We start from the raw sequence: 461,373 nt of genomic DNA, 5'->3' as shown, positions 1-461,373 counted from the left end.
CTCCAGCTCGGCTGGCGGCCATAATTCGGCCTCCGCGCCGCTAGGCGGCGCTCCGGACCGAATGAAGGCCGGTCTGGCGCCGCGTCGCGATCTGGAGCTGTCGTCCGCCGCCGACGGCCGCCGCGTCGCCCTGCTGACCCTGGGCTGCGCCCGTAACGAGGTCGACTCGGAGGAGCTGGCCGCCCGGCTGCACGCCGACGGCTGGCAGGTGACCACCGACGGCGAGGGCGCCGACGTGGTGGTCGTCAACACCTGCGGCTTCGTGGAGAAGGCCAAGCAGGACTCGATCCAGACGCTGCTCGCCGCCGCCGACACCGGCGCCAAGGTGGTCGCCGCCGGCTGCATGGCCGAGCGGTACGGCCGCGAGCTGGCCGACAGCCTGCCCGAGGCGCAGGCGGTGCTCAGCTTCGACGACTACCCGGACATCTCCGCCCGGCTGAACGCCGTGGTGGCCGGCCAGGCGATCGACGCGCACACCCCGCGGGACCGGCGCGAGCTGCTGCCGCTCACCCCGGTGAAGCGGCGCGCGGCGGCGGTCTCGCTGCCCGGCCACGGCACCCCGACCCGGGTCGCCGCCGAGACCGACGAGCACACCCCGGCCCACCTGCGGCAGGTGCTGCGGCACCGGCTCGACACCGGCCCGGTGGCCTCGCTCAAGCTGGCCAGCGGCTGCGACCGGCGCTGCGCGTTCTGCGCCATCCCCGCCTTCCGCGGCGCCTTCGTCTCCCGTACGCCGGACGAGCTGCTCGCCGAGGCGGAGTGGCTGGCCAAGACCGGCGTCCGCGAGCTGGTGCTGGTCAGCGAGAACTCGACGTCGTACGGCAAGGACCTGGGCGACCCGCGGGCGCTGGAGAAGCTGCTGCCGCAGCTCGCCGCGATCGACGGCATCGTCCGGGTACGGGCCAGCTACCTCCAGCCCGCCGAGACGCGGCCCGGTCTGGTCGAGGTGATCGCCACCACGCCCGGCGTCGCGCCCTACTTCGACCTGTCGTTCCAGCACTCCAGCGAGCCGGTACTGCGTCGGATGCGCCGTTTCGGCTCCACCGACCGGTTCCTGGAGCTGCTGGCCTCCGCCCGCGCGCTGGCCCCGGCGGCGGGCGCGCGGAGCAACTTCATCGTCGGCTTCCCCGGGGAGACCCGGGCGGACATCGACGAGCTGGTCCGGTTCCTGACCGAGGCGCGGCTCGACGCGATCGGCATGTTCGACTACAGCGACGAGGACGGCACCGAGGCCGCCGGGCTGCCGGGCAAGGTCTCCGCCGCCACCATCAAGCGCCGGTACGACAAGCTCAGCGCGCTCGCCGACGAGCTCTGCTCGCAGCGGGCCGAGGAGCGGATCGGCTCGACGGTCGAGGTGCTAGTCGACTCGGTCGCCGACGGTGTGGTGGAGGGGCGGGCGGCCCACCAGGCCCCGGAGGTCGACGGTTCGACCACCCTGGTCGCGCCGGACGGCGGCGGGGTGGACCTGGCCGCGCTGCGCCCTGGTGACCTGGTCCGGGCCACGGTCACCGCGACCGAGGGTGTGGACCTGGTCGCCGTACCGGATGAGATGATCTCGGCGGCGCCCGGCGCGGCACGGTGACGGCGGGTCCTGACGGAGCGGGGGTGCCACGTGGTGCGGTGCCAGGGACACCACGCCAGCCGGAGCGGGGTGCGGCGATGATCGGAGCGGAGTCGACGGTGGTGGCCCGGGTGCCCGTGGTCAACGCCGCGAACGCCTTGACCGCGTTGCGGCTGGCGCTGGTCCCCGTCTTCGCGGTGACCGTGGTCGCCTCGGGCATGACGCACGCCGGCTGGCGGATGGCCGCCTGCCTGATCTTCGTCGTCGCCTCGGTGACCGACCTGGTGGACGGCTGGATCGCCCGCCGGTTCAAGCTCGTCACCTCCGTCGGCAAGGTGGCCGACCCGATCGCCGACAAGGCGCTCACCGGGGCGGCCCTGGTGCTGCTCTCCTGGTACGACCTGCTGCCCTGGTGGGTGACCGCGGTGATCCTCGCCCGCGAGCTGGGGATCACGGCGCTGCGCTTCTGGGTGATCCGGCACGGGGTGATCGCCGCCAGCCGGGGCGGCAAGATCAAGACCGCGCTGCAGATCCTCGCCATCACCTGGTATCTGTGGCCGATGCCGGCGGCCCTGGCCGCCGTCGGCGCCTGGATCATGGGCGCCGCCGTGATCGTCACGGTCCTGACCGGCTTCGACTACATCGCCCAGGCCGTCCGCCTCCGCCGCCCCACCGCCTGACCCCCACCCCCTCCCGCGCGCGTGGCCGTCCGGGCCCGCGCCGATGATCATGAGTCGTTGTCCGCCGGCTCGGCGGGTCGTGGCGATACCTTCACGGTCGACGGCCGGGGACGGACGATGGGTGGGCGGCGCGGGTGAGTAGGGCGCGGACGGCGGGGAAGGAAGCGGGCATGGGGACTGACGCGGGGACGGAGGCCAGGCACGAGCGGACCGCCGGTAGTCCGGCGGCGGGCGTGGTGCACAGCCTGCACGAGCGGCACGAGACGTTGGCCACCGTCGAATCCCTCACCGGCGGGCTGCTCTCCGCCTCGATCGTGGAGATCGCCGGGGTGAGCGGCGTCTACCGGGGCGGCCTGGTGGTCTACGCCACCGAGCTGAAGTCCGAGCTGGCCGGCGTACCGGCGGAACTGCTCGCCGAGCGCGGGCCGGTCGACCCGGACGTGGCGGTCGCGCTCGCCGAGGGCGGGCGCCGCCGCTGCGGTGCCGACTGGGGGCTGGCCACCACCGGGGTGGCCGGGCCGGAGCCGCAGGACGGCAAACCGGTCGGCCTGGTGTACGTCGCCGTGGCCGGCCCGGCCGGCACGGACGTGCAGCGGCTCGACCTGGACGGCGGCCGGGACCACATCCGCTCCGCCGCCGTGATCGAGGCGCTGCGGCTGCTGGCCGAGCGGATCCGCGACGCCGACCAGGCCGACGGGGCGCGGGCCGCCGACCCGGCGGGGGCGGGTCGCCGGTGACCCCGGCCGCGGCACGGCACCCGACCCGCCCGACGGCGGGTGCGCCGCCGACCCCGCCGGCGGGCACCGGTGTGGGTGGATCGGCGGGATTCAAGGGGCGGGGCGGGATGTCGCCGGGCCGGCCAACGGGTACGGTTGCGGGAAGGCTCCGACGGCCGACGTCGGCGCCGGGGGCGGCCGCCGCGTCCGGCGCGGCACGCCGGGTCGGAGATGGTTGTCCCGTCAGGGGGAGGTGCGATGGTCCTGCTACGCCGTGTGATCGGTGACGCACTTCGGGCGCGCCGGCAGGGGCAGCACCGCACCCTGCGCGAGGTCTCCTCCGCCGCCAACGTGAGCCTCGGCTACCTCTCCGAGATCGAGCGCGGCCAGAAGGAGCCCTCCAGCGAGCTGCTGGCCGCCATCTGCGACGCGCTCGGCGCCCGCCTCTCCGAGCTGCTCCGCGAGGTCAGCGACACCGTCGCCCTGGCCGAGCAGATGCCGGGGGTGCTGGTCCCGGTGGTCGACGAGCCGGCGCCGGTCCCGGCGGCCGCCGTCCGCAAGGCCACCAACCGGGGGGTCCGCCAGGTCACCTCCGACGGTGCGGTGGCCGTCCAGGTCCGCCAGGACTCGCCGCTCAAGGCCACGCTGCGCAGCACCCGGGTCCGCCCCAAGGACCGGGACGTGGTCTGCGCCGCCTGAACCGCGCGCCCGCGCACCGTGGCCGGGGTGGCCCCCGCCGCGTAGGGTTGATCAGGGTTGTGTGACCGCCCCCTCGCCGTACCTATGCCGGGCTGGCGTCGGACTGGGACGATGGGGGCACGCCGCGCGGCCCGCCGGTCGGCCCCGCCCGGCACGGTCGAGGCGGAGCGACGCTACTTGAGGGGACAACGCGGAGATGGCTAACCCGTTCGTCAAGGGTTGGAAGTACCTGATGGCGCTCTTCGGCGCGAAGATCGACGAGCACGCCGACCCGAAGGTGCAGATCCAGCAGGCCATCGAGGAGGCCCAGCGGCAGCACCAGGCGCTGGTCCAGCAGGCGGCCGCCGTGATCGGCAACCAACGCCAGCTGGAGATGAAACTCTCCCGGCAGATGTCCGAGGTCGAGCAGCTCCAGGCCAACGCCCGGCAGGCCCTCGTCCTCGCCGACCAGGCCCGGGCCAAGGGCGACGAGGCCGAGGCCGGCCGGTACGAGCAGTCCGCCCAGCTGCTGGCCACCCAGCTGGTCTCCGCCGAGCAGGCCACCGAGGACCTGAAGACGCTGCACGACCAGGCGCTCGGCGCGGCCGCGCAGGCCCGCAAGGCGGTCGAGAACAACTCGATGATCCTCCAGCAGAAGCTGGCCGAACGGACCAAGCTGCTCAGCCAGCTCGAGCAGGCCAAGATGCAGGAGAGCGTGGCCCGCTCGCTGGAGTCGATGTCCTCGCTGACCGCCCCCGGCAGCACCCCGTCGCTGAACGAGGTGCGGGACCGGATCGAGCGCCGGTACGCCACCGCGATGGGTCGGGCCGAGCTGGCCGGCAACTCGGTCGAGGGCCGGATGCTCGAGATCCAGAAGGCGACCCTCGACTCGGCCGGATCGGCCAGACTGGAGCAGATCCGGTCGAGCATGGCCGGCGAGCAGCTCACCGGCCGGCAGGAGCGGCCCGCGGTGGCGCAGGCCGGCGAGAGCGCGCCGGCCACCGACCCGGCGGCCGCCGCCCGGCTCGACGAGATCCGGGCCAGCATGAGCCGGGAACGCGGCACCGGGGACAGCACCGCCGCGAGCTGACCCGGACGGGGCGAGGAGGCGGGAATGGCAGACGAGCGAGCGCGACACTTCCGCCGGCTGCGCCGGTTGCGGCGCTCCGCCCGGCGGTGGAGCGTCCTGGCCGGCGGGCTCGGTGGCGCCGCGGCCGTGCTGACCCCGTACGCCGGGATCGGCCTGCCGGACGCGGCCTGGGCCGGCGCCGCCGGCAGCGCCATCGCGGTCGCCGCCTGGCGCTGGATCGACCTGCGGGCGCTCGCCGCCGTGCCGGCGCCCCCGGCGCTCGACCCGGCCGAGGCCGCCGCCCGGTCCCGGGCCCGGCTGCTCGCCGCCGTCGAGCGGCTGCCCGTCGGCCCCGGGGTGCTCGCCGAGGTGCGCCGGGTGCGCTCCCGGCTGGCGCTGCGCGGCACCTCGGCGGCCGAAGCTTGGGCCCGACTGGACCGGGCCGCCCTGACCCTGGCCGGGATGACCGGCCGGCTGACCGGGCTGGCCGAGCCGGCCCTGCGGGAGGCGGCCGACGCCGACCGCTCGCTGCGCGACCTGGCCGGCCGGGTGGCCAGTGTGGAACGCGCGCTGCGGCTCGCCCCGGACGAGGCCCGGGCGTCGCTGGCCGAGGCGCACGGCACCCTGGTCGCCCAGTTGGACGCCGGGGTGTCCGCGTACGAGCGGCTGGTCGTGGCGGCGGCCGGCTACGTCGCCGAGGACGCCCGACCGACCACCGAGCACCCGGCCGCCGCCCGCCTCACCGAGGCGACCGACCTGCTGCACGGGGTGGCCGCCGCACTCGCCGAGTTGCGGACCGCCGGCATGCCCCTGCGCACCCCCTGAGCCCCGGCCCGGGCCCGGCTCACGCCGGGGTGGTGACCGGGATCGGGCCGGTCCAGGCGGAGGTGCCCACGACGTTGAACGACCGGATCCGGTAGTGGTAGGTGACGCCCCGGGCCAGCCCGGTGTTGGTGAAGCCCCGACCGGTGACGGTGAAGGTGGCCAGTTCCTCGCCGAACGCCGCGTCGAGCGCCCGCTGCACCACGAACCCGGACCCCGGGCCGGTGGGGGTGCTGGCCGACCAGTTCAGGATCACCGTCGCGGTGTCCGGCGTGGGGGCGGTGGCGGTGGCGCTCACCGTGCCCGGCGTCCCGGGCCGGGGTGGGGTGGTCACGGTGGCGACGGTGGACCAGGGGGACGCCGCGCCGAGGTAGGTGGTGCGGACCCGGTAGTAGTACGTGGTGTCCGGGGCGACGGCCGGGTCGACATGGTTGTCGCCGACCGCGATGGCGGTGGTGCCCGGCCCGCTGGTGAAGGTCGGGTTGGTGGCCCGCTGCACGTCGATCCCGGTGGCGAACGAGCGGTTGGCCCAGCGCAGCGCCACTCGCAGCGGCGCGGCCGGCGGGACCGCCGCGGTCAGCCTGGCCGGCGCGGTGAGCTGCACCGACGCCGGGACGCTGTTCGACCAGGCCGAGCAGCTCACCGCGTTCTCCGCCCGGATCCGGTAGTGGTAGGTCACCCCGGGGGTGACCGTGGCGTCGGTGTACCGGGTGGCGGCGGCGGCCACCGTGATCTCGGTGAGCCCGGCGGTGAAGGTGGCGTCGGTGGCCCGTTGCAGCAGGTGGCTGGTGGCCGGCGGTCGGCTGCCGTTGCCGGTCCAGGCCAGCGCGATCGCCGGCAGCGCGGTCGCCGAGCCGGGCGCCGGCGTGGCGGTCAGCCCGGTGGGCGCCTTCGGGGCCACCCGCAGCACCAGCGGCCGGCTCATGCCCTGGTCCCGCAGGCCCGCGGCCCGGGTGTGCCAGCGGTACTCCCAGCCCAGGTTGACCAGCTGGTTCACCACCGTGGCGGGCCGCCCGTCGAGCGGGCTGACCGGCGAGGCGTCGAGTCGGGCGCCGGCCGGCCGGGTCGGGTCGAGCAGTCGTACGCTGTCGCCGATCTTGAACGGCAGGGTGGGCGGCACCGGGCGCAGCGCCACGATCAGGTCCTCCCGGGGGTTGACCCGGACGGTCTCCTTCCAGCCCAGCTCGTTGGCGTCCGGCGGGCGGACCGTGCCGTCCCAGCCGACCCGGTTGACCAGCTGCACGTCGCAGCCCTCCAGGTGCACCGGATGGGTCTGCGGGGCGTCGCCGACGATCCGCCAGAGCTGGGTGCCGTCGGCCGGAGCGCCCACCGGCACCGTCGGGTCCGCCGCGAAGAGCACCTCGGTGGCCGGGTCGGCGGGACCGAGCGGCAGGGTGGCCGGGGCGAGCGGGCCGGCGTGCGGGTGGCCGACGCCGAGCCGGCCCACCGCGCGGCCGTGCCGCGGCTCGAAGACCTGCCCGACCGACTTCACGGCGAGCGGGAGGGTGACCGGGGCGACGGCGCCCGGCGGGGTGAAGCTGACCGAGGTGGCGCGCGTCGGCACCAGCGTCTCCCGGGGCGTCCGGGTGCTGAACGCCGGGTCGTACGCCGGTTGCGGCACGATCGGCGGGCGTTGGCTGGTCGCGTACGCGCCGGGGAGGCGCTCGGCGAGCCGGGCGACGTCGTACCGGGGCGCCGGGGCGCCGGCCACCCGGATCTGGAGCAGGGTCCGGGTGTTCGGGCCGTAGCCGGGACGGCTGGGCGGGAGCCCACCGGCGGCCGTGCGGTCCGGGGCGTCGGTGTGGTGGTCGTACCGGGGGTCGAAGCGGGGCAGCGGGGCGGGGCAGTCGTTGTAGAGGATCAGCGTGGCGCCCGGTGGAACGGTGGAGAAGTCCACCACCACGTCGGCCCGCTCCCCGGGGGCGAGCAGCAGGGTGTGCCCGTCCACGTTGAGCACGGTCGGGTCCTGCCGGTCGTACCGGTAGCCGACCGGCCGGTTGGGCAGCACCACCGGGGCGGGCAGCAGGCCGCACTCGTTGCCGATCTGGATCAGGTCCGGGCCGGCCGCCCGGGGGTCCGGCACCCCGCCGTCCCGCCCGTCGGTCGGCCAGGACGCCGGCCGGTCCGCCGCCCGGACCGCCGCGACCATCGGCACCTCCCCGGCGTCCGGGTCGGCCGGGCCGCCGCCGTAAGGCCACAGCGGGCCGTCCGAGCGGGCCCGGTAGAGCTGGAGGTTGAGGCTGCGGTCGGCGCAGGCGTTGAGGATCCGGAACCGGTACGCCCTCGGCTCGACGGTCAGGTACGGGTAGGCCGCCCCGTTGACCAGCACGGTGTCCCCGTACGCGGCGGGGACGGCCGACGGGTGCGGCACGCCCGGCGTCAGCGGCGGCTCGTCCGGCTCGGCGACCACATCGTGGTGCGGGTTCGGCACCGGGGCGACCCACGGGCTGCCGCCGCCGTCGGGGTCGTGGGTCCACGGCCCGTAGTCCCAGCGACCGGTCGGGTTCGTCCCCTCGGTCCGGTACGGGTTCTGCCGGGGTTGGTAGACGTGCGGGTGCCAGAGGTTGCCCTTGGCGCCCCAGCGGTCCCGGTCCCAGGTCGGGTCCTGCGCGGCGAGCTGGTCGTCGTCCGGCACGAAGGTCTTGTCCTGGATCACCAGCGGCAGCTGGTCGGCCGGCAGCACGCCGTCGGCGACGAGCCGCTCCTCCGCCGGATCGGTGAGCAGGTAGAGCGCCAACTGTCCGGAGTAGACGGTGAGCCGGGACAGGCCGACGGTGTTGTCGTGCAGCCACATCAGCCGGCCGCTCTGCTCGTTCGGGAAGTAGAGCGTGGTGGCGCCCGCGCCCGGCGGCGGCATGTCCGGCACCGGCGTCACCCCGGCCCCGGTCGGGTACGGGGTGATCTCGCCCGCCGGGGTGACCCACCGCCACGGGTTGCCCGCGCTGATCCAGGCCGTCTGGGCACCGGCCAGATGCGGCGCCGCGCGGTTCTGCGGATACGGCGCCGGCCCGTCCAGCGGGCCCACGCCCGCCCCGTCGACCGTCTCGTCGACCGGCAGGAAGAGCTCTCCGGCCCGGCCGGTGGGGAGCAGGTTGATGAACTTGATCCGTACCGGCCGGCCGCGCCGGGCCCGGATCAGCGGCCCGAGGTGCCAGGGGCGGTCCGGCGGGGCCACCGTGTTGTGTCCGGACGGGTCGGTGCCGAGGTTGAGCTGGCGGTAGCCGCGCAGCCGGGTGGCCGGCAGGTCCCGGTGCAGCCGCTGGGTGTACTCCTGCACCCCGATCTCGTAGTAGTCGCAGCCCGGCCAGGTGATGGTGTCCGGCACCGCCACCGGCAGGTGGGCCCCCAACCCGTTGCGGCCCAGCGGCCCCGGCAACGGGAGCGCGTCGACGAACTTGCGGATGCCGGTGCCGGGCACGGCCCGGCCGTGCCGGTCCACGACCGGCAGCGGGCTGCCCGCGAAGTTCGGCACCGGACCGAAGCAGCGCGGCACGGCGGCCGGGTCGAGGCTGGCCGGCGCGGGGCCGCCCGGCTCGCCGTTGCGGGCGGCGGGCACGGTCGGGGCGTGGTCCTCGTCGGTGCGGACCGCGCGGTCCGCCCAGCTCGGCCGCAGTCTGCGGAACAGGGCCATGGCTCTCCCCGGGATCGGGGCGCGACGGCCGCCACTCCGGCGTGACGGGCGGACGCCCTGTTGACGATCGGTGAGCACTCCACCGCAGCATGCGACGTGTACGTCGGCAGAGGGAACTGCCCAATCGTCCCTATCTCGGGCGATCTTGACCGGTTCGTGGAAGTTCTACGGTGTGGCGGGTCCGGGGCGTTCCGGCTGGCAGGCCGGGCACCAGTAGGTGACCCGCTCACCCAGCTCCTCCTTGCGGATGGCGGTGCCGCAGCGGCGGCAGGGCTGCGCCCGGCGGCCGTACACGTAGCTGGTCTGCCCGCGGTGCAGCGAGCCGGTGGTGCTCTGCGTCCACCGCCCCCGGTTGGCGGCCAGCAGCCGCTGCGCCAGGGTGACCGTTCCGGTCAGGTCGGGCACCGCGCCGACCGGCGTCCACGGGGAGACGCCGCGCAGGAAGAGCACCTCGCACTTGTAGAGGTTGCCGACGCCGGCCAGGTTCCGCTGGTCCAGCAGCGCCTCGCCGATGGTGGCGGCCGGCTGCGCGGCCAGCCGGCGGACCGCCTCGGCCGGGTCCCAGTCCGGGCCGAGCAGGTCCGGCCCGAGGTGACCGACCAGCGACTCCTCCTCGGCGGTCGGGATCAACGCCAGCTCGTGCAGGTGGTACCCGACCGCGACCGCCCCGGCGGTGCGGAGCACCACCCGGATCAGGTGCGCCGGTCGGGCCACCCACCGCTCACCCGGCGCGTACGCCCGCCAGGCGCCGTCCATCCGCAGGTGCGAGTGCAGGGTCCAGTCCCGCCCACCGCCGGAGGCACCGCCCGCAGCCGTCCCGTCGGGCCCGGGCGTGCCGTCGGGTCCGGGGGTGCCGGTCGGGGCGGTGAGCCGGAGCAGCAGGTGCTTGCCGCGGCTGGCCGACTCGCGGACGGTCCAGCCGGTCAGGTCGGCCGCGGCGAGCTGCGGCACCCGGAAGTCGGAGCCGGTGAGCCGGGCACCGGCCAGCGCCCGCTGCAGGACGCGGGCGGTGTTCCAGACGGTGTCGCCTTCGGGCACCCCGCCATCCTCCCTCGCCTGAGGGGAAGCCGCAGGTGTCGCTGTGGGTGGCGAAGTGCCCTTCGATGGGCATGCGGGGCGACTGCCAGGTGGTGACCGCCGCTGGCCCGCGTCCCGGCCGGGCCCGCCGGCCGGTCGTCGGGTCAGGGCCGTTCGTCGGGGCGGGCCGAGCGGACCATGTCCTGGTAGCGCGGGTGGCTGGCGCCGTAGACGGCGAAGTTCAGCCGGGCGTGGGTGAGGCTCAGGTCGCCGTTGGGGCCGCCGCGCACCACGTCGGCGTCCACGTCCGCCTGGCCGTCGTCCGTCCAGAAGCAGACCGGGCAGGTGCCGCCGCCGGTCCGGGACGCGCAACACGGACAGACGACAGGAACCCAGTGCTCACCCACCGGAGCAGCATTCCACACTCGAGGTCGGCCGGGGAGTCGTGATCTCAGTCGCCGGTCACTGACAGGACGTCCCCGGGGCGTACGGCGAGCAGATCGACCGCCCGGCCGTCGCGTACCGCCACCGCCACCAGGTCGGCCGAGTCGACGTGGACGACCAGGTCGCCGACCGCGGCGTCGCCGAAGGTGCTCCCGCGTACCGCGGGCCGGCCGCCCACCCGGATCCGCTCCGGGAGCTGTTCCAGCAGCTCACCGGGGGCGGCGAGCTGGACGTTGCCGAAGTGGTCCACGGTGAGCACCTCGGCGGCGAACCCCGCGCCGGTCCGCCGGACCACCGGCGCCGGCAGTCGGACCAGGGTCGCCGGATCCACCGCCGGGCCGGCCCCGACCAGCGGCGCGCCGAGCGCGAGCCGGGCGGCGACCGGGGCGAAGACGTCCCGCCCGTGGAAGGTGCGGGAGACCGTGGGCGCCAGCCACTGCGGGTTGGTCAGCTCGACGGCGCCGGTGATCCCGCCGAGGGCGTCGGCGGCGCCGAGCAGCAGTCCGTTGTCCGGCCCGACCAGCAGCCCGCCAGGGGTGGCCAGGGCGACGCCCCGCCGGCCGGTGCCGACGCCGGGGTCGACCACCGCGACATGCACCGCCGCCGGCAGGTACGGCACGGTCTGGGCGAGCACAGCCGCACCCCGGCGTACGTCCGCCGGCGGCACCAGGTGGGTGACGTCGATCACCCGTACCGCCGGCGCGATTCGGGCGATCATGCCATGGCACACCGCCACGAAACCGTCGGCGAGACCGTAGTCGGTGGTCAACGAGATGCAGGTGTAGCCGCCCATGTCGGCAGGCTAGTGTCCCGTGTCTGAAGTGATTTAACGGTTGATGGCATCGACCTCTTGAATCGGATCAAGGAGAGACTCGTACCGGCTGCGGCGGATCGTTGGTGGTGTGACGCGGGTCGGCCGTGTCGCTTTGCCGTGTCTACTCATGTTGATCGCGGCGTTCGGCCCGGACCTTGCGACGCTCCGACCGCCTTCACCGACGTGCGCGGTAACTTGTGCATCGGCCGGCGACCTCCGCCGAGCAAGCGACGCGCTTCCCGGACCGCACCCGACAGGCTCAGCGCGGATTGCGGGCCGCGAGCCACCCGTCCCGGTACGGGGCCAGGAACCCGATCAGGGCGGCGAGCATCGCGTCCGGAGCCTGCTCGGCGACCCAGTGTGCGCAGTCGGGCAGGACCACGGTTTGCACGTCGTCCGCGACGAGTTCCATCGTCTTGCCGACCTGTTCGCCGAAGCTTTCCGCTCCGCCGATCGCCAGGACGGGCATCGTCAGCCGCCGGGTCTTGCGCTGCTCGTTCTGCGCCTGGGTCACCGGGAAAGCGCGGTAGAGCTCGAAGCTGCCGCGCAGCGCCTCCGGGTCGGCCGCGAGGAGGTCGACGTAGTACTTGACGGCGTCGGTGGACAGGTTCTTCTTTCCGGCCGCGGCCGAAAACTTCGCGCCTAAGAAGATGTCCTCCCGCCCGCTGACGAGCTTCTCGTTGACCTCTGGAAGTGCGTTGAACGGGATGTGCCACAAGCGTTCGTTGAGCGGCGCGGGAAGGAACAGTGGAGGCGTGGGAGACACGCCCGGAAGAGGGGCTTCCCCGAGGGCCAGGCGGTCGACCCGGTCGGGGTGATCAGCGGCCAGGGCGTAGCCGATGAGCAGTCCGGTGTCGCAGCCGACCATGGCGAACCGCTGGTGGCCGAGCGCGTCCATCAACGCCACAAGGTCGTTTGCGACGGTTGCGGTGTCGTAGCCGTCCCGGGGCTTGTCGGACAGCCCCATACCACGCTGATCGACCGCGATCACCTCGAAGTTCTCGGCCAGTGCCGGCATCATCAGCCGCCATGCGTACCAGGTCTGGGGCCAGCCGTGTACCAGCAGCAGCGGCGGCCCGTCGCCTCCGATGGCCGCGTGCAGACGCAGTGCCCCGGCCTCGACGTACCGGCTGGTGAACGTGTCCGTGAACCCGTTCGGCAGGTTCGGCGCCTGCGAGACGGAGCCGGAGCCCTCCGCGCCGAGCAGGCCGGTGGACGAGCTCATGTGGGGGATCCCCTCTCACCGCAGATCACGGCACTGGAGTGCCGCTTCCGTCACGCCCTCTCTTGGGTGACGCTGCCACAACGCCGACGGCCATGGACGTGGTTGTCGTTGACCTTCCTCTGTTCGGCTGACAGCCGGCGGGTCTACGACGCAAAAGGACCACTGCTCCGTTACGTCAACCCCACCGAATACTCGGCGGAGTGCGACTCATCATGTGGAACCGACGTGTTGGCCACCGATGTAGCCCACTGTGGCGTGCGGCCGAGGTAGGCGGGTTCCAGGCCGGGTCGGACAGGCCCCACTGCCCCACACCCCATCCGCCAAATCACTTCAGACACGCGACACTAGCGCCTTGGGCCGGTTCCGGTTCCGCCCGGCCGGCGTGCCCCTGCCGGGTAAAAAGCCGATATCTATTCATGAAACCGGCATTCGGTTCGTGGTCGTCATGGAACGGCTTCTACGGGCGCCCAACCGACTCCGGACGGCGAAAGGCCGCGCAAACCTCTCTCTCCGAAGCGGTGCGGCTCCCGTGCCCGTGCCCGCGCCCGCGGCACGCCGCTGTGGGTGTCCAACAACGGCACGAACACGGCCACCGTCTACCGCGGGGGTGTGGACGGCGAGCCCGTCAAGAAGGTGGATCTCACCGTCACCATCCCCGGTGACGCGCCGACCGGAGCCGCGTTCAACGACACGGACGGCTTCGAGGTGCCGGGACGGGGTGACGACGAACCGGCCCGGTTCATCTTCGTGAGCGAGGGCGGTAACGTCACGGCCTGGAACCCGAACGCGGGCACCAAGGCGGTCGTCGTCGCCCACCGGGACGGTGCGATCTACCGATCTACAAGGGGGTCGCGCTGCTGAAGACGGACTTCGGCGACTTCCTGCTCGCCACCGACTTCCACAATGCGCGCATCGACGTGTTCAACGAGAACTTCGAGAAGGTCGCGCTCCCGGACTTCGTCTTCCAGCTCAGACATCCCCGAGGGGGCGTCAACTGTTGCCTCCACGCTAACGGGGGAACCTCACCGGTTGAGTAGGCGTTGGTATGCGTTGGTGACATTAAAAGAGTGGCTTGCGGTGTGGGTGGTGCATTGTGACGGGGGATCAGGCGGTCGGCGGGCCGTGTGGGTGTGGAGTTGGTGGTTGCGGGTTTACGTCGTACCGGGTGGTTATCGTGCTGGGCGTGGCGGGCCGGGAGCGGTTGAGTGTCGTGCAGGCGTACCGGTTCGCGTTGGACCTGACGGCCCGGCAGGAGCGAGCGGTGTTGGCTCATGCTGGTGCGGCGCGGGTGGCGCACAACTGGGCGCTTGTGTCAATCCCCTGGAAGCGTGGAGGGTTGTTTAAGCTGCCTGAGCCCGGCGGGCTTCGGCGATGAAGTGTTCGTAGTCGACGGGTGACATGCCGTCGCAGGCGCTGTGACGTCTGCGGACGTTGTAGAAGTCGACGATCCAGGTGGCGATCTTGAGTCGGGCCTCGGATCGGGTGCGGAACCGTTGCCGGTGGATGTACTCGACCTTGATGGTGGAGTTGAACGCTTCGGCGGCGGCGTTGTCCAGGGCGCAGCCGACCCGGCCCATCGACTGTAGGACACCGAGGCGGCGGCAGGCCTTGGCGTAGTCGGCGGCGGTGTACTCGCTGCCGCGGTCGCTGTGGAAGATCACTCCGTCGACGGTGCCGCCGCGGGTCGCGGCGGCCATGCCCAGGGTCGCCTGGGTCAGGTCGGCGTCGTGATGCGCGCTCATCGCGTAGCCGAGCAGCCGCCTCGAGTACAGGTCGATCACCGTGGCCAGGTAGAGCTTGCCCTCGTCGGTGACGACCTCGGTGATGTCGCCGCACCACAACACGTCCGGCGCGACGGCGGTGAACTGCCGCCGCACCCGGTCCGGCGCCACCGGGCGTTTGCCCTGCTTGGTGAGGCTGCGTCGGCGCCTTCGGGTGCGTCCGGCCAGGCCGAGGGCGGCCATCCGCGCCGCGACGGTGTTGACCGACACCTGCCACCCGTCGGCGTGCAGATCCTGGGTCACCCGGGGAGAGCCGTAGGTGCCGCCGGAGGCGTCGAAGCAGGCCCGGATCGCCTCATCGAGGGCGTCGCGGCGGGTCTGCCGCGTGGTGGGTTGCCGGTCACGCCACTTGTAGAACCACGACTCACTCAGCCCCAGCGCCCGGCAGGTCACCGCGTGCGGCACGGCGTGCTCGGTCCTCTGAGCGGCGACGAACCCGGCCACAGTCACTTCGTCGCCTCCTTGACCCACAGGACCACGGATCGCTTGAGCACATCGCGCTCCATCGCCAGCTCGGCGTTCTCCTTGCGCAGCCGAGCCAGCTCGGCGCGTTCGTCCTCACCGAGACCGCCGGCGGCGGCCTCACCCCGAGCCCGCCGGTCCTGCGCCACCCAGTTGGCCAAGGTGCCGTCGTTGATCCCCAGGTCCCGAGCGACCTGCGCGATCGGCTTGCCCGTCTCCCGCACGATCCGCACGGCGCCCTCACGGAACTCCCGGTCGAACCGCCGCCTCGTCTCAGCCATGACCATCTATCCCCTTAGGTCCGGCCTCCACGCTATCGGGGGAACCTCACTTGCCCGGGTCAAGGCGGTGATGGATCAGCGGGCCGCCGAACGCACTTACGGCATCGACGAGGCGGGCCTGACCCCGACGCAGGGTTGGTCGCTGCCGGCGCTGCGCAGAGCGTGGAATCAGGCGAAGGCCGATGTGGCGCCGTGGTGGGCGGAGTGTTCGAAGGAGGCGTTCAACACGGGCCTGGACGCGCTGGCCCGGGGCTTGACGAACTGGTCGGACTCCCGCACCGGCAAGCGGGCCGGACGCCGGGTGGGGTTCCCTCGGTTCAAGTCACGACGCCGGTCGACCCCGTCGGTGCGGTTCACCACCGGGGCGATCCGCGTGGAGCCGGACCGTAGGTATGTGGTGTTGCCGCGGCTGGGCCGGTTGAAGCTGCACGAGTCGGCTCGTAAGCTCGCCCGCCGGCTGGAGGCGGGCACCGCCCGGGTCTTGTCGGCGACGGTGCGCCGCGATGGTGGCCGCTGGTATGTGTCGTTCACCTGCGCGGTGCAGCGCACCCAGGGTATGCCGGCCTGCCCGGATGCGACGGTCGGTGTCGACCTGGGGGTGACGCATCTGGCGGTGCTGTCCACCGGTGAGGTGGAGCCCAACCCGCGCCATGTGGACGCCGCCGCCCGCCGGATGCGGCGTCTGGCCCGGCGCGCCTCTCGCCGGGTCGGCCCTGACCGGCGCACCGGCCGACGTGCGTCGAAGCGGTGGGAACGGGCGTCCGCCCGGCTCGGCCGGGCGCACGCGCGGGTCGCTCATCTGCGCCGTGACGGTCTGCACAAGCTGACCAGCCGGCTCACCCGCGAGTACGGCACCATCGTGGTGGAAGACCTCCACGTGGCCGGGATGCTCGCCAACCGGCGGCTGGCCCGGCGCATCGCCGACGCCGGGTTCGCCGAACTACGGCGGCAACTGGCCTACAAGACGGGGTGGAACGGCGGGCGGCTGGTGGTGGCCGACCGCTGGTACCCGTCCTCGAAGACCTGCTCGGGCTGCGGCGCGGTGAAAACCAAACTCGCCCTGTCCGAACGCACCTACACCTGCACCCTGTGCGGCCTCGTCCTGGACCGGGACGTCAACGCCGCACGGAACCTGGCCGCGCTGGCGGCCACCGTCGCCGGGAGTGGCTCGGAGACGCGAAACGGACGTGGAGCCGACCGTAAGACCCGCCCCGGCGGGCCGGTGGCCGTGAAACGTCAACCCGGCACCGCCACCGCGGGGAAGACCGGGACCGTCCCACCGCAAGGTAGGACATCCAATCATGAGCTCACCTACGCATCATGAGAGGAAACGGTTCGCGCCGTTCAACGTGTTCACGGTCGGCGAGCGGGTCTACGTCACCTACGCGAAGCAGGACGCGGACGCCGAGGACGACGTGGCCGGTGCGGGGCTCGGCTTCGTGGACCTCTTCACCCGCTTCGGCACGGACGTGCGCCGGATCGCCAGCGAGGGGACCCTGAACGCGCCGTGGGGCCTGGCCATCGCGCCGGACAGCTTCGGCACGTTCGCCGGCGACCTGCTGGTCGGCAACTTCGGCGACGGCCGGATCAACGTCTTCGACCGGGACGAGTTCGAAGGCCAGTTGCGGGACGATGACGGTGACACGATCACCATCGACGGCCTGTGGGCGTTGCTGCCGGGCACCGAGAAGACCGGCGGCGAGGGAACGCTCTGGTTCAGCGCCGGGCCGGACGACGAGCAGCACGGTCTGGTGGGTCAGTTGATCCCGACAAACTGACAGTCGGCTCGCGACTGGCGCGCCTCTGGGGTCATCCCGGGGCGCGGCGGCGTGCTCCCCGGGCACGGGTGACGTGCGCGGCATGCCGTCCCGGGCGATCAGCCGCGCAGCCGAAGGCCGCGGGGGGTGGCCCGGAAGCCGGCGGCGGTCAGCGCGTCGCGCAGCGGCGAGGAGTGCACGGCCTCGCCGTCGGCGCGCTCCACGGACATCGCGCCGAGCGCGCCGGAGTGCACCGCGTCGGCGAGCGCCTTGCCGGCCGCGTGGAGGGTGTCGGTGTCGTCGGTGAAGGAGAGGATGGTCCGCCCGCCCCGCTCCACGTAGAGCACCAGGTCGCCGCCGACCAGCACGACCAGCGCGCCGGCCTTGCGCCCGGCCCGGTGCCCGGTGGCGGGGGCCGCGCCGTCGCCGGAGTCGACCACCCGCTCGGGCCAGGGCAGCGCCGCGCCGTACGGGTTGGCCGGGTCGGTGGCGGCGAGCACCAGGGTCGGCCCGCCCCGGCCCCGGCCGCCGTCGGCGGGGTCGGCCAGGGCACGGATCCGGTCGACCGCCCCGGGGACGGCGAACTGGGCGGCGCCCAGCCCTTCGACGAAGTACCCGCGGCGGGCCGCCCCGCGTTCCTCCAGCGCCGACAGCACCGGGTAGACCGCCGCGAAACCGCCGACCACCTGCTCGGCCATGACGGCGCCCCGGGTGACCACGCCGTGCCGTTCGAGCAGCAGGTCGGCGAGGGCGGCGGCTCGACGGGTCGGGTCGAGGTCCCGCTCGGGCAGGCGGGACCAGCGGCCAGCCACCGTGGGCGGGCCGCTGCGGCTGGGCAGCGCCACCCGACCGGGCCGGCGGTAGCGGGTCCGCGGCGCCGACGGGCGGGACCGGTGCGCGCCCCCGCCGCCGAGCACCGCCCGCAGCGGGGCGAGCGTGTCGTTGGTGAGGTGGCCGGCCCAGACCAGGTCCCAGACGGCGGCGGTCAGCACGGTGTCGTCGGTGGCCCCCACCCGGTCCGACAGGGAGCGGAAGAACAGCGCCTGGCCGTCGGCGAGCGCGTCGAGCACCGCCTCGTGCAGCGGCGTCAGGGTCAACGCCTCGTCCGGTGGCGGGAGCAGCAGCGGCGCGGCGTCCGCGTACGCCAGGGTGACCCAGCCGTCGCCGCCGGAGATCGCCCCGGACCCGGCCCAGACCACCTCGCCACTGGCGCAGAGCTCGTCGAGCTGGGCGGGGGAGTAGTCGGCGACCCGGGCGGGCAGCACGAGGCGTTCCAGCGCGGACGCCGGCACCGCCGCGCCCTGCAACTGCTCGACGGCGGCGGCGAGCGCCTCCACGCCCCGCGCCGACGAGCCGACCTGCTGCCAGCGGGGCAGGAACGCCGCGAGGGCCCGGGGCGGCACCGGCTCGATCTCCCGGCGCAGCGCGGCGAGGGAGCGGCGGCGCAGCAGCCGCAGCACCTCCGCGTCGCACCACTGGGTGCCGACGCTGTCCGGGGCGAACTCGCCGGAGACCACCCGACCGGTGGCGGCGAGCCGGCGCAGCGTCTGCTCCACCACGAAGACGCCCAGCCCGAACCGGGCGGCGCAGGTGGCCGCCGCGAACGGGCCGTGGGTGCGGGCGTACCTGGCGAGCAGGTCGCCGAGCGGGTCGGCCACCGGCGTGAGGTACGCCTCGGCCACCCCGACGGGCAGCGCGACGCCCAGCGCGTCGCGCAGCCGGGCGGCGTCCTCCACGCCGACCCAGCGCTCCTCGCCGGCGATCCGGACTCGCAGCACCCGCCGGGCGGCCTCCAGCTCGGTCAGCCAGCCGACCGGCGCGCCCCGCTCGGCCAGCTCGGCCTCGCTCAGGTCACCGACCACGCGGAGCAGCTCCACCACGTCCTCGGCGTCGCGGGGGCGGCGCTGCTCGGTCAGCCAGCGCAGCTGCCGTTCGGTCTCGGCGAGCACCGCCGGGTCGAGCAGTTCCCGCAGGTCGACCCGGCCGAGCAGCTCGCCGAGCAGCCCCGAGTCCAGGGCCAGGGCGGCGGCCCGGCGCTCGGCGAGCGGGGCGTCGCCCTCGTAGAGGAACGCGCCGACATAGCCGAAGAGCAGCGACCGGGCGAACGGCGAGGGCCGCTCGGACTCCACCTCGACCAGCCGCACCTTGCGGCTGCCCAGATCGCGCATCAGCTCGGCCAGGGCGGGCTGGTCGAAGACGTCCTGGAGGCATTCCCGGGCCGCCTCGAGGGTGACCGGGAAGTCGGCGTACTCGCGGGCCACGTCGAGGAGCTGGGCGGCGCGCTGGCGCTGCTGCCAGAGCGGCTGCCGGCGGCGCGGGTCGCGGCGGGGCAGCAGCAGCGACCGGGCCGCGCACTCGCGGAACCGGGCGGCGAAGAGCGCGGAGGTGCCGACGGACTCCTCGACGAGCTGGGCGATCTCGTCGGGCTCGAAGATCACCACGTCGGCGCCGGGTGGCTCGTCGGCGGTGTCGGGCAGCCGGACCACGATGCCGTCGTCGGAGGGCATCACCTGGGCGTCCACGCCGTACCGCTCGGCGAGCCGGCGGCCGATGGCCAGGGCCCACGGGCCGTTGACCCGGGCGCCGAGCACCGAGTGGACGGCGAGCCGCCAGTCGCCCAGCTCGTCGCGGAACCGCTCGACGACCACCGTCCGGTCGTCCGGCAGGGAGCGGGTGGCCTCCTTCTGCTCGCGCAGGTACGCCATCAGGTTGCCGGCGGCCCAGTCGTCCAGCCCGCCGGCGCGCAGCGCGGCCGTGGCGGTCTCGTCGTCCTGCCGGAGCAGGGCGCGGACCCGGGCGCCGATGGCCCGGCCGAGCTCGACGGGCCGGCCGAGCTGGTCGCCCTTCCAGAACGGCATCCGGGCGGCCTGGCCGGGGGCGGGGGAGACCAGCACCCGGTCGGGGGTGATCTCCTCGATCCGCCAGGAGGAGGAGCCGAGCAGGAAGACGTCACCGACCCGGGACTCGTAGACCATCTCCTCGTCCAGCTCGCCGACCCGGGCGGCGCGTTCCGCCCCGGCCAGGAAGACGCCGAAGAGACCCCGGTCGGGGATGGTGCCGCCGCTGGTCACCGCGAGTCGCTGGGCGCCGGGGCGGCCGGTGAGCACGTCGGTGGCGCGGTCCCAGACCAGCCGGGGCCGCAGCTCGGCGAAGGCGGTCGACGGGTACCGCCCGGAGAGCATGTCCAGCACCGCGTGCAGGGCCGAGTCGGGCAGCTCCGCGAAGGGGGCGGCCCGGCGGACCAGCACGGCCAGGTCGCCGAGCCGCCACGGTTCGAGCGCGACCATCGCCACGATCTGCTGGGCCAGCACGTCGAGGGGGTTGCGTGGGTAGTGCAGCTTCTCGATGGCGCCCTCGGCCATCCGCTCGGCGACCACGGTGCAGGAGAGCAGGTCGCCGCGGTGCTTGGGGAAGACCACGCCGCGGGAGACCGCGCCGACCTGGTGCCCGGCCCGGCCGACGCGTTGCAGGCCGGCGGCGACGCTCGGCGGCGCCTCGATCTGCACCACCAGGTCGACCGCCCCCATGTCGATGCCCAGCTCCAGGCTGGAGGTGGCGACCACGGCCGGGAGCTGGCCGGACTTGAGCGCCTCCTCGATGTGCTTGCGCTCCTCCCGGGAGACGCTGCCGTGGTGGGCCCGGGCGATCACCGGGGCGGCGCCGGCCGCCGCGCCGGACTGTGCCATCACCTCCGCCGGCTGGCGCGGCGCCCGCACCGGCCCGCCGGCGTCGGCGGTGCGGCCGGCCTCCGGGCCGCCCGCCGCCAGCTCCTCCGCGGCCAGTTCGTTGAGCCGGGCGCAGAGCCGTTCGGCGCTGCGCCGCGAGTTGGTGAAGACAATGGTCGAGCGGTGCGCCCGGATCAGCGCGAAGACCCGCTCCTCCACGGCCGGCCAGATCGACGGCCGGCGCGGGCCGCCGGGGCCGCCCAGGTCGTCCGCCGGCTGCTCCTGCTCGTCGAGGCGGGTCATGTCCTCCACCGGGACCTGGACGGTGACCTCGATGGTCTTGCTGCTGCGCGGCTGCACCACGTCGACCGGGCGGGCCCCGCCGAGGAAGCGGGCGCAGACGTCGATCGGCCGGACGGTGGCGGACAGGCCGATCCGCTGCGCGGGCGCCTCCAGCAGCTCGTCGAGGCGTTCCAGGGAGAGCGCCAGGTGGGCGCCGCGCTTCGTCCCGGCCACCGCGTGCACCTCGTCGACGATCACCGTCTCGATCCCGCGCAGCGAGTCCCGGGCGGCGGAGGTGAGCAGCAGGAAGAGCGACTCGGGGGTGGTGATGAGGATGTCCGGCGGGGTGCGGGCGAAGGCGCGGCGCTCGTCGGCCGGGGTGTCGCCGGTGCGCATCCCGACGGTGATGTCGGGCGGGGCGACGCCGAGCCGGGTGGCGGCCTGCCGGATGCCGGCGAGCGGGGCGCGCAGGTTGCGCTCCACGTCGACGGCGAGCGCCTTCAACGGGCTGACGTAGAGCACCCGGCAGCGCCGGCGCGCCTCGGCGGGCGGCGGCTCCTTGGCCAGCCGGTCGAGCGACCAGAGGAACGCGGCGAGGGTCTTGCCGGAGCCGGTGGGGGCGACGACCAGGGCGTTGCGCCCGGCGGCCACCGAGCGCCAGGCGCCGGCCTGGGCGGCGGTGGGCGCGGCGAACGCCGCGGTGAACCACTCCCGGGTCGCCGCGCCGAAATCCGCCAGCACCGCCGCGTCGCCGCCGGCCGTCTCGTTCGCCACGCCCTCCATCCTGCCCCGCCGGTCTGACATCCCGCCCCGGCCGGACGCGGGTTCTGTCCGGATCGGACTCTTACGCGACGGATGCGACGTTGAACGCGTTAAGTCTTACTTAACTGCTTGCTTGTGCCGCGCAACATAAAGTAACTTCACTCCCAACGCAGCGTGGGGTGGGGGGCTTTGGATGACCGTCGAGGAGCGAGGCTCCGGGCCCGGGACCGACGTGCTCATCCGTAAGGTCGACAGCCATCTCGTCGCGCTCCGCACCGGCCTGCAGGGCCCCGAGCTGGAGCTCGCCGAGCAGCTCGCCCGCTGCCTGCGGGAGCTGGTCATCGCCACCGCCCACTCCAGCGCCGCCGACCGCGGGCTGGTCCGCGCCGCGGTGCACTACTTCGTCCTCCGTCGGGAGAGCCGCGGCCGGCTGCTCTCGGTGCGGTCCCTCACCGCCGCCCAGCGGGTGGTCAACAAGGCCGTGCACCAACTCGGCCGCCCCGACCTGCTGGTGGAGACCCGCCGCGAGCGCCCCTCCCGCACCCCGGCCCTCTCCGCCACCGACACCGCCCTCCGCTGACCCCCTCGCCGCCCGCACCGGCCCACTCCGGTGATCAAGAGGGCGGTTTTGCGGAAAATCGCCCGTGGGCGGGGGATGTGACGTCTGATCGGTCGTGGCCGGAGCGTGCCCCGTCCGGGGTGCGGCGCCACCTCGACCTGGAGCGTGTGTGCTCGTACTGCTGATCCTGCACCTGGTGGCGGCCCTGCTCGCGCCGCTGCTGGTCCGCTGGTGGGGTCCGCGCGCCTGCTACCCCCTCGCCCTCGCGCCGGCCGCCGCGTGCGGCTGGGCCGTGGCCCACACCCCGGCGGTCCGCGACGGCGGCGCGGTCGTCGAGACGTACCCGTGGATCGGCCAGCTGCGGCTCGACGTCGCGCTGCGGCTCACCACCCTGTCCTGGCTGATGGTGCTACTGGTCGGCGGCGTCGGCGCGCTGGTGCTGGTCTACTCCGCCCGCTACTTCCACCCCGGCTCGGCGGGCCTGTCCCGGTTCGCGGCCGTGCTGGTCGCCTTCGCCGGGGCGATGCTCGGCCTGGTCGTCGCCGACGACCTGCTGCTGCTCTACGTGTTCTGGGAGCTGACCACGGTCTTCTCCTACCTGCTGATCGGGCACAGCACCGAGCGGCGGTCCAGCCGCTGGGCGGCCGCCCAGGCGCTCACCGTGACCACCCTGGGTGGGCTGGCCATGCTGGTCGGCTTCCTCCTGCTCGGCCGGCACGCCGGCGGCTACCGCTGGTCGGCGATCGCCGCCGCGCCGCTGCCCGGCGGTCGGTACCTCACCGTGGCGGTGCTGCTGATCCTGGTCGGGGCGCTGGCCAAGTCCGCCGTCGTGCCGTTCAGCTCCTGGCTGCCCGTGGCGATGGCCGCGCCGACGCCGGTCAGCGCATACCTGCACGCGGCGGCGATGGTGAAGGCCGGGGTCTACCTGCTCGGGCTGCTCGCCCCGGTGCTCGCCGTCGCCGGCCCGTGGCGGCCGGTCACCGTGGTCGCCGGGCTGGTCACCCTCGTCGTCGGGGGCTGGGCGGCGCTGCGGCAGACCGACCTGAAGCTGCTGCTGGCGTACGGGACGGTCAGCCAGCTCGGCCTGCTGACCGTGGTGATCGGCGCCGGCACCCCGAAGGCGGCGCTGGCCGGCGTCGCGATGCTGCTGGCGCACGCGCTGTTCAAGGCGGCCCTGTTCCTCGTCGTCGGCCTCCTCGACCACACCGCCGGCACCCGCGACCTGCGGGAGCTGTCCGGGGTGGGGCGCACCGCGCCGCTGCTGGCGGTGGTCGCCGGGCTCGCCGCCGCGTCGATGGCCGGGCTGCCGCCGCTGCTCGGCTTCGTCGCGAAGGAGGCGGTCCTCGCCGCCTTCACCGGGCGGCCGCTCGTGCTCGCCGTGCTGGTCGGCGGCACCGCCCTCACCGTCGCCTACAGCATCCGGTTCCTCTGGGGCGCCTTCGCCAGCCGTCCCGGCACGCCGCCCACCGAGTTGGCCGCCACCCCGGCCGCGATGGTGGCGCCCCCGACCGTGCTCGCCGCCGCCGGGCTGGCGGCCGGTCCGGCCGCCGGCTGGCTGGGCGGCCTGCTCCACCCGTACGCCGAGCTCTTCGGCCCGGGGGAGGCCCACCTCGCGCTCTGGCCCGGGCCGAACCTGGCGCTGGGGCTATCCGCCGTCGCGGTCGCCGCTGGCTTCGCGCTGCACCTGGTCCGCGGCCCGCTCGCCCCCGCGCTGGCCCGGCTCCGCTTCCCGGTCGGCGGCAACCAGGGCTACGAGTGGGTGACGCACCGGTTCGACCGGGTCGCCATCGAGGTCACCAGCGCCACCCAGCGCGGCTCCCTGCCGCAGTACCTCGGCGCCGTCCTGCTCGCGCTGGTCCTGGTCCCCGGCACGGCGATGCTGGCCGCCCGGCCCTGGCGGCAGCGGATCGCGTTCTGGGACACCCCCGCCCAGCTCGTGCTCTGCCTGGTGATCGCGGTGGCGGCGGTGCTCGCCGTCGGCGCCCGCCGCCGGCTCACCGCGATGCTGCTGGTCGGCGTGACCGGCTACGGCACCGCGATGATGTTCGTCCTCTACGGCGCGCCCGACCTGGCGCTCACCCAGTTCCTCGTCGAGACCGCCACCATCGTGCTCTTCGTGCTGGTGCTGCGGCGGCTGCCGGACCGCTTCTCGGCCCGGCCGCTGCGCCGCAGCCGCTGGCTACGGCGGGGCATCGGGGTGGCGGCCGGGCTGGTGATGGCCGGCCTCGCACTGGTGGCGGCCGGCGCCCGGCGTACGCCGTCGATCTCGTTGGCCTTCCCCGACCTGGCGGTCGCCCAGGGCTATGGCCGCAACGTGGTCAACGTGACCCTGGTCGACATCCGCGCCTGGGACACCATGGGCGAGATCTCCGTGCTGGTGGTGGCCGCGACGGGGGTGGCCAGCCTGGTCTTCGAACGGTCCCGCACCGGGCCGCGGCCCCGCCGTCCGACGCCGTCCGCGCCCCGTCGGGACCGGCGGTCGGTCTGGCTGCGCGGGGGGACCACGCTGCGCGAGCGGCGCCGGTCGATCGTCTTCGAGGTGGTCACCCGGCTGATCTTCCACACCGTGCTGCTGCTCTCCCTCTTCCTGCTCTTCTCCGGGCACAACGCCCCCGGCGGGGGCTTCGCCGGCGGCCTGGTGGCCGGCCTCGCCCTCGCGGTCCGCTACCTGGCGGGCGGCCGGTACGAGCTGGCCGAGGCCGCCCCGATCGGGGCCGGCACGGTGCTCGGCACCGGGCTGGCCGTCTCGGTGGGCAGTGGCGTGGCCGGGCTGCTGTTCACCGGCTCGGTGCTGGACAGCGTCAAGGTCGACCTGTGGCTGCCCCTGCTCGGGCACTTCTACCTGGTCACCTCGCTCTTCTTCGACGTCGGCGTCTACCTGGTCGTGGTCGGGCTGGTGCTGGACATCCTGCGCAGCCTCGGCGCCGAGGTGGACCGGCACATCGAGGCGAGCGGCGGCCCGGAGGGGGGCCTGGCGGTCGACCGGGAGGGGGACCGGACGTGAGCGCGAGGAGTGAGCCGGTTCTGCGAGCCCCGCAGTCGCGAACAGAGGTGGCGCGGTGAGCGCGAGGAGTGAGCCGGTTCTGCGAGCCCCGCAGTCGCGAACAGAGGTGGCGCGGTGAGCGCGGCCGGGGCGGGACCGACCCTGGTGCTGGTGATCGCCGTCGGGGTGCTGGTGGCCACCGGCGTCACCCTGCTGCTGGAGCGCAGCCTGAGCCGGATCCTGCTCGGCGTCATCCTGCTCGGCAACGGGGTGAACCTGCTGATCCTGCTCGCCGGCCGGTCCGGAGTCGCCCCGGTGGTGGGCACCGCGCCGACCGGGGAGATGAGCGACGCGCTGCCCCAGGCGATGGTGCTCACCGCCGTGGTGATCACCTTCGGGCTGACCGCGTTCCTGCTCGCGGTCGCCTACCGCAGCTGGCATCTCAGCGGCGACGACGAGGTGCAGGACGACCTGGAGGACCGGCAGGTCGTCCGACTCGCCGAGCGGAACGAGGTGTCCACCGCGGACTTCGGCGGCGAGGGCCCGGACAACGATCCGGAGCAGGTGGACCCGGGGCCCGCGTTGCGCCGGCTGCGGCGGCGGGGGGACCAGCGGTGAACGCGACGAGTGGGCCGGTCCGGCGAGCCCCGCAGTCGCGAACGGAGACGGCCGAGTGACCCCGGCGCTGGTGCCGCTGCCGGTGGCAGTGCCGCTGCTCGGGGCCGCGCTGACGCTGATCCTGGCCAACCGGCCTCGGCTGCAACGGTCGGTCAGCGTGGTCGGCCTCGCCACCACCCTGGCGGTCGCGGTGGCGCTGCTGGTCGAGGCCTACCGGCACGGCCCGGTGGTGGTGCAGGTGGGCGGCTGGCCGGCGCCGGTGGGCATCGTGCTGGTCGCCGACCAGCTCGCCGCGCTGATGCTGGTGGTCTCCTCGGCGGTGACCCTCTGCGTGCTGCTCTACTCGATCGGCCAGGGGCGCGGGGAGACCAGCGAGACCGCGCCGGTGAGCATCTACCACCCCACCTACCTGGTGCTGACCGCCGGCGTCACCAACGCCTTCCTGGCCGGGGACCTGTTCAACCTCTTCGTCGGCTTCGAGATCCTGCTGGCGGCGAGCTTCGCGCTGATCACGCTGGGCGGCACCGAGACCCGGATCCGGACCGGCTCGACGTACGTGGTGGTCAGCGTCCTCTCCTCAATGATCTTCCTGGCCGCCGTCGGCCTGGTGTACGCGGCCACCGGCACCCTCAACATGGCCCAGCTCGCCGGGCGGCTGGACGGCCTGCCCGACGGCGTACGCCTGGCGTTGCAGCTCATGCTGCTGTTGGCCTTCGGCATCAAGGCGGCGGTCTTCCCGGTCTCCGCCTGGCTGCCGGACAGCTACCCGACCGCCCCGGCCCCGGTCACCGCGGTCTTCGCCGGCCTGCTCACCAAGGTCGGCGTGTACGCGATCATCCGCACCGAGACGCTGCTCTTCCCCGGCGGGCAGGCCGACCAGCTGCTCATGGTGGTCGCCGGGCTGACCATGCTGGTCGGCATCCTCGGCGCGGTGGCCCAGTCCGACATGAAGCGGCTCTTCTCCTTCACCCTGGTCAGCCACATCGGCTACATGATCTTCGGGGTGGCGTTGAGTAGCGTCGCCGGCCTCTCCGGGGCGATCTTCTACGTGGTGCACCACATCACCATCCAGACCACCCTCTTCCTGGTCGCCGGCCTGGTCGAGGAGCGGGCCGGCAGCACCGACCTGCGCCGCCTCGGCGGGCTGGCCCGGGTCGCCCCGCTGCTCGCGGTGCTCTTCTTCGTCCCGGCGATGAACCTCGCCGGCATCCCGCCCTTCTCCGGCTTCCTCGGCAAGCTCGGGCTGCTCCAGGCCGGCGTGGCGGCGGGCGGCGTGCTCCCCGGGGTCCTGGTCGGGGCCGGCACGGTCACCAGCCTGCTCACCCTCTACGCCGCCTCCCGGGTGTGGAACATCGCGTTCTGGCGCTCGCCCCGGCTGGCCACCGCCGACCCGACCGTGCGGCTGCCGGTGCTGATGGTCGGCGCGACCGCCGCCCTGGTCGTGCTCGGCGTGGCCCTGACCCTCGCCGCCGGGCCGCTCTTCGAGGTCACCGCGGACGCCGCCGCCGACCTGCGCGCCCGGACCCCCTACGTGCGGGCCGTCTTCCCGGGCGGCGTCCCGTGACCGTCGGCGGCCCGTCCGGCGGGTCCGGGCCGGCGGACCGACCGCCCGCCGGCGGTGGCCCGGCCGGTCCGCCGGGCCGCGACGCCCCGGCCGGCCCGCAGCCGGCGGCGGTCGGGCGCGGCGGCCGGCGGCGGGACCAGGCGGTCGCCCTCGGCTGGCTGATGCTGGCCTGGCTGCTGCTCTGGGGGGACGTGACCTGGGGCAACGTGCTCGGCGGGCTGATCGTCGGCGCCACCGTGCTGCTGTTCTTCCCGCTGCCGCCGGTCACCTTCGGCGGCCGGCTCCGCCCCCGGGCGCTGCTTGTGCTGGCCGCCACCTTCGCCGGGGAACTGGTGAGCGCCAGCCTGCACGTCGCCGCGATCGCCGTCCGCCCCGGCTACCGGCCGCGCGGCGCGATCATCGCGGTGCCGCTGCGGGTCCGCACCGACCTCAACCTGGCGCTCACCGCCGAGGTGATCTCCCTGATCCCGGGCACCCTCATCCTCGAGGTGGATCGGGACCAGGGCGTCCTCTACGCGCACGTGCTCGACGTCCGCGGCCCGGCGGACCTGACCGCGAGCCGCGACCGGATCCTCGCCGTCGAGCGGCGCATCGTCCGCGCGATCGGCTCGCCCGCCGAGGTACGCCAGCTGCGCACCGAACCCGTCGACCGGAGGAAGAACCCGTGACCGTGCTCCTCGCCGTCGTGCTGACCGTGCTGTTCTCGGTCACCGCCCTGCTCGCCCTCGCCCGCATCTACCGGGGGCCGTCGCTGCTGGACCGGGTCGTCGCCGCCGACCTGCTGCTCTCCACCATGCTCGGCGCGGTCGGCGCGGAGGCGGCGGTCAACCGGCACGCCACCACGCTGCCCGTGCTGGTGGTGCTCTCCCTGCTCGGCTTCGTCGGCTCGGTGGCCCTGGTCCGCTTCGCCGTCCGCGAGGAGGCGTGATGGGCGTCGTCGCCGACTGGCTCGGCGCGGCCTGCCTGACCGCGGGGGCACTGCTCAGCCTGGCCGCCGGGATCGGCGTGCTGCGCTTCCCGGACGTGCTGGACCGGATGCACGCGGCCACCAAGCCGCAGGTGCTCGGCGTGCTGCTGCTGCTCGCCGGCGTGGCGCTGCGCCTGCGTACGCCGTCGGACCTGGGCATGCTGGCACTGGTCGCGGTCTTCCAACTGGCCACCGCGCCGGTCGCCGCCCAGATGGTCGGTCGGGCCGCGTACCGGTCGGGTCGGGTCGACCGGGCCCTGCTCGACACGGACGAGCTGGCCGACCGCTGACCGGTCGGAACCGGACAACTGTGCCACCTTCAGCGGGCGTCCAGCCAGCGCCGATAAAATGGGCGCATGATCGACTCCTCTGCCCAGGAGGGCAGCAGTAGCCAGCCGGGTCGTGCCCGGCATCCCGTCACCCCGACGACCCCGGGAGCCCTGAACCTCCCGTGCTGATCGTCGTGGGTCTCGTACTCATCATCGTGCTCACCGCCGCCACCGGTTACTTCGTGGCCCAGGAGTTCGGTTACGTCGCCGTGGACCGCGGCAAGCTCAAACAGCTCGCCGACGCCGGTGACGTGCCCGCCGCCCGGGCCCTGGAGGTGACCGGCCGGCTGTCGTTCATGCTCTCCGGCGCCCAACTCGGCATCACCGTGACCGCCCTGCTCGTCGGTTACGTCGCTGAGCCGTACCTGGGCGGCGGGCTGGCCGACCTGCTCGGCGTCGCCGGCGTCTCCACCGCGGTCAGCCTCCCGCTGTCGGTGGTGCTGGCCCTGGTCATCGCCACCGTGGTGCAGATGGTCCTCGGCGAGCTGGCCCCGAAGAACCTGGCCATCGTCCGCGCCGTACCCCTCGCCCGCGCGCTGAGCCGGTCCACCCTGATCTACCTGAAGGTCGCCGGCCCGGTGATCACCCTCTTCGACCGGGCCGCCGTGCGGCTGCTGCGCCGGGTCGGCATCGACCCGATCGAGGAGCTGCCCAGCGGAGCCACCCCGGCGGAGCTGGAACAGATCATCGCCGAGTCCCGCGAGGAGGGGCGCCTCGACGCCGAGATGTCCGACCTGCTCGACCGGGGCCTGGACTTCCGGGAGCTGACCGCCGGGGAGGCCATGGTGCCCCGGGTCGACGTGCACACCGTACGCGCCGACGAGCCGGTCAGCCGGGTCGTCGAACTGCTCGACACCGGCCACTCCCGCTTTCCGGTCCGCGGCGCCGAGGGCGTCGACGACCTGGTGGGCGTGATCGGCATCGCCGACGTGCTCGGGGTACCGCCGGCGCAGCGGGCGACCACCCGGGTCGAGGCGGTGGCCGTACCGCCGCTGCTGGTGCCGGAGACGCTGCCGCTGCCGACGGTGCTGGACCGGCTCCGGGTCGGCCACCGGCAGCTCGCCTGCGTGGTCGACGAGTACGGCGGCTTCGCCGGCGTGATCACCCTGGAGGACATCGCCGAGGAACTGGTCGGGCCGATCCGCGACGAGGACGACCCGCCGGAGCGGGCCCCGGCCCGGCAGGACGACGGCTCCTGGGTGGTGCCGGCCCGCTGGCGGATCGACGAGGTCGCCGACAGCACCGGCATCTCGCTGCCCGAGGCCCCCGAGTACGACACCCTCTCCGGGCTGGTCATGCGGGAGCTGGGCCGGGTACCCGAGGTCGGCGACCGGCTGGAGATCAGCCTCGCCGCCGATGGTGAGCTGCCCGACGCCGAGCGCGCCCTGGTCGAGGTGCTGGCCGTGGACCGGCACGTCGCCGACTCCGTCCGGCTCCGGGTGGCTGGCGCCGAACGCGGGGAGGAGGCGGCATGAGCCCCGGGTTCGCACTCTTCTTCTCCGTCGTGCTGCTGGCGCTGAACGGCTTCTTCGTGGCCGCCGAGTTCGCCCTGGTGGCCGCCAAGCGGTACCGGCTGGAACAGGCGGCGCCCGGGGGCGGGCGGGCGGCCCGCGCGGCGCTGGACGGCGTCCGCGAGCTGCCCCTGATGCTGGCCGGCGCGCAGCTCGGCATCACGCTCTGCACCCTGGGGCTGGGCGCCCTGGCCGAGCCGGCGATCGAGCACCTGCTCAGCCCGCTGCTGCACGCGGTGGGCCTGCCGGACGCGGTGAGCCACCTGGTGGCGCTGCTCTTCGCTCTCGGCCTGGTGACGTTCCTGCACCTGGTGGTCGGCGAGATGGCCCCGAAGTCGTGGGCGATCACCGATGCGGAGCGCTCCGCGACGCTGCTGGCGCTGCCCTTCCGGGCCTTCGCCCGGGTCTCCCGCCCGGTGCTCTCCGCGCTGAACGCGCTGGCCAACCTGGTGCTGCGGCTGGTCGGCGTGCGACAGCAGGACCAGCTCGCCATGGTGCACGGCCCGGACGAGCTGCGCATCCTGCTGGAGCAGTCCCGCGAGCACGGGCTGCTCGGCGCGGAACAGCACCAGTTGCTGACCAGCATGCTGGAGTTGCAGGGCACCACGGTGGCGCAGGTGATGGAGCCGTTCGACCGGATCGTCACGGTCCGTCGGGACGACAACGCCGAGCGGATCGAACACGTCTCCCGCGACAGCGGCCGGTCCCGGCTCGCCGTGCTCGACGCCGGCGGCGAGGTCTGCGGCCTGGTGCACGTCCGCGAGGCGGTCCGGGCGGTCACCACCGGCCGGCCGGCGACCGCCGGTGAGCTGATGACCCCGGCCTTCACCGTGCCCGGGGAGGCCTCGGTCACCGAGGCGGTTGCGGCGATGCGCGGCCGACAGGCCCAGCTGGCGCTGGTCAGCAACGGCGGTGGCCCGACCCGGCCGATCGGCTTCGTCGCCTTGGAGGACCTTCTCGAGGAGGTCATCGGCGAGTTCGACGACGAGACCGACCCGGTGCCGCGAGGCCGCCGCCTGCGCTGATTGACCGCCCGTCCACCGGGAAAGCCGTGCCTCGACGCGAGGGGAACGGGGGAGCGGGGTGCGGCTGACCGGGGTGTCCTCGGAGTCCGTGTGGACCGGGCTGTCGGTGACCACCACCCTGACCAACCCGAGCACCCGTCCCGGCCTGCGCCTGCCGGGGCGGGTGACGCTCGCCGCCGGGGGAGAGGACGTGCCGGTCCGGCACATCAGGCTGGGCCTGGTCGCCCAGGCGGAGCCGGCGGACCCGGGCTCGCCGCGCCGCCTGGTGCAGTACCACCAGGTGCCGATCGCCGGCCGGTTCGTGGTGCCGGCGGGGCGGCGGCGGGCGGTGGACTTCGCGTTGCCGCTGCCCTGGGAGACCCCGGTGACGATCTTCGGCGGGGTGCCGTTGATGGGTCTGCGCACCGGTCTGCGTACCGAGGTGTCGGTGGATCCGGACCTGGACCAGGGCGCGATGGTGCCGGTCCTCGTCCATCCGCTGCCGACCCAGCAGCACATCCTCGCCGCGCTGGACACCCTCGGCTTCGTGCTGCGGCAGGCGGGTCTGCAGCAGGGCCGGCTGCCGGGGGTGGAGCAGACGCTGCCGGTGCACGAGCGGCTGGGCTACTGGGTGGCGCCGCTCTACGCCGGGCCGATCACCGAGTTGGAACTGATCTTCGTGACCAACGCGGCGGGGCTGGAGGCGCTGCTCTGGCTGGACCGCCGGCTCTCCCTGGCCGGGGTCACCCACCAGAGCATCAGCCGATTCCGGGTCTGGCACGCGGGCCAGGACCGGCGGGACTGGGTGGCCACCGTGGACGGCTGGCTGCGGCACGCCATCAACCGGCACGCGGCCGCCGCCGCGCACGCCGACTGGTCCGCCACGATCAACGAGTCCGCGCACGTCAGCCGCCACCCCGACGAGCCGGTCGCGCCCGGCTACGGCCTGGGCGGCACGGCCGGCGGGGGCGGCATCGGCGGTGGCGGCGGCGACGGCACCTGACCGGCGCGGGTCAGACCGAGGCGGTGGCGAGCTTGATGCTGAAGCCGAGGAAGAGGGCGGCGACCGCGGTGGTGCCGGTGACGGCGAGGCGACGGCGGCGGTGGAACTGGGCGGCCAGGAACGTCCCGGCGAAAATCAGCGCGGTCAGGTAGAGCGCGCTGGTCACCTGGGCGATCAGGCCGAGCAGCAGGAACGACAGCGCCGGCCAGGCGTACCCGGGGTCGACGAACTGGATGAAGAAGGAGATGAAGAAGAGGATCGCCTTCGGGTTGAGCAGGCTGATCACCAGCGCCTTGCGGAACGGGCTGCGCAGCGCCGCCGGCTCCGCCGCGTCGATCAGCCGCGGCGTGGCCGGGTCGTTGCGGTCGCGCCAGCGCCGCCAGGCGCCGCGCAGCATCATCAACCCCACATAACCGAGGTACGCCGCGCCGGCGTACTTGATCACCAGGAAGAGCGGTGGGTACGCCTTGAGCAGCGACGCCACCCCGGCGGCGGAGAGGATCATCAGCACCGAGTCGCCGACGAACACCCCGCTCGCGGCCCGGTAGCCGGCCCCCACCCCGCGCCGAGCGGCGGTGGAGAGCACGAAGAGCGAGTTCGGGCCCGGCAGCAGCACGATCGCCACGGTCCCCAGCACATACGTCCAGATGTCGGTGATGCCCAGCACGCCGGACATCATGACCCCACCGGTGCCGCCGGGCGAAGCCTTTCCCGCAGCCTGACCTGTGCGTTCGGCCACTCCTCGGCCAGCATCGAGTAGAGCGCCGAGTTCCGCCAGGTGCCGTCGGCCCGCCGCCGGTTGGACCGCAGCGTCCCCTCCCGGGCGGCGCCGAGCCGTTCGATGGCCCGCTGCGACCGCTCGTTGAGCACGTCGGTCTGCCACGTCACCCGCACCGTGCCCAGGTCCTCGAATGCCCGGGTGAGCAGCAGCAGCTTCGCCTCGGTGTTGATCCCGGTCCGCCACCAGGGCCGGCCGAGCATGGTCCCGCCGATCTCCAGCGAGGAGCCGGGTTCCTCGGGCAGGTAAGAGGTGGTGCCGACCACCGCGCCGGTGGCCGCGCACCGCACCGCCCACGGCATCCGCACGCCCCGGTGGTGGGCCTCCAGCACGGTCCTGATGAACGTCCCGGTCTCCTCGGCGTCGGCCGGTCGGCGGGGGGTGCCGATGTACCGCCACACCTCCGGGTCGTCGAGCGCGGCGTACAGCTCCTCGGCGTGGGACAGGTCGAGGGGTTCCAGCACGACGTGCTCGCCGCGCAGCACCACCGGCTCCAGCCAGGCCGACCGGGCCGGCCGCAGGTACGCCGGCAGCGGCGCGGTCACCCCGGGGGCCGGCTCCGGCACCCCGGCGATCAGCCGCAGTGGCAGCACCCCGGCCCAGTACGGCAGGTCGAGGTCGGCGGGGTCGTCGTTGACCCCGCCGGTGCGGTCGCGGACGGACACCTCGCGCAGCGGCAGCGCCAGCACGGCCGTCTCGGCCAGTTCCCGGCGGCTCGGCGGCCGGCTGTCCGCGCTGCGCCCGACGGCGGCCTTCTCGACCAGCGCGGTGAGCACCGCGATCTTCTCCCGCTCGTCGGTGACCAGCCGGGCGGTGCCGTGGGCGACCACCGAGCGGTAGTTGGCGCTGTGGTGGAACTGGGAGCGGCCGTAGATCAGCGCGTCGAGCAGGGTCACCGCGACGCAGACCGGCAGCCCGGCGTCGCCGCGGGCGGCGAGCAGCGGCCGGCTGCCGGTGGAGCCGTGCAGGTAGAGGGTGTCGCCGACGCGGACGTGCAGGGTGGGCAGCACGCGCGGCTCACCGTCGACGGTGAACCCCAGCGCGCAGTGGTACGCCTCGTCGAGGACGGCGTGCGCGGCGGTCTCGTCGTAGCTCATCCGGTCGCGGGTGCGGGTGGCGGTGGTCCGTTCGGTCCGGGGGTACATGCGACATCCCACCTTCGTTCTAGTACAATAGCCAAACTGTGGCAGCACATTATCAGATCGAGGGGTCGACGTCGGCCGCCATTTCGGCCAGCGTGGAGCGCGGGATCCGCGACGGTGGATTCGCCCCGGGTGACCCCCTGCCCGCCGTCCGCGCCCTCGCCACCGAGCTGGCATTGAGCCCGGCCACCGTCGCCAGGGCGTACCAGGAGTTGCGGCAACGCGGCCTGGTGGTCACCGCCGGCCGGCACGGCACCCGGGTCCGCCCGCGCCCGCCGGTCGCCTCCCGCCGCGCCGGCCTGCTGCCGCCGCCGCTGCCCGGCGCCCGCAACCTCTCCGCCGGGCAGCCCGATCCCCGGCTGCTGCCGCCGCTCGGTCCGCGCCTGGCCGCGCTCGCCGCCGAGATCGGCCCGCCCACCGGGTACGCGGCCAACGCCGTCGTCCCCGACCTCGCCGATGCCGCCCGGGAACGGCTCTCCGCCGACGGCGTGCCCGCCGCCGAGATCACCGTCACCGGTGGCGCGCTGGACGGCATCGAGCGCCTGCTCGCCGCTCACCTGCGGCCCGGCGACGCGGTGGCCGTCGAGGACCCCGGCTGGGCCAACCTGCTGGACCTGGTCGCGGCGCTCGGGCTGCGCGCCATCGGCGTGCCGGTCGACGACGAGGGACTCACCGCGCCGGGTGTCCGGGCCGCCCTCGCCGCCGGGGCCCGCGCGCTGATCGTCACCAGCCGCGCCCAGAACCCGACCGGCGCGGCCGTGTCCGCCGACCGCGCCGACGCGTTGCGGGCCCTGCTCGCCGGCCGGTCCGACCTGCTGCTGATCGAGGACGACCACGCCGCCGAGCTGGCCCGCGTACCGCTGCATCCGCTCGCCGGGGCGACCCCGGCCTGGGCCTTCGTCCGGTCGGTGAGCAAGCCCTACGGGCCGGACCTGCGCCTGGCGGTCCTCGCCGGCGACGAGGCCACGGTGGCCCGGGTGGCCGGCCGGGCCCGGGTCGGCGCCGGCTGGGTCTCCACCGTGCTGCAACGCCTCGTGCTGGCGCTCTGGCGTGACCCCGCCACCGCCGGCCTGGTCGACCGCGCGGGGGCGAGTTACGAACGGCGGCGGAACGGGCTGGTCGACGCGCTCGCCGCGCACGGTGTGGCCGCGCACGGCCGTACCGGGATCAACGTCTGGGTGCCCGTGCCCGATGAGACCGTGGTGGTCACCGCCCTGCGCGACGCCGGCTGGTCGGTCGCCCCCGGCGTGATCAACCGGATCGCCGCCGCCCCAGGCGTCCGGATCACGGTCAGCCCGCTCGACGAGGCCGACCTGGCCCCGCTGGCCGCCGCGGTCGCCCGGGCGGTACGCCCCTCCGCGCCGTTCGGGTTCACCGCCTGACCGCCACGGCCGTTTCGGGCCCGGCCGACCAGGGCGTTGGCGGGCCGGACCGTCGTCGCGGGCTCGTGGCATGTCGGCCGAGCCTGCGGGAATGCGGCGCCGGGAGGTGGTCGACCATGGCTTCGAACAGGTCCCGGACCGGACTCTGGATCGGCATCGCGGTGGCGGTGATCGTCGTGATCATCGCGATCGCGCTGGCCTCGCGGGGCGGCGGTGGTGGTGGCGGCTACTGACGTCCGGCCGGACGCCGGGCGGTGGGTGGAACCCGGCGTCCGGCACGGAACCGGTATATAAAGTCGGCATGGCCGAGCAGACCGACGCCCCCGGCGCCCAGCAGTTCATCCCGCCGCAGGCCGACACCATCGACGAGCTGCGCGCCGCGGCGGCCGGCTGCCACGGGTGCGAGCTGTACCGGGACGCCTCCCAGACCGTCTTCGGTCGGGGCGACGAAAGCGCCCGGGTGGTCTTCGTCGGTGAGCAGCCCGGCGACATGGAGGACCAGAAGGGGCTGCCCTTCGTCGGCCCGGCCGGCCGGCTGCTGCGCAAGGCGGTGGACGACGCCGGCCTCGACCCTGGGCACATCTACCTGACCAACGCCGTGAAGCACTTCCGGTTCGAGCTGCGCGGCAAGCGCCGCATCCACCAGACCCCGGACCGGGTGCACATCACCGCCTGCCGGCCCTGGCTGGTCGCCGAGTTCGCCCGGCTGCACCCCGAGATCGTCGTGGTGCTCGGCGCCACCGCCGCCAAGGCGCTGCTCGGCCCCACCTTCCGGGTGACGAAGCAGCGTGGGGAGCTGCTGCCCTGGCCGGCGTCCGCCCAGCACCCCGAGGACTTCACCCGGGTGCCGGTGGACAACACCGGGAAGGTCGCCGACGCCCCCGAGGCCCGCCTGCTGGCCACCATCCACCCGTCCGCGGTGCTCCGCGCCGACGACCAGGACAAGGCGTACGAGGGATTGGTCGCCGACCTCACCGTCGCCGCCCGCGCCCTGACCGCCTGATCGCGCCCGCAAGATCACGCTCGTGAGCGCGGCTCGCCTCTGGGCAGCGCCGGTGAGCGGTGCCACACTGGCCGCCATGGAGCAGCATCTCTACGAGCCCGTCCACGAAGAGTTCCGGGACCTGTGCCGCCAGTTCCTGGCCCGGGAGGCCGTCCCGCACCACGAACGCTGGGAGGCCGACGGGATCGTCGACCGGAAGGTGTGGCGCAAGGCCGGCGCGGCAGGACTGCTCGGTATGGACGTGGACACCGAGTTCGGTGGCGGCGGCCAGCGGGACTTCCGGTTCAACGCGGTGCTGGACGAGGAGATCGTCGCGTCCGGCTGCTCCGGGCTCGGCTTCGGCCTGCACAACGACGTAGTGGCGCCGTACCTGACCGAGCTGACCACCGACGACCAGCGCAAGCGCTGGCTGCCCGGGTTCTGCTCCGGCGACCTGGTCACCGCGATCGCGATGAGCGAGCCGGGCGCCGGCAGCGACCTGGCCGGCATCCGCACCAGCGCGGTCCGCGACGGCGACTCGTTCGTGCTCAACGGGCAGAAGACGTTCATCACCAACGGCGAGATGGCGGACCTGGTGGTGGTCGTCGTCCGGACCGCGCCGGACCAGGGCGCGCACGGGGTGAGCCTGGTCGCGGTGGAGACCGGCACCCCGGGCTTCAGCCGGGGCCGGCGGCTGGCCAAGGTGGGCCTGAAGGCCAACGACACCGCCGAGCTCTTCTTCGACGACTGCCGGGTGCCGGCGGAGAACCTGATCGGCACCGAGAACCACGGCTTCTACCACCTGATGGGGAACCTGCCCCGGGAGCGGCTGAGCATCGCGGTGGCCGCGGTCGCGGCGGCGGAGAAGCTGCTCGCGGTCACCCTCGACTACGCCCGCTCGCGGGAGGCGTTCGGCCGGCCGATCGGGAAGTTCCAGCACAACCGCTTCCTTCTGGCGGAGCTGGACACCGAGGTCACCATCGCGCGGACGTTCGTCAACCACTGCGTGGCCGAGTTCAACGCCGGCCGGTTGTCGGTAACCGACGCGGCGAAGGCCAAGTGGTGGACCACCGAGCTGCAGAACAAGGTCGCCGACCGCTGCGTGCAGCTGCACGGCGGCTACGGCTTCATGCTCGAGTATCCGGTGGCGAAGGCCTGGCTGGACGGCCGGGTGCAGACCATCTACGGCGGCACCACCGAGATCATGAAGGAGATCATCGGTCGGGGGCTCGGCCTGTAGCGAAACGGGGTGCCGCCGATCGGGGTGCATGCGCAAGGATGGGGCAGCGTCTGACCCCTTACCGAGGAGGCCGGCATGGCCACCGACCTGACCACGCCGGTCCGTACCCGGCCCGATGCCGCGCCGATCCAGCGGCGGACCCTGCGCCTGCTCTTCACCACTCAGATCATCGGCGGGATCGGCGTCACCATCGGCATCTCGGTGGGGGCGCTGCTGGCCGCCCGGGTCGCCGGCACCGCGGTCGCCGGCCTGGCCCAGAGCGCGGCCGTGGTGGGCGGGGCGCTGCTCGCCGTCCCGGTCACCCGGATCATGAACGGGCGCGGCCGCCGGCCCGGACTGGCCGTGGCCTACCTGGCCGGCGCGGTCGGCGCCGTGCTGGTGGTGCTGGCCACGGTCACCCGCTTCGTGCCGCTGCTCTTCCTCGGGATGCTGCTCTTCGGCGGGGGCACCGCGGCGAACCTCCAGGCCCGCTACGCCGCCGTCGACCTCGCCGAGCCCGCCCGCCGGGGCCGCCAGCTCTCCCTGATCGTCTGGGCCACCACCATCGGCGCGGTGGCCGCGCCGAACTTCGCGGCGCTCGCCGACCACACCACCAGCGGGTGGGGACTGCCCCCGCTGGCCGGTCCGTTCGCCTTCTCCGCCGCCGCGTTCACCCTGGCGGCGGTCGTACTGCTGGTCCTGCTGCGACCCGACCCGCTGCTCACCGCGCGCCGGCTCGCGGCGGCCGACGCCCCGGTCGCCGCCGCGTCGCCGGACGTCACCCCGCCGGCGGACGCCGTCGTCGCGCCGGGCCGGAGCGCCCGGCGCGGCGCGGGGATGCGGGTCGCCTGGCAGGTGGTACGCCGTCGCCCGGCCGCCCGGCTCGGCATCGCCGCCGTGGCGGTGGGCCACGTGGTGATGGTGGCCGTGATGTCGATGACCCCGGTCCGCCTCGGCGAGTCGCACTCGGACGCGGACGTGCTGCGGGTGGTGGGCATCGTGCTGAGCCTGCACATCGCCGGCATGTACGCCCTCAGCCCGGTGGTGGGTTGGCTCACCGACCGGCTGGGTCGGCGCGCGGTGATCCTCGCCGGCGTCGGGCTGCTGCTCGCCGCCTGCGCGGTGGCCGGCACCGCCGGGCACCACACGCCGCAGCTCTCGATCGGCCTGGTCCTGCTCGGGCTCGGGTGGTCCGGCACCATGGTGGCCGGGTCCACGCTGCTGTCGGAGTCGGTACCGGCGGCGGTCCGCCCGAGCGTGCAGGGCTTCTCCGACCTGACGATGGGGCTGGCCGGCGCCGGGGCCGCCGCGGCGAGCGGGTTTGTCATGCGGGCGGCCGGTTATCCGGTGCTGACCCTGCTGGCGTCGATCGCGGTGGTGCCCCTGGTGGCGCTAGCGTTGCGTCCGGTGCCCGGGCGGGTGCCCGACGAGGAGGACTGATCACGTGCGGCTGACCGACTTCTGGGCGCGGCTGGAGGAGGCGTTCGGGCCGGGTTACGCGGCCAGCATCGCCCGTGACCAGGTGCTGTCCCAGCTTGGCGGGCGGACCATCGAGCAGGCGCTCTCCTCGGGTGAGCAGACCCACGTGGTGTGGCGGGCCGTCGTCGCCGCCTATCCCGACCGGGTCCCCGCCCGGCTGCGCTGAGCAGTCTCCTGGCCGCTTCCGCGTGTCGCTTGCCGAGTCGTACACCTGTTCGGCTATTGTCCACAGCGGGGTGCTCGTCCACAGCTCGCGGCCCGTCGGCTGGTTTTCTGTCGGACCCAGCGCCTAGCGTGTCCCGCGTGACGCGAAGCTCAGGAAAGACGCCGGCGAAGGCAGGGGTGGCAAACATGGCCGCAGGGCCCGACCGGGAGAAGGCACTCGACCTTGCTCTCGCTCAGATCGACAAGCAGTTCGGCAAGGGTTCGGTGATGCGGCTGGGCGAGCGACCGGTCATCCAGACCGCGGTGATCCCGACCGGCTCCATCGCGCTCGACGTGGCGCTCGGCGTGGGCGGTCTGCCCCGCGGCCGGGTCGTCGAGATCTACGGTCCCGAGTCCAGCGGTAAGACCACGGTCGCCCTGCACGCGGTGGCCAACGCCCAGCGGGCCGGCGGCATCGCCGCCTTCATCGACGCCGAGCACGCGCTCGACCCGGAGTACGCGAAGGCCCTCGGCGTCGACACCGACGCCCTGCTGGTCTCCCAGCCGGACACCGGCGAGCAGGCGCTGGAGATCGCGGACATGCTGGTCCGCTCTGGCGCGATCGACATCATCGTGATCGACTCGGTTGCAGCCCTGGTGCCGCGCGCCGAGATCGAGGGCGAGATGGGCGACAGCCACGTGGGTCTCCAGGCCCGGCTGATGAGCCAGGCGCTGCGGAAGATCACCGGTGTGCTCAACAACACCGCCACCACGGCGATCTTCATCAACCAGCTCCGCGAGAAGATCGGCGTGATGTTCGGCTGCATGTCGTACTCGACCAGGGTCACCCTGGCGGATGGCACGCAGGAGAAGATCGGCAAGATCGTCAACCAGCGGATGGACGTCGAGGTCCTCTCGTACAACCCGGAGACCGACCGGGTGGAGCCGAAGCGGATCACGAACTGGTTCAACAACGGCCCGGCGGAGGAGTTCCTCCAGTTCACCGTGGCGAAGTCAGGTGGCAACGGGCGGGCCCAGTTCGCGGCCACGGCCAACCACCTGATCCGTACCCCTGCCGGGTGGCGGGAGGCCGGTGAGCTGATCGCCGGGGACCGGGTCATGCTGGCCGAGCCGCGGCGCCTCAGCGAACAGCAGTGGCAGGTCGTGCTCGGCTCGTTGATGGGCGATGGCGCCCTCTCCGCCAACCGTCATGACCGCTCGGGGGTCCGCTTCCGGCTCGGTCACGGCGCCCAGCAGATGGACTACCTTGGCTGGAAGGTGTCGCTGCTCGGCAATATCACCCACTCTCGGCGGACCGACGCTCGTGGTGCAGTCTTCGCCGACTTCACGCCACTGCCCGAGTTGGACGAGTTGCGCCGAGCTGTCTACCTGGGCGACGGCAAGAAGCACCTCAGCTGGGATTACCTCAAGGCGCTGACCCCCTTGGCGCTCGCTGTGTGGTACATGGATGACGGATGCTTCACGCTCCGGTCCAAGGGCATGCAGGAACGTACGAAGGGTGGCTCCGGGCGGATCGAGATCTGTGTCGAGGCGATGGCCGAGGGCAGTCGGGACCGGCTGGTCGAGTACCTGCACGACGCGTACGGGCTGGACGTGAAACTGGGGGCCCGTGGCGCTCGACAGACGGCATCCGTCATGTTCACCACGGAGGCGTCGGCGAGGTTCCACGAGCTGATCGCACCGTACGTGCCTGCGGCGATGGAGTCCAAGCTGCTGCCGAGATTCCGTGGCCGGTGCACCGTTGAGCCGCAGTTCGTCTCCGCGGAACTCATGCCGGTGCCGGCTCGGATCATCGACGTGCACGCCAAGCCGAAGACCCGTTCGATGAACCGGTTCGACATCGAGGTGGATGGCAACCACAACTACTTCGTCGATGGCGTGATGGTGCACAACAGCCCGGAGACCACCACCGGTGGTCGGGCGCTGAAGTTCTACGCCTCGGTCCGGCTCGACGTGCGCCGCATCGAGAGCCTCAAGGACGGCACCGACGTGGTCGGCAACCGCACCCGCGTCAAGGTCGTGAAGAACAAGGTCGCCGCGCCGTTCAAGCAGGCCGAGTTCGACATCATGTACGGCAAGGGCATCTCCCGCGAGGGCTCGCTGATCGACGTCGGCGTGGAGCAGGCGATCATCCGCAAGTCCGGCGCCTGGTACACCTACGACGGTGACCAGCTGGGCCAGGGCAAGGAGAAGGCCCGGGAGTTCCTCAAGGAGAACCCGGACGTGGCGGCCGAGATCGAGAAGAAGATCCTGGAGAAGCTCGGCGTCGGGGTCGGCGCGGGCGACGCCGCCGGTGGCCCGGAGCTGCCGCCGGTCGACTTCTGACCGGTCGCGCCGAGTGGCAGGACGACGCGCTCGCACGGGGCGGGGCTGGGACGCCAGCCCGACCCGGGCGAGTGACGACAACTCGACCCGGCCCCGGCGGGGTCGCCGCGGCCGGTCCGAGGAGACCGACCCGGAGGCGACCCCGGCGGCACCGCGCGACGAGGCCGAGGTGGCCCGGGAGATCTGCCTGCGGCAGCTCGCGGTCCGGCCGCGTACCCGGGTGGAGCTGGCCGGCGCCCTCGCGAAGCGGGGCATCTCCGAGGAGGTCTCCGCGCAGGTGCTCGACCGGTACGACGAGGTCGGCATCATCGACGACGCCGCCTTCGCCCGGGCCTGGGTCTCCAGCCGGCACGCCGGCCGGGGGTTGGCCCGCCGGGCGCTCGCCAACGAGCTGCGCCAGCGCGGCGTGGACGGCGACGTGGCCAGCGAGGCGCTCGGCGAGCTGGACGAGGAGACCGAGGCGGAGACCGCCCGGGCCCTGGTGGACCGGAAGCTGCGCACGGTCCGGGGCGAGCCGGACGCGGTGTTCCGCCGCCTCGTCGGCATGCTGGCCCGCAAGGGCTACCCGCCGGGCGTGGCGATCCGGGCGGTGAAGGACGCCCTCGCCGCGCAGAGCGCCGAGGCGGCCGAGTTCGCCGAGCAGATCGACGCCGACGCCCTGGCCGACGCCGAGAACGAGCTCGACCGGGACAACCGCGGACTCGGCTGAGCCCGCGAACGGCCGCGCCGCCGCGCGGTCGTGCCGCCGAACTGCTGTGCCGCCGAGCTGCCCAGCCGTCGTGCCGTCGTGTTGGTCGCGCCGCCGAGGCGGCCAGGCGGTGGGGCGGCGGGGAGAGTGCCGGCCCGGGGCGGGGTCGGGCGATGATGGCAGGGTGCTGAAAGCCTGTCTGAACGGGGGCCGGCGTCGCGACGAGCACCCGGCCGTCCCGGTCACCCCGGCCGAGTTGGCCGCCGACGCCGCCCGGTGCGCCGCGCTCGGGGCGGCCGCGGTGCACGTCCACCCCCGGGACGCCACCGGGGCGGAGTCGCTCGCTCCGGCGGTGATCGCCGAGGCGGTCACCGCGCTGCGGGCCGCCGGGCTGCCGGTGGGGGTGAGCACCGGCGCCTGGATCGAGCCGGACCCGGTCGCCCGGGTGGCCGCCGTCCGGGCCTGGCCGGTGCTGCCCGACTTCGTCTCCGTGAACGCGCACGAGCCCGGCGCGGAGGCGGTCGCCGCGGCGCTGCACGAGCGGGGCGTGCTCGTCGAGGCCGGGCTCTGGACGGTGGCGGCGGTCGAGGCGTGGCGCGGCTGGCGGGTCCCGGCCGGGCGGATCCTGGTCGAGTGCACCCCCGACGACCCGGTGACGGCGCTGGCGGACGCCGCGGCGATCCTCGCCGCCCTCGCCCCCGGCGGGCCACCGGTGCTGCTGCACGGCGAGGGCGCAGCCGCCTGGCCGGTGCTCGCCGAGGCGGTACGCCGTCGCCTGGACACCCGGATCGGCCTGGAGGACACGCTGCGCCTCTCCGACGGCACCCCCACCCCCGACAACCCCACCCTCGTCGACGCCGCCCTCACCCTGGGTGCCGCCTGACGCACCCGGTGCCTCTCCGGCGACCTCCTGGCGCGAGTGATCGTCTGCACGTCAGCGATTCGACACGCCACGGGGGATGTCGGTGGCGTGCAGACGATCATGGTGCCGGTGCGGGCGGGGCGGTGGCGGGCTGAGCAGGTCCGGAAGGTGACTCAGCGGCCGTCGGCGCGGGCCCTTTGTCTACTCCTGTCCGGCATGCCTTCACCTGCGGGTGACGGCTCAACTTCTCTCCGTCCGGGTGGTTTGATCATGAGTTCTTGACCGAACCGCCCCTGGCGACCTAGCCTCGCCATACAGGCTCACATTGCCCGACCAGCGCAGGCTAAGCGCACAACATAGATCTCGTAACAGAACAGCATCACTTTGGCCAGCTTCACCGGCCCTTGACGGCAGCTCCGGACAGCCGGTCCGGAGCCGACCGACAACTGCAACCGGCCATCGGCGATGCCCTTCCGAGGGCACCGCCGACGGAAAGCTACCCACTGCCAGCCGCTCCGGTCGGGCGTCCAGAGCCGCAGGTGCGTGCCCCCGGCACGTCTCCTGCGGAGTCGACGTTCAGGGGAGGCGGCCATGGCGGGGCGGCACAGGTTCACCGGCGGTCTTCCACGCATCGCCGGCCGGTCGGGCGCCGACCAGGCAACCGGCGGTCGGTCGGGCGCCGAGCAGGTCATCGGCGGCCGGTCGGGCGCCGGCCCGGTCACCGGGGGTCGGGGGACGGCCCGGGGTCGCCGGGAGGCGTCCCCCCGTCGCGGGGCGGCGGCATGAACGCCTTCGACGTCGTCATCCTCGCGGTGGTGCTGATCCTGGCCGTCGTGGTGGTCGGGGCGGTGCTGGTGGGCGTCCGGGCGCTGCGCCGGATGAGCGTCGCGCCGGCCCCCGAGGACCCGGCCTTCATCGCCGAGAAGGACCGGCAGGAGCAGTCGCTCGCCGCCCTGCGCACCGCCGCCGACGAGGCCAACAGCACCATCGACGTGGCGAAGTCGGCCGCCGCCGCGGCCCGCACCGAGGCGGCCGCCGCCAAGGCCGAGGCGAAGGCGGCCCGGGCCGAGGCCCGCCGGGTCCTCGACGACGCCCGCGCGGAGGCCGACACCGTCCTGGAACGGGCGCACAAGCAGGCCGAGGCGGACGCCGAGCAGCTCCGCACGGCCGCCCGACGCAGCGGCGAACGGGAGGTCGCCGTGCTCGCCGCGACCACCCGGGAGCAGGCCGCCGAGGTGGAACGCCGGGCCGCCCGGATGGACGAGCGGGAGCGGATGCACACCGAGGAGGTGGAGCGGCTCGCCGAGCGGGAGCGGCAGCTCACCGCCGCCAGCGCCGCCCTCGCCGCCCGGGAGAACGCGCTGGCCGAGCGGGAGCGGGCGGTGGCCGAGGCGGAGGAGCAGCGCCGCCGCGAGCTGGAGCGGGTGGCCGGGCTGACCGCCGACGCCGCCCGGGCTGAGCTGGTCGAGGCGATCGAGGGCCAGGCCAAGCGGGAGGCCGCCCTGCTGGTGCGGGACATCGAGTCGGAGGCCCGCAACACTGCCGAGCAGCGCGCCCGGAACATCGTCGTGGACGCCATCCAGCGGGTCGCCGGCGAGCAGACCGCGGAGAGCGTGGTCAGCGTCCTGCACCTGCCGGGCGACGAGATGAAGGGGCGGATCATCGGCCGGGAGGGGCGCAACATCCGCGCCTTCGAGTCGGTCACCGGGGTCAACCTGATCATCGACGACACCCCCGAGGCGGTGCTGCTCTCCTGCTTCGACCCGGTCCGCCGGGAGGTCGGCCGGCTCACCCTGGAGAAGCTGGTCCTCGACGGGCGGATCCACCCGCACCGGATCGAAGAGGTCTACGACCTGGCCCGGCACGAGGTGGAGGAGCTCTGCCTCCGGGCCGCCGAGGACGCCCTGGTCGAGGTGGGCATCACCGAGATCCACCCGGAGCTGGTCGCCCTGCTCGGCCGGCTGCGCTACCGGACGTCGTACGGGCAGAACGTGCTCAAGCACCTGGTGGAGACCGCGCACATCGCCGGGATCATGGCCGCCGAGCTGCGGCTGGACGTGCCGACCATCAAGCGGTCGGCGTTCCTGCATGACATCGGCAAGGCGCTCACCCACGAGGTGGAGGGGAGTCACGCCATCATCGGCGCCGACCTCGCCCGCAAGTACGGCGAGAGCGAGGACGTGGTGCACGCCATCGAGGCGCACCACAACGAGGTGCCGCCGCAGACCGTCGAGGCCGTCCTCACCCAGGCCTCCGACGCCTGCTCGGGCGGGCGGCCGGGCGCCCGCCGGGAGAGCCTGGAGGCGTACGTCAAGCGGCTGGAGCGGATCGAGGAGATCGCCGCCGGCAAGGTCGGCGTGGAGAAGGTCTTCGCCATGCAGGCGGGCCGGGAGATCCGGGTGATGGTGAAGCCGGACGACGTCGACGACATCGGCGCGGCGGTCCTCGCCCGGGACGTGGCCAAGCAGATCGAGGAGGAGCTGACCTACCCCGGTCAGATCCGGGTGACCGTGGTCCGCGAGTCCCGGGTCACCGAGATCGCCCGCTGACCGCCGCATCCCGCCCGGCCCCACGACATCGCCGGGCACTCTGCCGCGGACCGGACGAGCCGCCGAGGCCGGCGCTGGCCGGGCGCTGTGGAGCCGATGTCGTGGACGAATCGGCACCTGCTCCGGCGACGCCGTGCCGGGCCGTCCGGGCGGGACGGCACCGGCACGGCGTGGCGATGCGTGGAGCGGTCAGCCCTGCGGCTCGGAGACGGCCACCCCGCCGGCCGGGGTCGAGTCCGGGGCGGTCTGCTTGGGGATCCGGAACCCGCGCCGGCGGGTACGCCGGTCCAGCCAGTTCGCCAGCACGGTGAGCAGCGAGTTGAGCAGGATGTAGATCACGGCCACCACGATCGCGGCGGCGACCACGTTGCCGTAGTTCGCGGAGAGGTCGTTGACGCCGCGGGCGAGCAGCTCGGGGAAGGCCACGATGTAGCCGAGCGCGGTGTCCTTGAGCAGCACGACGAGCTGGCTGACGATCACCGGGAGCATCGCCCGGGCGGCCTGCGGCACCAGGATCAGCCGCATCACCTGGCTCTTGCGCATGCCCACCGCGTAGGCGGCCTCGGACTGGCCGCCGGGGATCGACCGGATACCGGCCCGGAACGCCTCGGCCAGCACCGAGCCGTTGTAGAGGGTCAGGCCGGCCACCACGGCGGTGAACGCCGTCACCGGTCCCTGGATGAGGAACGGCACGCCGTAGAAGATGAAGAAGATCATCAAGAGCAGCGGTACGGCCCGGAAGAACTCCACCACCACGCCGGCCGGCACCCGGATCCACCAGTGGTCGGAGATCCGCCCCACCGCGAAGACGATGCCGAAGGCCAGCGACAGCACCATGCCGGTGCCTGCGGCGAGCAGGGTCTGCCACAGGGCGGGGAGGATGAACTCGGTCCAGGTGGTCGACCGGGTGAAGGGCTCCCAGAGCCGGCCCTCCCACTGGCCGGCCTGGTCGAACCTGCTGTAGATCCACCACAGCAACGCGACCAGGCCGAGGCCGAAGACGACGCTGAGCACCGCGTTGCGGACGCGGGCGCGGGGCCCCGGGTGGTCGTAGAGGACGTTGCTGGTGCTCATCAGCGCTTCACCGCCAGACGGTTGGCCAGCCAGCCGAAGAAGTAGCCGGTGGGGATGAGGATCGCGGCGAAGGTGCCGGCGAAGACCGCGAAGATCGGGATGACCGCGTCGCCGTTGCTGTTGAGCAGGTCCTTCATCACGCTGGACGCCTCGATCAGCCCGATGGTGCCGACGATCGTGGCGTTCTTGCACAGCGCGATGAGCACGCTGCCCAGCGGCGCCACCACGGCGCGCCCGGCCTGCGGCAGGACCACGATGCGCAGGGTCTGGAAGAAGGTCAGCCCGATCGCCCGGGCCGCCTCCGCCTGGCCGGCCGGGACGGTGTTGACGCCGGACCGGACGGCCTCGCAGACGAACGCCGCGGTGTAGACCGACAGGCCGATGACGCCGAGCCAGTAGTTGTTCCGGTCCAGGTCGTCGGAGAGCCGCAGCCCCAGCGTGGAGTAGAGGCCGAAGAAGCAGAAGAAGATGATCAGCGTCAGCGGCGTGTTGCGGAAGATGTTCACCCAGGCCGCGCCGAAGCCGCGCAGCACGGGCACCGGGGAGACCCGGAACGCGGCGAGTAGCACGCCGAGCACCAGCGCGATCACCGCCGACGCGCCGGTCAGCTTGAGGATCCAGAGAAAGCCCGACACGTACGCGTCGAGGTTGGTCGGATCAGCGAATACGTGCATGCGTCGACTCCCGGGGCACGTCGTCGGCGTCGTGACAGGCCGGGGCCGGCACCCGTACGGATGCCGGCCCCGGAACCGGTCAGACGCTGCCGCAGTTGGTCAGCTTGGTGGTGTCCAGCTCGGGCGCGGCCTTGCCGCTCTTGCCCAGGGTGGCGTCCCAGGCGGCCTTGTAGCTGCCGTCCGAGGCGGCGGTCTTGAGGATCTCGTTGACCTTCTCGCAGCCGGCCTTGTCGTCCTTCTTCAGGCCGATCCCGTAGGGCTCGGTGGAGAAGGGCTTGCCGACCACCTTGAACTTGCCGGCGTACTGGGACTGGGCGGCGTAGCCGGCGAGGATGATGTCGTCGGTGGTGACGGCGTCGACCTGGCCGTTCTCCAGCAGCGGCAGGCACTTCGAGTACGAGTCGAACTGCTGCAGCTTGGCCTTCGGGTGCTCGGTCTGGATCCGCTTGGCCGGGGTCGAGCCGGTCACCGAGCAGACGGTCTTGCCGTCCAGCGCCTCCGGCCCGGACAGCGTCGAGTCGGCCTTCACCAGCAGGTCCTGACCCGCGATGAAGTACGGGCCGGCAAAGTTGATCTTCTGCTTGCGCTCGTCGTTGATCGTGTACGTCGCCACGACCAGGTCGACGGTGCCCTGCTGGATGAAGGGCTCACGGTTGGCGGAGACGGTGGTCTTCCACTCGATGTTGTTCGCGTCGACGCCCAGGCCCTTGGCCACGATCTTGGCGATCTCGACGTCGAAGCCCTCGTACGTGCTGCCGGTCTGCAGGCCCAGACCCGGCTGGTCGGCCTTGACGCCGATGACCAGCTTCTTCTGGCTCTGTGCCTTGCCGACGATGCCCTTGGCGCCCCCGCTGCCGGAACCGCTGTCGTCGCCGCCGCAGGCGCTCATGCCGAGCGCCAGGGTGGCCGCCGCGGCTGCCGCCGCCACGTGCTTCATACGCATACTCATCTCCTTCTTCGACGGGAGCCCGCCGGGAACCGGCGTGCTCCACTCGGGACGCTCAGTGCGTGAGAATCTTGGAGAGGAAGTCCTTGGCCCGCTCGCTGCGCGGGTTGGCGAAGAACTCTGTCGGCGGGGCGTCCTCGACCAGCTTGCCGTCGGCCATGAAGATGACCCGGTTGGCCGCGTGCCGGGCGAAGCCCATCTCGTGGGTGACCACGACCATCGTCATGCCGTCGCGGGCCAGCGAGGTCATCACATCCAGCACCTCGCCGACCATCTCCGGGTCCAGCGCGCTGGTCGGCTCGTCGAAGAGCATCGCCTTGGGCTGCATGGCCAGCGCGCGGGCGATCGCCGCCCGCTGCTGCTGGCCGCCGGAGAGCTGCGCCGGGTACTTCTCGGCCTGGTTGGCGATGCCCACCCGGTCCAGCAGGGCCAGGCCGCGCTCGCGGGCGGCGGCCGGCTTCTCCTTGCGCACCTTCACCGGGCCGAGGGTGACGTTCTCCAGGATCGTCTTGTGCGCGAAGAGGTTGAACGACTGGAAGACCATGCCGACCTCGCTGCGCAGCTTCGCCAGCGCCTTCCCCTCCGCGGGCAGCGGCTGGCCGTCGAAGGTGATGGTGCCGGAGTCGATCGGCTCCAGCCGGTTGATCGTCCGGCAGAGCGTCGACTTGCCGGAGCCCGAGGGGCCGATGACCACGACCACCTCGCCCTTGTCGACGGAGAGCGACACGTCGTCCAGTACGTGCAGCGGGCCGAAGTACTTGTTGACCCCGTCCAGCACGATGAGCGGTTCGCCCGTCGTCACGTCGTCCACCGTCCCTGTCGGTCGCCTGCGGAACCGGGGTCGGTCGACCCCCGGTTGGGCCACTGTAGGCGGGCCCACGTGGCGGAACGCAACCCAGATGGTCACGGAGCGGTAACACCGGTCCCCGCCGTGCCGGGGCGTCCGATTTCCGTCCACCCCCCGGCCCGTCCGGGTGGCGGCGGCGGTGTTTCACGGAGATCATGTGGGGATGACCGACGCGATCCGGTTGACCGATTACGCCCGCGGCGGTGGCTGCGCGTGCAAGATTCCGCCGGGCGAGTTGGAGGCGATGGTCGCGGGACTCGGTCCGGCCAGCGGCACCGCGGACCTGCTGGTCGGCCTGGAGCACGGCGACGACGCGGCGGTGGTCCGGCTGGACGAGCGGACCGGCCTGGTCAGCACCGCCGACTTCTTCACCCCGGTCGTCGATGACGCGTACGACTGGGGCCGGATCGCCGCGGCCAACGCGCTCTCCGACGTGTACGCGATGGGCGGCACGCCCCTCGTCGCGCTCAACCTGCTCTGCTGGCCGCGGGAGAAGCTGCCGGTCGAGCTGGCCCGGGAGGTGCTGCGCGGCGGCCAGGACGTGGCCCGGGAGGCGGCCTGCCATCTGGCCGGCGGACACAGCGTCGACGACGACGGCCCGAAGTACGGCCTCGCGGTCACCGGAGTGGTCCGCCCGGAGGAGCTGATCACCCTGGACGCCGGCCGGGCCGGCCTGCCGCTGTCGCTGACCAAGCCGCTCGGCGTCGGGGTGCTGAACACCCGGCACAAGCAGACGGGGGAGCGGTTCCCGGAGGCGGTCGCCTCGATGGCCGGGCTGAACCGGGACGCCGCGCGGGCGGCGGTGTCCGCCGGCATCCGCTGTGGCACCGACGTGACCGGCTTCGGCCTGCTCGGGCACGCCTCGAAGCTGGCCCGGGCCAGCCGGTTGACGGTGGCGATCGACGCCGCCCGGGTGCCGTACCTGCCGGGGGCCCGGCAGGCGCTGCGGGACGGGTACGTCAGCGGCGGCACCCGCCGCAACCTGGACTGGGTGACCCCGTGGACGGACTTCGGCGCGACCGATGAGGGGGAGCGGTTGCTGCTGGCCGACGCGCAGACCTCTGGTGGCCTGCTGGTCGCCGGGGAGGTGGCCGGCGGCACGGTGATCGGCGAGCTGCTCCCCCGCGGCGAGCATCTGGTCCGGATCCGCTGACCGCCATGTCGCTGTCCCGGACGGCGCACCACGCCTCGGTGATCCCTGCCGCGAACGCGCCACGATACCCGATAAGCTGTCATCTTCCCGCTACTCGGAGCAACGATGCCCAAGGAAATTATGCCCGGAATGGTCACAGACCGGTAACTTGCCCCCGGCTGAGGTCATATGCACCCCACCATCGTCAGTAAGGCCCGATCCGGAGGCCGGTGGGATCGAGCACAGCGAGGAGGCGGCATGACCGAGCTGTGGAACTGGAGAATCGACGGGGCGGCACCCGTGGAGGTGTACCCCGCGCTGGCCGAGGCGCTCGGCCGGGTGGTGATGCCCCTCGCCGTCGCCGACCCGGCCCGGCTGCCCGCGTACGCGGTGGTCTGCGACGTGTGGGAGGCGCCGGGCGAGTTCGGCACGATGGTCGACTGCTACGGGGTGCCGGAGCGGCTGCCCGAGCTGCCCAGCATCGCGGCGCTGGCCCGGCTGCTGGACCGCAACTGCCTGATGCGTGACGACACCCTGGACGCCGGCCGGCACCTGCTGGTCGCCCCGGACGGCACCATCCGCCCGGTGCACTTCACCGTCACCGAGACCGACGACGGCGAGGTGCTCAGCGGTCAGCGGCTCTGCACCGTGGCCGACCCGGGCTGCCGGGGCTGGTCGCAGTGCCACCGCTCCCGGTGGGCCCCCGACTCGATCGCCCCGGCGTTAGCCGCGGCCTGAGCCCGGGCCGGGCCGGCGGGCCTGAGCCCGGGCCCGGCCGGCGAGGGCCGCGAACGCGGTCCGGCCGCGTCAGGCGCGGGCGCTCGGCTGCTGGCCGCGCACCACCAGCTGGTCGAGCAGGGTCGCCGTGGCGGCGGCCACCGCGTCCACCGCGGCGTCGAAGGCGGCCGCGTTGTGGGCGGCGGGCGTCCGGAAGCCCGAGATCTTCCGGACGTACTGCAGCGCCGCCGCACGGACGTCCTCCTCGGTGACCACCGGGACGTACGGCTCACGCAGGGTCTTGATGCTCCGGCACACGGCTCCTCCTCGTTCGGTCCGACCAACTCGGCCCGGATACGCTGTGCACGTCATGACTACCGCAGCGGCGAGCAGCCCGCGCACCTACCAGGTGCGCACGTACGGCTGCCAGATGAACGTGCACGACTCCGAGCGCATCTCCGGCCTGCTCGAACAGGCCGGCTACGTGCGCGCCGCCGAGGCCGACGACAACCCGGACGTGGTGGTGTTCAACACCTGCGCCGTCCGGGAGAACGCCGACAACCGGCTCTACGGCAACCTGGGTCATCTGCGCCCCGTGAAGGACAAGCACCCCGGGATGCAGATCGCCGTCGGCGGCTGCCTGGCCCAGAAGGACCGCGGCGAGATCGTCCGCAAGGCCCCCTGGGTGGACGTGGTGTTCGGCACGCACAACATCGGCTCGCTGCCGGTGCTGCTGGAGCGGGCCCGGCACAACGCCGCCGCCGAGGTGGAGATCCTCGAATCCCTCGACGTCTTCCCCTCCACGCTGCCGACCCGGCGCGAGTCGACGTACGCCGGCTGGGTGTCGATCTCGGTGGGCTGCAACAACACCTGCACGTTCTGCATCGTGCCCGCCCTGCGCGGCAAGGAGAAGGACCGCCGCCCCGGCGACATCCTCTCCGAGGTGCGCGCCCTGGTCGACGAGGGCGTGCTGGAGGTGACCCTGCTCGGGCAGAACGTCAACTCCTACGGTGTCGAGTTCGGCGATCGGTACGCCTTCGGCAAGCTGCTGCGCGCGTGCGGCGACATCGACGGGCTGGAGCGGGTCCGGTTCACCAGCCCGCATCCGAAGGACTTTACCGACGACGTGATCGCCGCGATGGCCGAGACCCCCAACGTCTGCCACTCGCTGCACATGCCGTTGCAGTCCGGCTCGGACGACGTGTTGAAGGCGATGCGCCGGTCGTACCGGTCGGAGCGCTACCTGGGGATCATCGAGAAGGTGCGGGCGGCGATGCCGGACGCGGCGATCACCACCGACATCATCGTCGGCTTCCCCGGCGAGACCGACGCCGACTTCGAGCGCACCCTCGACGTGGTCCGCGCGGCCCGCTTCTCCTCGGCCTTCACGTTCCAGTACTCCAAGCGCCCCGGCACCCCCGCCGCCGCCATGGACGGCCAGCTCCCCAAGCAGGTGGTGCAGGAACGCTACGAGCGGCTGATCGCCTGCGTGGAGGAGATCACCTGGGCGGAGAACAAGCGCCTGGTGGGGGAGACCGTCGAGGTGCTGGTCGCCGTCGGCGAGGGGCGCAAGGACGAGCGCACCGGGCGGATGTCCGGCCGGGCCCGCGACGGCCGCCTCGTGCACTTCGACGCCGGCTCCCTGGCGGGGCAGATCCGCCCCGGCGACATCGTGCACACCACCGTCACGTACGCCGCCCCGCACCACCTCAACGCCGACGGCGAGCCGCTGTCGCACCGGCGTACCCGGGCCGGCGACGCCGCCGAGGCGGGGCGCTCCCCGCGTACCCCCGGGGTGTTGCTCGGGCTGCCCGTGATCGGCGCCCCGGCCGCGGCACCCGCGCCGGCCACCGGCTGCGCCGCGCACTGACCGACCGCCGACGGCCGGGACCCCGCGTGGCGGTCCCGGCCGTCGTGCCGTCCGGGCCTGAACGTGCGGGAGCCCCCGGTCCCGAAGCGGGACCAGGGGCTCCCGGAACGGCTCAGGTCAGCCGGCCTGCTCGGCCAGCTGGAGGAACTGCCGCTTGGAGGCCAGCGCCTGCTCGGCCTCCTTGATCCGGCGGGCGTCACCGGCGGCCTGGGCCCGGGACAGCCGCTCCTCGGCCTCGGCGACCTGTGCCCGCATCTGCGCGAGCAGCGGGTTGTCCTCCTTGGTGGTGCGCCGCCACGCCGAGTCCATGACCTCGCGGACCTTGTCGTCGACGGCGCGCAGCCGGCGCTCCAGCCCGGCGGCGGCCTCGCGCGGCACCCGGCCGGCCTCGTGCCAGTGCGCCTGGATCTCCCGCAGCTTCGCCTGCGCGCCCTTCGGGTCGGCGTCCACGTCCAGGGCCTCGGCCTCGGCGAGCAGGGCCTGCTTGCGCTCCAGGTTGACGCGCTGCTCGTTGTCCCGCGCCGAGAAGACCTCGCTGCGCCGGGTGAAGAACTCGTCCTGCGCGGCCCGGAACCGTTCCCAGAGCTTCTGCTCGGCCTCCTTGGACGCCCGCGGCGCGGCCTTCCACTGGGTCATCAGGTCCTTGAGCTGGTTGGCGGTGACCGCCCAGTCGGTGGACTCCTTCAGCTTCTCGGCCTCGGCGACCAACTCCTCCTTGACCGTCTGCGCCTGCTTGCGCTGCTGGTCGAGGGAGGCGAAGTGGGCGCCCCGCCGGCGGGTGAAGCCGTCCCGGGCGGCGGCGAACCGCTTCCACAGCTCACCGTCGGTCTTCTTGTCGACGCCGCGGATGGTCTTCCACTCGTCGAGGATCTCCTTGAGCCGGTCCCCGGCGGTCTTCCAGCCGGTCGACTCGGCGGCCAGCTTCTCGGCCTCCTCCACCAGGGCGGTCTTGCGCGCGAGGGCCTCGACCCGGGCGGCGTCCCGGGCGGCCTTCGCCTCGCCGGCCTTCGCCTCGGCCACCTCGGCGAGCTTGTCCAGCCGGGCGGCGAGCGCGTCGATGTCACCGACGACGTGCGCCTCGGCCAGCCCGGCGCGGATCCGCCGGATCGTGCTCAGCGACCCGCCCGCGTCGGCCGCGCCGGAGTTGAGCCGGGCCTCGGTCAGGTCCACCTCGGTCACCAGGTCGGCGAACCGCCGGGCGAAGTGGGCCAGCCCTTCCTCCGGGGCCCCCGCCTGCCAGGATCCGACCACCCGCTCGCCCTCGGCGGTCTTGACGTACACGGTGCCGTCCGCGTCCACCCGTCCGAAGGCAGTCCAGTCGCTCATGTGCCCATCCTCGTTCTCCCGGCGTCGACGGGACAGCCCCCGCGATCGCCGCCACGGCGCAGCAAAGTTACTCCGGGCATTGTCACAGGTCCGACCCCGTCCGCGTCGAGCGCCTGTCGTCGACCGTGACCATACGGTGTCCTACCGCTCTTATGACCGGATCGGCGCGGGGACGCACCGGGGGATCCCGCTACGGTGAGGGCGTGCCTCTGGTCGCCGCCGCCGTCTGCCCTCACCCGCCGCTGATCGTCCCCGAGCTGGCCGGCGCCGCCGCGCCCGAGCTGGCCGACCTCCGTGCCGCCGCCGACGCCGCGGTCGCCCGGCTCTACGCCGCCGGCGCGCGGACCGTCGTGGCGGTGGGCGCCGGGGGCCGCACCGCCGACCTGCACTACCCGTACCGGGGCAGTTTCGCGCCGTGGGGGCTGCCGTTGGAGGTGCGGCTCGGCCAGCTGCCCGACGGCGGTGCCAACACCGACGGCCTGCCGTTGGGCCTGCTCGTCGGGGCCTGGCTGCTGCGCCGGGTGCCACCGCCGGGGCCGATGACGTGGCGGATGGCGACCGTGGCGCACGACGAGCCGGTCGAGCGGTGTGCCACCGTCGGCGCCCGGATGGGCTCGGATCAGCCGTGGGCGCTGCTGGTGATGGGGGACGGGTCGGCGTGCCGGGGCACGAAGGCGCCCGGCTACGACGATCCGCGCGCCGGGGCGTACGACGAGGGGGTGGCCCGGGCCCTGGCCGACGCGGACCCCGACGCCCTGCTCGGCCTGGACCCGGGGTTGTCGGCGGAGCTGAAGGTCGCCGGGCGGGCGCCCTGGCAGGTGCTGGCCGGCGCGGTCCGCGAGGCAGGCGGCGACTGGCGCGGTGAGCTCAGCTACCACCGGGCCCCCTACGGCGTTTCCTACTTCGTGGCGAACTGGGCGCCGGCGTGAGCGGCACGGTCGTGGCCGTGGTCGGGCCGACCGCGGCCGGCAAGTCGGCGCTGAGCATCGCCCTGGCGCACGCCCTCGACGGCGAGGTGGTCAACGCCGACTCGATGCAGCTCTACCGGGGCATGGACATCGGCACCGCGAAGCTGACCCCGGCCGAGCGGGAGGGCGTGCCGCACCACCTGCTGGACATCTGGGCGGTGACCGAGCCGGCCAGCGTCGCGGAGTACCAGCGGCTGGCCCGCGCGGCGGTCGACGACATCCTGACCCGGGGCAAGGTGCCGCTGCTGGTCGGCGGCTCGGGCCTGTACGTGCGGGCGGTGCTGGAACAGTTCGAGTTCCCCGGCACCGACCCGGCGGTGCGGGCCCGGCTGGAGGCGGAGCTGGCGGCGGTCGGCCCGGCCCCGCTGTACGCCCGGCTGGCCGAGGCGGATCCGGCCGCGGCGGCCGGCATCCTGCCCGGCAACGGCCGGCGGATCGTCCGCGCCCTCGAGGTGATCGAGCTGACCGGCGCGCCGTTCACCGCGTCGCTGCCCGAGCCGACGCCGTACTACCCCGCGGTGCAGCTCGGCGTCGACCTGGACACCGCCCTGCTCGACGAGCGGATCGCGCTGCGGGTGGACCGGATGTGGGCCGACGGCCTCGTCGCCGAGACCCGGACGTTGATCGGCCACGGCCTGCCCGAGGGGCGGACGGCCAGCCGGGCGCTCGGCTACCAGCAGGTGCTGCGGTTCCTCGCCGGGGAGCTGACCGAGGTCGAGGCGCACGACGAGACGATCCGGGCGACCCGCCGGTTCGTCCGGCGGCAGCGGTCCTGGTTCCGGCGCGACCCGCGCATCCACTGGCTGGATTCGGCGTCACCGGCGTTTGTCGAGACTGCGCTGCGGGTGGTCGCCGACCATCGGGGATGATGGGGGCGTGGAGTTCACCAAGGGCCACGGCACCGGCAACGACTTCGTGATCCTGCCCGACCCGGACGGCGCGCTCGACCTGACCCCGGGGCTGGTCGCCGCGCTGTGCGACCGGCGGCGGGGCCTCGGCGCGGACGGGGTGCTGCGGGTGGTCCGGGCCGCCAAGCACCCGGAGGGCGCCGCCCTGGCGGGCGACGCCGACTGGTTCATGGACTACTGGAACTCCGACGGCTCGTTCGCCGAGATGTGCGGCAACGGGGCCCGGGTCTTCGTCCGGTACCTGCTGGAGACCGGCCTGGCCACCCCGTCCGGTGCGGCGCTGCCGGTGGCCACCCGGGCCGGCGTCGTGCGCGCGCGGGTCGAGGGCGAGGCCATCGCCGTGGAGATGCGCCGCCCCCTGCTGTACGCCACCGCCACCGCCACCCTGGGTGGGCTGACCCTGCCCGGTGCCGCGGTGGACGTCGGCAACCCGCACCTGGTCTGTGCCCTGCCGGCGGGGCTGGAGCTGGCGGGTCTCGACCTGACCCGCGCGCCGGACGTCGAACCGGCGGTCTTCCCGGCCGGGGTGAACGTCGAGTTCACCGTGCCGGGGGAGCCGGTGGAGGGCACCGACGGGCACGTGCGGATGCGGGTCCACGAGCGGGGCTCGGCGGAGACGCTCTCCTGCGGCACCGGCGCCTGCGCGGTGGCCGCGGTGGCCCTGCGGGACACGGGCCTGGACACCGGCACGGTCACGGTGGACGTCCTCGGCGGCCGCCTCACGGTGACGGTCACCGAGGACTCCTGCTGGCTGTCAGGCCCCGCCGTCCTGGTCGCCACCGGTGAGGTCACCCCGAGCGTCCTGCTCGGCTGAGCCCGCCCGCTCGGTCCGCCCGCTACCCCGACGGCCCTCGGCCCTCGGCCCTCGACCCGCGCGACCGTGTCCGGGACCTGTCCTGCCGCGTCCTTCGCTCTGCTTCAGTCGGCGCAACACCCGCTGTCCGGATAGCGGACGTCGGGCGAAGCCCTCCGGCGCGCCGCCGTCCCGGCTCCGTGCCGACCGCTCGCCGGCGCGAAGAGGTGTTGCCGTCGTTGAAGCAGAGCAAAGGAGGCGTACGCACCACTCGCGGTCGGTCGTGCCCGCCGGCCGAACGGTCGCCTGGGCCCGCCGGGGCCCCTGTTCGGGTGCGTTTCCGGTCGCCACGGCGACCAGAAGCGCTCCCGGAGAAGGGTCAGGGGGTGGCGCTGGCCTCGGCGGCGATCTCGGGAAGGTCGGCCGGGCCCGGGTCGGCGGCCGGCGGCGGGGTGGCGGCCGGGTTCTGGGCGGCGGTGCGGACCGCGGCGGCGACCGCCGGAGCGACCCGGGAGTCGAAGACGCTCGGCACGATCACCGTCGGGTTGATCTTGTCCTCGCCGACCACGTCCGCGATGGCCCGGGCCGCCGCGATCGCCATCTCCTCGGTGAACTCCTCGGCGTGCGCGTCCAGCATGCCGCGGAAGACGCCCGGGAAGGCGAGCACGTTGTTGATCTGGTTCGGCTGGTCGGAGCGGCCGGTGGCGACCACGGCGGCGTGCTTGCGCGCCTCCCGCGGGTCGACCTCCGGGTCCGGGTTGGCCAGCGCGAAGACGATCGCGTCCTTGGCCATCGTGGCGATGTCGTCGCCGGTTAGCAGGTTCGGCGCGCTGACCCCGATGAAGACGTCCGCGCCCCGGATCGCCCCCGGCAGGTCGCCGGAGTAGCTCTCCTTGTTGGTGTTCTCCGCCAGCCACTGCCAGGCCGGGTTGAGGTCCGGCAGGCCGCGGTGCAGGGCGCCCTGCCGGTCGTACGCGATGATGTCGCCCACGCCCTGGCGCAGCAGCAGCTTGATGATCGCGGTGCCGGCCGCGCCGGCCCCGGAGACCACCACCCGGACGTCCGCGAGCTGCTTGCCCACGACGCGCAGCGCGTTGGTCAGCGCGGCCAGCACGCAGATCGCGGTGCCGTGCTGGTCGTCGTGGAAGACCGGGATGTCCAGCGCCTCGCGCAGCCGGGCCTCGATCTCGAAGCAGCGCGGCGCTGCGATGTCCTCCAGGTTGATCCCGCCGTACGCGGGTGCGATCGCCTTGACGATCGCCACGATCTCGTCGGTGTCCTGGGTGTCCAGCACCACCGGCCAGGCGTCCACCCCGCCGAAGCGCTTGAACAGCGCCGCCTTGCCCTCCATCACCGGCAGCGACGCGGCCGGCCCGAGGTTGCCCAGGCCGAGCACCGCCGAGCCGTCGCTGACCACGGCCACCGTGTTGCGCTTGATGGTGAGCCGGCGGGCGTCGGCCGGGTTCTCGGCGATCGCCATGCAGACCCGGGCCACCCCGGGGGTGTACGCGCGGGACAGGTCGTCGCGGGTGCGCAGCGCGACCTTGGAGTTGACCTCGATCTTGCCGCCGAGGTGCAGCAGGAACGTCCGGTCGGAGACCTTGCGGACGTCCACGCCGTCGAGCGCGGTCAGGGCGTCGACCACCTGGTCGGCGTGGCTGGCGTCGGCGGTGTCGCAGGTGAGGTCGACGATCACGCTGGTCGGGTCGGAGTCGACCACGTCCAGCGCGGTGACGATCGCGCCGGCCTCGCCCACCGCGGTGGTCAGCCGGCCGATCGAAGAGGCGTCCGCGGTCACCGCGATCCGGATCGTGATCGAGAATCCCGCACTCGGAAGTCGGGTGATGGCCACGGAAAATCCCTCCGTCAACGCTGAGCGGCTCGCCCCGCATTTCTACCCGCCCACCCAGGTCGCCCGGCATCCGCCCCCGCTGTTGGCGGTGTACGCCACGGGCATATAGCAGGTGCGTCACGCGTTGCCACATGTCAGGATGCTCGGTACGTATTCGAAACACCTCGGTAGTAGACATAACGGACAGGGGAGACTCAGTTTGCGAGACCAGGAGACCTACGTTCCCTACGAGGACGACGAGCTCGACGCCACCACCGGTGAGTTCGAGCTGTCGGAGCGGCAGGCGCTACGGCGGGTCCCCGGCCTCTCCACCGAGCTCACCGACGTCACCGAGGTCGAGTACCGCCAGCTGCGGCTGGAGCGGGTCGTCCTGGTGGGCGTCTGGACCGAGGGCACCCAGGACGACGCGGAGAACAGCCTCACCGAGCTGGCGGCGCTGGCCGAGACGGCCGGGTCGCAGGTGCTCGAGGGGCTGATCCAGCGGCGTAACCGCCCGGACCCGGCCACCTACGTCGGCCGGGGCAAGGTCGACGACCTCGGCGCGGTGGTGCTCTCGACCGGCGCCGACACGGTGATCTGCGACGGTGAACTCTCCCCGTCCCAGCTGCGCAACCTGGAGCAGCGCACCAAGGTCAAGGTGGTCGACCGGACCGCGCTGATCCTCGACATCTTCGCTCAGCACGCCAAGAGCAAGGAAGGTAAGGCGCAGGTCGAGCTGGCGCAGCTCCAATACCTGCTGCCGCGGCTGCGTGGTTGGGGTGAGACGCTCTCCCGGCAGACCGGTGGTTCCGGCCGCGGCGGCGGCGCCGGCGGCGGCGTGGGTGTGCGTGGACCCGGTGAGACCAAGCTGGAGACCGACCGGCGGCGGATCCGCCACCGCATCTCCCGGCTGCGGCGCGAGATCAAGGCCATGAAGACCGTACGCGAGACCAAGCGCGCCCGGCGGTCCCGTAACGCCGTCCCCGCGGTGGCCATCGCCGGCTACACCAACGCCGGCAAGTCCAGCCTGCTCAACCGGCTGACCGGTGCCGGTGTGCTGGTCGAGAACGCGCTCTTCGCCACCCTCGACCCGACCACCCGCAAGGCCACCACCTCCGACGGGCGGCTGTACACCCTCTCCGACACGGTCGGCTTCGTCCGGCACCTGCCCCACCAGATCGTCGAGGCGTTCCGCTCGACCCTGGAGGAGGTCGCCGAGTCGGACCTGGTGGTGCACGTCGTCGACGGCGCCCACCCGGACCCGGAGGAGCAGGTCAGGGCGGTCCGCGAGGTGCTCGCCGAGGTGGGCGCCGACCGGCTGCCCGAGCTGCTGGTGGTCAACAAGACCGACGCCGCGGACGAGGAGACGCTGCTGCGGCTCAAGCGGCTCTGGCCGGACGCCGTCTTCGTCTCCGCACACAGCGGGCGGGGCGTGGACGGGCTGCGCGAGGCGATCGAGGAGCGGCTGCCCCGCCCCGCGGTGGAGGTGCACGCGGTGCTGCCCTACGACCGGGGTGACCTGGTGGCCCGGGTGCACCGGCAGGGTGAGGTGCTGAGCACCGCCCACCTCCCGGAGGGCACGCTGCTGCACGTCCGGGTGGGCGAGGCGCTCGCCGCCGAGCTGGCGCCGTTCCGCGCCGGCGAGCGGCTCGTCGAGGAGGAGCGGGTCGGCGCCGGCCGGTGAGGCGTCCGGCGTCACCCGCCCGGGTAACCGGACGTGCGACACTGGACTCCATGCGGCACGTTGTCTCCTCGGTCACGGTTGCGCTCGGACTGCTCGGCGCGACCGTGGCGCCTGCCGGGGTCGCCCTGGCGGGTCCCGCCGCGGCCCCCGTGCAGGCCGCGGCTCCCGGCAAGAAGAAGTGCACCGTCGAGGACAAGCGCCTGCGGGAGCTGTCCGGCCTGGTCGCCACCAGCACCGGCTACGTCGTGATCAACGACGGCACCGACACCCCGAGCCGCAAGCGGGTCTTCTACCTCGACACCAAGTGCCAGATCTCGAAGGAGCCGGTCCAGTACTCGGGTGACGGGCCTCTCGACACCGAGGACCTGGCGCTCTCGCCGGACCGCAAGACCCTCTGGATCGCCGACACCGGGGACAACATCACCAGCAAGACCCGCCGGGAGCGGGTCGCGGTCTGGACCATGCCGGTCAGCGGTTCCAAGCAGCCGGTGCTGCACCGGCTCGCGTACCCGCAGAAGGCGCCGCACGACGCCGAGGCGCTGCTCATCGGTAACGACGGCAAGCCGCTGATCATCACCAAGGAGCTCTCCGGCAAGTCGGAGATCTTCACCCCGGCGGCCGCGCTGAAGGCGGCCGGTGACACCGAGCCGGTGCCGATGCGCAAGGTCGGCGAGGTGACCATCCCGAAGACCAGCACCGAGATCCGGATGGGCGCCCCGCTCAAGCTCCTGGTCACCGGCGCCGCTCGTTCGCCCGACGGCAGCAAGGTGGTGCTGCGCACCTACGGCGACGCCTTCGAGTACGACGTCACCGGCGGCGACATCGTCGCTGCCCTGACCGGCGGCACGCCCCGGGTGACCCCGCTGGCCGACCCGTTCGGCGAGGCGATCTCCTACACCCCGGACGGAAAGTCCTTCGTCACCGTCTCCGACGGCGGCCAGATGGACGACTCCGAGCCGATCGACATCCTCAGCTACGTCCCGTCGACCAAGGGCGTCGAGGCGCTGCCGGCCGCCGGGGGTGAGGTGGCGAAGCCGGCCGCCTCGAAGTCCTGGATCGAAGGGCTGACCCTCGACGAGATCACGTACCTGATCGCGGCGGTCGGCGTGCTCGGCGCTCTGCTGGTCGGCGCGGGGATCTTCGGCATCGTCCGGGCCCGGCGCCGCCCCGCGCCGCCCGTCGACGGACCGGACCGGGACGAACCGCCGGCGGCCGGCGGGTTCGACGACCGGCTCGCCGAGGGCGGTCCGTACGGCGGCGGGCCGGCCAACGGCTACGGCGGTGGACCGGCCGGCGGCGGATACGGCGGTGGGTACGGCGGCGGCCCGGTCAGCGGCGCGCCCGGGCGACCCGCCGGCGGCGGGGTGTACGGCGGGGGCCGCCCTCAGGGCGCCGGTCGTGCGCAGGGCGGGGTCTACGGCGGCGGCGGTGGCGGCGGTCGTCCACAGGGCGGCGGCGTCTACGGCGGCGCCCCGCAGGGCGGCGGGTACGGCGGCGGTCGTGCCGAGCCGCCCCGGCGTGAGCCGGACCACCGGGATCCGCGCGGGGGCCGCCGTGACGGCTACGACGACGGACGGGGCCAGTACGGGCAGGTGCCCGGCGGCCGCGAGTACCGGGGCGATCGGTACTGACCACCACGCCGGGTGACCGCCGAGTGGCGGTCACCCGGTCAGGGTGTCGGGTCAGATCCGGCGCAGCACCGCGACGACGCGGCCCATGATGGTGGCGTCGTCGCCGGGGATCGGGTCGAAGGCCGGGTTCTGCGGCATCAGCCAGACGTGCCCGTCGCGGCGCCGGTAGGTCTTCACGGTCGCCTCGCCGTCGAGCATGGCCGCGACGATGTCGCCGGCCTCGGCGTTCGGCTGCTGGCGGACCACCACCCAGTCGCCGTCGCAGATCGCCGCGTCGAGCATCGAGTCGCCCTTGACCTGGAGCATGAAGACCTCGCCCTCACCCACCAGCTCGCGGGGGAGCGGGAAGATGTCCTCCACCGCCTGCTCGGCGAGGATCGGGCCACCGGCGGCGATCCGGCCCAGCATCGGCACGTACGCCGGGGTGGGCCGCTGCGAGCGGCTCAGCTCGTCGTCGATCGCGTCGCTGGGGGCGCGGACGTCGACCGCCCGGGGCCGGTTGGGGTCGCGACGCAGGAAGCCCTTCTTCTCCAGCTCCTTGAGCTGGTAGGCGACGCTGGACGGGGAGACCAGGCCGACCGCCTCGCCGATCTCGCGCACGCTCGGCGGGTAGCCGTGCCGCTCCACCCAGCTGCGGATGAACTCCAGGATCCGGCGCTGCCGGGCGGTGAGGTCGACGGTGGCTGGGTCGGGGAAGCTGCTGACCACCGGGGTGACCGGGCGCACGGCGGGCTGGCCCGTCCGGCTGCGCGCGGCGCGGGGCCGTCGGGTCGCCGGCGGACCCGCCCCGTCGATCGGCTGCGGGTTCTTCTGCCGGTTGGCCCGGTCCTCGGTCACGTCCGTCCCTCCCTGGTCGACGCTGGGTGCCTTGGCGGCTCGTGGTGCGTGCGGATGGTGCTGCCCGACCGGCCGGAGGCGACACGCCGCGCCCGGTCGTTGTTGACCGTATAGGTGAGATCGGCCATTTTCAAACATCTGTACGACCTCTTGTCGGCGTGTCGGGCCGAATTCCTGGATTTCCGAACGCCTGTTCTGATAAATGGTACGTCGACCTCGAACGCGTGTTCGATGAAACGGTTGGCCGTGACCGTGGCGGGAGTCGCCCGTTGGGATTTCGGCGACGCTCGGGGGAGGTGGGGCGGGTGAGTGATTCTGATGACGCGCCGGACACGCCGGCCAGCTTGACCTCGCCTGGGCGACGACATACGGTCGACCCCTAGATGTAGTAGTGACACGGGCGTAAGTCGCCTACAGGTTGGGTTCGACTACCGACCGCACTCCCGTACCGTCGACCCGACGGCGGCCGTCCGACGATGGTCCGTCGCGGTGGAGCGTGCCCCGGGAGCGCGTCGGTGCGCGCCCGCGGCGCGATGAAGGAGGTCAGGCGATGCGGTGTCCGTACTGCCGGCACGCCGACTCCCGGGTCGTCGACTCGCGGGAGGCCGACGACGGTCAGCTCATCCGGCGGCGGCGGTCCTGCCCGGAGTGCGGCAAGCGGTTCACCACCGTCGAGGAGGCGGTGCTCGCGGTGGTCAAGCGCAGCGGGGTGACCGAGCCGTTCAGCCGTACGAAGATCATCGGCGGGGTGCGCAAGGCGTGCCAGGGCCGGCCGGTCGACGACGACTCGATCGCGCTGCTGGCGCAGAAGGTCGAGGAGACCGTCCGGGCCAAGGGGGCCGCCGAGATCCCGAGCCACGAGGTGGGGTTGGCCATCCTGGGGCCGCTGCGCGACCTGGACGAGGTGGCCTACCTGCGCTTCGCCAGCGTCTACCGGTCCTTCGACTCGCTCGCCGACTTCGAGCGCGAGATCGAGACCCTGCGGGCCGCGGCCCGCGTCCGCGCCGACGCCGGCGCGGTCGAAGCCGCCGGCCGTACCAGTTGAGTTTTTCGGATTTCTGACAGAGACAACGCGCGGTGGGTGACCGCGCAGACGAGGGGGCGGATGAGATGGCGGGGGACGGCGTGACAGCAAGCAAGTCGCGGACCCGGGCCGGCGCGCCGGCGGGGCTGAAGGTCGGGCGGGTGTGGACGACCGAGGGGGTCCACCCGTACGACGAGGTGGCGTGGGAGCGCCGCGACGTCGTGATGACGAACTGGCGGGACGGCTCGATCAACTTCGAGCAGCGCGGGGTGGAGTTCCCCGAGCCCTGGAGCGTCAACGCGGCCAACATCGTGACCACCAAGTACTTCCGGGGCGCGGTGGGGACCCCGGAGCGGGAGTGGTCGCTCAAGCAGCTGATCGACCGGGTGGTCACCACCTACCGCAAGGCCGGCGAGGAGCACGGCTACTTCGCCACCCCGGCCGACGCGGAGATCTTCGCGCACGAGCTGACCTGGATGCTGCTGCACCAGGTGTTCAGCTTCAACTCGCCGGTCTGGTTCAACGTGGGCACGCCGTCGCCGCAGCAGGTCAGCGCCTGCTTCATCCTGAGCGTCGACGACTCCATGGACTCCATCCTGGACTGGTACAAGGAGGAGGGGCTGATCTTCCAGGGCGGCTCCGGCTCCGGCGCCAACCTGTCCCGGATCCGGTCCTCGAAGGAGCTGCTCTCCTCCGGCGGCACCGCCTCCGGCCCGGTCAGCTTCATGCGCGGCGCGGACGCGAGCGCGGGCACCATCAAGTCCGGTGGCGCCACCCGGCGCGCGGCCAAGATGGTCATCCTCGACGTGGACCACCCGGACATCGAGGAGTTCGTGGTCACCAAGGCGCGCGAGGAGGACAAGATCCGCGCGCTGCGGGACGCCGGCTTCGACATGGACCTGGGCGGCGCCGACATCGTCAGCGTGCAGTACCAGAACGCCAACAACTCGGTCCGGGTCTCCGACGAGTTCATGACCGCGGTGGAGAACGGCGGCGGCTTCGACCTGCGCGGCCGGCTCGACGGGCAGACCATCGAGACCGTTGACGCCAAGAAGCTGTTCCGGACGATCTCCCAGGCCGCCTGGGAGTGCGCCGACCCCGGCCTGCAGTACGACGACACCATCAACGACTGGCACACCTGCCCGGAGACCGGGCGGATCACCGCGTCGAACCCGTGCTCGGAGTACCTGCACCTGGACAACTCCTCGTGCAACCTGGCCTCGCTCAACCTGATGAAGTTCCTCCGCGCCGACGGTGGCTTCGAGGTGGAGAAGTTCGTCAAGTCCGTCGAGTTCGTCATCACCGCGATGGACATCTCGATCTGCTTCGCCGACTTCCCGACCGAGAAGATCGGCGAGACCACCCGCGCCTACCGGCAGCTCGGCATCGGCTACGCCAACCTGGGCGCGCTGCTGATGGCGTCGGGCCTGCCGTACGACTCGGAGCAGGGCCGCTCGGTCGCCGCGGCGATCACCTCGCTGATGACCGGCACCGCGTACCGCCGTTCGGCCGAGCTGGCCGGCATCGTCGGCCCGTACGACGGCTACGCCCGCAACGCTGAGCCGCACAAGCGGGTCATGCGCAAGCACGCCGCCGCCAACGACGAGATCAAGCCGGCCGGCACCGTGGCCACCGCCATCCAGCGCGAGGCCACCAAGCAGTGGACGCAGGGCAACAAGGTCGGTGACAAGTTCGGCTGGCGCAACTCGCAGGCCAGCGTGCTCGCCCCGACCGGCACCATCGGCCTGATGATGGACTGCGACACCACCGGCGTCGAGCCGGACCTGGCGCTGGTCAAGTTCAAGAAGCTGGTCGGCGGCGGCTCGATGCAGATCGTCAACCAGACCGTCCCGCGCGCCCTGCGCAGCCTCGGCTACCCCGAGGAGCAGGTCGAGGCCATCGTCGAGCACATCGCCGACCACGGCCACGTGGTGGACGCCCCGGGCCTCAAGCCGGAGCACTACCCGGTCTTCGACTGCGCCATGGGCGAGCGGTCCATCGCGCCGATGGGCCACGTGCGGATGATGGCGGCGGTTCAGCCGTTCATCTCCGGGGCCATCTCCAAGACGGTCAACATGCCGGAGCAGGCGACCGTCGAGGACGTCGAGAAGATCTACTTCGAGGGCTGGAAGCTCGGCCTCAAGGCCCTCGCGATCTACCGCGACAACTGCAAGGTCGGCCAGCCGCTGTCGGTGGCGAAGCCGAACAAGGCCGCCGGGCCGGCGACCACCGAGACCGCCGTCGCGCCGGTGGTCGAGAAGGTCGTCGAGTACCGGCCGGTGCGCAAGCGGCTGCCGAAGAAGCGCCCGTCGCAGACGGTCTCCTTCTCGGTCGGCGGCGCCGAGGGCTACCTCACCGCCTCGTCCTACCCGGACGACGGCCTCGGCGAGGTCTTCCTCAAGATGTCGAAGCAGGGCTCGACCCTGGCCGGCGTGATGGACGCCTTCTCGGTGGCCATCTCCATCGGTCTCCAGTACGGCGTCCCGCTGGAGACGTACGTCAGCAAGTTCACCAACATGCGCTTCGAGCCGGCCGGCATGACCGACGACCCGGACGTGCGGATGGCGGCCTCGGTGATGGACTACATCTTCCGTCGCCTGGCCCTGGACTTCCTGCCGTACGAGCGCCGCGCGGAGCTGGGCATCTTCACCGCCAAGGAGCGGGCCGCCCAGCTGCGGGCCGAGGCGGAGGCGGAGAGCGGTGCGGACCTCACCGCGATGGCCGCCTCCGCCCCGGTCGAGGTGCCCGCCGAGCCGAAGACCGGCCCGGTCGCTCAGCCGGCGCAGGAGGTGGCGGAGGTCGCCGCCGCCAAGCCGGCGCCGTCGGTGGGTTCCAGCACCGAGCTGCTGGAGGCCGTGCTCGGTAAGGCCGCCGACGCGCCGCTCTGCTTCACCTGCGGTACGAAGATGCGGCCGGCCGGTAGCTGCTACGTCTGCGAGGGCTGCGGCTCCACCAGCGGCTGCAGCTGAGCCCACGGTGGGACGGGGTGCGTGAAGCGCGCCGGAACTGAGTAACGAGGGGGGTCGGACGTCGTCCGGCCCCCCTCGCGTGCTCCGCGGTGGGGTGGCAGGCGGGCAGCATGGGGGCATGACGCTGTCCTCGATCTACGCCGACTTCGGCGCCCACGAGGCGTCCGGCGTGTCACCCGCCTACGAACGCCTGGCGTCGGCGGTCTCCCGCGACGACGAGCTGCTCGCCCTGCTCGGCAGGCTCCCGCTGGCCAAGCGGCAGCCCAATCTGCTCTTCGGCGTGGTACGGCTGCTCGGCGGTCCCGTTGAGGATCCCGGCGCGTTCCGTGACCACGTGCTGGCAAACTGGCCGGCGATCGAGGCGGAGATCCGCGTCCGGGCGACGCAGACGAACGAGGCCGGACGGTGTGCCGTACTGCTGCCGGTGCTTGCCGCGTTGCCGCAGCCGCTCGCGCTGCTGGAGGTCGGGGCGTCCGCCGGGCTCTGCCTCTACCCCGACCGGTACGCCTACCGCTACGGCGACCTGGTGCTTGGCGCGGGCGAACCGGTCCTCGAGTGCGCGGTCACCGGAGTGACGCCGCCGGACCGCCTACCCGAGGTGGTGTGGCGGGCCGGCCTGGATCTGAACCCGCTCGACGTGACCGACGCCGCCGACGTGGCCTGGCTCGACGCCCTCATCTGGCCGGAGCACACCCACCGTCGCGTGCGGCTCCGGGTCGCGGCGGCCGTCGCCGCGGCGGACCCGCCGCTGCTCGTTCGCGGGGACCTGGTGGACGACCTGCCCGCGCTGGCCGCGAGGGCGCCGGCCGGCGCGACGCTGGTGGTGTTCCACACCTCCGTGCTCTACCAGGTGCCGGCGCCGCGGCGGCAGGCGTTCGCCGACGTGGTACGCGGACTGCCCGGGCACTGGATCGCGAACGAGGCCCCGGAGGTACTGCCCTACGACGCGCTGCCGGAGCCGACTGGCGGGGCGTTGCACAATGTGCTCGCGCTGGACGGGACGCCGCTGGCCTGGACCCGCTCACACGGCCAGGCGATCGACTGGTTCGGGTGACGCGAGGCGACGGCGTCAGGCGTTGAACCGCACCCGGCGGTGGCGCTGGCACGCCGTTCGTCGCCCGGAATCCGGCTGTCCTGGGGCGCTCCACAGTGGTGGCGGTCTGGCAACATACCGGCATGGCCTGGCCTCCGAAGCTGCCGCGCACGTGGAACCCGGTCGTCGCGGTCGCGGTCAGCGCCCTGGTCGGCTGGATCCTGCTCGTGGTGCTGATGAGCGAGGCGTTGCTGGACCGGGCGGACAAGGCGGCCAGCGTCATCGGCATGCTGATCGGGTTGGGCGCGCTCGTGGTCGCCGTCGTCGAGCTGCCCCGACGTGGCGCGACCGCCACCGAACCGGAATCGGAACCGGAGCCGGAGCCGGGTGACCGGCGACCGTCGCTGCTCCGGCGGCCCAGCGTCGTAGCGGCGCTGGCCACGATGGCGGTGGGCCTGCTCGTGGTCATCGTCGTCGTCGGGCTGGGCGGTGGCGGGGGATCACCGGCGGCGACCACGACCACTGCCGCCCCCTCGGCCGCCGCTAAAAGCGACGCGGTGGCGACCGGCCTGCCGGCGGCGACCGGCACCACCGCCGGACCGGCCGAGCCGTGCGTCGCCCAGGCCGCCGTCGCCGCGCCGCCGAGCGCCAGCCCGTCGACCGAGACGGTCCGGCACGAGGGATCGCTGGTGCTCTCCAAGGGCTACTACGCCGACCTCGACTCGCTCTGCCCGGACTGGGACGTCACGGACGTGCTCGGCTCCAAGGGGGACATCGGCAACGACGGGACGGGACTGGTCCGCAGCCTCACCGCCGGAACCCAGATCGCGGTGGTGCCGAGCGACGCCCCGGTCACGTACGCGATGTGCGCCGCGAACACCGACTACGTGTCGGAGACCCTCCGCTACGCCGACCTGCACACCGGAAACCGGTACTGCGTGCTGACCGACGCCGGCCGGCGCAGCCTGCTCACCGTCGTAAAGCGGGTCGGCGGCGACCGGGACCGCTTCTCCGTCCAGATGCAGGTTCGGACGTGGGCGGAGAAGCGGCCCGGCGAGGAGACCAACTACGTCCCGTGGGTCATCGGCGGGATCATCGTCCTCGTGCTGCTCGGCGGCGGGGCGAAGAAGGCCACCTCCGACGCCGACTGAGTCGACCGAGTGCGGTGGGCGGGTATCGCCCCCGGCCGGGGCCGCGGGACCGCCACCCGGCCGCCGCGCAGTGCACCTGCGCAACGCCGACGGGGTCGCCGATCGCAGCTTCGCGCCCATCACCATCGGCGCCGGCGCAGTGTCGATCAGGCGTAGGTAGCGCCCGACGCCGCTGCCGAAGGGCCGGTCAGGCCGGCGGGAAGTCGCGCAGCCGGCGCAGCGGCGAGCAGACCACGAAGACCGCGGCGCTCCACATGCCCAGCACGCAGATCCAGAGCGCCGGCCGCAACCCGAGCTGACTGCCGAGCGTGCCGCCGAGCAGCGCGCCGAGCGGGATCACCCCGTAGCAGATCCACAGGAACGCGGCGTTGACCCGGCCGAGCAGCGGCGCCGGGGTGATCCGCTGCCGGTACGACATCGCCGCCACGTTGAACAGCACCGCGTTGGCGGAGAACGCGGCGAACCCGGCCGCGAATAGCAGCACGCCCCAGCCCGGGCGGGCCAGCGGGATGAGCAGGTAGAGCGGTCCGGGCGCGGCCATCGCCACCCAGATGATCCGGGCGGTGCCGATCCGCCGGGAGAGCCGCTCGGCCAGGGCGCCGGCGACCAGGCCGCCGACCGCGCCGGTGGAGAAGACCAGCCCGATCACCAGCGGCGAGGCGTGCAGCTCCCGGCGCAGGAACGGCACCTCGATCGCGCTCGCGGCCATGACGAAGAAGTTCGACGTGGTGGTGCAGGCGAGCAGCTTCACCAGGATCGGCTGCCGGCGGACGAAACCCAGCCCCTCGCCCAGGGCCGCCCGTGCGGTCACCCGCCCGGCAGCCGGCGGCGCGGCGTCCGGGGTGGCCCGGATGCGCAGCAGCGTCACCGCGCTGACCGCGAAGGAGAGGCCGGTGGTGAGGAACGTGCGGGCCGCGCCGACCAGCGCGATCAGCGCGCCGCTCAGCGTCGGCCCGGCCAGCTCGGCGAACTGCTGGCTGGTGACCAGCTTGGCGTTGCCGTCGACGAGCTGCTCCGCCGGTACGAGGCCGGGCAGCATGCTCCGGTACGCCACCGTGAAGGCGACGGTCAGCACGCCGGAGAGGCCGACCACGACGTACAGGAAGACCAGGGTGAGGTGCCCGACCAGGGCGACCACCGGCAGCGACAGCAGGAGCGCGGCCCGGCCCAGGTCGCACGCGATCATCAGCCGCCGCTGGTCGACCCGGTCGGTCAGGATCCCGGCCGGCAGCGAGAAGATCAGGTACGGCAACCAGGCCAGGAAGGTCAGCAGGGAGATCTGGAAGACGCTGGCGCCGAGGGTGTCCGCGGCGAGCAGCGGCACCGCCACCCCGGAGACCCGGGTGCCGAGTTCGCTGACCGTCTGGCCGCTCCACAGCAGCAGGAAGTTCCGGCTGCGCCACAGCGAGGGGCGGGCCGGGTTGGCGGCGGGTCGGGTCGATTGGGCCGTCACTGCTGAGCCTGTCTGTCTGGCGAGCGCCGCGGGCCGGTCGCCGGGGCCCGGGCACCCTACCCCCGGCCGCGACCGGACGGCACCGCATTTGCGGGCCGAGGCGGCTAGGGTGCGGGCTCATGACGGAACCGCACTGGATGACCGAGACCCGAGCCGCGTACGACACCGTCGCCGTCGACTACGCCCGACTCCTTCCGGACGTTGGGGAGGGGGCGCTGGACCGGTCGATGCTGGCCACGTTCGCGAGCAGGTGCGCGGGTCGGGGCCGGTGGTCGAGGTGGGCTGCGGCACCGGCCGGATCACCGCCCACCTGCGCGACCTAGGGCTGGACGTCTCCGGCGTCGACCTGTCAGCCGGCATGGTGGCGGTGGCCCGCCGCCAGCACCCGGAGCTGCGCTTCGCGGTCGGCTCGATGACCGACCTGCCGGTGGCGGACGGCGCCCTCGCCGGCCTCGTCGCCTGGTACTCGATCATCCACGTGCCGCCGGAGCAGATGCCCGGCGTGTTCGCCGAGTTCCACCGGGTGCTCGTCCCGGGCGGTCGGCTGCTGCTCGCCTTCAAGGCCGGCGACCGGCTGCACCGCCTGGAGCAGGCGTACGGCCACACCGTCTCGTACGACGTGCACTGGCTGTCGCCGGCCCGGGTCGCCGCCCAGCTCGCGGCGGCCAGGTTCACGCTGCACGCCCGGCTGGACCGGGAGCGCGAGGACCGGGAGAAGGGGCCGCAGTCGTTCCTGCTGGCGGTCCGCACGGACGGCACGGTCGACCGCTGAGCACGGTGGCCCCGACGGCCGAGCGTCGACGGGGACCACCGCCCACCGCGTCCGGCGGCGCTACCGGCCCCGGACCACCGACACCTGCTCCGCGATCGAGACCACCTGCTCCACGGTCAGCACCAGTGGCGCCTGGATGTTCACCACCGCGCCGTCGGGCACCTCCGCCTGGAGAAACCACATGTCGTCCGCCCGGATCAGCGTGGCGTCCCGCCCGCCGACGGTGACCCGCCGTTCCTCCCGTGCCCCCATCACCTGGTGCCGGAGATCCGGCTCCGGGTTGGCGACGACCTGCACGGAGAGGATCTCGTCGGGGGTGGCGCCGCGCAGGGTGAGGATCTGGTCGTCCTTGAACGCCGCCACCGTCCACCCCGCGGGGGCGAGCCGGACCCGCAGCGGCACCGGCTGGGGCTGGTCCACCACCGTGGCGGCGATCGCGGTCACCGCCTCCGCACTGGCGCGGGTGCCGATGCCGACCACCGTCACCCACTGGCCGGGCGAACGCTCCCAGCTCACCGCGGCCGACCGGACGCCGCTGCCCTCGGCGCTGACCTCGAGTTCGCCGGGGCGGCCAGCGACCGTCACGGGCCGGACCGGCCCGACGTGGCTCGTCTGCGGGCGGTCCGTGACCTGCAGGTAGACGTCGCTGACGCCGTCCCGGGCCAGGTACACGGCAAGGAAGCCGCCGTCGTCGAGACTGAACCGGGGTGCCGCCAGCCCGGCCGGTCGGGGCCGCAGAGTGAGCGGGAATTCGGGGATCCGCACCGCCACCAGGGAGAGGGACCCCGGCGGCGCGGTGGCGGGCCGGTTGTCGGGCAGCACCAGCGCCCCGGCCCCGGCCGCCACGACCACCGCGGCGGCCGCCACGAGCAGCGTCCGGCGGCGCGCCGTGGGACGGGATCCGATGACGCCCGGCCGGACCGGGTCGCCGGCGCACTCGGCGACGAGCCGGGCACGGGCGGCGGCGAGTGCCTGCGCGGTGGCGGGCGGCGCGTCCGGGCCGTACGCCCGCAGCGCGGTGATCTCGTTCATGACGGCTCCTGGGTGCTCGGCGCGGGATCGAGGGCGAGCCGGGTCAGCCGTCGGGCCCGGTGCAGCCGGGAGCGGACGGTGCCGGTGGGGATGTCGAGGACGGCGGCGATCTCGTCGTACGACAGGTCGGCCCAGGCGGTCAGCAGCAGCACGTCCCGGTCGCCGTGCCGGAGGGTGGCCATTGCGGCGGCCAAATCCCGCCGCAGCGCCCGGGCGTCGACCCGGTCGATGGCGTCCTCCACCGGAACCGGCGACTCGTCCGTGGCGGCGAGGCGGACCAGCGCGCGGTACCGCCGCTCCTCCTGGCGGACGTGGTGGCGCAGCAGGTTGGTGGCGATGCCGAACAGCCAGGGACGCACTCCGACGCCGGTCGACCGGTAGTCACCCCGCCGCCGGAACGCCACCAGGAACGTCTCGCCCAGCAGGTCGTCGGCGAGTGGGCCGATCCGGCGGGCGAGGTAGCGGTGGACGGCCGCGGCATGCCGGTCGAACAGGGGCGCGAACCGCTCCGGGACGGTGGCGGACGCCCGGATCAGGTCGACGTCGGACGGCTCCCCGTCGCCCGCGTCATCGGTGTCGGGCGGTCCGAGGGCGTTGTCGTCGGGCTGCTTTCGCTCGTGGGTGTGGGCCCGCTGCACGTTGGTCACATCCGTTCATGCCCGATGGGCGGCGACGGGTTCACGGTGGCACGGGTCGCCGAGGGTAGGGTCCTTCCCCGACCGGGCGCGGCGAAAGGAACCAGGCGTGACCATCTGCATCCTCACCCTCGGCGGCACCATCGCGATGGCGGGGGCCGGCCCGGGCGGCGTGGTCACCCGGCTGACCGGGGCCGAACTCGCCGCCGCCGTGCCCGGGCTGGCCGACTTCCCGCTGGAGATGCGGGACGTCGAGGCGGTGCCGAGCGCCGACCTGACGTACCGCCGGATCCTCGACCTGGTGGCCGTGGCGGGCGCGGCGGTGACGGACGGGGCGACCGGCGTGGTGGTGACCCAGGGCACCGACACCCTGGAGGAGACCGCCTTCCTGGCCGACCTGGTCTGGCCGCGCCCGGCGCCGCTGGTCTTCACCGGCGCGATGCGCAACCCCACCCTGGCCGGTCCGGACGGCCCGGCGAACCTGCTCGCCGCCGTCCGGGTCGCCGCCGCGCCGGCGGCCCGCGACCTCGGCGTCCTGGTCGCGTTCAACGACGAGATCCACGCCGCCCGGTACGTCCGCAAGACCCACAGCACCAGTACGGCCACCTTCGCCTCGCCCAACGCCGGCCCGCTCGGTCACGTGATCGAGGGCGAGGTACGCCTGCTCACCCGGCCGGCACGGCACGCCCCGCTGCCGGCCGCGGACCCGGACCGGCTGGCCGCCACCCGGGTGGCCGTGCACACGGTCACCCTCGACGACGACGTGACGCTGCTCGACGCGCTCACCGACGGTCGGCAGGGGCTGGTGGTGGCGGGCTTCGGGGTGGGCCACGTCCCCCCGGCCTTCGCCCCGGTGCTCGGCGTGCTGGCCGACCGGATGCCGGTGGTGCTCACCTCGCGCACCGGCGCCGGTTCGGTGCTGCGGCACACCTACGGCGCGGTCGGCTCGGAGACCGACCTGCGGCGGCGGGGGCTGGTCAACGGCGGGCTGCTCGACCCGTACAAGGCAAAGGTGCTGCTGCGCCTGCTGCTGGCCGGCGGCGCGGACCGCGCCGAGATCACGGCCGCGTTCGCCCGCCACGGCTGAGCCGCGGCGGCCGGTCGGCCGCCGCTGAGCCGGCCGGTCGGGGGCTCCGTAGACTCGCCCGGTGACCGGAGAGCGACGACCGTTGGCGGGTCGGCCGCTGACCGAGCCGCACCCGTCCCGGCTGCCGCCTGAGCACCCGGAGCGGGCGGAGATCCTGGCCGCGCACGCCGCCGCGCTGGCCGCGGGGGAGGCCGGCTACCTCGACCCGGCGACCGGCCTCTTCGTGCTCAGCGCCGGCTTCCTGGCGCGGCGGGGCACCTGCTGTGGGCGAGGGTGCCGGCACTGTCCGTATGTGGACGATTGAGGGCTTCCGTCCGAGGAGGGGCAGCCCGTACGGTGTCCGACGGACATCAGGCGGGGGAGGGGTGACGTGCACGGGCGGATCTGGCTCGCGGGGGCGGTCGTGGCACTGACCGGCGGCTGCGCCGCGGAGGCCGAGCCGGTGGCGGTGCCCGCGGCGGAGCCGGTGACGGTGGAAGTGGCGGCCGCCTCCTCAGGTGGGGCCTGCCGGCTGCTCGACTTCGGGCTGATCGCGAAGCACACCGGCGACCGGTTCGACGTGGCGGCGGCCAGCGACCGGGGGGACACCCACACCTGCGTGGTGCGGGCGGAGCAGGCCGTCCTGCCGGAGCTGACCCTCACGGTCACCGAGACCTCGATCGACAAGTCGACCTTCACCCTCGACGTGCTGCCCGACGGGGCCAAGAAGGTCACCAAACTCGGTCAGATCGCCTACCGCCGTACGCTGCCCAAGACCGCGAAGGCCGGGCCGGTGGCCGAGGTGGGTTGGCTCGCCACCGACGGGCGGCTGGCCACCCTGATCTGGACCTGCCCGCCCGGCGCCGACAAGGCGACCGCCGAGGCGGCGGCCGGCAAGCTGGTCACCCTGGCGAAGACGGTGGACACCCGCCGGATCTGAGGCAGCCGGGGAAGTCAGTGGGCGGCGACGAACACCCGGGAGGCCACCTCGCGGGGCAGCCGGATCCGGTCACCGGAGCGGTCGATCGACACCCCGTCGCGTTCCTGGGCCACGGTGACCGTGGCGCCCGGGTCCACGCCCGCGGCGTGCAGCTGCCGGAGTACGTCCGCATCGGTCTGCACGCTCTCGCAGATCCGCCGCACCACGACCGGCCCGGAGAGGCCCGGGAACGCCAGGTTGCGCTCGCCCTCCACGGTGTCGGTCTCGGGCTGCTCGGGGCTGCCCAGCTCCTCCAGGCCCGGGATCGGGTTGCCGTACGGCGAGCGGGTCGGCCGATTGAGCAGGTCGTAGACCCGCTTCTCGACCGCGTCGCTCATCACGTGCTCCCACCGGCAGGCCTCCTCGTGGGCCTCCTCGTAGGGCATCCCGATCACGTTGACCAGCAGCAGCTCGGCCAGGCGGTGCTTGCGCATCACCGAGACGGCGGTGCCGCGGCCCAGCGCGGTGAGCGACAGGTGCCGGTCGCCCTCGACGGTGAGCAGGCCGTCCCGTTCCATCCGGGCGACGGTCTGGCTGACGGTGGGACCGCTCTGCCGCAGCCGCTCCGCGATCCGGGCGCGCAGCGGCGGCACCCCCTCCTCCTCCAGCTCGAGGATGGTGCGCAGGTACATCTCGGTCGTATCGACCAGGTCATGCTTCACGTCGGCGGCCTCCCGGTGGTCGATGCTACCCCGGAGGGGCGACGATCGGCCGCCGGCGAACCGCGAGGTCGCTGCCCGGATGGTGTTGACTGGACCTCATGTCCGGAACCGAGGAGCTGCTGGTCGAAGCCGACCAGCTCGCCGCCGAGCTCGACCGCGCCGATCCGCCCACCCTGCTCGACGTTCGCTGGCGGCTCGCCGGCCCGCCCGGCCGGGACGACTACGCCGCCGGTCACCTGCCCGGCGCGGTCTTCGTCGACCTGGACACCGAGCTCTGCGGCCGGCCCGGTGCCGCCGGCCGGCACCCGCTGCCCGACCCCGCCCAGCTCGAGGCCGCGCTGCGGGCCGCCGGCGTCCGCGCCGGTCACCCTGTCGTGGTGTACGACGGCGGCGACGGCATGTCCGCCGCCCGCGGCTGGTGGACGCTGCGCTGGGCCGGGCACCGCCCGGTACGCCTGCTGCACGGCGGCTTCCCGGCCTGGGTCGCCGCCGGCCTGCCCACCTCCACCGAGCCGCCCAGCCCGGCCCCCGGTGACGTCACCGTCGCACCCGGCGCGCTGCCGGTCCTCGACGCCGGGGCCGCCGCCCGCCTCGCCGCCGCCGACATCGGGGTGCTGCTCGACGTGCGCGCCGCGCCCCGCTACCGGGGCGAGGCCGAGCCGATCGACCCGGTCGCCGGGCACGTGCCGGGCGCGGTGAACCTGCCCGCCCCCGAGTACGTCGGCGACGGCCGCTTCCCGGCCGTCGAGGCGCTGCGCGAGCGGTTCGCGGCGGCGGGCGTGACCGACGCCGCGCCGGTCGGGGCGTACTGCGGATCCGGGGTCACCGCCGCCCAGGCCGTCCTCGCGCTGCACCTCGCCGGCCGGCCCGACGCGGCGCTCTACGTCGGCTCGTGGAGCAACTGGGTGGCCGACCCGGCCCGGCCGGTCGCCACCGGGGAGACACCTGAGAGCTGAGCAGGGCGACCGGCCGACCCGCGTGCGACGATGGCACGCATGTCGGACGACACGGTGGTGGTGTGGGACGAGGCCCTGCTCGCCTACGACATGGGTGACCATCCGCTCGACCCGGTGCGGGTCGAGCTGACCATGGCGCTGGCCCGTGAGCTCGGTGTGCTGGACCGGCCCGGGGTGCGCCTGGTCAAGCCGGAGCCGGCCGACGACGCGCTGCTGACCCGGGTGCACGACGCCCGCTACCTGGAGGCGGTCCGGGCCGCGCCGCGCGACCCGCTCTTCGCCGGCTTCGGGCTGGGCACGTCGGACAATCCCGTTTTCGACGGCATGCACGAGTCCAGCGCCCTGATCGCCGGGGCCAGCGTGGCCGCGGCCGAGGCGGTGTGGCGCGGCGAGGCCCGCCGCGCGGTCAACGTCGCCGGCGGCCTGCACCACGCGATGCCCGACCGGGCCGCCGGCTTCTGTGTCTACAACGACCCGGCGGTGGCCATCGCCCGCCTGCTGGACCTGGGCGCCGAGCGGATCGCGTACGTCGACGTGGACGTGCACCACGGTGACGGCGTGCAGCAGATCTTCTACGACGACCCGCGGGTGCTCACGATCAGCCTGCACGAGACCCCGCTCGCCCTCTTCCCCGGCACCGGGTTCCCCGACGAGACCGGCGGGCCGGGCGCGGAGGGCAGCGCGGTCAACGTGCCGCTGCCGCCCGGGGTCGGCGACGCCGGCTGGCAGCGCGCGTTCCACGCGATCGTGCCGTCGGTGCTGCGGGCGTTCCGGCCCCAACTGCTGGTCACCCAGTGCGGGGCGGACGGCCATCGGCTGGACCCGCTCGCCGACCTGCACCTGTCCGTGGACGGGCAGCGGGCCACCTACCTGGCCCTGCGCGCGCTCGCCGACGAGCTCTGCGACGGCCGCTGGGTGGCCACCGGCGGCGGCGGGTACGCGCTGGTCGAGGTGGTGCCCCGGGCCTGGACCCACCTGCTGGCCGTGGCCACCGGCGAGCCGGTCGACCCGGCCGCGTTGACCCCGCCGGCCTGGCGGGAGCTGGCCGCCGCCCGCAGGCCCGGCCGGGAGGTGCCGCTGCGGATGACCGACGACGTCGACCCGGCGTACGAGCCGTGGCAGCCCACCGGGGAGCCGAACGCGGTGGACCGGGCCATCACGGCCACCCGCAGGGCGGTCTTCCCGCTGCTCGGGCTCGATCCGCACGACCCGCGCGACTGAGCCGGCGGTGGGGGAGGACCGGCCGGTGACCACCGTGGAACAGCCCGTGGACGTGCTGCTCAGCGACGGTACGACCGTCCAGCTGCGACAGATCCGTCCGGCCGACGCCCCGGCGATCGTGGCGATGCACGGGCGCTTCTCCGAGCGCACCCGCTACCTGCGCTACTTCTCGCCGTACCCGCGCATTCCCGAGCGGGACCTGCAACGGTTCGTCAACGTCGACCACCGCGACCGGGAGGCGTTCGTGGTGCTGGCCGGTGACCGGATCGTGGCCGTAGGCCGGTACGAGCGGCTCGGCCCCGGGTCCCCGGAGGCCGAGGTGGCCTTCGTGGTCGAGGACGCCCACCAGGGCCGGGGCATCGGCTCGGTGCTGCTGGAGCACCTCGCCGACACGGCCCGCCGCTTCGGCATCGTGCACTTCGTCGCCGAGGTGTTACCGGCCAACGGGGCGATGCTGCGGGTCTTCGCCGACTTCGGCTACCAGGTCCAACGCCAGTACGCCGACGGCGTGGTGCACCTGAGCTTCCCGATCGCCCCCACCGAGGCCACCCTGGAGGTGCAGCGCGGCCGGGAACACCGCACCGAGTCCCGCTCCATCGCCCGGCTGCTCGCCCCCCGCGGCATCGCCGTCTACGGGGCGAGTGCCACCGGGCAGGGCGTCGGGGCGGCGGTGCTCGGGCACCTGCGCGACGGCGGGTTCACCGGGGCGATCGTGCCGGTGCACCCGACCGCGTCGACGGTGGCCGGGCTGCCCGCGTACCCGTCGGCGGCCGACGCCGGGCTGGACATCGACCTCGCGGTCGTCGCGGTGGCCCCGGACGCGGTGACCGAGGTGGTGGCCGACGCGACGAGAACCGGCGCGCACGGCCTGGTGGTCATCTCCGCCGGCTTCGCCGAGGCCGGGCCGGAGGGGGCGGCGGCCCAGCGGGCCCTGGTCCGCGCCGCGCACCTGGCCGGCATGCGGGTGGTCGGCCCGAACTGTCTCGGCGTCGCCAACACCGACGCCGCGGTACGCCTCAACGCGACCCTCGCCCCGGTGCTGCCCGCCCCCGGACGGGTGGGGATCTTCAGCCAGTCCGGCGCGTTCGGGGTGGCGCTGCTCGCCGAGGCATCCCGGCGGGGGCTGGGCCTGTCCAGCTTCGTGTCGGCCGGCAACCGGGCCGACGTCTCCGGCAATGACCTGCTCCAGTACTGGCAGGACGATCCCGGCACCGACGTCATCACCCTCTACCTGGAGACGTTCGGCAACCCGCGCAAGTTCGCCCGGCTGGCCCGGCGGATCGGCCGGAGCAAGCCGGTGGTGGCGCTCGCCTCGCTGGCCCGCCCGCCCGGCGTCGGCGACGCGCCGGCCCTGGACACCGCCGCGGTCAGCGCGCTGTTCGCCCAGTCCGGGGTGATCCGGGTGGACACCGTCTCCGAACTGCTCGACGTCGGCGTGCTGCTGGCCCACCAGCCGCTGCCGGCGGGCCGCCGGGTCGCCGTGGTGGGCAACTCCTCCGCGCTGACCGGATTGGCCGCCACCGCCTGCGCCGCCCAGGGCCTCACCGTCGCCGACGGCTGTCCGCGCGACGTCGGCCCCCGGGCCCACGCCGCCGAGTACGCCGCCGCGCTCGCCGCCTCCGCCGCCGACGAGAACGTGGACGCGGTGGTGGCGGTCTTCGCCCCGCCGCTGCCCGGCCAGCTCGCCGACCCGGACGCCGACTTCACCGCCGCCCTGCCCGACGCCCTCGCCGCCGGCAAGCCGGTGGTGGCGACGTTCCTGGCCGGACGGGTGCCCGCCGGGGTGCCCGCGTACCCGAGCGTGGAGGAGGCGGTCCGGGCCCTCGCCCGGGTCACCGCGTACGCCGACTGGCTGCGCCGGCCGCCCGGCGTGCTGCCCGAGCTGGACCGGGTCGACCGGGCCGCCGGGCAGGCCGCGTTCCGGGCCGACGGCGCCGATCCGGCGGCGCTGCTGCGGGCGTACGGGATCGACGTGGTGGCGTCGGCGCCGGCGCGGACGGCCGACGAGGCGGTCGAGGCCGCCGGCCGGCTCGGCTGGCCGGTGGCGTTGAAGGCCGCCGCGCCCGGCCTGCGGCATCGCCTGGATCTCGGCGCGGTCCGCCTCGACCTGGCCGACCCGGACGCGCTGCGTCGCGCCTACGCGGACATGGCGCCGGTCTTCGGGCCGGACGTCCTGGTCCAGCCGATGGTCCCGCCCGGGGTTGCCTGCGTCGTGGAGCTGCTGGAGGATCCGGCGTTCGGGCCGGTGGTCGGCTTCGGGCTCGGCGGCGTCGCCACCGAACTGCTCGGCGACCGGGCGTGGCGGGCCGTCCCGCTGACCGACCGGGACGCCGCCGAGCTGGTCGACGAGCCCCGGGCGGCGCCGCTGCTGCGCGGGCACCGGGGTGCCGCGCCGGTGGACCGGGCCGCCCTGGTCGACCTGCTGCTGCGGGTCGGCCGGCTCGCCGACGAGCAGCCCCGGGTCCGCTCGCTGACCCTCAACCCGGTGCTGGCCCGCCCGGACGGCATCTCGGTGCTGCACGCCACCGTCCGCACCGGCCTCGAGGCCCCCCGCCCCGACACCGGCCCGCGCCGCCTCTGAGGAAGGGCCCCCTGTCAACGCCTGCGGTAGAGCAGGGGCCCCTTTTGACACCTCAGGCCCGGCTGGAGATCTGCTGCACGCCCCAGGCGTTGCCGTCCGGGTCGGTGAAGAAGACGAAGCCGACGTTGTCCAGCCGGTGCGGCACCGGTCGCGGGTTGCGCCCGACCACCTGGATCTCGCTGACCTCGACGCCCCGCTCGACCAGTTCGGCGCGGGCCTTCTCCAGGTCCGGCACGACCAGTTGGAGGCCCTTGAGCGAGCCCGGCGGCATGTCCGGGACGGCGCCGGTGCCGACCACGATCGAGCAGCCCGAGCCCGGGGGAGTGAGCTGCACGATCCGTACATCGTCGCCGATGCGGGTGTCGTGGTCGACGGCGAAGCCGAGACGGTCGGCGTAGAACTCCTTGGCCCGGTCCACGTCGGAGACCGGCACCACCACCACTTCCAGCGTCCAGTTCATGCCTTCGCACCCTGCCCGACCGGAGCGGGGAGTCAAGGGCGCCACACGGCGAAGGCCCCGGCGAATCGCCGGGGCCTTCGATTCCGACCGCTCAGCAGGCGTACGCCTCCAGGCGGTTCGCCCGCTCGGGGGCGCGCAGCTTGAGCAGCGTCACCTTCTCGATCTGCCGGATCCGCTCGCGGGACAGGCCGAACTCCCGGCCCACCTCGTCGAGGGTGCGCTGCCGGCCGTCGTCCAGGCCGAACCGGAGCCGGATCACCGCCTGCTCCCGCTGGGAGAGGGTGGCCAGCACGATCCGCACCTCGTTGCGCAGCTCGCCGTCGGCGGCGGCGTCGCCCGGCTCCGCGCGCGGGTCCACCGCGGCGACGAAGTCACCGAGCGCGCTCTCCCCGTCGTCGCCGACCGCCTGGTCCAGGCTGACCGGCTCCCGGTCGTACGAGATCAGCTCGATCACCTGGTACTCGGGGACGCCCAGCGCGGCGGCCACCTCGGCGACGGTGGGCTCCCGGCCGAGCGAGACCGACAGTTCCCGGCGGGCCCGGACCATCCGGTTGACCTGCTCGACCATGTGCACCGGGATGCGGATGGTGCGGGCCTGGTCGGCCATGGCGCGGGTGATGGCCTGGCGGATCCACCAGGTGGCGTAGGTGGAGAACTTGTAGCCCTTGGTGTAGTCGAACTTCTCGACCGCGCGGATCAGGCCGAGGTTGCCCTCCTGGATCAGGTCCAGGAACGCCATGCCGCGTCCGGTGTACCGCTTGGCGATGCTCACCACCAGCCGCAGGTTCGCCTCCAGCAGGTGGTTCTTGGCGGCGCGACCCTCGGCCACGATCAGCGCCAGGTCGGCCCGCAGCTCAGCGGAGACCGGCGTGCAGGCGGCGAGCTTCTCCTCGGCGAAGAGGCCGGCCTCGATCCGCCTGCTGAGCTCGACCTCCTGCGCGGCGGTGAGCAGCTTGGTGCGGCCGATCCCGTTCAGGTACGCCCGGACCAGGTCGGTCGAGACGCCGCGCTCGTCGGTGGCGTCCAGATCGGTCAGGGTTTCGATGCCGGGCTCGGCGTCGACGGTGGCAGCCGGGCGGGTCTGGTGCTCGATCATCTGCAGGGCCATCTCTGTCTCTCCCCGTGTCCTTCGTGCCGCGTACCGGATTCCGTGCCGCTTACCGGCGCGGTGGTGCCGGTGAGGAACAGCTTGGCGGTCGGGGCGTGAAACGGGAGTGAGGCGATCGGGGACCCGACAGGAATCGGTCAGATGTGGGGCACGGTGTGTCGGCACCGGGCGACCTTGCCGGCCACGGTTACCGTGCCAGCGGTCGGCCACCTCGGGCCGGACAGGGACAAGGCGATCGGAGGACGTGGTGGTCTTCAAGCGGCTCATGCAGGCGATGGGTGTGGGTGGTCCCTCGGTGGAGACGGTGCTGGCCAACCCGAACTGCCGCTCCGGTGGCCAGCTGGAGGGCCGGATCCAGGTGGTCGGTGGCGACCACGCGGTGGACGTGTCCTACGTGGCCCTCGGCCTGATGACCCGGGTCGAGGTGGAGAGCGGGGACTCCGACTACGACACCAACCAGGAGTTCGGCCGCAGGCAGGTCACCGGGGCGTTCCGACTGGAGACGGGGCAGCGGTACGACGTCCCGTTCCGGTTCGACGTGCCGTGGGAGACGCCGCTGACCGACCTGTACGGCCAGCACCTGCACGGGATGACAATGGGGCTGCGTACCGAGTTGGAGGTGGCCCGGGCGGTCGACTCCGGCGACCTGGACCCGGTGGCGGTGCACCCGCTGCCGGCCCAGGAGCGGCTGCTGGAGGCGTTGCTGCGGCTGGGCTTCCGGTTCGCCCGGGCCGACGTGGAGCGCGGGCACATCTACGGGGTACGGCAGAGCCTGCCGTTCTACCAGGAGATCGAGTTCCACCCCGCGCCGCAGTACGCCCGGGCGATCAACCAGCTCGAGGTCACCTTCGTCACCGACCCGCAGCAGGTGCAGGTGGTGCTGGAGATCGACAAGCGGGGCGGGGTCTTCACCGAGGGCCGCGACGCCTTCGGCCGCTTCACCGTGGACCACGCCACGGTCGACCGGACGGACTGGGCCGCTCAGCTCGACGGCTGGTTGCGCCAGTCCGTCCAGCGCCGCGGCCTCTTCCTCTGACGGCGCCCGCAGCTCCCGTTGATCAAGAGGTTTGCGTCCGGAGTCCGGCGGCGGAGGACGCGAGCCCCTTGATCAACCAGGAGGGGGCACCGGGTCAGAGGTCGAGGAGGAGGGTGCGGGGGCCCACGTTGACGCTCTCCACCAGCATGTGGGTGCGGAAGCGGCCGGTCTCGACCTTGGCGCCGCGGGCCCGGAGTTCCTCGACGACCGCCTCCACCAAGGGTTCGGCCGTCTCGGCGGGGGCCGCGGCGGTCCAGCTCGGCCTTCTGCCCTTGCGGGTGTCGCCGTAGAGGGTGAACTGGCTGACCACCAGGATCGGGGCGCCGGTGTCGGCGGCGCTGCGCTCCTCGTCGAGGATGCGCAGCTCGTACACCTTGCGGGCCATCGTCGTGGCCACCTGCGGGGTGTCCGCGTGGGTCACCCCGAGCAGCACCAGCAGGCCGTCGGCGATCTCCCCGACCACCTCGCCGTCGACGGTCACGCTGGCCCGGCTCACCGTCTGCACCATGGCCCGCATCAGGCCGTCACCTCCATCCTGGACCTGGTCGGCGCGAGCGCCCGCATCAGTCGATCACCGGCTCGATGAGGCCCCGCTCGACCAGGTGCGCCACGGTCGGGCCGGCCGCCTCGGCCAGCTCCTCGGGGGCGACGTCGTGCGCGGCGGCGAGCAGGGCGAGCTGGTCGCGTAGCGGCAACCGGCCGTCCGCGCCACCGACCAGGGCGAGCACCAGCGGGTCGATCTCCTCCGACCAGCGCAGCCCGTGCGGCATGGCGAGCACCTGCCGGTCCACCGCCCAGCCGTCGTCGCCCATGGTGGCCTCCTGCCGCAGCTGGAGCCCCTCGGCGGCCCGGTAGCGGGCGGCCAGCAGCGCGTCGGTGTCGCGTGCCCGGAGCCAGTCCTGGCGGTCGAACCAGGCGGCGACGTGGTCGCCCAGCGGCGGCTCCACCCGCTGGCGCAGGTCCTCCACCCGGACCACCGGCTCGTCGTGGCCGGAGCGGCGTAGCGAGACGATGCCGAAGCCGATCGCCTCCACCTTGTGCGCGTCGAACCAGTCCAGCCAGGCGGCCATCCGCTGCGGGTCGGCCGCCTCGCCCACGTCGGTCAGCCACAGGTTGACGTACGCCATCGGGTCCGCCACCTCGCGCTGGATCACCCAGGCGTCCAGCCCGGTGCCGGCGAACCAGCCGGCCACCCGCTCGGCCCACTCCTCGCCGGTGACGTGCACCCAGTTGGCCAGGTACTGCATGGTGCCGCCCTCGGTGAGCAGGTGCGGCGCGGCGGCGGCCAGCTCGGCCCCGATCGCGTCGCCGACCCGGCCGGAGTCGCGGTAGACGTGAGTGGTGGTGCCCGGCCCCACCACGAACGGCGGATTGCTCACCACCAGGTCGAAGCGGCGGCCGGCGACCGGGGCGACCAGGTCGCCGCGGAGCAGCTCCCAGTCCTGGCCGTTGAGCGCGGCGGTGGTGGCGGCGAAGCGCAGCGCCCGCTCGGAGACGTCGGTGGCGGTGACCCGCCGGGCGTGGGTGGCCAGGTGCAGGGCCTGTACGCCGGAGCCGGTGCCCAGGTCCAGCGCGGTCTCCACCGGACGGCGGACGGTCGCGCCGATCAGCGTCTGGGTGGCCCCACCGATGCCCAGCACGTGCTCGGCGTGCAGCGGCTTCCCGGGCCGGGCGCTGGCCGGCACGTCGGCGAGCACCCACCACTCGTCCCCGTACGGCTCCAGGTCGACGCCGGCGCGCAGGCCGTCGCCGTACCGCTCGACCAGCCCACCGGCGAGCGCCTCCTCGACGGTCAGCGGCGCGAGCGCGGCGGCGACCGCGGGCTCCGGCTCGGTCTGGTCGCAGATGAACACGCGGATCAGGGTGGCCAGGGGGTCGCGGTCCTCGGTGGCGCGCAGCGCGGCCCGGAAGTCGTTGCGGGCCACCGCGCCGGTGGCCTGCGAGCCGAGTCGGTGGGCGATGCCGTTCGAGGTGAAGTCCGCCCGGGTCAGCGCGGTCCGCAGCGCCTCGACGCCGGCGGGGGAGAGCAGCATGTCATGTTCCACGTCGTCATCCTGCCTCGCGACCGGCAGGATGGAGGCATGACGCTCTCGTTGCCCATCGATCCGGAGGCCAACCGGCTGCTGGAGCGCAGCCCGCTGGCGCTGCTCCTCGGCATGGTGCTCGACCAGCAGGTGCCGATGGAGAAGGCATTCTCCTCGCCGTACGTGCTGGCCCAGCGGCTCGGTCACGAGCCGGACGCCCGCGAACTGGCCGGATACGCCCCGGAGGCGCTGGTCGAGCTCTTCGCCCAGCCGCCGGCCCTGCACCGGTTCCCGAAGGCGATGGCGGCCCGGGTCCAGGAGGTCTGCCGGGTCCTCGTCGACCGGTACGACGGCGACCCGGCCCGGCTCTGGGTGGACGCCGGCGACGGCCGGGAGCTGCTGCGTCGGGTCGGTGAGCTGCCCGGCTTCGGCAAGCAGAAGGCGCAGATCTTCGTGGCCCTGCTCGGCAAGCGGTACGACGTGCGGCCGGACGGCTGGCGGGAGGCCGCGGGCGGGTACGGCGACGCGGACGCGTACCGCTCGGTGGCCGACGTCACCGACCCGGAGTCGCTGCGCCGGGTGCGCGAGTTCAAGCAGGCGGCCAAGGCGGAGGCGAAGGCCAAGGCTGCGAAGGGCTGACGCAACCGCCGCCCGCCCCCGTCGTTGACCTCCTCAGGCGACGACGGCGGGCAGGCGATGGCGGAACAACGGGGGGAGCAGCTCCTCCGGGGTGCGGAGACTTCGCCGCGGGCGACCTTCCTGGAGCTCTTCTTCGACGTCGCCTTCGTCTTCGCGCTCACCCGGGTGTCGAACCGGCTGGTCGACGACTTCACGGTGGAGCGGCGGGTCCTCCTCCCCGAGGTGGGGCAGACGCTGCTGCTCCTGCTCGCGCTCTGGATGGTCTGGTCACTGACCACCTGGACGACGAGCCGGTACGAACCCGAGCGGCCGGAGATCCAACTGGTCGTGGCGGGCTCGATGTTCGCCAGCATGGTGATGGCGGTGTCGCTGCCGGAGGCGTTCGACACCCGGGGTGTCTCCTTCGCGATCGGCTACGTGGCCGTCCAGGTCGGCCGTCCCCTCTTCCTCACGGTGGCGATGCGAAACCACCCGGAGCGGCACGTCGCCGTCCGGATCCTCGTCTGGGCGGTGGTCTCGGCGGTGCCGTGGATCGCCGGAGCGGCCGCGCACAACGACGCCCGCGGGGTGCTCTGGACCGTCGCGGTGATCATCGACTACGGCGCGGTCCGGCTGGGCTGGCCGCTGCCCGGACGGGGCCGGTCGCCCACCTCCTCCTGGCCGGTCACCGGCGAGCACCTGGCCGAGCGTTACCAGCAGTTCACCATCATCGCGCTGGGCGAGATGATCCTGATCAGCGGGTTCGGCTTCAGCATGAGCGCGTTCGCGGGCACCCAGTGGGTGGCCTTCGCCATCGCCTTCGCGAGCACCGCGCTGCTCTGGCGGATCTACTTCTACCGCGCCGGCACGGTGCTGGTGGAGGCGGTGGCCGGGTCGGCGCGACCCGGCCGGCTCGCCGAGTCGGCGACGTACACCCACCTGGTCATGGTGGCCGGCATCGTCGCCGCCGCCGTCGGCTACGAGCTCGTCATCGGCCACCCCGGCGGGCACACCGACCCGGCCTGGCTCACCGTGATCATCGGCGGTCCGGCGCTCTTCGTGCTCGGCCGGGCGCGCTTCGAGTACGAGGTGTTCGGGCGGGTGTCCCGGTCCCGGCTGGTCGGCGTCGTCGTACTGGTGGCGATGGTGCCCCTGGTCATCCGGCTGCCCCCGCTGGCGATCGCCACGGCGACCACCGCGGTGCTGGCCGGGATCGCGCTGGCCGACGCAATGCGGGCCCGGGGCCGGCCGCCGGAGCAGCCGGCGCCGCCGATCTGACGGGGCGGTCAGGCAGCGGTGGGGCGGGAGAGCGAGGCCAGCGCGCGGCGTACGTCGGCGAGCGAGACGGTCGCGGAGTCGTCGAGCTCGGCCAGGCCCGCCTCGATCCACTGTCGCATCAGGGTGGTCACCCCGATGCCGCGGGTCTCGGCGGCGGCCCGGACCCGCTCGTACGTCTCCAGCGGGAGGCGCACCGAGCGGCTGACCATCGGCACGTCGGTATCGGGGGTGGGCAGCTCCGCCGGCTGGCTCTCGTCGATCAGCTCGGCCAGCGCGTCGTCGCCGCCGTGGAAACGCTTGGTCGCCTCGTTCCGGTCCATGGTGACCGCCTCCTCATCGGCGAGATCTCCGTACCGCCTCGTCGTAGCGCTTCGCCTCGACGTCGCTCAGCTCGCGCGCGGACAGGACGTCCCAGTCGTGGGCGGCGCCGTCGGCCTCGGCGAGCAGCACGGCGAGTCGTCGCCCCCGGTGGGACACCGCGTAGACGACCATGACGTCGTCGCCGAGGTGCCGGATGACCCGGCGCGTGCTGTGCAGGGCCTCCCAGACTTCCCCGGGCGTGACGTCGTAGACCCGCAGGTTGGCCAACGCCTCGTCGGTGAAGCTGAACCGGCTGCCCACGAGCGGAGCGTACCACGCACGTAACACGCGAACGGGATGAGTCAATTTTCGCTGATCAACGGGTTCGGGTGACAGGATGGGGCGTAACCCCTCGAGGAGGTCCGTGGTGAAGCGTCAGGCGTACCAGCCGATCCTGATCACCGACGCCTCGCGCAGCCAGGACGACCAGCTAAACAGCCGGCAGAAGCGGTACGTGCTGATGATGGGCATCCGGGTGGCGTGCCTGGTGGTCGGTGCCGTCCTGGTCGTGGCGAAGGCACCCCTGCTCTGGCTCTGGCTGCCCCTGCTCGGCCTCGGGATGGTGCTCATCCCCTGGCTGGCGGTGCTGCTGGCCAACGACGGCCCGCCGAAGGAAGAGCACCGCCTGGCGAACAAGCTCCACCCCCGCCACCGCGACGACGCCCCGCCGATGAGCCTCACCGCCGAGGAACGCCCCCACAAGATCATCGACGTCGAGCCCTGATCTCCCCCCGCGATCTTGCGCTTTGTGCCCCGGCGAACCGCTCGGATCGGGACAGCGGTGGGACCGCAACCGCCAGATCGCGGGAAGCGTCAGGGGGTCGGGCGGGCGCCGAGGGTGGCGACGGCGGCGGCGCCGAGGTCGGCCGCGCGGTCGAGCGCGGCGCGCGGGTCCGCGCCCGCCAGCCAGGCCGTGAGCAAGCCGGCGGCGAAGGCGTCGCCGGCGCCGGTGACGTCCACCACGGACACCCGGCGGGCCGGCGCGACGCTGACCGTGGCGTTCCGGTCCACCCAGACCGCGCCGGCCGCGCCCCGCTTGACCACCACCCGGCGGGCCGTCGCCGACAGCGCCCGCGCCTGCGCCGCCGCGTCCAGCCCGCCGGCCAGCACCGTCGCCTCGTCCGTGTTGACCAGCAGCAGGTCGACGTCGCGTACCCAGGTCAGGAAGTCCGCCGCACCGACCCGCCGCAGCGGCGCCGCGGAGGCCGCGTCGACGCTGGTGGTGAGCCCGCGCTCGCGGGCGGCGGCCAGCGCCCGCAGCCCCGCGCCGCGCGACGCCGCGTCCAACAGGGTGTACGCGGACAGGTGCAGGTGCCCGGCGTCGGGCGCCCCGGCCAGGGCCTGGTCGACGTGCGCGGCGCTCAGCCGCAGGTTCGCCCCGCGCTGGCTGACCATGGTCCGCTCGCCGTCGGTGGTGAGCACGATGACCGTGCCGGTCGGGTAGCCCTCGTGGGGCTCCACCGCGCAGTCGACGCCGATCCGGGTCAACTCGGCCACCCGGTCGCGTCCCGCCTCGTCGTCGCCGACCGCGCCGACCAGCGTCACGTCCACCCCCTGGGCGGCGATCCAGGCGGCCGTGTTGGCCGCCTGGCCGCCACCGCTGAAGCGGATCTCGGCGGCGGTGTCCGAGCCGGTCGCCAGCGGCCCGGAGAGCGCCGCCACCACGTCGGTGATCACGTCGCCGACGACGAGGATGCGGGACCGCTGGTTCATGCCGTGCCGGCGGAACGACGGGCGGCGGCGACGGCGATCCGGGCGGCCAGGTCGGCGTTGCGCAGGATGATGCGCACGTTCACCGCCAGGCTGGCGCCGTGGGTGGCGGAGTGGAAGTGGGCCAGCAGGAACGGCGTCACGGCCTTGCCGGTCACCCCGTCCCGGGCCAGCATGGCCAGGCCGTCGGCGAGCGTCCGGTCGTGCAGCTCCGGGTCGAGCTGCTCGTCGACGGGAAGCGGATTGGCCACGATCAGCCCGCCCTGGTGCACGCCCTGCTCCGTCCGGGCGGCCAGCACGTCGGCCACCTGCTCCGGCGAGTCCACCGACCAGTCCAGGTCGAAGCCGGCGTCGGTGAGGTAGAAGCCGGGGAAGCGGCGGGTGCGGTAGCCCACCACGCCGACGCCGAGGGTCTCCAGCCGCTCCAGCGTCGCGCCCACGTCGAGGATCGACTTCACCCCCGCGCAGACCACGGCGATCGGCGTCCGGGCCAGGGTGACCAGGTCCGCGGACTCGTCGAAGGTCTGCGCGGCCTCCCGGTGCACCCCGCCCAGGCCGCCGGTGGCGAAGACGCCGATCCCGGCGGCCGCGGCCACCGCGCTGGTCGCGGCCACGGTGGTGGCGCCGTCCGCGCCGGTGGCGCCGGCCACCGCCAGATCGCGTACGGAGAGCTTGCTCACCCCGTCGACCGTGGCGAGCCGGGTCAGCTGCGCGTCGTCCAGACCCACCACCAGCTCGCCGCCGACCATGCCGATGGTGGCCGGGACCGCGCCGGCGTCCCGGACCGCCTGCTCGATCTGCCGGGCGACCAGCAGGTTGTCCGGCCGGGGGAGGCCGTGCGAGACGATGGTGCTCTCCAGGGCGACGACGGGACGCCCGGCGCGCAGGGCGTCGGCCACCTCGGTGCCGTAACGGATGTGAAAGTTGGTCACTTCCGTTACGGTACCGCCGTCCTCCGGGCGGCCTGCGGTGGACCGGCCCCGGACGACCTGCGAAACTGGAAAGGTTGGAGGTGTAGACGTGAGCACACAGGTTCTCGAGCGTCCGGAACTGAAGGACGCCGACACCGGTCCCGAGATGTTCCACTACGTGCGCAAGGAGAAGATCGCCGAGAGTGCCGTCATGGGCACTTACGTCGTGGCGCTCTGCGGCGAGACGTTCCCGGTGACCAAGGCGGCCAAGCCCGGTTCGCCGGTCTGCCCGAAGTGCAAGGAGATCTACGACTCGTACCGCGAGTGATCCCGGGCGGTCGCCCCGGCCGCCCGCGTAGCCTGCGGCGGTGACCACCTCCACCGCCCTGCTCGTCGCCGACCTGACCGGGGTGGCCGTCTTCGCCGCCTCGGGCGCGTCCGCGGCGGTGGCCAAACGGCTGGACCTCTTCGGGGTGGTCTTCGTCGGGGTCGTCGCGGCGCTCGGCGGCGGCATCTTCCGCGACCTGGCGATCGACGAGGTGCCGCCGTTGGCCTTCGCCGACTGGCGGTACGCGATCACCGCGGCGGTCACCGCCGCCGCCGTGTTCCGGCTCCACCCGCAGCTCGCCCGGCTGCGCACCACCGTGCTGGTGCTCGACGCGGCCGGCCTCGGGCTGTTCACCGTCACCGGCACACTCAAGGCCCTCGACGCCCACGTGCCGGCGGTCGGCGCCTGCATGATCGGCATGCTCACCGCCATCGGCGGCGGGCTCGGCCGGGACCTGCTCACCGGCGAGATCCCGGTGGTGCTGCGCCGGGAGATCTACGCGGTGGCGGCGCTCGCCGGGTCGATCGTGGTGGCCCTGCTGTCGACGTACGGGCAGGCGACGACCGCGCCGCTGACCGGGGCGGTCGTCGCCGTCTTCGCGCTGCGCCTGATCTCCCTGCGCCGGCGCTGGTCCGCCCCGGTGCCCACCGTGCGCCCGCCGCGCACCGGCACCCGCGGCCCGCAGGGCTGACCCGCCGGGTGCGCGGGATGTGACCAGCGTGGCGCCGACTGGGGCGAACGGGCCCCGCTGGTTATGCTGAGTCGGCCTTCGCGGCATCCTCTGCGCGGAGGCGTTTTCATGGGCGGCGGTACCCGTGGCCCTCGGCCCGGGTCCGCCCCAGTTGCGGTCGGAGAGGAGCCTTCGCGTGGCAGCCCGGACGCCGGCGCTCGAGACGTTCCCACCCCTACGCGCCTGGCAACGCAAGGCGCTGGTGGAGTACCTGCGCCGCCGGACCGAGGACTTCACCGCGGTCGCCACCCCCGGCGCCGGTAAGACCACCTTCGCCCTGCGGATCGCCGCCGAGCTGCTCGGCGACGGCACCGTCGAGGCGGTCACCGTGGTCGCCCCGACCGAGCACCTGAAGTCCCAGTGGGCCGAGTCCGCCGCCCGGGTCGGCATCCAGCTCGACGCCGCGTTCCGCAACGCCGACCTGCACTCCTCCGCCGACTTCCACGGCGCGGTCGTCACCTACGCCCAGGTCGGCATGGCGCCCCAGGTGCACCGCCGCCGCACCATGACCCGGCGCACCCTGGTCATCCTGGACGAGATCCACCACGCCGGCGACTCCCGCTCCTGGGGCGACGGGGCCAAGGCCGCCTTCGAACCGGCGGTACGCCGGCTGATGCTCACCGGTACGCCGTTTCGCTCCGACGACAACCCGATCCCGTTCGTCGGCTACGAGCGGGGTGGCGACGGGCTGCTGCGCTCCCGCGCCGACTCGGTCTACGGCTACGCCGACGCGCTGCGCGACGGCGTGGTCCGGCCGGTGCTCTTCCTGGCGTACTCCGGGGAAACCCGATGGCGCACCAACGCCGGTGAGGAACTGGCCGCCCGGCTGGGCGAGCCGATGACCCAGGACCTCGTCGCCCAGGCCTGGCGTACCGCCCTGGACCCGGCCGGGGACTGGATGCCGCAGGTGCTGCGCGCCGCCGACGCCCGGCTGACCGTGCTGCGCAACGCCGGGATGGCCGACGCGGGCGGCCTGATCATCGCCAGCGACCAGCAGACCGCCCGCTCGTACGCCAAGCTGATCGAGCAGGTGACCGGCGAGAAGGCCGCCGTGGTGCTCTCCGACGACCAGGGCGCGTCCGCGCGGATCGCGACGTTCGCGGCGTCTGAGCAGCGCTGGCTGGTCGCGGTCCGGATGGTCTCCGAGGGCGTCGACATCCCCCGGCTGGCCGTCGGGGTGTACGCCACCAGCGCCAGCACCCCGCTCTACTTCGCGCAGGCCATCGGCCGGTTCGTCCGGGCCCGCCGCCCCGGCGAGACCGCCTCGGTCTTCCTGCCCAGCGTGCCGCACCTGCTCGGGCTGGCCAGCGAGATGGAGGCCGAGCGGGACCACGTGCTCGGCAAGCCCAAGGACAACGAGGGCTTCGACGACGACCTGCTGGAGCGCGCCCAGCGCGACGACCAGGCCAGCGGTGAGCTGGAGAAGCGCTTCGCGGCGCTCTTCGCCACGGCCGAGCTCGACCAGGTGATCTTCGACGGCGCGTCCTTCGGCACCGCCGCCCAGGCCGGCACCCCGGAGGAGGAGGAATACCTCGGACTCCCCGGCCTGCTCACCGCCGACCAGGTCTCCCTGCTGCTCACCAAGCGGCAGGCCGAGCAGCTCGCCGCCCAGCGCCGTCGGGCCACCACCCGGACCGCTGAGCCGGCTGCTGACAGCCCCGCGGCGCCCCCGCCGCCGATGAGCGCCGCCCAGCGCCGGGTGGCCCTACGACGCCAGCTGAACGCCCTGGTGGCCGCCCGCCACCACCGCACCGGCCAGCCACACGGCAAGATCCACGCCGAGCTGCGCCGGCTCTGCGGCGGCCCGCCCAGCGCGCAGGCCACCATCGAGCAGCTCGAAGAGCGCATCGCCACCGTCCAGACGCTCTGACCCGAGCGGCCGCAGGCGGCTGTCGGGCCCCATCCGCCTCCGCAGCCCCAACCCGGGCGCGGGGCGCGGGGCGCGGGGCGCGGGCGCGGGCGCCGGCGCGGGCGCGGGCGCGGCAGAGCATGCGAAAAGCCGGCCGGAGGCTCCCCGTGGGGGCCTCCGGCCGGCTATGTCGTCGTTGTGCGGTTGCGGTTTCAGTTCGCCATCAGATCGGCGCCACGCCAGCTGAACTCCGGGTCCGTCGCGTACTTGACCGTGATCTTCACGAGATCCTCGGCGTACTTGTTCGCGTGGTGCCCACAGAACACCAGCTCGCTCCCACCCGCCAGAGTGATCCGGAGCTTGCCGGCAGCATTGCAGCGGTCGCACCGTTCATCGGCGGCTGGGGGAGCCACCGTCTCGGGCGGCGGCGTGAGGGTCGGGGTCATCGCCTTCCTCCTCTGGTCGTCACCGATGAACACTCTCTTCGGTCGTTGCTCACCTATCGTGCAACACCCTTCTCGGGCCCTGCCTTCCCTGTGTGCCCGCGGGGGACCGAGGTCACACCTGACGTGGAGACAGTGTGCCGTGCACCAAGGGTGCCACGTCAACGATCACAAACAGGCAACCGGCCGATCACCATCGAGTGTTGTACGGCTGGTGATCAAAGCGACACGACTAGTTGACGTGAACCTGTCAGTCCAGGTAGTCGCGGAGCACCTGGGAACGCGAGGGGTGCCGCAACTTGGACATGGTCTTGGATTCGATCTGCCGGATGCGCTCCCGGGTCACGCCGTACACCTGGCCGATCTCGTCCAGGGTACGCGGCTGGCCGTCGGTCAGGCCGAAGCGCAGGCGTACCACGCCCGCCTCACGCTCGGAGAGCGTCTGCAGCACCTGCTGGAGCTGGTCCTGCAACAGCGAGAACGAGACCGCGTCGACCGCGACCACGGCCTCCGAGTCCTCGATGAAGTCGCCGAGCTGGCTGTCGCCCTCGTCACCGATGGTCTGGTCCAGCGAGATGGGCTCCCGGGCGTACTGCTGGATCTCCAGCACCTTCTCCGGTGTGATATCCATCTCCTTGGCCAGCTCCTCCGGGGTGGGCTCGCGGCCCAGGTCCTGGAGCAGCTCGCGCTGGATCCGGCCGAGCTTGTTGATCACCTCGACCATGTGCACCGGGATGCGGATGGTGCGGGCCTGGTCGGCCATGGCGCGGGTGATGGCCTGGCGGATCCACCAGGTGGCGTAGGTGGAGAACTTGTAGCCCTTGGTGTAGTCGAACTTCTCGACCGCGCGGATCAGGCCGAGGTTGCCCTCCTGGATCAGGTCCAGGAACGCCATGCCGCGACCGGTGTAGCGCTTGGCCAGCGAGACGACCAGCCGGAGGTTGGCCTCCAGCAGGTGGTTCTTGGCGCGCTCGCCGTCGCGGGAGATCCAGCCCAGGTCGCGCTGCATCTCGCGGGTGAGCTTCTCCTCACCCTCCTCGGCCGCGCGCAGCCGCTCGGCCGCGTAGAGGCCGGCCTCGATCCGCTTGGCGAGCTCGACCTCCTGCTCGGCGTTGAGCAGCGGAACCTTGCCGATCTGCTTGAGGTACGCCCGGACGGAGTCGGCGGAGGCGGTCAGCTCGGCGTCCCGGCGCGCCTGCTTGAGCGCCTCGGACTCCTCGTCGTCCCACTCGAAGTCGTTGTCCGTGGCGGAGGCGGCGGCGTCGGTCTCGGCGGCCTGGGTCAGCTCGGCCGGCTCCTCGACCACCACGTCCTCGATCGCGGCGGCGAGCTCCTCCGGGTCGATCTCGCCCTCGGCGCCCTCGCCCTTCGCGCCGGCCTTGGCCGGCTTCGCCCCGGCGGTCTTCGCGGCCACGGTCGCCTTGGTGGCCCGGGTCGCCTTGGTGGCCTTGGCCGGCGCGCCGGCCTTGGCGGCCACCTCGGCGGTGGTGCCGGCGGCCTTGCGCGCGGTCGCCTTCCGCGGGGCGGGGGCCGGAGCATCGTCGGCGGCGGGCGCCTGCTTCGGGGCGGGCGCGGCGGCCTTCTTGGTGGTCTTGGCGGTGGTGGCCCGGGACGCCGGCGTGGCGGAGCGGGCGGCGGCCACCCGACGGCGGGTGCTGGCGGAGCCGTCCACGACCACCGTCACGCCCGCCTCGGAGAGCGCGCGCAGGATCTTCTTGGCCTGGGCCGGGGTCACCTCAGCGGACTCGACAGTGCGCGCGAGCTGGGCCGACGTGAGCTGGCCGCCGGCGCTCTGCGCGTGGGCGATCAGGGTGTCGGTGAGCGAGCGAACGTCGGCGCCGTTCTGGCGGGGTTCTGTCACGAATGACCTTCCGGAGGCGAAGAGCGAGCACGGCCGGGTCGTCCGGCGCAGCACGGAACGCCGTGCCGGGCGATGTCGTTGAGGGACCCTCGTGTCCCGAACCGGCCGGTCGCTGGCGGTCCGTGGCGCGTGGGCAGGGTGAATTGTAACGCCGTCTGCCGCGATCATCCTGCGCCGCACGGCGTACTGGCGATACCGACCGCCGATTGGGCGCAGATGTGGACTTTGTAAGGATGATACCCGCGCACGACCCGGGAATCACCGGTCGTACGGGAAGGGGACAAACCATGATCCGCTCGGCGCCGCCGACGCAGGAACTGCTGGAGATCGCGATCGATGTCGCCCGGGACGCGGCCGCCACCGCCCACCGGATGCGGGCCGAGGGGGTTTCGGTCGCCGCGACCAAGAGCACGGTCACCGACGTGGTCACCGCCGCCGACCGGGCCGTGGAGCGCCAGGTGCTCGACGCCCTGCGCAAGGTGCGCCCGGACGACGCGGTGCTCGGCGAGGAGTACGGCGCCGGGGACACCGGGCCGGTCGCCCCGGGCGGGGTGCGTTGGATCGTCGATCCGATCGACGGCACCGTGAACTACCTGTACGGGCTGCCGTACTACGCGGTCTCCCTCGCCGCCGAGGTGGACGGGGAGGTGGTGGCCGGCGTGGTGCGCAACGTGGCCACCGGCGAGGAGTGGACCGCCACCGCGGGCGGCGGCGCGTGGCGGGACGGCGAGCGGCTGCGCTGCTCCACCGAGACCGACCTGGGCCAGGCGCTGGTCGCCACCGGGTTCGGCTACGACTCCGGCCGGCGGGCGCACCAGGCCCGGGTGGTCGCCGAGCTGATCCCGCACGTGCGGGACATCCGCCGGATGGGGGCGGCGGCGCTGGACCTGTGTCTGGCCGCCGAGGGCCGCGTCGACGCGTACTACGAGAAGGGGCTGGCCGCCTGGGACCTCGCCGCGGGCGGGCTGGTCGCCCGCGAGGCGGGGCTGCTGGTGACCGGGCTGGCCGGGCGGCCGGCCGGTCCGGACCTGGTGATCGCCGCCCCGCCGGCGCTCTTCGAGCCGCTGCACACCCGGCTGGCCGCCCTGGACGCCTCCGGCGGCCCCTGACCCGCCCGGCACGCCGGGACCGCCTCTTCCTCGGCGTGTCGCGGCCCCGGGCTGTCGGCCCGTGCGGGTTGTCCGACCGATGGCGCCGGACAGCCGCGGGCGCGTCCGGGCCGGCCTGATCCACTCCACGTCGGGGAACCTGGAGCTGACCCGGCCCGTCCGACACCGCCAGGTCGCCGAGCTGGAGTCGATCAACCGCCCGCCGAACGCGGCCCGGAGTCGATCAACCGCCCCCGCCGGACGTGGCGGGGGCGGTTGATCGACCGGAGGGGAACTACTTGTCGTCGACCGGGGCCGGGCAGGTGCCGGGCGGGGCGCCCGGGGAACCGAGGTCGCCGAGGGACTGGTTGACCTCGGTGGTGGTTGCCAACTGCTGGAAGCCGTTGCCGAGGATCACGTCGACCGTGTCGTCCTTGCGCTTGATGTCGAACTGCCGCTCGGCGTTGTTGAGGAAATAGGCCCGCAGCAGGTGCGCGGAACCCACGGCCTTCGGTCCGAAGCGGAGCACCGCGACCTCGTCGACGCCCTTCGGCGAGTTGCCCTCCTTCTTGACCTGGAACTTGCGGTTGCGGAAGTCGTCCGCCACGCTGCTGGCCAGGCCCGGCTGCGGGGGGTCAGTGGCGTTGTAGACGTTGATCTTGACGTCCTTCGGCTCGCGCAGGGTCACGTCGGCCAGCGGCCAGCCGTCGGGGCAGCCCGCCGCGGTGCCCGCTTTACCCTGGGTGTCGCGTACCACGGCGATGACGACGAAGACCAGGGCGACGACCGCCAGCAGACCGACGACAACGAGTGCCCGCACTCGCGCAAAACTCATCTGGGCGCTCCCCGGACGTGTTGGGTGGCGGCGGCCGCTGGCGGTCGGGCCGCCCCGTCGGCCGTCGAGTACGCCGCTGAGGTTAACGGTTGTCCGGCCGTCGCGTGGAAACAGCCCGACATGCCGGCGCGCCACCCGGGAACCGGGTACTACTACCCCTATCTTCGTGTCGCCTGAGTCACATTGGGAACAAGTTCGGGTGCAGGGGCGTACATCTCTGCCGCGAGGGCGGTATACATGCCTCGCCCAAAGGGGGGGTAAGGTTCCGCGCTCGCTGGGGGAGTTTCTCTGGCGGACTCGGCCCGGCGGTCTTCGGGTCGGGTGACCGACACAAATGGTGGCCGGCCAGCGGAACCGAAACAGTGTCGTCCGGCGTTACAACCGGAAGCGACCATATCGATATGGGAGAGTGAAACCGATGGCCACCGACTACGACGCCCCGCGTCGCGACGAGGTCGACCTCGGCGAGGACAGCCTCGAAGAGCTCAAGGCCCGGCGGGTCGACTCACAGTCGGGCGCCGTGGACGTCGACGAGGCCGAGGTGGCCGAGAGCTTCGAGCTGCCCGGCGCCGATCTGGCCGACGAGGAGCTCACGGTCAAGGTGCTACCGATGCAGCAGGACGAGTTCCGGTGCGCCCGCTGCTTCCTGGTCCACCACCGCAGCCAACTGGCGGTCGAGCGCAACGGCGAGCTGATCTGCCGCGAGTGCGTCTGACCTGGACGCGTGACACCGGCGGCGGCCTCCTTGACGGGGCCGCCGCTGTTCGAGCCGCCGTGCGCCGACGGTAGGGAGCTGCTTGACTCGTACCTAGTGGTCTTCCACAGCCGGCGGGGAGTCGGGAGGTCGGACGGGTGAGCGAGCACAGCGAACGGGCCAGCGGACCCGACGCCGACGGCACGGGTGTGCGTGCCGGCGGTGACGTCGACCGATCGGGTGCCACGGCGCCGGCACCCGGGAGCGACGACGGGGATCAGCTCGGCGCGACCGTGGCGGCGCTCACCGCGGACGACCTCGCGCCGGCCCGGCGGCGGCAACTGCTGACCCGCCTGGTCGGTCAGGCGCGCGCCAGAGGGCTCGCCGACCTGTTCAAACCGAAGGCCGCCGGCCGCTGGATGACGGACACTGTGGCCGAGGTCGCACCGCACGTGCCGGTGCGTGATCTGGCCACCCTGCGCCGGCACTTCCCCGGCCTGGACGACGAGGCGTTGGCCGAGCGGCTGGTCCGCAACGCCGCCCGGGCCACCGCCGGGGTGGGCGCGGCCGGCGGTGGCGTCGCCGCGGTCGAGTGGGCGGTCACCCCGACGCTGCTCTCCGCGCCCGTGCTGCTCGCCGCCGAGACGGTCACCGTGGTGGCGATCGAGCTGAAGCTGATCGGCGAACTGCACGAGGTCCACGGCGTACCGCTGCCCACCGGCGGCACCCAGCGGGCGGTCGCGCTGATGCAGGCCTGGGCCACCCAGCGGGGGATCAATCCGATGATGCCCGGGGTCGGGGTGAGCGCGGTGCTCGGCACCGCCGCCCGCAGGGAACTGCGGGACACCCTGCTCAAGCGCTTCGGCCGCAACCTGACCACCCTCGGGCCGTTCCTCACCGGTGCCGCGGTGGCGAGCTACCTCAACCGCCGGGCCACCCGGAGGCTGGCCGACGAACTCCGCCGGGACCTGCGCAGGAAGGGCCGGGACCTGCCCGGGTCACGGCCCGCGCTCCCCTGAGCCACGGTTTCCGCTGCCCGACGGCTCAGGCGGCGTCGCGGGCGGCCATGATCGCCGCGGCCAGCTCGACCGGGTGCCGGGAGCTGACCACCCAGAACGGGGTCGGATCGGCCGGGTCGTCCAGCACCACCTGGACCGCGCCGCCGATCCACGGCCGCTGGACGACGAAGGCGAGCGGGTCGGAGCCCACGCCGAGCACCTCCCGGCGGCCGGCGGCGTCCAGCGGGACGGCGTCGGCGACGAACCGCACCGGCAGGCGGGCGTCGTCCACCCGCAGCTCGCCGTCCGCCACCGCGACCCGGATCCGGCCCAGCCACCACAGCGCGGCCACCGCCGCCGGCAGCAGCAGCACGAAGGGCAACCAGGAGCGCAGCCCGGAGGCGCCCATCCAGAGCTCCGCGGCGAGCAGCCCGGCCAGGCCGACGCCGGCCAGCCAGTACCACCAGGGCAGGCCGAGCCGTTCGGCGTACGCCGGGGACACCGCCGACGGGGCCGGCGCGGGCGACGGGGATGGCGACAGGCTCACAGTCCGAGGGTACGGCGCACGACGGCCGCGCCAACCGGCAGGATGGCAGGGTCACCCCGAGGACCGGACGGAAGAGGAAGACCGTGACAGACGTCGTACCCGTGCCCGTACGGCAGCTCGACCCCGAGCTGCCGCTGCCGGCGTACGCCCATCCCGGCGACGCCGGCGCGGACCTGGTCGCCGCCGCGGACGTCGAGCTGCCGCCCGGCGGCCGGGCCCTGGTCCCCACCGGGGTGGCCCTCGCGCTGCCCGAGGGGTACGTCGGGCTGGTGCATCCCCGGTCGGGGCTGGCGGCCAGGCTCGGCGTGACGGTGCTGAACGCGCCCGGTACGGTCGACGCCGGCTACCGGGGTGAGATCCTGGTCAACCTGATCAATCATGATCGGGACGTGCCCGCGAAGATCAGCCGTGGCGACCGGATCGCGCAGCTCGTCGTGCAGCGGGTGGCGCGGGCCGAGTTCCAGCCGGTGGCGGAACTGCCCGCGTCCCGGCGCGGGGCCGGCGGGCACGGGTCGACCGGCGGGCACGCCGGGCTGGTCCCGACCCCGGCGGGCGCCGACGGACGGCGGGAATCGCCGGACCTGGCGGGCGGGCGGACGGAAGAGGTGGCAGGGTGAGTGCGAACAGCGGAGGGTGGGCGCAGTGATCTTCTCCCGAAAGCGGGCCGGTGGCGCGCGGCACGCGCGTGACGAGCGGGACGCCGAGGTCCTCGACTCCTACGACGCCGAGGAGTCGACCCCGGCGGCGCCGCCCCGGGGGCCGTACGACGCCTCCGAGGCGCCCGACATGCCCCGGCTGGACCTGGGCAGCCTGCAGATCCCGGCGGTGCCCGAGGTCGAGGTGCGGGTGCAGGCCGACCCGCAGGGCGTGATCCAGCAGGTCGTGCTCGTGCACGGGGAGAACGCCCTGCAGCTCGGCGTCTTCGCGGCGCCGCGCTCCGAGGGCATCTGGGACGAGGTACGCGAGGAGATCCGGCAGTCGCTGTTCAACGACGGCGCCGCCGCCAACGAGGTCGAGGGGGAGTACGGCACCGAGCTGCACGCCCGGGTCCGCACCCCGGACGGCCTGACCGACCTGCGGTTCGTCGGCATCGACGGGCCGCGCTGGATGGTCCGCGCCGTCTACCAGGGCGCGGCCGCCACCGACCCGGCCGCGGCCGGCCCTCTGGCGGTCTGCCTCGACGGCCTGGTCGTCGACCGGGGGCACGAGGCGAAGCCGGTCCGCGAGCCGCTGCCGCTGCGGTTGCCCCGCGAGATGGCCGAGCAGGCCACCGAGGAGAACCCCGCACCCGGCCAGCGCGAGGCCTGAGACAACCACCCCGGGCCCGGTCCCGTCGGCTCCCGCCGGCGGCGCCGGGCCCGTCGGGTGCCCGCCGTACGCCGGGGAGGTGCCCCGGCGGACGCCGGCTCCGCCGGGCGGCCGGATCGGCGTACGCTGGCGGGACGGTTCCGGCATCCCCGGGGCCGGGGCCACAGCCGGCGCGGCCGGCCGATGCGGGAGCCGGCGCGGACCGGCCAGCGTGGAGAGGGTGACGCGGAGGTCATGACGACCGACGAGGGCCGGGTGTCGCTGCGGCGCATCCTGCAACGGCTCACCGCCAGCGAGGCCGAGATCGAGGCGCAGGAGCTGCGCCGGGAGAGCGCCGAGTCCGGCGGCACCCCGGCCGGCCAGTGCTGCCGGGGTCAGGTGGTCTCGGTCGCCGGGCGGCTCCGCACGGTGGTGTACACGCCCCGGACGAACCTGCCGACGCTCGAGGCGGATCTCTACGACGGCAGCGACGTGGTCACGCTGGTCTGGTTGGGCCGCCGGCACATCGCCGGCATCGAGCCGGGCCGGCACCTCACCGCCCGCGGCCGGATGGCCGTCCGGGACGAGCGCAAGGTGATCTACAACCCGTACTACGAGCTGGAGTCGCCGAAGTGACGACGCACCGGACCACCGAGCCGGAGATCGGACCGCCGGACGACGAACGGCTGCCCAGCCTCGCCGAGCAGATGGCCGACCAGCTCGGCGGCTGGCGCGGCCTGGTCGAGTCGAGCATCCCCGTGGTGGTCTTCGTGATCGCCAACGTGGTGGGCGAGCTGCGCCCGGCGGTCATCGCCTCGGTGGCGGTGGCGCTGCTCATCGCCGGGCTGCGGCTGGCCCAGCGCCGGCCGGTCCGGCACGCGGTCAACGGGCTCTTCGGCATCGCGATCGGCGCGGCCATCGCCTGGCGCACCGGGAACGAGCGGGACTTCTACCTCCCCGGCATCCTCTACGGCATCGGCTACGGGCTCGCCCTGCTGGTCTCGGCGGCGATCCGGCAGCCCCTGGTCGGCTGGATCTGGTCGGTGCTGGTCGCCAAGGGGCGCGCCGAGTGGCGGAACGACCCGCGGCTGGTGCGCACCTTCACCCAGCTCACCATGCTCTGGGGCGTGGTCTGGCTGGCCAAGGTGGGCGTGCAGGCCGGGCTCTACCTGGCCCACCAGGACACCGCGCTGGGCGTGGCCCGGCTGGCGCTGGGCTACCCGCCGTACGCGCTGCTGCTGCTCATCACGGTCTGGACGGTGCGCCGGGTGACCCGGGAGACCGAGCCGGAGCCGCTGCCCGGCGCCTGAGCCCCGCCGACCGCCCTGCGGGGGCGGCCGGCGGTGACCGGGTCGGGACTAGCCCTTGCCGCGGGTGCGCTCGACGCTGTCGGCGCCGAGGATCACCGCGCGGACCTCGTCCTCCACCTGGGCGGTGCAGACGAAGATCAGCTCGTCGCCGGCCTCGATCGGGTCGTCCGGGCTCGGCACCAGCACCCGCTTGCCGCGCAGGATCGCCACCAGGGCGGCGTCCCGGGGCAGCGGCACCGCGTGGATCGGCTGGCCCACGTACGGCGCGGTGGGCGGCAGGGTGATCTCGACCAGGTTCGCCTCACCCTGCCGGAAGGTCATCAGCCGGACCAGGTCGCCGACGGTGACCGCCTCCTCGACCAGGGCGGCCATCACCCGCGGCTTGCTCACCGCGACGTCAACGCCCCACTGGTCGGTGAAGAGCCACTCGTTCTCGGCACGGTTGACCCGGGCGACCACCCGGGGGACCGCGAACTCGGTCTTGGCCAGCAGCGAGACCACCAGGTTGACCTTGTCGTCACCGGTGGCGGCGACCACCACGTCGCAGCCGGCGACGTTGGCCTCCTCCAGGCTGGTCAACTCGCAGGCGTCGGCGAGCACCCACTCGGCGGCCGGCACGCGGTCCGGGCGGAGCATCTTCGGCTGCCGCTCGATCAGCATCACCTGGTGGCCGTTGTCGATCAGCTCCTGGGCGATCGACCGGCCGACGTTGCCGGCGCCGGCGATGGCGATGCGCATGCTCAGTGCCCTCCTTCCGGCGGCGTCGCCGCCACCGACGTGACCGACCCCATGATGTCGTCGGTCACCAGCATGAAGACCTGGTCGCCCTCCTGCACCACGGTGGAGGCGGTCGGCAGCATCCCGATCCCGAAGCGGATCAGGTACGCCACCCGGGCCCCGGCGGACTCCTCCAGCTGCCGCAGCGGCCGGCCGATCCAGTCCTTGTGCACCGGCACCTCGACGATCGACACGGTGCTGGTCGGGTCCCGGAAGATCTCGACGTTGCCCTCGGGGATCAAATGCCGCAGCATCCGGTCGGCCGTCCACCGGACGGTGGCCACGGTGGGGATGCCGAGCCGCTCGTAGACCTGCGCCCGGCGTTGGTCGTAGATCCGGGCGGCGACCCGGGAGACGCCGAAGGTCTCCCGCGCCAGCCGGGCCGAGATGATGTTGGAGTTGTCGCCGCTGGAGACGGCCGCGAAGGCGTCCGCCCGCTCGATGCCGGCCTGCCGCAGCACCTCGCCGTCGAAGCCGGCGCCGGTGACGGTGATGCCGGCGAAGTCGGGGCCGAGGCGGCGGAACGCGTCCGCGTCCTGGTCGATCACCGCCACCGAGTGCCCCCGGGACTCCAGGCTGTGGGCGAGGGTCGACCCGACCCGGCCGCAGCCCATGATCACGACATGCACGGTGTCCGCTCCTCCCACGGTGCTCGGTGGGCCCGTCGTCTGCGAGCCTGCCACGTCCCCGCGCCGCGCGGGGGGACCGACCGTACCGCGCGGGCGCGCGGGAGGTTGATCAGGCACCCCCGACGGCCGGCGCGGGTTGGTCGTACCCTTAGCGCTTGTGGCCAGTCCCACCTCGCTGCTGAAGCGACTCCTCGTCGGTCGACCGTTCCGGTCCGACCGGCTCCAGCACACCCTCCTCCCCAAGCGGATCGCGCTGCCGGTCTTCGCCTCCGACGCGCTCTCCAGCGTCGCGTACGCTCCCGATGAGATCCTGTTGACGCTCTCCATCGCGGGCGCGTCGGCGTACCTGTTCTCGCCGTGGATCGCGCTCGCGGTGGTCGTGGTGATGCTCACCGTGGTGGCGAGCTACCGGCAGAACGTGCACGCCTACCCGTCGGGCGGCGGCGACTACGAGGTGGCGACGGTCAACCTCGGGCCCCGGGCCGGGCTGGCGGTGGGCAGCGCGCTCCTGGTCGACTACGTGCTCACCGTGGCGGTGTCGGTCTCCTCCGGCGTGGCGAACCTCGGCTCGGTGGTGCCCTTCGTGGGCACCCACAAGGTGATGATCGCGGTCCTCGCGGTGGCGGTGCTGACCGCGGTGAACCTGCGCGGGCTGCGCGAGTCGGGGACCGCCTTCGCGATCCCCACCTACGGCTTCATCATCGTGATGGTCGGGATGATCCTCACCGGGCTGGTCCGGGTCTTCGTGCTCGGCGACGACCTGCGCGCCCCCAGCGCCGACCTGGTGATCCGCCCGGAGCACAGCGTGGCCGGCTTCGCGCTGGTCTTCCTGCTGCTGCGGACCTTCTCCTCCGGCTGCGCCGCGCTCACCGGTGTGGAGGCCATCTCCAACGGGGTGCCCGCGTTCAAGGCGCCGAAGAGCCGCAACGCGGCCACCACCCTGCTGCTGCTCGGCACCATCGCGGTGAGCATGCTGGTCGGCATCATCTGGCTGTCCCGGCTCACCGGCCTCCAGTTCGTCGAGGACCCGTCGCAGATCGTCTCCGGGCCTGACGGGTACGTGCAGAAGACGGTCACCACCCAGCTCGGCGAGACGGTCTTCGGTTCCGGTTCGGCGCTGCTCTTCGTCGTCGCCGGGATGACCGCGCTGATCCTCTTCCTGGCCGCGAACACCGCGTTCAACGGCTTCCCGGTGCTCGGCTCGATCCTGGCCCAGGACCGCTACCTGCCCCGGCAGTTCCACACCCGGGGCGACCGGCTGGCCTTCTCCAACGGCATCGTCTTCCTCGCCGTCTTCGCGGTCGTGCTGATCATCGGGTTCCAGGCCGAGGTGACCCGGCTGATCCAGCTCTACATCGTCGGCGTCTTCGTCTCGTTCACCCTCTCCCAGGCCGGCATGATCCGGCACTGGAACCGGCACCTGCGTACCGAGCGGGACCCGGAGGCGCGCCACCGGATGATCCGCTCCCGGGCCATCAACAGTTTCGGCATGGCGATGACCGGCGTCGTGCTGGTCATCGTGCTGATCACCAAGTTCCTGCTGGGCGCCTGGATCGCGATCGCCGCGATGGCCGTGATCTACCTGCTGATGCTGGCCATCCGCCGGCACTACGACCGGATCGCCGCCGAGCTGGAGCCGACCGAGGCGCGGGGCGTGCTGCCCGCCCGCAACCACGCCATCGTGCTGGTCAGCAAGCTGCACCAGCCGACCCTGCGGGCCATCGCGTACGCCCGGGCGACCCGGCCGGACACGCTCACCGCGGTCACCGTGAACGTGGACGAGAAGGACACCCGCCAGCTCCAGGAGGAGTGGGAGCGGCGGGAGCTGCCCGTCCCGCTGACCGTGGTCGACTCGCCGTACCGGGAGATCACCCGGCCGATCCTCAACTTCGTGGCCTCCACCCGCCGGGAGTCGCCGCGTGACGTGGTCACGGTGTTCATTCCCGAGTACGTGGTCGGCCGCTGGTGGGAGAACCTGCTGCACAACCAGAGCGCGCTGCGGCTCAAGGGGCGGCTGCTCTTCGAGCCGGGGGTGATGGTGACCAGCGTGCCGTGGCAGCTCGCCTCGACCGCCAGCAAGAACCTGGACCGCCTCGACGCCACGCTCAGCCGCGGCCCGGCGCGCGGGCCGCGGGTCGCCCCGCGCAGCACCCTGCCGCCGACCGTCCCGCCGGTGGTCTCCGCAGCGCCCGGCGAGAGCGGCCCGGCCGGGGAGCGCCCGTGACGGCCGGCGAGGTGATCGGGGAACGGCGCGGGCTGGAGGAGGCCGAGCGGGTCGAGCTGACCGTGGACGCGGTCGCCCCCGGCGGGCACTGCGTGGCCCGGTTCGACGGCCAGGTGGTCTTCGTGCGGCACGCGCTGCCCGGCGAGCGGGTGGTGGCCGAGGTGACCGAGCTGCACCGGGGCTTCGCCCGGGCCGACGCGGTGGAGATCCTCGACGCCTCCCCGGACCGCGTCGAGTCGCCCTGCCCGTACGCGAAGCCGGGCCGCTGCGGCGGCTGCGACCTGCAACACGTGGCGCCCGGGGCGCAGCTGGGCTGGAAGACCGCCGTGGTGCGTGAGCAGCTCACCCGGCTGGCTGGGCTCACCGACGCCGAGGTCGACGCGCTCGCCGTCCGGGTCGAGGCGCTGCCCGGCGGCCTGCTGGGCTGGCGCTCCCGGGTCCGGTACGCCGTCGACGGCGCCGGCCGGGCCGGGCTGCTCAAGCACCGCTCGCACGAGGTGGTGCCGATCGAGCGCTGCCTGATCGCGCACCCGGCGATCCAGGAGCTGCCGGTGCTCACCCCCAGCGGGACCCGCTGGCCGGACGCGGAGGCCGTCGAGACGGTCGCCTCCACCGGCGGCGACGTCAGCGTGGTGGCGGTGGCCGAGGGGGTACCGACGCCGGTCAGCGGACCGGCCGTGGTCCGCGAGGTGGCCGCCGGGCGGGACTGGTCGCTGCCCGCGTCCGGCTTCTGGCAGGTGCACCCCGCCGCCGCGGACACCCTGGTCGGGGCGGTCCTCGACCTGCTCGCCCCGCGCCCCGGCGAGACCGCCTGGGACCTGTACGGCGGGGCCGGGCTCTTCGCCGCCGCGCTGGCCGGCCGGGTCGGCGACGCCCGGGTCACCCTGGTCGAGTCGTCCGAGCAGGGTGTGGCCGCCGCCCGGGAGAACCTGGCCGACCTGCCCCGGGTGGAGGTGGTCGCCGCCCGGGTGGAGACGGCGCTGGCCCGCCGCCGGGTCACCGGTCCGGTCGACCTGGTGGTGCTGGACCCGCCGCGCTCCGGCGCGGGCGCCCAGGTGGTGCGGGACGTGGTGGCCGCCCGCCCGCGCGCGGTCGCCTACGTCGCCTGCGACCCGGCCGCCTTCGCCCGGGACGTGCGCACCTTCACCGGCCTGGGCTGGCGGCTGGCCGCGCTGCGGGGCTTCGACCTGTTCCCGATGACCCAGCACGTGGAGCTGGTCGGCCTGCTCCTGCCGCCCGCCTGACCCGACCCGACCCGACCCGACCCCAAGGCTGGTCCGGCCGGTGAGCGGTGACTGTCGGTGATCGTCGTTCGCCGGCCGACATGGTCTTGTGCCGCCTTTGCTCTGCTGCACCCCACGCAACATCTGGTGTCCGCTATCCGGACATCGGGTGTTGCCGTCGCTGAAGCAGAGCAAAGGGAACGCAGGACAGTGCCGGCCGGGACGCTTCGAGCACCCGGCTGAGCAGGGCATACCCGCCCCGACCTGCGGTGATCTCGGGCCGAGCTGCGGGCTGTCGGGCGGCCGATAGACTCTTCCGTCATGAGTGTTGAAGAGGGCAGGGCCAACCACGGTCGGCTGCTGGGCGCCATCCGCGGCCCGCAGGACGTCAAGCGGATGACCGCCGAGCAGCTGGACATCCTCGCCGCCGAGATCCGTGACTTCCTGATCGCCAAGGTCTCCCGTACCGGCGGGCACGTCGGTCCGAACCTGGGCGTGGTGGAGCTGACCCTGGCGATGCACCGGGTCTTCGACTCCCCGCGGGACCGGCTCCTGTTCGACACCGGCCACCAGGCCTACGTGCACAAGATCGTCACCGGCCGGCAGGACGGCTTCGACAAGCTCCGCCAGCGGGGTGGCCTCTCCGGCTACCCGAGCCAGGCCGAGAGCGAGCACGACCTGATCGAGAACTCGCACGCCTCCACCGCCCTGTCCTACGCCGACGGGCTGGCCAAGGCGTACGCGCTGCGCGGCGAGCCGCGCAGCGTGGTCGCCATGGTCGGCGACGGCGCGCTGACCGGCGGCATGTGCTGGGAGGCGCTGAACAACATCGCCACCGCCGGCAACCCCCTGGTCATCGTGGTCAACGACAACGGCCGGTCGTACTCGCCGACCATCGGCGGTCTCGCCGACCACCTCTCCTCGCTGCGGCTCAACCCCGGCTACGAGAAGATGCTCGACACCGTCAAGGACGCCCTCGGCTCCACGCCGCTGGTCGGCCGGCCGATGTACGAGGTGCTGCACGCGGTCAAGAAGGGCATCAAGGACGCGGTCGCCCCGCAGGCCATGTTCGAGGACCTCGGCATCAAGTATGTCGGCCCGGTCGACGGGCACGACATCGCCGCGGTCGAGTCGGCGCTGCGCGCCGCGAAGCACTTCGGCGGCCCGGTGATCGTGCACGCGGTGACCCGCAAGGGCTACGGCTACCGTCCGGCCGAGGAGGACGAGGCGGACTGCCTGCACGGCCCCGGCAGCGCGTTCGACGTGGAGACCGGCAAGCTGCTCGCCGCCCCGTCGGTGAAATGGACCCACGTCTTCGCCGACGAGTTGGTGAAGATCGCCGACGAGCGACCCGACGTGGTGGGCGTCACCGCCGCGATGGCCGGGCCGACCGGCATCGCCACCCTGGCCCGCAAGCACCCGCACCGGGTCTACGACGTCGGCATCGCCGAGCAGCACGCCGCCACGTCGGCGGCCGGGCTGGCGATGGGCGGCCTGCACCCGGTGGTGGCGGTCTACGCCACCTTCCTCAACCGGGCCTTCGACCAGGTCCTGCTGGACGTGGCGATGCACAAGCTGCCGGTGACCTTCGTGCTGGACCGGGCCGGCATCACCGGCCCGGACGGGCCCAGCCACTACGGCATCTGGGACATGTCCGTCTTCGGCGTGGTGCCCGGCCTGCGGATCGCCGCGCCCCGCGACTCCGCCAGCCTCCGCGAGGAGCTGCGCGAGGCGGTCGCCGTGGACGACGGCCCGACCATCGTCCGCTTCCCGACCGGCACCGTCGCGGCAGACCTGCCGGCCGTCCGCCGGGTCGGCACCGTCGACGTGCTCGCCGAGTCGGCCCGCACCGACGTGCTGCTGGTCGCGGTCGGCTCCTTCGCCGGGCTGGGCATGGAGGTGGCTGCCCGGGTCGCCGAGCAGGGCTACGGGGTGACCGTGGTCGACCCGCGCTGGGTCCGCCCGGTCCCGGCCGAGCTGGTCGAGCTGGCCGCCGGCCACCGGCTCGTGGTCACCGTCGAGGACGGCGTCCGGGTCGGCGGTGTCGGTGACGCCATCGCCCAGGCGATGCGGGACGCCGACGTCCGGGTGCCGCTGCGCGACCTGGGCGTACCGGCCGACTGGCACCCGCACGGCACCCGCGCGCAGATCCTCGCGGACCTCGGGCTGACCGCGCAGGACGTGGCCCGGGACGTCACCGGCTGGATCTCCCGCCTCGACGCCCAGCCCGTCGAGGACGTCCAGCCCGACAAGGCCGCCGCCAAGAACTGACGCCGCACGACGAACGGGCGGCCCGCGCACTCGGGCCGCCCGTTCGCTGCGGTCAGCGGCCTCCGACGGACCGGTACCAGGTCTTCTCGGTGCCGGCCAGGCTTAACGTCTGCTTCGCCGCCGGCTGCGGCGCCACCACCAGGCCCGGCCGGTCCACCAGGCGTGACGTGCCCGGCGGCGCCGCGAACGAGGTGTCCCGGGTGGCCCGCCAGGTCAGCACCGCCAGCGGCTGCCCCGGCATCGGCAGCAGGTACGCCTGGAGGGTGGTGGCGCGGTCGGCGGGGGAGACCACCGGGGTCCCGCCGTCGGCCGGGCGGTAGACCACCGCGGTCATCGTGCCGGTGGCGCTCTCCCAGGTCAGCTGCTCCAGGTCGGCCGGCTCGCCGCCGCCGAGGGCGACCTCGCCCAGTGAGCGGACGGCGAGCTTCGCCATCGGCCACGACTCCGGCGTCGAACGGGGGGCGTTCCGGTCGCCGATCCGGCGCGGGACGCTGCCGAACGGGCCCCGCTCGCCGCCGAGCGCGCAGGTGTCCAGCCCGGTCAGGGCCCGGCGGCCCGAGCCGGTCTCGTCCTGGACCAGCGGGTACCGCGGATCGGCGGTGGCCGTACCCAGGTCGAGCAGGCGGTCCGCGGCCCGGCCGCGCGGCAGCGACCGGGTGGGCCGCAGCGTCGCGGTCAGCTCCACCGCCCGACAGGCCGGCACGGCGACCGGCGCGGTGAGGCCGTCGGCGGTGGGCAGCGCCCGGCCGTCCGGGGCGAGCAGCCGCTCCACCCGCGCCGAGGTCAGGTAACGCCGGCCGCCCGGGAGCTGGACCGGCAGCACGTCGGAGTAGACCAGGTAGCCCGGGTCGGTGTACTCGGTGGCGTGGTTGACCCTCCACCGGTCGCCGTCGTGGGTGAGCTGCAACAGCCAGGAGGCGCTCTCGCCGGGCACGTCCGCGGCGACCAGGGCCAGCGGCGTGGCGTCCACCTGCCCGGAGTACAGGATGCCCGACGAGGGCAGGTGCGCCCGGTCGTCGACCGGGGTACGCCAGTCGCGGACGGCCGCGCTGACCGCCGCCGTCGTGGCGGCGTCACCGGCCCGGCTGCCGCGCGGCGGCCAGACCGCCAGGGTCCCGTCCAGGCTGTCGTAACCGACCGGCAGCGTCGTCGCCCGCCGATCGACGACCGGACCGCACGCGGTCGCGGTCAGCAGCAGGCCCAGCAGTGCGGTGGCCGTCGTGCCGCGCCGGCGGACTGAAGCCACCTGTACGCCCCCGATCGCGTCGCCGGTCGTGTTTTCGAAGCCACATGGTACGAGATGTCCGGTCAGTGGGCCGCGCCCGGCTCGCCCCGGTCCGGACGCCACTGAGGATAGTGACGTGCGTTTCGTGCCGTTTACCCACTCCGGTAGACTCCGCCGACTGTGACGCCTGCCGAGACCCGTGTCGACTCCGCACCGGATGCCGACGCCCCGACCGGCTCCCCGCTCGTCACCGACGCCGACCGGGTCACCGACGCCGGCCGCGCCCCCGAGCCCGGTCGCCCGGCCGCCCGGCGGCGCTGGCGGTGGACGCCGCGGCGGCTGGACCTGGCGGTGCACGGCGTCTTCCTGCTCGCCGCGGTCTGGGTGACCAGCCGGATCTGGGCCGACCCGGCCGGTCGGGTCGCCTCCCTCTACAGCAGCGACCCGGCGCAGGTGCAGTTCTTCCTCGCCCACTCCGTCCGGGTGGTGCTGCGCGGCGAGTTCCCGTTCTACACCGACCAGTTCAACTATCCCGACGGGGTCAACCTGATGGCGAACACCGCCATCCTGGCGCTCGGCATCCCGATGGTGCCGGTGACCCTCCTGTTCGGACCGGCCGTCTCCTTCGTGACGCTGGTCACGCTCGGCCTGGCCGGCACCGCCGCCGCCTGGTACCACGTGCTCTCCCGGCACGTCGTGCGGACCCGGCTGGCCGCCGCGGTGGGCGGCTGGTTCTGCGGGTTCTCGCCGGCGATGCTCTCGCACGCCAACTGGCACCCCAACATCATCTCGCAGTTTCTGCTGCCGTTCATCGTCTGGCGGGTGCTGGTGCTGACCCGGGCCACCCGCCCGGTCCGCGACGGGGTGCTGCTCGCCCTGCTGGTCACCGCGCAGGCGTTCATCAACGAGGAGATCCTGCTCTTCACCGCGCTGGCCTGCGGCGTCTTCCTGCTCGCCGTGCTCGCCCAGCGGCGTGGCCTCTGGTCGGCGGCGTGGCGCCCGCTCGCCACCGGGCTGGCGGTCTGCGCGGTGCTGGCCGGGGCGCTGCTGGCGTACCCGCTCCGGGTGCAGTTCACCGGGCCGATGGCGTACCACGGGCTCAGCGACACGGTCCGCGACTACGGCAACGACATCGCCGCGTTCTTCGCACCCGGCTCGCCCACCCTGGGCGGCAACGAGCGGGCCAACGTCAACCTCGCTCCGAACTACTCCGAGGAGAACGTCTTCTTCGGCTGGAGCCTGTCGCTGCTGGCCGTCGGCATCGTGGCCTGGCTGCGCCGCGAGGTGGTGGTCCGGGCGCTCGCGGCGACCGGGCTGCTCTTCGCCGTGCTCTCCCTCGGCGAACGGGTGTCCTGGTGGGACCGGGACCTCGGCACCGGCCCGTGGGAGCTGCTGGTCCGGCTGCCGCTGCTCGACACTGTGGTGCCCACCCGGTTCGGCCTGATCACCACCGTGGTGATCGCGGTGCTGCTGGCCCTGGCCGTCGAGCGGTCCTGGTCGCTGCGGACCGCCGAGCGACGGACCGTGCGGACGCTGACCGTCGCCGGCCTGGTCCTGGCGCTGCTGCCGATCGCGCCGATGCCGTTGCAGGTCACCACCCGGCCGGCGGTCCCGCGGTTCATCACCGCCGACCGCTGGCGCGAGTACGTCGGCCCGGACCAGACGCTCGTGTCGGTCCCCGTGCCCAGCATGGGCAACACCCACGCGATGCGCTGGGCCGCCAGCACCAACCTGGACTTCAAGATCCCCGGTGGCTACTTCCTCGCCCCGCGCAACGGCGTGACCGGCGACCCGGGCCGGTTCGGCGGGCGGCCGAGCGGCATCGGTGAGCTGTTGGCGGAGGTGGCCACCACCGGCCGTACGCCGAAGCTGGACGACCGGCAGCGCCGCCGCTGCCTGGACGAACTGCGGCACTGGCGGGCCGCCGTGGTGGTGCTGCCGCTGGACCAGCAGAACGCCGAGCCGCTGCGGCGTACCGTCGAGCAGCTGGTCGGCCCCGGCCGGCAGGAGTTGGACGTGTGGTTGTGGGACGTCCGGACACTGACCGACCGGTCGGCCTGACCGCCGCGTCGCCGGCCGCCGCCCCGGCCGAGCCGACCGCCGCCGCCCCGGCCGCCCGCGTGGAGCCGACCGCCGCCGCCCCGGCGGGCCCGGCGGGTCCGACCGACGCCGCGTCGACGGGCCGGTCCCGCCGCCGCGTACCGCGCCGGTTCGACGTGCTGGTGGTCGCCGGCTACCTCGTGCTGGCCGTGCTGCTCACCGCCTGGCAGTGGGGCCGCCCGGAACGGCTCTTCCACCAGGCCGGCGACCAGATGCTCTTCGAGTGGATGCTGGCCAGGGCGGCGCGGGCGGTGACCGGCGCGGAGAACCCGCTGCACAGCACCGCCCTGAACGCCCCGGACGGGGTCAACCTGATGGCCAACACCTCGGTGCTCGGGCTGGGCGTGCCGCTGACCCCGGTGACCCTGCTGCTCGGCTCCCAGACGGCCTTCCTGGTGGCCGTGGTCTGCTGCCTGGCCGGCACCGCCACCGCCTGGTACGCGCTGCTGGCCCGCCGGCTGGTCCGCTCCCGGGTCGCCGCGGCGGTCGGCGGACTGTTCTGCGGCTTCGCCCCGGGGATGGTCTCGCAGGCCGGTGCGCACCTGCACATGGCCGCCCAGTTCCTGGTCCCGGTGATCCTCGGGCTGGTGTTCCGGCCCGCCACCGACCGGGTACGCCGGGACGGGGTGCTGCTCGGGCTGGCGGTGGCGTACCAGGTCTTCCTCGGCGAGGAGGTGCTGGTCTTCCTCGCCCTCGCCGCCGGGGTCCTCGCCGGGGCGTACGCGCTGGCCGACCCGGGGGGCGCGCGGCGGCGGGCACCCGCGCTGCTCGGCCGGCTCGGCGTCGGCGCGCTGGTCGCGGGGGCGCTGCTGGCGTACCCGCTGTGGTTCCAGTTCCACGGTCCCGGCAACTACGCCGGGATGCCCTTCTTCGCGCAGGGTTACCGGCTCGACGCGGCCTCGTTCACCGCCGCCGCGCGACAGACCGTCGTCGGGGACGGCCACTCGGCGGCGCTGCTGTCGCCGAACGCGACCGAGGAGAACTCCTTCTTCGGGCCGGTCCTGCCGCTGCTCGCCGTGCTGGTGGTGGTCCGGCTGTGGCGGCGGCCGCTGGTCCGCGCGCTGGCGGGCTGCGGCCTGCTCTTCGCCCTGCTCTCCCTCGGCCCCACGATCCGGGTGAGCCACCACGAGACCGGGCTGCCCGGGCCGTACCGGCTGGTCAGCGGGGTGCCGCTGCTCGACCTGGTGGTGCCCGCCCGGTTCGCGCTGGTCTGCGTACCGGTGCTGGGGGTGCTGCTCGCCCTCGCCCTGGACCGGGCGTACGACCACCGCGTCGCCCCGGCGCGGCGGCTGCGCTGGACCGCGGCGGTGGCCGCCGCGCTGCTGCCGCTCGTCCCGACGCCGATCCGCACCGTGCCCGCCGGTCCGGTGCCGGCGTTCGTGGCCGACGGCGGCTGGCGGGCGTACGTGCCGCCGGGGCGGACGCTGGTGCCGGTGCCGCCGGTGACCGGGGCGGCGGTCAGCCCGGCCACGTTCTGGTCGGCCCGGACCGGGCTGGCCTTCACCGCGCCCGGGGGCTACTTCATCGGCCCGGCGGGCGCGGCCGACCGGACCGCGCACTGGGGCGCGCCGGACACCCCGACCTCGCTGCTGCTGCGCCGGGCCGCGGAGAGCGGCCAGGTGCCGCCGGTGGGCGACGCGGACCGGCGCCAGGCGGTCGAGGACCTGCGCCACTGGCGGGCGGCCGTCCTGGTGCAGGCCGACTCGTCGCCCGCCGACCCGGTCCGGGCGACGGTGGACGCGCTCGTCGGCCCGGGCCGCGACGTGCCCGGCGCGCACATCTGGGACGTCCGCCCGCTGGTCGGCTGACCGGCCGACCGAAGACGCGGGCGCCGGCCCGGCCGGCGGCGGATGTCAGGCGGGGGAGCCGGGCTCAGACCAGGCCGCGGACGTCCCAGAGCCAGACGTCGTCGACCCGCTGCGGCGGGCCGAGCAGGGCGGTCATCAGCTCACGCAGCACGGCCTCGCGGGGGTTGGCGCCGAGCACCACCACCGAGGCCTTCCAGAAGCGCAGGTCCTCGACCGCCTGGCGGCGGTTCTCCGCGGTGAGCGGCGGCACCTTGCCGGCGTCCATGGTGGCGTAGATCAGGCTGCTGGTCGGCCGGTTCGGCGCCCCGAAGACACCCTCGCCCCGCTCGTTCGGGCCGATGAAGTAGCCGCCGGGAATCGGGAACTGCTGCCCGGTCAGCGCGCTCCAGCGCAGCGTCGGCAGGCCGTGCACGTTGCTCGGGACGGGCACCGGCACCAGCGTCCGGCCGGCCGGCACGTACGGGCGCCAGCCGCCGGCGGTGATGAAGTGCGGCGGCGGGTCGACGTGCTGGGCGGGCAGCGGTCGGGGGAACAGCGGCAGCACCGCGAGCACGATCGCGGCGTACCCGAGCGGGCGCAGCCACCGGCGCCGCGGCCCGGCGGTCCGCGCGGGCGTGGCGGTGGGCGCCGGCTCGGCGTTGGGTCGGGCCTCGTCGTCGGCGGCGGCGCGCGGGGCCGGCACCGGCGGCCGGCCGCCACCGGCGAGGGCGTCCCAGGCCAGCGCCAGCAGGACGCCGACCGCGCCCGCCACCACCAGCGTCAGTCGGGTCGGCATCATCATCTCGACCAGCGGCAGGTCGTCCGGGACGTACGCCCACGGCCCGTCGATCGCGGTCTCCACCCCGTTGAACCGCACCTTCGGGCCGATCGCCGCGACGGTGAAGACCACCACCAGCACGGCGAGGATCCGGGCGGCGAGCGCGCGGCGGGCCAGCAGCACCAGGGCCACCAGCGCGACCAGCACCAGCGGCCAGCCGAACCAGCTGTTCTGCTCCGTCAGCCCGATGGTCCGCTCCACCGCCACGTCGCCGGCGGCGGTGTCCCGGGCGAAGGTGACGAACGCGGCGAGGTCCTCGCCCCAGCTGTGGAAGACGCCGCCCTGCAGGCCCCGGTAGGACTGCGGCCCGTTGAACTGGAACCAGATCGGGTAGGCGGTCAGCAGCAGGGTGAGCCCGGCGCCGACCCCGCCGGCGGCGAGGAACGTGCCGGCCCGCGCCCACGCCGCCCGCGGTCGCTGCGCCACGTACGCGGCCACCACCACCAGGCAGGCCAGCGCGGTGAGCAGCAGCATCTCCTCGTTGATGAAAACCTGGTACGCGACCAGCACGCCGAGCGCGATCCCGTTACGCCACCACCGGCCCGGCTCGCCGAGGCGCAGCACCCGCACCACGATCAGCGGGAGCAGGAAGTTGGAGACGAAGTTCGGCTGCCCGTTGGCGTGGTGCACGACGCCGGGCGCGAAGCCGAGGAACGCGCCGCCGACGAACGCCGCGCCCCGGGAGCGGACCAGGTGCCGGGAGAGCATCCAGTACGAGGTGGCAGCCGTCGCGGCGAGCGCCCCACCCAGGTAGAGCGCGTACATCACCTGCGGGCCGAGGAGCAGGGTGAGCGGCGCCAGCGGCAGGGTGACCCCGAGCAGCGAGGTGTTCGCCATCATGTTCACGCCGTCAGGCGCGTTCTGCCGCGCGGTGAAGAGCGGGTTCTCCAGGTGCCGCAGCGAGTAGGCGCCGTGCGCGAAGAGCCACTCGAACCAGCTGTGGTCGGTCGGCAGGTGCGACGACACCCGGTGCTGGACGTCCACCCAGTAGTTGAGGCAGACGAAAACGCCGAGCAACGCATAGGCTCCGATGGCCAGCACGTCGGCGCGGGCCGGCCGGCGTCGGGGCCGGCGCGGCGGGTCGGCCACGACGGGCTCGACCGCGACGGATACGGAGTTCAACGAGGGGTCTACCACCGGCACGGCCACGACGGGCCATCGTACAGGCGGCGCGGCGTCGCCCCGCCGGGCCGGTGCGTCCCGGCGGCGCCGTCCGCCGCCCGGGCAGGGAGGGGGTGGCCGTGACCGTCATCGATCTGGGCGAGCTCCGCGACGACCCGGCACCGGCGCCGGCCCCGTCGACCGGGCGGCCCGGGCCCGCCGCGCGGCCGTACCGGATCCTGGCGGTGCTGGCGGTGGCCCTGCTCGCGCTGGCCGGCTGCGTTCCGGCGGCCGGCCGGCCGGCCGCCGGGGTGCCGGCCCGCCCGGGCGCGCAGGCCTTTCTCGTCGACGACCGTCTTTACCTGGTCGAACCGCCCGACCTGGACCGGAACGAGGGGCGGCAGCTGGTCGCCTACCGGATCCCGGCCGACGCTCCACCCAGCCTGCTGTGGCGTAGCTCGCTTCCGACGGCCAGCGGCGACATCGTCGGCCTGCTGCACCGGGCCGGGTCGGTGCTGCTCACCGGTCCGGTGGGCGGCACCGACGGCGCGTACCGGACGTTCACCGTGGACGCCCGCACCGGCCGGCCGGGCTGGCAGCAGCCCGGCATCGCGGCCGAGGCGGGGGACGCCGTGCTCATCCAGACCCTCGGCGCGGAGGGGCCGGGCTCGATCCGCCGGGTCGACGTGCCGTCCGGGCGGGCACTGTGGTCGGTGCCGATCCCGCCGGGCGGCGCCAGCCTGCGCTTCGGCCCGGCCGGGGTCGACCGGGTCGTGCTGACGCCGGCCTCCGGTGCGGTCGAGGTGCGCGACGCCGTCTCCGGCGCCCGGCTCGTCACCCGCGACCTCCGTCCCGGCGAACTGCCCAGCTGGCAGCGGACCTGGGTGGTCGACGACCTGCTGCTGGTGATCCGGGAGAACGGCGCCACCGTCACCGGCTACGGCCTGGACCGCCTGGACCGGCGCTGGACGACCCGGCTCTCCCTGGTCGGCTACCTGAGCCCCTGCGGCACCCTGCTCTGCGCCTACCGGCAGATCGGTGGGATGTGGGCGCTCGCCCCGGCGACCGGCGCGATCCGATGGCGCGACGAGCGCTGGCAGGGGGTGCTGCGGGAGACGGCCGGCCGGTTCCTGGTGACCACGGCCGACCCGGCCGGCGCCGCCCGGTACGCGGTGGTCGAGGCGGCCACCGGTCGGCTGGTGGCCGACCTGGGCAGCTGGGAGCTGGCGGACTGGTCCGACCGGGACGACCCGCTGATCGGCATCCGGCGGAGCCGGGACGGCCGGCTGGTGGTGGCCGAGTTCGACCTGGTCGCCGCCCGGGCCCGGATCATCGGCGCGCTGCCCGGCCTGCTCGGCGACTGCCGGGTCGGCGCGGGGACGCTCGCCTGCCGGCGGGCCGACGGCGGGTTCGGGCTCTGGCGGCTGCCGTGAGCGCCGTGATCGAGCTGGGCGAGCTGCGGCACGGCGACGAGGTCGAGCCGCCGCCCGAACCGCGCCGGCCGCCCAGCCGGTCGGTACGCGTCGCGGCGCTGCTGTGCGCCGCGCTGCTCACCCTGGCCGGCTCGGCGGTGCACCCCGGCCGGGAGCGGTCGGTGGTGGTTCCTGCCCCACAGGGCGCCGTTTTCCTGGTGCTCGCCGACCGGTTGGTGGTCGCCGACGGGCCGGGCACGGTGGGCCGGGCGGGCCAGCTGGTGACCGGGCACCGGCTGCCCGGCGGCGAGGCGCTGTGGCGGTTCCTCCTCCCCGCCGGCGACCACGCGCTCGGCCTCACCACGGTGGCCGGCGCGGTGCTGGTGATCAGCAGCCCCGCCGGGGCCGGCGACCCCGCCTCCACCGTGCTGGACCCGGACACCGGGGTGATGCGCTGGCGGCAGCCCGGCTACCCGGTCGCTACGCAGTCCGACGGCGTGCTCCTCGAGACGCCCCGGGCGGACGGGACGGGCACCATCCGGTCGGTCGACCCGGTCTCGGGCACGCCACGGTGGTCGTTGCCGCTGCCCGGCAGCGGGCTCGCGTACGAGGTCGGCGACCGGGGCGTGACGCGGGTGGTGCTGGTCACCGCCGCCGGCCGGGTGGAGGTCCACGACACCGGCTCGGGGGCGTTGCTACGCGCCGGGCGGGTCCCGCCGGCCGCCGACGGGGTGTCGTACCGCTTCACCCGGGTCGTCGGTGACCTGCTGCTGGTCGATGGGGCGCCGGGCACGGTCACCGCGTACGGCCTGGATCGGCTGGACCGGCGCTGGAGCATGCCGGTCGGCGCCTCGGCCGCCTCCTGGTTCGCCGCCTGCGCCGGGGTGATCTGCCTGCGTGAGCAGGACGCCGGGGTGCGGGCGGTCGACCCGGCCACCGGGCGTCTTCTCTGGACGGACGACCGCTGGCTGGGGATGAGTCCGGTCGGCGGCCGGCTGCTCGCCGCCGCCCCGGGCGTCGGCCTGGAGATGGAGCTCTCGGTGGTCGACCCGCGCACCGGCGGCACCCGCGGCCGGCTGGGCCGCTGGCGGCTGGGCGGCGTTGACCGGTACGGCACGCCGCTGCTGGGGCTGCGCCGGCTGGGCGAGGAGCGGACGCTCGTCGCCGAGCTGGACGTCCCGGCCGGGCAGGCCCGGTACCGGGCTGTGCTGCCGGGCTCGTGGGACGACTGCGCCGTCGCGACCGCCGCCCTGGTCTGCCTGCGACCCTCCGGCGGCCTGGTCGTCTGGCCGGACCCTCGCTGATCAGCGGCTCACCAGTTGGCCTGCGCGGGGGCGGCTGGCAGCGGCACCGAGGCCGGTCGGATCACGTACGTCAGGCCGCCGCTGCCGCCCTGCCAGGCGGCCTCGAACCGGTCCCGGGGCACGGTCCGGCGGACCCCGTCGTCGGTGGCGGCGTACGGGTCGTTGAGCACCGGGTCGCCGGTCTCGGTGAAGCCGACCAGCACCATCAGGTGGCCGTTGGTGTCGTAGTCGAGCCCGGGGATCTCCCCGCGCCGGAACCGCGCCGAGACGACCAGCGGCATCCCGGCCGCGACGAAGAGTTCCGCCTCGGCGAGGGAGCGCAATCGGGTGACGAACGCGTCCACCCCGTGCAGCCCCGCGTACGCGGTGTTGAACGGCCAGTTCCCGGCGCCCGCGTAGGCGTGGTCGTAGCAGCCCCGGGCGGCGTGCACCACCACGGGCCGGGGGCCGGGCGGGGTCACCCAGGCGTACCGGTCCGGGGTGGGGCCGGCGCACCAGAAGTCCAGCACCATCGACACGCAGGTGGGGCTGCACCAGGAGTCCCCGCCACCGCCCCAGCGGGTCTCGCCGCCGCCGTGCAGCCGCTGCGCGTACCGGGGCACGTCGAACACCCGCCCCCGGGCCGCGCCGGCCGCCGCGGTGCCGGCCGGCCGGTCGGGCGGGTCCACGTCCGCGGCCGAGGCGACCGCCCCGACGGTACGCAGCACCGGGCCGGCCGTGACGTCGGTGCGGCGGAACAGGGTGACCCGTACCTGCCAGCCGGTGATCGCCGCGCGCAGCGCGCCCATCGTGTCGACCTTCGCCCAGGCCTCGTCGTGGGTCTGCCCCGGGACGGAGGTGCGGTGGATCGTCGTGTCGTCGGCGGCCCAGCGCCCCAGCACGTACCAGTCGGTCGACGGCGCGCCCTCGCCCCAGCCGCGCAGCTCGACCTGGAGCCAGCCGCCCGCCGGGGTGTCACCGGTCCAGGACGGGACGATCTCGTCGACTCCGAAGCCCGTCCAGACCACCGGGGCGGTCCAGGTCGCCAGCTCGTAGCGGGCGGTGCGGCCGGTGTGCGGGTCGGTGTGGTCGAGTTGCCCGACCGGCGCCCCGATCGTCAGGCCGCCCGGGACGGCGACGACCCCCTCGGCGACGCCCAGGTCGACCTCGGCCGGCAGGCGGAAGCCGCGGTACGCGACGTCCCGCCCACACGTTCCGGTCATGGCAGCTCCGTCCGCTTGTCGCCCGCCGCCGCGCCCCCGCCGCGCGTGTTGGTTAATGCCGGGAAGCATCGCGTACCCGAAGGTTTTCTGCAACGACGGCGAGGGAGGCCGGTTTGGCGGCCGGCACTAGGTTGTCGGGAGGTCACGAGGCTTGGAGGCCGGGATGCGGGTGCTGGTGGTGGAGGACGAGCGCAACCTCGCCGACGCGATCGCGCGAGGGCTGCGCAAGCGCGGCATGGCGGTGGACGTCGCGTACGACGGCGGCACCGGACACGAGGCCGCCTTCGTCACCCGGTACGACGTGGTGATCCTCGACCGGGACCTGCCCGGCGTGCCCGGTGACAAGATCTGCGCCGACCTGGTCGCCTCGGGCACCCTGACCCGGGTGCTGATGCTCACCGCCAGCGGCACCGTCGCCGACAAGGTCGAGGGCCTGCAGCTCGGCGCCGACGACTACCTGCCCAAACCGTTCGCCTTCGACGAACTGGTCGCCCGGGTGCTGGCGCTCGGCCGGCGGGCCACCCCGGCTGCCCCGCCGGTGCTGGAGATCGCCGACCTGATGCTCGACCCGGCCCGGCGGGTGGTCACCCGGGGCGGTGTGCCGGTCGACCTGACCAACAAGGAGTTCGGCGTCCTGGCCGAGCTGCTCAAGGCGCGCGGCGCGGTGGTCTCCAGCGAGGAGCTGCTGGAACGGGTCTGGGACGCGAACACCGACCCGTTCACCACCATCGTCCGGGTCACCGTGATGACGCTGCGCAAGAAGCTCGGCGACCCGCCGCTGATCGAGACGGTGGTGGGCGCCGGCTACCGCACGGTGCCGGCATGACCCGCCGCCTGCGTCCCACCCTGCGGCTGCGGCTCACCCTGCTCAACGGGGTGCTGCTGGTCGGCGCCGGGGCGATCCTGATGCTGCTCGCCTGGCTGCTGGTCCGCGACGCGCTGCGCCCCACCGACGAGCTGCTGCCCGGGACCACGGTGGTGCTCGCGGACGGGCGCACCCTCGACGCCGGGCAGTGGCAGCGGGAACTGGTCGACGCCGCGTCGCGGGAGCTGCTGGCCAAGGGCCTGGTGGCGCTGCTGGCGATCAGCATGGTCGGGGTCGCCGGGGCGTGGTTGGTGGCCGGCCGCGCGTTGCGCCCGCTGCACCAGGTCACCGCGACCGCCCAGCGCCTCGGCGAGGCCACCCTCGACCAGCGGATCGGCTGGTCCGGGGCGGACGACGAGGTGGCCGAGCTGGCCAAGACGTTCGACGCGATGCTGGACCGGATCGCCGCCGCGTTCGAGGCGCAGAAACGCTTCGTCGCCAACGCCTCCCATGAGCTGCGGACCCCGCTCGCGGTGATGCGGACCGAGATCGACGTGACGCTCAGCGACGACGAGGCGGACATCGCCGAGTACCGCCGGATGGCGACCGTGGTCCGGGACGCCTCGGAGCGGGCCAACGGCCTGGTCGACGCCCTGCTGGTGCTGGCCCGCAGCGAGGCCCAGACCGGCCGCCGGCTGGGCCGCCGCGCCGAGTGCGACCTCGCCGTCGGCACCGCCAACGCGCTCTCCGCGGTCGCCTGGGAGGTGGAACGGATCGGCCTGCGGGTGCAGACCTCGCTGCGCCCGGCGCCGGTGGTCGGCGACCCGGGGCTGCTGGACCGGCTCGCCGGCAACCTGATCGAGAACGCGGTCCGCTACAACCACCTGCACGGCCGGATCTGGGTGCGCACCGGCAGCGACGGGGAGCGGTCCTGGCTGGTGGTGGGAAACACCGGCTTCGAGGTCGCCCAGGCCGACGTGCCGGGGCTGTTCGAGCCGTTCCGGCGCGGCGGCCAGGAGCGGACCGGGGCGCGGGGCTCCGGCCTCGGGCTCTCCATCGTCCGGGCGGTCTGCGACGCGCACGGTGGCGCGGTCGCGGTGGTCGCCCAGCCGGGCGGCGGCCTGGAGGTGACCGTCACCATGCCGTCGGCCGACGCCCCCTGCCCGAACTGACCGGGCCTCCGTTCGGCGTCGGCGGGACCGGCGGACGGCGTGCCGGTCCCCGCCGAACCACCATCCACGGTCACCTTTTCGTGCGGGCGGTTCGGCCGTCCCGTCCGGCCTTTCCGGGTGGTCGGGCGGGCGCGTCCGAGGGTCGGATACAAGACGCGGCGGGCGCTGGACGGCGGGACACCGGTGCCGCAGGGTGTGCAGTGCGCCTTGCCTCACCCGGCCGTACCCCGGCGGCCGGACGGGTGCCTCACCTTGCCGCGCCGGGAGTCCGCCGGTCCTGTCCGCGCATGCCCAACCGGAGCTGCCAGTGACTCATCCCTCGGCCCTGACCCGCCGGGTCCTCGCGCCGCTCGCCGCGGTGGCCCTCACCGCCGCCGGCCTCGTCGCCGCCGGCCCGGCCACCGCCGCGCCCGACCACACCACGCTGGTGAAGGAGGTCCCCTCCACCGCCTCGCCGGACATCATGAACGGCACCGTCGACGCCATCTACGACGCCGGTACGAAGATCATCGCGGTGGGCGACTTCACCCGCGTGCAGAACCGCAACAGCGACGTGGACATCACCCGCAACTACGTCCTCGCCTTCGACAAGGCCACCGGCACAGTGGACACCGCCTTCGCCCCGACCGTCGACAACGAGGTCTACGCGGTGGTCGCCGGGCCCACCGCCGGCACCGTCTTCATCGCCGGCAAGTTCAACACCGTCAACGGGGTAACCCGGCGCAAGGTGGCGCTGCTCGACGTCGCCACCGGCGCGGTGGTCACCAGCTTCGCCGGGCCGGCCTTCAACGGGCTGGTCAACGACGTCGCCCTGGTCGGCGGCCGACTGCTGGTCGGCGGCATCTTCACCACCGCCGGCAACACCAACCCGCGCGGCGGCCTGGCCTCGTTGAACGCCAGCACCGGCGTGGTGGACAGCTACCTGACCACGACGCTGACCGAGCACCACAACTACGACGGGGTCAGCGGGGCCAGCTCCGGCGTCGGCGCGAACAAGCTAGCCGTCTCCCCGGACGGCGCCCAGCTCGTGGTCATCGGCAACTTCAAGAAGGCCGACGGGGTGCTGCACGACCAGATCGTTAAGTTCGACCTGGGCGCGACCGCGGCCACCATCGCCGACTGGAACACCAGCCGGTACACCCCGCGCTGCGCCTGGTGGGCCTTCGACACATACGTGCGGGACGTCGCGTACGCCCCGGACAGCAGCTACTTCGTGGTGGTGGCCACCGGCGCCCCGAACGCCGGCACGCTCTGCGACGCCGCCGCCCGCTGGGACGCCGGCGCGACCGGCGCCGAGCTCCAGCCCACCTGGGTCGACTACTCCGGCGGCGACACCTTCCTGTCGGTGGGAATCAGCGAGCAGGCGGTCTACGTCGGTGGCCACTTCCGCTGGCTCAACAACAGCTTCGGCGGCGACTCCGCCCAGGCCGGCGCGGTCGGCCGGCCCAGCATCGCCGCGCTGGACCCACGCAGCGGCCTGCCGCTGTCCTGGAACCCGGGCCGGCACCCGCGCGGCGTCGGCGCGTCGGAGATGCTGGTGACGCCGAGCGGCCTCTGGGTCGGCTCCGACACCTCCTGGATCGGCAACTTCCAGTACCGGCGGGAGCGGATCGCGTTCTTCCCGCTGACCGGCGGGGCCGCGCCGCACCCGACCACCACGGCGAGCCTCCCCGGCAACGTCTACCGGGCCGGGGTGCCCGCCCCGACCAACGTGCTCTACCGGGTGAACGCCGGCGGGCCGCTGGTCGCCTCGACCGACAGCGGGCCGGACTGGGCCGCAGACGACTCCGGCAACCCGAGCCCGTACCACAACGCCGGCAGCAGCACCGCCGGGTTCGCGGCGGTGGGCAGCGTCGACGCCACCGTGCCGGCCGGCACGCCGGCGGCCCTCTACAGCGACGAGCGCTGGGACTCCGGCGGCGACCCGGAGATGAGCTGGCAGTTCCCGGTGCCCGCCGGCACCGAGATCCAGGTCCGGCTCTACCTGGCCAACCGGTACGACGGCACCTCGGCCCCCGGCTCCCGGGTCTTCGACGTGTCCCTCGACGGCGCCGTCGTCCTCGACGACCTGGACCTCTCCGGCACCGCCGGGCACAACGTCGGCACCATGCGCTCCTTCACCGTCGTCAGTGACGGATCGGTCGACATCGACTTCGGGCACGTGGTGGAGAACCCGCTCGTCGACGGCATCGAGATCGTCAAGACCGGGCCGCCGCCGGCGGGCACCGGCGACGAGGTCGAGGCCCGCCCGTACGACGGGGCGACCACGGTCGGCGCGGCCAGCCCGGTGGCCAACCCGGACAACACCGCCTGGTCGACCGCCCGGGGCGGCTTCTGGGTGGGCGGCACGTTCTTCTACGGCATGACCGGCGCGCTGTGGCGGCGCAGCTTCGACGGCGCCACCTTCGGCACGCCGACGCTGGTCGACCCGTACCACGACGCGTACTGGGACGCGGTGGAGACCGATTCCGGGCCGGCCGGCCAGACGTACGCCGGGGTGACCGTCAACTTCTACGCCGAGATCCCGAACGTCAGCGGGATGTTCTACACCGGCGGCCGGCTCTACTACGGCCTCGCCGGGCAGGGCGGCCTCTACTGGCGCTGGTTCACCCCGGACAGCGGGGTGGTGGGCGCGGAGAAGTTCACCGTCGCGGGGGTGACCGGTCTCGCCGACGCGGGCGGGATCTTCCTCTCCGGGAGCACCCTCTACAAGGTCAACCGGAGCACCGGCGAGCTCTCCTCGACCGACTGGGCCGGTGGCGTGCCGACCGGGTCGTTCACCGTGCGGAGCGGACCGGCCGTGGACGGCGTCGACTGGCGGGCGAAGGCCGTGTTCGTCGGCCCGTGACCCGTACCGCCCGATGACACCGGCCCGGTCCCGTTGGGGGGACCGGGCCGGCGTCGTCGGAACGGGGTTGTGCCCCGGGCGTGGGCGGTGACATGATCGTCCGCGTCAGCCCGACGCGCGGAAAGGGGGTGCGGTCGATGTCCACCACGTACAGTCCCGCGCCCCGCCCCGGTCCCCGCTGACAGCAGCAACTTCCGCGGGGCGCACTCCATCCCAGGAGGAAGCACCGTGAGTGCGTTGATCCACTGCGTCACCGTCGAGTCCGACGACCCGTACACCCTGGCCAGCTGGTGGGCGGTGGTCCTCGACCGCCGGCTGCACGACGACGACCACCCGGGTGACCCCGAGGCGGTCCTGGTCGCGCCCGACGGCCACGGCCCCGACCTGCTCTTCGTCCAGGTCGGCGAGCGGCACGGCAAGGGCGCGTTCCACCTCGACCTGCAACCGGCCGACCGGACCCGGGACGCCGAGGTCGAGCGGCTGCTGGGGCTCGGCGCCGCCCTCGTCGCCGACCGCCGCCGCCCGGACGGAACCGGCTGGGTGGTGCTCGCCGACCCGGAGGCCAACGAGTTCTGTGTATGCCGGAGCGCGGCCGAGCGCGCCGCCTCGGCGTAACCGCTGGTACGAGTCGGGCCCCCTCCGCCACGGCGAAGGGGGCCCGGACCAGCGGCGCGGAGGGCGGTCAGCCCTTCTGCTCGATCTGGCCGCGCATGGTGACGAACTGCGACTTCAGGTCGTCGGCGGACTTGAAGTAGAGGACGATCACGCCGAGGCTGCCGCGGTCGGCCCAGACGCAGACGCCCACCGGGACGTCGTCGGCCTTGCCGTCGCCGCACTTGGCGTCGCCGCCCAGTGGGCCGGCGTCCACCGTGCTGAAGGTGGTCACCCCGAGCTCGGTGGAGAGGTCCTTGGTGGCGTTGTCCAGCTCCTTCTTCGGGTCGGCCATGACACCCGAGGCGCCGGCGATCATGACCAGGTCCTTCTTGGCCGGGTTGCCGTAGAATGCACCGGCTGTGCTGGTGGCGTCCGGGACGTCCTTCTTCATCTCCGAGGTCATCTCCTCGGCGGCGGACGTCAGCTGCGGATCCGTCACCTTGGGACGGCCGGCCAGCGTCGTCGGCGCGACCACCCGGGTCTTGGTGGCGTCGACCACGTCGCCGACCTTGTCCTTGGCGGCGAAGAAGAGAACCGCGCCGCCGCCCAGGCAGAGCACCACCACGACGGCGAGGGTGATCAGCAGGATCCGGCCGACCTTCGACTTCTTCGGCGGGGGGCCGGCCGGGGCGCCGTAGGACGGCTGGCCGCTCTCCAGGTAGGAGCCGCCCTGCGCCGGGGCCTGCTCGCCCGGGTAGCCGCCGTACTGCGGGCCGGGCTGCTGCGGCGGGTAGCCACCGCCGTACTGGGGGCCGGACTGTTGCGGCGGGTAGTCACCGCCGTACTGGGGGCCGGGCTGCTGCGGCGGGTAGCCACCGCCGTACTGCGGACCGGACTGCGCGGGGTAGCCGCCGGGCTGCTGCCGCGGCGGCGGGTAGGAACCGGGATACGGATTGGACGGGGGCTGGGACATGGTCAGCTCCAGACAAAATCGGGACGCGTGATCCTAGCCAGGCTGGCCGACCGGCCGCCGCCCGCCCTGGCTGGAGGTGACGAAACCGCCGCCGGGTCGTGACCGGGCGGGCCGGCCGCGCTGCGTCGCACCTCGGCCCGCAGCTCCGGCCGGCGCACGGTCGGGCCAGGAGATCCGTCCCGGATACGACGATCGCGGTGGCCGGTCCGCCCCGCAGGGACGGCCGGCCACCGCGATCGCGGGCGAGCGGGACGAGTCAGGCGCGCAGGCTGGCGACCCCGCGCGGCAGGAACCGCCGGCCGGTGACCCGCTCGGAGGTGCCGGTCCGGTCCAGGTACGGCGTGACGCCGCCCAGGTGGAACGGCCAGCCGGCGCCGAGGATCATGCACAGGTCGATGTCCTGCGCCTCGGCGACGACGCCCTCGTCGAGCATCAGCCGGATCTCCTGCGCCAGCGCCTCGAGCGCATTCTGGCGTACCTGCTCCTCGATGAGCGGCTGGTCGCCGACCGTGAGCAGCTTGGCCACCTCGTCGTTGATCTGGTCGTCGACCACGATCGGCTGGCCCGAGTCGGCGATCCGCTTGAGGTTCTCGCTGACCGTGAACCGGTCCGGGAAGGCGGCGTGCAGGGTGCCGCCCACGTGGTACGCCACGGCCGGGCCGACGAGCTGGAGCAGCGCGAGCGGGCGCATCGGCAGGCCCAGCGGGTCCAGCGCGCGGTTCGCCACGTCCAGCGGGGTGCCCGCGTCGACGGCGGCGAAGACCGTGCCGAGGAAGCGGGTGAGCAGCCGGTTGACCACGAACGCCGGGGCGTCCTTCACCAGCACCGAGGACTTCCTCAGCTGCTTGCCGACCGCGAACGCGGTCGCCAGGGTGACGTCGTCGGTCCGCTCGCCGCGGACGATCTCCAGCAGCGGCAGCACGGCGACCGGGTTGAAGAAGTGGAAGCCGACGACCCGCTCCGGGTGCTCCAGCTCCTCGGCCATGGCGGTGATGGAGAGCGACGAGGTGTTCGTCGCCAGCACCGCCTCCGGCTTGACGATCTTCTCCAGCTCGGCCCAGACCTGCTTCTTGACGTTCAGGTCCTCGAAGACCGCCTCGATGACGAAGTCACAGTCGGCGAACGAAGTGAGCTGGCCCGGCGTCGACGCGGCGAAGGCCTCTGCCTTCGGCGAGCCGCTGATCAGGCCGTACAGCTTGGCGGCGGCGCCCTTGTCCATCCGGCCCTTGCTGACGGCCTTCTCGATCTGGGTGTGCACGTAGCCGATGCCCTTGTCCACCCGCGACTGGTCCAGGTCGGTCAGCACGACCGGCACCTGGAGGCGGCGGGCGAAGAGCAGGGCGAGCTGGCTGGCCATCAGGCCGGCGCCCACGATGCCGACCTTGGTGACCGGCCGGGCCAGGCCCTTGTCCGGCGCGCCGGCCGGCCGCTTGGCCCGCCGCTGCACCAGGTCGAAGGCGTACAGGCCGCTGCGCAGCTCCTCGGAGAAGACCAGGTCGGCCAGCGCCTCGTCCTCGGCGGCGGTGCCGGTGGCGAAGTCGGCGTCCTTCGCGGTCTCCAGCAGGTCCAGCGCCCTGTACGCGGCCGGGACCGCGCCGTGCAGCCGCTGGTCGAGGGTCTGTCGGGCGAAGTAGAGCACGCCCGCCCACATGTCCTTGTCGACCTCGGGCCGGGTCACGGTGACCTCGCCCCGGACGACGCCGGCGGCCCACTCCAGCGACCGCTCCAGGAAGTCGGCCGGCTCCAGCAGCACGTCCGCGATGCCCATCTCGGCGGCCTGCTTCGGCTTGAGCATCTTGTTCTGCATCAGCGGGTTCTGCAGGATCACCTGGGTGGCGGCGGGGATGCCGATCAGGTTCGGCAGCAGCTGGGTGCCGCCCCAGCCGGGGACCAGGCCGAGCGAGACCTCGGGCAGCGCCAGCGCCGCCGCGCCGCCGGAGAGCGTCCGGTAGTGGCAGTGCAGGGCCAGCTCCAGACCGCCGCCCATCGCCGCGCCGTTGACGAAGGCGAAGGTCGGGATCTCGCTGTCCTTCAGCCGGGCGAAGACCCGGTGGCCGAGCCGGCCGATCTCCAGGGCCTGCGCGCGGTCCGCGAGCGCCGGCAGGCCGACGATGTCGGCGCCGACGCAGAAGATGTACGGCTTGCCGGTGACCGCGATGAACGCCGGGTTCGCCGCGAGGGCCGCGGTGATCGCCTCGTCCAGGCTGGTCAGGCCGGCCGGGCCGAAGGTGTTCGGCTTGGTGTGGTCGAAGCCGTTGTCGAGGGTGATCAGGGCGGCCGGCCGGTCCAGGCCCGGCACCTGCACCGACCGCAGCAGCGCCTTGGTGACGACCTCGTTCGGGGCCGAGAGCGTGCTCACTTGTTGCCCTCCCAGTGCGGGTTCTCCCAGATCACGGTGCCGCCCATGCCGATGCCGATGCACATGGCGGTGAGGCCGTAACGGACCTCGGGGTGCTCGGCGAACTGCCGGGCGAGCTGGGTCATCAGCCGGACGCCGGAGGAGGCGAGCGGGTGACCGATGGCGATCGCACCGCCCCACGGGTTGACCCGCGGGTCGTCGTCGGCGATGCCGAAGTGGTCGAGGAAGGCGAGCACCTGCACGGCGAACGCCTCGTTCAGTTCGAACAGGCCGATGTCGTCGATGGTCAGGCCGGCGATGCGCAGCGCCTTCTCGGTCGACGGGATCGGGCCGACGCCCATCACCTCGGGCTCGACGCCGACGAAGCCGAACGACACCAGCCGCATGGCGACCGGCAGGCCCAGCTCGCGGGCCACGTCCTCGGAGGCGAGCAGGCTGGCCGTGGCGCCGTCGTTGAGGCCGGCCGCGTTGCCCGCGGTGACCTTGCCATGCGGGCGGAACGGGGTCTTCAGGGTGGCCAGCTTCTCCAGCGAGGTCTCCCGGGGGGCCTCGTCGGTGGTGGCCAGACCCCAGCCGCCGTCGGCGTCGCGGATGGCGACCGGCACCAGGTCGTCCTGGAGCTTGCCGTTGGCGTACGCCTTGGCGGTCTTCTGCTGCGAGGCGAGCGCGAACGCGTCGGTGCGCTCCTTGGTGATGTGCGGGACCAGGTCGTGCAGGTTCTCCGCGGTGGCGCCCATGACCAGGGCGGACGGGTCGACGAGCTTCTCCGCGATGATCCGCGGGTTGGGGTCGACGCCCTCACCCATCGGGTGGCGGCCCATGTGCTCGACACCGCCGGCGATGGCGATGTCGTACGCGCCCATGGCGATGCCGCCGGCGACGGTGGTGACGGCGGTCATCGCGCCGGCGCACATCCGGTCGATCGCGAAGCCGGGGACCGTCTTGGGCAGGCCGGCCAGCAGGGCGGCGGTACGGCCGATGGTCAGGCCCTGGTCGCCGATCTGGGTGGTGGCAGCGATGGCGACCTCCTCGACCCGCTCCGGCGGCAGTTGCGGGTTACGCCGCAGCAGCTCACGGATGCAGCGGATCACCAGGTCGTCGGCGCGGGTGTTGGCGTACATGCCACCCGCCTTGCCGAACGGGGTGCGGACGCCGTCGACGAAGACGACATCTCGAACTTCACGGGGCACTAGAGCCTCCTAGCCGGCACTGGCATTTCCCTCGGATGCTACTCGTCAGTAACCAACCCCGACACCACCCCCCGTGTGGCCCACCCCACACCCTGCGAACGCCGCCCGCCCCACCCACGGCGAGTGGGTGGGTGGGTCAGGGGGTGGGGGTCAGGGGTGCCAGGGCCTCAGTGAGAGCGGGGAGAAGGAGGCTGATCTGCCATTCGCGGGCGTTGAAGCCGCGGAGGGTCTCCGCCACCGTGTCGTCGGTGACCTCCTCCGGGGGCTGCCAGGCCAGGCGGCGGATCGAGTCGGGGGCGATCAGGTTCTCCGCGGGGAGGGTGTGCTCGCCGGCGATCCGGACCACCACCTCCCGGCAGCGCGCCAGCCGGGCGGCGGCCACCGGGTCACGCTCGGCCCAGCGGTGCGGCGGAGGCGGCCCCTCCACCGTCGGGGTCACCGGCAGCGCGTCCTCCGGCAGCTGCCGCGCGTCGTCCAGCGCCGCCAGCCAGGTGCGGGCCAGCCGGCGCACCGACCGGCCGCCGAAGCCGGGGAGGGTGAGCAGCGTCTTCTCGTCCTTCGGGTCCAGCTCGGCGGCGGCCACGATGGCCGAGTCCGGCAGCACCCGGCCCGGGGCGGCGTCCCGCCGGGCGGCGATCTGGTCCCGGGCGTACCAGAGGGAGCGGACCCGCGCCTGCGCCCGCGCGCCCCGGACCCGGTGAATGCCGGAGGTACGCCGCCACGGCTCGGCGCGCACCCGCAGCGGACGGGCGCCGGTACGGACCAGCGCGGCGAACTCCTCCGCCGCCCACGCCGACTTGCCCTGCCGGCGCAGCTCCTCGTCGAGGGCGTCGCGCAGGTCGACCAGCATCTCCACGTCCAGCGCCGCGTACGTCAGCCAGGACTCCGGCAACGGCCGGCTCGACCAGTCCGCCGCCGAGTGGTGCTTCTCCAGGGTGTAGCCGAGCAGCTGCTCGGTCAGCGCGGCCAGGCCGACCCGCTCGAAGCCGGCCAGCCGGGCGGCCAGCTCGGTGTCGAAGAGCCGCCGGGGCCGCAACCCCACCTCGTCCAGGCAGGCCAGGTCCTGGCTGGCGGCGTGCAGCACCCACTCGGCCTCGCCGATCACCGCGTCCAGGGCGGCCAGATCGGGTAGCGGCAGCGGGTCGATCAGCGCCGTGCCGGAGCCGGCCCGGCGCAACTGCACCAGATAGGCGCGCTGGCTGTAGCGGTAACCCGAGGCGCGTTCGGCGTCCAGGGCAACCGGCCCGGTGCCCGCCGCGAAGCGGGCCACGACCTCGTCGAGCTCGCTCGGGGTGGCCACCGGCGCGGGCGTGCCCTCGCGTGGCGCGGTCAGGGGTACGGGCCCGCCGGTGGTGGGTTCGGCGCCCGCGTCCGCCGGCTCCGGCGCGGCCGGTGACGGGTGCTGGGTCGCCTCTCCCGTACGGCTTTCGGCGGGCCGACGGCGCAGGGGTGGTTCGTCGGTCACCTGACAACCCTAGTGCGCGACGGGATCCGGTGTGCGCAGCCGGTCGGGTGCGTGTCGACGCGATGGCCGCCGGGTGTCGTGCCGGGGCCGGATGGCATCGACGTGACAAGCTCGGACATCGGGGGAGACAAACCCCGTTCGCGCAGGTACGGTCCATCGAGCCGCCGAGGGGCCGCCGAGGGTCTGGGCGGCTTTCGCGGCACGACGTCTACGGGGAGGACGTGGCGATCATGACGGCTGGGTACGGGTCGGGGGACGGGACGCCGGGACACGGCGCCGACGAGGCCACCGAGGGTGGCCGCGCGGAACGTCCCGAGCCGGGCCGACCGGGTCCGCTGCCGCCGCGCCTCGAACCGCACCGACCGGCCGTTCCCGGCTACCCGCCGGCCGTCCCCGGCCCGCCGGCTCCGGCGGCCGGGTTCGGGTCCGCCATGCCCGCCCCGGACACCGGCACCGGACCGACGGGTCCGGGGCAGTCGACCGTGCCCGGGCCGCGGGCCGGCTGGTCCGCCCCGCCGAACAGCGGTCAGTGGGGCAGCCCGACCGGCTCCGCGCCCGCGGGACCGTGGGGGCCGGGCGGCTGGGCGCCCACCGACCCGACGCCCGAGCAGCCGTCCCGCGCCGAGCCGCCGTTCGCGGGCGGCCCTGCCGGGCAGCCGGGCGCCGGACAGGTTCCTCCCGTGGGGCAGCCGACCACCCCAGCGGCGTACCCGGGTGGGCAGCCGGTATCCGGGCCCGCGTACCCGGGTGGGCAGCCGGTATCCGGGCCCGCGTACCCGGGTCAGCCGGCCGGGTGGCCGGTCCCCGCGGCCGGGCGCGACCGGCCGCGTCGGCTGCCCGTGGTGGCGCTCGGGCTCGCCGTGGTGCTGGCCCTCGTCGCGGGCGTGCAGGCGTACCAGCTGCACCGGCTGGACGACCGGCTCGCCGCCACCGACCGCCGGCTGGCCGAGGCGCGGCGCGCCGACGGCACCCGGCTCGACGGTCTCGACCAGCGCGCGGAGGCCCTGGAGAAGCAGGCCGGCGCGGCGTTCAACCCGGAGGCCGTGGCGAGCGCCGTGCTGCCCAGCGTGTTCCGGGTCCGGGCCGGCCAGTTCACCGGCACGGCGTTCGCGATCGGCAAGCCGGCTGCAGGCGGTGGCACCACGCTGCTCACCAACTTCCACGTGGTGGAGGCGGTGTTCGACGGCGGCGGCCGGAAGGTCTTCCTGGAGCGGACCGACCAGCGCTTCGAGGCCACCATCGTCAAGGTCGACAAGGCCAAGGACATCGCCCAGCTGCGGACCACCGCCAAGTTCACCGGCCTGGTCGCCGCCGGCACGCCGGTCAAGTCCGGGCAGCAGATCGTCGTGGTCGGCGCCCCGCTCGGCCTGCAGGACAGCGTCACCACCGGGGTGGTGAGCGCGTTTCGCAAGGACGAGGACGGGTCCGGTCCGGTGATCCAGTTCGACGCGCCGATCAACCCGGGCAACTCGGGCGGCCCGGTGATCAACGGTTCGAAGGAGGTCGTCGGCATCGCCACCGCCAAGGCCCGGGACGCCGAGGGGATCGGCCTCGCGGTGCCGATCCGGACCGCCTGCGACACCTTCAAGCTCTGCTGACCGCACGACCGGCCGAGCGACCGGGCCCACCCGCCGGTCGGGCATCGACCACCTCGCACCGTCGAACCCGGGACGGCCGGCGGCGCCGGCCAACGACCCGCAGACCCCGGCCCTTCGAGGCCACCCCACGGGGGAACAGCAATCCGGAGGAAGAAGACATGTCCCAGCCACCTACCGGCCCGGAGGGCCACCCGGCCTACCCGCCGCAGCCCCCGCAGCCGCCGGCCGGCGGCGTCTACGGCAGCCCGTACGGCACCGGCCAGCCCGCACCCCAGCGGTACGGCCCGGCCCAGCCGGACCCGACCCTGCCGCAGCCCGTCGCGCCCGCGTCCGCCCCGCCGGTGCCCGGCCAGTACGCGCCGGGTGCCGCCCCGGTGTCGGGCCCGACGTACCCGCAGCCGTACTCGGCGCCGCCGATGTCCGCCCCGCCGGTCTCCGGCCCGGGCTTCGGCCAGCCGATGTCCGCCCCGCCCGGCCCGGTCCCGCCCTACCTCGCCCCCGCGGCAGGCGCCGGCAAGGGCCGCACCACCCTGATCCTCGCCGTCGTCGCGGGGCTGCTCTTCGTCCTCGGCGGCGTGATGACCGGCCTGTTCGTCACCAAGAACAGTGAGCTGAACCGTACCGAGAAGAAACTCACCGCCCAGGTCAGCGAGCGGGACGGCACCATCGCGGCGAACAAGCAGGAGATGGAGAAGCTCAAGACCGATCTCCAGTCGGTGCGGGACAAGCTGGCCGACACCGAGCAGGACCTGACCGGCACCAAGAACGACCGGGACGAGCAGGCCCGGCAGAAGAAGGTCATCGCCACCTGCCTGGACAAGCTGACCCAGGCGATGGCGGCGGCGTCGGCCGGCAACCGGGCCGCCTTCGACAAGGCCAGCAAGGGCCTGGACAAGATCTGCGACGAGGCCGAGAACTACCTCTGACCTGCCGATCGCGTGTCGATCACGGGGTTGTGGTGCCCCGCCGAACGGGCGGACCGCACCACGACTCCGTGCTCGGCCGCGAGCGGGGGATCAGGCGGCGCCGGCGGGGCGGCGGGACGGCAGGGCCGTCACACCCGGTGGCGGGAGGCCGGCGGTCGAGGCCAGCAGGGCGCACCAGCCCAGCAGGTGCGCCGCCAGGTCCACGCCGAGCGGCGTCCAGGAGGCGCGGATCTCGATGTCGCCGGCCGCGGGCGGACCGGCCAGCTCCCCGAACCGGGTCGACAGGGTCTGGGTGACCGTGCCGCCGATCGCCCGGTGCCGGGCGTGCTGCGCGTCCAGCGCGTCGGTCAGCCACGTCCAACCCACCCCGGGCAGCATCGGGTCGGCGGCGAGATCCACCTCCAGCTCGGCGGTCACGTAGGTGACCAGCCGCAGGGTGCCCTGCCAAGCCTCGTGCCCGGCCGGGTCGTGCAGCAGGATCAACCGCCCGGTGGCCACCTCGTCGCCGTCGCGCAGCACCGCGGCGGAGAGCGCGAACGCGTACGGGGCCAGGCGCTGGGGTGCGCCGACCTCCTCCAGCACGACCTCCGGCCGGGGAGTGACCGACCGCAGTCCGGCGACCGCGCGGGCGAAGGTTTCCGGGAGCGCGATCGGGGGGGCCATGCCGGCAGCCTATTCCGCCGCCCGCCCGGTCGTCCGTACGGCGCGCCGAGGGGCGCGGTCACGATCATCGGGGCGCGGGGCCGGCGGCCCTCCGTGGGCCGGTAACGGCGTCGCGGGCCCCGTCACAAAAGGCGGCGCTGCCCGCTGGCCCGGGCCGGCGGCGTGGCACGATGGCCGCGATGACCACCGACACCACGGGCACTGCCGCCCGAGACGGAGAATCCCGCCGCGGCGGGCCGGCCGACTCGCCCTTCGTCCGGGCCTGCCGCCGTGAGCCCGTCCCGCACACCCCGGTCTGGTTCATGCGCCAGGCCGGCCGGTCGTTGCCGGAGTACCGCGAGATCCGGGCCAACGTGGCGATGCTGGAGTCCTGCCGCCGCCCCGAGCTGGTTGCCGAGATCACCCTGCAGCCGGTCCGCCGGCACGGGGTGGACGCGGCGATCCTGTTCAGCGACATCGTGGTCCCGGTCGCCGCTGCCGGGGTGGACCTGGACATCGTGGCCGGCACCGGACCCGTGGTGGCCGAGCCGGTGCGCACCGCCGACGACGTCGAGCGGATCCGCCGGATCACCCGGGACGACGTCTCGTACGTGGACGAGGCGGTTCGCCTGCTGGTGGCCGAGCTGGGCGACACCCCGCTGATCGGCTTCGCCGGCGCCCCGTTCACCCTGGCCAGCTACCTGGTCGAGGGTGGCCCGTCGCGGACCCACGCGAAGACCAAGGCCCTGATGTACGGCGAGCCGGAGCTCTGGCACGCCCTCTGCGGCCGGCTGGCCGAGGTGACCCTCGCCTTCCTGCGGGTGCAGGTCGACGCCGGGGTCTCCGCGGTGCAGCTCTTCGACTCGTGGGCCGGGGCGCTCTCCGAGGCCGACTACCGCCGCTACGTGCTGCCCCACTCGACGGTCGTGCTCTCCGGGCTGGTCGACGCGGGCGTGCCGCGGATCCACTTCGGGGTGGGCACCGGCGAGCTGCTCGGCGCGATGGGTGAGGCCGGCGCGGACGTGGTCGGCGTGGACTGGCGTACGCCGCTCGACGTCGCGACCCGCCGGATCGGCCCGGACAAGGCCGTCCAGGGCAACCTCGACCCCACCGTGCTGCTCGCCCCCTGGCCGGTGGTGGAGGCCGAGGTGCGGCGGATCCTCGACCAGGGGCGGGCCGCCCCCGGTCACGTGTTCAACCTCGGTCACGGCGTGCTGCCGGAGACCGACCCCGACGTGCTGACCCGGGTGGTCGCGCTGGTGCACGACCTCTCCGCCCGGCCGGTCGAGCGGGCGGAATGACCGTGCGGCAACCGTGGCGGGTGGCGGTGGTCGGTGGCGGGATCACCGGGCTGGCCGCCGCCGTCCGGTTGCGTGACCGCGCCCCCGCCGGCACTGAGATCACCGTGTACGAGCAGTCCGGCGCCCTCGGCGGCAAGCTGCGCACCGGCGAACTGGCCGGGCAGGCCGTCGAGTTCGGCGCCGAGAAGTTCCTGATGCGCGACCCGACCGGCGCGGAGTCCGCCGCCGTCGGCCTGGTCCGCCGGCTCGGGCTGGCCGACGCGATCGTCCACCCCACCGTCGGGCAGGCCGCGCTCGCCGTCGACGGCGGGCTGCGCCCCGTCCCGGGCGGCACCCTGGTCGGCGTACCGGGGGATCTGGCGAAGGTGGCGGCGGTGGCGGCGCCGGCCGCGGACGCCGACCGCGACGGCGGCCGGCCGCTGCTCGGCCCGGACGAGGACGTGGCGGTCGGCGCGCTGGTCCGCGACCGGCTCGGCGACCAGGTGGTGGAGCGGCTGGTCGACCCGATGCTCGGCGGCGTGTACGCCGGCCGGGCCGACGACCTGTCCCTGGTCACCACCATGCCGGCGCTGGCCCGGGCGGCCCGGGTGGAGCACACCCTGGTCGGCGCGGTCCGGGCCGCCCAGGCCGCCGCGCCCCGCGCCCCCGGCGCCCCGGTCTTCGGCACCCTGGCCGGCGGGCTGAGCACGCTGGTCGAGGCGGCGGCGCGGGAGAGCGGCGCGACGATCCGCCGGGACGCGGCCGTCCGCGAGCTGCACCCGACCGCGACCGGCTGGCGGCTCACCGTCGGCCCCACCCGCCATCCCGAGTCGGTCGAGGTCGACGCGGTGGTGCTGGCCGTGCCGGCCCGCCCGGCCGCCCGGCTGCTCGCCGGTCCGGCGCCCGAGGTGGCCACCGCCGTCGGCGGGCTCGACTACGCCAGCGTCGCGCTGGTCACCATGGCCCTGCCCGGGCCGGAGCTGCCCGAGCTGTCCGGCTTCCTGGTGCCGGCCACCGAGGGGCTGCTGATCAAGGCGTCCACCTTCTTCACCACCAAGTGGGGTCACCTGCGCCGGGCCGACGGGCTCGCCCTGGTTCGCGCGTCCGTCGGCCGGTACGGCGACGAGACGTCGCTCCAGCTCACCGACGACGACCTGGTCGCCACCGTGCACCGGGAGCTGTCGAAGGTGCTCGGCACCCCCCTGCCCGCCCCGGTCGCCAGCCACGTGCAGCGGTGGGGCGGCGCCCTGCCGCAGTACACCCCCGGCCACCTGGACCGGGTGGCCGCGGCCCGGACGGCGCTGCGCGCCGCCCACCCCACGCTGGTCCTGGCCGGCGCCGGCTACGACGGCGTCGGCATCCCGGTCTGCGTCCGCTCCGGCGAGACCGCGGCCGAGGAGATCATCACTGCCCTGGGAGGATCGGGTTCATGACCGAGCAGACCAACGCGGCCCGGCTCAAGGAGCTGAACGCCACCGTCCGTTACACCATGTGGTCGGTGTACCGGGCCACCAGCCCGCTCCCGTCGCTGCGGGAGAACGTCATCGACGAGGTCGAGGCCCTCTTCGAGGAGCTGGCCGGCAAGGACGTGACGATCCGCGGCACGTACGACGTCGCCGGCCTGCGCGCCGACGCCGACCTGCTGATCTGGTGGCACTCCTCGTCCAGCGACGCGCTGCAGGACGCCTACCTGCGGTTCCGGCGTACCACGCTGGGCCGGGCGCTCACCCCGGTCTGGTCGCAGATGGCGCTGCACCGGCCGGCGGAGTTCAACAAGAGCCACATCCCGGCGTTCCTCGCCAACGAGGAGCCCCGGGCCTACCTCTGCGTCTACCCGTTCGTCCGCTCCTACGAGTGGTACCTGCTGCCGGACGCCGAGCGGCGGGAGATGCTCGCCGAGCACGGCCGGCTGGCCCGCGGCTACCCGGACGTGCGGGCCAACACGGTCGCCTCGTTCGCCTTGGGCGACTACGAGTGGATGCTCGCCTTCGAGGCCGACGAGCTGCACCGGATGGTCGACCTGATGCGCGACCTGCGGGCCTCCGGCGCCCGGCGGCACGTCCGGGAGGAGATCCCCTTCTACACTGGGCGCCGGCGCTCGATCGCCGACTTCGTCACCTGCCTGGTCTAGACCCGGCCGACACGCCGACGGGCCCCGGAGATCCCTCCGGGGCCCGTCCGCGTCTGCGTCAGCCGATGTAGACGAGACCGTCGGTGATGACCCGGGGCCGGCCCGAGGTGCCCACCACGACGATCTTCACCGTGTGCCGCGCACTGCTGGACCAGCTCTTGGTCCACATCACCCGGCGGTAGTCGGTGGTGCTGTAGCGCAGGTCCACCGTGGTCTGCTTGACGCCGTCCACCCAGATCTCCGCCTGGCCGGAGGTCGACGTCCGGGTCGCCACGAAGGCGACCGAGCGGCCGGTGACGGTCCAGGTCAGCGAGGACTTGGCCGTCGTCGAGGTCAGCGCCGAGCCGCCCAGGTAGGAGCTGCCGGTGGCGGTCGACCAGGTGCCCGTCCGGGTGGCCTTGGTCTCGGGGAGGAAGACCGGGGTCCAGCTCGCCGAGGTGGTGGCGGTGTTGCCGGCCCAGTCCTGGGCGCGCATCGACCAGGTGGTGGCGACGCTCGGCTTGGTGGTGGTGCCGTAGCTGCCGCTGGCGGCGAAGGTGCGGCTGAGCGGGGCAGTGAGCTGGACCGAGCCGACGCCGGTGTTGTCCGCCGCCCGCCAGTTCACCGTCACCGGCACGACCGTGCCGCTCACCTGGCCGGTACGCAGCGCGAGGGTGGGCCCCTGCGGGAAGGTCGGCGCGGTGGTGTCGACGACGAACGCCTGCCCGGCGGTCGCGTTGACCCGGCCGACCAGGTGCACGCCGCGTACCACGACGGTGTGGGCGCCCGCGGGGACGGTGACCGACGCCGAGCGCGCGGTGCCGGCGGCGGTGGCCACGACCGCGCCGTCCACCACCACGTCGAAGCGGGAGATCAGGTTGCTCGGCGTGATCGTCGTCCAGGACGCGGTGAACGTGCTCTTGGTGTAGTACGTGGTGCCCCTCAGGGTGCCGCTCAGTCCGGTCAGGCGCAGGTTGGCGATGGTGGCCGCCTTGGCGCGGATGGTCGCGAGCTGGCCGTAGAGGGCGTCGCCGGGGCACTCGGTGGCGACCGCGTCCCGGTGCCCGGAGATCCGGTTGAAGACCACCTGCTCGCCCAGGTGATACTTGCCCTCCACGCCGGAGGTCAGGGTGACCTTGCCGAACGGGTCGTTGCCGTACGCACGGAGCTTGTACGCGGCGACGTGCGCGATGGCGTCCTGTACCCCGGTTGGGATGCCGGCGCTGATGTAGGTGCCGAGCACGGCGATCGCGGCGTTGTCGGTGTTGAAGCCGTAGGTGTGCGCCCCGGTCACCGGCTTGTCGATGCCGCCCTTGCGGCCCTCGAACACGACCCCGCACTTGTCGACGAGGAAGTTGTAGCCGATGTCGTTCCACCCGTTGCTCTTGACGTGGTAGATCTCGATGCCCCGGACGAGGGCTGCCGAGTCGGCGCAGCTGTAGTCGTTGCTGCCGGCGGTGTGGTGCACGAAGAACGCCTTGACCGTGGTCCCGTACGTCGGCGGGTCGGTGACGATCGACTCGTCGGCCTTCCACTCCGCGCGGGTGACCACCTTCGGCGTCGGGACCGGGTTCGCCGGGGCGGTGGCGGTGGGCGCCGCGGTCGGCGTGGTGGTGGGCGCCGGGGCCGACGTGGTGGTCGGCGCGGGCGCCGTGGTCGCCGCCGGCGGCGCGGTGGTCTCGGTCGGCGCCGGGGCGGTGGTCTCGGCCGGCGCGGTCGTGGTCGGGGCATCGGTCGGCGCCGGGCCGGTCGGCGCGGTGTCGGTGGGGGCCGGATCGGTCGGGGTGGGCTCGAGCGCCTGCACCTCGGCGACCGGCTGGAGGCGCTCCGGCCGGACATGTCCGACGCCGGCCGCGCCGGCCTTGCGGCGCTTCGTCAGGCCCGGGTCGACCAGTTCCAGGCGCAGCCCGGCGGGGAGGTGGTCGCTGGTGCCGCCGCCGGCCGCGGTGGCCCGCACCTCGACCCCGTCGGACTGGCCGACCCAGAGCGGGTCCGTGCCGCCGCGCGCCTTGCCGGCGGTCGCCTCGGCGCCGGGCTCCGGACCGAAGTGGTTGTCGAGTTCCAGCGACCGCCACCCGGACCACGTGCCGTCCACCCCGTGGGTGCGGACGGCGATCGTGCCCTTGAAGCCGACGTTGGGGTTCGTCCACGTCACGCCGACCATGGCGAACCGTTCGGTGTCCCGCCTCGGGATCGTCACCTCGCGGCCGTTCGCGGCCGGGAAGGCCACGGTGTGCAGCGCCGTGCTGACCGGCCCCGTCCCCTCGCCCCATACGGCGTCGTCCTCGCCGAAGCCGGCCGCGGCCAGGCTCGCCGTCCCGGCCACGGCGGTGGCGACTATCGCGGCGCCGATGCCGGCCGTGCGCCGGTTCCAGCGAATCCCCGAAAATCTCACAGTTGAGTCCCTCCGAATGATCTCACCGGAGGGCTCAGCGCCATCAATGCCGAGAGCGTTACCTCGCCGGGCTGACCCGCGCCCCGGCGGCGGGCGGGTCAGGCACCGCGGCGCATCGGGGTGTGCGGGATGCCGTCCTCGACGTACCCGGCGCCGCTGACCGTGAAGCCGTGCCCGGCGTAGAAGTCCACCAGGTGCGTCTGGGCCTCCAGCACGCACGGCCGGTCGCCGACCAGGGCGAGCGCCTCGGTCATCAGCCGGCCGGCCAGGCCGCCGCCGCGGGTGGCCGGCGCCACCACGACCCGGCCGATCCGCGCCACGCCGCCGGGGTCGGTCAGAATCCGCAGGTACGCCACGACGTGGCCGTCCCTGGTCAGCCAGAGGTGCCGGGTGCCCGGCTCGACGTCCCGGCCGTCCAGTTCCGGGTACGGGCACGCCTGCTCCACGACGAACACGTCGATGCGCAGCCGGAGCAGGTCGTGGAAGGTGCGGGCGTCCAGGTCGGCGAAGGCGGCGACCCGGACCTCAAGGAGCTGCGACGGCATCCCGCGATGGTAGTGGGCCCCTCCGCCGGACGCCCTCCGCCGGTGGCGGTTCCGTCCCGGTCGGCGGTAGGCGGCCTGCGGTTCCTGGGAGGAGAGCACCGCTGCGAGCGATATGCCTGAGAGGCATAAATATGACTCTTAGGCATATCGCTCGTCGGGAACCTGCCGGGCTGGCGGGACCCGCCGCTCAGGCGGGGCGGGCGCCGACCGCGTCGCGGATCTCGGCGCCCTCGGCGCCTTCGACCGCTCGGGCGCAGTGCGCGCAGCAGAAGAAGCGGCCGGACACCTCGACCCCGTGCCCGACGATCTTGATCTGGCAGTGCTCGCAGATCGGCGCCATCTTGTGGATCGCGCACTCGAAGCAGTCGAAGCTGTGCACGTCCCCGCTGACCGTGCGCACCTCGAACGCCATCCAGTAGTCGTTACCGCAGACCTCGCAGGTAGCCATTCCAAAACCCCCCGATACGGACACGTCACACCAGCGTCGGGCAACGGACACATCCGCGTAACCGAAACCGGCGAACCTGATCCGGCTCGACGGCGAGTCGCTCCCGGCGTGTCGCGCGTTAGGCCTGGTGACAGCCTCGAACCCCGGAGGACCATGTGATCAAGCGCAACAAGCTCTTCGGCAACCAGACCCGGGTCACCTTCTGCCTGCCGCGGGACACCCCACCCGGGGCGGTCAGCGTCGTCGGCTGTTTCAACGACTGGCAGCCCGGCCGGCACGAGCTGGTGGCCCGCCGCGACGGCACCCGCACGGTGACCGTCCGGCTCGGCCCGGGGGAGTACCGCTTCCGCTACCTCGCCACCGGCGGCGTCTGGCTGGACGACGAGTCCGCCGACCAGGTGGACGACCAGGGCAGCCACTTGCTCCTCTGACGGCCGGCGCCACCGCGGCGGCGACGCCGGCCAGCAGGGTCGAACCTACTTCGGCTCCAGCCGGACGGAGATCGAGTTCACGCAGTGCCGGGTGTCTTTCGGGGTGAAACCCTCACCGTGGAAGACGTGCCCCAGGTGACTGTCGCAGCGGGCGCAGCGGATCTCGGTGCGGGCCATGCCGAGGCTGCGGTCCACGATCTCCTTCACCCGGCCCGGGATCGCGTCGTCGAAGCTCGGCCAGCCGCAGTGCGAGTCGAACTTCGCGTCGCTGCGGAACAGCTCCAGCCCGCAGGCCCGGCAGTGGTAGACGCCGGGGGTCTTGGTGTCGACGTACTCGCCGGTCCACGGCCGCTCGGTGCCGGCCTCGCGGAGCACGTGGAACTCCTCGGGGCTCAGCCGGACCCGCCACTCTTCCTCGGTGCGGGGCAGTTCGCTCTCGTCAAGACTCACCGTTCAACGGTACGCCGGGCGTCGGTGCCATCGCATATGGTCGCGCAATGGGTGGCACCAAGGCAGCGGCCGCGGAGATTCAGGTGGCCGGGCACACCGTACGGCTGAGCAGCCCCGACCGGGTGATCTTCCCGCAGCGCGGGTTCACCAAGGCGGACGTCTTCGGCTACTACCTCGCGGTCGGCGACGGCATCATGCGGGCCCTGCGGGACCGCCCGACGACGCTGCAACGCTTCCCCGAGGGCATCGAGGGGGAGATGTTCTTCCAGAAGCGGGTGCCGGCCCGGGGCGTGCCGCCGTGGGTGCGGACCGCGGAGATCAGCTTCCCCAGCGGCCGGACGGCCGCGGAGCTCTGCCCCGCGGACCTGGCGCACGTCGCGTGGGCCGCGCAGATGGGCACGGTGGTGTTCCACCCGTGGCCGGTGCGCGCCGCCGACGTGGACCGCCCCGACGAGCTGCGGATCGACCTCGACCCGCAACCCGGCACCGACTTCGCCGACGCGGCCACCGCCGCCGGCGAGCTGCGGGCGCTGCTGGACGAGCTGGGCGCCACCGGCTGGCCGAAGACCTCCGGCGGCCGGGGCGTGCACGTCTACCTGCGGATCCACCCCCGCTGGACGTTCACCGAGGTGCGCCGGGCCACCATCGCCCTGGCCCGGGAGCTGGAACGCCGCCGCCCGGAGCTGGTCACCACCGCCTGGTGGAAGGAGGAGCGGGGCAGCCGGGTGTTCGTGGACTTCAACCAGATGGCTCGGGACCGGACGATCGCCTGCGCGTACTCGCTGCGGGCCAACGCCCGGGCCACCGTCTCCACCCCGGTCGACTGGGACGAGCTGCCCGAGGTCGACCCGGACGACTTCCACCTGGGCAGCGTGCCGGCCCGGTTCGCCGAGCGGGGCGACCCGCACGCCGGCATCGACGACGCCCCGTGGGACATCAGCCCGCTGCTGGAGTGGGCCGAGCGGGACGCCGCCGCCGGCCAGGGCGACCTGCCGTACCCGCCGGATCACCCGAAGATGCCCGGCGAGCCCAAGCGGGTGCAGCCCTCCAAGGACCGCGACCGGCCCCGGGACTGACCGACTCCACCGCCCGCGCGCCCGCCCACCCCGGATAACGATCATGTAACGGGCGCGAACCTTTCCCGCGCCCCGACTGGTCTTCCTGGTCGTCGGCCCGTCGGGGGCCCGGGGAGGCGTCGGATGAAACTGGTGTGGAGGCGGGCCGTCGAGGCGCGCGGGCTGCTGCTCGCCGCCGCGGTCGCGGCCCTGGTGGCGGTCGCGCTGGTCACCGGTCTCTCCGACTACAACCGCCGGGCGGTCGCCGCCGGGCAGCGGGCGCTGCTCCAGGCGGCGCCCGCCGAGGAGCGCAGCCTGCTGGTCAGCGGGTCGGGTGGCGCCGACCCCGCCGCGTACGCCGACCGGGACCGGGCGGTACGCGCCCAGTTCACCGACGGCCTCGGCGGAGTCCCGGTCACCCTCGCCGCGGCCCGCTACGGCACCGGCCGGGAGCTGACCGGCGACCTCGGCGCGGCCAGGGTTGGCGATGACCCGCTCTTCGCCAACCTCGCCACCCTCGGCGACCTGGCCTGGCACGCCGAGCTGACCGCCGGCGCGTGGCCCAAGCCGGGAGCGACGCCGCTGCAGGTCACCCTGCCCGAAAAGGTCGCCGGACAGCTCCGGCTGCGCCCCGGCGACCGGGTGCCGCTGTACGACCGCAGCGCCGAACGGGCCGGCGAGGTGGTGCTCGCCGGCACCTGGCGACCGCGCGATCCGGCCGAGGCGTACTGGCGGCTGGCCCCCGGGGTCGGCGACGGCGGGACGGGCGCGGTCACCTCGTACGGGCCGTTCGCGCTCGACCCGGGCGACTTCGTCCGTACCTTCCCCGGCTCCAGCTCGGCGTCGTGGCTGGTCGCCCCGGATCTCGCCGTGGTCGAGCCGAGCCGGCTGACGGCGGTCAAGCAGGCCGTCGCCACGATCTCCGCGACAATCCCCGAGGCCACCGGTCTCGGCTCGTCCGCCCAGAGCGTCACCACCATGGACCGGCTGATCGACCGGCTCGGCCGGGCGGACCTGGTCGGCCGCTCCGCCCTGCTCACCCCGCTGCTGCTGATCGTGGTCCTCGGCGGGTACGCGCTGGTGCTGGTCGCCGCGCTGCTCAACGAGGACCGGCGGGCGCAGACCGCGCTGCTGCGCGCCCGGGGCGCGGCCCGCGGCCAGCTTGCCGGCCTCGCCGTACGGGAGGCGACGCTGGTGGTGGTGCCGGCCGTGCTGCTCGCACCGACGCTGGCCGGTGCGGCGCTGCGGCGGCTCGGCGCCGGCACGGCGGACCTCCAACTGACCGGCGGCGGCGTCGGCCCCGGGTGGGCGGTGGCAGTCGCCACCGCGGTCGGCTGCCTGCTCGCCATGGTGCTGCCGGCGCTGCGCCGGGCCGGCACCTACGTCGCCGACATGGCGGCCCGCTCCCGCCCCACCCGGGGCGCCGCCGTGCAGCGAGCCAGCGTGGACCTCGCCCTGGTGGCGCTCGCCGTGCTCGCCTGGACCCAGCTGCGGCAGTACTCCTCGCCCCTCGCGGGGGCCGGCGGGCAGCTCGGCATCGACCCGCTGCTGGCCGCCGCGCCGACCCTCGGCGTGCTGGCCGGGGCGGTCGTCGCGCTGCGGCTGCTGCCCCCGGTCACCCGGTTCGCGGAGCGGTTCGTCGACCGGCGGCCCTGGACGGCGACCATGTTCGGCATGTGGCAGGCGGGCCGGCGCCCGCACGCCGGGCCGGTGCTCCTGCTCGCCCTGGCCGTCGGCGGCAGCACGCTCGCGTGGTCGCTGGTGGCCTCCTGGGAGGGGTCGCAGCGCGACCAGGCGCAGCACCGGGTCGGCGCTGACCTGCGGCTGGTCGAGCGCGACGGGGTCGCGCCGGCCGACCGGGCCGCAGCGCTGTCTGCAGTGCCGGGAGTAGGCCGGGTGCTGCCGGCCTGGCGGGACGACATCCGGGTCGGCCGCAACGACCTGCCGGCGACCGTGGTGAGCCTGGACGCCGCGGGTACCGCCGGCACGCTCCGGCTGGACGACGCGGCCGGTGACGCGTCCGCCGCCGCGCTGCTCGACCGGCTGGTCCGGGGCCGCGCCGCGCCGGCCGGGACCGCCCTGCCGGCCACCGCTCGTCAGCTCACCGGTGCCGTCCGCAGCCCGGTCCGGTCGCCCGGAGACCTGCGGGTGGAGGTGACGGCGCTGCTCACCACCAACGGCGGCACGGCGTGGCGGCTGCCGCTGGCCACCGCGCGGGGTGACGGGCGTCCCGTGCCGTTCACCGTGCGGCTGCCCGACACCGGTGGCGCCCCGCTGCGCCTCGCCGGCTTCGAGGTCGACGGGTTCGGGGCGGCCAGCGGGAGCTACCAGCTGCGCATCGACCGGCTCGGGTTGCTGGAGGCGACGGGCAACCGGCTGCCGCTGGCCCTGACCGGCGAGTGGAACCTCGCCGACACCGAGCAGGGTCCGATTGGGCCGGCCCAGGTCGCGGGCGGGAGCGTCGAGACCGCGTACCGGGGGGCGTTCCCCGAGGGCTATCCGTACGGCACTCCGCCGTCCCGGTTCGTCGTGGTGCCGGGCGGTGATAACGCACCGCCGCCGGCGTTGCTGACCTCCCGGGTTCGGGCCGCGCTGAACGCCCGTATCGGCGACACGGTCACCCTCTCGCTGGCCGGCGTGACCCTGCCGGTCAAGGTGGTCGGCGAGGTCGAGGCCGTGCCGGCGACCGCCGACAGCGGCGGCGGCGTGCTGGTCGATCTGCCCGCGGCGACCGACTGGCTGATCCGGCGGCAGGGCACCGTCCGGCCGGTGCCCGAGTGGTGGCTGGGCACCGACGCGACCGGGCACGCCTCGGCGGCGAACGCGCTCGCGGGGCTGCCCGGGGTGACCGTGCTCGACCGGCGGGCGGTCACCGCCGAGGCCGCCCGGGACCCGTACTGGCTGGGGGCGCGGACCGGGCTGCTCGCGGCCGCGCTCGGTTCGGTGGTGCTGGCCCTGGTCGGCCTGGCGGTCGACGTCTGGGCCACCGCCCGGCACCGGCTGACGGAGTTCGCCGTGCTGCACACGTTGGGCGCCGCGCCCCGGCTGTTGGCCCGGGCACTCCTGGCCGAGCAGGCCTTCCTGGCCGGCATCGGGGTCGGCGTCGGCCTGCTGGTGGGTGCCGGGGTCGCGGCGACGATGGTGCCCCTGGTGATCCTCACCCCGGCCGCCGGCCGGCCGGTGCCCGAGGCCGCCTTCCTGCTGCCCTGGCCACCGATCGGGCTGACCGCGCTCGGGCTGCTGCTGGCGGCCCTCGCCTTCAGTGCCGCCATCACGACCGGCATCCGGCGGCGGGTGGCCGCCCAGCAACTGCGGATCGGGGGAGAAGGATGAGTGTCCTCGGGGTGCTGAGGCGGGTGCGGGCCTACGGCGGCCACTTCCTGCTGCTCGCGGTGCTGACCCTGGTCACCGCGCTGTTGATCACGGCGGTGCCCCGGGTCGCCGACCGGCTGACCGGGCAGGGGCTGCGCGAGTACGTCGCCGGGCAGCCCGTGGCCCGCCGGGACCTGGTCTACACCACGGTGGAGGCGCCGATGCGGGGGACGACCCGGTCGGTGGCCACCCTCCAGGCCGGCGAGCTGGACGCGATCCAGCAGCGGATGCCCCCGGCCGTACGGCAGTCGATCGGCGAGCGGTGGTACGCGGCACGGACCGGGTTCGCCCGGCTCACCGGGCCGGACCTGACCGCCGACAAGGGACTGATCGACCTCACCGTGCGTACCCTCGGCGGGGTCCGGGAGGCGGCGACCCTGGTCGAGGGCCGGTGGCCGGAGGCGGGCGTGACCACGGACGGCTCCGTCGAGCTGGCCCTCGCCGACACGGTCGCCGGCCCGCTCGGGCTGCGCGCCGGCAGCCGGCTCCGGCTCTCCGTGCTGGACGCCGACGGCAAACCGCTGAAGGCGAAGAAGATCACGCTGGTGGGCGTGTTCCGGCCGACCGACCGCAACGACGGGGTCTGGGACGCCCTCCCGTCGCTGCTGCGGCTCGCCGCGCCCGTGGGGGACGGCAAGCCGTTCCTGGCCGTCGGGGTGACCGGCGACGCCGGCCTCGACTCGCTGGTCGCGGCGGGTTGGCCGGTCAGTTTCGCCTGGCGTTACCGGATCGCGCCGGACCGGCTGTCCCCCGGCCAGCTCGGCGCGCTGATCGACGGGCTGGCCGGCCTGGAGCGGGCCCGCCCGGCCGGGCTCACCCTCACCCAGGGCGTCGACATCCCGCTGCGGGAGTTCGCCAGGTCACTCGCCGCGGCCCGTACGCTGCTCGCCGTCATCGCCGCCGGGCTGCTCGCCACCCTGGCCGGCCTGACCGTGCTCGCCGCCCGGCTGGCGGCCCGCCGACGCCGGACCGAGTACGTGCTGCTGCGCGCCCGGGGCGGCTCGACCGGCGTGGTGGCGCGCCGCGGACTGGCCGAGTCGCTGCTGGTGCTGCCCGTCGCGGCCGGCGCCGGCTGGCTGCTCGGCGGCCTGCTGCCCGGCGGCGGCTCGCAACTGCGCTGGGTGCTGCTCGCCGCCGCGCTGGCGACGCTGGCCCTGCCGGTCGCCGCGTTGACCGGGCAGCGGACGTCCGGCCGGGCCGATCTGGTCGGCGCCCGGTCCACCGCCGTCCGGCTCACCGTCGAGGTGTGCCTGCTCGGCGTGGCCGTGCTCGGGGCGTTCCTGGTGCGCCGCCGGGGGCTGACCCTCGGCGGGTCGGTGGACCCGCTGCTGGTGTCCGTGCCGGTGCTGGTGGCGATCGCCGCGGCGCTGCTCGCGCTGCGCGCGTACCCGTGGCCGTTGCGGCTGCTCAGCCGGGCCGCCGCCCGGGCCCGGGGCAGCGTCGCCTTCCTCGGTACGGCGCGGGCCGGCCGGTCCGCCGCGACGGCGCCGCTGGTGGTGGTCGTGCTGGCGGTCGCGACGGCCGCGTTCTGCGGGGTGGTGGCCGCCGGTATCGAGGCCGGCCGGGACCGGGCGGCCTCCCGCGCGGTCCCCGGTGACGTGCTGGTCGACGGGGAACGGTTCGCCCCGGACACCACGGCGGCCCTGGCCGGGCTGCCCGGCGTCCGCGCGGTCGCCCCGCTGCTGGTCGAGCCGGGCCAGCGCCCCTTCGCCGACGCCGCCGGCCGGTTCGGCGGGGTCGGGGAGACCCAGGTCCTGCTGGTCGACGGCGCCACCTTCGCGGAGGTGGGCCGGCGCGCCGGTGTCGCGGTGCCCGACGTCCTCCGTGCCACCGGTGACGGTTCGACGCCGCTGCCGGCGCTGGTCTCCCCGACGCTGGCCGCGGACCTCGCCGAGGCGGGGCTCGCGGACGCCGCGGGCCGGCGGCCGGCCTGGCTCGACGTCCAGGGCAACCGGCTGCCGGTGCGGATGGCGCGGACCGTCGACGAGTTCCCGCTGATCGACCGGAGCACCGAACGGTTCGTGGTGCTGCCCTGGCCGGCGCTGCCGGCGGACGCCCCGCATCCACTGGTGCCCACCGGTTTCGTGCTGGCCGGCGACGGCATCGACGCGGCGGCGGTGAGCCGGGTGGTCGACGAGGGGCAGCGCCGCTACCAGCGCAGCGGGTCGGTCACCGGTGGGGAGCGGCCCCGCCAGCCGGACGTGCGCACCTGGTCGGCCGTGCGGGCGGAGCTCGGCGGCAGCGGGGTGAACGGGCTGCTCGTCTTCGGTTTCACCATCGGTGCTGCCGGCGGCACGGCGCTGGGCCTGCTCGCGCTGGCGTTCGCGGTGCTGGCCGGGGCGCGCGGGCGTGGCCAGGTGCTGTCCCGGCTGCGCACCATGGGGTTGTCCCGCCGGCAGTGGCGGGGGCTGCTGCTGGTCGAGCTGACTCCGCTGGTGCTGGTGTCGGTGCTCACCGGCGCGCTGGTCGGCGCGCTGCTGCCGCTGCTGTTGACCCCCGTCCTCGGCCTGCCCGCGTTCACCGGGGGCGCGGCGGTGCGGGTGCGTTTCGAACCCGGCCTGGTCGCCGGGGTGCTCGGGCTGGCCATGCTGGCCCTCGGCTTCGCGGTCGCCGTCGAGGCCCTGAACAACCGCCGGATGCGCCTCGGTGAGGTGCTCCGGCTCGGAGAGGAGAGCTGAGATGACAGCCACCGCCGAGGCGTCCGTCGTACCGGACCTGGCCGCCCTGCAGCAGCGGGCCGCGCGGCGCGCCGCCGAGCGGGCCGGCGGCCGGGACCGGCTGCGTGGGCACATCGTCTGCGACGGCCTGGTCCGGATCTTCAAGACCGAGGGGGTGGAGGTGGTCGCCCTGCAGGGGCTCGACCTGGTCATCGACCGGGGCGAGCTGGTGGCGATCGTGGGCGCCTCCGGCTCGGGCAAGTCGACGCTGCTGAACATCCTCTCCGGGCTGGACACCCCCACCGCCGGCATCGCCCGGGTCGCCGAGTACGACCTGCTCGCCCTGTCGAACCGGCGCCGGCTCAGCTACCGACGGAAGATGGTCGGTTTCGTCTGGCAGCAGACCGGCCGCAACCTGCTGCCGTACCTGACCGCGGTGGAGAACGTCGAGCTGCCGATGCGGCTGGCCGGCGGGCGCTCCCGGCGGGCCCGCCGGGAACGCGCCCGCGAGCTGCTCGACCTGATCGGGGTCGGCTACTGCGCGGACCGGCGGCCCGGCCAGCTCAGCGGTGGCGAGCAGCAGCGCGTGGCGGTCGCGGTGGCGGTGGCCAACGACCCGGAGGTGCTCTTCGCCGACGAGCCGACCGGCGAGCTGGACGAGGCGACCGGCGCGGAGGTCTTCGCCGCGCTGCGGACCATCAACGCCGAGCTGGGCGTGACCATCGTGGTGGTCACCCACGACCACGCGGTGGCCAGCCAGGTCCGCCGGACCGTCGCCATCCGCGACGGCCGGACCGCCTCCGAGGTACGCCGCACCGCCCGGATCACCGCGGACGGCAGCACGGAGCTGGTCAGCGAGGAGTACGCGGTGCTGGACCGGACCGGCCGGATGCAGTTGCCGGCGGCCTTCGTCGACGCCCTGGTCCTGCGCGACCGGGTCCGGCTCAACCTGGAACCCGACCACGTCGAGGTGCGGCCCGGCGACCGGGCGCACGCCGAACGGAGTGAGGCATGACCGAGCAGTTGTCCCCGGCGCCGGCCCGCACGGCCACCACCGACGAGGTGGTCCGGGTCGGCGGGGTGAGCCGCACCTTCGGCCGGGGCGAGCACGCGGTGCACGCCGTCCGGGACGTCTCGTTCTCCGCCGGGCGGGGTGAGCTGGTCGCGGTGCGGGGCCGCTCCGGGGCCGGCAAGACCACCCTGCTCAACCTGGTGGGCGGGCTGGACCGGCCGGACTCGGGCCGGGTGCGGGTGGCCGGGCACGACGTGACGTCCGCCGGTGAGCGGGAGCTGCTGCGGCTCCGGCGTGGGACGATCGGCTTCGTGTTCCAGACCTTCGGTCTGGTGCCGATCCTGTCCGCGGCGGAGAACGTCGGGGTGCCGCTGCGGCTGGCCCGGGTGCCGGCGGCCGAGCGGGAGCAGCGGGTGGCGGTGCTGCTGGAGCTGGTGGGCCTCGGCGGGCACGCCGCGCAGCGCCCGTACGAGCTGTCGGGCGGGCAGCAGCAGCGGGTGGCGGTGGCCCGGGCCCTGGCGAACGAGCCGGACCTGTTGATCGCCGACGAGCCGACCGGCCAGCTCGACTCGGAGACCGGCCGATCCATCATGGACCTGCTGCGGGCGGTGGTGCACGCCCGCGGCATGACCGCGTTGGTGGCCACTCACGACCCGGCGCTGATCGAGCTGGCCGACCGCACCCTGACCCTGCGCGACGGCCGCCTGGCCGACGACTGACAGCCGCCTCAGACCCGTCGGGCCGTCTCCACCCGAGTCATCCGCTCGCTCCCTGTGGAGCTGATATCGGAAACGAATCAGATCCAGCCGGGGCTCGCGTTCCAGCAGCAACACCGGCACGGCGCCGGGCCCGACAGCCGCTGTCGACACCGACAAGCCTGGCGCTGCGTCGGCGAGCTCCGGTGGGGCGTGGGTGATTCGTTCACGACATCAGCTCCATAGGAAGTGACCACGTGACCTGCCGGCGTGCGCGGTAACGGGGCGCGCTGCCGCCAACCCCGTCCGGGCAGGTGAGGAGATCGCGGCGACCGTCGGTGCCGCCGCGGCCGACCCTCCGCCTCGCGCGGCCCCGGCCGCCCCGGAGCCGGGTCAGAGCGCCAGCTTCATCCCCTCGTGGCTGGCCACGAAGCCCAGGTTGCGGTAGAAGCGGTGCGCGTCGGCCCGGGTCTTGTCGGTGGTGAGCTGCACCAGCGCGCAGCCGCGCTGCCGGGCCTGGTCGATCGCCCAGGTCATCATCTCCCGGCCGAGGCCCCGGCCGCGCTGGTCCGACCGCACCCGGACCGACTCGATCAGCGATCGCTCCGCGCCGTGCCGGCCCAGCCCCGGGATGTACGTGATCTGCATGCAGCCGACCAGCTCGCCGCCGGCGTCCGCGACGACCAGGTGGTTGCGCGGGTCGGCGTCGATGTCGGCGAACGCCTTCTCGTACGCGTCGTCGACCTCGGTGAAGTCCCGGGCCTTGCCCAGCACGTCGTCGGCGAGCAGGGCGATGACGGCGGGCAGGTCGGCCCGGACGGCGTCCCGGAAGATCACGTCGGTCATACCGGGAGCCTGGCACAGCGACACCGGACGATGTGTGGGTGTCGGTTGCCCCCACCGGGCAGCATGTGCGCCATGGAGCTCCTGCTGCTGCCGTTCCGCTGGATCTACCGGGGCCTCGTCTGGTTCGCCAACTCGCCGCGCACGCTGATCACGTCGTACCTGCTGATGATCGTGGTGGCGGGCGTCCTCTACAGCCACGCCGAGCACAAGAGCGCCGCCGACTCGGTCTGGTGGGCGGTGGTCACCGCCTCCACCGTCGGGTACGGCGACATCTCGCCCACCAGCTGGCAGGGGCGCACCCTCGCCGCGCTGCTGATCTCCACCATGGTGCTGCTGGTCATCCCGCTGATCACCGCGCACTTCGCCAGCCGGCTGATCGTCGACGACGACGCCTTCGAGCACGCCGAGCAGGAGGAGCTGAAGGCCGACGTCCGGCGGATGCGCGCGCTGCTGGAGGAACTGGCCGCCCGGCAGGGCATCGAGGTGCCCGGGCCGGAGCGCCGCGAACCCCTCAACGCGCCGGGCAGCGGAGCCCCTCTCTGGGGACGGTCAGCGAGATCAAATAGGCGTCGACGGCGGCGGTGACGCAGGCGGTCTGCGGGTACGCGGTGTGCCCCTCGCCCTCCCAGGTCAGCACCCGGCCGACGCCGAGCATCGAGGCCAGCGCGGCGGTCTGCTCGTACGGGGTGGCCGGGTCGCCGGTGGTGCCGACCACCACGATCGGCGGCGCGCCGATCGCCCTGCCGGTCGGGTACGGGTCCCGCGCGCCCGGCCACTCCACGCAGCCCAGCATGCCCACGGCCAGGGCCGGCCCGAAGAGCGGGTACTTCTCCCGCCACTGCGACTGGAGCTGGCGGATCTGCTCCCGGGTCGGCTTCTCCGTCTCGTCGGCGCAGTTCACGGCGAGGTTGGCGTCGAACAGGTTGGAGTAGTGCCCGTCGTCCTCGCGGCCCGCGTACGCGTCGGCGAGCTTGAACACCCCGGTCGGGTCGCCGCCCTGGAGCCGGTCGATCGCCCGGGCCAGCTCCTGCCACCCCGACTCCGTGTAGAGCGAGGAGATGACCGCGTAGAAGACCCAGCCGGCGGTGGCCTCCCGCCCGTCGGCGCCGCGGACCGGGGAGACCTTCGCCTTGTCGATGGCGGCGGTGACCGCGCCCCGGGCGTCCGGGGCGATCGGGCAGCGGCCGGCGTTCGCGGCGCACCACCGGGCGAAGTTGCCGAACGCCCGCTCGAAGCCCTTCGCCTGGCTCTCCGACCCGGCGATCAGCTGCTGCTGCGGGTCCACCGCGCCGTCGAGCACCAGCGCCCGGACCTTGTCCGGGTAGAGCTGGGCGTAGGTCGCGCCGAGCAGGGTGCCGTACGAGTAGCCCAGGTAGGTGAGCTTGTCGTCGCCGACCGCCGCCCGGACCGCGTCCATGTCCCGGGCCGCCTGCTCGGTGCCGTAGAGCGGAAGCTGGTCGCCGTACTTGTCGCCGCAGCGCTGCCCGACCCGCTTGTTCAGGTCGACGAACCCGTCGAACGAGGCCTGGCTCTCCGGATCGGGGTCGTAGCCGAAGCTGGCGTCCAGGTCGGCGTCGGGGATGCACTTGACCGGGCTGGACCGGGCCACCCCGCGCGGGTCGAAGCCGACGATGTCGAAGCGGTCCGTCACCGCGGCGGGCAACCCGCCGAACGCGGAGCCGAAGGAGAGGTAGACCGCGGTGTCCACTCCGGACGCCCCGGGACCGCCCGGGTTGACCACCAGCGACCCGATCCGGTCGTGCTGCTTGTTCGACCGGATCCGCAGCAGCGCGATCTCGAAGGTCTCCCCGGTGCCCGGCCCGGCGGTCGCGCCGTTTGCGGCGCCGCTGCCCCAGTTGCGCGGAACGAGGATCCGGGCGCACTCGTAGCGCATGCCCGCGGCGCCCCGGCCGACCAGCTCGTCGGGCACCTCCGGGCAGGCGCGCCAGGTCGGCGCGCTGCCGGGGGCGGCCGCCTCGCCCTGGCCCTCGGTCCGTGGGGCGAACGCCGGCAGGGTGCAGCCGGCGGTGACCACCACCGCCGCGGCGAGCCCGGCCAGGGTCAGGCGGACCCGGCGGATCCGGTCGGAGAACGGGGTCACGTGGGAGCCTTCCGTGATCGGGTCGACGGCCAGGCTACGCCGGGCCGGGTGCGCTGCCGACGGTCGCCGCCGGATCTCCGCGCAGCACCTGGTCCACGTCGTAGCGGACCGGGCGCTCCAGCTGGTCGTAGCGGCAGGAGCGGGGATCGCGGTCCGGCCGCCAGCGGACGAACTGGGCCGTGTGCCGCAGCCGGTCGCCCTCCATCGCGTCGTAGCCGACCTCGGCCACCAGCTCCGGGCGCAGCGGCTCCCACTCCAGGTTCTTCGTGCCGGTCCACCGGCTCACCCCGCCGGGAATGCGCTGGCCCCGCTCGTGGTCGCCGTGCACCCACGGGTGGTCTCCGGCCACGTCCCGGTACGGCTCCAGCTCGGTCAGCAGCTCCTTGCGGCGGGCCGCGGTGAACGACGAACTGACCCCGATGTGGTGCAGCACGCCCGCGTCGTCGTAGAGGCCGAGCAGCAGCGAGCCGACCACCGGGCCGGACTTGTGCCAGCGGAAGCCGGCCACCACCACGTCGGCGGTGCGAGCGTGCTTGACCTTGAACATCAGCCGCTTGCCCGGCTCGTACGGCAGGTCGGCCGGCTTGACGATCAGGCCGTCCAGCCCGGCGCCCTCGAAGACCTCGAACCAGCGGCGGGCTGCCTCCGGGTCGGTGGTCACCTGGGTGACGTGCACCGGCGGGCGGACCCCCGCGAGCGCCCGCTCCAGCCGGGCCCGGCGCTCGGGGTAGGCCTGGTCGAGCAGCGGCTCGTCGTCGATGGCGAGCAGGTCGAAGGCGACGAAGTCGGCCGGGGTGGTCTCGGCGAGCAGCTTGACCCGGGAGGCCGCCGGGTGGATCCGCTGGGCGAGCAGCTCGAAGTCGAGCCGGGGCTGGCCGCCCGGCCCGTCGCGGCGGATGACGATCAGCTCGCCGTCGACCGCGCACCGCTCCGGCAGCTGCGCGCGTGCCTGTTCGACCACCTCCGGGAAGTAGCGGGTCATCGTCTTGCCGCCCCGGCTGGCCAGCTCGACCTCGTCGCCGTCGCGGAAGATGATGCAGCGGAACCCGTCCCACTTCGGCTCGTACGTCATGCCGGGGGCGGTGGGGAGTTGGGGCACGCTCTTGGCCAGCATCGGTTCGACCGGCGGATTGATCGGCAGGTCCACGGCGACCAGTCAATCAGACGGGACCGACAGCCGTGAGGCAGATCACCGCCGGTGCGGGGCGGCATGTCCCCGCTCGGACCCGTTCGTCACCTGGGGGCGGATGATGAAACCGCAGGTCAGAGCTACCTTCGCCGGGTGCGGGAGTGGGTGTGCGGCTGCTGCGGGCGCTGGCGGGTGAGCGTGGAGCTGATCCGGGGGCGGTACCGCTACCGGCTGGCGCACCGCTACCGGCCCGAGTTCGGCGGCGGCGTGAACGTGGTCGGCGAGGTCTCCTCCGTGGCCGAGCTGGAGGACCTGCTGCGCCGGCACGCCCCGGTCGGCCTGGCCGACCTGCGCGAGGCCGCCTGAGCCACCCGCTGATCACCCGCGGTCGATGCCGGGCATACCCTGACCCTGTCCCGCGGGGAGGGGGAGCGGTGCGATTCGTTACGGTCACCGAGGTGGCCGCCGACCTCGACCGGGTCTGGGCGGTGCAGGTCGACGTCGAAGGCTGGCCCGAGTGGGCCCCCTCGGTGCGGTCCGTCCGGCGGCTGGAGCCGGGACCGCTCACCCTGGGCTCCTCGGCCCGGCTGGAGCAGCCCGGGCTGCGTCCGGCGGTGTGGCGGGTGACCGAGTTCGACCCGCCCCGCCGCTTGGTCTGGGAGTCGGCGGCTCCCGGCGTACGCAGCCGGGGCGAGCACCGGTTGACCTCACTGCCGGACGGCCGGGTCCGGGTGGAGCTGGCGCTGGCGCAGACCGGTCCGCTCGCGGCACTCGTCGGGCTCCTCGCCGGCCGGGTGTTCCGGCGCTACCTGCGCCAGGAGGCCGACGGGCTCCGGCGCCGCTGTGAGCGGGGTTGACCGGCGCCGAATCAGGCATCCCGCCGGGCCGAGCCGACCAGCGTCTTCTCCAGCACCGCCAGCCGGAAGCCGTTCGGGTCCGGCCGGTGAGCCACGACCCGGTAGCCGCGCCGGTCGTACAGCCGCAGGTTGTCCGCGCTGTCCGCGCCGGTGAACAGCGCGAACCGGTCCACCCGACCGGCGCAGGCCGCCTCGATCGCCGCGAGCAGTCGGGCGCCGACGCCCCGACCCTGCTGGTCCGGTGCGACCGAGAGCCGGCCGATGTCCGCCTCCACCAGGTACGCGGCGCGCTGCACGGTGAGGATCTCGCCGGCGTCCGCGACACCGGCCGGGGCGACGGTCACCTGCTCGGTCATCCGCCCAGCCCACCACAGTCCTGCGCGCCCGCGCCCGGTGGCCCACCCGCGCCGGCCGTACCCTGGCGGGGTCCGACTCGACCCTTGGGGGTGCTGACCGTGCCGGAGCTGACCTACCCGGACGTGGGCGCCACCCGCGCGGGTCCGCTGCCGCCCGGCTGGCGGCACGTCCGGCACCGGGTCCGGCTGCCCGCGGGGTCCTTCGCCGTCGCCGGCGCGGCGGTCCTCGGCTGGCGGCTGCACCGGGCGGCCGGAATCCGGATCTCCGCCGACGCGCCGCGGGCCGCCCCGGGCGTCCGGGTCGTCTCCCGCCTGGGGGTGGGGCCGCTCCGGCTCGCCGCGCCCTGCGCGGTGGTCTGGGCCGCCGACGACGAGCGGCGGGCCGGCTTCGGCTACGGCACGCTGCCCGGTCACCCGGCGCGCGGCGAGGAGGCCTTCGTGGTTACCCGGGACTCCTCCGGCGCGGTCTGGTTCGAGGTACGCGCCTTCAGCCGCCCGGACCGCTGGTTCATGCGCGCCGCCGGCCCCGTCGGCCGGGCCTTCCAGCGCGGGTACGCGTGGTGGCTCGGCCGTACCCTGCGCCGCCTCTGCGCCCGCCCCTGACCCGACTCGAACGGGGATCAGAAGCGGGCGAAGGAGCGGATCGGGGCGCGCGGGCCGTAGCGGGGGGCGTGCACGCCGCCCGCCTCCAGCAGCAGGCAGACCCGCCCCCGGTGGCCGCGGAACGGCTCCAGCAGCGCCAGCATCCGGGCGTCGTCGCCGCGCGGCTCGCCCGCGAGGGCCCAGGCCACGGTGTTCGGGATGTGGTAGTCGCCGACGCTGACCGCGTCCGGGTCGCCGTACGCGATCCGCACCACCTCGGCGGCGGTCCACGGGCCGATGCCGGGGATCGCGGTCAGCCGGCGGGTGGCCTCCTCGGCGTCCGCGCAGCGTTCCAGGCGGTCGGCGGCGGCGGCCGCCCGGCGCAGGGTGTCGGCCCGCCGCTGCTCCACCCCGAACGGGTGGAAGACCCAGTACGGGGTGGCGGCCACTGCGGCCGCCGCCGGCGGCAGCAGCAGCGGCTGCAGGGGCCCGGGCGCCGGTTCGCGGAAGTGCCGCACGGTGGCCGCGTACGCCCGGTAGGCCTCCTTGCCGGTGACCTTCTGCTCGAAGACGGCCCGCAGCAGCCGGGGGAAGACCTGACCGGTGGCGGGCATCCGCAGTCCGGCGTGCGCGGCGGCGAGCCGGGCCACCACCGGGTGCGCGGCGGCGAGGTCGGCGAAGCCGGTGAGGTCGTCGCGGAGCCCGGCCACCGCGTCGGCCCGGTCGACCACCCAGTCGGCGCCCGGTCCGTACCCCTCGGCGACCAGCTCGCCGGCGGCGGGCCGCAGCGTGAGCGTGGCCGGTCCGTCCGGGGTGCGGGTGGCCCACCAGAAGCTGCCGGCGGCGATCCGGGCGCACGGGTCGTACGGGCTGAAGGTGAGCGCCCGGACCGAGGCGGCCAGCCGGTAGCCGGCCGGTGGGCGCAGCGTCCGGCGGGCGGCGGGTCCGGAAGGAGTCACCCGGACACTCTGCCAGGTCGACCGAGGTGCGCTGCCTGCGACTCGTCGATTCAGGGGCGAATGAAGTCGGCCGATCCGGTACCGGCCCCTCATCCGGAAGGTCCTACTTGTCGAACGTGAAGTATCGGTCCGGTGGGCAAATGCGACGTAACCTGCGGTGTGCTGCTGTCAAGGAGGTGAACAGCTCCTGTCCCCGAGATGAATCCGTTGCTAGCCTTTCGGTCTGTCGTTGCCCGGGACGAGTTCTCCTCAGCATTCCCACACCCTTTGTGCCGGTGTGGTGAGAGGAAGCCCGGAGGCGGCCAACGGGGATGTAATGAGAAGGGCGATCAGCGATGCGTGCTGGTTCTGTGTGTGTCCAGGTTCCGGATCCGGCCCGGCCGGCATCGCTCCACCGGCCCTGACCGATGGCGGCAGCACCAGCGGTCGTCACGGCTGACGGACCGCTCCCATGATCGCCCTCCGGATCTACCGCAGTCTGCCACGGACCGTGCGGCACCGGATGCTCAGCCTGCTGCCGGCGGACCGTCGGCTGCGCCTGGTCCGCTCCCTCACCGGGCTGGGCGGCGCATCGGCGCCCCGGCCGGTCGGCACCCGCATCGAGGTCCGCGACGGCGACGAGCGCCTGTCCGCGGTGGTGGTCGGCGACGCGACACCGGCGGAGCTGTGGCACCGCAACCTCGGCGCGGTGACCGCGGCCCTCCTGGCGGCGGGGATCGAGCACTTCTGCCTGCCCAACACCGACGCGCTGCGCAGCAGCGTCGCCGTGCCGGCCGACCGGCGCGGCGCGGTCCGGGAGGCGCTGCGCTGCGCTCCGGCCCTGCGGGGCGCCCGGGTCGTCCGGGTCCGGGTCCGGGTCGACGGCGATCCGCCGCGCGACGAGGAGGTGCTGCGCGTCTTCTTCCCGGTCACCGACAGCCGGGGGGCGGTGGTACTCGGCGGCGCCTTCGCCTGCGAGATCGAGTTCTGGTACCAGGACGGCGACAAGCTGCGCGCCCCCCGCCACAACCCGGTGACCCACGAGGCACCCCCCCAGGCCGTGCTGGTCAACGTCTCCGCCAGCCAGCTCAGCGACTTCATCCCGCTGCGCGACTCCCGCCGCTACCGGACCCGCAGGGACTTCACCGTGGTCGCGCCCGACCGGATGCGGTTCCCGATCGACGCCGTCTACACCTGGGTGGACGGCTCGGACCCGGAGTGGCGCTCCCGGAAGGCGGCCGCGCTCGGCCGGCAGGCCGGACCGGTGCACCCGGTCGCCGCGAACGACAGCCGGTACGTCAGCCGCGACGAGCTGCGGTACTCCCTGCGTTCACTGGTCAGCTACGCGCCCTGGCTGCGCCGCATCTTCCTGGTGACGGACAACCAGCTCCCCGCCTGGCTCGATCCCGACCACCCGATGATCACCGTGGTCTCCCACGCCGACATCCTCGGCCCGGTCGGCCAGCTCCCGTCGTTCAACTCGCACGCCATCGAGGCGCGGCTGCACCGGATCCCCGGCCTGGCGGAGCACTTCCTCTACTTCAACGACGACGTGTTCCTCGGCCGGCCGCTGCTGCCGCAGACCTTCTTCCACGCCAACGGCATCGCGAAGTTCTTCATGTCACCCGCCCAGTACGGTCTCGGCGACCCCACGGCCGAGGACGCCCCGGTGAACGCCGCCGGGAAGAACAACCGGCGGCAGATCAACCGGATGTTCGGGGTGACGGTCCTGCAGAAGATGAAGCACACCCCGTTCTCGTTGCGGCGCAGCGTGCTGGAGCACATCGAGTCGGTGCTGCCCGAGGAGATCGCCGCCACCATCGGCCACCAGTTCCGGCACCGCGACGACCTCGCCGTCCCGTCCTCGCTGCACCACTACTGGGCCTACTCGATCGGTCAGGCCGTGCCGGGCACGATCGACTACGAGTACGCCGACCTGGGGCACCCCTCCACGCCGGCCCGGCTCACCGAACTGCTCCGCCGCCGGCACCGCGACGTGTTCTGCCTCAACGACACCGACTCCGACCCCCGGACGGTGGCGGAGCAGGAGCAGATGCTCGCCGACTTCCTTCCGCGCTACCTGCCCTTCCCGGCGCCGTTCGAGCTGCCGGAGGAGGTGGTGGCCGAGCGCCGTAAGGTGGGCGCGACCGCGTTGTGGCGGCAGGCCCGTGGCGCCGCCGGGGGCAGGTCGCAGGTGGACGCCCCGACCGTGCCCACGCTGCGGGTCGGCCTGCCGGTGGACGCCCCGACCGTGCCCACGCTGCGGGTCGGCCCGCCGGTGGACGCGCCCACCGTGGCCGCACTCCGCCGCGGTGCGCCAGCCGGCGCCGAACACGGGACCAACGCGCCGTCCGGCGCGGACACCTCCATCAGACTGGGAGGGCGACAAGATGCCTGATCGCCTCGAATGGGTCGCACCGCTGCTCGCCCTCGGCCGCCGGGCCGCCGGCCGACCCCGCGGCGCCGGGAAGTCCACCCCAGTCGGCCGGCCCCGGTCGATGGCCGTCATGGCGCACCAGGACGACGACCTGTACTTCCTCAATCCGCTGCTGGTCAGCCAGCTGAGCAGCAGTGAGGAACACCTGACGGTCTGCCTGACCGCGGGTGAGGCCGACGGCCGCAACGCGCCGGACGGCACCCCGGAGAACGCCGCCACCCCGGTCGACTTCGAGGCCTTCGCGGCCGCCCGGTACAACGGGCTGCGCTGCGCGTACGCCGACATGGTGCTGGGTGACCGGGACGCCAAGTGGCGCCGCGAGGTGACCACCCTGGCCGGCGGCGCCGAGGCTGACGTGTCGATCCTGGTCGACGCGCCGCACATCCGGCTGATCGGGCTCAACCTGTGGGCCACGCCCCCGGCGGGTTCCGCCCCGGGCGCCGGGTCGCTGCCGGGGCTGTGGACCGGCCGGGCCGAGTCGAACCCGACGATGATCCCGCTCGGCTCGCCGGTCCAGGGTGTGCACAGCTACACCCGGGAGGGCCTGATCGAGTCGCTGGTGCTGCTGCTGGAGCGCTTCGCTCCGACGTTGCTCTGGACGATGGACCCGGACCCGGACCCGCAGGTCCACGACCGCGCCAACCCCCGGCACGCGGACGCAGAGGGCTACTCCGACCACAGCGTCCACACGGCCACCGGCCTGTTCACCCACGAGGCGATCACCCGCTGGTTCGCGGCCGGGGGCGGTCGCCGGACGTCGATCGAGGCGTTCCGTGGCTACTACGTCCGGCGCTGGCCGTCCAACCTCAGCCCGGAGGCGCGCGCCGGCAAGCAGCGTTACAAGGACGTGTACGGCTGGGCGGACCGCCGCCCGAGCGACGATCCCGCCGGCCTGGGCGACCGGAAGGTCAGCGGCGACCTGATCGCCCAGGGCAACGCCTCCGGCACCACGCTGCGCTACCCCGGCTCGCGGTCCTGGGCCGCTCCGGGGGCCGACGGCCGGCTCTCGGCCTTCGCCGTGCGGGGCGGACAGGTCGTGCACTGGCGGGAGGGCCACCCCGGCGAGTTGGCGCAGGGCCGGCGGGTGCCCGGGCGCAAGCTGCTGCCGCACGTCAGCGCCGTGCCGACCGCGGACGGCGGCTGGCGCCTCTTCGCCGTGCGGCAGGGGCTGACCGCGGACCCCGACCGGCACCAGCGGGACCTGTGGACGATCGTGCTGCCGGCCTCCGGCGACTACCGGGACGTGCGGTGGGAGTCGCTGGGCAACCCCAACGGGCGCAGCGCCCCGGCGAAGCGGCGGAGCATCGGGATGCCGCAGGCCGTCCCGCTGCCCGACGGTCGGCTGCTGGTGCTCACCAGGAACGCGGGCAAGGGCCTGAGCGGACGGCTCCACGACGGCTCCACCTGGACGCCGTGGCGGGACCTCGGGGGCCGGGACACCCAGGACGGTCTGACCGCGGTGGCCCTGGACGACGGATCGGTCGAGGTGCTCGCCGCGGGACGCCACGGCATCGCCCGCTGGCTGGTCGCCACCACGGAACTCACCGCCGACTTCTCGATGGTGCGCACCGAGGCGGCCGCGGGCCCACCCACCGTGGTGCGGCTGCCCGACGGCGGCCGGATGCTGTTCTGCCGGTGCCGGGACTCGGCGTCGACGGTGTCGTTCCGCACCCGCGACGACGGCCGGACCTGGGACCCCGCCAGCCTCACGGACCTGGGCGGGCACGGCGGGCCGGGCCCGATGGCCGCCCGCTTCGTGCCGGACGCCGGCGCGGCGCTGCTCGCCGTCCGGGACGACGACTCGGCCACGAGCCTGATCTGGGTGGGCCCCGACGGCCGGCCGCGCGGCCCGTGGCTGCGGGAGCCCACCCCGATCGCCGGCAGCCACGCCGTGTCGGTCGACTCGGCCGGCCGGTCCCTCGTGCTGGCGGTCTCCGCCAGCGGCGGCCTGCTGGCCCTGCCGGTGACGCGCTCGGCGTCGTCGCTGACCTCGACGAAGGAAGTACCGTGAACCACGCATCCCCCGCCCCGCACCCGGCCGTGGACCCGTCCGGCGCGGCCGGTGAGCCGGAGGACGTCCGCGAGGTGCTGGTGGACGGGGGACGCCGCCGGGCGCACGTGCACGCCGACCTCACCCCGCTGCTGGCCCGTCAGCTCAACCTCACCGCCGTCACGGCGGCGTTGGAGGCGCACGGCGTCGACCACTTCGTGGTCCGTGGCATGGACGACCGGACGCCGGTGGTCGGGGTCGGGGAGGAGGACCGGGTCGCCGCCCTCGGCGCGCTGGAGAAGCTGGGCGCGGCCGGCACCTGTTACGTGAGCCAGGTGCTGCCCAGGCCGCCGATCGTCAGCGCGCTGCGCGACGCCGCCGACCCGGCGGCCTGGGCTGACCTGCAGCGGGCCCGGGCAGTCAAGCTGACCTGGTTCCGGGTCGACCCGACGGCGCAGCTGGTGCTGGGCGCCGCGTACGGCTGCGAGGTCGAGTTCTGGCGGCCGGACCGCAAGGCCGACGTGCTGCGCGCGCCGCGGCGCAACCGGATGATGCCCGCGGTGTCGATGGCCGGCGTGCCGGTGGAGGCCGATGAGCACCGGTTCACCCGGCTGGCCGCGGTGGCGAAGCCGGGGCGACGTTTCCGTACCAGGCCGGAGTTCGACCACCTGCTCCCGGACGACATCGACTTTCCGATCGACGTCGTCTACACCTGGGTGGACGGCGCCGACCAGGAGTGGCAGCGCCGCCGGGCCGACCTGAAGGGTGAGGCGTTCCACGCCGAGGCCGACAGCGAGTCGCGGTACATCAACCGGGACGAGTTGAAGTACTCCCTGCGGTCGCTGCACCTCAACGCGCCCTGGGTCCGCAACATCTACATCGTGACCGACCGGCAGCGCCCGGCGTGGCTCGACCTGAGCGCGGGGAACATCTTCCTGGTCAACCACGACGAGATCTTCACCGACCGGGACGCGCTGCCGACGTTCAACTCGTGCGCGATCGAGAGTCAGCTGCACAACATCGACGGCCTCGCCGAGCACTTCCTCTACCTGAACGACGACATGTTCTTCGGCCGGCCGCTGGCGCCCCAGACGTTCTTCCTGGCCAACGGCAACACCAAGTTCTTCCTGTCCCAGAACCGGATCCCGCTCGGCCCGATCACCAGCCTCGACAGCCCGGTCGACGCGATGATCAAGAACAATCGACGGCTGGTCGAGGAGCGGTTCGGCCGTACCCTCACCCAGGGCAGCCAGCACGTGCCCTACCCGCTGCGCCGCAGCATCCTCGACGAGATCGAGCGGGAGTTCCCGGCGGAGCACGCCGCGACGGTGCGGAGCCGGTTCCGCAGCGCCACCGACCTCACCATCACCTACTCGCTGCACCACTACTACGCCTTCCTGACCGGGCGGGCCCTGCCCGGGCACGTCAACTACGGCTACGTGCAGCTCGCGGTGCCGGATCTCGCCGCCCGGCTGAAGCGGGCCGAGGCCCGGCGGGACTGGGACACCTTCTGCATCAACGACGCCTACTCGACGTACGCGCAGCTCCAGCAGCAGATGGCCGTACTGGAGCCGTTCCTCGAGGCGTACTTCCCGGTGCCCAGCCCGTACGAGTTGGCGGCCCCGCGGTGAAGTTCTCCTTCCTCATCCACAACTTCTACGGCGTGGGTGGCACCAACCGGGCCGTGTTGAACCTGGCCACCGCGCTGGTCGAGGCCGGCCACCAGGTGGAGGTCGCGTCGGTGTTCCGCCGGCTCGACCGGACCATGTTCGACGTCGACCCTCGGATCGCGGTCGTGCCGCTGGTCGACACCCGGCCGCGCCGGCCGGACCGCACCAACCCGCGGCACCGGGAACCGTCGACGCTGATCCCGGAGACCGAGGAGCTCCACCTCGCGTACAGCCGGCTGACGGACGAACGGATCATCGGCTACCTCCGGTCCACGGACGCCGACGTGGTGGTGGGCACCCGGCCGGGGCTCAACCTCGCCGTGGCCCGGCACGCCCCCGAGCACGCGGTGCGGGTGGCCCAGGAACACATGACCCAGGACCTGATCGACGACGCGGTGAAGGCCGAGATCCGCCAGTGCTATCCGCGGATCGACCTCGCGTACACGGTGACCGGCGCGGACGCGGCGGCTTTCCGCTCGGGCAACCCGGTGCCGGGCACCCGGATCGAGGTGCTGCCGAACAGCTCGCCGCCACCCGGGGTTCCGCCCGCCGAGGGCGGCAGCCGGATCGTGGTGGCGGCCGGCCGGCTCGACCCGATCAAGCGGTACGACCGACTGATCACCGCCTTCGCCCAGGCGGCGGCGGACTGTCCCGGCTGGACGTTGCGGATCTACGGTGACGGCGAGCAACGGCACGCGCTCGGCGCGTTGATCCGGGAGCTGGGCGTCTACGACCGGGTTCGGCTGATGGGCCGTCGGGACGACATGTCGACGGAGTGGGTGAAGGGTGCTGTCGCCGCCGTCACCTCCGAGCGCGAGTCGTTCGGCATGACGATCGTCGAGGCGATGCGGCTCGGGTTGCCGGTGGTCAGCACCGACTGTCCGGTCGGTCCGCGCGAGATCATCGAGGACGGCGAGGACGGCCTGCTGGTGCCCAGCGACGACCTCGACGGGTACGCGGCGGCGCTGCGGTCGGTGATGCGGGACGACGCCCTCCGCGCCCGGATGGCCAAGATGGCCCTGGCGAACTCCGCCCGCTTCGACCCCGCCCAGCTGGCCGACCGGTTCGCCGCCGACTGCGCGGAGCTGCTGGCCGCCCGGCGCGCCGGCACGCCCCGGCCTCGCCGGACCGCTCGCCGGACGCCGCCGGGTGGCCTGACCCGGTCGGTCCTCGCCCGGGGCGGCGAGCTGCTGCGGGAGCCGGACCTGCTGCGGACGGTGGCGGATCCGCTGCTGCGCGGGATCGCCGGTAACGACCTCACCCGGCGGGTGAGCATCAGCGCGCTCGCGCGGCTGTCCCGGCTGCGCCGGGTCCACGGTGCGAGCACCCGGTTGCAGAAGGCGATCCGGCGGCGGGCCTCTCCGGCCGACAACCCCGTCGCGGACTGCCTGGTGCTGCCCGACCTGGGTCTGCGCTGGTCCGTCGACGCCGTGACCGGCCCGCACGGCGGTGCGCTCGTGCTGCGCAACCGGGACACCCGCGAAGTCGTCCAGGTGCCCCTCGTCCCCTCGGCCGACGGTTCCCGGCAGCTCGCCGTGCTCGCCGCGGACGCGCTCTCCGAGGGCCGGTGGAACGTCCACCTGGTGGATGGGAAGGGCGTCCGACGCCGGGTGCGTCCGCAGCGGCTGGACAGCCGGGTCCTCGCCGGCGGCCCGGACGACGGCGTCGCCGCCGACGGGCCCGGGGTGCGGGTGCATGTGCCCTACCGGACCACCGACGGTTTCCTCGCGGTCCGGAGCTGGGCGCGCGCGACGCACGCCGAGGTGCGGCGGGTGGAGCTGGACGGTGAGGCGATCACCATCGCCGCCACCTGGCACGGGCCGGGGGTCCCGGACGGCGCGGTGCTCCGGCGCCGGGGTGACCGACCGGAGTCGCTGACCGTGTGGACCGCCCCGGCGACCGACGGGACGGTGACGATCGTGGTGCCCCTGGACGCGCTGACCGACCTCCGGTTGGGCCGGTACGAGGACTGGGACATCTTCCTCCGCCAGCCCGGCGACCGGGGTGAGGTCCGGTTGGGTCGGTTCGTCGACGACGTCGTCGACAAGAAACGCACCTACAACTACCCGGAGGTCCACCTGACCAGGGAGGTCGACCTGGACCTGGTCGAGGAGGATCCGGCCCCGATGCTGCGCGTGCGCCCCTACTACACGATCGACAGCGAGCTGTCGGTCGTGGTCATCGATCGGCCGTAGCCGTGACCACGGAGGAGACGACGGCGGCGGAGCCGGGGCGGCGCCCCTCAGGCACCGCCCGGGCCGTCGCCGAGCCGTCCAGGTTCGTCGAGACCTACCGCCGGGTGCTCAGCCCGCGGGCGCGCCGGGCCATCGCCGCCCGGGTGAGCCCCCGGGCCCGCCACCAGGTGAAGCAGTGGGTGGCGCAGGTGTCCGGCGACAACCAGTCGGCGGCGCGCCGCGGGGCGCGGCTGGCCCGCCGCCAGCCGGAACTCCTGGCCGGCGGGGACCGCGCCGTGGTGGTGGTGGACCGGCGGGCGCGGGTCGCGCTGGTCCGCCCGGACGTGTCGCCGTGGTCGGCCCGGGCCGCCAACCTCGCCGCGGTGACCGCGGCGTTCGACGAGGCGGGCGTCGACCATTTCTGCGTACGCGGGCGCTCCGACCTTTCGTCGGTGGTCGCCGTCGACGCGGCCGACCGGGACCGGGTGTACGCCGCCCTCGCCGCGGCGTGCCGCCGACTGCCCGGGTACGTCGGCGCGGTAGCCGGTGGCGGGGAATCCCGGTCGGCGCCAGGGTTCGAGCCGCAGGTGTGGCACCGGCTGCGGGACGCCGACGTGCTGCGGTTGACCTGGTACTGGACGGACCCGCGGCAACGACTGGTGCTCGGCGCGGCGTACGGCTGTGAGGTCGAGTTCTGGACGCGCCACGAGGACCAGCTAATCGCGCCGCGGCGGAACCTGGTGGCGGAGCAGGTCCCCGCGGTGGCCGCGGCGGTCGACACGCCCGCGGATCTGTTCACCGCGCTCGGGCCGGCCACCCCGACGGTGCGGGTCCGGACCCGTCCGGAGTTCGCGATCCGGCGCCCAGACGACGTGACGTTTCCGGTCGACGTGGTCTACACCTGGGTGGACGGGGCCGACCCGGCGTGGCTCCGCCGGCGCGCCGAGGTGGCCGGTACCCCGTACCACGCCGAGTCGGCGAGCGCGGCCCGGTTCCTCAGCCGGGACGAGCTGCGCTACTCGTTGCGCTCGCTGCACACGTACGCGCCGTGGGTGCGTACCGTCCATCTGGTCACCGACGACCAGGTCCCGGCCTGGCTGGACGCCGACGCCCCGGGGCTGCGGGTGGTCAGCCACCGGGAGATCTTCCGCGATCCGTCCCTGCTGCCGACCTTCAACTCGCACGCCATCGAGAGCCAGCTGCACCACATCGACGGCCTGTCGGAGCACTTCCTCTACTTCAACGACGACGTCTTCCTCGGTCGTGAGGTCACCCCGAAGGACTTTTTCCTGGCCAACGGGATCACGAAGTTCTTCCCCTCACCGGCGTTGGTGCCGCCGGGGTCGCCGTCGGCGGACGACATCCCGGCGTCGGCGGCCGGCAAGAACAACCGGCGGTTGATCGCCGAGCGGTTCGGCACGGTCCTGACGCAGAAGATGAAGCACATGCCGCACGCGCTGCGGCGCAGCGTGCTGGCCGAGATCGAGGAGTTGTTCCCGGCCGAGCACCACGCCACCGCCGGCAACCGTTTCCGCAGCGTGGCGGACATTTCGGTCGCCTCGTCGCTGCACCACTACTACGCCTTCCACACCGGCCGGGCGGTCCCGGGGGAGCTGGAGTACAGCATCGCCGAGCTGTCCCATCCCGACACGCCCTCGCGTCTCGCGCACCTGCTCGCGCGCCGGGACCGGCACGTCTTCTGCCTCAACGACGCGTACTCCACCGAGGAGGACCTGGCCGCCCAGGTGGCGGTGCTGGGCCCCTTCCTGGACACCTACTTCCCGGTGCCCAGTCCGTGGGAGAAAAGCTGACGCCCGCGTCGTACGCGGTACAGCGGCGCCGGCCCCACCGGGCCGGCGCCGCAGCCGGGACGCGGGGCGCTGCCGGTACGCCGGCGTCCAGGTTCACGACGGTGGCCGGCCGCGCCCTCCCCGGCTGCGACCGGCCACCGTGTCCGTGCGGCGGGATCAGTACGAGTACCCCGAGCTGCCGCTGTCGGAGCCGCCCGAGTCACCCGAGGCGGGCGGGGCGACCGCCTTCGGCGTGCCGGTGGGCACGCAGGTCAGGTTCTTCTTGCCGTTCGGGTCGACCACGAACCAGGTGCCGCCGACGCCCTGGCCCTTCCACTGGCCGGGCTTCTTGTCGCCGATGTAGCGGTAGACCGGCCAGCCGCCGATGGTGATCTGCCGGGTGCCGTCCTGCCGCGTGACGGTGCCGACCTTGTCGTCGGAGACGCCCTGGAGCTGCGGGTTGCCGTCGGTCAGCGCGGGCGGCCAGACCTGGGCGCACTTGTCGACGCAGTTCGACGACGGCGGGTCGGCGGAGTCCTTGTCGAAGCGGTAGAGGATCCAGCCGTCCTGGTCCATCACGACGTTGCCCATCCGGGGCACCTTCTTGCCGACCAGTTGGTCGGTGAGCCGGACGTCCGCCGGGGGCGCCTGCTCGGTGGCGGGGGCGTCCGCGGTGGCGGAGGCCTCCGGTTCGGCCGCCGCGGTGGGTTCGGCCGCGGCGACGGCGACCGGCTCGGCCGCGCTCGAGTTCGCCCCGTCGTAACCCGCGGGAGCGCAGGCCGTTAGTGCGACCATCGCGCTCGCGACGATGACGGTCGTCCGCTTCAGGTGTGCCACGTGCCCTCCTCATTCTTGGCAGTTCACCGAGTAGTACGGGTGGTGTGCTGTCAAGGTTGAAGAAGAAAAGGTGCTCCATTTCATAGTGGACCGATTGAACCGATCCGGCCGCCGACACGTGGGGGAGCACGTCGGGTCCACGCGGGCGGGCACGCCGAAGCGGCGCCGGGCGATGTCGCTGCCCGGCGCCGCTGTCCCGGCGGATCAGAGGTCGGCCACCGTCACCAGCGGGCTGGCGATCCCGTTGACGTCGACGGACTGCACCTGGATCCTCGCGATGTCGTTCTGAGTCGCCGAGGTGGACGCGCTCAGCTCCAGCGGGAGCTGGTTGGTGCTCGTCCCGTACCCGCCGCCCGGCACCGACCAGGTGGAGACCACCTCGCTGGTGTTGTTCTTGCGGACCACCACGAGCCGGCAGGTCCGCGGCCCGGGCAGCCTGGTGAGCTGAACGCTGATCTGTGTGCCGTACTCCTTGGCGGCCAGCCACATCGTGGTCTTCACGCCGGTGCCCGGATCGGTCGCGTCGTGCGGCTCGCCCTCGACCGGTTCCTTCTCGCCGCCGATCCCGGTGCCGGACTTCGTCGGCCCCGGCGACGGCGGGTCGGTGACCGGGGTGGTCAGGGTCGGCTCGGCCTGCGGGATCCGGTCGTCGTCCCCGCTGCCCGCGATGCCGGCGATGCCGACGCCGCTCAGGCCGCCGAAGACCACCACGGCCGCCGCCGTGGCCAGAAGCTGCCGGAACCGGGTACGCCGGCGGTGACGCCGCACCGCCACCAGCGTCCGGTCCAGCAGCGCCGGATCGGTCTGGGTCTGCTCCAACGCGGTCATCGTCTCGCCGTCGATGCCGGCGAGCATCCCCACCACGGGGACCATCGTCTCCAGCTCCGCGGCGCACGCCCAGCAGGTGGCGAGGTGCTCCTCGAAGCGTTCGGTGTCCTGCTGGTCGAGCACGCCGAGCGCGTACGCGGCCACGTCCATGTGGTCTGCCCGGCTCATTCCGTCACCCCCCGTTCCTGCAGAGCCGTGCGCAGCGCGCGCAGCGCGTAGTAGACGCGCGACTTGGCGGTGCCGAGCGGAAGGCCCAGCTCCTCGGCCGCCTCCGGCACCGTCCGGCCCCGGAAGTACGTCGCCACCAGGATCTCCCGGTGCGACTGGCTCAGGGTACGCAGCGCGTCGGCGACCGTCATCGTGCGCAGCACCCGATCCGTGCTGTCCGCCTCGGCGAAGGCCGTCAGGTCCCGGTCGTACGTCTCCGCCGGGCGGGCCTGCTCGCTGCGGTGCTCGTCGATGGCGATCCGTCGGGCCACGGTGACCAGCCACGGTCGCAGCGACCCCTGGCCCTGGATGCCCAACCGGTGCGCGTTGCGCCAGGCCCGCAGCAGCGTCTCCTGCACGATGTCCTCGGCTCGCTGCCGGTCACCGCCGGTCAACCGCATCACGAACATCAGCAGCGGGCCGGCGTGCTCCGCGTAGAGCAGCCGGATCAACTGGTCGGAATGACTGGCCTCAGGGGACGCCGCCTGGTGGCGCCCGGGCGCCGGTCGCGGCGTCACCGGGTCATTCTGGCGATCTGCGGGGCGCGAGTCGACCCCACGGCCCGCCCTCGACGCACGCGACTGGGGCTGCGCCCGAGCGAACATCCACTCGGGCCTCGCCACCTCGCCGTGCCAGCCGGCCGCCACCGCATGCATGCAGACCTCCGGGTGTCCAATGACATCAGCCGGCCCCGCACGGGCATGGCCGCCCGGTGGTACGGGCTGGCCCGCCCGGCGGATCAACGGCGCACGGAAAAAATTCCGGGCGGGGGTGGGGTGGAGGGGGTGGCGTCCGCGTCGCGCACCACGGCGGCGCCGCCGGCGAACCGGTCCAGCTCCGCGCCGGCCAGCACCCGGCCGGGGAACCAGTCGCCCGCCGCCCGCCGGGTCAGCTCCGGCACCGGCGGCTCGACCCGGCCGGCCACCAGCACCAGGTTGCCGTAGCGCCGGCCGCGCAGCACCGCCGCGTCGCCGACCAGGCAGGCCCGGGGCAGCACCGAGCGGACCGTGGCGACCTGGGCGCGGGCGTGCCGCAGCGGCGGGCCGTCGGCGATGTTGGCCAGGTACCAGCCGTCGGGCCGGAGCACCCGGGCCACCTCGGCGGCGTACTCCACCGAGGTCAGGTGGGCCGGGGTGCGGGCGCCGGCGAAGACGTCCGCGACCACCACGTCGTAGCTGCCGTCCCGGCTGGCGGTCAGGGTGGCCCGGGCGTCGGCCACCCGGACCCGCAGCCGGGGGTCCGTCGGCCAGGGCAGCGCCCGCCGGACCAGCTCCACCAGCGCGCCGTCCACCTCGGACACCCGCTGGGTCGAGCCGGGCCGGGTCGCGCTCACGTACCGGGGCAGGGTCAGCGCGCCGCCGCCCAGGTGCAGCACCCGCAGCGGGGTGGTGGGCGGGGCGATCAGGTCCAGCGCGGCGGCCAGCCGCCGGACGTACTCGAACTCCAGGTGGGTCGGGTCGGTGAGGTCCACATGCGACTGCGGCGCGCCGTCGAGGAGCAGCGTCCACGAGCCCGGCCGGTCCGGGTCCGGCGCCAGCTCGGCCTGCCCCGTGTCGACCTGCTCGACCACCCGGTCGGCGTCGCGTCGGCGGCCCATCAGCGCCGGATCCCGCGGGCCGCCGCGGTCAGCACCCGGTGCAGCAGGCGGGCGTCGCCGAGCATCCCGCGCAGCTTGCGTTCCAGCCCGGCGATGGGGATCAGGTTCTGCGGGGCGCGCGGGTCCTTGTACGGAGTGGAGGCGAACCGGGGCAGGGTGACCAGCGACAGGTCGGCCAGGCCGATCGCCTCCGCCGCGGTCAGGTCCGCGGAGCACTCCACCCGCACGATGCCGGCCCAGGGCGCGCCGGCCGCGACCGGCAGCCGGAGGTACCACGAGTAGCCGCCCCAGGCGGTGCCCAGCTTGAACACCGGGGAGCGCTGGCCCGGGGCCAGGCCGGTCACCACCGCGGTCAGCCGAGCGTCCAGGTACTGGCTGTGCTGGGTCTTGATGTAGCCCAGGGTGCGCGGCAGCTGCCGGCGGCTGCGCAGCGGGCCGTCCACCACCAGCAGGTCACCGTCGATCCGGGCGGCGTCGGAGACGGCCACCTCCAGCGCGGTCAGCGGACCCTGCACGGCCGCCGGGAGCTTGCTCAGCTCGCCGGTGCCGCCCACCCGGTGCACCGGGTAGTGGATCCGGCCGGCCAGCACGTCCTGCGCGGACGGGCTGGCGGTGAACAGGCCCCGGCCGACCCGGGCGCCGGCCAGCTCCGCCGCGCCGCGTTCCAGGTCGCAGCGGACCACCCCGGCCGCGTACGACGCGGCGATGCCGGGGAACGACGCGCCGTCGTCCTCGGCCGTCCAGACGCTGGCGTCGATCCGGCGCACCCCGTCGACCAGCAGCACCACGTCTGGGGCGGGCACGTCCCGGCGGGCCCCGATCGCCCGCCAGTCCGTCGCCGGCAGCTCCACGTCCGGGTCGACCTGGGCGCTGCTCGGCGCCGCCGGTCCGCCCGCCGACGCCTCGAACGACGCGCCGTACGCCGGGTCCCACGAGTCGACGAAGAACCGGGCCTCATTCACCGGGCCACCCTTTCGTTCGCGACTGCGGGGCTCCGCTGCGCTGCACTCCTCGCGCTCACAGGCCGGTCCGTTCGACGCGGGCCGTGCGGGCGTCCTTGCGGACCTCGTAGCGGACGGGGATCCGCTCGGCGAGGGCCGGCACGTGGGTGACCACGCCGACCATCCGGTCGCCCCGGGCGGCCAGGCTCTCCAGGGTCGCCGCGACGGTGTCCAGGGTGGCCGCGTCCAGCGTGCCGAAGCCCTCGTCGAGGACGATCGACTCCAGGCTCGCCGCGGTGGTCGACATCCCGGCCAGTTGCTCGGAGAGCGCCAGCGCGAGGGCCAGCGAGGCCTGGAAGGTCTCCCCGCCGGAGAGGGTGCGCACGCCCCGGCGCAGCCCGGCGTCGTGGTGGTCGACCACGAAGAACTCGCCCTTGTCGTGCACCAGGTCGTACTGGCCCTGCGACAGCTCGCGCAGGATCCGCGACGCGCCGTCGACCAGCAGGTCCAACGCCTCGGCCAGCAGCCAGCGCTCGAAGTTGTTGGCCCGCAGGTGCCCGGCCAGGGCCCGGGCGACCCGGGCCTCCCGCTCGTGCCCGGTCCGCTGCTCGCGCAGCTCGGCGGCCTGCTCGCGCCGCTCCACCAGCCGGCGCAGCTCGGCTTCGGCGCGTTCCACCGCCACCGCGGCGGCCCGGCCCGGGTCGTCGGCGAAGGTCAGCCCGGCGGTGGTGAAGAGGGCGGCGATCCGCTCCTCGACCCCGGCCGCCGCCGCCTCGGCCGCGGCGACCGCGTCGACCAGCCCGGCGCGGTCGGCCCGGCGCCGGTCGGCCTCCCCGCCGGCCCACCCGGCCAGGGTGGCCCAGGCGGCGGCCACGTCGTCGCGGTCGGCGGCGGGCGGGCCGAACCGGGCGAGCCGGTCCCGGGCCGTGTCGAAGTCACGCCAGGCCCGGCGCAGCCGCTCCTCGGCGCCGTCGAGCGCGCCCCGGGCCCGCCGGGCGGCGTCCCGTCCGGCGCGCACCGCGGTCGCCGCCTCCTCCAGCGCCCGGCGCAGCCGGGCGTGCTCGTCCAGGGCCGCCCGCAGCGCGGCCGGCGCGGCGGCGTCGGCGAGCTGGCCGTCCAGCTCGGCCAGCCGGGCCCGCAGCTGGTCCTGCTCGGCGCGGGCGCGCAGCAGCACCCGGTCCAGGTCGCGGGCGGCTGCGTCGCGCTCCTGCACCGCCCGCTTCGCGGCCTCGCTGGCGGCCCGGGCCGCCTTCCCGCGGCGGTGGCCCGGGCCACCGCCGACCCGGCCGGCACCGCCGGCACCCGGGGCACCACCTGCTCGCAGACCGGGCAGGGCGCGCCGTCGACCAGGTGCGCGCGCAGTGCCACGGCCTGGTCGGTGGCCTTGGCCTCCTCGTGCGCCCGGAACGCCGCCTCCAGCTCCGCGTCCGCCCGCTCGGCCGCGGCCCGCGCCTCGGCCAGGGCCCGCGCCGCCGCGTCGTGTTCGCCCTGCGCCGCGGTCACCGCCGCGCGGACCGTGGCGGCCTCGGCGGTCAGCCGGTCCCGGTCGGCGTGCGCCTTCAGCAGCAGGCGCAACGCGCTCTCGTCACCGGCCGCGGTCAGTTCGCCGCGGAGCTTCTCCTCCCGCTCCTCGGCCAGCGCCACCGCGGCGACCGCCTCGTCGGCCGCGGCCCGCGCCGTGGTCACCGCCCGGGCCAGCTCGGCGATCCCGTCCGGCGCCCGCACCCCGGCCAGCACCGCCAGCTCCGCGTCCAGCGCGGCCAGGGCCGCCGTCACCTCCCGGGCCGTGGCCCGGGCCCGCTCCAGCTCCGGTACGGCCACCGCCACCGCCCCGGCCAGCTCCCGCGCCCGGTCGACCTGCGCCTGCGCCCCGGCCACCGTCTCGTCGTCGACGGCGGCGAGCCCGGTGAGCATCCGGTCCACGGCCTCCAGCTTCGCCTCGGCCTGCCCGGCGCGTTCGGTGGCCCGCTTCTGCACCGCCTCGTAGACGCCGAGGCCGAGCAGGTTGACCAGGATCTGCTGCCGGGTGGCCGGCTTGGCGTGCAGGAAGTCGGCGAACTGTCCCTGCGGCAGCACCACGCAGGAGGTGAACTGCTCGTACGGCAGCCCGACGGCCGCCAGCACCGCCTCCTCCATCTCGGCGGGGGTGCCGGCGACCACCTCGCCGAGGTCGTCGGGGCTGAGCCCGGTGTCGAGCTTCGTCACGTCGAAGCCGGCGGGCATGAGCTGCAACCCCGCGTTGGCGGTCTTGACCGCGCCCCGGCCGTCCCGGCGTACCACCCGGGTGGCGACGTACCGGTCGCCGGCGGACTCGAAGACCAGCCGGACCCGGGCCTCGGTGGCCGACGGGGCGAGCGCGTTGGCCAGGCCCCGGGCCCCACCCCAGCGGGGGACGGTGCCGTAGAGGGCGAAGCAGATCGCGTCGAGCACCGTGGACTTGCCGGAGCCGGTCGGCCCGACCAGGGCGAAGAAGTCCGCGTCGGTGAAGTCGACGGTGGTCTCCTCGCGGAAGACGGTGAAGCCCGCCATGTCCAGCCGGATGGGGCGCATCAGCGGTCCGCCTCCTCGAGCAGCTCGTCGAAGAGCTCCTGGACGCCCTCGTCGGCGTGCCCGCGGCTGCCCAGGTAGTCGGCGAAGAGCTCGCGCGGCGACCGGCCGGCCCGCTGGGCGGTGCGGGTGCCGCTGCCCGGCGCGGGAATCAGCTCGGGGTCGATCCGGATCTCCAGCGCGCGGGGGAGCAGCTCCTGCACCTCCTCGCGGAGCCCGGCGCGAGGCTGCTCCCGGACGTAGACCCGCAGCCAGCCCTCCGGCGCCTCGATCTCGGCGAGCTGGGCCAGGGTGCCCCGCACGGTGCGCAGGGGGGTGGCCCCCGGCACCGGCACCTCGCGGATCTGCGCCGCCGTCTTCGCGGTGACCTCGACGATCGTCACCGAGCCGACGTTCTCCTGCTCGCCGAAGTCGACCGCGAGCGGGCTGCCGCTGTACCGCACCGGGCAGGGCCCGATGACCCGCTGCGAGCGGTGCAGGTGGCCCAGGGCCACGTAGTGGGCGTTGCCCGGGAAGACGGTGGCCGGCACGGCGTACCCGAGGACGGTGTGCGCGTCCCGCTCGCCGCCGCCGGTGGCCGCCCCGACCACGGTCAGGTGGGCGGTGACCAGGTGCACCCGGTCGGGCTCGGTGAAGCCCTCGGTGAGCCGGGCGAGGACCCGGCCGAGGTGGTCGGCGTACGTCTGGTTCGCCTCGGCGGCGGTCAGCTCGTACATCTCCACCGCGCGGACCGCGTACCGCTGGGACAGGAAGGGCAGCGCGGCGAGCTGCCAGCGCTCGCCGTCGGCGGTGACCCCGTCGATGACGTGCTCGGCGGGATTGTCCCGGACGCCGCCGCGCAGGGTGATGCCGGCCGCCTCGGCCCAGGGGCGCAGCGCGTCGAGGGCCTGGCCGTTGTCGTGGTTGCCGCCGATCGCCACCACGTCGGCACCGGTGCGGCGCAGCGCGGTCAGCGCCCGGGTGACCAGCCGGGTCGCTTCGGGGGTGGGCGCTGCGGTGTCGTACAGGTCGCCGGCCACGATGACCAGGTCGGGGCGCTCGGCCCGGGCGATCTCGATCACCTGGGCCAGCACCTGCTTGTGCTCCTCGGCCCGGGACTGGCCCTTGAGCACCTTGCCGACGTGCCAGTCGGAGGTGTGCAGGATCTTCACAGTGCTGGCCTTTCGTTCGCGACTGCGGGGCTCCGCTTCGCTGCACTCCTCGCGCTCACCGGTGGACCGCCTCAGAACGGGATGTCGTCGTCGGTGGTGGCGCCGGAGCCGACCACGGCGAACGGGTCGGCCGCCTGGGTGATCGAGCGCAGCGTCTCCGACGGCGCCCGGCCGGCCTCGGAGACCCGGGTCGCCCAGGCCGGGAAGGGGAACTCCAGGCAGAGCGGGACCGGGATGTCCGGCTGGTTGACGAACATGGTGCCCGGCTTGGCCAGCAGGGCCCGCTGCCGCTGGGCCGGCGGCAGGAAGCCGTACTCGGGGCGGGACGCCTCGGCCGGGTCGAGCCGGCCGACCACCCGGACCGCCGAGTTGGTGACGATCCGCCGCTCCACCTCGCTGGCGGTCTGCTGCGCGCCGACCAGGATCACCCCGAGCGAGCGGCCCCGCTCGGCGATGTCCAGCAGCACCTCCTTGATGGGGGAGGAGCCCTCGCGGGGGGCGTACTTGTTGAGCTCGTCGAGGACGACGAAGAGCAGCGGCTTGGCGGTGCCGGCCTTCTCCTTGCGCTCGAACTCGCTCTTCAGCGTCACGCCGACCACGAAGCGCTGCGCCCGGTCGGGGAGGTTGTGCAGGTCGACGACGGTGACCTGGGCGCTCTCGGCGGTGTTGATCGAGTGCGGGCGGCGGGTGGCCAGGTCGCCCCGGATCAGCCGGCCCAGGTCCTTCTTGCTGCCGATCAGCCGGCGCGCGAACGCGTTGACGGTGCCGAGGCCGACCGCGCTGCCCGCCCATTCCGACCGGGTTTCGTCGTTGTTGAGCTGCTCGACGACGTGGTCGACCAGATCGGCGTACGACCCCAGCCGGACCCCGTCGAGGCTGACCCCGCCGTCGGCGGGCTGGGCGTACCGGGCCAGGTGGGCGGCGACCGAGTGGACCACCATCGTGTACTGCTGGCGCTCGTCGTCGGCGTCGGCGAAGACGTAGGGCAGGAGCCGGTCGGCGCAGAACTCGGCGAGCGTCCAGTAGAAGCTGTCCACGCCGGTGAGCCGGCTGCTCACGTCCGGCGTGCCGGAGGCGTCGCCGACCCGGGGCGGGGCGTACACCCGCACGTCGGGGAAGGCGCCGGCGTCGAGCCCGAGCTTCGCGTACCCGGCCCGGGTGGCGTCGTCGAGCCGGGTGTTGGGGTGGTCGAGGAAGAGCAGGTCCTCGCCCTTGACGTTGAAGATCAGCGCCTTGGCGTTGACCGCGTCGCCGCCGAGCACGCCGGAGCGGAAGACCGAGTAGAGCAGGAAGGTCGCGAAGCTGGTCTTGGTGGCCACCCCGGAGATGCCGGAGATGGAGACGTGCGCACCCCGGGTGCCGTCGAGGAAGTCGGCGTTGAGGTAGACCGGCACGCCGTCGCGGCCCATGCCCATCGGGATGCGCCGTTCCATCCGGTCGAAGTGCAGCGCCCGGGCCCGGGCGTCGCCCTCGGCCCGGTGCACCACCGCGCCCGGGGTGGGCGGCACGTAGAACTCGGGGTCGACCCGGGTGGTGGTGATCTCCGCGGCCTCCTGGACCTGGGCGGGCAGGGTCCCGTCGGCGATGGCGAAGACGTCGGAGTCGAACTGCGCGCCCTCGTGCCGGGCGCGGACCTGGGTGACCACGCCGGCGATGGTCACCGGCTCCCGGTCGGGCAGCTCGCGGCGGGTGACCACCACGTCGTCGAGCTGGAGGTAGCTGCCGGGGGCGACGGCCGTCCAGAACGTCAGCGGGGTGGCGTCGGCGGTGCCGAGCACCCGGCCGACCCCCTCGCCGGGGCCGTCGAGCAGGTCGTCGGTCATCGGCGGACTCCGGTCAGCTGGTCGGCTCGGGCAGGGCGCACGCCCTGCATCCTGCCCGAGGGATGCGACAGGTTGCCACGCGACGCGGCGGACGCCACGCGACGTCTCTGGTCGCCTTGCCCAGCGGGTTCGGGTGATCACACTCCGTGCGGGGTTCTCGCCCCTGCGGGCCGTCATCCGCGAGATCCTGCAGAGGCCGGGGGAGGGGAGGTGGAGGTGGGATGACACGGGGCCGGCTGGTCGCGCTGCTCGCTCTCGCCGCGCTCCCCCCGATGATCGAGGAGACGGTGCTGGTCGCCGTCCGGCTCCACGCCGCCCGTGGCCTCGCCCCGCAGGTCACCGCCGTCTGGCCGTACGACTCGTACCACGACCTGCGCTGGCTGCTGGTGTACCACGACTCCTGGGCGACGTTCCTGCTCGGCCTGGTCGTCGTCACGGTGGCCCGCGGGCTGCTTTCCGCCGAGCTGACCGCCCTGGCCTGGCCGGCCGAGGTGCCGCGCCCGTCCTGGGGTTGGCTGGTCCGGCGCAACCTGCAGGTCGCGGCGCTGGCCACGGTGGTCATCTCGCCGTGGGCCGCGCTCTCCGTAGCCTTCTCCGCGGTGGCGCTCTCCTGGTACCTGTTCGCCTCGCTCGGCCCGATGCTGGTGCTCGCGCCGTTCCTGGCCCGGGCCGGCGTGGTCGCCACCTGGTGGCGGGGGCTGCCGACGGTCGAGCTGTTCGGCTGGTCGGCGCTGAACTTCCTGGTGCTCACCCTGGCCGGTGCGCTGATCTCCACCACCCCCGGCTGGGGGACGGTCGGGGTGGCCGGGCTGGCCGGCGTGGCGAACGGGCTGCTCTGGCGGCGGACCGTGGCCGCCGCGGTGCAGCCCGCCCGGGTCCGCCTGCCGCGGTTCCCGGTCGCTCCGATCGCGATCGTCCTGACCATTCTCGGGGCGATCTCGGCCCAGTCGCTGATCGGGATCGCCGCCAGCGGCGGACAGGGGATGTGGCGACCGCCCATCCTCACCCAACGGCTGCCCGAGCGGGTGCCCTACGCGGTGATCGTCGTTGGCGGGCACGACTCCAGCTGGGACGGCGTGCCGCCCGCCGACCCACGCGTCGAGCGCTTCTCCTACCGGGGGCTGGACGCGCACGGCCGGCCCGTACCGTACCCGCCGGAGGCGACCCACCAGTCGCTCGACAAGAGCGCAGCCCTGCTCGCCGCCCACGTGGCCGCGCTGCACCACCGCACCAAGCGGCCGGTCGCCCTGCTCGGCCAGAGCGAGGGATCCATGGTGGCGCGGACCTATCTGGAGCGGCTGCCCCGCGGCCCGGTGAGCGCCGTGGTGATGTTCAGCCCGCTGGTCCAGGCCGGGCGGACCTACTACCCGCCCCCGGGACACGAGGGCTGGGGGGTCGCGGCGGGCTGGGAACTGCGCGCCATGTTCTGGCTGGCGAACCTTCCCCGACCGGTGAAGGACGATCCCGACGAACCGTTCGTCCGCTCGGTGCTGATCGACGCGCCGTTCTACCGCAACCGCATCCTCTGCCCGGTGGCGGGCGTCCGGATGATCGCCTTCCTGCCCACGGTCAGCGCCGCCGAGGCGCCGCCGGGCGAGTACAGCCGGGTCCCGGTCTATCAGCAGCCCGCGTTCCACGGCGGCCTGCTCGGGCGGCGGTCGGTGGAGGACCGGGTGATCGCCTTCCTGGCCGGCGAGCGGGTCGACCAGACCCGCCGGGAGTACCAGCTGCTCCAGCGGCTGGGCGCGGCCTGGCAGGCGCCGCCGCTGGTGCTGTCGCTCAACCCGTTGTGGTCGGCGACCCGGGAGGCGGACCCGGCGCAGACCGGCCGGGTCTGCGAGCCGCGCTGACCGCACCTACGGGACCCGGGCGCGGACGGCGCGGCGGTACCGGAGCAGCAGGCGGACGGCCGCCCCGTCGAGCGCGACCACCAGCACCGACCGGATCGGCGCGTACGGGACGAGCAGCAGGTCGACCAGGATCGCCGGTACGGCGCAGCTGATCGCGAGCGGAACCGTCCCGCGTCGCCCGGTGAGCGTCAGCAGCCCGGCGACCGTCACCGCGGCCCCGATCGCGACGTGCAACCACGCCCAGCCGGTGATGTCGACCAGGTACACGCCCTGCGCGGTCTCCACGGCGAACGCGTCGCGCGTCGTGTGTGCCCAGGCGGCGAGCACGTCCACCAGTCCGGCGCCGGCCAGCAGTCCGGCGGCGAGCAGCGGGCGGCCCGGCCGGGCCGCCCCGGCGTCGGCCACCCCCGCGGATCCCATCGTCCCAGGTTAAGGGCCCTGCGGCCGGGTCCCGGGCGAACAGCCGGATGCCCACAGTGGTGAACGGGATGCGAAAAGTTGTGGAAAAAATCTTGGCCTAAGGTCGTGACAGGGAAGGGCGGTCTGGCGCAAAAATATGCAACATCGCATCGAGGATCTTCCCATCGTCGATCCCTGTGCGCCGTCGCGCCCTGTGACCTGCGGGACGTGACCGATCCGTCGCCCACCACCGGCGGGTCACCGGTCAGTCGGCACCCCCCCGACTGGCAGTCCTAGTGAAGGTAGGAACTTCATGCGTCGTACCACCCTCCTGGGCGGGCTGGCCACGGCCGCGCTGCTGGCCGCCGCCGGCACCGTGCCGACCTCGGCCGCCGCCGCGCCCGCCACCTCCGCCGACGCGTTCACCCGCGCGGTGGCCCAGCTCAAGGCCCACTCGGGCAGCGCCCTCGTCGCCGACGGGCAGAGCTTCACGCTGAAGAACACGACCACCGACGCCGACGGCACCGAGCACGTCCGGCTCAACCGCTACTCCGACGGTCTGCCCGTCCTGGGCGGCGACACGGTCGTGCACCTGGGCAAGGGCAACTCCTGGCGGGGCGCCAGCCAGAGCCTCGCCGCGGCCCCCGTCCGGGGCGCGAAGGCGAAGGTCAGCGCGGCGGCCGCGGGTCGGGCCGCACTGGGCGCCTCGACCGCCGCCACCCGGCGGGTCGACGGCAGCCAGCTCGTCTACGACGCCGACGCCGCCGGCACCGCCCTGGCGTACGAGGTGGTCGTGGGCGGCGCGTACGCCGACGGCACCCCCAGCGAGCTGCACGTGCTGGTCGACGCCAGCACCGGCAAGGTCCGCGACTCGTGGGAGGGCGTGCAGCGCGACGGCACCGGCAACACCTTCCACTCCGGCACGGTGACCGTGGGCAGCACCCTCTCCGGCGGCACCTACCAGCTCGCCGACGCCACCCGGGGCGGCCACAAGACGTACGACCTGAACGGCGGCACCTCCGGCACCGGCACCCTGGTCACCAACGCCGGCAACGTCTTCGGCGACGGCACCCTGGCCAACCGGCAGACCGCGGCGGCCGACGCCGCGTACGGCGCGCAGGAGACCTGGGACTACTACAAGACCGTGCACGGCCGCAACGGCATCCGTAACGACGGGGTCGGCGCGTACAGCCGGGTGCACTACAGCACCAACTACGCCAACGCGTTCTGGAGCGACTCCTGCTTCTGCATGACCTACGGTGACGGCGGCTCCGGCTGGTACCCGCTGACCTCGCTGGACGTCGCCGGGCACGAGATGAGCCACGGTGTCACCAGCAACACGGCCGGCCTGCGCTACAGCGGCGAGTCCGGCGGCCTCAACGAGGCCACCAGCGACATCTTCGGCACCCTGGTCGAGTTCTACGCGAACAACGCCAAGGACCCGGGTGACTACCTGATCGGCGAGAAGCTGCGCACCAGCGGGGCGCCGCTGCGCTACATGGACAAGCCCTCGAAGGACGGCTCCTCCGCGGACTGCTGGAGCAGCCGGGTCGGCCGGCTGGACGTGCACTACTCCTCGGGCGTGGCGAACCACTTCTTCTACCTGCTCGCGGTCGGCAGCGGCTCGTCGTCCTACGGCACCAGCCCGACCTGCAACGGCAGCACCGTCACCGGCATCGGCAACGCCAAGGCCGGCGCGATCTGGTACCGGGCGCTGACCACCTACATGACCTCGCGGACCGCGTACGCCGGCGCCCGCACCGCGACCCTGTCGGCCGCCGCCGACCTGTACGGCGCCGGCAGCGTCGAGTACAACACGGTCGCCGCCGCCTGGTCGGCCGTGAGCGTCAACTGACCGCCTGACCCGGCGCCGGCGGTCCTCCTCCACCGCCGGCGCCGGACGGCAGCGCTCCCGATCGACGGGCGCGGGCATGCCATCACGGCGTACCCGCGCCCGTCGTCGTGCCGCGGGCCGGGCTGGTCCGCGTACCCCCGAAAGAGCGCGACGGCCGGTCTCAGCCCTCCGCGAGGACCTCGCGCAGCCGGGCGGCGAAGGCCGGCGGGTCCTCGACGAAGCCGATGTGCCCACCGGGGAACATCGTGGGTGCCCCGCCCAGCGCCGCGGCGAGCGCCCGCGAGGTGCGGTCGCAGATCTGCCCGGCCGACTGCTCACCGAGGCCGACGACGACGCGGGTCGCGCCCTCGCGCAGGGTGGCGACGTCGGGCTGGAACCGGGTCGTCCCGCGGATCATGTGCAGGTACTGGAAGTGCTCGTCGGCGGCGGCCTGCGGCTCGGGTTCGCCGCCGAACATGCCCTGGATCAGTTCCTCGGGCAGCTGGATGTTCGCGTTGGCGAGGAACTTGCGCCCGGCGCCGAGCCGGTCCCCGGCGCGGTAGGTGGCGATCATGTCGTCCTCCCGGGCCAGGAGTGCCTCCCGGTCGTCCAGCAGCCCGAGCAGCGGCGGCTCGTGCGCGACGACCGTGTGCACGCGCTCGGGGTGGGGCTGGGCGAGGGCGAGGACGGTCACCGCCCCGCCGCTGGACCCGAGCACGGCGGCCGGGCCGGCGTCGAGGTGGGCGAGGAGCCGGGACACGTCGTCGGCGCGCAGCTGCGGGGTCGAGTCCTGGTGCGGGTCGTGCAGGGCGCTGCGGTTGATGCCCCGTGGGTCGGTGGTCAGCACGGTGTGGTCGACCGCCAGCAGGTCGGCCAGCGGCGCGAAGGCGGCGGCGTCCATCGGGGCGGCCACCAGGGCCACGAGCGGCCCCTGCCCGCGTACCTCGTAGTACAGCCGCCCGTCCGGGACCTCCAGGGTCGCGGCGGTGACGTGCTCGGCGGAGATGCTGCTCATCGGGTCCTCCCGGATCGTGGCGCGTCGTGGTTCACCATGCAGACTCCCGTCCTGGGGCAGAATCGTCGCTCGTGAGCGTGATTTCTCCGGACGGCGCGGCGGGCCCGGTCGACCAGGCGGCCTTCACCGCCCTCGTCGCGCCGCTGCGCCGGGAGCTGCACGCCCACTGCTACCGGATGCTCGGCTCGCCGCACGACGCGGATGACGCACTCCAGGACGCCCTGCTGCGGGCCTGGCGGGGCCTGTCGGGCTTCGAGGGTCGCGGCTCCCTGCGCGCCTGGCTGTACCGGGTGACGACCCGGACCTGCCTGGACATCGTCGCCGGCCGCGGCCGGCGGGCCCTGCCCGTCGACCTCGGCCCGGCGAGTGAACGCGCCGTGCCGGACAATCGCCCGGCCCACCACGTCGCCTGGCTCGGCCCCTGGCCGGACGCCGGCCTCGCCGCCGGTCCGGCCGCCCCGGACGTACGCTACGAGCAGCGCGAGGCGGTCGAGCTGGCCTTCGTCGCCGCGTTGCAGCACCTGCCGGGCAACCAGCGGGCGGTGCTGCTCCTCTTCGACGTCCTCGGCTTCTCCGCCGCGGAGATCGCGGCCCTGATGGGCACGTCCACCACGTCGGTGAACTCGGCCCTCGCGCGGGCCCGCCGGGTGCTCGCCGAGCGGGTTCCCGCCGCGAGTCAGCAGCGCACCCTGCGCAAGCTCGACGACGCCCGGCTGCGGGAGGTCGTCACCGGGTACGTCACCGCGCTGGAGAACGGCGACGCCGACGCCCTGATCGCCCTGCTCACCGAGGACGTCACCTGGTCGATGCCGCCGATGCCGCACTGGTACCGGGGCCTCGACGCGGTCGCCGACTTCGCCCGCGAGGTGCCGCTGAGCCGGTGCGGGAGCTGGCGGCACCTGCCGACCAATGCGAACGGGCAGCCCGCGGTCGCGTCCTATCTGCGCCGGGGCGAGACCGGCCCGCACCTGCCCTGGTCGATCGACGTGCTGACGCTGCGCGACGGGAGGATCGCCGAGATCACCTCGTTCGTGGACGGGGCGCACTTCGCGGCGTTCGGGCTGCCGGACGCGCTGCCGCCGGCGGACGCGGCGCCCGGTCAGGCGGCGGGGGCGGCACCGGCCGGCGGTCGGTCGTCGTCGCGGGCGTAGCGCAGCATGAGCGTCCCGTCCGCGGCGGTCAGCACGTGTCGCAGCGGCAGACTTCGGGGCTCGCTCGCGTCCCCGGCGGTGATCCGGCCGGGGCCGGCCCCGGCGAGCAGCGGCGCGACGGTGAGGCAGAGCTCGTCGACCAGGTCGGCCGCGATGAGCGCGCCGAACAGCTGCGGCCCGCCCTCGCAGAGCACCTGGTCGAGCCCGCGCCGACGCAGCTCGGCCAGGCCGGCGGCGAGGTCCACCCGGTCGTCGCCGCAGCGCACCAGGTCGGCGACGGCGCTCAGCCCGGGCGGCGGCTCGGCGGCGGCCCGGGTGAGCACGACCGGCCGGACGGGCGCGTCGGCGAAGGCCGCCTGGGCCGGGTCGAGGTCGAGCGACCCGGAGACCACGACGAGGGTGGGGTATTCGGCCAGGCCCTGCTCGCGGCGCCAGGCCCGGCGCGGCTCGCTGAGCCGGACCGCCCGGTAGCCCTCGTGCCGCAGCGTGCCGGCGGCCACGACGAGGCCGTCGCAGAGCATCCGGAGCAGCCCGAAGACCCGCTTGTCCGGCTCGCCGGACAGGCCCGCGGAGTAGCCGTCCAGAGTGACCGCGCCGTCCGCGCTGGCCACGAAGTTGACCCGCAGGTGCGGCCGGTCGGCGCGGCCGTAGAGGGCGGCCAGCTCCGGGTCGGTCAGCGGCCCGGTGGCCGGCGCGGGCCAGGCCCGGGAAATCGCCGTCGGGTCGCTCATTCGCTGGCCGTACCGGTGACCGGAGGGGTGGGTCGGGGGGTACGGTGCTGGCAGTCGCACCACTTCCGGCCCGGACAGTCGTCGTGCCGTCGCTCGCGGCACGCTCGGCAGATCATGCTGGCAGCCTATGCCGAGGGAGGATGGGACACCGATGCCGCGTCAGATCTTCCAGCTCAAGCTCTCCCTTGCCGGGGTCCGGCCGCCGGTGTGGCGGCGGGTGCTCGTCCCCGGTGGATACACCTTGGACCGGGTGCACCGCGTGGTGCAGCATGCGATGGGCTGGCGGGACTGTCACCTGCACTCGTTCGAGATCGACGGACGCCAGTACGGCGAGCCGGACCCGAACGGCGAGCTGGCGGTCCGCGACGAGCTGGACGTCCGGCTGGACGCGGTGGTCGGCAAGGGCAGTCGGTTCCACTACACCTACGACTTCGGCGACTGGTGGGAGCACGACCTGCTGGTGGAGGACGTCTGCACGGCCGACCCGGACGAGCGGTACCCGTCGTGCCCGCAGGGGGAGCGGGCCTGCCCGCCGGAGGACGTCGGGGGTCCGTCCGGGTACGCCGTCCTGCTGGCGGCGCTGGCCGATCCGGCCCATTCCGAGCACGGGGCGATGCGGGAGTGGGCGGGTGCGGGCTTCGACCCGGACGCCTTCGACGCCGCCCGCGCCACCACGCTGCTGCGCCGTCTCTGCTGATCAGTAGCCGCTGCTGAGCCGCCGCGCGCTGTCGATCCGGGGCCTGCCACCCCGCTGAGGGCGCCGCGCATCCATCGACGCGGTAACGATCTGGGAACGCTCCCAGCGATCTATTGACACCCCTGATACCTCCCCGCAGGCTCATGGGAGCGCTCCCGCGAGTGGCGCGGATCTCATCCGTGGCCGTTCCGGGCCCCGCCCGCCGGCCCGCTCGGTCGGCGGTCGGCGCTGCACAGCACCCCCCACCACACAGCCAGCAGCCTCACCATCGAAAGAGGGGTCTCGGATGAGCGTCCCAATCCGTCGCCGCCGGCTCGCGGCCATCGCGGTCGCGTCCGTCGCACTGCTCGCCACCGCCACCGCCTGTGGCGACGACTCGTCGGACAGCGGCAGCAGTGACGGCCCGGTGACCCTGGTCGTCGACGTCTTCGGCGACCAGGGCTTCGGCTACGACGAGCTCTACAAGCAGTACGAAGCCGACCACCCGAACGTGAAGATCCAGGAGCGCGGCAAGGGCCTCGGCCTGGGCGACTACAACACCCGGCTGACCCAGCAGATCACCGCCGGGTCGGGCGCCGGCGACGTGGTCGCGCTCGAAGAGGGCACCATCGTCCAGTTCTACGCCCAGGCCGACAAGTTCGTGAACCTGACCGACCACGGCGCGAACGACCTCAAGGGCAACTTCCTGCCGTGGAAGTGGGAGCAGGGCACCACCCCCGACGGCAAGGTGCTCGGGCTCGGCACCGACGTCGGCTCGATGGCGCTCTGCTACCGCAGCGACCTGTTCAAGGCCGCCGGGCTGCCCACCGACCGCGAGCAGGTCGGCGCGCTCTGGCCCACCTGGGACCAGTTCATCGCCACCGGCCAGAAGTTCGCCGCCGCCGACAGGAAGCACAAGTTCGTCGACGCCGCGACCAACTTCTACAACGTCGTGCTGATGCAGACCGCGGGCGGGGGCACCGGCTACACCTACTACGACAAGAGCAACAAGCTGGTCATCGGCGAGAACCCGGACATCAAGTCGGCGTACGACCTCACCACCCGGATGATCGCCGCCGGCCTGTCGAACAACCTCCAGGCGTTCTCCAACGAGTGGAACGCCGGGTTCAAGAACGGCACCTTCGCCACGATCGCCTGCCCGGCCTGGATGACCGGTGTCATCAAGGGCCAGGCCGGTGACTCGGCCGCCGGCAAGTGGGACATCGCCAAGGCCCCCGGCAGCGGCGGCAACTGGGGCGGCTCCTTCCTGGCCGTACCGAAGTCGAGCAAGCACGCCAAGGAGGCCGCCGAGCTGGCCAAGTTCCTGACCAGCAGCAAGGGCCAGATCGAGGCGTTCAAGAAGCTCGGCAACCTGCCCTCGTCGCCGCAGGCGCTGGCCGACCCGGCCGTCGTCGAGGCGACGAACGACTACTTCAGCAAGGCGCCGGTCGGCAAGATTTTCGGCGCCGGCGCCAGCGAGCTGAAGCCGGTCTATCTCGGCCCGAAGAACAACCCGGTCCGCACCGCCGTGGAGAACACCCTGCGCGCCGTCGAGCAGGGCAAGTCCGCGGAGGAGCAGTGGCAGGCAGCGCTGAAGAACGGCGAGGCCGCCGGTAAGTGACCCGGCCGGACCCATCACGGGTGGCGTCGACAGCCCCGCTGTCGGCGCCACCCGCGGTGCCCGGAGAGCCCCGGCGTCGCCCCTGTGGCGGGTGACGCCGGCCGAGGATAAGGACCGTCAATGAGCCTCGACCTGCACGCTGCGGCGCCTCCCGACGGCGGACCGTCCCGCGCCGCCCGTTCCCCGCGTCGCCGCCCCACCTCGCTCACCCGGCTGGACCTGACGTACTCGCCGTACCTCTACGTCCTGCCGTTCTTCGTGATCTTCGCCGTGTTCAGCGCCTACCCGATCGCGTACACGGTCTGGATCGCGCTGACCGACCGGTCGCCGCTGAACCCGACGATCTCCTTCGTCGGCCTGGACAACTTCGTCGAACTGATCACCGGCGACCCGCAGTTCTGGAACGCCGTGGTCAACACCTTCGGCATGTTCCTGCTCTCCACCGTGCCGCAGCTGCTGCTGGCGCTCATGCTGGCCAACGCGCTGAACCGGCGGATGCGCGCGCAGACCTTCTTCCGGATGGCCATCGCGATGCCGATCATCACCTCCACCGCGGTGGTCGCACTGATCTTCTCGATGCTCTACGCCAAGGACTTCGGCCTGGTCAACTGGCTGCTCGACGCCGTCGGCGTCGATCCGATCGACTGGCGGGCCAACCGGTTCGCCTCCTGGTGCGCGATCTCGACCATGGTCGACTGGCGGTGGGTCGGCTACAACGCCCTGATCTACCTGGCCGCCATGCAGTCCATCAGCAAGGACATGTACGAGGCCGCCGCGCTGGACGGCGCCTCCCGGCAACGGCAGTTCTGGTCGATCACCATCCCGCAGCTCCGCCCGACGATCATCTTCACGCTGATCATCTCGACCATCGGCGGGTTGCAGCTCTTCACCGAGCCGCTGCTGTTCACCAGCGGCTCCGGCGGCCTCTCCGGCGGCTCGGAGGGGCAGTTCCAAACCATCACCATGTACCTGCTCGACGTGATGAACCAGCGGTTCCGCTGGGGGTACGCCGGCGCGGTCGCGCTCGTGCTCTTCCTGCTCATCGCGCTGATGTCGACGGTGAACTACCTGCTGGCCCGGCGCATCAGCTCCGACAAGTGAGGTGACGAGATGACGACCACCACGCTCCGCCCGCCCGCCCGTCCCACCACGACGGCCCGCGCCGCCGGCCACTCCGCCGAACGCCTCTGGAAGGCCAGCCCGCTGACCTGGTTCGGCCTGGTCCTCGGCGTGCTCCTCTCGCTCTTCCCGTTCTACTGGATGATCGTGATCGCCTCGCGGACCAACGACGCGGCCAACTCCTGGCCGCCGCCGTTCCTGCCCGGCGGCAAGCTCGGCGACAACATCCAGCGGGTGCTCGCCAACGGCGACGCCAACATCGTCAAGGGCCTGCTGAACTCGTTCCTGGTCTCCGGCACGATCACCGTGGCCACGGTCTTCTTCGGCTCGCTGGCCGGGTTCGCCTTCGCCAAGCTCCGCTTCCGGGGCAAGAACGCGCTGCTGCTGATCATCCTCGCCTCGATGATGGTGCCGATCCAGCTGGGCGTGCTGCCGCTGTACATCCTGATGGCCAAGCTCGACTGGCTGAACACCATGCCGTCGGTGACCGTTCCGTTCCTGATCGGCGGTTTCGGCATCTTCATGATGCGGCAGTACGCCGAGCAGGCGGTCCCGAACGAGCTGATCGAGGCCGCCCGGGTGGACGGTTGCTCCACCTGGAAGGTCTACTGGCACGTGGTGGTGCCGGCCCTGCGTCCCGCCGCCGCGGTGCTCGGCCTGCTCACCTTCATGGAACAGTGGAACCAGTTCTTCTGGCCCTTCGTGGTGCTGGCCGACCCGGCCAACCCGACCGTCCAGATCTCCCTGCGCAGCCTCAACACCGCCTACTTCGCCGACAACTCCCAGATCTTCGCCGGTACGTTGATCGCCACCCTGCCCCTGTTCATCGTGTTCGTACTGTTCGGCCGCCAGATCATCGGCGGCATCATGGAAGGCGCCGTCAAGTCGTGAGCAACCCAGCCAGCCCGCCCGCCGTCGGAGTCCTCGACCAGGGTCCGGAACTGACCTTCCCGCCCGGCTTCCTCTGGGGCGCGGCGACCGCCGCTTACCAGATCGAGGGCGCGGCGAGCGAGGGCGGCCGAACCCCGTCGATCTGGGACACGTTCAGCCACACCGAGGGGCGGACGGTGGCCGGGCACACCGGCGACGTGGCCTGCGACCACTACCACCGGATGCCCGACGACGTCCGGCTGATGGCCGACCTGGGGCTGAAGTCGTACCGGTTCTCGGTCTCCTGGCCCCGGGTCCAGCCCGGCGGCTCGGGGGCGGCCAACCAGGAGGGCCTGGACTTCTACCGGCGGCTGGTCGACGAGCTGCTGGGCCACGGCATCGAGCCCTGGCTGACCCTCTACCACTGGGACCTGCCGCAGCCGCTCGAGGACGCCGGCGGCTGGCCGGCCCGGGACACCGCCGGCCGGTTCGCCGACTACGCCCAGCTCGTCGCGGACGCCCTCGGCGACCGGGTGAAGTACTGGACCACGCTCAACGAGCCGTGGTGCTCGGCCTTCCTCGGGTACGGCTCGGGCGTGCACGCGCCGGGCCGCTCCGACGGCGGCGACGCGGTCCGGGCCGGGCACCACCTGATGCTCGGCCACGGTCTCGCGGTGCAGGCGCTGCGGGCGTCCCGCCCCGACGCCCAGCTCGGCATCACGCTCAACCTCTACCCGGTCACCCCGGCGTCCGACGCCGTCGGGGACGTCGACGCCGCGCGGCGGATCGACGGGCTGGCGAACCGGTTCTTCCTGGACCCGGTGCTGCGCGGGTCGTACCCGGCGGAACTGCGGGCCGACCTGCGCGGGGTCAGCGACTTCGGGCACGTCCGGGACGGCGATCTGAAGATCATCTCCAGCCCGCTGGACGTGGTGGGGATCAACTACTACAGCCGCCACGTCGTCGCCGCTCCGATCGAGGGGGCGGAGCCGGAGGCGTACTGGCGGTCGCCGTCGTGCTGGCCGGGCAGCGAGGACGTCCGGTTCGTCACCCGGGGCGTGCCGGTCACCGACATGAACTGGGAGATCGACGCCCCGGGCCTGGTCGAGACCCTGGAGCGGGTCCACCGCGACTACACCGACCTGCCGCTCTACATCACCGAGAACGGCTCCGCCTTCGTCGACGCGGTGGTCGACGGCCAGGTCGACGACGTCGACCGGCTGGCGTACTTCGACGCGCACCTGCGCGCCGCGCACGCCGCGATCACCGCCGGCGTGCCGCTGAAGGGCTACTTCGCCTGGTCACTGATGGACAACTTCGAGTGGGCGTGGGGGTACACCAAGCGCTTCGGCATGGTCCACGTCGACTACGACAGCCAGCTGCGGATCCCCAAGTCCAGCGCCAGGTGGTACGCCGATGTGATCCGACGCAACGGCCTGGCCGCACAATAGGCTGGGCCAGCCAGTAACGGGCGGCCCGGCACCGTCGCCGTAACAGGTGCCGGGCCCGTCCGACGTCGGAGGAGCAGCAGACCATGACAACGCAGCGCACGCGGTCGCTCGGGCGCCCGACCCTCGACGCGGTCGCGGCCCGCGCCGGCGTCGGGCGCGGCACGGTCTCCCGCGTGGTCAACGGCTCGCCCCAGGTCAGCCCGGAGGCCCGGGCCGCCGTCCAGCAGGCCATCGCCGAGCTGGGGTACGTGCCGAACCGCGCCGCCCGGGCGCTGGTGACCCAGCGGACCGACTCGGTGGCGCTGGTGGTCTCCGAGTCCGGCGAGCGGGTCTTCACCGAGCCGTTCTTCGCCAGCATCGTCCGGGGCGTCAGCTCCGGGCTGCTGGAGACCCCGATGCAGCTCTGGCTGGCCATGGTGCAGTCGCCGATCGAGCGGGAACGGGTCGAGCACCACCTGACCAACCAGCACGTCGACGGCGTCCTGCTGCTCTCGCTGCACGACTCCGACCCGCTGCCCACCCTGCTGGAGGAGCGCGGCCTGCCCACCGTGCTCGGCGGTCGGCCGGCCCGGATGCTGCACCCCAACGCCCAGCCGGCCTGGTTCGTCGACGTGGACAACGTCGGTGGCGCCCGGCAGGCGGTGGAGCACCTCTTCGCGCGGGGGCGGCGACGCATCGCCACCATCGCCGGGCCGCAGGACATGGGCGCCGGCCTGGCCCGGTTGTCCGGCTACCGGGAGGCCGTCCGGGCCGCGGGACTCACCGTCGAGGAGGACCTGATCGCGTACGGGGACTTCAGCGAGGGCAGCGGCACCGCCTGCATGCGCCGGCTGCTGGAGCTCCGCCCCGACCTGGACGCCGTCTTCGCTGCCTCCGACCTGATGGCGTTCGGCGCCCTCCGTACGCTCCGCGAGGCCGGCGCTCGGGTGCCCGAGGACGTGGCGGTGGTCGGCTTCGACGACGCGCCCATCGCCCGGCAGGCCGAGCCCCCGCTGACCACCGTCTTCCAACCGGTGGAGGAGATGGGCCGGCAGATGGCCCGGCTGCTGGTCTCCCGCATCCGCGGCGACGAGGTCCCGAGCCCGCACGTCCTTCTCGACACCAAACTCATCCACCGCGCCTCCGCCTGACCGGCCCGGCCCGGCCCGGTCAGGCGGTTGCCGGGACGGTGTGTGGCACGGGGCTTGCTACGGCATTCACCGGCCGACATGCTGTGGAGCTGAATCGTCTGCGACATCGCCGCGCCGGTGCGCAGGGTGGGAGGTGGCGGCGGCCGAACGTCCCGTCGTCGGTTGCCGGCCCGGCCGAATCGTTTGCGACATCAGCTCCAAAGGCGGTCCAGGGAGGGTAGGTCCCCGGACGGGGCGGACCGTGTCCCCGCAGGTCCGTCATTTCTCCCGGACGGCGCGCAGGCCGTGCTCCACCAGCGGCGCCACCATCTCGCCGATCCGGTCGAAGCCGCTGCCGAGCGTCTGCCCGAGGGTGTGCCGGTAGTGGATCCCCTCGCAGATCACCGCGAGCTTGAAGCAGCCGAGCGCCACGTGCCAGTGCAGCGGCCCCACGTCGACGTCGCTGCGGCCGGCGTACCGGTCGATCAGCTCGTCCCCGCTCGGGAAGCCGGCGCGCGGGCCGATCCCGTCGGCGACCGGGTTGCCCTCGGCGAGCTTGCTGTCGCCGAGCACGCTCCAGTAGGTCAGCAGCAGCCCCAGGTCGGCGAGGGGATCGCCGAGGGTGGCCATCTCCCAGTCCAGCACCGCCCGCACCTCGACCGGGTCGACGGCGGCGAGGAGGTTGTCCAGCCGGTAGTCGCCGTGCACGATCCGGCCCGCGTTGGCGCCCTCCGGCACGGTGTCGGCGAGCGCTTCGCGCAGCTCGTCGATGCCGGGCAGGTCCCGGCTGCGCGAGCGGTCGAGCTGGCCGGCCCAGCGGCGCACCTGTCGGCCCAGGTAGCCCTCGGGACGGCCGAAGTCGGCCAGCCCCACGGAGGCCGGCTCGACCATGTGCAGCGCGGCCAGGGTGTCCATCATCGCCATGGCCAGGTCGCGCCGCTGCCCGGGGGTGAGCGGATCGGTCTGCGCCCGGGTCCGGTAGACCTCGCCGTCGACCTTCTCCATCAGGTAGAACGGCGCGCCGAGCACGTCGGCGTCGGCGCAGAGCAGCAGCGCCTCCGGGACGGGGACGTCGGTCGGCGCCAGCGCAGAGATCACCCGGTGCTCGCGGGCCATGTCGTGCGCGGTGGCCAGCACGTGCCCCAGCGGGGGCCGGCGCAGCACCATCTCGCGCCCGCCGGCGCGCACCAGGTACGTCAGGTTGGACTTGCCGCCGGCGATCAGCCGCGCCGACAGCGGGCCGCCGGCCAGCTCGGGCCGCCGCTCGGCGAGGTACGCGGCGAGCCGGTCGAGATCCAGGCCCTTCGGGGACCGGTCGGACGCCGAGCCGGTCGGGGTCTGGGCGGGGTCGACGGCGGCCGGGTCGGTCATCCGAATAGTTGATGGCAGCTCAGCTTTCTTGTCAAGGTCGGATTTTCCGCCGGGACATGCCGCTGCAACAGGGGCGAAATGGTCAACCGGCAGGCTGGTGCCCAGCCTGCCGGCCGCCACGGCCGGCCCGCCGAGCGGAGGGACCAGACATGTTGCTGAGAGTTCGGGTGACCCTGCCGGACCGACCCGGGACGCTCGGCCAGGTGGCCCGCACACTCGGCGTGTCCGGCGCCGACATCGTCCAGGTGGTGGTGCTGGAGCGGCTCGGCGGGCGGGCGGTCGACGACTTCACGGTGGTCTGGCCGGGGGTGGCGCGGGTGGAACGGCTCCTCGCCGGCCTGGCCGCGATCCCCGGCGTCAAGGTGGACGGGGTGTGGCGGGCGATCGGCGCGCCGACCACCACCGGCCACGACGCCGAGCTGCTCGCCCAGGTCGCCGCGAACCCCACCGACGGGGTGGCCACCCTGGTCGACGCGGCGCCCGGGCTGCTCGCCGCCGACTGGGCGGTGGCCGCCGTCGTACCGCTGGACTGGGCCTCGCGCAGCGGCGGGGCGGGCGAGGCGACGGTCGGGCACGCGAGCTGGCGTGCCCCGGAACCGCCGCGGCTGCCGGAGGTGACCCCGCTGCGGGCCCGGGCGATGACCACCGCGGACGGCGACCACTACGCGGTCGCACCGTTCGGCCGGGCCGGCCTGGTGCTGGTGGTGGCCCGCGACCACAGTGAACCGCTGGCGGCCGCCGGGTTCCACGCCACCGAGGTGGACCGGCTGGCCCAGCTGGTCCGGGCCAGCGCGGTGATCCTCGGTGACCGGCTCGACCTGGTCGGCGCACCGCCGGTGACCAGCGTCACCTGACCGGTTCCCGCCGCGTCATCGCCGGGCAACGGCGGCGCAACAGCCGGCCGGCAGAGTCGGGCGGTGAGGAAGGGAGCACACATGGCGCTGTGGCGGATCCGAGCCACCGTGGACGACCGGCCGGGCTACCTGTCGGTCCTCACGGCGAGCCTCGCGTTGCGCGGGGTCAACATCCTCACCGTGCAGGTGCACACGACCGAGGTGGGCGCCGTCGACGATTTCCTCGTCGACGCGCCCGACCAGTTGACCGAGGCGGACCTGCTGGCCGCGATCGAGCGAGGGCGGGGCCGGGACTGCTGGGTGGCGCGCAGCGAGGCGCGCGGCCTCGCCGACCAGCCCACCCGGGTGCTCGGCCTGGCCAACCGGCTGGTTCGCGACCCGGACGGGGCCGGGGAGGCGCTGCGCGCCCTGCTCGGCGCGGACACGGTGACCTGGCGGCCGGTGCCGGTGGGCGCCCGGCCCGGGATCGGCGCGGCGACGATGCTGCTCGCCGATCCGGCCGGCGGGTCGTTCGAGCTGCGCCGGGCCGCGCCCAGCTTCACTCCGGCCGAGTACGCCCGGGCGCAGGCGCTCGTCGAGCTGGCCGGCACGGCCGCCCGCCGCGCCTCGGAACAGGTCACCCTGCTCCTGCCCGACGGGGCGGAGCTGCTGGTCCGGCCAGCGACCGGGGACGACCTGCCGGGGGTGGTGGAGCTGCATGCGGCGTGCTCGGCGCGCAGCCGGCAGCGGCGGTACCTGGGCGGCGCGGCGTGTCCGCCGGCGCCCCGGCTGCGTCGGCTGCTCGAACCGGCGCGGGGGGTCAGCCTCGTCGCGACGCAGGGCGGCTCCGGCGGGGAGGCGGAGCCGGTCGTCGCGATGGCGAACCTGCTCGCGGAGGGGGACGAGGCCGAGGTGGCGCTGTTGGTGCGGGACGACTGGCAGCGGCGTGGCCTCGGCACGGCGCTGCTACGCCGCCTGGTCGGGCACGCCGAGCGGGCCGGGTACGCGGCCGTGGTGCTGCACGTCCACGCCGAGAACACGCCGATGCTGCGGACCCTGGCCCGGCTGGGCCGCCCGGCCCCGGTGGAGCGGGACGGGTCGGTGCTGACCGCGACGGTGCCGTTGGGCGCGGACGCGCGATCGCCTACACCGAACGCGAGACGCTGAAGGCCCGCGTGCTTTCGCGTCAGGCAAACGACCGCCGCAAGGGCCTCTGGACGCGCGAGCGACCCTTCGGCTACCTCGTGGAGAACTACCGCCTTGTCCAGCATGCGACGGAGGCCCCGCTAGTGCGTGAGCTTGCACGACGAGCGGAGGACGGGGCATCGCTGCGCGCACTCGCCTCCTGGCTCGACGCCGAAGGTGTACCAACGCCCAAGGCTGCGAAAGGGTACCGGCGACCTACGAAACCCGCTCGCGACCAACGAACCTACACCGCCCCGCCGGTCTGGCAGCTTCAGAGCGTGCGGGTGATCCTCCGAAACCCCGCGCTCGCCGGGTGGATGCCGAACAAGGGCCACCCTGTCCGGGGCGAGGACGGCGAGTTGGTCACCGTCACCGACGCCCCGATCCTCACGCCCGGCGAGTGGCACGCCCTGCAAGCCGCTCTCGACGCGCGCTCGGCGCTCAACGCCGACGGTCGTCGGCGACCGGCCGTCGGTGCCCCGCCCGCTCACGAGCTGAGCCGATTGCTGCGCTGCGAGTGCGGGGGCGCGATGACCTTCCAGCGTGGCGGGCGAGGCAGCCGCAAGAAGGGGCCGGACGCCTTCAAGTGCGTTGCGCGCTCGCAGGGCGCGAGCCCGTGCCCCGGCAACTACGTCAACGCGAACGCGATCACCGTCGATGTAGCCCAGCGAGTGTCGATCAGGGTTGCTGCGCTCGACCCCGGCTCACCCGAGTTTGAGGCGGTCGCCGCGCGGTGGCTCCGCGAGCAAGACCCGGTAGACGACGCCGAGCGCCGCGCCGCCGTCGTGGCCGTCGCCAACGCCGAGGCCGCCGTCGCGGACCTGGAAGCCGCCCGCTACGAACGCGGTGAGTTCGTAGGCGAGAATGGCATCGCCCAGTGGACGGCACTCTACGAACGCGCCGCCGCCCGCCTCGCGGCTGCCACAGCGGCCGTACCTACCGACGAGCGGGTCACCGATGTCGGCGGGCTCCTGGACGCTTTCGCGTTGCTCGACGGGGGTTCGGCCGAGGACCGGCGCGCGCTCTACAGGCTCGCATTCGACACCGTGGCCGTCATGCGCGACCGCGCCCCTGCCCGACCATAAACGTTTCCGCATTCGCTGGGCCGGCGAAGCGGACGCGCCAGCCGTCTAGACAGCCTCCTACCCCTCCCGGACCGTGGCCGCTCGGCGACGGCCCGCCCTGACCGGGGTGGCCGACAAGACCGCCGAGAAGGTGGCCGCCCTACTGACCGAGCGACCGACGGCCAGTGTCGAGGAGGTGGCCGGCACGATCGGGCGCGCCCCGAGAACGACCCGCCGGTCCATGTCGGCCGCCTGCGCCAGAATGTCCGCGACCGCCCCGGCCGTGGCCGCCGCCTAACGTCCCGCCCAGCGGGGCCGGTGCCCGCCCACGGCCCGGCCCGGCCCCGCCCGCCCGCCTAGCAAGGAGCGCCCGACATGCCCTGGCGACCGCAACCGATGTCCCTGGTCTACACCGCCCTCGTACCCGTCGCACGACTACACCGGCAACGGCGTCATCGTCGCCGTGCGCGCTGGGGGCCGAGTCGTCGGACACCTCACCCGAAAGGACTGGGACGCCGTGGGTTTCCTCCCGCGCGGGGACCTGGACGCCGAGGGCCATGCGGTGCGTCTCATGGTCTACGAGATCCTGCGCACGTTCGCCCGCGATGGTCGACCGATGCGCGCGGCGTGGATCTCGATTCTGTGCCGCACGACGCACGTCGCGCCCGTCGTGGGGCCGTTGGACGGGTTCCGGCACCCGCTCGCCGACGAGTCGCCCACGCCGCTCGACCTGGACGCCCTCGGAGGCTCACGGGATCTGGGGGGCGTTCGAACCGGGCTACCAACGCGCACTCCCGGATGACGCTGTAGGCCAATTCCACCCATCGACGGCGACCGCTGGACAATGTCACATTGGGGATAGGTCAGCCGATCGTGTGGGCGACCAGCAGTCAGTAGCCGCCGACCGAGAGAGCGCCCCTGCTGTCTCGGCGGTTGCGCTCTCGTCGTAGCTTGACGCACCCGTTGAGGGTCGACGGCGACCACTACGGTCGGGTGGTGAACATCGGCGAGGTCGTCTTTGGTGGCGCGGTAACGCTCGCGGGCACCCTGGTCGTCCAGCTCTTCGTCATTCCCGCCGTTCAGGCTCGCACCCGTGGCCAAGAGCGTTGGGAGAGGGACATCCTCGAACTCGCTGCGGTCATCGAGGAGGAGTTTCCGCGTTCGCTCGACACGTAGCAGTGGGTTCACTTGGAGACGCACGAGATGCGGCAATGGAGGGGCCTGCCCGACATCGATGCGAAGAGGCTCGATGAGCGAATCCGCGTTTATGAAGGCGAGTGCCTGCGCGTGGTGCCGATCCGGCAAGCCATGTACCCGACCGACAACGTCTACGCCGTAGGCCCGCTGCGCGGTCGCCCGCACGCCGCCTCACGGTCGTTTCAAGATCATGTGGTGAGTTGGAGGATGGTGAAGGGTCGGTGCATGTCGCGGCTGGCCCAGCGGGTGGCTTCGGTGATGTCGTGGCGTCCGGCCAGGCGTATCGCTCCGATGGCGAGGTTGCGGAGGGTGGCCATGATGCGGGGGCCGGAGCGGGTTCGGGTGGTGGAGGCGTCTTCGGCGTAGAGGGTGTCGCGCAGCCAGTGCAATGACTCGACGCCCCAGTGGCTTTGGGGGTAGCCGGCCAGGTCGGCGGGGCTGGCGACGGTGGCGGGTAGGTTGGTGACGCCGAGCGCGGCGGCGGCGCTGGGGTGCTCTCCGGCCAGGTCGGTGACGTAGCGTTCGACGAGGTAGACCTGTGCGGCGTGGGGGAACGGCAGGTCGGGTGGCGCGGGAAGCACCCGGATCGTGCGTCGGGTGATCCGGGCGTGGCCGATGTCGGTGTGGCAGTACGTGATCGGGGTCTGCGACCAGGGCAGGGCGTTGACCGCGGTGTAGAGGGCTTGGCGGTTCTCCTTGACGGGCAACACGTAGAAGCCGTCGCGGGCGTGGATGTGCGCCGCGGTCGCCTTGACGGTGTGTAACGCATCGGCGGTGACCACCGCATCGCGTAGATCCCGGATCCGGTCCAGAACCTCGGTGGCGTGCGGCACCTCGTTGGACTTGGTGTCGATCTGGGTCTGCGCGGCGACGACCGTGACGTCGCCGGGCCGGCCGGCCAACGCCGCGAGGAGGTGAACCTGGGTGCCGTCGGCGTCGGTGGCGCCGCGGACCACCTTGCCGTCGAGGCGTACCTGCATCAACCCCGACGGGCCACTACCGTCGGGCTCACCGGCGGCGTCGGGTGCGGTATCCGGGCGCTCATCGGCCATTCGGGTCATCAGCCAGGTCCCCACCACCTGGTCGAATGTCTGCGCGTCCGTGTCGGTGACGACCCGCCAGATCGTCGCCTTCGACGGCGGGAACCTGACCGTGGGCTTGCCACCGCCGCGTTCGTACAGGCGCCGCCGCAGCGCCTCGGGCACGTCGGCGACCCAGCCGGCGATCGCGGTGTAGCCACGCATCCCGGCCACGACCGCTCCCGCGGCCAACGCCAGGACCACCGCGACCGGGTGATCCCGGCCCTGCTCCGAGCGCCCGTCCGACACCGCGGCGAACAGTTCGAGCAGTCCAACCCGCCCCGCCGTCGCGGGAAGGCAAACCTCGGACGCTAGGGCCGGCGCCTCGACGACCCTGATGGCAGACTGGTCCACAACGAAGCTCCGGGGTGACGTGGATCTGTGAGAGGACCCCATGTCATACCGGAGCTTCGCCCCTATCGACTGAGCGACACACCGCCGACGAGCAGACCGCGGCAGACATCACCGTCCACACGCGACCCGTCCCGAGCAGCTCACCGACCCCACCAGCCCAAGATCAATGATCTTGAAACGCCCGTGCACGCCGCCTACACCCACACCGGCCGCGCCGGGCTGGCCTGGGAACTGCGCGGTGGTACACGATGCCGCAATCGGCCGCGCCCACACGCCGGTGGAACGCCGTGCGCTGCTCGCCTGGTCGAGGTACACCTACGCCGACGCGCTCCCCGCGTGGCTCGCCACGGCCGCGGCCGAGGGCTGGCCCCGCCCGCCCTACACGCTGACCGCGTGAAGTCAGGGCGCGCGGTCGGTGGAGACAACCCGGGAGCGCCCCTTACGCTTCATCCGCCCGCCCCCGGGTTACTGATGGAAGCTTGAAGGAGCGTTTAAACAAATTGCCCGCCCCCCGCCTACTCCCCGACAACGACGTGCTCGTACAAATGCGCCGCCAAGGGGCCACCTACGCGGAAATCGCCAAAACCTACGGCGTCTCCGAGCAGGCCGTTTACAACCGCTTGAGGCAGGCCCGCGCCGTCACGCCTACGCCGCGGCATCGCGACTTTCTGCCCTGGACCGTGAAGCGCGAGCACACGTTCGCCCTTGACGCCCAGGTGCTGAGGCTGCTCTCCCGCGAGACCCGCGAAGGTCGCGACGCTATCCCCGCCAGCAAGCGCGGCATGGTCGACAACTGGCTGCGCCGCTTGCGCGAAGAGGACGCCGTCGTGTGCTACGACCGGGAGCGTGGTTTCTTCCACGCGCCGCGCACGCCCGCCGATGGCGATTCTCTGATCCGTCCCGAAGGAGTAGAGACGACCGACCCCGTCGACGGGCGGCTCGGCGCGAAGATTCGCCAGGCCGTCGCCGTCCGCGACCGTGAGGTCGCCGCCCAGCGGGCCACTGCCGCGCCGACGCCCCGCGATCGGTTCGAGATGCAGACGCAGGATGAGGGCAAGGTTTACCTCGCCGCCTCGCAGGACGCTCAAGGGCACTTCCTGCTCAGCGTCGAGGGCCGCGACGCGACCGAGGTGACGCTCGACCGGGCCGACCTGCTGCGCCTGATCGAGCACGCCGCGCGGCTGCTCGCCCAGGCCGAATAACGGCCCGCGCGTAGACGCGCCTCCGAAGGCCCCCGCTCCAGGCTCGCACAGCTCAGGGCGGGGCCTTCGTGGGTCTAGAGGGTCGCCTCTTCGGCGGCGATCTCGGCGAGCCGCTGCACAGTTCTTCGCGCTGGCCGCGCCAGCGACGCCGCCCGTCGCTTTCGGTGGCCGCCAGTGGTCGCCGTTCCGATGTAGGGCGCCTCTCTGGGCGTTGGCAGAACCTAACGGGGTCAGACGCTCGGCGGTAGCGCCGTCCAGTCTTGGAAATTGCCGTACAGCCGACCGTCCTCGCCGACGGTGACCGCGTGGACGAGCAGGTCGCCGCCGACGAAGGCGCCCTTCCAGGAGGCGCCCCGGCCGCCGAACGGCTCCTCCCGGTCGCCGCGGGAGCGGGGCTTGTTGATGCCCACCTTGAACGCCTGGAGGTCGACCGCGAGCTTCGCCGCCTCGTCGGTGTCGTCGCAGGCCAGCGACGCCACGAGCGCGCCGTTGGAGGCGTTCATCGCGGCCAGCAGCTCGTCGGTGGTGTCCACCACGACGATGGTGTCGACCGGGCCGAACGGTTCGGCGTGCATCAGCCGGGACCGCCCGGGCGGGGCGAGCAGTACCGCCGGGGCGACGTACGCCGAGGTGTCCTGCCCGTCGAGGAAGGGCGCGCCGTCCAGCTTGGCGCGGTGCAGCGGCACCGCGCCGCCGCGTACCGCCTCGTCGACCTTGCGGCGCAGCTCCTCGGCCTTGGCGGCGCTGATCAGCGGGCCGAAGTCCAGCTCGGGCAGCGGGTCGCCGGCCGTCCAGTCGGCGCCGACGGCGAGCGGGTGTCCGAACCGGACGGACCGGACCACCGGCAGGTACATGTCGAGGAACTCGTCGACCAGGTCGCGCTGGACCACGAACCGGGGGTACGCGGTGCAGCGCTGCTTGCCGTATTCGAAGCCCTTCTTCAGGTGGGCGGCGAGCATGTCCCACTGGGAGAAGTTCCAGATGCCCCAGGCGTTGAGGCCCTCCTGCTCGATGAAGTGCCGCTTGTCGGAGTCGAGCAGCGCGGCGGCCACCTTGCCGCCGTTGGAGCGGCCGCCGACGAAGGCGACCGCGCCGATCTCCGGCGCCCGCACCAGGACCTCGGACAGCTCCTCGCCGCCGCCCGAGACGAGGGTGGCGGGGAGCCCGGCGCGGCGCATCAGGGCGTGCGCGACGGTGAGGCAGACCGCGCCGCCCTGGGACGGGGTCTTGGCGATGACCGCGTTGCCGGCGAGCAGCTGTACGAGCTCGGCGTGCACCAGCACGCTCATCGGGTAGTTCCAGGAGGCGATGTTGCTGACCGGTCCGGGCAGCGGCTCCCGGCCGTCGGCGAGCATCCGGTCGATCTCGTCCACGTACCAGCGGACGCCGTCCAGGGCGCGGTCCACGTCGGCGCAGGCCAGCCGCCACGGCTTGCCGATCTCCCAGACCAGCAGCATGGCGAGCAGGTCGCGGTGCGCGGTGAGCGCGTCCAGGGCGTCGGTGACCCGAGCCTTGCGATCGGCGAGCGGGGTCTGCGCCCACTCCCGGTGCGCGGCGGCGGCGTGGGCGACGGCCGCACGGGCCGAGTCGGCGTCGAGCCGGGCCAGGTTGACCAGGACGGTGTTGTCGACCGGGGTGCGGACCGGGGTGGGTGCCCCGACCGCCCGCCAGTCGCCCTCGACCAGGTTGTGCAGGGTGGTGACGCCGTCGGCCGGCGCCCCGAAGGCCTCCGGCGCGGCGGCCACCGCGCGGGCGAGCGTGTCGGACCAGGCGGTGCCGTCGGCGAGTCTGAGAGCCATCGCGATCTCCTCAGGGTGGACCGGGGGAGCGGCGGCGTCGATGGCACCGCTGGTGTCGGGTACTGTCCCGCGCCATCGAGCGCGGCGGCAACCGTACGCTCGTATGCCAGGACACCAGGCCCGCCGTCCGGCACCGCTCGCGGAAGCTCGCCGCCGTCGACCACCGGCTCCTACCTGGGCATACGTCTCAAGCTGATCGATGTGTACCGATGATGTGATCCATGCCCGGGCGGCGTCGACCGAGTTACCTGTCAGTACGGATCTGTACCGGATCCGGTTCAACGACCGCTGGAGAGCCGCGCAGCGCCGCCACCGCCTCGTCGGTCGAGCAGACCGTGCCGAGGCGGCGGAAGATGTAGTCCACCGCGAACTCGTGGACGTGGGCGTCCAGTCCGGACATCGCGTCGTGTGGGAGGACTACGCGATAGCCGATCTCCTCGGCCACCCGGGCGGTCTGCTCGACGCCGAAGTTGGTGACCAGGCCGGCGATGACCAGCGTGTCGACGCCCCGTTCGCGCAGGGCGGCGTCCAGCCCGGTCTCGTGGAAGGCGCCCCAGCTGTGCTTGACGATCTCCAGGTCGCCGGGGCGCGGCACGGCCTCGGGAACCAGTTCGCTCCCCGCCGGCTGTGGGTCGGGGCCGGGCCGGTCGACCCGGACCACCACGACGGTGGCGCCGGCGGCGCGGGCCGCCTCGGCGACGGCGACGCAGCGGGTGACCACCTCGGCCCCGGTGTGCGGGGCGGTGGGCAAATCCACGATGCGACGCTGCAGGTCGATCAGGACGACGGCGGTGCGCTTCGGGTCGAGAGCTTCCACGACCAAGATCGTATCGGGCCAGCGGCTGCTCAGGCGTCCCGCAGGCGGTGAGTCGGTAAGGGGTGTGCAGCTCGGCCGACCTGCCCTCGGCGTGCCGTCCGGCAAAGACGAACCGGCCGCCGGACGGATGTCCGACGGCCGGTCCCGTTCACCGGCTGGGGTCAGCTGGTGAAGGTGATCTTGTCGCGACGGCGGCGGAGCACCATCAGCGCGACGCCGCCACCGATCAGCGCGAGGCCGGTCAGCGCGGTGCTGGTCGCGGCCACGCCGGTGAGCGGCAGGCCGCCCTCGGTGCCGGTACCGCCACCGCTACCGCCGCCCGCCGAGCCCGACGGGTTCGCGGACGGGTTGTCGGACCCGCCCGGCGCCGGGGTCTCCCCGCCCGGGGAGGACGGGGTCGGGGAGGGTGACTCGCTCGACCCGCACGGCTGGACCCAGAACACCTTGTGCTTGTCGTCGAACGCCTTGCCGTCGGTCAGGTGGACGTTCAGCTTGAGGTGGTAGCCCTGCTTCGGCTGGAGCTCGAGCCCGGTCAGGTCCAGGTCCTTGCCGGGGATCATGATGGCCGCGTCGTGGTCGTTCTCCGCGCCCTTGGCGGGGTCGTCGCTGATCACGACGTTCTGCATCGACCAGACCACCTGGCCCTGGCCGGAGGGAGCCTGTGCGGTGAGGCTGATGTTCGCCGCCTGGTCCTCGTCGAAGTTGAAGAACTCCAGCTCGAAGTCGCAGGTGACGTGCGGCTCGTTCTGTACCCGGTCGCTGAACTCTGCCCCGTCGATCTTGACGGTGCCGTTGTCGCCATTGGGGTTGTGGCCGGCGTTGCCCGTCTGGGTCGCGACGGCCGCCCAGGTCGGGGTGGCGAGGGCGAGGCAGGCCGTGGCGGCGGCTGCGGTTAGGGCCGCGCGCGCAACGTGCCGACGCTGTGGCATGTGGATCCTCCGAACTTGGAAAATGGAGACGGCACATGTTCGCATGAACCGATCGCCGGGGCGACACCGGAGACATCGGGCGATCGGTCTGAGCTGGGGCGACGTGGCGGCCACGAACCGTGCTCACGCCGATCTCTTCGTCGATGCGCCGCGTGTCGATGTAACGCTGGTGATCACTGTGACGCCGCGACCTGTCGAGCTTCCACCGATTTCTCCGGCCTTCATGGACGGGCGGCAGATCGACTACATTGGCAACTATCCATGGAAGCGCTCCCGCGCCCTCATGGTCACGACGCCACAACCATCTGGCAGCTGACCTCCTCGACGCCCCCCATCCGGTCGGTGCTGCCGTTCGCCGCCGTTGACAGAAGCCCGCCACGCAACCACACCCGCAGCAACCCCAGGCCGACCGCCTTCACCCTCAACGGCGTCCCCTGCACCGTTGCCCGACCCGTCGTCGCCGGTTGCCGGTCGCGCCGACCGGCGACCGGCCACGATCCGGCTGGCTAGGCTCGAACCGTGTGGGCCCGGGGACGCAGTGACACCGTGGTCTTCGTCGTCTACGACGGGGTGCGGCTGCTCGACGTCACCGGGCCGCTGGAGGTGCTCACCGTGGCCAACGAGCACGGCGGGTCGTACCGGCCGCTGCTCGCCTCGCCCGACGGACGGGACGTGGTGAGCAGCGCCGGCGCCCGGCTCGGCGCCGACCTGGCGCTGCCCGACGTGACCGGCCCGGTGGGCACCCTGGTCGTGCCCGGCGCGCCCGACTGGCAGGCCGCCGTCGCGGACCAGGCGCTGCTGGCGCAGATCCGCCGGCTCGCCGCGGGCTCCGCCCGCACCGCCTCGGTCTGCGCCGGGGCGTTCCCCCTCGCCGCCACCGGCCTGCTGGACGGCCGCCGGGTCACCACCCACTGGGACCTCGCCGACCAGCTCGCCGCGCAGTTCCCGAAGCTCGCCGTCGACCCGGACCCGATCTTCATCGCCGACGGCCGGATCATCACCTCGGCCGGGATCACCGCCGGCATCGACCTGACCCTCGCGCTGGTCGAGGCGGACCTCGGCCCGGAGACGGCCCGCGCGGTGGCCCGGCAGCTGGTGGTCTTCATGCAGCGCCCCGGCGGGCAGTCCCAGTTCAGCGTCCGGACCAACACCGCGAGCACCCGCAACGACCTGCTGCGCCGGGTGCTGGACACGGTGGCCGCGGACCCGGCCCGGCCGTACGACCTGGCCGGCCTGGCGGCGCTGGCCGGGGTCAGCGCGCGGCACCTGGGCCGGCTGTTCCGCACCGAGCTGGGCATCACCCCGGCGGTGTACCTCGACCGGGTCCGGTTGGAGGCGGCGCAGGACCTGCTGGAGCGCGGCGACGACACCCTCGACGTGGTGGCCCGCCGGATCGGCTTCGGCTCGCCGGAGACGATGCGCCGGGCCTTCCTTCGCGAACTCGGCGTCACCCCCGGCGCCTACCGCTCCCGCTTCCGCACCACCGGCATCGACCCCGGCCGCTGACCCGCCGCCCGCCCGTCCGGGTCCTGTCGCCGCAGGACGTCCGGGCCTGTCGTCGTGCGACGACAGGCCCGGATCGAGTGGGGGTCAGCGCTGGGCGGCCGTGACGGGTGCCGGGGCCTCGGCCGGGACCGTGTCGCGCTGGCGCAGCGCGACCAGGCCGGCGGCGGCCAGCAGCCCGACGGAGAGCCAGAGCCCCACCGCGACGCCCCCGGAGTCCGACAGCGCGCCCGAGATCAGCGGGCCGACCCCCTGACCGACCGAGAAGGCCACGGTCAGCAGGGCGATGCCGGCGGTCCACCCGCCGGCCGGCAGGGCCCGTCGGGCGAGCATGGTGGCCGCCGTCGGGCCGGCCATGAACGAGCTGCCGAAGACCGCCGCCGACACCAGCGCCGCGGGCAGCCCGGCCGGCAGCAGCAGCACCGGCAGCACACCGACCAGCACCAGCCCCGAGACCAGCGCGGGCGCCCGGCCGCCGGGCAGCCGCCCGATCACCCGCCCCCACACCGTCAGCGTGGCCACCGCCGAGGCGAGACCGAGCACCACGAAGAAGGTGGCGATGCCCGGGGTGCCGAGACCCTGGTCGCGCAGGAGCGCGATGACGAAGGTCATGTAGCTGACGTAGCCGGCGCCGAACAGGACGTACCAGGCGAACGTCGGAGCGAGCCGGGCCAGGTCCGCGCGAGGCAGCCCGGCACCGGTCGTCGCGGCCGCCGCCGGGACCCGCCCGACGGCGAGCAGGGCCGGCCCGACCGCGAGCACGGCCACCACGCCGAGCAGCAGCCAGCCGGCCCGCCACCCGGCGTCCCCGGCCACCGCGAGCGCCGCCGGCACGAGCAGCCCGGAGAGCACCACGCCGATGCCGACGCCGGCCATGTAGAGGGCGACCAACAGCGCGGCCCGGCGCTGGCCACCGCCGGTGCCGACCCGGGCGGCGAGCGCCGACCCGAGCACGAAGGAGACCGCTGTGGCCAGCCCGCCGACGAACCGCAGCAGGGTCAGCGCCGGGTAGTCCGCGGTGGTCGCGGTGAGCAGCAGGACGAGCGCGCTGATGGCGAGGGCGCCCGCGAAGGCGACCCGGTCGCCGAGCCGGCGGGCCCAGAGCACCGCCGTCCCGGCGCCGATCACGTAGCCGGCGGCGTTCGCCGTGTTCAGGCCGCCGGCCTGGGCGTACGTCCAGTGCAGGTCGCCGCGCATGGCGGGCAGCAGCAGGGCGTACGCGAAACGGGTGAAGCCGAGCGCGACCACCGGGCCGGCGGCCAGGCCGAGCGCGATCAACGTCTCGCGCCGGCGTGGATTCGGGGACATGGTTCCTCCTCGGTCGGCGGGCTCGTCGGCCCGCTGACAGGTGGAACCGGGACGGGTCGGGGGGTGATGGCCGTCCGTACGGACAGGTGACCCTCGGATCGGGACATCGGTCGCCTAGGGTGGTTCGTCCAGAATGCGGACTATTCGGCCAGTTCGTCCGCGAGGAGGTCCATCAGGAGGGCGTCGTGCCAGCGGCCGTCGGCGCCGCGCTCGTAGCGGCGCATGATGCCCACCGGACGGAAACCCACCTTCGCGTACGCCCGGATCGCCGCCGTGTTCGCCGCCGCCGGGTCGATGGTGAACCGGTGGTGGCCGTGCTCGTCGACCAGGTGCCGGGCCAGCGTGCGGATCGCGTCCCCACCGAGGCCGGCGCCGCGTACCGCCGGGTCGAGGAAGATGTCCATCGCGGCGTGCCGGTAGTCCGGGTCCGGCTCGCCGTACCACTGGATCGCGCCGACCACCCGGCCGTCGTGCTCGATGGCGTACACGGTCAGGTCGTCGTCGGCCAGGTCGGCGCGGACGGCCTCGGCCAGGTCGTCGCCGCCCCGCCACCAGTGCCGGACCTCCGGGGTGGCCCGGATCGCCGCGAGGGCCGGCACGTCCGCGTCCGTCGCCGGTCGCAGCGTCACCGTCCGCCCCAGCAGCACGGCCTCAGCCCCGGATCTCGCCGTGCTCGACGCAGACCGCCGACCAGCCGACCGGCAGCACCTGCACCTTCATCCGGCGCCGGCAGCGGGCGCAGTAGCGCGGCGGCTCCAGCGCCCGGGCCGCCGCGCACCTCGGGTGGGGACCCGCCGCGGCGGATTCACCGCAGCGGTCGCACCAGAGCTCGGTCACCGTCGGCCTCACAGCGTCGCGGAGAGCGCCTTGACCGGCATCTTCAGGTCGTCCAGCAGCGCGAGGTCGTCGGTCGCCGGCCGGCCCAGGGTGGTCAGGTAGTTGCCGACGATCACCGCGTTGATGCCGCCCAGCAGGCCGTCCCGGGTGCCCAGGTCGCCGAGGGTGATCTCGCGGCCGCCCGCGTACCGGAGGATGGTGCGCGGCATGGCCAGCCGGAACGCGGCGATGGCCCGCAGCGCGTCCTTGCCCTCCACCACCGGGCGGTCCCCCAGCGGGGTGCCCGGGCGCGGGTTGAGGAAGTTCAACGGCACCTCGTGCGGGTCCAGCTCGGCGAGCTGCGCGGCGAACTCGGCGCGCTGCTCGACGGTCTCGCCGAGGCCGAGGATGCCGCCGCAGCAGACCTCCATGCCGGACTCGCGGACCATCTTCAGCGTCTCCCAGCGCTCCTCCCAGGAGTGCGTGGTGACCACGTTCGGGAAGTAGGAGCGGCAGGTCTCCAGGTTGTGGTTGTAGCGGTGCACGCCCATCTCGACCAGCTCGTCGACCTGCTCCTGGCTGAGCATGCCCAGCGACGCGGCGACCTGGATGTCGACCTCCGCCTTGATGGCGGCGACACCCTCGCGCATCTGCTTCATCAGCCGGGCGTCCGGGCCGCGCACGGCGGCCACGATGCAGAACTCCGTCGCCCCGGTCGCCGCGGTCTGCTTCGCCGCCTCCACCAGGGACGGGATGTCCAGCCACACCGAACGGACCGGCGAGTTGAACAGCCCCGACTGGGAGCAGAAGTGGCAGTCCTCCGGGCAGCCGCCGGTCTTCAGCGAGACGATGCCCTCGACCTCGACCTCCGGGCCGCACCAGCGCATCCGCACCTCGTGGGCGAGCTGGAGGGCGGCGGGGACGTCTTCGTCGGGCAGGTTCAGCACGGCGAGGACGCCGGCCTCGTCGAGGCCGACGCCGTTCTCCAGCACCTGGGTACGGGCCTGGTCGAGGATCTCTGGCATGGCTCGTACCCTACAAGGCCGCTCCGGGGTGGAAAAACGCCCGAGGCCCGAGGCTCGACCCGGGCACCAGCGGCGTCCGAGCAGCCCGGCGGGGCGGCCCGCGCCACGCCGGGGCCGGTCGGCCGGGTGGTAACTTCGCCCGGCGGGAGCGCCGGTGGGCGCGGCGGACGAGGGGAGTGACGGTGGCGGACTGGCTGGCGGCGCTCGACCGCCGCGCCGAGCTGCGGGCCAGGGCGGGGCTCACCCGCACCCTGCGCCCGCGCGCCGCCGGCGACGCCGTGGTCGACCTGGCCGGCAACGACTACCTCGGCCTGGCCACCCACCCCGAGGTCACCGCCGCCGCCGCGCGGGCATTGTCGGCGTACGGGCTGGGGGCCACCGGGTCGCGCCTGGTGCGCGGTTCCACCGACGCCCACCACGCCCTCGAGGACACCCTCGCCGAGTGGCTCGGCACCGACCGGGCGCTGGTCTTCTCCTCCGGCTACCTGGCCAACCTCGCCGCCGTCCGGGGCGTCGTCGGGCCGCGTACGTTGCTCGTCTCCGACGCCCACAACCACGCCTCGCTGATCGACGGCTGCCGGATCTCCGGCGCGGAGACCGTGGTCACCCCGCACGCCGACGTCGACGCGGTGGCCGCCGCGCTGGCCGCCGCGCCCGGCCGGCCGGCCGTGGTGGTCACCGAGTCGATCTTCTCCGTCGACGGCGACCTGGCCCCGCTGGCCGCGCTGCACGCCGTGGCCCGGCGGCACGGCGCGCTGCTGCTGGTCGACGACGCGCACGCGCTCGGCGTGACCGGCCCGGCCGGCGCCGGCGGCGTGGCCGCCGCGGGCCTGTCCGGCGAGCCGGACGTGGTGGTCGCCGCCACCCTGTCGAAGGCGCTCGGCGGCGCGGGCGGCGTGGTCGCCGGCCCGGCCGAGTTCGTCCGCCACCTGGTGGAGACGGGCCGGACGTTCATCTTCGACACCGCGCTGCCCCCGGCGGTGGCCGCCGGGGTCGCCGCCGCGACGCGGCTGGCCCGCGCCGGCGACGACCTCCGCGCCGAGCTGGCCGACCGGGCCGCGCTCGCGGTGCGCCGGCTCGGCGCCGCCGGGCTTACCGTCTCCGCCCCCGACGCGGCGGTGGTCTCGGTGACCGCCCCGAGCCCGGAGGCGGCGACCGCCTGGGCGGCGGACTGCCGTGACCGCGGGGTCGCGGTGGGCTGCTTCCGGCCACCGTCCACACCGGACAGCCGCTCCCGCCTCCGGCTCACCATCAGCGCGGGGGTGTCCCGCCTGGACTACGAGCGGGCGCTGGACGCCATTGTGGAGTGTGCGCCCGTGAGCGCGAGGAGTGAGCCGGGTTTGCGAGCCCCGCAGTCGCGAACCGAGGTGACCCCGTGAGCGCGAGGAGTGAGCCGGGTTTGCGAGCCCCGCAGTCGCGAACCGAGGTGACCCCGTGAGCGCGAGGAGTGAGCCGGGTTTGCGAGCCCCGCAGTCGCGAACCGAGGTGACACCATGACGGATGGCGGGTGGACGGGGCCGGTGCTGGTGACCGGCACGGACACCGGGGTGGGCAAGACCGTGGTGACCGCGGCGATCGCCGCCGCGGCGCAGGCCGCCGGGCTGCGGGTCGCCGTCATCAAGCCCGGCCAGACCGGTACGGCGACCGGCGAGCCGGGCGACGCCGACTCGGTGACCCGACTGGCCGCCCCGCTGACCGCCCGGACCCTGGCCAGCTACCCGGACCCGCTCGCCCCGCTCGCCGCCGCCCGGGTCGCCGAGCTGGAGCCGCTGGAGCTGTACGCGGCGGTCGACGCGGTCCGCGAGGAGGCTGACAAGCACGACCTGGTGCTGGTCGAGGGGGCCGGCGGGCTGCTCGTACCGATGGGGCTGCGGCCCTCGGGGGAGCCCTGGACGGTGGCCGACCTGGCGGTGTCGCTGGGCGCCCCGGCGGTGGTGGTGGCCCGCGCCGGGCTCGGCACGCTGAACCACACCGCGCTCACCCTGGAGGCGTTGGAGCGCCGGGCCGTCCCGGCCGGGGTGGTGATCGGCGCCTGGCCGGCCGCGCCGGAGCTGGTGCACTGGACGAACCTGACCGACCTGGTGCCGAACCTGCTCGGTGCCCTGCCCGACGGGGCGGGCGGCATGGACCCGGGGGTCTTCCGCCGCTCCGCGCCCGGCTGGCTGACCCCGGCGCTGCACGGGGTGCTGGACGACTGGCGCACCTGGGCCGAGGACATCAGCTAGGGTACGCCGCGACCGTCTCCAGGATTTCGTACGGCGGCTGCCGGCGCGGGTCCTGGTAGCGGCGCAGCGGCGCGGTGGTGCCCCGGTGGGTGGCGCCACCCTCCCAGTCCTGGAAGGCGGCCAGGCTGGTCCACTCGCTCATCACCACGAAGCTCGCCGGGTCGACGGCGGAGCGCAGCAGCTGGTTGCCGAGCAGCCCGGGGGTGCCGGCCAGGGCCCGGCTGACCCGGTGGTACGCGTCCCGCACCGGCGCGCCGTCGCCGTCGACCCGGTGCCAGAGCAGGATGCGGACGCTCATCACATCCCCCCGTCCACGGTGAGGGTCTCCCCGGTGACGCAGCGGGCCAGGTCGCCGGCGAGGAAGAGCACCGCGCCGGCCACCTCCTCGGCGGTGCCCGGTCGGCCCAGTGCCACCGGCGGGTGGGTGTCCGCGGCCCCCGGCGCCGGCCGGCGCTCCGGTGCCGACCCGCGCTCCGCCGCCGGCGGGGCGACGGCGGGGCCGAGGCCCTGCATGGCGGTGCCCACCCAGTGCCCCTGGGTGGCGCTGCCCAGCCAGTGGCCCTGCGGCGCGGCCACCGGCGCCGGCGGTGCGGTCGCCCCAGCGTCGGTCGGGTCGAGGGCGATGCGCCCGGTGGCCACCGCGTTGACGCGGACGCCGTCCGGGCCCAGTTCCCGGGCCAGCGCCCTGGTCAGCCCGAGCACGCCCGCCTTCGCGGCCAGGTCGTGCGCCCGGGCCGGCCGGCCGCGCAGGGCCGCCGCCGAGGTCAGGTTGACCACCGAGGCGCCCGTGCCGAGCAGCGGCAACGCCTCTCGGGTGACCAGGAACATCCCGGTCAGGGTGCCGTCGAGCACTCGCCGCCACTCGGCCACGGTCAGCGCGGCCAGCCGCGCCGAACCGCTCGCGGTGTCCGCGTTGACCAGCACGTCCAGTCCCGACAGCTGCCGCCGGCACAGGTCGAGCAGCTGGGCCACCTCGCCCGGGTCGGTGACGTCGGCGCGTACCAGGTGGTGGGCGCCGGCCCGCTCCTTGAGCCGGACCCGCAGGTCGTCCACGGCCGCGCCCTCTGTGCGGTACGCCGCCACCACCGTCGCCCCGGCGTCGGCCAGGGCCAGCGCGACGGCCCGACCGACGCCCCGGTCGACACCGGTGACCAGCGCGCGCCGGCCGTCCAGCCGCGCCCCGTCGCGGTCGCCCGCGCTCACGCCGGCCGGCATTCGAGCACCGCCCACCGGCCGGCCGTCGGCTCGCCGACCAGCTCGAAACCGCCGGCGCGCAGCAGCTCCCGCCACTGCGCCGCGTCGCGTTCCCGGCCGCCGAAGCGCAGCAGCATGTCGATGTCGAGGAACTTGCCGTGGTCCCACGCGTTCAGCGGGGTCAGCACGTGCTCCAGCACCAGCAGGCGGGCCTGGGCGTCGGCGCCGGTCGCGGCGCGGATCCGGCACAGGATCGCCACCGCGTCCTCGTCGTCCCAGTCGTGCAGCACCGCCTTGAGCACGTACGCGTCGAAGCCGCCGGGCAGCTCGCCGAAGAAGTCACCGGGCCGCACCTCGGCCCGGTCCGCCACCCCCCGGGCGGCGAACACCCCGGCCGCCACCTCGGCCACGTGCGGCTGGTCGACCAGCGTCCCGCGCACCGAGGGGTGCCGGTGCAGCAGCTCGGCCAGGAAGTGGCCCCGGCCGCCGCCCACGTCGGCCACCCGGCCGAAGCGCCCGAAGTCGTACGCGTCGAGGAACTGCCGGGTGGTGGTCGCGCTCATCCGGGTCATCGCCCGGTCGAAGACCGCGCTCACCTCGGGGTGCGCCCGCAGGTGGTCGAAGAAGTCGGCGCCGAACAGCTCCGGGAAGACCGGCTCGCCGGTACGCAGGCTGTCGACGATGCGTCCGTACGGCGCCCACATCTCCTCGGAGCCGTTGAACAGGATCATGTCCCGCTGGCTCTGCGGCACGTCCGCGCGCATCGCCTCGGCCAGCTCGGTGAGCGCGAACTCCCGGCCCTCCCGCTCGGCGAACACGCCGACGGCGGCGGCGCAGCGCAGCAGCCGGTACAGCGCCCCCGGATCCGTGTCGGTACGCCGGGCCAGCTCCTCGACCGGCAGCGGGCCGTCGGCCAGCGCGTCGGCGACCTGCACCTCCGCCAGCGCGTAGATGACCTGGGAGATGCGCTTGCCGCTGGTGAGCAGGAGGAGCCGGGCGGGTGCCGGCAACGGCGCGTCGCCGAGCCCGGCCACCGCCTGGGCTCCTCGCCAGTTGCTGTCCATGGGTTCTCCGTTCTCGCCGGGTGTGGGCCGGCGGACCGACCGGTGCCCCGGCCACCGACCGCCACCGGCGACGGTGCCGCCGCCCGCTCGAGAACCGGTCAGGACGCGGTGGTGCCCGGCGCTCCAGCCGACCTCCAGATCGACTCCACCGGGCTGGTCCAGCATGGGCGCCGATCCGCCCGGCCGGGACGTCCGGGCGGCCGGCAGCCGCGGCGGGCCGCCGTGGCGGGGAGGAAGGACGATATGACCTGGATATCCGGGCTGCTCGGGGTCTCCGCGCTGGTGGCCAGCGGGATCACCGCCGGGGTGCTGTTCGCCGTCGCGGTCAGTGTGCTGCCCACGCTCTTCGCGCTGCCCGCGGGCACCTACATCCGGGTGCACCGGCTGCTGGGCAAGGGCTACCACCCGGTGATGCCGATCGTGGTGAACGTCGGCATGGTCGCGGACTTCCTGCTGGTCCCGGTGGCGGTGGACGCCGACAGCGGCACCTGGGTGCTGTTCGTGGTCGCCGGCCTGCTCCTGGCCGCCAGCCAGTTCGTCTCGCACCTCGGCAACGTGCCGATCAACCGGCAGGTCAAGCGGGTCGACCCGGACGCCGTACCGGCCGACTGGTGGGACCCGCGCCCCAGGTGGCAGGCGCTGCACCGGACCCGCACCTCGCTGGCGGTGGCCGCGCTGCTGCTCAACGCGATCGCGGTGGTGACGCTGTGAGCGCCCCCGCGCCGGCGGCCGACCTGCTGGGCCTGGCCGGGCGGCGGTGCCTGGTCACCGGGGGCACCCGGGGGATCGGCCGGGCGGTGGTGCAGGCGCTGCTCGACGCCGGCGCCTCGGTGCTCACCTGCCACCGGGGCGACGCCGCCGCCGCCGTCGCCCTGACCGGGTCGACCGACGTACCGCAGCGGTTGCGGGTGGTGCGGGCGGACCTGACCGTGCCGGCGGACCGGGAGCTGCTCGTCGCCGCCGGCCGGGACGAGTTCGGCGGCCTGGACGTGCTGGTGAACAACGCCGCCGTCGACGGTGGGACGCCGTTCGCCGGGATGTCCGACGAGGAGTGGCGGCGGGTTGTCGATGCCGATCTCACCGCGGTCGCCGCCACCACCCGGGCGGTCCTGCCCCTGCTCGGCCCCGGCGCGTCGGTGGTCACCGTCGGCGCCGCGCTGGCGCTGCGCGGCGCCCCCGGCCGCACCCACTACGCCGCCGCGAAGTCGGGGCTGCTCGGCTTCTCCCGCTCGCTGGCCAAGGAGCTGGGACCGACCGGGATCCGGGTGAACATGGTCGCGCCCGGCCCCGTCGCGTCGCCCGGCGAGGAACCGCCCCCGCCGCTCGCCGCCCGGCCGCGCGCGATGGCCGCCCTCGGGCGGCAGGCCACCGCGGCCGAGGTCGCCGACGTGGTGCTCTTCCTCGCCGGCCGGCTCGGCGGCTACGTCACCGGCAGCGTCGTCCACGTCGACGGTGGCATCTGACCAGTCCGACCCACGACACCTCAAGGAGTCACCATGCCGTTCGGTGCCATCAGCTACGGGGTACGACCCGGCCACGAGGACGAGATCGCAGGGATCTTCTCGGCCGGCAGCTTCCAGCGGGCCTCCTCGCCCACCCTGCGTGACCCTTCCGGCGCGGTGGTCGGCCGCCTGCTCGCCACCGGCCTGTTCATCCAGGACACCGACATGGTCCGGGTGATCCAGTTCGAGGGGAACGGTGCCGCGATCGCCCGGCACATGGGCTCCCAGCCCGGCGTGCACCGGGCCGAGCAGCAGATCGCACCGTACCTCGCCGAAACCCGGGACACCGGCACCGTCGAGGGCTTTTCCGCGCACTTCAGCCGGGCCACCATGCGCCCCGTGCAGCAGCACGTCCGCCGCGACGACGTGGCCACCGCGATGCTGGCGCTGCGCTGGCCGGTGGTGCCGGACGCCGCGCCGGAGATCGGCGGCGCGCTGGCCGCCACCCCGCCGATCTCCGCCGAGGACGGTCCGGTGCTGGCCACCGCGGCCTTCGTCCGGGACCGCACGCTGGTCCGGATCTACCAGTACGAGGGTGAGCTGGCGGCGGCGCTGGACCACATCACCGGCTGGGCGGGGCGGGCCCCGGAGTGGGAGCGGCTGCGGCCGTACGTGGTGGGCCCGGTGGTAGCCCTGCCGACCCCGATGCGCTGCATCTCCCAGCTCTCCGTGCTCAACCTGCCGGCCGCCGCCCGCGGCGCCTAGGCCCCTGGCCACGTCGCCCCGGCACCCAACAGCGGTGCCGGGGCGACGGGCGTTCCGGGTCGGCCGTGGTGCCGGATCCCCGATCTGGCGGCATCCGCTCCTGCCGGACACCGCCAGGTCGGGGACTTCGCGCCCGAGGCGGGCGTCCAGGGGTCAGGCCGCCGGGATGCCGGCGGTGAGCAGGCGGTGGATGCGGGACCGGCGGGCGACCAGGACCAGGCCGACGGCGAGCGCGACGGCGGCCAGCGCCGCGAAGTATGGCGGCTGCGGCAGGCTCGGGGCGAGCTGCCCGATCCGGCCGCCGACCGCCGCGCCCACCGCCGCCGACAGCCACCACAGCCCGATCATCTGGCTGCGGTAGAAGGCTGGTGCGGCGGTGCCCGCGGCGCTGATCCCGACCGGGGCGAGCGCGAGCTCCCCGGCGGCCTGGAGCAGGAAGACCAGCAGCAGCCACACCGGGGACACCCTGGTCTCCGCGGCCAGCACCGCCACCAGCGCCATCACCAGGTAGCTCGCGGCCACCAGGCCGAGGCCGAGCGCGAACTTCACCGGTACGCCGAGCCGGTCGCCGAGGCGTACCCAGAGCCACGCGGCCAGCGGCGCCACGGCGAGGATGAACAGCGGGTGCAGCGACTGGAACCAGCTCGCGGGCACCAGGAACCCGAACACCTCGCGGTCGACGGATTCCCGGGCGAACTGGCTGAGCACCGAGCCGGACTGCGTGAAGATCATCCAGAACACGGCCGAGCCGAGGAAGAGCCGGATGAACCCGTACACCCGCAACCGCTCCACCTCGGTGATCGCGGGGTGCCGCAGCAGCCGCCGGAACAGCACCACCGGGACGCCCAGCACGGTCAGTCCGAGCGGGATCAGGGCGTGCTCGACGCGCAGCGTGCCGGCCGCCGCGTCGGCGCCGAGCACGACGGCCACCACGGCGACCAGGTAGCCGGTCCGGCGGAACAGTCGCCACCGCGCGGTGGGTCCGATCGGGTGCGCCGGTTCGGCGCCGACCGCGCCGAAGTGCCGGCGGCCGAGGGCGAACTGGAGGACACCGGCGTACATGCCGACGGCGGCGGCGGCGAAGCCGAGGTGCCAGTCCACGGTCTCGCCGAGGAAACCGGTGACCACCGGGGCGATCAGCGCGCTGACCTGGATGCTCATGTAGAAGATGGAGAAAGCGGCCTCCCGGCGGGTCACCTCGCCGTCGCCGTAGAAGTCGTTGAGCAGCACCCCCATGTTGGGCTTGAGCAGCCCGGTGCCGGCGATCAGCAGGCCGAGCCCGGCCCAGATCGACCAGGCGCCGGGCAGCGCCATGCAGGTGTGCCCGGCGGCGATGACGAGGCCGCCGTACAGGGTGGCCCGTCGGGCGCCGAGCAGCCGGTCGCCGACCCACGCGCCGGGCACGGCGGCGAGGAAGACCAGGGCCATGTACAGCCCGAACAGCGCGGTCGCGGTGCCCACGCCGAGGCCGAGGCCACCGTCGGTCCGGGGCGCCACCGCGTACAGGAAGAGGATCGCCTGCATGCCGTAGAAGCTGAAGCGTTCCCACATGTCCGTGAGGAAGAGGGTGACGAACCAGCGCGGCATGCCGGCGAGGCGGCCCGGCGCGGTCGTCGGCGCGGGCGGTGCCAGTTGGATCCGTGTCATCGATGCGTCCTCCCGGTCCGGCGCGGGAGGCGTCCCGCGCCCCTGTCCGGGGCAGGGTCGCACCGGCGACTCGACGAGGACTGGACCTCCGCTCGACGCCGGGGCGGGGCGACGGTCAGACGCCGACGGCGCGGCGGATGCGGACCAGGGCCTCGCCGAGTGCCTGTCGGCACTCCTCGATGGCGTGCGCGTCGGCGGCGTTGCCCTCCTGCAGGGCCCGGCGGGCGTCCTCCCGGAACCGGTCCACCATCTTCTCCACCTGCCGGGCGTTGTTCCCGAAGGCGAAGTAGTCGCTCCACTCGTAGCGCCACTCGGCGCCCCAGGAGAGCGCCTCGCGCCACTCGCGGGGGCCCCAGTCCTCGGGCCCGGTCGCGTGCCGCTCCGCCTCCACCGGGCCGCGCTCGGTGTCCACCCGACCGGTGGGCGTCCGCTCGGCGCGTCGCTCCTCGGTCGGGTGCTCCGCCGCCGTGGCCTCCTCGGCGGCGGGCTCCGGCCCGCCGGCGGTCGGCTCCGGCGCGTCGCCCCGGCGGAACCAGCCGCGCCGGTTCTCCGGGCTGCGGACCCGCCGGCCGCGCCGGGCCTCGGCGCGCAGCCCGGCCGCCTCGGCGCGGATGTCGGCGTCGGCCTCCCGGGTGATGTCGGCGATCGAGCGGTCGATCTCGCGGGCCAGCTCGTCCAGTTCGGGCGCGCGGCGGCGGAGCTCCTCCTCGCCGCCGGAGGTGATCCGGTAGACCTTCCGGCCGCTCTCGTCGATCTCCCGGGAGACCAGGCCCTCGGTCTCCAACCGGGACAGTCGTGGGTAGACGGCGCCGGCCGACGGGGCGTACGTGCCGGCGAAGGTCTCCTCGATCAGCTTGATCACTTCGTAGCCGTGTCGGGGCTGCTCCCGGAGCAGGGCGAGCAGGTAGAGCTTGAACTGCCCGTGGCCGAACGGGGAGGTGGGTGCCCTCATCGCTGCTCCTCGGTCCCGATGGCCGGTGCGGGTGCCGCCGGTGGCGGGGTGGGCGTGCCGGACCCGGCCTGCCGGACCAGCGCCACCTGGCCGGAGACCGTGGCGCCGCGGACCCGGACGGCGTGCGGCGTGGCGCCGCGGCGCAGCCGCAGCCCGACCGTCGCGCCGCCCTCGCCGGAGGTGTGACTCTCCAGCCCGGGCGTGCCGTCGGGCAGTTGGGTCACCACCGGGCCGCCGTCGGTGGTCAGCTCGACGTCGAGGCTGGCCGAGGCGTCGTCGGGCACGCCGACCAGCAGCGGGCCGGAGACGGCGGTGAGGTCCAGCGCGACGGGCTCCCGGCCGGTCACCACGGTCACCTCGCCGGAGACCGTCTCCAGGTGCGCGCGGCCGGTGCAGCCCCGGGCGAGGATCCGGGCGGAGACGGTGCGGGCGCGCAGCTCCGGGCCCGTCCGGTCCACCACGATTTCGCCGTTGAGGCTGGTCAGCCGGGTGCTGCCGGTGAGGCCGACGGCGACGATGCCGGCGCCGACGGTCTCCACCTCGACCTCGGTGCCGGCCGGCAGCGCGAGCGCCAGGCGGCAGCGGCGCCGGAACGCCGGCGGGAAGTCCCGCCACCAGGGCCGGTGCAGCCCCTGGTCGTGGCGCAGCTCCAGCTGATCGCCGGTCAGGTTGACCCGCAGCGGCGGGCCGCTGACGTCGGTCAGCTCCAGCAGCGGGGGGCCGCTGGTCAGGTCGACCTCGCCGCCGACCACCCGGACCCGGACCCGTCGGGCCGGCGGCAGTTCGAGCCGCTCGCCCTCGCGTACCTGCCAGTCCCGCACGCCACACTCCTTCGGGCCGACCGCCTGTCCGGACCAGCATACCCACTATCGCGATAGTGTGACGCGCTATATCTCATCAAGCCGACCGGGGGGGCGCGGAACGGTCGCCGCGCGCCCCGGGGCACGGCTCAGGCGGTTCGGGGCAGGCCCGCGTCCCAGAGCCGCAGCTCGAACTCCGCCGCCCGGGCGAAGAGCGCGGTGAGCCGCTCCCGCTCGTCCCGCGCGGCATCCGCGCCGACCGCGTCGGCCCGTTCCAGGGTGGCCTCCACGATCGGCAGGTACGCGTCGTGCAGCAGCGTGTCGATGAACTTCCGGTACGTCCGGTCGGGCGATCCACGCCGGCGCAGCTCCTTGCTGAACTCGGCGTGGAACCACATCCGGGGCAGCGTCGCCACCACCACGTCGGCGTACGTGCCGGTGTGCGCGACGGCGGTGATGAAGTCGTCGTACGCGGGGTCGACGGTCTCGCCCGGCTCGGCCGCCTTGCCGCCGAGCATCCGCAGCACCGCCACGCTCTTGCCGGTCGCCGAGTAGCTGGAGCCGATGGCGATGCCGGCGAAGTGCGACAGGTCCGCCAGCTCCGGCGCCCGGGCGGCGAGCAGGGCCTGCGCCCGGGCGAAGGTGCCCAGGTGGACGATGTCGGCCCGGATCAGCCGGGCGAGGTCCGCCCTGGGCAGCGTGCCGTCGCAGATGCCGGTCGGTACGGGGTGCGCCAGCAGGGCGTCGAAGCTGGCCTCACCGGCGGCCCAGAGTTCCTTGCGAAATGGCATCTCGTTCCTTCCACAGCGGTACGGGTCGCGGCCGGCGCTCGCCCGGCCGCCGGGCGGGATGCGCGGTCAGTTGTCCAGGTCGAGCCGGACCCGGTACATGTCGAGCCACGAGTTGAGGGTGAGCACCTGCTCGATGTGGGTGCGGTTGACCCAGGCGATCGGGCCGTTCTCCAGCTTGGCCGGGGTGTCCAGCAGCCGCCGGGCGGCGGCGACGTCGACCAGGGCGTGCGCCGGCTGGTTCGGGTCGTCGAGGATCTCCCGCAGCGACTCGCTCAGGTATCGGGTGTAGAGCGGGTCCTGGGTGACCGGGAACGGGCTCTTCTGCCGGTCCAGCACGTCGCCGGGGAGCAGGTCCAGCCCGGCCGCGCGCAGCAGCGCCTTCTCCCGGCCGTCGTGGCTCTTGAACCCCCAGGGCGCGTTGAAGACGTACTCCACCAGGTCGGGGTCGGTGTACGGGACGCGGACCTCCAGCCCGACCGACATGCTCAGCCGGTCGTCGCGGGTGAGCAGGTGCTGCAGCCAGCGGGACAGGTGCAGGTGGGTGATCTCGCGCATCCGCTTCTCGGTGCCGGTCTCGCCGGGCAGCTGCGGCACCTCGGCCAGCGCCTCCCGGTACCGGTCGACGCTGTAGGTCTCCAGGTCCAGCAGCTTGAGCAGCCCCGGGTCGAACAGTCCGCTGCCGAGCCCCGGCCCCTCGCAGAAGTGCTGGTAGAAGGCGATCCACGGGAAGGCCTCCCGGTGGATCAGCTCGGGCACCCAGGCCCAGTGGTAGCCGCCGAAGACCTCGTCGGCGGCCTCGCCGCAGAGCGCCACGGTGGCGTGCCGGCGGACCTGGTCGAAGAGCACCCAGAGCGAGGCGTCCATGTCGCCGAGCGGGGTGGGGCGGTCCTGCGCGGCGATGGTGCGGCGGCGGATCTCGGGGTCGGCGAGCCGTTCCGGCGTGATCACCACCGGCGTGTGCCGGGAGCCGACGTGTTCGGCGACCATCCGGGCGAACGGCGCGTCCGGGGTGTCGCGGACCTCGTCGGCCCGGAACCGCTCGGTGTAGCGGGTGAAGGTGACCGAGAAGGTCTGGATCGGCTCGGCGCCGCGCCGGGCCCGGGCCTGCGCCGCGAGCGCGGTCATCACGCTGGAGTCCAGGCCGCCGGAGAGCAGCGATCCGACGGGTACGTCGGCGACGAGCTGGGCGTCGACCACCTGCTCCAGCTTGCCGCGGATGGTGTCCACGGTGGTCGGCAGGTCGTCGGTGTGCGGCCGGGAGGCCAGCCGCCAGTAGCAGCGGTGCCGGATCCCGGTGGCGTCCACGGTGACCACGTGCCCGGGGCGGACCTCCTCGACGCCGGCGAACACGGTCCGGCCGGGCGTCCAGACCTGGGTGAGGATCTCGCGCAGGTTGTCGGTGTCGGCGCGGGACTCCAGCAGCCCGGTGGCGAGGATCGCCTTGATCTCGGAGGCGAAGAGCAGCCGCCGGTCCGGGGTGCGGTGGTAGAAGAGCGGCTTGACGCCGAGGTGGTCGCGGACCAGGACGAGCTTCTCGGCGCGGACGTCCCAGACGGCGAAGGCGAAGATGCCGTTGAGGTGGGTGCCGAGGTCCTCGCCCCATTCCAGGTAGGCCCGCAGCACCACCTCGGTGTCGCCGTCGGTGTGGAACCGGTGGCCCCGGCCGGCCAGCTCCGCGCGCAGCTGCCGGTAGTTGTAGAGCTCGCCGTTGTAGCTGAGCACGGCGAGTTCCCGACCGTCGGCGTGCGCCGTCATCGGCTGGGTGCTGGCGGCCAGGTCGATGACCGCCAGCCGGCGGTGGGCCAGGTGGGCGTGCGGTGCGGTCCAGAGGCCGTCGGCGTCCGGGCCGCGGCAGGCGAGGGTGCCGGACATCGCGGTGACCGGTGACCGGTCGGTGGGCAGGGTGCGTTCGAAGTCGACGAGACCGGCGATGCCACACATGCGGTTGCTCCCCCTGAGTTCGTTGGGTCGCCCGGGTGACGGCCCGGACGCCGGACGCCCGGCGGGCGCGGGCCGGCGGGTGGCGTCGCCCGCCGCCGACGGGCTGATCCTCGGCCGCGTCGCTCGAGGCCCGCTCGGCGTGGGATCGAGGGCCCGCTCCAGCGGGCGTCGACCCGGGCTTCAGCGCCGGCTGGCACGGTCGCGACTGTCTCGCGACACTCGCGACCGACTCGCCGCAGAGGTCGTTTTCGCAGGTGACGAACGACTTTTCGTCACTCTCCGGAACCGTCTTGACCGGCTCCGGAGTTGCGATATAGCGTGACCGACCGAGAGTTGTATCGCGATATCCCGTCGAAGGAGTCGTCATGACCGACAACAACGCCCGAGCCCGCGTCGGTACGCGGCCCGAGGCGCCCGATCCGCCCGACCGCCGGCGCTGGATGGTGCTGGTCATCCTGCTCGTCGCCACCTTCATGGACCTGCTGGACGTGACGATCGTGGCGATCGCCGTGCCGTCGATCCAGCAGGACATCAGCGCCACCTACACCGCCGCGCAGTGGGTCCTGGCGGGCTACTCGCTCGCGTTCGCGCTGCTGCTGATCACCGGCGGGCGGCTGGGCGACATCGTCGGCCGGAAGCGGATGTTCCTGCTCGGCATGGCCGGCTTCACGGTCGCCTCGGCGCTCTGCGGTCTGGCCCCCAGCCCGGAGATGCTCATCGCCTCGCGGGTGCTCCAGGGCGCCATGGCGGCCATGATGGTGCCGCAGGTCATCTCCTCGATCCAGGTGATGTTCTCGCCGAAGGAGCGGGTCGCCGCGTTCAGCGTCTACGGCGGCGTCGCCGGCCTGGCCACGGTCAGCGGTCCGCTGCTGGGCGGCCTGCTGATCAAGGCGGACATCCTCGACCTCGGCTGGCGGACCATCTTCCTGATCAACGTCCCGATCGGCCTCGCCGCGCTCGTCGGCGGGCTGGTGCTGATGAAGGAGCTGCGTACGCCGCACGCGCTGCGGCTGGACCTCACCGGCGTCGGCATCATCACCGTCACCATGCTGCTGCTGGTCTACCCGCTCATGCAGGGCCGGGAGAAGGGCTGGCCGACCTGGATCTTCGCGATGATGGCCGCCTCCGCGGTCGGCCTGGTCGTGTTCGCCGCTCACCAGCGGCGCCGCTCCACCGGTGGTGGCTCGCCCCTGGTGCCGATGGAGCTGTTCAAGGAGAAGGCGTTCGTCGGCGGGCTCCTGGTGAACCTCGTGTTCTTCGCCGGAATTGTCTCCTTCTTCCTGGTCTTCATCATCTACCTGCAGGCCGGACTCGACAAGTCGGTGCTCGCCGCCGCGATGGCCAACCTGCCCTGGTCGGTCGGCATCGCGCTGGCCAGCGGCGCGTCGTTCCAGCTCGCCCCGAAGCTCGGCCGGACCGTGCTGCACATCGGCACCGCGCTGATGACCGCGTCGATGGTCGCCATCATCCTGACCATCCAGTTCGTCGGCACCGACGTCTCCGTCTGGCACTTCGTGCCCAGCATGTTCGTCGGTGGCGTCGGCATGGGCCTGGTCGCTCCGCTGCTGGTGGACGCCGTCATCTCCGGCGTCCCGCACCACGAGGCCGGCTCCGCCTCCGGCGTGCTCAGCGCCGTCCAGCAGGTCGGCGGCGCGCTGGGGATCGCACTGATCGGCGTGATCTTTTTCGGGCTCCTCGGCGACCGGGCGCAGGACGTCGCGGAGGCCAAAGCCGCGCCGATCCGTGCGGCGCTGCAGTCCGCCGGCGCACCGGTGGACGCCCAGCGCCAGGCGGTGGACGGCTTCGTCCGCTGCTTCGTGGACCGGTCCGCGGAAGAGGACCCGACCGCCGTCCCGGTGAGCTGCCGCGACACCGGCCAGGCGGCGCCGGCGGTCACCCGCGCCTACGCCGAGGCCGCCACCGACGCCCGCCGCGAACTGTTCAGCGACGCGATGAAGTGGACCGCCTGGTACAACGCCGGGGTCTTCTTCCTCGCCTTCCTGCTGGTGTTCCGGCTGCCCCGCCGGATCAACGTGCACGCCGAGGCCGAGGCCGGCCTCGACGAGGACGTCCCGGCCGAGCCGGCCGACCCCAGCCGCGTCCACTAGGCGCCCGGGCCGCCGCAGGTGGCGGCCGTCCAGACAGGCCGGTGTCGGGGGCCGGCGCGCCCCCGCGCGGTCCCCCCGGGCCCCCGACACCGGCCGCCCGCCCCCGGCCCTTCGGAGAGGACAGCTGTGTTCGAGCCGTCGATCTACGCGTACCCCAACTATTTCAACGCCGACTTCATGGTCGCCCTCGCCCTGCTGCTCTACTGGGCCGTGCTGGCCCGGCGGCTGTACCGGCTGCCGCACGCCCGCACCGCGGCCCGGCTGCGCCGATCCAGCCGTCGGCTGGCGCTCGCCGCGGTGCTCGGGGCGCTGCTCGTACCGGCCCGGCTGGTCACCTCGCTGCTGCTCTACAGCTACGGGTGGCACTTCGCCGGCGACCGGCTGGTGATCGGCGTACCCCTGGTGGCGTTGCCGGTGCTGGCCACCCTGCTGGTCACCGTGCCGGCGCTGCGGCGGCTCGGCCGGCCGTCGCCGGACGACGCCGAGGAGGCGGACGGGCCGCCGGCCGCCACACCGCGGGTGTCGTTCCCGGCCCGCGCGGTCGCGGTGGGCGGACTGGTCTCCTTCGTCATGATCCTCTTCGCGCCGGCCCCGCCGCTGCTGGTACCGGCGCTCGTCATCTACGGCGTCCTGGCCCTGGCCCTGCTGGTGATCTGGCGCCGGCACGCCAACCGGGTGCGTGCCGGGGCGGTGGGACCGCTGCCGCGCGGCGCGGCCCGGGCGCGGCGGGTCGCGGTCGCCACCGCGGCCGTCCTCGTCCTGGTCGCCGGTTACGCCGGCTGGGACTGGCAGACCAGCAAGCTGCCCGACGACTACCGCATGACGGAGCAGGCGATGACCTATGGCACAGGCCCCGGTCCGGTCGACCACTCGGCGCACTCGCACGGCGCCGGGCTGCCGGACCGCCCGCTGACCCAGTTCACCGGCCCGGCGGGCCAGCCCGACAAGCGGTTCACCCTGGTCGCCACGGACGCCAAGCTGAAGCTCAGCTCCGGCGCCACCATCGACGCGACCGCCTTCAACGGCCAGATCCCCGGCCCCGAGCTGCGGGTCCGGCAGGGCGACCTGGTCGAGGTGACCCTGGTCAACCGGACGGCGGACACCCCGACCACGGTGCACTGGCACGGGCTGGACGTGCCCAACGCCGAGGACGGCGTCGCCGGCCTCACCCAGGACGCCGTCCCGCCGGGTGGCAGCCACGTCTACCGGTGGCGCGCCGAGCAGGTCGGCACGTACTGGTACCACTCGCACCAGGCGTCCTCGACCCAGGTCCGGCGCGGGCTGTTCGGCCCCCTGGTCATCGACCCGGCCCGGCCGGGGCCGGCCGGGGTGCGCGAGTTCGTGGTCGCCGCGCACGTCTTCGACACCGAGAAGGGCGACACCAGCACCTTCAACGCCGACGACACGCTCCGGCGGGAGGCGGTCGCCCCCGGCACCCCGGTCCGGATCCGGCTGATCAACGCGGACAACTTCCGCAAGTACTTCACCCTCGCCGGCACGCCGTTCAAGGTCACCGCGGTCGACGGCGGCGCCGTCAACGCCCCCACCGACCTGAACCGGAGCAAGCTCATGCTCGGCGGCGGCGGCCGGTACGACCTGGAGTTCACCATGCCCTCCGCGCCCGTCCGGCTGACCGACCTGGCCGCAGTCGGCGCCGGCCTGCTGCTCAGCCCGGACGGGCAGGGCGAGCTGGCGCCGCTGACCGACGGGCCGGAGTTCGACGCGACCCGGTACGGCAGCCCGGCCGCCACCCCGTTCGGTCCGGACAGCCACTTCGACCGCGGCTTCGACCTGGTGCTCGACAACCGGCCCGGGTTCTACGACGGCCAGCCCTACTACCTGTGGACCATCAACGGGCACGTCTCGCCGCACGTGCCGATGCTGATGGTGCGCGAGGGCGAGCTGGTCAAGGTGACCATCAGCAACCGCAGCTTCCTGGAACACCCGATGCACCTGCACGGCCACCACGTCCTGGTGCTCAGCCGCAACGGCCACCGGGCCACCGGCAGCCCGCTCTGGCTCGACACCGTCACCGTGCTCTCCGGCGAGTCCTACGAGCTGGCCTTCCGCGCCGACAACCCCGGACTGTGGATGGACCACTGCCACAACCTCAAGCACGCCGCGATGGGCATGACCATGCACCTCGGCTACGAGGGGGTCAGCACCCCGTTCCACGCCGGTCGGGCCACCGGCAACACCCCCGAATAACGCCGCCGGCCCGACCCCACCCGGCCGCCACCCCTCGCCGACCAGGGCGGGGGTGGCGGCCCTCGTGCGTCCGGGTCCCGGCCGCCGTGGTCCGGCGCGGAGCGTCGAGCCGGCCTTGAGAGGAACTGGACAGCTCCCGGGTGGACTGGCAGCGGCCCGAGGAGAGGCCCGTGGCCACACAACGGGAAGGTGGTGCTGATGAGCGCATCGGACGCCGACGTCGGCGCGGTCGTCACCGGCATCGGGGTCACCGCGCCGACCGGCATCGGGATCCAGGCGCACTGGCAGTCGGTGCTGGACGGCAAGACCGGGATCGGCCGGATCACCCGCTTCGACCCGGAGAGCTACCCCGTCCGGTACGCCGGGCAGGTCCCCGGCTTCGCCGCGCGGGAGCGGGTGCCCGGGCGGTTGATCCCGCAGACCGACCACTGGACGCACCTGGCCCTGGCCGCCGCCGACGACGCCCTCGGCGACGCCGGCGTCGACCCGGCCGGGCTGCCGGAGTACGAGATGGCGGTGGTCACCTCGAGCTCCTCCGGGGGCACCGAGTTCGGCCAGCACGAGATGGAGCGGCTGTACCGCAACGGCCCGTCCTGGGTCGGGGCGTACCAGTCGATCGCCTGGTTCTACGCGGCGACCACCGGTCAGGTCTCGATCCGGCACGGCATGCGCGGTCCCTGCGGGGTGATCTGCGCCGAGCAGGCGGGCGGGCTCGACGCCCTGGGTCAGGCCCGCCGGCTGGCCCGCTCCGGCTACCGGCTGGTGATCAGCGGCGGCACCGACGCGTCGCTGTGCCCGTACGGGCTCACCGCGCAGCTGGCCACCGGCCGGCTCGCCACGGTGGACGACCCGGCCCGGGCATACCTGCCCTTCGACGCCGCGGCCGGCGGATACCTGCCCGGCGAGGGCGGGGCCATCCTGATCGTGGAGAACGGCCGGCACGCCCGCGAGCGCGGGGCCGGTGAGGGCTACGGCAGCATCCTCGGCTACGCGGCCGGCTTTGACCCGCCGCCCGGCTCCGGGCGGCCCCCGGCGCTGCGCCGGACCATCACCGCCGCGCTGGCCGACGCGCGGCTGGCGCCCGACGACGTCGACGTGGTCTTCGCCGACGCCGCCGGCAGCCCCGACCTGGACGCGGCCGAGTCCGCGGCGATCACCGCGATCTTCGGCCGGTGCGGGGTGCCGGTCACCGCCCCGAAGACGCTCACCGGCCGGCTGTACGGCGGCGGCGCGCCGCTGGACGTCGCCACCGCGCTGCTCGCGGTCCGGGACGGGGTCGTCCCGCACACCGTCGGGGTGACCCGCCCCGACCCGGACCTGGACCTGGTCCTCGGTGAGCCCCGGGAGCTGCCACTGCGGCGGGCCCTGGTGCTGGCCCGGGGCCACGGCGGCTTCACCGCCGCCATGGTGGTCGGGACGTCCCGCCGCCGTTGACCGTCACCCATTGATCCACGACGAACGGAGCGACAGCGATGACGAGCTTCACCCTGGACGACCTGCGCGAGCTGCTGGGCAGCATCGCCGGGGTCGACGAGTCCACCGACCTGTCCGGCGACATCGCCGACGTGCCGCTGGCCGACCTGGGCTACGACTCACTGGCCATGCTGGAGCTGGCCGGCCACGTGCAGCGCCGCTACGGGGTGCCGATCCCGGACGAGGCGGTGGAGCGGATGACCACCCCGCGCAGCACCGTCGACTACCTCAACGCCCAGTTCGCGACGGTGGGCTGAGATGGCCGGGCACACCGACAACGCGGTGGTCATCGACGCACCGCTGGAGCTGGTCTGGGAGCTGACCAACGACATCGAGTCGTGGCCCCGGCTGTTCAGCGAGTACGCCGAGGCCACCGTGCTGGAGCGCCGGCCGGACGGTTCGGTGCTGTTCCGGCTCGCCCTGCACCCGGACGAGAACGGCAAGGTCTGGTCCTGGGTGTCGGCCCGGGCGGCCGACAAGGAGACCTGGACGGTCCGCTCGCACCGGGTGGAGACCGGGGTCTTCAAGTACATGTCGCTGTTCTGGGAGTACACGCCGGTCGACGGCGGGGTGCGGCTGCGCTGGGTGCAGGACTTCGAGATGAAGCCGGGCGCCCCGCTCGACGACGCCGGGATGCAGGAGCGGCTCCACCGCAACACCGCCGTCCAGCAGCAGCTGATCAAGGAGAAGGTCGAGGCCGCCGCCCGCCGGGGCGTGCCGGTCAGCTGAGCGCCCGGCCCGGGCGCACCGGGCGCGGCGAACCGACATGGAGGAACCACGATGGATCTGGCACTGACCGGAAAGAAGGCACTGGTCACCGGGGGCACCCGGGGCGTGGGGCGGGGCATCGTCCTGGCCCTGGCCCGGCACGGTGTCGACGTGCTCACCTGCTACCGGCAGGAGAGCGAGGCGGTCGTCTCGCTGGAACGCGAGCTCAAGGAGATCGGCGGCGAGCACCACCTGGTCCGCGCCGACCTGGCCGACCCGGAGCAGGTCGGCACGCTGATGGCCGAGGCCCGGGACCGGTTCGGCCGGCTCGACCTGGTGGTCAACAACGCCGGCGCGATCAGCCACGTGCCGTACGAGCAGCTCACCCTGGCCCAGTGGCAGCAGGTGATCGACACCAACCTGACCGCGGTGCACCTGGTCACCCAGGCGGCCATCCCGATGATGACGGCCGGGGGCTCGGTGGTGAGCATCGGCTCGAAGTCCTCCGAGGTGGGCATCCCGCTGCGGGCCCACTACACGGCCACCAAGGCGGCGCTGCGCGGCCTGACCCGCTCGCTGGCGAAGGAGTACGGGTCGAAGGGGCTGCGGTTCAACGTGCTCGCCCTCGGGGTGATCCGGACCGAGGCGATGGACGCCATGCCGGTGGAGCAGCGCGCCGTGCTGGCGAAGCGCTACCAGGACAAGACGGCGCTGGGCCGGCTCGGCGAGCCGGACGAGGTGGCCGGCGCGGTGCTCTGGCTGGCCAGCGACCTGTCCCGGTACGTCACCGGCGCCACCGTGCACGTGGACGGGGGGATCTCCTGATGGCCGAGGGACCCTTCCGGGTGATGCTGCGGATGCAGATCAAGCCCGGCATGCAGGAGGAGTTCGAGCGGGTCTGGCTGGAGGTCGGCGACTCCGTCACCAGCCACCCGGCGAACCTGGGGCAGTGGCTCTCCCGCGACGAGGAGGAGGGCGTCTACTGGATCGTCAGCGACTGGGTGGACGAGCCCCGGTTCCGCGAGTTCGAGCACAGCGACCGGCACCTGGAGCATCGGACCAGGCTGCACCCGTACCGCTCGGGCGGCTCGATGACCACGATGCGGGTGGTCGCCCACCTGCCCGGTGCGGCGAGCGCCGGCAGCCACGGGGAATGGGTCGGCGTCCGGTGACGTGCCGGCCGCGCGTCCGGCGTACCGGGGGACCGGGCGCCGGGCGGGCGGCCGGCCGCACCGTTGCACCGGAGACCGACGGCGGGATTCCCGTGCCCCGCGCGACGCGGGGCACGGACGATCGGAGTGGAACATGACCAGTACGGTTCCTGCGCCGGTGCGGGGCGCCACCGCCGCGCCGGCGGTCCCGGCCCCCGCGGCCGACGCGGAGTGGCTGGCCTGCGGTGGCTGCCGGGTGCTGCTGTACCGCAAGCGGTTCGACCGGCTGCTGGGGGTGTGCCCGGAGTGCGGGTGGCACAGCCGGCTGACCGTCGACGAGCGGCTGCGCAGCCTGCTTGACCCCGACTCGGTGCGCCCGGTGACGCCGGCGGAGTCGGTGCACGACCCGTTGGGCTTCACCGACCTGGTCGACTACCCGGGCCGGTTGTCCCGGGCGCGGGAGAGCACCGGCCTCGCCGACGCGGTCCGGGTGGCCCGGGGGCGGATCCAGGGCCACCCGGTGGTGGTGGCCGTGATGGACTTCCGCTTCCTCGGCGGCAGCCTGGGGGTGGCCGCCGGGGAGGCGGTGACCGCCGCCGCGGAGGCGGCCCTGGCCGACTCGTGCGCGCTGCTGATCGTCACCGCCTCCGGCGGGGCCCGGATGCAGGAGGGCGCGCTGGCACTGATGCAGATGGCCAAGACCGGCAACGCGCTGCGCGCCCTGGACGAGGCGGGACTGCTCACGATCACCCTGGTGACCGACCCGACGTACGGCGGTGTCGCGGCCTCGTTCGCCACGCTGACCGACGTCATCATCGCCGAGCCCGGCGCCCGGATGGGTTTCGCCGGCCCCCGGGTGATCGCCCAGACCATCCGCCAGGAGCTGCCTGCGGGCTTCCAGACCGCGGAGTTCCTGCTGGAGCGGGGCCTGGTCGACGGGGTCCGCGCCCGGGGCGAGCTGCCCTGGGTGCTGGGCCAGCTGCTGGCGGCCGCCGCCCCGGCGCCGGCGGACTGGGGTGGCGTGGTGGTGGATCCGGTGCTGCGCGACCCGGCCGCGCTGGTCCGCCGGCCACCCGCCGAGGTGGTCCGGCTGGCCCGGCACCTCGACCGGCCGACGCTCGCCGACCACCTCACGGAGTGGCTGGACGGCTTCGTCGAGCTGCGCGGCGCCCGCGACGGCGCGGGGGACTGCCGGGCCGTGGTAGGTGGCCTGGGCGTGCTGGACGGGCTGCCGGTGCTGGTGATCGGGCACCAGAAGGGGCACAGCACGGAGGAACTGGTGCGGCACTCCTTCGGCATGCCCTCGCCCGCCGGCTACCGCAAGGCCGCACGGCTGATGCGCCTCGCCGCGAAGCTGCGGGTGCCGATCGTGACGCTGGTCGACACCGCCGGGGCCCATCCCGGGCTGGCGGCGGAGGAGCAGGGCCAGGCGGTCGCCATCGCGGAGTCCATCGCGCTGATGGGCAGCCTGCCGGTGCCGGTGGTCACGGTGATCACCGGCGAGGGCGGCAGCGGCGGCGCCCTGGCCCTGGCCGTGGCCGACCGGGTGCTGCTGACCGAGAACGGCACCTACTCGGTGATCAGCCCGGAGGGTTGCGCGGCGATCCTCTGGCGCAGCCCGGAGCGGGCGGACGACGCGGCGGCCGCGCTGGGCGTGGACGCCGGGTCCCTGCTGCGGCTGGGCGTGGTCGACGGGGTGGTGCCGGAACCGCCGGGCGGCGCCCACCTCGATCCGGCGCGCGCGTCCCGGCTGGTCCGGGACGCCGTCGTCGTCGCCGTGCGCGAGCTACGGACCAGTGACGCACCGGCCCTGGTCGCCAGGCGGCGGGCCCGGTTCCGGCGGTTCGGTCTGACCAACGATAGGAGGACCTGACATGACCATCACTCCTGCTCCCACCACGACCCCGGTGCCCGCCGATCCGGGCGGGCTGGACGCGGCGGTGGCGGTGCTGCACGCCGAGGCCGCCATGGAGGTGCTGCACCGCAGCGTCCTCGGGGTGGCCCGCTCGGTCGGCGGCGCGCCGAGCCGGATCAGCGTCCGGTTCGGCTGCGCCAGCATCGACGTCGAGTGGCCGGAGGCGGCCGCGTCCGGGAACGGGACGCCCGTCACCGTGTACGCCGAGACGCCGGCGACGCAGGTCGACGCCGGGGCGGAGGCCGGCCGGCACGAGCTGCGGTCGCCGCTGGTGGGCACCTTCTACCGGGCGATCGAGCCGGGCGCCAAGCCCTTCGTCGAGGTCGGCGACATCGTCGAGCTCGGTCAGCAGGTCGGCATCGTGGAGGCGATGAAGCTGATGAACCCGCTGGTGGCCGACCTGGCCGGGCGGGTCGTCGAGATCCCGGTGGCCGACGGCGAGCCGGTCGAGTACGAGCAGTCGCTGCTGGTGCTCGAGCCCTGGGAGGGCGAGTGAGCGGGCGGGAGGCCACCTTCGACACGGTGCTGGTGGCCAACCGCGGCGAGATCGCGCTGCGGGTGGTGCGTACCTGTCGGGAGATGGGGATCCGCAGCGTGGTGGCGTACTCCACCGTGGACTGCGAGTCGGCGGCAGTGCGGGCCGCCGACGAGGCGGTCCACATCGGACCGGGTCCGGCGAAGCGGAGCTACCTGTACCCGCCGGCGCTGATCGAGGCGGCGCTGCGCACCGGCGCGCAGGCCGTGCACCCCGGCTACGGCTTCCTCTCCGAGGATCCCGACTTCGCCGAGATCTGCGCCCGCAACGGCCTGGTCTTCATCGGGCCCCGGCCGGAGGTGATGGCGCGTCTCGGCGACAAGTCGCTGGCCCGGCGGCTGATGACCGACGCCGGCCTGCCGGTGCTGCCGGGCACCCTCGAACCGGTCGGCAGCGCCAGCGAGATCCTGGCCGCCGGGCACCGGGTCGGGTTCCCGGTGATCATCAAGGCGGCGGCCGGCGGCGGCGGCCGGGGGATGAGCGTGGTACGCCGGGCGGAGGACCTGCTGCCCGCGTTCCGCGCCACCCGGGCCGCGGCCCGCTCGGTCTTCGGCGACGACCGGGTCTACCTGGAGCGCTACCTCGAACGCGCCCGGCACGTGGAGATCCAGGTGCTGGCCGACGGGCACGGCAACGTGGTGCACCTCGGCGAGCGGGACTGCTCGGTGCAGCGCCGGCACCAGAAGCTCGTCGAGGAGAGCCCGGCCCCGGGTCTGCCCCGGCGGATCGCCGACGCGCTGGCCGAGGCGGCGGTGCGGGGCGCCCGGGCGGTCGGCTTCACCGGGGCGGGGACCTTCGAGTTCCTGGTGGCCGGCGAGGAGACCGCGTTCATCGAGGTGAACTCGCGGATCCAGGTGGAGCACCCGGTCACCGAGGCGGTCACCGGCCTCGACCTGGTTCGCGAACAGATCCGGGTGGCCGCCGGCCTGCCGCTGTCGGTGATCCAGGACGACGTTCGGCCGCGCGGGGTGGCGGTGGAGTGCCGGGTCAACGCCGAGGACCCGGCCCGGGACTTCGCCCCCTGCCCGGGAGAGCTCACCGAGTTCGTCCCGCCCGGCGGGCCGGGCGTCCGGGTCGACACCCACGCCTACCCGGGCTGGCGGATCTCGCCGCACTACGACTCCCTGCTGGCCAAGGTGATCGTCTGGGCGCCCGACCGGGACCAGGCGCTGGACCGGATGGACCGGGCGCTGGCCGAGTTCCGAATCGCCGGGCGGGGCGTGCGGACCACCGCGCCCCGGCTGCGGGAGGTGCTGGCCGATCCGGTGTTCCGGGCGGCGGAGCACTCCACGTCGCTGCTGGACGAGATGGCGGCGGCGCAGGGCGTACGCCTGGCCGGGTGACGGGTCGGTCCCGGTGGTGCGACCCCGGGGAGCAGGTGCGGCGACGGCCGCGACGGTGCGGGACCGTCGCGGCCGTCGGCGTTGCGGGCCGGTTGTCCCCCCGGGCCGGTGGAGCCGACCCGGGGGAGGGCTTCAGCGCCCCACCGCGAGCTGCGCACTGATGCTGCGCAGGGTCGGCAGGAACCGGTAGTTGTACCCGACGAGCTGGTCGTCCGGCGGCTCGGCGCCGATCAGGTGCAGCTCGACCAGCTCCTCCAGGACCGACTCGGCGGCGTGCTCGTCGACGCCGAGCACGCTGGCGGCGGTGCCGAGCGAGACGGGCTGCTGCACCAGCCCGGCGAGCTGGCCGAGCGCGGTCTGCACCGCCCGCGGCGCGAGCCGGTACGTCCGTTCCACACTGGCCCGCAGCCGCAGCGGGTCGCCGCAGGGCCGGTCCATCTCCCGTCGCTTCCACGCGATCAGCCGGGCGATGCTCCAGTGTGGCCGGGACAGCAGCATCGACGCGGCGACGTGCAACGCCGACGGCAGCCCGTCGCAGAGGTAGACCAGCTCGCGGGCGATCAGCGGCTCGCGTTCGATCCGGCGGCGGCCGATCGCGGCGGCCAGCAGTTGCAGGCTGCCGTCGACGTCCAGCGGTGGCAGGTGGAGGGTCTCGCTGATGGACGGCGTCGAGAGCCGACGCCGGCTGGTCACCAGCACCGCGCTGGCGTGGCTCGACGGCAGCAGCGGCGCCAGCTGGTCGCTGTCGGCCACGTCGTCGAGCAGGACGAGCACGTTCCGATCCGCGGTGACCGAGCGGAACATCCGGCTGCGCTCGTCCAGCGAGGTCGGCAGCGCCTCCTCGGGCACCCCCAGCGCGCGCAGGAAATCGCCGAGCACCTCGCCCAGGTCGGCCCGCCCCCCGTCCCCGTCGAGCAGCCGGGCGTAGAGCTGGCCGTCGGGGTGGTGGTCGCGGACCTGGTGGGCGGCGTGCACGCTGAGCGCGGTGGCGCCGCAGCCGGGGGGCCCGGCGACGACCACCACGGCCGGGGCGCTGCGGGGCGTGTGGCCCAGCGCCGCCAGCACCGCCGCCAGTTCGGTGTCCCGGCCGACCAGCGCCGGCCCCTTCGGGGGCAGTTGGCTGGGCGGCGCGGACCGGACGACCACGGTCGTCGGCTCGGTCGGCGCCGGCGGCGGCTCCAGGGCGAGGTCGCCCTCCAGCATCGAGCGGTGCAGCCGCTGGGTGTCCAGCGACGGGTCCAGGCCCAGCTCCCCGGCCAGGGCCGTGCGCAGGTTCTGATAGACGGCGAGCGCGTCGGGGCGGCGCCCGGCCCGGTAGAGGGCGAGCATCAGCTTGGCGTGGAAGCCCTCGTGGGTGGGCTGCTTGGCCACCAGCGCGGTCAGCTCGCCCAGCACCTCGTGGTGCCGACCGAGCTGCAGGTCGGCCTGGATCCGGGATTCCAGGGCGCTCTTGTGCATCTCCTCCAGTCGCAGCGCCTCAACCTGGAGCAGCGGGCCGAGGCTGACGTCCACCAGGGACGGGCCGCGCCAGAGCCGCAGCGCGTCGGCCAGCGTGGCCGCCGCGGTGGCGGGCTCGCCGGCTTCCAGCTGGGCGCGGCCCAGGGCGGCCAGCCGGCCGAAGCGGCGGGCGTCGAGCGCGTCCGGTGCCAGCGAGAGGACGTACCCGTAGGCGGAGGTCCGCAGCGACGGCGCCCCCGCCGTCGGCGGCAGCTGTCCGCGGGCGTTGGGTACGCCGAGCCGCAGCAGCTTGCGCAACTGGTAGACGTATGTCTGGAGGGTGGTGGTGACACTGGCGGGAGGGTTGTCCTCCCACAGTTCCTCGATGATCTGGTCGGTCCGCACGACGACGTTGCCGTTGAGCGCCAGAAGGCTGAGCGCTCTGCGGAGTTTGGGCGCCGAAGGTGTCACGACCGTGCGGTCGCGTACCACCTCCAGCGGTCCTAGGATCGAAATCTGCACGACAACCACTTCCCCCTTGTGGTCGAAGTCGCTGGTGTCCCGCCCCGCACCGGGCCGGAGTCGACTTCGAGAGTGCCTGGTATCAGGCTGGGTCGATGCCATCTTTCACCGCTCGAAAAGCGCTGGAGCGCGGATAGAGCCCCCTTTCCAGGCGCTCTCTGCTCGTCCCTTTTCGCGGCAATCGCCGGTCGAGTGCACACGCGGGATGGATGTGCAACGCATTAATATCCACCAATCGGTTGACCCCCACCTCGGACGGTCCGCCGAGGGGGCGGGGGACGCTCAAAATCGGACAGTCAGGGCGCTTCACTCGAACCCGCGCGCTCGGTCGGTCGTCAGCGGGCCAACCCTCCTCACCCGGAAAGCTCCATGCGTATCCCACGGTGTTCGACAATCCGTCATTTCGAACGCCCGCGCAATGTCGGATCCCCGGCTGTCGATCCGGCCGGCCATTTCCTTACCGAGAGTACCCGAAACATTCGATGACAATTGGCGGACGCCGGACTGTCGGAAAGTCGGCGCTATTGGTCCGGGCCGGCGGAGAAAACATTGTCAAGCGACCCAATAAAGGGAATCTGGACAAAGCCGTCCGGACGCCGCCGGCGCTCGCCCGTCGGCCGTGGTGGGGGGCGTTGTGGAAGGCGTGTCCGCCGGGCCCGGGGTGCGAAACCCGCTCGGGTCGCCGGCGGGCGGCCGCAGCGCCTTCCAGACGGCCGGCGGGTCACCGACGGTGATCGCTTCGGGTGCAATTTGCAATGGTGGCGGCGGCACGGATTCCACGAAGTGGATTCGACCCCTGAACGAAACAATTCCCGTACGCGGGAAACAGCCCGATCGCGCGGCGGCGCGAGTCCCGGACCCGGGCCGGCGCGGCCGGAAACGGAACGATCCCCGGACCCGGGGACCGGACCGGCGCGCTCAGCGCGACGGCGACCGGTCCCCGGAGCCGGGGATCAGCGCGGATGGCCGGAAATCAGCCCGCCGGCCAGGCGGCGAACCGGCGCTGCCCGTACAGCAGCGGCTCCCGGCCCGGCTCCCGGACGATGCGTCCCACCTCGCCGAAGACCACCACGTGGTCGCCGACCGGCTCGGTGCGGGTCACCGCACAGTGCGCCACGGCGAGCGCGTCGTCGGCCAGGTGCGGCCCCGCCGCGTCCGACCCGGCGTCCCAGCGCACCCGGGAGAAGCGGTCCGGGTCGCCCGAGGCGAACAGCCGCGCGGTCGCCGACGCGCGGTCGTGCAGCAGGTTCACCGCGAAGCGGGCACCGGCGACGATCGCGGCCAGGGTCGGGCTGCCGTTCCAGACGCAGACCAGCAACGTCGGCGGGTCCAGGGTCACGCTGCACACCGACGAGCACGTCATGCCGTGCGGCCGGCCGTCCGGCCCGAACGCGGTCAGCACGGCCACCCCGGTGGGGAACTCGGCCATCAGGCCCCGGAAGTCGGTCGAGGTGGGCCCGGCGGCCCGCTCGGCGAGGGAATCTGTCACGTCGCACCACCTCAGGGATCGGCGGGGGTCCGCCGGCGGACCGGGCCGGACCCCCGGCGTCGGTCAGTTCATCCCGATGTACGGGGCGATGTGCCGGCCGGCCCAGCTGTCGAAGTCCTCGAGCAGCTGCTTGTTCAGCTCCGGGTGCTCGGCGAAGGCCTTCAGCGCGTCCGCCTGGGTCATCGCCTTCGCCACCAGCGCGTCGGCCGCCCTGCGCCGCTGCCACCAGTCGTCGTTGGTCTCCGTGCGCTCCAGCTTGGTGGCCGGCACCTTCTGGCCGAGCAGCAGGTTGTCGATACCCGCCAGGCCGAAGAAGGTCGGCGCCGCACCCAGCGCCAGGTCCAGCAGGAACGGGTCCCGCCGGGTCAGCGGCGCGCCGTTGGCGTACAGGTCCAGCAGCGGCTGGAAGCCGGAGACGTCGCAGCGCTCCCGGACCTCCTTCCAGAACGGCGTGTCCAGCTTGGTGTTGAACTTGTAGTGGATGCCGAGGAACCATCGGATCGCGTCCCAGCGCTGGCTGAGGCCGAGGTTGACCACGTCCCGGGCCGGGGTCTCGGACCAGGAGGTGGGCAGGGTGGCCACCATCGCCTGGATGGAGAGCGCGCTCATCAGCAGGCCGGTGGACTCCAGCGGCTCCACGAAGGCGTACGAGTTGCCGATCGCGTAGACGTTGCCCCGCCAGGCCTTGTCGTGCCGGCCGCTGCGGAAGCGCACCTGGCGCAGCCCGTCGACGGTGGGGAAGCGCTCCTTGACCTCGTCGGCCGCCTGCTCGTCGCTGATGTGGTCGGTCGAATAGACGTACCCGATGTGGTCGCTCTCCGGGGTGGGGATGTTCCAGGTCCACCCGGCCTGCATGGTGGTCGCCGAGGTGTACGGCTTGAGCAGCCCGTCGTGCGGCATGTTGCCGGTGACCGCCGAGTTGGTGAAGAGCGTGTCGGCGTAGCTGTGGAACTTCGTGCCGAGGGTCTTGCCGAGCAGCATCGACCGGAAGCCGGTGCAGTCGACGTAGAAGTCGAACTCCAGCTCCCGCCCGTCGGTGGTGGTCAGGTGGTCGACCCACTCGTCGCCGCTGAGCACCACGTCGGCCAGCCGCGCCTCGACGTGCTTGATGCCGCGCTGCTCGGCCAGTTCGGTGAGGTAGCCGACGAACCGCGCGTTGTCCAGGTGGTACGCGAACGGCAGGTACTTCATCAGCGAGACGGGCCTGCCGTCCACCTCGAAGACCGCCGAGCGGTCCGCCATCATCATCAGCGACTGGAGGGTGAAGCCGTTGACGCTGCCGGTGGCGTCCAGCGCGCCGAGGCCGCCGATGGAGTGGTGGTGCCAGTCGAAGGTGGCCATGAACGGCTCGTCGTCCGCGGGTCCCCAGTCGAACCTGATGCCCAGCTTCCAGGTGGGCATCACCTTGCGGTACAGCTCGTTCGCGTCGATGCCCAGGTAGTGGTGCAGGAACATCACCATGTAGGTCACCGTCGCCTCGCCGACGCCGATGATCGGGATCTCCTTCGACTGCACCAGCGTGACGTCCAGCCACGGCCGCTTCGCCTTCAGCGCCAGCGCGGCCATGAAACCGGCGGTGCCGCCGCCGATCACGCCGACCGAGCGGACCCCCTGCGGGTCGTCGTCGGCCGGGCGGCGCCGGTCGCCCGCCACCGCCTCGTGGTGCTGGGTGAGCGCCCGCGGGTTGAGCACACCCGGCATGCCCTGACCGTTCGCGCCGCCCAGCCAGTCACGTACCGCGTCCGCGTCGGACTCGGTGAGGCTCTCGACCAGGGTGTCCAGCTGGGTCCTGGTGGTGGGGCCGCCGAAGCCGCCCATGTTTGCGTACATTCCGCACTCCCGACCGTCGTTGGATGGATGGGCCCCGCCGGCTCCGTCCGGGCGGGGCGGGGTGCCGCCCGGTTGGTCCGGACCGTCGGCGCCGGTTCCGCCGGCCGGGATCGACCCGGCCAGGGCCACTGTGCGCAGGCCGGCTCGAACCCCGCTGGAGCGTCGCTCAGGGTGCCCGGGCCCGCGCCGGGCCGGCGCCGCGCGCATCCGCCGGCTCGCTCGCCGGTCGAGGCGGGTTCGAGGGGTACGGCCCAGGCTGGCGGCTGGCCCGCCGAGCCCGCGGCGGGCCGGTGGACACCGGAAGGGGCGTGCGATGGTGGCGGACGGCCGCGAGAAGCAGACACACCCGTCGAGGCTGGTGCGGATCGCCCGGCTGCTCTGGGCGGGCGCCCAGGTCCAGGGGCTGTTCCTGATGGGCTTCCCGCCGCCCCCGGGCCGCCCGGGGCGGCCCGCCGAGCCACCCGACCGGGTCGAGCCGGGCCGGCGCGACCGCTGACCGACGCACGACGACCGGCCGCCCACCTGGCAGTGGGCGGCCGGTCGTCGATTCGCCGGGTCAGACGCGGGCGAGCAGCATCGCGCTCTGGAAGCCGCCGAAGCCGCTGCCGACGCTGAGCACGCTGTCCATCCGGTGCTCCCGGGCCGTCAGCGGCACGTAGTCCAGGTCGCACTCTGGGTCGCGCCGGTGCAGGTTCGCGGTGGGCGGCACCACCTGCCGTTGCAGGGCCAGCGCGCAGGCCGCCACCTCCAGGGAGCCGATCGCCCCCAGCGAGTGCCCGATCATCGACTTGATCGAGCTGACCGGCACCTGGTACGCCCGCTCGCCGAGCGCCCGGATGAACGCGGCCGTCTCGTGCCGGTCGTTCTGCTTGGTCCCCGAGCCGTGCGCGTTGATGTAGTCCACGTCGGACGGGTCGATGCGCGCCTGGCACATGGCGACCCGGATCGCCTCGGCCATCTCCCGGCCGTCCGGCTTCAGCCCGGTCATGTGGAAGGCGTTGCTGCGACTGGCGAAGCCGGTGATCTCGGCGTAGATGCGGGCCCCGCGCCGCCGGGCCGCCTCCTTCTCCTCCAGCACCAGCACCGCCGCTCCCTCGCCGAGGACGAAGCCGTCCCGGGTGGCGTCGAACGGGCGGGAGGCGTGCTCCGGGTCGTCGTTGTTCGGCGACGTCGCCTTGATCGCGTCGAAGCAGGCCGAGGTGATGGGGGAGAGCGGGGCATCCGTCGCGCCGGCCACCATCACCTCGGTGCTGCCCTCGCGGATCAGCTCCACCGCGTGCCCGACCGCGTCCAGGCCGGAGGTGCAGCCCGTCGAGATGAGCGCCGTCGGCCCCTCCGCGCCGGCCGTCCAGGCCACCTCCACGGCGAGGGTGCTCGGCACCATGTACCCGTACAGGTGCGGCACCCCGTAGCTGTGGTCCACCAGCCAGTTGCGGCCGTCGTCGGAGAGCACCGCGTACTCCTGCTCCAGGCCCATCGTGCAGCCGACCGCGCTGCCGATGCTGACCCCGAGCCGGGCCGGGTCGAGCGCGGCGAAATCCAGGCCGCTGTCCGCGATCGCCTCCCGTGCGCTGACCACCGCGAACTGCGCCGCCCGGTCCATCCGGCGGATCTCCGTCGAGGTCAGCCCGCAGGCCCGCGGGTCGAAGTCCACCTCCGCGGCGATCCGGGACCGGAAGGCACCCGCGTCGAAGAGGCTGATCCGCCGGGTCGCGGTCCGCCCGGCGGCGAGCAGTTCCCAGTACGCCTCCCGGCCCACCGCCCCCGGCGCGACCGCGCCGATCCCGGTGACCACCACCGACCGGGTCATGCCGGACCACCCACGTCCGGGTTCGCCGCCTCCGGCCGGGTCGGCTCCTCGGTGTCCACGTGACCCAGTTCGGGCCGGGGCGCCAGCGGGGAGAGGTGGAACACCACCCGGGCGGGCGTGCCGCCGGTGTTCACCAGCCGGTGCTTCACCCCGATCGGGACCAGCAGCGAGTCGCCCGGGCCGAGTCGGACCGGCCCGCCGTCCAGCCGGATCTCCAGGTCGCCGTCGACGACGTGCAGGAACTCCTCCGAGTACGGGTGGTAGTGCTCGGTCACGTACTCGCCGGGGCCGAGGGTGAGCACCCCGCCGAAGCCGGAGGTGCAGCCCACCGTCCTTGGGCTGAGGGTGAGCCGGATGTCGCCGCCGCGACGCCGGTTCGGCGCCACCTGGTCGACGTGCACACGCAGTTCGCGGGTCGTGGTCACCGGGTCCTCCCGTCCTTGGCGGTCCACACGTAGAACGGGGAGGCCATCGCGTCCTTCGGTTCCTTCCAGTTCGGGTCGTACGGCGACACGAACTCCGTCAGCCGGGTGTTGATGTCCTGGTACAGCGGGTGGCTGCGGGCCTGGTACAGGTTGGGCGAGATGTCGTCGTCGGCCTCCACCAGATGCAGGTAGAGGTCGTGGAAGGTGAACAGCAGCCGCCGCGAGACACCGATCATGTGGGGCAGGCCGGTGGCGTCCGATTCGGCGAAGACGTCGCCGATGCGCTGTGGTTCGTCGGTCTTCAACTTCGCGATGATCAAGGTGCGGTGCACGGTGATCCTCCTGGCGTCCGCTCCGATGGGCCCGCACATGCTCACAGCGCCGGCTGGAGCCGTACTCGAACCCGACTTGGCGGGCGGCCGACCCGCCGCCGCCCCGCGGACACCGCCCCCACGCCGCCCGCGGCCCTCGACCGGTGGTCGAGCCGGACCCGAGCCGGCGGCGTGACGATCGCCGGGTCACGTCGGACGTCCTGTCGGAGGACCCATGTCGACCACGCAGGCCACCCGTCTCCTGCTCGCCCTCGCGATCATCATCGTGGCCGCCCGCGCGCTCGGCGCGCTGGCCCGCCGGCTGGACCAGCCGCCGGTGATCGGCGAGGTGCTGGCCGGGATCGCGCTCGGCCCGACGCTCCTGCACGGCGCCGTCTCCGAGGCGGTCTTCCCCACCGACATCCGGCCGTTCCTCGCCGCGCTGGCCAACCTGGGGATCGCGCTGTTCATGTTCATCGTCGGCCTGGAACTCGACCACGCGCTGGCCCGGGGCCGGGGCCGGCTGGCCGGGACCGTGTCGATCAGCTCGATCGTGCTGCCGTTCGGCCTGGGCGCCCTGCTGTCGCTGTATCTGATCGGCAACCACCCGAGCCGCGATCCGTTGAGCTTCGCGCTGTTCATGGGCGCGGCGATGTCGGTCACCGCGTTCCCCGTGCTGGCCCGGATCCTCACCGACCGGAACATGAGCCACACCGTGGTCGGTCAGGTGGCGCTGACCTGCGCGGCGGTCGACGACGTCCTGGCCTGGACGATGCTGGCGACGGTGGTCACCGTGGCCGGCGCCGCCGCCGACCAGGCCCGGCTGCTGCTGCTGGTGCCGCCCTACCTGGTGGTGATGTTCCTGGTGGTCCGGCCCCTGCTGCGCCGGGTGGCCGTGGCGCAGCGGGCCGCCGGCCGGTTGACCAGCGGCACGCTGGCCGTGGTGCTGGCCGGTGCGCTGCTGTCGGCCGCGGCCACCGAGGCGGTCGGGCTGCACTTCATCTTCGGCGCGTTCCTGTTCGGCGTGGTGATGCCCCGCGAGGGCGGCGCCGCCCTCCGCGCCGAACTGCTGGAACGGGTCGGTCAGGTCAGCTCGGTGCTGCTGCTGCCGGTCTTCTTCATCGTCGCCGGCCTGCGGGTCGACCTCTCCGCCGTCGGCGCCACCGGGCTGGGCGAGCTGGCCCTGATTCTGCTGGTGGCGATCGGCGGCAAGTTCGCCGGCGCCTTCCTGGCGGCCCGGGCCAACGGACTGCCGGCCCGGGAGTCGGGCGCGCTGGCCACCCTGATGAACACCCGCGGCCTGACCGAACTGGTCATCCTCAACATCGGCCTCCAGCTGACCCTGCTGGACACCCGGCTCTACTCGCTGATGGTGGTGATGGCGGTGCTCACCACGGCGATGGCCGGGCCGCTGCTGCGCCTGCTCTATCCCCGGCGCCGCTACGCCCCGGCCGCCCCGGTGCCGGCCGCGCACCCCGGCTGACCGGCGCTTTCCCGGCGGCGCCGCCGGCCGGCACCTGACTTTCGTCGGTGTCCGGGCCGGCCGCCGGTCGGTAGCCTGACCGCCGTGGAAGCGCGGTGGTGGCATCACGCCCGTCTGCTCGGGGACCGGCGGCGGGTCGGCGACCTGCTGCTCTGGGCCGCGCTGGCCGCGCCGATCGGGTACGCCGGAATCACCCCGCCCCGCCCGCCCGCCGCCGTGCTCCTGCTGACCGCCTCGCTGGCGCTGCTCGCCCTGGCGGTGGGGATCGGTCGTCGCCTGCCGCTGGCCGCCCTGCTGGCGGTGGTGCTCGGTTCGCTGCTCGACGGCAACTTCGTCTTCGCCATCCCGGTCTTCAGCTACCTCGCCGGGCGGCGTGGCGCGGGGACCGCCCGGGCCGCCGGAGTCTTCGGGGTGATCGCGGCCGCCGGCACCGGGCTCAACCTCGGCCTGCTCGGCACCGGGCCGGCGACCTGGTACCTGCTGGCGTCGGTGCTGCTCTTCGGCGGGGTGTTCCCGTGGCTGCTCGGCCGGCACCGGCGGCAGCAGCGGGCGCTGGCGGCCACCGAGCGGCGGCACGCCGAGGCGGTGGAGCGGGAGCGGCGCAGCGCGGTGGACCGGATCCGGCTGCGGGAACGGGCTCGGATCGCCCAGGAGATGCACGACTCGCTGGGCCATGACCTGAGCCTCATCGCGCTCCGCGCCGCCGCGCTGGAGGTCGCCGCCGACCTCGCCCCCGCCCACCGCGCCGCCGCCGGTGAGCTGCGCGCCAGCGTGGCCGCGGCGACCGAGCGGCTGCGCGACGTCATCGGCGTGCTGCGGGAGAACCGGGGCTGGGACGTCCGGCCGGCCGACGAGACCGTGGCGGAGCTGGTGGAGGGGGCCCGCGACGCCGGGATGACGGTGGAGCTGCGTGCCGCGCCGGCCGACCTGGACCTGCCGCCGATGGTCGCGCACGCCGCGCACCGGGTGGTCCGCGAGGCGTTGACCAACGCCGCCCGGTACGCCCCCGGCGCTCCGGTCACCGTCGCCCTGACCCGGACCGGCGACCGGGTCGACGTGCGGGTGGTCAACGCCCCGGCGGTGGTCCCGCCGCTGCCCGGCCCGCCCGGCCACGGCTCGGGCCTGCTCGCCCTGCGCGAGCGGGTCCGCCTCACCGGCGGCGTGCTCGACGCGGGCCGCCGCGACGGCGGGTTCGCCGTCCGGGCCCGGCTGCCGCTGACCGTCGACGGCCCGACCCCCGACGACCGGCCGACACCGCCGCCCGACGTTCCGGCCGGCTGGTCGGCGGGCGACGATCCGACCGGGCCGCCGCCCTTCGACCTGGCGGCCGGCTGGCCGCTCCCCGATCGGCCCGGGCCGGTGCCGGGCGACCGGTCCGGAGAGGCCGCGCGACGGCTGCGCGACGCCCGGCGCGAGGTGCGGCGCAGCCTGCTGGTCGCGTTCGGCGCCCCGGTCACGCTGGGCCTGGTGCTGTCGCTGGTCTACTACCCGCTGGCCACGGCCGGCGCCGTGCTGGACCGCCCCGGGTACGAGCGGCTGCGGGTCGGTGACCCGCGCGACGGGCTGGGGCTGCCCCGCCGGCAGGTCGAGCCGCCGGACGGCGGCACGGCGGACGGGTGCGAGTACTACACCGACGGCAACTTCCCCTTCGCGGAGCCGACCTGGCGGCTCTGCTTCACCGACGGCCGGCTGGCCAGCAAGGAGCGGATCGCCCGGTGAGCGAGGACCGCGAGCGCCCGGTGCGGGTCGTGCTCGCCGACGACGAGGCCATGGTCCGGGCCGGGGTGCGGGCCATCCTGGCGGCGGACCCGGGCATCGAGGTGGTCGGCGAGGCCGCCGACGGCCGGGAAGCCGTCGAACTCGTCCGCGCCCACCGCCCCCGGGTGGCCCTGCTGGACATCCGGATGCCCAGGCTGGACGGGATCGGCGCCGCCGCGGAGATCCGGCGGCTGGTGCCGGAGACCGCCAGCGTCATGCTGACCACGTTCGGCGAGGACGACCACGTCGCCCGGGCGCTGGGGCACGGGGCGAGCGGGTTCCTGCTCAAGGCCGGCGATCCCCGCGAGCTGCTGGCCGGGCTCCGGGCCGTGGCCGACGGCGGGGCGTACCTGTCGCCCCGGGTGGCCCGGCGGGTGATCGAGCTGACCGGCGGTCGGCTGGCCCGTGGCCCGTACGCCCGGGACCGGCTCGGCGGCCTGACCGAGCGGGAACGGCAGGTGCTGGCGCTGGTCGGCGCGGGACTGTCCAACGCCGAGATCGCCCGCCGGCTGCATCTGGTCGAGGGCACCGTGAAGAGCTACCTGACCAGCATCTTCACCCGGCTCGACGTCCGTAACCGGGTACAGGCGGCGATCCTCGCGTACGAGGCGGGGCTGGTCCCGCCGACCGGCTGACCAGCCCCGCCCGTTCCGTTCCGGGTCAGGCGTCGCGCCGGCGCAGCGCGGCCCGGCCGAGGGTCAGCCCGGCGCCCGTCCAGCCGGCGAGCAACAGCAGCCCCACCGCCGCCGGGTACGGGTCGGTGTCCCCGGCCATGAAGTGCGCCCCGGCGACGCCGGGGAAGGCGTCGGCGATCCGGGTGAGCACGGTGATCTGCGGCTCCTGGAGCGACAGCGGCACGATCATCAGCACGGCGAGGAGCACGGTCAGGGTGAGCACCGCGTGGCGCAGCGCCGCCGCGAGGCCCAGCGCGAGCACGCCGCCCAGCGCCAGGTAGACCGCGGTGGCCAGCACGTCGCCCAGCGTCCCGGCGGCCGGGGCGCGGCCCCAGCCGCCCAGCACCGGCCCGGCCACCAGCGCGCCGACGCCGCCGAGCAGGAGTCCGAACAGGAACGTCACGACCGCCACCACGACCGCCTTGGCCAGCAGCATCCGGCCCCGGGACGGGGTGCAGCGCAGGGTGGTGCGGATGGTGCCGGTGCTGTACTCCGCGGTGATGGCGAGCAGTCCCAGGGCCAGGACGGCGTACTGGGTGAGGTCCAGGGAACCGATCACGATGCTGCCGACGGTGACGACGCCCGGGTTGTTGGTCGGGTCGTCGTCGGTGTTGGCGTTGGCCGCGTAGATGGCGAGCTGCCCGGCGGTGACCGCCATCACCAGCACACCGGCCAGCAGCGTCCACCAGGTGGACCGGACGGACCAGAGCTTGGTCCACTCGGCGGCCACCGCGCCGGTGAACGGGCCGTCGGCCGGACCGGGTCGGGACGCCGGTCGGGCCGGGGCGATCGTGCGGAGGGTGCTCATCGGGCCTCACTTTCGACGACGCCACCGGCGTACTCGACGCTGTCGGCGGTGAGGGCCATGAAGGCCTGTTCCAGCGAGCCGGTCACCGGGGTCAGTTCGTGCAGCCGGACCCCCAGCTCGTACGCCAGGTCACCGACCCGGCCGGCGGCGGCGCCCGAGACGGTCAGGCCGTCGGCGCCGTCCGGGGTCACCATGGCCCCCTCGGCCGTCAACCGCTCGGCCAGGGCGGCCAGCGCCGCGGGTTGCGGGCCACGGACCAGGACCGCGGCGGTCGCGCCGGCGGCGATCAGCTCGGCGACCGGCGCGTCGGCGATGAGCCGGCCCCGGCCGATCACGACGAGCTGGTCGGCGGTCTGCTGCATCTCGCTCATCAGGTGACTGGAGACCAGGACGGTCCGCCCCTCGGCGGCCAGCGCCCGGGTCAGCCCCCGGATCCACCGCACCCCGTCGGGGTCCAACCCGTTGACCGGTTCGTCGAAGAGCAGCACCGGCGGGTCGCCGAGCAGCGCACCGGCGATGCCGAGCCGTTGCGCCATGCCGAGGGAGAGCGAGCGCCCCTGCTTGTCCGCGGCGGCTCCGTCGAGGCCGGCCAGGCCGAGCACCTCGTCGACCCGGCGTAGCGGGATGCCGTTGCTGCGGGCCATCGCCCGCAGGTGCGCCCGGCCCGACCGGGCCGGATGGATGCCGGTGGCGTCCAGCAGCGCCCCCACCTCGTGCAACGGGTGCCGGAGCGTCCGGTATGCCCGGCCGTCGACCAGGGCCGCGCCGGCGGTCGGCCGGTCCAGGCCGAGGACCATCCGCATGGTGGTGGACTTGCCCGCGCCGTTCGGGCCGAGGAAGCCGGTCACCCGGCCGGGCACGATGTCAACGGTCAGGTCGTCGACCGCCGTCGTCTCCCCGAACCGTTTCGTCAACCCACGTAGTGTGATCATGTGCCGACGGTACGAACCGGACCCGCCGCCCCACCGCTGCCGATCGCCGTCGACCAGCCCTGACTTTCGTCAGGCTTGCCGCCCGCGCCATCGGGTCCGCGCGCCGCGCCGCCCGCCTCGCCCCGCGCCGCCTCGCCCCGCGCCGCCTCGCCCCGCGCCGCCTCGCCCCGCGCCGGCTCGCCCCGCGCCGCCCGCCTCGCCCCGCGCCGCCCGCCTCGCCCCGCGCCGCCCGCCTCGCCCCCGTGCGGTGATATCGCCACCGTCCTTTGGAGCTGAATCGGATGCGACATCGGGCCGAGTCCGGGTGGCACGGACGCGATCTGCTCGCCGGGTGATTCGTCTGCGACATCAGCTCCAAAGGCGCTGTGGCGACATACCGCCGGCAGCCGGGTGACACGGGGCACCGCCGGACGGCGCGGCGGCTCCGGCGGTGCCGCCGGCAACCGGGTGACGCGGCGGCGCCGCCGGACGGCGTGGCGGCCCCGGGGCGGCGGTCGGGCGCGGGGCCGGAGTGGTCAGGCGCGGCGGACGACGAACGCGTCCGGCATCCGGAAGGTCAGGTTGTCCGGGCACCACGGCGGCCGGACCACGGTCACCCCGTCGAGCAGCGGCGCCGCCTCGGCGACCACCACCGCCGCCTCCATCCGGGCCAGTTGGGCCCCCACGCAACGGTGGGCGCCCGCCCCGAAGGCCAGGTGCCGGCGGGAACCGGGCTGCCCGGGCCGGAACTCGGCCGGGGCGGCCACCACCTCGGGGTCCCGGCCGGCCCGGGCCAGCCAGGCCACGATGCTGGTGCCCGCCGGCACCGCCGTCCCGCCCAGCGTGGTGTCCACCGCGGCCACCCGCCGCCAGGTGACGATCGGCGGCTCCAGTCGGAGCCCCTCCTCGACCACGTCGGCGACGGCGACCTCGCCGGCGCGCAGCCCGGCGCGGACCTCCGGTTCGCCGGTCAGCCGGTGCAGCAGCAGGGTGAGGAACTGCGAGGTGGTCTCCTGGCCGGCGACCAGCAGGAAGAACAGCGCGCCCACCACCACGTCGGGGGAGTGCCCGGCGGCCCGCAGCCGGGCGGCCAGCCCTGCGCCGGTGGCGGCGAACGCGCGCAGCACGGTGTGGAACCGGCCGACCTCGGTGGCCAGCGCCCGCTGCCGTCCGGCGTCCAGTGGCGCCCAGAACAGCTCCAGCGCGGCCCGGGCGAAGTCCTTGACCGCGCCGACCGGGGCGTCCGGCAGTTCCACGAGGCGGGCCAGCACCAGCAGCGGCAGGTCGGCGGCGAGTTCGGCGTACAGGTCGACGGTCCGTCCCGCGTCGAGGGCGGCGGCGAGCCGGTCGACCCGCTCCCGCACCAGCGCGGCCAGCCAGGGCTGCTGCGCCGCGACCCGGGTGGGGTGCAGCGCGTCGGCGACGATGCCGCGGATCTCCGGGTGGCTGGCGCCGGAGTTGTTGGCGAGGGTCGGGGGCAGCCGGAACCGGTGCCCGGCGAGCACCCGCAGCGCGGCCACCGGCATCGGGGTCACCCCGTCGAGGGCGTTGTCCGGTCGGAACGTGACCGGGTCGGTGAGCACCTGCTTCACCAGCGCGTGCCGGGTGACCACCAGGTGGCCGACGCCGACGTGGTCGACCACGGTCGCCGCGTCCGGCCACCGCCCGTCGACGGACTCCCCCCAGCCCCGGAACAGCACGCCGCCACGCTAGCGGGCGGCTCCCGGCGGCGAAGGGTCCAGCTCCCACACGGTGGTGTGCCTCACCCGTACGCTCTCCAGCGCCTCCGGCACCGGCACGTCGTACGCGGCCAGCTCGCGGAACCGCTCGCGGGGCAGGAACGCCCGGCCGGGGTCGCCGACCAGCACCCGGGCCCCGGACCGGGCGGCCCGGAGCAGGAAGCGCAGCATCCGCCGCGCCATCGCCTCGCTGTAGAAGACGTCGCCGGCGAGCACCACCTCGGCGTCCCCGGCGTCGCCGTCGAGGATGTCGCCGAGTTCGGCGTCGACGCGTACCCCGTTGGCCCCGGCATTGAGCGCGACGGCCGCGACGGCCCGCTCGTCGACCTCGACGGCGCGGACGGACGCCGCGCCGGCGCGGGCGGCGGCGATGGCGACCAGGCCGGAGCCGGAGGCGAGGTCGAGCACCCGGCGGTCGGCGACCAGCTCGGGGTGGTCGGTGACGTAGCGGGCCAGCCCCTGGCCGCCGGCCCAGGCGAAGGCCCAGAACGGCGGCGGCTGGGCGCTGCGGAACTCACCCTCGGTCAGCTCCCACAGGCCGATCGGCTCGTCGGCCTGGTGCAGCCGCACCTCGGGGACGAACGGGACCGGCGCGAGCCGGGCGTGCAGCCGGACGAAGGCCGCGGACAGGTCGGACACCCGGTGATTCTGCCCCGGGCGGTATCCCGGGCGTGTCGCGGGGCGCGCGTGACCGGTTCACCACCGTCGGTGAAATCGGCCCCCGCGCTTGCCGGCCGGCGCGAACACGCCCGTCTACCGGCCTGCCCGGACCGCTCATAGCGTTGCCCGGTGGACGCGACCGACGGGAGGACGAGGCGGTGGTGAGCGTGTGGCGGAACGCGCTGCGGATCGGGATGGTGCTGGCCTGTCTGTCGGGGGCGGGCCTGGGCGCCGCCGTGCCGGCGCGGGCGGCGGCCGGCTTCGCCACCGAGCTGAGCGGGCTCCCGGACGAGTTCACCGCCGGCAACCGGGTGGAGACCGTCTCCGCGGTGGTCTCCCGCTCCGACGGTGGCGGCTGCGTCAAGGTGCGCTGGTCGATGGTGCTCGGCGTGCAGGGCCTGCGGCTGGACCAGGTGAAGATGGACCGCGTGGAGGACAGCGGCTCCTTCCCGCTGGAGATCCGCACCGAGGGGGACGTGGCCCGGCTGACCGACCGTCAGCTGGACCCGGGAGTGCTCTGCCCGGGGCGGACGGTCACCGCCCGCTACCGGGTGGCCTTCGCCGAGGACGTCACCCGCGGGCGGGTGAGCTTCGCCGCCGAGGCGTACGACGAGAACCTGCTCCTGCTCGCCCGGCGGACGGCGACCCGGCAGGTGGTCGGCGAGGAGGCCGACGCGACGCCGAGCGAGGCGACGCCGGAGCCGACGGACGGCTCCGCCACGCCGAGTGCCCCGGCCGGCTCGGAGCCGGCGGCGAACGACCCCGGCGCGGACGCGACGCCGAGCGATGAGGCGGTGGCCGAGCTGCCGCCGCCGGGCGCGGCGGGCCGACCGGTGGCGCAGCCCGGTGGTTTCGGGGTGGTGCAGGGTGCCTTCCTCCTCGGCGGTCTGCTCCTCTTCCTCGGCGCGGGCCTGCTGTTGCGGCTGCGGCATCTGCTGCGCCCGGCCGGGAATGCGGCGGCCGCGGACGATCGGGGCCTCGCCTTCGAGCGTCCGCCGGCGCGGCGGTGGCGGTAGGGGCCGCCGATCGGGGGTGGCCGGGGCCGGGAGGGAACCTCCGGCTGCAATGAACGCCGTCAATTTGTGTCATAGGGCGATGCAAGAGTGTCCGATGTGCAGCTTCGGTATAACTACCGGTTCTATCCGACGCCGGTCCAGCAGGCGGCGTTGGCGCGGGCGTTCGGGTGTGCGCGGGTGGTGTTCAACGACGGGCTGCGCGTACGGCAGGCGGCCAGGGAGAACGGCGAGCCGTACGTGCCGGACGGCGAACTGTCGAAGCGGGTCATCACCCGGGCCAAGCGCACACCGGATCGAGCGTGGCTTTGCGAGGTGTCCGCGGTGGTGCTCCAGCAGGCCCTCGCGGACCTGAACACGGCGTACCGGAACTTCTTCACCTCACTGTCCGACAAGCCCAAAGGCCCCAAGGTCGCCCCGCCCCGGTTCCGGTCCCGCAAGGACAACCGGCAGGCCATCCGCTTCACCAAGAACTCCCGCTTCCGGCTGCTGGACAACGGGCGGCTGAGACTGCCGAAGATCGGTGACGTGGCGCTGCGGTGGTCCCGGGTGTTGCCGACTGACCCGTCCAGCGTGACGATCATCCGGGACGCGGCGGGCCGGTACTTCGCCTCGTTCGTGGTGACCACCATCGACGACCCGCTTCCCCCGGTTGGTGCCGAGGTGGGTATCGACCTGGGTCTGACCCATTTCGCGGTCCTGTCCAACGGCACGAAGGTGACGGCGCCGAAGTTCCTGCGCCGCGCCGCCCGTAAACTGCGCCGTTTGCAGCAGGACGTGTCCCGCAAGCAGCGGGGCAGCGCAAATCGCAAGAAGGCCGTCGTCAAGGTCGCCCGGGCGCACGCCCGGGTGGCGGACACGCGGCGGGACTGGCAGCACAAGCTCTCGACACGGATCATCCGCGACAGCCAAGCGGTGTACGTCGAGGACCTGTGCGTGACTGGTCTCGCCCGGACCCGGTTGGCCAAATCCGTGCACGATGCCGGCTGGTCGCAGTTCGTGCACATGTTGGAATACAAGGCCGTCCGATACGGGCGGACCTTCGCCCGCATCGGCCGGTTCGCGCCCACGTCTCAGACGTGCTCGGTGTGCGGCCGTGTCGACGGACCCAAGCCGTTGAACATCCGGTCGTGGACCTGCCCCTGCGGGGCTGTCCACGACCGGGACATCAACGCGGCCAGAAATGTGCTCGCGGCGGGACGCGCCGAGAGCCTAAACGCCTGTGGAGCGCAGGTAAGACCGGCACCCGTGCCGGCACCGCGCCGAGAAGCAGGAATCCACCCAGGCGCCACGCGCGGTTCCACGCGCAGCGCGGAAGGAATCCCCGTCTCTCAGGGCGGAGAGAGCGTCAATACCGCTGGCTCACCTACCTCTACCTGCCCGCCCAGTACGCCGCCCTGGCGCTCTCCTGCGCCGTCTGTGCCCGCGGTGAGCTGTCCTGGCTAGACGAGGCCAGCCCGGTCGCCCGCCGGCGGGTGCGTCAGAGGCATCGCCATCAACACCGCTCACAAGCTGGGCCACATGCGGGATACGACGGAGCGCTGGCTCTCGAAGGCTGGCTTTCGCCCCGACCGGCTTGCGGGCTGCGGGGAGCGCCAGCGCCGTCGTTCCGCGGCCCCACCCCCGAGCCGTACGCCGGCTGACCGCCCCCGGGCGCGCCGGCCGTGCGCCGTATCCCGCGGCCGGCGCCGGGGTGCCCGGGGTCAGTCCAGCTGGGCGGGTTCCAGGCCGAGCTCGCGGGCGGCGACCAGGCGGAACCACTCGGTGAGCTGACGGCGGGTGAGCACCCGCTCGTGCACCGCGATTTGCACCGCGAGCCCGTCCATCACGGCGTTGATCCGCCACGCGGCGCCGGCCGGGTCGGCGCACTCGAAGGTGCCGTCGGCCACCCCGTCCGAGATCACCTGGGCCAGGTCCTGTCGCCACCGCAGGTCGAGCCGACGGGACGCCTTCTCCAACTCCGGGGTACGCAGCGACTCCGCCCACCCGTCGATCCACATGGACCAGGAGGTCGACCGGCCGGCCGGGGTGTAGAGGCGCAGCATCCGCCGCAGCTTGGTCAGGGGCGGGGCGGAGGAGCGGACCACCGCGTCGAGCCGGGCCAGGTCCTGCTCGACGGCGTACGCGAACGCCTGCGCGAGCAGCCGTTCCTTGGTGGCGAAGTGGTAGAAGACCAGGGCCTGGCTGACGCCGGCGGCCTCCGCCACGTCGGCCGTCCGGGTGTTGGCGAGTCCACGTTCCACGATCACGTCACAGGCCGTGCGCAGCAGGGCATCCAGGCGGATCTCGGCGGCACGTCTCGTCACGCCGCTACCGTAGCCCATCGATATGAGCACAGGGAGTCACCGACTCGGCCAGGTCCAACCGGACATCAAGTCAGAAACCCGACAGCAGCTCGGAAGGTGTCCCGGCCCGAGTGTCCATCGGTGCTCGTCGGGGCCACAGACGCCGGAAAGGCGCCGGTCGGCACCGCGCGGGACGCGCCGGGGGACCCCCCGATTTGGCAACAGTTCCTGGCCTCGGCTAAAGTTCTCATCCGTCACCGGGAAACGCCGGGGACGTGCGGACGTAGCGCAGCTGGTAGCGCATCACCTTGCCAAGGTGAGGGTCGCGGGTTCGAATCCCGTCGTCCGCTCGGAGCTGCCGCCACGCATGTCGGGGGCAACCTCGGTGGAGTGGCCGAGAGGCGAGGCAACGGCCTGCAAAGCCGTGTACACGGGTTCAAATCCCGTCTCCACCTCGGCAGTTGACGAGGGCGATTGGCGCAGTGGGAGCGCGCTTCCTTGACACGGAAGAGGTCACTGGTTCAAACCCAGTATCGCCCACCAGTTGGATGAGCAGGTCAGGCGGCTCATCACCGGACACCGGTGATGAGCCGTTCTGTTTCTCCCAATGTCCGCCCGCTACCCCGGGGCGGTCAGCAGCGCCTCCGCGACGGGCGTCCGGCTGCTCAGCAGCGACCGGCCCGCCCGGTGCGTCACCACCAGGCCCGCCGCCCGCAGCGTGGCGAGGTGCTGCGACACCCCGCGAGGGAGAGCCCCGTCCGCCGGGCCAGCTCGGTGGTCGACCGCGGCGCGTCCAGCTCGGCGAGCAACCGGGCCCGGCCCCGGCCGAGCACGGCGCCCAGGGCGTCCGGCGCCGCCGGCGGGCACTCCCACAACGCGCCGAGGCCCCGGGCGGGGTACGCCAGCTGCGGCACGTCGCCGGCCGCGATGCTGAGCACCGACGGCCAGACGAAGACCGACGGGATCAGCACCAGCCCGCTGCCGTCCGGCACGTCCGGTGCGGTGCAGTGCCGCTGGCTGACCAGCAGCGCGTCGCCCTCCCAGCGGACCCGTTCGTGGAGGTCGTTGAGCAGCCCGGCGGCGCCCTCCTCGGCCAGCCGGCGGGCCCGCCGGAACACCTCCGCGTCGAGCAGCGCCCGGATCCGGGGCCACTCCGCGGCCAGGGCCAGCCGCCAGTACGTGTCGATCTCCCCGGCCAGCCGGTGCAGCCCGTTCGCTGGGTCGGCGTACAGGGCGGCCAGCGCCGGTGGTCGGGCGCCGGGGTAGAGGTCGAGCTGGGCGCGGACCGTGTCGGGCGGGGTGGCGCGGAGCGCGGCCAGCTCCTGCCCCAGGTCCGGAGTGAGGCCGGCCGGCGGTGGGGTGAGGAAGTCGGCCAGGTAGCCCGGCGCGGGCGTCACCAGCTGCCAGAGCAGCCCGCCGTCGCGGCCGGACAGCCCGGCCTCGGCCAGCCGGGGCCGGACCCGGTTCACCCAGGGCAGGTGGATCGCGTGGTCGCCCGGGTCGCGGAGCACCCGCACGCTGGCGACGACCTCCCAGAGGCAGGAGAGCGCGAAGCGGACCCGGGCGACCGCGTCCGCGGACAGGCCGATGGCGACCACACCGCCTCCTTCGTTTCAGCTGGGACTGAAACATTACGGCCGGCGGCGGCGCGGGCGCAGACTGGCCGGGTGAACGATCACCACACCCGAGCCCTGAACTTCCGTTCCCTGCACGTCCCCGGCGAGCCGCTGGTCCTGGTCAACGTCTGGGACGCGGCGAGCGCCCGGATCGTCGCGGCCGCCGGCGCCCGCGCGGTGGCCACCACCAGCGCCGGCGTCGCCTGGAGCCTCGGCGCGCCGGACGGCGACGCCCTCGGCCGCGACGCGGCCGTCGACCTGGTCCGCCGGGTCGTCGCGGCGGTACCGCTGCCGGTCACCGCCGACATCGAGTCCGGGTACGGCGACACCGTCGACGAGGTCGCCGCGACCGTACGGGCGGTGGTGGCGGCGGGCGCCGTCGGCGTGAACGTCGAGGATGCCCGGCACGACGGGGGAGCGCCGCTGCGCGAGGTCGACGAGCAGTGCGCCCGGCTGTCCGCCGTCCGGAAGGCGGCGGACCACGCCGGCATCCCGCTGTACGTCAACGCCCGGATCGACACGTTCCTGCGCGGCGCCGGCGGCGTCGACGAGACGGTGGCCCGGGCCCACGCCTACCTGGCGGCCGGCGCGGACGGGGTGTTCGTGCCCGGCACGGTCGACCCGGAGACGGTGGCCGCCCTGGTCGCGGCCATCCCGGCCCCGCTGAACGTGCTCGTCGGGCCGGGTGCCCCGGCCGTGCCGGAGCTGGCCCGCCTCGGGGTGGCCCGGATCAGCCTCGGCTCCGCGGTGGCCGAGGCCGCGTACGCGGTGGCCCGCCGGGCCGCCGACGAGGCGTTCGGCGCCGGGACGTACGGCGCGCTGGCCGGCGCGTACGACTACGGGACGCTGAACGACCTGATGCGGGGCTGAAGCCGGACACACGAGGGGGTGCCGGCCGCGTCGGCCGGCACCCCCTCGGATGCGCGCGTGGTGCCCCGAGACCGATCAGCTCCGTCGGCTCCGGGTCGGTCGGGTCACAGCGGCGGGCCGACGTCCCGGCGCTCCTCGACCCGCCGATACTCGACCGGCTCGGCCGTGGTGACCACCTCGCGGCGGCGGCCCCAGACCAGGGTCGTCATGATGAGGCCGAGCACGCCGGCCGCCATCAGGATCCAGCCGATGACGTCGAGGTTGACCCCGCCGATGCTGGCGTCCAGCGCGAACGTGAGGATCGCGCCGACCGCGATCAGGAAGATGCTGGTACCGATTCCCACGACAGCCTCCTTCAGGGGACGTGGTGTGCTGTCGAGAGCAGTCAGTACCCAGGTGGTGAGCAGCGCAATCACCCGCCTGTGGCGGCGGTCGCCCGGCAGCCCCGCCAGCGCGGTGGTCGCGGGGTGGGGGCGTCCGGACGGCGATCTTGCGATCGGGTACAGTTCTGTCCGTCGCCGACGCAAGCCGGCGGCACGCGGACGTAGCGCAGCTGGTAGCGCATCACCTTGCCAAGGTGAGGGTCGCGGGTTCGAATCCCGTCGTCCGCTCGCGATCCGCCCCTCGCGGGGTCGACCGTCGCCGGTGCTGGTCTCGCCACCCGGCGCGCGCGGGCGATTGGCGCAGCGGGAGCGCGCTTCCTTGACACGGAAGAGGTCACTGGTTCAAACCCAGTATCGCCCACCATTTATATGTGCAGCTAGAAGTGCTCCGATTCTGAACCGAGAATCGGAGCACTTCAATTTATTTCAACATCATGAGTTAGTCACGAGTTATCAACTTCTCGCCGGGGATGAGATGTCGATCTCAGCCGCAGGACGTGCGTGACATTCTGCCGAGTGCTGGTCGCGGGTCGCGCCCGCTGTCGGCGCATGGCAGGATCGTGCTCCATGATCGATGATTTCGCGAAGGAGTACCTGCACAACGATCTGCGAGAGATTCGCGAGGCGATGCTCTGGAAGCTCGACGGGCTCTCCGAGTACGACATCCGCCGCCCCCTGACCTCGACCGGAACCAACCTTCTCGGCCTGGTCAAGCACCTGTCGATCTGGCAGTCCAGGTACTTCGGCGAGGTCTTCGACCGGCCGTTCCCCGAACCCCTGCCCCGGTGGGACGACCTCGGGGCACGCGGTGCCGACATGTGGGCGACCGAGCGCGAGACGCGCGAGGAGATCATCGACCGCTACCGCCGCGTGTGCGAGCACTCAGACGCGACGATCACCGCCCTCGCCATCGACTCACCCGGCCACGTGCCCTGGTGGCCACGCCCCAACGTCAAGCTATTCAACATCCTGGTCCACAGTCTCACCGAGACCAGCCGGCACGCCGGACACGCCGACATCCTGCGCGAACAGCTCGACGGCTCGACCGGGACAACAGCCGAGTACGCGAACTCGCAGCGCGACCCGGCATTCTGGGAAGCCCAGCGCGCGAAGATCGAGCGGGCCGCCAAAGCAGCCGCCACCACGCCCGATCATGCCCGTTCCGCCAACGCGTAGATTGGGAGAGCTGGCCGACATGGCCTACAGCTGCACCACCCGTCTGCGAACCGCCGTAACGGCCACGTCTGGCCCCTGAGCTGCGGGAATGCGGTTCGGATTCTGCCACGTATGGTCCACCAGTAAAATTCGGGCATTTGCACTTCCTGACGCCCGGCTCGATGAGCCGGGCGTCAGGTTCCGGGCATCAGCCAGGAGCCCGCCAGGGCGCGCGACGGAGTCCTAGTCGCGGAGGGCGGCCTTTACCGCGAGGGCGAAGCCTTCCACGTTGTCGATCATGATGTTGTGGCCGCAGTCAGGAATCGCCACCACCTCGACACCCGAGGCCGCGAGCCGGTCTGCGTCGAAGCGCGGCCCGTCAGCCGCCGGGTACAGGAGCGCGCGCGGGATGGTCAGCCTGCCCAGGTGCTCGCGCACCATGGGCGTGGTGCCGCGCAGCAGGTTCATGGCACTGCGGTAGAGCGCCTGTGGCCCGGCCAGTCGCATCGTGGCCGCCCACTCCGGCCCGATGAACTCCAGCGTCTCGCCCCAGCCGTGGTCGAGGAACTCCTCCTCGGTGTGATAGACGCCGATGCCGGAACTGCCCGGTCGCTTCGTGGTCGGCAGCGGGTGCACCGGATCGAGGGCGGGGTCGACGAGCACAAGCCGGTTCACCAGCCGGGGGTGGCGTGCGGCGAGGATGACCGCGACCGCGCCGCCCATGCTGTGCGCGACCACGTCGGCGTCGCTCACCGCGGCCTGCTCCAGCGCACGGGCCAACACGTCCGCGTGCATTTCCAGGGTGTACGCCGCATCGGCCGGCCGGTCGCTGATGCCGAAGCCCAGCATGTCGATGAGGAGCGAGCGGTGGCCGGAAAGGGCCGGATGCGCGACCGCCTCGGCGTAGTACGGCGCCGAGCTGGCTCCCAGGCCGTGGAGGTAGACGCGGGCGGGCTGGGCGCCGGGGATCTCCACCCAGCCAATGCGGGAACCGTCGGGAGCAACTTGAGCGCTATGCATAGCTCAGAAGATATCTCGCTTCCGAGGTATCCTGGCAACGGGGTATGATCCAGATCATGCTGGAACTGGCGATCCTCGGCTTCCTCTACGACGAGCGGCTCCACGGGTACGACCTCCGCAAACGCATCGCCGCCCTGACCGGACACGTGCGCCCCATCGCCGACGGCACGCTCTACCCCCTGCTCAAGCGCATGGAAGCCGCGGGGCTGCTCACCCGGGAACTCCAACCCGGCCAGGTTGCCGCACCCCGGCACATGCTGTCGCTGACGTCCGGAGGCAGAAAAGCGCTGCTCGACCGGCTCCGTGAACCCGACGAGCTGTTCATCACCGACGAGAACAGGTGGTTCACCCTGCTGGCCTTCCTGCGCCACCTCGATGACCCGGCGGCACAGGCCGCCGTGTTGCGGCGTCGGCTTGACTTCCTCACGCAGCCAGCCAGCTTCTTCTGGGACGGCGAACGGCCACTGCGTGCCAGCGACTTCGACGACCCCTTCCGACAAGGGCTGTTCACGATCGCCACTGCTACCACGCGTACCGAGCTGAAGTGGCTACGCGAGACACTGGTGACCCTGAACCAGGTCTCATGAGGCTCACGCAACAGGAGAATCGGCGTAAGGCACAGACCCACCGCTGACAGCCCATGACGGGGGTTCTCACCGGTGCAACGGTGAAAAGCAGCACGGCGATTCGCCGCCACCTCGGCACCGGTGTCGGGACCGGCCTGCTTACAGTTCTCCTCCGCAGGACCACCGCTGCTGTTGGAGGGATTCATCGGATGTACCTCACCCAGGCGCTGCACCGAGCCGTGCAGCAGGATCCCCATCGGGCGCTGACGATCTGCGGAGAACGGGTGCGGTCGGTGTCCGAGTCCACCGACCGGATCGCGCGACTGGCCGCGGGCCTGCGTGCGTTCGGCGTGGAACGCGGTGACCGGGTGGCCGTCCTGGGCCCGAACTCCGATCGGTACCACGAGTGCCTGCTCGCGGTGCCGTGGGCGGACGCCGTGGTGATGCCGATCAACAGTCGATGGGTCCCGGCCGAGATCGGCTTCGCGCTGCGCGACGCGGCGCCTGCCGTGCTCGTCGTCGACGCCGAGTTTGCCCCGATCATCCCGACGCTGCACGAACACGCTCCGCTGCCGGCTGTGGTGGTGATGGGCGACGGGGAGGCCCCGGCACGCTGTGTCGCGTACGAGCGTCTGATCGAGGAGAATCCGGCAATGCCGGACAGCCGCCGGGGCGGCGACGATCTGTTCGGCGTCTTCTACACCGGCGGCACCACCGGTCGGCCCAAGGGTGTGATGCTCACCCACGCCAACATGCTCACCTCGGCGTTGGGCAGCCTGGCGACGGGGGAGTTCGTCACGCCGGGCGGGCGGCTCCTGCACACGGCCCCGATGTTCCACCTCGCCGACCTCGCGACCTGGACGGCGACCCTGGTCGCCGGCGGTACGCACGTGATCGTCCCCGGTTTCACACCCGCGGGCGTGCTCGCGGCGATCGAACGGCAGCGCGTCACCGACGTCCTCCTGGTGCCGACGATGATCCAGCTGCTGGTCGATTTCCCGGACGCCGCGCGCTTCGACGTGTCCAGCCTGAACCATCTGATCTACGGTGGATCGCCCATGCCGGAGGCGCTGCTCGCCCGCGCCCGCCGGATGTTCCCGCGGACCGGGTTCGTCCAGGCGTACGGGATGACCGAACTGGCCCCGGTCGCCACCCTGTTGCTCCCCGCCGACCACGCGGATCCCGGTCTGGCCCATGCGGCGGGACGAGCGGCGCCGCATGCGGAGATCCGGATCGTCGACACCGACGGTGCCGACGTTCCGCGTGGCGTGGTCGGCGAAATCGCCGTGCGGGGCGACCACGTGATGCGCGGATACTGGCGCCGTCCCGAGGAGACGGCCGCCTGCTTGATCGACGGCTGGATGCACACCGGCGACGCCGGCTTCATGGACCTGCGCGGGTACCTGTTCGTGGTCGACCGCCTCAAGGACATGATCATCTCCGGTGACGAGAACGTCTACTCGGCCGAGGTGGAGAGCGCCCTGGCGTCCCATCCGGCGGTGGCGGTGTGTGCGGTGATCGGCCTGCCGGACGAGCGGTGGGGGGAGCGGGTCCACGCCATCGTCGTCCTCACCCCGGAGGCCACCGTGACCGGCGACGAACTGCGGGAACACTGCCGCGGGCAACTGGCCGGGTACAAGATTCCCCGCAGCGTGGAATTCGTCGACGCGCTGCCGGTGTCGTCCGCCGGCAAGGTGCTCAAGCAGCAGTTGCGCGACCGGCGGTGAACCGGACCGTGGCGTCCGGCAGCCCTCGGGACCGGGGCGGATCGCCCGACACGACGAACCGGCTCGATTACAGTCAGAAGGCGTGGATCCCGGCGCGGCACGCACTGCCACCCGCCGACTCGTCGCGATGGCCTGACCGGTGACGCGACTGACCGGGCGCGACCGGGACATCGAGCTGATGCACTCGTTCGTCGACCAGGCCACCGTTCGGGGCGGCGCGCTCCTGCTCTCCGGTGACGCGGGTGTCGGCAAGACCGCGCTCCTGGACGTCGCGGCGTCCTACGCGACCGCCGCCGGCGCGCAGGTCGTGCACGCCACCGGCGCGCAGTTCGAGGCGAACGTCAGCTTCGCGGGGCTGCACCAGCTTCTCTATCCACTGCTCGGCTACCTCCCCCGCCTCGACGAGCCACAACGTGCCGCCCTCCGCAGCGCGCTCGGCCTTGCCGAGGGACCGCCCGTGGACCGGTTCCTCGTGTCGTGCGCGGCCCTGGCGCTGCTGACGCAGGCGGCCAGCAGCGCGCCGGTGCTCGTGACAGTCGACGATCTACCGTGGCTCGACCAGGTCAGCGCCACCGTCCTCGGCTTCATCGCCCGCCGCCTCGCCGGGCACCGCATCGGGTTCATCGCCGCGTCACGGACCGGCGAGGAGGGGTTCTTCGACCGGTCGGGCATCCGCACGTACGACATCCAACCACTGTCGGAGACTGCGTCCGCCGCGCTGCTGGCCAGCCGCTATCCCGCCCTCACCGCGAGGGCCCGGCAAAGGCTGCTCACCGAGGCCCAGGGGAATCCGTTGGCGCTGCTGGAACTCCCCGTAGCGCTCAACCAGGCACCGCGGCCCGCCCCAAGTACGCTGCCCACCACACTGCCGCTGACCAGGCGCCTGCAGGCGGTCTTCGCCAGCCGCGTACGTGATCTTCCCGAACGCGCGCGTCGGATGCTGCTGCTCGCGGTGCTCGACGGCAGCGGCGATCTGCGGATCCTGCGGACGGGCGGTCCCCGGGCGGAGGCCGACGACCTGGCACCGGCCGAGCGGGCACAGCTGCTGTCCGTCGACCCGGCCGCCGCGCGACTGTCCTTCCGCCACCCGCTGATCCGTTCGGCCGTCTTCGAGCTGTCCACCGCCGACGAACGCCGGCAGGTGCACCGCGTTCTCGCTGAGCGCCGCAGGGACGAACCGCAGCGGCGGGCCTGGCACCTGGCCGAGGCGTCTGAAGGCCCGAACGAGCAGGTCGCGGCGTTGCTGCAGGAGGTCGCGCACACGAACCTGTTCCGGGGCGACTCGGTCGGCGCGATCACCGAACTGCTGCGGGCCGCCGACCTCAGCCCCGCCGGCACCGATCGCGGCAGGCGGCTGGCGGAGGCGGCGTACCTCGGCGCGATCGTCACCGGCGATCTGCGGGACGTGCCGGCCTTGATGGACGCGGCGCGGCGGGCCGACCCGCAGCACGGGGGCGCCCTGGCCGGCGCGGTCGCGGGCGCGTACCACCTGCTCAACGAGAGCGGCGACATCGACAACGCGCACCGCCTGCTGACCGGTGCGATCGAATCGCTGCCCGATCCGACCGACGCGCACAACAAGACCCTCATCGAGGCGCTGTACACGCTGCTCATGGTGGCGTTCTTCGGTGGACGGGCGGAACTCTGGACCGCCTTCCACCAGGCGGTTGACCGGCTGCGCCCGCAGCCTCCGCAGCTGCTGGCCATTCTCAGTCGGACATTCAGCGATCCGGCGCGCCTGGCGCTGCCCGTGCTCGACCGTCTCGACGCCGCCATCGCCCGGCTGCGCAACGAGACCAGCCCGGCCCGGATCGTGCGCACCGCGATTGCCGGGAGCTACCTCGACCGGGTCGGCGACTGCCGGGAGCCGTTGTGGCGGGCCGTGCGGCACGGCCGTGAGGGTGGGGCGGTGACCTCGTCGATCGAGGCGCTGTTCCTGCTCGGCAACGACGCCTACTTCGCCGGCCGGTGGGACGAGCTGCTGTCCCTGACCGAGGAGGGCCTCGCTCTGTGCGAGACGCACGACTACCAGCTCATGCGCTGGCCGGGCCTGTTTTTGCGGGCCCTGGTGGCCAGTGCCCGCGGCGAGGAGGACACCAGCCGGGCGCTGACCGACGAGATGGCGCGGTGGGCGGCACCACGTCGGGTCGGCGCGGTGACCGCGTACGTCTCGCACGTGAGGACGCTGACCGCGCTGTCGCGGGGTGACTTCGACGACGCGTACCGGCAGGCGAGCACGGTGAGCCGGGCTGGGCATCTCGCGACACACGCCCCCGAGGCACTGTGGTTGATCATGGAGCTGGTCGAGGCGGCCGCCCGCTCGGGCCGGCCGGGCGACGCGCGAGCCCATGCCGTCGCCGTACGCGAGGCGCGCATCGCCGAGCTGTCGCCGCGGTTGGCGCTGGGCGTCGCCGGGGCGACGGCGATGGCTGCCTCGGACGAGGAACATCCCAACCTCTTCGAACGGGCCCTGCGGACCCCGGACGCCGACCGGTGGCCGTTCGACCTGGCCCGCATCCGGCTGACCTACGGCGAGCGGCTGCGGCGCACCAGGTCCCCGGCCGCCGCCCGCGAGCATCTCACCGCCGCCTTGGACGGCTTCGCGCAGCTGGGTGCCCGGCCCTGGATCATGCGGACGGAGAACGAGCTGCGGGCCGCCGGCCTGCAGCGCGACCGGGCGAACCCGGCGGCTGCCGAAACCCTCACGCCGCAGCAGCGCCAGATCGCCCTGCTGGCCGCGTCCGGCCTGACCAACAAGCAGATCGGCGAGCGGCTGTTCCTGTCGGCGCGCACCGTCGGGTACCACCTGTACCTGATCTTCCCCAAGCTGGGCGTCAGCTCTCGGGCCGCCCTGCGCGACGCGCTGTCGGACCTGCCAGCGGCCGGGGACCCCGATTCTCCCCCGACCGAGTGACCGGTCATTTGACAGAGGCGAGCGACCCTGGCCCGCACCTAGCGTCCTCTTCAGGTTCGACCACTCAATCGCACTGGAGAAGACAATGAACACAGCCAGGAACGTCGTGCTCGTGCACGGCGGCTTCGTCGACGGATCCGGCTGGCAGCGGGTATACCACCTGCTGCGCCAGGACGGCTACAACGTCCGCGTCGTGCAGAACCCGACGGTCTCCCTCGAGGGCGACGCCACGGCCACCCGGCAGATCCTCCAGCAGTTGGACGGCCCGACCGTGCTGGTCGGTCACTCCTACGGCGGCGCGGTCATCAGCGAAGCCGGCACGCACCCCGCCGTGTCGGCGCTCGTCTACATCGCCGCGTTCGTGCCCGACAAGGGTGAGTCGGTGAACACGCTGATCGCCAACCCGCCGCCCGGGGCGCCCGTCCCGCCGATCCTGCCGCCGCAGGACGGCTTCCTGTTCCTCGACCGCGACAAGTTCCCGGCGTCGTTCGCCGGCGACCTGCCGGCCGACGAGGCGCAGTTCATGGCCGATTCGCAGGTGCCGTGGGGCGTCGACGCGCTCGGCGGCGCGGTCAGCGAGCCCGCGTGGCGGGCGAAGCCCAGCTGGTACCTGGTGGCCACCGACGACCGGATGATCCCGCCGCCCGCCCAGCGGACCATGGCCGAGCGGGCCGGTGCCAGCGTCGCCGAGGCGGCCGGCAGCCACTCAATCTACCTGTCGCAGCCGCAGGCCGTCGCCGACCTCATCAAGCAGGCCGCGGCCGGCTCGCGTTGACCCTGATCCCCTCTCCGTCCACCCACCCCATTCGAAGGATCACCATGTCCATCCGTAGCTGGCTGCGCCCCTCGGCGTTCACCGGGGCCGCAGCCACCCTCGCGGCAGCGGCGGCCCTGATCGCCTCCGCCCCCTCCGCCGGCGCCACCGTCCGCACGCCGACTCCGAAGCCGACGGTCGTGCTCGTACACGGCGGCTTCGCCGACGCCTCGGCCAGTTGGAACAGCGTCGTCGACAAGCTGCAGAAGCGCGGCTACCCCGTCGTCGCGCCGGCCAACCCGCTGCGCGGCCTGCCGTCGGACTCCGCGTACCTCGCCAGCGTCCTGCACAGCATCAGCGGGCCGATCATCCTCGTCGGACACTCCTACGGTGGCGCGGTCATCACCAACGCCGCGGCCGGCAACCCCGACGTCAAGGCGCTGGTCTACATCGCCGCGTTCGTGCCCGACACCGGCGAGGCCCTCGGCGAACTGATCAGCAGGTACCCGGGCAGCGAGATCCAGGCCGCCCTCACCCAGGTGCCCTACCCGGCCGCCGACGGCACCACCGGGACGGACCTGTACCTGCAGGCCGACAAGTTCCGGTCGGTCTTCGCGGCCGACCTCCCGGAGTCGACGACGAGGGTCATGGCCGCCACCCAGCGACCGTTCAGCGCGTCGTCGTTCGTCGACCGTACGCAGGCCGCCGCCTGGCACACCATTCCCTCCTGGGGGCTGGTGGCCACCGACGACAAGGCGATTCCCGCGGCGCTGGAGCGCTACGAGTACCAGCGCGCCGGCTCGCACACCGTCGAGGTCGCCGCGTCGCACGTCGCGATGATCAGCCATCCCGACGTCGTGACCGGGCTCATCGTCGACGCCGCCAACGGCACGAGCTGAACCAGGACGCCGGGGGGCCGCGCGCCCCGGCGGTCCGGGCCCCGGGGCCGGTCCACGCCGACCGGCCGCGGGGCCCTCTGGTCGTTCATGTCAGGCGTCCTGCCGCAGTGCGAGGGCCGGGCACATGGCGATCGCCTTCCGCGCGCCGGTGGCCAGCCACGGGGGCACCGGAGCGTCCGACAGGGACGGATAGCCGTTCGCGTCCAGGGTGATCAGCTCCGGCGCGAGCTGGGCGCACAGTCCGTGCCCGTCGCACCGGGACCAGTCCACCACGAGTCGACCGGCCGTCGAGTTCTCGCCGTCGGGCAACGGCAGGACGCCCCGTACCGGGTCACCGCAGCCGTCGCGGGTCAGATGCGCGGCGATGTCCGGGGTGAAGGTCTCCACCGCCGAGAGGGCGAACCGGGCGGTGCCGTCGGGGTGGCTGCACGCGCCCCGGCCGCGTACCCCGCCGGCCGCCGTGCGGATCTGGTCCAGGGACGCCGCGCCGCCGCTGCCGTCGCTGAGGGCGGCCATCGCCCGAGCCAGGTCGGGCAGGCCCAACTGGCACGGCCCGCACTGGCCGGCGGACTGGCCGGCGAGATAGCGCAGCACCCGGGTGGCCTCCCCGAGCGGGCACGTCCCGTCGCCGAGGGGCAGCATGATGCCCGCGCCGAGGGTGCCGCCGACCTCCGCCAGACCGGCCCGGGACACCACCGCGCGGGACGCCGCCGCGGCGGTGATCCATTTGCCGTGGAACCCGCCGAGCAGCACGCCGGGGCCGATGGTGGCCGCGCAGAGGTCGAGCACGTCCATCAGCGGTACGCCGGTCGGCACCTCCAGCACGGCGGGCCGTCGGGCGGAGCCGCCCACGGTGAGCAGCACGGTGCCGGGTTCGTCGGTGGTGCCGACCTCGGCGAAGGCGTACGGACCGAGGCGGGCTGCCACCGCCAGTTGCGCGTACGTCTCGGCGTTGGAGAGCAGGGTCGGGCGACCGCCCACGCCGGCGTCGCTGGCCAGGCTCTTCCGTCCGGGCGGGATCGGAATGTCCCCGTTGATGCCACGGATCAGCGCGCCGCTCTCCCCCGAGATGAACCGGTGCGGCATGGTGACCAGCCGGGTCGGCGCCGGCATCCGGCGCTCGGCGACGGCCGCGAGCACCGAGTCGGTGGCCACGCCGTCGTCGGCCACCCCGATCACGATGTTCTCGGCCCCGAGTGCGTGCGCGGCGAGCGCGGCGCCGTCCAGGACCAGGTGGGGTGCGCGGGTGAGGAGTGCCTTGTCCTTCCAGCTGGCCGGTTCACCCTCCGTGCCGTTCACCACCACGGTGACCGGTAGCCCTCGCCGCTGGGCCGACTGGGCCACCGCGCGGAGCTTGCGGGCGAACGGGAACCCGGCGCCGCCCCGGCCCCGCAGGCCGATCCGCTCGGCGAGGTCGAGGGCCGCCTCCAGACCGAGTGGTCGGAGCTCGCCGTGCACGGCGAGGTGCGCCCGTCGGTCGAGCCGTTCGACCTGATCGAGGCCGGCGGTCAGCCGGGGTGGCCCGAGGTGCCCGACAGCGGGGACGTTCACCGGCCGACCTCGTTGCGGATGTACGCCCAGAACTGCTCGTCGGTGATCTCGGCTGTCTCGTCGAGCGGGCGGGTTGCCGCGTCGTGTTGGCGGGGCGGAGTCGTCCGGGGCCGCTGCGGGCCGGTCGGCGGCTCCGGTCGGGTCGGCTCGTCGCTGTGTCGGCCGGCTGCGCCGGTGTCGGCGTACGGCGGGGACGCCGGCCGGTCCTCGCGCAGTGGCCGGTACGGGCGGTAGTCGCTCGCCCGGCTGGCCGACGGCACCTCGTCGGGGACTGGGACCGGGGGGACGGTGGCGGGTCGTGGTGCGGCCGGACCCGGGACGTCGACGGCTCTCCGTCGCGCCGGTCCGTCCGGCTCGACGTCGGCCCACTCGGGCTCGGCCAGGGTGGGGATGAGTACGTTCGTGGCGAGCGGGGTGGTGGCCGCGATCGGTGTCGGCTGGCCGGTCGGACGCATCTTCCGCAGGGTGTGCGCCCTGGCCAGGTGGGTCCGGCGGCTCAGGGCCACGAAGAGGCGCACGAGCAGGGCCAGGACGACGAGGGCGACGCAGACGGTGTAGCTCGCCGCGACCCACGGCTTCGCGGCCCGACCGGCGCCCAGCCCGTGGACCATGGCGAGCAGCCAGGAGCCGTAGGCGGTGGCGTGCAGGGCCCGCCACCGGCCCGGGCGTCGGCTCTGTGCGTACGACGCGCGGGTGGCCCCGGTCCAGGTCGCCATGATCATGAGATAGCTGGCGAGGGTGCCGAGCCCGACCTGGACAGGTCGGTGTCCGGCCAGGAACGGGACCACCATGTCCCACACGTGGGCGTGCCCCTCGATGCACTTGGTCAGGATGTGGATCGCGAGGCAGACCACGGCGGTGGCGGCGGTGGCCCGGTGCGCGACCTGCAACAGGATCCGGTGCCGGACCAGCAGGAGCAGGCGGTCGGTCGCGGCCAGTCCGATCATCACCGTGACGGAGAGGCCGACCAGGCTGAACACCCCGGTGAAGTACTCCAGGAACGAGAAGGACCAGGCGACGGCGACGCTGCCCGGTGGGGTGAAGCTCCCGGCGACGATCACGGCCAGGGTCGACGCGATGGCGAGCGGCCGCCGGCCGCCGCGGGCCGCGGGTCGGGTGGCCAAACCCGCGGTGCGCGGAGGTGACTGGCTCGGTCTGGCGCGGTCCATGTCACCTCCGACTTCCGCATCGCACCGGCGTCTTCCGCTGGCTCCGGCGCCGGCCGCTCAGCAGGCCGGCCGGGCGGATGCCACGTCGGTTCATACCAGTACGGCTTTACGGTGGGCAACCTACCGCGAAAAATTTTATAGCGATTTAAGTGCTTATGGACGACCTAGAAGGCTTTGCTGTCCGTAAATCTGTCGCTGATCCGAGTGGGTGGGGTCACGCCCCCGGGGGGTGTCGTCCGCGGGTACGTGGGTCCGGCGCCGGGCCGCGACCGGGCCGTCGGAACCGGCCATATCGGTCGCGCTGTCCCTCGGAGGGACCCTCCGGTCATCCCCCCAAAGGGCCATGGAACAGGCGTCGATCTCCGTGGCAGGGTGAGGTCTCGTGGATCAGGGAGGCGATCACATGCGGTCAGGCACCGGACGACGTTGGCGGCGTACGGTCGGACGGCTCGGCGTGACCGCCGTGCTGGCCGCGGCGGGGATCGCGGTGGCTACCACGCCCGCGCACGCCACCGCCACCCGCACGGTCGCGTTCTGGAGCATGGACGAGCCGACCGGGGCCACCGTGCTCAAGGACAGCAGCGGCAACGGCCGGGACGGCGCGATCGGCACCGAGGTGGTGACCGGGGCGCGGTACGCCGGCGCGACCGTCCACCGGTTCGCCACCCACCTGCCCACCGACATGGAATACGTCCCGGGGCACGTCAACCTGGTGCCGCACAGCACCGAGCTCAACCCGGACGCGGGAGACTTCTCGTTCACCATCCGCTACCGGACCACGTACTCCTTCGGCAACATCCTCCAGAAGGGGCAGGGCGCCACGGCGGGCGGCTACTGGAAGTTCGAGGCGCCCGGCGGCAAGCCCAAGTGCCTGTTCCGCGGCGGCGACGGCTCCTCGCGCACCGGCTACACCGACGTGCCGATCGCCGACGGGCAGTGGCACACGGTCACCTGCAACCGCACCTCCACCTACGTCGAGATGTACGTCGACGGGGTGCGGACCAGCCGGCTGACCGGGCCGACCGGCACCATCGCCAACAACTGGCAGTTCTCCATCGGCGGCAAGAGCCAGTGCGACGGCGTGAAGGTCACCTGCGACTACTTCGCCGGTGACATCGACTACGTCAAGATCCTCAAGGGCGCGGGCGGCGCCGCCAACCAGGCGCCGGTAGCCGACCTCGCGCCGTCGTGCTCCGGGCTGGTCTGCACCTTCTCCGCCGCCGGCTCCACCGACGCCGACGGCGCCATCCAGGACCACCGGTGGGACTTCGGCGACGGGTCCACCGACGACACCGTCTCCGTGCCGACCACCTCCCACACGTACGCGGCGGCCGGCACCTACCCGGTCACGCTCACCGTCACCGACGACCGTGGCGCCACCGGGACCGCGACCGTCCAGGTCACCGTCGCGCCGGTCGCCGAGCGGATCGCCTTCGTCGGTCAGGCCACCGCGAACGCCAACTGGACCAGCCACGCGGTGGCGGTGCCGTCGACCGTGCAGGCCGGGGACACCCTGCTGCTCTTCCTCAGCCAGAACACCCACACCGGCACCGGCCAGCCCACCGGCGTCACCGGCTGGACCCAGCTGGACCGGCTCGACGGCGGGTTCGCCACCACCACCGCCTGGTGGAAGGTCGCCACCGCGGGCGACGCCGGTGCGACGGTACGGGCGACGCTGGACGCCCAGTCCAAGGGCAACCTCATCGTGGCCGCGTACCGGGGCGTCGACCCGGCGCAGCCGGTCGAGGCCTCCGCCCGGGCCACCGACCCGGCCAGCTCCGCCAGCCGGGTCACCCCGTACGCGACGGTGACCGCGGCGCAGAGCTGGGGCGTGTCGTACTGGATGCACGGCGATGGGCTCTCCACCGCGCTGACCCCGCCGCCCGGGGTGGAGGTGCGCAGCAACAGCTCGCAGACCGGCGGGGGACGGGTCACCGCGCTGCTCGCCGACTCCGCTAGCACGGTGCCGGTCGGCAGCTACGGCGGCCTGACCGCGACGGGCGCCGCCGCCAGCACCACCACGACGACGTGGACGGTGATCCTCCGACCGGCGTAGTGGTTGCGCTTTGGGGCTGGGGGCGACCGTCCCCGGCTTCGGGCGGTCAGGCTTGATCCCTGCGCCGGGGACGGTCGCCCCCAGCCCCGACCTTGGTCCAGGTCCGCCCGCCGGTCGCGGTTTTGCTTGGGTACGTGGAAACGCCGCTGGCCGGCACCCCTCGTGTTCGGGTGCCGGCCAGCGGCGTATCGCGTGTCTTCGGTTGGGTCAGCTGTTCCAGTTGGCGGCGACGAGGTCGGCGGCCTGCTGCTCCCACTGGGCGTAGGCGTCCGGGTAGGCCGACACCTGCACGGTCTGGGCGGCCTCGGTCAGCGGCATGTCCTGCCAGCCGTCGACCTGCTTGAGGCCCTTCTCGAAGGCCAGGGTCGAGTACTCGGGGTTGGTGATCTGCTCCGGCGTACCCCAACCCGAGGACGGGCGCTGCTGGAACAGGCCCAGCGAGTCGTGGTCGTTGGCGTCACCCAGGTGACCCAGGTTCTCCAACTTCGACTCCTGCAGGCTCGTGGCGATCGAGATGACCGCGGCCCGCTCCGGCAGACCCGCCTTCTTCGTGGCGGCGATGATCGCCTTGGCGTTGGCGGTCTGCTCGTCGTTCAGCTGGATCTTCGACTGGGCGCCCTGGACACCGTGCGGGATCAGCGTGCCCATGTCGGGCTTGTCGGCCTGCACGGCGGCGGCCGGGGTCAGCGCGGTGGTCGAGGTGGGCTCGTGGTGGTTCAGCGGGCCGGCGGCCAGACCACCGGCGAAAGCCAGACCAGCAATACCCAGCATGCTCTTACGCAGCATCGTGTTCATGGTGAAGCTCCATTCGGAGGTTGGCACACACACCCGGTGGGGGCCGAGATCGTGTGCGCGAGCACCGTCAGGCGCTCAGGAACGGCAAGGGGGAAAGTCTCTGTCCGGTCGGCTGCGGGGCGGGGGCCTCTTCGCGGCGCCGGGACCATGTGTAACGACCGGCCGGCCACCAACATTCCGGAGCCGGTCCGGCCCGTCGAGCGGGCCAGGTACTCGGTCGTACGTCAGGTGTAACGAGCCCGGCCCGCCCACGATTCCGGCCCCACGGTGCCACCGGTCACATCCCGAAGCCGACACCCGGGCACAGACCGCGCACCCCGCGCCGGGAAACCGCGCGGATCCTGACGGCGGGCCTCGCTTCTGCCCACGGCAGATCCGCTGACCGTGAACAACCCTCGCGGTCACTCCGGAGCCTGGGCAGGCTGGGCGTATGAGACTGCTGGTGCTGGGCGGAACGGGATTCGTCGGTGGGGCCACCGTGACCGAGGCGGTACGCCGCGGCTGGTCGGTGACCGTGTTCAACCGGGGGCTGCACGGCGACGTGCCGGACGGCGTACCCCGGTTGCGGGGTGACCGGACCGCGCCGGGCGGGCTGGCGGCGCTGGCCGGCGGCGAGTGGGACCTGGTGGTGGACACCTGGGACGGCGCGCCCCGGGCGGTGCGGGACGCGGCGCGGGCGCTGGTCGGCGCGACGCCGCACTACGTCTACGTCTCCAGCGGTTCCGTCTACGCCGAACCGGTGGAACCGGGCTCGAACGAGGACGCGCCGACCGTCGCGGCGGCCGCCGACGCGGTGGACGGCGACTACGCGCACCTGAAGGCCGGCGGTGAGCGGGCCGCCGTGGAGGTCTTCGGGGACCGGGCGTTGCTGGCCCGGGCCGGGCTGATCCTCGGGCCGGGGGAGGACATCGGGCGGCTGCCCTGGTGGCTGGGGCGCGTCGCCCGGGGTGGCGAGGTGCTGGCCCCCGGGCCGCGCGAACTGCCGGTGCAGTACGTGGACGTACGCGACCTGGCGAGCTGGCTGCTGGACCGCGGCGCGGAGGGCGTCGGCGGGGCGTACAACGTGGTGGGTCGGACCGGGCACGCGACGATGGGTGAGCTGCTCGACGCGGCCGTCGCGGTGACCGGCTCGGACGCGGTGCTGCGCTGGACTGACCCGGAGCCCATCCTCGCCGCCGGCGTGGTGCCCTGGAACGACCTGCCGATCTGGATCCCGCTCGGCCACGAGTACCGCTGGTTGCAGGAGCGCGACGTCGAGCGGGCGTACGCGGCGGGGCTGGCCTGCCGCCCGGTGGCCGAGACGGTCGCCGACACCTGGCGCTGGCTGCGGGAGGTGGGGCGGGTCCCGCCGCGGGCGGGCCGACCGGCGCGGGCCGCGGTGGGCCTCGACCCGCAACGGGAGGCGGCCCTGCTGGCCGCGGTGGCGGGCGGGGCGACGCCGGCCTGACCGGTGTCAGGCCGGCACCACCGGCAGGTCGAGCACCTCGTCCACCGAGCGCCTGGGGGTGGCGACGCCGGGCTGCCCGTACCCGATCCGCATCACCATCTGCGGCGTGCCGAACCGGCCGAGCGACAGCCGCAGCGCCTCCCGTGCCCCCGGCACCTCGATCGGCTGGGAGATCATCGACACGCTCAGCCTGGCGTCGGTGGCGGTGAGCAGCACCCGCTGCAGGGCCTGGCCGGCGACGATCTGGTCGGTGGCGGTGTTCCCGGCGGACCCGAGCACGGCGACCAGGGGCTCCGGCTCGAAGTCCCGCCCCGGCGCCCGGTTGCGCCCACCGAAGCCGCGCTGCGGCAGCAGGTCCTGCGGTTCGCTCTGCGGGCCGCCGGCGGCTACCGGCACCCCGTCAGGGGCGGGCTCCGAACGGATCCACGCGGTCCGCTCGGCGACGTACGCGGGGTCGCGTTCGAGCACCCGGTGGGCGCTGCGGGCGATCTCGGCGAACGCGTTGACCGCGCTGGTCCCGATCACCAGCTCCAGCCAGCACTGCTCGGCCCGGGCCGCCTCGCCGAGCCGCCAGCGGGCGTCGGCGGGGACCGGGTCGGGCCAGAACGGCGCGCGGTTGCTGAACCGGCGGCGGATGGCCGCGTGCAGGCTCTGCTCGGTCGGGGTGGGGCGGCGCGGCAGGTCTGGGACCAGCCGGGCCAGCACGTCCGGTTCTCCGGGGTACGGGCGCAGCCGGACGGTGGCCGGCGTGCCGGCGACCGCGAGGGCCAGCCGCAGGTTGAACAGCGCGGCCCCGCAGGCGATCCGGGCGCCCCAGCCGCTCGGATCGGTGGCGGGCAGCCGGCGCAGCGGGTCGACGGAGATCTCGATCCCGCCGTCGCGCAGCCGGAAGCGCCACGGCTGGGTGTTGTGCAAAGACGGCGCCCGAACGGCGTCGGAGGCGGCGGCCCTGAGCTGCTCGACGGTGAAGCCGGTGGTCATGGTCTTGCTCCTTCCGTGGCAGCCGTGCCGCCCCCCGGTTGGTCCACTCCCACAGTCCGTCACCAGCGGCTTTGCGCGCAGGGCCGGAGGTCCCCTCCTGGTCGGGCCCCACTGCCCGGGGGCGGCGCGCCACGGTAGGGACCTTCGGCCCGTGTGAAACGCGGCGGGGACCGGGTAGAAAAGACGGATGATCCGGGTGTTCCTGCTCGACGACCATGAGGTCGTCCGTCGTGGCCTTGCCGACCTGCTGCAGAGCAGCGGCGACATCGAGGTGGTCGGTGAGTCCGGCTCCGCCCAGGAGGCGGCCCGCCGCATCCCCGCGCTCCGCCCCGACGTGGCGATCCTCGACGCCCGGCTGCCCGATGGCAACGGCATCGACGTGTGCCGGGACGTCCGGGCCGTGGACTCCTCCATCAAGGGGCTGATCCTCACCTCGTACGAGGACGACGAGGCGCTCTTCGCGGCGATCATGGCCGGTGCCGCCGGGTACGTGCTCAAGCAGATCCGCGGCACCGACCTGGTGGACGCGGTGCGCCGGGTGGCGGCCGGGCAGTCCCTGCTCGACCCGGCGATCACCACCCGGGTGCTGGAGCGGATCCGCAACGGTGTCGAGCAGCCGCGCGAGCTGAAGACCCTCACCGAGCAGGAGCGGCGGATCCTGGAGTACGTGGCCGAGGGGCTCACCAACCGGGAGATCGCCGGCAAGATGTTCCTGGCCGAGAAGACCGTGAAGAACTACGTCTCCAGCGTGCTGGCCAAGCTCGGCCTGGAACGGCGTACCCAGGCGGCGGTGCTCGCCACCCGGCTGCTCGGCAAGACCCACTGACCCGGCCGGGCCCCGGCCGGGGCGCCCGGGTCAATCGCGCAGCGGGACGCTCCAGCGCACCTCGGTCCCGTGCGGGATCACCCGGCTGAGCTGGAAGTCGCCGCCGAGGCGTTCGGCCCGCTCGTGTAGGTTGACCAGCCCGCTGCGGGCCGCCTCCGGGTCGCAGCCGACCCCGTCGTCGGTGACCGTCACGCTCACCCAGCCGGCGTCGACCTTGACCGCCACCGTCACCCGGTCGGCGTGCGCGTGGCGTACCGCGTTGGAGAGCGCCTCGCGGAGCACGGCGGTGAGTTCGGGGCGCAGCGCGTCCGGGACGGCGCTGTCGATGGGGCCGGTCAGCTCCAGGTCGGGCCGGTAGCCGAGGGACTCGGCGGCCACCTCGATCGCCTCGCGGATCTCGGTGCGCAGCGCGGCGCTCATCGGGGTGCGCAGCTCGAAGATGGTCCGGCGGATGTCGCGGATGGTGGCGTCCAGGTCGTCGACGGCCGCGTTGATTCGCTTGGCCACCTCGGGCCGGGCGTTCATCGCGCCGCTCTGCAACTGCAGGCCGGTGGCGAAGAGCCGCTGGATCACCACGTCGTGCAGGTCCCGGGCGATCCGCTCGCGGTCCTCGAGGACCACCAGCAGCTCCCGTTCCTCCTGGCCGCGGGCCCGCTCCATGGCCAGCGCCGCCTGGCCGGCGAAGCTGCCCAGCAGCGCGACGTCGTCCTCGGCGACGCGGGCGCTGTCCGGCCGGTGCGCGATCACCAGCACGCCGTGCAGGGTGTCCGCCGCCGCGAGCGGGGAGACCACCGCCGGGCCGGCGATCACCGGCGTGGGCCAGGGCGCGGCCTGCGCGAGGTCGTCCAGCAGGGTGTGCCGGCGCTCGGTGACCTCTGCCGCGAAGCTCGTCTCCGCCGCCGGCAGCACCGCGCCGACCAGCTCCCGGGCCCGCTCGTCGGCTCCGTCGACGACCTCGACGGTGAACTGGCCCTCGTCCTCGTCGTAGAGCAGCACCAGCGCCAGCTCCGCCTCGGCGACCTCGCGGGCGCGGCGGGCCACCAGGGTCAGCGCGTCGGTGCGCCGGACCTCGCCGAGCAGCACCGAGGTGATCTCGGCGGTCGCGGCCAGCCAGCGTTCCCGCCGGTGTGCCAGGGCGTAGAGGCGAGCGTTCTCGATCGCCACGCCGGCCGCGGCGGCGAGCGCCACCACGATCTCCTCGTCATCCTCGGTGAACTCCGCCGCGCCCTGCTTCTCGGCCAGGTAGAGGTTGCCGAAGACGTGCTCGCGGATGCGGACCGGCACACCGAGGAAGCTGTGCATCGGCGGGTGGTGCGGCGGGAAGCCGTACGACTTGGGATGCTGGGTGATGTCCGGCATCCGCACCGGGCGTGGCTCGTCGATGAGCAGGCCGAGCACGCCCCGACCGTGCGGCAGGTCGCCGATCTTGGCGTGCAGCTCGTCGTCGATCCCGTGGATGATGAAGTCGTGCAGCAGCCGGTCGGGGCCGATCACGCCGAGCGCACCGTACCGGGCGCCGACCAGCTCGCATGCCGACTGCACGATCCGCTGCAGGGTGCTGCGCAGGTCGAGGTCGGTGCCGATGCCGACCACCGCGTCGAGCAGGGCGCGCAGCCGTTCCCGGCTGGTCATCACCTCACCGACCCGGTCCAGCATCTCCTGGAGCAGCTCGTCCAGGCGGACCCGGGACAGCGGGCTCAGGCCCAGTGACGGGGTCGGGTGCTCGTGCCGGGGGTTCGGTGCACTGGCCACCGGGCGATGGTATCGCCCGGTGACCGTGCGGCACGAGCCCCGTTACGACAGTTGATCGCGTACCGCCGAGGTGTCGACGGTCTGCGCGGTGTCGAGCCGTGGCGTGTGCGGCGGTCCGGCGTGCGTCGGATCCGCGATCCCCAGCCGCAGCGCGATGTACGGGAAGCCGAGCCCGGCCAGCATCTGGCGCAGCGTCTGCCGGGTGCCCTCCACCTCCACCACCCCGCTCAGCGGCACCAGCGAGACTCCGCGCCGGGTGGCGGTCAGCCAGGCGGCGGAAAGGGCCTCGCCGGCCCGCAGCCAGTTGTCCGGCTCGTCCTCGGTGCCCCAGAGGATCCCGTAGACGGCGGCGCGGTCATGCCCGGGGCCGACCGGCAGGCTGCCGGGGTGGCCGAAGTTGCGGCCCGGGACGGTGGTCTGCGGCGCCTGCTCGGGCAGCACCTCGGGCGGCAGTCCGGCGCCGGTGCCGGCTCGGCTGGTCCAGTACGCCAGCTCCTCGCGCAGCTGCGGATCCTCCGCCTCGACCGTCGCGGCGTGCTGGGCCGCGGTGGCCAGCTGGAGCTTCTGGTCGTCGTCGAGGAGCTGCAGGTTGACGCCCTCCCGGGTGGCCGCCCGGTCGATCTCGCCGAGGGCCGCCTCCGGCACCAGCTCCTCGCTGACCGGTCGACGGTCGGTGTGCCGGACCTGCATGCACTGCACCATGTGCATCGCGTCCGGGTCGGCCCCGGTGTGCCGGAACTCGGTCAGCCGGGCCAGCAGGTCCGGCTGGGCGGGGTCGGGCATCCGCTCCACCACCGGCGTCCAGCCCTCGGCGGCGAGCGCCACCCGGGCGTGGTGCAGCGCGGTGCCGCAGCTGATCGCCAGCAGGCGGCCCTCCGGGTCGGTGGCGGCGAGCTGGCGGTCCCGGACCACCCGCAGTTCCAGCGCGTCGGACAGGACCGCCCAGCGCCACGGCTGGGTGTTGTGCACCGAGGGCGCGTGGCTCGCCGTCCCGGCGGCCTCCGCGAGGGCGGTCGTCAGCGGGCGGTCCCTGGCCGGCGTCTCGTGGCTCATCGTCACGACCTTTCCGTTTCTTCCATCGTGCCCCACCCCACCGGACCAGGGGTGGGGTTGCCGCTTCATCCTCGGGCATCGGGCGACCGGCCGCACGGTACGCAGGACACCCGCCACCGGGCCCTTCGACCCGCCGCAATACCCGCGTTGCCCTACCCGGCCGGTCCCGTCGTTGAGACGATCCGCAGGTGAGAGCCGAACCGCGCGAGTGCGTGCCGGAGCAGCCGGTGCGGCGGCACCGGGTGGACTGGCGGGAGTGGGCGCCGCTGAGCCTGCTCACCCTCGCCGTGCTGGCCGGCGCCGCGCTGTGGTTCGCCGGCCTGCGGGGCCCGGCCGACCTGGTCTGGGCGGCGGTGACGCTGGTCGCGCTGGTGCCGGCCACTTGGGCGGTGCTGCGCCAGCTCTGGCACCGGCAGTTCGGCGTGGACGTCATCGCCGTGCTGGCGCTGGCCGGATCGCTCATCGTCCGCGAATACCTGGCCGGCGCGGTGATCGCGGTAATGGTGGCCACCGGGCGCTCGCTGGAGACGTACGCCCAGCGACGGGCCACCCGTGACCTGCGCGCGCTGCTGGAACGGGCACCCCGGCAGGCGCGGCGGCGCACCCCCGGCGGCGGCATCGAGGTGGTGCCCCTGGATCGGGTCGAGGTGGGCGACCGGCTGGTCGTCGGCCCGGGCGACGTGGTGCCGGTGGACGGGACCGTCGAGGAGGCGGCGACCCTGGACGAGTCGGTGGTCACCGGCGAGTCGCAGCTGATCAACCGGGCGGCGGGGGAGCAGGTGGCCAGCGGTGTCGTCAACGCCGGTGCCGGCTTCGGGCTGCGGGCCAGGAAGAACGCCGCGGAGAGCACGTACGCGGGGATCGTGCGGTTGGCCGAGGAGGCGACGGCGCGCAAGGCCCCGATGGTCCGGCTGGCCGACCGGTACGCGGCTGCGTTCGTGCCCTTCACCCTCCTGCTGGCCGGGCTGGCCTGGCTGCTGTCGGGCCAGTTCATCCGGGCGGTGGCGGTGCTGGTGGTGGCCACCCCCTGCCCGCTGTTGCTGGCCACCCCGATCGCCATCGTCTCCGGGCTGTCCCGGGTGGCCCGGCGCGGGGTGCTGGTCCGCGACGGTGGGTCGCTGGAGCTGCTGGGTCGGGCCCGCACCCTGTTGATGGACAAGACCGGCACGCTCACGGCCGGCCGGCCGCGCGCCGCCGAGACGGTGGTGGCGCCCGGCGGGGACCGGGACGAGGTGCTGCGGCTGGCCGCCTCGGTCGAGCAGCTCTCCCCGCACGTGCTGGCCGCGGCGCTGGTCCGGCAGGCCCGCGAGCAGGGGCTGCCGCTGACCGAGCCGACCGAGGTGAACGAGGAGCCGGGGCGGGGGGTCACCGGCCGGGTCGACGGCCGGCTGGTCCGGGTCGGCCAGCTCGCCGGGGAGCCGCCGGAGTGGGCGCACCGGGTGCGGGAACGCGCCGAGCTGGCCGGCCGCTCCACCGTCTGGGTCAGCGACGAGCGGGCGCCGCTGGGCGCGATCCTGCTGGAAGATCCGGTACGCCCCGACGCCCGGCGGACCGTCCGACGGCTGCGCGAGGCCGGGCTGAACCGCCTGATCATGGTCACCGGGGACCGCCTACGGACGGCCGAGCAGGTCGCCCAGACCGTCGGCGTGGACGACGTGCTCGCCCAGTGCTCCCCGCAGCAGAAGGTCGCCCGGGTCAAGGAGGAGTCGGGCCGGGCGGTCACCGTGATGGTCGGCGACGGCGTCAACGACGCCCCGGCGCTGGCCGAGGCGCACGTCGGCGTGGCGATGGGCGCCACCGGGGCGACCGCCTCCGCGGACGTGGCCGACGCGGTGCTCACCGTGGACCGGCTCGACCGGCTCGCCGACGCCGTGGAGATCGCCCGGTACGCGCGCCGCATCGCCGTGCAGAGCGCCACCGTCGGGATGGGCCTGGCGGTGGTCGCCATGGTCGTCGCCGCCGCCGGCGGGCTGCCCCCGGTCGCCGGCGCGTTCCTGCAGGAGGGCATTGACGTGGTGGTGATCCTCAACGCGCTGCGCGCCCTTGGCGGCGGGCTGCGCCGCCGGGACGTTCCGCCGGCCACCCGGGAACTGCTCGACCGGTACGCGGGGGAGCACGGCGGCGTCCGGGACGTGCTGACCCGGCTACGGGACACCGCGGACCTGGTGGCCGCCCACCCCGATGCGCCGGAGGCCGTGCCGGCGCTGCGGGAGGTGCACCACCGGCTGGTCGACGAGGTGCTGCCGCACGAGGCGGCCGAGGAGCAGCAGCTCTATCCGGCGCTGGCGGGCCCGCTGGGCAGCGAGGAGGCGACCTCGACGATGAGCCGGGGCCACGTGGAGATCAGACGGCTGGTCGACCGGATCGGCGGGCACCTGGCCCAGAATCCCGACGGCCGGTTGCGCCCGGACGAGGTCCCCGACCTGCTCGCCGCCCTGTACGGGCTGGACGCCGTGCTGCGGCTGCACCTGGCCCAGGAGGAGGAGGACTACTTCTCGCTCAACCCGGCGGAGGGCCGGCCGGGCGACGGCCGGTGACCGTCGGGCCGTCGGACATACGGCTCTTCCAGGTTGACGTACCAACCAGCGAAGACGCCGGCCCGGAAGAACCAGCGTCCATCCGTGGCCGGTGCGACCTGACGAATGACCAGCGATCCACGGCGCGGCCGGGGCCGGCGGTCAGCGTTCCCGGACCACCGCGACCGGGCAGTGCGCGTGCTGGAGCAGTTGCTGGCTCACCGAGCCGAGCAGCATCCCGCGCAGGCCGCCCCGACCGCGGCTGCCCACCACCACGAGCTGCGCCTCGCGGCTCGCCTCGACCAGCAGCGCGGCCGGGTTGCCCGGCGCCACCCGCAGGTCGACCTCGACGTCCGGGAAGGTCTCCGGCCACCGGGCCAGCTCCTCCTCGGCCGCCGCCCGTTCCGTGGCGGTGGCCTCGTCCGGGTCGAAGTCCGGCGGCACCCACCGCTCGCCGGGCGGCTCCCACACCCGGACCACCCGCAGCGGCACGTCGCGCTGCTCCGCCCGCTCGACCGCGAAGCCGAGCGCCCGCAGCGAGGACTCCGAGCCGTCCACGCCGACCACCACCGGTCCGGAGGTGGCGGCCTGGCCGTCCCGGACCACGACCACCGGGCAGTGCGCGTGGGCGGTGACGGACACCGCGGTGGAGCCGGCCAGCAGGCCGGCGAACCCGCCGTGGCCGCGGCTACCGAGGACCAGCATCCCGGCCTCGGTGGAGCGTTCCTGCAACACCAGGGCGGGCGGGCCGTCGAAGACCTCGCCGTGCACGGTGAGCCCGGGCCGCTCGGCGGCGGCGTCCGCCGCCGCCTTGCGGACCAGCTCCTCGACCTGCCGCCGGGCGTGCTCGTCCGGCCAGAGGCCGGGCGCCAGCCCGGGGCCGATCCAACCGGCGACCGTCAGCCATTCGAAGACGTACGCCAGGCGGACCGGCCGGCCCGAGCGGCCCGCCTCGTCCAGGGCCCAGTTCAGGGCGACCGTGGCGTCCGCGGAGCCGTCGTAGCCGACCAGGATCTCGTCGCCGCTCACCGGGCCGACCTCCGCTCGCCCGCAAGCCCGCTCACTGACCGCTCCGCAGGCCCTGCTCGGTCTCGCGGATCCAGCGCCACTCGGCGACCCGGGGGTCGTCCTCGCCGTACTCGCGGGTGTAGTCGCGGCAGGCCTGCCGGGCGTCGACCATCTGCTGGCGGAGGTGGGCGGCGCGCGAGGCGAGCCCCGGCACCCGGTCGATGACGTCGATGACCAGGTGGAAGCGGTCCAGGTCGTTGAGCATCACCATGTCGAACGGCGTGGTGGTGGTGCCCTCCTCCTTGTACCCGCGCACGTGCAGGTTGTCGTGGTTGGTTCGGCGGTAGGTGAGCCGGTGGATCAGCCACGGATAGCCGTGGTACGCGAAGATGACCTGCTTGTCGCGGGTGAAGATGGTGTCGAACTCGCTGTCCGGCAGGCCGTGCGGGTGCTCCGACGGCGGCTGGAGCCGCATCAGGTCGACCACGTTGACCACCCGCACCTTCAGCTCGGGCAGGTGTTGGCGGAGCAGGTCGGCCGCCGCGAGGGTCTCCAGGGTCGGTACGTCGCCGGCGCAGGCGAGCACCACGTCCGGCTCACTGCCGTCGTCGCTGCTGGCCCAGCCCCAGATGCCCAGCCCCCGTCGGGCGTGCTGGACTGCCTCGTCCATGGTCAGCCAGTTCGGCGCCGGCTGCTTCCCGGCCACCACCACGTTGATGTAGTGCCGGCTGCGCAGGCAGTGGTCCATGGTGGAGAGCAGGGTGTTGGCGTCCGGCGGCAGGTACACCCGGACCACCTCGGCCTTCTTGTTGACCACGTGGTCGATGAAGCCGGGGTCCTGGTGCGAGAAGCCGTTGTGGTCCTGCCGCCACACGTGGCTGGAGAGCAGGTAGTTCAGCGAGGCCACCGGCTCCCGCCAGGGGATGCCCCGGGTGACCTTCAGCCACTTGGCGTGCTGGTTGACCATCGAGTCGACGATGTGGATGAACGCCTCGTAGCTGGTGAAGATGCCGTGCCGGCCGGTCAGCAGGTAGCCCTCCAGCCAGCCCTGGCACAGGTGCTCGGAGAGCACCTCCATCACCCGGCCGTCCGGGGAGAGGTGGTCGTCGCCCATCTCGGTGTCGGCGACGAACGCCCGGTCGGTGACCTCGAAGGCGGCGCCGAGCCGGTTGGAGGCAACCTCGTCCGGGCCGAACAGCCGGAACGTCTGCGGGTTGGCGCTGATCACGTCGCGGACCCATGGGCCGAGCACCCCGGTCGCGCCCACCGCCGGCTCGCCCGGCTCCTTGACGTCGACCGCGTAGTTGCGAAAGTCGGGCAGCTCCAGGTCACGGAGTACCCGGCCGCCGTTGGTGACCGGGTTGGCGCTCATCCGCCGGTCGCCCTTCGGTGGCAGCGCGGCCAGCTCGGCGACCGGGCCGCCGGTGGCGTCGAAGAGCTCCTCCGGCCGGTAGCTGCGCAGCCAGGTCTCCAGCTCGGCCAGGTGCGCCGGGTTGTCGCGCACCTCGGCGATCGGCACCTGGTGGGCGCGGAAGGTCCCCTCGACCTGCTTGCCGTCGACCTCCTTCGGGCCGGTCCAGCCCTTCGGCGTCCGGAGGATGATCATCGGCCAGCGGGGACGCTCGACCTTGCCGCCGGCGCGGGCCCGGCGCTGGATCTCGGTGATCTCGTCGACCGCCCGGTCCAGGGTGGCGGCCAGGGTCTGGTGCACCGTGGCCGGATCGTCGCCGGCGACGACGTACGGCTGGTAGCCGTAGCCGCGCATCATCTCCAGCAGGTCGTCGGTGGGGATCCGGTCCAGCACCGTCGGGTTGGCGATCTTGTAGCCGTTGAGGTGCAGGATGGGCAGCACCGCGCCGTCGCGGGCCGGGTTGAGGAACACGTTGGACAGCCAGCTCCCGGCGAGCGGGCCGGTCTCCGCCTCGCCGTCGCCGATCACGCAGGCGACCAGCAGGTCCGGGTTGTCGAACGCGGCGCCGTACGCGTGGCTGAGCGCGTACCCCAGCTCGCCGCCCTCGTGGATCGAACCCGGCACCTCCGGCGCCACATGGCTGGGGATGCCGCCGGGGAAGGAGAACTGGCGGAACAGCCGCTGCATGCCGGTCTCGTCCCGACTGATCCCGTGGTAGAGCTCGCTGTACGTGCCCTCCAGCCAGGTGTTGGCCACCAGGGCGGGTCCGCCGTGGCCGGGGCCGGTGACGTACATGGCGGACAGGTCCCGGTTGACGATGACCCGGTTGAGGTGCGCGTAGAGCAGGTTGAGGCCCGGGCTGGTGCCCCAGTGGCCGAGCAGTCGCGGCTTGACGTGCTCGGGCTTCAGCGGCTCGCGGAGCAGCGGGTTGTCGAGCAGGTAGATCTGCCCGACGGTGAGGTAGTTCGCCGCTCGCCAGTAGGCGTCAAGCCGGCGCAGCTCGTCTTCGGTCAGTGGGCTGTGCAGGTCGAGAGCGGTGTCCATGCTGCAATAGCCTCTCGCGGCTCGGGGTCTTCTGCCACCCGAAGGCGGATATCGCCCTGGGCACGTTCAGCTTCGCCCCGCGCGCAGGCAATGGATCAGGGCCGATGGTCCCGGGACGTGAGGGCGTCATGCCCCGGCCGCGGACGCCGGGCCGATTCCCCGGACCACGATCACCGGGGCCGGCGAGTGGTAGAGCAGGGACTGGCTGACTTCGCCGAGCATGCCCCGCCACGCTTCGTCGCCGCGCGCGCCGACCAGCGCCACCTGCGCCGAGCGGGACTGTTCCACCAGGATGGTGTCGGGGTCGCCGCGGATCGTGTGGCACTCGGCCGCCACCGAGGGGTGCCGCTCGCCGCACCGGGCGACCGCCTCGGCGAGCACGTCGTCGCCGCCGTCCGGCCGGCCCGGCTCGATCACCCGTACCGCGACCAGCCGGGCGGCGCGCTGGTCGGCGCAGTCGAAGGCGAAGCGCAGCGCGGTGTGGGAGCTCGCCGAGCCGTCCACCCCGACCAGCACCGGGCCCTGCGGCGGTGGCTCGGCGCGGCCCACCAGCACCGGGCAGCCGGCCCGGGCGGCGAGCTGCACGGCCGGCGCGTCGGCCGGCACGCAGGTGCCGCAGTTGGCCATCCCGCCGTCGCCGAGCGCCACCATGTACGCCGACTCGGAGGCCCGGATCAGGGCCTCGACCGGGGAACCCTCGACGATCTCGCCGCTCACCGGCACCGCCGGCTCCACCTCGGCGGCGACCTCGCCGGCCCGTTCGAGGAGGCGTTCCGCCGCGTCGCGCGGTCCGGCCACGGACGGTGCCTCCAGTGCCGCCGCCCAGTTGAACGCGTGCAGCAGGTGCAGCGGACGACCGTGCGCGGCGGCCTCGGCGGCGGCCTCCCGGACCACCTGGAGGTCCTCCTCCGACGACCCGACGCCGACCACGACGGCGCCGTGGGTGGGTGCGGCCATCCCGCTTCACCTCCCCGACGCCGGGTAGGGCACGACCACGCTCTCCTCACCCACGGTAGTCGCGGCGGTGCCTACCGGGGGCGGGATCGGGTCAGCGGAACTGGAGCCGGTTCACCGCGTCGAAGACCCGCGCGCCGAGCAGCCGGCGGGTGTGCACCATGGCCCAGGCCGCGGCGGTGACCAGGTAGCGGGTACGCGGCCGGCGGGCGGTCACCGCCCGCTCGATCACCCGGGCCACCGTGTCCGGCGTGGCCGACAGCGCCCGGTTCCGGTACGACTGCGCCATCACCGCGTCGACGGCGGCGATCATCTTCCGGTACGGCCCGGCCGGGTCGGCCCCGGCACCGAGGGAGGAGCTGGCGACCGCGCCGAAGCCGGTCCGGATCAGCCCCGGCTCGACGATGGTGACGTCGACGCCGAACGGCCGGACCTCCTGCCGGAGCGCGTCGGAGATCGCCTCCACCGCGTACTTGCTGGCGTGGTAGTAGCCGCCGCCCGGAAAGACGAGCCGGCCGCCCATCGAGCTGACGTTGACGATCCGGCCCCGGCCGGCGCGACGCATGCCGGGCAGGACGAGCTGGGTGAGCCGGCTCAGCCCGAAGACGTTCGTCTCGAACTGGGCCCGGACCCGGTCCATCGGGGCCTCCTCGATCGGGCCGTACTCGCCGTAGCCGGCGTTGTTGACCAGCACGTCGACCTGGCCGTGTTCGGCCTCGATCGCGGCGACGGCGGCCCGCATCGACTCCTCGTCGGTGACGTCGAGGGGGAGCAGCCGGGCCCCGCCGTCGGCCAGGTCGGCGATGGCCTCGACCTTGCGGGCGGTGGCGTAGACGGTCAGGTCGGGGCGGCGGGCCAGCCGGCGGACGGTGGCCCGGCCGATGCCGGAGGAGGTGCCGGTGATCATGACGGTGGTCATGACGGGGCTCCAGGGTGGTTGGCGAGGCCCGCGACGACCAGCGCGACGCCGTCGCGCAGTCGCCGCCGGGGCAGGTCGGGGTCGGTGAGGTCGGCCTCCAGGCCGCGGGTGAGCGCGACCAGCACGTCGGCCACCGCGCGGGCTCGCGGTCCGGCGGCGTCGGCCAGCGCGCCGGCCACCACGTCGGTCAGTTCCCGGGTGTACGCCTCGGCGAGGTCCCCGGTGAGCCGGGTGCTGGTGTCGAGCAGTTCGGCGGCGTGCGGGCTCTCCCGGTGCAGCCGCAGCGTCAGTTCCAGCTTGGCGGCGAGCACGTCGTGCAGCCGCTGCGCCAGGTCGGCGCCGGGGGCCCCGGCGGCCTGCCGGGCGTCGGCGAGCGAGCCGGCGAACAGCCGCTCGGCGAGCCGGCGGTAGGCGTCGTCCTTGTTGCGGACGTACTGGTAGACGGCGGGACGGGACATCCCGGCGGCCGCCGCGATGTCGTCCATCGTCGTGCGCCGCAACCCGTGCCGGGTGAAGCACTCGTACGCGGCGGCGAGGATGACGTCCAACCGTTCGTTCGACATGCTGACAATATTTGCACAGAATGTCAGAGCGTCAAGGGTGTCGGCGGTCACGCCTCGGTCCGTGCGGGGGTGTTCCCGGCCGCGCCCGGGTCACGCCCGAAGCGGTTCCCGGTGACGGGGGACGGTGCCCTCAGCGTGGGGTGGGGATCGCCGGGTGGACCCGGACGACGACGGCGGTGGCGTTGTCGTCGCCGCCGGCGGCCAGGGTGGCGGTGAGCAAAGCGCGGGTCGCGCGCGCCGCGTCCCGGTCGGCCAGCAGGTCCCGGAGCTGGTGGTAGTCGAGTTGGTCGCTCACCCCGTCGGTGCAGAGCAGCCAGGTGTCGCCGGGGCGCAGCGGAACGGCGAGCAGGTCCGGGTCCGGCCGGTCCGGGTGGCCGACGTAACGCAGCAGCTGGTAGCGGGCCCGGGCCGCCTCCGGACAGGTCGCCGCCCACCAGCCGTGCAGCACGCCCAGCCAGGCCATCGTGTGGTCGACGGTCAGCAGTTCCAGCAGCCCGCCGTGCAGCCGGTACGCCCGCGAGTCGCCGAGCTGCACGAGCCACGCCTGCTCGCCGTCCGGGTCCGCGACCAGGGCGGTGATGGTGCAGCCGGTGAGCTCGGCCAGGCCGGCGCCGGCCTGGCGTACCCGGGTCTGCGCCGCGGCGGTCGCGGCGCGGAGCTCGCGCGGCCCCACGGTGGGCCACCCCTCGCGGAGCCGCTCGATCAGGGTGTCCATCGCGGTCCGGCCGGCGACCCGGCTGCCCTCACCGGAGCCCATGCCGTCGGCCACCGCGGCGATGGGCAGCTCGGGGTCGACGTGCAGCACGTCGAAGTTCTCCGGGTAGCGGTGCCCGACCACACTGCCGGCGACGATCTCCAGCGTGACCCGCCCGGCGGCCAGCCGGCGCGCCGCCACAGGCTGGTCGAGGGCGCGGCGACGGAACACCAGCGCACGGTAGCACCGCAGGTGCCTTGGTCCGGGTGTTCGCGGCGCCGTGTCGAAGGCCGCCCTGTCAACCATGGTTGACAGGGCGTTCGCGTCAACGTAAGTTGACAGCATGAGTCAGGCGACAGAACTCGCGGCGGCCGCGGGCAGCACCGACCCGAAGGTCGGGCTCCGGGCCGTGCTCGCGCTGCGCCGGCTGCTCGAACGGCTGGAGGTGGTCCAGGTGGACAACGCCCGCAGGCAGGGCTGGTCCTGGCAGGAGATCGCCGACGCGCTCGAGGTCAGCCGGCAGGCGGTCCACAAGAAGCACGCCGGGCGACCGGCGGTCCGCGGCAGCTGGGAGGCGTGATGTTCGAACGGTTCACCGACCGCGCCCGCGACGTGGTGCGGCGCGCCCAGGACGAGGCCCGCGCCGAGGGGCAGCGCCCCGTCGGCACCGAGCACCTGCTGCTCGGCGTCCTCGCCGACGACGACAACCTCGCGGTGCGCGTCCTCACCGACCTCGGCGTCCGCGCCGACGACCTGCGGGCCGCCGTCGCGCGGCACGTGGCGCACGGCGGCGTCGGGCTCGGCGACGCGGACGCGGCCGCGCTCCGCGAGATCGGCATCGACCTCGCTGCCATCGTGGCTCGGATCGAGGAGTCCTTCGGCCCGGACGCGCTGCGCGAGGCGGCGCCCGCCCCGCGCCGCCGCTGGGGCCGCCGGCGGTGCGTCGGCGGCCCGTTCTCGCCCCGGTCCAAGAAGGTGCTGGAGCTCGCGCTGCGGGAGGCGCTCCGGCTGCGGCACCACCACATCGGCACCGAGCACATCCTGCTCGGCCTGCTCCGCGAGGGGCACGGGCTGGCCGCGCTCGTCCTCACCGAGGCCGGCGTCGACCTCGACGACCTTCGTCGGCGGGTGGAGACGGCGCTGCGGACGGCGGCCTGACCCGGCCGCGGTGACCGATTCTGAAACCTTTCCGCGGTGCGCGCCTCATCACCGCCCGCCGAGTCGCCGCCGCCTCCGAGTTGCTGCACACTGGCGCCGTGGACAGCGGACAGGACAAGCCGACGGCAGGTGCCGCCGGGCTGCGCTCGGCCGTGGTGGTCAACCCGGTCAAGGTGGCCGATCTCGACGAGTTCCGTCGGACCGTGGACGGCGCCCTCACGGCCGCCGGCTGGCCGGCGCCCAGCTGGCACGAGACCACGGTCGAGGACCCGGGCCGGGGCCAGACCGAGCAGGCCGTGCGGGACGGCGCCGAGGTGGTCTTCGCCTGCGGCGGCGACGGCACGGTGATGGCCTGCGTCACCGCGCTGGCCGGCACCGACGTCGCGCTCGCCGTGCTGCCCCAGGGCACCGGCAACCTGCTCGCCGCCAACCTGGGCCTTTCCAACGACCTGGCGGCCGGCCTGGAGGTCGCGGTGGAACGCGGCCGCCGCCGGCTGGACGTCGGCGTCGTCGACGACCAGTGCTTCGCCGTGATGGCCGGGATGGGCTTCGACGCCCAGATGCTCGATTCCACCTCCGAGACCACCAAGGCGCGGATCGGCTGGCCGGCGTACATCGTGGGGGCCGCGAAGCACCTCCGGGACCGGCCGATGCGGGTCTCCATCCGGATCGACGACCAGCCCCCGCTGCGCCGCCGGGCCCGGTCCGTGCTGATCGCGAACGTCGGCCGGCTGCAGGGCGGCGTACGGCTGCTTACCGACGCCGAGCCGGACGACGGCTGGCTCGACGTCGCGGTGCTCACCCCCCGCACGCTCGGCCACTGGCTGGCCATGGGCTGGGCGCTGGTGCGCCGCCGGGGCAGCGTGCCCCGGATGGAGGTCTTCAAGGGCCGCAAGGTCGAGATCACCAGCAACCGGGCCCAGCCCCGGCAGCTCGACGGGGACCTGATCGAGCCCGGCCGGTCGCTCAAGGCCGAGATCAAGCCGGAGTCGCTCTGGCTCTGCGTGCCGCGTCCCGCGCAGCACCCCGACCTGTCGATGGATGCCGAGGCGGCGGCCGAGCGCGGTGAGCGGCTGGTCGAGGAGGCCCGACGTGAGTAGCACCCGGATGGTGCCGGAGACCCGGCTGATGGCCCAGGAGGAGCTGTCCGCCGACGACGCCTGGCACACCCTGCGCCGCCTCGGCGGCTGGTGCCTGCTGCGGGACGCCTTCATCCGGTTCCGCTACGGCGACGGGTTCAGCCACTCCCGGGCATTCGCATTGCAGCTCTGCCTGGCCGTGGTGCCGTTCCTGATCGCGCTCACCGGTCTGATCACCGACCTGGGCGTCGACGAGGGTGGCAAGGTCGTCGCGGACACGGTGCTCGCACTCACCCCCGGGCAGAGCGAGTCGGTCGTGCAGGACCTGCTCGGCGACGGTCAGCAGACCGAGCGGGCCGGCGAGCTGGCGCTGACCCTCGGTCTGCTGACCGGCCTGATCGCGCTCACCACGACGATGGCCCAGATCGAAAGGGGCGCCAACCGGATCTACGGCGTCGAGCGGGACCGCCCGGCGCTGGCCAAGTATGTGCGCGCGGCGATCCTGGCCGTGACCGCCGGCGTGCCGGCGCTGACCGGCTTCCTGATCCTGGTCGGCGGCCGGGCAATGGGCGACTCGGTGCAGCGGCACTACGAGTGGGGCGGCTTCGCCAACGCCGCCTGGGACGTGGTCCGCTGGCCGTTGAGCCTGGGGCTCACCGTGCTGGCCGTGGCGGTGCTCTTCCGGCACGCGCCCCGGCGCAACCAGCCCGGCCTGTCCTGGCTCTTCTTCGGCGCCGGCATCGCCACCGTGCTGTGGTGGCTGGCCAGCCTGCTGCTGGCCGCGTACGTCAAGTTCAGCGGCGGCTTCGGGCAGACCTACGGCGCGCTGACCGGGATGATGGCCCTGCTGCTCTGGGCCAACCTGACCGGGATGGCGCTCTTCGGCGGGCTGGCCTTCGCCGCCCAGCTCGAGGCGATGCGGATCGGCGTTCAGGAGCCGGCCAAGCCGGACCTGTGGGAGCCGGAGGTCGAGCGCGAAGCGGCCCTCGACACCGGCGGGATGACCGCGTTCTGACCCGACGCGCCGCGGCCCGCGTGTACGCGGAGCGCAAATCGGGTACAGCGCGCCTCGCATAGGATAAGGGAGGTGCGGGGTGACCGCGGTCAAGGAGACGACGCGACGGCCGCTGGGCCATTTCGCGGAGCGGAGCATCGCGGGGCTGCTGGCCGTCGTCGCCGCCGGCGCCGGGTTCGGCGTGCTGCTGATGCTCGTCCGGTTCAAGTGGGGCCCGCTGTACCACGCCGACCACGAGGCGGCCGAGTGGTTCAACGGCCTCGTCGCACCGCACCACGCCCTGGTGACCGTGCTCCAGGCGATCACCGATCTGGGCGGCCGGCCGGTGCTGATCTGGTTGGTCACCATCGCCGTGGTCGGCCTGTTGATCCGCCGGCAGTCCCGGCTGGCGGTCTACCTGATCATCACCGGGGTCGGCGGACTGATCCTCGACCCGTCGCTCAAGGCGCTGGTCGGCCGGCTCCGGCCGGTGGTCGACGTGCCGATCACCCACGCCCCGGGCAACAGCTTCCCCAGCGGGCACGCGCTCGGCTCCTTCGTCGCGTACGGGGCGCTGCTGCTGGTCTTCCTGCCGGCCATGGCGCCCCGGTGGCGCAAGCCCGCCATCGCGATCGTGGGCGTGCTGGTCTTCCTGATCGGGCTGACCCGGATCGCGCTGGGCGTGCACTTCGTCTCGGACGTGCTGGGCGGCTTGCTGCTCGGCGCGGTGTGGCTCGGCGTCACCGCGTACGCCTTCCGGCTGTGGCGGCGCGAGCGGGGCCGGCCGGTGCCGCCGATCACCGAGGGCCTGGAGCCGGAGGCGGGCGAGGAGATCACCCCCGCGCCGGCCGAGGAGCACGTGCTGGAGCATCCGCGCTCCTCCGTCGCCGAGCTGCTGGTCGGCTGGGTGATCGTGTTCGGCGCCCTGTACGCCTTCGGGATGTTCGTCAGCTACCACGCCAAGGGCACCTTCTTCGGCACCCTGGACACTGAGGTGCCGCAGTGGTTCGCCGAGCGGCGCACCGACCAGCTCACCGAGCTGAGCTGGTGGTGGAGCAAGTTCGGCGACACCCACGCGATCCTGCTGGTCTCGCTGGTCTTCTGTCCTGTCGTGCTGGCGATCTGGAAGCGCTGGCGGCCGGTGCTCTTCGTGGTGCTGGCGATGTTCGGCGAGCTGAGCCTCTTCCTCGCCTCCGCCCGGCTGGTGCAGCGGCCCCGCCCGCCGGTGGAGAATCTGGACGGCCAGATGCCGACCTCGTCCTTCCCGTCCGGTCACATCGCCGCGACGATCTGCCTGTGGACCGCGATGGCGATCATCGTGTTCGCCCGCACCGACCGTTGGTGGCGCTGGCTCTTCGTGGCGATGGCCGTGATCATGCCGCTCGGGGTGGCCACCTCCCGGATGTACCGGGGCATGCACCACCCGACGGACTTCATGGGCGCGATCCTGCTCGGCGCGCTCTGGATCGGCCTGCTCTACTGGGTGGTGCGGCCCAACGCCGACGTGCACCAGGGCAACCAGCCGGCCATCGAGTCCGAGCAGGTGCGCGAGCTGGACGACGAGCTGGCCAAGGCCGGCCGGGAGGACTGACCGGCGCCGATGCTGCGGGTGATGACCTGGAACATCAGGACCGGCGGTCGGGACCGCGACGGGCTCGACCGGCTGGACCGGATCGTGGCGGTCGTCGCCGCGCAGCGGCCCGACGTGCTGGCCCTTCAGGAGCTGCGCGGCTTCGACCGGGGCGGGCTGCTGGCCGACGTGGCGGGCCGGGTGGGGATGGTGCCCCACCTGGCCCGTTCCTGTCTCGGGCAGCCGGTCGCGGTGCTGGTCCGCCCCCCGTTGCGGGTGCTCTCGGCGGGCCGGGTCCGCCGGCCGTTCCACCACGCCGCCGCCCGGGCGGTGGTGGACACCTCGGCCGGACCGTTGACCGTGGTCAGCACCCACCTCGACCCGTACTCCGGGGGCCGGCGGCGGATGGAGGCGGACTGGCTGGCGGTGGCGGCGCGGCGTGCTGGTCCGCTCACCCTGGTCGCCGGCGACCTCAACACCCTGGAACCGGGCGTCGACCACACCGCACGGCTGGCCGGCCTGCCCGACCGCTACCGCCGTCGGCATCTGTGCCGCGACGGCCGTACCGTCGACACCCGCGCGGTGTCCCGGCTGATCGAGGCCGGCCTGGTCGACCTCTGGCCGCACCTCGGCGGCGCGGAGCCGGACGGGCTGACCGTGCCGACCCGGCACGGCGGGGCCGAGTTCGCCGCGATGCGCCTGGACTACCTGCTCGCCACGCCGGCGGTGGCCGCGCTGGCCCGGCAGGTCCGGGTGGTCCGCGACGGGGCGGCCGACCGGGCCTCCGACCACTACCCGGTCGTCGCCGACCTGGAGCTGGCACCCGGCTGAGCGGGGCGGCGGCCGTTGCCCCGACTGACTACGGTGACGCCGTGACCGGCACGCCGACCCTCCGACCGTCCGACCCGTCCCGGCGGCCGAGCGGCGGGCCGCGCTCTCCCGACGCGGTCGGGGCGGCGCCGGTGCGCGGGCCGTCGGGGTTCGCCGTCGCGCCGGCCCCCGACCGCGAGCCGGGGGAGCAACGGACGACCGCCGCACGACACCCCCGGCGCGACGACGTCCGCGCGGCGGAGCCGCCGCCGCTGGTCGCGGCGGTCGCGCGCGGTGTCGCCCTGGTCGTGGTGCTCCCGGTACGCCTGCTGTGGGAGCTGACCGCCGCCACCGGCCGGGCGCTGGACCGGCACCTGTTCACCCCCGCCGGCCGGTTCCTGCTCCGGTGGCTGCTGCTCCCGCTCGCCTGGGTGGCCCGCATCCTGATCTGGGGCCCGCTGCGCTGGGCGGCCCGGACGCTGGTCTGGCTGCCGCTCCGGTGGCTGGCGGGGGCCGCCGCGTGGGTCGTGCGGACGCTGCTCTGGGCGCCACTGGCGTGGGTCGCGGTGCACCTGCTGTGGCGTCCCCTGGTCTGGGTGGCCCGGACCCTGATGTGGCTGCCGCTGGTCTGGCTCGGCCGGGGTCTGGCCTGGGCCGTGCTGCACCTGGCGTGGCGTCCGCTGGTCTGGGTGGCCCGGACCGTGCTCTGGGCACCGCTGGCCTGGCTGGTCCGGCACCTGGTCGTCCGGCCGCTGCGCTGGCTGGGGCGGGTGCTCGCCCCGGCCGGTCGGGCCCTGCTGCGCGGGCTGCTCCTCGTCGCCCGGGCGCTGGCTGTCGGGGTCCACGCGGTCGCCCGGCTGCTCGCCGCCGGGCTGGCCGTGCTGGGCCGGGCGCTGCTCGCGTCGGCCCGGGCCGTCGGCCGGGTGCTGGTGGACGCGGTGGTCGGCGCGTGGCGGCTCGCCGGCCGGCTGCTCCGCTTCCTCTACCGGGTGCTGCTGCGCCCGCTGGGGCTGGCCCTGCGCTGGCTCTGGCGGCACACCGCCGTACCGCTGGGGCGGGCGGTCCGGGCGATCTGGCGGCACACGGCGGTGCCGTTGGCCCGCGCCGTCGGGGCCGGGTGGCGGGCCACCGTCGGTCCGACCCGGCGGTGGGTCCGCCGCGCTGTGCTCGACCCGGTCCGGCTCACCTCCCGCGAGGTGCTCACCGCCCTCGGCCTGCGCCGCTGAAGCCGGCCCGGCGGCGGGCGCCGGGTCACAGCAGCAGATTGAGCAGGACGGTCAGGACCACCGAGGCGACGACCGAGAAGAGGATCATCAGCAGGCAGCCGAGGCCGCCACCCGCGGGACGGATCTCCGTGTTGCCGATACGCATGGACTCCGCCGCTCAGCGCCGACGCCGGCCGGGCGTGGACCGCACCGGGCTCACAGCTCGCGCAGTCGCGGCAGCAGCTGCTCCTGCGCCCAGTCCAGGAACATCGGCTGGGTCTCGCCGCCCACCTGCACGAGCGCCACGTGGGTGAAGCCGGCGTCGACGAACTTCTTGAACGCCTCGACGTGCTTGTCGACGTCCGGGCCGCAGGGGATGCCCTCGGCGACGTCCTCCTCGCGGACGAACTGGGTGGCGGCGGCGAAGGACTCGGGGCCGGGCAGGTCGGCGTTGACCTTCCAGCCCATGCCGAACCAGCGGAACTGGTCGTGCACGAGCTTGCGGCACTCGGCCTCGTCGGGGCCGTAGCAGATCGCCAGCTGGCCGAAGCGGGGCTGGCCCGCGCCGCCCGCGTCGTCGTACATCTGGATGAGGTGCGGGTCGGGTTCGGTGGCGACGAGGCCGCTGCCGTACTCGGCGGCGAGGGTGGCGGACTGCCGGCCGGAGGCGGCGACGGCCATCGGCACCGGCCGGTCCGGCCGGTCCCAGACGTACGCGTCGGGGACGTCGAAGTGGTTGCCGGAGAAGGTCAGCGTCTCGCCGTTGAGCAGCGGGCGGATGATCTGGAGGGCCTCCTCGAACATCTCGTGCCGCTGCTGCACGTGCGGCCAGCCGCCGATCACGTGCTCGTTGAGGTTCTCCCCGGCGCCGAGGCCGAGGGTGAACCGGCCGTCGGAGAGCACGCCGATGGTGCTGGCCTTCTGCGCGACGACCGCCGGGTGGTAGCGGCGGATCGGGCAGGTCACGAAGGACATCAGCTCGGCCCGGCTGGTGGCGTGCGCGACGGCCCCGAGCACCGACCAGGCGTACGGGGAGTGGCCCTGGGAGTCCAGCCACGGGTAGTAGTGGTCGGACATCACCAGCTGGTCGAAGCCGGCCGCCTCGGCGCGTACCGCGTGGTCGACCAGCTGCTTCGGGCCGGTCTGCTCGCACATCAGGGTGTAGCCGGCCTTGACCATGGTGGTCCTCCTTCCGGACGGATCGTCACCGGATACCCCGCCGGCAGGCGGTCAACCCTGGTGTCCCCTTCCGCGCCCGGACGCCCTTGACGGCAGGGCGGATGCTGCCACAGTCCGAACTTTAACGAGGTGCGGGTACCCCGGGAGGAGAAGCGGGACGTCGAGGCGGCCCAGGCCCGGCTGGTCCTCGCCGTCCTGGCGTGACCTAACGGGTGATGAACTTCAGTGGCGCGCCGGGCACCCGGCCGGTGGGAGGTGTGCGCTGATGGACGGGAACTCCCACGCCCGATCGGACAGTTCCTACACGTGGAGATGAACATGCGGGCCCGGATACGCGCCGGGGATCCGGACGCGTTCCGAGATCTGTTCGACGAACACGTCCGTTCGGTGTACAACCACGGATTCCGGCTGACCGGGGACTGGTCGGTGGCGGAGGACGTGGTGTCGCTGACGTTCCTGGAGGCATGGCGGTTGCGGGAGCGGGTCGACGCCGGCATCGAGGGCGGATCGTTGCGTCCGTGGCTGCTCGGCATCGCCACCAATGTCACGCGGAACGTGCGCCGCGCCGCCCGACGGCATGCCGGAGCCCTGTCCCGGCTGCCCAGGGCGGACGTGGTGCCGGACTTCGCGGAGGAGGTCGCCACCCGCATCCGTGACCGCGAGCGGCTCGCCCTGGTGCGTACGGCCCTCGCCGCGCTGCGCCAGCCGGAGCGCGAGGTGCTGGCGCTGTGCGTGTGGTCCGGACTCGACTACGCCGAGGCGGCGGTCGCGCTGGGCGTGCCGGTCGGGACGGTGCGGTCGCGGCTGTCCCGAGCGCGTACCAAGCTGCACAAGCTCGTCACCGCCGGAAAGCTCCGGCCGGCCGGGGAAAGCCGGGAACCGTCCGCCGGCCGCGGACAGGTACCAGTCGACCGCACGATCGCGGTCCGGTTCGCTCAGGAGAACGCCCGATGAACGCCAACCCCAGTCAGTCCATCCCGGACGTACGTGCCGACCTGGCCTCGCTGCTGCCGGCGCCGACGGAGCGGGACCTGCCGAGCGACCGCCACCGGTTGATCCAGGAGTTCATGATGACCCAGATCCACACCGACCAGCCTCCGGCCGAGCAGCCGCCGCGTCGCGTACCCCGACGACGGCTGTTCCTGGCCTCGGCGCTGACCGCGGCCGCCGCGGCGACCGCGGCCGTGGTGCTGATCGGCGTTGGCGGGCCCGGGGGCGTGGGCGGCGGCCCCGCCCCGGTCCGGGCCGACCCCGCCGGCCAGCAGATCCTGCTCGCCGCGGCCACCACCGCGGAGAAGACGGCCGCCGCCTCCGGCACCTACTGGTATCTCCGGACCGAGGCCGCCGGCCCGCCGTCGGAGAGCTGGACCCGGCGCGACGGCCGGACCTGGGTCCGGGGGGCCAAGACCGGCGGCACGCTGACGGAACTGCCCCTGCCCACCTCGTTCCGGCTGGGTGGCCCGGAGGTCAGCTTCGCGGAGCTCCAGCAGCTGCCCACCGAGCCGGGTGCGTTGCGGCGGTGGATCGCTGAGTCCGTGCAGACCAGCGACGTCCGGACCAGCGCCGGGAAGCCGGCCGCCGCGATGCGGGAGCAGATGGTCTTCGACGGTCTGCTCGCCCTGGTCGCCCAGCTGCCCGCCCCGCCGAAGGTGCGTGCCGCCGCCTTCCAGGCCATCGCCGCGTACCCCGAGGTGCAGAGCACCGGAGCGATCGAGGGTGGGCAGGGACTCCTGATCCGCCTGGGCGCGGAGCCACCGGCCCGGCTCGTCGTCGACCCGGCCACCGCCCGGATCCGGAAGACCAGCTACTACGTCACGGCGGACGGGGCCCGGGTCTCGATCGAGGGGGACCGCATGTTCACCCTGACCGCCGAGTGGACCGACCAGCTGCCGGCGTAGCGGCACGGCGGCCGTCCGAGGAGCCCGCGCGACCGGTCCGGTCCCGCGGGCTCCTCGCCTGCCATGGCGCCATGAGGCCCGGGATGGATCAGTTCGTCGCGCCGGCCAGCCGGGCCGCCCGCATCCGCAGGTAGTGCTGCTCGGGCAGGCTGGTCGTGCCGCCGGCTGCGGCCCGGTAGTGCGCGACCGCGCGCTCCCGGTCGCCGGCCATCTCGTACAGGTGCGCCCGCGCCGCGTCGAGGCGGTGGTGCCCGGCCAACCGGGGATCGGCGGCCAGCGCGGCGAGGGCGTCCAGCCCGGCGGCCGGGCCGTGCACCATCGCGGTCGCCACCGCCCGGTTGAGCGAGACCACCGGGCTTGCGGAGACGCGTTCCAGCACCTGGTAGAGGGCGAGGATCTGCGGCCAGTCGGTCTGCGCGGCGGTGGGCGCCTCGTCGTGCAGCGCGGCGATGGCGGCCTGGAGCTGGTACGGCCCGACCGGTCCCCGGGCCATCGCCCGGGTGACCAGGGCGGTCCCCTCGGCGATCGCGGCGGCGTCCCACCGGCTGCGGTCCTGGTCGGCCAGGGAGATCAACTCGCCGGACGGCCCGGTCCGGGCGGCGGCCCGGGCCTCGGTGAGCAGCATCAGGGCGAGCAGCCCGGTCACCTCGCTGTCGTCGGGCAGCAGGGCGTGCATCTCCCGGGTCAGCCGGATCGCCTCCTCGAACAGGTCGACCCGGCGCAGGTCCGTGCCGAGGCTGGCGGTGTGCCCCTCGGTGAAGGTCAGGTAGAGCACGTGCAGCACCGCCGCGAGCCGCGCCTGCCGCTCGCCCTCGTCGGGCATCCGGAACGGCAGCCCCGAGGCGCGGATGCGCTGCTTGGCCCGGCTGATCCGCTGCGCCATGGTGGCCTCGGGGACGAGGAAGGCGCGGGCGATCTCGGCGGTGCTCAGCCCGCCCACCGCGCGCAGGGTCAGCGCGATGGCCGACGCGGTCGACAGCGTCGGGTGGCAGCTGAGGAAGAGCAGGACCAGGGTGTCGTCCCGGTCCGTGATCAGCGGCTCGTCGGCGGCCGGCGCGGTCCGCCGGTCGTCGCCCTCCCGCCGGGCGGCGCGGTCCTCCCGGCCGCGCCGGGCCGCCTCGGCCCGGACCAGCTCGATCATCCGGCGGTACGCGACCTGGACGAGCCAGCCGCGCGGGTTGTCCGGCAGCCCGTCGGCCGGCCACTGGCGGGCCGCGTCCAGCAGCGCCTCCTGCACCGCGTCCTCGGCGGTGGCGAAGTCACCGAACCGGCGGGTGAGCGCGCCGAGGACCTGCGGCGCCAGCTCGCGCAGCAGGTCCTCGACGGTGTGCTCCGGGACGCCCAGCGGTCACATCTCCTGCAGCGGCGCCGACATGACGGGGTGCACCTCGATGGGCATGTTCAGCGGTCGCCCGCCGGGGCCGGGTGCGGTGGAGATGTGCGCGGCGATCTCGACCGCCCGTTCCGGGGTCTCGCAGTCCACGATCCACCAGCCGGCGAGGAACTCCTTGGTCTCCGCGAACGGCCCTTCGGTGACGACCGGGGCGCCGCCCTCCCCGGCCCGGACGATCCGCGCCTGCTGCGGGCCGGCCAGACCTTCCCCCTGGACCCACTCCCCGTCGGCGGCGAGCTTGGCGTTGACCTCGTGCATGAACCCGATGTGCGCCTGGATCTCCTCCGGGGTCCAGGTGTCGATCGACGGGAAGTCAGCTCCGGCGGCGCTGAACTGCATCAGCAGCATGTACTTCACGGTTGGCTCCTCACGTCCGAGCACCGATTCTCGATGCTTCCACCCTCCGGTAGAAGCTGCCGCACCGCTTTTCGACATCCGCGGCGAAGAAAATCCGGGAATTCTCAGCCGCTCGGCGCGAGCCGGTCCGGGGCGAACAGGTAGCGGGTGAACCACCGGTGCAGCTGGCTCCGCAGCGCGCGGTCACCGTGCACGCTCACGCCCGGGTGGCGGATCAGCTCCGCCCAGGAGTCCTGGCCGAGCCACCAGCGGGTCACCTCGGCCGTGGGTGCGGCGAGCCACACGTCCACGGGCGCCCCGGTGTCCTGTCGGCACAGGTTGACCTCGGTGGGGGAGAGGTGCAACCAGAAGTAGCGGTCGGTCGCCGGGCGGTCGGTGAAGTCGACGGCCACCACGACCGTCCGCTCCGGCAGGGCGGCAATGTCGACCCGGCGCTGCATGTCCCAGGTGAGGGCGGCCGTGTCAAGGTGGTCGTCCGTCAGGGGAGCGCTGTCGGTGACCGTCGCCCACCTGGCCAGCTCTCGGACCACCGGGGCCAGGGCGGCCCCCGCCTCGGTGAGCCGGTACGCCCCGTCGGCGGCGTCGACGATGCCGGCCACGTGCAGGCCCCGCAGGCGTGCCGACAGGGTGGCTCGGGGAATCCGGGGCAGGCCCCGGCGGATGTCGGTGAAGGTGGTGGCCCCGAGCAGCAGTTCGCGGACGATCAGCATGGTCCACCGCTCGCCGAGCACCTCCAGCGCCCGACCCACCGCGCAGAACTGTCCGTACCCGTGCATCGGGCGATGGTAGAGGGCGGCTGGTTCAGAACCTGAACTGGTGCCTGGTCGTGCCCGGCCCCATCCTCATGCCGGGGCCGGGCGACCCGACCGGCCCGGGCCGCTGCCGCGGGCCCGGAGTGGAGAGGAGAAACGGACATGGGTGTCGGTCGCGACGTCCTGGCGACGATCGGAAACACCTCGCTGGTGGAACTGCGCCGGGTGGTGCCGCCGGGCTGCGCCCGGATCCTCGTGAAGGTGGAGGGGCAGAACCCGACCGGCAGCATGAAGGACCGGATGGCGCAGGCGATGATCGCCGGAGCCGAAGGCGACGGCAGGCTCCGGCCCGGCGGCACCGTCGTGGAGTACACCGGCGGCAGTACCGGCGCGTCGCTCGCCCTGGTGTGTGCCGCGAAGGGCTACCGCTTCCGGGTCGTCAGCTCCGACGCGTTCAGCGAGGACAAGCTGGCGCAGATGGCGGCGCTGGGTGCCGAGGTGACGCTCGTGCCCAGCGCGGGCGGGCTGATCACCACGCAACTCATCGAAGACATGATCGCGGCCGCCCGCGGCATGAGCGAGGAGCCGGGCGCCTACTGGACCGACCAGCTCCACAACACCGACAGCATCGCGGGCTACCACCCGCTGGGCGAGGAGATCTGGGACCAGACCGGTCAGCGGATCGACGCGTTCGTCCAGTCGATCGGCACCGCGGCCTCCCTGCGCGGTGTGGCGACGGTGCTGACCCGCCACGATCCCCGTGTCCAGATCGTCGCGGTCGAGCCGGCCGAGTCGGCAGTGCTGTCGGGCGGTGGGAAGGGCGCCCACCGGATCGAGGGCATCGGGATCGGCTACCACCCGCCGATGTGGGAGCCCGGCGTTGTGGAAGAGATCGTCCCGGTCACCACGGCCGACGCCGAGGCCATGGCCCGACGGCTGGCCCGCGAAGAAGGGCTCTTCGCGGGGACGTCGTCGGGCGCGAACGTCGTCGCGGCGATCCGGGTCGGAGAGCGGTTGGGGCCGGGGGCGAGCATCGTGACGCTGCTGGTGGACTCCGGCCTGAAGTACCTGAGCACCTTCTACCGACGTCCCGAGCCGACCCGCGACGCGGTCAGCCGGCCTGGGTGACCTCCAGCAGCAGCGCCTGCTCGGGGTGCAGGGCCGGCATCTGGAGCCCGACCGTACCCAGCACCGCCCCGCTCAACGTCACCCCGCCGCCGGCCAGCCAGCCCGGCTCGGTCATCTGCAGCACCGCCGGCTCCGGCATCCCGGCCGCCGGGCGCACCCCGTACCGGCGGCCGGGGTCGAGGCCCGGCAGGCGGACCGGGCCGGGGACCTGGGCGACCGACGTCGCCAGCCGGGAGACCGCGTACACCGCCCGGGAGCGGTCGTGGGCGACCACGCCGTGCGCCTGGACGGCCGGGTCGGAGTGGTCGACCCTGGCCACCCGGCCGGCGTGCAGCAGCGGGCGGAGCCGCTTGTGCAGCGCGACCCACGCGGCCAGCTCGGCCCGCTCCTCGGCGCTGATCGCGCTGATGTCCCACTCGATGCCGTGGTGGCCGAAGAGCGCGGTGGTGGCGCGGAACCCCAGGTCGTGCACCCGGTGCGTGGTGTGCGACCGGGACGGTCCGATGTGGGTGCCGACCAGCTCGGGCGGCAGCAGCAGCCCGGTCCAGCGCTGGATGGCCAGCCGCTCCAAGGCGTCGTTGCAGTCGCTGGCCCAGACCCGGTCGGTGCGCCGCAGGATCTCCAGGTCGACCCGCGCCCCGCCCCCCGAGCAGCTCTCGATCTCCACGCCGGGGTGCCGGGCGCGCAGCTCGTCGAGGAGCCGGTAGACCGCCACGATCTGCCCGTGCACCCCGGGCCGGCCGGCGTGCCCGGCCTCGGTGAGGTCGCGGTTGTGGTCCCACTTCAGGTACGCGATCCCGTCGTGCTCCTTGAGCACCGCGTCCAGCCGCGCCAGCAGGTGGGCGTACGCGTCCGGGTGCGCCAGGTCGAGCACCTGCTGGTGCCGCCACTCCGGCGGCAGCCGGCCGGGCGCCTGGAGCACCCAGTCCGGGTGGGCGCGGAACAGGTCGGAGTCCGGGTTGACCATCTCCGGCTCGACCCAGAGCCCGAACTGCATGCCGTGCTCGCGGACGTGGTCGATCAGCGGTTGCAGCCCGTCCGGCCAGACGTCGTCGTCGACCCACCAGTCGCCCAGGCCGGCCCGGTCGTGCCGGCGGCCCCGGAACCAGCCGTCGTCGAGCACGAAGCGTTCCACGCCCACCTCGGCGGCCCGGTCGGCGAGGCTCGTAAGCCGGTCCAGGTCGTGGTCGAAGTAGACGGCCTCCCAGACGTTGAGGGTGACCGGCCGGGGGGTGCGCGGGTGCTGCGGGCGGGCCCGCAGGTGGGTGTGCAGCACGTCGCTGAGCCCGTCCAGCCCGGTGGTCGAGTGGACGGCGTAGAGCAGGGGAGTGGCGTACTCCTCGCCGGGGGCGAGCAGGATCTCGCCGGGGGCGAGCAGTTCGCCGCCGCCGAGGGTGGACTCGCCGGTGGGGCGGCGCTCGGCGACGGTGACGTGGTCGCCGCTCCACGCGGTGTGCACCGCCCAGACCTCGCCGTGGCCGAAGCCGAAGCCGGCGGTGCCGGCGACCAGCAGCAGCGTCGCGTCGTGCCCGGTCCGCCCGTGCCGGCCCTCCCGCACCCAGGCGCCCATCGACCACGGGTGCCGCTGCGGCGCGCGTTCCCGGCACCAGCGGCCGGTCAGGTCGAGCAGTTCGGTGGCGACCGCCGGCACCGGCAGCACCGCGGTCAGCTCCCGCACCTCGTAGGCGGCGTCGCCGTCGTTGCGCAGCCGGTGCCGGACCGTCAGCAGGCCGTGCGCGTCCAACGTGATCTCGATGGTCAGCGACAGGGCGGCGCCCGGGTCCGACGCCCGCACGGTGACCCGCGCCGAGCCGGGTCCGTCGTGGGCACCGTCCGCTTCGGATACGCCCACCACGTCGCCACCCTGGGCCACGCGGCTCGGGTCCGGGCCGCCGTCGGCGACGTCGAGCCGGTCGAGGCGGAAGGCGGTCGACCAGTCCCGCCCGTCGCGGTGGCCGGCCAGGCCGGGGCGACCGCTCCAGCCGGCACTCGCCTCGGGCAGCAGGGACAGCACGGTCGGCGCGTCGAAGCTGCTCGGCACCACCGGCGGGATGGTGGCGTCGACCAGGGCCGGCAGGTCGTCGGCGGGCAGCGGGCCGAGGTCGGCACCCCAGTGCGCGACCCGGGGCAGCCCCGGGCCGCGCGCGTCGAGCACCAGGCTGGTCCGTCCCCGGCGCAGGTGGACGACGGTCGGAATCGTCATGGCTCATCTCTCCGTGAGGGCGCGCCGGTCTCCGTCACCATCCGTGACGGGACCGGGCGGCCGAACCGCGGGGAGCGATATGCCTGTCAGGCATATTTATTCCTGACAGACATAACTCCCCGAAATGTTCAGTGGGCCCGGGAGCCGGTGACCGGCCCCGGGGACTTCAGCCCTTCGAGGCGCCCAGCGTCAGGCCCCGGACGAACTGCTTTTGCAACAGGAAGAAGATCACCAGGGTGGGGATCGCGACCAGCACCGAGCCGGCCGAGACCAGGTTGTTGTCGGTGAAGAACTCGCCGCGCAGGTTGTTCAGCGAGCTGGTCACCGGGAACTTGTCGCCGGTGCGCATCAGCACGGTGGCCCAGAAGAACTCGTTGTAGATCCAGGTCACCTCGAGGGTGGCCAGCGCGGCCAGGGCCGGCCGGCACAGCGGCATGGTCACCTGCCAGTACTGCCGCCACACGCTCGCCCCGTCGACCATCGCCGCCTCGTACAATTCGTGCGGCAGGGCCTTCATGTAGTTGCTCAGCACGAAGACGCAGAAGCCGCACTGGAAGGCGACGTTGACCAGGATCAGCCCCCAGTAGCTGTCGTAGAGCAGCTCCGAGTCGCTCATGAACTCCGGCAGCGGCACCTCGGTGAAGAGCCGGAACAGCGGGATCAGCAGGGCCTGCTGCGGCAGCAGGTTCGCCGCCGTGAAGAGCCCGAGCAGGACGATGTTGAGCTTCCAGCTGAACCGGGCGATCACGAACGCCACGCAGGAGGCCAGGAAGAGGGTCAGCAGCACCGCCGGCACGGTGATGTACACCGAGTTGAGGAAGTGCTTGCCGAACTCGGCGGTCTGCCACGCGGTGACGTAGTTGTCGAAGGTCCAGCCGCCGAAGGACACGTAGCCGTGGCTGGCGGTGTAGTCGTACGACCGTAGCGAGGTCAGCACCGCCCAGAGGATCGGGAAGAGCCAGCCGACGGCCACCGTACCCAGGAAGAGGTGCAGCACCACCCGGGCGGGCCGCAACGGCCGGCGGCGCCCGGCCGGCGCGGCGGCCGCGGGCTCACGGGTGAGGGTCGCCGCGCTCATCTCCGGTCCTCCCGCATCACGGTGGTCAGGTAGAGGGTGATGAAGACCAGGGAGACGACCAGCATGATGGTCGCCAGCGCGGACCCGAAGCCGATCCGGCTGGCCTCACCCACCACGTTGGACGTCACCAACGCGGAGATCAGCTCCAGCCCGTTGCGACCCTTGTTGATCACCCAGACCAGGTCGAACGCGCGAAGCGACTCGATCACCGTCACCACCAGCACGATGATGTTGATCGGCCGCATCACCGGGAAGACCACCCGGAAGAAGGTGCTGGTCTCCGAGGAGCCGTCCACCGCCGCGGCCTCGCGAAGCGACGGGTCGACGCCCTTCAGGCCGGCCAGGTAGAGCAGCATGATGTAGCCGACGTGGCGCCAGCCGGCGGCGAAGAGCACCGCCCAGATGTTGACGTTCGAGTCGCCGTACCAGTCGGTCTGGGTGCCGAGCACGGCGTTGAGCAGGCCCTGGTCGCGGCTGTAGATGAGCTGCCAGACGAAGCCGATCAGCGCCAGCGAGAGCACCACCGGCAGGTAGAGCGCGGTCTGGTAGAACCGGCCGCCGCGCAGCTCCTTGTCCAGCAGCACGGCCAGGAACATGCCGAACGGCGTCGCCACCACGAAGAGCGCGGCCAGCCAGAGCAGGTTGTTCTGCACCGCGGGCACGAACGGCGGGTAGATGTTCACCACGTCGTCGTAGTTCTTCAGGCCGACCCAGTCGATCTCGCTCAGGGGGCCGATGCCGTCCCAGTTGGTGCCGGAGAGCAGCACGGTGGCCACCGCCGGCAGCCAGACCAGACCGACGACGAGCAGCAGGGGTACGAGCACCATCAGCGTGATCACCACGCGGTCGGTGCGGGACAGGAGCCGTAGCCGGCGGCCACGACCACCCGTGGAGGTGGTCGCGGCCGGCGGCGGCACGGCGCGATCCGCTTGGATCAGGGGCAGGTCGGACATGATGTCCTTCCCCTCTCGCCGTCAGTCGGTGAAGATCGACTTCTTCTGGTTCTCGACGCTGGTCAGCAGCCCGCCGATGTCCTTCGGGTTCTTGATGAACTGCTGCAACGCCGGGATCATCACCGTGGAGGCGAAGTCCGGCCGGGTGTCCCGGTCGAGGAACTGGGCGATCTCGGTCGCCGAGCCGACGAGTTCGGCAGCCTTCTTCTGCAGCGCCGTGTAGCCGCTGGTGTCCGCGCCGGTGTTGGCGACCAGGGTGCTGGGGTCATTCTTCACCGTGATGTTCGCGGCGTCCTTCGAGCCGACGTACTCCAGCAGCTTCTTCGCGTTGGCCTCGGACTTCGGCTTGCGGGCCATCATGTAACCGTCGATCGGCGCGTCCAGGGCCTTCGCCCCGATCGTCGAGTCGACCTCCGGGAAGGTGAAGAAGTCCAGGTCGTCCTGCTCGTCGTTGTTGAACTGCTGGGCGACGAAGAGGCCGAGCAGGTACATGCCGCTCTTCTTCTGCTGCAACGACTGGGCGGCCTCCTGCCAGGTACGCCCCAGGGCGTCCGGCTGGTGGATCGGCAGCAGACCGGCCCAGGTGTCGAAGACCTTCTTCACCTTGTCGGAGGTCCACGCCTCCTTGCCGGCCATCAGGTCGATGTGGAACTGGTAGCCGTTGATCCGCAGGTTGAGGATGTCGAAGGTGCCCATCGCCGGCCAGCCGTCCTTGTCGGCGAAGGCGATCGGGTTCAGGCCGTCCTTCTTCATCTGGGCGCCGAGGGTGTTCAGCTCGTCGAGCGTCTTCGGCACCTGGTAGCCGTGCTGCTGCCAGACGGACTTGCGGTAGAAGACCGCCCACGGGTAATACGACGACGGCACGAAGTACTGCTTGCCGTCGTCCCCGGTGGACGCCTTCTTGAACGCGTCGGAGTAGCCGGAGAGCTTGCCCCAGACGTCGCTGACGTCACCGGCCAGGCCCTTGGCGGCGAAGAACCGCATCCGGTAGCCGGCGAACCACATGAACACGTCGTCCGGCTTGCCCTGCAGGTAGTTGTTGATGTTCTCCTGGAACGTGTTGTGGTCGACCGTGTTGATCGCGGGCTGGATGCCGGACGCGGTCTGGAAGCCGGCCATCACCTTGGCGATGACGTCCTTCGGCTTCGGGTCCGACTGGTTGGAGCCGACCGAGACCGTCTTGGAGCCCGACCCGGAGCCCGAGTCGGAGTCGCCGCAGCCGGCGAGCAGTCCCGTGCCGAGCAGCGCGCCGGTGCCGGCCGCGCCGGCGAGCAGCGAGCGGCGGTTCAGGCCGGCGACGGACGGGGGTACGAGTCGGGCGAGGTACTCGGCTTGCGATCGGGGACGGGACATTGTGCCTCCTGCGTGGAAGAGGTGCGCTGCGCCCAAGGGCCGTGAGTGGTGGCGGGGATCGGTGTTCGTGCGGCCGGGTAGTAGATCCACCGTGAACCCACATGTCCGAACACAAACAGCCGGTGGCGACTGAAGCTACCCCTTGGTTCGGCGCTGTCAAGAGGGTGTGCGGGCACTGATAACCCAGTCGTGACACGGCTGAGGCAAGGTAAACGTTGGAATTCGAGTCGATGTTGGAAAGTGTTGACTTGAGTGGTCTCGGGGGGGCACGCTCTGCTCTCATGCGGAACTGGCACGGCGAGGGCATCTGGTACGGGGCCGACTACAACCCGGAGCAGTGGCCCGAGCAGACCTGGGGCGAGGACGTCGCGCTGATGCGCCGGGCCGGGGTCAACCTCGTCTCGGTCGGGATCTTCTCCTGGGCGCTGCTGGAGCCCCGCCCCGGCGAGTTCGAGTTCGGCTGGCTGGACCGGGCCCTCGACGTGCTGCACGACGGGGGGATCCGCGTCGACCTGGCCACCGCCACCGCCAGCCCGCCGCCGTGGCTGGCCCATCGGCACCCGGAGACGTTGCCCCGCCGCGTTGACGGCGCGATCCTCTGGCCGGGCGGCCGGCAGGCGTACTGCCCCAGCTCGCCCATCTTCCGGGAGCGTTCGCTCGCCCTGGTCGAGGCCGTCGCCCGCCGGTACGCCGATCACCCGGCCGTGGTCATGTGGCACGTCTCCAACGAGCTGGGCTGCCACAACGTGCACTGCTACTGCGACGTCAGCGCCGACGCGTTCCGCCGTTGGCTGCGCGAGCGCTACGGCGACCTCGACGCGTTGAACGCCGCCTGGGGTACCGCCTTCTGGAGCCAGCGCTACCACGACTGGGCCGAGATCAACCCGCCGCGGAGCGCGCCGACCTTCGCCAACCCCACCCAGCAGCTGGACTTCCTGCGCTTCTCCTCCGACGAGCAGCGGGCCCAGCTCCGCGCCGAGCGGGAGCTGCTCACCCGGCTGGCCCCCCAGCCGGTCACCACGAACTTCATGATCGGCACCGGCATCAAGTACCTGGACTACCACTCCTGGGCGTCCGACGTGGACCTGGTCTCCAACGACCACTACCTCACCGCCGCCGACCCGCAGCCGCAGGTCGACCTGGCGCTCGCCGCCGACCACACCCGCGGCCTCGCCGGCGGCGACCCGTGGCTGCTGATGGAACACTCCACCAGCGCCGTCAACTGGCAGCCGCGCAACGTCGCCAAGACCCCCGGCCAGCTGCGCCGCAACAGCCTCGCCCACGTCGCCCGCGGCGCCGACGGGGTGCTCTTCTTCCAGTGGCGGGCCTCCCGGGCCGGCGCCGAGAAGTTCCACTCCGCGCTGGTCCCGCACGCCGGCCCGGAGACCAAGGTGTTCCGCGAGGTCTGCCGGCTCGGCGCCGACCTCGCCGCCCTCGCCGAGGTATGTGGCAGCCGGGTCGATGCCGACGTGGCGATCCTCTTCGACTACGAGGCCTGGTGGGGGGCGGAGCTCGACTCGCACCCCAGCGTCGACGTCACCTACGCCGACCGGCTCGCCGCCCTGCACGGCGCGCTCTGGCGGGCCGGGGTCACCGCCGACGTGGTGCACCCGTCAGCCGACCTGTCCGGCTACAAGCTGGTCCTGGCGCCCACCCTCTACCTGGTCCGCGACGCCGACGCCGACGGCCTGCACCGGTACGTCTCCGCCGGCGGGACCGCGCTGGTCACCTACTTCAGCGGGATCGTCGACGAGCACGACCACATCCGGCTCGGCGGCTACCCCGGGGCGTTCCGTGAGTTGCTCGGCATCCGTACCGAGGAGTTCTTCCCGCTCCGCGCGGGAGAGCGGGTGACCCTCGACGACGGCTCCACCGCCGACGTGTGGACCGAGTGGCTGCACGCCGACGGGGCGGAGGTGCTCGCCTCGTACGCCGACGGGCCGCTGCCCGGCGTGGCCGCGCTGACCCGGCACACCGTCGGCGCCGGCACCGCCTGGTACGTCGGCACCCGGCTCGACGAGACGGCCACCGACCGGCTCGTGGCCCGGCTGCTCGCCGAGTCCGGCGCCCGCCCGCCGGTGGCCGCCCCGCCCGGAGTCGAGGTGGTCCGACGCCGCGACGCCGACCGGAGCTGGCTCTTCGTCATCAACCACACCGACACCGACGCCCGGCTCCCGGTGACCGGCACCGAGCTGCTCGGCGGCGGCCGCTGCGACGGCGAGCTGGTCGTACCGGCGGGTGAGGTGGCCGTGGTCCGCGAGGAACACGTCGCCTGATCCCCACCACCGTTCCCCGTCCGCCCGAAGGAGGTCCCATGCTCGCCCAGCAACGGCAGAGCGCCATCCTGGAGCTGATCCGGCAGCACGGCGGCGTGCGGGTCAGCCACCTGGTCAGCCGCTTCGGGGTGTCGGACATGACGATCCGGCGGGACCTCGAGGTGCTCGCCGAGCGGGGACTGGTCGACAAGGTCCACGGCGGCGCGACCCTGGCCGGGCCCGGGTCCGCCGAGGAACCCGGCTTCGCCGCGAAGTCGATCCGCCAGCAGGCCGAGAAGCGGGCCATCGCCGAACGGGCCGCCGCGATGGTCGAGCCGGGCATGGCCATCGCCCTCTCCGCCGGCACCACCACCGCCGCCCTGGCCGCCCGGCTGGCCGACGTCCGCGGCCTGACCGTGGTCACCAACTCGATCCCGGTCGCCGACGCGCTCTACCAGAACCCGCGCGCCGACCAGACCGTGGTGCTGACCGGCGGCATCCGTACCCCGTCGGACGCGCTGACCGGGCCGGTGGCCGAGGCGGCGATCGCCGCCCTCAACGTCGACCTGCTCTTCCTCGGCGTGCACGGGATGAGCCCGCGCACCGGGTTCACCACCCCCAACCTGCTGGAGGCGGCGGTCAACCGGCGGCTGATCAGCTCCGCCCGCCGCCTCGTGGTGCTCGCCGACCACACCAAGTGGGAGACGATCGGCATCGCCACGATCGCCCCGCTGGACGACGCGGACGTGCTGATCAGCGACGGGAAGCTGCCGCCGGAGGGGCGCCGGCAGATCGGCGAACAGGTCGGCGAGCTGATCGTCGTCGACGGCGACTGACCGAGTTCACAGGCACTTCACAGCCGCCCGGGTTAGGGTGCCCTGAGCAAGCGTCCGACGCTCCACCGTGGAGCGCCGTCCCGCGGGAGTGACCGATGGTCTTCAAGAAGATGTTGAGCGCGTTCGGCGTGGGCGGCCCCAGCGTCGACACCGTGCTGACCAACCCGAACACCCGACCCGGGCTCACCCTCGACGGGCACGTCAACCTCGTCGGCGGGGACGCGCCGGCCAGCATCGAGCAGATCACCGTCGGCCTGGTCACCCGGGTCGAGATCGAGGGCGGCGATTCCGAGTACGCCGGCATCATGGAGTTCCACCGGATGGCGGTGAGCGGCCGGCTGGAGCTGGCCCCGAAGCAGCAGCTCGCCATCCCGTTCCAGCTTCCCGTGCCGTGGGAGACCCCGGTGACCGACGTGTACGGCCAGCGCCTGCACGGCATGACCATGGGGCTGCGTACCGAGCTGGCGGTGGCCCGGGCGGTGGACAAGACCGACCTGGATCATGTGGCGGTGCACCCGCTGCCGATCCACGAGCGGATCCTCGACGCCTTCCAGGCGCTCGGCTTCCGCTTCAAGCATGCCGACCTGGAACGCGGCCACATCCGCGGGGTGCAGCAGACGCTGCCGTTCTACCAGGAGATCGAGTTCTTCGCCGCGCCGCAGTACGCCCGCACGGTCACCGAGGTCGAGCTGAGCTTCGTGACCAGCCAGCGGGGCGTCGAGGTGATCCTGGAGTGTGACAAGCGCGGCGGCTTCCTCAGCGCCGGCCACGACGCCGTCGGCCGGTACGCCGTCCCGCACGCCGACGCCGACCGGACCGACTGGGTCCAGGTGGTCGACGGCTGGCTGCGGGAGACCACCTCCCGCTACGGCAACCTGCGCGCGCACGGATTCGGCACGCCGCACGGCCACGGTCATGGCCGGGGGCACGGGATGGGTGGCGTGGTGGCGGGCACCGCGCTGGGTGTGGCCGGCGGCCTCGTCGCCGGTGAGCTGATCGGGGATGCCTTCGAGGGCGACTTCGGTGACTTCGGCGGGGACTTCGAGTAGGACGACCGACGACGGTGGCCCGGGTGCTCTCCCGGGGCCACCGTCGTTCTCAGGTGTCGCTCACTCACTGCCGGGCGCGACGCTCCGCACCCGAGCGGCGCGCGGTGCCGGCCTTGGCCAGACCACGGCTCAGCAGATATCCGCCGGTCAGGATCGTCAGGTACCACCACGCCTGTGCCGGGTTGTTGATGTTCAGCCCGTTGGTGGCGGAGCCGCGCCAGAACGCGGCGATCACGACGACCACGACCGCTGCGGCGTAGATCCAGAACTCGGTGGTCAGGAACGACTGCTTCGTCTCCGTGCCCGGTGACGGCATCCGCTCCCGGTGACCGTCCCCCTGCATCGTCGGCATCTGGCGGGTCGGGGTCTCCTGCATGGCCGCGCGGTTCTGCGCTTCCTGCATCGGCCGGTTCATGGGCCTGGTGGATGCAGCCTGCGTGCTCATCTGGTCCTCCTCAGGATGCGATGAGTCGTTCTCTGCTGTCCCTCGCCCCGCTACCGCGTTTCGGCCACGGCACGGTTCGCGTTCATGGCGCGGGCATCCTCCGACTACCCGTGGCCCCGGAGAGGTAACACCGACCGGCGACCGGATGTCGTCCCTCCGGGGCCCGGTCAGGTCGGCCTCAGCGCAGGCCGTTGCGGACGGCGACGGAGATCAGCAGCTCCGGGTCGTCGGTGATGATCCCGTCCACGCCGAGGTCGATGACCCGCTGCATCACCTTCGGGTCGTCGACGGTGTACGGCACCACGGTCAGCCCGTACCGACCCCGCAGGGTGCGGACGTCCGGCCCGTGGAAGTACGCCGGGTTCTCCCGCAGGTACCAGTCGGCCGAGGCCAACGTGCCCTGCGCCGGGTCGTGCACCTGCCAGTTCGCCGACACCGTGGTCGCGCCCGACCGCCGGACCAGCTCACCCAGGTCCTGGTGCTGCCACCAGTCCAGGCCGCCGGTCCATGGGCTCTTGACCGCCGGGTCGTCGTACACGGCGCGCAGCGAGCACTCGTCGGCGAGGCCGGCGCACTCGGCCGGGCCGTACTGCCAGACCAGGGCGACCGTGTCGATGCGCGGGTTCAGCCGGTGGGCGTAGCGGATGGTGCGCCAGTCGAAGGACTGGATGGTGGCCCGCCGGGTGAAGCCGGCCCCCTCGATCGCGTCGACCAGCTTGCGGGTGAAGCTCGGGTACGGCTCGGTGTCCGCCACCAGCGGGCTGATCTTCGTCTCGATGTTCATTCGGACGTCGTCCCGGCCGCTCGCCTTCACCAGCGCGAAGACCTCGTCGAGGGTGGGGATCCGGCCACCTGGCACGGCCACCTGCTCGGGGAACTCCGCCAGCGTCTTCGACCCGCAGTCGATCGTCTTGATCTGAGCCAGGGTCAGCTCGTGCACCAGCTTCCCGACGTACGGGTACGTCGGGTCGCCCGGCCGCACCGGGGCGGTGTCCAGGCAGTGCGAGCCGTTGATCGCCCGGTCGTGCAGCACCACCAGGTGCCCGTCGGCGGTCACCCCGGTGTCCAGCTCCAGGGTCGAGATGGCCGGGTTCCGCAGGGCGTTCGCGAACGCGGGCAGGGTGTTCTCCGGCCGGGTGGACCGGCCGCCCCGGTGGGCCTGGATGTCGAACGGCGACGCGTACGCCCGGGGGAGCCGGTAGCCGGGCGCGGCGAGCAGCCCGCGCAGCCGGTCGGGGTAGTCGGTGATGAGGCCGTCCACGCCGTCGTCGATCAGCTTCGTCATGGTCGGCACGTCGTCCACCGTCCATGGGATCACCTTGATCCCGTTGCGGTGCGCGCGCGTCACCATCTCCTTCGTCACGTACGGCCGGTAGCCGGGGTCGGTGGCCGTGCCGTTCTGCGGAAATCCGTGCACCGGGGAGAACGCGGACGCGCCGAAGCTGCGGATCGCCGCGATCGGGTCCCCGTCGAAGTCGTCGATGTCCAGCCCGCCCAGCCACGGCGACGAGCCCGGCTGGCCCACCTGGAGGAAGTCGTAGTTGGTGAGGGCCACCAGGGGCAGCCGCGGCTCCACCTGGCGCATCCGCATCAGCGCGCCCCAGTCGAAGCTCTGGATGGTCACCTGCTTCAGCATTCCGGCGTCGCGGATCTCCCGAGCGGTGACCTGCACGAACTGCTCGCGCGGCGCGGTCTCGGTCGGCGCGCCGGCCTCCACCTTGGTCTCCACGTTGAGCTTCACGTCGTCTGCGCGGTAGCGCTTGACCAGCGCGAGGACCTCCCGCAGCAGCGGCATCCGGGCCCCGGGCACGGCAAGCTGGCCGGGCTTGTCGGGCAGGGTCTTCGACCCGCAGTCCAAGGTGCGCACCTGGGCCAGGGTGAGCGTGTTGACGTACTTCCCGACGTACGGGAACTTCGGGTCGCCCGGCGTCACCGGTGCGGTGTCGACGCACTTGGCGCCGCTGACCTTCCGGTCGTGGGTGATCACGGCCTGCCCGTCGCCGGTGATCTGGACGTCCAGTTCGAGGGTGCTCACCCCGAGCTGGAGGGCGTTGCCGAACGAGGCGAGGCTGTTCTCCACCCGCAGCCCCAGGCCGCCGCGGTGGGCTTGGAGGTCGAAGGTCGGTCCCGGCCGCGGGGCCGCCTCGGCGGGGGCCGGGAGGCCGGTGGTCACGGTCGCCGCCACGAGGGCGGCGATGGCGGTACGGCGTACGGCTCGCACGCTTCTTCCCTTCGGGGGCGGGCGGCTCCCGCCAACCCGCCGGTCAGCATGGGCAGCCGGGACGGCGGGCGGGCGAGCGGCGGGAGTCGCGCCGGTGAACCCCGGGGGACGACCCGCGTCCGGGGGTTTGGCCGGCCGGTCGACGGGCACGCAGCACGATCCGACACAGCTGCGAGGTGGTTGACGTGCGTGAGGACGACATGCGGCAGGACGCCGCGCGCCGGGCCGAGGAACGGGTCGCCGGCGGCGTGTACGGCGAGGGCGTGCTCGACGAGGTCACCGTGCCGCAGACCGACGTGCTGCGGGTCATCCAGGACGAGGACCCCGACGACCCGGCCCACACCCGGATCGACCCGAACGTGCTGCGCGACGGCGGCCCGACCCGTGGCCAGGGGGCGATCACCACGACCGGCGGCACCGCCGGCCCGGCCAGCGCCCGACGGGTCGCCCGGCAGCCGGAGCGGCACCGTGGCAAGGTGGCGCCGACCACCACGGGGGACGCCACCACGGGTGGCCTGAGCACCCCGGCGGGCGGCTCGACCAGTGACAAGTCCGCCAGCGGCAGCCAGGTCGGCAACTTCACCGACGAGGGAGCCAACCCGGGCTGACAGGACCGCGCTCCATGGTGGAAGTGGTGGCCTCCCGTCGAGGGAAGGTCACCACTCCCGCTACCCAGCCACGATCGTGCCCGAGCCGTCCCAAGCCGCCGGCGTACGGAGTGGACGGGTCAGGCGGCTCGGAGGATGCCGAGGCGCTGGGTGGCCCTGGTGAGGGCGACGTAGAGGTCGCTGTGCCCGCGCGGTGACTCGGCCACGATCCGCTCCGGATCCACCACCAGCACCGAGTCGAACTCCAGCCCCTTGGCCTGCCCGACGGTCAGCACCACCACCCGGTTCTCCAGCTCCGGCTGCTCGCCGACCGCGGCCTCCGGCAGCGCGGCGGTGACCGCGGCGCCCAGCTCGTCCACCCGACCGGCCGGCACGATCACCCCGAGCCGGCCGTCGTCGAGCCCGGCGGTCTCCCGCGTGGTCGCCTCGACCAGCGCGGCGGCGAGCCTGTCCGGGGCGACGGTACGGTCCCACGGCGGCACGCCGCTGGCGCGCACCGAGCGGGGCGGGCGTAGCGCCGGGTCGATCTCGGCGAGCACCTCGGCGGCGACGGTCATGATCTCGGCCGGGGTGCGGTAGCTGACGGTCAGCTCCTCCAGCCGCCAGCGCCGCGCCACGTACGGCTCCAGCGCCTCCTGCCACGACGGCGTGCCGGACAGGGCGCCGGTCTGCGCCACGTCCCCGACGATCGTCATCGACCGGCTGGGGCAGCGGCGCATCAGCAGCCGCCACGCCATCGGCGACAGCTCCTGCGCCTCGTCGACGATGACGTGGCCGAACGCCCAGCTGCGGTCGGCGGCGGCCCGCTGCGCCGTGGTCAGCCGCTCGGACTCTTCCTGCCGCTCCGACAGCCGGTCGGCGTCGATCAGGTCGGTGACGCCGAGGATCTCGCCGCCGTCCGCCTCGTCCTCGACGTCGATCGAGCGGGAACCCCGCCAGATCTCCAGCACGCCCTCGGCGTACTCCCGCTCGAAGGCGCGGATCCGCTCCCGGCGGGACGCGGCGGCGCGCTCGTCCTCGCCGAGCAGTTCGGCCGCCTCGTCGAGGAGCGGCACGTCGGCCGGGGTCCAGCCGCCGAGCTCCCGGTGCAGCGAGGCCCGCTCCGCGGCGGTGAGCATCGGGGCGGCGGTGGCGATCCGCTCCGGCGAGGCGTACAGGTCGGCGAGCAGCCGCTGCGGGGTGAGCACCGGCCAGAGTTCGTCCAGCGTGGCCCGGACCTCCGGCTCCTCGCGCAGTTCGCGGCGGATCTCGGCCAGGTCGGCCTCGGAGAGCAGGTTCTCCCCGCCCAGTGGGTCGGCGCCGATTCGCTCGGCGACCTGGCCGGCGAGCGCGTGCACGATCTCGATGTCGAACTGCGCGCGGGCCAGGTTGTGCGGCCGGCCGGAGCGGCGGACCCGCTCCCGGGCCTCCCGGACGGTCTCCGGGTCGAGGGTGAGGACCTCCCGCTGCGGCAGTTCGATCTCCAGCGGCTCGTCGGGCACCCACTGCCGGTCGCGGACCGCGGCGGCGAGCACCTCGGTCATCACCGACCGGCCCTTGAGCGCCGCCCTCTGCGCCGACTCGGTCCGCCGGGCGCTCACCCCGGGGAAGAGGTCCGCCGGGGTACGCAGCAGCACACCCGTCTCGGCCAGTGCCGGCAGCACCTGGGAGATGTAGCGCAGGAAGGTGGCGTTCGGGCCGACCAGCAGAACGCCGCGGCTGGCAAGCTGCTGGCGGTGGGTGTAGAGCAGGTACGCGGCCCGGTGCAGCGCGACCGCGGTCTTGCCGGTGCCCGGGCCGCCCTGGACGACCAGCACCCCGGGCAGGTCGGCGCGGATGATCCGGTCCTGCTCGGCCTGGATGGTCTCGACGATGTCGCGCATCCGGCCGGTCCGGCCGGCGTTGAGCGCGGCGAGCAGCGACGCCTCGCCGGTCAGTTCCTCGTGCGCGGTGGGGGAGGCGGTGGCGAGGTCGAGCACCTCGTCGTTGAGCCCGGTCACCTTCCGCTGCCGGGTGCGCAGGTGCCGCCGCCGGCGTACGCCCTGCGCGTTGGCGGCGGTGGCCAGGTAGAAGGCCCGCGCGGCGGGCGCCCGCCAGTCCATCAGCAGCGGGTCGTAGTCGCCGCTGGTGTCGAAGATGCCGATCCGGCCGATGTAGCGGGCCGAGTCGTCGTCGCCGTCGAGGCGGCCGAAGCAGAGGCCGTTCTCCACCGCCGAGTACTGCTCGACCTGGTCGGCGTACATCTGGACGGCGGAGTCGCGCTGGGAGCGGGCCTGCAGCGTGCCGCCGGTGGTGCGCAGCTCCTCGGCGAGCCGGCGGGCGGCTTGGTCGCGCATGCCGTCCAGCCGGCCGTAGAGCATCGAGACGTACTCCTGCTCGCGACCGATCTCGTCGTCCTGGTGCAGCTCACCGGTGGAGTGCGTTGACAAGCCGGCTCCTCATAAGCTAAAATCGGCACAAGGAATGGCCTGTGCGGCCGTTCCTTTTTGTGTTTGAACTGAGAAAGATACCGCGTGGCGAGCCGCCAGACCAAGCCCGCCCGGCCGCCCGCGCCCAGGTCACACCGCCGCGCCCTGCCACTCCCGCGATACCTGGAGCCTGACCGGCGCGGCCACAGCGGGGCTCGTCACGAGCGGGCACCGATCTCCGCAGAGTCGAGCCCGAGGCTGCTGGTAGGTGAGCCAGTCCAGCGTGCCGGCCCTGGTCACGAGCGGGGATCACCTCGCAGACCGGTAGTTCGTGGAGGAAACGCCTCGGCAGGAGGATGAGAAGCAGCCGGTGCCCGGACGGCATCGCCGTCCGGGCACCGCTTTGTCAGATCAGCTCCGTGCGGCCTGGTACAGCCGCTCCGGGGTGACCAGGCCGGCCAGCACCCGGCCGTCGTCGGTGAGCAGCACGCTGAACAGCTTCCCGGTCAGCAGCCGGCCGCTGCCCCAGTCGCCGCTCACCTTCGGCACCGCCGCGAGTAGCCCCGCCACCTGGTCCGCGCCGCCCACCGCCGGGTCGCCCGCCTTCGCCCCACCGGCCTTGGCGCCGGCGGGCAGCCCGGCCGCGTCGAGCCGCGCGACCAGCACCGTGGTCCAGCCCGTGCCGACGGTACGCACGTCGGTGCCGTCCGGCCGGTGTCCGGTCCTGCCGTCCGGCAGGGCCTTCCCGCCCGGCAGTGCCTTGCCGGCGGCCTCCTCCTTCACGGTCCCGCCCGGCGGCGGGTTGAACCGGAACTGGTCGGCCTCCGGCCGCCGGAAGTCGACCTGGGTGAAAGCCACCTCGAAGGCCGGCTTGTCGGCGCCGTCGGCGAGCACCTCGAACCGCAGCGGCACGTGCTCCTTCGCGTCGAGGGCGATCCGCACCTGGTGCACCAGGGAGTCCGCGTCGCGCGGGGTGAGCACCAGCTCGTACGCGTCGCGCCCGGCGACCCGGGCGGACCGGCCGACGGTGACCGCGGTGGTCGGGTCGACCGCGGCGAGCGCCCGGTCGGCGGCCTCGGCCGGCGTGGCCGGCACCGCCGGCGGCGCGCTGTGCTCCGCCGGCAGGGTGCGGTGCGTCGCGGTGTTGGTCCGGCTGTCCCAGGACCAGACGTCCCGGCCGTCGCGGATCAGGTCCCGCTCGCCGAGGGTGTCGAGTAGCGCGACCCGCTGGCGCTCCTCGCCGGAGTACCAGACCCGCAGGGTGTGGGTGCCGGTCAGCAGGGTGGTCAGTTCGTTGCCGCCGGCCAGGCCGGCGAGGTTGGCCAGCGCCGGCAGGCCCAGGTCGGCCCGCTGCACCACGGTGCCGGAGAGCCCGTCGAGGCGGGACGTCTGCAGGTCGACCAGGAGCTGCGCGGCGGTGCGGGGCGGCAGGGCCGGGTCGGCCCCGGCGGCGAACGTGCCGACGGCGGCCCCGCCACCGATCACGGCGACCCCCGCGGTCACCGGGACCAGCCAGCGCAGCACGGCGCGGTTCTTCAGTACGGACATGGTGGATACCTCCTGACCGCCATGCTGCACCCTGGCGGCTGTGAGGGCGCTGAGGAGATCCCCTACGGGGTGTCGCCCGGGTGGCACCCTTGGGGACGTGCGGTTGCTGGTGGTGGAGGACGAGTCGCGGCTGGCGGCGGCGTTGCAGCGCGGCCTGCAGGCCGAGGGCTTCGCGGTGGACGTGGCGCCCACCGGCCCGGCCGGCCTGGCCGCCGCCCGGCACGGCGACTACGATGCGATGATCCTCGACGTGATGCTGCCCGGCCTCTCCGGGTACGAGGTGGTCCGCCGGCTGCGGGCCGAGGAGCACTGGTTGCCGGTGCTGATGCTGTCGGCCAAGGACGGGGAGTACGACCAGGCCGACGGGCTGGACTGCGGCGCCGACGACTACCTCACCAAGCCCTTCTCGTACGTGGTGCTGCTGGCCCGGCTGCGGGCGCTGCTGCGCCGCGGCGCGCCGGAACGGCCCGCCGTGCTCGCGGTGGGCGACCTGCGGCTGGACCCGGCGCGGCGCCGGGTGACCCGGGCCGACGTCGAGGTCGCCCTGACCACCCGCGAGTACGCCCTGCTCGACTACCTGATGCGCCGCCCCGGCGAGGTGGTCTCCAAGACCGAACTGCTCGACCACGTCTGGGACGCCAGCCTGGAGACCGCGCCGAACGCCGTCGAGGTCTACGTCGGCTACCTGCGCCGCAAGATCGGTCGGGAGCGCCTGGAGACGGTCCGCGGCGCCGGCTACCGGCTCACCACATGAGCCGCCCGCGCCGGCTGCTGCCGGACCTCGGCCTGCGGACGCGGCTGATCGCGATCGGGGTGCTCGGGCTGACCGTAGGCCTGGCGCTGGGCGGGGCACTCCTGCTCGGCGCGCTCGGCTGGACCCTCCAGCGCACGGTCGACGCCGAGGCGCTGCGGACGGCGGACGCGGTCGCGCTGCTCGCCACGGAGGACGTCCTGCCCGACCCGCTGCCGGTGGCCGGCGGCCAGCTCCGGGTGCAGGTGGTCGACGCCCAGGGCCGGGTCCGTGCCGCCTCGATCGACGCCGATCGGCTGACCCCGATGCTCCGACCGGACCAGCTCGAACCGGGAGTCCGGCAGCGGCTGGTGGTGGGCGGGGAGCGGCTCGGCCTCGCCGGCCCGGTCCGGGTGGTGACCGTGCCGGCCGGGCCGCCGGGGGAGCCGCTCACCGTGCTGGTCGGCAAGTCGATGGCGGACGTGCGGCACAGCCTGGACGTCGTTCGCACCCTGCTGCTGGTCGGCTTCCCGCTGCTGGTGGCCGGGTTGGCCGTGGTCGCGTGGCGGGTGGTCGGCGCGACCCTGCGCCCGGTCGAGGCGCTGCGCAGCGGGGCCGCCGAGATCACCGGGCGCGCCCGGGCGGGCCGGCTGCCCGTACCGGCGGCCCGGGACGAGATCCACCGGTTGGCGGTGACCCTCAACGACATGCTGGACCGGTTGGAGTCGGCCCGCGACCGGCAACGGGCGTTCGTCGCCGACGCCGCGCACGAGCTGCGCAGCCCGCTGACCACCATGCGTACGGAGCTGGAGGTGGCCCGGCGCCTCGCGGACCGGACGGACTGGCCGGCGGTGGCGGAGAGCCTGCTCGCCGACACCGAGCGGCTGGCCCGGCTCGTCGACGACCTGCTGCTGCTGGCCCGGCTGGACGAGGCGGCCGGCGCCGGGGGCGGCCCCGTGCGGCGCACGGTCGGGCCGGTGGAGCTGGGCGAGCTGCTGCGGGGGGTGGCCGGGCGGTACCCGTCCCCGCCGGTGGAGCTGGTGCCGCCGGCCGCGCCGCTGTGGATCGAGGGGGAGCCGGACGAGCTGCACCGGATCGTCACCAACCTGGTGGAGAACGCCGTTCGGCACGCCCACTCCCGGGTCACCCTGACCGTCACCGGCCCGCACCACCCCGACGGTCCGGTCCCGCCGGCCGGCCGGCTCACGCCGGCCGAGGTCAGGACCGCCGACCTGGTGACGCACGCCGTCCGGGTGACGACCGCCCCCGCCCAACGCGCGGCACCGGGCCCGGGCGCGTACCACCTGGTGACCGTGACGGACGACGGGCCGGGCATCCCGGCGGCCGACCGGGAGCGGGTCTTCGACCGGTTCACCCGGCTCGACGACGCCCGGGCGCGGGACGTCGGCGGCGCTGGTCTGGGACTGGCCATCGTCCGCGAGCTGGTCCGCCGTTGCGGCGGCACCGTGGAGCTCGCCGACGCCGACGCGCCGGTGGGTGTCGGGTCCGGCGGCGGACCGGGGCTGCGGGTGGTCGTGCGGCTGCCGGCGCTGGTCGAGCCGGACGCCGGCTGAGCGGGTCAGCCGCGGTGGGTGCAGACCGGCTCGGCCCGGGCCACCGTGTCGGTGGACCAGACCAGCGCGACGGTGAAGCAGTAGTCGGTGGTCCGGCTGAGGCCGTAGGCGATGTAGCTGTCGGTGCCGGCGGGCAGCTGCTCGAAGGTGTGCTGCCCCGCGCCGGCCCGGCCACCGGCGATGACCACCGGTCCCTCCGCGCCCGGCGGGTACGTCCAGCTCAGGGCGATGCTGTCCCGCCGGTCCGTCAGCCGTACCGCGCCGGGTGGGGTGCCGGGGGAGGCGGGCGGCGCGGCGCGGGGCGTGGCGGTGGTCGGGGTCGGTGAGCCGCCGGCCGGAGCGCCGGTGGTGGCCGCCGGGGAAGGTGGGGCGTGGCGTCCGCCGTCCATTCTGGACACTCCGGCGATGACCGCCCCGGTGCCGAGCAGCACCACGACCACGCCGGCAGCGGCGAGCGGCAGCCAGCGGGTGGCGCGTGGCTCGGGCGCGGGCTGCCGGGGCACGTGCACCGGGAGGTACCGCGACGGCGGTTCCGGCTCGGCGGCCCGGGGGACCCGGCGGACGCCGTCCGGCTCGCCGTCGGCGAGACCGACCACCGTCGGGGGCAGCGTGCTCTCCCCGGCCCGGTACAGCTCGTCGAGGTGCTCCTCCGGCGGCCACCAGTCGTCGTCGGTGCTCGGCTCGCCGAACGGGTCGGGGCCGGCCTCCGGCGGGAGCCGTGGCGTGGGCACGGTCGGGGCCGCCGCCGTCCGGTCCGGCGGGTGGTAGAGCGGCTGCTCGGGCGGCTGGTACGGCGGTGGTTCGGGTGGTCCCTCGGCGGCCGGCGGCACCCGGGCGGCCGGCACGACGGGCGCCCCGTGGGCGGCCGGCGGCACGGGCGCCTCACGGGCGACCGGCGCCGGTGCGGCGCAGACGTGGTCGGAGTCGGCCGCCGCCCGGGAGAGGGCGGCCACCTGTGCGGCGAGCGGGTCGTCGGCGGCCAGGTGGGCCCGGCACAGCTCCTCGGCGAGCGTCAGGTGCTCGTGCGAGTCGGCGTGCCGGCCGCAGTCGCGTTCCATCGCGCCGAGCTTGGCCAGCATCTTGATCCCGCTCGGATGGTCGTCGCCGTACACCTCGCGGTGCAGCTCCCAGGCGTCCTGCAGCCGGTCCCGGGCCACCTCGCACTGGCCGCGGGCGTACTCCACGGTGGCCAGGTCGGCGTGGGCGGCCAGCACCCGCATCGACTCGGGTCCGTCGCGGGCGGTGAGCTCGATGATGACGTCGGAGTAGAGCCGGGCGGCCCGGGCGTCGCTGCCGACCCGGTGCAGCACCGCGGCCAGGGTGGCGGCGGCGGTGATCGTCCGCTCGTCGGCGCGGCCGTACAGCCGGGTGGCCGCCGCGTACGCGAAGGCGGCCCAGCCGCGAGCGGAGTGCGGCTCGCCGAGCGCGACCAGCACCCGCGCCTGGAGCCCGGCGGCGTCGGCCAGCTCGGGGGAGGCGTTGGCCGGTCGGGGATCGGCGTCGGTCAGCGCGTCGGCGAGCAGTCGCTGGGCGCCGGCCAGGTCGCCGGCGGACACCAGGTGGTGCGCCTGGACGGTCAGGTCGCCGAAGCCGGAGGACACGCCCCATCGTGGCCGGCCGGCGACGGTAAGTACAACCCCTGAGGGGGCGTTGATCGGTCAGGAACCGGTCAGGTGGTCGGCCAGGGTCTCGCTGATCCGCCGGAGCTGGTTGACCTGGGCCGGGCTCAACGCGTCGAACAGGTGCCGGCGCACGCCCTCGACGTGGCCGGGGGCGGCGGCGGCGAGGGCGGCGAAGCCGGCGTCGGTGAGGACGGCGACCTGTCCCCGCCGGTCGGTCGGGCACTCCTCGCGGCGGATCCAGCCGGCCGCCTCCAGTCGGGCGGCGGCGTGTGAGAGCCGGCTGCGGGAGGAGCCGGTGGCCTCGGCGAGGTCGCTCATCCGCAGCCGCCGGTCCGGGGTCTCGGAGAGCCGGACCAGGATCTCGTAGTAGGCGTGCGGCATGCCCGCGTCGCGTTGCAGCTCGCGGTCGAGGGTGTCCATCAGCGCCCGGGAGGCGGTCAGGAATGCACGCCAGGTCCGCTGCTCGTCGGGGTCCAGCCACCGGGTCATGACACCCATCATAGCCATACTGGTTGAACGCTCAACTAAACCACGCTACCGTGGAGGCCATGGGAATCCACCGGCTCAACCACGCGGTCCTCTACGTCAGCAACCTCGAGCGCAGCGTCGCCTTCTACCGCGACGTGCTGGGCTTCCGTCCGGTGGCGATGACCCCGGACGGGTTCCGCGGCGCGGCCTTCCTCCAGGCGCCCGACTCCACCAACGACCACGACCTCGGCCTGTTCGAGATCGGCGCGGCGGCCGGCCGCTCGCAGGCCGGCCGGGCCACCGTCGGCCTCTACCACCTCGCCTGGGAGCTGGACACCCTGGACGAGCTGGCCGCCACCGCCGAGCGGCTGGCCGCCGCCGGCGCCCTGGTCGGCACCTCCGACCACGGCACCACCAAGAGCCTCTACGGGCAGGACCCGGACGGCCTCGAATTCGAGATCGTCTGGATCATCCCCGCCGACCTGCTCGACGACGACGCCCTCGCCGCCCGCAAGCGGATCGGCCGGCTCGACATCGACAAGGAGCGGCGGCGCTACGGCGGCCAGACCCGCGGCGGGGTGGGCATCTCCATTCCGGCCTGAGCGGCCGTACGGTAGAACGGCAGCATGTCCACCGACGCCGTCCTGCGCGAGCTGCTCGTCCGGCAGCTCGACCACTGGCTCCCGGGAGCGTTGCACCGCTCCCGGCGGGCCACCCTCGCCCTCGCGTACGCGGGCGGCGACGCCGGCGGCGCGGACGCGGCGCTGCGGGTGGTGGCCGAGTTCGCCGACCGGCTGCGCGGCCGGCGGCTGACCGTACTGGTGCTCACCGACGCCCCCGACCTGCCGGCCCGGCTCGGCCCGGTCGAGGCGACGCTGCCCGCGGACGTCGCGGTGCACGTGGTGCCCGGCCACCCGGACCGGCTGCCGGTGGCGCTGAAGGCCGCCGGTGCGGCCGGCGCGCCGCTGCTCACCGTCGTCGACGGGGCCGAGCCGACGCCGGCCCTGCTGGCCGCCGCCGCCAGCGGCAAGCCGGCCGAGCTGCTGCTGGTCACCGACGCCGGCCGGTCGCCGCGCGCGGCGCTGACGGCGGCCGGCTTCCCGCTGGTCACCGAGGTCGACCTCGTTCCCGCCGACGGCGCCCCGGCCCGGTCGTTCGCCTACGCGACCGGCTCCGACCGCGTCCTGGAGGCGGTGAAGGACGCGCTCTGGGCGGTCGACGAGTACGCCGGGGTGCGCTACCGCGACCCGGCCGACCCGGCCGGGCGGCTGCTGGACATCAGCCTCGACCCGGAGCCCGGCCCGCTGCGCCGCGAGCTGCTGGCCGAGCTGGCCCGCGGCCCGCGTACGGTGACCGAGCTGCGTCGCTTCACGGTGACCTCGACGGTCTACCGGGCCGCCGACGCGAACCGGGCCCTGACCTCGCTGCTCGCCTCGGGCGCGGTCACCCGCGACCCGGAGCACGGCCGGCTCGGCGGCGAGGTGCTGGTCAGCGTCGCTGGGTCAACTGCTTGACCACGATGGACGCGCCGGTGGCGATCACCCCGATGCTGAACACCATCTGCACGCAGACCAGGATCCGGGCGATCTGCCCCTGGGCGTGCACGTCGCCGTAGCCGACGGTGGTGAGCGTGGTGAGCGCGAAATAGAGCGCGTCGAGCCGGGTGTCCAGGCCGACGAACTGGCCGGGTCGGCTGTTCGCCACGACGTAGTCGGCGAGCGCGAAGACCAGCAGACCGGCAACCAGGGCGACGACGAGGCGGATCAGCGAGCGGGTCTCCGCGCCGCCGGACGGCGCGGCGAGCTGTCGGCGTACCTGGCCGGTGACCAGCAGCGCGACGGCGACGACGAGGAGCAGGGTGCCGGCCGACCGCAGGGCCAGTCGCAGCTCGTTCGGGTCGGCTTCCAGCGGCACCAGGAAGAACGCGAGGAACAGCAGCACGCAGGCCGCCAGCACCCGCCGTCGCTCCCGCCGGTACGCCCCGTCCGCCATGCCGCGATTCTCCGCCGCGGCCGGGTGCCGGCCGGCCGGAACGCCACAGCCGGCACGGGAAGGGTGCGAGCCGGGGGCCGCAACGCCGAGCGGGGTGCCGGTGAACCACCGGCACCCCGCTCGACCTCGGGACGTCACGCCCGGGACTTGTCCTGCTTCCAGGAGAGCGGCCCCGGCAGGTCCACGCGGTGGGCGCGGGACTTCGAGTTCCAGGACCAGCGACCGATCTTGATGCTCCACGAGGAGTAGCCGTTCTCGGTGAAGTTGAGCACCAGCGGGCCGTACTTCTGACGCTTGCGGAACTGAATGCCCATCACGGGCTCCTCTCGTCGTCTCCGTGCCTCTGCGGCATCGAACATGCCCGAAACCGCGTTTCGCGAAACCCGGTCGGATCCGCACTGGACGGTGCCCTCGACGCATGGAAAATCTCTATCAACCAGGTAGGTATTAGGGATTGGTAGCTGCTGGTGTAGGACGAGTTGCAAGAAAGGAGGCGACGCATATCCCACGATGTGGAAGCGCGTTGACCGAGTCGGAGAGCGGCCGGCAGCATGAGGTCATGTGGCAGCGGGACGACCTCTTCCTCACTGTCCGTGAGCTGGTGACGCCGTGACCACGGTGGACCGGCCAGGGGTCGGCGCCGTCGAGCTGCGCCCGGTCGACCGGGACCTGTTCCGCGCGCTGCTGCACCGGCAGGCGTCCACGGTCACCGTGGTCACCGTTCCCGGCGTGGCCGCGGACCGGCACCTGCTGGCGCTGCCACCGGGCGAGGGCTGGAGCCGGGGGCCGTTCGGGGTGCCGCTGATCGACGATGCCCCGGCCGTGCTGCTCTGCCGGGTGGTCCGCCGGATCGAGGCCGGCGACCAGACCACCGTGCTAGCCGAACCCCTCGCGCTCGGCGGCGTGGCGGACGCCGACGCGCTCGTGCACCATCCGGGCGACCACACCAACACGTTCGGCCCGTGGCCGTCGCCCTGGTGACCGCGCCGCGCCGGGCTGGAGGGCGGCCGTAGTGCCGGTGCGGTCGCTACGGAGCTGATGTCGCGAATGAATCACCCGCGCCGGCGGTCAGCGGGGCTCCCAGGCGTCGGGGCGGGCGATCAGCTTGCGGACGTGCCCGGGCAGCTTCCCGCTGGCCATCTCGGCCAGGCTCACCTCATCGACGACCTGACGGACGGCGGCGCGGACGGCCACCCAGAGCCGGGGCAGGTTCTCGGCCGCGCCCGCGTACTGCGTCTCCTCCGGACGCAGCCCGCGCACGCCGGCCAGCGGGCCGTCGACGGCGCGGAGGATCTGCCCGATGGTGACGTCCCGGGGCGGACGGGCGAGGGCGTAGCCGCCCTCGGCGCCGCGCTGGGCCCGGACGATCCCGGCCCGGCGCAGATCGGCCAGGATGGCCTCGAGGAACTTGCGGGGCATGTCCTGCTCGGCGGCGATGGCCTGGGTGGACAGCAGGGCGGGGTACGCGGTGGCCAGGCTCAGGGCCGCCCGGACCGCGTAGTCGCCGCGCGCGGAGATCTGCACCCTGCCATCATGCCCGGCCGTTGGGCATCGGCGCGTCGGCGGGCGGGCGGGGGCGCACCATCCGGACAGGTAGGGGCTGTTCCCGGGCGGCCCGGAAGGCCCCCGGGCTGACCCCGATCTCGCGGGTGAAGAACCGGCCGAAGTTGGTCGGCTCGGGGAAGCCGAGCCGGCGGCCGATCCGGGCGATCGGCTCGTCGGTGGCGGCGAGCAGTCGGCTGGCCTGCAACGCCACCCGCTCGTCGATGACCTGCTTGGCGCTGCGGCCGGTCACCGCCAGGCAGGCCCGGGTGAGGGTCCGCACCGAGCAGCCGAGCTGTGCGGCGTAGTCCTCGACCCGGCGGGTGTGCTGGTAGCCGCGTTCGACCTCCCGGCAGAGCCGGTGGAAGGTCGCCGACTCGGGGCGGGACACCGGCCGTTCCTCCGGGCTGCCGAGCAGGGTCAGCCGCAGCAGCAGCACGGCGAGCTGGTGCCGGAGCAGGGCCCGCGCGGCGGGCACCCCCCGGTGCCGTTCCGCGTCCACCGCCAGCTGGGTGACCTCGCTGATCACCGCGTCCTCGTCCTCACCGGCGAGCTGCCGGTACGTCGGCACCGCGTCCGGGTCGATGTCCAGCCCGCGCAGCGTCCCGCCGCCCCAGCGCACCACGGTCGCGTCCAGGTGCGCGCCGAGGCAGCGCAGCACCTGGCCGGGGCGGGCCCGCACCAGGGTGCCGGGTCGGCAGGGCAGCGCCCGGAAGTCCAGTTCGGCGCTACCGTGTCCGCCGGTGACCAGGATGAGCAGGTCGGCGTCGAGCAGCACCGGGCGGCGCCAGCCGGGCTCGGCGCTCAGGTCGCCGAGCGCGCCGGTGGTGATCTCGTCGGCGTCCCCCGGCGCGGGGGACAGGTCGGTACGGGTGGCCGGGGAGAGCTGACCGGGAGTGACCATCGTCCCGACGTTAACGGTCTCCTGCCCAGCTTGCATCTCGAGGCCGGGACGGCGGGCGCGGGCTTGTCGCCGCAGTCGCGGGCCGACTAGGTTACCGATCGGTAGCGCCTGGGTCGGCGGGCCACCCCGCGGCCCCGCCGACTCGCGATGGGATGGTCATGACGGATCTGTTCTCGGTCGAAGGCAAGACGGTCCTGGTCACCGGCGGCTCACGGGGGATCGGGTTGATGATCGCCCGGGGCTTCGTGCAGGCTGGCGCGAGGGTCATCATCTCCTCCCGCAAGGCCGACGTCTGCGAGCGGGTGGCCAAGGAGTTCGCCGCCGAGGGGCACTGCGAGGCGATCCCGGCGGACCTGAGCCACGACGAGGGCGCGCAGGGGCTGGCCGCCGCGGTGCGGGAGCGCACCGACCGGCTCGACGTGCTGGTCAACAACGCCGGCGCGACCTGGGGCGCGCCGCTGGAGGAGTATCCGGAGGCCGCGTTCGACAAGCTCTGGGCGGTCAACGTCAAGGCCGTCTTCCGGCTCACCACCGCGCTGCTGCCGGCGCTGCGCGCGGCAGCCAGCGCCGAAGACCCGGCCCGCGTGATCAACATCGGGTCGATCGACGGCCTCCGGGTGCCGTTCATGGAGGTGTACGCCTACTCGGCCACCAAGGCGGCAGTGCACATGCTCACCCGCAGCCTCGCCCACCAGTTGGCCGGCGAGCGGATCACCGTCAACGCGATCGCGCCTGGACCGTTCGAGAGCAAGATGATGGCCTTCGCGCTGGACGACCCGGCGTCCCGGGCGGCGATCGAGCAGCAGGTGCCACTCGGCCGGATCGGGCGTCCCGAGGACATGGCGGGCACCGCGATCTACCTGTCTTCCCGCGCCGGGGCCTACCTGACCGGCGCGGTGATCCCCGTAGACGGCGGGATCACCACGCACGGCTGAATCGGGCACGCCCACGGCGTACCCGATCGGTGGTGGCCGGAGCCGCGCGGACTCGGCAGATCCGCGCGGCCCCGGTGTGTCGTGTCAGCGGCCGGCGAGCAGCCGGTTCACCGCCGTGTCGACGTCCAGGTGCTCGGCCTCGCGGCCGCGCGGGACGACGACGTAGGTTCGGCGCAGGAAGCGCACGAGCACGCTGCGCGGGACCTCGAAGAGGGCGTTGCCGTCCGGGGACGACAGCGCGAGCGCGACGAAGTCGCCGCGCGGCGTGGCCCATGGCCACACTCGGACGTCGCCGATGCCGGCCGGCTCGTCGAGCCCGGTGACCAGCAGTTCGCGCGCGAACGACCAGCTCACCGCCTCGCCGCCGGCGGATTCGGCGTGGAACAGGACATGGACCGCATACGGGTCAGCAGGGTCGTAACGCAGACTGGCACGCACCGGCAATGCGGTGGCGTCAGGCGCGACGAGCCTTAGCGACGTCTCGACCTCTACGGTCGTCGGTCGGATGACACTCATGGACGTTCTCCCCCCGGCACCGCTGCGGAACGCGCGTGTCCCGCTTTTCCCATACTCAGGTGCTGCTCCTGGCTACGCTCCGCCATACGCTGACTTCACCCAGTGGTGGGAAGAGGGTCGGGAAGCCTGCCAGAATGTGAAAATTCTTGTAGGATTGCCCGTTCCGCCCAGACCGTGGTGCCGCCCGGCATCGGGTGGTTCAGTCGTCGACTTACTCCGGTAACGTCCAGTCCTCTGCGGGGGTGACGGTCCCGGGCGACACTGGGGGTGGAAATGGTCGCGAGGGGTTCCTCTATGGATCCGACGACCACGGCCGACCCACCGAAAGGAGCGGCCCGAGCAGCCGAAAGGCGGGGGTACGCGGTGGCGACGGAGCGGTCCGACGACACCCCCCGCGGCTCTGCCGGCGGCCCCGACGTCGCCGTCGCGCCGCGCCGTCGCGGCGGCTGGCGGGGACGGGTGCACACCACCCTCGACCTGATCCGCGCCAACCCCACCGGCCGGGTCGCCCTCAAGATCTTCATCGCCGTCGCGGGCGCCATCGTCGTCACCGTCGGCATCGCGCTGATCCCGCTGCCCGGCCCCGGCTGGCTGCTGGTGATCGCCGGGCTGGGCATCTGGGCCGTCGAGTTCCACTGGGCTCGGCGGCTGCTCGGCTTCACCCGACGCCACGTACAGGCCTGGACGCGTTGGGTAACCAGCCGAACACTGCCGGTGCGGCTCGCGCTCGGCGCCGTCGGGCTGGTCTTCGTGTCGGTGGTGGTGTGGCTATCGCTCAAGTACAGCCTCGGAATCGACCTGGTGGCGCGGGCGCTGCACTACCTCGCGACGCACTGACGACCTGGTTTTTGGTCTGGCTTCACGATCGGGTAGAGTCATCGGCGCTGAGGGCGATTAGCTCAGCGGGAGAGCGCTTCGTTCACACCGAAGAGGTCACTGGTTCGATCCCAGTATCGCCCACCGTAAATATTTGCAGGTAAGGAGCCCGTCACCGGAACTGCCGGTAACGAGCTTCCGCCGCTTTACCCCTTAAATTGGGAGCAGATTGGGAGCACGGCGCTCCCGCCCTTGGGTTGGGCTGGCCTCCCCATGGCCCTCGGCGTGCGTTCACCCGGATGTCCTGCCTCGGATCCGTCGGTTGGCAAACTCCACACGCGACCGGTTTGATCGCATCTCCTGCGACCGGCAGCAACTGGAGTTCGACCAGCCGACTGCTCGACTTACGGGTTCCGATGACCAAGCCAGCGTTGGTGCCTGGGACCGCTCGTTCCGACCGGCCCTACTGCCGGTTGTGCCGGGCGTCTTGCCACCTTGTGCCGCGCAGAATAGGGATGCTGTCTAGCTGATCTTGACGGAGGCCTCTCCCGGTGATGCCTGCCGGTCGATTTCGATTGGTCGTGCAGGTGAGCACCTCGGTGGGGGTGATCGCGAGATCGACGTTGAAGTCGTGGCTGGCGTGGGGTAGTTCCTCGTCGAGGAGTTGGATCTGGTGGATGGTGGTGGCGATGGCGGTGCCCTCGGTGACGAGTCCGGCCTCGGCGAGGAGTGCGATCTCCAGGTCGGAGTAGCCGGCGCCCTTGCCGACTCGTACGCCGTCCGGCCGGCTGACGGCGACGCTGCCGCAGACGATCAGGTCCACCGGGCGCATGTCGTCGGGGCCGACTGTGGGGGCGATGTCCGGTGCGCCGGTGCTGGTGGCGGCAGCCTCGAACGGAGCGGTTAGAACGGTCGGGTCGAGCAGGTAGAAGGGCTTCGGTGTGGCGAGTCGCGGGACCGCCATGTAGAGCAGCTTGCCCTCTTGGAGAGCGCGTACTCGCACGGGTAGTTGGGCCCGGTCGGGGTTGCACTTGATGACCCGTGCCTGCTTCCAGACGTCCAACGCGGCGAGTCGGGCTGCGGCGTCTTCTTTGCCGGTGAAGTCGGGGATGTGACCGTGAACGCCGGTGGGCGCGGCGCCTTCGCGTTCAAGGAGGTCCCAGACGCGTCGCCGAACGGACTGCTTGGCGTGGTCGATGCTGGTCACGCTGCTGCTCCTATGGGGTCATGAGGGTGAGCAGTCGGTCGTTGACGTCCTGGACCGAGGGCTGGTTGCGCCAGGGACGCAGTTGGCGGGCCGCGGCGAAAGCGAGGTTGAGCCCACCCCCTGCGCGGGTTCGCTCGATGACCTCGATGGTCTGGTGCAGGTAGGACGTGGCGGCGTCGACGTCACGATGAAGGATGCTGGCAAGGGCGAGATTGCCGAGGACGACGGCGGTCGACTTGCGGCGTGCGGCGATGAGTTGTCGGGCCTTCTCCAAGGCTGTAATGGCGTCGGCCGGCTTGCTCAGAGACAGCCAGCAAGAGCCCGCGACTCGCGCGTGATGGCTGGGACAGAAAAGGGCAGCGGCCGGATCCCGACGATCTACCGAGGCGAAGTGATCTTCAGCGGCACCAAGGGCATCGAAGCAGTCCCGGGCCTGGCCGAGCATCGCGTGCGCCTCGGCGCGGTGCAGTTGGGCGAGGCCCGCGATCACGTGGCTGTCGTTGCGGCTTACGGCGGCGGCGCGCGCGGTCAATGCAACGCCAGCGGTCGGCTGCTTGGTGCCGTATAGAGCGAGATAGCTCTTGCGGAGCAACGCGTTGGACTCAGTGACCGCGTCGCGGGTTTCCTGCGCGGCCCTGATCGCCTGGTCGAAGTATGCGGCGCTGGCGGCGTGGTCGTGGCGCTGGGAGGCGTCCCACACGAGCTGACCCATCAGCGTGGCGGACTCGGCGACGGCTGCGGCCAGTTCACGCTGAACCAAGCCGTCGCTGGCGTGCTGGCGGAGGAAGGTTGCCTGGCCGTGTAGCTGTCCCGCCTCGGCGAGCAGAAGCGTCGAAGGTGTCCGGTCGTAGCGCTCGTCGAGGTGCTGCACACGCTCCCGTAGGTACGCAACGGTGACCAGGTCGACGCGGCGGGGGTGCCGGAGCACATAGTTGAGACGCTCGTTGGGCGGCGACGGTGGCTGGTCGACCTCGACCAACAAGTCGGCCAGCTCCTCGACCGACAGTTTGAGAGCCGCAGCCAAACGCGGTCGATGCCACGGCTGTGGATCAGTTTCTGCCCGTTCCCACCGCACAATGGTGGAGCGGTCGACGCCAAGAACTTCGGCAAGGCGTTCCTGGCTCAAGCCGATCGCCTTGCGGCGCTCGGCCAGCCGATGCCGACGCTTGCCCGCGTGCCGCCCTCCTCCGCCGCTGACCATCACGGATCCATTCATCCAGCTCACGCCGTGTCGCGCAATGAGGATGCGTCAGTTCTGCGTCATTGCCGCCCTGGGAACCGCATGCCCTCTGCGATTGGGTGAAGACGCGGCGGCGGTCAAGCCCGACCTACCGAGCGGGGGTGCGAGGTGAGCTCCGAAGAGCTAGATCGGACTGAGACAGCTGCCGAGGACAACCTCGAGCATGGGTTGCTACCGCCGCATGGCACTCCCGCTCGCTCGTGGGTGATGCCCCATCTGCGTACTGCCACGAGGGCTGCGTGGGTGGGTGACCGGCGGCCTGCTTCGGGCCGCTGTGGTGCGGCGGTGGGTTCGCCTTTCCCCCGGCGAGCCCACCGCTCACCGGCTTGGAAGGGGGTGGCGGCATGACGGTGTATGTCTCGCGTAACGCGAGGGTCGATCAGTCCTGGCGGCCTGAAACCCTTGCGCACGTTCCCGCGCGGCAACAGGCGCAGCCCCCTGATCCGCCGTTGCTCACCCACGTGTGGCGTCGGCTCTTCGAGCAGCAGGCCCGAGAAAGCGATCGCCGATGACCGGGGAGCAGCGCCGCGTCTTGGGGCGCCCGATCGCGCGGGAGTCCGTGGAGCATCTGCCGGTGCGCCCACTGTGGCTGTGCCGCCGGTGCGGGCAGCCGTGGCCCTGCGGAGCGGCGAAACTCGCTCTCCTCGCCGAGTACCAGGACACCCCGGTGAGCCTGTTCCTCTACCTGGCCGGATGCCTGCACGACGCGATCGACGATCTGCACCGGCTCAACCCCGCTGAGACCGGCACCGCCGCTGGCATGTTCGACCGGTTCCTCGGCTGGCCCGCCCGCCATACCAACTCTTACGGTGTGACCACGACCAGAGCCATCGAAATCGAGGAAACGTGACCTTCAGCGGCATCGGCTGTATCAACGCGATTGGCCGGCCGGCGATCGCCTGCGGCATTCCACAAGCTGTTCGCGCAGCCGATTAGTTCTTGGAACCTCGACCGCGCCTACTGCTGCCTGCCCGACCCGCAGGTTCCGGGCTTCATGAGTGTTCTCGGGTCGGGCAGGGGACCCTCTAATGCGCATGATCCAGACGGCCCTGAACCTCACGGCATCGTTTCCACGGCGACCTGCGGCCGTATCCCAGCGTCGAGCCCCGGCCGGCTGAGAATGGTCGGTGCGCGGGTTCGTGGCGCTCGCGTTGCACCGGCTCGATCTCGGCTGACTTGACCCTGCGACACACTTAGGAAACCGTTGCTCTATCCCCTGAGCTAACGAGGGCGCGAGGGCCTAGTCTAGCGACCTGGGGGTTCACCTGGGGTGGCAGGGAGTGGGCGGCGTTCAGCCACGTCACCCGTAAGCCTGTTCTCCCTGCCCAGGACCACACCCCGAGCACACGAACCCCGGTTTGCGACCGGCGGTCGGCCGCAGTGGCTCGCGTTGGCACCGGTTGACCCCCCGTTGGCATCCGCTGGAGAGCACACACCGCGCACATCACGCAAGATCATGGTGTGCCGCCCGCTCCCCCGGACCGGGAGCCACCGGCCGGCAGGAGCGCGCGTCGACGGCATCCCTCCCGGGCTTCGAGGGCTGGCTCAGGTCAGGCGCCGTGGTGGTGCCTCGCCGTCCGCTCGCCGTCCGCTCGCCGTTCGACGGCTGCGCCACCACCCAGGTGCCGTCCTACGCCCTGCACCTGGCCCACCTCGACCTCACCGCGGGGCGAGGCGAAGGTGAGCTGACCGTCGCCTACTCCGGCACCGCCCGCTGACGGCATACCCGGTCACCATCACCGACAGTGCGCCGACGCTGGCCGCCGAACACCGGACGGCGGTGGCCGGCGCGCTGTCAGCCCTCGGCCTCACCCACGCCGAAGACTGGGGACCGCCCTCGTCAGGCCGCTAGAGCCTGTGTCGAAGTCGGTCACAGCCACTCGTTGATCGCGGCGATGTGCACGGTGGCTTCGTAGCGGACGGCGAGCTTGTCGAATCGGGTGGCCACGGCGGGGTTGCGCTTGAGCCGGTTGATGCCGCATTCCACGGCGTGACGCTGCTGGTACCGCTCGGGGTCGAAGGCGGGTGGCCGGCCGCCCTTGGAGCCCCGTTTACGCCGGTTGGCGTCCTGATCGGCCTTGGACGGAATAGTCGCGGCGATTCCGCGTCTGCGCAGGTAGCGGCGGTTGGCTCGGGACGTGTACGCCTTGTCGGCCAGGACCCGGTCTGGGCGGGTCCGCGGCCGGCCGCTGCCCAGGCGGGGCACCCGGATGCCGTCGAGCACCGCGACGAACTGGGGACTGTCCCCACGCTGCCCGGCGGTCAGCACGATCGACAACGGCTTCTGCCCCTGCTCGCAGGCCAGGTGCAGCTTCGTCGTCAGCCCACCCCGCGACCGCCCGAGCGCATGATCGGCCGGCTCGACTGTCACCCCGCCCGGCGGTTCGACCTGCAGATCCCCCTTTTACGCGCCCCGGCGGCGTGCTGATGCGCCCGGGCGACCGACGAGTCCACCGACACGTCCCACGTGACACGCCCGGCCGCGTCGGCCACCGCCTGCAACCAGGTCAAGATCTTCGCCCAGGTCCCGTCGCGCTGCCAGCGGCGGAACACCGCGTACGCCGCCGCCCAGGACCCGTAACACTCCGGTACGTCCCGCCACGGGGCGCCGACCCGGGTCCGCCACCGGATCCCATCAATGAGCTGCCGCTTCGTCCATGTCGGCGGCCGACCTGGCCGACGCCCCACAGGTAGCAGCGGCTCCAGCGCCGCCCACTGCGCGTCAGTCAAGTCATGCCGCCTCGTCACCGCTACAGTGGCCACGAGGTCTCCGTGCTGATGGTCTTCTTCGTCGATGAACCATCTACCGGAGACCTCGCTACTTATCGATCACCGACGCGCCGGAATCTCTTCGCCACCACCGCCGACTTCGACACACGGCCTAGTCGGCCCAGGTCCTAGCGCTGCGCTTTAGTCAAGTTTCTCCCTGGATAAAACTGGAACTTGCTGGAACGGCCGGTATGGCTTACGCTGCTCTTCGTGGCCGAATCACTCGACGATCTCGAGGCTCGTATTGACGAACTGCGCACAGCTGTGCGTCGTGCCCTGGTGGCTGGCGGCCGGGACGAAGCGCGGCGCCAGCGTTCCGAGCTTCGCCAAGCGGAGGCGCAGTGGGACGAGGCCCTTCTGGCGATCGAGCCGGAGGAGCCGCCATCGCCATCGCGTACCGAACCACAGGACGCTGGCCCGCTGGTGCCGATCCGTGACCAGGTCTACCAGGCCTTGACCTTCTTAAGCGTTCCGGCGGCGCCGAAACTGATTGTCGCCCTGCATCAGGCTGTCTTTGCTGGGTCTTTGAACGGGCAGCAGCTGACGAGTCTTCGCCGGGATGAGGAGAGATCCTTCAAAACGGCACCGTGGGCACGACCGTACTACGTGTGCGCAGCATTGACGGCGGACCGTTTTTCGCCGGCTCGTGGTCTGTTGGCCGTGTCGACATGGCCGCTGGCGACCCGCGTAGTCGGACCGTTAAGCCCCAGGGTTCACTTCTTGACCTCAGCGATCCGTATCGCTGAACACCTTGCTCACCCGGACTGGGCGACTCTGCCCGCCCGGCGTTTGCTTTGGCAGTTCGCCGCCAACGTTCCTGGCGGTGCTCCTTCTTTTGCCAGCATGAGGCCGGACGCCGTACGGCGTGCGGCACAGGCCGAGTTGGACGTACACCTCGACGCTGATCTGTCGCACCGCGAAGCGGCAGCCCGGCGCGCTGTGGACCAGCTCGACGATCGTCATCAGCTTTTCGGCGCTGATCTGAAGATGGCGCCGCAGGCAGCGAGCGACACCTAATTCTTAAGTCCGTACTTCCGACGCGAAGGAAGAGCACGTGAAGAGTCTGACGGCGCGTCTCGACGTGCTGCGGGGGTCTAGTGATCCACAGAGTATCGACGCCCGGGGGATCTCGGCGATTGTCGAGAACCCGGGGTGCGACCGGCGGAATCTGCTTGATGCCGCCGGTATTGACAAGGAGGCATTGGCCCGGGCGATTAAGCACCCCATGTATGCGAAGCCGTCGCGGATGGTGTTGGCTCGGGGCGCCCAGTTCGAGGCGCAGGTGAAGGCGGGCGGTGCTGCGCAGCTGCTGAAGCTGCTGCGCGAGGACATCGGGCTGTCGATCCCGGAAGTCGAGCACGACGACTTGAAGTCGGTCGGCGGTAACGAGGGCAAGATGGCCCGGTACCGGCACACGGTGCAGCGGCTGACTGCTGTGGCCCGCTCGGGGCAAGCCGGTGGTACCCTGTTTGACCACCCGTATCTGAAGATCACGGTCGCGGGTTACGACGTTTTCCTCGAACCGGATCTCGTCGCCGTCAAGTCGGGTGGGAAGTTCTACATCGTCGAGGTCAAGTCGTTCTCGGTGATCGACGGCCAGGCGCCGCCGGCCGCGGTGGAGGGGGCCGAGTTGCAGGCCGCGGTCTACGTCCACGCGCTGCGGGAACTGCTTTGTTCCCACGGGTTCGGTGAGGATTTGGTAGCGGATCAGGCCGTTCTGGTGTGCCCGCAGAACTTCACGAACAAGCCGTTCGCGACCCTGGTCAACGTACGCAATCAGGTCGCCGCAGTGCGGCGGATGTTGGCCCGGATGCATGACCTCGACACGATCGTATCGAATCTTCCTGCAGGGTTGACGTTCGATCTGCGTGGCCCGGCCGGTTCGCGCTCGGCCGAGGAACTGACGGCGGGACTGCGGTGGGTGCCGGCGCGCTACGCGCCCTCGTGTTTGGACACCTGTGAGATGGGTCGTTTCTGCCGTTTCGAGGAGGACGACTCGACCGCGGTGCTCGGCCGTCATGTCCGCGAGGAATTGGCGCTGGACACGATCGGGGAGGTCGTCGCTTTGGCACGTGGCGGTCGACCGGGCCCGGGTCAGGCGGAACAGGCTGAGTTGTTGCGGCGGGCACAACGGTATCGAGATGAGCTGCTGGGAAGTGCCGGGTGAGCCTGCTGACGTCCCTGGCCCGCGCGCATGCTGTTGATCAGTCGGTGGCGCAGCGCCTGACGACCGTCCGGCACCTGCATATCAGCAGTGAGCCGCTGGTTTTCGTGCCGCTCGCAATGGCGGGCGAGTCACACGCCCCGCTCGCTGTCATGATGGGCACGAGCCGGGAGCGATACGAGTTGTTGACGGTGGCTCAGCCACGCAACCGCGATCAGCAGATGGCTTTCGCGCATCAACTAGCCAGGATTTTCACCGGGTATATCGGACCGCGAACGAACCGGCGCCTTCCACTCCGTGCCGGCGCGTCCGGGGTGCAGTACCGCTGCGCGGACGCGCCGCAGGTCTGGGTACCCAACCGTGCCGGGATCGAGTTCATGCGAGTCCTCGGCCGATCAACCCGCTTTCGGGCGATCACCGGAGAGTGGGCGGTGCCGCCCAACATCCCCTCCATGGGCAAGTGGCTGACCTTTCTGGCTGACCGTGCTGAATACGCCGGCTCCTGCATGCTCGTCGCGGCGACCGACGCGTTGGCCCTGCACTGGGCAACCGGGCAGAGCGATACAGAAGACCAACATCTCGCTGCGGTTCTCGGGTGGATTTCCCCGCCGCCGGGGATGACCGGGCGGGCCGCAGCACGTGCCAGCGAGGATCCGCTGGAGGTGCCGCCGGCCGGCCCCGCCACGGACCCGTCGTTCGACAACGGCATCCTCGAGCCGCTTCTCGCCGCCTATCACGAGGCATCCAGTCCGGCAGCTTCACGGATCGCTGAGGTCAAAATCCGTAAAGAACTGCAGAAGCAGCTTGCAGGCACTTGGGAACGGATGTGGCAGGCGATCGCACTGCTGCGCGATCCGTCACTTCCGATCGGAGCCCATGTCGGTGTGCGCTGGGAACGTGACTTGGACGCATTCACTCGCACCGCCGAGTGGATCGCGACCAGCCCCGGAGCCCAGCCCAAACGCGACTCGGCGGTGTACGCGGCCCGGCGCCTGTACTGGTTGGAGCGGGCCCAACAGCAGTACGACGCGGAGCGAGCCTTTGACGATGAGATGGTGATGGCTGAGGCACGGATGGTCGGTGACGCGTTCGTCGGAACCGTTGTGGCCGCCGAGGCCAACCGGCGCGTCGGCAGGAGCCTGCGGCCGCTGATCAGCGTGGCGACTACCGACGCAGTCAGCCTCACCGTGGGCGAGACCGGCCTGCGCCGGCCCGACCTGCTCGAACAGAAGGCGACGGTCGTCTCGTCGACACGTGACGCCGGCACGGTGATAGTCGAGCTGGAACTGCGTGAGGGGATGGGCCGCGGCCGCGAACCACAGCCAGGCACCGTCCCCGCCCTGGGCGACACCGTCTGCTACAGCCGCCTCAACGACGACTACCGGCGGCCGCCGACGCTGCCGAACAAAGAGGACACCCCGTGGACTCACGGCGGCCCGCCGGAACCCTACATGCCCACCGAGCAAGACGCTCAGGAGCCATGGTCGTGACCGACAACTATGTTCCGCCCACAGCGGTCGTCGACGTTCTGCGTCTCCTGACGGACGGGCCGCAGCCAGGTGTGGTGCTCAACTCGCCCCCGGGCGCCGGGAAGAGCACCGCCGTCACATACATGTCCCGCGAACTGGCCCGACACGGCGAACAGGTGCGCGTCGTCGCGCAAACCAACTCGCAAGTCGACGACCTGGTCACCAAGATCGCCGCCTGGTCACCCGACATCACGGTCGGCCGGTACACCGCCCACGGCTACCAGGTACCTGCCTCACTGGCCCGACCCAACGTTCTGATAGCGAACAGATTCCCTGACCTGCGTGAGACACCCATCGTGGTCGCCACCGCAGCCAAATGGCTCGACCCCGTCATAACTGAACGCGGGCCGTTCGCGATCATCGACGAGGCCTACCAGATGCGATCGGACACCCTGCTGCGACTGGCCCCGATGTTCGAGCGTGCCGCGTTCGTCGGCGACCCCGGACAACTCGACCCGTTCTCGGTCGTCAACGTCGAACGGTGGACAGGCCTGACCTGGAATCCGCTGCAGAGCGCCGTGGCGGCCATGCTCGCCAACAACCCGGGCATTCCGGAACGCCAGCTACCGCACTCGTGGCGTCTCGCCCCGCACGCCGCAACCCCGGTATCGAATGCCTTCTACCCGTTCGCACCGTTCGCGTCCGCGCCTGAGCAAGCCCTGCGGGAGATGTGGATACCCACCCGCAGCATCGGCAACAATCCCGTCGATCGAGCGATCGAGTATGCCGCAGCCAACGGCTGGGCCTACTACCAGCTGGAGCGACGCAACACGGTCCGCACCGACGCTCAAGCCGTCGCCGCGGTCGTCGAGCTGGCGGTGCGTTCGTTGCAGCGCGGCACGATGGTGCGCGACGAACGGGACCCGGACGGAACCAGGCTCACACCAGAGCGGGTAGCAATCGGTGTGGCGCACCGGGACCAGATGGCCGCCATCAAGACCGAACTGGCCGGTACCGCCTACCCGAGCATCCGCGTCGACACCGCCAATCGGCTGCAGGGCAGCGAATACGACCTTGTGATCGTCCTGCACCCATTGTCCGGGCGGCGCGACGCCACTGCTTTCCATCTCGAGTCGGGGCGGCTGTGCGTGCTCACCTCCCGGCACCGGCACGCCTGCATCGTCGTCGCCCGCGACGGCATCGAGGAACTGTTGGACGCTCATCCGTCCGCCGATCCCGTTCCGTTCAACACCGCACCGCGCTTCCCGAACGGCTGGGAAGCCAACCACGCTCTGCTCGAACATCTCAGCACCCACGTGATCCCGGCGCCCTGAGCCCACCTCAGGACCAACTGACGATTGGTCCCCGGTCCGAGCGTGACGGCCCCAGCCCTTCCACACCTCCGCCACCGACGACGAAGAGGTCGAACGTGAAAGTCCTGCATACCTCCGACTGGCACCTCGGACGGACCACCTACGGTCACTCCCGGGCGAAAGACCACGAAGCGGTCCTCGCCGAGATCGCCGAGATCGCTGCCGCTGCACGTCCCGACTTAATTATCAACAGCGGTGACCTGTTCGACCAGCAGCGGCCACCGCTGCACGCGCTGCGGCTGGCCACCCGCACTCTGCATGATCTCGCCGAGGTCGCCCCCGTCGTGATCGTCTGCGGCAATCACGACTCGGGCGCGTACCTGAACTGGCTGCACGAGATGCTTAACCGGTCCGCGCCAATCCATTTCGTCACCAACAGTGACGACGGTGCTGGTGAGGTTCTGCGGTTCCCGGTCGGCGAGCACACGATCCATGTCGCTGCCCTGCCGTTCATCAGCGCCAATCGGATCGTCGACGTCTTCGACGACCCCGGGCAGCGGCGCATCACCTACGCCGAGCACATCACCGGCCTGCAAGAGCAACTCATGGGTGAGCTCGCGTCCGGGTTCGACGGGTCGCGTGATGTCAGCGTGTTCGCCGCGCATCAGTACGTCACCGGCGCCGCCCTGTCGAAGACCGAGACCCACACGAGTGACCAGTACGCCACCGACCCACAGCAAGTGCCGTCGGTGAACTACGCGGCGTTCGGTCACATCCACAAACCGCAATCTCTGCCGACCACTCGTATAACCGGAAACTACGCCGGCTCCCCGCTGCAGCTCGACTTTGGTGAAGAAGGCGAGGACAAGAGCATCGTCGTCGCGACGCTGCAACCCGGACAGCCCGCGGTCGTGCAACAGATCCCGTTGACCCGGGGCAGGCGGCTGCGCTACGTCACCGGAACGCTCGACGAGATCCGGGCCATCGCCGCGGAGGTGACCACAGACATCTGCCTGGTGACTGTCGACAGCGAAACCCACGTCGACAACCTGGCCGGAAAAGTCCGCGACCTGTTGCCGGACGCCACGTTCGCCAAGGTGACGCCGAACGCTGCCGACCGCCGGCTTGAACTGCTCACCCCTGTCACGGCCGCCGCTGACGTCGACACCACGACAATGTTCGGCGAATACCTCGCCACCCGCGGAGTCACCGGCGCCCCCGCAGACCAGGTTCTTCAGCTGTTCACCACTTTGCTGCCCTACGCCGGCGAAGCCGACCCACCCGAACTGCCGCAAGAACAGCTGCTCGCGGACGACCCCGAAAGCGCCTTCGCCCTGCCGGCAGCCAGCACCACCATCGGAGGCGCAGCATGAGACCGGAAACGCTGACCTTCGCCGGCCTGAGCTCCTACACCCACCAAGAGACCATCGACTTCACCGGCAAGAACTTCATCGCGGTCGTGGGCGACACCGGAGCCGGCAAGTCGACGATCCTGGAAGCGATCTGCTACGCCCTATACAACCGGTGCACCTACGCGAGCTCCATTTCCCCGTTGATCGCCGACGGCGGCGACGGCACCATCTCCGTCGAGTTCACCTTCACCGTCGGCAAACGCCGATGGCGGGTATCACGCTCGGCCAGCCAGCACACCCCGACGTCGGTACACCGGCTGACCTGCCTTGACACTGGTGTCCTGACGACCGGGGCGAGGCAGGTCAACGCCGAGATCCGGCGGACCGTCGGACTCGACTGCGATACATTCCTCCGTGCCGTGGTGCTGCCACAGGGGCGCTTCCAGGAACTGCTGCAGATGAACGGCCGCGGGCGTGCCCAGGTTCTCGACTCCGTTCTCGGCCTCGAGCAACTGGGTCAGGTCCGCGATCACGCCAAGAAGCTGCAGTTGCGGCTCAATGACCGGCTCACCGAATACCGGCTGCACCGCAGACGGTTCCTCGACGACCCAGCAGCGGCGCTGGCCACCGCCTCTGATCTGCACCGTGAGCGCCTAAAACACCTGCAGCAGCTCGAGGAAGCCCGGACCGCCATCGTCGGCTCCCGTGCCAGCCAGCGGCAAGCCGCGACCGAGGCGGGCAAGCTGGCCGTAGTGAAAGACGCCTTGTCGGCCGCGATCCCCGCCGGTGCAGCAGACCAGCTGCGCACTCTGGCGGTGCACTCCCACACACTGGACGTCCAGCGCAACGACATCAACCAACTGGCCGGCCAGCTGCGAATCGAGCAGGACTTGCTTCGCGAGCAGGTGGCCCATGCCGAGCAGGACGGCGGCACTGTCTCTGGCACCGCCGCAACAATCAGCACCCTGGCCTACCTCGGCGAACAGATTCCCCAGCAGCACAGGCGAGCTCGGCACCTGGCGAAGACCTCCGGGGAGCTGGCTGGCGAGAAGACCAAACTGCAGCAACTGAAGCAGACGGTTGCCGACCTCGAGCCGAGCGTCATCGCCGCCGACAAGACCCTCACAGATGCAGAAGCGGCGCTCGCACGGGCACGAGCGCGCAAAGACGTAGCGGTCGAAAAGCTCAGGATCTGGCGGCAGACGGCTGCCGACCTGCAGAAGGCACACGATGAGTTCTCCAGGCTCGAAGAAGCCCTCGGTGCCGCTCAGGGCAAGGCCAGCGACGCGAAGGGCATCGCGGATCGGGCCGAGGGAGAACGCGAGCAGAACGAGCACGCGCACGACGCGCTGCGAAAGGCGAACGCCGCCGCGCACTCGGCCGCGGAACTCGAACCCGGCATGGCATGCCTCATCTGCGATCGCCCTCTGCCTGCTGACTTCACCCCGCCCGCCGCGCCCGACCTCACCGCCGCCGACATCAGCCACAAGAACGCCCGGGTCCACGCGGAGAAGACGGGTCGGGCTGCTGCCGTCGCGGCCGCTCAGGTGAAAACACTGCAAGACGACGACCTACCCGCCGCCCGGCGCAGCGTCGCCGAAACGAAGAACCTGCTCGCTGCCGCACTGCGCGACCTGCAGGAAGCGGTCGCGGACGCCGATCTAGTAGGAACCGATGAGCAGATCCTCAAACGGGTCACAGACAGCGCTGCCGCAGCCGATAACGACGTCAGGCGTACTGCAAAGGATCGTGACGACACCCACCGGGTCGCAACCAGCGCCAAAGCCGAGTTCGATATTCGCTCGCAGGCTCATGCCACGCGCGTCGCCGAACTCCAGGAGCAACAACGCGAACATCTCGCTGTCGGGCAGGCGATCGATGAGGCGGCCAGCGGCTTACCCCAGCGCTTCGCTCTCGCCGCCCCCGTAGACATCGGGGAGGTTCAGCGGCAGAAGACTGCGGCCGAAGCCCATCAACATCATCTTCAGCAGCTCACCGCTAGACAAGCCGCCACCGTCGAGGCCCTCACAGGTCTACGCGAGCGAAGCACGGCATTAGAGAAGGCCTACACAAAGACGATCACCAAACCGGCCGTCGAATTGCGCGAGAAGCTGATGACGCTGGCGCAACGAGTAGCCGACGCCACCGCGGCCGTCGGGCTCGACAGGCCCGCTCCCATCCCTGCCGCGGACACCGACCTGGCCACGCAGGCACAGTGGGCCGCTGACCTTCTCGCCTACACACAAACGACGTTCGACGTCTGCGCTGCCACAATCAGCGACTACCAGCAGGCCGAGCAGGGTGCCGGCGATGCCATCGCATTGAGCTGTCGGACGGCCGGCGCTGCCGACGAGAAAGACCTCGAGCAGCAGTACCTCGCCGCTCACGGCGCGGTGCAGAATCTTCAAGGCCAGATCGAGCGGGCCGAGGCCGAACTGCCCGTCGTGACATCGCTGCAGGAACGCATCGACACCGCGAACAGCACCGTCAACGCGCTCGAGCAGCTCTGTGCGGCTCTGGCCGAAAGCAAGTTCGTCGCGGAAGCCGTGAGCCGACGCGTCCAAGCACTGCTCTATCAGGCCAGCGACATCCTGTTCACCATCTCCAGCGGCCACTACAGGTTCGCACCCGACTTCCGGATCCTCGATCTCGACACCACTGCCGAGCGAGACGTCAAGACTCTGTCTGGCGGCGAAACGTTCCTCGCCAGCCTCGCCCTGGCGCTGGCCGTCGTCGAACTGGCCAGCAACGCCACCGGCCACATCGAGGCACTCTTCCTCGACGAAGGCTTCGGCACCCTCGACACCACAAGTCTGCGCGACGCCCTCACCGCGCTGACCGGGCACAGCACCACCGGCCGGCTCGTCACCGTGATCAGCCACATGCGCTCCATCGCCGAGAGCGCCGAACACGTACTGGTCGTCGAGAGGACTCTGACCACCAGCCGCACGCACTGGGCCGACGCAGAAGAAAAGGAAAGGGTCATCAATGATGATCTTGGCCGGGGACTACTCGAATAGCTGTTGTGGCCGCGTGTGCGGAAAGCATCGCCAGGCTCGGCGCGAGCTAGGACAGCTGGGCCTCTGCGCAGCTACCTCTCCCTTCCCTGCCGATCTGTCGCACCCGACGTGGTTGCTCCCAGCAGCTATACGGACTGTCCGCGGAAGCGGATTTGTCAACCAAGCGACAGTTGTCCTGACGCGGCCGGTTGGTGATGTTCAGTAGTCCAGTGATTGCGCGATGTCATCATTTGATCATGGTGGGGCCAGTCACCCCGCGCCTTCACCTGGCACGTGTGCTGCAAGAGGTTGCTTATGCTCGGCAACCTGTTCGGCTGACTCCGCTTGCCGGGGGCAGAACAGAAGGTTGAGCTGGGGCGGAAAGGGCGATGGGAATGCGGCCGGATGATGCGGAGCTGGACGACGAGCGTCCGTCGGATGGTCTGGATGTGTGGCAACTGGCGGGATTGCCGGGCGGGCTGCCGCAAGCGAGCTACCTGACGAGTCGCTTCGCGGGGCAGTACCGGCTGATCGTCGACGTGCTGTTGGCCGAGCAGGAGCACACCTTGACCGGGGTGGCGGCCACCGACTTACCCGCTCTTCTTCGTCGGCGTCTGAACGCGCTGGGCGCGGATCCGGCCTTGCTGGATGACCCGGCTTTCAAACTCAAGGATCGGATGGGCCGGCTCGAGCACTGGGGTGTCGTCTACACCTTCCAGGACAAAGCCGTCCGCGACGCCGAGTTCGTGCTTGACCGGGACCGCTACCAGCTGACCGAGACCGTCGCCGAGCTGCATCGGGCGATCATCTCTTTGGGCGAGGACGCCGGCGTCGAGGCCGCAGCCGCCCTCGCTCCCGCAATCCTCACCGCGCATCTCGTCCAGCTGCACGAGACCGCCCGGACCGATCCGGCAACGGCGGCCAGTGCCGCGTCGGTAATCGCGACAACTCATCAGGTCATGGTGAAGGCCGCCGCAAGCTGGCAAGCACGTCTGGCCGGCGCGCTCGCGGGCGCCCCGACACCTGAAAAGATCACGACCGTTCAGGAGACGCTGCGCCGCTACGTCGACATGTGGGGCGCCGGAATCGACAGGCATTCCGAGACAATCACCGCCCGCGCAGGCGACCTTGCTCTTCTGCCTGCGACGGTGAGGCGACGCATCGCCGTGCACACCCTCGGCCCGAACGCCGACGAGCCTGCCATCGACGCGCTCGTCGAAACCCATCAGGACACGTTGCGCACGCTGCGCCGCTGGTTCGACGGACCGGACTGCCAGGCCCGTAAGCTGCGACGCCAGATGCGCGACACGATCGGCCCGCTACTGCGCGGCCAGCGCACCCTGGCCGCAGTCGGCGGCCACGTGTCGCGCCGCGCCGAACTGCTTGATCTGGCGTCTCGCCTCGAGACGGCCGACGACGACGATGCCGCCTGGCAGCTGTGGTGCACCGCCACCGGCCTGTTCTCGGCCCGGCATCTGCCCGGCGAAACCAATCCGCCAGCCGGCAACCCGGGCGCAGTATCGTTCTGGGACGCCGACCCGGTGCCGATCGAAGCGCGGCTACGCAAACAGGGCCCCAAAGCTGCCACCGGCGGCGCGGCGCGGCTGCCCGATCGTGCCGGCGCGAAACGCGCCGCCCGCGAACGCGCGGCGAGTATCGCCGCGAAGACAGCGGTCACCGAAGCAGCCGTCCTCGCCCGATCCGGGCAGCGGTTGTCGCAATGGCTCAACGTGACCGGCGACGAACTGCAGATGCTGCTCGTGCTGCTCGGCACGGTCGCTTCCGCCCGCCCCGACGCCTACGGGCGGCGCCGCGCAGCCACCGGCGACGCCCGGTTCCTGCTACATACCGAGCCGGCTCCCGACGGGGCGCCCGCAGCGGTGGTGCATACCCCGGACGGCCGGCTCGTACACCCCGACATCGTCTTGCACATCGCCGTAGCCGGGAGCCGCTCGTGAACACGTCCACATCGGCGGCTGACAAAGAAGCCCACCAGGCGTTCCTCAGCCTGCTTCATCAGCCGCTGGTCACCCCGGCCACTAACCGGATCCTGCACCGGCACGTGCTGCGCCACCAGAGCAAGATCACCGATCACGCCCGCCGCGCCGGATATCGCATCCACCGGGTCGGCCGTGCCGTCCGGCTCATCCGAGTACCGATCGGCGGCCAGGTCACCGCGCCGCCGCGGCCTGCCAGCGCTCCTGGCCGCCGGCTGTTGTCGCTGGCCTGCTGTGTCGCCGCCTGCTGCGAGGAAGTCTCCGCGACCGTCACCCTGCAGCAGTTGTCCGACATGCTGCGCGACGCGACCGCCGCAGCGGGCGTTCGCGTCACCGCCTACGACCCGGAGCAGAAATCGCAGCGGCGGCTGCTGCGCGACGCTGCCGGCCTGCTCGCCGATTGGGGTGTGCTACGCCGCCGCATCAACGACGAACGGATGCTTTACGACTGGACCGAGGAAGGCTCCGGGCCTGGTGCCGGCTACGAAGTCGACCGCGATGCTTTGCTGCTGATGACCAGCCCCGACGTGCTCGCCGCCGCATTGCACCCGCAGGACAGCGATCCCGAGCAGCGTGCCGCGACCCGCACCATGCGCCAGCTACGCGCGCTGCTGGAAGCCCCGGCTGTCGTCTACGCCGACCTTGACGAGGCCGACGCCGAGGCCCTGCGCAAGGCGCGAGGCCTGCGCACCACCGACCTGGCGCACATGACCGGCGGCACCGTCGAGGCCCGCGCCGAAGGCCTGGTCCTTGTTCTACCCGATGACCCCGACCGGCAGCCGACCGTCGCCGACTGGCCGCGCGCTCGGGCCGCGGACTGGGTCGCCCTGCTGATGGCCGACCTGGCCGGTCGGCACGGCGCCCGCACCCCGTCCGGCAGCGTCGTCCTGACCAGTGCCCAGGTGGATGAGGTCGTCGACGACCTCATCCACTGGCGTGGTGACTACATGTCGAAGGAACAGAAGACCGTCCCCGGCACGGTCCGCACCGACGCCGAGACGATCCTGACCGAACTTGGCCTGCTGCGGCTGGGAGCCGACCGCGACTGGACCCTGTCGCCGCTCGCAGCACGCTACCGCGACCCCGACATCACCCTGATTGACCCTACGGAGCCGACCCGATGACGATGCTCGACCTGCCCGCCCCCGGGCCGGGCGCCACCGACGAGCAACTGGCCGCCTGGCGCGATGCGGTTACCACCGCGAGCCTGCCCAAGCCCGCGCGCAACCGCTGGCAGGTCTTGCGGGCCGGCGTCGTCGGGCTGTGGGAGTTCGATGTCGCCGAGTACTGGTTCGCCGACGGCCGCGCCCAGTTCGTCGGGCAGAACCAGTCCGGCAAATCCACCCTGATGGCGCTGACCACCCTGCTGATGCTGGCCGGCAGCCTCGACCGGAAGTACGTCGACACCTTCGGCGACTCCGAGAAGGAGTACCGGTACTACGTCGAACCGGTCGCCGACGACCGCGACCGCCGTGACGCGTCAAACTCCACCAACCGAGGCTGGGCCTGGGTCGAATACGGTCGCATTGGGCCGCTCGGCGTCCCGGAGTTCTTCACCACGATGCTGTACACGCAGGCTAAACGCGGCGTAAAGCAGATGACCCGAACCTGGGCCGTCTGCCGCGGCAGCGCCCGGGTCCGCGCCGGCCTCGATCTGGTCGCCGGGCAAGCGGTCACCGAGCCCCGCGAGCTCGAAATACTCGCCGGCGTCACCACCTACCCCAAGGGCAGCGACTACGCCGAGCGTCTGGCCACCGACCTGTTCGGCTTCGACGACACCGAGCGATACGCAACCGTGATCGAGATGCTGAAGGTGCTGCGCACCCCGCACCTCGGGCAGAAACTCGACCCGGCCTGGTTCACCTCCCAGATCCGCTCCGCTCTGCCGCCGGTCGCGCAAAGCGAGGTGACCGAACTCGCCAACGGCTGGCAGGAACTCGAACAACTCGCCCGCGACCGCGACACCGCCGACGAGGCCCGCAAAGCGATCACCGTCTACCTCAACCGGGGCTGGCGGCCCTGGGCCGACGCGGTCCTGCGCCTGCACGCCGACACCCTGATCGCCGCCGACACCGCCGTCACCGAAGCCGACGCCGCTGCCAGCGCCGCCAAAACGGCCCTCGATCATGCCCGCGAGCGCCTCACCCAGGAAACGAACAACACCGTTGCGCTGGAGAAGGCGCTCGAGCGCACGCGCGCCGACCTCATGCAGCTGCTGCGCTCCGCCGCGTACACGAGCGCGGTGGAGCGCGCCAACGACGCGAAACGGCTGCGAGCCGAAGCCAACGCGGCCAAAGACCGCGCGTTCAAGGCCGCCCGGCAGGTGGACCGCATCGGCGTCGACGTCGACAAGGCCACTGCTCAGCAGGAGAAGGCAACAGCCGAGCTCGATGCCGCCGCCGGCGAGGTCGACGCCACTGCCGGACATGTGATCGAGGCCGCCTCCGCCGCAGGCCTGGGCGACAACGCGCCGTCATGGGCTGCGGCCGGAGACTTCGATCGGTTCGACGCCGCGATTGCCGCCCGCCGAAGCCAGGTGATGGCCCTGCGTAAACTCATCCGGGCTGCAGCTGCTGCCGCAGCATCCTGGAACACTCTCGACGATCTGGCCCAGAAAGCCGAAGCCGAACTCGCTGCACGTGCCAGCGTCGCCGACCGCACCCAACGCGAGCTGGAACAGGCGATCCAGGCCCTCTCCGACGAACTCGAACGCTGGGCCGCGGCCCTCGGCGAACTGGCGCCAGCCATCGCTACTCGTGACGAGTGGATGGCCGCCGTCACCGCCCAAACCCAGACCGGCCGGCCGCGCGAGCTCCTGGCCACGCTCCTGACCCGCCAGTGGCTGGAGCCCACCGTCACCCCACTGGCCGCCCGCGCCGCCGAACGTCGCGCCGCCGCTAAGCACGCCGCCGACCAGGCGGCCGCCGCTGATGCCGAAGCCGACACGCTCGCCACCGCCGGCGACCCGATTCCTCAGCCGCCTGCACACTGGACACGGCGGCAGCGACCGCCGTTCCCATCAGCGGCGGGTGCCCCGCTCTGGCGGCTGATCGACCCGATCGACGGCCTCGAACCCGGGACTCTCGACCACGTCGAAGCTGCCCTGGCCGCCGCCGGACTACTCGACACATGGGTCACGTCCGATGGCGCGTGGGCGGTGGACCGCGACGGCAACGACGCGGTGATCGCGCTCCGTGCCCACGCGCCGTCTTCGATGCCGCTGACACAAATCCTGCAGCCTGCTGAGGACGCCGACGAGCTGGCCGAGGCGGCACACTCGATCCTCAAGAGAATCGGCTTCGTCAACGACGGCCCGCTGTCCGGCGCGGTGTCCCTGGCCGCCGACGGCCGCTGGCAGACCCCGGCTGCCGCCGGAAAGGCAGCTGCCGCCGCGCACGGCGCAGAGCTGATCGGCACTGCCTCACGCGCTGCCGCCCGCCGCCGCACAATCGCCGATCTGCGTGCCCAGGCGGGCGACCTCCGCGGCGAAGCGGCCCTGCTCAACGGCGAAGCCGACCTGCTCGACGACCAGATAGCGCGTTTGCGAGGATCCTGGGCTGCGCTCGGCGACGCCGACGTGGTGGCAGCGGCCACCCGTTATGCGGCGGCCACCGCCGAAGCCGATAAGGCCCGGGTCAACGATCGAGAAGCCCGTGACCGCGAAAAGGCCATACGTACCCGATCCGAGGAAGCTGCCGCCGAAGTCACCCGCCACGCCGCCGACAACCAGCTGCCTGCCAGCGAAGAACACCTGGACGTGCTCACCGCAGCGCTCGACGACACCGCTAACGCCGTCGGCGGCTTCCGCAGCGCGCTGCGGGGCCTGGGGGCGGCGACATCAGCAGCGACCACCGCCGACGAGCACGTCGTCACCGAACAGGGACGGCTCAACGACGCGCGAGAGATCGCTACCGATGACGCCGCGGCGGCCGAGCTCGCCGACACGAACGCGTCACTGGCTGAGCAATCCGTCGACGCCGACACCCAGCAGCTGTTCGCCAGTGCCGAGCGACTCGAGAAACAAGTCGAGGACTACGGACCGTCGATTGCGGCCAGCAAACGCGAAGGCCTGGCCCGATCGGAAGCGGCCGGTGAGGCGCAAAACGCCTGGAAGCAGCGCTGCGCCGACCTCACCGCGGCAGGCCAGCAACGCGACAGAGCCGCCACCGCCTGGTGGGTGCCCGTCGACGCCGGCCTCGCCGCCGCCCGCAACCTGCCCGACCCCCACGACCACGACCTCCACAGCGCCCTCGAGCACGCGCGCACCGCAGCCGGCCAGCTGCACCCGTCGCAATGGCCCGACGAACTCGACGAGAAGGCCCGGCGCGCTGAGGCAGCGCTCTCACGGATGCTCGGTGGAGCCCTGATCGAACTCCGTACTGTGCTCGAGTCCTCGGGCGGCCGATCGGTGATCGTCACCGAGGCCGACGAGCAACATCCACTGCCGTCGGTCACCCTGATCGTCGACGCCTCCGGCAACCAGCTCGGCCCTGCAGACGCCATCCGGCACCTGCAGAAACTGGTCGAGGAACTCTCGCGTACGCACGACGAAAAGCTGCAGCAGATGTACACCGAGCTACTCTCGTCCACGTTCATCGACCACCTCGCTGACCGCATGAAGAAGGTCCTCAAGCTGCTCAAAACCGTCAACGAGGTGCTGGAGAAGCACCCGACCGGCGCGAACAGGACCACCCTGCGGCTGAAGCGGGTGCCCGCCGAAGGCCAAGGACCCGGCTTCAAGATTCTGAAGGCGCTGCACGACGGCAGCATCGAATCCGACGCCGCCCAGCAGCAGATTCAGCTCTTCCTCGGCGCCCGCCTGCGCGAAGCCCAGGACGCCGGCCTGATCGGCACCGAAGACTGGACTGACCGGCTCGCCGAACTGCTTGACTACCGCGCCTGGTTCGACGTCGTTGCCCAGTACAAAGTTGGTGACGGCGGCGAAGACGACCCCACCCGATGGAAAGACCTCACTCGCAAGGTCCACGGCGTCGACTCCGGCGGCGGCAAAGTCGTCACCCTCCTGCAACCGCTGCTGGCCACCCTCGTCGCCCTCTACTCGGAGTCGCCTGACGCGCCCCGCCCGCTGTGGCTCGACGAAGCCTTCGAAGGCGTCGACCCCGCCAACCGCGCCACCATGATGCGCATGCTCACCGACTTCGACCTGGACTTCCTGCTGGCCGGCCCGGCGCCGCTGGTCGCCGTCACCCAAGTTCCGGTCGCCGCGATCTGGATGATCACCCGGGCCCCGGCACCCATCGCCGGAGTCGACCTGTCCCTGATGCTTTGGGCCGGCCAAACGCTGCAACAGGTACCCGTCGGTGACTACGCCAGTCGGCTGCTCGCCCCACGGCGCCCGATCGAAGACCTCGGACCCGACCTCTTCGCCGCCATGACGCCAAACGACGACATGCTCGGATCAGACGACCCAGCCGCGCGATCGCACAACGGCCGGGTACACGAATACGGCCCCGCGGCCACCGCAGCCGCAACTGCATCGACCGGCGACCCAGAGGAACGAACATGACCGAGGCGATCGATCGGTGGGCGACACAACCCGGACCCAGTAAAGTCCTCACCGCGGTCCGGGAGCTGCTGCAAGAGCGCCGCAACGGCAACGGTGTCACCGTCCGCGTCGCCCTCACCGAGCCTGAACGAACCCAGGTCGGCCGAGTCCTCGGCCTGGCCTGGGACGCCGCCGGCCAGCCGGTCACCCTCGGCAAGCTACGCACCGCGCTCGCCCGCGCCGACGACGACCTGATCGACCTGCTGACGCGTACCACAGGCCCGATCGTCGACGTCCGCGGACACCGTGAGGACACCGCCGCCCGCGCGGCCGTCGCCATCGAGGCCGCCTACGCCGCTCTCACCACGATCGGCTACCCCGACCACGCAGTTCACCTCGCCCGCACCAGACGCTGGCTCGGCACCGACCCCGCCGTAGCCACCGCCCGGTCCGGCGACCTTCAGCGACTGTGGCAGGCGCTACCCGGCGGCGGCCGCTCGCTCGCCGAATTCGCCACCAGCCTCTTCTCTGATCCCCATCGTCTCGACCGCGGCCCCGACCTCGGCCGTCTCGCCGCCCGCCTGCTCGCCGCCGCGCAGTCGCCCGCCGACGACGCCGCATCCGCGGCGGACTTCGCCTTGACCGCCAGCCGGTGGCGGCAGGTCTGGGCCGAGCACGGCGTCAACTGCGACGAGGTATCAGCGACCGTTCTCGTCCTCAACCTCCCGCTGGCCGGAAGCGCCCCCGCCGTGCGCATCGCCGCCGCGGCGGCCGAGTGCGGCGAACCCGTCTGGCTGACCAGCCGCAGCCTCCGCGGCGCCTGGGCTCCAGGCCCCGGCCTGGCCACAGTCCGCGTCTGTGAGAACCCGGCCATCGCCGAAACAGCGGCCGAGCGACTTGGGCCCGACAGCCTGCCGCTCGTATGCATCTACGGCCGGCCGTCGTCCGCAGCCTGGAACTTGCTACGCGGCCTTGCGGCGGCTGGTGTGCATCTTCTCGTGACGGCTGACCGCGACGCCGCCGGCCGCGGATTCTTGGCCGAAATGCTCAAACTCCCTGCAGCCACGGAATGGCTGCCCGGCGCCGACGGCCTTTACGAGGAAGCCCGGCTCGACCGGCTCACCGCCGACCTTGATCCGCACACAAGGGATCCTATCCATATCGCGAACTAGTACCAACGCCGTTCAGTTAGGGCGGCGGTCGGCGTGTCAAGGCGTGTCTGAGACGTAAAGCAGCGGAGCTCCGGTATAGAGGGTGGTCACTCTAAGACGCCCTGACACCTGGAGCTCCGCTGACAGCTCAGATTGCCATATCCCGGTCGGTGACGGTAGCCGCAGGGGTGTTCGCACCCGGTCATCTGGGCGAGCTGACCCGTCTGGTGCCGTTCGAGATGGTCGATGATGTCCTGACCGCGACCGGGCGTACACAGTCGCGGGTCCGGCTGCTGCCGGCGCGGGTCGTGGTGTATCTGCTGCTCGCGGGATGCCTCTTCGCCGAACTCGGCTACCGGCAGGTGTGGTCGAAACTCACCAGCGGTCTGCACGGTCTGCCGATCGCCTCGCCCAGCGGCAGCGCGTTACGTCAGGCCCGGCAACGCCTCGGCCCGCGACCGGTGCGGGCGTTGTTCGACCTGCTACGCGGCCCTGCCGCTACGAGCGCCACGCAGGTGCGCTGGCAAGGTCTGCTGCTGACCGTGATCGACGGCACCACCCTGGTCGTCGCGGACTCGCCGGCGAACACCGGCCGATACACCAAGCATCGCTGCACCAACGGTAGTTCCGGGTACCCCCAACTGCGGTTGAGCGCCTTGCTGACCTGCGGCACCCGATCGGTGATCGATGCCGTGTTCGACCCGGTCAGCGTCGGTGAACTCGACCAGGCCCGGACGCTGACCCGTAGCCTGCAGCCAGGAATGCTGCTGCTGGCCGACCGCAACTACGCCGCCGCCGACCTGCTGGCCACCATCGCCGCGACCGGCGCGCATCTGCTGATCCGCAGCAAGGCCAACCGCCGTCTGGCGATGATCGCCCGCCTGCCCGACGGATCGTGGCTGTCCAAGATCGGCGCCCTCACGGTCCGGGTCGTCGAAGCCCGGATCAGTATCACCACCACCGCGGGCACCCACACCGGCGACTACCGGCTGATCACCACCCTGCTCGACCCACGCACTCATCCCGCCGCCGCGTTGATCCGGATCTACCACGAACGCTGGGAGATCGAGACCGCCTACCTCGAACTGAAATCCTCGATCCTCGCCGGACGCGTGTTACGCGCCCGCACCCCCGACGGCATCGATCAGGAAATCCACGCCCTGCTCATCGTCTACCAGCTCCTACGCACCGCCATGGCCGACGCCACCGACAGCCAGCCCGGCCTCGATCCCGACCGGGCCAGCTTCACCACCGCCCTGAACACCGCCCGCGACCAGATCGTGCACGCCGCCGGCGTCATCGCCGAGGCGGTCATCGACCTGGTCGGCGTCATCGGCGCTCAGGTCCTGGCCAACCTGCTGCCCGAGCGCCGCCTACGCACCAAGACCCGCATGATCAAACGCTCGAACTCCAAATACCAAGCCCGCGGCCCGAACATCGACCGACACAGCTACAAAGCCACCACCAGCATCGACGTCATCAGCCCCGACCCCTTGACACCCCGACCGCCGCCCTAACTGAACGGCGTTGGAACTAGTACGGCAGCCGCCGTTCGGGATCATGGTTGAAATTCGAGGTTGAGCCGTCGGCTGTAGTGGGCTCGTCGGGCTCGTGCTTGATGGCGGCGCCGCCACTGCGCAAACGGTGGGCGAGGTCGTGGATCGGGCGGATGATGTAGGTGTTGATCAGACGGCGGACTTCGTTGACGGTCAGCTTGATCAAGCCGCTCTCCGGGGGGTTGTCGGCGGCGCAGATCGCCAGGACGGCGAGGGCGGCCAGGGCGAGGGTGGTGAACCGGTGCCAGGAGTCCCAGCGGCGGACCTGGTGCTGGTCCAGGCCGACCTGCCCCTTGGCTGCTTGGAATGCTTCTTCGATGGTCCAGCGGATCCCGGCCACCCGCACGAGCTGCGCGAGAGTCGCTGGTTGTGGGGTCCAGCACCGGTAGAAGGCCAACTCCCCGGTAGAGGTGTTCTTCCTGATCAGGAGGCTGTGCCAGCCACCGTCGTCGGGGTCGGCGTCCGTGGTGACCTGATCCAGCCACGCCCAGTCGTAGTAGCGGGGGCCTTTCGACCCGGCCCCAGCACTGCGCCGCTGCCACGCCGTGGCGGGTAGCTCGGCGGCGATCCGATCGGCGCGGAGGCGGACCTTCCCGCCGTCGAGCGGGACCAGGTGGCTGCGGGACACGGCCAGGACGTAACCGAGGCGGTGTTCGCGCAGGTGGGCGCGGAAGGCGCTGCTGTTGCCGTAGGCCTCGTCCGCGGCGGCCCACGCCACCGGCACGCCGGCGTCAACGGCTGCGGTAATCATGTCGGCGGCCAACTCGGATTTCGTGGCGAAGTCGACCTCGTCCGGGACACCAGCGGCCTGGCAGCGGTCCCGGTCGGCGGTCCACGACGCCGGCAGGTAGACCCTGCGATCGATCAGAGTGTGCCCATGCCCGCTGGCGTAGCCGAGGAACACCCCGACCTGAGCGTTCTCAATTCGCCCGGCGGTGCCCGTGTACTGACGTTGCACCCCGACCGAATGCACGCCCTTCTTCAGGTCGCCGGTCTCGTCAACGACCAGGACCGCGTCCGGGTCACCGAACCGGTCGACGATCACCTGGCGCAGGTCGTCGCGGACGGCATCGGCGTCCCACACCGCCCGATACAACAACCGCTGCATCGCGTCCGGCCGCCGGTGTCCGGCCTGCTCCGCCAACTGCCAACACGTCTTCACCTCGACATCCGACAGCAGGCCGGTCACGAACGCCGCCGCCGTCCGACGCGGCTCGACCCGCCCAAACCGGCCGGCGAACGCATCGAGCAGTCCGGCCAGAACCCGCTCCCACCCGACAGGGTTTACGCTGTGGCACGCGGCCACCGCCAGATCTGAAGTTATGTCCACAACGTACAGACGATCACGCGGTGGCCGCCTCGCGTCCACCCCTCACAGCCAGCGGCATCTCAAACGGCGGCTGCCGTACTAGTCCGTATGGCGGCATTCTTCGTCTCCTGCCGATTGCCGCTATCGCTGCGCTTTCTTTAACAATGATCCTCACCCTGGCGTATTGGTTGATTGTAGGAGTGCTCTCAGGGTTCGACGCCCCTAATCAGCAAGCACTTAGTGGGCTGCTAACGGCCGCTATCAGCACCACTGCGCTTATCGGCGCATCATTGGGTGCCGTATATGCTTTTAGAAAGCAGATTCTGACAGAACGTGAAGGCGCCCGCGCGGACCAACAGGTTTACTCGGATAGGTATATCAAGGCGGCTGAGCTTCTCTCCAATGAGCGAGCACCGTCGCGACTGGCGGCAGTGCATGCGCTAGCCAATCTCGCCGACGACTGGGCCCAGGCTAGATCTTCGTGCGCCGCAGCTCTCGTGTCCTACCTACGTCTACCGCCACCAACTTCGGAAAATGGCGAAGAAGATGCCGGGGAACGGGAAGTGCGTCGCACCATTTGGAAGACGATACGCTTGAGGATGCAGGGTCCGGGTGAACCAACGTCTTGGCATGATCAAGGGCTGGACTTTTCGGGCGGGCGATTTTCCGCCGTGGATCTAGATTTGGTGAGACTCCGCAAGACCAAAGTCCAGTTTCGTTCCTGTTCCTTCAAGGATGGGGAAATACGGCTACGCGGCAGCCATCTCGCAGAAGGCAGCTTTATCGACTTCACTGATTCGACGTTCGAGAATATGAAAGTTCTGTTGCAAGGCGTGAGGATAGGCGAAGAGTCGCTTATTTCGTTCAATAAGGTGCGATTCAAGAACTGCCAGCTCATCATGGATGGGATGAACATTGGCGGAGGGTGCGAGTTGAATTTTAGACAGGCGGAAGCCCTCGACTCGGCTTTCCTGTTTGATTCAGACGGCATGGAATACTGGTTCCAGCATCAGTCGTCCAGGATAGATGGCGAAGTAGATTTCTCCGAATCGAAACTGACACGCTGTCGTCTCCCAATGCACACGTACTCGCTTTCAGGGCGGCTGGTCATGCACGAGGCCGTAACCGACGACTTCCGCATGTCAGTACCGGGCAAGCTTCATGGTCACCCCTACGTCAACCTTGACCTCAAGCCGGAGGGCTCAAGTCGGATCTCCATTGGCCCCGGAAGTATTGACGGCGGGGACCTACGCATCAGGCCGCGGGGAGGAAAGGAATGCACCCTCGAGGTGGACTTCCAGGACTATGACATAGCTGGCGGCGAGGTGTTTATTGCCGCGAGACATACGGTGTGGAAGTCATTTCGATTCGACGCTGCTTGCGCGCGGCGAGGACGGTTTAAACTTTATGGCACATTCCCGAGTTCTGTGGAGGTCGAGATTGATAGATGGCTTGAGCCCCGGCCGGATCACGACGAGGACGCCGGTACCTCCGAGGACCGTGAGAGTGGCATCGGTCCGAAAGAGGCCGATGCGATTTAGTGGCGGCGGAGACTACGGAGCGGGGCGCTCGACCAGCAGTCCAGTCATTCCGCGACGAATACACCTACGCCTGGCAGCGTTTCGGTCATCCCCTTCACAGCCCGACGACATCGACGACCTTCTCGATGAACTGCGGGTCGGTGGAGAGCTTGAAGGTGTCCGCCTGGTGCGGTTTGAGGCCGAAGTCCCGCCAGATCCGGCCGATCGTGGACTTCGACAGTCCCGGCTGCTTCGCGATCGACGCCCGAGACCAGTGGGTGGCGTTACGAGGCACCTGTTCCAGGGTGGTCACGACGATCTCCTCCACCTTGTCAAGGCCGATCGATGGTGGCCGGCCCGGCCGCTGCTCATCGATCAACCCGTCCAAGCGCTCGGCCAGGAACCGGCGACGCCATTTGCCCACGGTGGACAGATGCACACCGAGAGCTGTTGCCACGTCCGTGTTCGAGGTGCCTTCGGCGCACGCGAGGATGATCTTCGCCCGCATCGCCAGGACCTGCGCCGACTTCGCCCGCCGCGACCACCGGACCAGCGTCGCGCGTTCCTCGTCCGACAGCACCAACGGCGGAGTGGGACGTCCTGTCCTCGGCATCCCACCACCCTACACCGACTTATCAGGCGAATTTCTGACGCAGGACACTAGTGCTCTGACCACAAACGTTGGCCGGGATGGGTGAGATACCGATACCGGGTCCGCTCTGCGGACCCGGTATCGGTATCTCACTTCCTGGACCGACAGTTCCGATAGGCCTTGGCGCGAGATCGCGAGCAACGCAACAAACGGTGCCGCCGCTGCTCGCGAAGAGTTTGCGGCCTGGCGGGCAACTGCAGTTGAGAGACCTCGAAGGGACAGAAGTATGCGTATGCCACGCCGTAACCTGCTGCGCGCAGCAGGAATCGCTGGCAGTGCAATGTCTCCGCTGGTAGCAGGTGAGGCGCTCGCTGATTCACTGCCGGTTCCCGAGGCAGCCGAGGGGGCGCTACAGTAGCAACAGCGGAGGCACCCGCATTCGATCCGCAGCAGCCCTTCATCTGTGTGGCCGGCGGCGGCAACGGTGTCCTCTACGGCGTTCGCACCGACGGTGCTTTGGTCTGGTACCGGCACACCGGATGGCAGACCGTCGGCACCTCGTGGGCCAGCGGCTCGGGACGTGTCATCGGCGCAGGATTCAACCAGTTCATCAGCGTCTTCGGTCGCCTTGACGGCTCCCTCAGGGTCATTGCGTTCTCGGGTTACTGCTGGTCACGGCGTCAATGAGGTCGTGTGGGCGGCGGTTGGCGCGGCGGGTGGCGCGGGCGATGTTGGTGGCGCCGTTGGTGCGGTGGTAGCCGATCTCGGTGTTACGGAGTGTGGCGATGACGGCGGGTCCGGTGCCGGTGTGGGCTTGGTGGAGGTCTTCACGGAACGTGACATCTCGGACGTGGTGCACGCGGTTTTCGATATGCCATTCGCGGCGGGCTCAGTCCTGTAGGTCAGCGGGTTGGGCCTGGTCGGCGGGTAGGGACACGGTGAGGTAGACGGTCTCGCGGCTGGTCTTTCCGCTGGTGGTGTGGGTGCGGGTGGTCCGGATGGCCTGCTCGGCGTGGGGGAACGTGATGCCGCCGGGGGTGTGCACGGTGATGGCTTGACGGTGCGGGTCTCCCGGCGTCCGTGACCGCGGTCGCGGCGACGGTCCCCGACGGGGACGCGCGGCCATGGCAGATGCTTGAGCTGGGCGTGCACGGTGGGCTGGTTGCCTTTGACCGGAATCATCAGATGGGCGCCGCGGGCGGCGATCTGTTCGGCGTGGGCGGTTTGAGTGTGGAGGGCGTCGGCGATGAACAGCAGGCCGGTCAGGCTGCCGAGCACGGTCTCGACGGCGTCGAGCAGCGGTGTGAACGCGGAAATTTCGTTCGATTTCGCGTCGACGGTGACCTGGGCGATGACGATGCCGGTGCTGGTGTCCAGCGCGGACAGCAGATGGACCTGGCGGCCGTCGCCGCGGCGGGCTCCGCGAAGGGTCTTGCCGTCCACGGCGATCACCGTCCGGTACCTGCGTGGCCGGGCAGGGACCTGCCGAGCGCGAGTCTGAAGCCAGCCGGCCAGGACGGTTGCCAGTTGACCGTCGTCGAGGCGGGTCAGCAATCGCCACACCGTCGTGCCGACGGGCAGCCCACGGTCGAAGCCGAGCCGGTCCCGGGCCTGGTCGTCGAGGTCGTGGAGCCAGTCAGTGATCGCGGCGAACGACGACGCCCCGGCCAGCACGGCGCAGACCGCGACGGTGAGCAGCCCGGCCAAGGGGGTAACGCACCCCACGCGGGTCGCGGGGATCTGTGACCGCTGACAAGGCGTGCAGCGGTCCCGCTTTCTCACCCTCGGTGACTGCGGAGGGTGTCGTAACGGGGTTGTTGGTGACTGCGGACAGTGCCGGGATCGGGCATGATGACATCGGCGGGTGAGGTCCTCGGGGTGTCGTGAAGCGTAGAGAACTCCATGATCACCCAGGCGATCTCACCCGCTCTTCCCGCCTCCACAGAGGCCACTCACCCCACAGATCCCGAGCTCAACGCACCCACCGCCCGACTACGCAATCGCCCTGAGCGGTGGTCATGGATGCGTCGATGGAGGACGCGATCCTCCTCATGCCGCCACCGCCGAACTCCAATGACCGGACGAGACGATGATCTGCTTCCAACCCGACCGGTGGTGGTCATGACCGAGCTGCTCCGGGGGCCGATGGCCCTTGCTGGTCTGCTCCGATAACGCTCGGTGAGTCGTGGGCACAGTTGGGCACCCGTGGTCAACACCGGGCGGCGATGGGCAACAGTCGTCGCTGGGCGCGGATCGCATGCTCGATTTGTGCTCCACCGGTCGGAGCGACGGCGGCGGACACCGGTGACGTCCACTTCACCGGCCGTACCCTGCGCCTGCTCGACGATCCGGAGACGGCCTTCGGGGCGGTCGCGTCGACGCTGCGCGACGCCGACGTCACGCTGCTCAACCTGGAGACGGCGGTGACCGACCGGGGCACCCCGCAGCCGAAGACGTACCACTTCCGGGCTCCGAAGACCGCCTTCGCGGCGCTGCGCGCGGCCGGGGTCGACGCGGTGTCGATCGCCAACAACCACATCCTCGACTACGGCCAGCAGGGGCTCTTGGACACCCTCGACGCCGCGACGGAAGCCCAGTACCCGGTGTTCGGCGCGGGCCGCGACGCCGACACGGCGTATGCGCCCTGGTTTACCACCGTACGAGGGCTGCGGATCGCGGTGCTCGGCATGTCACAGGTGCACGACCTGGCCGGGTCGTGGCGGGCGACGGACACCCGACCGGGGGTGGCAATGGCGTTCGATCCCGCCCGGGCCACCGCCGCGGTGCGTTCGGCGCGGGAGCAGGCCGACCTGGTCATCGTCTTCATGCACTGGGGCGTCGAGGGCAATTCGTGCCCGAGCGGGGAGATGAAGACGTTCGCCGGAAGGCTGTCCGCGGCCGGCGCCGACATCGTGGTCGGTACGCACGCGCACACGCTGCTGGCCGACGGCTGGCTGGGCCAGACCTACGTGCACTACGGCATGGGCAACTTCCTCTGGTACGGCGATTCGCACAGCACGGACTCCGGCGTGCTGAACCTGGTCGTACGCGACCGGACAGTGGTGGACAGCCAGTTCGTCCCGGCGACGGTCTCCGGCAGCGGCCAGCCGGTGCCGGCCACCGGGGTTGGCAAGCAGCGCATCCTCGACAAGCTCGCCACCGCACAACGGTGCACCGGCTTGGCGGCGAAGCGCCCCGGATAGCGCAGCGGACAGCGCCTGGCCGCCCCCACCACATCGATGACCTCATCGACAAGATCAAAAAACGCAACGTCGACATCGCTACCGCGAAAGCCAGCCCCGACCCCGCCCACCCGCGCCAGCGTGAGAGGAGTGCGACCCACCGGGCCTGCCACCATCGCGCGTATCCGCGCGACCCTGCGCAAGGCGTTCAACGACGCCCTCGCCCGCAAAGTGGTCAGCGGCATCCCGGGCCCTGCCACCCTGGTCAAGACCTCCAATGCTCGGGCCAAGCCGATCGTGTGGGAACCGGAACGGGTCGAGAGGTGGAGGGCCACGGGTGCGGTCCCCGGTCCGGTCATGGTCTGGACCGACGACCTCCTCGTCCAGTTCCTCGACTACGCCGCCGACCACGGCCCCGACCTGCACCCCCTACTGCATTTCATGGCCTACCGCGGAACCCCGCCGCGGTGAAGCGTGCGGCCTCCTCGACGCCGAAGTCCGCCTCGGCAAGGCCGAGGTCAGCATCGTCAACCAGATCGCCACCCACGGCTACGAAACCCGCCAGAAACGGCCCAAGAGCGACGCCGGCAACCGCGATGTCATCCCCGACCCGACCCGACCCCGCCCCCGACACCGTCGCCGTGCTCACCGCCTATAAGGCCCGCCGCGCCGCCTGGCGCCTCGCCGCTGGCACAGACTGGCCAGACACCAGGCTGTTCTTCGTCCGCCCCGACGGCAAACCCTGGCACCCCAACGCCGTCACCCAACGCTTCCGCCGCCTCGTCAAACGAGCCGGGCTGCCACCCATCCGCCTGCACGACCTGCGCCACGGCGCCGCCACCCTCGCCCTCGACGCTGGCGTCGACATCAAAGTCGTCTCCGACCAACTCGGCCACTCCACCACGACACTTACCAGAGCGTCGTCAAGCGGCTGCACCATGAAGCCGCAACCGCCGTCGCCGGCAGGATCAGGAACAAGCGGCGCCGTACCGCTTGAGCGGCCGACCTGGGTGATGGGTTGAAATATTGGCTCAGGGGCTCTGCGGTACTTTCTTCACCAACACCGATCGGTGAACCGGTGGAGTCCCTGCCGCGTTGCCGGACGTCTTTCATGAGGCGACAGCCGATATCCACATTGGAGGCCATGATTCGATGAGTTCCTACACCATCACCATCGCCGCTGACGATCCCAGTCGAGCGATCACAACCCTGAAGGTCGAGGTGAACGACACCACCCCGCGCATCACCGAACTGGTAGTTCGCGCCGGGCAGGGCGACGGGCTGACCGCGGGCCAGATCCCCGCGGTCGACCTGGACCTGCTCTTGAGGGCGATCGCGCCCGCCGCCGATGGGCGGCAGGCGATAGCCACGCCGCCCATTGCCGTACCCGACGAGGCGCCCGCAGCCGACGCCGTGCCCATTGGCGACGGTGAGCCCGCCGCCGAGCCGACAGCGGTCCAGCCCACCGCCCCTACCACGGGTGCGGATGAGCCGGCTACGAGTAACCCTGAAGGCGCTGGTGCGGTGGACGTCGTGGTGCCCAAGCAGGCGTCACCGGCGACCACGGCAAGCAAAGCGAAGAAGGCCACCCGGGCGTCAGGCGCCGGCGCGACCCGCAGCCGACCGGGCAAGCCGAAGACCGCAACGGGCGCCAAGGCCACGACTACGGCGGCGAAGGCCACGAAACGGACCGCCAAAGGCGGGTCCTCCGGAGGCGAGGGACGGGTGTACCGGCGCTCACCGGCCGATCTCGACGCGGTCTACCAGCAGGCCGGCAGTGTGACGGCTGTCGCCGACCATTATGACGTGCCCCGGCACACCGCCCAGGGGTGGATCCGCACGCTGCGCCGCCGGCAAGCCGGGCCAATTTCTGAGTAGGGAAACGGGTACCAGGTCGGAACGGGCCAACAGGGGTGTCGCTTCAAGGCGCGGGATAAGACCTGACGGCGGGGGCCATCGACGTGCTGCGACAAGCTGTCAGTCTGTCGTCTCCGTCGCGGGCGGCCGGTACTGGTAGACCTTGTGCCTCGCTCTCCAGTCCGCGGCGTGCCCGATTCGGCGGGCCATTGGCCTCTCCTTCACGGGCTTGATCAGTCACCCTCGAAGCCGCGGAACGTGCCGGACTCGTCGGCGGCGTCGGCAAAGTCGGCGAAGTCCATGTTCGCGATGGACATGTTGGCGGAGACTTCGGCATACCAGCGGGGCGGCACCCGGAAGGTGCGGCCGGGCTGGTCGTAGAGGTCGACGGCGAGCAGCGGGTGTTCGTCGTCGGCCATGGTGGTCGAGTCGGCGAGGAACAGGTAGGTCAGCTTGTCGTCGTCGTCCGCGTCAGCATCGGCTTGGACCAGGGCATGGATGCCTACCCGGGCGTACTGAGGGTCGCTGACGAAGGTCGCGTTGGGGTAAGGGTCTCCGAAGATGAGGGCGGCTTTCAGTGCGTCCCACGCCGCGTTATCGGTGAAGTCGGTACGCAGGACCAGCGACGTGAGGTCTTCGGGTTGGGGCAGAGGAGTCACGACTGCGATCCTTTCAGCCCGTCGCCGCCGCTGAGATTCGGGCGCTTCTTGCCCCCCGTCTTCCGATCACCCTTGCCGTCCACTCACCAGCCTCCTTCCGCAACCTCTCCTGAAACCTGCGACCATGCGGCATACGAACACGCCTACGGATGGTCAGAGTGACAACCAGGCCGGTTCAGGTAAGAGAGACAGCCGCTGTCGACTTGCCGCAGAGTGCGGATGTGCCCTTCCCCTCGTAGCTTCGGGGGGACCGCCCGCGGAACGCGGTGCTGAGAACGCACCTCGGAGGCCAAGGTGGCTGTCGTTCCGGACCCTTCCCTCATCTCCAGCCTGCTTGGCCTGGCCGGCGGCTTCCTGCAGCTGGGTGCCGCAGCGGTCAGCCAGGCGACGCTCGTCGTCGCCGGACGGCGTGGTGCCTGGGAGGGGCGACACTCCTGCTACGAGTGAGCCGCGGTGCCGGGTCAGCTCCGATGGCAGCTACGTGCGGGTGTCAACTGGGAGGGCCGCTGGTGGGGGGACGACGTCGCGCGGCGGTTGCGGCGTGGGGCGGGCCTGGGCGCGCACCAGGTGGTGCAGCACCATCAGGGGAGCCACGCCGGCCGGGTACCAGGCCAGGTCGACGGGGTCGAACTGCACACCCAGCGTCAGCCTCGCCGCCAGGCTCCGCGCCGCCAGTTCGGCCGGCACCCCGGTCAGCTGCGTGCACTCCACTACCCAGCAGAAGCCGGTGGTGACCGTCCCGGTCGGCACCGGCGCCATCCGCGGCGACAGGAACAGCACGCCGGCCCAGACCATCGACGCGTACAGCGCGGTGCCGGAGTACTGCCGCAGTGCCCCGTCGTCAACGACGCGGATCAGCAATGCGAGGCCCAGGAACAGCAGCGCGGCCACCGGCATGAGCAGCCGCACCGTACGGGCCGTGATCGGCATTCTCGCGATGGTAGCCACCGCACCAACGTACGGGTCCAGCGCCGATGCCGGCGCGGCGGCTACATCGGCACGAGTGCGGCGGCCAGGTCCGCGGCGGACACCGGCGTCCACGGCGCCCCGGCCGGCCCGTCGAGCAGCAGGGCGGCCGAGCCGTCGGCCACCTCGCCGTCGAGAAGCGCCGTCAGCCGGTCCTGGTCCACCGTCGCGACGAACGTCTTCGCGGCCTGGGGCAACGGCGACGTGCCGTCCCAGGCGTCGCGGGCCGCTGCCGCCCTGACCGCGGCCACGGTCTCGGCGCCGCGGCCGACCGGCACCTGCGTGGTGGTGCCGTCGGCGTGCGCGACGACGATCCGGTCGGCCCGCGCCGAGGCGTGCCAGGCGGCGAGGTCCAGCCGACCTGCGGGTGGGGACCTGGCACCGGCGCCGGCCTTCGACTGTGCCGCTCAGCGGGCCTTCTTCGTTGCCCGCTTGCGGGGCGGCGTCAACAGGTCGGCGATGGCCGCGATCGCGGACGGCACCAGGCGGTAGTACGCCCAGACGCCGCGCTTGTCGCGCTCGAGCAGGCCGGCCTCGGTGAGGATCCGAAGGTGATGACTCACGGTCGGCTGGGAGAGACCAAGCGGCGCGGTCAGGTCACTCACGGACGCCTCGCCCTCCGGAGCGGACTGGATCAGACTGAGCAGCCGCAGCCGGGCCGGGTCGGCGAATGCCCTCAGCACTCCCGCGAGCCGCTCGGCATCGGCACGCTTAATCGGCTCGCCAGCAAGCGGCGAGATAGCAGGCGTAGCAGTTTTCGCAGTTCCCACGTCTGCCATCGTTCCACCAACGCCATCGATAGGCCGGTGGAACCAGGACCAGTACCCCGATGGCCAGCAGTCCGGGCGGTGTTGGTACACCCGCAGGTCGCGTCCACGCCGGTGGTCAACCGCGGGCGTGATCTCGTACAGGCAGGCCTGCCACAGGACGGTTTCCCCGCCGCCGGGGACGATGTGCCCGTCCACCTGGCCCGCCGCGCAGCAGCACGTCCACCCATTCGACCGGTACGTGTTCTCCGGGCAGGGGGCGTGCGCTACGAGCACCCTATATGCCCGGGCCGGCAAGGGCTGCGGATGCAGGCCGGGTCCGCTCGTTAGCTGCGTACGCGTGCAGCCGGTCCCCGCGCCGCTGCTTGACGCGGGGACCGGTGGTCGGTGGCCTGCGGCTGGGGCTGCTCCACCTGCGTGTGGCCGTGGCCAGCAGCCGGGCGGCGGCCCAAAACCCGATTTACGAGCCTCACAGGATGCTGAAGGTGACGCCCAGCGAGGTCGTCACCGACGCGGCCCCGGTCTACCCCGCTGTGCTCGACGACCTGATCCCCTCGGCCTGGCACCACGTCGAGCGGCACGCCAACAATCCGATCGAGGCCGATCACGGTCAGCTCAAACGCCGGCTTCGCCCCATGCGCGGGCTCCGGACCGACCCAACCGTATAAGTGATCATCGCCAGCCACTCGTTCATGCAGAACCTACGACGCGGGCACTACGAACTCGGGCTCGACAGTCAGCGCAAGCTCCGAGTCGCTACGGCGTTCAGTGAGCTCGCTCGGGTGATCTGACCCCGGACCCGATCCGGCCTGACCGCGTCTCCCGATCAGATAACGCAACGGACCCCTCCTGAGATGTGCGTACGGGGGTGGGGGAGTGCGGGTCGGCCGTCACGCGTCGGCGCGTTCGGCCCGTTCGGCGGCGAGTTGTAGCGCCACGTCGATGATCATGTCTTCCTGTCCGCCGACGTATCCGGCTTCGGCGACCCGCTCGAGGATCGCGTGCGCGGGCACGTCGTACCGGGCCGCGGCGTGCTGGGCGTGCAGGAGGAAACTCGAGTACACCCCGGCATACCCCTGCACGATCGCGGCGCGGTCCGCCCAGGGCAGTCGGGGCAGGTACGGCCGCACCACGTCGTCGGCACTGGCCAGTACCTGCTGTACGTCGATGCCGGTGGTCACGCCGAGGCGGTCCAGGGTGGCCGTGAGGATCTCGGTCGGCGCGTTGCCGGCGCCGGCCCCGAGCCCGCACAGTGCGCCGTCGAGCTGCCGGGCCCCCTGTTGATGGGCCAGCACCGAGTTGGCGACGCCGAGCGAGAGGTTTTGGTGGCCGTGGAAGCCGACCTCGGCTTCCGAACCGATCTCGGCGATCAGCGCGCGGATGCGCTCCTGGGCGTCGGCGAGCACGAGCGCCCCGGCGGAGTCGACCACATAGACGCACTCGGCACCCGCGTCGACCATGATCCGCGCCTGCGCCGCCAGTTCCGCCGGGGCGGCCCGGTGCGCCATCATCAGGAACCCGACCGTCTCCATGCCAAGGTCCCGGGCGATGCCGAAGTGCTGGACGGTGACGTCGGCTTCGGTGCAATGGGCCGCGATCCGGGCGACGGAGGCGCCGGCGTCGTGCGCGGCGCGCAGATCGGAGAGGGTGCCGATCCCGGGCGCGAGGAGGACGGCGATCCTGGCCTGGCGGGCCTCCTCGACGGCGGCGCGGATGAGCGTGATCTCGTCCACCCGGGAGAACCCGTAGTTGAAGCTGGAGCCGCCGACGCCGTCGCCGTGCGAGACCTCGATAATCTCCACGCCGGCGGCATCGAGCGCATGTACGGTTCCCCGCACCTGCTCCTCGGTGAACTGGTGAGCCATGGCATGGCTGCCGTCCCGCAGGGTCGTGTCGGTGATGCGTACGTCCCGTCCGGTCGCGTCGCTCGTCATGCCGCCGCCGCCTGTGTCTGCCGGGCGAGCAGTTCGCCGACCCGGGCGGCCGCGGCCGTCATGATGTCCAGGTTTCCGGCCCATTCCGGCAGGTAGTCGCCGTTGCCCTTGACCTCGAGGAAGACCGCCACCCTGGCCTGGCCGGCCCATTCCGGGCGGGGCGGGTCGAACTGTGGTTCGGCCCGCAGCGTGTAGCCGGGGACGTACTGCTGGACGTCCGCCACCATGCGATGGATGGATGCGCTGATCAGCTGCTCGTCTGCGTCCGCCGCGATCGCGCAGTAGACCGTGTCCCGCATGATCATGGGCGGTTCGACCGGGTTGAGGATAACTATGGCCTTGCCCTTGGCCGCTCCACCCACGGATTGGATGGCGCGCTGGGTGGTGCGGGTGAATTCGTCGATGTTGGAGCGCGTGCCGGGTCCGGCCGAGCGTGAGGCCACCGATGCGACGATCTCCGCGTACGGGACGGGGGTCACCCGTGCCACCGCGTGAACGATGGGGATCGTCGCCTGACCGGCGCACGTGATCATGTTGATGTTCTGCGAGTCCAGATGGTCGGGCAGGTTGACCGCCGGGCAGACGATCGGCCCGATCGCCGCTGGCGTGAGGTCGACGGCGAAGATGCCCGCGTCCGCGTAGCGGGGAGCGTGGGCGAGGTGCGCCTTGGCCGAGGTCGCCTCGAAGACGATGGTTGGTGGTTCCGGCCGGGTCAGCAGCCAGTCGACACCGTCCACGCTCGTCTCCAAGCCGAGGTCTGCAGCCCTGGCCAGCCCTTCGGACGCCGGGTCGACGCCGACCATGTAGCGAACGTCGATGGTCGGCATGCGCCGGAGCTTGGCCAGCAGGTCCGTGCCGATATTTCCTGGACCGACGATCGCTGCGATCGCTTTGGTCATGAGCGCACCCTTCGTAGTCGCCATGCTCGTGATCACGCCCTAGACGGTCCATCGCGGAGGCCCCACAATGCAACGTATGAGTCCCGTTCATCGGAACGAGGGGGAGATCTCCGCCGTTGGTCGCGTCGCCGCGCTGCTGAACGCTTTCGGCTCGGGCGAGGGCACCGTCCGGGTGGCTGAGTTGACGGCGGCGACCGGGTTGCCCAAGACGACCGTCCACCGACTGGTGCGGGAGATGATCCGGTGCGGGTTGCTGGAGCAGGATGGCGCCAGAGTCCGGCTCGGCTTGCGCCTGTTCGAGCTGGGGCAGCTGGTTCCCCGGCCGCGGAGCCTGCGCGATGCCGCCCGGCCGTACATGTCGGACCTGCATGAGGCCACCCGGCATACCGTCAACCTCGCCGTCATGCGGGACGACCATGTCGTGTACGTCGAGATCGTGTACGGCCGCGACGGGCTCCGGTTGCCGATCCGGCCGGGTGGCAGCCGACCGGCGCACGCGACCGGCGTCGGGAAGGCGATCATGGCCTTCTCCCCGCCCGCGACCATCGATGCCCTGCTCACCGCGGGCCTACCCAGGGTCAGCGCGCGTACGATCACCGCCCCCGGGCTCATGCGCAAGGAACTGGAGCGGATCCGCGCCGCAGGCGTGTCCTACGACCGGGAGGAGTCGGCGCCGGGGGTCGTCTGCGCGGCCTCCCCGGTGTTCGGCCCCGACGGCGAGGTGCTGGCGGCGCTGTCGGTCGCCGGGCGGACCGGACGGATCAACCTGACCCGGGTCGATCAGGCCATACGCACCGCCGCGCTGGCGATCTCTCGAAGCCTCGGGGCCACCCCGCGACGTACTCAGGTCAGCCCCGGCCCACGAACGGCATCGCCGTCGCCATGACCGTCATGAACTGCACGTTTGCGTCCAGTGGCAAGCCCGCCATGTAGCGGACGGCGGTGGCGATGTGCACGGCGTCCATTGTGGGCTCGACCGCGGTGGATCCGTCGGCCTGAGGGACGCCCTCGGCCATCGCGGCGGTCATGTCGGTGGCCGCGTTACCGATGTCGATCTGCCCGCAGGCGATGCCGTAGGGACGTCCATCGAGGGAGAGCGACTTGGTGAGGCCGGTGATGGCGTGCTTGGTCGCCGTGTAGGCGACGCTGTGCGGCCGCGGGCTGTGCGCCGACAGCGAGCCGTTGTTGATGATCCGGCCGCCCTGCGGGGTCTGTTCCCGCATGAGGCGGAAGGCCGCCTGCGCGCAGAGAAACGCCCCGGTGAGGTTGGTGTCGACCACCATCCGCCACTGTTCCACGGGCAGTTGGTCGATGGGCACGGGCGGGGTGCCGATACCCGCGTTGTTGAAGAGCACATCCAGGCGACCGAAACGGTCCCGTACCGTCGCGAAGAGCGAACGCACCGACTCGGGATCGCTGACATTCGTCGGCACGGCGAGCGCTGCCTCCCTCGCGGCGGCGCTTTGTGCGATGGTCTCGCGTAGGCGTTCGGCCCGGCGGCCGGCGAGGACGACGGTAAACCCGGCGTCGAGCAGGGCGAGCGCGACCAGACGTCCGATGCCCGATCCCGCACCGGTGACCACGGCGATCCTGTTCATCTGACTCCTAGTGGTTGTCCCTGGGGACGTCGGCGCCCCGGCATCCGACCAGGAAGTCGAGGTCGGCCCCCTGGTCGGCCTGGAGCACGTGGTCGACATACAGACGCTGATATCCGCCGGCCGCGGCCGGAGCGGGGGGTCGCCAGTCGCCGGCCCGGCGGGTGAGTTCGGCGTCGGGTACGTCGAGGTGGAGGCGGCGGGCCTCCACATCGAGTTCCACGAAGTCCCCGTCGCGGACGAGGGCCAGCGGGCCACCAACGGCCGCCTCGGGGGCCGTGTGCAGCACCACCGTGCCGTACGCGGTGCCGCTCATCCGGGCGTCGGAGATCCGGACCATGTCGGTGACGCCGCGGGCGAGCAGCCGTCGCGGCAGCGGGAGGTTCCCCACCTCTGGCATGCCCGGGTAACCGCGCGGACCGGCGCCCTTCAGCACCATGACGCAGCTCTCGTCGATGTCGAGGTCAGGGTCGTCGACCCGGGCGGCTAGGTCCTCGACGCTCTCGAAGACGACCGCGCGGCCCCGATGTTTCAGCAGGGCGGGTGTGGCGGCCGAGGGTTTGATGACCGCGCCGCCGGGCGCGAGATTGCCGCGCAGCACGGCGATGCCCGCCCGCTCCTTGACCGGAGCGTCCAGACCGCGGATCACCTCCGGGTTCCAGCAGGGCGAATCCGCGGTCTCCGCGCCGATCGTACGTCCGGTGACGGTCAATGCCTCCCGGTGTATGCGGTCGCCGAGCGCCCGGATGACCGCGGGGATGCCGCCCGCGTAGAAGAAGTCCTCCATGAGGAACCTGCCGGAGGGCATCAGATCGACCAGTAGCGGCAGCGCGTGCCCGAGCCGGTCGAAGTCATCGAGTTCGAGTGGTACGCCGATCCGCCCGGCAAGCGCGAGCAGGTGGACGACGGCGTTCGTGGAACCGCCGATGGCGGCGTTGACGACGATGGCGTTCTCGAACGCCTGGCGGGTGAGGATCCGCGATATGCGCAGGTCCTCGCGCACCATCTCCACGGCGCGGCGGCCGGCGTCCTGGGCGAGTACGAGACGTCGCGAGTCGGCGGCGGGGATCGCCGCGTTGTCCGGCAGGCCCATGCCGAGCGCCTCGACGAGGCTCGCCATGGTGGACGCCGTACCCATGGTGTTGCAGTGCCCGGCGGACCTGGACATGCAGGCCTCTGCAGCGAGGAAGTCGTCCTGGCTCATCCGTCCCGCGCGGACGTCCTCGGCCATCGCGAACACGGTCGTGCCGGAGCCGACCGGCCGGCCGCGGAAACGGCCGGTGAGCATGGGACCGCCGGAGACGACGAGCGTGGGGAGGTCGCAGCTGGCCGCGCCCATGAGCAGCGCCGGCGTGGTCTTGTCGCAGCCGCACAGCAGCACGACGCCGTCCAGCGGGTTGCCGCGGATTGACTCCTCGACGTCCATGCTCACGAGATTGCGGAAGAGCATGGACGTCGGCCGGATGATCGTCTCGCCGAGGGACATGACGGGGAACTCGACCGGGAATCCGCCGGCCTCGTAGACGCCCCGCTTGACCGCGTCCGCGACGCCGCGCAGGTGCGCGTTGCAGGGGGTGAGCTCGGACCAGGTGTTGCAAATCCCGATCACTGGGCGCCCGTCGAACATGCGGTGCGGGACACCTCCGTTCTTCATCCATGACCGGTGTGCGAAACCGTTGACCCCCTCGGCGGAGAACCAGGCGTGCGAACGCAGCTCATCGGGCATCGGCGTCACCTTTCGGATCGGTGAGACCGAGCATCTCCCTGGCCTCGGCCGGCGTGGCTGGCTCCATGCCGAGTTCGCGGATGATACGCACGGCCCGCTCGACGAACTGGACGTTGGTGCCGAGCATGCCCGGCGCGTACCAGAGATTGTCCTCCAACCCCACCCGGACGTGCCCGCCGAGCAGGAGCGCCTGCGTGGTGGCGGGCAGTTGCGCCGGCCCCATCGCGCTGACGCTGAAGAGGCTGCCGGCCGGCAGGAGATCCACCATGTCCTGCAGGACCCTAGGCGTGTACGGTATCGCGCCCTGGAACACCTTTTCGAGGCCGAGCACGAGGTTGACGAAATGCGGTGGCCGGTCCCAGCCCTCGCCGATCAGCGTGGTGATCTCCTGCAGGATGTGGGTGGGGCTGAAGGCCTCCCACTCGGGCTTGATGCCCTTCTTGGCCATCAACCCGGCCAGCTCACGGCTTTGCGATGGCGAGGTGACCATCACTGTTTCCCGTCCGGCCACGGTGGCGGAGGTAGTCATCGCGTCCAACGTGCACATCTCGGCACCGCCGTCCAGGCCCTTCAGCCGCTCCGCCCAGCGCACCTCGTACCGGCCGTCGACGGTCCGGGCAACCATGTCGCCGTCGGTGCCACCACCGGTCGAGTTGTTCAGCACGACATCACACCGGTCCCGGATCAGATCGTTGATCCGCCGGTAGACGTCCGCAGCGCAGGTGGCCTCGTCATCCTCCCGCCGGGCGTGCAGGGCCGCGACGCTCGCTCCGGCCTGGTAGCACCGGTAAACGTCGTCGGCGATCTCCTTCGGCTGCGTCGGCAGGTTCGGGTGGTGTTCCTTGGTCAGCAGGCCGCCGGTGGGCGCCACCGTGACAATCACCTTGCGAGGGCTCACCGCGCGCCCGCTTCAAAGAACAGCGCCACGGTGACCGCACCGGGATCGAGTACGCCGCGGGCGGCTTCGCCCACGTAACTCGCCCGTCCCCTGCGGGCCACCATGGCCTCGGTCGCCTGTGCGCCTGCACGGGCGGCGCCGGCGGCCCGCCGTAGTCCCTCGGACAGCCCGGTGCACTCCGCGGATGCGGCAGTCAGGGCGTCCGCGGCGGGCACCATCGCGTCGACCATGGTCTTGTGTCCCACCTCCGCCCCGCCCAGGCGCCGCACGGTGGCCGCTCCAGCGCCGGTCGCGGTCGCCACCGCTTCCAGATCGGCGGGTTCCTGCTCGGCCGTGGCGCGGGCGAACTCCCGGAACCACATGCCGAAGAGCGGGCCACTGGTGCCACCGGTGTGCAGGAACGCGGTCGAGACCCGGGCGAAGACGTCACTCACCGAGCCAGGTGGCCCGTCCGCAAGCGCCGTCCGGACCCGCCGTAGCGCTGCTGTCAGATTCGTACCGAAGTCGCCGTCGCCGCTGAGCCGGTCGAGCTCGGCCAACTCCTGCCGGTCGGCTTCGAAGCGCGCGATGAAGTCCTCGATCCACCGCACGGCCCCGGCGGAATCCAGTGTGTCGTCCAAGGAATGTCCTTTCACCACGTCAAGGCCGGGGTGCGCACCGGGGCGTCCCACAAGCCGCACAGCTCATCGGTGGCGCGCAGCAGGGTGACCGAGCAGCCCGCCATGTCCAGCGCCGTCACGTAGGAGCCCACCAGCGACCGTGCGACGGTGACGCCGTGGCTACCGAGGATCCGCACCACTTCCCGATGGGCCAACGACAGCTGGAGCGGATGGGTGGACCCGAGCCCGTTGACGATGGCGATCACCGCGTCGCCGCGACGCAGTCCGAGCGCTTCGATCACCGGCCGGGTCAGCTCGCCGAGCAGGTCCTGCGCCGGGCCGTAGGGCCGGCGGCCGATGCCCCGCTCGCCGTGGATGCCGACGCCGAGCTCGATCTCCCCGGAGTCGAGGTCGAACGAGGGTCGCTGCTGCCCCGGGTGCGTACAGGGAGCCAAGGCCAGCGCCATGGTGCGGGCGGCGGCTGCGACGCGGCGGCCGAGCATGGCCACCTGGCTGAGGTCCGCGCCGCGCTCGGCGGCCGCCCCGCAGATCTTCTCGACGGCCACCACGGCGGCCGTGCCGCGACGGCCGGGACCCCCGTCCGCTGCGCTGTCCGTGGCGAGGTCGTCATCGACGAGCACGGTCTCGACCTTCCGGCCATCATCGGTCGCCAGCTCGGCCGCGATGGAGAAGTTGAGCACGTCACCGGTGTAGTTCTTCACGACGTGGACGATGCCGTGACCGCGGTCGACCGCGTCGGTCGCGGCCTTGATCTGGTACGCCGTGGGGCTGGCGAACACCTCGCCCGGCACCGCAGCGTCGAGCATGCCGTGGCCCACAAACCCCGTGTGCAGCGGTTCGTGCCCGGAGCCGCCGCCCGACAGCAGCGCCACCTTCGGCGCCGGGGCATCGGACAGGCGTACCACGAAGCTCGGCTCGCGATTCCAACGGATCAGGTGCGGATGGGTGTACTCGAGACCCTCCAGCGCCTCCGCCACGAAGTTCTGCGGATCGTTCACGAACTGCTGTACGGGCACGCGCTCTCCCTCACCTGCGTCCGAGGTACGCCACGACGGCGCCCTCGACCCGGTCCCCGACGACGAACCCCACCCGCTCCGCTGCCCGGTTGACATAGGAGATCACTCCGTTCTCCCAGGTGTCGAGCCCGTCGCTGATCTCAGCGGACAGATGACCGACCCCGACGCCGGGGATGCCATCGGCGTCGATCGCCTTGAGCCCTGCCACGCCGGCGTCCTCCTTGCCGAACCCCGCGTCGTTGAGGACGACGCAGGCGCAGCCGTGGGCGCGCGCGGCATCGCCCGAGGCCATCCCGCCATTGGAGGCGGCTACCACCACCTGATCGCGATCCTCCGGCCGTACCAGGGACATGCTGTCCATGACGACGACCTTGCGGCCCCCGGCCTCGTACACGACGGTCCTCAGCATCGCCGATCCCCTTCCCCGCGTGTTCGCGCGGGCCAGGTAGTCACGAAGCTGGTCGCGGACCAGCCCGCCGACGCTGAGGCCCGCGCACCGGGCCGTCTCGTTGACGAAGGTGATCACGCCGGTCTCCCAGACATCCATGCCGTCGCCGATGCGTGCGGAGGTGTGGCCGACCGCGACCCCGAGGATCCCCACGGCGTCCACCTCCTGCAGGCCCGCGATCCCGGCGTTGTTCTTGCCGAGTCCGGCGTCGTTGCCGACGACGCACGCGACCCCGACCCCGCGGGCGTACTCGCCCGCGCTCGCGCCACAGTGGGACCCGGTGACGATGATGTTCCCCGCGTCCTCGTCGGTCGCGAAGGAGATCGAGTCCATGACGACTACGCGGCCGCCCGGATACTCGAGCACCACGGTGCGACGGGCGGTGCTGGTGTCCGCGGTCATCGGGCTATGCCCAGGATCTGGCGGGCCTCGGCAACGTCGGCGACCTCCCGGCCGAGGCTCCGCGCGAGTTCGACCACGTGCCGTACGAGGTCGGCGTTGGTCGGACAACCGAGTTCAGCGTACGGGTGGTCACCCAGTCCGACGGCGATGTGTCCGCCGCGCCGGATGGCGGTCGCCGCGACGTCCAGCACACTCCCGCCATGGGTGAGCACGCCCCACTCCACCCGCCGGTTCGCAGGCAGGAAGGCGAGTTGCGCCTCGAGCCCGGCGACCGTGCCCGGGTGCGCCGCGATGAACTCGTCGCCACCCAGGACGATCTCGACGAGGGCGGGTTCCGCCAGCGCCCCCATGTCGAGGAATGCCTCGATCGTCCGCAGCCAACTCACGTTGAACGAGGCCAGCCCGGGCTTGATGCCCAGCGCCCGGGCCTGGTCGAGCAGGAACTCGATCGTGGCTATGTCGTTGACGAACGACCGGTCCTTGCTCTCGAACCGCTTCGCCACACGGTCGTAGCGGTCCATGTTCACACAGCCGGTGTCGACTGCCAGTACGTCCGCAGTGGTGGCCGGATCGGACAGGTTGTCCACGACGTTGGCCAGCCGCTGCCTGGGAGAGGCGCCCGGGGAATTCGCCAGGACCGGACCGAGCAGGATGTCGCAGCGGGCCCGGATCTCCCGCATGATCTCCGCATAGGTCTCCGCGTCGTGGGCCGCGCCGCCCGCCGGCGTTCGCGCATGGAAGTGCGCCAGTGACGCGCCCGCCTCGGCGCACGCCGCGACGTCCCGCGCGATCTCCTCAGGGGTCCACGGCACGTGCGGGTTCTCGTCCCGCATCGCGTACTCGTTGGGCCGGACCTCGATGATGAGCTTGTTCACCCGATCACCTCCGAACGCCGGGGCAGGCTCCAGCCGGCGCCGGCCAATTGCCCGCCATCCACACCGAGCGTCTGCCCGGTCACGAAGCTGGACCGCTGCGCGTCCAGCAGGAAGCTGATCGCGCCCGCGATCTCCTCCGGTTGTGCATAGCGCCCGAGCGGCACCGCCTGGGTGATGGCCGCCCGGACCTCCGGCGTGTGCACCGCGCGGACCAGCGGGGTGTCCGTCGCACCAGGCGCGACACAGTTCACCCGGATGCCGTACTCGCCAAGCTCGACCGCCATCACGTTGGTCAGCGCGATCACCCCGCCCTTGGAGGCGCTGTACGCCGTCCGCCCGGGACTGCCCCGCAGCCCGGACACCGAGGCGATGTTGACGATCGAGCCACCACCGGAATCCCTCATGATCCGGGCGACCGCCCGGCCGACGAGGAACGTGCCGACGAGATTGACCTGGAGCGTGTGCTGGAACGTCTGCGCCGAGGTGTCCAGGAACGGCGAACCATTGCCGATCCCGGCGCAGTTGACCACGCCGTGGATCGGCCCGACGTCCGGTGCGATCGTCCTGACCAGCGCGTCGACGGCCCGCTCGTCCGTGACGTCGAGCCGGGCGAGGTGGAGCCGGGCATCGGCAGGCGGCTCCACCCGCTCAAGGGCGTCGGGATCCCGGTCGGCGGCGACGACGCTCCACCCCTCGACGAGCAGCCGGTGAACCGTGGCCAGTCCGATGCCGGAGGCGCCGCCCGTCACGATGGCGGTTCCTGGATCGTCCATCAGTGGCCTCCCCCGATGCGTTCGGCACCCGACCGCTGATCGCCGACGTGTCGGGCGTGATCGAGTGCAGTGCTCATCTCCCGGATCGGATCCCTGCCGTCCCAGTCCACGGCAGCCGCCGCGATTCCTCGGAACAACGCGCCCTTCGTGCCGCTGACCTCGGACAGCTCGATGACGGCGCCGGGCTGACCGGCCGCGGTGAGGTAGACGAACCGCTCGTCGGGACCGCCGCTGCCCGACCGGCCCGTTTGCATGACTTCTCCGCAGGCCCCGCGCAACCGGTCCAGGTCTGAGTCGAACCGCTCCGTCCAGTACGCGACGTGGTGGAGCCCCTCCCCGTACGTGTCGAGGAACTCCCGGAACGCCGACGGGGCGGAATTGTTCTGTTGGATCAGCTCGATCTGCAGGTCACCGCTCTGCGCGAGCGCGACACTGGCCTCGGGCGAACTGGGGCAACCGCGATAGCGGAAGTCGTGGAGCGTCAGCCGCGGGGTGAAGAAGAAGGGCCCGACTCCCAGCACGTTCACCCAGTGGTCCATCGCCCGTTCGATATCGGTGACCACGTAGCCCACCTGCCGTACCGAGCCCAGGAAGCCGCTCATGGCTTCGCCCCGGAGACGGGTGCGGGCTGGCTGACGACGGGCCCTACGGTCGGCGCGGTCCCGCGGGCCAGGGCGCGGCCCAACGCCACCACGATCATCCCGGCGATCAGGAGCGCGACCCCGTACCCCGCGACGGCTCCGCCGAATCCGCCCGTCGCATCCTTGAGGATGCCGGTCACCTGGGGACCGAAGTAGCCGCCGATGTTGCCGAGCCCATTGATCAGTGCCAGGCCAGCGGCTGCCGCCACTCCGTTGAGGAAGGCCGAGGGCACTAGGAAGAACACGGACAACGCGGTGTACATGCCGATCGCCGCGATGCAGAACCCGACCATCGCCAGCGCGGGACGGTCCAGGGAGACGGCGGCCAGGCCGAAGCCGGCGGCGCCGACTCCGGCGGGCAGGGCGAAATGCCAGACCCGTTCGCCCACGCGATCGGAGTGCCGGCTCCACAGCAGCATCGGGACGACCGCGAGCAGTGGCGGAACGGCGGCCAGCCAGCCGATCTGGAGGGTGCCGGCCCCGAAGGTCTTGAGGATCTGCGGCAGCCAGAAACTGTAGCCGTTCAACCCGAAGGTGACGCAGCTGAAGGCGACGACCAGGACCAGTACGCGCGGATCGGTCAAACCCCGGATCGGCGAAAGCGGGTGGCCCTGCCGCGCGTGGCTCTCCCGCTCCTCGGCGAGAGTTCGTACCAGCCATTGGCGCTCGTGGTCGGTGAGCCAGGAGGCATCCGCGGGCTTGTCGACGAGAACCCGGTAACAGATGACCGCAAGCAGGATCGCGGGGATCCCGGTGAGGATGAACAGCCAGCGCCATCCGGCGAGACCGGCCATGCCATCGGTGAACTGCAGAATGTGTGCGCAGAGCGGAAGGGTAACCCCCGAAACGGCGATGAAGGCGACGAGCGTCCCGAAGACGCGACCGCGTACCCGCGCCGGGAACCAGAGCGTCATGAAGAACAGCACGCCCGGCGAGAATCCGGCTTCCGCCACGCCCAGCAGGAACCGCGCGACGTAGAGGCTGATTTCGTCCTGGATGGCGGCCATGCCGATGGTGACGATTCCCCAGGTCACCATGATCCGGGGAATCCATCGCCGGGCTCCGACCTTCGCCAGGATCAGATTGCTGGGAACCTCGAGCAGCGAGTAGCTCCAGAAGTAGATCCCTGCGGCGAAACCGAACGCCGTGGCGGAGATGCCGAGGTCGCTGTTCATGGTCAGCGCGGCGACCCCGATGTTGAGCCGGTCCAGGTACAGGATGATGTAGCACAGCCCGAGGAACGGCAGGAACCGTCTCATCAGCTTTCGGATGACTCTGGTCTCGAGGTCGTCGGTCATGGGTCCACCTTTGGGGTCGGCGAGGAAGGGTGGGTGGAGCTGCCTTCTGGTCTGCGCGAGAGTTCCGTACTCGCCCGCGGCTCAGCAGGTGCCGCTGGCCTGCGGGAACGTTGTCTGGTGGCGAGATACTCCGCGCAGCACGGCTTCCCAGGCAAGCAACGTGTCCCGATGATCGGTACCCACCCGCAACTTCACTGTCACATCGCCGAAACCCGGACCGGCGCGATCCGCCGGCGACGAGCGCAACGGGTGCCTGCCTGCTGGTCCGCGCCGCCGCCATCGCCTCGGAACCCGCGTCCTTCGGGTGCAGGTGGTCACCCGAGTCGTACGCCGCCACCATCCGCTCCGGCTGTGCCGGGTCGCGCAGCACCTGGTCGAAGTCGACCACCGCGTCGAACGCGCCGGACGTCCGGATCCAGCCGTTGACCGCCACCCGGACCGCCTCGCGTTCCGGCGTCCAGCTCGACCAGCCCTGGAACGGACCGATCGTGGCTCCGATAACCGGGAGACCTGCGTCGTGGGCGGGCTGGATGATCTGCGGGTACCTATGGGTGAGCTGCTCCGTAACTGCTCAGCTGGTTCTGGGTAGCCTGTGGGGTTCCAAAACCCTGTCATCATCGGTCTGGGCTGGGCTTCTACGCGGCTCGTTCGTATTCGTTGATGAGCCCGCCGAGGGCGGGCCGGCGTTTGATCCGTTCCTGGGTCAGGTCGACGACGGGGCGATCGGGGCGTGGAGGCTGCAACTGCAGGCCGAGCCGCCCGGCGGGGCCGCTGTCGAGCCGGCTGACACGCCGCCTACGTGTACACCTCCGACATGGGGCGTAGCTTCCGGGCGGTTGAGGCACCGCAATTCGGGATGGTTGGCCTCAACCAAGGCATCGTGTCCAACCCCGCAGCCCTATCTGGCGGAATGAGGCAGTCCGGGGTCGGACGAGAGGGTGGCCGAGAGGGCATCGAAGAGTACCTGGAGACCAAGTACGTCGCCGCAAACGTGTCGCCGTGAGTACAGGACGGACCTGCACGCGCAGACCTCCCCGCGGGTGTTCGGCCGGGCCTCCACGCGGGTCGACGGACACCGACCAGCGCGGAAACCTACAGCCAGCCGCGCCGGGCGGCGTGCAGGCCGGCCTGGAATCGTGTCCGCACCCCGAGCTCGCTCATCAACCGCCGGACCCGGCGCTGCACGGTACGCAGATGCCAGCCGAGCTGCCGGGCGATGGCGTCGTCGGTCATCCCCGCGGCGAGGTAGGTGAGCAGGCGTTGGTCGTCCGCGTCGAGCTCGTCGCCGCTCGACCCGGTGGCAACCGGCACCGAGGTGCGCCAGATCGCGTCGAAGAGTCCCCGGAGCGCGACCAGCAGCGACGAGGAATGGACGACGAGTACGGCGTCCGTGGTCGCCGGGTGTTGCAGGGAGATCATGCCGATCCGGTCGTCGGCGAGCAGGAACTTCACCGGTACCGCGCCGACCCGGGCCTGTTCGCCGCGCCGCATCATCGCCTCGATCGCGGCGAGCCTGCCCGGCAGGTCGAGGACGGTGGTGTCGTACACGGCGCGGAACCGGACCCCGGAGCTGAGCTGTTCGACCTCGTACGGGTTGGTGTCGGTGAGGTACGGCGGCCGATCCAGCGCGCACAGCTCGGTCCGGGCGGCGCGTTGGATCTGGCACCAGCGCTGGAACACGGCCTCGGCGCCCCGGACGACCTCGACCACGTCCTCCGGTGCGGCGGCGCGGCGGCCCGACCGGTACCGCTCCAGGATCTGACCGGTCAGCAGCCGGGTACGGCGCAGCTCCTCCTCCTTGGCCCGGATCAGTACGTCCAGCGCGATGTCGGGCGCGGCGGCGGTGTACCGGACCGGCCGGCCGGAGAGGGCGACCACCAGGCCCTTGGCGCGCAGGCTCGCCAGGGTCGCCGCCATCGCGCGGGCCGACAGGCCCTCACTGTCGCGCAGTTCCGCGGCCGCGGCCGGTGGGCGGTCGACGAGGGTCTGCCAGATCGCCTCCTCGGCGCGGGTCAACCCAAGTGCCTCGAACACGTCGCCTCCTGCTGGTTTTGCGGCAGTGCCGCATTTCAACCACGGCAGAGTCTTCCCTGATCTTCAGGTCGCGTGCCAGTCTCGCGCTGACTCGTTGATCAGTGAAGTGGACAAGAGGAGTGCGCGTGAGACCCACGACTCGGCCGCCTGCCGGCATCCGGCCCCACCGGAGGGCGGCCGCTGCCGTCATCACCACGGCGCTCGCGGTCGGCGCCGCCGTCGTGGGCCAGCCCGCGCAGGCCGCCTCGCCGGCCCCGGAGACCACGACGGCCGCGACGCCCGCGGCGATCGTGCCGGGCGTACCGGCCGACGACACCGTCACCGGCACCGCAACGCTGGTCACCGGCGACCAGGTGACGCTGGTCCGGGACGAGGCCGGCACGCCGTCGGTGACGTTCCAGCCGGCTGCCGGGCGGGAGGGCATGCCGTTCCTGCAGCGGACCGAGCACGGCCAGGTCACCGTCACGCCGTTCGACGCGCAGCGCCTGGTGGACACCGGCGTGCTGGACCGGGCGCTGTTCGACGTCACCACGCTGCTGCGTACGCCCACGCCGGCCGGCGAGCTGCCGCTGATCGTCACGTACGGCTCGGAGGCCGCGGCGGCCACCGCGGCGCCGCGACTGCGCGCCGGCGGGGCCGAGGTGGAGCGGGACCTGCCCTCGGTACGCGGCAAGGCGGTGGAGGTACCGACGGCGGGCGCGGCGGCGTTCTGGAAGTCGGTGAACCCGACCGCGCCACGGCAGGCGGCGAGCCTCGCCGGCGGGATCGCCCGGGTGTCGCTCGACGGCGTCGCCCAGCCGCACGACGTGGAGAGCGCCCGGCAGGTCGGCGCCCCGCAGGTGTGGCGGCGCGGCCTGACCGGCGCCGGCGTCACGGTCGCGGTCCTCGACACCGGGTACGACCCGACGCACCCCGACCTCGCCGGACGGGTCGTCGGCGAGAAGGACTTCACCTCCAGCCCGACCGGTACGAAGGACGACGTCGGGCACGGCACCCACGTCGCGACGATCATCGCCGGCGCCGGCCGGAGTTCCGGCATCGCGCCCGACGCGAAGCTGCTCATCGGCCGGGTCTGCAAGGTCAGCGGCTGCCCCAACTCGGCGATCATCGCCGGGATGGAGTGGGCCGCGGCGGCCGGGGCGAAGGTGGTGAACCTGAGCCTCGGCGGTGGGGCCACCGACGGCACCGACGAGATGTCGCAGGCGGTCAACAGGCTGACCGCGAAGTACGGCACGCTCTTCGTCATCTCGGCCGGTAACAACGGCCGCGACGAGAGCGTCACCGCGCCCGGGGCGGCCGCCGCCGCGCTCACCGTCGGCGCGGTCACCGACGACGAGCAGCTCGCCGCGTTCTCCAGCCGCGGCCCCCGGGTCGGCGACCACGCGGTGAAGCCCGAGATCACCGCCCCCGGGTACGCGATCGTCGCCGGCCGGGCAGCGGGGACGACTATCGGCTACCCGATCGACGACCAGTACATCCAGGCCAGCGGCACCTCGATGGCCGCGCCGCACGTGACCGGCGCCGCCGCGATCCTCGCCGCCGCGCACCCCGACTGGACTGCCGACCGGCTCAAGTCGGCGCTGGTGGGCGCCGCGGAACCGCAGGCCGACGCCACCGTGTACGGGCAGGGCAGCGGGCGGCTCGATCTCAACCGGGCGACCCGCCAGCAGGTGTACGCGGTCCAGCCGACCCTGACGCTCGGCCCGTTCACCGTCGGCGACGCGCCGGCGAACGGCACCATCACGTACCGCAATGACGGCCGGGACGCGGTGACGCTCGACCTCGACCTCGCCGCGACCGACCTGGCCGGCCGGGCGGCACCCGATGGGACGTTCACACTGAGCGCGAAGCACGTCACCGTGCCGGCGGGAGGCACCGCGCAGGTCACGGTCACCGCCCAGGCGGCCGGCCGGTACGGGGCCCGGGTCACCGCCACCGGCGACGACACCGTGGTGCAGACGGCGGTGTCGGCGTACGCGAACCCGGTGACCCAGCCGATCACGGTCAGCACCATCGACCGGGACGGGGTGACGAACGGCCGGACGTACGGCTTCCCGGTGTTGTTGACGAACCTCGACACCGGAGTCACGTACTCGGGGATGACGTTCGGCCGCCCGCTCAGTGGTGAGCTGCCGGCCGGCCGGTACGGGGTGTACTCCTGGATCCCGACCCGGTCCCCGGACCGCGAGCCGTGGTACCCGTCGTTCACCCTGGCGGCCACGGAGGTCAGCCTGGACACCGCCCGCGAGGTGGTGCTCGACGCCCGGGCCGGTGAGCGGGTCCGGGTCACCCTCAACGGCGTCGAGACCGGCATGTACACCGGCTCCGCGCTCGGCATCGCCGGCACCGGGACCGCGTTCGCGGCGAGCGCCCCGGAGGCGTACGTCGTACCGGCCGAGGTGCCCGGACTGGCGTACACCTCGGTGCAGTACCTGCGCGACGTACCTGGCAGCACCACCTGCGGCCCCGGTTCCCGGCGGGTCTGCAACGTGGCCGTGGCCAACCAGTCCGGCCCGGTCAGCTCGCACCCGGCGATCACCGACGCGGACCTGGCCACGGTGACCGCCGACTTCGGCTCGACCGGTACCGCGGGCACCGGCGACCGGGTTGACTTCGCGGTCGCGCCCGGCTCGTCCGCCCCGCCAGCCGAGGCCATCAACAAGGACGAGATCACGCTGCCCGGCCGGCTCACCTCGTACTTCTACAGCGCGGGTGGGGTGCGGTGGAGCTCGACGCTGTACCAGACGGCGCCGAAGTTCCTCCAAGTGCAGAACCAGAGCGTCCGGACGATTGCCAACGGCGGGACCCTGCACGAGGACTGGTACACCTCGGTCCTCGGCCCGGTGGTCGGCAGCGCGTCCGTCCGGTCCGGGAACGTGCTCAACTTCTCCGTGCCGCTGGTGTCGGACAGCGCGTCCGGCCACTACGCGAGTTCGACGTGGATCGGCGGCGTCGGCGAGACGGTGCTGTACCGGGATGGCCGCCTCGTCACCGGCAGCCTGCGGCCGGACAGCGCCGCCTTCCAGGTGCGGCCGGACAAGGGCCAGTACCGGCTGGTCTCCCGGACCACCGTGCCGGGCGCGATCCGCTCCACCCAGGTGGCGGCGGAGTGGACGTTCGAGTCGCGGTACGTCGCGGAGAGCATGACTCTGCCGTTGCTCGCCGTCCGGTTCGACCCGCGGCTCGACGGGCTCGGGCAGCTGCCGGCTGGCCAGACCGTCCCGCTTCCGGTCCGGGTCGACGGAACGGCGACCACCGCCCGCGTCCGCGAACTGTCCGTCGAGGTCTCCTTCGACGACGGCGCGACCTGGCAGCGGGTGCCGGTGGCGGACGGCTTCGCCACGGTACGGCACCCCGACTCGGCCGGGGGGTTCGTGTCGCTGCGGGCGTCCGCCGAGGATGTGCACGGTAACGCCGTCAAGGAGACGATCATTCGGGCCTACCGGCTGGGCTGACCGTCCACGGGTCCGGCCGGTCCGCCGGCCGGACCCGTACTGGCGGGTGACGCGTATCTTGGCCGCGTGACTACGGATGGGTTTCGGCTCGTCACCCCAAGAGCCCGGCTGGTGGTCAACGGCGTGCGCGCAGCTGGGCCGCGATCGACGGGTAGGTGATCCGCCCGTCGTCGGCGAGCAGAAACGCCTTGCCGAGGATTAGCGCGAGCCGGTCGTCCTCGAAGGGCAGGAAGACCGGCTCGTGTCGTCCGCGCCGGGACGGCACGATGCAGAGGTACGTATTTTCCGGCTCGTCTGCGGAAGGCAGACTGTCGCTGCTGATTGGTTGGTCCCATGCGGGGCCGGGGATCGGGGAGCTCGTTGGGAGCAGCCAGATGCACTGAACGGCGTTGAACTGCATTCAACGGCACCGAACGGCGGCCAACGGCACCCGCCCCCACCTGCGGTCTTCCGTTTTCGCAGGTCAGAGTCGGCGCAGCGTCCTGCTTCACACAGTTGCGCTCAACGGCAGTGAACAGCAGTCAACGGCAGTCTATGTCGCCTGGTAGGGGAGTATCCGCAGGTCAGCGCGGTAAGGGACTTGTGGCGGCTCGGGCCTTGCAGGTGGGTGCAGATTGGGTGCAGCTTGGCGAAGTGGTCACCGCGTCCGAAGTGGTCACCAAGGCCCGACGCGCCAGAGCACTCTGACCTGCGACGATGCGGGTGAGCGAGGCGGCGTGACCTCCCAGAGAAGACCGAAGTGGTCAAGCCGCCTGCGACTCAAGGCTTGGTCTGCGGCACCGACCCCGCCCGTCGCCGCAGCGACCCTGTGCGGAGCCTCCTGATCGACCTGAATCTCTGCGTGACGTCGTTTGGGCGTGCCGAGCGGTCCTACCTAGTGGAACGCCGATCTCACCTGCAAGTCGCTGAGCAGGGCCTTTTGGCTGGTGACCTCTTCGGGAAGACCGAAGGCGTCACCCTACTTGGGCGGCGCTGCTCATCCATAGGGCCGTCGGCAGCAAGGCAGGCTGTTGCTCGATGGCATGGTGGGTCGGCAGCCGGCCGGGCCGCGCGGCGGGTGTTCCGCGCCGTGTAGGAATCGGACGCACCTGCCCAACTGTGGCGAGCGATCAGCCGTTTAGTCAGTGGAGCCTCGTGTTGCCTGGGCGAGGACGAGGGTCGAGCATCCGTCGGCGATGTCCGCGGCTGGTCGGGGGCGGCCACGGGGCCGGCACCGGCTGGTGTCGCTGTTCCGGGGCGGGACGGAGGCCGAACATGCGTCCGGCCACGCCGCGCACCAACACGTCGCTGATCCCGATCCTCAGGGACGATTGGGCCTCGACCTGGACGGAAGAACTGGTCTGCTCGAAGAGGGGTCGCGATGCCGGCGGCCGCGACATCATTCGCGATGTCCAGATGCCTACGGGCCGAACTCGCCACCCTTGAGCCTGACCCTCACGAAGGAGTCCATGCCGCTGCTACCGCAGATGGGCCGTTAAGCCGAGCTCGGCTCCAGTATTCGGCAGCCCCAGCATCAGCCGCCGTGGCTGATGATGGACGCGCTCGCATACGAGGGCATCACGGACAGCGGGGCCTACCCTGACGCGACGACCTGTGGCGAGGGGGCTGGTTCTGGGGTAGTGCTAGAGATTTGTGCCCGTTGGTCGTGTGGCCGGAGGCGCGCTCGGTGCCCACTGCTGGCTTGCTCCCGGCGATGAGCGGCTGAGGTGATGACCGGCGGTCAGTGATCACCTTGGGTGACACCAGTGACCGTATCTGCCCTGTATCGAAGAAATCGTCCTCACCACTTGTGTCCGGGTATTGACGCGCTGATGTGGTGATCTTATCGTCCTCGATCACTTGGTTTGTGGATTCGGGGAGCGCCGCGTGGTCGTTGAGCTGGGTTCGTCGCGGGTGATTGCGCATATCGGTCGACTGGCGCGGTATGGCGCTCTCCCAACCGCACTCGCGGTGATCTTCTCGTTGTTGCCATTCGTGCCGGCGCAAGCAGCGCCGAAGCCATCGCCGGGTGCGGTGGCGCGCGATCGGTCGGTACCGGTCTCGCCGGTGAAGCCCAAGAAGTCGGCGCTGCCCGCGATGGAGCTGTTCAAGCCAGAGGCGGTGTCGTGGCCGTCGGTGGGTGCAGCGGTGGTGGATCTGCCCCTGTCGACCGACGGGTCCCGGCGGCTCCCCGCCCGCGCAACGGTTGGTGGTTTGCCGGTACGGGTCGCCCCTGCTGCTCCAGCGCCTGGTAAAGCAGTTCAAGGCGCCGCAGAGGATGCTGCTGCCCCGCCTCGGGTGGCTGTGCGGGTGCTGGATCGGGCTGTAGCCCGACGGGCTGGGTTCCCGCTGGCGGTGAAGGTTGCGCGGGCGGATGGCCGAAGCGAGGTTGGCCGGGTCCGGCTCGAGGTGAACTATTCGGCGTTCCGGCACGCCTACGGGGCGGACTGGGACTCCCGGCTTCAGTTGATGATGCTTCCTGAGTGCGCGTTGACGTCGCCAGAGGTGGAGAGTTGCCTCAAGGCGAAGCCGTTGCCCACGGTCAACGACTACCGGGCCGGGATCCTGCGCGCCGAGGTGGAGGTGACGCCTGACCTGCCGGTGTCGTCCGAGAAGGACGCCGCTGCGGCTGGGTACGACCGTCCGGCTGTCGTCGCCGCTGCTGAGCAGACGGTTGTGGTGTTGAGTTCGACGGGCTCGTCATCGGACACCGGTGACTACTCGAAGACAGATCTGAGCGCGTCGTCGCAGTGGGCGGCCGGTGGGTCGTCTGCGGACTTCTCGTGGAGTTACGACATCTCTGGTCCGCCAGTGCCCGGTGAGCTGGAACCTGAGGTGTCGCTGGGCTACAACTCGGGCTCGGTGGATGGTCGGACGGCGGGGGAGAACGTGCAGCCGTCGTGGCTGGGGGAGGGATGGGACTACCAGCCCGGATTCATCGAGCGTTCGTACCGGCCGTGCTGGGACGACAGGGAACCCACGACACCGTACTGGACGGCTGCGAACGGGCTACCCGATGCCTGTTGGCGCCTGAACAACGCCCGGATCTCCTGGCAGGGGCGCTCCACGGAGATCGTCCTCGGTGGCGACGGCGTGTGGCGGCTGGCCGACGATGACGGCTCTAAGGTCGAGCTGCTGTCGGACAACAGCACCGACATCACGTTGAACTGGCACAACGAGCGGTGGCGGATCACGACCGACGACGGGACGCAGTACTACTTCGGTCAGTCTTTCCTCCCGGGCACGACGACGCGGACCAACTCGGTGCAGGGCCAGCGGGTGGTGTCCAACCACAGCGGTGAGCCGTGCTTCTCGACGGCATCGTTGGCTGCGTCGAATTGCGCGATGGCGTACCGGTGGAACCTGGACTACGTCGTCGACGCCCACGGCAACTCGATGGTCTACTACTACAACAAGGAGTACAACAAACAGCGGATCATCGGCAGCACGTCGACCATCGCCACGTACGACCGAGCCGCGCAGCTGGACCGCATCGAGTACGGCCTGCGCGCCGGTAACGAGGGCACGACGACGGCGCCCGCGAAGATTGTGTTCAGCACCAGTGACCGGTGCCTGACCTCAGCGTGTACCACGCACGACAAGGCGAACTGGCCGGACACCCCATGGGACCTCACCTGCTCGGCGAGCCCGTGCGGTCCGGCGTCATTCTGGTCGACGCGGCGGCTCACCAAGATCGAGTCGCAGACGTGGACCGGGGTCGGCACCACCTACAACGCGGTGGATCAGTGGGATGTGACGCACCAGTTCCCGGCCACGGGCAACGGCACGTCCCCAGCCTTGTGGTTGGCATCGATCACCCGCACGGGGAAGGCCAACGGAGGCAGCATCGCCCTGCCGGCGGTCACCCCCAACGGGGTGCGTTTTGACCAGCGCGCCGACTATGACCCAAACGGCACGATGGCCCAGCCCCGCAAGTGGCGCATCGCCGGGTTGAGTACCGAGACAGGCGGGCAGATCGTGGTGAGCTACGAGGCCACCGATCCCGGCTGTGCGTTCGGCTCGCCGTTCCCGGACCCGGACAACAACACCAAGCGATGTTTTCCCCAGTACTACTACCCCCAGCAGGCCCCGGAGGGTTGGTCCTGGTGGCACAAGTACATCGTCAAGTCCGTCACGGAGAGGGACCTCGTCGGCGGCTCGCCGGATGTCGTCACCAGCTACAGCTACTCCACGGCCGGATCCTCGACGCCAGTGCTCTGGGGGCATGACGACGGCGCGGCGACCTGGGCGTCCTTCCTGCCGAAGCGGTCGTGGGCGGACTGGCGTGGCTACTCCACCGTCACCGTCACCACCGGCCCGTCCAGCGGCCCGCAAACGCAGACGAAGTACCTGTACTTCCGCGGCCTGTCGAAGGACTACACCGACAGCGGTGAGAACCGGGCAGCCTCCATCACCAACTCCCTCAACCAGGTGTCGACCGACGACGAACAGCGAGCCGGTTTCCTCCACGAAGAGATCGAATACGCCAGCCCAGGCGGGCAGGCCCTGACGAAGACGATCTCGACGCCCGTGTCGCACCAGACCGGGCAGCGGGTTCTCTCCAGCGACTGGGCCATCCCGACCACGCACACGTCGTACATCAACCGCACCGCCCAGGAGTCGACCTACACCTGGGTGGCAGCCACCAACACGTGGCGGTCGACCCGAGTCACCAACACCTGGAACCCGACCACCGGTCTGCTCACCCAAGTCGACGACGCAGGCGACACCGACGCCGCTGCCCTCACCGACGAGACCTGCACCACCTACACCTACGCCAGCAACATCACGGCTAACCTGCGCCGCTTCGACGGCACTGGCCCATCAGCGATCAACCCGCGCCCCACTGTGGTGGCCGCCGACTGGTCCGGCTACGACATGACCTTCCCAGCCGGCGACTTCAACGCCGACGGCAAGACCGACCTGATTGCCCGCCGACCGGCCGACGGCACCCTCTGGCTCATACCCGGCAACGGCGACGGCGGCTACGGCACTGCGGCGAAGATCGGCGACGGCGGCTGGAACGCCTACCAGGACATCTTCTCCCCAGGCGACTTCACCGGCGACGGCAAACCGGACGTTATCGCTTCCAAGCCCGACGGCACCCTCTGGCGGTACAACAACGCCACCAACCTGTCCAGCCCGACCCAGATCGGCACCACCAGCTGGCAGAACTACGACCTGTTCTCGCCAGGCGACTTCAACGGCGACGGCAAGCGCGATGTTCTGGGACGCAACAACAACGGCGCGCTGGTCATGTGGCCGGGCACCGGTACCGGCGGCGTCGCTACCGGCGTGCAGATCGGCGCCTCCGGCTGGGACGCCTACAGCCAAGCCTTCGGCTGGGGAGACATCACCGGCGACGGCAAAACCGACTTCATGGCCGCCGACCAGGCCGGCGTCTGGCTGTACGCCGGCAACGGCACCGGCGGCTACGCCACCCGCGTCCGAATGGCCACCGGCCTGATCGGCGTGGACACCGACTGGTTCATCGCCACCGGCGACATCACCGGCGACGGCAAAGCCGACCTACTCGCCCGCCAACAGCGCTACCTGGCCTCCCCCCTCGCCAGCGAACACACCGAGGCAGTGTCCTGCCCGGCCACCCCAACCTTCCCCGCCGACGCGCTCGGCGACACCCGCTACTACTTCGACCAACCCGGCGCCACCAACCCCAGCCTGTCCGCACTCCCGGCCGTCGGAGACGTGACCCGAACCGACGAGGCCGACAAGTACACCGGATCAACCCCCAACTGGATCACCACCAGTGAAGCTGCCTACGACCAGTGGGGACGCCAAACCACGGCCAAGGACGCCCTCGGGCGAACCACCACCACCGCCTACACCCACGGCGCCAACGGGCTGCTGAACAGCTACAAGACCACCAACCCGGCCTCCCACGACACGACGACAACGCTCGACCCCGCTCTGGGCGTGCCGAAGGCCAGCACGGACGCCAACGACAAGACCACCACCGCCGCCTACGACGCCCTGGGCCGGCTGACGAAGGTATGGCTTCCAGGCCGGTCCACCAGCGGCACCGGCAACCAGGAGTACAGCTACTCGGTCACCAAGGCCGCGCCGAGCTTCGTGGAATCGAAGATCCTCGGCCCGAATGGCAACCAGATCAGCTCGTTCGAGATCTACGACGGGCTACTGCGCCTACGACAGACTCAGCACACCGCACCGGACGGCAAGCGGGTCATCGCCGACGTGCGATACGACTCCCGCGGCCTGACCGCCACCGAATCGGCCTTCTACAACAGCACCTCAGGGCCAACCGGGACGCTGGTCACCTTCGCCGACACCGCCGTACCCACACAGCGCCGCTACACCTACGACGGCACCGAACAGATGACCCGTGACGCTCTGTGGTCGCTCGGCATCGAAAAGTGGAACACGACGGTCACCTACGACGGCGACAGAGCCAACGTCACCCCGCCCGCCGGTGACACCCCGGTCACGCTCGTCGAGGACGCTCTCGGCCGCCTCGTCGCCCAGCGGCAATACCAGGGAAGCTCACCCGCCGGCGCCTACGACGAGACCACCTACCGCTACGACAAGCTTGACCGGCTCACCACCGTCACCGACCCTGCCGGCAACACCTGGACCCACACCTACGATCTCCTCGACCGGCTCACCACCACCACCGATCCCGATGCCGGCACCACCACCCTCGACTACGACAACGCCGACCAACTCACCACCACCACCGACGGCCGCGGCGAAATCCTCTATCACGCCTACGACGCCCTCGGCCGACTCACCGAACTGCGCGACGACAACGCCACCGGCAACCTACGCGCAAGCTGGACCTACGACACCCTTGCCAAGGGCTACCTCACCTCGGCCACCCGCCACGACACCTCCGGCGACTACACCCAGCAAGCCACCGGCTACACCGATCTCTACCAGCCCACCGGCCAGACCACCGTCATCCCCGCCAGTCAGGGCGCCCTCGCCGGCACCTACACCACCGGGTACGGCTACCAGCCCGACGGGTCACTGGCCACCATTGACCTGCCCGCCAAGGGCGACCTGCCCGCCGAAACCGTCACCAACACCTATACCGACCAGGGCTACCTCACGGGCGTCACCGGCCTCGACACCTACCTCGCCAGCGCCCAGTACTACTGGCACGGCGCCGTCAAACAACAACTCCTAGGCTCCGGCGGCACACGCGCCCGCTTCACCACCACCATCGACGACGCCACTGGCCGAACCACCGCCTACCAAGCCGAAACCGAGAACCAAACGACCCCCGGCAACTGGGACAACAAACTCACCGAGCAGTACACCTACGACCCCGCCGGGAACATCACCAGCATCTCCGAAATCACCGCCAGCACCGTCGTCGCCAACCAGTGCTTCGGCTACGACTACCTCCAACGCCTCACCGAAGCCTGGACCACCACCGCCACCACCTGCCAAAGCACCCCAAGCCAAGCCATCATCGGCGGCGCTGACTCCTACTGGCACAGCTACACCTACGACAAGACCGGCAACCGCACCACCGACACCCGCCACACCGCCGACGGCGACACGACCCGCACCTACACCAGCCCCGCACCCGGAAGCAGCCGCCCCCACGCCCTGGACACCATCACCACCAACGGCGGCGGGCCCACCACCACCTACACCTACGACAACGGCGGCTACCTCAAGACCCGCACCAGCACTGGCAAGCCCAACCAAACACTCACCTACGACGCCGAAGGCAACCTCACCCACCTCGCCAACGACGCCACCACCCACACCTACATCTACGACGCCGTCGGCAACCGACTGATCGCCGACAACCCCGGCACAGACAAGACCCTCTACCTCGGCGACACCGAATACCACCTGGACCACACCACCGGCCAGGTCGCCGGCACCCGCTACTACCCGAACGCTGTCCGCACACCCGACGGCCTGACCTGGACCGCCGCCAATCACCACGGCACCAACCAGGTCGCCATAGACAGCGCCACCCTCACGGCGACCCGCCGACGCCTCACCCCCTTCGGCGAAGACCGCGGAGCACCACCCGCAACGTGGCCCGACAACAAGGGCTTCGTCGGCGGCACCACCGACCCCACCGGCTACACACACCTCGGCGCCCGCGAATACGATCCGAACACCGGCCGATTCCTCTCCGTCGACCCCCTCGTCAACTACGGCGACCCACAAACCCTCCACGGATACGCCTACAGCAACAACAGCCCCATCACCTACTCAGACCCCGATGGGCTCATGAGGACCGCCCGGGATGTCGGCGGAGGCGGCTCCGTCGGCGGCGGGGGACGCGGGGGTGCCCGTATCCCGACCTACCGCGGACCCAACGGTGGCGCCACCAGCGCACGAGCCGCCGGCCGCTACGCCAGGACCCCCCGCATGAACCCGCGGCAAGAGGCCCGCGAAATGGGGAAGATCAAGGCCGATATTCGGGCAAACCCAAACAAAAACAGAATTCCAAAGCCCACGCCCAAGCTGAAGCCATCAGGCGGACGGAACGGCCCTAAGGGCAATAGCAAGGGCAGCACCTCACGCAAGGGCGGAGGCACCAGCAAGGGCAGCGGGAGCAAGGGTGGTTCCAGCAAGGGCAAGGGCGGCGGATCCAAGCCCTCCGGTGGAAGCACGAAGAGCAAACCCAACGGACAGGGCAAACCCAGCCCGGGTCGGGGCGACAAGGACGGACGGCAGGACGTGCCGGAGCCGGCCACGGAGGGACCGGCGCGCGCGGAGCGGGACAAGAACATCGTCGGCGACGGTCTGAACGCCATGCCGGGCGATGTCGCCGCCGGACTCGGTAAGATCAGCGACGCAGCGCGGATCGAGCCTGGCTCTGCCGGAACAGGAGTGGCCTCAATCCCCGGTCCGGCCATCGTCTCCACGCCGCAGTCGTCCATCGAGATCGGCATCGCCAGCCTGCTCGCGCTCGCGATCGCGGTAGGCCGCGTGATCAGCAAAGTGCGGGGAAGGTGACGTGAACGTCGTGATCGATGGGGAGCGGTCGCCGGGTGTCGAACCCGGGTTGCGGACGCCGGAGGCGCGGATGCTGCTGGCGGAGTTTCGGGGCGACGAGGAGCGGTGGCGGCGGCTCTCCGCGGAGCTGGAGCGGGAGAAGTGCGGGCTCGATGTCATGCAGGCCGCGTTCCATCTCGCCGTGCTCCGGCGTTTTGGTGGCGGGGTGGAGCTTCGCGACGTCACCAGGTTCGTCCGAGAGTTCAACGCCGCCGCTCCCGAGGAGGCGCGAGTGCCGCCGCGTGAGGCGGAGGCGGCGATTCGCGTCTCCCTCGGCGAGGAGCACCTTGCCGAGTCGATGGCCGGCGAGGTGCTGGGCAACATTCGGTATGCTCTGCTCTTTGCGCTGGCCGACGATCTGGCACTGGACGACGATGAGGTCGTCGGGCTGCTGAGGTCGGCGGAGGACGTGATCCTCACCGGTAGGCAGATCGGATTGTTCGGGTCGCTGGCGGACGAGTGGTCGACGGTGCCGCGGACGGATGGAGACGGGATGCACTGGCGTTGGAGTCGGGGTGGCGGTGAAGGCAGGTAAGAAGCGTCGCCGCGCTGTCGCGGCGCGCGAATCCCATCCCGGGCCGGTCACGCTGATGGGCCAGATCCTTCGCGGGCTGGCGCTGCGCCAACCGGAGGAGCGCGAGCGGGCTCGACGGAAGATGCATGAGCCCGGCGGTTCGGTCGACTCGATGCCGGTCATCGATGCCGCGTTCGAGCTCGCGGTGCGGCGTCGGTTCGCGCCGGGTACCGATCTTCGGGAGATTGCCTCGTTCGTCGCGGACGTCCGGGTGGGTTTCGGACCGACCATTGACGTACTCGCGATGGAGGCGTTGATCCGGCAGGCGCTCGGCGAGGAGACGCACATCGATGATCTGGGCGCCAAGATGGTGATCGAGTTGAAGTGCGCCACCCTCGTGGCAGTGCATGACGTCCTGTCCTGGAGCGACGCGGACATCGACCAGCTTCTGGCCGAGGCGGAGGCGCTGGTGAGGGCGAAGGGCTTCAGCCCCGCAGTCGGCTAGATCCTCGGAACGGGCCCCAGTTGGTGAACCAGCCGCCGGCGATCAGGAGGAGCGCCGCGGTGGCAACCGCCGCACGGCGTCTCGGCTCGGGCGAAGTAGGTCAGGCGCACGGATAGCGTGATGGCGATGAGCCAGACCGCGAGCTCGAACGGGGGAATCAGGAACAGCAGGAGGGATGGGTTCTGCAGGTTTGCCAGTTCGATCCAGGCGACCCCGAGCCAGGCCGCCAGAACGGGCACCCACCTATGTCGCCGCACCGACTGCTTCGATACGGCGATGGCGATGCCCGCGTCCGACACGCCAGCATCATGCCCCGGTCCGGTCGATATGAGGGGATGCGGCAGGCCGGCGGCCAGCGCTGACCTCGAGCAGAGCCCGCGTTGCAGCATCGGGCCCTGCACCGCATAGCCGATGTCCACATGGGCGCCGGCCGGGCCGCCAACGGCCGGGTCCAACCGCTCAGCTGACCCCGGTTTCGCGGCCGAAGATTGGGGAGCAGGTTGGGAGCAACCAGGTGCACTGAACGGCATTGAACAGCGCCCAATGGCAATCAATGGCATTCAACTGCACCCACCACGACCTGCGGGTTTCTGTTTCCGCAGGTCAGAGTCGGTGCGGCGTCCTGCTTCACACCGAAGAGGTCACTGGTTCGATCCCAGTATCGCCCACCATCGATATATGCAGGTCAGGAGCCCGTCACCGGAAGATCCGGTAACGGGCTTCTCGCCATTTGCCCCCTACATTGGGAGCAGGTTGGGAGCAGCCCGCTCCCGGCGACGTCGAGCGAGCGCCTAGTCGCCTGGTCGACGCCAGCGCCCCCTCGGAGTTCAGACTTCGGGCGTCGGCGGTCATCAGCCGGTCCAACGCCCGAGCGAGCACGGCGGTGCATTGAACCAGGAGAACAAGTTCGTCCTGTGGGGACGGTGTAATCCCCACCCCGCGGGACTGCGTTTCCGAAAGGTCGATCGTGCCTATTGCTCGCAAGCCATCGTGAACCGCTGCGGCTGGTAGAGAGCCTCCGTTTCGGAGGATCTGACCGTGCTCAGCCACAGCCTGCGGCCCGCTGGTGGACACGCCGCCGATGGCGGAGCAGGAGGCCGCGATGAATCTGGTCAGGGGTGCCGTCGGGCTGCGCACGCTGAGGGTCGTGGTGCACCTCAGGCTCCTAGCAACCAGCCCTGCGCCATCCTCGGCCCGCAGGGGCTCGCGTCGTAACGGCTCCGGTCGACCGGGTTCTACCCCTGAGCCGCCGCGCCGTCAGGGCCGGCCAGCGACGGCGGAGCGTGATATTGCGCGATAAGGGCGACTATGTGAGCGCCGGTGCGCCCACGACGAGTAAGTAATGACCTGCCCTGGCCGGGTCAGTCCTTCGTGCTGACGTACACACCTCGGCCCGGCTGGCCGTAGACCAGGCCCCGCGCCTTGAGCTGGATCATGACGAATCGGATGACCGTCTCGCTGACCTCGTACTGCTCGCAGAGCTGACGGGTGCTGGGCAGGCGATCCCCGGGCTTCAATACGCCTGACTCAATCTGCCGCGTGATGTCGTCGGCAATCTGTTGATACAGCGGCTGAGCCATCGGTCGTCCTCCCTGCATCAAGAGAACACGCAGGGGGATTCATGAGCCGACACGGGGTATCGTCGGTATACCCAGAATACTGGGTAACGTAGGTTGCAGGAGGGGACTCCGATGGTCCGGTACGAGGAGTACGTGATAGCCGCTGCCCTCACCCTGGCCCGCCGGTACCGGCCGGTGTGGTCGTGGCGGAGGTGGAGGCGGATCTGCCGCTGCGGGACTGACCTGCCCTGTCAGGCGAGGCACCGCCTGCCGATCAGCCGGGGGCACTGGCCGGGTGAGGACCGATGACCACGCACGGGCCGGTGCTGCCGATCTGGACCTGCGGCGTTTCGCCCGCGGCGCACTCTCATAGCGGGCAGACCGAGCGGTTGAGGTCGCGGCTGGATCGCCGGGCGTCGCCGGCTCGTACGGCGTCTGGCGGCCACCGTGGATGGCGCTGGCGATTGGCAGAGGCCCGTGGTCGTGGACGACGCTCGCCGCAACCGGCTCGTGCGCGAGGAGTCCGACATGCCGGCCCGACGTCGAGACGGTCCTGAGCATCGAGGTCCTGCCCCCGACGGTCCGCCGAGCGATCGGCGCGCCGGCAGCCCGACGAGTCGGGCGGTCCAACAGGCAGAGGCTGCGGCCACGGCGCAGCGATAGCCTGCTGTCATGGCGAGTGTCGAACTGGATGAGTTGATCGTCGCGGACGCCGACGCGCTGCGCGCGTGGTTGTTGGCCAACCACGCCACGTCGCCCGGCGTCTGGCTCGCCCTGACCAAGAAGGGCGGCACAGTCACGACGCTGACCTGGCAGCAGGCGGTCGACGAGGCCCTGTGTTTCGGCTGGATCGACGGGCAGGTCCGTAAACGGGATCAGGAGACCTCCTGGATCCGGTTCACCCCTCGCAGGCCCCGCAGTTCCTGGTCACAACGCAACGTCGCCCACGTGGCCCGGCTACAGGCGCAGGGGCGAATGATGCCCCCAGGCCGCGCCGCGGTGGAAGCCGCGAAGGCGGACGGGCGGTGGGCGGCCGCCTACGCCCCGCCGTCGGAAGCCGAGGTGCCGGCCGACCTACTCGCCGCCATCGCTGCCGACCCCGCCGCCCAGGCCATGTTCGACGTACTCACCAAAACCAACCGGTTCGCTCTCGTCTACCGCGTCAATGCCGTCAAACGGGCGCAGACCCGCGAGCGGAAGATCAGCGAGTTCGTAGCCATGCTGGCCCGTCACGAGACGATTTACCCGCAGAAGGCCAAGCCTTCGAACTCGCCGTAATCGGCATCTTCATGATCATGCGCACTCATCTGCCGCCGATCGCGTGCGTTCGTGCCCGTGCTCTGCCGGCTCAGCGGCTCTGTTGCGTTGGTCGTTGGCAAGATCGCGGCAGGCTTGACCGGTGAAGCTGTCGAACCGTCCCCGCTCCTGGCTACCACCGAAGTCCGCGTTCGCCGGGTTCCGGTTCCCGCCCGAGGTGATCGTCGTCGCGGTCCGGTGGTACCTGCGCTACAGCCTGTCCTACCGAGACGTTGAAGAACTGCTGGTCGAACGCGGCGTCGAGGTCGACCACGTCACCGTCTACCGGTGGGTGCAGCGATTCACGCCGCTGCTGGCCGACGCCGCCCGGTTTGCCCGCCACTCACCAGGCGACAGGTGGTTCGTCGACGAGACCGACGTCAAGGTCAACGGTGTGTGGCGCTACGTCTACCGCGCGATAGACCAGTACGGGCAGGTCATCGACGTGCTGGTCTCGACCCGCCGGGACGCCGACGCGGCCAGGCGGTTCTTCCAGCGGGCGCTGTCGGCGTTGAAGGTCACGCCGACTGAGGTGGTCACCGACGCCGCCGCGGTCTACCCCGCCGTGCTGGACGAGCTCGTCCCGTCGGCGTGGCACCACGTCGAGCGGTACGCGAACAACCCGATCGAGGCTGATCACAGCCAGCTAAAACACCGGCTACGACCGATGCGCGGCCTACGAACCGATCGGACCGCGCAGGTGATCATCACCCGACATGCCTTCATCCAGAATCTCCGACGCGGCCACTACGAACTCGGACTCGACGCCCCCTCTGCCAAGCGCATGGCGGCAGCGTTCACCGAACTCGCCCGGGCGATCTGACCTCCGACCAAACCGGGGTTCAACACGTCCGCCGATCAGACAACGAAACAGCGCCTCAGCGGTGCCTTCACGCTCACCGTCACGATCGCCGAAGACTTCCCGGCGGCGCACTGCGACGCAACCGCGCCGCCGCTCGCCGAGGCCATCGTGGTGTCGGGCACTGGCAAGATCAGTGGCTGAGGCTTTACTCCCGGGCGAGCGGGCGCAACCACGGCGTTCCCGGGTTCGGCGGGATGCGGGGAACCGCGAAACGCACGCTATTCGGCATGACCGCGCGGTTCACGGTGCCATGTGCGGATGCCCCGGAGACGCCTCCGGTGCGCTTCAGCCAGTTTCTGGTCGCAGATCATCCGATTGCGCCGTGGTTACCGGCGCCTCGGTGGGCCGGTTTATCGGGTGTGGCGCCGGAGCCGGTCGTCGTCATCGGTGCTGAGCCACGAGCCGTCGCCGAGTGGTTCGATGTCGTACGCGTCGCGGGTCTGGGTGTCGAGCGTCCCGTGTACCTGCCCTGTGCGTGCGTCGACGAGATGGTGCCGGTACCACTCCTGTTCGTGCTCGGTCTCCCCGCCGATGGTGACGATGGCGGTTTCGGAGTCGAGATAGCCACCGGCCCACTCCACGTACGCCTCGTCGGGGTCGCAGCCGAAGGACTCCACCGGAATCCGGACCAACACCTCGCCGTCGGGGTACGCGTGGAAGGCGACGTCCTCCTGGTCGTGATGGACGGTCATGAAGTGGTGGCCGTCCGGGGCGAGACTCACGAGGCTACGGTCGGTCCAAGGGTAGGCGGTCAGTTCGATGACGTCCCGGTCGAGATGACCGCGGTACCCCCGCGAACCGTCCTGCCCCTCGCCGACGTCGAGCAACATGTGCACGCCGTGCGGGTGGGCGAACTGGTGCCCACCGTGACCGGCGCAGTTGAGTTCGGTCCGCGCGATGATGGCCCCCGTCTCGGCGTCGATGGCGAGCCAATGGTCCAGGCCGTCACCGCGCCCTGCCATGGCGTCAGGCATGTACAGCCACGCCACCGTCCCGGCCAGCGAAAACTCACAGCTCGCCATGGCGTTGTACGGCTCGTGCGCCCCAGGGCCGAAGCCGAGCCGCCACAGCGTCTTGCCTTCGCGGTCGATGCATACCATCTCGTCGGCCGTCGCGTACACCGCGCGCAGTAGATTCGGCGCCACCGCGTGGCTTTGCAGCTCGATGGCCGCCCCGACGGGAAACACGGCGACCGGCACCGCAGCCGACTCCACCACAGGGCTCCCGGAGAAGTCGTAGGCGTGGACAGACCCGGCCACGAAGCGGGTCACCACACTAGAGATCACAGTCACGCCGCCCGAGGCTAGCCGCCGGTTGAAAGACCAGCACTGGCCGGGTCAGGCGGCAGCTCGCGGAACATCGAGAAGCGGGTGTCCAACCTCCCTGGCCGGACACCTGACAGCCCGTTGGAGATTGCTGGCACCACAGACTGCGAACGCCCTCAATTCGGCACGTCCGGATACGAGCGGACGGCATCGCTGTCACGTTGCGTGGCGCGCGGATCGCGGCAAATCAGTGGGTCTCGCCGGCGCTGCCGAGGTGGAGCGGCAGGACCGCGGCAGTCGTCACGGCCAGGTCGCGGTCGAGAACCTCATCCCGCGGGACGAACACCATTGCGCGGCCCTCGCCGACCACCACATCCTGTTGTCGAGCATCGGTCCTGCCGCGGAAGACGTGAACAGTCACCGTGTGCGGGAAGCCGGCCTCGTACGGGCGTGGGCCGCTCCACAACGCGCGCAACTCACCCGTCGTCAGGCCCGTCTCCTCCAATAACTCCCGGTGCGCCGCCTGTTCAGGCGTCTCGCCCGGCTCGGCATGTCCACCCGGCAGGCTCCACTGGTTCGGAGAGGCCGAGGTTTGATCATCGCGATGCTGCATGAGTACTGCCTCCGAGGAATCGACGAGGAGCACCAACGCAACTTCATAGGTCGCCATGGCGAGATCGTGCCGGGCCCGCTGCCGGCCGGCACCATGCGGCGCACTCATCGCAGCAGGTGCGGATGCCGGATCATGGCTTGTCCGTCGGCGTTGACGCCGTCCGACAATAATGGCGAGATGCTTGCGACCAACGCCTGGTGGAACGCGATAGACCCGCAGTTGCTGAAGCAGATAGACGAGTTGCTGTGCACGGGCCGACTGATCCAGGCGGTCGTTCTCCTGCGCCAGGGAGGCGGACTGCAACCGCCGCCCGGCCTGTACGAGGCGCAGGATCTGCTGATCGAGCGACGCGTCGGGCTGGACCGGCAAGGTCTCCTTGAGCCCGAGCCACCGCCACCGACGACCGCGCAGCTGATCGAGAAGGCCGACGCCATCACCGCACCAATCCTCGCCGTCGAAGCCTTTTGGGACGGCGACACACAGGGCTGGTGCGTCGATCTGGTGGCGATCGTGAGCCGACCGGGTCGAAACCGCGATCACTTCGATGAAGTGCCGTTGACGGTGCTACGACACGGCGGCGACATCCGCCTGTTCAACGGACGGGTGCCGCCCTGGCCGGAGGCACAACAGGCGATCGAGCAGGGCCAGGCTGTCGCGCGACATGTCGGCGTGCCGTTCCACTTCACCAACCCGGAAGCGCCGGACGTCGACCTGCCGCGCTGGTGGGACACACAACCCACCTGACGAGCACAGCACCTTCGGCCCTCCGGGGATCCGAGATACCGGCGGGACCATGCACGCTCATCGGCAAGCAGAACGTCCGCGCCAGCGAGGCTCGGCTACGGACGGTGATGGGCGCACCGGCTGCCCACGCGCTCGATCCGCGGCATGAGCGTGAACGTGATCTTGCCGGTGGATGGGACGGTCCGGCACTTCTGCGGAACTCATCGGCCCGAACGGATCCCGGCCCTCGATCGACCGCTGGACATCAGAACCGGGTAGCGGCGCTGCTGCGGATCAGGCAGAGCGGATGTCCGGCCGGATCCGGTCGACGCGGCTTCGAGCTATTTGTGGAGCTGTCCGCGCCGTAACAAGCCGATCAGCATTTCGACACGGGCCGTCTCGTGGTCGGGCCGCAGCCGGCTGTGCCGGGACAGGTCAGCCAGGCCGTGCAGCGCGCTCCACAAGACCTCCGCCCGGGTCTCGTCGCCCATGGTGGACAGCAGCGGGCCGAATCCGGCGCGCAGCGGCTCGGGCGTGGTCGGCCGGGCGAACTCCAGGTCGGTCGGCATCGAGAACATCGCCTCGTACGTCGCCGGCTGCGAGCGGGCGAAATCGAGGTACGCCGCGCAGAGCCCGCCCAGGTCGCCCGCCGCGGTCAAAAGCTCGGCGAGCCGGGCGAAGCCGGCCAGTGCCACCGCCCGGATGATGCCGTCCCGGCCGTCAGGAAAGTGCCCGTAGAGAACCGGCTGGCTGAAGCCGATCGTGTCGGCGAGCCGTCGCACGGTCACCGCCGGCCACCCGTGCACCTCGGCGATCTCCCGCGCCGCGTCGACGATCCGATCCCGCCGGCCGGCACGGGCCAGTTGCGCTTTCGTTGGGGCCTTCACATCTACATCCTAGCAGTGCTAGATTTGTAGCAACGCTAGAATCCGGGAGGGATTGTGACCGTACTCCTCGACGTCCTCGCCACCGTCGCCGCGCTGGCCACGGCCGTCATCTTCGGCACCGACACGCTCGGCGCGTTGGTCATGCGCCCGACCTACGTCGCGCTCGACGACGCCACCATGACCCGCGTCGTGGGCCTGTCCCACCGCTACGGCAACGCCCGCATGCCTCTGCCCGGCATCCTCAGCGTGGTCGCCGGCGCCGCAGCCGCGCTCACCGCGTTCCTCACCGGCCGCCCAGCCGCCGGCGTCGCCGCGGGGATCGCACTGCTCCTGCTGCTGGTCTGGCTGGTCCTGTTCAACCGGATCTCGCTACCGATCAACAAGGCCTTCATCGAGGCAGCCGAGGCCGGCCGGGTACCGCCCGGCGCACGCCGGCTCCAGGAACGGTGGGACTCGATCATCAACCTGCGCGCGGCCCTCCAAGGAGCCGCGCTGCTCGGCTTCTGCCTCACCCTCGCCCTCGCAGCAGCCTGACACACCGAGGCGCCCGGCCCCGCCAGGCCGACCGCCCAGTTCCTACCGCCCAGGGGCTGTGTCAAATCCTGCCGGTGCCGGCCACCCGAGCTTGCGCCACCGCGTTACCACCGAGATAACCCGATAGGCCGAGACCGGGTAAAAGCCCGGCAAGCGCACAGCATCGGCCGCGATCCCCTCTTGCTGCCGTAGACCGCGACGCCCGACTGCGACCTGCCCTGCGCAAGGACAGCGGCATGACCGGAAACGTGATCATGGTCGTGGGTCTCAGGGATCGCTATGGCGTGCGCTGCGTGCGGGGTGTCTGCGGACTCGTGTTGCTACCGGGTCGGTGTCGGGCATGGTCCGGTGGTGCGTTCGAAGTACCAGCAGCCACTGGCCGGTGCGGTGTGCAGCACCAGTTCGACGGTGCCGGGGGAGGCGGGGTTCAGCTCGTAGCACTGGTAGCCCACATCAGCAGTCCGCGGATCGCGCGGCAGTTGCCGCCGGTCCAACCGAGTCGGGTGAGATGCTCGATCAGTCGTCGCCGTACGGTGGCGCTGGTGGCGTGGTCGGGTGATGCCACGCTCAGTGATACGACGTACCTACCGGCTACCCGATCTCCGTTACGCAACGCGGCCGCCCCAGTCGCGGCATGAAAGTACGTTGGATCATGGTCGCTCGGCCGCCTCGGGATTCTCGTCGGAAAGCCGCTGACTTTCGTGACGACTGATGTGCTTGTGGAGGCCATAGATCGATGGGCTGATCAGGAGTCGGGTCGTCTGCGGGTACCTCGCGTCACGGCTGGAAGTACCCTGACATCAGGTGGCTGACCCATTCCGGCTGCGTGACGTTGTCCGGTAGGAACTCTGTCATCGCTGGCTTCAGGTCGATGACCGGGGCACCGGAGACCGCGTCGAGGCCCACCACGGTCAGTTCGCGGCCGTGGACGGATTCGATGGCGCAGCACGTCACCCCGATGCGGTTGGGTCTGCGGGGGCCGCGGCCGGCGAACACGCCGACGGGCGGGAGGTCAGGGCGGCCGCGGTAGGGGCGGGGTTCGCGGTAGTCGCCGTGTTCGGGGAACTGGTCGAAGATGAACAGGACGTCCACGTGGGAGAAGCCGTCCAGTCCCTGCAGGCACGCCTCGCCGAAGCGCTCGTCGATGGTGATGGTGCTGCGGACGGCACCCCAGTTGTCGGTGTGCTGGATGTCCGTCCTGGCGTTGCGGACTGTACCTATCGGGGTGATCTCGAAGCTGGGCATGGTTCCTTCCGGGTCCGTGCGGGTGTCTGTTCGTCAGCGCCTTCGTCGGCCACGCGTTGACGAGCCGGGGAGAGCGCATCAAGAGGATCGGCGGTACTACCGCGTGGCGATCGGTTACCCGACGAACAGGAGCACGCTGGTCGCCAGCATCACCGCGGCAGTGGCCCCGTGGATGCCGTAGGCGGCCGCCTTGGGCCCGTTGCTGCGCAGCACGATCAGTGCGTCGCCAGCGGGTATGGCGGCGGCGGCGAGCATGAACCAGCCGACTAGGTGGGGTGTCGCTGCGGCCAGCAGGATGAAGGTGAACAGCCCGGTGGCTATGTCGCGTACGGCTTTGACTCTCAGCCAGGCATGGAAGGCGGGGTCGCTGGTGGGTGTGCCGGGGATACCGAAGCCGGCTGCGGCCTGCGGCGCCCGGAAGGCGTTCGCGCCGAGGAAGAAGACGGCGAAGGCGCCGATCAGTGCGGTGAGTACGTCGGCGATGGTGATGAGCATGGTTGTCCCTCTGAAGCGAAGCGAATGTAGCGACGGAAAAGCTTGTAGCTACTGGCACCGCGCCTTGTCCGCGGCACGAGAGTGCGTGGTGGGGCGGTGATCCAGTGCGGCAGATTAGGGAACGATCACTACGCCTCCCCGCACTCCGCCTTGGGCCAGCCGGTTGTGGGCCGCTGCCGCGTCGGCGAAGGAGTAAACACCGGCGACCCGTAGCGAGATGTCACCGCTTTCTACCAATTTCACTAGTTCGCCTAACCGGGTGCTGTCAGGCAGCACGTCCAGTGCGAACGTCCGGATTCCCCTCACCGGCTCCGGGCGCAGCGGGGGTGAGGCGGCCACGTAACCGCCGCCGTCCCTGACCAGTTCCATCAGTGACGAGCCGATCAGTGCCAGGTCGACAACCGCGTCGAAGCTGTCCGCCGCTACCGCGATCGGATCGTCCGAGCGCGGCACGAACGCCGCGCCCTGCGACTCGACGAACTCGCGGTCGCCAGCCCCCGCTATTCCTGTGGCGTGCAGGCCGGCGACTCGGGCCAGCGCCAGGGTGAACCCGCCGACCTGCCCCGCGGCGCCGGTGACGAGCACGGACGAGCCCGCCGGGAGCGCGAGCAGGTCGAGGGACTGGGCGGCGGCGAGGCCGTTGGTCGGCAGGGTCGCGGCCTCGCTGGCGGGAATCCCGGTGGGCGCGGCGGTCAGCCATGCGGCATCGAGGACCACATACTCCGCGTGGGCACCGACCGTGGTGCGCAGCCAGGGCGAGAAGCCGATGACGTCGTCATCCACAGTGAGATCTCCGACGGACGGACCCACCGCATCGACCGTGCCTACCACGTCCCAACCGGGTACATACGGCAGCCCGGCCGGCAGTGGCGCCGGGAATCGGCCGGCGCGAATCATAAGATCAACCGGGTGTACGACGGACGCGGCGACCCGTACTCGCACCTGCCCCGGCCCCGGCTGCGGCACCGGCAAGTCCGCCACCACGTGCAAAACCTCCGGCCCTCCGAACTGTGCATAGCTGACTGCGCGCATCGCCGTTCCCTCCGCTGAACGTCATGATCGTCCATTACGGTAGGTATCCTCGGGCACTGTGAGAAAGCAGGCACCTGGAAGTGCCTAGGGGCACCGGTAAGGGGTGGAACATGGCGACGACGACCGCTGGGCAACGACGAGAGCAGGCCAAACGCGACTATGACGCGTTCCTGGCGGGCTGCCCGACCCGGGAACTGCTGACCACGCTCACCGACAAATGGGCGGCACTGGTGATCGCGGCGCTCGCCAGCGGCCCGCAGCGGCACAGCGAGCTCGCCCGCCGCATCGCCGGCGTCAGCCAGAAGATGCTCACCCAGACCCTGCGCACACTGGAACGCGACGGTCTGATCACCCGTACCGTGACCGCGTCGGTGCCGGCCCGCGTCGACTACGCGCTCACCCCGCTCGGCCACGACCTGTTCCCGGTGATGGTCGCGATCAAGACATGGGCAGAGGCACACATGGATCGCGTCTTTCAGGCCCGCGCCCAGTTCGACGCGCGATCATGAATTCCAGTGGGCGCTGACCTTCCGACCCGGTCACCGGCTGAGCGGATCATCCCAAATGCGTCCACGATCCAGGTCGTCTACGGGCTGGCGACGGAACTGGCGAAAGAGAGGCAGCGGCCGCCCGGAACGCACTCAACTCGGCAGATCCGATTGTCGTGGTCACTAGGTTCCGGAGGCCATGTAAGCGGCGAGGATGTAGTTGGGGTGCCGGTCGAGGTTCTTGCGGGCGCGGTCGTAGCGCATGGTGGTGCGAGGGTCGGCGTGGCGGGCGGCGATTTGCACGTCGCGGAGACTGACGCCGGCGTCGAGCATGGTGGTGACGAAGGTGTGTCGCAGCATGTGTGGGTGCATCCTCGGCATCCGGATCCCGGCGCTGACCGCGAGATGCTTGAGCCGGCGGGTTGCCGCGTGCCGGTCCATCCGCGCGCCGAGGGTGTTGCGCAGGACCGGACCATCGTCGCGGCCGTCGACCGCACAGTCCACGGCCCTGGCCACCGCGGGCGGGAGCGGGATGAGGACGATCTTGCCGCCCTTGCCGCGCACCCGCAGGGCGCGGTGGCCGTGTTCCTCGCCGAGGTCGCCGATGTTGGCGCCGCAGGCTTCGAAGATCCGCAACCCGAGCAGGCCGAGCATGGCGATCAGCGCGAAGTCGTTCGGGTTGGCCGACTGCCGTGCGGTGGTGATCAGGGCTTCGAACTGTAGGTGGCCCAGCCCGAGGGTTGGTGATTCGGGTGGCACGACCGGTCTGCGGACGTAGTCGGCTGGTGAATGCGGCAGGATGCCGTCGATGACGCAGACGCGGTAGAAGCCGACCACCACCGATAGGCGGCGGGAGACGGTCGAGGGCTGGAAGCGGCGTACGTCCTGGAGCCAGCGCACGTACCGCTCGATGTCCACGCGAGCAACCGGCAGCGGCTCCAGGTCTTGGTCGCTGCACCAGGTCAGGAAGACGCGCAGGTCGGACTCGGTGTGCAGCCGCGAGTCACCGCGGTACCGACCGAGGTAGGCAGAAACCGCCGCACGGAGAACGACACGATCAGGAGAGACGACGCCAGGACCTGACATGGGAGAGGTAGTCATACCTCACGGTGTGTCACACGCACAGTCAGTGCCAACGCCCTCCAGGCGGCAGATCCGGATGTCGCGCGGGCCGTGGCAGCCAATTCGGCCCTATCGGCGTAGTGGCAGAGCTGGCCGGCGGCCCGGTGCGGGTAGGGCTCAGCGCGCCGCGTTCAGGTAGCGCAGCACGGCGAGTACTCGCCGGTGGTCGGTCCGCGCCTGGGGTAGGTCCAGCTTGGTGAAGATGGCTGTCACGTGCTTCTCCACGCTGCGCGGGGCGAGGTAGAGCGACTCGCAGATGGCAGCGTTGGACCGGCCCTCGGCCAGCATCCCCAAGACCTCTCGTTCCCGCTCGCTGAGGCGGGCGACGCCCGCGTCCACCGCTGGCGCCGCCAGCAACTGCCGCACCACCTCCGGGTCCAGTGCTGTCCCGCCGGCGGCCACCCGGCGCAGCGCGTCGACGAAGTCGTCGGTGCTGACGATGCGGTCCTTCAACAGGTACCCGACCCGCTCGGGGTGCTCGGCGATCAGTTGCCGCGCGTACCGGGTTTCCACCCACTGCGAGAAGACCAGCACACCGGTGTCCGGGTGCGCCGCCCGGATCGCCAGTGCCGCCCGCAAGCCTTCGTCGGTGAAGGTCGGTGGCATCCGCACGTCGACCACCGCCGCCTCCGGCCGGTGCTCGCCGACCGCCGCCCGCAGGTCGTCACCGTTGTCTACCGTCGACACGACGGTGATTCCATGATCGGTCAGTAGCAACCTGATCCCGTCGCGTAGCAACGGGTTGTCCTCGGCGATCACTACTCGCATGGCAGCTCCACGGTGATAGTCGTCGGCCCACCGGCTGGGCTGTCCACCCGCAGCACGCCGTCCAGCGACTCGGCCCGCCGGACCAGCCCAACCAGTCCCGTACCCTTGCTCCCAGGCCGCGCCCCGCCGCGCCCGTCGTCGGTGACGGTCAGGCGCAGCGCGCCACCCAGCGCGCGCAGGTCAAGCCGGATCCGGCTGGCCCCGGCGTGCTTCGCCACGTTGGTGAGCAGTTCGGCGGCGCTGAAATAGAGCGCCGACTCCGTCTCGGGCGCCGGTCGCTCGGGCAGGTCCACGTGCACGTCGACGGGCACCGCGCTGCGCGCGGCCAGGGTGTCGATCGCGGTGCTCAGGCCAGCGTCCAGTGCCGGCGGGTGAATGCCCCGCACGATGTCCCGCAGCTCGGCCAGCGCCTCCAGCACCGCGCTCTGGGCCTGCGCCACCATCGCTTGCAACTCCGGCTCGCCTGCCCGCCGCTCGATGCGCGACAGCGCCACGCCCAGCGCGACCAGTCGGGCCTGCGTACCGTCGTGCAGATCCCGCTCCACCCGCCGCAGCAGTGCGGCCGCGTCCGCCCGCAGCGCGGCCCGGCTGGCCTCCAGCGCCGCTATCCGGGCTCGCTCCGGGCTCGGCTCCAGCAGCGCCCGCACCAACCGCCGGTCCAGCCACACGATGAGCCGGAAGTACCACGGAAACACCAGCAGCGCGGCCAACCCCTGCGCGGCCAGGCCCCAGGCGCCGCCCCATGGCGGGTCTTGCGGAAACCGGTGCATCCACACGGGATAGGTGATCCCTAGCAGCCCTCCGGCGATGAGGACCCCGCCGAGGTAGGCGGCTGCGGCCATCAGCGGCAGCCGGGCGAAGCAGTACGCGAGGGCCTTCCAGCCGCTGGCGTCAGTCAGCACCGCGCCGGCCCAGCGCACCGGGCCTGACCCGCGGCGGCGTACGGGCGGAGGGTTCGGCCAGCTCCAGCCGAGGAACAGCCGGGCCGGCCCACGGAAGTACCGTACGGTCAGCCGGGCCAGCACCAGCACACCGGTCAGCAGCGGCAGCCCGATCGTCAGCAGCGACAGCGCGGAGAACACCAGCCCCAGCAGCGCGATCGCGAACGTCGGCACGGCCAGCACGGTGCCGGTGACCGCGTACCCGACCTCACGCCAGGTACGGGCAGCCACCGGCGCGCGCAGGACCGTGCTGGCGACCGATCTCACGGGTCCACCGCCAGCGACTCCACAGGCGGGCGGCGCATCGCGACCAGCGCCGGCACCACGGTGCCCAACAGGACCAGCCCGATCACCGTAGCCAGGCCGACGGCCAGCTGCCCGGGTGGCAGATGCGGCATCCACGTACCCAGCATGCCGTGCAGCATCGGCACCACGGTGACCATCGCGACCACCGTACCCACCGCCAGAGCGGTCACCGTCACCATCAGGGCTTCGCAGACGACCACGGCCAACGCCCGGACCCGACTCGCCCCGACCAGCCGGGTCACCGCGAGCTCCCGGCGCCGGGCCAGCAGCACGGTCACCAGCGTGTTCACCGCGGCTACCGCGGCGAAGGCGACGTAGACGGCGGTCCCGGAGTACTCGGTCCACACCTGCGCCGCCGGGTCGGGCGCGCCGTGCACGTGCACGGACGTGGTGTGCGTGACCACCTTCACTATGGCGAACGCGATCGCGAGGACCAAGGGGACCAGGGCGCCGGACAACGCCTTGGCGCGCACCGCGAGGCTATCCGCAGCCAATGCGCCGGTACCCCCGAACAGTCGCGCCAGCGGGGCGGTCAGCTGCAACAGGACCGGACCGAGGAAGCCGGCCCCTACGCACATCGCCAGCATCGTGAAGAGGCTCGACCCGTCCGCCGTCGCCGGGGCGCCGTTCGCGATCAGGATCGACAGCACCACGCCGCCGGCCACGAGTACCACCCCGATCGCGGTACGCACCACGCTGACCCGGCGCTGCGGGACGGCCGTCTCGGTCAGCGCCGTCGCGGGACGTACTCGCGCCGGGCGCACCGCGGCGACCAGCGCGCCGACCAGTGACGCCCCGACGGTGATGCCCAACGCGGCGGGCAGCGCCGCAGCCGACGGGTGAAACGTCACGCCGGGCGGGATCACCCCGTGCCCGGTGAGCCCCGCCAACCAGGCGCGGGCGAGCAGGGCACCGAGCGGCACCCCGAGCAGGGTCGCCGGCACCGCCACCACGGCGGCCTGGGCCGCCACGGCGCGGCGTATCCGGCCGGGAGTGGCACCGACCGCCCGCACCAGCGCGATGTCCCGGCCCTGCCGGGCGATCGACGACGTCATGGTCAGCCCAACGATCAGCGCGGTCAGGTACACCGACACCACCACGAACAGCACGGCCATCTCGGGGATCTGGCTCTCGGTCAGCGCTTGCCGGGCGGCCGGGTCCAACCGCGCGTCGGACAGCGAGGAACTGGCGCCCAGCGCGCCGGACACCAGCGCGGCGGCCAGGCACTGCGTGACGAACGGTCCGGCGAAGGCCCACGGCTGCTTGCGCAGCGCCTGCCGGGTCAGACCCTCGTTCACCGGGCCACCGCCGAGTCGCTCACGGTGGCGCGCAGCCGCTCCGCGATGCTTGCCGAATCGGGCGTCGGGCCGTCCGCCACCACCTCGCCGTCGCGTAGCAGGATGAGCCGGTCGCTCCAGGCCGCTGCGATCGGGTCGTGGGTCACCATCACCACCGTCACCTGAGACCGGTCCACCCCGCTACGCAACAACCGCAGCACCTGCCCACCGGTAGCCGGATCCAACGCCCCGGTCGGCTCATCCGCGAACACCACGGCGGGACGGCCAGCCAGTGCACGGGCAATGGCGACCCGCTGGCGCTGGCCACCGGACAACTCGCCGACCGGCCGACCAGCCAGCCCGGACAGCCCGACCTCGGCCAGCACCTCGTCAAGCGGGCGCGGTCGTGGACCACCCAGCCGGCGGGGCAGCAGCACGTTCTGCCGCACCGTCAGCTCCGACAGCAGGTTGTATGACTGGAAGACGAAACCCACCCGGTCGCGGCGCAGCCGGGTCAGCGCACCCTCGCGCATCCGCATGACGTCCCGGCCGACCAGCCGGACCCGGCCCGATGTCGGCCGGTCCAGCCCGGCCGCACAGTGCAGCAGCGTGCTCTTGCCCGACCCGGTCGCGCCCATGACCGCCACGAATACGCCGGCCGGCACCAGGAGCGAGACGCCGCGAAGAGCGGCGATCGGCCGGCGGCGCGAGCCGTAGATGCGGGTCACCCCATCGAGTTCCACCACGTTTTCCATGCGCACCAGCCTCGGCGCTGGCGGCGACACGGACATCCGGGCGGCCCGAACGGTGCAGGTGCGGCTATCCGTACCGCCCATGTCATACCGACCCGATAGCCGCGCCACGCACCGAGGAGGAAACGGTCATGATCCTGTGCGCGCTCATCGGCACGAGCGGACGCTGACCGGGCGCGCGGTCTGCGGCAGACATCCCATGTTCTTCGGTGTCAAGAAGTGGGCTGGAGATGTGACCAGGCGGTTGTCTCGTCGTATGCGGTGCCGGTCTTGAGACAGCCGTGCAGGATGCCGACGAGGCGGTTGCCGAGTTGGCGCAAGGCGGCTTGGTGACCGGTGCCGCGGGCACGCAGGCTGTCGTAGTAGGCGCGGGCTCCGGGTGAGCCTTTTCAGCGCGCAGAATGCCCACTGGTGAATTGCGTCGCCCAGTCTTCGGTTGCGCGCGTAGCGGGCCAGCACCACTTTGCGGGTGCCGGACGCGCGGGTGATCGGGGACGTGCCGGCGTAGTTCTTACGGGCTTTCGCGTCGGTGAAGCGGTGCGGGTCGTCGCCGAACTCGCCGAGGATCCGGGCGCCGAGGACCACACCAAGGCCGGGCTGGCTCAGGTAGTGCTCAGCGTCCCGGTGCCGGCCAAAATGGTCGGCCACCACCTGCCCGAGCTGCTCGACCTCGGCGTTGAGCGCCGCGATCAGCCGGACCTGAGTGGTCACGATGGCCGCGTAGGCGCTCTGCACCGCGTCCGGCTGGCGCAGCTGCGCCGCGCGCAGTCGCTGTTGCATGTCACCGGCTTTGACGTCGACGTTGCGGCGGTTCGCCCGACGCAACACTGCGGCGATCTGTGAACGGGACAGCCGGGCGGCGCGAGCAGGGTCCGGCGCACGGCTGAGTAGCTCCAGCGCGTCGGAGGCGGTCAGGTCGTCGAAGGCGTCCAACGCGGCGGGGAAGAACTCGCGCAGCGCGCTGAGCAGCCGCAGCAGCTGTCTCGACCGGTCCCAGATCAGCGTCTGGTGGGTGCGGGCGACGAGCTTCATCGCTTCGGCCTGGGCGCTGTCACCGGCGACCGGACGGTGATGAGCATGGTCGAGACGCACGATCTCGGCCAGCACATGCGCGTCGCCCGCGTCGGACTTCGCACCGGACGTGGAATGCCGTTCCCGGTAGCGGGCCACCGACATCGGGTTGATCGCATACACCTGGTAGCCGGCCGCGATCAACGCTTGCACCCACGGTCCCCGGTCGGTCTCGATACCGATCCGCACCCTGCCTGCGGCCTCACCCGGCTCGAGATCCGCCCACTCAGCCGGCATGTGATCGGCGATCAGCGCATGCAGTCTGGTGACGCCCTCAAGGCCCTCGGGTAGCCGTTTGCGGGCCAGTTTGGACCCTTGGTCATCGACGAGCTCGACGTCGTGGTGGTCCTCAGCCCAGTCGTCTCCCAGGAACAGCATCACGCCCTCTTCCTCGACGGACAGCGTCGTCCATGGCAGCGTGGAAGAGACCCCAGCGATCTAATGGCCAAGTGCTCACCGCGAACATCCGGGGCACGTCATCCCATCAGCTGTCCAGCCTCCTCACGACCAGCGGGCGCACGGTCTGCCGCAAGACCTCAAGGGCCTGAAGAGTGGAGTGCTGACCCGCCAGCCGCTACCGGAGCCATCCTGCACCAGCAGGCTGACAGAACCCATTAGAAGGGTGCACCTGATCTTGGTGCGTACGGCCATCGGCAGGGGCCGGTGTTGTCCGATTCCGGAACGAAGGCAAGCATGTGACCATGGCCGAGGATCAGGGCGCCCCGCTGCACGGGGCAGGGCTGGAGGACCGCGGGCTTGTCCGCGTCGGCGACACGGTGCGTCGTCCGGCTGGTCCGTGGACCCGCTCTGTGCATGACCTACTGAGATACCTGCGGCGCAGCGGCTTCGACGCGGTGCCCGAGCCGCTCGGCCTCGACTCTGCGGGGCGGGAGGTCCTCACGTACCTGCCTGGTCGTGATCAGGGCTGGCCGTTCCTGCCGGAGATTCTGACCGACGCTGGCGCGCAGGCTCTGGGTCGGCTGGCGCGCCGCCTGCGCTGCGCGCTGATCGGCTACGCCTGCCCGGCTGACGCGCGGTGGCAGTTCAGGACCGGCGCACCGGAACCGGGCGAATCTCTGCAGCATGGCGACCTGGGTCCGTGGAACCTGCTGTGGGGCGACTCGACTGAGGTCACCGGCGTCCTGGACTGGGACTTCGCCGAGCCCGGTGATCCGTGGTACGACACCGGTTTTCTGGCCTGGTTCGCTGTGCCGTTCATGGACGACGAGCGGGCGCAGGCGCGGGGATTCCCGGTGCCGCCGGATCGGCGTGCGCGTTTGAGAAGCTTCGCCGCCGGGGCCGGCGTGTCACCCGACGATCTGATCGGCCTAGTGCACCGGGCCCAGACAGAGTTTGCCAGCCGTGTCACGTCGCGCGGGTCGTCTGAGACTGGAGGCCCGTGGCGGACGTTCCTTGCGATGGGCATGCACGAGAGCACGCTGGCTGATCGGGAGTGGAGCGCGCGTCACATCGGCTGAACGCCAGGCGGTGGCCAGCTGATCTGCGTCCGCCGAACAGGTGCCATAGGCGTTGCCGATCAACGATCGGACATCTGCACATCGGCACGACCGCGCGCCCAGCGGCAGAAGCGGACGGTCATGAGCCGTCGAAGTGCGGCCACTTCGCCTTTCCCTAGGCTGCTTACGTGAGCAGCAGGGAGGCCATCGAGACCGTACGTCTACGCAAGATCAAGCGCCCCGGTGGCGTCTTCTGGTACGACCTCCAGCGCGTCGGACAGGACCTTGATGGGACGTGGCTGCGAGGCCCGGTGGGTTCGGCATGGGGCGCTCCGCATGACTGCGGCACTCTGTCCGTACCCGTTGTGGTGTTGCTGGCAGCGGATCGTCCGTGGGTCGCGTGGTGGGTCGGTGATCTCGCTGACCAACGACTGGAAATCGACGTATGCGTTCCACCGGAGGTTACCGAGGCCGGCTGGCAGTATGTCGATCTCGAGCTGGATCCGGTGCTTCACGAGCCTGACGGACGGGTCGAAATCGAGGATTGGGATGAGTACGAAGACGCCTGCCGGAACGGCTGGATGAACTCGGACGACGCCAAGCTTGCAAGGACCACGGCGCAGCGCTGCGCGGAGTTGCTCCGGCAGGGGACAGAACCCTGGCTGCGGCGCGGATGGCAGGTGCTTCGCCAGCCGATGTGAGTGGGGCGCCGCGCGCTCATCGGCAGATGCGGATGCTCGGCACGGGCGGCCCAGGTCTCGGCCCGTGACAGAGCGTCACCCTGACGGCCTTGCGTCGCCGTCTCTTACCGTGGTCGGCTCCACGTCACGCTGTGCCTGCCTGACTCGGGCTGCTACTCAGCCGGGATGGTATCCAGACGTTGACGGGTGATGGCTTCACTGCCGTCCTCGATCGCGCTCAATGCGGCGGCGCGGATCAGGTGGGACAGGCTGCCGATCATCCCGCGCGTGCGTTGGTGCAGGTACCGGTCCAGGCCGGTGAGAGTGCCGCGCTCGTGGCGGTGCAGCCGCAGGGCGGCCTCCAGGGTAGCCACTAGGCCCTCAAGAACCGGCGGATCCTGGGCCGTTACCACGGCCGACGCGAGAGCTTCGACGCCAGGATCCGCGCGATCGCCGGCCTCCTGTCCGACCATCAGCACACCGACCGCACCGAGAACACCACTAGGCCGCTCAAGGCCTTACCGGCCACGCCACACAATCGACGAGGCGACCTTCATCGCCGCAGGTAGATACCCGGCCAATCACGCACGAGGTCGTAAGGGAGACGCCCTGCCAGCGGGCTGATCGACCGGGCGCTCACGTACTACGATTCGGCCGAATTCACTGGAAGGAATCTGTCGTGAGCGCACCGCCGCCGAGCGAACCCCCCAACCGCGACCCATGGTCCTACCCGTCCGAGACCGTCGATCTTGGGACGACGCCTCCCGATCTGCTCGTCTCGCCCGCGGAGGAAGGGGCCCAGCGCCGCCGTCGCCGTAGCCTGCCCATCGTCGTTGCAGTCGCCACCGTTGTTGCCCTGCTGCTCGGCGGGGCGGCGTTTGCGGGGTTGCGCCTGTGGTACGGCTCGGGCATGCAGCCCGAGGAGGCCATGCCGTCGACGGTGGTCGCCTTCGTGCGGCTGGATCTGTCGCCCGGCTACGGCCAACGCCTGGCGGTCAACGACCTGCTCAAGAAGTTTCCGCGGGAGGACGGCAAGGACACGGTCGACGAGCTGAAGAAGGAGATCTTCGACTCGCTCGACATCGACGAGGCGGCGTACCACAAGCACGTCGAGCCGTGGTTCGCCGAGCGGATCGGGGCCGGGCTGTGGCTTGACGGCAAGGATGAGCCGTACGGAGTGATCGCGCTCGCCGTCAAGGACGACGCGGCGGCCCGCGCCGGGCTCGCGGAGCTGCAGCGCGAGAACGGTGCGGAGAAGTTCGGCTTCGTCGTACGCAAGGGCTACATGCTCGTGGCATACGGCCGCAAGGCATCGCAGGCCGCCGCGGAAGCCGCCGGCAAGGACGTGGATCAGGAGACTCTCGCGGCCGATACCCTGTTCCACCGCGGCCTGGAGTGGCTGCCCGAGCGGCAGATGGCCCTCGCCTGGGTCGACTTCGCCAGGTTCGGCGTGGCGCTGAAGGCGATGACGTCGGCGGCGCTCGACGGCATGCTGGAGGGCCGCGCCGACGACTCCATGGCCGGTACGCTCAACCCGCTCGGCGGGCTCTTCCCCGGGATGGGCGGCCTGACCCAGGCCGACGCACTCACGGGGCAGCTGATCCTCGGTGCACGCGCCACCGACGACGGCGTGGAAGTCCACTTCCGCGGCTTCGGCACCGCCCCAGCTCAGGTCGGCCCGGCCGACGCCCGGTCCACGGTGGACGCCTTGCCCGCCAACTCGGCGATCGCCGGATCCTTGCGGGTGGGCGACGTAGGCAAGGAGCTCGTCGGCAGGATGCCGGGCGCCACCGGCCCGTTGCCCGGGGAGGTGTTCGAGGGCATGCCGCCCGGCGAAGCCAAGCTGATGCGCAAGCACATGCAGGAGGCACACGATCGGATGCAGGCAATGACGCAGGGCCTCTCCGCGGTCTCCGGCGCGAAGCTCAGCGTCGCGGTCACCAAGGTGGGCCAGGACGACTTCCCGTCGTTCGCCGCGTCCGCCGAGACGACCTCGGTGGACAAGGCAGCCGCGCTCGCCGGGGCGCTGAAGCTGGTGGGCGACGAGGTGAGCGTGTCTGCGAGCGGCAACACGGTCGAGGTGAAAGCCAAGGGGTACGCGGCCGAGGGCGGCTCGCTCGACGGCCAGGCCCTCTACCGGCAGGCGCTGGAGGGGGCGCCTGAGCAGGCCAACGCGGTCATCTACGTCGACGTGCAGCGACTGCTGGCGGACGCGGACGTGACCGAGGAGGAGCGCGGGCGGGCGACGGCGGTCAAGGCCGTCGGGCTGGCGACCGGCGTTGACGGCGGCGACCAGGTGGGCCTGCTGCGGGTGATCATCAAATAACGGCAGATGTGAACGGTCCCGCGTCGCACGGCGCGGGGCCGTTTGCGTCCGAACGGTCCGCGCCGGCGCCCGGCAGGGGTACTCAAATGACGCGGGTACGCCGCGGCTCCTGAGCGCGGGCGGCGGGGGAGGTGGGACGGCTGGTCATCGGTCGATCCTCCACCTCATCCCATGGAGCGGTCACCGCGGGTGGGCGCGGGTTGGGTGTGCATCGTCTGGGTCGGGCTGCCGTAGGTGCGGTCGAACCAGGCGATGCAGTCGAGGATGTCGCCCACCGGGCGGCGATGCGCTCAGGACCCCCGTCGAGTGGGCCAGCTGTTGTGACAGTCCGATGCCCCATGACGGGGTGAGAGCACGGATCACGAGATGGGTACGCGTCGTCGGCACACGCCGGAGCAGAACATCCGCAAGCTGCGGGAGGGCGAGAAGCGGGTGGAACCGCCCCGCCAGCCACGGCGCAGGAACGCGCCCTGCCAGCACTGCCCGCCTCCGCTACCGGCGACTCGCGCAGGGGTCCAGCCAACCACGACCGCCTCGCGCACCGCCCCGACTCCGCCATCATGGAAAGCGCCACATGGACCGCTTCACCCGGCGCCTCGGCATCCAAGCGGCTGCTGCCGGAGCTAGGTGAAGTCGTCCGGGGCAGGCCCGTAGCTCGGGTTGGGCTGGAACTCGCCGGTGGCGTCGACCTTCCACATGCCTCGAACGGCTTCGCCGGGGATGTAACCGTTTGGGTCACTGATCAGCGTGCGGTCGATCTCGGCAACCGAGCCTCCCGGGTGCCGTGCTGCCTCCGCGATGAGGTCGCTTGGCGGCGTCGCGCGTCGCCCGGGTGCGTCGCCGGGTTCTGAGGATGTGGTCATGATCGCCATCCTGTGAGTCTTGCCGTCGGCGTCCGGGCCGTGACCTGCACAAAGCTGCCTGGCAGGCCAGGGGATCTGTCGGGTATCGACGCGTGTTGTGGCAGTACCGTGCGCGCCATGATCCGTAACGCCATGATCGTAATGCCTCTTCTCGCTCTGCCTCTGACCGCTTGCGCGGGCAACGCCGACAAGCCAGACGCCTCTGCGTCCTCGTCATCCGCGGCTCCTTCGGTGACCGCGTCGTCAAGTGCCGCTGCCAGCCCGACCGTGCAGGCGCCTGGCGGGCAGGAGGAGCTTCGCCAGGCGGTGGTGGCGTACTCGGACGCCTTCCTCGACGCGAAGCCCCCGGTCGCGTACGACCTGTTCTCGGCCAGGTGCAAGGATCGCGTGACCCGCAGCGAGTTCACCGGCATGCTGACTGCCGCGAAGCAGATGTACGGCAAGGCAATGCCGCTCAAGACCTTCGATGCACAAGTTTCGGGTGATCTCGCTCGAGTGACCTACACGTACGACGTGCCTGCGCTGAACCAGAACAAGGAGCCGTGGGTGCGCGAAGACGGCAAGTGGAAGCAGGACGACTGCTAGGAACGAGCGGCGAGCGCACCACCCGGGATGCCCCCAGGAGCTGCACGGGCTACTCGCAGCGGTCTTCGGAGCCTCGCCCGTATGGCTCACAGCAGTCGGGGCGGTGGTGGTACACGCGCAGGTCCCGTCCGTGGCGGTGTTCCACCGCCGGCGTGATCTCGTACAGGCAGGCTCGCCACACGACAGTCTCCCCGCCTCCCGGGACGACTTGACCGTCGCCTGGCCCGCCGCGCAGCAGCACGTCCACCCGCTTGAGGGTATGTGCCTTCCGGGCAGAGAGTGTGGGTTGCGTCCCGCCGGGTGGTGTAGAAGCTGACCTGCTTCGGCGTGCCGCCGGGATTGAGGTGGGTCATCGCGTGAGTCTCTGTGTGAACGACCAAGAACACGCAGAGGACGGAGTACGCGATGACCCTGGACCAGTCTGCCTTGTTGGAGGTGCTGGATGCACTCAAGGCAGCCGACGTGAACGATCGTGTCCGGCAGGCCGCGGAGACGATCTATCAGGCGTTGATCGAGGCGGAGTTGACCGCGGTGATCGGCGCCGCCCCGTTCGAACGCAACTCCGGGCGGTCGGCGCAGCGCAACGGCCACCGCCCACGCACCCTGACGACCACGGCCGGGGACCTGGACCTGCGCATTCCGAAGCTTCGCACCGGTTCGTTCTTCCCGAGCCTGCTCGAGCGGCGCCGGCGGGTGGATCAGGCGTTGTTCGCGGTGGTGAGCTTCCACCCCGGGACCGGACACCGGGGTTCTCACGCTGCGAGGGCGTGGGTGTGACGATACCCGAGGCGGGCCTCGGTGGGTGTGCGGTATCCAATGGTCGAATGTAGACGGTTTGTGTTGTAGTAGGCCAGGTAGGCGAAGACCGCTTGGCGAGCGGCGGCGCGGGTGGGCCAGACCTTGGTGCCGACCTCGGTTTTCAGGGTCGCGAAGAAGCTTTCCGCGGCCGCATTGTCATAGCAAGATCCAGTACGGCCCATCGATGCCCGTAGCCGATGTCTGCGCAGGCAGCGGCGGAACTCGGTGGAGGTGTACTGGGCGATCCGCGGTCCGAGTGGAAGATCGCGCCCTTGCCGGTCAGGCCCCGGCGGGCGGCCAGGGTGATCGCGTTGCAGGCCAGCTCGGCGCGCATGTGCTCGGCCATCGCGTGCCCGACCACCTCGCGGGTGTGCAGGTCGATGACGGTGGCCAGATACAGCCAGCCCTCCTCGGTGGGCAGGTACGTGATGTCGCCGACCAGCTTCTCGCCCGGCGCGGCGGCGGTGAAGCCCCTGCCGAGCAGATCCGGGGCCGGTGGCGCGGTCACATCCTGCTTGGTCAGCGATCGGCGTCGCCGGCGCGTGAAGCCCACGATCCCGCGCTGACGCATGATCCGCTCGACCTTCTTGCGGTTGACCCGCCGGCCGCGCCGGCGTAGCTCCACCGTCACGCGCGGGGACCCGTACGCCTGTCGGTGCGCCGCGTGGATCGCGGTGATCTCCGCAGCGAGCGCGTCCTCGTCCTGCTCACGCTGCTCGCGGGCCTCCGCGGCGTGCAACCACTCGTAGAAGCCCTGGCGGCGCACCCGCAGGACTCGACACAGCCGCGTGACGCCGTAGGTGGCGCGCTCGGCGGAGATGAAGCGGTAGCGGCTGGTCAATGCCCCATCTCCTTGGCAAAATATTGGGCTGCCTTGCGGAGAATGTCCTTCTCCAGCTCCAGCTCCCGCACCCGAGCACGCAGCTTGCGCAGCTCTTCGCGCTCGGTGAGCGTCAACTCGGGCTCCGCGGACCGGCCGCCGGCCTCCCTACGCTCCTCGGCCCGGACCCAACCACGCAGCGTCTCATGGTTGACGCCCAGGTCACGGGCTATCTGCCGCAACGGCGAGTCCGACGAACGGACCAACGCCACCGCGTCCTTACGGAACTGCTCGGTGTACTGCGAGGGACGTGCCACCAGGGCATCCTTCCTCCTGGCTCATCTGCCAGGGATCAGGGTGTCCGGCCCGAGGGGGGAAGCTCAGTGGTGATGGAGGCCTACCTGCGCGGCGTGTCCACGCGCAAGGTCGACGACTTGGTCAAGGCGTTGGGCGCCGACTCGGGGATCTCCAAGTCGGAGGTGTCGCGGATCTGCGCCGACCTGGATGAGGAAGTGGGCGCCTTCCGCGACCGCGGCGGCAGTTCCGGCTCCAACGCGTGCCGGGCGGTGTGCAGGGCAACCCGCAGGTTGCGCACGGCGGCGGCCGGCTCGGCCTCCGGCCAGCAGACCTCCATGGCCTGCTCCCGGTGCAGCCGGTGGCCGGGGGAGACGGCGAGGAGCTTGACGAGCGTCCGGGCACTCGGTCGGCGCCAGCGGTCCAGCGGGGGCAGGTGCCCGGAGCGCTCGGCCCGAAACCCTCCCAGCAGGCAAAACCGCAGTGACGGCGTACCGAGATCCATGGCCGGGACCCTAACGGACCGGCGCCGCCGCCCGGAACAGCGATGTGCCGGTAATGACGAACGGCCGCTCCGATCGCGTACGATCGTGCGGCCGTTCGGCGTTCTCACGGCCCCCGGGTAGCGGCGAACCTGTACCTTCGGCGGCACCCCCACTGACCAGGTCCGCCAGGATCTGGCGGGCCGACTCCGCAAACCGGGCCTCCAGCTCCGGATCGGAAGTCAGCTCCAGGGCGTCAAGGATGGCGGGCTCAGTGGTCACACCGCTGGTCATGGCCGGGGTCATGGCGGCAGCCTAGCCAGCCCGAGGCCCCGCCGAGACAGGCCGGCAGCCTGGTAGCCGACACCGCCTCCCGCGCCGGCACCGCCTGCTGAGCAACAGTCAGCCGGCTCCGCGCCACGCCGATCGGTTCGGACAGTGTCGACGAGCCAGAGGGACTGGCCGGCCGGCGACGTCAACGGCAGTTGTCTGCCGTCCAGCCCCGGCCAGGTCGGGTCGGGGAGGGGAGGGGTCCCCGCCTCGCTGATCAACACCGGCCGGTCGGCGGCGGCGAGCGCCGGCCGCTGCCGGCACGACATCGTGCGGCGCCAGTTCGGATCGCTCACCGCGCTGAGGCACGCCCGGCGCGGGTCATCGGCATCCGGGGAGCCACGCTGGGCGGGCCGCCGCTACGGGATTCTTGAACACCACGCCCCAAGTGCGTTGGATAGGTGCGTCCTGCGTGGGTCTGCCGACCTACGGGTGGGGCCCGGCACCGGCGCCGGCCTTCGACGGTGCCGCTCAGCGGGCCTTCTTCGTCGCCCGCTTGCGGGGTGGCGTCAACAGGTCAGCGATCGCCGCGATCGCGGACGGCACCAGGCGGTAGTACGCCCAGACGCCGCGCTTCTCGCGCTCGAGCAGGCCGGCCTCGGTGAGGATCCGAAGGTGATGACTCACGGTCGGCTGGGAGAGACCAAGCGGCGCGGTGAGGTCACTCACGGACGCCTCGCCCTCCGGAGCGGACTGGATGAGACTGAGCAGTCGCAGCCGGGCTGGGTCGGCGAATGCCTTCAGCACTCCCGCGAGCCGCTCGGCATCGGCACGCTTGATCGGCTCGCCAGCGAGCGGCGAGATGGCAGGCTTAGCAGTTTTCGCAGTTCCCACGTCTTCCATCGTTCCACCAACACCATCGATAGGCCGGGGGAATAGCGTCGCTCTTTCCGGTGGGCGGCCATGGCTACCTGCCAGGCGTAGGCGATGTAGAGGCGCTGTGGCCAGCGCAGGAAGTGGGCGACGGCCGTTACCGCCGCCGAGGGGATCCAGAAACAGGAGTGGCGGTGACGGCGGGTCGAGGCGCCGACAGATCGTTGACGACGTGCCGTGGCCGGAGGTGTACTGCCAGAGCCGGCGCCGTGGTGGCGTGCGGCTGGCTGCCGGCGGCGGAGGTCGTCCGGCGGTCTCAGGCACTGTGACGGGGGTGACTGTTGCTGGTCATGCTGCTCGCGTCCTCGTTCCGGTTTGTTCACGAGCCGTTGCACGGTGACGATGACGCTCTGCCGATGCTGGGCAACGCGAGCTTGGTGGACGGGCTACGCTCCCGCATCGTCCACTCCCATGGCGGCACGTTCCTCATTACCGGCTACCGCGGGGTGGGCAAGACGACGTTGGTCTTGCGCGCGCTCAGCGAACTGTCGCAGTCCGACGGAAATGATCTCGTGGTACCGGTGGTGCTGAGCGTGGCCCGGTCGACCGACCGAAGAGGTCAGCCTTCGCTGCTCCCCGCCTGGCCGGTGCCGGCTGTCGTCGTGGAGCCCGCTGACGCCACTCAAGAGAGTCTGCCGCATCGGCGTACGGCTCTGGGGCCGGCCGTGCTGCTGTCGGTATGGATCCCGGGAGCTGAGACTCTAATCCCACCAGCAACCTTCTGACCAGGGCTTCTTGCTCGGTGACCTCTTCGGCGCATCCGAGTAGGTCACTGAGCTGGCGCGTGGGTGGCTTTGCTGTGTCCGGCTGTCGCATTCGCCGGGTCAGGCGAGCGCTCTGGCGGTGATCTCAGCCGGTGTGAGGGTGGCGTCGATGGAGATCAGCATGGCCGAGGAGCTGTAGTGGTTGAGGATGACCGCCGCGGCTGGTCGATAGGACTGCAGGCCCGCGGTGATGCGGAGCAATGCTCGAAACCTGTGGATGAGCGCCGTGGGGCGTACCCTCCCGGCGAGTCCAAGTCCAAGGAATCGAGTAGAGCCCGCGCGCCAACGCGGGTCGGGAAGGTACGCCCGTGCTTACGGTAGTCAACCCCGAGGACCCGACGCCACCGGCCGCGCCCGACGCCGGCTCGACCGGCGGTTCGTTGATCGACGAGATCGTGCGTGACGGTGCGCGGCGGATGCTGGCTGCGGCGTTGGAGGCCGAGGTCGCCGCGTACATCGCCGCGCACGCCGACCAGGTGGATGAGCAGGGCCGCAGGCTGGTGGTACGCAACGGTCACGCGAGGCCCCGGGAGGTGCTGACCAGCGCCGGGGCGGTCGAGGTGGTCGCGCCGCGGGTCAACGACAAGCGCGTCGAGGAGACGACCGGCGAGCGCAAGCGGTTCGCCTCGGCGATCCTGCCGGCGTGGTGCCGCAAGTCCCCGCGGATCAGCGAGGTGCTGCCGCTGCTGTACCTGCACGGCCTGTCCTCGCAGGACTTCGTGCCGGCGCTGGAGCAGTTCCTCGGCACCAGCTCCGGGCTGTCCGCGGCCACGATCACCCGGCTGACCGGGCAGTGGCAGGACGAGTCCCGCGCGTTCGCCGACCGGGACCTGTCCAGTGCGGACTACGTCTACGTGTGGGCCGATGGCGTGCACCTGAACGTGCGCCTCGACGAGGCGAAACTGTGCCTGCTCGTGATCGTCGGGGTGCGCGTCGACGGCCGCAAGGAACTCGTCGCCCTCGCCGAGGGCTACCGCGAATCGGCCGGGTCGTGGGCCGACCTGCTCCGCGACTGCAAGCGGCGGGGCATGCGCGCCCCGATCCTGGCCGTCGGCGACGGCGCGCTCGGGTTCTGGAACGCGCTACGCGAGGTGTTCCCCGAGACCCGGGAGCAGCGCTGCTGGTTCCACAAGATCGGCAACGTCCTCGCCGCCCTGCCGAAATCAGCTCATCCCGGGGCGAAGAAGGCCCTCGCCGAGATCTGGAACGCCGAGGACCGCGACCACGCCCGCCGCGCCGTGGCCGCGTTCAAGCTCGCCTACGGGGCGAAGTTCGGCAAAGCCGTCGCCAAGGTCGTCGACGATCTGGACGAACTCCTCGCCTTCTACGACTTCCCCGCCGAGCACTGGGTGCACCTGCGCACCACCAACCCGATCGAGTCGACCTTCGCCACGGTCCGGCACCGCACCAAGGTCACCAAAGGCCCCGGCTCCAAGGCCGCCGGCCTCGCCATGGCGTTCAAGCTCATCGAAGCCGCCCAGCAGCGATGGCGGGCCGTCAACGCGCCCCACCTGGTCGCCCTGGTCCGCGCCGGCGCCCGCTTCGAACGCGGCAAACTCGTCGAACGACCCGCCACGAGCACGGCCACGGCTGCCTAATCAAGATTTCTCATCCACAAGTCTTGACTATTGCTCGTGATGCGGTCGGGGCTGTCGTCGCGGCGCTGGAACAGTTCGCCTCTGCAGCGGTCGCAGACGTTGGGGAGCGCTGGGGCGGCGAACTCGGTGTGCCAGGTTCGGCCGCAGTTGCGGCAGGTGCGGCGGCCGGCTAGGCGGCGTTGGACTTCTGCGTCGGACAGGACGAGGTTGATTGCGCGGTCGATGGGTGTGCCGAGGTCGGATAGCAGGGCGTCGAGCGCCACTGCGGTGACGGCGTGGTTGGGGAAGCCGTCGAGGACGAAGCCGCTGGCGACGTCGGGCTGGGCGAGGCGGTTGCGGATCATGGACAGGAGCACCTTGTCGGGTACGAGTTGACCAGCGTTCATGTGCTGCAGGGCCTGGATTGCGGCGGGGGTGCTTGCCCGAATCTCGGCTTGGCCGGCGTCCGCCAAACTGATGGGGGGAACTGCGAGACGCGCGGCGATGGCGCCGGCGACAGCCTCCCGACCGGAGCCAGGTGGTCCGAGAATTGCCAGGCGCATCGGCGCAGCCTATCGCTGCACCGGCGGATGCCCAGGGGCGTCGGGTCGCCACCCTGGCCGACTTGCAGCGTTGATCGACCCTCGATCGGTGAGCTCATCGGCGGCTCCGAAGGCGTCAGGGTCCGTGGGTCGCGCTGGTGAGCCGGCGATGTCCTCAACTGCCGATGAGAGCGCGCCGTGCGGCGCTATTGCAGAGCCTCTGCCCCATGCCTGCACGTCAGGGTGGGGGGCGGCCGGAATACGGCAGAAAGGGGCCGCGGGGGCGATCGGCGTGTGGTCGACGCCCAGCTCGCCGACCCCGCCCCTCAGTGTTCGGCGCCAGGACAAAAACGGGTGGCCTCGCCAGCCCGCCCCGCCCTACCTTGTAACTGGATCTTCTTCTCCGACCCACTCACGAGAGGACTTCACCCCGCGTGACGCCGCCTGCTCTTTAGACCTGACACCTTCCCCCGTGCATCGGTCGCCGACGTCGCCGTCGGCTCTTTTCCCATGCCTTCCGTCAGGTCTTCGGAGAGATCATGTCTACGCGTCCTCATATCGTGCTGTCCTGGACCGTTCGGCGCACGCGCCTTCCCCTGCTCGGGTTCCGCTGCGTCCACTACCATTCCGGCCTCGCCAGCACTGGCGACGGGAAGTTCCGCGTCAGTGCCAACGGCAAACTCCTCAACATCTGGTTCCTGGTCGCCTGCGTTTCCTGCGACCGCATCAGCAAAATCACCGTTCACGATCGCTTCCCGGTCCGGTACCTGGATCCGATCCTTCTGGAGCGCTACTCCGGCAACTCCTCTGCCCTCGTCGCCCGCGTCCTTCTCGACCCGCTGATCGCCCGGCGCAACCGGTTCGCCCTGGAGTGGGACTCATGCTGGGAACTGCTCGCCCCGTCCCCTCCCGAAAGCCCCTGGCCCGTCCAGGTTTCTGTCATCTTCGACGACCCCGTGGCCCCTTCGCCCCGAACGGCTCATCGCCCAGGGGCTGGGCATCAGCCGCGGGGAGATCGCTCGCCGCGTCAAGATCGGCATTCCGCTGAACCGCAGAACTCACAGGGACTTCTCGTTCGTCCTGCTATGAGCCGCCGCCGTGGGCCTGAGCCGGGGCGAGAGACAAGGTGGCCTTGCCCGGGACTGCATCACACGGCGCTCCGCGCGCGGTCGCTCATGACCGGGCGCGAACGAAGGTCAGGGCCGGCCCGATACCGGCGACGAAGGTGAACGCCCCCACTCCATCGTCGACCCTGACGGGGTCGGGCCACGGATCGGGGGTTGAGACTGACTGGCAGGCTCCGTTGATCGAGTAGTCGGAATTCACCTCATCAACGCCGTCAGAGTGACGCTCTGTCACGGACCGAGACCTGCGCCGTCCGCGCCGAGCATCCGCATCTAGCCGAGTTGAGGATGTTCGGTCGACGGCAGTAGGGGATCGGCACGGGGTCGGTATCCCAGGATTCGTCGCCGTTGTGACTGCTGGCACAGGTGACGAGCGCCTACGGTGTGCACATGAGTAAGCCCCCCTCCGGGACCCCCGCTGCTGATCGTCATTGCGATCGCATGGGTGATCATCGGCGGCTGCGGTGCCTGCTGGTCAACGGTGATGCTCCCATCAGCATGGCAAGCAGCGCACGGCAGCGGCCACACCCGCACATTCACCCTCACCGAACCCATGTCCTGCGACCGAAATCCGCCACCACGGCACCGATGCGGCTGGTTCGGTGACTTCGTCAGCGACGACGGCACGGTGGTTCGGCGGCACATGGAACTTGACGGCGGTAACGCGAATGCGTTCGTCACACCGAGATAGGCCAGTCAAAGCAGCACAGCCGATCAGCATGCCGCGGGTGCGGGAGAGACAGTCGGGAGAGGACCCGGCTCCTGCCCCCCCCCGTCAAGATCCGCTTACGGCTGCTCCCACCCGGGCGGATGAGGTTTTCGGCAAGGGCAACGCCCACCGCCGGGAGACCAGTTCAGGATGCCAACGAAGCAGCATCTCTCTACGGTGCCGAGTCGGTCAGGGTTTGCGGGCGACGCCTCCGTAGACGGAAGCGTCGGCGGCGGACGGGCGCGGCTGCGGCTCGTTTTCGGCCCGCCACTCTGCCACCGGACCGATCCCCGGAGGCGTCAGCTCGAGCCCGTCAAAGAAGCGGGCGAACTCATCGCGACTGCGGAACCGGATCGGGCCGTGCCGGCCGCTGGTGGCAGCGGCGTCGGCCTCCCTTTTCTCCTCTGGCGGCATGAGATCGGTGGTTACGTTGGTGACAGCCAAATAGCTGCCCGATGGCAGCGCGTCGAGCAGCCGGGTGACGATCCCGTACGGGTCCTCAGAGTCGACGATGAAGTGCGTGATCGCGATCAGCATCAGCGCCACCGGTTGGGACAGGTCCAGGGTGCGCAGCAGGTCCGGATGATTGAGGACCTTCTCCGGCTCGCGCAGGTCGGCGTCGATGTAGGCGGTGGCGCCTTCGGGAGAGCTGGTGAGCAAGGCGCGGGCGTGGGACAGCACGATCGGGTCGTTGTCGACGTAGACGATCCGCGAATGCGGGGCGATGGACTGTGCGACTTCGTGAGTGTTGTTGGCGGTCGGGATTCCGGTGCCGATGTCGAGGAACTGCCGGATCCCCGCCTCTTTGGCTAGGAAGGAAACGGCGCGGCGCAGGAAGTAACGGTTTTCCAACGCGGCGATGCGGACGGCGGGGAAGGCTGCGGCGATCGCGTCGCCGGACTCCCGGTCGGCCTGGAAGTTGTCCTTGCCGCCGAGCCAGTAGTTGTATCGGCGGGCCGGATGCGCCACCGACGTGTCGATCCGCGATGACGCCAGCTCCGCGGCGACCGGCGAGAATCTCGACTCTTCGCTGCTCACAGGTGCCTCCATCGGCTCTGATGTCTGCCGAGCCGGACGCGGCGGTCCCGACCGGTCCACTTCGGCCACGCGCCCTCATCGTAGTGCCGAGCCGTCCCACGGTGCCCACCCGTGGCTGCAGCGCCCGCTGCCTCGCCGCTGGTGGTTCTCCCCGCCGGGCCCCCTTGGGTCAAGGCTTTCCGTCGATCGACCGGCCGAGGTGGTGCCGGCGGCAGGTGCCAGGTCTGGTGAACCTGGGTCGATGATTCCGGAGGGCTGCTTTGTCCGGAGAGCCTCACTCGCAACGGTGGAGGGGCGCCGGTGTAGCGGGTCAGTCGCCGGTGAGGGCACCTCTGCGGCCGGCCACGTAAGCGGTGGCACCTTTCCCATCTCCTGGAATTCCGATCTCACTCGCAATACGTTGACCAGGGCTTCCTGCTCGGTGACCTCTTCGTCGGCTCCGAAGACGTCAGAAATAGGCCCTACATGATCTTCGTCTGACGTTCTGAAGCCGATGCGGATGGAGGCCCACCACCCACCACGGCACTGCCATCTCGTTCCATGGTGGTCGGCTCGCCGAGCACCCTTGGCTTGGCCTACGTTCAGGCGGTGCCAGGATGGAGGCGTTGTGAAGGCGGGGCGGGCAACGGCTGGCGTTGGTGGTTGAGCGCTGTCGGCGCTGGGCTAGGGGTGCTGCCGCTCGGGCAGAGTGCATCCCCGGTCGCTGCGGTGGCGGCGACCTGCGGTCTAATCGTGGTCGGCGCGTGGGCGTGGGGCACCCGTAGTGGCAGTGCCGTCGGCGTGGCTGTCGGTGCCGTCTTCATCGCCGTGCTGGCCTCTGCGTTCGCCGTCTCGCAATGGCCCCGCAGCCTGATTGCTCCGCCGTGGCTTGACTGGTTCGCGGTTTGGTTGCTGGTCGGCGGCGTGTGCCTGGCCGCGTTGATCATCGATCGGAGCGTGCACCCCCTTTCGCCCCGTCGAGCTGCGTGGAAGCCGGCGGCGGCCCAGGTTCGGTGGGCCGCCTCCGTGGCGACGCTGGCCACCGTGGTGCTGCTGTGCAGTTGCGGGCTCGGCCTCGTCGCCGCCGACGGCGATGGCTCGCTGCGGTTCCCTGCCCGCGACGAGGAGATCCTCCCACTGCCGACCTCGCTGCGCCTGCTGTCGGTCGAGACCTGCGCCGATGGTGGCAGCAGCGGCAACTGCACGGCCGAGTTCGTGGTCACGGCCGCCGATGGTGCCGACCGGACAACGACTGTGACCCGGCTCGTCGAGCACCTTCGCAGCCGCGGTTGGCCGCTCCAGCCAGAACCTGGCGCCTATGCCAGCTATCGCGAGACCGGCGGGATCCTGAACTGGACAGCGCACCACATGTGGTTGTACGCCGAGGCCGAGCCGGCGTCGGCGCTGCGATCGGCGCGACCGCTCGACGCAGTGGTCATCTACATCGACAACCTATGACACGACCCTGACCGCTGCGTCGCTCGTCAGCGACGCGCCAGCACTGCTGGCCGGTGCACGAACATCCGCCGGCGTGCTGTCCTGCGCTTGATCCGTCACGGTCAGGATGGCCAGCGGAGCGGATGGTCACCGCCCCAAGGCGTGCCGACTTGGTGCGATGCCCTGGACGCCGCTAGAAATCGGCAGGCGCAAACCGGAAGGAAGGACTGTTGGGTAACGGCGAGTACAACAACCCTTCGGTGGTGGTGAAGTCCGGGAGCCGAGCAAACGCGAACTCAGCCGAGGTTATGTCACTCAGGTATACCTGGATGCCGTCGAGGTGTAACCACGCGCAGGCGGTGACACTGTCCATGCCCAGGCCATCCAGGTCACCCGTCAGACTGGCGCGGGCATGAATCCATAGATCACGCTGCTCGACGATCTCCAGATCGATCAGGTCGTACTGGTGATGCTGGAAGAAGTAGACGCTGGACTCAGCAGGTTCGCCGGCGCCTCGAACTGCTTGGCCTGTCATGCTGCGCCAACTGACCCCGGGGAGGGGTAGCCAGTCGATGTCAAAGAAGATGCGGCTGCTCCCGTAGTCCCGGGTTACCTCTTTGAACGGAAAGCGGAAGCTCCAGATCAAGGCCGGTGCCAGCCCAGGTGGATTGTCGTACAACAATCCGCCCCACGTTCCCCCTTCGACCGGAACAAGCTCCTGGACGTCGAGGCCGTCCTTGTCGTCAGCCTCCGTCATCACGGCGGGAGTCTGCCACAAGTGAAGGTCCTGCGGGCAACGGTCTGGATCATGCCAACCACCACGCTGGCTCCGCGCCCCGAGCCCGACTGAAGCAGCCAGGCGTCCGCTCGTTGCTACCTCTTGGGCTTGAGGACGATGACGAGGAACAGGAGTAGCAGAGCGATGCCCACTATCAGCCAGCCGATGTATTCCAGCACCGCGATCGCGCCCTGCCGCGTGCCGGGGATGATCAGCCAGAGGGCGAGGCTGATCAGGGGCACCCGGATGGGCCTGAACTTCGGTGGCGGCTTCGGGTTCGGCTCTGCCGCCGTCATCGAGCTTTCCTCTCAGCCGTGGTGAGCAGATTCGGCGGCAGGCAGTCCACGCCTGCCACGACGGCATCGACGGGGCTGCCGACCGTCGAGTACGTTACCGGCGAGTCGATCTGGCGATGGTGGACGGCGGGGAGGCCGTATGGCCGGGAAACACCGTTCGTGGTGGGGTTGGGGGCACGTCGAGGACGCAGTGACCGGCGCGGAGGCCACAGCCTTGGCCGACCGGGTGCGCACCCTGCTGCCCGACGTCGACCTGACCGAGCACGTCGCGCCGCCGGTGGCCGAACTCGACCTGCGTCCACCGCGCGTCGATCCGCCGACGTCACTCGCCCGGCTGTGCTCGACGGACCCAACCGACCGGGCGGCGCATACCCACGGCAAGGCGTTCCGGGACGTCGTCCGCAACCTGCACGGGGACGTCCACGACCCGCCGGACCTGGTGGTCCGGCCAGCGACGGAGCAGGACGTCGTCGACGTGCTGGACTGGTGCGCGGGCCGGGACATCGCGGTGATCCCTTACGGCGGCGGCTCGTCAGTGGTCGGCGGCGTGGAGCCGCGGCTGGACGACGCGTATCCCGCGGCGGTCAGCCTCGACCTCGGACGCCTCGGCCGGGTGCTCGAGGTGGACCCGACCAGCAGGGCGGCCCGCATCCAGGCCGGCGTGTTCGGCCCGGCGCTGGAGGACCAGCTCCGGCGGCACGACCTCACGCTGCGGCACTTCCCGCAGTCGTTCGAGTTCTCCACCCTGGGCGGCTGGTTAGCCACCCGCGCCGGCGGTCACTACGCCACCGTCCTCACTCATATCGACGACCTGGTGGAGTCGTTGCGGGTGGTCACCCCGGCGGGCACCAGCCAGTCGCGCCGGCTGCCCGGCTCCGGCGCCGGGCCGTCCCCGGACCGGCTGTTCCTCGGCTCGGAGGGCGTGCTCGGCGTCATCACTGAGGCGTGGATGCGGCTGCAGGACCGGCCGCGCTGGCGGGCGGGCGCCTCGGTGCACTTCACCGACTACGACGAGGCGATCGCGGCCACTCGGGCCATCGCCCAGTCCGCGCTGCACCCGAGCAACTGCCGGCTGCTCGACCCGGCCGAGGCGCTCCTCAACGCCGGCGCCGCCACGACCGGCGGCGTGCTCGTCCTGGGATTCGAGTCCGCCGACCATCCGGTCACACCGTGGCTGGACCGCGCAGTCGAGCTGTGCCGCGACCACGGGGGAACCCTGCCGGAGCCGCCCCGCAGCGACGACTCGTCCGGCCCACGGCAGCGCACCGCCGCCGACGCCTGGCGGTCAGCGTTCCTACGGATGCCGTACCAGCGCGACGCGCTCGCCGCCCGGTCGATGATCGTGGAGACGTTCGAGACCGCCTGCACCTGGGACCGATTCCCCGCCTTGCGCGCCGCCGTGCTCGCCGCGGCCGGCGACGCGCTCCGCGCCGTCGCCGCGACCGGTGTGGTCACCTGCCGCTTCACCCATGTCTACCCGGACGGCCCCGCCCCCTACTTCGGCGTGTACGCCACCGGCCGCTGGGACGCCACCGTCGCCCAGTGGGACCAGATCAAGCATGCCGTCTCCGACGCGCTGCTCGCCGCCGGCGGCACCATCACCCACCACCACGCCGTCGGCCGCGACCACCGACCGTGGTACGACCGGCAGCGTCCGGACCCCGTCGCGCTCGCATTGCGCGCCGCCAAGAGCGCGCTCGACCCGTCCTGGATCCTCAACCCGGGCGTCCTCGTCGACCCCGCCGGCTGACTTAGGCCGGCCCCGCGATTCCCGGCCTCCCGGTAAACCCCGTGCTGGCGGGGCGGCCGCATCCGCCCCGCGGGAGCTCGGCTACCCGCATCGTCGTATGCGGGTGGCATGCTGGCGGTCGTGACCCCGTTGATGATCATCAAGGGTGATGCGACGAGCCCTCAGGCTAAGGGCCGCAAGGTGATCGCGCACATCTGCAATGACCTTGGTGGCTGGGGTAAGGGCTTCGTGGTGGCGATCTCCCGCCGCTGGCCGGAGCCGGAACGTGACTATCGTCAGTGGCATCGTGGCCGCGCGAGCAACGACTTCGCGCTCGGCGTCACCCGGCTGGTGCAGGTCGCGCCGGATGTGTGGGTGGCGAACATGGTTGGCCAGCGGGGAATCAAGACCGGCAGCGCCGGCCCGCCGATCCGCTACGACGCGGTCGAGCAGTGCTTGGCGTCGCTTGCCGACCAGGCGCAGGAGCTGGGGGCATCCGTGCACATGCCCCGGATCGGGTGCGGGCTCGGCGGCGGCACCTGGAAACGGATAGAGCCAATCATCCTGCGCACCCTCTGCGCGCGGGACATCGCCGTGACCGTGTACGACCACGGGTAGCGGGCCTGGCGCAGTATCCGCCAAGGCCCGTGGCCGAACCCGTCGCTCGCCTTGCCTGCGCGGTTTGTTCCGGGCTCGGGTGGTCGACGTCGCGTTTGGGCAGGTAGTGCTGCGCCAACGCAAGTGAGTCGGCCGATCGGGTTCTGGCCGGGCGCGGCGTCTGTGTTGGTGAGGTTGCTGCGATGGTCAGGCTGCCGAGTTGAGGAGGGCGGCGAGTTCTCGGTCAGGGCTGATGTTCTTGCGGTACAGGGGGCTGCAGGGCGTTGTGGCCAGCCGGAGTGAGAGGTCGAGCAGGCTCTGGCCGGTGTCGTCGCTGCGGTAGACGGTGGCCAGGTAGCTGAACTCGTTCATGATGCCGACGACGCTGCGGTTGACGGTGCCGGCGACCCGATGCTCGTTCATTTGCCGTCGTTCGTTGTCGATGACGGTGTTCGATGCCTGGTGGGTGGCCAGGGCGGTGGCGATGTGGTCGCCGATCCGGTCGAGCAGGGTGGCCGCGGGGGCCAGCGGCATCAGCACGGGCAGTAAGGTCAGTTCGTTGACCAGCAGCGCGGTCTGCGGGCGCCAGGGCAGGAGGGTGGCGTACCACTGGCCCAGCAGCGTGGTCGACTCCTCGCCGTCTAGGTCGGCCGGGCCGATCCGGGCCAGCAGTTTCCTGGTCGCGCGGACGATGAGCACCCTGCCATCCTGCCGATCAGCGCCGGGCGGGCGCCACCTGCGGTCGGGCCCGGTTCGAGTTCCGGCTCGCTGCGAATAGGGCATCACACCGTCCGTGCCGGAGCGGGCGCCGCGCTTCCGGGCCCCCACGCTGGCCGGGTACGTTCGCCAGAGGCGCGTGGGTTGATTAACTATGCTGAGTCGTTCCCGCGGGTCTTGTCGATGACGGATGGGACTGTGATCAGTGTTGTGACTGCGGCGACGGAAAGAATCGCGGCCTACGGGTGACACCGTGATGACGGTTGACTGGGATCGCCTTCGGCACGCGTACGGCCGGGCCACCGACATGCCGCAGCATCTGCACGCACTGGAGTTCGGCGACGCCGAGGCTCGAGCTGCCGCGCTTGACCACCTCGACATCGCGGTGCTGCACCAAGGCTTTCCCGAGACGGCGACCGTGCCGGCCGTCCGGGCCGTGACCAAGCTGCTCGCCGAGGGGAGGGCGCATCCGGAGACAGTCGAGCCGCTCCTGGGGTTCCTAGGCGACGCGGCCCTGAGCGTGACTGGCCTGGCCGACGATCGCTGCTTCGCCGAGGTGCTGCCGGACCTCGCCGACGCCGTGGCGCAGGCGTACCCGGTGGTGCTTCCGCTGCTCGCGGCATCCCCACCGGAGCGGGCCCTGTTCCGCGCGAAGAATCTCGTGGCGATCGCCCGGGTACCGCGCCTGGCGCACCACCGGGAGGAACTCGCAGTTCTCATCCGGCAGTGGGCGGAGTCTGACGCCGGGTCGCAGGCGGAGTGGGTCGGCTGCCTCGGCTGGCTCGGCGTCGACATCCGTGACCGGCTCACCGACCCAGACCCGGCGGTCCGGCTGCGGGCCGCGCTGGCCCATGAGGACGACACGAGGAGTCGGGAGCTGCTTCTGGCCGCGCTGGCGGACCCGCCGCCCTCGGGCGTGCACCGCTCCGAGGTGGTCGTTGCGGCGACCCGCGTCGCCGCCGACTTCGATTCGATCGCGTCGGCGGCCTGCCAGGCGGCCAGGCGGGACAGCTGGACCGGCTTCGACGACGGCTGGGGCGCGCTGGTGCGGTTCGCGTTCCCCAAGCCGTATGGCAAGCGCCGGCCGCTGACCGATGCGCAGCGTGCGCTGCTTCGGGCGCTGATCGCCAACGACCAGCTCTGGGATCCGACGAACGGAAGCTGCGGGCTTGTGTTCAAGCAGGCCGGGTTGCCGCACAGCCGCGGCGCGTGCCGCGAGCTCGCAAGGTGACCCCGCGACGCGAGGCCAGCCAGACAAAACGGAATCAGCGGCTGGTGTGCTGTGCGCGTGGGTGAGTTGGCACCTTCCGCTCCGGCGGGGAGCTGGCGGGAGCGGGCCGGTGTCGGTTGCCGGGCGCGGGCCGCGTCCCAGGCCAACGTGTCCGCGACGGTTTCGGCGACCGACCGATGACCGCCGACGCCATCCCGCAAGATCAGGTGTGCTGATCCGTTTACTGGGCGGCGCATCGTGAAGCCGGGGTGAGGAGCCAGCGTGCGAAGCAGCTTTCGTCGTCCAGTTCGGTGTACCAGCGGATCTTGAATCGGTAGACGCTTTCAGCGGTTTGGATCAGCATGCCTGGGTCCGGCTCTCGCGATGGGGGACTGTGAACGATCGGCACCGGCCCGGGCTGTGCCGGCGATAGCCGGGTCGAGTGTTCTCCGGCGCCGTCTACGGCTGCGCTGAAGACCGCCAGTCCACCACCGCCGACGAGGAGATCGTCACCCTCGTCGTCCTCTGCGTCCGGGTACTGCAGTGCTGCCGCGAGTACATCCGGGTAGTCGGGCCCTGATGCCTGGACGAAGGCGAGGGCACTCCTCGGACTGGAAGACCTCGATCCAGCTGTCGTCACGGACAACACCGTCCCCGCCGACCAGAGCCGCGCTGCCGGCCTCGACGGCGATGCTAGTGTCCGCCGGCCCGAGGTCGACGACCCGTTCGAAGTCGTCGTCGCTGTAACCGCGCCAATCGCTTCGGCTTGTGGCGTCGATGGCGAGGAACGGCTCGCCGTTGGTCCATAACCGGCCGACATGAGCCCATGATCCACGCACTGACCCAGTATTACCGCCGAGGAGGCTGACCGGTGGCCGCGGCCGGGTGCGCCCTGGCCGTCTCCTGCGCCACCAGCGGACCCGACACCGGGAGCTCCTGCCGTGGAAACAGGATCGGGGGGAGCGGGGTGGGAGCAGCCAGGTGCACTGAACGGCAGTCAACTGCACGCAACGGCGCCGAACAGCGCTCAACAGCACTCGCCCCGACCTGCGGTCTTCCGTTTCCGCAGGTCGGAGGCGGTGCGGCGTCCTGCTTCACACCGCAGTGCTCAACGGCGCTGAACGTACTTCAACTGCGTTCTATGTCGCCAGGTGGGGAGGTTTGCGCAGGTCAGGGCGGTAACGACTCTGCGGCCGGGGGGAGCTTGCATTGGGAGCAGATTGGGTGCACGTCGACGAAGTGGTCCCTCGTTGCCGAAGTGCTCAACCAGCCCGCCGCCGGCCAAGACCGTGAACAGCGACGATAGAACCGTCCGACGTGCTTGACCTCCCAGTGAAGTCCGAAGTGGTCACTCTGCTGCAGCTCCGCGATCGACCCGCGTCGACGGCCGTGTCGAACACCTGGGCGGGCCAGGAGCGAGGCCGCTGAATCGACGCCTGGCTCTGCGATCAACCGCGCAGGCGCCGGTGCAGGTCCCAGGAGCTGAGACTCCGATCCCATCAGCAATGCCCTGACCAGGGCTTCCTGCTTGGTGACCTCTTCGGCCATGCCGAAGAGGTCACCAAGAATAGATTCGCGTGAGCGTAAGAGCCTGGTAAATAAGGGTTTGGGTCGGCTGGATGGCCGGGCAAGAGATCGATGATTCCGCCGGGCCGGCGTGGCGGCGTGACATGGGGAAGGGCCTTCGGTACGAGCGAAGGTGACTAAACCAGCACGACCGAAGGCCCAACCCTGTCTGTATACCTTGTCGCCGGCGTCGCCGCACCTGCCACGCCGGCCACCCTCGACGATCACTTGCCCACCGCCCGGCCACGGCACTTGAGCTTCCACCCCGGGACCGGACACCGGGGTTCTCACGCTGCGAGGGCGTGGGTGTGACGATACCCGAGGCGGGCCTCGGTGGGTGTGCGGTATCCAATGGTCGAATGTAGACGGTTTGTGTTGTAGTAGGCCAGGTAGGCGAAGACCGCTTGGCGAGCGGCGGCGCGGGTGGGCCAGACCTTGGTGCCGACCTCGGTTTTCAGGGTCGCGAAGAAGCTTTCCGCGGCCGCATTGTCATAGCAAGATCCAGTACGGCCCATCGATGCCCGTAGCCGATGTCTGCGCAGGCAGCGGCGGAACTCGGTGGAGGTGTACTGGGCGATCCGCGGTCCGAGTGGAAGATCGCGCCCTTGCCGGTCAGGCCCCGGCGGGCGGCCAGGGTGATCGCGTTGCAGGCCAGCTCGGCGCGCATGTGCTCGGCCATCGCGTGCCCGACCACCTCGCGGGTGTGCAGGTCGATGACGGTGGCCAGATACAGCCAGCCCTCCTCGGTGGGCAGGTACGTGATGTCGCCGACCAGCTTCTCGCCCGGCGCGGCGGCGGTGAAGCCCCTGCCGAGCAGATCCGGGGCCGGTGGCGCGGTCACATCCTGCTTGGTCAGCGATCGGCGTCGCCGGCGCGTGAAGCCCACGATCCCGCGCTGACGCATGATCCGCTCGACCTTCTTGCGGTTGACCCGCCGGCCGCGCCGGCGTAGCTCCACCGTCACGCGCGGGGACCCGTACGCCTGTCGGTGCGCCGCGTGGATCGCGGTGATCTCCGCAGCGAGCGCGTCCTCGTCCTGCTCACGCTGCTCGCGGGCCTCCGCGGCGTGCAACCACTCGTAGAAGCCCTGGCGGCGCACCCGCAGGACTCGACACAGCCGCGTGACGCCGTAGGTGGCGCGCTCGGCGGAGATGAAGCGGTAGCGGCTGGTCAATGCCCCATCTCCTTGGCAAAATATTGGGCTGCCTTGCGGAGAATGTCCTTCTCCAGCTCCAGCTCCCGCACCCGAGCACGCAGCTTGCGCAGCTCTTCGCGCTCGGTGAGCGTCAACTCGGGCTCCGCGGACCGGCCGCCGGCCTCCCTACGCTCCTCGGCCCGGACCCAACCACGCAGCGTCTCATGGTTGACGCCCAGGTCACGGGCTATCTGCCGCAACGGCGAGTCCGACGAACGGACCAACGCCACCGCGTCCTTACGGAACTGCTCGGTGTACTGCGAGGGACGTGCCACCAGGGCATCCTTCCTCCTGGCTCATCTGCCAGGGATCAGGGTGTCCGGCCCGAGGGGGGAAGCTCACTCCGCCTCCGCCACCGACACCACCTACCGGGTCGACCACACCCTTGACAGCCTCGGGCGTATCACCACCGTCAGCTACCCGGCACCGTCCGGCTACAGCACCTCGCCAACCGAAACCTTCACCTACTCGACTGGAACCGAGGCCGCTGAGCCTGCCGGCACTGGCACCATCCCCGCCGGGCTTCAGTTGACCGCGACTGCCCGCAACGGCAAGACCACCCGCAACTACTACAACAGCGCCGGTGACCTCGTCCGCACCGTCGACCCGGTCGGTCTGACCACCACCTACACCTGCGACGTCCTCGGCCGCGTCACCGCTATCACTCTCGCCCCCACCATCGGCGAGGCCTACAGCACCACCAGCTACACCTACAACGCGCTGTCCCAGGTCGCCACCGTCACCGGCCCGGCCATCATCAACCCGGTCACCAACGAAACCCACCAGGCCAAGACCACCTACGGCTACAACGGCTCCGGTCAACGCACCAGCCAGCTCATCGACGACATCGCCGGCAACGACCCGGACCGCACCTGGACCTGGACCTACGACCCCGCCGGCCGTCCCGACATCACCACCGCACCCGATGGCGCGGTCACCAACCAGGACTGGGACAACCGCGGCGACCCCGTCAAGGTCACCCAGCCCGGCGGGCTAGTCCTCGAGCACACCTACGACGAAGCGCACCGGCGCATCGAAACCGCCACCGTCGGCTCAGCAGTCGACCCGATGAACCCCGACACGACCCGGCTCGTCATCGACTCCCGCTCCTACGACCCCGCCGGACGACTCGCCTCGGTCGTTGACGCGATGGGCCGTGAGACCACCTACACCTACTACGGCGACAACCTGCTCTCCACTACCAGCCGGGTGCGGCGCGACGCCAACGGTGACATCACCAGCGAGACCCAGCTGGCCAAGGTTGACTACAACGCCGCAGGCCAGCCCAACGTGCAGACCGACATGGGCGGCACCACCAGCACCAACGTCTATGACAAGGCCGGCTACATCAAGGAAGAGCACCTCGACCCCACGGCCTGGACCGCGCCGTCACCTACAGTCGCAACCTCGACGGCACCGTCGACACGGTCAGCCGCACCGGGGCGGCCTCACCCGGCCGTTCCGAGTCCACCAGCTTCACCTACGACGACGCCGGTCGCGTCCTGACCGAGACCGTCGCCAACACTGGCGGGAGCCCCGCCGCCCTCACCACCACCTACGCCCGCGACGCGCGGGGCCTGGTCACCGAAACCACCGATCCGGCCGGAGTCACCACCAACTACACCCACGACCCGCTGGGCAACCTCGTCACGACCACGGGTGAGGCCCGTACGGTCTGGACCGGCGACACCAGCAGCGGCGCCGCCCCCGTGACCACAATCGGCTACAACACGTTCGGTGAAGCCACCCACCAGCGCGGCGCCGACGGCGCCGTCACCACCATCTCCGTCGACCCGGCCGGCCGACCCACCGCCGTCGACCTACCGCCGTACACCACGCCGGGCGGTGTCGCGATCGCCGCCACCTACCGGACCGTCTACAACCCCCAGGGCCTGCTCGACCACGCCACCGACCCGCTCGGCCGAACCACCAGCTACACCTACGACCCTTACGGCCAACCGCTCACCCGCACCCTGCCCGACCCCGACGACGATGGCCCCAAGACCGCGCCAGTCTGGACCTACACCTACGACCGTGTCGGGGAGGTGCTGTCTACCATCGACCCCACCGGTGGGGCGACCTCGGCCACCTACAACGACCTCGGCCAGCAGATCACCTCCACCGTCACCGACCGCAGCACCGGCAGCACCCTCTACCTGACCACCAACCTCGGCTACGACACCGCCGGCAACCTCACCACCGCAACCACCCCGCTCAGCCACGCCACGACCACCACCTACAACACGGCGGGCGAGCCCCTCAAGGTCACCGACCCGACGGACCGGTTCACTCAATACACCTACGACATGGCCGGCCGGCCCCTGACCTCCGTGAAGGGCAAGGGCACTACCTACGTCGACCCCGTCACCACCCAGACCTACGACCTCGCTGGGCGGCTGACCGCCACCACGGACTGCACCACCACTACAACCGGCACATGCGCCACCACCCAGCGAACCGCCACCACCACCTACAACGGCGCCGGCCAACCACTCACCCTCACCAGCGGTGAAGGCCGCATCAGCCAGTACGGCTACGACACCGCAGGCCAGCTCACCAGCGTCGCCCAACGTGTCAACCCTGCTGACTCCGCCACCGCCGTCACCGTCCAGCTCGGCTACGACCTCACCGGCAAGCGCACCCGCATGGTCGACGGCAACGGCAACCCCACCACCTACACCTACACCCCCTGGGGACAGCCCGACTCCGTCATCGAGCCCGCCACCACCGCACACCCCAACGCCGCCGACCGGACCTGGACCACCGGCTACGACGCCGCCGGACAACCCGTCACCTATCTGCTTCCCGGCGGTATCACCCGCACCCTCACCCACGACAAGCTCGGCAACCTCACCCAGGAAACCGGCACCGGGGCGGAGGCCACCACCGCCAGCCGCCAACTCGACTACGACGCCGTCGGCCGCATCACCAGCGTCGTCGGCCCCACCGGCGCCACCACCTACACCTGGAACGACCGCGGCAAACTCACCGGCGCCAACGGCCCGGCCGGCATTGCCAGCTACACCTACGACAGCGAAGGCAACCTCACCAGCCGCATCGACGCCACGGGCACCGCCACCTTCACCTACAACGCCGCCGGCGCCCTCGCCACCGTCGCCGACCCCCTCACCGGGATCACCGCCACCAACACCTACAAGAACAGCGGACAACTCGGCCAAACCACCTACGGCACCAGCGGCCCCACCCGCGTCTACACCTACGACAACCTCGCCCGCCTCGCCACCGACACCTACAAGAAACCCGCAGGCACCACCACCGCCTCCACCACCTACACCTACGACAACGACGACCTGCTCCTCACCAAGACCACCACCGGCTTTACCGGCGCCGGCGCCAACACCTACGGCTACGACGGCCTCGACCGACTCACCAGCTGGAAATCACCCACCAACCAGCAGAGCACCTACGGCTACGACAACGCCTCCAACCGCACCACCGTCACCACCCCCGCCGGCACCCGCACCACCACCTACGACGCCCGCAACCGCACCACCACCGCCAGCGGCGCCGGCCAACCCGACGAAACCTGGACCTGGACCCCCCGCGGCACTATGTCCACCCACATCGCCGGCACCACCGTCGACAGCTACAACTTCGACGCCTTCGAACGCCTCACCCAGGCGACCAACCCCGGCTACACCGTCACCTACACCTACGACGCCCTCGACCGCCTCGCCCAACGCAACGGCCTCGGCTTCCTCTACAACGACCTGACCAACCAGCCCATCCGCACCCCGCTTGCCGCTGGCCAGGACAGCCAGATCATCCGGGACCCCGCCGGCCAACCCCTGTCCGAAAAGACAGGTACCAGCGCCGCCCGGAACCTCATCACCGACGGCGTTCACGACGACATCACCGCCGCAAGCAACCCCACCACCGGCGACCTCACCGCCTCCCGCACCTACCAGCCCTACGGGCAGACCGCCGCATCCACCGGCACCCTGCCGCTTGGCTACCAAGGCGGCTGGACCGACCCCGACACCACCCAAACCAACGCCCACGCCCGCTGGTATAACCCGGGAACCGGTGCCTTCGCCAGCCGTGACACGTGGACCTTGGCGCCCGACCCCGTTTCTCAGGCAAATCGCTACAGTTACGCGAATTCGAGTCCGGTCACTGGGCTTGATCCAAGCGGACATGACGCAGGGACCGCGGTTCTCGTAGCGGACACGGTCGCCGTTGGTGCTGCGGGCGCTGGTGCATCGGCTGGCGTGACTCTCCTTCTCGCTGGCGTAATTGTCGCCGGCTTTCTGGCCTACGACTATTATCACAATCGTCCCCAGCCGCATTCCAATCCGAATCCAACACCCGCGCCTAGCCAAGGCCCGTCGGGCGGCAATTGGGCGACAAGCACTATCAACCTTCCCAGCCTGGACTATTGCGAACGCAACCCCCACGCAGCCCGCTGCGCATTCGTCTACGACCCAGGCGACCCTCCTACCCCCTCCTACCCCTAGGCCAGGGGACCCGCCAGGACCGAAGGCGCCCTGCAGCCGAGACTGCCGCAATCCACTTCCGATCCCGCCGTGCGTCGTGAAGTCACTCGCCGCAGGCCTCACCGGTGGTCAGCTCTGCCGGACGCCATGGCTGCTGGACATCCTGCCCAAGCCCAAGCCTCGCGGCAGCGAACGACGCGAGTCGGAGTCACTTCTTCCTGCTGGGTCCCAGATTGGCAACAACCCCAACAACGGCCCCGCCCCCACCGTGCAACCCGACCAGCGGCAGGAAACCCTGCCGAGCTTCCCAACAGACCAGGCAGACCACTACGGCGTGGTTCACGGGGTACTGGCGGAAGCATACGAAAGTCCAAACGACGCACGCAGATACAGCGAAGAAGAAGGCTGCCTAAGCGGATCGGGACCATCGGAAATCAACTACTATGAGCTTGACCATTCGTGGTATGCGGGCGATTCCAACCCCGCTGACCCGCGTGGCCGGGCCACTGGAGCGAGCGCGTGTTACGGGGGTGTGCTTCCTCCATATGGCACGAGCGCCAGTTACTATCCGCCAGGATATGACCCCAGGGGCAAAGCAAAGTCAGGTGATCATGTGGACGTGCTGCTCAGCGGCGGTTTCGCTGTCTGAGGCCGGTTCATAGACGCGGTCTTCCTAAGTGGATGATGAAGGTTCTCTACGCCAGCATCGTCTGCAAAGAAGGGCCGCTCGTGGCAGTCTCCCATGCCTTGACCGCTTGCGTCACTGACAGCGGCGCTGACATCGACGTTTCCGACGTGACCGCGTTGTACGAGGTGTTCTCCCAGGTCAGCGACCCACGCAAGCCTCGGGGAGTGCGTCACGGGCTGCCGGCGGCGTTGACCATGTTGGCGTTGGCGGTGCTCTGCGGAGCCCGTAACTTCCGCCAGGCCGCCGACCGGGTCGCCGAGCTGCCCGCGCTGCTGCTGGCCGCCGCGGGCGCCCGCGTGGACCCCCGCCACGGCCGGCGGATACCGCCCAGTCGGGACACCCTGCGCCGTGTGGCCGAGACGATCGACGCCGCCGCCACCGACCGCCTGCTGTGTCAGTGGATCGCCACCCGCATCCCACCCACCGACGGCGGGCGGCCTGGCCTGGCCTTGGACGGCAAGACCGTACGGGCCTCCCACGACGGCGACCCCGCCAACAACGTGAGACTGTTCTCCGCGATGCGCCACGACACCGCCGTCGTGATCGCTCAACTCCGGGTGCCCGACGACACCACCGAGGTCACCCAGGTCCAAGCGTTGCTGGACCCGGTCGAGATCGCCGGCGCGGTGATCACCGCCGACGCCGCGCACCCCTCGACCGACACCGCCACCTACCTGCACCACCGCGGCGCCGGTTACGTGTTCACCGTCAAGGGCAACAGACCCGCCCTCCTCGCGGCGATCTGGCAGCGCCTACCCGCCGCGACCAGCGACAGCGCCGCCCACACTCACCGCGAACACCGCTCGGGACTCATCATCGAGCGTCGGATCTGGACCGCCGACGCCGCCGGCATCGAGTTCCCCGCCGCCGCGCAGGTCTTCCGGATCCGCCGCGACACCTACGACCTGACCGGCCAACGCCTGCACAAGGACATCGTCCACGGGATCACCAACCTGGACGCCCAGGCCACCACAGCCGCAGAAATCGCCGACTACACCCGCCGACACTGGGGCATCGAAAACAAGATCCACTGGGTCCGGGACGTCCTCTTCGCCGAAGACCACCACCATGCCTGGCTCGGTGCCGCCGCCCACACCATGGCCCTGTTCCGCAACCTCGCCATCGGACTGATCCGCCTCGCCGGCCACTCCAAGATCAAACAGGTCCTGGAGCGACTCCACGGCAACAAACTGCTGATCCTGCCACTACTCGCCGCATCCCGAACATGATCAACTGACTTTGCTTTACCTCTGGATATGACCCGTTGACGAAGCAAATGCACTCAGGCCACTTGATCGCCAGAAGTCTGGGTGGTGCAGGTGCTTCCAGTGATCCAAATGCGCCTAAAAATCTAGTGCCGTTGTACAAAACGGTAAACACGCCCGTGATGTATTGGACGGTTGAGAATTATGTCACCCAACGGGTGAAGACTGGAGAAACGGTGTATTACCAAGTCTCTCCATTGTACAGTGGCAGTAATCCGGTGCCATATGCGGTAAAGGCCTACGTCGCGGGCGACCGATTTGGCAGTCAGACCTTCGTGTTCGAGAATAGTCCGTTTGCGTATCAGCCGCTGCCGGCTCGGAGGTAGAAGTGAACTCGTCAGATAGTGTGATCGATCGACTCGCAAACTTGGTGGGTTGGGAAGGTTCGGCTAACAATAAATTCGATTGGCCGGCCCTCGTGGAAGCTTCCGGACATGACTTTCCGCCCGATTATCGCCAGTACATCGAGCGTTTCCCGGCGGGTAACCTTGGACCCCTCACGGTGCACCACCCCCATGAATGGCCGGGGCTTGCGGACTTCGTAGCGTACGCAAGGAATTATCACGAGGTAATGAACGATCGAGCTGAGGTGAAGGGGGATTATCCATACCGTTTCGGCGAATCGCCCGGCGATTTGTGTATGTGGGGTGCCGTGCAGGCCGACTATCTGCTCTGTTGGCATATGACATCAGCGTCGCCGTCGGGCTGGCCGACCGTGGTTTGTGATATTGGGATGGGCGAGGCACCGGAGCTCTATGGCGGCACCATGACGGAGTTGCTCCTAGCGCTCGGTGAGAACCGGAAGCCCGTTCCTGTAATCAACTATGTCACTGAGACGAGCTTGTCTTACAAGTTCTACCCGTTCCGGGAGTAGCAGTCCTCGGAATTTGTGGATCGCTCCGGCTTCGACCTTTGGCTGTCGGGCCTTCGAAGGCGTCGGTCACCCGGGCCAGCACCTACCGATGAGCCACCCGAGACCAGCAGCAGGCCCCTCGCGCTGGCGCCGTTCATACTCGGCGCAGCGCAGTGCTACCGCCTCACCCCGGTTGAGGGCAACGCCAGATGGGACGTCGACGAGCGCGTGGGCCGGGTGGGATCGAGGAGCCTCGACCGCCGACGGCGACCGTGTTGGCGCCCCGCCGTACAGCCCACCGATGATTGATGGGGGAGCGGGCTGGGAGCAACGGGGTGCGCTGAACGGCGCTGAACTGCATCGAACGTCGCCCAACTGCACTCAACGGCACCTACCCTCACCTGCGGCTGTGCGTTTCCGCAGGTCAGGGACGCTGCAGCGTCCCGGTTCACACCGAAGAGGTCACTGGTTCGATCCCAGTATCGCCCACCCAGGTCAAGGCCACTTCCCGGTATCGGGAGGTGGCCTTTCTGCTGCCCGTACAGCAGCGAAGTACAGCAACGCCGTCAGCGGCCGAGGGAATCGCCAAGCCGCTTGAGGGCTTCCCGTGTGGCCTTGGATGAGACGTGGGTGTAGATCTCCATGGTTACGGAGAAGCGGGCGTGCCGGAGGACCTGCATGGCGACTCTCGGGTGGACGTCGAGGTCGGCGAGCAGTGTGGCGCAGGTGCGCCTGGCGTCGTGCACGGTGATCGGTCTGACGCCGGCCTTCTCGCACCTTGTCTGCCAGGAGCGCTGGAAGTTGCGCGGCTCGATGGGTGTGCCATAGCGGGTGGTGAATACGAGGTCCGTCTCGTGCCATGCCTTGCCGGCGGTTTCTCGTGCCTCGTCGCGTTCCAATTCCAACCGACGCAAACCAACCGCCGACACTGCCGCCACCGCTGGCCGCGAAGACATCAACCATGGTCGCGACCATAGCGAACTGTTACTACTCGGCCTCGGGCCTGGCGCTGCAAGATCGTCGTCGGATTCGTGTCGGCGAGTTACGAACCACCGCGCCGTGAGGTCCAGGGCTGCTCCGCCTGCCGTCGGATGGCAAGATCGTGTCTCGTGATCGATGATTTCGCTAAGGACGATCTGCACGGCCAGCTCAGGCGGACACGTCAGGCGCTGGTCTGGAAGCTCGAGGGCCTGTCCGAGTACGACGTCCGGCGTCCTTTGACAGCGACGGGGACCAACCTCCTTGGCCTGGTGAAGCACTTGGCGACCCTGGAGGCCTGGTATTTCGGTGAGGTCTTCGGCCGCCCGTTCCCGGAGCCGCTGGGGCGATGGCAGGACGCGGACGGCAGCGACCTGTGGGTGACCCCGGGCGAGACCCGCGAGCAGATCATCGACTTCTATCAGCGTGCCTGGGGGCATGCGGACGCGACGATCGAAGAGCTTCCCATCGACGCGCCTGGCCACGTGCCGTGGTGGTCGCGGCCGGACGTCAAGCTGTTCAACATCATGGTCCACGTCCTTCAGGAGACCACCCGGCATGCCGGACACGCCGACATCCTGCGTGAGCAGCTCGATGGCCGGACCGGGGTGATGGCTGAGTACGAGGAGCAGATCGACACGGCGGCCCGGGAGGCGTACTGGGCGAAGATCGAGCGGGCTGCGCAGGAAGCGGCCGGCGGCTCGCATCATGCCGACCTATCCGACACGCATTGCGCGGTGGGGACGCCGTGAGAAATCCGGATCTCGTGGAGGTTCGCCCGTGAGGGCGGTCATCGTCGCGGCCGCGGTCGCGTTCATCATCTCCCTGTTCGGCACGCCGGTGGCGATTCGCGTCTTCACCGCGCTCAAGGCCGGCCAGCCGATCCGATCGATCGGGCCGGCCACCCATCTGACCAAGAAGGGCACCCCCACGATGGGTGGCGTCGCGTTCATCGTGGCGACCGTCTTCGCGTACGTGGCCGGGCACATCGCCCTGACTACCCTGCCCGAGCGGCAGATCGCGCAGGAGGGGCCGACCATGACGGCCCTGGTGCTGCTCGGGCTGTTCGTCTTCTGCGGCGCGGTCGGCTTCTTCGACGACTTCCTCAAGGTGCGCCGGCGCAACTCCGACGGACTGTCCGCCAAAGGCAAGCTGCTCGGCCAGGCGATCGTCGGCGGCGGGTTCGGCATCGCCGCGCTCTACGTGCCGAGCACCAACGGCCAGACCGTGGCCAGCGAGCACATCTCGCTCATCCGCGACATCAGCTGGCTGAACGTCGGCAAGGTCGGCGCGGTCATGGTCTTCGTCTTCGTGATCATGGCGATGTCGAACGGCGTGAACCTCACCGACGGCCTCGACGGCCTGGCCACCGGCGCGTCGATCCTGGTGCTCGGCGCGTACGCGCTGATCGGCTTCTGGCAGTACCGGCACTGGTGCGCCGACGACGCGTACGCCCGCGTGAACGACTACTGCTACCAGGTCCGGGATCCCCTGGAGATCGCCATGATCGCGGCGGCGGCGGCCGCCGCCTGCGTGGGCTTCCTGTGGTGGAACACGTCCCCGGCGCGGATCTTCATGGGTGACGTGGGCTCGCTCGGGCTCGGCGGCCTGATCGGCGGGCTCGCGGTGGCAACCCGCACCACGCTGCTTTCGATCATGATCGGCGGGCTCTTCGTCATCATCACGACGACCTGGGTGATCCAGATCGTCTCGTTCCGGACCACCGGTAGACGTGTCTTCCGGATGGTGCCGTTGCACCACCACTTCGAGCTGGCCGGATGGAGCGAGGTCAATATTGTGGTCCGGTTTTGGATCGTGGCCGGCGTCTGCGTGGCGGTCGGCCTGGGCCTGTTCTACTCGGATTTCTTGGCGGTCGTTGGATAAAAGCCACGCGACAAGCCTGTGTCGTGCCACCGACGGTGATCCGCCGGGCAGCCTGGTTCCCCACCGGGGTGCCAGCGTCTGGCAGCAGCATTGCCTAAGAGACCGTCGGGTAACCGATTGAGGGCGGGCTGTTACGGCGAGAAACGTCGATGTCGGGTGCTCGACAAATGCGTCATCCCCGCCATGATCTTGATGTGTGTGCAACAGGGATCTTGGCGGGGACGACGCCCGTAGATGCTACTCATCCAGCCTGACCGACGCGATGTGGGCTGTCCTGGCTCCGTTGATGCCGGTGCGTGACCTGCGCAAAGGCGGACGTCCGCGGGTGTACGACGATCGGTTGATTCTGAACTCGATCTTCTATGTGCTGCGGTCGGGCTGTGCGTGGCGGTTGATGCCTCACGATCTGGCCCCGCCGGACGCGGCGCATCGGTGGTTCACCACCTGGCGCCGAGACGGCACGTGGGATGCCATCCACGACGAACTGCGGCGGCAGGTGCGCGTGCAGGCCGGGCGGGAACCCGAGCCCACGGCGGCGGTTCTGGACGCCCAGTCGATCAAATCCAGTGAGGGAGGTGAGTCTCGTGGATTCGACATGGGTAAGCGCACCACCGGCCGGAAACGACACCTGATCGTCGACACGATGGGACTCCTGCTCGTCGTCGCGGTCACCTCCGCCTCGGTACAGGACCGACCCGGCGGACGGGCGCTGCTGCACCGCCTCGCCGCCACCTTCACCACCATCGCCGTCGTCTGGGCCGACGGTGGCTACGCCAACAGCGTCGACACCAGTCTGCTGACCTGGGCCAAGACCCAACTCGGCATCCTGCTGCAGATCGTCAAACGCACCGACGACGTCAAAGGCTTCCAGGTCCTACCCCGCCGCTGGGTCGTGGAACGCACCTTCGGCTGGCTGATCCGCAACCGACGCCTGGCCCGCGACTACGAACGCCTCACCACCAACTCCGAGACCATGATCAAAGTCGCAATGATTCGACTCATGGCGATACGCCTGGCCCGTCAACCGACCCGATGGGCCAACACCGCCGAACGTGCAGCCGCTCGACGCATCAACGCCGAACAACTTTTCACAACGTAACCATCCGGTTACCCGACGGCCTCTAAGCCGGTCGCGGCCAGACCCCTCGGTCTCTGTGTCAGCAAGAGGTCTGGCGTCATCCATCATGGGGCGACCTCCGGCGGCGGCTGGAGCGCACGCGACGACATCACGTGGTGTCGGCTGTGAACTGGCGACAGGCGAGATCGACGTTCACACCGAAGAGGTCACTGGTTCGATCCCAGTATCGCCCACCCAGGTCAAGGCCACTTCCCGGTATCGGGAGGTGGCCTTTCTGCTGCCCGTACAGCAGCGAAGTACAGCAACGCCGTCAGCGGCCGAGGGAATCGCCAAGCCGCTTGAGGGCTTCCCGTGTGGCCTTGGATGAGACGTGGGTGTAGATCTCCATGGTTACGGAGAAGCGGGCGTGCCGGAGGACCTGCATGGCGACTCTCGGGTGGACGTCGAGGTCGGCGAGCAGTGTGGCGCAGGTGCGCCTGGCGTCGTGCACGGTGATCGGTCTGACGCCGGCCTTCTCGCACCTTGTCTGCCAGGAGCGCTGGAAGTTGCGCGGCTCGATGGGTGTGCCATAGCGGGTGGTGAATACGAGGTCGGTCTCGTGCCATGCCTTGCCGGCGGTTTCTCGTGCCTCGTCGCGTTGTTCGTTTCTCAGCTTGAGTGCGGTCAGGCAGATGTCGGGCAGGGGGAGTGTGGCGTCGGATGCCTGGGTCTTGGTGTCGCGGTGGAGGAGCTGGCCGCGGACTCGTTGCAGTTGGCGGCCGATGGTCAGCTCTCCCGCGTCGAGGTCGACGTCCTCCCACGTCAGTCCTAGGGCCTCGCCCTTGCGTAGGCCGGTGACGAGGACCAGGGCGTAGGCGGCGTAGAGCGGGTCCTCGTCGTGGCGGGCGGACTCCAGGAACTTGCGGGCCTCGTCACTCGACCACGACCGGCCTCGCCGCCGGCGGACGGTGGCCAGGGTGACCGGTACGGCGGGATTCTTGGTGATGAGGTCTTCGGCCTGGGCGTGGGTGAGGGCGGCCCGCAGTGCGGCCCGGATGTCGCTGACCGTGCGCGTCGACGGGACCGCCTGGCAGCAGCGGCTGACCGCGCAGCAGCGCCGCTTCTCCTTCCGGCGCGCGGTGTCCTTGCCCTGGGCGCAGCACTGGCAGGTTCGGGCGACCTGGTTGATCCAGGTCTGGACGTCCCGCGAGTGGAGCCCGTCGAGCCGCTTCGCCCCGAGGCCGGGGGCGATGTGGCGGCGGACGAATGTCTCGTAGGTGGCGTAGGTCAACGGTGCCCGGTTCGGCTGGATGATCTCGGTCAGCCAGTAGGTGAGGAAGCTGCCGACCGTGGGGACGCTGGTCGCCACCGGCCCCTGCTTCGCCTGCTGGTGCAGTTTGATCCACTTGTCGTGGACGGCCTCGCGGGTCTTGCCGTAGACGTACTTGCGGGTGCGTTTGCCGTCGGGCTTGGTGACCCAGACGTAGGCGGCGAAGCCGTTGCGGTAGGGGAAGATCGAGCCTTCGCCGTTGGCGCGGGTGCGTCCGGGCATCAGGCGGCCTCCTGGCGTTCGACCTGTTGGCGGATGTAGTCGTCGACCCATTCGGGGAGGATGCGGCGGTACTTGCCGTCCTTGATGGAGCGCAGTTCGCCGGTGGCGATCTTCATCTTGACCTTGGAGATGCCGAAGCCGAGGAGGACGGCGACCTCGGCGGGGAGTACCAGCGCGGGGTGAGGTCTCTGCTCATGCGGCCGCCCCGGTCAGCCATGCTTCGTGGGCGAGTTCTTCGCGGCCGACGCGTCTGCTCTCTCGTCGCTGGGCGGCGGCGGTGTTGGCAAGGAGTGCGTCGCCGTCGGTGAGCCAGCCGGCTCTGGCGTAGGTGAGGCTGCCGATGGTGATGGTGTCGCTCGTGTCATCGTCTTCGGTCCGGCGGAACGTCGCGCGGGTGTCGCGGAGCAGGCCGAAGGTGACCGAGTAGCGGCGGGCCTTCGTGAGGAAGTGGCCGCCGAAGCCGAGCATGTGCGCCCAGCGCCGCAGCCCGGCGTAGGGGCTCGGTTTGCCGTCAAGGCCGTCTTGACGGCAGCCGATCCATTCGGCGCCGCTGGTTGTCTCGGTCAAGGTGGGGCGGCCGAGGTGCCAGCAGGCGTCGATGAGGCGGGCGAGGTGGCCGCCTTCCGGGTCGGGGTAGTCGTCGACGGTGGCCGAGGTGAGGCGGGTGGACCGGTGACCGGTGGCCTCGGTCGACTTGGTGGCGTACTTGGCCAGGTAGGCGGCCACCTTGCCGTCGGTCACGTCACCGTCGGAGATGCCGATGCGCCGGACGTCGACCTGCTCGCCCCAGGCCACCTCCCAGCCCTGCGACCGGTCGGGGTGCGGCGGTGTGGTGACGCTGATCTGTCGGGCTGCGGCGTGGACGGCGGCTTCCAGGTCGTCGACGGTGATGCCGGCCGGCGGCGGCACCAACGCGGTCCGGTCGTCCGGGTCGACGCCGTCGAGGCGGAGCAGGGCGTGGAAGTGCACCGCTCCTCGACGTTGCATCTCGGCGACCTTGCCGTGCGAAACCCGCACGGGCGGCACCCGGCGGATCTTGCCTGAGTCGCTGACGACCTGGACGTGGGGGATGCCGCGTCGGCGGCAGAGGGCGGCGAGACGGCGTTCGATGGCCTGCTTGGTGCGCCGCCACAACTCACCAGCGAAGCCGTTCCAGACGACCTGGTGGTCGTGGTCGTAGCAGTCGAGGCACAACGGCTGCCCGAGCTGCGGGTCGTCGGCGTCGTGGCGGGCGAAGCACACCGCGGGCTGTCCGTGCTGGCATCTGGCGGCGGTGCGGCGGGCGTGGCACGGGGCCGGGCTGCAGTCGCAGCGCTGTCGGTTGCCGCAGGTATGGCGAGGGATGTGCCGGTGGTGGACCGCGCCGAAGGACGGGGCGGTGAAGGTGGCGAAGACGACCGGGTGCCGGCCGATCGAGGCGGGTACGCCTTTGCCGCCGGTCAGGCCGCAGCGGACGACCTGGTAGGCGTCACCGGCGTAGACCCAGGCGCAGTCCCGGCACTCCGATTCGCGGCGGTTGCCGCACGCCTTGTAGAGCGTGCGGTCGGGCAGCTCGTCCGTGTGCTGCTGTCGCAGGATCCGGCCGCTGTCGGGGTCGACAGCGGCGAGGGTGCCGGTGAGGCGGATCGGGCGGGCGCAGCCGCCAGCGGTGCGGGTGTGCTCCAGCCAGCCGAAGAAGTCCGGCATGGCAGCGCGGTGCAGGACCTGAGGGCGGGTTGCCGCAGGCATCCCCACCCGTGGAGTCAACGAATTCGCGCCATCGTGGACGGCAGGGAAGGCCGTGCTGGGCCGCTCAGCGGATTCAGGGGACCGGCACAGCGTCCGGTGCGATCGAGAGCCGGCGGGACGTGGCCCGCATCAGTGGCAGGAAGGCCGCTCGGCATCTCCGACATCGAGTCCAGCGATCCGGCAGGAAGGCCGCGCTGGCGTGCTCGACGAGGGTCAGAGTAGCACCGGGTGCCGACACGTCAACCCGATGTAACTCCGGAGTCTGAGAGGCTGTCTGGCCACCCGATGACGCGCTCGACGGTGACGCCTCGAAGGTTGGCCCCGTCCCATCGGGCCCCGGTAACGTCCGTGCGCCCGTACTCCGGATCGTGAGTCGAAACGTAGCCGAAATTCGCGTAGGACAGATCCGCGTCGCGCAGGTCGGCATCCCGTAGATCGCAGCCAGCGAAGCTGGCCCCTCGGAGGGAGGCCCCTCGGAGGTCGGCGCCCCGGAAGTCACACAACTTGAAAGAGTGCCTATCAAGGGTGCGATGCCGAAGATCGCGACCCGCGAACGACTTCCTCGTCGCGCCGGGCAGGATGCTCATCCGCGAACCGTAGCCTGATCGCCCGATGCCCAACCACCGACTTGCTACGCGCGGCGCATGGCGCGCTGTACGTGCGTCGCATCAACTGGACACGACAGCCGGCTGTGGCCTCTGCTGCCGGCCGGTGCGGGAGAACTTTCCTTACGTCCATCAAGGCGGCCCGACAAGCGGGCCGCACGCGCCGCCGCCAGGGCGCGCCGGCCACTGCCGCTGTCGCTCTGCGGCCGTCACGACTGACGCCCGGCGGCTGGCGCGGAAAGCGGGGAAGCCCGGAGGGCCGCCGCAGAACAACAGATCGTTGACCGGTGTGGTGGTGGGCCGGCAGCCGGCCGGGCCGCGCGGCCACGAGCCCGCGCGGCGCAGGGGAGCGCACGCCGGCCGCGTCGGCGAGCTGGCGGCGGTCGCGGGGCTGCGGTTAGAGCGCCTCCGGCGGGGGCGCTCCGGCTCCAGGATGGCCGGGGCTCCGCCGGCGGGTCACGGTCCGTGGGTGGTTGCGGTGGGCCATCCCGCCTGCTATCGACCCGGGCAAGCCGAGCAGACGACCGCCCGACCCGCCAGCGTCCGAACCTGCCGTCAAGGCCGTCTTGACATGGCGTGCCGGACGGTGGCCCGCTCCCCAAAAGGGCGGGTCGATGGCAGACGGGATGGCAAGCTGGTCGCTACAGGATGGACAAGCGTGAGGTGCTGCTCTGAGCCAAAGAGTTCATCGCCGTGTCGAAGACCGCCGCCCGCGCCCCCTCTTGATCAGGGCACCGAACACGCCGGCGCACACAACCGAACAGACGCCCATGACTACCGCCGCGAACGGATCACTTTTCGGGCCTGACAAAAGGCTCACCGATGTAATTCCGAACCCGATGGCAAAAATGGGCAATATCATGCGTGCCGCACGGCGGTGATGACGCCGATTGTGCGCGGCGTTAATCCGACGTTCTTCGGGACTGAGCTCGTTCTCCCACGGCGTGTTGAAGGGCCAGTTGGCAACCCAGATTATTGCAGCCAGCCCCGCAATAGTCACCAGCACCACAATGACGGCTTTGAAGAACATGTTCTACCTCCAGAAGCCGTCAGTCCAAGACCGAACCGAAGGCGTTGGTAAAGGCCATGGTCGGCGGGGGCCCTGGGTCAGAAGGTGCGGGGTGATAGTGACTGGTAAGCCGATGGTTTGTAAAGCAAGGCCGTCGGCTGGTGCGGTCAGGGCTGGTCCGAGGATCGCAGGCGCCCACCCCACCGGGCGGGGCGGCTGTCGACAGCAACGGTGACAGCAAAGACGGGCTGACCAGGGCACGAGCCAGGTAAACCCCACGTCGGCGCAGAGCCATCATGAGCTTCAAGTAGCTGGGTGCGTTTTTAGGGCCGAATACACCCACTTGGAGACCGCCGAGTTGTCAGGTAGGTCCGTAAGGTCGACGGCTACCCACCGGGCTTCGGAGATCTCCCCATTTGGGTTGATCTCGTCCGAGATTGCCTGCAGGCGGACGATCTTCAGGTAGCCCCGTTTGCCCCCGCTGGTGGTCAGGTGTTCCTCTAGCACAAGGGCGAACGAGTCCAACTCAATGCCCAGTTCCTCGATGCACTCACGCCTGGCCGCTTGCTCTGGGGTCTCCCGGGCTGGCTTATATCCGCCTCCCGGCAGGCTCCACAGGGATCGGTCGCCGTAGCTGTGTTGGACGAGGAGCACTCGGTCAGCGTCGGCCGGGTGCATGATCAGCGCTTTCACGCCGTAGGTGGTCGGCTTGGCGATCCGCCAGTACACGCGACGGATGTGATAGAGCAGCTTGAACGCGAACGGCGGAATCCTCATACGGCCATCCAATCGGTGAGCCATGCGGTGCGGAAATGTGAGCCATCGTATTTCCGCTCAGCCCACACGCGCACGGCGCGGCAACGTTGCGAACCAGCACGGTCAGCGGCGTGGCCGGGTCCGATTCAACAGCATAATGTTGATCACCATGGCCATCCGCTGATCTTAGGCTCGGCCGATCTCGTTGTCGTACCGTCCGCTCGCCCTTGGGTGACGGCCGTGCCCGTCTCGTGCCCGATGCGACGGTCAACACCGGGCAAAGCCTGCACTTTGATGGCGTCAACTCGAACGCTCCGTGTTGCTTAACCAGCCGGCATGGCTACCCAACGTGTAGATCAACCCGATTCCCAAGCTGAGGTTGGCCCCCGTCAGCCCTTGGGCTTCCACCAGGCCGCGAGCAGCCCTACGACGGCGATGAGGAAGAGACAGGCAAATCCCGCACAGAGCAGCAGGCCGAAGCCGGCGAAGGTACCGAATTCCACCAGCCGACTGTAGGCGGACCAGCCTCGATCGATGCCGTCAGGAGACGGCCCGGCGGTCTGGGGGCACAGGGGGCACAAGACACCGTGAAACGTTGCGAACCAGCGAGCAGCCATGGCAGACCGAGACGCCGTGCGAGCAGGCTTCGGGCGCTGTTGCCGCTGATAGGTGCGCCGGCGCTCTAAGTTCCGCTTCAACGTCTGATGGCCCGCCAGACTACGGGTAGACGTCGTGGGAGGGCGGTAACCAGTAAGGCCACCAAGGCGGCTCTCCGGCCGGGCACAGGGCATTCCGCAGAGGCAGGCCGGCAAGCGCGAAGTACGCCCAGGAGAGAACCACGACGACGACAACGGTGGTCAACACTGAGACCCCAGCCCGCAGGGCCGGCGACATCATCCACCGCCCAGTGACCGTGTACGTGACGATAAGAGCCACACCATGGACGATGGCCAGCACTGGAAGCAACGCTATGAGCCCGAAGGCGTTGGCGCTCGCGTTGATCCCGACATCGCAAGCGGCATATGCGCGGGCCACCACGGAGGTTGTCCCGCACGAGACGAGCACGGCCAGGACCAGAGCAGCGACAAGATGGTGGCCCGGAAGCTGCTTCTGACGGCGGTGTTCCTGACTCACCTTGGTCTCCTTCGCGCGGCACGCCGGCCGCACGGATTTGATCACAAGGGCCTGTCGACAGCAACGGTGACAGCAACGAGCCAGGATCGGGACAGCCGGCGCGCCCCGCAGGCGGACAGCAGTCCGAGGTGACGGATCCAGCCGGACCCCGCCGGACGACGCGCCCAGAACTTACAAATGAGGGGTCGAGACGCTCGCGATGGCAGCCAGGCTGGCGGTGTCAGGGTGAGTGTCTAACTGAGTGACTACGAGTGCGAACAGGGCCGCACAACCACGGACGTCGGCGCACCGCTCCCGCAGGTGAGAGGCTCAGCAACGCCAGCTCAACGAAGCGGAATCGTTGCCTGGGGGTCAAGGAGTCGTCGGTTTTAAACTGGCGGTGCGTGCTACTGGTCGTCGCCGTCAGCGTCGCCACCGGGAGCTGGCCCAGCTTGAACGATCCCTTCTGGATCTTGACGGTCGTGGCGGGCGCCTCGACGAGGCTGCGGCCGTTGATGTGGAGGGCGACGACCCGCGAGCCGTCGACCAGGCGCCGCGACCGCACGTCCAGGCGGACGGGGTCGAGGTCGATCACGGTCGCGAGTGCCAGCTCCCGCACCACACTCGACGTGCACGCAGTGCGGCACTTCCACCGGCGGACGGCGATAGCCCACCGCGCCCGCGCCGAGGTACTCACCATGCCAGACTGCCCGACCGAGCCCGAACTCGTTCACCAGCGGGTCCGCGCACACATCGACGTCGTCGCCGCCCGCCGCGCCGGGCCGTGGGACTTCGAACCCCCGGGCCGCCCCCGCTGATCACCCGGCTGTCGGACTGCCGGCGGCGGCGAGCGCGCCGGCCGCTGCCGGCACGACATCGTGCGGCGCCAGTTCGGATCGCTCACCGCGCTGAGGCACGCCCGGCGCGGGTCATCGGCATCGGGGGAGCCACGCTGGGCGGGCCGCCGCTACCGGGGGATTCTTGAACACCACGCCCCAAGTGCGCTGGATAGGTGCGTCCTGCGTGGGTCTGCCGACCCACGGGTGGGGACCCGGCGCTGGCGCCGGCCTTCGACAGTGCCGCTCAGCGGGCCTTCTTCGTCGCCCGCTTGCGGGGCGGCGTCAACAGGTCGGCGATCGCCGCGATCGCGGATGGCACTAGCCGGTAGTACGCCCAGACGCCGCGCTTCTCGCGCTCGAGCAGGCCGGCCTCGGTGAGGATCCGAAGGTGATGACTGACGGTCGGCTGGGAGAGCCCGAGTGGCGCGGTGAGGTCACTCACGGACGCCTCGCCCTCCGGAGCGGACTGGATGAGACTGAGCAGTCGCAGCCGGGCTGGGTCGGCGAATGCCTTCAGCACTCCCGCGAGCCGCTGGGCATCGGCACGCTTGATCGGCTCGCCAGCAAGCGGCGAGATAGCAGGCGTAGCAGTTTTCGCAGTTCTGAGCTTCCACCCCGGGACCGGACACCGGGGTTCTCACGCTGCGAGGGCGTGGGTGTGACGATACCCGAGGCGGGCCTCGGTGGGTGTGCGGTATCCAATGGTCGAATGTAGACGGTTTGTGTTGTAGTAGGCCAGGTAGGCGAAGACCGCTTGGCGAGCGGCGGCGCGGGTGGGCCAGACCTTGGTGCCGACCTCGGTTTTCAGGGTCGCGAAGAAGCTTTCCGCGGCCGCATTGTCATAGCAAGATCCAGTACGGCCCATCGATGCCCGTAGCCGATGTCTGCGCAGGCAGCGGCGGAACTCGGTGGAGGTGTACTGCGATCCGCGGTCCGAGTGGAAGATCGCGCCCTTGCCGGTCAGGCCCCGGCGGGCGGCCAGGGTGATCGCGTTGCAGGCCAGCTCGGCGCGCATGTGCTCGGCCATCGCGTGCCCGACCACCTCGCGGGTGTGCAGGTCGATGACGGTGGCCAGATACAGCCAGCCCTCCTCGGTGGGCAGGTACGTGATGTCGCCGACCAGCTTCTCGCCCGGCGCGGCGGCGGTGAAGCCCCTGCCGAGCAGATCCGGGGCCGGTGGCGCGGTCACATCCTGCTTGGTCAGCGATCGGCGTCGCCGGCGCGTGAAGCCCACGATCCCGCGCTGACGCATGATCCGCTCGACCTTCTTGCGGTTGACCCGCCGGCCGCGCCGGCGTAGCTCCACCGTCACGCGCGGGGACCCGTACGCCTGTCGGTGCGCCGCGTGGATCGCGGTGATCTCCGCAGCGAGCGCGTCCTCGTCCTGCTCACGCTGCTCGCGGGCCTCCGCGGCGTGCAACCACTCGTAGAAGCCCTGGCGGCGCACCCGCAGGACTCGACACAGCCGCGTGACGCCGTAGGTGGCGCGCTCGGCGGAGATGAAGCGGTAGCGGCTGGTCAATGCCCCATCTCCTTGGCAAAATATTGGGCTGCCTTGCGGAGAATGTCCTTCTCCAGCTCCAGCTCCCGCACCCGAGCACGCAGCTTGCGCAGCTCTTCGCGCTCGGTGAGCGTCAACTCGGGCTCCGCGGACCGGCCGCCGGCCTCCCTACGCTCCTCGGCCCGGACCCAACCACGCAGCGTCTCATGGTTGACGCCCAGGTCACGGGCTATCTGCCGCAACGGCGAGTCCGACGAACGGACCAACGCCACCGCGTCCTTACGGAACTGCTCGGTGTACTGCGAGGGACGTGCCACCAGGGCATCCTTCCTCCTGGCTCATCTGCCAGGGATCAGGGTGTCCGGCCCGAGGGGGGAAGCTCATTCCCACGTCTGCCATCGTTCCACCAACACCATCGATAGGCCGGTGGAACCAGGACCAGTACCCCGATGGCCAGCAGTCCGGGCGGTGTTGGTACATCCGCATGTCGCGTCCACGCCGGTGGTCAACCGCGGGCGTGATCTCGTACAGGCAGGCCTGCCACAGGACGGTTTCCCCGCCGCCGGGGACGATGTGCCCGTCCACCTGGCCCGCCGCGCAGCAGCACGTCCACCCATTCGACGGTACGTGTTCTCCGGGCAGGGGGCGTGCGCTACGAGCACCCTATTTGCCCAGGCCGGCAAGGGCTGCGGATGCAGGCCGGGGTCCGCTCGTTAGCTGCGTACGCGTGCAGCCGGTCCCCGCGCCGCTGCTTGACGCGGGGACCGGTGGTCGGTGGCCTGCGGCTGGGGCTGCTCCACCTGGGTGTGGCCGTGGCCAGCAGCCGGGCGGCGGCCTCGCCGACCAGCTCAGCTTCGCCGTCGAGACCTAGCCCGCCGCCTCGGACACCGCCTCCCCGGCGTGCGAGGCATCTACAGCCACGTCACCGAACCCATGATCAACAACCTCGTCGACGCACTACAGCGCCGCTGGGAAGCCACCCAACCCGACAGCCCCGACCCGGTCGTCCGCCGGCTGCGACCCGCCGCCTGACCGGTCGAGGGCGGGGCCGCCGGCCCCGCCTCACCGTCTGCCGGTCCTGTCGCGCATCCAGCGCTCGAATTCGACGGCGACGATGCGTTCGTCATGCACGCCGGTCGCGTCGTCGGACGCCAGCCAGACGATGGGCGGGCCCATCACCGCGGGCTCCAGGAAACCCTGGCCCTCGGGCACGGCGTCGAGGGGCAGCATCCCCGTGACGGTTGCGCCCCCGGGCAGCAGCAGGTTGACGGTGACGCCCGTGTCCCGCAGGTCAGCGGCCATGATCCGAGACAGCGCCTCGCTGCCGGCACGCGACGGCCCGTAGGGGACGAACCCGGCTCGATGCATGGTCGAATGGCTCACCGAGATGTTGACGATGCGCCCGCCGCCGGCGGCCAGCATCCGCGGCACGATCTCGCGCGCCACCAGGAAGTAGCCGGTCAGGCGCACGGAAGCCGTCGACCGGCACCTCCCAGAAGCCCCGGGGGTGGGTCATGAAGCGCGGGTTGACCGTGCGCATGCCGATCCCGGCGTTGTTCACCAGCATGTCGATGCCGCCGAGCCGCGACCACGCCTCGTCGACCGCCCCGGCCACCGACGACTCGTCTCGGCGCGTCATCCTCGCCGAATAGCCCTCCGCCGCGTGGATCACGAAGTTCGTGCCAGAGCCAGTATTCACTGGTGAGGTTCCCCCGATAGCGTGGAGGCCGGACCTAAGGGGATAGATGGTCATGGCTGAGACGAGGCGGCGGTTCGACCGGGAGTTCCGTGAGGGCGCCGTGCGGATCGTGCGGGAGACGGGCAAGCCGATCGCGCAGGTCGCTCGGGACCTGGGGATCAACGACGGCACCTTGGCCAACTGGGTGGCGCAGGACCGGCGGGCTCGGGGTGAGGCCGCCGCCGGCGGTCTCGGTGAGGACGAACGCGCCGAGCTGGCTCGGCTGCGCAAGGAGAACGCCGAGCTGGCGATGGAGCGCGATGTGCTCAAGCGATCCGTGGTCCTGTGGGTCAAGGAGGCGACGAAGTGACTGTGGCCGGGTTCGTCGCCGCTCAGAGGACCGAGCACGCCGTGCCGCACGCGGTGACCTGCCGGGCGCTGGGGCTGAGTGAGTCGTGGTTCTACAAGTGGCGTGACCGGCAACCCACCACGCGGCAGACCCGCCGCGACGCCCTCGATGAGGCGATCCGGGCCTGCTTCGACGCCTCCGGCGGCACCTACGGCTCTCCCCGGGTGACCCAGGATCTGCACGCCGACGGGTGGCAGGTGTCGGTCAACACCGTCGCGGCGCGGATGGCCGCCCTCGGCCTGGCCGGACGCACCCGAAGGCGCCGACGCAGCCTCACCAAGCAGGGCAAACGCCCGGTGGCGCCGGACCGGGTGCGGCGGCAGTTCACCGCCGTCGCGCCGGACGTGTTGTGGTGCGGCGACATCACCGAGGTCGTCACCGACGAGGGCAAGCTCTACCTGGCCACGGTGATCGACCTGTACTCGAGGCGGCTGCTCGGCTACGCGATGAGCGCGCATCACGACGCCGACCTGACCCAGGCGACCCTGGGCATGGCCGCCGCGACCCGCGGCGGCACCGTCGACGGAGTGATCTTCCACAGCGACCGCGGCAGCGAGTACACCGCCGCCGACTACGCCAAGGCCTGCCGCCGCCTCGGTGTCCTACAGTCGATGGGCCGGGTCGGCTGCGCCCTGGACAACGCCGCCGCCGAAGCGTTCAACTCCACCATCAAGGTCGAGTACATCCACCGGCAACGGTTCCGCACCCGATCCGAGGCCCGACTCAAGATCGCCACCTGGATCGTCGACTTCTACAACGTCCGCAGACGTCACAGCGCCTGCGACGGCATGTCACCCGTCGACTACGAACACTTCATCGCCGAAGCCCGCCGGGCTCAGGCAGCTTAAACAACCCTCCACGCTTCCAGGGGATTGACACTGGCCGCGGACAGTTGGCGCGGTCAGCGGTTGTGACCAACACGTCCTGCAGGATTGTCCACGGCGTCAACGCTCCAGGTCGAGTCGCCTCGCGTTCGGCCTGTTGAGCCGACTTCCATGCCCCTTCATGGAAACTTTGGTGAGCGTCCGCGCGGGACGGGTCGTGTTCGGAATGATCGGCTCAGGGAACCTTCGTTGCGCGAGCCGTCCGAGGTGCTGCCATGTCCGACACCGCGAGTCATCCGCGGATTCCCTCGCGCGCCTGGTACCGGCCGATGGTCGCCCGCCCCACCGATGAGCCGTACCGGACGGTGACTCCGCTGGAGCTGCTCTTCGATCTGTGCTTCGTGGCCGCGGTACGGCAGGCCGCCGACCGGCTGCACCACAACCTGGGCGAGGCCGACATCGGTCACGGGATTGGCCTCTACCCGGTGGTGTTCTTCGCGATCTGGTGGGCGTGGATGAACTTCACCACGTTCGCTTCCGCGTACGACCCCGAGGACGACGTCTACCGCCTCACTACCCTGGTCCAGATCGCCGGGGCGCTGGTGATCGCCGGTGGCGTGCCGCGCGCCTTCGACCACAGCGACTTCTCCGTCATCACGTACGGGTACGTGATCATGCGGCTGGCGATGGTCGGGCAATGGTTGCGCGTCGCCCGCAGCGACCCGGAGCGGCGGGCCACCGCACTGCGCTATGCCGTGGGCGTCATCGTGCTGCAGGCGGCCTGGCTCGCCCGGCTGGCACTGCCCGACGGCTGGCTGTTGCCCGGCTTCCTGGCGATCGCCCTCGCCGAGCTGCTTCTGCCGTTCTGGGCGAGGCGCCCCGCTCCGATCATCTGGCACCCACGCCACATAACCGAGCGGTACGGCCTGTTCACCATCATCGTGCTCGGCGAGTCGGTACTCGCGGCCAGCCTCGCCGTCCAGACCGCTTTTGACAGGGGGACCGAGGCGAGCACTCTTCTGTCCATCGCCGGTGCCGGCGTCGTGATCGTCTTCGCGATGTGGTGGCTGTATTTCGACCGCCCGGTTCACCACCTGGCGGCCTCGCCGCGCGTGGCGCTGCTGTGGGGATACGGCCAGTACCTGATCTTCGCGTCGGCGGCCGCGCTCGGCGCCGGCCTCGCCATCGACGTCGACTACCAAACCGGCACCGCGCACCTCGGGCGCGTCGCTGCCGGGTACGCCGTGGCCGCGCCGGTCGCCATCTACCTGATCGCAGTCTGGACCTTGCACATCCGCCCCTTTGACCAGTTGAAGATGACCGTGCCGTTCTGGGCCACGACCGCGCTCGTGCTGCTCACACCGCTCACACCCGCGCCGTCCCGCCTGACCGCTCTGCTCCTCGCCGCCCTCGTCGCCACCACCGTCATCGCCACCCGGTTCAGGCAGGGCGCCGCCCGGACCGCGACGGATGGCTAGCCCCGGCCTTTGGCCAATTGTTGATCAAAGCGGCTGACGCGGGCCTGCCCGGGGCCTGCCCATTGAAGCGTCCATCGAGGTACACGTAAGCCTGACCGGGAAGATGCCGCCGATTTCAGGGGCAAGGATGTACAGGCGGCAGCTGCCGTCCAACGGTGATCTCGATCGCGAGTGCTGTGTTCTTCACTGAAGCTCGCGGGCGCCCGGTATCGGCTTCATTCGATCTAGATCGTGTGCGGCGGTGCCCGCGAGGGCCTCGACCCGGGTGCCGCGGAAGCGCACTCCGTGCAGTGCCAGGCGGCGGAGATCCGTAGGTAGATGTGGGCGCACGGCCAGGGTGTCGGGCTCCGGATCGATGCCGAGCATCGTGCGGAGCAGCATCATCGGTGCGCCAGCGGCCCACGCCTGCGGGGAGCAGGCGGTGGGGTAGAGCACGGGCACCAGGGTGTTCTTTCGTGGGTAGCCTGCGAGTGCCTCAGGCAGTCGGTGGTGCAGATGATGGGCGGCCTGCAACAGCCCCATCGCGAGTTGGTTGGCTTCGTCGCGGTGTCCGTACCGGGCGAGCCCCGCTGCTGCGATCGCGGTGTCGTGCGGCCAGACGGTGCCGTTGTGGTACTCAAGCGGGTTGTAGGCTGGCTGCTCGTCAGCGAGCGTGCGCACGCCCCATCCGGTGAACATCCGGGGTCCGCAGAGCAGCGCGGCGAGCGCGTCAACGCGTTCGGGCGGCACGATCCCGCTCCACAGCAGGTGTCCGATGTTAGAAGTCAATGTGGTCACCGGCTTCTTGTCCCCGTCCAACGCGAGCGCGTAATAGCCGAGGTCGGGTAGCCAAAAGTCGGTGTTGAACCGGCGATAGAGTTCCTCGGCGTCGCGTTCCAGGCGCTCGGCGAGGTCGGGGTCGTTCCAAATCTCCCGCGCGAGCCGCGCCGTTCGGCGGCGCGCGTCGTAGGCATAGCCCTGAATCTCGCAGGTGGCCCGGGGAAGCTTGGCGAGGCTGCCGTCGGGGTGGACGACGGCGTTCCAGGAATCCTTCCAGCATTGGTTGACGAGACCGCTGCGCGGGTTGCGAGTCTGGTATTCGATGTAGCCGTCGTGGTCGAGATCGCCGTACGTCTCCAGCCACCGCAACGCCGAGCGGGCCGCGGGCTCGAGGTCTCGGACGGTCTTCCTGTCACCGGTCCACCGTTCGTACTCGTCCAGGACGATCAGGAACAGCGGGGTGGTGTCAGCGGCGCCGAAGTACGGGGACTGCGGACGTTCGCCGAAATGGGCCAGTTCCCCGTGGCGCAGTTCGTGCAGGATCTTCCCTGGTTCGGCATCGCGATGGTCGTCCTCATGGATCGCCTGCCGCTCGGCGAGTGCCCGCAGCGTCGTATAGGCAAGTTCGGGGTGGAATGGCAGCATCTGATAGCTGACCAGGAGGCTGTCGCGGCCGAACACCGCCATGAACCAGGGCAGCCCGGCGGCGGGCAGAGATGATTGATCTCCAGCGAAGGGGTAGAACCTCAGCGCGGCAAGGTCGAGAAGGCTGCGGTGGTAGATGTGCATCAGGTCGTCCCAATCCGTGTCCAGGATGGGTGACGCGTCCAGCCATTCTCGAATGCTGTAAGGCATGTCCGGAGAGTGGTGGTGGCGCTTTAGCGCCATGTCCACTTCGACCCCAATCCGGATCTGGATGTCGGTGCCCCACTCTTCTCCCGGTGGTAGCTCGTATCGGAAGGTGAGCGATTCTTCGGTGACGAAGGCACCGGGGGCGTCAATGTGCGTTTCGCGGCAGAAGTCGCCGCGGCTGTAGCCCAACGTGATCCCGCCGTCGCGCCGACGGCGGTACAGATGGCCGGTTTTCGACATCTGATCCTTGACCTCGAAGATGTCGGCGAAGTCACCGTCAAATATCATCGTGAGTTCGAACGCGACCGGCGTGTTGCCGAAGTTGTGGACCGTGATGCGCTCCTGCATGCCAGTCGCCACTTCACGGCGGCGGGTGACCGACAGAGACGGGTTCCGGTAGATCGTTCCGGTCGGCTCGATCAGAAAGAAGACAACTTCGTCGTACTCGAGGTTGTCCGCGCTCAGCGCCTCGAGTTGGTGGCCGTTGAGGCGCAGTTGCCAGCGAGATAGGTGCCGCATGTCGCGATAGAACAGCCCGTCCGGGACGTTGGGAGCGGGGTTGATGTCGCCCTGCCGATCGCTTACAACGAAGGCGTCTCCCTGCAGGATATTGATCTGGTCGAGTCGCACGCTTCCCCCCGCTCTGGCCGCACGAGCCGCCGGTGCCGTCAACCAGTCCACTGGTTGGCGAGTGGGTTACCCTCCCAGATGTCGTTACACCACGACTTTCCAAACCGGAATGCCGGTCCGATACGGGACAAGCTGTCCACCGCTCGGCCACCTGCTGGCCGCACTTCCGAACGAGCTGGCCGCGCCCAAACTGCTCCAAAGGCATTCGTGCTGAGCGGCCCCACGCCACCGCCGAGCAGATCGCCGCCATCGTCGCCCGTCAAGCCCGCCCGTGCGACGGACTGATGATCCTGACCGCCGCCTACACCGGCATGCGATGGGGAGAACTCGCCGGCCTCGCCCTTCAACCGCCGCGCCTGGACCCCCGCCATCGCCGGCGACCCGAAACGAGGCATCCCACCGATCCTGCCCGGCATGCTTTTCCACGACCTCAGATCACCGCACGGAAGCCGCCGACCGGCACCTCCCAGAAGCCCCGCGGCTGCGTCATGAAGCGCGGATTGACCGTGCGCATGCCGATCCCGGCGTTGTTCACCAGCATGTCGATGCCGCCGAGCCGCGACCACGCTTGGTCGACCGCCCCGGTCACCGACGACTCGTCTCGCACGTCCAACCCGATGCCGACGGCCCCTGGCAGTTCGGCGGCGACCGAGCTCGCACGCTGGCCGGATCGGCCGGTCAGCGCGACCGTCGCCCCGGCCGCGGCGAGGGCGGAGGCCATGGCGAGTCCCAGTCCGCTCGTCCCGCCGGTCACCAGCACCCTCATCGGGATCCTCTCATCCCACGAACGGCCCGGCCGCGCTCGCCGGCCGTGGTCCTCGGCAGCGTTGAAGCAGTCATGACCACGACGCTAGGAGTTGGCACGTGCTCGAAGTCAAGTCGCGGCCGGTATCCGGCCCACTCGCTCCGCCCCCCAAGCGGGGCCTGCATCACCGAGGCCGCTCGGCGTACCGGGGTCAGTGGGGGCACCGTGCGCTACTACATGGGCGCTGGCCCGGTCGCGCAGCCCGGCCCTTTCCCCGCTCTGACCAGCACCGCCAGGATGAAAGTGGCTGTGACTGGCTGGTCGGACCTGGAATCTCGGGCGTCGATTGAAGGTGATTACCTGCCAGTGGGACCAGGCGGGGCAGCCGTCGGCGGGACTGGATGAAGTGTCGCCCGCGCACACAGGCTCCTACCGCCGACCGGTGCGCTGTGGGAGCGGGCCGAGAGCGGCGGGGGTGCGCTGACCGAGGCCGGCCTTGGCCACAATGGATGCGGCTGCGCCCGGCAGCGCATGATCAGGATGGCGAACGACCTGCGGGATCAGTACTGCCGCGGATGACCGACGGCAGCCAGGTGCGGGGCCCGGACTGGGGGAGCCCGGTTGGGAGCAGGTGAGCGTTCTGAACGGCTTGGAACTGCATCCAGGCGCATGATGGAGCCCAACCGCACCCGCCTCTACCTGGGGTTTCCGTTCTCCCGGGCCGGAGCCGATTCAGCGTCTTATGGAAGACCAAAGGCGTCACACGCCCCGGTCACGTCTCGATGAGCTGGCGCCCCAACAGACAGATCGGAAGGGGCGACACCAACCGCGGCGCCCCCAGCCGTTGTCAGCGCTCTTCTGGCCTCCACCCACCGGTTGTTTGACCTTGCCGATTGAGCCGGCGCCGTACTGTTCGATGGATATGTGCTCGGCCGATAGTGCGGTGGCGTCGACCGCAAAATCGTCGAATCGCCGCCCGTCCCGACGACCCGGCCCGGGATAAATTCCACTACGGACGGCCGGCGATGTGCGAGGAGGCCTATGTCCTACCCGGCGACGGCTGCCGTCGAGCACGTACGGCAGGCAACCGTACACATCAGGTCTAAACGGCAGACAGGCACAGGCTTCTTCGTCGACCGGAACATCCTCCTCACCTGCGCGCACGTGCTGGATGCCGGCACTGAACGGGTGCAGATCCGAGTGCAGGGAAGGCCTCCCGTACCGGGCACCGTCCTTAAACGACTGCCTCCACCGGTAGGCCGGGACCGGGCCTCCTACCCGCTTCCTGACCTCGCCTTTATCGGCGTTGACGGCAACATCGACCATCCGGTGGCCGAGATCCGATCGCTGCTCCTGCACTACGGCAACAACCAGGACGCCTCGATCGCGGCCTTCGGGTTCAACCGGCATGCGCCCGAGCCCGACCTCGGGCCCGATATCGTCCGGATGGCGGTTCAGGGGCCGAGCGAGCCCTACGTCAAGGCCCACGCCAAGGTCGGCGTAGCTCCCGGGATGAGTGGGGCGCCGGTCGTCGAACTGTCGACAGGTCGGGTGTGCGGCATGTTGAAGTATTACGTCCCCGAGCAGGAGGCCGCCTGGTTCATCGACGCGCTCGATTTGGAAAAACGGCTCGATGCCTATCGCGCCTTACTGGGCCGGTTCGAGCCGCGCAA

At 72.1% G+C, this 461,373-nt stretch carries 415 protein-coding genes, 6 tRNA genes and 12 pseudogenes (1 of these 433 cut by a window edge); 234 read left to right on the top strand and 199 right to left on the bottom strand.

Annotated elements, in window-relative coordinates; genetic code table 11:
• Positions 1-61 precede the first annotated feature (61 nt).
• The 6 genes from rimO (at position 62) to OG799_RS20435 (ending at position 5,529) form a co-directional block, all read left to right on the top strand.
• Entirely contained in the window at positions 62-1,582 is a 1,521-nt protein-coding gene (gene rimO / locus OG799_RS20460) for a 30S ribosomal protein S12 methylthiotransferase RimO (RefSeq protein WP_406036771.1), read from the top strand.
• Positions 1,583-1,659: 77 nt separating this feature from the next.
• On the top strand, positions 1,660-2,241 hold the full coding sequence (gene pgsA / locus OG799_RS20455; RefSeq protein WP_406036770.1) for a CDP-diacylglycerol--glycerol-3-phosphate 3-phosphatidyltransferase: 582 nt from the start codon (positions 1,660-1,662) through the stop codon (positions 2,239-2,241).
• Positions 2,242-2,411: 170 nt separating this feature from the next.
• On the top strand, positions 2,412-2,978 hold the full coding sequence (locus tag OG799_RS20450) for a CinA family protein (protein ID WP_406036769.1): 567 nt from the start codon (positions 2,412-2,414) through the stop codon (positions 2,976-2,978).
• Positions 2,979-3,215: 237 nt separating this feature from the next.
• Positions 3,216-3,656, top strand: a complete 441-nt coding sequence (locus OG799_RS20445) for a helix-turn-helix domain-containing protein (protein WP_406036768.1) — start codon at positions 3,216-3,218, stop codon at positions 3,654-3,656.
• Between the two features lie 196 nt (positions 3,657-3,852).
• A complete protein-coding gene (locus tag OG799_RS20440) occupies positions 3,853-4,725 on the top strand; it encodes a PspA/IM30 family protein (protein WP_406036767.1) in 873 nt (290 codons plus the stop codon).
• 24 nt (positions 4,726-4,749) lie between these two features.
• Entirely contained in the window at positions 4,750-5,529 is a 780-nt protein-coding gene (locus OG799_RS20435) for a hypothetical protein (RefSeq protein WP_406036766.1), read from the top strand.
• Between the two features lie 19 nt (positions 5,530-5,548).
• Here OG799_RS20435 and OG799_RS20430 read toward each other — a convergent pair whose 3' ends face one another.
• The 5 genes from OG799_RS20430 to OG799_RS20410 all read right to left on the bottom strand — a co-directional run bounded on the left by OG799_RS20430 (position 5,549) and on the right by OG799_RS20410 (position 12,657).
• Positions 5,549-9,157 (bottom strand): multicopper oxidase domain-containing protein, encoded by a 3,609-nt coding sequence (locus tag OG799_RS20430; protein ID WP_406036765.1) that lies wholly within the window; start codon positions 9,155-9,157, stop codon positions 5,549-5,551.
• Positions 9,158-9,322: 165 nt separating this feature from the next.
• Positions 9,323-10,195, bottom strand: a complete 873-nt coding sequence (locus OG799_RS20425; RefSeq protein WP_406036764.1) for a zinc finger domain-containing protein — start codon at positions 10,193-10,195, stop codon at positions 9,323-9,325.
• 143 nt (positions 10,196-10,338) lie between these two features.
• Entirely contained in the window at positions 10,339-10,581 is a 243-nt protein-coding gene (locus OG799_RS20420) for a CPCC family cysteine-rich protein (protein ID WP_406036763.1), read from the bottom strand.
• 44 nt (positions 10,582-10,625) lie between these two features.
• On the bottom strand, positions 10,626-11,411 hold the full coding sequence (locus OG799_RS20415; RefSeq protein WP_406036762.1) for an S-adenosyl-l-methionine hydroxide adenosyltransferase family protein: 786 nt from the start codon (positions 11,409-11,411) through the stop codon (positions 10,626-10,628).
• Between the two features lie 280 nt (positions 11,412-11,691).
• Entirely contained in the window at positions 11,692-12,657 is a 966-nt protein-coding gene (locus OG799_RS20410; protein WP_406036761.1) for an alpha/beta fold hydrolase, read from the bottom strand.
• A 564-nt stretch (positions 12,658-13,221) separates the two neighbouring features.
• Between OG799_RS20410 and OG799_RS20405 the strand changes: the two genes are divergently transcribed.
• Both OG799_RS20405 and OG799_RS20400 read left to right on the top strand, forming a co-directional pair.
• Entirely contained in the window at positions 13,222-13,518 is a 297-nt protein-coding gene (locus OG799_RS20405) for a hypothetical protein (RefSeq protein ID WP_406036760.1), read from the top strand.
• A gap of 232 nt (positions 13,519-13,750) precedes the next feature.
• Positions 13,751-14,032 carry a helix-turn-helix domain-containing protein gene (locus OG799_RS20400; protein ID WP_406036759.1) on the top strand — a complete coding sequence of 94 codons (282 nt, stop codon included), beginning with the start codon at positions 13,751-13,753 and terminating at the stop codon, positions 14,030-14,032.
• On the opposite strand, the gene OG799_RS20395 is transcribed toward OG799_RS20400, so the two are convergent.
• Together OG799_RS20395 and OG799_RS20390 are read right to left on the bottom strand one after the other, a co-directional pair.
• Positions 13,998-14,888 (bottom strand): IS3 family transposase, encoded by an 891-nt coding sequence (locus OG799_RS20395; RefSeq protein WP_406036336.1) that lies wholly within the window; start codon positions 14,886-14,888, stop codon positions 13,998-14,000. The genes OG799_RS20400 and OG799_RS20395 overlap by 35 nt on opposite strands.
• Positions 14,885-15,181 (bottom strand): transposase, encoded by a 297-nt coding sequence (locus OG799_RS20390; RefSeq protein WP_357115009.1) that lies wholly within the window; start codon positions 15,179-15,181, stop codon positions 14,885-14,887. Before OG799_RS20390 ends, OG799_RS20395 begins: the two co-directional genes overlap by 4 nt.
• Between OG799_RS20390 and tnpB the strand changes: the two genes are divergently transcribed.
• Both tnpB and OG799_RS20380 read left to right on the top strand, forming a co-directional pair.
• Positions 15,180-16,505, top strand: coding sequence for an IS607 family element RNA-guided endonuclease TnpB (gene tnpB, locus OG799_RS20385; protein WP_406036758.1), 1,326 nt, complete (start codon positions 15,180-15,182; stop codon positions 16,503-16,505). The genes OG799_RS20390 and tnpB overlap by 2 nt on opposite strands.
• Positions 16,483-16,959, top strand: a complete 477-nt coding sequence (locus OG799_RS20380; RefSeq protein WP_406036757.1) for a TIGR03118 family protein — start codon at positions 16,483-16,485, stop codon at positions 16,957-16,959. Before tnpB ends, OG799_RS20380 begins: the two co-directional genes overlap by 23 nt.
• A gap of 98 nt (positions 16,960-17,057) precedes the next feature.
• Here the strand turns inward: OG799_RS20380 and OG799_RS20375 are convergent, their stop codons facing one another.
• Positions 17,058-21,668, bottom strand: coding sequence for an ATP-dependent helicase (locus OG799_RS20375; protein WP_406036756.1), 4,611 nt, complete (start codon positions 21,666-21,668; stop codon positions 17,058-17,060).
• Positions 21,669-21,840: 172 nt separating this feature from the next.
• On the opposite strand from OG799_RS20375, the gene OG799_RS20370 reads away from it, so the two are divergent.
• From OG799_RS20370 to OG799_RS20325, 10 genes are all read left to right on the top strand, one after another.
• Positions 21,841-22,227 (top strand): hypothetical protein, encoded by a 387-nt coding sequence (locus OG799_RS20370; RefSeq protein WP_406036755.1) that lies wholly within the window; start codon positions 21,841-21,843, stop codon positions 22,225-22,227.
• Positions 22,228-22,375: 148 nt separating this feature from the next.
• Positions 22,376-25,210 (top strand): Na+/H+ antiporter subunit A, encoded by a 2,835-nt coding sequence (locus tag OG799_RS20365; RefSeq protein WP_406036754.1) that lies wholly within the window; start codon positions 22,376-22,378, stop codon positions 25,208-25,210.
• 114 nt (positions 25,211-25,324) lie between these two features.
• Entirely contained in the window at positions 25,325-25,807 is a 483-nt protein-coding gene (locus OG799_RS20360) for a Na(+)/H(+) antiporter subunit C (protein ID WP_406036753.1), read from the top strand.
• A 55-nt stretch (positions 25,808-25,862) separates the two neighbouring features.
• The gene (locus OG799_RS20355; protein ID WP_406036752.1) at positions 25,863-27,371 is read left to right on the top strand and encodes a Na+/H+ antiporter subunit D; all 1,509 of its coding nucleotides are present in this window, start codon (positions 25,863-25,865) and stop codon (positions 27,369-27,371) included.
• Entirely contained in the window at positions 27,368-28,039 is a 672-nt protein-coding gene (locus OG799_RS20350; RefSeq protein WP_406036751.1) for a Na+/H+ antiporter subunit E, read from the top strand. The genes OG799_RS20355 and OG799_RS20350 overlap by 4 nt, the downstream gene beginning before the upstream one ends.
• On the top strand, positions 28,036-28,299 hold the full coding sequence (locus OG799_RS20345) for a monovalent cation/H+ antiporter complex subunit F (protein WP_406036750.1): 264 nt from the start codon (positions 28,036-28,038) through the stop codon (positions 28,297-28,299). The genes OG799_RS20350 and OG799_RS20345 overlap by 4 nt, the downstream gene beginning before the upstream one ends.
• The gene (mnhG, locus tag OG799_RS20340) at positions 28,299-28,628 is read left to right on the top strand and encodes a monovalent cation/H(+) antiporter subunit G (protein ID WP_406036749.1); all 330 of its coding nucleotides are present in this window, start codon (positions 28,299-28,301) and stop codon (positions 28,626-28,628) included. Before OG799_RS20345 ends, mnhG begins: the two co-directional genes overlap by 1 nt.
• 161 nt (positions 28,629-28,789) lie before the next feature.
• A complete protein-coding gene (locus tag OG799_RS20335; RefSeq protein WP_406036748.1) occupies positions 28,790-30,142 on the top strand; it encodes a hemolysin family protein in 1,353 nt (450 codons plus the stop codon).
• Positions 30,139-31,203, top strand: coding sequence for a hemolysin family protein (locus OG799_RS20330; RefSeq protein WP_406036747.1), 1,065 nt, complete (start codon positions 30,139-30,141; stop codon positions 31,201-31,203). Before OG799_RS20335 ends, OG799_RS20330 begins: the two co-directional genes overlap by 4 nt.
• Before the next feature lie 58 nt (positions 31,204-31,261).
• Positions 31,262-32,185 (top strand): sporulation protein, encoded by a 924-nt coding sequence (locus tag OG799_RS20325; protein WP_406036746.1) that lies wholly within the window; start codon positions 31,262-31,264, stop codon positions 32,183-32,185.
• A 10-nt stretch (positions 32,186-32,195) separates the two neighbouring features.
• On the opposite strand, the gene leuE is transcribed toward OG799_RS20325, so the two are convergent.
• Positions 32,196-32,864 (bottom strand): leucine efflux protein LeuE, encoded by a 669-nt coding sequence (gene leuE / locus OG799_RS20320; protein ID WP_406036745.1) that lies wholly within the window; start codon positions 32,862-32,864, stop codon positions 32,196-32,198.
• A complete protein-coding gene (locus tag OG799_RS20315; RefSeq protein WP_406036744.1) occupies positions 32,861-34,108 on the bottom strand; it encodes a bifunctional pyridoxamine 5'-phosphate oxidase family protein/GNAT family N-acetyltransferase in 1,248 nt (415 codons plus the stop codon). The genes leuE and OG799_RS20315 overlap by 4 nt, the downstream gene beginning before the upstream one ends.
• Before the next feature lie 38 nt (positions 34,109-34,146).
• Here OG799_RS20315 and OG799_RS20310 point away from each other — a divergent pair, with 38 nt between their 5' ends.
• The 11 genes and pseudogenes from OG799_RS20310 to rny all read left to right on the top strand — a co-directional run bounded on the left by OG799_RS20310 (position 34,147) and on the right by rny (position 45,756).
• Complete coding sequence (locus tag OG799_RS20310; RefSeq protein ID WP_406036743.1) at positions 34,147-35,487, top strand: aminotransferase class I/II-fold pyridoxal phosphate-dependent enzyme; 1,341 nt, start codon at positions 34,147-34,149, stop codon at positions 35,485-35,487.
• A 301-nt stretch (positions 35,488-35,788) separates the two neighbouring features.
• A complete protein-coding gene (locus tag OG799_RS20305; RefSeq protein ID WP_406036742.1) occupies positions 35,789-36,490 on the top strand; it encodes a UdgX family uracil-DNA binding protein in 702 nt (233 codons plus the stop codon).
• Positions 36,491-36,566: 76 nt separating this feature from the next.
• Entirely contained in the window at positions 36,567-37,709 is a 1,143-nt protein-coding gene (locus OG799_RS20300) for an acyl-CoA dehydrogenase family protein (protein ID WP_406036741.1), read from the top strand.
• 75 nt (positions 37,710-37,784) lie between these two features.
• Entirely contained in the window at positions 37,785-39,128 is a 1,344-nt protein-coding gene (locus OG799_RS20295; RefSeq protein ID WP_406036740.1) for an MFS transporter, read from the top strand.
• Positions 39,129-39,132: 4 nt separating this feature from the next.
• On the top strand, positions 39,133-39,333 hold the full coding sequence (locus OG799_RS20290; RefSeq protein WP_088970405.1) for a DUF3046 domain-containing protein: 201 nt from the start codon (positions 39,133-39,135) through the stop codon (positions 39,331-39,333).
• Between the two features lie 185 nt (positions 39,334-39,518).
• A pseudogene (recA, locus tag OG799_RS20285) lies at positions 39,519-40,370 on the top strand (recombinase RecA); the annotation flags it as partial.
• Positions 40,371-40,430: 60 nt separating this feature from the next.
• A pseudogene (locus OG799_RS20280) lies at positions 40,431-40,985 on the top strand (LAGLIDADG endonuclease); the annotation flags it as partial.
• Between the two features lie 171 nt (positions 40,986-41,156).
• Complete coding sequence (locus OG799_RS20275) at positions 41,157-41,657, top strand: hypothetical protein (protein ID WP_406046350.1); 501 nt, start codon at positions 41,157-41,159, stop codon at positions 41,655-41,657.
• 13 nt (positions 41,658-41,670) lie between these two features.
• On the top strand, positions 41,671-42,366 hold the full coding sequence (locus OG799_RS20270) for a regulatory protein RecX (protein WP_406036739.1): 696 nt from the start codon (positions 41,671-41,673) through the stop codon (positions 42,364-42,366).
• A gap of 163 nt (positions 42,367-42,529) precedes the next feature.
• On the top strand, positions 42,530-43,228 hold the full coding sequence (locus OG799_RS20265) for a 3-keto-5-aminohexanoate cleavage protein (protein WP_406036738.1): 699 nt from the start codon (positions 42,530-42,532) through the stop codon (positions 43,226-43,228).
• A gap of 761 nt (positions 43,229-43,989) precedes the next feature.
• Positions 43,990-45,756: a ribonuclease Y gene (gene rny, locus OG799_RS20260; protein ID WP_406036737.1), complete on the top strand. Its 1,767-nt coding sequence runs from the start codon at positions 43,990-43,992 to the stop codon at positions 45,754-45,756.
• Between the two features lie 189 nt (positions 45,757-45,945).
• Here rny and OG799_RS20255 read toward each other — a convergent pair whose 3' ends face one another.
• From OG799_RS20255 to OG799_RS20240, 4 genes are all read right to left on the bottom strand, one after another.
• Positions 45,946-46,830 carry an amino acid ABC transporter permease gene (locus OG799_RS20255; RefSeq protein WP_406036736.1) on the bottom strand — a complete coding sequence of 295 codons (885 nt, stop codon included), beginning with the start codon at positions 46,828-46,830 and terminating at the stop codon, positions 45,946-45,948.
• Positions 46,830-47,504 carry an amino acid ABC transporter permease gene (locus tag OG799_RS20250; RefSeq protein ID WP_406036735.1) on the bottom strand — a complete coding sequence of 225 codons (675 nt, stop codon included), beginning with the start codon at positions 47,502-47,504 and terminating at the stop codon, positions 46,830-46,832. Before OG799_RS20250 ends, OG799_RS20255 begins: the two co-directional genes overlap by 1 nt.
• A gap of 79 nt (positions 47,505-47,583) precedes the next feature.
• A complete protein-coding gene (locus tag OG799_RS20245) occupies positions 47,584-48,447 on the bottom strand; it encodes a glutamate ABC transporter substrate-binding protein (protein WP_406036734.1) in 864 nt (287 codons plus the stop codon).
• 58 nt (positions 48,448-48,505) lie between these two features.
• A complete protein-coding gene (locus OG799_RS20240; RefSeq protein ID WP_406036733.1) occupies positions 48,506-49,261 on the bottom strand; it encodes an amino acid ABC transporter ATP-binding protein in 756 nt (251 codons plus the stop codon).
• A gap of 199 nt (positions 49,262-49,460) precedes the next feature.
• Here OG799_RS20240 and selD point away from each other — a divergent pair, with 199 nt between their 5' ends.
• Both selD and OG799_RS20230 read left to right on the top strand, forming a co-directional pair.
• Positions 49,461-50,450, top strand: coding sequence for a selenide, water dikinase SelD (gene selD, locus OG799_RS20235; protein WP_406036732.1), 990 nt, complete (start codon positions 49,461-49,463; stop codon positions 50,448-50,450).
• A 237-nt stretch (positions 50,451-50,687) separates the two neighbouring features.
• Entirely contained in the window at positions 50,688-51,167 is a 480-nt protein-coding gene (locus OG799_RS20230) for a hypothetical protein (protein WP_406036731.1), read from the top strand.
• 69 nt (positions 51,168-51,236) lie between these two features.
• On the opposite strand, the gene OG799_RS20225 is transcribed toward OG799_RS20230, so the two are convergent.
• On the bottom strand, positions 51,237-51,464 hold the full coding sequence (locus OG799_RS20225) for a DUF2277 family protein (RefSeq protein ID WP_406036730.1): 228 nt from the start codon (positions 51,462-51,464) through the stop codon (positions 51,237-51,239).
• Positions 51,465-51,516: 52 nt separating this feature from the next.
• Here OG799_RS20225 and miaB point away from each other — a divergent pair, with 52 nt between their 5' ends.
• Positions 51,517-53,016 carry a tRNA (N6-isopentenyl adenosine(37)-C2)-methylthiotransferase MiaB gene (gene miaB, locus OG799_RS20220; protein ID WP_406036729.1) on the top strand — a complete coding sequence of 500 codons (1,500 nt, stop codon included), beginning with the start codon at positions 51,517-51,519 and terminating at the stop codon, positions 53,014-53,016.
• Positions 53,017-53,133: 117 nt separating this feature from the next.
• On the opposite strand, the gene OG799_RS20215 is transcribed toward miaB, so the two are convergent.
• A complete protein-coding gene (locus tag OG799_RS20215; RefSeq protein ID WP_406036728.1) occupies positions 53,134-54,342 on the bottom strand; it encodes a DUF349 domain-containing protein in 1,209 nt (402 codons plus the stop codon).
• 152 nt (positions 54,343-54,494) lie between these two features.
• Between OG799_RS20215 and OG799_RS20210 the strand changes: the two genes are divergently transcribed.
• From OG799_RS20210 to dapF, 3 genes are read left to right on the top strand one after another with little or no spacing between them, the layout of a single operon-like run.
• Positions 54,495-55,271, top strand: a complete 777-nt coding sequence (locus OG799_RS20210) for a class III extradiol dioxygenase subunit B-like domain-containing protein (RefSeq protein WP_406036727.1) — start codon at positions 54,495-54,497, stop codon at positions 55,269-55,271.
• Positions 55,256-56,179 (top strand): tRNA (adenosine(37)-N6)-dimethylallyltransferase MiaA, encoded by a 924-nt coding sequence (gene miaA / locus OG799_RS20205; RefSeq protein ID WP_406046349.1) that lies wholly within the window; start codon positions 55,256-55,258, stop codon positions 56,177-56,179. Before OG799_RS20210 ends, miaA begins: the two co-directional genes overlap by 16 nt.
• A 7-nt stretch (positions 56,180-56,186) precedes the next feature.
• Complete coding sequence (gene dapF / locus OG799_RS20200) at positions 56,187-57,032, top strand: diaminopimelate epimerase (protein ID WP_406036726.1); 846 nt, start codon at positions 56,187-56,189, stop codon at positions 57,030-57,032.
• A 358-nt stretch (positions 57,033-57,390) separates the two neighbouring features.
• Here dapF and OG799_RS20195 read toward each other — a convergent pair whose 3' ends face one another.
• The gene (locus tag OG799_RS20195) at positions 57,391-58,863 is read right to left on the bottom strand and encodes an NAD-dependent malic enzyme (RefSeq protein ID WP_406036725.1); all 1,473 of its coding nucleotides are present in this window, start codon (positions 58,861-58,863) and stop codon (positions 57,391-57,393) included.
• A gap of 139 nt (positions 58,864-59,002) precedes the next feature.
• On the opposite strand from OG799_RS20195, the gene hflX reads away from it, so the two are divergent.
• On the top strand, positions 59,003-60,526 hold the full coding sequence (hflX, locus tag OG799_RS20190) for a GTPase HflX (protein WP_406036724.1): 1,524 nt from the start codon (positions 59,003-59,005) through the stop codon (positions 60,524-60,526).
• Between the two features lie 50 nt (positions 60,527-60,576).
• Complete coding sequence (locus OG799_RS20185; protein WP_406036723.1) at positions 60,577-62,157, top strand: hypothetical protein; 1,581 nt, start codon at positions 60,577-60,579, stop codon at positions 62,155-62,157.
• Between the two features lie 51 nt (positions 62,158-62,208).
• Here OG799_RS20185 and lexA read toward each other — a convergent pair whose 3' ends face one another.
• On the bottom strand, positions 62,209-62,994 hold the full coding sequence (gene lexA / locus OG799_RS20180; protein WP_406036722.1) for a transcriptional repressor LexA: 786 nt from the start codon (positions 62,992-62,994) through the stop codon (positions 62,209-62,211).
• A gap of 550 nt (positions 62,995-63,544) precedes the next feature.
• Between lexA and nrdR the strand changes: the two genes are divergently transcribed.
• From nrdR to OG799_RS20160, 4 genes are all read left to right on the top strand, one after another.
• The gene (gene nrdR, locus OG799_RS20175) at positions 63,545-64,039 is read left to right on the top strand and encodes a transcriptional regulator NrdR (protein WP_406036721.1); all 495 of its coding nucleotides are present in this window, start codon (positions 63,545-63,547) and stop codon (positions 64,037-64,039) included.
• A gap of 65 nt (positions 64,040-64,104) precedes the next feature.
• Positions 64,105-66,987 carry a vitamin B12-dependent ribonucleotide reductase gene (locus OG799_RS20170; protein ID WP_406046348.1) on the top strand — a complete coding sequence of 961 codons (2,883 nt, stop codon included), beginning with the start codon at positions 64,105-64,107 and terminating at the stop codon, positions 66,985-66,987.
• 118 nt (positions 66,988-67,105) lie between these two features.
• Complete coding sequence (locus tag OG799_RS20165) at positions 67,106-68,041, top strand: DUF2332 domain-containing protein (RefSeq protein WP_406036720.1); 936 nt, start codon at positions 67,106-67,108, stop codon at positions 68,039-68,041.
• A 122-nt stretch (positions 68,042-68,163) separates the two neighbouring features.
• A complete protein-coding gene (locus OG799_RS20160; RefSeq protein ID WP_406036719.1) occupies positions 68,164-69,171 on the top strand; it encodes a hypothetical protein in 1,008 nt (335 codons plus the stop codon).
• A gap of 187 nt (positions 69,172-69,358) precedes the next feature.
• Here the strand turns inward: OG799_RS20160 and OG799_RS20155 are convergent, their stop codons facing one another.
• Positions 69,359-70,624 carry an MFS transporter gene (locus OG799_RS20155; RefSeq protein ID WP_406036718.1) on the bottom strand — a complete coding sequence of 422 codons (1,266 nt, stop codon included), beginning with the start codon at positions 70,622-70,624 and terminating at the stop codon, positions 69,359-69,361.
• A 250-nt stretch (positions 70,625-70,874) separates the two neighbouring features.
• On the opposite strand from OG799_RS20155, the gene OG799_RS20150 reads away from it, so the two are divergent.
• Positions 70,875-71,396: a class I SAM-dependent DNA methyltransferase gene (locus OG799_RS20150; RefSeq protein WP_406036717.1), complete on the top strand. Its 522-nt coding sequence runs from the start codon at positions 70,875-70,877 to the stop codon at positions 71,394-71,396.
• Between the two features lie 60 nt (positions 71,397-71,456).
• On the opposite strand, the gene OG799_RS20145 is transcribed toward OG799_RS20150, so the two are convergent.
• Both OG799_RS20145 and OG799_RS20140 read right to left on the bottom strand, forming a co-directional pair.
• On the bottom strand, positions 71,457-72,428 hold the full coding sequence (locus OG799_RS20145) for a hypothetical protein (RefSeq protein ID WP_406036716.1): 972 nt from the start codon (positions 72,426-72,428) through the stop codon (positions 71,457-71,459).
• Positions 72,425-72,964 carry an RNA polymerase sigma factor gene (locus OG799_RS20140; protein WP_406046347.1) on the bottom strand — a complete coding sequence of 180 codons (540 nt, stop codon included), beginning with the start codon at positions 72,962-72,964 and terminating at the stop codon, positions 72,425-72,427. Before OG799_RS20140 ends, OG799_RS20145 begins: the two co-directional genes overlap by 4 nt.
• 208 nt (positions 72,965-73,172) lie before the next feature.
• Between OG799_RS20140 and OG799_RS20135 the strand changes: the two genes are divergently transcribed.
• The 3 genes from OG799_RS20135 (at position 73,173) to OG799_RS20125 (ending at position 75,069) form a co-directional block, all read left to right on the top strand.
• A complete protein-coding gene (locus OG799_RS20135; protein ID WP_406036715.1) occupies positions 73,173-74,150 on the top strand; it encodes an asparaginase in 978 nt (325 codons plus the stop codon).
• Between the two features lie 61 nt (positions 74,151-74,211).
• Complete coding sequence (locus OG799_RS20130) at positions 74,212-74,454, top strand: DUF5522 domain-containing protein (RefSeq protein WP_406036714.1); 243 nt, start codon at positions 74,212-74,214, stop codon at positions 74,452-74,454.
• Positions 74,455-74,520: 66 nt separating this feature from the next.
• Positions 74,521-75,069 (top strand): hypothetical protein, encoded by a 549-nt coding sequence (locus OG799_RS20125; RefSeq protein ID WP_406036713.1) that lies wholly within the window; start codon positions 74,521-74,523, stop codon positions 75,067-75,069.
• 14 nt (positions 75,070-75,083) lie between these two features.
• On the opposite strand, the gene OG799_RS20120 is transcribed toward OG799_RS20125, so the two are convergent.
• A complete protein-coding gene (locus OG799_RS20120) occupies positions 75,084-75,770 on the bottom strand; it encodes a metal-dependent transcriptional regulator (RefSeq protein WP_406036712.1) in 687 nt (228 codons plus the stop codon).
• Between the two features lie 98 nt (positions 75,771-75,868).
• On the opposite strand from OG799_RS20120, the gene OG799_RS20115 reads away from it, so the two are divergent.
• Genes OG799_RS20115 through OG799_RS20105 form a run of 3 tightly spaced genes read left to right on the top strand, consistent with a single transcriptional unit; the run spans position 75,869 to position 80,528 of the window.
• Positions 75,869-76,726, top strand: coding sequence for a sulfurtransferase (locus OG799_RS20115; RefSeq protein WP_406036711.1), 858 nt, complete (start codon positions 75,869-75,871; stop codon positions 76,724-76,726).
• 39 nt (positions 76,727-76,765) lie between these two features.
• Positions 76,766-77,947 (top strand): acetoin utilization protein AcuC, encoded by a 1,182-nt coding sequence (locus OG799_RS20110; protein WP_406036710.1) that lies wholly within the window; start codon positions 76,766-76,768, stop codon positions 77,945-77,947.
• Between the two features lie 25 nt (positions 77,948-77,972).
• Positions 77,973-80,528 (top strand): GNAT family N-acetyltransferase, encoded by a 2,556-nt coding sequence (locus tag OG799_RS20105; protein ID WP_406036709.1) that lies wholly within the window; start codon positions 77,973-77,975, stop codon positions 80,526-80,528.
• Between the two features lie 52 nt (positions 80,529-80,580).
• Here the strand turns inward: OG799_RS20105 and OG799_RS20100 are convergent, their stop codons facing one another.
• A complete protein-coding gene (locus tag OG799_RS20100) occupies positions 80,581-80,988 on the bottom strand; it encodes a VOC family protein (protein ID WP_406036708.1) in 408 nt (135 codons plus the stop codon).
• Positions 80,989-81,079: 91 nt separating this feature from the next.
• The gene (sigB, locus tag OG799_RS20095) at positions 81,080-82,096 is read right to left on the bottom strand and encodes an RNA polymerase sigma factor SigB (protein ID WP_406036707.1); all 1,017 of its coding nucleotides are present in this window, start codon (positions 82,094-82,096) and stop codon (positions 81,080-81,082) included.
• Positions 82,097-82,343: 247 nt separating this feature from the next.
• Here sigB and OG799_RS20090 point away from each other — a divergent pair, with 247 nt between their 5' ends.
• Positions 82,344-83,132, top strand: coding sequence for a sporulation protein (locus tag OG799_RS20090; RefSeq protein ID WP_406046346.1), 789 nt, complete (start codon positions 82,344-82,346; stop codon positions 83,130-83,132).
• 94 nt (positions 83,133-83,226) lie between these two features.
• On the opposite strand, the gene dtd is transcribed toward OG799_RS20090, so the two are convergent.
• A complete protein-coding gene (gene dtd / locus OG799_RS20085; protein WP_406036706.1) occupies positions 83,227-83,649 on the bottom strand; it encodes a D-aminoacyl-tRNA deacylase in 423 nt (140 codons plus the stop codon).
• 46 nt (positions 83,650-83,695) lie between these two features.
• On the bottom strand, positions 83,696-85,165 hold the full coding sequence (locus tag OG799_RS20080; RefSeq protein ID WP_406046345.1) for a methyltransferase: 1,470 nt from the start codon (positions 85,163-85,165) through the stop codon (positions 83,696-83,698).
• A gap of 48 nt (positions 85,166-85,213) precedes the next feature.
• On the opposite strand from OG799_RS20080, the gene OG799_RS20075 reads away from it, so the two are divergent.
• Positions 85,214-85,795, top strand: a complete 582-nt coding sequence (locus OG799_RS20075) for an HhH-GPD-type base excision DNA repair protein (RefSeq protein ID WP_406036705.1) — start codon at positions 85,214-85,216, stop codon at positions 85,793-85,795.
• Positions 85,796-85,852: 57 nt separating this feature from the next.
• The gene (locus OG799_RS20070) at positions 85,853-87,052 is read left to right on the top strand and encodes a low temperature requirement protein A (RefSeq protein ID WP_406036704.1); all 1,200 of its coding nucleotides are present in this window, start codon (positions 85,853-85,855) and stop codon (positions 87,050-87,052) included.
• A gap of 8 nt (positions 87,053-87,060) precedes the next feature.
• Here the strand turns inward: OG799_RS20070 and OG799_RS20065 are convergent, their stop codons facing one another.
• On the bottom strand, positions 87,061-87,372 hold the full coding sequence (locus OG799_RS20065) for a hypothetical protein (RefSeq protein ID WP_406036703.1): 312 nt from the start codon (positions 87,370-87,372) through the stop codon (positions 87,061-87,063).
• 13 nt (positions 87,373-87,385) lie between these two features.
• On the bottom strand, positions 87,386-87,673 hold the full coding sequence (locus OG799_RS20060; RefSeq protein WP_406036702.1) for a hypothetical protein: 288 nt from the start codon (positions 87,671-87,673) through the stop codon (positions 87,386-87,388).
• Between the two features lie 106 nt (positions 87,674-87,779).
• Here OG799_RS20060 and OG799_RS20055 point away from each other — a divergent pair, with 106 nt between their 5' ends.
• Positions 87,780-88,136: a DUF3099 domain-containing protein gene (locus OG799_RS20055; protein ID WP_406046344.1), complete on the top strand. Its 357-nt coding sequence runs from the start codon at positions 87,780-87,782 to the stop codon at positions 88,134-88,136.
• Positions 88,137-88,225: 89 nt separating this feature from the next.
• Here OG799_RS20055 and OG799_RS20050 read toward each other — a convergent pair whose 3' ends face one another.
• Both OG799_RS20050 and OG799_RS20045 read right to left on the bottom strand, forming a co-directional pair.
• Entirely contained in the window at positions 88,226-89,125 is a 900-nt protein-coding gene (locus OG799_RS20050) for a carbohydrate kinase family protein (protein ID WP_406036701.1), read from the bottom strand.
• Positions 89,122-90,054: a pseudouridine-5'-phosphate glycosidase gene (locus OG799_RS20045; RefSeq protein ID WP_406036700.1), complete on the bottom strand. Its 933-nt coding sequence runs from the start codon at positions 90,052-90,054 to the stop codon at positions 89,122-89,124. The genes OG799_RS20050 and OG799_RS20045 overlap by 4 nt, the downstream gene beginning before the upstream one ends.
• An 88-nt stretch (positions 90,055-90,142) precedes the next feature.
• Between OG799_RS20045 and OG799_RS20040 the strand changes: the two genes are divergently transcribed.
• The 3 genes from OG799_RS20040 to OG799_RS20030 all read left to right on the top strand — a co-directional run bounded on the left by OG799_RS20040 (position 90,143) and on the right by OG799_RS20030 (position 92,961).
• Positions 90,143-90,361 carry a DUF3039 domain-containing protein gene (locus OG799_RS20040; RefSeq protein ID WP_406036699.1) on the top strand — a complete coding sequence of 73 codons (219 nt, stop codon included), beginning with the start codon at positions 90,143-90,145 and terminating at the stop codon, positions 90,359-90,361.
• Positions 90,362-90,401: 40 nt separating this feature from the next.
• Positions 90,402-91,052: a trimeric intracellular cation channel family protein gene (locus OG799_RS20035; protein ID WP_406036698.1), complete on the top strand. Its 651-nt coding sequence runs from the start codon at positions 90,402-90,404 to the stop codon at positions 91,050-91,052.
• A 175-nt stretch (positions 91,053-91,227) separates the two neighbouring features.
• On the top strand, positions 91,228-92,961 hold the full coding sequence (locus OG799_RS20030; RefSeq protein WP_406036697.1) for a DEAD/DEAH box helicase: 1,734 nt from the start codon (positions 91,228-91,230) through the stop codon (positions 92,959-92,961).
• Positions 92,962-93,152: 191 nt separating this feature from the next.
• Here the strand turns inward: OG799_RS20030 and OG799_RS20025 are convergent, their stop codons facing one another.
• Both OG799_RS20025 and OG799_RS20020 read right to left on the bottom strand, forming a co-directional pair.
• Positions 93,153-93,386, bottom strand: a complete 234-nt coding sequence (locus OG799_RS20025) for a hypothetical protein (protein WP_088964796.1) — start codon at positions 93,384-93,386, stop codon at positions 93,153-93,155.
• A 247-nt stretch (positions 93,387-93,633) separates the two neighbouring features.
• A complete protein-coding gene (locus OG799_RS20020; protein ID WP_406036696.1) occupies positions 93,634-95,244 on the bottom strand; it encodes an RNA polymerase sigma factor in 1,611 nt (536 codons plus the stop codon).
• Positions 95,245-95,531: 287 nt separating this feature from the next.
• Here OG799_RS20020 and OG799_RS20015 point away from each other — a divergent pair, with 287 nt between their 5' ends.
• Entirely contained in the window at positions 95,532-96,353 is an 822-nt protein-coding gene (locus tag OG799_RS20015) for an inositol monophosphatase family protein (protein ID WP_406036695.1), read from the top strand.
• Positions 96,354-96,627: 274 nt separating this feature from the next.
• On the opposite strand, the gene OG799_RS20010 is transcribed toward OG799_RS20015, so the two are convergent.
• A complete protein-coding gene (locus tag OG799_RS20010) occupies positions 96,628-97,152 on the bottom strand; it encodes a LytR C-terminal domain-containing protein (protein ID WP_406046343.1) in 525 nt (174 codons plus the stop codon).
• Positions 97,153-97,585: 433 nt separating this feature from the next.
• On the opposite strand from OG799_RS20010, the gene OG799_RS20005 reads away from it, so the two are divergent.
• Both OG799_RS20005 and OG799_RS20000 read left to right on the top strand, forming a co-directional pair.
• On the top strand, positions 97,586-97,882 hold the full coding sequence (locus tag OG799_RS20005) for a DUF4193 domain-containing protein (RefSeq protein WP_007075406.1): 297 nt from the start codon (positions 97,586-97,588) through the stop codon (positions 97,880-97,882).
• A 188-nt stretch (positions 97,883-98,070) separates the two neighbouring features.
• Complete coding sequence (locus OG799_RS20000) at positions 98,071-98,880, top strand: hypothetical protein (RefSeq protein ID WP_406046342.1); 810 nt, start codon at positions 98,071-98,073, stop codon at positions 98,878-98,880.
• Between the two features lie 25 nt (positions 98,881-98,905).
• Here OG799_RS20000 and OG799_RS19995 read toward each other — a convergent pair whose 3' ends face one another.
• Positions 98,906-99,400, bottom strand: a complete 495-nt coding sequence (locus OG799_RS19995) for a DUF3093 domain-containing protein (RefSeq protein ID WP_406046341.1) — start codon at positions 99,398-99,400, stop codon at positions 98,906-98,908.
• 89 nt (positions 99,401-99,489) lie between these two features.
• Here OG799_RS19995 and dut point away from each other — a divergent pair, with 89 nt between their 5' ends.
• From dut to OG799_RS19975, 4 genes are all read left to right on the top strand, one after another.
• The gene (gene dut / locus OG799_RS19990; RefSeq protein WP_406036694.1) at positions 99,490-100,023 is read left to right on the top strand and encodes a dUTP diphosphatase; all 534 of its coding nucleotides are present in this window, start codon (positions 99,490-99,492) and stop codon (positions 100,021-100,023) included.
• Between the two features lie 25 nt (positions 100,024-100,048).
• The gene (locus OG799_RS19985; RefSeq protein WP_406036693.1) at positions 100,049-100,714 is read left to right on the top strand and encodes a DUF3710 domain-containing protein; all 666 of its coding nucleotides are present in this window, start codon (positions 100,049-100,051) and stop codon (positions 100,712-100,714) included.
• Between the two features lie 234 nt (positions 100,715-100,948).
• The gene (locus tag OG799_RS19980; RefSeq protein ID WP_406036692.1) at positions 100,949-101,329 is read left to right on the top strand and encodes an OB-fold nucleic acid binding domain-containing protein; all 381 of its coding nucleotides are present in this window, start codon (positions 100,949-100,951) and stop codon (positions 101,327-101,329) included.
• The gene (locus OG799_RS19975) at positions 101,326-102,003 is read left to right on the top strand and encodes a DUF3159 domain-containing protein (protein WP_406036691.1); all 678 of its coding nucleotides are present in this window, start codon (positions 101,326-101,328) and stop codon (positions 102,001-102,003) included. Before OG799_RS19980 ends, OG799_RS19975 begins: the two co-directional genes overlap by 4 nt.
• Before the next feature lie 48 nt (positions 102,004-102,051).
• On the opposite strand, the gene OG799_RS19970 is transcribed toward OG799_RS19975, so the two are convergent.
• Both OG799_RS19970 and OG799_RS19965 read right to left on the bottom strand, forming a co-directional pair.
• Positions 102,052-102,741, bottom strand: coding sequence for a potassium channel family protein (locus tag OG799_RS19970; protein WP_406036690.1), 690 nt, complete (start codon positions 102,739-102,741; stop codon positions 102,052-102,054).
• Between the two features lie 2 nt (positions 102,742-102,743).
• Entirely contained in the window at positions 102,744-103,409 is a 666-nt protein-coding gene (locus OG799_RS19965; RefSeq protein ID WP_406036689.1) for a potassium channel family protein, read from the bottom strand.
• 157 nt (positions 103,410-103,566) lie between these two features.
• Here OG799_RS19965 and OG799_RS19960 point away from each other — a divergent pair, with 157 nt between their 5' ends.
• From OG799_RS19960 to dxs, 3 genes are all read left to right on the top strand, one after another.
• Positions 103,567-105,633, top strand: coding sequence for an APC family permease (locus OG799_RS19960; protein ID WP_406036688.1), 2,067 nt, complete (start codon positions 103,567-103,569; stop codon positions 105,631-105,633).
• Positions 105,630-106,877 carry a class I SAM-dependent RNA methyltransferase gene (locus OG799_RS19955; RefSeq protein ID WP_406036687.1) on the top strand — a complete coding sequence of 416 codons (1,248 nt, stop codon included), beginning with the start codon at positions 105,630-105,632 and terminating at the stop codon, positions 106,875-106,877. Before OG799_RS19960 ends, OG799_RS19955 begins: the two co-directional genes overlap by 4 nt.
• Positions 106,878-107,177: 300 nt before the next feature.
• Positions 107,178-109,127 (top strand): 1-deoxy-D-xylulose-5-phosphate synthase, encoded by a 1,950-nt coding sequence (gene dxs, locus OG799_RS19950; RefSeq protein WP_406036686.1) that lies wholly within the window; start codon positions 107,178-107,180, stop codon positions 109,125-109,127.
• A gap of 52 nt (positions 109,128-109,179) precedes the next feature.
• Here the strand turns inward: dxs and OG799_RS19945 are convergent, their stop codons facing one another.
• On the bottom strand, positions 109,180-110,373 hold the full coding sequence (locus OG799_RS19945) for a hypothetical protein (protein ID WP_406036685.1): 1,194 nt from the start codon (positions 110,371-110,373) through the stop codon (positions 109,180-109,182).
• Positions 110,374-110,532: 159 nt separating this feature from the next.
• Between OG799_RS19945 and OG799_RS19940 the strand changes: the two genes are divergently transcribed.
• Together OG799_RS19940 and OG799_RS19935 are read left to right on the top strand one after the other, a co-directional pair.
• On the top strand, positions 110,533-112,413 hold the full coding sequence (locus OG799_RS19940; RefSeq protein ID WP_406036684.1) for a hypothetical protein: 1,881 nt from the start codon (positions 110,533-110,535) through the stop codon (positions 112,411-112,413).
• Entirely contained in the window at positions 112,377-114,260 is a 1,884-nt protein-coding gene (locus OG799_RS19935; RefSeq protein ID WP_406036683.1) for a hypothetical protein, read from the top strand. The genes OG799_RS19940 and OG799_RS19935 overlap by 37 nt, the downstream gene beginning before the upstream one ends.
• A 64-nt stretch (positions 114,261-114,324) precedes the next feature.
• Here OG799_RS19935 and OG799_RS19930 read toward each other — a convergent pair whose 3' ends face one another.
• Positions 114,325-116,220 (bottom strand): hypothetical protein, encoded by a 1,896-nt coding sequence (locus tag OG799_RS19930; protein ID WP_406046340.1) that lies wholly within the window; start codon positions 116,218-116,220, stop codon positions 114,325-114,327.
• Positions 116,221-116,318: 98 nt separating this feature from the next.
• Here OG799_RS19930 and OG799_RS19925 point away from each other — a divergent pair, with 98 nt between their 5' ends.
• Both OG799_RS19925 and OG799_RS19920 read left to right on the top strand, forming a co-directional pair.
• Entirely contained in the window at positions 116,319-117,611 is a 1,293-nt protein-coding gene (locus OG799_RS19925) for a hypothetical protein (protein WP_406036682.1), read from the top strand.
• The gene (locus OG799_RS19920; RefSeq protein ID WP_406036681.1) at positions 117,608-118,894 is read left to right on the top strand and encodes a PQQ-binding-like beta-propeller repeat protein; all 1,287 of its coding nucleotides are present in this window, start codon (positions 117,608-117,610) and stop codon (positions 118,892-118,894) included. The genes OG799_RS19925 and OG799_RS19920 overlap by 4 nt, the downstream gene beginning before the upstream one ends.
• 8 nt (positions 118,895-118,902) lie before the next feature.
• Here the strand turns inward: OG799_RS19920 and OG799_RS19915 are convergent, their stop codons facing one another.
• A complete protein-coding gene (locus OG799_RS19915; protein ID WP_406036680.1) occupies positions 118,903-120,096 on the bottom strand; it encodes a C39 family peptidase in 1,194 nt (397 codons plus the stop codon).
• 163 nt (positions 120,097-120,259) lie between these two features.
• Between OG799_RS19915 and OG799_RS19910 the strand changes: the two genes are divergently transcribed.
• From OG799_RS19910 to OG799_RS19895, 4 genes are all read left to right on the top strand, one after another.
• Positions 120,260-120,922: a response regulator transcription factor gene (locus OG799_RS19910; protein ID WP_406046338.1), complete on the top strand. Its 663-nt coding sequence runs from the start codon at positions 120,260-120,262 to the stop codon at positions 120,920-120,922.
• Positions 120,919-122,073, top strand: a complete 1,155-nt coding sequence (locus tag OG799_RS19905) for a sensor histidine kinase (protein ID WP_406036679.1) — start codon at positions 120,919-120,921, stop codon at positions 122,071-122,073. The genes OG799_RS19910 and OG799_RS19905 overlap by 4 nt, the downstream gene beginning before the upstream one ends.
• Before the next feature lie 307 nt (positions 122,074-122,380).
• Positions 122,381-124,921 carry a malectin domain-containing carbohydrate-binding protein gene (locus OG799_RS19900; protein ID WP_406036678.1) on the top strand — a complete coding sequence of 847 codons (2,541 nt, stop codon included), beginning with the start codon at positions 122,381-122,383 and terminating at the stop codon, positions 124,919-124,921.
• Between the two features lie 228 nt (positions 124,922-125,149).
• On the top strand, positions 125,150-125,536 hold the full coding sequence (locus OG799_RS19895; protein ID WP_406036677.1) for a VOC family protein: 387 nt from the start codon (positions 125,150-125,152) through the stop codon (positions 125,534-125,536).
• Between the two features lie 67 nt (positions 125,537-125,603).
• Here OG799_RS19895 and OG799_RS19890 read toward each other — a convergent pair whose 3' ends face one another.
• The 4 genes from OG799_RS19890 to OG799_RS19875 all read right to left on the bottom strand — a co-directional run bounded on the left by OG799_RS19890 (position 125,604) and on the right by OG799_RS19875 (position 131,502).
• Positions 125,604-126,488 (bottom strand): hypothetical protein, encoded by an 885-nt coding sequence (locus tag OG799_RS19890; RefSeq protein WP_406036676.1) that lies wholly within the window; start codon positions 126,486-126,488, stop codon positions 125,604-125,606.
• Between the two features lie 256 nt (positions 126,489-126,744).
• On the bottom strand, positions 126,745-128,847 hold the full coding sequence (locus tag OG799_RS19885) for a 3-hydroxyacyl-CoA dehydrogenase NAD-binding domain-containing protein (RefSeq protein WP_406036675.1): 2,103 nt from the start codon (positions 128,845-128,847) through the stop codon (positions 126,745-126,747).
• Positions 128,844-130,037, bottom strand: coding sequence for a thiolase family protein (locus OG799_RS19880; RefSeq protein ID WP_406036674.1), 1,194 nt, complete (start codon positions 130,035-130,037; stop codon positions 128,844-128,846). Before OG799_RS19880 ends, OG799_RS19885 begins: the two co-directional genes overlap by 4 nt.
• Positions 130,038-130,173: 136 nt before the next feature.
• On the bottom strand, positions 130,174-131,502 hold the full coding sequence (locus OG799_RS19875; RefSeq protein ID WP_406036673.1) for a ribonuclease D: 1,329 nt from the start codon (positions 131,500-131,502) through the stop codon (positions 130,174-130,176).
• A 431-nt stretch (positions 131,503-131,933) separates the two neighbouring features.
• On the opposite strand from OG799_RS19875, the gene OG799_RS19870 reads away from it, so the two are divergent.
• Both OG799_RS19870 and OG799_RS19865 read left to right on the top strand, forming a co-directional pair.
• A complete protein-coding gene (locus OG799_RS19870) occupies positions 131,934-133,100 on the top strand; it encodes a trypsin-like peptidase domain-containing protein (protein WP_406046337.1) in 1,167 nt (388 codons plus the stop codon).
• A gap of 158 nt (positions 133,101-133,258) precedes the next feature.
• Positions 133,259-134,026: a hypothetical protein gene (locus OG799_RS19865; RefSeq protein WP_406036672.1), complete on the top strand. Its 768-nt coding sequence runs from the start codon at positions 133,259-133,261 to the stop codon at positions 134,024-134,026.
• A gap of 90 nt (positions 134,027-134,116) precedes the next feature.
• Here OG799_RS19865 and OG799_RS19860 read toward each other — a convergent pair whose 3' ends face one another.
• Positions 134,117-134,689 (bottom strand): DUF3000 domain-containing protein, encoded by a 573-nt coding sequence (locus tag OG799_RS19860; RefSeq protein WP_406036671.1) that lies wholly within the window; start codon positions 134,687-134,689, stop codon positions 134,117-134,119.
• A gap of 179 nt (positions 134,690-134,868) precedes the next feature.
• Here OG799_RS19860 and hemE point away from each other — a divergent pair, with 179 nt between their 5' ends.
• The 3 genes from hemE to hemQ are packed head-to-tail and all read left to right on the top strand — an operon-like array spanning position 134,869 to position 138,079.
• Positions 134,869-135,969, top strand: a complete 1,101-nt coding sequence (gene hemE, locus OG799_RS19855; protein ID WP_406036670.1) for a uroporphyrinogen decarboxylase — start codon at positions 134,869-134,871, stop codon at positions 135,967-135,969.
• Between the two features lie 2 nt (positions 135,970-135,971).
• Positions 135,972-137,381, top strand: a complete 1,410-nt coding sequence (gene hemG, locus OG799_RS19850; RefSeq protein WP_406046336.1) for a protoporphyrinogen oxidase — start codon at positions 135,972-135,974, stop codon at positions 137,379-137,381.
• On the top strand, positions 137,378-138,079 hold the full coding sequence (gene hemQ / locus OG799_RS19845; protein ID WP_406036669.1) for a hydrogen peroxide-dependent heme synthase: 702 nt from the start codon (positions 137,378-137,380) through the stop codon (positions 138,077-138,079). Before hemG ends, hemQ begins: the two co-directional genes overlap by 4 nt.
• 58 nt (positions 138,080-138,137) lie before the next feature.
• Here hemQ and OG799_RS19840 read toward each other — a convergent pair whose 3' ends face one another.
• The 3 genes from OG799_RS19840 to OG799_RS19830 all read right to left on the bottom strand — a co-directional run bounded on the left by OG799_RS19840 (position 138,138) and on the right by OG799_RS19830 (position 141,446).
• Positions 138,138-140,453, bottom strand: coding sequence for an N-acetylmuramoyl-L-alanine amidase (locus tag OG799_RS19840; RefSeq protein ID WP_406036668.1), 2,316 nt, complete (start codon positions 140,451-140,453; stop codon positions 138,138-138,140).
• A gap of 98 nt (positions 140,454-140,551) precedes the next feature.
• On the bottom strand, positions 140,552-140,998 hold the full coding sequence (locus OG799_RS19835; protein ID WP_406036667.1) for a GNAT family N-acetyltransferase: 447 nt from the start codon (positions 140,996-140,998) through the stop codon (positions 140,552-140,554).
• A 187-nt stretch (positions 140,999-141,185) separates the two neighbouring features.
• Positions 141,186-141,446 (bottom strand): Prokaryotic metallothionein, encoded by a 261-nt coding sequence (locus tag OG799_RS19830; protein ID WP_406036666.1) that lies wholly within the window; start codon positions 141,444-141,446, stop codon positions 141,186-141,188.
• 155 nt (positions 141,447-141,601) lie between these two features.
• Between OG799_RS19830 and OG799_RS19825 the strand changes: the two genes are divergently transcribed.
• Positions 141,602-141,877 carry an isoamylase early set domain-containing protein gene (locus OG799_RS19825; protein WP_406036665.1) on the top strand — a complete coding sequence of 92 codons (276 nt, stop codon included), beginning with the start codon at positions 141,602-141,604 and terminating at the stop codon, positions 141,875-141,877.
• Positions 141,878-141,922: 45 nt separating this feature from the next.
• On the opposite strand, the gene msrB is transcribed toward OG799_RS19825, so the two are convergent.
• On the bottom strand, positions 141,923-142,327 hold the full coding sequence (gene msrB / locus OG799_RS19820) for a peptide-methionine (R)-S-oxide reductase MsrB (RefSeq protein ID WP_406036664.1): 405 nt from the start codon (positions 142,325-142,327) through the stop codon (positions 141,923-141,925).
• A 47-nt stretch (positions 142,328-142,374) separates the two neighbouring features.
• On the opposite strand from msrB, the gene ligD reads away from it, so the two are divergent.
• From ligD to OG799_RS19795, 5 genes are all read left to right on the top strand, one after another.
• Positions 142,375-143,403, top strand: a complete 1,029-nt coding sequence (gene ligD, locus OG799_RS19815) for a non-homologous end-joining DNA ligase (RefSeq protein ID WP_406036663.1) — start codon at positions 142,375-142,377, stop codon at positions 143,401-143,403.
• A 123-nt stretch (positions 143,404-143,526) separates the two neighbouring features.
• Positions 143,527-146,715 (top strand): FtsX-like permease family protein, encoded by a 3,189-nt coding sequence (locus OG799_RS19810; RefSeq protein ID WP_406036662.1) that lies wholly within the window; start codon positions 143,527-143,529, stop codon positions 146,713-146,715.
• A complete protein-coding gene (locus tag OG799_RS19805) occupies positions 146,712-149,432 on the top strand; it encodes an FtsX-like permease family protein (protein ID WP_406036661.1) in 2,721 nt (906 codons plus the stop codon). Before OG799_RS19810 ends, OG799_RS19805 begins: the two co-directional genes overlap by 4 nt.
• Before the next feature lies 1 nt (position 149,433).
• Positions 149,434-150,426, top strand: a complete 993-nt coding sequence (locus tag OG799_RS19800) for an ABC transporter ATP-binding protein (RefSeq protein ID WP_406036660.1) — start codon at positions 149,434-149,436, stop codon at positions 150,424-150,426.
• A complete protein-coding gene (locus OG799_RS19795; protein WP_406036659.1) occupies positions 150,423-151,142 on the top strand; it encodes an ABC transporter ATP-binding protein in 720 nt (239 codons plus the stop codon). The genes OG799_RS19800 and OG799_RS19795 overlap by 4 nt, the downstream gene beginning before the upstream one ends.
• 369 nt (positions 151,143-151,511) lie before the next feature.
• Here the strand turns inward: OG799_RS19795 and OG799_RS19790 are convergent, their stop codons facing one another.
• Positions 151,512-151,964 (bottom strand): GNAT family N-acetyltransferase, encoded by a 453-nt coding sequence (locus tag OG799_RS19790; RefSeq protein WP_406036658.1) that lies wholly within the window; start codon positions 151,962-151,964, stop codon positions 151,512-151,514.
• A gap of 72 nt (positions 151,965-152,036) precedes the next feature.
• Here OG799_RS19790 and OG799_RS19785 point away from each other — a divergent pair, with 72 nt between their 5' ends.
• Positions 152,037-152,549: a potassium channel family protein gene (locus OG799_RS19785; protein WP_406036657.1), complete on the top strand. Its 513-nt coding sequence runs from the start codon at positions 152,037-152,039 to the stop codon at positions 152,547-152,549.
• Here the strand turns inward: OG799_RS19785 and OG799_RS19780 are convergent.
• A complete protein-coding gene (locus OG799_RS19780; RefSeq protein WP_406046335.1) occupies positions 152,476-154,044 on the bottom strand; it encodes an alpha/beta hydrolase in 1,569 nt (522 codons plus the stop codon). The two genes, OG799_RS19785 and OG799_RS19780, sit on opposite strands and share 74 nt — an antisense overlap.
• A gap of 55 nt (positions 154,045-154,099) precedes the next feature.
• Complete coding sequence (locus OG799_RS19775; protein WP_406036656.1) at positions 154,100-155,212, bottom strand: ATP-dependent DNA ligase; 1,113 nt, start codon at positions 155,210-155,212, stop codon at positions 154,100-154,102.
• A 135-nt stretch (positions 155,213-155,347) separates the two neighbouring features.
• Here OG799_RS19775 and OG799_RS19770 point away from each other — a divergent pair, with 135 nt between their 5' ends.
• Both OG799_RS19770 and OG799_RS19765 read left to right on the top strand, forming a co-directional pair.
• Positions 155,348-155,560: a hypothetical protein gene (locus OG799_RS19770; protein ID WP_406036655.1), complete on the top strand. Its 213-nt coding sequence runs from the start codon at positions 155,348-155,350 to the stop codon at positions 155,558-155,560.
• A gap of 68 nt (positions 155,561-155,628) precedes the next feature.
• Positions 155,629-156,051 carry an SRPBCC family protein gene (locus tag OG799_RS19765; RefSeq protein WP_406036654.1) on the top strand — a complete coding sequence of 141 codons (423 nt, stop codon included), beginning with the start codon at positions 155,629-155,631 and terminating at the stop codon, positions 156,049-156,051.
• 11 nt (positions 156,052-156,062) lie between these two features.
• On the opposite strand, the gene OG799_RS19760 is transcribed toward OG799_RS19765, so the two are convergent.
• The gene (locus tag OG799_RS19760; RefSeq protein WP_406036653.1) at positions 156,063-156,407 is read right to left on the bottom strand and encodes a GNAT family N-acetyltransferase; all 345 of its coding nucleotides are present in this window, start codon (positions 156,405-156,407) and stop codon (positions 156,063-156,065) included.
• A 99-nt stretch (positions 156,408-156,506) separates the two neighbouring features.
• Between OG799_RS19760 and OG799_RS19755 the strand changes: the two genes are divergently transcribed.
• Positions 156,507-157,010 (top strand): DUF1990 family protein, encoded by a 504-nt coding sequence (locus OG799_RS19755; RefSeq protein ID WP_406036652.1) that lies wholly within the window; start codon positions 156,507-156,509, stop codon positions 157,008-157,010.
• Positions 157,011-157,027: 17 nt separating this feature from the next.
• Here OG799_RS19755 and OG799_RS19750 read toward each other — a convergent pair whose 3' ends face one another.
• Positions 157,028-157,948 carry a DNA-3-methyladenine glycosylase family protein gene (locus OG799_RS19750; protein WP_406036651.1) on the bottom strand — a complete coding sequence of 307 codons (921 nt, stop codon included), beginning with the start codon at positions 157,946-157,948 and terminating at the stop codon, positions 157,028-157,030.
• A gap of 451 nt (positions 157,949-158,399) precedes the next feature.
• Between OG799_RS19750 and OG799_RS19745 the strand changes: the two genes are divergently transcribed.
• The 5 genes from OG799_RS19745 to OG799_RS19725 are packed head-to-tail and all read left to right on the top strand — an operon-like array spanning position 158,400 to position 168,009.
• Complete coding sequence (locus OG799_RS19745) at positions 158,400-160,325, top strand: stealth family protein (protein ID WP_406036650.1); 1,926 nt, start codon at positions 158,400-158,402, stop codon at positions 160,323-160,325.
• Positions 160,318-162,375: a PIG-L family deacetylase gene (locus OG799_RS19740; RefSeq protein ID WP_406036649.1), complete on the top strand. Its 2,058-nt coding sequence runs from the start codon at positions 160,318-160,320 to the stop codon at positions 162,373-162,375. The genes OG799_RS19745 and OG799_RS19740 overlap by 8 nt, the downstream gene beginning before the upstream one ends.
• Entirely contained in the window at positions 162,372-163,985 is a 1,614-nt protein-coding gene (locus OG799_RS19735; protein ID WP_406036648.1) for a stealth family protein, read from the top strand. The genes OG799_RS19740 and OG799_RS19735 overlap by 4 nt, the downstream gene beginning before the upstream one ends.
• The gene (locus OG799_RS19730; protein WP_406036647.1) at positions 163,982-166,219 is read left to right on the top strand and encodes a glycosyltransferase family 4 protein; all 2,238 of its coding nucleotides are present in this window, start codon (positions 163,982-163,984) and stop codon (positions 166,217-166,219) included. Before OG799_RS19735 ends, OG799_RS19730 begins: the two co-directional genes overlap by 4 nt.
• Before the next feature lie 2 nt (positions 166,220-166,221).
• Positions 166,222-168,009, top strand: coding sequence for a stealth family protein (locus OG799_RS19725; RefSeq protein ID WP_406036646.1), 1,788 nt, complete (start codon positions 166,222-166,224; stop codon positions 168,007-168,009).
• Positions 168,010-168,165: 156 nt separating this feature from the next.
• Here OG799_RS19725 and OG799_RS19720 read toward each other — a convergent pair whose 3' ends face one another.
• The 8 genes and pseudogenes from OG799_RS19720 to OG799_RS19685 form a co-directional block, all read right to left on the bottom strand.
• A complete protein-coding gene (locus OG799_RS19720) occupies positions 168,166-168,825 on the bottom strand; it encodes a hypothetical protein (protein WP_406036645.1) in 660 nt (219 codons plus the stop codon).
• Between the two features lie 204 nt (positions 168,826-169,029).
• On the bottom strand, positions 169,030-169,821 hold the full coding sequence (locus OG799_RS19715) for an anti-sigma factor family protein (RefSeq protein WP_406036644.1): 792 nt from the start codon (positions 169,819-169,821) through the stop codon (positions 169,030-169,032).
• Entirely contained in the window at positions 169,818-170,516 is a 699-nt protein-coding gene (locus OG799_RS19710; RefSeq protein WP_406036643.1) for a sigma-70 family RNA polymerase sigma factor, read from the bottom strand. The genes OG799_RS19715 and OG799_RS19710 overlap by 4 nt, the downstream gene beginning before the upstream one ends.
• An 83-nt stretch (positions 170,517-170,599) precedes the next feature.
• Positions 170,600-171,457, bottom strand: a complete 858-nt coding sequence (locus tag OG799_RS19705; RefSeq protein ID WP_406036642.1) for a spermidine synthase — start codon at positions 171,455-171,457, stop codon at positions 170,600-170,602.
• A complete protein-coding gene (locus OG799_RS19700; protein WP_406036641.1) occupies positions 171,457-172,419 on the bottom strand; it encodes a hypothetical protein in 963 nt (320 codons plus the stop codon). The genes OG799_RS19705 and OG799_RS19700 overlap by 1 nt, the downstream gene beginning before the upstream one ends.
• Positions 172,420-172,474: 55 nt before the next feature.
• Positions 172,475-174,948: pseudogene (locus OG799_RS19695) on the bottom strand (AAA family ATPase).
• Complete coding sequence (locus tag OG799_RS19690) at positions 174,948-176,096, bottom strand: exonuclease SbcCD subunit D (RefSeq protein WP_406036640.1); 1,149 nt, start codon at positions 176,094-176,096, stop codon at positions 174,948-174,950. The pseudogene OG799_RS19695 and the gene OG799_RS19690 overlap by 1 nt, the downstream one beginning before the upstream one ends.
• A 71-nt stretch (positions 176,097-176,167) precedes the next feature.
• Entirely contained in the window at positions 176,168-177,919 is a 1,752-nt protein-coding gene (locus tag OG799_RS19685; protein ID WP_406036639.1) for an ATP-binding protein, read from the bottom strand.
• Between the two features lie 221 nt (positions 177,920-178,140).
• On the opposite strand from OG799_RS19685, the gene OG799_RS19680 reads away from it, so the two are divergent.
• Positions 178,141-179,769 (top strand): hypothetical protein, encoded by a 1,629-nt coding sequence (locus OG799_RS19680; RefSeq protein WP_406036638.1) that lies wholly within the window; start codon positions 178,141-178,143, stop codon positions 179,767-179,769.
• A 6-nt stretch (positions 179,770-179,775) separates the two neighbouring features.
• On the opposite strand, the gene OG799_RS19675 is transcribed toward OG799_RS19680, so the two are convergent.
• Positions 179,776-180,189: a hypothetical protein gene (locus OG799_RS19675; protein WP_406036637.1), complete on the bottom strand. Its 414-nt coding sequence runs from the start codon at positions 180,187-180,189 to the stop codon at positions 179,776-179,778.
• Between the two features lie 292 nt (positions 180,190-180,481).
• On the opposite strand from OG799_RS19675, the gene OG799_RS19670 reads away from it, so the two are divergent.
• Complete coding sequence (locus tag OG799_RS19670; protein WP_406036636.1) at positions 180,482-182,023, top strand: M4 family metallopeptidase; 1,542 nt, start codon at positions 180,482-180,484, stop codon at positions 182,021-182,023.
• Positions 182,024-182,183: 160 nt separating this feature from the next.
• Here OG799_RS19670 and OG799_RS19665 read toward each other — a convergent pair whose 3' ends face one another.
• Positions 182,184-183,017 (bottom strand): alpha/beta fold hydrolase, encoded by an 834-nt coding sequence (locus OG799_RS19665; RefSeq protein WP_406036635.1) that lies wholly within the window; start codon positions 183,015-183,017, stop codon positions 182,184-182,186.
• A gap of 71 nt (positions 183,018-183,088) precedes the next feature.
• Between OG799_RS19665 and OG799_RS19660 the strand changes: the two genes are divergently transcribed.
• Entirely contained in the window at positions 183,089-184,168 is a 1,080-nt protein-coding gene (locus OG799_RS19660) for a sigma-70 family RNA polymerase sigma factor (RefSeq protein ID WP_406036634.1), read from the top strand.
• Here OG799_RS19660 and OG799_RS19655 read toward each other — a convergent pair.
• Positions 184,117-184,899 (bottom strand): pyrimidine reductase family protein, encoded by a 783-nt coding sequence (locus OG799_RS19655; RefSeq protein WP_406036633.1) that lies wholly within the window; start codon positions 184,897-184,899, stop codon positions 184,117-184,119. The genes OG799_RS19660 and OG799_RS19655 overlap by 52 nt on opposite strands.
• Positions 184,900-185,050: 151 nt before the next feature.
• On the opposite strand from OG799_RS19655, the gene OG799_RS19650 reads away from it, so the two are divergent.
• The 6 genes from OG799_RS19650 to OG799_RS19625 all read left to right on the top strand — a co-directional run bounded on the left by OG799_RS19650 (position 185,051) and on the right by OG799_RS19625 (position 191,766).
• Positions 185,051-185,596: a plasmid pRiA4b ORF-3 family protein gene (locus OG799_RS19650; protein ID WP_406036632.1), complete on the top strand. Its 546-nt coding sequence runs from the start codon at positions 185,051-185,053 to the stop codon at positions 185,594-185,596.
• Between the two features lie 286 nt (positions 185,597-185,882).
• Positions 185,883-187,196, top strand: coding sequence for an ABC transporter substrate-binding protein (locus OG799_RS19645; RefSeq protein WP_406036631.1), 1,314 nt, complete (start codon positions 185,883-185,885; stop codon positions 187,194-187,196).
• A 120-nt stretch (positions 187,197-187,316) separates the two neighbouring features.
• A complete protein-coding gene (locus tag OG799_RS19640; RefSeq protein WP_406036630.1) occupies positions 187,317-188,297 on the top strand; it encodes a carbohydrate ABC transporter permease in 981 nt (326 codons plus the stop codon).
• A 9-nt stretch (positions 188,298-188,306) separates the two neighbouring features.
• Positions 188,307-189,206 carry a carbohydrate ABC transporter permease gene (locus OG799_RS19635; RefSeq protein WP_406036629.1) on the top strand — a complete coding sequence of 300 codons (900 nt, stop codon included), beginning with the start codon at positions 188,307-188,309 and terminating at the stop codon, positions 189,204-189,206.
• A complete protein-coding gene (locus OG799_RS19630) occupies positions 189,203-190,636 on the top strand; it encodes a GH1 family beta-glucosidase (RefSeq protein ID WP_406036628.1) in 1,434 nt (477 codons plus the stop codon). Before OG799_RS19635 ends, OG799_RS19630 begins: the two co-directional genes overlap by 4 nt.
• An 83-nt stretch (positions 190,637-190,719) precedes the next feature.
• Positions 190,720-191,766 carry a LacI family DNA-binding transcriptional regulator gene (locus OG799_RS19625; protein WP_406036627.1) on the top strand — a complete coding sequence of 349 codons (1,047 nt, stop codon included), beginning with the start codon at positions 190,720-190,722 and terminating at the stop codon, positions 191,764-191,766.
• 258 nt (positions 191,767-192,024) lie between these two features.
• Here OG799_RS19625 and OG799_RS19620 read toward each other — a convergent pair whose 3' ends face one another.
• Positions 192,025-193,116 carry a phosphotransferase family protein gene (locus OG799_RS19620; RefSeq protein WP_406036626.1) on the bottom strand — a complete coding sequence of 364 codons (1,092 nt, stop codon included), beginning with the start codon at positions 193,114-193,116 and terminating at the stop codon, positions 192,025-192,027.
• A 149-nt stretch (positions 193,117-193,265) separates the two neighbouring features.
• Between OG799_RS19620 and OG799_RS19615 the strand changes: the two genes are divergently transcribed.
• The 6 genes from OG799_RS19615 to OG799_RS19590 all read left to right on the top strand — a co-directional run bounded on the left by OG799_RS19615 (position 193,266) and on the right by OG799_RS19590 (position 197,374).
• On the top strand, positions 193,266-193,970 hold the full coding sequence (locus OG799_RS19615) for an amino acid-binding protein (protein ID WP_406036625.1): 705 nt from the start codon (positions 193,266-193,268) through the stop codon (positions 193,968-193,970).
• Positions 193,971-194,051: 81 nt separating this feature from the next.
• Entirely contained in the window at positions 194,052-195,116 is a 1,065-nt protein-coding gene (locus OG799_RS19610; protein ID WP_406036624.1) for a GNAT family N-acetyltransferase, read from the top strand.
• An 8-nt stretch (positions 195,117-195,124) separates the two neighbouring features.
• Positions 195,125-196,219 (top strand): recombinase family protein, encoded by a 1,095-nt coding sequence (locus OG799_RS19605; protein ID WP_406036623.1) that lies wholly within the window; start codon positions 195,125-195,127, stop codon positions 196,217-196,219.
• 73 nt (positions 196,220-196,292) lie between these two features.
• Positions 196,293-196,496, top strand: coding sequence for a hypothetical protein (locus OG799_RS19600; protein ID WP_406036622.1), 204 nt, complete (start codon positions 196,293-196,295; stop codon positions 196,494-196,496).
• 273 nt (positions 196,497-196,769) lie between these two features.
• Entirely contained in the window at positions 196,770-197,000 is a 231-nt protein-coding gene (locus OG799_RS19595; RefSeq protein ID WP_406036621.1) for a hypothetical protein, read from the top strand.
• 194 nt (positions 197,001-197,194) lie between these two features.
• Positions 197,195-197,374, top strand: a complete 180-nt coding sequence (locus OG799_RS19590) for a hypothetical protein (protein WP_406036620.1) — start codon at positions 197,195-197,197, stop codon at positions 197,372-197,374.
• 209 nt (positions 197,375-197,583) lie between these two features.
• On the opposite strand, the gene OG799_RS19585 is transcribed toward OG799_RS19590, so the two are convergent.
• Entirely contained in the window at positions 197,584-198,828 is a 1,245-nt protein-coding gene (locus OG799_RS19585) for an ISAs1 family transposase (protein ID WP_406036619.1), read from the bottom strand.
• A 533-nt stretch (positions 198,829-199,361) separates the two neighbouring features.
• Between OG799_RS19585 and OG799_RS19580 the strand changes: the two genes are divergently transcribed.
• Positions 199,362-200,030, top strand: a complete 669-nt coding sequence (locus OG799_RS19580; protein ID WP_406036618.1) for a hypothetical protein — start codon at positions 199,362-199,364, stop codon at positions 200,028-200,030.
• A 230-nt stretch (positions 200,031-200,260) separates the two neighbouring features.
• Here the strand turns inward: OG799_RS19580 and OG799_RS19575 are convergent, their stop codons facing one another.
• From OG799_RS19575 to OG799_RS19565, 3 genes are all read right to left on the bottom strand, one after another.
• Positions 200,261-201,829, bottom strand: coding sequence for an aldehyde dehydrogenase family protein (locus OG799_RS19575; RefSeq protein ID WP_406036617.1), 1,569 nt, complete (start codon positions 201,827-201,829; stop codon positions 200,261-200,263).
• 244 nt (positions 201,830-202,073) lie between these two features.
• Positions 202,074-202,646, bottom strand: a complete 573-nt coding sequence (locus OG799_RS19570) for an isochorismatase family protein (RefSeq protein WP_406036616.1) — start codon at positions 202,644-202,646, stop codon at positions 202,074-202,076.
• Between the two features lie 161 nt (positions 202,647-202,807).
• Positions 202,808-203,575 (bottom strand): LPXTG cell wall anchor domain-containing protein, encoded by a 768-nt coding sequence (locus OG799_RS19565; protein ID WP_406036615.1) that lies wholly within the window; start codon positions 203,573-203,575, stop codon positions 202,808-202,810.
• A 103-nt stretch (positions 203,576-203,678) separates the two neighbouring features.
• On the opposite strand from OG799_RS19565, the gene OG799_RS19560 reads away from it, so the two are divergent.
• The gene (locus OG799_RS19560) at positions 203,679-203,891 is read left to right on the top strand and encodes a hypothetical protein (RefSeq protein ID WP_406036614.1); all 213 of its coding nucleotides are present in this window, start codon (positions 203,679-203,681) and stop codon (positions 203,889-203,891) included.
• A gap of 203 nt (positions 203,892-204,094) precedes the next feature.
• Positions 204,095-205,081 (top strand): GlxA family transcriptional regulator, encoded by a 987-nt coding sequence (locus OG799_RS19555; RefSeq protein WP_406036613.1) that lies wholly within the window; start codon positions 204,095-204,097, stop codon positions 205,079-205,081.
• A gap of 84 nt (positions 205,082-205,165) precedes the next feature.
• Here OG799_RS19555 and OG799_RS19550 read toward each other — a convergent pair whose 3' ends face one another.
• The 4 genes from OG799_RS19550 to bioB all read right to left on the bottom strand — a co-directional run bounded on the left by OG799_RS19550 (position 205,166) and on the right by bioB (position 208,227).
• Positions 205,166-206,386 (bottom strand): YbfB/YjiJ family MFS transporter, encoded by a 1,221-nt coding sequence (locus tag OG799_RS19550; RefSeq protein WP_406036612.1) that lies wholly within the window; start codon positions 206,384-206,386, stop codon positions 205,166-205,168.
• Positions 206,387-206,526: 140 nt separating this feature from the next.
• The gene (locus tag OG799_RS19545; RefSeq protein ID WP_406036611.1) at positions 206,527-207,033 is read right to left on the bottom strand and encodes a GNAT family N-acetyltransferase; all 507 of its coding nucleotides are present in this window, start codon (positions 207,031-207,033) and stop codon (positions 206,527-206,529) included.
• 4 nt (positions 207,034-207,037) lie between these two features.
• The gene (locus tag OG799_RS19540; protein WP_406036610.1) at positions 207,038-207,235 is read right to left on the bottom strand and encodes a hypothetical protein; all 198 of its coding nucleotides are present in this window, start codon (positions 207,233-207,235) and stop codon (positions 207,038-207,040) included.
• Positions 207,232-208,227: a biotin synthase BioB gene (gene bioB, locus OG799_RS19535; protein ID WP_406036609.1), complete on the bottom strand. Its 996-nt coding sequence runs from the start codon at positions 208,225-208,227 to the stop codon at positions 207,232-207,234. The genes OG799_RS19540 and bioB overlap by 4 nt, the downstream gene beginning before the upstream one ends.
• A 182-nt stretch (positions 208,228-208,409) precedes the next feature.
• Between bioB and OG799_RS19530 the strand changes: the two genes are divergently transcribed.
• Together OG799_RS19530 and bioD are read left to right on the top strand one after the other, a co-directional pair.
• Positions 208,410-209,606, top strand: a complete 1,197-nt coding sequence (locus OG799_RS19530) for an 8-amino-7-oxononanoate synthase (protein WP_406036608.1) — start codon at positions 208,410-208,412, stop codon at positions 209,604-209,606.
• A gap of 114 nt (positions 209,607-209,720) precedes the next feature.
• On the top strand, positions 209,721-210,452 hold the full coding sequence (bioD, locus tag OG799_RS19525; RefSeq protein WP_406036607.1) for a dethiobiotin synthase: 732 nt from the start codon (positions 209,721-209,723) through the stop codon (positions 210,450-210,452).
• Here the strand turns inward: bioD and OG799_RS19520 are convergent.
• The 3 genes from OG799_RS19520 to OG799_RS19510 are packed head-to-tail and all read right to left on the bottom strand — an operon-like array spanning position 210,445 to position 212,710.
• Positions 210,445-210,750, bottom strand: coding sequence for an antibiotic biosynthesis monooxygenase family protein (locus OG799_RS19520; protein ID WP_406036606.1), 306 nt, complete (start codon positions 210,748-210,750; stop codon positions 210,445-210,447). The genes bioD and OG799_RS19520 overlap by 8 nt on opposite strands.
• Positions 210,750-211,655 carry an SDR family NAD(P)-dependent oxidoreductase gene (locus tag OG799_RS19515; RefSeq protein ID WP_406036605.1) on the bottom strand — a complete coding sequence of 302 codons (906 nt, stop codon included), beginning with the start codon at positions 211,653-211,655 and terminating at the stop codon, positions 210,750-210,752. Before OG799_RS19515 ends, OG799_RS19520 begins: the two co-directional genes overlap by 1 nt.
• Positions 211,652-212,710, bottom strand: a complete 1,059-nt coding sequence (locus OG799_RS19510; RefSeq protein WP_406036604.1) for a methyltransferase — start codon at positions 212,708-212,710, stop codon at positions 211,652-211,654. Before OG799_RS19510 ends, OG799_RS19515 begins: the two co-directional genes overlap by 4 nt.
• Before the next feature lie 243 nt (positions 212,711-212,953).
• Here OG799_RS19510 and OG799_RS19505 point away from each other — a divergent pair, with 243 nt between their 5' ends.
• Genes OG799_RS19505 through OG799_RS19495 form a run of 3 tightly spaced genes read left to right on the top strand, consistent with a single transcriptional unit; the run spans position 212,954 to position 214,917 of the window.
• Positions 212,954-213,421 carry an anthrone oxygenase family protein gene (locus OG799_RS19505; protein WP_406036603.1) on the top strand — a complete coding sequence of 156 codons (468 nt, stop codon included), beginning with the start codon at positions 212,954-212,956 and terminating at the stop codon, positions 213,419-213,421.
• Entirely contained in the window at positions 213,418-214,173 is a 756-nt protein-coding gene (locus tag OG799_RS19500) for an SDR family NAD(P)-dependent oxidoreductase (RefSeq protein WP_406036602.1), read from the top strand. Before OG799_RS19505 ends, OG799_RS19500 begins: the two co-directional genes overlap by 4 nt.
• Before the next feature lie 33 nt (positions 214,174-214,206).
• Positions 214,207-214,917 (top strand): SchA/CurD-like domain-containing protein, encoded by a 711-nt coding sequence (locus tag OG799_RS19495; RefSeq protein ID WP_406036601.1) that lies wholly within the window; start codon positions 214,207-214,209, stop codon positions 214,915-214,917.
• 153 nt (positions 214,918-215,070) lie between these two features.
• Here OG799_RS19495 and OG799_RS19490 read toward each other — a convergent pair whose 3' ends face one another.
• The 5 genes from OG799_RS19490 to asnB all read right to left on the bottom strand — a co-directional run bounded on the left by OG799_RS19490 (position 215,071) and on the right by asnB (position 221,048).
• The gene (locus OG799_RS19490) at positions 215,071-216,564 is read right to left on the bottom strand and encodes a peptide MFS transporter (protein WP_406036600.1); all 1,494 of its coding nucleotides are present in this window, start codon (positions 216,562-216,564) and stop codon (positions 215,071-215,073) included.
• Between the two features lie 115 nt (positions 216,565-216,679).
• Positions 216,680-217,516, bottom strand: coding sequence for a PadR family transcriptional regulator (locus tag OG799_RS19485; RefSeq protein ID WP_406036599.1), 837 nt, complete (start codon positions 217,514-217,516; stop codon positions 216,680-216,682).
• On the bottom strand, positions 217,513-218,337 hold the full coding sequence (locus OG799_RS19480; RefSeq protein WP_406036598.1) for a hypothetical protein: 825 nt from the start codon (positions 218,335-218,337) through the stop codon (positions 217,513-217,515). The genes OG799_RS19485 and OG799_RS19480 overlap by 4 nt, the downstream gene beginning before the upstream one ends.
• Positions 218,338-218,465: 128 nt before the next feature.
• The gene (locus tag OG799_RS19475; RefSeq protein ID WP_406036597.1) at positions 218,466-219,107 is read right to left on the bottom strand and encodes a TenA family protein; all 642 of its coding nucleotides are present in this window, start codon (positions 219,105-219,107) and stop codon (positions 218,466-218,468) included.
• Between the two features lie 66 nt (positions 219,108-219,173).
• Positions 219,174-221,048, bottom strand: coding sequence for an asparagine synthase (glutamine-hydrolyzing) (gene asnB / locus OG799_RS19470; RefSeq protein ID WP_406036596.1), 1,875 nt, complete (start codon positions 221,046-221,048; stop codon positions 219,174-219,176).
• A 365-nt stretch (positions 221,049-221,413) separates the two neighbouring features.
• Between asnB and OG799_RS19465 the strand changes: the two genes are divergently transcribed.
• The 10 genes from OG799_RS19465 to OG799_RS19420 all read left to right on the top strand — a co-directional run bounded on the left by OG799_RS19465 (position 221,414) and on the right by OG799_RS19420 (position 232,489).
• Positions 221,414-223,156, top strand: a complete 1,743-nt coding sequence (locus OG799_RS19465; protein WP_406036595.1) for an MFS transporter — start codon at positions 221,414-221,416, stop codon at positions 223,154-223,156.
• Between the two features lie 126 nt (positions 223,157-223,282).
• Positions 223,283-225,364, top strand: coding sequence for a multicopper oxidase domain-containing protein (locus OG799_RS19460; RefSeq protein WP_406036594.1), 2,082 nt, complete (start codon positions 223,283-223,285; stop codon positions 225,362-225,364).
• A 198-nt stretch (positions 225,365-225,562) separates the two neighbouring features.
• Positions 225,563-226,798, top strand: coding sequence for a ketosynthase chain-length factor (locus OG799_RS19455; protein WP_406036593.1), 1,236 nt, complete (start codon positions 225,563-225,565; stop codon positions 226,796-226,798).
• 38 nt (positions 226,799-226,836) lie between these two features.
• Positions 226,837-227,094 (top strand): acyl carrier protein, encoded by a 258-nt coding sequence (locus tag OG799_RS19450; RefSeq protein WP_406036592.1) that lies wholly within the window; start codon positions 226,837-226,839, stop codon positions 227,092-227,094.
• A 1-nt stretch (position 227,095) separates the two neighbouring features.
• Positions 227,096-227,566 (top strand): SRPBCC family protein, encoded by a 471-nt coding sequence (locus tag OG799_RS19445; RefSeq protein WP_406036591.1) that lies wholly within the window; start codon positions 227,096-227,098, stop codon positions 227,564-227,566.
• A 51-nt stretch (positions 227,567-227,617) separates the two neighbouring features.
• Positions 227,618-228,370: an SDR family NAD(P)-dependent oxidoreductase gene (locus OG799_RS19440; protein ID WP_406036590.1), complete on the top strand. Its 753-nt coding sequence runs from the start codon at positions 227,618-227,620 to the stop codon at positions 228,368-228,370.
• Positions 228,370-228,717, top strand: coding sequence for an antibiotic biosynthesis monooxygenase (locus OG799_RS19435; RefSeq protein ID WP_130333429.1), 348 nt, complete (start codon positions 228,370-228,372; stop codon positions 228,715-228,717). The genes OG799_RS19440 and OG799_RS19435 overlap by 1 nt, the downstream gene beginning before the upstream one ends.
• A gap of 133 nt (positions 228,718-228,850) precedes the next feature.
• Entirely contained in the window at positions 228,851-230,569 is a 1,719-nt protein-coding gene (gene accA / locus OG799_RS19430) for a carboxyltransferase subunit alpha (RefSeq protein ID WP_406036589.1), read from the top strand.
• 1 nt (position 230,570) lies between these two features.
• Positions 230,571-231,107, top strand: a complete 537-nt coding sequence (locus OG799_RS19425; protein WP_406036588.1) for an acetyl-CoA carboxylase biotin carboxyl carrier protein — start codon at positions 230,571-230,573, stop codon at positions 231,105-231,107.
• Positions 231,104-232,489, top strand: coding sequence for an acetyl/propionyl/methylcrotonyl-CoA carboxylase subunit alpha (locus OG799_RS19420; RefSeq protein ID WP_406036587.1), 1,386 nt, complete (start codon positions 231,104-231,106; stop codon positions 232,487-232,489). Before OG799_RS19425 ends, OG799_RS19420 begins: the two co-directional genes overlap by 4 nt.
• Before the next feature lie 132 nt (positions 232,490-232,621).
• Here OG799_RS19420 and OG799_RS19415 read toward each other — a convergent pair whose 3' ends face one another.
• From OG799_RS19415 to OG799_RS19405, 3 genes are all read right to left on the bottom strand, one after another.
• Positions 232,622-234,448, bottom strand: coding sequence for a BTAD domain-containing putative transcriptional regulator (locus OG799_RS19415; protein WP_406036586.1), 1,827 nt, complete (start codon positions 234,446-234,448; stop codon positions 232,622-232,624).
• A gap of 973 nt (positions 234,449-235,421) precedes the next feature.
• Entirely contained in the window at positions 235,422-235,937 is a 516-nt protein-coding gene (locus OG799_RS19410) for a flavin reductase family protein (RefSeq protein ID WP_406036585.1), read from the bottom strand.
• Positions 235,938-236,000: 63 nt separating this feature from the next.
• Positions 236,001-237,767, bottom strand: coding sequence for a tryptophan halogenase family protein (locus tag OG799_RS19405; RefSeq protein ID WP_406036584.1), 1,767 nt, complete (start codon positions 237,765-237,767; stop codon positions 236,001-236,003).
• A 313-nt stretch (positions 237,768-238,080) separates the two neighbouring features.
• Here OG799_RS19405 and OG799_RS19400 point away from each other — a divergent pair, with 313 nt between their 5' ends.
• Positions 238,081-238,263 carry a hypothetical protein gene (locus tag OG799_RS19400; RefSeq protein ID WP_406036583.1) on the top strand — a complete coding sequence of 61 codons (183 nt, stop codon included), beginning with the start codon at positions 238,081-238,083 and terminating at the stop codon, positions 238,261-238,263.
• A 60-nt stretch (positions 238,264-238,323) separates the two neighbouring features.
• Here OG799_RS19400 and OG799_RS19395 read toward each other — a convergent pair whose 3' ends face one another.
• Genes OG799_RS19395 through OG799_RS19385 form a run of 3 tightly spaced genes read right to left on the bottom strand, consistent with a single transcriptional unit; the run spans position 238,324 to position 240,334 of the window.
• The gene (locus OG799_RS19395) at positions 238,324-239,577 is read right to left on the bottom strand and encodes a beta-ketoacyl-[acyl-carrier-protein] synthase family protein (RefSeq protein ID WP_406036582.1); all 1,254 of its coding nucleotides are present in this window, start codon (positions 239,575-239,577) and stop codon (positions 238,324-238,326) included.
• Positions 239,574-240,002, bottom strand: a complete 429-nt coding sequence (locus tag OG799_RS19390; protein ID WP_406036581.1) for a cupin domain-containing protein — start codon at positions 240,000-240,002, stop codon at positions 239,574-239,576. Before OG799_RS19390 ends, OG799_RS19395 begins: the two co-directional genes overlap by 4 nt.
• Complete coding sequence (locus OG799_RS19385; RefSeq protein ID WP_406036580.1) at positions 239,999-240,334, bottom strand: TcmI family type II polyketide cyclase; 336 nt, start codon at positions 240,332-240,334, stop codon at positions 239,999-240,001. The genes OG799_RS19390 and OG799_RS19385 overlap by 4 nt, the downstream gene beginning before the upstream one ends.
• A 214-nt stretch (positions 240,335-240,548) precedes the next feature.
• Here OG799_RS19385 and OG799_RS19380 point away from each other — a divergent pair, with 214 nt between their 5' ends.
• The 3 genes from OG799_RS19380 (at position 240,549) to OG799_RS19370 (ending at position 244,189) form a co-directional block, all read left to right on the top strand.
• A complete protein-coding gene (locus tag OG799_RS19380; RefSeq protein ID WP_406036579.1) occupies positions 240,549-241,796 on the top strand; it encodes a cation:proton antiporter in 1,248 nt (415 codons plus the stop codon).
• Positions 241,797-241,880: 84 nt separating this feature from the next.
• Positions 241,881-243,515 carry a sensor histidine kinase gene (locus OG799_RS19375; RefSeq protein ID WP_406036578.1) on the top strand — a complete coding sequence of 545 codons (1,635 nt, stop codon included), beginning with the start codon at positions 241,881-241,883 and terminating at the stop codon, positions 243,513-243,515.
• A complete protein-coding gene (locus OG799_RS19370) occupies positions 243,512-244,189 on the top strand; it encodes a response regulator (protein ID WP_406036577.1) in 678 nt (225 codons plus the stop codon). Before OG799_RS19375 ends, OG799_RS19370 begins: the two co-directional genes overlap by 4 nt.
• 25 nt (positions 244,190-244,214) lie before the next feature.
• Here the strand turns inward: OG799_RS19370 and OG799_RS19365 are convergent, their stop codons facing one another.
• The 4 genes from OG799_RS19365 to OG799_RS19350 form a co-directional block, all read right to left on the bottom strand.
• Positions 244,215-245,036, bottom strand: a complete 822-nt coding sequence (locus tag OG799_RS19365) for an ABC transporter permease subunit (protein WP_406036576.1) — start codon at positions 245,034-245,036, stop codon at positions 244,215-244,217.
• Complete coding sequence (locus OG799_RS19360; RefSeq protein WP_406036575.1) at positions 245,033-245,968, bottom strand: ABC transporter ATP-binding protein; 936 nt, start codon at positions 245,966-245,968, stop codon at positions 245,033-245,035. The genes OG799_RS19365 and OG799_RS19360 overlap by 4 nt, the downstream gene beginning before the upstream one ends.
• 515 nt (positions 245,969-246,483) lie before the next feature.
• A complete protein-coding gene (locus OG799_RS19355; RefSeq protein ID WP_406036574.1) occupies positions 246,484-247,647 on the bottom strand; it encodes a cytochrome P450 in 1,164 nt (387 codons plus the stop codon).
• Positions 247,648-247,656: 9 nt separating this feature from the next.
• A complete protein-coding gene (locus OG799_RS19350; protein WP_406036573.1) occupies positions 247,657-248,325 on the bottom strand; it encodes a class I SAM-dependent methyltransferase in 669 nt (222 codons plus the stop codon).
• Between the two features lie 182 nt (positions 248,326-248,507).
• Here OG799_RS19350 and OG799_RS19345 point away from each other — a divergent pair, with 182 nt between their 5' ends.
• Positions 248,508-249,362 (top strand): hypothetical protein, encoded by an 855-nt coding sequence (locus tag OG799_RS19345; protein ID WP_406036572.1) that lies wholly within the window; start codon positions 248,508-248,510, stop codon positions 249,360-249,362.
• A gap of 96 nt (positions 249,363-249,458) precedes the next feature.
• Positions 249,459-250,805, top strand: coding sequence for an RNA-guided endonuclease InsQ/TnpB family protein (locus OG799_RS19340; protein ID WP_406036571.1), 1,347 nt, complete (start codon positions 249,459-249,461; stop codon positions 250,803-250,805).
• A gap of 257 nt (positions 250,806-251,062) precedes the next feature.
• Here OG799_RS19340 and OG799_RS19335 read toward each other — a convergent pair whose 3' ends face one another.
• The gene (locus OG799_RS19335) at positions 251,063-251,665 is read right to left on the bottom strand and encodes a TetR/AcrR family transcriptional regulator (RefSeq protein ID WP_406036570.1); all 603 of its coding nucleotides are present in this window, start codon (positions 251,663-251,665) and stop codon (positions 251,063-251,065) included.
• Positions 251,666-251,921: 256 nt separating this feature from the next.
• Between OG799_RS19335 and OG799_RS19330 the strand changes: the two genes are divergently transcribed.
• From OG799_RS19330 to OG799_RS19320, 3 genes are all read left to right on the top strand, one after another.
• Positions 251,922-251,994 (top strand) — tRNA-Gly (locus OG799_RS19330).
• Between the two features lie 34 nt (positions 251,995-252,028).
• Positions 252,029-252,099, top strand: a tRNA-Cys gene (locus tag OG799_RS19325).
• 13 nt (positions 252,100-252,112) lie between these two features.
• Positions 252,113-252,187 (top strand) — tRNA-Val (locus OG799_RS19320).
• A 149-nt stretch (positions 252,188-252,336) separates the two neighbouring features.
• Here OG799_RS19320 and OG799_RS19315 read toward each other — a convergent pair.
• On the bottom strand, positions 252,337-253,242 hold the full coding sequence (locus tag OG799_RS19315; RefSeq protein WP_406036569.1) for an ArsR family transcriptional regulator: 906 nt from the start codon (positions 253,240-253,242) through the stop codon (positions 252,337-252,339).
• A 69-nt stretch (positions 253,243-253,311) separates the two neighbouring features.
• Here OG799_RS19315 and OG799_RS19310 point away from each other — a divergent pair, with 69 nt between their 5' ends.
• Complete coding sequence (locus OG799_RS19310) at positions 253,312-254,130, top strand: isocitrate lyase/phosphoenolpyruvate mutase family protein (protein ID WP_406036568.1); 819 nt, start codon at positions 253,312-253,314, stop codon at positions 254,128-254,130.
• Between the two features lie 104 nt (positions 254,131-254,234).
• On the opposite strand, the gene OG799_RS19305 is transcribed toward OG799_RS19310, so the two are convergent.
• Entirely contained in the window at positions 254,235-254,474 is a 240-nt protein-coding gene (locus OG799_RS19305) for a DUF6458 family protein (protein WP_406036567.1), read from the bottom strand.
• A gap of 194 nt (positions 254,475-254,668) precedes the next feature.
• Here OG799_RS19305 and OG799_RS19300 point away from each other — a divergent pair.
• The 3 genes from OG799_RS19300 to OG799_RS19290 all read left to right on the top strand — a co-directional run bounded on the left by OG799_RS19300 (position 254,669) and on the right by OG799_RS19290 (position 255,689).
• Positions 254,669-254,741, top strand: a tRNA-Gly gene (locus OG799_RS19300).
• A gap of 61 nt (positions 254,742-254,802) precedes the next feature.
• Positions 254,803-254,877 (top strand) — tRNA-Val (locus OG799_RS19295).
• A gap of 203 nt (positions 254,878-255,080) precedes the next feature.
• Positions 255,081-255,689, top strand: coding sequence for a DinB family protein (locus OG799_RS19290; RefSeq protein ID WP_406036566.1), 609 nt, complete (start codon positions 255,081-255,083; stop codon positions 255,687-255,689).
• A 222-nt stretch (positions 255,690-255,911) separates the two neighbouring features.
• Here the strand turns inward: OG799_RS19290 and OG799_RS19285 are convergent, their stop codons facing one another.
• Positions 255,912-256,643: an alpha/beta fold hydrolase gene (locus tag OG799_RS19285; protein ID WP_406036565.1), complete on the bottom strand. Its 732-nt coding sequence runs from the start codon at positions 256,641-256,643 to the stop codon at positions 255,912-255,914.
• A gap of 101 nt (positions 256,644-256,744) precedes the next feature.
• On the opposite strand from OG799_RS19285, the gene OG799_RS19280 reads away from it, so the two are divergent.
• The 5 genes from OG799_RS19280 to OG799_RS19260 all read left to right on the top strand — a co-directional run bounded on the left by OG799_RS19280 (position 256,745) and on the right by OG799_RS19260 (position 263,548).
• Positions 256,745-257,275 (top strand): PadR family transcriptional regulator, encoded by a 531-nt coding sequence (locus tag OG799_RS19280; protein WP_406036564.1) that lies wholly within the window; start codon positions 256,745-256,747, stop codon positions 257,273-257,275.
• Between the two features lie 80 nt (positions 257,276-257,355).
• The gene (locus OG799_RS19275; RefSeq protein WP_406036563.1) at positions 257,356-258,981 is read left to right on the top strand and encodes an acyl-CoA synthetase; all 1,626 of its coding nucleotides are present in this window, start codon (positions 257,356-257,358) and stop codon (positions 258,979-258,981) included.
• Between the two features lie 139 nt (positions 258,982-259,120).
• Positions 259,121-261,895, top strand: a complete 2,775-nt coding sequence (locus tag OG799_RS19270) for an ATP-binding protein (protein ID WP_406036562.1) — start codon at positions 259,121-259,123, stop codon at positions 261,893-261,895.
• Positions 261,896-261,980: 85 nt separating this feature from the next.
• Positions 261,981-262,670, top strand: a complete 690-nt coding sequence (locus OG799_RS19265) for an alpha/beta hydrolase (RefSeq protein ID WP_406036561.1) — start codon at positions 261,981-261,983, stop codon at positions 262,668-262,670.
• A gap of 44 nt (positions 262,671-262,714) precedes the next feature.
• Complete coding sequence (locus OG799_RS19260; protein ID WP_406036560.1) at positions 262,715-263,548, top strand: alpha/beta hydrolase; 834 nt, start codon at positions 262,715-262,717, stop codon at positions 263,546-263,548.
• A 90-nt stretch (positions 263,549-263,638) separates the two neighbouring features.
• Here OG799_RS19260 and OG799_RS19255 read toward each other — a convergent pair whose 3' ends face one another.
• Together OG799_RS19255 and OG799_RS19250 are read right to left on the bottom strand one after the other, a co-directional pair.
• Positions 263,639-265,099, bottom strand: a complete 1,461-nt coding sequence (locus OG799_RS19255; RefSeq protein ID WP_406036559.1) for an NADH-ubiquinone oxidoreductase-F iron-sulfur binding region domain-containing protein — start codon at positions 265,097-265,099, stop codon at positions 263,639-263,641.
• The gene (locus OG799_RS19250) at positions 265,096-266,268 is read right to left on the bottom strand and encodes a hypothetical protein (RefSeq protein WP_406036558.1); all 1,173 of its coding nucleotides are present in this window, start codon (positions 266,266-266,268) and stop codon (positions 265,096-265,098) included. The genes OG799_RS19255 and OG799_RS19250 overlap by 4 nt, the downstream gene beginning before the upstream one ends.
• A gap of 403 nt (positions 266,269-266,671) precedes the next feature.
• Between OG799_RS19250 and OG799_RS19245 the strand changes: the two genes are divergently transcribed.
• A complete protein-coding gene (locus tag OG799_RS19245) occupies positions 266,672-268,324 on the top strand; it encodes a PKD domain-containing protein (RefSeq protein WP_406036557.1) in 1,653 nt (550 codons plus the stop codon).
• A 207-nt stretch (positions 268,325-268,531) separates the two neighbouring features.
• Here OG799_RS19245 and OG799_RS19240 read toward each other — a convergent pair whose 3' ends face one another.
• Positions 268,532-269,119, bottom strand: a complete 588-nt coding sequence (locus OG799_RS19240) for a hypothetical protein (RefSeq protein WP_406036556.1) — start codon at positions 269,117-269,119, stop codon at positions 268,532-268,534.
• 430 nt (positions 269,120-269,549) lie between these two features.
• Between OG799_RS19240 and OG799_RS19235 the strand changes: the two genes are divergently transcribed.
• Complete coding sequence (locus tag OG799_RS19235) at positions 269,550-270,566, top strand: NAD-dependent epimerase/dehydratase family protein (protein ID WP_406036555.1); 1,017 nt, start codon at positions 269,550-269,552, stop codon at positions 270,564-270,566.
• A 6-nt stretch (positions 270,567-270,572) separates the two neighbouring features.
• On the opposite strand, the gene OG799_RS19230 is transcribed toward OG799_RS19235, so the two are convergent.
• Entirely contained in the window at positions 270,573-271,547 is a 975-nt protein-coding gene (locus OG799_RS19230) for an Acg family FMN-binding oxidoreductase (RefSeq protein WP_406036554.1), read from the bottom strand.
• A 187-nt stretch (positions 271,548-271,734) separates the two neighbouring features.
• On the opposite strand from OG799_RS19230, the gene OG799_RS19225 reads away from it, so the two are divergent.
• A complete protein-coding gene (locus OG799_RS19225; protein WP_130333476.1) occupies positions 271,735-272,373 on the top strand; it encodes a response regulator transcription factor in 639 nt (212 codons plus the stop codon).
• A 30-nt stretch (positions 272,374-272,403) separates the two neighbouring features.
• Here OG799_RS19225 and OG799_RS19220 read toward each other — a convergent pair whose 3' ends face one another.
• Positions 272,404-274,074: a GAF domain-containing protein gene (locus tag OG799_RS19220; RefSeq protein WP_406046334.1), complete on the bottom strand. Its 1,671-nt coding sequence runs from the start codon at positions 274,072-274,074 to the stop codon at positions 272,404-272,406.
• Positions 274,075-274,167: 93 nt separating this feature from the next.
• Positions 274,168-275,178, bottom strand: a complete 1,011-nt coding sequence (locus OG799_RS19215) for an Acg family FMN-binding oxidoreductase (RefSeq protein WP_406036553.1) — start codon at positions 275,176-275,178, stop codon at positions 274,168-274,170.
• 188 nt (positions 275,179-275,366) lie between these two features.
• On the opposite strand from OG799_RS19215, the gene OG799_RS19210 reads away from it, so the two are divergent.
• A complete protein-coding gene (locus tag OG799_RS19210) occupies positions 275,367-277,715 on the top strand; it encodes a heavy metal translocating P-type ATPase (protein ID WP_406036552.1) in 2,349 nt (782 codons plus the stop codon).
• Positions 277,716-277,856: 141 nt separating this feature from the next.
• Here OG799_RS19210 and OG799_RS19205 read toward each other — a convergent pair whose 3' ends face one another.
• The 6 genes from OG799_RS19205 to OG799_RS19180 all read right to left on the bottom strand — a co-directional run bounded on the left by OG799_RS19205 (position 277,857) and on the right by OG799_RS19180 (position 284,518).
• Positions 277,857-278,723: a universal stress protein gene (locus OG799_RS19205; protein WP_406036551.1), complete on the bottom strand. Its 867-nt coding sequence runs from the start codon at positions 278,721-278,723 to the stop codon at positions 277,857-277,859.
• A 31-nt stretch (positions 278,724-278,754) separates the two neighbouring features.
• The gene (locus tag OG799_RS19200) at positions 278,755-281,157 is read right to left on the bottom strand and encodes a phosphoketolase (protein WP_406036550.1); all 2,403 of its coding nucleotides are present in this window, start codon (positions 281,155-281,157) and stop codon (positions 278,755-278,757) included.
• A gap of 126 nt (positions 281,158-281,283) precedes the next feature.
• Complete coding sequence (locus OG799_RS19195; protein ID WP_406036549.1) at positions 281,284-282,114, bottom strand: universal stress protein; 831 nt, start codon at positions 282,112-282,114, stop codon at positions 281,284-281,286.
• Positions 282,115-282,205: 91 nt separating this feature from the next.
• On the bottom strand, positions 282,206-283,030 hold the full coding sequence (locus tag OG799_RS19190; RefSeq protein ID WP_406036548.1) for an oxidoreductase: 825 nt from the start codon (positions 283,028-283,030) through the stop codon (positions 282,206-282,208).
• Entirely contained in the window at positions 283,027-283,593 is a 567-nt protein-coding gene (locus OG799_RS19185) for a TetR/AcrR family transcriptional regulator (protein WP_406036547.1), read from the bottom strand. Before OG799_RS19185 ends, OG799_RS19190 begins: the two co-directional genes overlap by 4 nt.
• A 130-nt stretch (positions 283,594-283,723) precedes the next feature.
• Positions 283,724-284,518, bottom strand: a complete 795-nt coding sequence (locus OG799_RS19180) for a PP2C family protein-serine/threonine phosphatase (protein ID WP_406036546.1) — start codon at positions 284,516-284,518, stop codon at positions 283,724-283,726.
• A 112-nt stretch (positions 284,519-284,630) separates the two neighbouring features.
• On the opposite strand from OG799_RS19180, the gene OG799_RS19175 reads away from it, so the two are divergent.
• From OG799_RS19175 to OG799_RS19145, 7 genes are all read left to right on the top strand, one after another.
• The gene (locus OG799_RS19175; protein WP_089010418.1) at positions 284,631-284,867 is read left to right on the top strand and encodes an HTH domain-containing protein; all 237 of its coding nucleotides are present in this window, start codon (positions 284,631-284,633) and stop codon (positions 284,865-284,867) included.
• Positions 284,867-285,445: a Clp protease N-terminal domain-containing protein gene (locus tag OG799_RS19170; protein ID WP_406036545.1), complete on the top strand. Its 579-nt coding sequence runs from the start codon at positions 284,867-284,869 to the stop codon at positions 285,443-285,445. Before OG799_RS19175 ends, OG799_RS19170 begins: the two co-directional genes overlap by 1 nt.
• Positions 285,446-285,543: 98 nt before the next feature.
• Complete coding sequence (locus tag OG799_RS19165) at positions 285,544-286,545, top strand: diacylglycerol/lipid kinase family protein (RefSeq protein WP_406036544.1); 1,002 nt, start codon at positions 285,544-285,546, stop codon at positions 286,543-286,545.
• Positions 286,538-287,539: a YihY/virulence factor BrkB family protein gene (locus OG799_RS19160; RefSeq protein ID WP_406036543.1), complete on the top strand. Its 1,002-nt coding sequence runs from the start codon at positions 286,538-286,540 to the stop codon at positions 287,537-287,539. Before OG799_RS19165 ends, OG799_RS19160 begins: the two co-directional genes overlap by 8 nt.
• Positions 287,540-287,618: 79 nt before the next feature.
• Positions 287,619-289,109 carry a phosphatase PAP2 family protein gene (locus OG799_RS19155; RefSeq protein ID WP_406036542.1) on the top strand — a complete coding sequence of 497 codons (1,491 nt, stop codon included), beginning with the start codon at positions 287,619-287,621 and terminating at the stop codon, positions 289,107-289,109.
• 9 nt (positions 289,110-289,118) lie between these two features.
• Positions 289,119-289,919 (top strand): endonuclease/exonuclease/phosphatase family protein, encoded by an 801-nt coding sequence (locus OG799_RS19150; RefSeq protein ID WP_406036541.1) that lies wholly within the window; start codon positions 289,119-289,121, stop codon positions 289,917-289,919.
• 41 nt (positions 289,920-289,960) lie between these two features.
• On the top strand, positions 289,961-291,124 hold the full coding sequence (locus tag OG799_RS19145; RefSeq protein WP_406036540.1) for a hypothetical protein: 1,164 nt from the start codon (positions 289,961-289,963) through the stop codon (positions 291,122-291,124).
• A gap of 195 nt (positions 291,125-291,319) precedes the next feature.
• Here OG799_RS19145 and OG799_RS19140 read toward each other — a convergent pair whose 3' ends face one another.
• Positions 291,320-292,282 carry a TIGR03557 family F420-dependent LLM class oxidoreductase gene (locus tag OG799_RS19140; RefSeq protein ID WP_406036539.1) on the bottom strand — a complete coding sequence of 321 codons (963 nt, stop codon included), beginning with the start codon at positions 292,280-292,282 and terminating at the stop codon, positions 291,320-291,322.
• 312 nt (positions 292,283-292,594) lie between these two features.
• Between OG799_RS19140 and OG799_RS19135 the strand changes: the two genes are divergently transcribed.
• Both OG799_RS19135 and OG799_RS19130 read left to right on the top strand, forming a co-directional pair.
• Positions 292,595-293,236, top strand: a complete 642-nt coding sequence (locus tag OG799_RS19135; RefSeq protein WP_406046333.1) for an RNA polymerase sigma factor — start codon at positions 292,595-292,597, stop codon at positions 293,234-293,236.
• Positions 293,233-294,180, top strand: coding sequence for a CU044_5270 family protein (locus OG799_RS19130; RefSeq protein WP_406036538.1), 948 nt, complete (start codon positions 293,233-293,235; stop codon positions 294,178-294,180). The genes OG799_RS19135 and OG799_RS19130 overlap by 4 nt, the downstream gene beginning before the upstream one ends.
• Before the next feature lie 88 nt (positions 294,181-294,268).
• Here the strand turns inward: OG799_RS19130 and OG799_RS19125 are convergent, their stop codons facing one another.
• The 3 genes from OG799_RS19125 to OG799_RS19115 form a co-directional block, all read right to left on the bottom strand.
• Positions 294,269-295,525, bottom strand: a complete 1,257-nt coding sequence (locus OG799_RS19125) for an RNA polymerase sigma factor (RefSeq protein ID WP_406046332.1) — start codon at positions 295,523-295,525, stop codon at positions 294,269-294,271.
• A 3-nt stretch (positions 295,526-295,528) separates the two neighbouring features.
• Positions 295,529-295,921 (bottom strand): YciI family protein, encoded by a 393-nt coding sequence (locus OG799_RS19120; protein WP_406046331.1) that lies wholly within the window; start codon positions 295,919-295,921, stop codon positions 295,529-295,531.
• Positions 295,922-296,034: 113 nt separating this feature from the next.
• Positions 296,035-296,706 carry a winged helix-turn-helix transcriptional regulator gene (locus tag OG799_RS19115; RefSeq protein ID WP_406036537.1) on the bottom strand — a complete coding sequence of 224 codons (672 nt, stop codon included), beginning with the start codon at positions 296,704-296,706 and terminating at the stop codon, positions 296,035-296,037.
• Between the two features lie 138 nt (positions 296,707-296,844).
• Between OG799_RS19115 and OG799_RS19110 the strand changes: the two genes are divergently transcribed.
• Positions 296,845-297,810 carry a PLP-dependent cysteine synthase family protein gene (locus tag OG799_RS19110; RefSeq protein WP_406036536.1) on the top strand — a complete coding sequence of 322 codons (966 nt, stop codon included), beginning with the start codon at positions 296,845-296,847 and terminating at the stop codon, positions 297,808-297,810.
• Here OG799_RS19110 and OG799_RS19105 read toward each other — a convergent pair.
• The 4 genes from OG799_RS19105 to OG799_RS19090 form a co-directional block, all read right to left on the bottom strand.
• A complete protein-coding gene (locus OG799_RS19105; RefSeq protein WP_406036535.1) occupies positions 297,794-300,013 on the bottom strand; it encodes an alpha-galactosidase in 2,220 nt (739 codons plus the stop codon). The genes OG799_RS19110 and OG799_RS19105 overlap by 17 nt on opposite strands.
• 166 nt (positions 300,014-300,179) lie before the next feature.
• Positions 300,180-301,091 carry a carbohydrate ABC transporter permease gene (locus tag OG799_RS19100; protein WP_406036534.1) on the bottom strand — a complete coding sequence of 304 codons (912 nt, stop codon included), beginning with the start codon at positions 301,089-301,091 and terminating at the stop codon, positions 300,180-300,182.
• On the bottom strand, positions 301,088-302,044 hold the full coding sequence (locus OG799_RS19095; RefSeq protein ID WP_406036533.1) for a carbohydrate ABC transporter permease: 957 nt from the start codon (positions 302,042-302,044) through the stop codon (positions 301,088-301,090). The genes OG799_RS19100 and OG799_RS19095 overlap by 4 nt, the downstream gene beginning before the upstream one ends.
• Positions 302,045-302,065: 21 nt before the next feature.
• Positions 302,066-303,397, bottom strand: coding sequence for an ABC transporter substrate-binding protein (locus OG799_RS19090; protein WP_406036532.1), 1,332 nt, complete (start codon positions 303,395-303,397; stop codon positions 302,066-302,068).
• 281 nt (positions 303,398-303,678) lie between these two features.
• On the opposite strand from OG799_RS19090, the gene OG799_RS19085 reads away from it, so the two are divergent.
• The 3 genes from OG799_RS19085 to OG799_RS19075 all read left to right on the top strand — a co-directional run bounded on the left by OG799_RS19085 (position 303,679) and on the right by OG799_RS19075 (position 307,537).
• Positions 303,679-305,673, top strand: coding sequence for a beta-galactosidase (locus OG799_RS19085; protein WP_406036531.1), 1,995 nt, complete (start codon positions 303,679-303,681; stop codon positions 305,671-305,673).
• A 38-nt stretch (positions 305,674-305,711) separates the two neighbouring features.
• Entirely contained in the window at positions 305,712-306,488 is a 777-nt protein-coding gene (locus OG799_RS19080; protein ID WP_406036530.1) for a DeoR/GlpR family DNA-binding transcription regulator, read from the top strand.
• Between the two features lie 95 nt (positions 306,489-306,583).
• Entirely contained in the window at positions 306,584-307,537 is a 954-nt protein-coding gene (locus tag OG799_RS19075) for a sporulation protein (protein WP_406036529.1), read from the top strand.
• A gap of 64 nt (positions 307,538-307,601) precedes the next feature.
• On the opposite strand, the gene OG799_RS19070 is transcribed toward OG799_RS19075, so the two are convergent.
• Together OG799_RS19070 and OG799_RS19065 are read right to left on the bottom strand one after the other, a co-directional pair.
• Positions 307,602-307,940 carry a hypothetical protein gene (locus OG799_RS19070; RefSeq protein ID WP_406046330.1) on the bottom strand — a complete coding sequence of 113 codons (339 nt, stop codon included), beginning with the start codon at positions 307,938-307,940 and terminating at the stop codon, positions 307,602-307,604.
• Between the two features lie 220 nt (positions 307,941-308,160).
• On the bottom strand, positions 308,161-310,203 hold the full coding sequence (locus tag OG799_RS19065; protein WP_406036528.1) for a glycerophosphodiester phosphodiesterase family protein: 2,043 nt from the start codon (positions 310,201-310,203) through the stop codon (positions 308,161-308,163).
• Between the two features lie 185 nt (positions 310,204-310,388).
• Between OG799_RS19065 and OG799_RS19060 the strand changes: the two genes are divergently transcribed.
• Positions 310,389-310,811 (top strand): hypothetical protein, encoded by a 423-nt coding sequence (locus tag OG799_RS19060; RefSeq protein WP_406036527.1) that lies wholly within the window; start codon positions 310,389-310,391, stop codon positions 310,809-310,811.
• A 119-nt stretch (positions 310,812-310,930) separates the two neighbouring features.
• On the opposite strand, the gene OG799_RS19055 is transcribed toward OG799_RS19060, so the two are convergent.
• On the bottom strand, positions 310,931-313,150 hold the full coding sequence (locus tag OG799_RS19055; RefSeq protein ID WP_406046329.1) for a HelD family protein: 2,220 nt from the start codon (positions 313,148-313,150) through the stop codon (positions 310,931-310,933).
• Positions 313,151-313,609: 459 nt separating this feature from the next.
• Positions 313,610-314,746 carry a LolA family protein gene (locus OG799_RS19050; RefSeq protein WP_406036526.1) on the bottom strand — a complete coding sequence of 379 codons (1,137 nt, stop codon included), beginning with the start codon at positions 314,744-314,746 and terminating at the stop codon, positions 313,610-313,612.
• A gap of 97 nt (positions 314,747-314,843) precedes the next feature.
• Here OG799_RS19050 and OG799_RS19045 point away from each other — a divergent pair, with 97 nt between their 5' ends.
• Together OG799_RS19045 and OG799_RS19040 are read left to right on the top strand one after the other, a co-directional pair.
• Positions 314,844-315,500 carry a response regulator transcription factor gene (locus tag OG799_RS19045; protein ID WP_406036525.1) on the top strand — a complete coding sequence of 219 codons (657 nt, stop codon included), beginning with the start codon at positions 314,844-314,846 and terminating at the stop codon, positions 315,498-315,500.
• A gap of 47 nt (positions 315,501-315,547) precedes the next feature.
• Complete coding sequence (locus tag OG799_RS19040) at positions 315,548-317,050, top strand: ATP-binding protein (protein ID WP_406046328.1); 1,503 nt, start codon at positions 315,548-315,550, stop codon at positions 317,048-317,050.
• Between the two features lie 5 nt (positions 317,051-317,055).
• Here the strand turns inward: OG799_RS19040 and OG799_RS19035 are convergent, their stop codons facing one another.
• Together OG799_RS19035 and OG799_RS19030 are read right to left on the bottom strand one after the other, a co-directional pair.
• Positions 317,056-318,651 (bottom strand): tetratricopeptide repeat protein, encoded by a 1,596-nt coding sequence (locus OG799_RS19035; protein WP_406036524.1) that lies wholly within the window; start codon positions 318,649-318,651, stop codon positions 317,056-317,058.
• 57 nt (positions 318,652-318,708) lie between these two features.
• On the bottom strand, positions 318,709-319,170 hold the full coding sequence (locus tag OG799_RS19030; RefSeq protein WP_406036523.1) for a MarR family winged helix-turn-helix transcriptional regulator: 462 nt from the start codon (positions 319,168-319,170) through the stop codon (positions 318,709-318,711).
• 50 nt (positions 319,171-319,220) lie between these two features.
• Here OG799_RS19030 and OG799_RS19025 point away from each other — a divergent pair, with 50 nt between their 5' ends.
• Both OG799_RS19025 and OG799_RS19020 read left to right on the top strand, forming a co-directional pair.
• On the top strand, positions 319,221-319,742 hold the full coding sequence (locus OG799_RS19025; protein ID WP_406036522.1) for a VOC family protein: 522 nt from the start codon (positions 319,221-319,223) through the stop codon (positions 319,740-319,742).
• 24 nt (positions 319,743-319,766) lie between these two features.
• A complete protein-coding gene (locus OG799_RS19020; RefSeq protein ID WP_406036521.1) occupies positions 319,767-320,654 on the top strand; it encodes a hypothetical protein in 888 nt (295 codons plus the stop codon).
• Here OG799_RS19020 and OG799_RS19015 read toward each other — a convergent pair.
• Positions 320,629-321,132 (bottom strand): potassium channel family protein, encoded by a 504-nt coding sequence (locus OG799_RS19015; protein WP_406036520.1) that lies wholly within the window; start codon positions 321,130-321,132, stop codon positions 320,629-320,631. The two genes, OG799_RS19020 and OG799_RS19015, sit on opposite strands and share 26 nt — an antisense overlap.
• A 134-nt stretch (positions 321,133-321,266) precedes the next feature.
• The gene (locus tag OG799_RS19010; RefSeq protein ID WP_089010394.1) at positions 321,267-321,446 is read right to left on the bottom strand and encodes a DUF4236 domain-containing protein; all 180 of its coding nucleotides are present in this window, start codon (positions 321,444-321,446) and stop codon (positions 321,267-321,269) included.
• 295 nt (positions 321,447-321,741) lie between these two features.
• Here OG799_RS19010 and OG799_RS19005 point away from each other — a divergent pair, with 295 nt between their 5' ends.
• The gene (locus OG799_RS19005) at positions 321,742-322,113 is read left to right on the top strand and encodes a flavin reductase family protein (RefSeq protein WP_406036519.1); all 372 of its coding nucleotides are present in this window, start codon (positions 321,742-321,744) and stop codon (positions 322,111-322,113) included.
• An 87-nt stretch (positions 322,114-322,200) separates the two neighbouring features.
• Here OG799_RS19005 and OG799_RS19000 read toward each other — a convergent pair whose 3' ends face one another.
• Positions 322,201-322,656 carry an RrF2 family transcriptional regulator gene (locus OG799_RS19000; RefSeq protein WP_406036518.1) on the bottom strand — a complete coding sequence of 152 codons (456 nt, stop codon included), beginning with the start codon at positions 322,654-322,656 and terminating at the stop codon, positions 322,201-322,203.
• Between the two features lie 7 nt (positions 322,657-322,663).
• Complete coding sequence (locus OG799_RS18995; protein ID WP_406036517.1) at positions 322,664-323,578, bottom strand: helix-turn-helix transcriptional regulator; 915 nt, start codon at positions 323,576-323,578, stop codon at positions 322,664-322,666.
• Positions 323,579-323,736: 158 nt separating this feature from the next.
• Between OG799_RS18995 and OG799_RS18990 the strand changes: the two genes are divergently transcribed.
• Positions 323,737-324,513: a glucose 1-dehydrogenase gene (locus OG799_RS18990; protein WP_406036516.1), complete on the top strand. Its 777-nt coding sequence runs from the start codon at positions 323,737-323,739 to the stop codon at positions 324,511-324,513.
• 84 nt (positions 324,514-324,597) lie between these two features.
• Here OG799_RS18990 and OG799_RS18985 read toward each other — a convergent pair whose 3' ends face one another.
• Entirely contained in the window at positions 324,598-325,029 is a 432-nt protein-coding gene (locus OG799_RS18985) for an SsgA family sporulation/cell division regulator (protein ID WP_007457244.1), read from the bottom strand.
• A 294-nt stretch (positions 325,030-325,323) separates the two neighbouring features.
• On the opposite strand from OG799_RS18985, the gene OG799_RS18980 reads away from it, so the two are divergent.
• A complete protein-coding gene (locus OG799_RS18980; protein ID WP_406036515.1) occupies positions 325,324-325,866 on the top strand; it encodes a TIGR02611 family protein in 543 nt (180 codons plus the stop codon).
• A gap of 51 nt (positions 325,867-325,917) precedes the next feature.
• A tRNA-Val gene (locus OG799_RS18975) sits at positions 325,918-325,989 on the top strand.
• 319 nt (positions 325,990-326,308) lie between these two features.
• On the opposite strand, the gene OG799_RS18970 is transcribed toward OG799_RS18975, so the two are convergent.
• Both OG799_RS18970 and OG799_RS18965 read right to left on the bottom strand, forming a co-directional pair.
• On the bottom strand, positions 326,309-327,052 hold the full coding sequence (locus OG799_RS18970) for a 5-formyltetrahydrofolate cyclo-ligase (RefSeq protein ID WP_406036514.1): 744 nt from the start codon (positions 327,050-327,052) through the stop codon (positions 326,309-326,311).
• Positions 327,053-327,062: 10 nt separating this feature from the next.
• Positions 327,063-328,253, bottom strand: coding sequence for a helix-turn-helix domain-containing protein (locus OG799_RS18965; RefSeq protein WP_406036513.1), 1,191 nt, complete (start codon positions 328,251-328,253; stop codon positions 327,063-327,065).
• Positions 328,254-328,636: 383 nt separating this feature from the next.
• Between OG799_RS18965 and amcA the strand changes: the two genes are divergently transcribed.
• The 3 genes from amcA (at position 328,637) to OG799_RS18950 (ending at position 330,010) form a co-directional block, all read left to right on the top strand.
• A complete protein-coding gene (amcA, locus tag OG799_RS18960; RefSeq protein WP_406036512.1) occupies positions 328,637-328,804 on the top strand; it encodes a multiple cyclophane-containing RiPP AmcA in 168 nt (55 codons plus the stop codon).
• Positions 328,801-329,142: a hypothetical protein gene (locus OG799_RS18955; protein ID WP_406036511.1), complete on the top strand. Its 342-nt coding sequence runs from the start codon at positions 328,801-328,803 to the stop codon at positions 329,140-329,142. Before amcA ends, OG799_RS18955 begins: the two co-directional genes overlap by 4 nt.
• Positions 329,143-329,851: 709 nt before the next feature.
• A complete protein-coding gene (locus OG799_RS18950) occupies positions 329,852-330,010 on the top strand; it encodes a hypothetical protein (RefSeq protein WP_406036510.1) in 159 nt (52 codons plus the stop codon).
• A gap of 152 nt (positions 330,011-330,162) precedes the next feature.
• On the opposite strand, the gene OG799_RS18945 is transcribed toward OG799_RS18950, so the two are convergent.
• Positions 330,163-331,040 (bottom strand): IS5 family transposase gene (locus OG799_RS18945; RefSeq protein ID WP_406046327.1). Its coding sequence is split into 2 segments (ribosomal slippage): positions 330,163-330,665 and positions 330,665-331,040, totalling 879 coding nucleotides; the frame shifts between segments, so codons are not numbered across the junction.
• A 231-nt stretch (positions 331,041-331,271) separates the two neighbouring features.
• Between OG799_RS18945 and OG799_RS18940 the strand changes: the two genes are divergently transcribed.
• From OG799_RS18940 to OG799_RS18890, 11 genes are all read left to right on the top strand, one after another.
• Positions 331,272-332,078 carry a hypothetical protein gene (locus tag OG799_RS18940; RefSeq protein WP_406036509.1) on the top strand — a complete coding sequence of 269 codons (807 nt, stop codon included), beginning with the start codon at positions 331,272-331,274 and terminating at the stop codon, positions 332,076-332,078.
• A gap of 37 nt (positions 332,079-332,115) precedes the next feature.
• Positions 332,116-333,228 carry a hypothetical protein gene (locus OG799_RS18935; RefSeq protein WP_406036508.1) on the top strand — a complete coding sequence of 371 codons (1,113 nt, stop codon included), beginning with the start codon at positions 332,116-332,118 and terminating at the stop codon, positions 333,226-333,228.
• Positions 333,225-334,715: a hypothetical protein gene (locus OG799_RS18930; RefSeq protein ID WP_406036507.1), complete on the top strand. Its 1,491-nt coding sequence runs from the start codon at positions 333,225-333,227 to the stop codon at positions 334,713-334,715. The genes OG799_RS18935 and OG799_RS18930 overlap by 4 nt, the downstream gene beginning before the upstream one ends.
• Entirely contained in the window at positions 334,712-336,028 is a 1,317-nt protein-coding gene (locus OG799_RS18925) for an AAA family ATPase (RefSeq protein ID WP_406036506.1), read from the top strand. Before OG799_RS18930 ends, OG799_RS18925 begins: the two co-directional genes overlap by 4 nt.
• A 95-nt stretch (positions 336,029-336,123) precedes the next feature.
• Positions 336,124-337,380 carry an exonuclease SbcCD subunit D gene (locus OG799_RS18920; RefSeq protein ID WP_406036505.1) on the top strand — a complete coding sequence of 419 codons (1,257 nt, stop codon included), beginning with the start codon at positions 336,124-336,126 and terminating at the stop codon, positions 337,378-337,380.
• Positions 337,377-340,379, top strand: coding sequence for an AAA family ATPase (locus OG799_RS18915; RefSeq protein ID WP_406036504.1), 3,003 nt, complete (start codon positions 337,377-337,379; stop codon positions 340,377-340,379). Before OG799_RS18920 ends, OG799_RS18915 begins: the two co-directional genes overlap by 4 nt.
• Before the next feature lie 368 nt (positions 340,380-340,747).
• Positions 340,748-342,316 (top strand): DUF2397 domain-containing protein, encoded by a 1,569-nt coding sequence (locus OG799_RS18910; protein ID WP_406036503.1) that lies wholly within the window; start codon positions 340,748-340,750, stop codon positions 342,314-342,316.
• On the top strand, positions 342,313-343,479 hold the full coding sequence (locus OG799_RS18905) for a TIGR02678 family protein (RefSeq protein ID WP_406036502.1): 1,167 nt from the start codon (positions 342,313-342,315) through the stop codon (positions 343,477-343,479). The genes OG799_RS18910 and OG799_RS18905 overlap by 4 nt, the downstream gene beginning before the upstream one ends.
• A complete protein-coding gene (locus OG799_RS18900) occupies positions 343,476-347,882 on the top strand; it encodes an SbcC/MukB-like Walker B domain-containing protein (protein WP_406036501.1) in 4,407 nt (1,468 codons plus the stop codon). The genes OG799_RS18905 and OG799_RS18900 overlap by 4 nt, the downstream gene beginning before the upstream one ends.
• Positions 347,879-349,033, top strand: coding sequence for a TIGR02679 domain-containing protein (locus OG799_RS18895; protein WP_406036500.1), 1,155 nt, complete (start codon positions 347,879-347,881; stop codon positions 349,031-349,033). The genes OG799_RS18900 and OG799_RS18895 overlap by 4 nt, the downstream gene beginning before the upstream one ends.
• A gap of 149 nt (positions 349,034-349,182) precedes the next feature.
• Positions 349,183-350,529 carry an IS4 family transposase gene (locus OG799_RS18890; RefSeq protein WP_406036499.1) on the top strand — a complete coding sequence of 449 codons (1,347 nt, stop codon included), beginning with the start codon at positions 349,183-349,185 and terminating at the stop codon, positions 350,527-350,529.
• Between the two features lie 41 nt (positions 350,530-350,570).
• On the opposite strand, the pseudogene OG799_RS18885 reads toward OG799_RS18890, so the two are convergent.
• A pseudogene (locus tag OG799_RS18885) lies at positions 350,571-351,829 on the bottom strand (IS701 family transposase).
• An 89-nt stretch (positions 351,830-351,918) separates the two neighbouring features.
• On the opposite strand from OG799_RS18885, the gene OG799_RS18880 reads away from it, so the two are divergent.
• Positions 351,919-353,418: a hypothetical protein gene (locus OG799_RS18880; protein ID WP_406036498.1), complete on the top strand. Its 1,500-nt coding sequence runs from the start codon at positions 351,919-351,921 to the stop codon at positions 353,416-353,418.
• A gap of 94 nt (positions 353,419-353,512) precedes the next feature.
• Here OG799_RS18880 and OG799_RS18875 read toward each other — a convergent pair whose 3' ends face one another.
• Positions 353,513-353,905: an IS630 family transposase gene (locus OG799_RS18875; RefSeq protein WP_406036497.1), complete on the bottom strand. Its 393-nt coding sequence runs from the start codon at positions 353,903-353,905 to the stop codon at positions 353,513-353,515.
• Between the two features lie 549 nt (positions 353,906-354,454).
• Here OG799_RS18875 and OG799_RS18870 point away from each other — a divergent pair.
• Positions 354,455-354,676 carry a tachylectin-related carbohydrate-binding protein gene (locus tag OG799_RS18870; protein ID WP_406036496.1) on the top strand — a complete coding sequence of 74 codons (222 nt, stop codon included), beginning with the start codon at positions 354,455-354,457 and terminating at the stop codon, positions 354,674-354,676.
• Here OG799_RS18870 and OG799_RS18865 read toward each other — a convergent pair.
• The 3 genes and pseudogenes from OG799_RS18865 to OG799_RS18855 form a co-directional block, all read right to left on the bottom strand.
• Positions 354,636-354,848 carry a hypothetical protein gene (locus OG799_RS18865; protein WP_406036495.1) on the bottom strand — a complete coding sequence of 71 codons (213 nt, stop codon included), beginning with the start codon at positions 354,846-354,848 and terminating at the stop codon, positions 354,636-354,638. The genes OG799_RS18870 and OG799_RS18865 overlap by 41 nt on opposite strands.
• Positions 354,849-354,878: 30 nt before the next feature.
• Positions 354,879-355,034, bottom strand: a complete 156-nt coding sequence (locus tag OG799_RS18860) for a hypothetical protein (protein WP_406046513.1) — start codon at positions 355,032-355,034, stop codon at positions 354,879-354,881.
• 71 nt (positions 355,035-355,105) lie between these two features.
• Positions 355,106-355,663, bottom strand: a pseudogene (locus OG799_RS18855) (ISAs1 family transposase); the annotation flags it as partial.
• Between the two features lie 551 nt (positions 355,664-356,214).
• On the opposite strand from OG799_RS18855, the gene OG799_RS18850 reads away from it, so the two are divergent.
• The 4 genes from OG799_RS18850 to OG799_RS18835 all read left to right on the top strand — a co-directional run bounded on the left by OG799_RS18850 (position 356,215) and on the right by OG799_RS18835 (position 359,049).
• Complete coding sequence (locus tag OG799_RS18850) at positions 356,215-357,192, top strand: CapA family protein (protein ID WP_406036494.1); 978 nt, start codon at positions 356,215-356,217, stop codon at positions 357,190-357,192.
• 129 nt (positions 357,193-357,321) lie between these two features.
• Positions 357,322-357,642, top strand: a complete 321-nt coding sequence (locus tag OG799_RS18845) for a hypothetical protein (protein ID WP_406036493.1) — start codon at positions 357,322-357,324, stop codon at positions 357,640-357,642.
• Between the two features lie 125 nt (positions 357,643-357,767).
• Entirely contained in the window at positions 357,768-358,193 is a 426-nt protein-coding gene (locus OG799_RS18840) for a tyrosine-type recombinase/integrase (RefSeq protein WP_406036492.1), read from the top strand.
• A 130-nt stretch (positions 358,194-358,323) separates the two neighbouring features.
• Complete coding sequence (locus OG799_RS18835) at positions 358,324-359,049, top strand: hypothetical protein (RefSeq protein ID WP_406036491.1); 726 nt, start codon at positions 358,324-358,326, stop codon at positions 359,047-359,049.
• Between the two features lie 212 nt (positions 359,050-359,261).
• Here the strand turns inward: OG799_RS18835 and OG799_RS18830 are convergent, their stop codons facing one another.
• Positions 359,262-359,687, bottom strand: a complete 426-nt coding sequence (locus tag OG799_RS18830) for a DUF6924 domain-containing protein (protein ID WP_406036490.1) — start codon at positions 359,685-359,687, stop codon at positions 359,262-359,264.
• Positions 359,688-359,981: 294 nt separating this feature from the next.
• On the opposite strand from OG799_RS18830, the gene OG799_RS18825 reads away from it, so the two are divergent.
• Positions 359,982-360,134, top strand: a complete 153-nt coding sequence (locus tag OG799_RS18825) for a hypothetical protein (protein WP_406036489.1) — start codon at positions 359,982-359,984, stop codon at positions 360,132-360,134.
• A 30-nt stretch (positions 360,135-360,164) separates the two neighbouring features.
• Here the strand turns inward: OG799_RS18825 and OG799_RS18820 are convergent, their stop codons facing one another.
• The 3 genes from OG799_RS18820 to OG799_RS18810 all read right to left on the bottom strand — a co-directional run bounded on the left by OG799_RS18820 (position 360,165) and on the right by OG799_RS18810 (position 361,432).
• Positions 360,165-360,617 (bottom strand): DUF2809 domain-containing protein, encoded by a 453-nt coding sequence (locus tag OG799_RS18820; protein ID WP_406036488.1) that lies wholly within the window; start codon positions 360,615-360,617, stop codon positions 360,165-360,167.
• A gap of 59 nt (positions 360,618-360,676) precedes the next feature.
• A complete protein-coding gene (locus OG799_RS18815; RefSeq protein ID WP_406036487.1) occupies positions 360,677-360,931 on the bottom strand; it encodes a hypothetical protein in 255 nt (84 codons plus the stop codon).
• A gap of 129 nt (positions 360,932-361,060) precedes the next feature.
• Positions 361,061-361,432, bottom strand: coding sequence for an ArsR/SmtB family transcription factor (locus OG799_RS18810; protein WP_406046326.1), 372 nt, complete (start codon positions 361,430-361,432; stop codon positions 361,061-361,063).
• A 464-nt stretch (positions 361,433-361,896) separates the two neighbouring features.
• Between OG799_RS18810 and OG799_RS18805 the strand changes: the two genes are divergently transcribed.
• Positions 361,897-362,088 (top strand): DDE-type integrase/transposase/recombinase, encoded by a 192-nt coding sequence (locus OG799_RS18805; RefSeq protein WP_406036486.1) that lies wholly within the window; start codon positions 361,897-361,899, stop codon positions 362,086-362,088.
• A gap of 222 nt (positions 362,089-362,310) precedes the next feature.
• On the opposite strand, the gene dmpG is transcribed toward OG799_RS18805, so the two are convergent.
• Both dmpG and OG799_RS18795 read right to left on the bottom strand, forming a co-directional pair.
• Positions 362,311-363,354, bottom strand: a complete 1,044-nt coding sequence (gene dmpG / locus OG799_RS18800; RefSeq protein ID WP_406036485.1) for a 4-hydroxy-2-oxovalerate aldolase — start codon at positions 363,352-363,354, stop codon at positions 362,311-362,313.
• On the bottom strand, positions 363,351-364,253 hold the full coding sequence (locus OG799_RS18795) for an acetaldehyde dehydrogenase (acetylating) (protein ID WP_406036484.1): 903 nt from the start codon (positions 364,251-364,253) through the stop codon (positions 363,351-363,353). The genes dmpG and OG799_RS18795 overlap by 4 nt, the downstream gene beginning before the upstream one ends.
• Positions 364,254-364,329: 76 nt before the next feature.
• Between OG799_RS18795 and OG799_RS18790 the strand changes: the two genes are divergently transcribed.
• Positions 364,330-365,139 carry an IclR family transcriptional regulator gene (locus tag OG799_RS18790; RefSeq protein WP_406036483.1) on the top strand — a complete coding sequence of 270 codons (810 nt, stop codon included), beginning with the start codon at positions 364,330-364,332 and terminating at the stop codon, positions 365,137-365,139.
• Here the strand turns inward: OG799_RS18790 and OG799_RS18785 are convergent.
• The 11 genes and pseudogenes from OG799_RS18785 to OG799_RS18735 all read right to left on the bottom strand — a co-directional run.
• The gene (locus OG799_RS18785; RefSeq protein ID WP_406036482.1) at positions 365,102-365,851 is read right to left on the bottom strand and encodes an SDR family oxidoreductase; all 750 of its coding nucleotides are present in this window, start codon (positions 365,849-365,851) and stop codon (positions 365,102-365,104) included. The two genes, OG799_RS18790 and OG799_RS18785, sit on opposite strands and share 38 nt — an antisense overlap.
• A gap of 7 nt (positions 365,852-365,858) precedes the next feature.
• Positions 365,859-367,574, bottom strand: coding sequence for an IlvD/Edd family dehydratase (locus OG799_RS18780; RefSeq protein ID WP_406036481.1), 1,716 nt, complete (start codon positions 367,572-367,574; stop codon positions 365,859-365,861).
• On the bottom strand, positions 367,564-368,457 hold the full coding sequence (locus OG799_RS18775) for a 3-keto-5-aminohexanoate cleavage protein (protein WP_406036480.1): 894 nt from the start codon (positions 368,455-368,457) through the stop codon (positions 367,564-367,566). Before OG799_RS18775 ends, OG799_RS18780 begins: the two co-directional genes overlap by 11 nt.
• 11 nt (positions 368,458-368,468) lie before the next feature.
• Entirely contained in the window at positions 368,469-369,092 is a 624-nt protein-coding gene (dhaL, locus tag OG799_RS18770) for a dihydroxyacetone kinase subunit DhaL (protein WP_406036479.1), read from the bottom strand.
• Between the two features lie 11 nt (positions 369,093-369,103).
• Positions 369,104-370,108, bottom strand: coding sequence for a dihydroxyacetone kinase subunit DhaK (locus OG799_RS18765; RefSeq protein ID WP_406036478.1), 1,005 nt, complete (start codon positions 370,106-370,108; stop codon positions 369,104-369,106).
• Between the two features lie 10 nt (positions 370,109-370,118).
• On the bottom strand, positions 370,119-370,958 hold the full coding sequence (locus OG799_RS18760; protein WP_406036477.1) for a hypothetical protein: 840 nt from the start codon (positions 370,956-370,958) through the stop codon (positions 370,119-370,121).
• A complete protein-coding gene (locus OG799_RS18755) occupies positions 370,955-371,833 on the bottom strand; it encodes a 3-keto-5-aminohexanoate cleavage protein (protein WP_406036476.1) in 879 nt (292 codons plus the stop codon). The genes OG799_RS18760 and OG799_RS18755 overlap by 4 nt, the downstream gene beginning before the upstream one ends.
• The gene (locus tag OG799_RS18750; protein WP_406036475.1) at positions 371,830-372,606 is read right to left on the bottom strand and encodes an SDR family NAD(P)-dependent oxidoreductase; all 777 of its coding nucleotides are present in this window, start codon (positions 372,604-372,606) and stop codon (positions 371,830-371,832) included. The genes OG799_RS18755 and OG799_RS18750 overlap by 4 nt, the downstream gene beginning before the upstream one ends.
• Positions 372,606-373,178 carry a VOC family protein gene (locus OG799_RS18745; protein ID WP_406036474.1) on the bottom strand — a complete coding sequence of 191 codons (573 nt, stop codon included), beginning with the start codon at positions 373,176-373,178 and terminating at the stop codon, positions 372,606-372,608. Before OG799_RS18745 ends, OG799_RS18750 begins: the two co-directional genes overlap by 1 nt.
• A gap of 26 nt (positions 373,179-373,204) precedes the next feature.
• Positions 373,205-374,545: an MFS transporter gene (locus OG799_RS18740; protein ID WP_406036473.1), complete on the bottom strand. Its 1,341-nt coding sequence runs from the start codon at positions 374,543-374,545 to the stop codon at positions 373,205-373,207.
• Positions 374,546-374,801: 256 nt separating this feature from the next.
• A pseudogene (locus OG799_RS18735) lies at positions 374,802-375,098 on the bottom strand (GDSL-type esterase/lipase family protein); the annotation flags it as partial.
• A 246-nt stretch (positions 375,099-375,344) separates the two neighbouring features.
• On the opposite strand from OG799_RS18735, the gene OG799_RS18730 reads away from it, so the two are divergent.
• The gene (locus tag OG799_RS18730; RefSeq protein WP_406036472.1) at positions 375,345-375,548 is read left to right on the top strand and encodes an aldehyde dehydrogenase family protein; all 204 of its coding nucleotides are present in this window, start codon (positions 375,345-375,347) and stop codon (positions 375,546-375,548) included.
• An 89-nt stretch (positions 375,549-375,637) separates the two neighbouring features.
• Here the strand turns inward: OG799_RS18730 and OG799_RS18725 are convergent, their stop codons facing one another.
• A complete protein-coding gene (locus tag OG799_RS18725; RefSeq protein ID WP_406036471.1) occupies positions 375,638-376,579 on the bottom strand; it encodes a helix-turn-helix domain-containing protein in 942 nt (313 codons plus the stop codon).
• Positions 376,580-376,704: 125 nt separating this feature from the next.
• On the opposite strand from OG799_RS18725, the gene OG799_RS18720 reads away from it, so the two are divergent.
• On the top strand, positions 376,705-380,034 hold the full coding sequence (locus OG799_RS18720; protein ID WP_406036470.1) for a S8 family peptidase: 3,330 nt from the start codon (positions 376,705-376,707) through the stop codon (positions 380,032-380,034).
• A gap of 115 nt (positions 380,035-380,149) precedes the next feature.
• Here the strand turns inward: OG799_RS18720 and OG799_RS18715 are convergent, their stop codons facing one another.
• Complete coding sequence (locus tag OG799_RS18715; protein WP_406036469.1) at positions 380,150-380,299, bottom strand: hypothetical protein; 150 nt, start codon at positions 380,297-380,299, stop codon at positions 380,150-380,152.
• Between the two features lie 1,601 nt (positions 380,300-381,900).
• On the opposite strand from OG799_RS18715, the gene OG799_RS18710 reads away from it, so the two are divergent.
• The 3 genes from OG799_RS18710 to OG799_RS18700 all read left to right on the top strand — a co-directional run bounded on the left by OG799_RS18710 (position 381,901) and on the right by OG799_RS18700 (position 390,038).
• Positions 381,901-388,980: an FG-GAP-like repeat-containing protein gene (locus OG799_RS18710; RefSeq protein ID WP_406036468.1), complete on the top strand. Its 7,080-nt coding sequence runs from the start codon at positions 381,901-381,903 to the stop codon at positions 388,978-388,980.
• A 70-nt stretch (positions 388,981-389,050) separates the two neighbouring features.
• On the top strand, positions 389,051-389,554 hold the full coding sequence (locus OG799_RS18705; protein WP_406036467.1) for a hypothetical protein: 504 nt from the start codon (positions 389,051-389,053) through the stop codon (positions 389,552-389,554).
• Complete coding sequence (locus tag OG799_RS18700) at positions 389,535-390,038, top strand: hypothetical protein (RefSeq protein ID WP_406036466.1); 504 nt, start codon at positions 389,535-389,537, stop codon at positions 390,036-390,038. Before OG799_RS18705 ends, OG799_RS18700 begins: the two co-directional genes overlap by 20 nt.
• Here the strand turns inward: OG799_RS18700 and OG799_RS18695 are convergent.
• The gene (locus tag OG799_RS18695; protein ID WP_406036465.1) at positions 390,035-390,493 is read right to left on the bottom strand and encodes a hypothetical protein; all 459 of its coding nucleotides are present in this window, start codon (positions 390,491-390,493) and stop codon (positions 390,035-390,037) included. The two genes, OG799_RS18700 and OG799_RS18695, sit on opposite strands and share 4 nt — an antisense overlap.
• Before the next feature lie 906 nt (positions 390,494-391,399).
• Positions 391,400-391,618 (bottom strand): winged helix-turn-helix domain-containing protein, encoded by a 219-nt coding sequence (locus tag OG799_RS18690; RefSeq protein WP_387328309.1) that lies wholly within the window; start codon positions 391,616-391,618, stop codon positions 391,400-391,402.
• Between the two features lie 651 nt (positions 391,619-392,269).
• Between OG799_RS18690 and OG799_RS18685 the strand changes: the two genes are divergently transcribed.
• Together OG799_RS18685 and OG799_RS18680 are read left to right on the top strand one after the other, a co-directional pair.
• The gene (locus tag OG799_RS18685; protein ID WP_406036464.1) at positions 392,270-392,875 is read left to right on the top strand and encodes a YdeI family protein; all 606 of its coding nucleotides are present in this window, start codon (positions 392,270-392,272) and stop codon (positions 392,873-392,875) included.
• A 127-nt stretch (positions 392,876-393,002) separates the two neighbouring features.
• A complete protein-coding gene (locus OG799_RS18680; RefSeq protein WP_406046325.1) occupies positions 393,003-393,716 on the top strand; it encodes an IS6 family transposase in 714 nt (237 codons plus the stop codon).
• Between the two features lie 389 nt (positions 393,717-394,105).
• Here the strand turns inward: OG799_RS18680 and OG799_RS18675 are convergent, their stop codons facing one another.
• Entirely contained in the window at positions 394,106-395,047 is a 942-nt protein-coding gene (locus OG799_RS18675) for a hypothetical protein (protein ID WP_406036463.1), read from the bottom strand.
• Positions 395,048-395,267: 220 nt separating this feature from the next.
• On the bottom strand, positions 395,268-395,690 hold the full coding sequence (locus OG799_RS18670) for an NUDIX hydrolase (RefSeq protein ID WP_406036462.1): 423 nt from the start codon (positions 395,688-395,690) through the stop codon (positions 395,268-395,270).
• Positions 395,691-395,810: 120 nt separating this feature from the next.
• Here OG799_RS18670 and OG799_RS18665 point away from each other — a divergent pair, with 120 nt between their 5' ends.
• Positions 395,811-396,377 carry a hypothetical protein gene (locus tag OG799_RS18665; RefSeq protein ID WP_406036461.1) on the top strand — a complete coding sequence of 189 codons (567 nt, stop codon included), beginning with the start codon at positions 395,811-395,813 and terminating at the stop codon, positions 396,375-396,377.
• A 320-nt stretch (positions 396,378-396,697) separates the two neighbouring features.
• Here OG799_RS18665 and OG799_RS18660 read toward each other — a convergent pair whose 3' ends face one another.
• Positions 396,698-397,243: a TetR/AcrR family transcriptional regulator gene (locus tag OG799_RS18660; protein ID WP_406036460.1), complete on the bottom strand. Its 546-nt coding sequence runs from the start codon at positions 397,241-397,243 to the stop codon at positions 396,698-396,700.
• Between the two features lie 54 nt (positions 397,244-397,297).
• Between OG799_RS18660 and OG799_RS18655 the strand changes: the two genes are divergently transcribed.
• Complete coding sequence (locus OG799_RS18655) at positions 397,298-397,777, top strand: DUF1772 domain-containing protein (protein WP_406036459.1); 480 nt, start codon at positions 397,298-397,300, stop codon at positions 397,775-397,777.
• A gap of 777 nt (positions 397,778-398,554) precedes the next feature.
• On the opposite strand, the gene OG799_RS18650 is transcribed toward OG799_RS18655, so the two are convergent.
• The 3 genes from OG799_RS18650 to OG799_RS18640 form a co-directional block, all read right to left on the bottom strand.
• Positions 398,555-399,022 (bottom strand): SAM-dependent methyltransferase, encoded by a 468-nt coding sequence (locus OG799_RS18650; protein WP_406036458.1) that lies wholly within the window; start codon positions 399,020-399,022, stop codon positions 398,555-398,557.
• 114 nt (positions 399,023-399,136) lie between these two features.
• A complete protein-coding gene (locus tag OG799_RS18645; protein ID WP_406036457.1) occupies positions 399,137-399,517 on the bottom strand; it encodes a DUF4267 domain-containing protein in 381 nt (126 codons plus the stop codon).
• Between the two features lie 114 nt (positions 399,518-399,631).
• Positions 399,632-400,549 (bottom strand): NADP-dependent oxidoreductase, encoded by a 918-nt coding sequence (locus OG799_RS18640; RefSeq protein ID WP_406036456.1) that lies wholly within the window; start codon positions 400,547-400,549, stop codon positions 399,632-399,634.
• 110 nt (positions 400,550-400,659) lie between these two features.
• Here OG799_RS18640 and OG799_RS18635 point away from each other — a divergent pair, with 110 nt between their 5' ends.
• Complete coding sequence (locus OG799_RS18635; RefSeq protein WP_406036455.1) at positions 400,660-401,058, top strand: winged helix-turn-helix transcriptional regulator; 399 nt, start codon at positions 400,660-400,662, stop codon at positions 401,056-401,058.
• Positions 401,059-401,220: 162 nt separating this feature from the next.
• On the opposite strand, the gene OG799_RS18630 is transcribed toward OG799_RS18635, so the two are convergent.
• The 6 genes and pseudogenes from OG799_RS18630 to OG799_RS18605 all read right to left on the bottom strand — a co-directional run bounded on the left by OG799_RS18630 (position 401,221) and on the right by OG799_RS18605 (position 407,652).
• Positions 401,221-402,123 (bottom strand): tyrosine-type recombinase/integrase, encoded by a 903-nt coding sequence (locus OG799_RS18630; RefSeq protein ID WP_406036454.1) that lies wholly within the window; start codon positions 402,121-402,123, stop codon positions 401,221-401,223.
• Positions 402,124-402,276: 153 nt separating this feature from the next.
• Positions 402,277-402,927 carry a response regulator transcription factor gene (locus OG799_RS18625; RefSeq protein WP_406036453.1) on the bottom strand — a complete coding sequence of 217 codons (651 nt, stop codon included), beginning with the start codon at positions 402,925-402,927 and terminating at the stop codon, positions 402,277-402,279.
• Entirely contained in the window at positions 402,918-404,135 is a 1,218-nt protein-coding gene (locus tag OG799_RS18620; protein ID WP_406036452.1) for a sensor histidine kinase, read from the bottom strand. Before OG799_RS18620 ends, OG799_RS18625 begins: the two co-directional genes overlap by 10 nt.
• Positions 404,132-405,472 (bottom strand): FtsX-like permease family protein, encoded by a 1,341-nt coding sequence (locus OG799_RS18615; RefSeq protein ID WP_406036451.1) that lies wholly within the window; start codon positions 405,470-405,472, stop codon positions 404,132-404,134. Before OG799_RS18615 ends, OG799_RS18620 begins: the two co-directional genes overlap by 4 nt.
• Positions 405,469-406,206: an ABC transporter ATP-binding protein gene (locus tag OG799_RS18610; protein ID WP_406036450.1), complete on the bottom strand. Its 738-nt coding sequence runs from the start codon at positions 406,204-406,206 to the stop codon at positions 405,469-405,471. Before OG799_RS18610 ends, OG799_RS18615 begins: the two co-directional genes overlap by 4 nt.
• Positions 406,207-406,415: 209 nt before the next feature.
• Positions 406,416-407,652 (bottom strand): annotated as a pseudogene (locus OG799_RS18605) (IS110 family transposase).
• A gap of 323 nt (positions 407,653-407,975) precedes the next feature.
• Here OG799_RS18605 and OG799_RS18600 point away from each other — a divergent pair.
• Both OG799_RS18600 and OG799_RS18595 read left to right on the top strand, forming a co-directional pair.
• Complete coding sequence (locus OG799_RS18600; RefSeq protein ID WP_406036449.1) at positions 407,976-408,752, top strand: aminoglycoside phosphotransferase family protein; 777 nt, start codon at positions 407,976-407,978, stop codon at positions 408,750-408,752.
• Between the two features lie 167 nt (positions 408,753-408,919).
• Positions 408,920-409,432, top strand: a complete 513-nt coding sequence (locus OG799_RS18595; protein WP_406036448.1) for a DUF402 domain-containing protein — start codon at positions 408,920-408,922, stop codon at positions 409,430-409,432.
• A gap of 152 nt (positions 409,433-409,584) precedes the next feature.
• Here OG799_RS18595 and OG799_RS18590 read toward each other — a convergent pair whose 3' ends face one another.
• Positions 409,585-409,884 carry a hypothetical protein gene (locus OG799_RS18590; protein WP_406036447.1) on the bottom strand — a complete coding sequence of 100 codons (300 nt, stop codon included), beginning with the start codon at positions 409,882-409,884 and terminating at the stop codon, positions 409,585-409,587.
• Positions 409,885-410,090: 206 nt separating this feature from the next.
• On the opposite strand from OG799_RS18590, the gene OG799_RS18585 reads away from it, so the two are divergent.
• A complete protein-coding gene (locus tag OG799_RS18585; protein ID WP_406036446.1) occupies positions 410,091-411,737 on the top strand; it encodes a hypothetical protein in 1,647 nt (548 codons plus the stop codon).
• A 623-nt stretch (positions 411,738-412,360) separates the two neighbouring features.
• Here the strand turns inward: OG799_RS18585 and OG799_RS18580 are convergent.
• A complete protein-coding gene (locus tag OG799_RS18580) occupies positions 412,361-412,609 on the bottom strand; it encodes a hypothetical protein (RefSeq protein ID WP_406036445.1) in 249 nt (82 codons plus the stop codon).
• Between the two features lie 108 nt (positions 412,610-412,717).
• Between OG799_RS18580 and OG799_RS18575 the strand changes: the two genes are divergently transcribed.
• On the top strand, positions 412,718-413,185 hold the full coding sequence (locus OG799_RS18575; RefSeq protein ID WP_406036444.1) for a nuclear transport factor 2 family protein: 468 nt from the start codon (positions 412,718-412,720) through the stop codon (positions 413,183-413,185).
• 49 nt (positions 413,186-413,234) lie between these two features.
• Here the strand turns inward: OG799_RS18575 and OG799_RS18570 are convergent, their stop codons facing one another.
• Positions 413,235-413,432 (bottom strand): hypothetical protein, encoded by a 198-nt coding sequence (locus OG799_RS18570; RefSeq protein WP_346125463.1) that lies wholly within the window; start codon positions 413,430-413,432, stop codon positions 413,235-413,237.
• A gap of 158 nt (positions 413,433-413,590) precedes the next feature.
• On the opposite strand from OG799_RS18570, the pseudogene OG799_RS18565 reads away from it, so the two are divergent.
• Positions 413,591-413,905: pseudogene (locus tag OG799_RS18565) on the top strand (transposase); the annotation flags it as partial.
• 32 nt (positions 413,906-413,937) lie between these two features.
• On the opposite strand, the gene OG799_RS18560 reads toward OG799_RS18565, so the two are convergent.
• Genes OG799_RS18560 through OG799_RS18550 form a run of 3 tightly spaced genes read right to left on the bottom strand, consistent with a single transcriptional unit; the run spans position 413,938 to position 415,120 of the window.
• Positions 413,938-414,165: an integrase core domain-containing protein gene (locus OG799_RS18560; RefSeq protein WP_406036429.1), complete on the bottom strand. Its 228-nt coding sequence runs from the start codon at positions 414,163-414,165 to the stop codon at positions 413,938-413,940.
• Positions 414,105-414,824 (bottom strand): IS3 family transposase, encoded by a 720-nt coding sequence (locus OG799_RS18555; RefSeq protein WP_406036428.1) that lies wholly within the window; start codon positions 414,822-414,824, stop codon positions 414,105-414,107. Before OG799_RS18555 ends, OG799_RS18560 begins: the two co-directional genes overlap by 61 nt.
• Entirely contained in the window at positions 414,821-415,120 is a 300-nt protein-coding gene (locus OG799_RS18550) for a transposase (protein ID WP_406036412.1), read from the bottom strand. Before OG799_RS18550 ends, OG799_RS18555 begins: the two co-directional genes overlap by 4 nt.
• Positions 415,121-415,183: 63 nt before the next feature.
• Between OG799_RS18550 and OG799_RS18545 the strand changes: the two are divergent.
• Positions 415,184-415,336, top strand: a pseudogene (locus tag OG799_RS18545) (transposase); the annotation flags it as partial.
• Positions 415,337-415,612: 276 nt separating this feature from the next.
• Here OG799_RS18545 and OG799_RS18540 read toward each other — a convergent pair.
• Both OG799_RS18540 and OG799_RS18535 read right to left on the bottom strand, forming a co-directional pair.
• On the bottom strand, positions 415,613-415,885 hold the full coding sequence (locus tag OG799_RS18540) for a hypothetical protein (protein ID WP_406046512.1): 273 nt from the start codon (positions 415,883-415,885) through the stop codon (positions 415,613-415,615).
• Positions 415,886-416,380: 495 nt separating this feature from the next.
• A complete protein-coding gene (locus tag OG799_RS18535) occupies positions 416,381-416,752 on the bottom strand; it encodes an ArsR/SmtB family transcription factor (protein ID WP_406036443.1) in 372 nt (123 codons plus the stop codon).
• A gap of 320 nt (positions 416,753-417,072) precedes the next feature.
• Between OG799_RS18535 and OG799_RS18530 the strand changes: the two genes are divergently transcribed.
• Entirely contained in the window at positions 417,073-417,507 is a 435-nt protein-coding gene (locus OG799_RS18530) for a hypothetical protein (protein WP_406036442.1), read from the top strand.
• 99 nt (positions 417,508-417,606) lie between these two features.
• Here the strand turns inward: OG799_RS18530 and OG799_RS18525 are convergent, their stop codons facing one another.
• Positions 417,607-417,747 (bottom strand): hypothetical protein, encoded by a 141-nt coding sequence (locus tag OG799_RS18525; RefSeq protein ID WP_406036441.1) that lies wholly within the window; start codon positions 417,745-417,747, stop codon positions 417,607-417,609.
• Between the two features lie 107 nt (positions 417,748-417,854).
• Between OG799_RS18525 and OG799_RS18520 the strand changes: the two genes are divergently transcribed.
• Positions 417,855-419,144, top strand: a complete 1,290-nt coding sequence (locus tag OG799_RS18520; RefSeq protein WP_406036440.1) for an IS256 family transposase — start codon at positions 417,855-417,857, stop codon at positions 419,142-419,144.
• Here OG799_RS18520 and OG799_RS18515 read toward each other — a convergent pair.
• Positions 419,141-419,686: an adenylate kinase family protein gene (locus tag OG799_RS18515; protein ID WP_406036439.1), complete on the bottom strand. Its 546-nt coding sequence runs from the start codon at positions 419,684-419,686 to the stop codon at positions 419,141-419,143. The two genes, OG799_RS18520 and OG799_RS18515, sit on opposite strands and share 4 nt — an antisense overlap.
• A 518-nt stretch (positions 419,687-420,204) precedes the next feature.
• Here OG799_RS18515 and OG799_RS18510 point away from each other — a divergent pair.
• Positions 420,205-420,894, top strand: a complete 690-nt coding sequence (locus OG799_RS18510) for a DUF1062 domain-containing protein (protein WP_406036438.1) — start codon at positions 420,205-420,207, stop codon at positions 420,892-420,894.
• A gap of 793 nt (positions 420,895-421,687) precedes the next feature.
• On the opposite strand, the gene OG799_RS18505 is transcribed toward OG799_RS18510, so the two are convergent.
• Complete coding sequence (locus tag OG799_RS18505) at positions 421,688-422,548, bottom strand: SAM-dependent methyltransferase (protein ID WP_406046324.1); 861 nt, start codon at positions 422,546-422,548, stop codon at positions 421,688-421,690.
• 720 nt (positions 422,549-423,268) lie between these two features.
• On the opposite strand from OG799_RS18505, the gene OG799_RS18500 reads away from it, so the two are divergent.
• Entirely contained in the window at positions 423,269-423,973 is a 705-nt protein-coding gene (locus OG799_RS18500; RefSeq protein WP_406036437.1) for a hypothetical protein, read from the top strand.
• Positions 423,974-424,145: 172 nt separating this feature from the next.
• Here the strand turns inward: OG799_RS18500 and OG799_RS18495 are convergent, their stop codons facing one another.
• On the bottom strand, positions 424,146-424,712 hold the full coding sequence (locus tag OG799_RS18495; RefSeq protein ID WP_406036436.1) for a hypothetical protein: 567 nt from the start codon (positions 424,710-424,712) through the stop codon (positions 424,146-424,148).
• A 113-nt stretch (positions 424,713-424,825) separates the two neighbouring features.
• Positions 424,826-425,026, bottom strand: coding sequence for a hypothetical protein (locus tag OG799_RS18490; RefSeq protein WP_406036435.1), 201 nt, complete (start codon positions 425,024-425,026; stop codon positions 424,826-424,828).
• Positions 425,027-425,165: 139 nt separating this feature from the next.
• Between OG799_RS18490 and OG799_RS18485 the strand changes: the two genes are divergently transcribed.
• Together OG799_RS18485 and OG799_RS18480 are read left to right on the top strand one after the other, a co-directional pair.
• Positions 425,166-426,776 (top strand): FAD-binding oxidoreductase, encoded by a 1,611-nt coding sequence (locus tag OG799_RS18485; RefSeq protein WP_406036434.1) that lies wholly within the window; start codon positions 425,166-425,168, stop codon positions 426,774-426,776.
• Positions 426,777-426,884: 108 nt separating this feature from the next.
• On the top strand, positions 426,885-427,373 hold the full coding sequence (locus tag OG799_RS18480) for a macro domain-containing protein (protein ID WP_406036433.1): 489 nt from the start codon (positions 426,885-426,887) through the stop codon (positions 427,371-427,373).
• Positions 427,374-427,559: 186 nt separating this feature from the next.
• On the opposite strand, the gene OG799_RS18475 is transcribed toward OG799_RS18480, so the two are convergent.
• Complete coding sequence (locus tag OG799_RS18475) at positions 427,560-428,051, bottom strand: DUF6933 domain-containing protein (protein ID WP_406036432.1); 492 nt, start codon at positions 428,049-428,051, stop codon at positions 427,560-427,562.
• Between the two features lie 274 nt (positions 428,052-428,325).
• On the opposite strand from OG799_RS18475, the gene OG799_RS18470 reads away from it, so the two are divergent.
• Entirely contained in the window at positions 428,326-429,300 is a 975-nt protein-coding gene (locus OG799_RS18470) for a hypothetical protein (protein ID WP_406036431.1), read from the top strand.
• Positions 429,301-429,721: 421 nt separating this feature from the next.
• Positions 429,722-429,859 carry a hypothetical protein gene (locus OG799_RS18465; RefSeq protein WP_406036430.1) on the top strand — a complete coding sequence of 46 codons (138 nt, stop codon included), beginning with the start codon at positions 429,722-429,724 and terminating at the stop codon, positions 429,857-429,859.
• A gap of 1,273 nt (positions 429,860-431,132) precedes the next feature.
• Here OG799_RS18465 and OG799_RS18460 read toward each other — a convergent pair.
• From OG799_RS18460 to OG799_RS18450, 3 genes are read right to left on the bottom strand one after another with little or no spacing between them, the layout of a single operon-like run.
• Positions 431,133-431,360, bottom strand: coding sequence for an integrase core domain-containing protein (locus OG799_RS18460; protein ID WP_406036429.1), 228 nt, complete (start codon positions 431,358-431,360; stop codon positions 431,133-431,135).
• Positions 431,300-432,019: an IS3 family transposase gene (locus OG799_RS18455; RefSeq protein WP_406036428.1), complete on the bottom strand. Its 720-nt coding sequence runs from the start codon at positions 432,017-432,019 to the stop codon at positions 431,300-431,302. The genes OG799_RS18460 and OG799_RS18455 overlap by 61 nt, the downstream gene beginning before the upstream one ends.
• Positions 432,016-432,315, bottom strand: coding sequence for a transposase (locus OG799_RS18450; protein WP_406036412.1), 300 nt, complete (start codon positions 432,313-432,315; stop codon positions 432,016-432,018). Before OG799_RS18450 ends, OG799_RS18455 begins: the two co-directional genes overlap by 4 nt.
• Before the next feature lie 40 nt (positions 432,316-432,355).
• Between OG799_RS18450 and OG799_RS18445 the strand changes: the two genes are divergently transcribed.
• The 5 genes from OG799_RS18445 to OG799_RS18425 all read left to right on the top strand — a co-directional run bounded on the left by OG799_RS18445 (position 432,356) and on the right by OG799_RS18425 (position 439,324).
• The gene (locus OG799_RS18445; RefSeq protein WP_406036427.1) at positions 432,356-433,546 is read left to right on the top strand and encodes a hypothetical protein; all 1,191 of its coding nucleotides are present in this window, start codon (positions 432,356-432,358) and stop codon (positions 433,544-433,546) included.
• 539 nt (positions 433,547-434,085) lie between these two features.
• Positions 434,086-436,518, top strand: a complete 2,433-nt coding sequence (locus tag OG799_RS18440; protein WP_406036426.1) for an RHS repeat domain-containing protein — start codon at positions 434,086-434,088, stop codon at positions 436,516-436,518.
• Positions 436,519-437,292: 774 nt separating this feature from the next.
• Positions 437,293-438,414, top strand: coding sequence for an ISAs1 family transposase (locus OG799_RS18435; protein WP_406036425.1), 1,122 nt, complete (start codon positions 437,293-437,295; stop codon positions 438,412-438,414).
• Positions 438,415-438,461: 47 nt separating this feature from the next.
• Entirely contained in the window at positions 438,462-438,776 is a 315-nt protein-coding gene (locus OG799_RS18430; protein WP_406046323.1) for a DNA/RNA non-specific endonuclease, read from the top strand.
• 2 nt (positions 438,777-438,778) lie between these two features.
• Positions 438,779-439,324 (top strand): hypothetical protein, encoded by a 546-nt coding sequence (locus tag OG799_RS18425; RefSeq protein ID WP_406036424.1) that lies wholly within the window; start codon positions 438,779-438,781, stop codon positions 439,322-439,324.
• A 545-nt stretch (positions 439,325-439,869) separates the two neighbouring features.
• On the opposite strand, the pseudogene OG799_RS18420 reads toward OG799_RS18425, so the two are convergent.
• Positions 439,870-440,199 (bottom strand): annotated as a pseudogene (locus OG799_RS18420) (tyrosine-type recombinase/integrase); the annotation flags it as partial.
• A 213-nt stretch (positions 440,200-440,412) separates the two neighbouring features.
• Here OG799_RS18420 and OG799_RS18415 point away from each other — a divergent pair.
• The 3 genes and pseudogenes from OG799_RS18415 to OG799_RS18405 form a co-directional block, all read left to right on the top strand.
• A complete protein-coding gene (locus OG799_RS18415; RefSeq protein ID WP_406036423.1) occupies positions 440,413-441,033 on the top strand; it encodes a DinB family protein in 621 nt (206 codons plus the stop codon).
• A 28-nt stretch (positions 441,034-441,061) separates the two neighbouring features.
• A complete protein-coding gene (gene mraY / locus OG799_RS18410) occupies positions 441,062-442,165 on the top strand; it encodes a phospho-N-acetylmuramoyl-pentapeptide-transferase (protein ID WP_406036422.1) in 1,104 nt (367 codons plus the stop codon).
• 196 nt (positions 442,166-442,361) lie between these two features.
• Positions 442,362-443,186: pseudogene (locus OG799_RS18405) on the top strand (IS5 family transposase); the annotation flags it as partial.
• A gap of 367 nt (positions 443,187-443,553) precedes the next feature.
• Here the strand turns inward: OG799_RS18405 and OG799_RS18400 are convergent.
• The 8 genes and pseudogenes from OG799_RS18400 to OG799_RS18365 all read right to left on the bottom strand — a co-directional run bounded on the left by OG799_RS18400 (position 443,554) and on the right by OG799_RS18365 (position 450,604).
• Complete coding sequence (locus OG799_RS18400; protein ID WP_406036421.1) at positions 443,554-444,774, bottom strand: tyrosine-type recombinase/integrase; 1,221 nt, start codon at positions 444,772-444,774, stop codon at positions 443,554-443,556.
• Positions 444,774-444,970: pseudogene (locus OG799_RS18395) on the bottom strand (excisionase family DNA-binding protein). The gene OG799_RS18400 and the pseudogene OG799_RS18395 overlap by 1 nt, the downstream one beginning before the upstream one ends.
• Positions 444,967-446,502, bottom strand: coding sequence for a replication initiator (locus OG799_RS18390; protein ID WP_406036420.1), 1,536 nt, complete (start codon positions 446,500-446,502; stop codon positions 444,967-444,969). The pseudogene OG799_RS18395 and the gene OG799_RS18390 overlap by 4 nt, the downstream one beginning before the upstream one ends.
• A 239-nt stretch (positions 446,503-446,741) precedes the next feature.
• Positions 446,742-447,089 carry a pentapeptide repeat-containing protein gene (locus OG799_RS18385; RefSeq protein ID WP_406036419.1) on the bottom strand — a complete coding sequence of 116 codons (348 nt, stop codon included), beginning with the start codon at positions 447,087-447,089 and terminating at the stop codon, positions 446,742-446,744.
• 703 nt (positions 447,090-447,792) lie between these two features.
• Positions 447,793-448,137 carry a hypothetical protein gene (locus OG799_RS18380; protein WP_406036418.1) on the bottom strand — a complete coding sequence of 115 codons (345 nt, stop codon included), beginning with the start codon at positions 448,135-448,137 and terminating at the stop codon, positions 447,793-447,795.
• 282 nt (positions 448,138-448,419) lie between these two features.
• On the bottom strand, positions 448,420-448,893 hold the full coding sequence (locus OG799_RS18375; protein ID WP_406036417.1) for an NUDIX domain-containing protein: 474 nt from the start codon (positions 448,891-448,893) through the stop codon (positions 448,420-448,422).
• A gap of 696 nt (positions 448,894-449,589) precedes the next feature.
• Positions 449,590-450,006, bottom strand: coding sequence for a hypothetical protein (locus tag OG799_RS18370; RefSeq protein WP_406036416.1), 417 nt, complete (start codon positions 450,004-450,006; stop codon positions 449,590-449,592).
• A gap of 220 nt (positions 450,007-450,226) precedes the next feature.
• Positions 450,227-450,604 carry a hypothetical protein gene (locus OG799_RS18365; protein ID WP_406036415.1) on the bottom strand — a complete coding sequence of 126 codons (378 nt, stop codon included), beginning with the start codon at positions 450,602-450,604 and terminating at the stop codon, positions 450,227-450,229.
• Positions 450,605-450,614: 10 nt separating this feature from the next.
• On the opposite strand from OG799_RS18365, the gene OG799_RS18360 reads away from it, so the two are divergent.
• Positions 450,615-450,803 (top strand): hypothetical protein, encoded by a 189-nt coding sequence (locus OG799_RS18360; protein ID WP_406036414.1) that lies wholly within the window; start codon positions 450,615-450,617, stop codon positions 450,801-450,803.
• Positions 450,804-451,068: 265 nt separating this feature from the next.
• On the opposite strand, the gene OG799_RS18355 is transcribed toward OG799_RS18360, so the two are convergent.
• From OG799_RS18355 to OG799_RS18345, 3 genes are read right to left on the bottom strand one after another with little or no spacing between them, the layout of a single operon-like run.
• A complete protein-coding gene (locus tag OG799_RS18355; RefSeq protein WP_406046322.1) occupies positions 451,069-451,401 on the bottom strand; it encodes an ArsR/SmtB family transcription factor in 333 nt (110 codons plus the stop codon).
• Positions 451,402-451,461: 60 nt separating this feature from the next.
• Positions 451,462-452,346: an IS3 family transposase gene (locus OG799_RS18350; RefSeq protein WP_406036413.1), complete on the bottom strand. Its 885-nt coding sequence runs from the start codon at positions 452,344-452,346 to the stop codon at positions 451,462-451,464.
• A complete protein-coding gene (locus OG799_RS18345; protein WP_406036412.1) occupies positions 452,343-452,642 on the bottom strand; it encodes a transposase in 300 nt (99 codons plus the stop codon). Before OG799_RS18345 ends, OG799_RS18350 begins: the two co-directional genes overlap by 4 nt.
• A 583-nt stretch (positions 452,643-453,225) precedes the next feature.
• Here OG799_RS18345 and OG799_RS18340 point away from each other — a divergent pair.
• Entirely contained in the window at positions 453,226-453,357 is a 132-nt protein-coding gene (locus OG799_RS18340; protein WP_406036411.1) for a hypothetical protein, read from the top strand.
• A 30-nt stretch (positions 453,358-453,387) separates the two neighbouring features.
• Here the strand turns inward: OG799_RS18340 and OG799_RS18335 are convergent, their stop codons facing one another.
• Positions 453,388-453,795 (bottom strand): SDR family oxidoreductase, encoded by a 408-nt coding sequence (locus OG799_RS18335; protein ID WP_406036410.1) that lies wholly within the window; start codon positions 453,793-453,795, stop codon positions 453,388-453,390.
• A 44-nt stretch (positions 453,796-453,839) separates the two neighbouring features.
• Between OG799_RS18335 and OG799_RS18330 the strand changes: the two genes are divergently transcribed.
• From OG799_RS18330 to OG799_RS18315, 4 genes are all read left to right on the top strand, one after another.
• Positions 453,840-453,977 carry a hypothetical protein gene (locus tag OG799_RS18330; RefSeq protein WP_406036409.1) on the top strand — a complete coding sequence of 46 codons (138 nt, stop codon included), beginning with the start codon at positions 453,840-453,842 and terminating at the stop codon, positions 453,975-453,977.
• Positions 453,978-454,076: 99 nt separating this feature from the next.
• Positions 454,077-454,373 (top strand): transposase, encoded by a 297-nt coding sequence (locus OG799_RS18325; RefSeq protein ID WP_357115009.1) that lies wholly within the window; start codon positions 454,077-454,079, stop codon positions 454,371-454,373.
• Entirely contained in the window at positions 454,370-455,260 is an 891-nt protein-coding gene (locus tag OG799_RS18320) for an IS3 family transposase (protein ID WP_406036336.1), read from the top strand. Before OG799_RS18325 ends, OG799_RS18320 begins: the two co-directional genes overlap by 4 nt.
• 251 nt (positions 455,261-455,511) lie before the next feature.
• Positions 455,512-456,714 carry a low temperature requirement protein A gene (locus tag OG799_RS18315; RefSeq protein ID WP_406036408.1) on the top strand — a complete coding sequence of 401 codons (1,203 nt, stop codon included), beginning with the start codon at positions 455,512-455,514 and terminating at the stop codon, positions 456,712-456,714.
• A gap of 183 nt (positions 456,715-456,897) precedes the next feature.
• On the opposite strand, the gene OG799_RS18310 is transcribed toward OG799_RS18315, so the two are convergent.
• Together OG799_RS18310 and OG799_RS18305 are read right to left on the bottom strand one after the other, a co-directional pair.
• Positions 456,898-458,955: a glycogen debranching N-terminal domain-containing protein gene (locus OG799_RS18310; RefSeq protein ID WP_406036407.1), complete on the bottom strand. Its 2,058-nt coding sequence runs from the start codon at positions 458,953-458,955 to the stop codon at positions 456,898-456,900.
• Between the two features lie 430 nt (positions 458,956-459,385).
• The gene (locus tag OG799_RS18305; protein ID WP_406036406.1) at positions 459,386-459,721 is read right to left on the bottom strand and encodes an SDR family NAD(P)-dependent oxidoreductase; all 336 of its coding nucleotides are present in this window, start codon (positions 459,719-459,721) and stop codon (positions 459,386-459,388) included.
• 1,020 nt (positions 459,722-460,741) lie between these two features.
• Between OG799_RS18305 and OG799_RS18300 the strand changes: the two genes are divergently transcribed.
• A protein-coding gene (locus tag OG799_RS18300) for a serine protease (RefSeq protein WP_406036405.1) crosses the window boundary here: on the top strand, positions 460,742-461,373 show its 5' portion. 154 nt of this gene lie beyond the right edge of the window; only the first 632 of its 786 coding nucleotides appear in the window; the start codon lies at positions 460,742-460,744; its stop codon lies beyond the right edge, outside the window.

This window comes from Micromonospora sp. NBC_00898, assembly GCF_045207895.1.
Taxonomy (GTDB): domain Bacteria; phylum Actinomycetota; class Actinomycetes; order Mycobacteriales; family Micromonosporaceae; genus Micromonospora.
This window is presented reverse-complemented; position numbering and strand designations above follow the sequence as displayed.

Coding starts and splice junctions, on each gene's coding strand:
- rimO (WP_406036771.1), top strand. CDS start 62: ATGAAGGCCGGTCTGGCGCCGCGTCGCGATCTGGAGCTGTCGTCCGCC.
- pgsA (WP_406036770.1), top strand. CDS start 1,660: ATGATCGGAGCGGAGTCGACGGTGGTGGCCCGGGTGCCCGTGGTCAAC.
- OG799_RS20450 (WP_406036769.1), top strand. CDS start 2,412: ATGGGGACTGACGCGGGGACGGAGGCCAGGCACGAGCGGACCGCCGGT.
- OG799_RS20445 (WP_406036768.1), top strand. CDS start 3,216: ATGGTCCTGCTACGCCGTGTGATCGGTGACGCACTTCGGGCGCGCCGG.
- OG799_RS20440 (WP_406036767.1), top strand. CDS start 3,853: ATGGCTAACCCGTTCGTCAAGGGTTGGAAGTACCTGATGGCGCTCTTC.
- OG799_RS20435 (WP_406036766.1), top strand. CDS start 4,750: ATGGCAGACGAGCGAGCGCGACACTTCCGCCGGCTGCGCCGGTTGCGG.
- OG799_RS20430 (WP_406036765.1), bottom strand. CDS start 9,157: ATGGCCCTGTTCCGCAGACTGCGGCCGAGCTGGGCGGACCGCGCGGTC.
- OG799_RS20415 (WP_406036762.1), bottom strand. CDS start 11,411: ATGGGCGGCTACACCTGCATCTCGTTGACCACCGACTACGGTCTCGCC.
- OG799_RS20410 (WP_406036761.1), bottom strand. CDS start 12,657: ATGAGCTCGTCCACCGGCCTGCTCGGCGCGGAGGGCTCCGGCTCCGTC.
- tnpB (WP_406036758.1), top strand. CDS start 15,180: ATGACCATCTATCCCCTTAGGTCCGGCCTCCACGCTATCGGGGGAACC.
- OG799_RS20390 (WP_357115009.1), bottom strand. CDS start 15,181: ATGGCTGAGACGAGGCGGCGGTTCGACCGGGAGTTCCGTGAGGGCGCC.
- OG799_RS20380 (WP_406036757.1), top strand. CDS start 16,483: ATGAGCTCACCTACGCATCATGAGAGGAAACGGTTCGCGCCGTTCAAC.
- OG799_RS20375 (WP_406036756.1), bottom strand. CDS start 21,668: ATGGAGGGCGTGGCGAACGAGACGGCCGGCGGCGACGCGGCGGTGCTG.
- OG799_RS20370 (WP_406036755.1), top strand. CDS start 21,841: ATGACCGTCGAGGAGCGAGGCTCCGGGCCCGGGACCGACGTGCTCATC.
- mnhG (WP_406036749.1), top strand. CDS start 28,299: ATGGGCGTCGTCGCCGACTGGCTCGGCGCGGCCTGCCTGACCGCGGGG.
- OG799_RS20330 (WP_406036747.1), top strand. CDS start 30,139: ATGAGCCCCGGGTTCGCACTCTTCTTCTCCGTCGTGCTGCTGGCGCTG.
- leuE (WP_406036745.1), bottom strand. CDS start 32,864: ATGATGTCCGGCGTGCTGGGCATCACCGACATCTGGACGTATGTGCTG.
- OG799_RS20315 (WP_406036744.1), bottom strand. CDS start 34,108: ATGTACCCCCGGACCGAACGGACCACCGCCACCCGCACCCGCGACCGG.
- OG799_RS20305 (WP_406036742.1), top strand. CDS start 35,789: ATGGCCGAGCAGACCGACGCCCCCGGCGCCCAGCAGTTCATCCCGCCG.
- OG799_RS20300 (WP_406036741.1), top strand. CDS start 36,567: ATGGAGCAGCATCTCTACGAGCCCGTCCACGAAGAGTTCCGGGACCTG.
- OG799_RS20295 (WP_406036740.1), top strand. CDS start 37,785: ATGGCCACCGACCTGACCACGCCGGTCCGTACCCGGCCCGATGCCGCG.
- OG799_RS20275 (WP_406046350.1), top strand. CDS start 41,157: ATGAACCGGTTCGACATCGAGGTGGATGGCAACCACAACTACTTCGTC.
- rny (WP_406036737.1), top strand. CDS start 43,990: ATGAACGCCTTCGACGTCGTCATCCTCGCGGTGGTGCTGATCCTGGCC.
- OG799_RS20255 (WP_406036736.1), bottom strand. CDS start 46,830: ATGAGCACCAGCAACGTCCTCTACGACCACCCGGGGCCCCGCGCCCGC.
- OG799_RS20250 (WP_406036735.1), bottom strand. CDS start 47,504: ATGCACGTATTCGCTGATCCGACCAACCTCGACGCGTACGTGTCGGGC.
- OG799_RS20245 (WP_406036734.1), bottom strand. CDS start 48,447: ATGCGTATGAAGCACGTGGCGGCGGCAGCCGCGGCGGCCACCCTGGCG.
- selD (WP_406036732.1), top strand. CDS start 49,461: ATGACCGACGCGATCCGGTTGACCGATTACGCCCGCGGCGGTGGCTGC.
- OG799_RS20230 (WP_406036731.1), top strand. CDS start 50,688: ATGACCGAGCTGTGGAACTGGAGAATCGACGGGGCGGCACCCGTGGAG.
- miaB (WP_406036729.1), top strand. CDS start 51,517: ATGACTACCGCAGCGGCGAGCAGCCCGCGCACCTACCAGGTGCGCACG.
- OG799_RS20215 (WP_406036728.1), bottom strand. CDS start 54,342: ATGAGCGACTGGACTGCCTTCGGACGGGTGGACGCGGACGGCACCGTG.
- OG799_RS20210 (WP_406036727.1), top strand. CDS start 54,495: ATGACCGGATCGGCGCGGGGACGCACCGGGGGATCCCGCTACGGTGAG.
- hflX (WP_406036724.1), top strand. CDS start 59,003: ATGCTCGGTACGTATTCGAAACACCTCGGTAGTAGACATAACGGACAG.
- OG799_RS20185 (WP_406036723.1), top strand. CDS start 60,577: ATGCGGCACGTTGTCTCCTCGGTCACGGTTGCGCTCGGACTGCTCGGC.
- nrdR (WP_406036721.1), top strand. CDS start 63,545: ATGCGGTGTCCGTACTGCCGGCACGCCGACTCCCGGGTCGTCGACTCG.
- OG799_RS20170 (WP_406046348.1), top strand. CDS start 64,105: ATGGCGGGGGACGGCGTGACAGCAAGCAAGTCGCGGACCCGGGCCGGC.
- OG799_RS20165 (WP_406036720.1), top strand. CDS start 67,106: ATGACGCTGTCCTCGATCTACGCCGACTTCGGCGCCCACGAGGCGTCC.
- OG799_RS20160 (WP_406036719.1), top strand. CDS start 68,164: ATGGCCTGGCCTCCGAAGCTGCCGCGCACGTGGAACCCGGTCGTCGCG.
- OG799_RS20145 (WP_406036716.1), bottom strand. CDS start 72,428: ATGAACGAGATCACCGCGCTGCGGGCGTACGGCCCGGACGCGCCGCCC.
- OG799_RS20115 (WP_406036711.1), top strand. CDS start 75,869: ATGTCCGGAACCGAGGAGCTGCTGGTCGAAGCCGACCAGCTCGCCGCC.
- OG799_RS20110 (WP_406036710.1), top strand. CDS start 76,766: ATGTCGGACGACACGGTGGTGGTGTGGGACGAGGCCCTGCTCGCCTAC.
- OG799_RS20100 (WP_406036708.1), bottom strand. CDS start 80,988: ATGAACTGGACGCTGGAAGTGGTGGTGGTGCCGGTCTCCGACGTGGAC.
- sigB (WP_406036707.1), bottom strand. CDS start 82,096: ATGGCCCTGCAGATGATCGAGCACCAGACCCGCCCGGCTGCCACCGTC.
- dtd (WP_406036706.1), bottom strand. CDS start 83,649: ATGCGGGCCATGGTGCAGACGGTGAGCCGGGCCAGCGTGACCGTCGAC.
- OG799_RS20080 (WP_406046345.1), bottom strand. CDS start 85,165: ATGCTGCTCTCCCCCGCCGGCGTCGAGGCGCTGCGGACCGCGCTGACC.
- OG799_RS20075 (WP_406036705.1), top strand. CDS start 85,214: ATGACGCTCTCGTTGCCCATCGATCCGGAGGCCAACCGGCTGCTGGAG.
- OG799_RS20070 (WP_406036704.1), top strand. CDS start 85,853: ATGGCGGAACAACGGGGGGAGCAGCTCCTCCGGGGTGCGGAGACTTCG.
- OG799_RS20065 (WP_406036703.1), bottom strand. CDS start 87,372: ATGGACCGGAACGAGGCGACCAAGCGTTTCCACGGCGGCGACGACGCG.
- OG799_RS20050 (WP_406036701.1), bottom strand. CDS start 89,125: ATGAACCAGCGGTCCCGCATCCTCGTCGTCGGCGACGTGATCACCGAC.
- OG799_RS20025 (WP_088964796.1), bottom strand. CDS start 93,386: ATGACCCCGACCCTCACGCCGCCGCCCGAGACGGTGGCTCCCCCAGCC.
- OG799_RS20015 (WP_406036695.1), top strand. CDS start 95,532: ATGATCCGCTCGGCGCCGCCGACGCAGGAACTGCTGGAGATCGCGATC.
- OG799_RS20005 (WP_007075406.1), top strand. CDS start 97,586: ATGGCCACCGACTACGACGCCCCGCGTCGCGACGAGGTCGACCTCGGC.
- OG799_RS19980 (WP_406036692.1), top strand. CDS start 100,949: ATGACGACCGACGAGGGCCGGGTGTCGCTGCGGCGCATCCTGCAACGG.
- OG799_RS19970 (WP_406036690.1), bottom strand. CDS start 102,741: ATGCGCATCGCCATCGCCGGCGCCGGCAACGTCGGCCGGTCGATCGCC.
- dxs (WP_406036686.1), top strand. CDS start 107,178: ATGAGTGTTGAAGAGGGCAGGGCCAACCACGGTCGGCTGCTGGGCGCC.
- OG799_RS19915 (WP_406036680.1), bottom strand. CDS start 120,096: ATGACCGGAACGTGTGGGCGGGACGTCGCGTACCGCGGCTTCCGCCTG.
- OG799_RS19910 (WP_406046338.1), top strand. CDS start 120,260: ATGCGGGTGCTGGTGGTGGAGGACGAGCGCAACCTCGCCGACGCGATC.
- OG799_RS19905 (WP_406036679.1), top strand. CDS start 120,919: ATGACCCGCCGCCTGCGTCCCACCCTGCGGCTGCGGCTCACCCTGCTC.
- OG799_RS19890 (WP_406036676.1), bottom strand. CDS start 126,488: ATGTCCCAGCCCCCGTCCAATCCGTATCCCGGTTCCTACCCGCCGCCG.
- OG799_RS19870 (WP_406046337.1), top strand. CDS start 131,934: ATGCCCGCCCCGGACACCGGCACCGGACCGACGGGTCCGGGGCAGTCG.
- OG799_RS19865 (WP_406036672.1), top strand. CDS start 133,259: ATGTCCCAGCCACCTACCGGCCCGGAGGGCCACCCGGCCTACCCGCCG.
- OG799_RS19860 (WP_406036671.1), bottom strand. CDS start 134,689: ATGGCCCCCCCGATCGCGCTCCCGGAAACCTTCGCCCGCGCGGTCGCC.
- hemE (WP_406036670.1), top strand. CDS start 134,869: ATGACCACCGACACCACGGGCACTGCCGCCCGAGACGGAGAATCCCGC.
- hemQ (WP_406036669.1), top strand. CDS start 137,378: ATGACCGAGCAGACCAACGCGGCCCGGCTCAAGGAGCTGAACGCCACC.
- OG799_RS19835 (WP_406036667.1), bottom strand. CDS start 140,998: ATGCCGTCGCAGCTCCTTGAGGTCCGGGTCGCCGCCTTCGCCGACCTG.
- OG799_RS19830 (WP_406036666.1), bottom strand. CDS start 141,446: ATGGCTACCTGCGAGGTCTGCGGTAACGACTACTGGATGGCGTTCGAG.
- ligD (WP_406036663.1), top strand. CDS start 142,375: ATGGGTGGCACCAAGGCAGCGGCCGCGGAGATTCAGGTGGCCGGGCAC.
- OG799_RS19810 (WP_406036662.1), top strand. CDS start 143,527: ATGAAACTGGTGTGGAGGCGGGCCGTCGAGGCGCGCGGGCTGCTGCTC.
- OG799_RS19805 (WP_406036661.1), top strand. CDS start 146,712: ATGAGTGTCCTCGGGGTGCTGAGGCGGGTGCGGGCCTACGGCGGCCAC.
- OG799_RS19800 (WP_406036660.1), top strand. CDS start 149,434: ATGACAGCCACCGCCGAGGCGTCCGTCGTACCGGACCTGGCCGCCCTG.
- OG799_RS19795 (WP_406036659.1), top strand. CDS start 150,423: ATGACCGAGCAGTTGTCCCCGGCGCCGGCCCGCACGGCCACCACCGAC.
- OG799_RS19790 (WP_406036658.1), bottom strand. CDS start 151,964: ATGACCGACGTGATCTTCCGGGACGCCGTCCGGGCCGACCTGCCCGCC.
- OG799_RS19785 (WP_406036657.1), top strand. CDS start 152,037: ATGGAGCTCCTGCTGCTGCCGTTCCGCTGGATCTACCGGGGCCTCGTC.
- OG799_RS19760 (WP_406036653.1), bottom strand. CDS start 156,407: ATGACCGAGCAGGTGACCGTCGCCCCGGCCGGTGTCGCGGACGCCGGC.
- OG799_RS19745 (WP_406036650.1), top strand. CDS start 158,400: ATGATCGCCCTCCGGATCTACCGCAGTCTGCCACGGACCGTGCGGCAC.
- OG799_RS19740 (WP_406036649.1), top strand. CDS start 160,318: ATGCCTGATCGCCTCGAATGGGTCGCACCGCTGCTCGCCCTCGGCCGC.
- OG799_RS19715 (WP_406036644.1), bottom strand. CDS start 169,821: ATGAGCCGGGCAGACCACATGGACGTGGCCGCGTACGCGCTCGGCGTG.
- OG799_RS19710 (WP_406036643.1), bottom strand. CDS start 170,516: ATGCATGCGGTGGCGGCCGGCTGGCACGGCGAGGTGGCGAGGCCCGAG.
- OG799_RS19705 (WP_406036642.1), bottom strand. CDS start 171,457: ATGGGCCGCCGACGCGACGCCGACCGGGTGGTCGAGCAGGTCGACACG.
- OG799_RS19685 (WP_406036639.1), bottom strand. CDS start 177,919: ATGACCGACGACCTGCTCGACGGCCCCGGCGAGGGGGTCGGCCGGGTG.
- OG799_RS19680 (WP_406036638.1), top strand. CDS start 178,141: ATGACACGGGGCCGGCTGGTCGCGCTGCTCGCTCTCGCCGCGCTCCCC.
- OG799_RS19675 (WP_406036637.1), bottom strand. CDS start 180,189: ATGGGATCCGCGGGGGTGGCCGACGCCGGGGCGGCCCGGCCGGGCCGC.
- OG799_RS19670 (WP_406036636.1), top strand. CDS start 180,482: ATGCGTCGTACCACCCTCCTGGGCGGGCTGGCCACGGCCGCGCTGCTG.
- OG799_RS19665 (WP_406036635.1), bottom strand. CDS start 183,017: ATGAGCAGCATCTCCGCCGAGCACGTCACCGCCGCGACCCTGGAGGTC.
- OG799_RS19655 (WP_406036633.1), bottom strand. CDS start 184,899: ATGAGCGACCCGACGGCGATTTCCCGGGCCTGGCCCGCGCCGGCCACC.
- OG799_RS19650 (WP_406036632.1), top strand. CDS start 185,051: ATGCCGCGTCAGATCTTCCAGCTCAAGCTCTCCCTTGCCGGGGTCCGG.
- OG799_RS19645 (WP_406036631.1), top strand. CDS start 185,883: ATGAGCGTCCCAATCCGTCGCCGCCGGCTCGCGGCCATCGCGGTCGCG.
- OG799_RS19640 (WP_406036630.1), top strand. CDS start 187,317: ATGAGCCTCGACCTGCACGCTGCGGCGCCTCCCGACGGCGGACCGTCC.
- OG799_RS19635 (WP_406036629.1), top strand. CDS start 188,307: ATGACGACCACCACGCTCCGCCCGCCCGCCCGTCCCACCACGACGGCC.
- OG799_RS19625 (WP_406036627.1), top strand. CDS start 190,720: ATGACAACGCAGCGCACGCGGTCGCTCGGGCGCCCGACCCTCGACGCG.
- OG799_RS19620 (WP_406036626.1), bottom strand. CDS start 193,116: ATGACCGACCCGGCCGCCGTCGACCCCGCCCAGACCCCGACCGGCTCG.
- OG799_RS19615 (WP_406036625.1), top strand. CDS start 193,266: ATGTTGCTGAGAGTTCGGGTGACCCTGCCGGACCGACCCGGGACGCTC.
- OG799_RS19610 (WP_406036624.1), top strand. CDS start 194,052: ATGGCGCTGTGGCGGATCCGAGCCACCGTGGACGACCGGCCGGGCTAC.
- OG799_RS19595 (WP_406036621.1), top strand. CDS start 196,770: ATGGTCTACGAGATCCTGCGCACGTTCGCCCGCGATGGTCGACCGATG.
- OG799_RS19575 (WP_406036617.1), bottom strand. CDS start 201,829: ATGGCTCTCAGACTCGCCGACGGCACCGCCTGGTCCGACACGCTCGCC.
- OG799_RS19565 (WP_406036615.1), bottom strand. CDS start 203,575: ATGCCACAGCGTCGGCACGTTGCGCGCGCGGCCCTAACCGCAGCCGCC.
- OG799_RS19550 (WP_406036612.1), bottom strand. CDS start 206,386: ATGTCCCCGAATCCACGCCGGCGCGAGACGTTGATCGCGCTCGGCCTG.
- bioB (WP_406036609.1), bottom strand. CDS start 208,227: ATGCCAGAGATCCTCGACCAGGCCCGTACCCAGGTGCTGGAGAACGGC.
- bioD (WP_406036607.1), top strand. CDS start 209,721: ATGACGGATGGCGGGTGGACGGGGCCGGTGCTGGTGACCGGCACGGAC.
- OG799_RS19520 (WP_406036606.1), bottom strand. CDS start 210,750: ATGAGCGTCCGCATCCTGCTCTGGCACCGGGTCGACGGCGACGGCGCG.
- OG799_RS19510 (WP_406036604.1), bottom strand. CDS start 212,710: ATGGACAGCAACTGGCGAGGAGCCCAGGCGGTGGCCGGGCTCGGCGAC.
- OG799_RS19505 (WP_406036603.1), top strand. CDS start 212,954: ATGACCTGGATATCCGGGCTGCTCGGGGTCTCCGCGCTGGTGGCCAGC.
- OG799_RS19495 (WP_406036601.1), top strand. CDS start 214,207: ATGCCGTTCGGTGCCATCAGCTACGGGGTACGACCCGGCCACGAGGAC.
- OG799_RS19490 (WP_406036600.1), bottom strand. CDS start 216,564: ATGACACGGATCCAACTGGCACCGCCCGCGCCGACGACCGCGCCGGGC.
- OG799_RS19485 (WP_406036599.1), bottom strand. CDS start 217,516: ATGAGGGCACCCACCTCCCCGTTCGGCCACGGGCAGTTCAAGCTCTAC.
- OG799_RS19475 (WP_406036597.1), bottom strand. CDS start 219,107: ATGCCATTTCGCAAGGAACTCTGGGCCGCCGGTGAGGCCAGCTTCGAC.
- asnB (WP_406036596.1), bottom strand. CDS start 221,048: ATGTGTGGCATCGCCGGTCTCGTCGACTTCGAACGCACCCTGCCCACC.
- OG799_RS19465 (WP_406036595.1), top strand. CDS start 221,414: ATGACCGACAACAACGCCCGAGCCCGCGTCGGTACGCGGCCCGAGGCG.
- OG799_RS19455 (WP_406036593.1), top strand. CDS start 225,563: ATGAGCGCATCGGACGCCGACGTCGGCGCGGTCGTCACCGGCATCGGG.
- OG799_RS19450 (WP_406036592.1), top strand. CDS start 226,837: ATGACGAGCTTCACCCTGGACGACCTGCGCGAGCTGCTGGGCAGCATC.
- OG799_RS19445 (WP_406036591.1), top strand. CDS start 227,096: ATGGCCGGGCACACCGACAACGCGGTGGTCATCGACGCACCGCTGGAG.
- OG799_RS19440 (WP_406036590.1), top strand. CDS start 227,618: ATGGATCTGGCACTGACCGGAAAGAAGGCACTGGTCACCGGGGGCACC.
- OG799_RS19435 (WP_130333429.1), top strand. CDS start 228,370: ATGGCCGAGGGACCCTTCCGGGTGATGCTGCGGATGCAGATCAAGCCC.
- accA (WP_406036589.1), top strand. CDS start 228,851: ATGACCAGTACGGTTCCTGCGCCGGTGCGGGGCGCCACCGCCGCGCCG.
- OG799_RS19425 (WP_406036588.1), top strand. CDS start 230,571: ATGACCATCACTCCTGCTCCCACCACGACCCCGGTGCCCGCCGATCCG.
- OG799_RS19405 (WP_406036584.1), bottom strand. CDS start 237,767: ATGTACGCAAACATGGGCGGCTTCGGCGGCCCCACCACCAGGACCCAG.
- OG799_RS19400 (WP_406036583.1), top strand. CDS start 238,081: ATGGTGGCGGACGGCCGCGAGAAGCAGACACACCCGTCGAGGCTGGTG.
- OG799_RS19395 (WP_406036582.1), bottom strand. CDS start 239,577: ATGACCCGGTCGGTGGTGGTCACCGGGATCGGCGCGGTCGCGCCGGGG.
- OG799_RS19380 (WP_406036579.1), top strand. CDS start 240,549: ATGTCGACCACGCAGGCCACCCGTCTCCTGCTCGCCCTCGCGATCATC.
- OG799_RS19365 (WP_406036576.1), bottom strand. CDS start 245,036: ATGAGCACCCTCCGCACGATCGCCCCGGCCCGACCGGCGTCCCGACCC.
- OG799_RS19360 (WP_406036575.1), bottom strand. CDS start 245,968: ATGATCACACTACGTGGGTTGACGAAACGGTTCGGGGAGACGACGGCG.
- OG799_RS19290 (WP_406036566.1), top strand. CDS start 255,081: ATGATCGATGATTTCGCGAAGGAGTACCTGCACAACGATCTGCGAGAG.
- OG799_RS19280 (WP_406036564.1), top strand. CDS start 256,745: ATGCTGGAACTGGCGATCCTCGGCTTCCTCTACGACGAGCGGCTCCAC.
- OG799_RS19265 (WP_406036561.1), top strand. CDS start 261,981: ATGAACACAGCCAGGAACGTCGTGCTCGTGCACGGCGGCTTCGTCGAC.
- OG799_RS19260 (WP_406036560.1), top strand. CDS start 262,715: ATGTCCATCCGTAGCTGGCTGCGCCCCTCGGCGTTCACCGGGGCCGCA.
- OG799_RS19250 (WP_406036558.1), bottom strand. CDS start 266,268: ATGGACCGCGCCAGACCGAGCCAGTCACCTCCGCGCACCGCGGGTTTG.
- OG799_RS19245 (WP_406036557.1), top strand. CDS start 266,672: ATGCGGTCAGGCACCGGACGACGTTGGCGGCGTACGGTCGGACGGCTC.
- OG799_RS19240 (WP_406036556.1), bottom strand. CDS start 269,119: ATGAACACGATGCTGCGTAAGAGCATGCTGGGTATTGCTGGTCTGGCT.
- OG799_RS19235 (WP_406036555.1), top strand. CDS start 269,550: ATGAGACTGCTGGTGCTGGGCGGAACGGGATTCGTCGGTGGGGCCACC.
- OG799_RS19230 (WP_406036554.1), bottom strand. CDS start 271,547: ATGACCACCGGCTTCACCGTCGAGCAGCTCAGGGCCGCCGCCTCCGAC.
- OG799_RS19225 (WP_130333476.1), top strand. CDS start 271,735: ATGATCCGGGTGTTCCTGCTCGACGACCATGAGGTCGTCCGTCGTGGC.
- OG799_RS19215 (WP_406036553.1), bottom strand. CDS start 275,178: ATGAGCCACGAGACGCCGGCCAGGGACCGCCCGCTGACGACCGCCCTC.
- OG799_RS19200 (WP_406036550.1), bottom strand. CDS start 281,157: ATGGACACCGCTCTCGACCTGCACAGCCCACTGACCGAAGACGAGCTG.
- OG799_RS19195 (WP_406036549.1), bottom strand. CDS start 282,114: ATGGCCGCACCCACCCACGGCGCCGTCGTGGTCGGCGTCGGGTCGTCG.
- OG799_RS19190 (WP_406036548.1), bottom strand. CDS start 283,030: ATGACCACCGTCATGATCACCGGCACCTCCTCCGGCATCGGCCGGGCC.
- OG799_RS19185 (WP_406036547.1), bottom strand. CDS start 283,593: ATGTCGAACGAACGGTTGGACGTCATCCTCGCCGCCGCGTACGAGTGC.
- OG799_RS19175 (WP_089010418.1), top strand. CDS start 284,631: ATGAGTCAGGCGACAGAACTCGCGGCGGCCGCGGGCAGCACCGACCCG.
- OG799_RS19170 (WP_406036545.1), top strand. CDS start 284,867: ATGTTCGAACGGTTCACCGACCGCGCCCGCGACGTGGTGCGGCGCGCC.
- OG799_RS19150 (WP_406036541.1), top strand. CDS start 289,119: ATGCTGCGGGTGATGACCTGGAACATCAGGACCGGCGGTCGGGACCGC.
- OG799_RS19140 (WP_406036539.1), bottom strand. CDS start 292,282: ATGGTCAAGGCCGGCTACACCCTGATGTGCGAGCAGACCGGCCCGAAG.
- OG799_RS19135 (WP_406046333.1), top strand. CDS start 292,595: ATGAACATGCGGGCCCGGATACGCGCCGGGGATCCGGACGCGTTCCGA.
- OG799_RS19130 (WP_406036538.1), top strand. CDS start 293,233: ATGAACGCCAACCCCAGTCAGTCCATCCCGGACGTACGTGCCGACCTG.
- OG799_RS19120 (WP_406046331.1), bottom strand. CDS start 295,921: ATGCTGCTGATGCAGTTCAGCGCCGCCGGAGCTGACTTCCCGTCGATC.
- OG799_RS19115 (WP_406036537.1), bottom strand. CDS start 296,706: ATGCACGGGTACGGACAGTTCTGCGCGGTGGGTCGGGCGCTGGAGGTG.
- OG799_RS19110 (WP_406036536.1), top strand. CDS start 296,845: ATGGGTGTCGGTCGCGACGTCCTGGCGACGATCGGAAACACCTCGCTG.
- OG799_RS19105 (WP_406036535.1), bottom strand. CDS start 300,013: ATGACGATTCCGACCGTCGTCCACCTGCGCCGGGGACGGACCAGCCTG.
- OG799_RS19100 (WP_406036534.1), bottom strand. CDS start 301,091: ATGAGCGCGGCGACCCTCACCCGTGAGCCCGCGGCCGCCGCGCCGGCC.
- OG799_RS19095 (WP_406036533.1), bottom strand. CDS start 302,044: ATGTCCGACCTGCCCCTGATCCAAGCGGATCGCGCCGTGCCGCCGCCG.
- OG799_RS19090 (WP_406036532.1), bottom strand. CDS start 303,397: ATGTCCCGTCCCCGATCGCAAGCCGAGTACCTCGCCCGACTCGTACCC.
- OG799_RS19085 (WP_406036531.1), top strand. CDS start 303,679: ATGCGGAACTGGCACGGCGAGGGCATCTGGTACGGGGCCGACTACAAC.
- OG799_RS19080 (WP_406036530.1), top strand. CDS start 305,712: ATGCTCGCCCAGCAACGGCAGAGCGCCATCCTGGAGCTGATCCGGCAG.
- OG799_RS19075 (WP_406036529.1), top strand. CDS start 306,584: ATGGTCTTCAAGAAGATGTTGAGCGCGTTCGGCGTGGGCGGCCCCAGC.
- OG799_RS19070 (WP_406046330.1), bottom strand. CDS start 307,940: ATGCAGGAAGCGCAGAACCGCGCGGCCATGCAGGAGACCCCGACCCGC.
- OG799_RS19055 (WP_406046329.1), bottom strand. CDS start 313,150: ATGCTCTACGGCCGGCTGGACGGCATGCGCGACCAAGCCGCCCGCCGG.
- OG799_RS19050 (WP_406036526.1), bottom strand. CDS start 314,746: ATGTCCGTACTGAAGAACCGCGCCGTGCTGCGCTGGCTGGTCCCGGTG.
- OG799_RS19030 (WP_406036523.1), bottom strand. CDS start 319,170: ATGGGTGTCATGACCCGGTGGCTGGACCCCGACGAGCAGCGGACCTGG.
- OG799_RS19025 (WP_406036522.1), top strand. CDS start 319,221: ATGGGAATCCACCGGCTCAACCACGCGGTCCTCTACGTCAGCAACCTC.
- OG799_RS19020 (WP_406036521.1), top strand. CDS start 319,767: ATGTCCACCGACGCCGTCCTGCGCGAGCTGCTCGTCCGGCAGCTCGAC.
- OG799_RS19015 (WP_406036520.1), bottom strand. CDS start 321,132: ATGGCGGACGGGGCGTACCGGCGGGAGCGACGGCGGGTGCTGGCGGCC.
- OG799_RS19010 (WP_089010394.1), bottom strand. CDS start 321,446: ATGGGCATTCAGTTCCGCAAGCGTCAGAAGTACGGCCCGCTGGTGCTC.
- OG799_RS18995 (WP_406036517.1), bottom strand. CDS start 323,578: ATGGTCACTCCCGGTCAGCTCTCCCCGGCCACCCGTACCGACCTGTCC.
- OG799_RS18990 (WP_406036516.1), top strand. CDS start 323,737: ATGACGGATCTGTTCTCGGTCGAAGGCAAGACGGTCCTGGTCACCGGC.
- OG799_RS18985 (WP_007457244.1), bottom strand. CDS start 325,029: ATGAGTGTCATCCGACCGACGACCGTAGAGGTCGAGACGTCGCTAAGG.
- OG799_RS18980 (WP_406036515.1), top strand. CDS start 325,324: ATGGATCCGACGACCACGGCCGACCCACCGAAAGGAGCGGCCCGAGCA.
- OG799_RS18965 (WP_406036513.1), bottom strand. CDS start 328,253: ATGGTCAGCGGCGGAGGAGGGCGGCACGCGGGCAAGCGTCGGCATCGG.
- amcA (WP_406036512.1), top strand. CDS start 328,637: ATGACGGTGTATGTCTCGCGTAACGCGAGGGTCGATCAGTCCTGGCGG.
- OG799_RS18955 (WP_406036511.1), top strand. CDS start 328,801: ATGACCGGGGAGCAGCGCCGCGTCTTGGGGCGCCCGATCGCGCGGGAG.
- OG799_RS18915 (WP_406036504.1), top strand. CDS start 337,377: ATGAGACCGGAAACGCTGACCTTCGCCGGCCTGAGCTCCTACACCCAC.
- OG799_RS18910 (WP_406036503.1), top strand. CDS start 340,748: ATGGGAATGCGGCCGGATGATGCGGAGCTGGACGACGAGCGTCCGTCG.
- OG799_RS18900 (WP_406036501.1), top strand. CDS start 343,476: ATGACGATGCTCGACCTGCCCGCCCCCGGGCCGGGCGCCACCGACGAG.
- OG799_RS18895 (WP_406036500.1), top strand. CDS start 347,879: ATGACCGAGGCGATCGATCGGTGGGCGACACAACCCGGACCCAGTAAA.
- OG799_RS18875 (WP_406036497.1), bottom strand. CDS start 353,905: ATGCGGGCGAAGATCATCCTCGCGTGCGCCGAAGGCACCTCGAACACG.
- OG799_RS18850 (WP_406036494.1), top strand. CDS start 356,215: ATGGGCAACAGTCGTCGCTGGGCGCGGATCGCATGCTCGATTTGTGCT.
- OG799_RS18840 (WP_406036492.1), top strand. CDS start 357,768: ATGTCATCCCCGACCCGACCCGACCCCGCCCCCGACACCGTCGCCGTG.
- OG799_RS18835 (WP_406036491.1), top strand. CDS start 358,324: ATGAGTTCCTACACCATCACCATCGCCGCTGACGATCCCAGTCGAGCG.
- OG799_RS18820 (WP_406036488.1), bottom strand. CDS start 360,617: ATGCCGATCACGGCCCGTACGGTGCGGCTGCTCATGCCGGTGGCCGCG.
- OG799_RS18810 (WP_406046326.1), bottom strand. CDS start 361,432: ATGGCAGACGTGGGAACTGCGAAAACTGCTACGCCTGCTATCTCGCCG.
- OG799_RS18805 (WP_406036486.1), top strand. CDS start 361,897: ATGCTGAAGGTGACGCCCAGCGAGGTCGTCACCGACGCGGCCCCGGTC.
- dmpG (WP_406036485.1), bottom strand. CDS start 363,354: ATGACGAGCGACGCGACCGGACGGGACGTACGCATCACCGACACGACC.
- OG799_RS18795 (WP_406036484.1), bottom strand. CDS start 364,253: ATGACCAAAGCGATCGCAGCGATCGTCGGTCCAGGAAATATCGGCACG.
- OG799_RS18790 (WP_406036483.1), top strand. CDS start 364,330: ATGAGTCCCGTTCATCGGAACGAGGGGGAGATCTCCGCCGTTGGTCGC.
- OG799_RS18785 (WP_406036482.1), bottom strand. CDS start 365,851: ATGAACAGGATCGCCGTGGTCACCGGTGCGGGATCGGGCATCGGACGT.
- OG799_RS18780 (WP_406036481.1), bottom strand. CDS start 367,574: ATGCCCGATGAGCTGCGTTCGCACGCCTGGTTCTCCGCCGAGGGGGTC.
- OG799_RS18760 (WP_406036477.1), bottom strand. CDS start 370,958: ATGACCGCGGACACCAGCACCGCCCGTCGCACCGTGGTGCTCGAGTAT.
- OG799_RS18750 (WP_406036475.1), bottom strand. CDS start 372,606: ATGGACGATCCAGGAACCGCCATCGTGACGGGCGGCGCCTCCGGCATC.
- OG799_RS18740 (WP_406036473.1), bottom strand. CDS start 374,545: ATGACCGACGACCTCGAGACCAGAGTCATCCGAAAGCTGATGAGACGG.
- OG799_RS18705 (WP_406036467.1), top strand. CDS start 389,051: ATGCTGCTGGCGGAGTTTCGGGGCGACGAGGAGCGGTGGCGGCGGCTC.
- OG799_RS18690 (WP_387328309.1), bottom strand. CDS start 391,618: ATGGCTCAGCCGCTGTATCAACAGATTGCCGACGACATCACGCGGCAG.
- OG799_RS18685 (WP_406036464.1), top strand. CDS start 392,270: ATGGCGAGTGTCGAACTGGATGAGTTGATCGTCGCGGACGCCGACGCG.
- OG799_RS18670 (WP_406036462.1), bottom strand. CDS start 395,690: ATGGCGACCTATGAAGTTGCGTTGGTGCTCCTCGTCGATTCCTCGGAG.
- OG799_RS18665 (WP_406036461.1), top strand. CDS start 395,811: ATGCTTGCGACCAACGCCTGGTGGAACGCGATAGACCCGCAGTTGCTG.
- OG799_RS18650 (WP_406036458.1), bottom strand. CDS start 399,022: ATGCCCAGCTTCGAGATCACCCCGATAGGTACAGTCCGCAACGCCAGG.
- OG799_RS18645 (WP_406036457.1), bottom strand. CDS start 399,517: ATGCTCATCACCATCGCCGACGTACTCACCGCACTGATCGGCGCCTTC.
- OG799_RS18640 (WP_406036456.1), bottom strand. CDS start 400,549: ATGCGCGCAGTCAGCTATGCACAGTTCGGAGGGCCGGAGGTTTTGCAC.
- OG799_RS18635 (WP_406036455.1), top strand. CDS start 400,660: ATGGCGACGACGACCGCTGGGCAACGACGAGAGCAGGCCAAACGCGAC.
- OG799_RS18630 (WP_406036454.1), bottom strand. CDS start 402,123: ATGTCAGGTCCTGGCGTCGTCTCTCCTGATCGTGTCGTTCTCCGTGCG.
- OG799_RS18625 (WP_406036453.1), bottom strand. CDS start 402,927: ATGCGAGTAGTGATCGCCGAGGACAACCCGTTGCTACGCGACGGGATC.
- OG799_RS18610 (WP_406036450.1), bottom strand. CDS start 406,206: ATGGAAAACGTGGTGGAACTCGATGGGGTGACCCGCATCTACGGCTCG.
- OG799_RS18600 (WP_406036449.1), top strand. CDS start 407,976: ATGGCCGAGGATCAGGGCGCCCCGCTGCACGGGGCAGGGCTGGAGGAC.
- OG799_RS18590 (WP_406036447.1), bottom strand. CDS start 409,884: ATGGTCGGACAGGAGGCCGGCGATCGCGCGGATCCTGGCGTCGAAGCT.
- OG799_RS18580 (WP_406036445.1), bottom strand. CDS start 412,609: ATGGCGATCATGACCACATCCTCAGAACCCGGCGACGCACCCGGGCGA.
- OG799_RS18575 (WP_406036444.1), top strand. CDS start 412,718: ATGATCCGTAACGCCATGATCGTAATGCCTCTTCTCGCTCTGCCTCTG.
- OG799_RS18560 (WP_406036429.1), bottom strand. CDS start 414,165: ATGGGCCGTACTGGATCTTGCTATGACAATGCGGCCGCGGAAAGCTTC.
- OG799_RS18540 (WP_406046512.1), bottom strand. CDS start 415,885: ATGACCCCGGCCATGACCAGCGGTGTGACCACTGAGCCCGCCATCCTT.
- OG799_RS18535 (WP_406036443.1), bottom strand. CDS start 416,752: ATGGAAGACGTGGGAACTGCGAAAACTGCTAAGCCTGCCATCTCGCCG.
- OG799_RS18530 (WP_406036442.1), top strand. CDS start 417,073: ATGCTGCTCGCGTCCTCGTTCCGGTTTGTTCACGAGCCGTTGCACGGT.
- OG799_RS18515 (WP_406036439.1), bottom strand. CDS start 419,686: ATGCGCCTGGCAATTCTCGGACCACCTGGCTCCGGTCGGGAGGCTGTC.
- OG799_RS18510 (WP_406036438.1), top strand. CDS start 420,205: ATGTCTACGCGTCCTCATATCGTGCTGTCCTGGACCGTTCGGCGCACG.
- OG799_RS18505 (WP_406046324.1), bottom strand. CDS start 422,548: ATGGAGGCACCTGTGAGCAGCGAAGAGTCGAGATTCTCGCCGGTCGCC.
- OG799_RS18490 (WP_406036435.1), bottom strand. CDS start 425,026: ATGACGGCGGCAGAGCCGAACCCGAAGCCGCCACCGAAGTTCAGGCCC.
- OG799_RS18485 (WP_406036434.1), top strand. CDS start 425,166: ATGGCCGGGAAACACCGTTCGTGGTGGGGTTGGGGGCACGTCGAGGAC.
- OG799_RS18480 (WP_406036433.1), top strand. CDS start 426,885: ATGCTGGCGGTCGTGACCCCGTTGATGATCATCAAGGGTGATGCGACG.
- OG799_RS18470 (WP_406036431.1), top strand. CDS start 428,326: ATGACGGTTGACTGGGATCGCCTTCGGCACGCGTACGGCCGGGCCACC.
- OG799_RS18460 (WP_406036429.1), bottom strand. CDS start 431,360: ATGGGCCGTACTGGATCTTGCTATGACAATGCGGCCGCGGAAAGCTTC.
- OG799_RS18430 (WP_406046323.1), top strand. CDS start 438,462: ATGCACTCAGGCCACTTGATCGCCAGAAGTCTGGGTGGTGCAGGTGCT.
- OG799_RS18400 (WP_406036421.1), bottom strand. CDS start 444,774: ATGCCCGGACGCACCCGCGCCAACGGCGAAGGCTCGATCTTCCCCTAC.
- OG799_RS18390 (WP_406036420.1), bottom strand. CDS start 446,502: ATGCCTGCGGCAACCCGCCCTCAGGTCCTGCACCGCGCTGCCATGCCG.
- OG799_RS18385 (WP_406036419.1), bottom strand. CDS start 447,089: ATGAGCATCCTGCCCGGCGCGACGAGGAAGTCGTTCGCGGGTCGCGAT.
- OG799_RS18380 (WP_406036418.1), bottom strand. CDS start 448,137: ATGTTCTTCAAAGCCGTCATTGTGGTGCTGGTGACTATTGCGGGGCTG.
- OG799_RS18375 (WP_406036417.1), bottom strand. CDS start 448,893: ATGAGGATTCCGCCGTTCGCGTTCAAGCTGCTCTATCACATCCGTCGC.
- OG799_RS18330 (WP_406036409.1), top strand. CDS start 453,840: ATGAAGCGCGGGTTGACCGTGCGCATGCCGATCCCGGCGTTGTTCACC.
- OG799_RS18325 (WP_357115009.1), top strand. CDS start 454,077: ATGGCTGAGACGAGGCGGCGGTTCGACCGGGAGTTCCGTGAGGGCGCC.
- OG799_RS18315 (WP_406036408.1), top strand. CDS start 455,512: ATGTCCGACACCGCGAGTCATCCGCGGATTCCCTCGCGCGCCTGGTAC.
- OG799_RS18305 (WP_406036406.1), bottom strand. CDS start 459,721: ATGAGGGTGCTGGTGACCGGCGGGACGAGCGGACTGGGACTCGCCATG.